The following is a 425,782-nucleotide window of genomic DNA, read 5'->3' as shown; positions in this document are numbered from 1 at the left end:
TTGGTGCAAGACGAGCGGGAAGGGGCCAGGCCAGCATACGGTCTACCGATCGGGCGACCTCGAATCCAACGGCCTCCTTCCCGCTCCCATCATAGCAACCATCCAACACACAGGAATCCATGGGCTGCCGACGCGGCGCTGGAGGCGAAGAGCCGGGCGGCGGTTGGGCGAACTTCGCCGCCGAATGGATGCCGGATCAAGTCCGGCATGACGGTTTTGGGTAGGGCGCCGGCGGATGCTTCGACGGGCGCGTCATGAGGAAAGGGTGCGGGTGGACATGACGGATGATGTCGCGGGGGATGCGAAGCGGGGCGGGTTGGCCCAGCTTGTGGCCACCGGGCTGCTGGCGGGGTTCATCGGGTTCGCCAGTTCCTTCGCGATCGTGCTCCATGGGCTGGAAACGGTGGGCGCGAGCCCGGAGCAGGCGGCCTCCGGCCTGCTGGCGCTCAGCCTCGCCATGGGGCTGCTGGGCGTCTGGTTCAGCCATCGGACGAAGATGCCGGTCAGCATCGCCTGGTCGACGCCGGGCGCGGCGCTGCTGATCACCATCGCCGCGCCGGAAGGCGGTTTCCCGGAGGCGGTGGGGGCGTTCCTCGCCGCCGCGGCGATGATCGTCGTCGCGGGGCTGTGGCGGCCGTTCGGCCGCGCCATCGCCGCCATACCGGTGGCGCTCGCCAGCGCCATGCTGGCCGGCGTGCTGCTGGATCTGTGTCTCGCGCCCATGGTCGCGGTGGGGGAGATGCCGGCCTACGCGCTGCCGATCGTGATCTCCTGGGCCGTCGCGCTGCGCTATGCGCGGCTCTACGCCGTACCGGTCGCCGTCGCGGTGACCGCCCTCATGATCTTCCTGGCGACGCCCATGCCGGAAGGCGCGCTGGCGGGCGCATGGCCCCGTCCGGTACTGGTGATGCCGGAATTCTCACTGGACACCATCATCGGCATCGGCCTGCCGCTCTTCATCGTCACCATGGCCTCCCAGAACGTGCCGGGGCTGGCGGTGCTCAACGCCAACGGCTACCGGCCGAAGGTCGGGCCGATCTTCGTCGCCACCGGCGCGGCCAGCGGGGTGACTGCCGCTTTCGGAGGCCATCTGGTCAATCTGGCGGCAATCACGGCGGCGCTCTGCGCCGGGCCGGAAGCCCATCCCGATCCGCGCCGCCGCTATATCGCCGCCATCACGACCGGCTGGACCTATGTCGGTTTCGCCCTGTTCGCGGGGTTCGCCGCCGCCTTCATCGCCGCCGCCCCGCCGCTGCTGATCGAGACGGTGGCCGGGCTCGCCCTGTTCGGCAGCCTTGGCGGCGCGCTGCTTTCGGCGCTGGCGAAGGAAGAGGACCGGCTGCCGGCGGTGCTGACCTTCGTCACCACGGCGTCCGGCCTCTCCTTCTTCGGCGTCGGGGCTGCCTTCTGGGGGCTGGTGGCGGGCGGGCTGCTGATGCTGCTGGGCAGGCTGGGCCGCAAGGGTTGATGCGCGTCCTTGCGGCATGGAAGTTGCGTTTGAGAAGCGGAACATCAAGATGGAGTTTCCATGATTGTCGCCCCTCTCTCCGACGCCATTATCGTCCGTGACGCGACGGAGGCCGACATGGCCGCCATCCAGGCGATCTACGCCCATCATGTGCTGAACGGCGTCGCGACCTTCGAGGAGACCCCGCCTTCGGTGGAGGAGATGATCGTCCGGCGGGCGGCGGTGCTGGCGCTTGGACTGCCCTATCTGGCGGCGGAGATGGGCGGAAGGGTGGTCGGCTACAGCTACGCCACCGGCTACCGCCCGCGCCCGGCCTATCGCCATACGATCGAGAATTCGGTCTATGTCGCCGAAGGCATGGGCGGCAGGGGCGTCGGCGGCGCTCTCATGACGGCGCTGATCGAGGCCTGCGAAAAGGGCCCCTGGCGGCAGATGCTGGCGGTGATCGGCGATGTCGGCAATGCCGGCTCGATCGCCCTCCACCGCCGTCACGGCTTCCGTCATGTCGGGCAGCTGGCGTCCGTCGGCTTCAAGCACGGACGATGGGTCGACACGGTGCTGATGCAGCGGGCGCTGGGCGACGGTGACGGAAGTTTGCCCTGATATCCTGAGAAGGATCAGCCGCCGCTGAGGGCCTTCGCCAGGAAGGGCAGGCTTTCATCCATCCGGTAGTCGATGCCGGAATGGTTGTCCGGGAATTCCTCATAGCGGTGGGCGACGCCCAGCCGGTCCAGCGCCCGGTGCAGGCGGCGCGCGCCATAGAGAAGGTTGTACTGGTCGGTCGTGCCGCAATCGATATAGAGGCCCTTCAGCGTCTTCAGGTTCCCGGCATGGGCGTCGACGATGCGCGCGGGATCCCATTCCAGCCAGGCGGCCCAGCGATCCTCCTGAAGCTCACAGGTTTCCAGGTCGACCGGCAGGCGGACGCCGAACGGGGCCGACGGGTCGGGATCGTAGGTCGCGGCCATGGCGAGGGACATCAGCGCATGGGTGTCGTCGCCCGATGGTTTCGGGTTCGCCTCCAGCGCCTCCATGAACTTCGCCACCGATCCGTCGTGCCGGGCCAACGCCCGCAGCGTGCCCGGCATGTCGGGCAGGTAGCAGAGTTCGAACGCCATATCGCCGGAATGGCAGGCGGCGGCCGACCACGTGTCGGCGCGCCGCATGGCGTGGATGATCGAACCGTAGCCGCCGGAGCTCTTGCCGAAGACGCCGCGCCGTCCTTCGCCGCCGCAGCCGAACCGGCCTTCTACGAAGGGCAGCATCTCCCCGATCAGGAAATCCTCCCAGCGGCCCATGGCGGCGCTGTTGATATACTGGTTGCCGCCCAGCCGGGTGAAGCAGTCGGGGAAGGCGACCGCGACCGGCGGCATCGCGCCCGTGCCGATCAGCCGGTCCAGCCGCTCCGGCGCATTCTCCCCGAAGCTTTTCCAGTTGGTGTGGCTGGGCCCGCCGCCGGTGAAGCCGACCAGGTCGACCAGCAGCGGCAGCTCCGCGCCGTCATGGCCGTCCGGGATATAGACATGGACCGCTCTTTCCGTCGGATCGTCCAGCAGATTGCCGCGCAGCACGGCGCTGTCGAGGGTGAGGCGGTGGACGGTTCCCGCGGGAACGGTGCGGTCTTTGCGCATCGGGTTCTCCGGATTTCGTGTGGCGACGGCTTATAGCATCCAACGTCCGCGCAGCCAAAAAGCGCCGCCCGTCTTAGTGGTCCCATTTCGGACCTATTTTTGGAGCGCCAGGGGCGGAAATATCGTTTCTCTAAGTTGCGAGTAGTTCTCAACTTATTAAATAGTCATAGAAGCTGACCTATCGGCGGTTTTTTGCTCGCCAACCCTGCCCGAATGCCTTAAAACAAGCTTCCGCCATCCTCGATCGGCGGGAAAGTGACTCCGCGCTCTTCAGGATCGTTGCCGCCCATGCCCAACCAGATGCTCCGCTTCACGAAGATCGGTACGGAAATGCCGGACAAGCGCCCGGCCGACATCCGGCGGGAGGACTGGCAGGAGGTCTATGGCGAATTCGCGCGCGCCAAGGCGGAGGAGCAGGCGGGCCGCTGCTCCCAGTGCGGCGTGCCGTTCTGCCAGGTGCACTGCCCGGTTCAGAACAATATCCCCGACTGGCTGAAGCTGACCGCCGAGAACCGGATGGAGGAAGCCTACGAGGTCAGCCAGGCGACCAACAATTTCCCGGAGATCTGCGGCCGCATCTGTCCGCAGGACAGGCTGTGCGAAGGCAATTGCGTGATCGAGCAATCGGGCCATGGCACGGTCACCATCGGGTCGATCGAGAAATACATCAACGACACCGCCTGGGAGATGGGCTGGGTCAAGCCGGTGAAGCCGCTGCGCGAGCGGACGGAGAGCGTCGGGATCATCGGCGGCGGCCCGGCCGGGCTGGCGGCGGCGGAGGAGCTTCGCAAGAAGGGCTACCAGGTCCATGTCTACGACCGGTACGACCGCATGGGCGGGCTGATGATCTACGGCATCCCCAGCTTCAAGCTGGAGAAGGAGGTCGTGGAGCGCCGGACGCGGCTGTTGGCAGATGCCGGCGTCCAGTACCACGCGAATGTCGAGATTGGGCGCGACGCGACGCTGGAGGAACTGCGCGGGCGGCACGATTCGGTGCTGATCGCGACCGGCGTCTACAAGGCGCGCGACCTGAAGGCGCCGGGATCGGGGCTGGGCAACATCGTCCCGGCGATGGAGTTCCTGACCGCCAGCAACCGCAAGGGGCTGGGCGATTCCGTGCCGGATTTCGACAGCGGCAGGCTGAACGCGGCCGGGAAGGACGTCGTCGTCATCGGCGGCGGCGACACGGCGATGGATTGCGTCCGCACCTCCGTCCGCCAGGGCGCGACATCGGTGAAATGCCTCTACCGGCGGAACCGGGCGAACATGCCGGGATCCCAGCGCGAGGTCGCCAACGCCGAGGAGGAGGGCGTCGAGTTCGTCTGGCAGGCGGCGCCGGAGGCTTTCGACGGCGAAGGCGTCGTGACCGGCGTCCGCGCCCACAGGATGCATCTGGGCATTCCCGACGCGTCCGGCCGGCAGACGCCGCAGATGATCGAAGGCTCCGGCTTCACGCTTCAGGCGGACATAGTCATCAAGGCGCTGGGCTTCGATCCGGAGGATCTGCCGGCGCTGTTCGACGCGCCGGAACTGAAGGTCAGCCGCTGGGGCACCGTGTCCATCAGCTACCGGACGATGATGACCAACCTGGAGGGCGTGTTCGCCGCCGGCGACATCGTGCGCGGCGCATCGCTGGTCGTCTGGGCGATCCGCGACGGCCGCGACGCGGCGGCGGCGATCGACCGCTTCCTGTCGGAAAGGGCGACCGCGCAGCTTCAGGCGGCGGAGTAGCCCCTCACCCTCCCGGCGTTCGCCGGGTCCCTCCCTCTCCCCTGAGGGGCGAGGGTGATTTGGTAGCCCTCTCCCCGGCGGGGAGAGGGTTGGGTGAGAGGGTGGTTTGGCGAGATGGCGGAGTTTGAGATGAGCGAAGAGAACGGCCGGCGGTTCGTGGAGGAATGGGACGCCAACGTCCGGGCGCTGACCGAGGCGCATGCCTATGACCCGGCGGACGAGCACGATGCCTGCGGCGTCGGCTTCGTCGCCTCTCTGGACGGATCCAAGCGCCGGGACGTCGTCCAGGCCGGCATCGACGCGCTGAAGGCCGTCTGGCATCGCGGGGCGGTCGACGCCGACGGCAAGACCGGCGACGGGGCGGGCATCCATGTGGAGATCCCGCAGGCCTTCTTCCGCGAACACGTCACCCGCAGCGGCCATGCCCCGACGCAGGACGCGATCGCGGTCGGCCAGGTGTTCCTGCCGCGCACCGACTTCGCCGCCCAGGAAACCTGCCGCTGCATCGTCGAGGGCGAGATCCTGGCTTTCGGCTACTACATCTATGGCTGGCGGCAGGTGCCGCTGGATGTCGAGATCATCGGCGAGAAGGCGAACGCCAGCCGGCCGGAGATCGAACAGATCATGATCGCCAATGCCCGGGGCATCCCCGACGAGGCGTTCGAGCGCGATCTCTACGTCATCCGCCGGCGGATCGAGAAGGCGGTCCGGGCGGAGGGTATCAACGAATTCTACATCTGCTCCCTGTCCTGCCGGTCGATCATCTACAAGGGCATGTTCCTGGCCGAACAGCTCACCTCCTTCTATCCCGACCTGCTGGACGAACGGTTCGTCTCCTCCTTCGCGATCTACCACCAGCGCTATTCGACCAACACCTTCCCGACCTGGCGGCTGGCTCAGCCTTTCCGGATGCTGGCGCATAATGGCGAGATCAACACGCTGCGCGGCAACGTCAACTGGATGAAGGCGCATGAGACGCGGATGGGGGCCGAGGCGTTCGGCGACCATGTCGAGGACATCAAGCCGGTGATCCAGGGCGGATCGTCGGATTCCGCCGCGCTGGACGCCGTCTGGGAGGTGCTGTGCCGGGGCGGCCGGTCCGCGCCGATGGCCAAGGCGCTGCTGATGCCGGAAGCGACCGGCGCGAACACCACCATGCCGGACAGTCACCGGTCGCTCATCGCCTATTGCAACGCGGTGATGGAGCCGTGGGACGGGCCGGCCGCGATCGCCGCGACCGACGGGCGCTGGGTGCTGGGCGGCATGGACCGCAACGGGCTTCGGCCGATGCGCTATACCATCACCGGCGACGGGCTGCTGATCGCGGGGTCGGAGGCCGGGATGGTCCGCGTCGACGAGAGCCGGGTGATCGAGAAGGGCCGCCTGGGGCCGGGGCAGATGATCGCGGTCGACCTCCAGAAGGGCCGGCTCTACCACGACCGGGAGATCAAGGACCTGCTGGCCGACAGCCAGGAATTCGGCGACTGGGTGACCCGGATCAAGGAGCTGGACGAGCTGATCATCGGCCGCGACAAGGAACCGTCGCTGTTCGACAGGGCGGAACTCCGCCGCCGGCAGGTCGGCGCGGGCGTCACCATGGAGGATCTGGAGTTGATCCTCCATCCGATGGTGGAGGACGCCAAGGAGGCCATCGGATCGATGGGCGACGACACGCCGATCGCCATCCTGTCCGACGGCTATCGCGGCCTGCACCATTTCTTCCGCCAGAATTTCAGCCAGGTGACCAACCCGCCGATCGACAGCCTGCGGGAAAGGCGGGTGATGAGCCTGCGGACGCGGCTGGGCAATCTGGGCAACATCCTGGACGAGGATGAAACCCAGTGCCGGCTGCTGCAGCTTGAAAGCCCGGTGCTGTCGACCGCCGAGTATCTGGCGATGCGCGACTATATGGGCGATACGGCGGCGGAGATCGACGCCACCTTCGACCGTCCGGCGGACGGGACCAGCGGCGAGAACGCGCTGCGCGACGCGCTGCGCCGGCTGTGCCGGGAGGCCGAGGACGCGGTGCGCGGCGGCGCGACGCATGTGATCCTGAGCGACGAGAGGATCGGCCCCGACCGGGTGGCGATGCCGATGATCCTGGCGACGGGGGCGGTGCACACGCATCTGGTGAAGCAGAGCCTGCGCACCTTCACCTCCCTGAACGTCCGGTCGATGGAATGCCTGGACGTGCATTATTTCGCGGTGCTGATCGGCGTCGGCGCGACCACGGTCAACGCCTATGTCGCGCAGGAGGCCATTGTCGACCGGCACCGGCGCGGCCTGTTCGGCGATCTGTCGGTGGGGGAGTGCGTCCGCCGCTTCAAGAAGGCGGTCGATGAGGGGCTTCTGAAGATCATGTCCAAGATGGGCATATCGATCATCTCCTCCTATCGCGGCGGCTGCAATTTCGAGGCTGTGGGCCTGTCGCGCTCCATGGTCGCGGAATTCTTCCCCGGCATGGCCAGCCGGATCTCCGGCATCGGCCTGTCGGGCATCCAGAAGAAGGTGCTGGAGCTGCACGGCCGGGCCTTCAGCGAGGAGGTGACGACGCTGCCGGTCGGCGGCTTCTACCGCTATCGCCGGAACGGGGAGCGGCACGCCTATGAGGCGGGGCTGATCCATATGCTGCAGCACGCCTGCGACACCGACAGCTACTCCACCTTCAAGAAATATTCCGAGGCGGTGCGCAAGCAGGCGCCAATCAATCTGCGCGACCTGCTGGAGTTCCGTTCCACCCACGAGGCGCTGTCGGTCGACGAGGTCGAATCGATCACGGAGATTCGCAGGCGGTTCGTCACGCCCGGCATGTCGCTGGGCGCCCTGTCGGCGGAGGCGCACGGGACGCTGAACGTCGCCATGAACCGGATCGGCGCGAAATCCGATTCCGGGGAGGGTGGCGAGGACCCGGCCCGTTTCCGGCCGGACCGGAACGGCGACAACTGGAATTCCGCCATCAAGCAGGTGGCCAGCGGCCGGTTCGGCGTGACGGCGGAATATCTGAACCAGTGCCGGGAGATCGAGATCAAGGTCGCCCAGGGCGCCAAGCCGGGCGAGGGCGGGCAGCTTCCCGGATTCAAGGTGACGGTGGAGATCGCCAAGCTTAGGCATTCCACGCCGGGCGTAATGCTGATCAGCCCGCCGCCGCACCACGACATCTATTCGATCGAGGATCTGGCCCAGCTCATCTACGACCTGAAGCAGATCAACCCGATTGCCAAGGTGACGGTGAAGCTGGTGTCGCGGTCGGGCATCGGCACGATCGCGGCGGGCGTCGCCAAGGCCGGGGCGGACAACATCCTGATCTCCGGCAATGTCGGCGGCACCGGGGCCAGCCCCCAGACCTCCATCAAGTTCGCGGGCGTGCCGTGGGAGATGGGCCTGACAGAGGTCCATCAGGTGCTGACCCTGAACCGGCTGCGCCACCGGGTACGGCTGCGCACCGACGGCGGCATCAAGACCGGCCGCGACGTGGTGGTCGCGGCAATCCTGGGCGCGGAAGAATATGGCGTGGGCACCGCCTCGCTGGTCGCCATGGGCTGCATCATGGTGCGCCAGTGCCATTCCAACACCTGCCCTGTCGGCGTCTGCACCCAGGATTCCGAGCTTCGGAAGAAGTTCACCGGCACGGCGGAGAAGGTGGTCAACCTCTTCACCTTCATGGCGGAGGAGGTGCGCGAGATCCTGGCGCAGCTCGGCTACCGGAATCTGAACGAGATCATCGGCCGCACCGAACTGCTCCACCAGGTCAGCCGGGGCGCGGCCCATCTGGACGACCTCGACCTCAACCCGCTCCTGGCCAAGGCCGATCCGGGCGGGCTGGCCATGTACTGCACCATGGAGGGACGGAACGAGGTTCCCGACACGCTGGATGCGCGGATGATCGAGGATGCGCGGCCGCTGTTCCAGGAGGGTGAGAAGATGCAGCTCACCTACAACGTCCGGAACACCTACCGGGCGATCGGCACGCGCATGTCGTCCATGATCACGCGGAAGTTCGGCATGACCGGCCTGCAGCCGGGGCATGTGACGCTCCGCCTGCGCGGGTCGGCCGGCCAGTCGCTGGGGGCGTTCGCCGTCCAGGGGCTGAAGCTGGAGGTGTTCGGCGACGCCAACGACTATGTCGGCAAGGGGCTTTCCGGCGGCACGATAACGGTGCGGCCATGGACGGCGAGCCCGCTTGTCAGCAACGAGAACACGATCATCGGCAACACGGTCCTCTATGGCGCCACGGCCGGCAAGCTGTTCGCTGCGGGACAGGCGGGCGAACGGTTCTGCGTCCGCAATTCCGGCGCGGTGGTGGTCGTGGAAGGCTGCGGGTCGAACGGCTGCGAATACATGACCGCCGGCACGGCCGTGATCCTGGGCCCTGTGGGCGACAATTTCGCGGCCGGCATGACCGGCGGCATGGCCTTCGTCTACGATTCCAACGACAGCTTCGCCACCCGGGTCAACGACGACAGCGTGATCTGGCATCGGATCGAGACGCCCTATTACGACGATCTGGTGCGGAAGCTGATCGGCGAGCACGTGTCGGAGACCCAGAGCCGTTTCGCGGCCCAACTCCTGAACGACTGGACCCTGGTCAAGGACCGGTTCTGGCAGGTGACGCCGAAGGAAATGGTCGACCGTCTGGACCATCCCACCACCCTCGACCGCGCCGCCGCCCTGCGCCAGCCGGCGGAGTAGGGAGAAAGCTGATGTACGGGATCGACGAAGGCCTTGGAGGTCCATGACGACAAAGAAGGACTCCGCGATCGCGGGGCCCTTCTTCCGTTCAGGCGATGACCTTGCGTGCGGCGCAGCAATCGCTAGAGTGCGCGGCACGATGCGTTGCCTTTATCATCTGCCATTGTCGGCGGCGTCGCGGCTTGTGCGGCTGGCGCTGGCCGAGAAGAAGCTGGATTTCGACCTGAAGGTCGAAAGAGTCTGGGACCGCCGGGACGATTTCCTGGCGCTCAACCCCGCCGGCGAGGTGCCGGTGCTGATCGAGCCGGACGGCACGACGCTGATCGAGGCGCCGGTGATCGTCGAATATCTGGAAGAGGTCCATCCCGAGGTCAGGCTGATCCCGGGCGGGCCGGTCGACCGGGCGGAGGTGCGCCGGCTGCTGGTCTGGTTCGACGTCAAGTTCCGGCAGGAGGTCACCGACAATCTGGCCGGCGAGAAGATCATGAAACGTCTGATGGGGCGGGGCTATCCCAACTCCGAGGCGATCCGCGCGGGCCGGGCCAACATCCACTACCATCTCGACTACATCGCCTATCTGGCGGAGCGGCGGAACTGGCTGGCGGGGGAGGATTTCTCCATCGCCGACATCGCCGCCGGCGCCCATCTTTCGGTTGTCGACTATCTGGGCGACGTGCCGTGGGAGGACCATCCGGCCGCCAAGGAATGGTACGCGCGGATCAAGTCGCGCCCCTGCTTCCGCCCGCTGCTGGGCGATGTGGTGCCCGGCGTCTCCGCGCCCGCCCATTATCCCGACCTGGATTTCTGATGAGGCCCGCCGGTGATCCCAACGGCGATCCCGACGGTTGAATAAGCCCACGATCCTGCGCGCTTTCGCCGCAATTTCGCCGGTATGGAGAGGAAAAGTTCGACCGTCAGTTCCCCCGAACAGAAAGGTCTCTCCCATGTTTCCGCTTCGTCAGCGTCTCGCGGTCCTGGCCCTCGCCCCCATCGCCCTCGCGGCTGCCCCGGCTGCTGCGTTCGAGTCCCGCCCGGTCCCGATCATGGATCAGGTGGTCCTGTCGCTGTCGGCGGAGGATTGGGTGGAGGCGGAGAAGGCGCGCGTCATCGTCGCCGTCGACGCCGCCCTGCCCGGCAGCGACGCCGCGAGCGTGCGGACGGAGATGCTGGCGGCGCTCGACCAGCTGGCCGCCGACGCGGAATGGCGTTTCCTCTCCTTCGATCGCTTCCAGGACGAAAGCGGGCTTGAGCGCTGGCGCGCCCGCGCCGAGGCGCGGCTGCCGGAGACGGCGCTGGGCGGCATCGCCGACCGGGCGGAGGACGCGTCACGGCCGGGCCTCCAGGTCCGGGTGGAGAATACCGATTTCTCCCCGACGCTGGCGGAGATCGAGGCGGTCGAGGCCGATTTGCGCACCGAGCTTTATGAGCGCGCCAGCGAAGAGCTGGATCGGCTGAACCAGGTCTTTCCCGACCGCGACTATCGCGTGGCGTCCATCGATTTCCTCAATCAGGGGTACCATCCGATGATGGACCGCCGCCAGCCGATGATGGCGGCGTCGCGGGCCGAGATGGCGCCGGCTCCTGAGCCGTATGGCGGTGGGCTGTCCGTCTCCCAGAAGCTGACCCTGACCGCCCAGATCGTGCTCCAGGTCCTGGTTCCCCAGGACGATACGGACGATTCGCCCGACGGCAACTGATCCGGCGGTTTTGGAACGCCGCTCCTCATTCTCCGGCTGAGGAGGGGCGGCGGAACAGCCGGCCCGGAATATCCGTTACGAATGTGCAGCGATCGGATTCATTATCCGGAGACCCATAGGTGCCGGCCAGGACGGGGACCTCGGACGAGGGAGCCAACAGGCAATACGCCAGAGGATTGGCGCGCGCTTTCGGTGGGGCGCTGATCTTCGGGTTCCCGATGCTGATGACGATGGAGATGTGGTGGCTGGGCTTCTATGTCGACCGGATGCGCCTGGTGCTGTTTTTCTTCGTCAGCTTCGGCCTGCTGGTCGGGCTGTCGCATTTCTCGGGTTTCGAGAAGACCACCCGCCTGTCCGACAATCTCATGGATTCACTCGCCGCCTATGGTGTCGGGATCATCGCTTCGGCCGTGCTCCTGTCGCTTTTCGGCGTGCTGGAGGCCGACATGCCGATGGGCGAGGTCGCCGGCAAGATCGCCATCCAGAGCGTGCCGGCCGGCATCGGCGCCATCGTCGCGCGCAAGCAGATGGGCGAAAGCGGCGAGGATGAGGACAAGGCGGAGAAGGAAAGGCGCGCCGGCTATGCCGGGCAGCTTTTCCTGATGGCGGCGGGGGCGATGTTCCTGGCGCTGAACGTCGCGCCGACGGAAGAGATGGTGCTGATCTCGTACAAGATGACGCCCTTGCATGCGCTGGGGCTGGTCCTGCTCTCCATCCTCCTCCTGCACGCCTTCGTCTATGCAGTCGGCTTCGGCAGTGAGAAGGAACTGCCCGAGGGCACGAGCTTCCTGGCCGGCATCGTCCATTACAGCGTGGCGGGCTACGGCATCGCGCTCCTGGTCAGCCTCTACACCCTCTGGACCTTCGGCCGCACCGAGGATCTGTCGACGGCGGCGATCGTCATGATGACCGTCGTGCTGGGCTTCCCGGCCGCGCTGGGCGCGGCGAGCGCGAGGCTGATCGTCTGAGATGGCCGGAGCATCGAAGATGGAGAAGCGGGATTCCAGCCACGGCAAGGTGAAGCCTGCTCTCGAATGGTTTGCGGCCGGCGTCGGGCTGGCGCTCACGCTGGCGCTGGTCGGCTTCCTCTTTTGGGAGGCGTTCCAGAAGCCGGGTCAGGTTCCGCCCGATGTGACGGCGGAGCTGGAGATGGTGACGGAGGTCGAGGGCGGCTTCGTGGCGGAAATTGTCGCCCGGAACCGGGCGCCTACCACGGCGGCGGCCGTCATGGTGAGCGCGGAGCTGAAGGATGGCGAGGAGACGATCGCGACCGGCGAGATCACCTTCGACTATATCCCCGGCCGCTCCCTGAACCGTGGCGGGCTCTTCTTCGACCGCGATCCCCGCCAATATGAGCTGGAGTTGCGCGTGATGGGCTATACCGAGCCCTGAGCTTCTATCCCAGCAGCCAGAGGCCGAGAAGGCCCAGCGTTCCCACCACGATCCGCCACCAGGCGAAGGGTGAGAAGCCGTAGCGCGACACGATGTCCAGCAGCGACCGGACGACGACGATGCCGGCGATAAGCGCCGCCACGAAGCCGACGCCTATCAGGATCAGATCGTCGGAACCGAGTATGTCGCGGTTCTTGAACAGGTCGTAGGCGAACGCCCCGGCCATGGTCGGCATGGCGAGGAAGAATGAGAATTCCGCCGCCGACCGCTTGTCCGTCCCCATCAGCAGCGCGCCCGCGATGGTCGCGCCGGAGCGGGAGACTCCCGGCACCATCGCCAGGCACTGGAAGAAGCCGATCTTCAGGCAGAGCGAGAGCGGGTAGTCCGTGATGTCGCGATAGCGCGGCTCGACGGTCCGGCGGTCGATCGCCAGCAGCGCGACGCCGCCGAGGATCAGCATGGCGCAGATGAGGGCCGGCGTCTCGAACAGGACGGTCTTGATGAAATCATGCGCCAGCGCGCCGATGACCATCGCCGGCAGGAAGGCGACGAGGACGCCCAGCACGAAGTGCCGCGCCTTCGCATCGCGCGGCAGATCGACCGCCAACTGCCAGAGCTTGGCCGAATAGACCGACAGGATCGCGATGATGGCGCCGAGCTGGATCAGCACCTCGAACGTGTTGCCGGTGGTCTCGAACCCCAGGAAATGCCCGATCAGCAGCAGATGGCCGGTCGAGGAGACGGGAATGAACTCCGTCAGCCCTTCGACGAGGCCGAGAAAGAGCGCGATGAGAATGTCGGGCATGCCGTGGCTTCGCGAGATGAGGGGAGGCGATTGGATGGGGGAGGGGAACGGCTTCAGGCACCGGAGCGGTCTTTTACCCCAACGCGCCCTTCGCAGTCGCGTCAAAACTGGGGAATCTCCGGCTGCGCGGGAATGGCCGCCGGTACATCACTTGAAAGACCGATTAAAACGATATATCGTTTGAGTCAGTCAAAAATAGGAGACGCAATATGCATATGAATCATGGATGTCATCACCGAGGGATGTGGGCGCACGCGATGGCCGGCAAACGCCATGGCGGGCCGGATCATCGTCAAGGGAGTCATCGCCATGGTGGACGCTCCGGCGGATTCGGCCGATGGGGCGGCGGCGGCAGGGTCTTCGGTCCCGGCGATCTTCGGCTTGTTCTTCTGGCCCTGATCGCGGAACAGCCGCGCCATGGCTATGAGCTGATCAAGGAGATCGAGCAGCGGTTCGGCGGCGGCTATTCGCCCAGCCCTGGATCGGTCTACCCGACCCTGACCCTGCAGGAGGAACTGGGCTATGTCCGCGCGACCGCCTCGGAAGGGGCCAAGAGGCTGTTCGAGATCACCGACGAGGGCCGCGCCTTCCTGGCGGAGAACCAGGCGGCCGTCGACGGGGTGATGGAACGGATGAACCTGGCCGCCCAGGCCATGACCGGCCAGGCCGTGCCCGAAACCGTCCGCCAAGCCATGCACACGCTGAAGGCTGCGCTCCGCTTCCACAGCGCCGGCTGGAACGAGGCGGAAACCGAACGCGTGCGGAAGGCGCTGGAGCGCGCGACGCAGGAGGTCGTGGGCTCCTGAGAGCATCTGTGCTTAGGACGGGCCTGTCGACCGTCCGTCGACAGGCTTGTTCGTGATCGCTCACTTGATGATCGATGGACCTTTGCCGCTCACAGGCCGAAGAGCCTTGCGCTCTCCACTGGGCTAGGAGAATCCGTTCGCAGTTCGTCAAATTATGAAGAAAATCTAACAAAGTTATGAATATTTCATAAATGACCTCTGTTCCGACTGATGTTACTCAGCATAAACGGCTGAGTGCCGCGGGAGGAAATCATGGTCGCAACGCGTCGCCCCAGTGCGACATCTAATGTCTCCCTGGAACTGCGCGCCTGGAACATACGGCGCAAGGCGCTTCTGATGGGCGAGGTTCAAGGACAGGGATACATCGGCCAGGCGCTCGGCATTGCGGACGTCCTGGCGGCCTCGTACTTCCACGCTCTCGAATACCGCCACGAGGATCCCGAATGGGAGGCGCGCGACCGCTTTCTGCTCTCGATCGGCCACTACGCCATCGCGCTCTACGCGGTGTTGATGGAAGCGGGCGTCCTGCCTGAGGAGGAACTCGAAACCTACGGCATGGACGACAGCCGCATGCCGATGTCGGGAATGGCATCGTACACGCCTGGCATGGAAATCACCGGCGGCTCCCTCGGGCATGGGCTCGGCATTGCCGTTGGAATGGCGCTGGGACTGAAGCGCAAGAAGAATCCAGCCTTCGTCTACAATCTGATGTCGGACGGCGAACTCGGTGAAGGCTCCACCTGGGAGGCGGCGATGTCGGGCGCGCACCACAAGCTCGACAACCTGATCTGCCTCGTCGACTTCAACAATCAGCAGGCCGACGGCAAGTCGACCGAGATGCTTTGCTCAGAACCTCTGGAAGCAAAGTGGGAGGCCTTTGGTTGGCATTGTCAGCGCGTGAACGGTAATGATCTGGACGCCGTGGTCACGGCCTTTGACGCCGCCCGCGCGGCCAGCGAAGCCAAACCCCGCATCATCATTTTCGACACCAGGATGTGCAAGGGCGTGCCGTTCCTCGAGAGCCGGGAGATCACCCATTTCGTGCGCGTTGAAGCCGATGAATGGGGCAAGGCGCTGGCGGTTCTGGAAGAAGGAAAGCCGCAATGACCTTAGCGTCGATGGTCCGCAAGTATGAACCGCGGCCCGTACCCAGGAAGGACGGCAAGCGGCTGATGACCTCGGCCATGATCGCCTCGCTGGCTGCGGAGGGCTACGACACCGTCGCGGCGCCCTTCGGTCATGCGCTGGTCGATCTGGCAAGGAAGGATGATCGCATCGTCGGTCTTTCGGCGGACCTCACCAAATACACCGACCTGCACGTCTTCGCGAATGCGCTGCCGGATCGGTTCTATCAGATGGGCATGGCCGAACAGGTGCTCATCTCCGCCGCGGCCGGTCTCGCGCGGGAAGGGTGCATTCCCTTCGCGACGACCTACGCCGTCTTCGCCTCGCGCCGGGCCTACGACTTCATCGCCATGGCAATCGCGGAGGAAAATCTTCCTGTGAAGATCGTCTGCGCCCTGCCGGGCTTGACGACGGGCTACGGCCCGAGCCATCAGGCCACGGAGGATCTGGCGATCTTTCGTGGACTGCCGAACATGACGATCATCGATCCCTGCGACGCTGTCGACATCGCGCAGATGGTGCCGGTGATCGCGGCGCACCCCGGTCCGGTGTATTCGAGACTGCTGCGCGGCAAGGTGCCTTCAGTTCTGACGCGCTACCGGCCTGACTATCAGTTCAAGCTGGGCAAGGCCCAGATGATCCGGGGCGGAAAGGACGTCCTCGTCATCTCGTCTGGCTTTATGACGATGCGCGCGCTCGACGCTGCCGAATTGTTGGCGAAGGACGGAATCGATGTCGCGGTCCTGCATGCGCCAACGATCAAGCCCCTGGATACGGAAACCATTCTGGCCGAAGCCGGTGTCGGCGGTCGGCTCGTCGTGACGGCAGAAAATCATACGATCGTCGGCGGTCTTGGTGAAGCCGTTGCCGGAACGCTCCTGCGTGCCGGAGTAACGCCGACTTTCCGCATGATCGGGCTTCCAGACGAGTTTCTCGAGGCGGGCGCCCTGCCGACGCTGCACGACATGTACGGGATCTCGGTCGGAAAGGTCGCCGAACAGATTAAAGGTTGGCTCTAAGGCGGCCGACGGCTCCGCAATACAGCCGCGACTGAGCATGGTGGGAGGAAACAGGCTGATGGGCCTATTGGACGGCAGGTTCGCAATCGTGACCGGCGCGGCTTCGCCCCGGGGGCTGGGCAAGGGGACGGCGAGGCTTTTCGCCGAGCACGGGGCGACGGTTGCCATTCTCGATCTGGACGCGGAAGCCGCTAGAGCTGCAGCGGCTGATCTCGGACCTCAGAATCTCGGCCTTGCATGCGATGTGATTGACAAGGGCGCATGCGAAGCAGCGGTGGCCGCACTCTTGGACCGCTGGGATCGGATCGACGTGCTGGTCAACAACGCCGGTATCACCCAGCCGCTCAAGATCATGGATATCGCGCCCGAGAATTACGAGGCAGTCCTCGACGTCAACCTCCGCGGCACTCTCTATATGAGCCAGGCGGTCATTCCCGGCATGCGCGCCCGGGGCTTCGGCAGCATCGTCAACCTGAGCTCGGTGTCTGCGCAGCGGGGCGGTGGCATTTTCGGCGGTCCACACTACTCCGCAGCCAAGGCGGGTATTCTTGGCCTTACCAAGGCCATGGCCCGCGAACTCGCGCCCGACAACGTGCGCGTCAACGCGATCTGCCCGGGTTTCATCGCCACCGACATCACGGCAGGAAAACTCACGCCTCAGATGAACAAGGCGATCCTTGATGGCATCCCGATGGGCCGTGCTGGTGAAGCGTCAGACGTCGCTGGGTGCGCCCTGTTCCTTGCCTCCGATCTGTCGGCCTATTGCACCGGCACCGAGGTCGACGTGAATGGAGGCTCGCTTATTCACTGAGTTGGTGACGCCGGAGGAATAAACGGCGCGCCCGACAATCAACCATAAACTTAACCAAGGAGGAGGAGAACATGGGACACAAACTGTTGGCCCTACTGGCCACCACAGTGATCGCGAGCGGCGGTGCCCAGGCCCAAGAGATCATCTTCGCACACGGTGAGAACCCCGGTAATCCGCGCTATGTCGCCGCCGAAGAATGGGCGGAATTGTTCACCGCATGCACTGGTGGCGAGCAGACCGTTAACGTCGCACCTTCGGCGACGATGGGTGACGACGTTGAGATGCTGACCTCAGTGGCTGCGGGAGTCATCCAGGTCACCGCTAACAGTCAAGGCGCCATGTCGCAGATCGTGCCGGAGATCGGCCTGATCGGACTGCCCTTCCTCTTCGAGGAACAGACAACGGCTTGGGAGGTACTCGACGGAGAGATCGGCGACATGCTGGATGAACACGCCCAGCAGGCGGGGCTGAAGATCCTAGGATTCTGGGACAACGGCATCCGCCACGTCAGCCACGTATCGAAGGCGGTGCCGTCGCCGTCCGACATCTCCGGCATGAAGATCCGCACACCGCCCGACCAGATGACCATCGACATCTTTCAGGCGCTCGGCGCTTCTCCGGCTCCGCTCGCCTTCTCTGAACTGCCGACTGCCCTGCAATCTGGCGTGTTCGATGGTCAGGAGAATCCGCTGATCAACATCTACACGTCGAAGATCCACGAGATCACGCCCTTCATCACCCTTACCGGCCATAAGTACGAGAGTACGCCGGTCGTCGCCGGGCTGGCCTGGTGGTCGGGGCTGGATGAAGAGACGCAGAATTGCGCGCTCGAGGCCACCGCCGAGGCTGGCAAGCTTCAGAGGGAGATGTCGCTCGAAGCCAACGATAGCCTGCGCCCCACAATGGAAGCTGAGGGCGTGACTTTCACTGCGGCCGACCATCAGGCTTATGTCGAGGCGACGGCGTCGGTCTATGAGAAGTATTCGGCCGAGTATCCAGAACTGGTCGAAGCGCTGCAGTCAGCCGTAGGTCAGTAGTGGCGATCGGGAGCCCGGCATCCCGGACCGATGGCGGTAAGGGGCGTGAGCGCCCCTTACTCCGCTGGGTCGTCGGACTAGTAACGCTTCTCGACTGGAGCGGGCGCTGCGTCGCCGTGCTGTGCCTTGGCTTCATGTTCGTGGCGCTCCTGCTCAACGTGATTTTGCGCTACGCCTTCGGCGCGGGTATCACCTGGGCCTACGAGATTCACGCTCTTCTGCTTCCCTGGCTGGTCGGTGGCGGCATCGTCATCGCCGCGGCCAGAGGTCGAAACATCGCCATCAATTTGCTTCCGAACTTTCTCCGTGAGCGGGCCCGTCTGCGCCTTCTGCTCGTGATCGAACTCGCAATACTGGCGATCTGCATCAGCGTGCTGTGGTCCAGTCAGCCGATCCTCAAGGCGGCGCAGTTCCAAAACCTCTCTACGCTGGGCATCAAGCAGATCTGGGGCTATGCGAGCCTGATCTATGCCTTTGCCGGAATGGCGCTCATCGCCATCGCGGATATTTTGATCCTGCTCTCTGGCGGGAACATCGGCGACGACGATCCAAGTCATGCGAGCCTGAGTTGAAAAGGACCGTGTCATGACCTTGATCATGGTCTGGGTATTCTTCCTGCTTCTTGCCATCGCGGTTCCCGTCGCACATGCGATGCTCGGTGGTGTTGCGGTCGCGCTCTGGCTTGACGGCAAGCCGATGGCGGTGATTGCCCAGCGCCTCTACACACCGACCCAGAGCTTTCCGATGCTCGCGATCCCGTTCTTCATCCTTGCGGGCAGCCTGATGATGTCGGGCAAGTTCGGCGTTTACCTCATCAACATTGCTCGCCTTCTTGTCGGTCACTTCAAGGGCGGCCTCGGCCAAGTGTCGATCATCGGGTCGATCATGTTCGGCGGCGTGTCCGGTTCAGCGGTCGCAGACGCCTCGGCACTCGGCAATGCGCTCATCCCGGTGCAACAGAAGGAAGGATATCCAGGCGGGTTCGCTGCCGCCATCAATGCTTCCTCGTCCACCGTGTCGGTCCTGATCCCACCCTCGATCCCGCTGATTCTCTACGGGCTGGTATCGAACGTCTCGATCGTGGATCTGTTCGTGGCTGGCATTCTGCCCGGCCTTATGCTGGGCATCGGAATGTTCATCGCGGTCTGGTGGGTAGCGCGTCGTCGCGATCTTCCGCGCTCACCGCTCCACGGCGGCTTTCGCGCCTTCCGCAGTCAGATATTCGCTGCGATCCCGGCACTGCTGATGCCGGTCTTCGTGATCGGCACTCTGCGCTTCGGCATTGCGACGCCAACCGAAGTCAGCGTCATGGCTGTGGCCTATGCCCTCCTGGTGAGCGGCCTCATCTATCGGGACCTGACATGGCGCGGCATCTGGTCGGCGTCCGTCGAGACCGCAATGATGACCGGGGCGGTGATGTTCATCATCATGGCGTCGTCGACCATCCAGTGGCTATTAACTGCGGAGCGGGTTCCGCAGGAGCTCACGCTTTGGATGACATCAGCCTTCAGCGAGCCGTGGATGGTCATCCTGGTGCTGAACATCATCATGCTGGTGATCGGAGCGTTCCTCGATCTCCCGGCTGCAGTGCTGTTGCTCGGGCCTCTGTTCGTCATCATTGGACAGGCGATCGGCATCGATCCGGTCCAGTTGGGCCTGATGATGGTCGTTAATCTCTCGATCGGCCTCTACACCCCACCTGTGGGGACGACCCTCTTCATCTCAGTGGCGATTGCACGGGTTGGCATAGGCGAAACGGTAAAGGCCCTAGCACCCTTCTACCTCGTCGCGCTCCTGGTTCTCTTCCTGATCTCATACGTTCCGGCGTTGACGATCTATTAGCTAAGGGGACGAGTTCCGCCAATCCATCAGGCCTGAGCCGGTCTCGGCCCTGAACGTGCAGCCGAAGCCTTCGAGAAGCACGCGCGCTTCGCGCTCATGTTCCAGGGCAGTCGTGGTGAGCCAGTCGGAAAAGCGCCCGATAATCCGACGGTTGAAATGTTGCGGCGGGCAGACGAACCAGTAGGCCGGAAAATCGATTACGGCGAACCTGGTTGAGAACGGGACGAGTTCACCTTTCCTCAGTTCGGGAAGGCAGAGGTTCACGCTGTCGAGAGCGAGCCCGCCACCCTGCTTCGCCAGCTCGATTGACATTGACGAGCGGTCGAAACGGAAGGGGTACGTGAGATCCGGCAGTTCGACCCTGTTCGATGCGAGCCACAGATCCCACCGGAACAGAGCCTTGACGCTGTCGATCAGCCGCGCCGACCGCAACTGCTCGACCGGATCATCGGAAATCTGTTGCAGCTTCTCGAGGTAGTCCGGGCTGCAAAGCGGCAGAACAAGATCGTTCATGACGACATTGACGGTCAGCCCGGACCAACCGCCGTGTCCATACCGCAGGTCAAAATCTATGGCCTCCGCGTCGAAAGCAGTGAAATCCGGCGTGGCGTCCACTCTGATGTTCCATTCAGGGTTCTCAGCCGCGAAACTGGCTATTCTCGGGCCGAGCCATCGCACTCCGAAGCTCGGGCTGGTCCGTATGGTAAGTTTACGAACGTCTCTATGCCGCGTGATGGCGCTGCGCGCGTTCCGGATTGCGACGAATGCTTGGGTGGTCGCCTGGAACAGCCGATCGCCATCCAGCGTCAAGACGAGCCGCTTCTTCTCCCGTCGAAAGAGCTTCACTCCGAACTGCGTTTCCAGGAGGCGGACCTGCTGGCTGACGGCGGATGGAGATACGCGGAGTTCCTCGGCGGCTTTTGTCACCGTCCCAAGCCGCGCGACCGCTTCGAAGTACTCCGTCGCCTTGATGTTGATATCACGCATCATCAACGCCTATCCCAGCTACCAGAGATTAGGCCCCGTAGCGTGTATTCAAAGATTGTCAGGATGGCCAGCGTCGACGCCATTCGCGTCCCTATCCGGGCCTCGCGGCTGTTGCGGCGGGCGCCTTCTGCTCGAAATACTCACCGCTGTCTCGACGCCAACCGATCTATGCCAACGAAGCATGCACGTGCCTGTACGTTGTCAGATAACGTGGTCTAAAACATTCGCTAACCCATTGATACAGGGTTTCCGCGTGCCATAAAAACCGGTTGTCTTTGCCAGGATTGATGTACTTCTCAGCAAGTCGTGCCAGAATTGTTGACATCTGCTTTCGCAGGTCCAAACGAAGACCGGATTCGGCGGCTTTAGACGACCACCTCGCGGGTTGAGTTGCCTTCCGGGCTGACAAGTCCGCTCAACACCGCACCCACGACTTCCTCAAGAGGCGCTGCTCGCGGACTCATCTCTTTCAGTGCGGCCTGCACTTTGGTGAGGAGCGCGAATTCCTTTTTCTTTGCACCTCCTCGGGTGCTGGTCGCACGCCTCATCAAGATGCGCTGCAAGTCCATCGCCTCCTTCGAGAGCAGTTCCAGTCCGCGAGTGAGCCAGATCTCGACCTCAGGCTTTACTGAATCGTCGAGGTTGAAGGTTGAGCGGTTGCTGCCGAAGTAGCCGAAGCGCCAGAGTAGGTCGTAGGTCTCGTCAAAATCGAGGCCGACAAGAAGGTTGGGAATTGGTTGCTCAATGCCGTGGAGCATGGCCTGCAGATAGCGAGGTCCCTTGATGGTTCCGACGGGTACCGGGGGCATCCACGTTGAAAGGTCCTCATCGGTAAGCGGGAAGTTGCAGTTGCACAATTGCACTGATCTCGTCCGCCAATCGAGAAACCTCCCGCACTGCGGGCAACCCGCTAACAGGCGATTGCCGTGATCCATGCATGAACGCACGAACCGTAAATCCCAGATGGCTCGATGATGCGGGGATTCCTGTAAACATCGCGGACAAACTCGCCTGACATTCCGCGCAAATAAATCTACGGGCACATCGTGGCCGAGAGATGTGGATACGGAGACGTCTCTCTTCTGCCGTGGCTGATTCGGCGCCATCGCCCTAAGGGCGGAGAACTCGATGCCCGCGACTCTGGAAAATCGCTCGATGTCGTCGTCGGAGTACCAGACTTGGGGAAATCGGACTTTGGCCACCTCGGCAACCCAGGAGACCTTATCGAAGAGATTGGCCTCCGCCAGCCGTGCGATAAACCCGTTGAAGCTCTCTCCGGGTATCGGCTCGCAGCGGATTGGTAGCCGGGGGATATTCTTGCTGTCCAAAAGGCCCATAGATGCAATCTCGTGCCGATACCGGCGGCAACACATGCCGTGCGGCCGACGCGTCTACTACAACAGGCGGCGATATGTGCGGGAGGCTCGAATGGATTGCTTCACCGCCGCTCCCGAAACGACGTTTCCGCCGCAATTAATATTTCAGGTCACTCTGGCAGATTGCTCGCCCGCAGAGATCAATCTCACCTCCAGTCTAGCCGGAAGCTCTGGCGCATCATGGCTGCCGTTCGAGTAGTAAACCCCGATTCTTCACCGTCAAAACCGTTGATGATCACGGCTCCGATTTTGTTCGTTTCAACATTATCGCATATCCTCTTGTGTCATGCGTCAGCGTTTGAATGATGGATAGCATCTGAGCTAACGGCTACTGAAAGCAACGGCGATGCATACGCAGAATTCATCCGGATTATTATTTGACAGTAGCAAAGCTTACATTTTAGGCAGATCAAAACGAGACGTTTCCGATAACTCTCATGGTGAGCAATTCTTGATCATCGAGGGTTGGGTAATGCCGGGTGGCATCGAGGATGGTTCATACGACTATTTGTCGTTACCTTGCTCTCCTGAAGCCCTCGCCATCAAAATTGGTAAATGGTTCGATCATGAGCGCTATGAACGGAACCTCCTTGAATCTTGGGCTGAACAAGGCGCCATAGCTGAAACCGTCGATGAGATTCAGAATCGTTTGCTGGGAGTCTCGATCTGGTGTGTTCACGTGGCACCAAGCTACGATGACTTGCTCGCGGAGATCGAGGTAGCCGCGACAGCGCTGAAGAAGCGGCGGATCGTTCCCGATTTTCGCGTCGCTTTCGACGCACAGTTCGACGCTAATGAGGCCGCATCCCATCTGTGCATCGCCCTCAATCAGCGGCAAACGTTGGGTGGCGAGCAAACCACTGATCAACTTCTCGAATGATGAAGATGTGCGGTTCTTCTGCTGGTTCCTCTAGGAAGTCCAGTGGTATCGGAATGGGGCAATGATCGTTAATGTCTGAGAAGTGAGGTCGTGCCTTCCGCCTCTTCGGAGCAACGAACGAAGCTCGGAAGAGCATGACGGGTTCGGTTGCTTAGATCCAAAGTTGGCCAATCTCGGTGATTTTCGAGCCGAACCAAAAGCGGAACCAGTAAATCCGCGCGGGCTTCCCGTCTTTTTGCCTGCTGGTATACGGGGGGAAGTCCGCCAGCAAAACGAGAATATATGGGATCCAACGCTCCTCCAGGCCGACGTGACCCCAAATCTGTTTTTCGTCCGCCTCGTCCAGTAGAGATAGAAACTCCCTAACGCTCAAAAACGGGACCATCGCTTCCAAGCGACGATAATGCTTAACCCAATTTCTTTTGAAGGCGCGCTTGAGTGAGCGCGCCGCACCTGGGTCTGGGTTTGTCGGTGTCAAATCGAGATAAGGTTCACCCGCCGGTTTTTTGCTGGGGCAGAATCCACCGTCACTGGGATGAGCAAAGTGAGCGGATCGCTGCGTCGTGGCTGCACGGACGGCGAGGCGTTGAAGGCAGTACGGGCATCGCGCCTTGCGCCGATCATCGGATATACTACGATCGACAGATCGGTGGCCAATTTCGCGTTCGTAGGCCTCGGCATTGATCTTTCGATCAGCACTAGGATGGAGCGCCGCGCGCATGGAAATTCTACCCTTGCTGTTTGCTCGATCGGAGAATGGCTTTTGTACGCAAGAACTAGAATCGAGGAGCGAACAAAACATTAAGTTCACATTGCCTCTGAAGTAGTTTGTATGGCTTGAATGCTCCACCGTGAGGATTCTGACCAGTGCCTGAAGCGGTTGATGCGTTGCGCGACCGCGGCCGCCCCACGTGACCGCCGATTGCGTCGCTGCTCCGGCGCGTGCGAAGAGCCTCGCCGACGATCAGCCCGTGGCTACGCTCTCATGAGGCTTCTGCCTAGAGCGCCTAACCGCCTCGGCCTTCGATGAGGAGCGGGCAAATTCGCCCGCTCCAATCGGAGGCATCAATGAAAACATTCACTCTCATGCTGGCCACAGGGCCGGAGCAGATCTCCATCCATCCCATGGTTTGGGATGGTTTTGAGGAGATCGCGCGCCGAGAGAGCGCGACGCCATCAGAAGTTGTCCAGCAACTCGTGAATGATCGGCGGCCTGACGATTTGGCCGCCGCGATCGTCGCCGAGGTTGTGGCCTATTTCAGGGTGCTGGTGGCCCGGCTGGAGCTGGAGGCCGAGCAGCGTCGGCGTGTCCGCAGGAACTGACGGGTCAAAAGAAGCGGGATGGCCTGGGTCATCCCGCTTCCACAGATCGAGTGCTGATCAATGAACGTTCCGCGCCTTCACCTTGATGGTGTCGATGTGAAGGTCGGGTATGTAGATGTCGCGTGTGCGCAGGCCCTTCGGCGGCAGTTCATACGGATCAGGGCACGAGCCGCCGTTCCTGACCTGGTAGCCTCGGCCATACGGCACGGGAAAGGTCATGTCTCGGCTGCCCATGCTGGCGAGGTCGGCCGAGAGGTCCGTGATGCGCTGGGCGACCAGATGGACGACGTCTCCCTCGCGCTGGATGCGCACCGCCATCATGCTGGCCGACAAGACGGCGCGCCGGTTCGCCTCGAACACCTTCGCCCAGACCACGAGATTGGCGATACCAATCTCATCCTCCAGCGCGACGAACATGATCCCCTTGGCGCTGTCCGGGCGCTGGCGAACGAGAACGATGCCCGCCAACTCCGGCCAGCAACCGTCGCGCGCGGCCATGGCCTCCTCACAGGTGACGATGCGTCGGTGCCGAAGGCCTTCGCGCAGAAAACTGAGGGGATGAGCCCTGAGTGTCAGCCCGACATGGCCGTAGTCCTCGACGACTTCGCTGCCCGCCGTCATCGGCCGTAGTGTACGCAACTGACCACGGTCTCCACCACGGTTCGCAGCGAATCAAATCGTGGTTGACATCCAACCCAATGTTCGATATTTGTTCTCATGTCATGTTTCAGACTCGCACATACCCTCTCCCGCCTTCCCGGCTTGTCCCGGAAGTCGGCCGCGTGCGCTTCTTGATACGCTGATCTGATCCCCATCATTCGTTCAGGGTGAACTGCTCCGGCCATGTGCCGGGCGGAGGTCAGCGTCATGTCATCGGTAGTTCGTACCTCAAGAAATCCTTGTATCGCCGCCGTCGATCTCGAACGACAGGTTCTCAAACGAACCGTCGCCGAAGCGCGCAGGCGTCGTTTTGCGCCTTCGGGGACTATGCGGAATGCGGGCGCGCCGTTGTTCCGCCGCCAACTCTCCCGAGATCTCGGATGCCTACTGGATCTGGATCGGGACATCGTCTCCTGGCGCTGCCTGCCCCGTGCGGTCTGGTTCATCGGCAGCGCGGGAAACGCACATCTTCATGTCCCCGATTTCGAGGTAGTGCGAATCGATGGTTCCCGAACGCTACTGGACGCGATGGGCGACGGAGCCGTCGCTGGCTCGGGCGCATCCGACGCGGACGTGGATTATGAGCAGGTCGACGAGTCGTTCATCCGCGCTGAGCCACGGCTTTCGAACGTGAAGGAGCTTCTCGGCTACACGGGAACATCCCTTTCACTTGGCGACCGTGTGCGATTTTTGGCCGTGCTGGATGAGAATGGACCCACGCCGCTCGCTGATTGCCTTCACGCCTTCCGTCACGTTCCAGATCCGATGGCCGCGGTCGCTGGGCTTGCGCTCCGACGGTTCGTCCTCATCGATCTCGAGGATGCGCCGATCGGTCCTGAAACGCTCGTCCGGCGCTCTCACCCCTGATTCTCCTTTCTCGACTTGAACCTGCGCTCCTCCCAGGGGCGCCGATAGAGGAATGTTGTCATGACCATCGTGGCCACAGAGAACGGTTTTCACGGCGATATCGAGCACGACATCAATGCTCTCGAACGTCTGGTGGCGGATCTAAGACGTATCCGCAACGGCGAGGCGCCGACTGAGAAGGATTTGGCCGACGCGCCGATCATCAGCGATTACGCACTTACAGCACGCCCTGCGGCATGTCTGATCGGCGCCGTAACGGGTCATCCGAAATTAGTGGGTCGGTGTTCGGTTACCTCGGAACTGTGGGCGGTCGCACCGAAGTTGGGCTGGGCACGAACGCTGAGCAGGTTCTATCTGCTTGGAAGGCCACTTGAGCATCGGGGAGCGTCCGATGCCTAAGAGGGGAGAAACGGCCTGGGGGCGGCGCAAGCGACTTTTTTCGCGCCGCTCCACTGCTGCCATTGAAGGACGCCATCTGCCCAGCCTCCCAGAACTCCTCCTCGGCATGCCGTTCTTCGGCGACTGCATCGAAGCAGATGCCGCGGAATTTGCGGAACGGGTGCTCACGCGTGTCAGCGAGGAGACTGCCGAGAGAACGGGCTTAAAGGATATCCTCGGCCCTCTCACCATGGCGCCGAGAGAGAACGATTTTCGGAATGCCTCGCAGTTCTTCAGTCAGGTCCGTTCCTTAGACGACGCCCCTTCGAAAATCTTCGCACTACGATGCGACTATTACGCGGCAGCATCGGGTTGTCGCGAAAGTGCGGCCATTGTCGCGGCAGAAACGGTATCGTTGACGGTCGGACCATCGAAGCAAGCAAATGGCGAAGCGTTCGACTACTGCTCGCAGGCTCTTGGATGGCTGTTTGTAGCATCACATCATCTTCTGGTCTTAAACGATGAACATTTAAGAGGGCATTGGTTATACGCTGACGTGCGTGACTACGTCGGGAGGACCGGCCGCGATCTCATCTACGATATCATTGAAGGATGCGAGGAGAACGAGCGTCAGATCGCAAAGATTGAAGGCGATGGCATTGACCAGAAACTGATCGAGGCTCCGACCGACCCTCATCAAGACAAGCCATCCTCCAGCCGCTCACGGGAAGGTGTCAAAAGGCAGCGAGGCGTCATCGTCTTTCGTGAACTCGGCAACAAGGACAGTTCGGAAGGCAAGAGGGTCGCGAGGGAGTTTGGGGATGTCGTCAACAAGCATCTGCCGCTCGTTCCCGTGCCGGATATCAGGTCGACCGCAGTTCGGCTCTACGAGGAGTTTCCTTATGCCACGGACATCGTTCAGACGATCCTGACGGAGCTGTCATCCCGGTCTCATGTATTCCTGCGCCCCACGATCTTCGTAGGGCCGCCGGGATGCGGGAAAACACGGTTCGCTGCAGAGCTGTTTAAGGCGCTCGGCGTTCCCCAGGAAATCTACTCCTGCGGCGGCGTTTCCGATTCCTCGATCGCGGGCACGGCCAGGCGATGGTCGTCAGGAGAGCCATCAATTCCCGTGACGCTGATCCAGCGCTTCAAGTGCGCATCACCGGGCATCATTCTTGATGAGATCGAGAAAGTCGGGACGTCCAAGCATAATGGGAGCGCACTTGACGCACTGCTCGGCCTGCTCGAACGACAATCGGCGGAGGTATGGCGGGATCCCTATATCGAGAGCGCGGTTGACCTGTCGCATGTGATCTGGCTCGCCACCGCAAACAGCCTCGAGGGACTCTCTGCCCCGCTACGGGATCGATGTCGGCTGATCATGTTTCCCGAGCCAGGCGTCGAGCACCTCCCGGCGTTGGCTGCACGTCTCTTGATCGGTGTCGTTCGTGATCGCTCTCTGGACGATCGATGGGCGCTGCCGCTCACAGGCGAGGAGCTCTGCGCGCTACGTCGGAGCTGGCCTGGAGGCTCCATTCGGCGTCTGCAACGTCTTGTTGAGGGCGTCCTCGATTTCCGCGAGAGGATGCGGACGGCTCAGTAGCGAGCACAGCGAGCCATCAAGCAGGCATTCCCGCCATGTCGGAGATCATCTCAAGGGGCATATCGGCTATTGCGGCGAGTTGATCGCTGAAGCGCAGTAGTTGGAGCGTCATCACCGATAAAGTCTGCCTGTTCAGCCGTTCCGGTAGGTCGGTACCCAGAAATGCTGCGGTTTCAAACATGCCCCCATCGAAATATTCTGACGCGAGCGGTCGGGGTATCCATCGTCCCAGAGATTCACGTGCGGCGTTGATCGCGCCTTGCCTATCGATGCCATCCGCAGGAAAGGCATCTGCGATGTTCGAGTTCTCCAGAAATAGAAAGGCGCCCTGAGCCTCCATGCATAGTTCCTGCAGTCTTTCGGATTGCCGGAATACGTGTTCTTCGGCATCGGCCAGTTCAGCGCCCTGAAGCCGTTCGATCGTTATCCGGATGGCCGTGGTGTAGTCATGAATTTCGGCCATCCGGGTCGCGAATTCGCTCATTCCCGGATAATGCTCCTCAGCGCCCTCGATATGACGATCGTAATCCGGAACCTGTGCGCGGATGTCCTGGAGGAGATCGCCGACCTTCACAAGTTCCGAAAAACTATCGGACGGGGGATCCTTTTCCAGCGCGGTAAGGGCAACACCGCTTGCTGAGATAACGGCGCCGGTAACGGGCTCAAAGAAGCATGTAAATGGTCCCGCGACACCGCAGGCGCGTGCAGCCCATTTGCTACTGGCCTTAAGAGATGAAAGCCAACGTCTTGGGGCCTTGATCCTGAATGACCGCTCCCGTTCGCCCACATCAGCCGTAAGCAGACGGCAGGCATATTCACCGGCATCGACGCGAGCGGCCTGTTCGTTCCGTTGGTCCCAAAGCCAGACCACGAGATGCCCGCCAGGCTTCAGCTCGATTGGTCCGCTATCCGAGGTAGGGGTATAGATTCGCTCGCCACTACGGAGGATGCGATAGCTTGGATTGTTCGGGAGCCTGACGGGCGGGTCCCCAAATTCGACATAGACGGCAATTCTGACGGTTGAGCCGAGGAGATATTCTTCGCCGACGTCCAATATGATGGCCATCCCAACCTCCTCGCCGATGCGAAGCGCCCTTGAGCACCGCCAGCATCGCATGGTTGAGCCGGACCTAGCGGAGGGTCAACCGAGCGCCATCGGCTATTCGGAGTTAAGCCCGTTTTGCGTCTTCACGACGTCAGCAGGATCAGGACCGATGCCACTCGCATCCCCAGTGCCAGACCCCTAGGTCGTTCCGACGGGCGCTTTCCTGCTCAAACGCGTAATACTCGCCGCTGTATCGAGGCCAATCCCAAGCTAGGCCGACCTGGACCATCATCGACCCGAGATCAGATCCGTCGACGCTGCATTGCGCCACGGTTCTTCCGTAGGGGTCAGTGTCGATGGGAGTGCAATCCGGTCGAACGTCATCGATGAATTCTGCGAGGACGTCAGCGGCGATAATACCGATCCGTGCGGGCTCTCCATCTACGAAACAGATCTGATCGCGCTCCGGAGCGTCAATGCCCCATAAGCGGATCCGTTCGCCATCGATGTCAAGCGTGTCGCCGTCTACAACCCGCGTATCGGCAAGGGCTGGAGTGGCGAACGCAAGGACGATGGTGAGAATCCACAATTGCCTCATGGCATCAGATCCATCTTGGGAACTCCATGGCTGGTGACGTAGGAGGTGAACCTTACAAATTAATCCTTGTCCAGCACCCGCGGTCCGCCGCACGCGTGTCTCGATGCGCCGCCTTGCCCTGACTCCGCCTCCAATGTTGCCGACGGTCAGCCTGTCGCGGTGTCGATGAGCTGCGCGCCTGACAAGGGAAGGACATGGCTGGGAGTGACGGCCGCCGTATGCACAACGCATCCGACCGGCTGCGCGGGGCAGCGCACTCCCGACGCCGCAACATGTTGCGTCTCGGAAGAACGAAGGAGCCATTATATTGCGGTGTCAGAACAAAACGTGTATACTCCTATTCCAAATTCGAGGAGCCGTGATGCCCGCGACCGTGACGTTCTTTCCCGTAGACAATGGGGATATGACTTTGATCGAGCTCGAGAGCGGGCGCACCGTTCTCATCGATATAAATATGCGTCAGCCTGACGATGGCATACGTGACGTAGCCAAGGACCTGCGAAAGCGACTGAAGCAAGATGCCGAGGGTCGGCCTTACGTGGATGCCTTCTTGCTCAGCCACCCCGACCAGGACCATTGCCGCGGCCTGCGTGATCACTTCCACCTTGGCCCGCTTTCCGATTACCCGGAACCGGAGGATGACGAGGACCCGAAGATTATCATTCGGGAAATGTGGTCTTCGCCGATCGTGTTCCGGCGGGCAGAGCGGAAGCAGGGCGCGACGCTGTCCGACGATGCCAAGGCGTGGCGGACCGAGGCGCGCCGCCGTGTTCAAAAGTTCCGTGACAACGGGTGGGCGGCGAGCGGCGACCGCATCCAGGTTCTGGGCGAGGACGAGAACGGCAAGACAGACAACCTTGGGGCCATCCTGGTGAAGGCGCGCGAGCGCATCACCACGATCGACGGCAGTGTTGATGGTACGTTCGAGGTTATGCTCATCGCGCCAAGTCCCAAAGGCTCGGACGAGGAAGAGGAGGTGCGGTCGAAGAACAACTCTAGCGTCATCGTGAATATCGCGATCGCGAAGGGGTTCGTGATGGACGCCTGCAAGTTCCTGACCGGTGGCGATGCCGAGGTCGCCGTCTGGGAGCGGGTCTGGGCCGACCACAAGGACACGCCCGACGACCTCGCCTACGACCTGATGCAGACGCCGCACCACTGCTCCTGGCACTCGCTGTCATACGACAGCTGGAGCGAGATGGGTGAAGATGTGGAGATTTCCGAGGATGCCCGGGAGGCGCTAGGCCAAGCGCGCAACGGTTCCTACATCGTCGCCAGCAGCAAGGTGATTATGGACGACGACAGCGACCCACCGTGCATCCGGGCTGAGCGCGAGTACAAAGAGATCACCAAGGAGGCCAAGGGAGAGTTCGTCAACACCGCGACCCATCCATCGAAGAAGGATCCGGCACCGATGGAATTCGAGGTCAGCGCGGGAGGGGTGACGCTGAAGAAGGGGGCAACGCCCCAGAAGGCCGCGGCGGTAGTCGGCGCGCAGCCGCTCATCCACGGCTAATGCCTGGCGCTGCTTCGTGACCGAAGAGGCTGGGCTGCCCCTTCCGATCCGGGATGCTCTCCAGGTGGCGCGGGGACATCCGGCCATCACGCTAGCGCGGGTTCTATCACACTCTACCTCGTCTACTGTGCTGGAGACACATTTCGAGACGGCTTTGCCCTCACGGTGGCGGGCGGCCGGGGAGAGCCCGACCGGAGTGCGCACTGTCGAGCCGGTATACCTCACCTTCCGATCAGATTACCCGGCCCGGGCGCCGATCATCTGCCTCCGCACGGACTTCAATCGCTCTTTGCCACACATCAATCCGCACGATGAGGGGGACTATGTGCCACCCTGTGTCGTGTTCGGCGGAGTGACCGAGTTCTTCCACCGGGAGGGCCTCGGTAGGCTACTGGACCAAACCGCGTTGTGGCTCCGCAACGCTGCACACGACGAGCTCATAGATCCCACACAAGGGTGGGAACCCGTGAGACGCGACGAGGTCATAGACCGGCTTGTCTTCGACCCGGCAGAGATCGGCGCTCTGGTCACCGACCGCGCTGGGTTCGCCTACTTACCCGTTCGGTTCTTGACCATCAATACAGAGGGCGGTTCGCCAGGGATCATGGTGGGCGTTCAATCAGCGAGCCCGGTGCGGATTCGTCCCGCCACCATTGTGGCCAGATTTGATGGTTCCGTTAGCGACGGCGTGCTTTCGGGGGAGACGCTTGCCGTCGTGTGCTGGGCGGGCAAAACACCATCAGGTGCTCTCCACGTCAGCGATCAGTATCTCCCGGAGACGGTAACGACGTATGGCCGCCTCCTCGCGAGAGCGGACGCCTATGGCTGCGGGAAGCCTTTTCGAGATGCGGTGTCCTGGTTACGCAAGTCCTCCGCAGGGGCGACGCGCAGATTTACGTATCCTCTGGTGTTCATCCTGTGCGCGCGCCGACCGACAGACGTAATCGGCACTGCCAGCCCGTTCGAATTTCTGGCTTACCGGTGTGATGCCAGCTTTCCCGGACTCCTGGCGAGCGGGGACGTCACACCGGTGCAACCCGTCGCGCACTGCCACCCGGTGACCCAGCCGCTGCTGCGCCGCATGTCGGGCCTGCCCGTCGACCTCGTCACCCCGTCGGTCACGATGGTGGGTTGCGGCAGCCTTGGGTCGAAGATCGCCGTACACCTCGCCAGGACCGGATTGCCCCCGCGCGCATTACTCGACCGCGGCAGCTTCCGGCCGCACAACGCTGCGCGACATGCCCTGCACCCAGGTGGCATCACCGAGTCCGCGCTGTCTCCGTCGAAGGCGAGGGCGCTGGCCAAGGCGATTGCTGGTTTCGGGGGGACGGCACCTGCGACTCACGATGGTGACGTCTTATTACTTCGGCCTGGGACAGAGGATTTTTCGAACGCCTTCCCAGCCGACCAGTCCCTAATCATCAATACGACCGCGTCGCACGCGGTCCGCGACCACCTCGGCGCGCTGGGTAACGCTCTGGCGGGTCGGGTCGCCGAGGGCGCGCTCGCCGATGACGGTCGCGTTGGCCTGCTGACACTGGAGGGGCCGCAACGAAACCCGGACACGACGGACCTCGCCGCTGCGGCCTACGAGGAACTGCGCTCCGATGGGCGCTTGGCGGGTTTGGATGGCCTGTCGGGTCACCCGACGCGCGTACCCGTCGGGATCGGGTGCGACTCTGTCACGCTGGTCATGTCCGACACCCGAGTATCGATGCACGCCGCGGCTGTGCCGCAGCGCCTTGTCACCTGGATGGAGGGGGGATTCCCTAACGAGGGCGCACTGCACCTTGGCGTGCTTGGTGATGACGATCTATCCCTGAGTTGGCGGTATGTCGGGCTGGGGCCGTCGCACATGATCGCAGCGGAAAATGACAGCACCTGGACCATCCGCGTTCTCGACCGCGCGCACCAACGGATCTTGGACGACATCACCCGCTGGCCGCGGGTGGAGACTGGTGGCGTCATCGTCGGCCGTGTCTCGCCCGTGCGGCGGCTCATCCATGTCACCGACGTGATCGAGGCGCCGCCGGACAGCAGTCGGTCGGCAGGTGCGTTCGTCCTTGGGACGAGTGGGTTATCTGAGACGGTCAACGCCTACGAGGCTACAGGCGCGGGTGCCCTTTGGTGCCTCGGCACATGGCACAGTCACCTTGCGGAGCAGGGCGGCTCACCGCGGGACTATGCTACAGCAGCCGGGCTAGAGGGGCACGGTCGAAGGGCCGTGCTCCTGCTGATCCGCCGCCCGACGGGATACTCGGCCATCGTCAAGTCAGGGGCTTGATGCGTAAGGTATAAGCGAAGGACTGCCAAGCACAAATGGTCAAGACTCTCAGCTTCTACGAGTATGCGGGCATCATTGCGCCTGGTGTCGCGTTCCTATTCGGATTGTTCTTCGTGTCACCCGAGCTTGAAGCCGTCTTCCTGCAAGAGGGCTTCACCGTCGGTGATCTGGGCCTGTTCCTGCTCGTATCCTATGTCGTCGGGCACCTCGTGGCCGCGCTCGGCAACCTGCTGGAGGCGGCATACTGGAAACTGCATGGCGGCAAGCCCTCGACATGGGTCCTGCGACCCGGCGAGAGGCTGGTCTCGAACGTACAGGTTGAGAAGCTGGATCGGATGCTCGGCCCCCAGCTCGACATGGCGTTACCGCCCGTGCGCCAGATGGCCAGAAAGCAATGGGAGCACATTTTCATGCAGGTGACGGTCTGCGTGCGGCGTCGCAAGGCAGATGACCGAGCGGAAATCTTCAACGCCGTTTACAGCCTGTCCCGGGGCGTCGCTGCGGCCCTTTTGGCCGTCGCAGCGACGAATGCCTGGCTGCATTGGGAGCGGTGGCAGACCACTCTCGGCGCTTTGCTACTCTTTGCCATCGCATTGTACCGGATGCACCGGTTCGGAGTGCACTACGGCCGTACCATGCTTCGAGAGTTTCTCGACCTGCCGGAGCGCCCCGGCAGCGTGGCAAAGGAAGAGGCCGAAGCCGCCGAGCAGTAGCCTCCCGTTCGGTATCGCCCGGTATCTGGCGCTGTTTACGATGCCGTCAGCTTCTGTCCCGGCCGCTTCAGCCGCCCGAGGCAACTGATGGAGTCTTTCTCACCAACCGGAATGGAATTATGCCTGTTCGCGTACATTTCCTGAATGTCGGTCATGGAGACTGCACGGTCGTTGAGCACGCCTCGGGCAATATTACCCTCATCGACCTTAACAACGGCTCCGACCTCGATCCCGAGTCTGTCGCGGAGATTGCTGAGACCTTCGGAACCCAGTTGAGATGGGATCTTCTTGCCGCGCCAGTCCGTCAGCAACTTTTCGAAGGCGGATACGACGTTCCGCTGACGAATCCAATCGAGTTTCTTCACAATACCTATCCTGGACGACCAATCTTCCGATACGTGCAGACACACCCCGACCTTGACCACATGCGCGGTATCTCGGCGCTCAACTGCGGGTTCCGCATCATCAATTTCTGGGATACCGCGCATACGAAGATGCCAGATCTTCAAGATTGGGATCAGGAGGACTGGGGAGCATACCAAGGGCTGCGCGCCGGGGCGGGCGGCTGGGTCAGGGTCATGAGGCTAAATCGAGGTGCAAGAGCGCCATACTACAACAGCGACGACAACATGGGACTGGGCGATGGTTTGGACATCCTGTCGCCGTTTCCTGAACTGACGGCTTGGGCGAACGGCAGAGGAGACAGTAATGAGCTTAGCTATGTCCTGCGACTGTCCCACGCGGGAAGGAGCGTCATCCTGGGGGGCGATGCCGGTGAGATGGCGTGGACGCAGATGGTGGCTGCGTACGGCAATGCTCTTAAATGCGACGTGCTGAAGGCAAGCCATCACGGCCGCGGCTCCGGATACCATATGGAGGCCGTTCGACACATGAAGCCTTTGCTCACGGTGGTGTCGGTTGGCAGAAAGCCGGATACGGACGCCACGAGTAAATATCGTCGGTTTTCGGGGCAGGTGGCATCGACAAGGTGGTCTGGAGAGATCACTCTCACGATTGCCGACGACGGTCGCTTATCCCTTAGAAAGCAGTTTGAACGATAGGCGGGCGGCTCCACGCAGATCTCCACCAATGTGAGCGTACATGCATCGAGTGTTGATCAGGACCGCCAACGTCAAAACCCGAATGACGACCGCCGCCGATCTCTCCACAGGCATTTCCAACATGCCGCCGCGGCTTAGGCTGTAGGCGACGCAACCTCCGCCGATCTCAGTTGCCGTATCGACATGATCGAGCATCGTCCTGGCTCTTTGAATGAGGACAATCCCGCGGAACGTTAAGGGTCTCAATCTTGGAACCGAAGGTGATAGGCATTGACCTCGGCCTCCATTCCGCGGTCGACGGCCGTTGCCGACCAGGGCCGCCTGACCAGCCTCTGCCCTGGGCGATCGATCAACGTGATTCTCCAGAGGCGGGCCAACCTCCCGGATCGATGGCATTTCTTCCGAGAGTTTCGACTGTCCGCCCGGCGCCTTAACCCATCGTTAGCGGCGATTATCGATGATCGGACGCTCGCTATCGGAGGGAAGGTCGTCGATGTCGCGAGACTTGGAAGCCGAATTGCGATCGATGCGACACCAGATCAGGCGTACCGCGTGGAGACGCCGTCTCAGCCGCATTGCTGAGCGCGGCATACAGCGCATCCGGCAGACCGACGGCGTCGTCATCATGGTCATCGCAGTCTTGTTCGTGGGAACGATTGCTGCTGCTTCCTGGGTAGCCGCAGTCGGCCCTGCGCAGGCGTCGATCAGGATCAGGCACATCGCCGCCGCACCCAATTGCAACGCCGCCCGCGCCGTGGGCTTGGCGCCGTCTCATCGAGGGCAACCTGGTTATTACCCCAGCCACGATCGCGACAATGATGGAACGGCTTGCGAGCCATGGCCAGCGAACGCTCGTCGCATCTTGGGAAACTGAACCACGAACGCTGACTTCACCGTCTGGTGCCGTATCCACAACGCACAGCTCAACAGGCATCTGGTCAATCTACTTCGGGCGATTCGTCACTCCAACGCCCTGATCAGCCGCGCGCTAATCGATCCAGGGATGCGGTGCGCGCGGCTAACGGCTCAGAAACCGGTTGCATCACCCATAGGCCGCTCCTGTCACTCCCTCGGCATGCCTATCGGCGTTCCCACCGAGGGCATCGGCGATGCGTCGCACTGTCTCGCGCGCGGTTCGGCCGACGCCGATCAGGGTAGCCGAGGCGGGTCCGGTCCAGCCGCCGTAGCCGACGAACCAAAGCTGCGGTTCACGAACCGAGCGGGTGCCGTCGAGCTCGACGGTGCCGTCTGGACCAATCACACCGAGATTGGCGACATGGTCGAGGGCGGGGCGGAAGCCCGTGCACCAGATGACGGCGTCGACCTTGGTCTCCGTGCCGTCGCGCCAGACGACGCCGGTTCCTGTAAACCGCTCGAACGGCCGGACGGCACGCAGCACGCCGCGGTCCCTGGCCTTGCGTACGGGCGGCACCATGACGACGTCGCCGAGCCCGCCGGTTGGCATATCAGGTTCGCGGCCCTCCCACAGCGCCTTGATGCGGGCGGTTGCCCGATGAAACAGCACCCGGCCGTCGACGTCGTCCGGCAGGAACACCGGTGGCCGCTCCGTCACCCAAGTCGTCTCTGCGACTTTGGACACCTCGGCCAGAATCTGCGCCCCGGAGTTCCCACCGCCGACGATGAGCACGCGCTGGCCCGCAAACGGCTCCGGTGTCTCGTAGGTGCTGGAGTGGATTTGGACTCCTTTGAGTGCCTCCCGGCCGGGATAAGCCGGAATGTAGGGGTGCCGCCAGGTCCCAGTCGCGGTGACGACCATGCGTGCGGTCCAGTCGCCTCGGTCGGTCACGACCCGGAGGCGTCCGACGGCCGTCCGCTCGATCGAGCGCACCAACACCGGCCTACGGACGGGCAGGTCGTAGCGCCCCTCATACTGAGCAAGATAATTAAGGACATCGTCGCGGTCCGGATACTCGGTCTCGCTGCCACCGAGCGGCCACCCCGGCAGGGACGACCACGCAGCTGGGGAGAACAGGTGCAGCGAGCGCCATGTGTGCCGCCAGGCACCGCCCGGGCCGTCCTCGGCGTCAAGGATCACGAACGACAGCCCGGTCCGCCGGAGGTGATAGCCGACGGCGAGCCCCGCCTGGCCGCCGCCGATCACCACCACGTCCGCATGGTCCGCCATAGGGTCGCTACCTTTTCCTCTCGCCAACCATCGCGGCGGCCGTGAGGGCATGCCCTTCGGACGACGCCTTCAAGCCCGCCGCGCGACGCTCGCTATAGCGGTCGGTCAGGTAGTCGCTCCGGTCGCGAATGAGCAGGGTGAACTTCACCAGTTCCTCCATGACATCGACGACCCGGTCGTAATAGGGCGACGGCTTCATCCGGCCCTGCTCGTCGAACTCCTGGTAGGCCTTGGCCACTGATGATTGGTTCGGGATGGTCACCATCCGCATCCAGCGGCCAAGTAGCCTGAGCGCATTGACCGCGTTGAACGACTGCGACCCGCCGGACACCTGCATGACCGCCAGTGTCCGCCCCTGGGTCGGCCGAACGCCGCCGCTCTCCAGCGGCAGCCAGTCGATCTGGCTCTTGAAGACGCCGGTGATCGTGCCGTGCCGCTCCGGGCTGCACCAGACCTGCCCCTCGGACCATTGTGAGAGGGCGCGCAGTTCGGCGACTTTGGGGTGATCTGCGGAAACACTGTCCGGCAGTGGCAGGCCGTTCGGATCGAAGACCCGCGTCTCCGCGCCCAGGGATTGTAGGAGCCGGGCGGCTTCTTCGGTCAGGAATCGGCTGTAAGAGCGCTCTCGGAGCGAGCCGTACAGCAGCAGGATGCGCGGCGGGTGCGTCGACAGGCGCTCCGGTGTGAGTTTTCCGAGGTCAGGGATATCCAGGAAACGCTCATCCAAAGCGGGAAATGCGTTGGTATCGGGAAAGTTCGTATCCGGCATGCTCTTGCCCTTCAATTTCGTGCCCTGTACTGGTGCCTGTCACCTCAGTCATGCCGTTGCCTCGTCAGACAGCGCGGCGATGGATTGGCCGATCTCTTCGACCCGCCGCTGCAAGCTCATCCGGTCGAGCGCGTCGATGCGCAGATTCGCGAAAATCCGTATACGATGTTGAATCTGGCGGAACACGTCGGCCGTGAACGCCGCCTTGTCCGCATCGGTCCCTTGGGCAGCGGAAGGGTCCGGGAAGCCCCAATGCGCCGTGACGGGATGGCCAGGCCACACTGGACAGACTTCGCCCGCGGCGTTGTCGCAGACCGTGAACACGAAATCCATGCGGGGCGCGTCGCGCCTTGCGAACTCATCCCAGCTCTTGGATCGAAGGCCGTTGGTGGGGAAGCCGAGGCGCTCCAACTGGTCACGAGCATACGGATTTATGCTCCCGGAGGGCTGACTGCCTGCACTGAAGGCACGGAAGCGACCCTTACCCTCCCGAACCAGCAGGCACTCTGCCATGATGCTGCGCGCGCTGTTGTGCGTGCACAGGAACAGCGCGTTATAGATGCGGTTCTCGGTCATCGTCGTCTCCACTCTCTCGATCAGGGTCAGTTATCAGTATTGGCGTGTCGGCAGCCTTTGTGGCGGTGGCCGCCTTCGTCGTCGGAGCACACAGCGGTGCGGATGCAGCAGCGTTGGCGGGGCGGCCGCAGCAGTTCTCGGTGAGGAAGCCGAGAAGACTGTTCATGCGACCGTAGTCAGCGGCATAGATAATCGAGCGGCCCTCGCGGCGCTGGACGGTGAGCCCCGCTTGGCTCAGATGCGATAGATGGAAGGACAGGTTAGCGGGCGCGACGCTCAAGGACTCCGCGATTGATCCAGCCGCGAGCCCATCAGGGCCTGCCTGTATGAGCAGCCGGAAGATCTCCAGTCGGGTTTCTTGGGACAGCGCGCCAAGCGCGGCGAGGGCATTCTTGCGGTCCAAGGTAATCATCAGATCACCGTCCATCGAAGCGATGCGGCATCGTGATCGCTGACGCGCCGAGAGCGCCAGACGCTGAAGCCCGCACCCGGACGACAGCCCGCCGGGCGTCATCCACGAGGCAAAACGAGCCATCAGCCAAGGACAACTGAATCATCATCACAGGCCGTCAATTCAATAATTCAACAACCATCGAAATAACGATCAGCCCTGCGCTCGTCAAGTTTCATTTCAATGAATCTTGAAATACGAGTCCGCCAGAGGACCTCTTGCGGTCGAAGGTGGCATGAGCGGACGCTCGCCCTTGTTCAGCTGAAGATTTTTACTGCCTTCTTGAATCAACTAAGACGAGCATAATCGCTGGCGACGACGACCGATGGAAGCAATGACGGGGGATCTATGATCGACCTGCGAACTGACCGACTTCACATGCTGCCCGACGAGCCAATGGCGCCGACAGTCCGAACATTGAGCGCAGCAGGTAGCGGGCGGAGGAAAATGTCCTCGGAACTCTGTCCTGCTGCCGGTGAAGGGCGTATCATCGACGGCATGCATTGCTTCCACCGTCTTCTTCCCGTCGCGCTGATCCTGGCCCTCGCGCTTGGGCTGACGGCGCAAGCGGCGCGTGTTGACGCGATGGCGATGGGCATGATGTCCGCCTCAGATATGGATGGGGCGCGTCTGGACAACGGCCAGGTTTGCAGTGACATGGACAAGGGCACCATGGCTGCATCGGGCTGCCAGGGTGCCGCCTGCACCAACGCGATGCCGATGGCGCTCGCGGCCGCCCCCACGATCCTGCCAATGCCCGCTGCCGACTTCGCTGTTTGGATGCCCGGGATCAGCGCTGGGCTGAGCGCGTCGCCAGACCCTTACCCTCCAAGACACGCCCTTTTCGTCTGAGGCACTTCGCTGCGATTTGGCGGCGGAGTGCGTGAGTTGGTCGCTCAAGTAAGCGATCGCTATGACGACCGGTCTGCCCGCACATCCGCGCATGAATGCCGCGTGGCGGGCGGGCAGACTAAAGGCCTCGAGGAAGAACATGGAATTGAATGCTTCGGCTCGACCGTTTGGCCGACGGCGCCTATTGCAGTTCGCGTACAGCGCCGCCGTTGCGGGAGTTATCGCGCCGTCCGGCATCTTCCCGGCCCGCGCCGGTGACCATCCGAGACACGCTCTGACCGCGGGCGCCGGACGGGTTCGGCTCGTCGGCACCGACTACCCAGAAACGACGGTCTGGGCCTTCGACGGGCAGGTTCCCGGACCCGAGATCCGCGTGCAACAGGGCGATCGGCTGAGCGTCGCGGTGACCAACAATCTCGCCGAGGAGACGACCGTTCACTGGCACGGCGTGCGGGTGCCAAATGCCATGGACGGTGTACCCTACCTGACCCAGCGGCCCATCGGTGTCGGCGAAACCTTCACGTATGAGTTCGAGGTGCCCGACGCAGGCACCTACTGGTACCACCCGCACCAGCGCAGCTTCGAACAGGTCGGCCGCGGTCTCTATGGGCCGCTGATCATCGAGGAGCCCGAGCCGATCCGGGTCGACCGCGACGTCACCTGGGTGCTCGACGACTGGCGCCTCCTGGAGGATGCGTCGATCAGCGACGACTTCGGCAACATGATGGACCTGAGCCACAACGGCCGAGTTGGCAATACCATGACGGTGAACGGGCAGGTGCTCGATGCATTTCCGGTACGCGCGGGCGAGCGGATCCGGTTGCGGCTGATCAACGCCGCCAATGCCCGGATCTTCGGGCTGGATTTCCGGGATCATCACCCGATGGTCGTGGCCATCGACGGCCAGCCGGTCGAGCCGCACGAGCCCGATGGCGATCGGATCGTCCTCGCACCCGCCATGCGCATTGACCTCGTCATCGACATGGCGGGGACGCCCGGCAGCCGTGCTCCGGTCGTCGACGACTTCTACCAGGATCTCGCCTATCGCGTCGTCGATCTCGCCTATGCCAATGAGGCGCCGCTCCGTGACCATCCGCTCGACGCGCCCATACGGCTGGAGAGCAACCCGCTGCCGGAGCCGGTTCTTTCGGAGGCCGTGCGCCACGAAGTCGTTTTCACCGGCGGCATGATGGGGATGATGAGCGGTGCCATGATGGGCGGCCGAATGATGGACATGCGCTCGATGATGCGCCAGGGCATGGCCTGGGCGATCAATGGCGTCGTGGCCGGTGGCCATGTCATGGATCCCATCTTCACGCTCGAGCGCGGCCGGACCTGCATCATCGCCATGGCCAATGACACCGCCTGGCATCACCCCATGCACCTGCACGGGCACAGCTTCCGAGTCCTATCCCGCAATGGTGAGCCAACGAGGTATCGAGTGTGGCAGGACACTGTCCTGCTGGCGCCGCGTGAACGGGTCGAAATTGCCTTCGTCGCGGACAACCCCGGAGATTGGATGTTCCACTGCCACATCCTCGAGCATCAGGCAGCCGGGATGATGAGCGTCATCCGGGTTGCTTGACCCCAATGCCGACGGAACCGAACAGGAGTCCTGCCATGCGTACTATCAGTGCCATCACCCTCTCGCTCATTCTTCTGACCCCGGTCACCGCGGCGGCGGACGAGGCCGCGAGGATGACGCTCTACAAGAATCCGCAATGTGGTTGCTGCGAAGGCCATGCCGAGCATCTCCGCCAGAACGGCTTCGATGTCGAGGTCATCGCCACCCACGACCTGCCGCTTATCAAGCAGGAACATCAGGTTCCGATGGAACTCGCGGGCTGCCATACGATCGAGGTCAATGGCTACGTCATCGAGGGTCATGTTCCAGCCGACGTGATCAAGCGCCTGCTCGCGGAGCGCCCGGATATCGAGGGTATTTCGCTGCCCGGCATGCCGACCGGATCGCCGGGCATGGGCGGACCGAAGACTGAGCCGTTCACGATCTACACGTTCGGCGGCGAGGACGCGGTCGAGCCGCAGATCTACGCCGTCGAATGACGTCGCGCACGATGGTCTGGGCGGGGGGCGCGGCCGTGCTCGTTGCCCTTGCCGTCGCCGGTAGCGTCACCTGGACGGCAATAGAACATGGGGGCGCCAGTTCAGCTAACGCGAACGATGCTGAACAGGTGGCGCTTGGGGAGGCGGTCTACGGCGATTATTGCGCAGCGCGCCACGGCGCTAACCTTGAGGGCCAGCCGAATTGGCGGGAACGGAAGCCGGACTGCCGCCTTTCGGCACCTCCGCATGATGCCTTTGGACACACTTGGCATCACCGCGTGCTCTTCGGATCATCTGGAATAGCATCGCAGAGCACGTCCTTGCTGGTTACCAGAAGACTATGCCCGCATTCGGGGAGGTCTTGGGCGACAAACGGCGATCTGGTCTCGATCGTTGCGGCGAGGCTGACTACCAATATGCAGAGAGAGCTGAGTTTCTTGCAGAATCCTCTCCGGGGGGATAGGATAAAAAAGTGATCCACGAAACGCATCCCGAAATCCTGAAGCGCCTGCGCCGCGCGCACGGTCATCTCGCCTCGATCATCCGCATGCTCGAGGAACAGCGCCGCTGCCTGGAAATCGCCCAGCAGCTTCAGGCGGTCGTCAACGCCGTCGACAACGCCAAGACGACCTTGATTCACGACCACATCGACCACTGCCTGGAGCAGGCCATTGGCCCTGTCCCACAGGACCGTCGGGCGTCGCTACAGGAGTTCAAGGAGATCACGAAGTATCTCTGACGGATGCCTCATTCCGTTAGAAGGATATCTCAGGCATGTGTTGTGATTGGAAAGACTCAGAGCACTTTTGCCGCTGTCGGATCGCGGTGTTGCGGGCCTATACGGGACTCGTCGAGCGTGGTGAGCCCGAACTCGTGGCACGCGAGGCGGCGGCCATCGTGTTTCGCTGGCATCACCCCAGCATGCAAGCGGCCGAGCGGGAGCATATCGTCACCGCGTGGCTCGATCGCCGTCGGCTGCATTAGGGACGAGTGCCGTGATCCGGATTCTGACCGATCGCACCTATCGCCACCTGTTCGTTTCTCAGGTCGTCGCACTGCTCGGCACGGGGCTCGCCACGGTCGCTCTCGGCCTGCTCGCCTATGATATAGCGGGCGGCGATGCGGGCGCGGTGCTCGGCACAGCGCTCGCGATCAAGATGGTGGCCTATGTTGGCGTGGCGCCGGTGGCGAATGCCTTCGCTGATCGGCTGCCGCGCCGGGCGATGCTCGTCGGCCTCGATCTGGTTCGCGCAGCCATCGCGTTGTGCCTGCCGTTCGTGACCGAGGTCTGGCAGGTCTACGTCCTCATCTTCGTGCTGCAAGCGGCCTCGGCTGCGTTCACGCCGACCTTCCAGGCGACGATTCCGGACGTTCTGCCGGACGAGAAGGACTATACGAAGGCGCTTTCGCTCTCGCGCCTCGCCTACGACCTCGAGAGCCTGATCAGCCCGGCGCTGGCGGCCGCGCTTCTGACGGTCATCAGCTTCCACGGCCTGTTCGCGGGCACGGCGGTTGGCTTCTTGCTCTCGGCCGCGCTCGTCATGTCCGTCGTCCTGCCGCAGTCCAAGGCGGCTGACGAGCACCGAGGCCTCTACGACCGGATGACCAAGGGATTGCGCATTTACCTCGCGACGCCGCGCCTACGCGGGCTGCTGGCGCTTAACCTTGCCGTCGCCGCAGCCGGGGCCATGGTGATCGTCAACACGGTAGTCTACGTGCGCGGCCGTCTAGGGCTCGGCAACACCGAAGTCGCTCTCGCGCTGGCCGCGTTCGGCGGCGGCTCCATGCTCGCGGCGCTGCTCCTGCCCAGGTTGCTCGACGAGGTGCCGGACCGCGCGGCGATGCTGACGGGCGCGGCCTTGCTGGCAGTCGGTCTACTGCTCGGCCTGGGTATGCCCGGATTCGGCCTCCTGCTACCGCTCTGGTTCGCGCTGGGCTTGGGCTACTCGCTAGTCCAGACGCCAACCGGACGGCTGCTGCGGCGCTCCGCCCGCGCCGAAGACCGCCCGGCATTGTTCGCCGCGCAGTTCGCACTGTCGCATGCCTGTTGGCTGGTGACCTATCCGCTCGCGGGCTGGCTCGGCGCCGAAGCTGGACTGGTGGCACCCTTCGCCGCGCTCGGCGGACTGACGGCGGTTGCAGTGGCCTCCGCACTTTGGCTCTGGCCCACACACGATCCCGAAACCGTGGTGCACCTGCACGCCGATCTCGACCCCGACGATCCCCACGTTCGGGATGCCGAGCGGACGCCAGAGGGCTTCCGACATGCCCACACCTTCATCATCGACGCAAAGCATAGGCGGTGGTCCGCTCACTGAACGACCCAAGCTCCCGTTGCGCTGCTCGGCGCCAAGTACCTGGGCGCGACCTGGCTGGACCCGGTCATGGGCATCGTCGGGGCCGTGCTGGTAGCGAACTGGTCGCGGGGGTTGCTGCGGAGCACGAGCCGCGTGCTGCTCGATTGGCAGGGCCGCGCAACACACAGGGGGAGCTCCGCCGATCGCTGGAGCAAGGCGATGACCGCATTGCCGACTTGCATGTCTGGTCAATCGGCCTCGGCATCAACGCCGCCATCGTAAGCATCGTCACCCACGATCCGCTCTCGCCCGAGGCGTATCACGCGCGGGTTCCGGCCGGACTCGGGATCCGGCATCTCAGCGTCTAGGTACATCGCTGCCGTTGAGTTCCCGCCGCCTGCCCCGGCGAGCGGCTTGGTTCCCGTCCGTCAGGGCAGCGTGTGCTCGACGAGGATCTTGATGCCGATGGCAATCAGCCGGAAGCCGCCGATGAGCTCGGCCCGGTGCCGGAGCATTGGCCCGGTCGCCCGCCCGATCAATACGCCGCCGAACGCCATGCCGAAGGTCACCGCGCCAATCAGGAGCGCCGTCGTGACGATGTCGACCTCCGCCATGGCGAGACCGACGCCGACGGCAGCAGCGTCGACGCTGGTGGCCAGCGCCGTAGTCGCCAACGCCAGGAGGCCGGTCCGTCCATCCCGCTCGGAGCCCGGGCCCGGGCGGAGGAAGTTGCGGATCATGGCACCACCGACCAGCAGCAACAGTCCGAACGCGACCCAATGGTCGAGCGCGGCAACCAACCCGGCAAAGGCGACGCCTACGGCCCAGCCGACCACCGGCATCAGCAACTGGCAGGCGCCAAACGCGGCACCGACACGAAGCGCATCGGGGATGCCCGGGCGGCGCAGCACGGCGCCCTTGCCGAGCGCGGCGGCGAACGAGTCCATGGACAGGCTGAGCGCAAGCGATGCGGCGATCGGCATCGGTGAGGGCTCCGGCCAAGCGGGACGATGGCAGAAACGCCGAAATGCGAAGGCTGCCGCTGGACCGGTCTCACCAAGCCGCCGGACCATCGATCCGGCTACCGCGCGGGCCACGGACAACAACGCCGTCCGAGAATGTTGACCCGCATCCCGCCGCTTCCGGCAGGCGATTACTCCCCGACGACCCAAGCATAAGGGAAGTCGCCCAGGGCGTCAATTTCCTTATGCTTTTCAATTAGTTGTTCGTCACACTTAGTTTGTTTGCCAATGCTTTACTTTGGAGTCGGTCGCGACGGCCTCGCCGGTCGAGCGCGGCGAGATCCTCATCGAAGGTCGAGACAGTTGCCTGTCACCATCGGCTACCTCATCCGGCGCAGCACGACAGCTTCTTGATGTCCTTGGCGAAGCTCAGTGCGCCCAGCTTCACGCCCTCGACCGTGGTCAGGTAGGGGAACAGGGTGTCGGCGAGGTCCGACACTGTCAGGCCATGCTTCACAGCCAGCACTGCGGTCTGGATGCTGTCGCCCGCCTCCGGCGCCAGCATGTGCGCACCCAGCAAGCGGCCGCTGCCGCGCTCAGCGACCAGCTTGATAAGCCCGCGCGTGTCCCGCGCCGCCAGGGCGCGCGGCACCTGGTCGAGCGATAGCACCGCCATCTCGACGTCCAGCCCCGCCCGCTGGGCCGCGGCCTCGGTCAGACCGACGCTGACCGCCTGCGGGTCGGTGAAGGTGACCTCGGGCATTGCACTGGCGTCGTACTGGCGTTTTTCGCCGGTGAGCGCGTTTTCGGCCGCGAGCCTGCCGCCGTAGGCCGCCATGTAGACGTAGAAATCCCGGCCGGTCACGTCGCCTGCGGCGTAGGTACCGGGGCGGGTCGTCCGCAGCCGATCATCGACGCGGACGGCGTCCTGCGCATCCAGCGCCACGCCCGCTGTCTCCAGCCCCATCCCGGCCGTGTTCGGCGTCCGGCCGGTGGCGATGAGGACGCGTTCGGCCGCGAGCGTCACCGGCCTGCCGTCCGCATCCCGGATGGCGAGTTCGACGCCATCCCCGACCCGGCGGATGAAGTCATAGGCGACCCCGCAGCGGACCTCGACGTCCTCGGCGCGCAGGTAGTCCGCGAGCGCTGCGCTGACCTCCGGCTCGGCGTTGGGCAGTAGCCGGGAGCGACACACGATCGTGACCCGCGCGCCCATGCGGGCGAACATCTGGCCGAGTTCGACGCCGACCACGCCGCCGCCGATCACCAGCAGCGAGGCTGGTAACGCTTCCAGGTCCATCGCCGTCGTGCTGGTCAGCCAGGGCACGCCATTGAGGCCGGGGATAGCGGGAACGGCTGGGGATGCGCCGGTCGCGATGACGACCTTGTCCGTCCGGAGCAGCCGCCCGTCGATCTCGACTCCCTGGTCGGTCAGCCGCGCCCTACCGGACAGGTAGGAGATGCTCTCGTATTCGGCGAGCAGGTCGTCGTACTTCGCCTGGCGCAGGCTGGCCACGAGCTCGTCCTTCTGCACGATGAGCGCCTTCCAGTCCTCGAGCCGGGCCTTTGCCGAGATTCCTGCGAACCGTGGCGCGGTGCGCGTGTGGTGTAGGGCCTCGGCGGCCCGGATCAGGGTCTTCGACGGGACGCAGCCGATGTTGACGCAGGTGCCGCCAATGGCGCCGTAGCCGACCAATGCGACCCTGGCACCAAGCTCGACCGCGCGGATCGCCGCGGCGAAGCCCGCCGACCCGGCTCCGACGACCACCAGATCCGGCTTCGAGGGCCCGCCGCCCGAGGCGTCGGCCGGGCAGCAGTGGGGATACAACTTGTCAAGCATCGATGGTTCTGTCCGTCTCAGAGCATGTAGCCGACGTCCGATGCGCCCGTCGGATAGGCGAACATCGTCGTCTTGAGGGCGTCGGTTGTCATCAGGTCGTTCCGGATCGCCAGTGCGAAGGTGTTGATGACCTCATCGGCGTGCGGCCCGACGAGGTGGGCGCCGAGAATGCGCTCCGTGCCCTCCTCGACGAGAACCTTGAAGCCGTAGACCGTCTCCGCGACCCGTCGCGCGGTGTACCAGTCCGGCACTCGGTCGGACTTCATGCGGAAGCGAAGGCCTTGCTCGCGGGCTTCCGTCTCGCTCAGGCCGACCCGGGCGATGGGCGGAATCGTGAAGGCGACGCTCGGCACGCCGCGGTAGTCGGGCCGATGCGTGTTGGTGTCCAGGAGGTTGGCCGCGACCACCTTCGCGTCGTGGCTCGCTACGGGGGTCAGCGGCGGTCCCATCGCCGCCGAGTCGCCTGCGGCGTACACCCTCGGATTCGAGACGCTCTGGAGGTGTTCGTTGAGCCTGAGGCGCCTACCCTCACGCTCGACGCCCGCCGCATCTAACTGAAGGTCGTCGAGATCGGGAACGCGCCCGGCCGCGTGCACGACGAGGTCAGCCTCGAATGCCTGAACCCCGTCCGCGGAGCGGGCACGGACAGCGAAGCCGGAGCCGGTCTGCTCCACGGCCTCGACCGAGGTGCCGGTCCGGACGTCGACCCCGATCTCCGCGAACCGCTCCATCAGCCAGCCGACCAGGTCGGGATCGAACCCCATCAGCATGCGGTCCGCACGCTGCAAGACGATGACCTGGGTTCCCGCTCGCGCCGCGATGTGGGAGAACTCGGCGGCGATGTAACCGCCGCCCACCATCAGAATCCGCGGCGGCAACGTGTCCATCTCCAGGAAATCTTCGTTGGTTGCGAGGTGCTCTTCGCCCGGGAAGCCGAGCGGCGCGGGTCGTGCCCCGGCGGCGATCAGGACATGGCGCGCGCCGAGGGTCTTCCCGTCGACCTCAATGACATCGGGCGCTACGAACCGGGCATGTCCGTGGTAGGCTTCGATGCCTTGGTCCGCGTAGCGGCGCTCGCGCTTCTCCGGGACGGGGGCGGTGAAGGACCGCTTGAAGGCGATGAGGTCACGCCATTCGACGCGTGTGTCCCCGGCAACGCCGTGGCCGCGCATGCGCCGGACCAGGTCGACGGCCTCAATCCCGGCCACGAACATCTTCTTTGGGTCGCAGCCGCGGAGCGCGCAGGTGCCCCCAAACGGCCGATGGTCGACCACGGCGACGGACCATCCGGCGGCGCGGACCCGCGAACACGCCACCATCGCAGCCGTGCCGGTACCAATTACGATCAGGTCGTAGGACTTGGTCATGCAATTGCCTCAGGTCAGTAGACGTCATCGGCATCGCCCGGCATCAGGGTATTGAGCATATCCTTGATCCCGAGCAGCGCGACGTCCGGGTGAATGTGGCCAGACTCGATCTGGTAGAGAATTGTCATCGTCTTGCTGTAGTAGAGCTTGATGTCGCGTCCGGAGCGACCGCACCGGGTTGCAGCATCGGGACGAAGACGACCCAGCCGACCTGGAGGGCCTCGTCGACGGACAGCCGGAACCCGTGCACGCCGGGCTGATCGTTCCGCCGCCAGGCGTGCAGGTGCTGATCCGAATAGAAGAAGGCCTGCACGGTGCAAAGAGAGGTGGCCGCGCAGGCATCGGCGTAGTGCACGCCTGACCAGACTATGGCGCTGTCCGGCGACACCAACGCCAACGCCTGGCCCCGATCGCGCGTTGCGATCTCGATGTCGTAGTCGTAGTCGTAGTCGTAGTCGTAGTCGTAGTCGTAGTCGTAGTCGTAGTCGTAGTCGTAGTCGTAGGACCGACATCGGGCCCGGATCACCGTGTCAATGCCGAGCATGGTGCCGACGCCGAGCGCGTCGATGACGCACATGGCCATCACCGTGGTGGACCCGAAATCGACGCGGTGCTCGGTCGCATCGTTGGTGAACGGATACGCCCCGACGATGTGCCCCTTGGTGTCGAGGACGACGAGGCGGCGTCGGGAGCAACGCCGACAGCGGCTGCCAACTCCGGCAGCGTCAGCGCCTTTCCGGCCCGGGCGTAAAGGTCAAGCACCGTGCGCCAGACGCGGTCCTCCGTCTCCCCCATCGCCGACCACTTCCGCGCCATGTCGAAGGCTTCGAACGTCGCCCCAAGCGCATGTCGCGCGGCGTCCGTCCGGACCACGGTCCAGTCGGGCAGGTGGACGTCCGGGCGCAACATCACGGCCTGTCCGTCGGACGCACCCGTGGAGGTCTCAGGCGGCGGCGCTGAATGGGCTGTCGAGCCGTAGAGGTGATGCTGTCCCATCTCTCCCTCCTACGGCATCGGCCGGGAGGGGAACCCGGCGTTCGTGGTGGCGTCTACCAGGGCGGCAACTGTGGCCTTGGCGTCGTCGAATGTCACGACGGCGCTCTTCTCCTCGAACGACACCTCGACATTGCCGACGCCCGGCACCGCCTCCAAGGATTCCCGGACGACGATCGGGCAGGTCGCGCAGGTCATGTTCTCGACCGCGAACCGGATCGTGCGCTCCGCGGCCGCGGCGGTGCCCGAGACCAGCGACAGCGCGGCGAGAACGGTTCCGATCAGGTGTTTCATCATGGTCCCCTCCATTAGGACAGCAGGAGCGGGGCGATATAGGGGAAGGCGACCGCCACGATGACGAGACCGGTCGCGCTCCACAGGGCACCCCTGACGAGGCGGGCCGGTCCGTCGCAGGCGACCGGCCTGCGGTAGGCGCGCCAGAACCCGGTGCCGAGGAAGCCGAGCGCCGCCGCCACGAACAGCGGCTGATACGGCGCGAGCGCCGTCAGATTGCCGATCCAGGCACCGCTGATGCCGAGCGTGAACAACACGAACGGCAGGACGCAGCACGAGGAGGCACCGATGGCCGTAAGGATACCACCGACCGACAGCACGGCCTTGCCGGTGATCTCCTGGCCCCCTTTGTTGCGGGCGCGTGCGGTGACATTGGATACCTCGACCTTCCCGCTCGTAGCCATCGCGTCCCCTCCGTGGACCATGTACAGTCCCGAGGATGCAACCTGTAGCAACTACAGATTCAAGGGGTTTTTGTCGATGAGGACGCGTGCCCCGGAGACCACGCCGCTTCTGCCCATCGGCGCGTTGTCGAAACGCACCGGCTGCAACATCGAGACGATCCGCTACTACGAGAAGATCGGCCTGCTCCCGGCGTCAGCCCGCACCGAAGGGCGCCACCGGATCTACGGCCAGGACCATCTCAAGCGGCTGACCTTCATCCGCCGCGCCCGCGACCTGGGCTTCACGCTCGATGAGGTCCGGGCCTTCCTGCGGCTCGTGGACGGCGGCTACACCTGCGGCGAGGTTCAGGCCATAACCCTGGAGCACCTCGCCGAGGTGCGGCGCAAGATCGCGGACCTCAGACGGCTGGAGCGCACGCTCGCCGAGATCGCGAGCCGGTGCGAGGGCGGGGCGGTCCCGGACTGCCCGATCGTCGACGCGTTGTATCCGTCGTGATACGTTTCCGCCCGGCCAAGTCATCCGCACCAGCCTTGCTCAAACGGCGTGGCCCGCGCACTGAACGCGCCTACATTCTGACCATGAATGAATTCGATGAGTGTCTGACTGCGTCGGCGCTAGGGGGAGTCATCGCGGCCCGGAATGTGTGCTGACCGTTCCCAGGCTTCTGCTACGACATGAATGAGCGACAGGGCGGCTATCGTCCCGTTCGCCTCGCCCTTCTCGAAGTCGCCCTCGATCCGGCCCATCTGGTTGGTTACATGGGCGAAACATAGAACGGGTTTGCGACGCGCCGCAGCGAAGGCGTAAAGCGCCGCCGCCTCCATCTCGACTGCCAGGATTCCCTTCTCCCGAGCCGCCTCGATCGCCGCAGCCGTCTCCCGGAACGGGGCGTCAGTCGTCCACGTAGCCCCACGCTCGACCGGCTCGCCGACACTGGACAATCCCCCGGAGACGAGCTCGATCAAGCCGTGATCCGCCTCGCTGTACTCGGATGGCGGCAGGTAATGGTAGCTGGTGCCCTCATCGCGCAGCGCCTTGTCGATCAGGATGAAGTAGGGCGGCGGGCGCAGCGCGGTGATCTGGCCCGACGACGTGATGCTGACCAGCAGATGGCAGCCGGAGGCGAACATCTGTTCGGCGACCAGCACGGCGTAGGAGGCGCCGACGGCGCAGCCGACGATGCCGTATTCCCGGCCGCGATGCTCGAACCTGTACAAGTCGCTGTGATAGCAGGCCCAGGACGGGTCGCGGCGGGCCCGCCCCGTGTCCCGCAGATGCCGCACGATGTCGCCGTCCGGATCGAGGACGCAGACCGCCGGGGCCGCCGCTTCCTCCAGGTTTTTCTGGCGCCGGGCTTCGCGCAGCAAGCTCTCGGGGGTGAATGCGGAGGCATCGTCGTGGAACTTGTCGCGCAGGATGGGCGGCACCGCGCGGCCGCCGTCATGTTGGGTCATGGGAGACCTTGATCAGGAAACGGCTTCGACGGGCAGACCGGCGGCCTTCCACTCTGGGTAGCCGTCCTCGAGGCGGCGGACCCGGTAGCCCAGGCGCCGGAGCTCGGCGACCGCCTCGAAGGACAGCACGCAGTACGGCCCCCGGCAGTAGGCGACCACCTCCTGGTCCGGCAGCAGGTCGGCGAGGCGCTGCTGGAGGTCGGCCAGCGGGATGTTCAACGCGCCGGGCAGGTGGCCCAACGCGAACTCGTCCTGCGGACGGACGTCGAGCAAGGTGATGCTGCGCTCCTGGAGTCGCTGGGCCAACTCCTCCCGTGAGATTGCCTCAAAGCTGTCGAGGCGGTCGAAGTAGGCCGTGACGACCTCGCGCACCTCGGCGACGTTGTGCTCGGCCAACCGCCGGAACGCCGCCAGGACGTCGAGGATCGGCCCTTCGCCGAGCCGGTACAGCACCCGCTTGCCGTCGCGGCGCGTCTGCGCGAAGCCATGGCGCCGCAGATGCTGCAAGTGCTGGGAGGCGTTGGCAACCGTCAGGCCGGTCAGCTGCGCCAACGCCTCCACCGAACGTTCGCCCTGGGCGAGGTGCTCCACCAACTCCAGGCGGTGGGTATGCCCGAGCGTGCGTGCCAGTTCCGCCAGATGCTCGAAAATCTGCCTCTTCGGATTCGACATTGACACTCCGTGGAAGCTTATGAATCATTCAAGAGAATAATTGAATATTTAGACGTTCACGTCAAGGTAGCCTCCATGGATTTGCTGTCCGGCCCCAGATGTTTGTCCGCGCCGACCACGATTCCGATGTCCGTCCGGCAGGGGGGACGATGATCGACCGCCCCATGCATCGGCAGGTGCTCCTCCTGGCCAGCGCGCAAGCCCTATTCCAGACCGCGTCGGTCCTCGTGATGACCGTCGGCGGCTTGGCCGGAGCGGCGATCGCCCCGACGCCGCAGCTGGCCACGGCGCCCATCGCGACAATGTTCCTGGGGACGGCCGTGGCGACCGTTCCCGCGTCCATGTTGATGGCGCGCGTCGGGCGGCGGCCTGGCTTCGTCGTCGGGGCGGTCCTCGGGACGACTGGCGGCCTCATGGCTGCGCTCGGCATCTGGCTTGGCTCGCTCCTCCTTCTGAGTTTCGGCACCTTCCTCGTCGGCGCCTACCAGGGCTTCGCACAGTTCTACCGGTTCGCGGCTGGTGAGGTTGCGGACGACGCGTTCCGGCCCCGCGCGATCTCGCTCGTCCTCGCGGGCGGCATCGTCGCCGCGCTCCTCGGCCCCCTGCTTGGCCGCATCGGGGGGCCGCTGTTCCACCCGGAGTATGTCGGCTCGTTCCTGCTGCTCGCGGTCGTCTCAATCCTCGCGGCGGGCATCCTGCTGGGGCTGCGGACGCCGTCGGCAGGCCAGCCCGGCACGACCGAAGGGGGGCGGCCGCTGCTGGGAATCGTCCGGCAACCGGCTTACCTCGTCGCGCTGTTCGGCGCCGCGACCGGATACGGCATCATGATCTTCGCCATGACCGCGACGCCGCTCGCGATGGTCCATCACCACCACCCTCTGGCGGACACGACGCTCGTCATCCAGCTTCACGTCCTCGGCATGTTCCTGCCGTCCTTCTTCACCGGCTCCCTCATCGCCCGGTTTGGCGTCCTGCGGATCATGCTGGCGGGCATCGCGCTGTTCGCGGGGCATGTGGCCATGAGCCTGTCCGGCACGGGATTCACCTCCTTCGCCGGTGCCCTCGTCATGCTCGGGGTGGGCTGGAACTTCCTGTACGTCGGAGGCACGACGCTGCTGACCACGACCTACAGCGTCGCCGAGCGGGGACGGGCCCAGGCCACCAACGACATGACGATCTTCGCCGTGGGGCTGACATGCTCGCTCGGGGCCGGGGCCCTGCTGGAAGCCGTCGGCTGGCAGTTGCTCAACCTACTGCTGCTGCCCTGGCTCGCTGTTGCCGCGCTTGCGCTGATGTGGCTCGGGATCGGCCGCAGGCGGCGTTCCCCCCAGCCCGTGACCACTCACTGACCCCAGTAGGGAATGACTGAAATGGACGGTATGGCTCCTCATTCCGTGGAACTGGTGGCGCGAACGGATCACGCAGAGTTGTCCGCACGGAGAATCCATTGTAGCGCAGGACAAATGCTCGCACCCGATTGGCATTGATGACCGCGGCCCATATAGTATGGCTCATGCGCAGCTTTCGCCGGATCCTTGCCGCTCTGCTGGTCCTCGCCTTCGGGCTTGGAATGGCAGCGTATGGCGTTGAGGCCAGTGAAATGACGCAGATGACTGTTGCCGCCGACCAGCCGATGCCCGATGACTGCGATGGCTGTGGCAGTTCCGACATGGCGCGGGCCTCCGTCTGCATGCTCGCCTGCCCCAGCGGGCTTGGCATCGTTCCGCAAGCCCAGCCGCCAGCGTTGCTCGTGACCGGCCATGCCTATGAGGGCATGCCGGAACAGCGTATTCTGGGTTCATCAAGCGCGCCCGACCCGCATCCCCCGAAATCCCGGTTCTCGCGTAAGCAGGCTTGAAGCCGCAGCAAGCGGCTAAGTCCCTGCTTTCCGGTTCCGCCGCGCGTTGCGCGTCGCAGAACCGTCGATCGCATCGTTAGCGCCCCGGCCGTCCATGGTGACGGCTCGGCGCCGATCGAGACCATGAGGACGGGATGAACACCTCCCTTCTGTATCCGATCGACGGCATTGCCGTTCTCCCTACCGTCCCGCCATCCGGTATCGCGGGACCTGTCGGCTACCCACTCGGCTCCACGCCCCGAAGCGGGGGTTAACGATGGCCGACGAAACTCTCACGACATCCGATGTCCCGCCGGTCGGTCGACGGCGGCTTCTCATGATGCTGCCAGGCGGCATCTTCGTAGGCGTCGCCGCCGCTCTCGGCATCGGGCTGACTCGCGATCCGCGGAAGCTGCCGTCGACCCTGATCGGCGATCCCGTGCCGACCTTCGACCTGCCGCCGGTTAAGGGTCGGACGCTTGGCTTGTCGAGCGTCGACCTCAGGGGCGAGGTCTCGCTGGTCAACGTCTTCGCCTCATGGTGCACGGCGTGCCGGTACGAGCACCCGCTGTTTATGGAGCTCAAGCGCAACGGCGCCGTCCCGGTTCACGGCCTCAACTACAAGGACCAGCCGGACGATGCGGCCGAGTGGCTCGACACCCTCGGCGATCCCTATACGCGCACGGGCACCGATCTCGACGGCCGGGTCGCCATCGACTGGGGCGTCTACGGAGTGCCGGAGACCTTCGTCGTCGGCCCGGACGGTCGCATCGCGCACAAGCATGTCGGGCCCGTCACCAAGGAAGTCCTGGACGAGACCATCCTTCCCCTGATCGCGAGATTGCGCCAATGAGACGAACCCCATCCCTCGCTCGACGGCAAGCGCTTGCCGTCGGCCTGCTGTCCGCCGCCGGACTTGCGACTCGTATCCTCGCCCCACCAACGGCGCGAGCAAGCGAGCCGTTCGGGCTCGCCCCACTCCACGAGCCCAAGCTCTTGCCCGAACTACGGTTCCAGGGCGCCGACGGGAACGACCTCAGCCTGGCTGACTTCCGCGGCAGAGTGGTCCTGCTGAACGTCTGGGCGACGTGGTGCGTCCCCTGCCGCGAGGAGATGCCGACGCTCGACCGACTCCAAGCCGAGCTGGGCGGGTCCGACTTCGAGGTCGTGGCGCTGTCGATCGACCGGGGCGGGTTCGGGGACGTCCGCGCGTTCTTCTCCGAGATCGGTATCGAGAACCTCCGCATCTACCTCGACCAACCTGGCGCGTCGATGGGCACGCTCGGTGTCCTGGGCGTCCCCACGACGCTCCTGATCGACCGCCAAGGCCGTGAGGTTGGACGGCTGACCGGCCCTGCCGAATGGGACAGCCCCGAGGCCATCGACCTGATCCGGCGCTATCTCAACGAGCCGGTGGTGCGCGACGCGAACCGGCGCGAGCCCCCGTCGAGCCTGAACGATCGTGTTCAGGCGATTTCCGCCAACCACAAGGTGACACCATGAGCGCTTCCGTCCCCGACCCCTCATTAGGCCAGGATCTCGGCAATGCCCTGCGCTGTGGGCTCCGCGGCCGCCGCGGCTTGATCGCAGCGGCGGTCGGGCTGGCGGTCCCGGCTCTGTGGTTCGGCTGGCCCTGGCTGGTGGCGGTGGGTATCGCCCCGCTGCTGGTGGCCTTCGCGCCATGCGCGATCATGTGCGGCCTCGGGCTCTGCATGTCCAAGGCCTGCTCGAAGCCGGGCAAGGGCACGCCGACAGTGCAGGCAGACCCAACTTTCCTGCCGCTCCAGCAGACGATCGCTCCGTCCACGCGATCGACCCCTTCAGCCAGGGCTGCGCACGTTGCGACAACCCGGCTGGAACCAAGGCGCCGTCGTCAGCGGCGACGCCTCGCACGCTCAACCCAAGCATAGGAGATCACCATGCGCACCATGACCAAGACCCTCGCGGTCGCGCTCGTCGCAACCGGCCTCCTCGGCATCCCGGCCGTCCTCGCTCAGAACCAATCCGATCAGGCGCCCCGGAGCGAAGCCCCCATGATGAACGACATGGAGGGCATGATGCCGGGCGGCGGCATGATGCGGATGATGGGCATGATGTCCCAGATGAACGAGATGATGGCGACCTGCACCGAGATGATGCAGGCCATGGCGCAGCAGCAGCCTGCAGCGTCCCAGCAGAACCAGGAAGGCAACGGCTAAGACGACTGGAGCGAGCGCCGGGCCGTCCGCGCGAGCGGCAGCCCGGCGCCCGTAGTGCTCTGACGTCTCGGGACACGAGCCCGCCGATACTCCCGACTGGACACGACCATGAAGCTCGCGCGCCTCCTTATATTTGCCGTCCTTCTCGCGACCGTCGTCGCTCCCACGCCGATGGCTGCACATTCGCTGGACAGTCTGGAACAGGACCTCCACGAGAAAGAGAAGTTTTTCGAGATCAAGAACGTCCCGGCGCCCGACTTCACGCTCCAGGACGCGGACGACAATTCCGTCAGCTTGTCAGACCTCCGCGGCAAGATCGTCGTGCTGCACTTCGTTTACGCGAGTTGTCCCGATGTCTGTCCGCTGCACGCCGATGTCATCGCCCGCATCCAGGAGATGGTCAACCAGACGCCGATGCGCGACCAGGTCCAGGTCGTCACCGTCACGACGGATCCGGAACGCGACACGGCCGAAGTTCTGCGCGGCTACGGCGAGGCCCATGGCCTGGACCCGGCCAATTGGGTTTTCCTGACGAGCGGACCTGACCGGCCCGAAGCGACGCGCGAGCTCGTGGAGGCGTTCGGTCACGGGTTCACGGTGACCGAGGACGGCCTACAGATGCACGGCGTCGTCACCCACGTCATCGATCAGCAAGGAACGCTGCGGGGTAATTTCCATGGCCTGGAGTTCGATCCGACGAACCTCGTCGTCTACCTCAACGGCCTGGTGAACGCTGGGGCGCCGCACGGGGACGAGGCGGCCCAAGGCACTATCCCATCCATCTGGCAGCGGATCCTGTCGCTGTTCTGATGCAACGCGCCTCAACCCTTCCGACTACAACCCGAATTTCAGGACCCAAAATGAACCTTCGCTCCAAACCCCTGATCACCGTCGCCGCAGTCGCCGCGATCGTTATCGCCGCCGCCGCCCTGTGGCAGGCAGACGCCTCGGAGAGCATCCCGATCGGCGAGGTCTCGCACATCCATGGGATCGCGGTGGACCCAACGGATCCGGCGCGCCTCCTCCTGGCGACGCATCACGGGGTTTACCGCACCGCGCCCGACGGGACCGCCGAGCAGGTCTCGGACGACCGGAGCGACTACATGGGCTTCACGCCCCATCCCAGCGACCCGGACGTCTTCTACGCCAGCGGGCATCCGGCGGGCGGTGGCAATCTCGGCTTCATTACCTCCAAGGATGGCGGCCAAAGCTGGGAGCAGATAGCGCAAGGGGCGAACGGTCCGGTCGACTTCCATGCGATGGACGTCAGCGCCGCCGACCCGAACGTGATCTACGGCCTCTACGGCGACATCCAGATCAGCCGCGACGGCGGGAAGACCTGGGAGGTTGCCGGAGCACCCCAGGCCGACGTGTTCGACCTCGGCGCGTCCGCTACCAACCCGGACATCGTCTACGCCGCCACCCGCGACGGGCTGATGGTCAGCGGTGACGGGGCGGAGACCTGGATGCCAGCGTTCGACGTTCAGCAGCCAGCAACCATGGTCCAAGCAGCCCCCGACGGCACGGTCTACGCCTTCGTGGTCGGCACCGGCCTGATCAGAACGAAGGAGGAGCCGGGGCTCATCTGGGAAACGGTCAGCAGCGACTTCGGTAACCGCGTGCTGTTGCACCTCGCGATTGATCCGAGCGAACCCAAGCGGCTGTTCGCGGTCACCCAGGACGGCGCCATCCTGGCCAGCACTGACGGCGGTCGGAATTGGAGCGGTCTTGGCGCCTGATGCCGAGGCTAGAGATCTGATCGGAGGGACGGTGATGTCGGGTGCTGAGTTTGCGTCGGAGCGAGGCTTGGCGGTGGGTGGCGGCTGGCTATCGGTGATGCGCCGGTATCTCCTGTTCGTCGCGGTCGCCAACCTAGTGTGGGAAATCCTTCACCTGCCGCTCTACACGATCTGGCGGGATGGATCGGTGGGCGAGTTGGCCTTCGCGGTCGTGCACTGCACCGGCGGCGACATCCTGATCGCCCTCTCGTCTCTCATGCTGGTGCTCGTTCTGGTCGGAAGCGGCAGTTGGCCGGGGCGACGCTATGTGGGGATCGCCGTGCTCACGATCGCGCTCGGCCTCGCCTACACGATCTTCAGCGAGTGGCTGAACATCGTCGTGCGAGAATCCTGGGCCTACTCGGAACTGATGCCGGTCATTCCGCTGACCGGTACTGGGCTCTCGCCGGTCGCTCAGTGGATCGTCGTCCCGACGGTCGGTTTCTGGTGGGCGTACCGGTCCGAGACGATGATCATTCATGCCCCTGGTTCTCACGTTCCCTTGCGGAGCAAACACCATGTCTAAGTTCAAGCTGGCCATCGCCGGATCGTTGGCTCTTTCGGCGCTCGCCGCAGCCCTCTCCGCAGCATCATTGCTCTTCGCGATCGGGGTCTTCGACGCCAGCGAGACTAGGGTCGTGCCGCGCGCGTTCGAGAACCAGGCGCGCGCCTACATCCTCCGAAACCCGGAGGTGATCGTCGAGGCGTTCCGACGCATGGAAGAGCGCCAGCAGGTCGCCGAAGCGAATGAATTGAGGTCCATCGTTGCGGCGCGTCGGGACGAGATCTTCAACGATCCGACGGCGCCGGTTGCCGGTAATCCAGAGGGGGACGTCACGATCGTCGAATTCTTCGACTACAACTGCCCCTACTGCCGCGAGGCGGCACCGCTTTTGGCCGAGGTCGAGGAGTCCGACGACGGTCTTCGATTTGTCTACAAGGAGTTCCCGATCCTGGGGCCCGGCTCCGAATTCGCGGCACGGGCGGCGCTTGCCTCCCAGCGTCAAGGGAAATACGAAGCCTTCCACCAGGCCATGATGGCGCATAGCGGTGCGATCACGGAGCGCTCGACCATCGAAATTGCCGAGGCTGTGGGCCTCGACATCGAACGCCTCAGGAGAGACATGGAAGATTCGGCTATCGCCGAGACGATCAAGCGCAACATCACGCTCGCCCAGGCACTCCGGATCAGTGGAACGCCAACCTTCATTGTTGGTGACGAGATAGTCCGGGGGCTGGTCGACCTGGAAACGATGGAGCGCCTGATCACGCAGGCGCGAGAGCAGGTCGCGGATTGATCGGCGATGTTCGAAATCTCCAACATCGGCATCCTGACGGCTTTCACGGCCGGGATCATCTCGTTCCTCTCTCCCTGCGTCCTGCCGCTCGTCCCCGGCTACGTATCCTACGTGGCCGGGAGCACGCTCGGAGAGCAGCAGGAGGGGCGTTCACTCGGCGACCGGCTGTCAACGCTGCTCCTCAGCACGTATTTCGTCCTTGGCTTCTCGACCGTGTTCGTCGCCCTCGGCGCGAGCGCGTCGGCCATCAGCCGCCTGCTCCTGTCTTACCGCTACGAGGCAAACATCTTCGGCGGCGCCATCGTCATCCTGTTCGGCGTGTTCATGACCGGTCTCGTGCGGCTGCCGTGGTTCCAAAGGGAGTTCCGGTTCCACGCCGACCTCAAGGGCGGGAGACCGTTCGGCGCCTATGTTCTCGGCCTGGCGTTCGGGTTCGGCTGGACGCCCTGCATCGGGCCGGTCCTCGGCGCGATCCTGACGGTCAGCGCGCTCTCAGCGACGGCCTCGAACGGCATCGTCTTGCTCAGCATCTACTCGATCGGTCTCGGGCTGCCGTTCCTGGTTTCGGCCATCTTCACGGACGGCCTGTTGAAGCGGCTGAAGCGGATGCGCCGCGCCGGTCGGTTTCTCGAGGCCGGTGCCGGTGGCCTCATGGTCGTCATGGGAGTCGCCATGATCACCGGCCACATGTCCGCCTTCTCGTTCTGGCTGCTCGAGCACTTCCCCGTTCTGGGAACGATCGGCTGAGAGGCGGTGCGCCAGCCTGAGCACGTCTTTGCGAACCAACAGAAAGGCGAACCGCCATGATGGATATGGAAGGGATGGGTTGGATGATGGGCGGCATGGCGTTGGTATGGATCCTCGTCCTGATCGTGCTCGTGCTCGCCATTGCGGCCTTGGTGAAATACCTGATGGCGCGCCGAAAATGACGCAGTCACCACGACCCTGAAGGCCGGGATGAAAGGCCGGTGAGCGTAGGTGTCTGTCCTGTCCAACGAACCCGGTTCGGCAAGTAGCCGATCCACCCAGATCACCCGGAATCGAATATGTCGTCCGTACGCTCAAGGCCTCACCATCGGGAGAAATATATGCATCACGATCAGGGGCAGGCGCACCAAGTTCGCGCGCAGGAGTATGGACGAGGCTGTGCACCCTTTTGCAGATTACGCCACAGGCTTCACCAGTACCGATCACGTGTCAGCTAGGCGTTCCTACCATCATCGGGCACGGGCTTCGGCATCCTCCGCCAGATCGGGAGCCGATCGGTTGGCCAGGGCTTCGATTATGCGGCATTCCGAGACGGTGCCGTGGCGGCATTGCGAGATCATTCGCTCCAACTCCTTTTTGAAGGTCGTCAGCCGAGCGATCTTGCCCTCGACCTCGGCGAGATGGGTCGACGCGATCCGGTCAACGTCGCCGCACGGCCGATCCCGATCGTCGGCCAATCCGAGCAGGTCGCGGATGGTCTCGATCGGGAAGCCGAGCTCGCGAGCATTTCGGATGAAGGTAAGCCGCCCGATATGTGCCGGGCCGTACAGCCTATAGCCCCCCGCCGTTCGGCTCGGCTCCGGCACCAAGCCGATCCGCTCGTAATATCGGATCGTCTCGATGTTCACTCCGGTCAGCTTACCGAGCGGACCGATGGTGTGACCGACCGCCGCAGATTTTTCCGCCATGACCCCTTGAGCCTGTAGTTGGTACAGGGTCCATCTTAGCCAACGGAAGGCGCGAACGCAGCACCGAATGCCGCACGCCGCGCCCGTCGTCGGTTGGAGTTCGATATGCTGGATGGGGCAATCATCGAGGAAGCCACGGAGCGGAGTGACCAGCCCCTGCGATACCTGGTGTCCGGGATGGACTGCCCGAGCTGTGTGGCCAAGATCGAGATGGCCCTGCACCGCCTCCCCGGCATCGCAGACATCAGCCTCAACTACCACTCTCAGACCCTCAGGTTGAAGCTGGACGAGGCGGCGACCCCCAGGGAGAAGCTCGAGGGCACCATCCGGACCCTTGGCTACGGGATCGAGGTCGCGGATAACATCCAGATCATCCCCGACGGCCAGGCCGCTGATGACATCAGCGCGCCCGCAGAGCGACCGTGGTGGGCCACGTCCAAGGCCCGGCTAACCGGCCTGATAACGCTTCTCGTCGCCCTGGGATACCTGGCGTCGTGGCTGACCCCGGCCGTCGGCGACTACGCCCTCGTTCCCGCGGCGTTGGTCGGCCTGGCCGTGTTCGGCCGCCGCGCCGTCGCTCTCGCCCGCGCGGGTTCGCCGTTCAGCATAGAGATGCTGATGTCCGTGGCCACCCTGGGCGCCCTTGTCATCGGGGAGACCGCCGAGGCCTCGATCGTGGTGCTGTTGTTTGCCGTCGGCGAGCTCCTGGAGGGGGTCGCGGCGGGTCGGGCCCGATCCGGCATTAAGGCGCTGGCTGCACTTGTTCCCCGGACCGCGCTGCTGCTCGACGGTGAGGACGCCCGCGAGATTCCGGCTGCGCGACTGGAAATCGGCCAAGTGGTTTTGGTTCGCCCCGGCGACCGGGTGCCAGCCGACGGCGAGGTCGTTGAGGGCCAATCCGATGTCGACGAATCCCCGGTGACCGGAGAATCCGTCCCGGTTCCCAAAGAGGTCGGCTCGGCGGTCTTCGCGGGCGGCATCAACGCCACGGGGGCGCTGCGGATGCGTGTGATGCGCGCGGCGGCCGACAACACCATCGCCCGCATCATCCACCTCGTCGAGGAAGCTCAGGCCAGCAAGGCGCCCACCGCCCGGTTCATCGAGCGGTTCAGCGCGCGCTACACACCGATGGTCGTCATGGTGTCCCTCCTGACGATTCTCGTCCCCCCGCTCGCCTTCGGGGCCGATTGGCAGACCTGGATCTACCGCGGGCTGGCTCTCCTGTTGATCGGCTGTCCGTGCGCCCTCGTTCTCTCCACGCCCGCCGCCATAACGTCCGGCATCGCGGCCGGTGCGCGGCGCGGCCTCCTGATCAAGGGAGGCGCCGCCCTGGAAGCGATCGGCCGTGTCCGTGTCATTGCCTTCGACAAGACCGGCACGCTGACCCAGGGACGGCCGCAGGTGACGGATTTGGTCCCGCTGAGCGGAAGCGACCGCACGCTGCTCGGGTTTGCGGCGGCCGTAGAGAACGGGTCCAGTCACCCGATCGCCAGGGCCGTGCTCGACAGGGTGTCAGCCGACGGTGTGCCGCTGCGCCCGGCCCGCGACCAGAAAGCTGTCCCCGGCAAGGCGGCGCAGGCCATTGTCGCCGGGAAGCTCGTCGAGGTCGGCTCGCCGCGCCACGCGGCCGAGCGCTGCGGTCCGTATGCCATTCCCGCCGACCGCATCGCCGCCCTCGAGGACGATGGCAAGACCGTGGTCGTGGTCGTCGCGGATGCGCGGCCGGTTGGCCTCATCGCGCTGCGTGACGAGCCGCGACCCGACGCCGCGCAGGGCATCACGGCCCTCCGCGGGCTCGGCATCCGCAGCGTGATGCTGACCGGCGACAACCGCCGCACCGGGCAGGCCATCGCCCGAGGGCTGGGCGTCGACGTGAAGGCCGAGCTCATGCCCGAGGACAAGCTGCGGGAGATCGCGGCGATGAAGTCCGGGGCGCCGATCGCGATGGTCGGCGACGGCATCAACGACGGTCCGGCTCTGGCCGCGGCCGACGTCGGCATTGCCATGGGCGGCGGCACCGACGTGGCCCTGGAGACCGCTGACGCAGCGCTGCTGGGCAACCGGGTAGAGGGTGTCGCCGATCTCGTCGCGCTGTCGCGGGCGACGATGGCGAACATCCACCAGAACGTGGCGATGGCGCTTGGCCTCAAGGCCGTGTTCCTGGTCACGACCCTACTCGGCTTGACCGACCTGTGGCTCGCGATCCTGGCCGACACCGGCGCCACCGTCATCGTCACCCTCAACGCGCTGCGATTGCTTCGGCAGGTCAGATGAAGGACGCCCCCATGCCAAATCTCGGAAAGGCTTCCGACGAGCGGTCGGGCATGCGCCCGGCCCTGTTGGCGGCGGCGTTGATCTTGGTCGCCGACCAGGCATCCAAATGGGCGATCCTGGCCGTCGTCATGGATCCGCCGCGCGTCATCGAGGTGACGCCGTTCTTCAACCTGACCCTCGGCTTCAACCGCGGTGTAACCTTCGGCCTTCTGGGCGACAGCAACGCTGGTCCATGGTTGCTCGCTGCGGTCGCGCTGGCCGTCGTCGCTACGCTGGCGGTGTGGGTGCGACACACAGGCAGCCGGGTCGAAGGCGCGGCAATCGGCGCCATCATGGGCGGCGGCCTCGGCAATGTCATCGACCGCGTGCGCCAGGGCACCGTGACCGACTTCCTGGACCTGCACGCCTTCGGTTGGCACTGGCCGACCTTCAACGTGGCTGATGTCGCGATCGTCTGCGGAGTCGGAGCATTGCTGCTCCATTCAGGGCTCGGCCATCGGAGGGTCGGCGCGCCGTCGCTAAACGCCCAGACGTCTGGCGGTGCGACGGACGGAAGGGGTCGGCATGACCACACGTGAGACGCAGGATGACGGGGTGGCCCGATACCGCCTCACCGGCATGGACTGCGCGTCCTGTGCGGCAAAGATTGAGAGCGGCACGCGCAAACTGCCCGGCGTCGAGGACGTGCGGGTATCCATCACGTCGCAGACAATGTCGCTGCGGGTCGATGATCCGAGCACCTGCCTGCCAGAGGTTGAGCGGACCGTCGCAGGGCTCGGCTACCGGCTCGCCCGCGTCCGTCCAGCCGCCGAGCCCGGTGCCGACGAGGATGACGACGACCGGGTGCAGGATTACAGCCACGCGACGCCAGCCTACCGCCGCGCGCTCTGGATCGTCGTCCTGCTGAACGCGGGCTACGGCGCGGCCGAGATCGTCGCCGGGTTCGTGGCGGGCTCGCAGGCCCTCAAGGCCGATGCGCTCGACTTTCTGGGCGACGGCACGATCACGCTTCTCGGCCTGCTCGCAATCGGCTGGAGTGAAGTGTGGCGAGCCCGGGCGGCGCTGCTGCAAGGCCTCTTCCTGGGTGCGCTCGGTGTCGGCGTGCTGGTCACCACCGCATATCGCGTCCTCGTCCCGAACCAGCCGGAGGCCGAGATGATGGGCCTGTTCGGTGCGATGGCGCTCGTGGTGAACGTCGCCGCCGCGGCCGTGCTGATGCCGCACCGCGCTGGTGACGCCAATGTACGCGCCGTCTGGCTGTTCAGCCGCAACGACGCGCTCGGCAACCTCGTGGTCGTCGTCGCGGCGGGCTTGGTCGCCTGGACAGGAACGGCGTGGCCGGACCTCGTGGTCGCCTTGGTGATCGCCGGGCTGTTCCTCCAGTCCTCATGGTCGATCGTCAAGGACGCGCGCACCGAGCTTCGAAGCGCCAGCGTCGGAGGCTGAGGGGGGAATGCCGAACCTGTCGCCCGAGATCACCTATGGCGGCTCTCCCCGAACTGGAAGAACCCCTCTCGCTCACTGTTGTCGGAACCGAATTCATGAAGCCTTTCTTCTCAGCATCCCTCGCCATTCTGGCCCTAACCGTCACGGCACACGCCACCGAGCCGGTAAGCGTGGGGGACCTCATCGTCGAGCACGCCTGGGCGCGCGCGACGCCGCCAAGCGCCCCGACTGGGGCCGTCTACCTGACCATCGCCAACAACGGCTCCGAGGCCGACCAGATCGTCGCCATTGAGACGCCCGTGGCGGGATACGCGATGGCGCACACCACCGAAATCCAAGACGGCGTGTCACGGATGCGGGAGGCGAGGCCGCTGGAGATCGCCCCAGGCGCCACCTTGGAGATGAAGCCCGGCGGCACGCACGTCATGCTCATGGACCTCACCACCGATCTCGAGGCTGGGGACGAGATCACGGTCACGATCACCTTCGATAAGGCCGGAACTGTCGAGGTGCCGGTCGAGGTCGGCGCGATTGGCGCGATGGGGCCGGAATGAGGACCTCCGGAGACATGAAGATCACCCGACGCATCGTCTGGACTATCACCGGCATCGCGATACTTGGATTCGTGAGCCTTCTCGGGGCGACGGTAATCGAGCATCTCGGCTTTCCCGGACGGGAGGCGGCCGTCGCGCCTGCGGTCGACATCCGGGCCGAGTTCTCGCTGACCGACCACACGGGACAGGCGGTAACCGAGACCGATTACGCGGGCAGACCACTCATCGTATTCTTCGGCTTCACCGCGTGCCCGGACGTTTGCCCGACAGCGCTGTCGGCGGTAAGTCGAATCCTTGATGAGCTCGGGCCGGAGGGCGAGGATCTCCAGCCGCTGTTCATCACCGTCGATCCGGAGCGCGACACAGTGAACCAGATGGCGTCCTACGTGACGCTGTTCCATCCACGCATCGTCGGTCTAACGGGCACCCCCGAGCAGGTGGCGGGTGCGGCAAGGAACTTCGGAGCCTACTTCAGGCGCGTACCCCTCGAAGGTGGCGGTTACACAATGGACCACACCGCATCGGGTTACCTGATGGACGGCGAAGGTCGCTTTCGCGGCACGGTGGACATCCACGAAAACCCGGACATCGCGCTGGAAAAGGTCAAGCTCTTCCTCAAAGGAGAATTGCGGGGCCCCGCCAATTTCAGAGGAATCGGATCATGAGTGACTACCGTGTTGCGTCGGAGCCGTTCGCCCCAAGCAGGGCGATCATCGGCATCGCGGCCGGGTTCGTCGTCGCGGCAGTCGTCGGCGGGGCCGTGGCGCACGAAGGAGCCACCGGCGTTGTCGCCGAGCGTATGGTGGTCATGGAAGGCATTGCCGATCACATGAAGGCGCTCGGCGCCATGGTGAGCGACATAGTGCCGTTCGACGCGGAGGCGGCCCAGACCGACGCCGAGCACATCCATGAGGGGGCAAAGCAGGCTGCAGATCTCTTCCCGCCCGGCAGTCACGGTCATCACACTGAAGCTCTGCCAGCGGTGTGGGCTGATCGGGCGACGTTCAACGACATGATGGATCGCTTCGCCGCCGAGAGCGCCGCCTTAATAGATGCCGCAAACTCCGGCGACCGCGCGTGGCTCGCCGCGCAGTTCAAGGAGGTGGGAGCCGTGTGCTCGGGATGTCACGAGGCCTTCCGTGAGTGACGGCTTGGGCCAAGTTGCTATGACGAGAGGATTATGATGTCGCACGGCGGCCATTCCCATGACCACGACCATTCCGCCCACAAGCACGAGGGTCATGGTCACGACCACAGCCATGCCCACGCCGTGACAGCCGACAGCGAGCGCCGGGTGTTCTGGGTGATGCTGCTGACCGGCGGTTTCATGATTGCCGAGGCCGTCGGCGGCATCCTGTCCGGCTCGCTGGCGCTCCTGGCGGATGCCGGGCACATGCTGACGGATTCGGCATCGCTGGCGCTCGCCTGGTTTGCCTTCCGACTGGGCCGCAAGCCATCGGACGCCCGACGCTCGTACGGTTACCACCGCTTTCAGGTACTCGCCGCCTTCGTCAACGGCCTGACGCTGTTCGCCATTGCGGGATGGATCTTGATCGAGGCGGTCAAACGCTTCGTCGACCCGGTGCCGATTCTCGGCGTGCCGATGCTCGTCGTCGCGGCGCTCGGCCTACTGGTGAATGTCATCGCGTTCTGGATCCTGCAAACGGGTGAGCGCGACAACCTGAACATCCGGGGCGCCGTGCTGCACGTGCTTGGCGACTTGCTCGGCTCGGTCGGCGCCATCGCCGCCGCCGGTGTCATCCTCGCGATAGGCTGGACGCCGATCGACCCAATCCTGTCGGTGCTGGTCGCGCTGCTGATCCTGCGGAGCGCGTGGAAGCTCGTTCGCGATTCCGGGCACATCCTGCTCGAGGGCACGCCGGACGACCTCGATCCGGCGCGTATCGGCGCGGCGCTTCGGGGCGCGGTGCCGGGCGTGACCGACGTCCACCACGTGCATGCCTGGTCGTTAACCGGGGAGCGGCCGCTGATCACGCTCCACGCGGTCGTCAACGAGATAGCAGACCAGAACGAGACCGTGCTGGCCATCAACAATGTCCTGGCGGAGCGGTTTGGCATCGACCATGCGACGGTCCAATTGGAGCGCGGGTGCTGCCTCGATGGGGGCCACCCCGAGCAGGACCGGGATCCCGATCCCATGGACCGTGGCGCCGCGCATGCCTGAGCAACCAAGCCCGGAAACCGAGCGTCGCAGACGCCTGCGGTCGAAGAACATGGCAATGCTCATCGCGCTGATCGCATTCGTCGTTCTGATATTTGCGGTAACTCTTGTCCGGATGCGCGAGGCCGAGGAGGAGCGGCACGAGAGGCTGGGCGGATCTCACCAAACGACCGTGACGCAATAGGACAGGCCAAGCAGCCGACCCCGGACATCGAGCTTTTGCGGGCCGAATCCGTGCGGTGCGGCCAAATGCCCGAAGCTGTTCGAGAGTGACGCCGAGTGCCTGCTTACCTGAGGTGCTCTTCTGATCGACATCGTTCCCGAACGAGGAGCCGGTACTGAAGAATTGCTTGCGATCGGCGCATCTGCATTGCAGAAACGGCGGTCTGCGGTGCCGTGCGCGTTCGCTCGCTTGGCATGTTGTCCTGATCTCGGGGGAAGAATGCTCATTGCGCGCGCGCTCGCCAGCGTCACTGTTCTTTTGCTGACCGCCGCCTGCACTGTTCCACCGGATCGTATGGTCATCGACCCGACCACTTTTCTGCCAGTCCAGACCGCAGCGCTACCCACAGAGACAATCGATCCACCGGTACCGAGGCGGAAACCGCAAACCTTCATTCTGCCCGTGGTCGATGCCGTCCTGACCTCGCGGTTCGGTCGTCGTGGCAAGCGGCAACACTGGGGGCTCGATTTCGCCGCGAAGACTGGAACACCCGTTCTTGCCGCTGCCGATGGAGTCATCGCAACGGTAAGGAGACACGGTGCCTATGGTCGCTACGTCACGATACGGCATGCCGACGGCACCAGGACGCTCTACGCGCATCTCAGCGGTTTTGCCGAGGGCTTGGCCGTCGGGTCTCACTTAGACCAAGGAGAAACGGTCGGATATATCGGTAGCTCGGGTCGTACGACCGGACCCAACCTGCACTTCGAAATGTTCGTGCTTGGTGAGAAGGTTGATCCGGCGCCCACGCTGCCGCTTTGAATGAAAGCAGTAAGCTGACGAGCCTTTCGCAGCCCGCTCACCTCTCTCCGACCCGCCTTGTTGTCAGGGTCGTGGGCGGTATGGGTATCGGGGATCAATGCCACCGATCGCTCTCAATGCTTGCTCGGGTTCGCCAGTTCGATTGCCAAGACCGATGCCAATTGTCACCGGCTGGACCATCAATCTGCTCAGCGACGGGTCGGTAATCAGCACCAAATCTCGTCGGCGCCCTATTTCGAAGCCGCTTGAACATCAACGGACAACAGCAGGCCCTGCCGCCGGATCAAATCTGGACGAGAAAGGCCGTCGCGTACATCAAGGCGATACCGACACTAATGCCAGACAGAGTCGTCACCGACGCCCAGGAGCCGCCGTTCGACTGCATGCGCCGGGCGAGCAGGGCGCCGACTTCGACGATGACCTGAAGGATCGCTCCGGCGCCGACCGCCAGAGCGAGCGCGGCCCAATGAGGCGAGAAGGCGTAGCTCCCGAGCCAGACACCGGCGACGGCGGGAAGCCCCGCCAGCGCGGCCAAGCCAATGAACACTGAAAAGCGGGGCTTTCGGTCTACGAGCGGCGCGACGATGCCGATCCCTTCGGTGATGTTGTGGAGCGTAAAGCCGATCACCAGGAACGAACCGAGCGAGGCGGCGCCCGTGGCGAACGCCGAGCCGATAGCGAGGCCTTCGCCTAAATTGTGCAGTCCGATGCCGAGGGCGATGGAGACCGCCAGGCCCACGCTGCCCAACGTGGCGCCCTTCCGCCGTCCTGCCGTCATCAGGGCGATAAATGAGAGCGCGGCCGCCAGCCAGACCATTGCTGGGCCATGGAAACCCGGTGCCGCCTCGCCCGCAAGTTTCAGCGCCTCTTCGAGCGTGTCGACTAGCAGAAACCCGAGCAGGCCAATCGTGAGGGCCAGCGCGAACGCGAACGCTCGCATGCCGCCAACCCGGAGGGCTGGGTAGAACAGCATGCCGAGGGCGACCGGCACGACTCCCACGAAGAACCCGACCAAACCATAGGACCACAGTGTATTCGCCGAGATCGAGGGCGTCGTGACGGCAACGTCGATGGTGTGGTCGAAGGTGACGCCGGTCGACGTGACCATCGTGATGTGGTGCGTCTCACCTGTGACCCATGGATACGGGATGTTCAGCCATGCCGTCGCCATTCGGTCCAGCGTTCCCGGAGGATCTTGGGTGAAGCTCCAGTAGGCGCCGTCGACTTGGATCTGCGCGATCCGCATCGGTTCGGATCCACCGGCGCGAACCAGCATCGAAATGCCGCCGCTGTCGAGGATAGTCCGCTCGACCGTGAGTTCCTCGACAGGTGGTACCGATCCCGTGAACCGCTGTAACGGGTCGTTTGCCAGGAAGATGGCCACGATCGCGAGGATCAGGAGGACCGGCGCGGCGATCCGGAGGGCCGTGCGGGCGATCATGTGATCGTCTCCCGCACGTCAAACATGCTCATCCAGCCGAGTTCGGCGAACTCCGACTGGTGAGCGTGAAACATGTAGATGCCTGGCTCGTGATCCTTGAAGGAGAACTCCAGGATGCCGCGCTGACCCTGGCACTGCATGACCGTGTCCACCGTCCGGAGCGTCGGCGTGAGCGTCGTGCCGTGATCGTAGTAGTCGAAGAAGTTAGCGTGGAGGTGCAACGAGTTGACCGGATCGAACTCGGTGACGTTGACGAGATACACCCGCACCGGCCGCGCTCGGTCGATGAGGATGGGCCTCTTCATATAGGCGTGGGCGATCGAGTTGACGGCATAGACCTCGTTCTCGTCGTCGAAATTCGTGTCGAAGCCGTTCATCACCATCACGAATTCCTGCCATATCGCGTTTTCGGGCGAATCTAGCAGCCGAGACCACGCGGCATCCGCAGCATCGGGATGCCTGGTGGGATCCGGATCAACGATGAAGGCGCCGTAGAGCCCCTTATGGACGTGTCGTTTCAGCGGCACGGAATGGCAATGGTAGAGATGGCACCCATAAGGGCGGGCATCGAACTCGTAGATGAACTCCTCGCCGGGCATGATCTCGCCTGCACCCGGCACGCCATCCATGCGTGCGGAGTGGATCCCGTGAAAGTGCAGCGTGTGCGGGTGTGAACCGTAGTTGCGGAAGCGGATGCGCACGCGGTCCCCCTCCGTAACGCGGAGCGTGGGGCCCGGCACTCGGCCGTTGTAAGTCCAGGCCGGAAAGATCAGGCCTGGTGCGATTTCAATATCCTTGTCCTCCGCAACAATCTCGTAGTCGCGGACAATCTGGCCATTCGCCGCTTCGCTGATGCTGCCGCGGTCCCAGTCAACCAGCATTGCATATGGGTCGAATCCATTGCGACCGTGGTCGACCTCGCCGACGGTGACCATACCGCCATGCCTTGCGTGGGACTCCGACCGGGATAGCTGGACATCATGCCGATTATGCGACGATGCCGTTGCCTGTCCGCCGCTACCCTGCGCGATCGAAAGGCCACCAAGGCCACCAAGAATGGTGCTCGTTCCAAGAAGTAGTCGTCGAGTGACCAGGTGTTCGAGCCACGAGCGCATGGTTATAAGTCTCCAAACAAAAACATCGTCCGGTTGGAAAGTAACTATGGATCGACGGCGAGCTTATCATAGTAAATTATCTTGGCACCATCACGTATATATCAGCGTTTCTGTAGAATTGACGAGTTTTAACTTTGAACAGGTGTGCAGGTATGGCGGGCGGCTCATTCCAAAATTCTGAACCGCCTGCGCGGCGCCAACGCTGGTTCCCATGCTGCAACATTGAGGATATCAAGGATGTGGAGTTGAGATATCCAAACTGATCGAGCGCTCACATTCAGACCGACATCACCACAGCGACGTACCGCGCGGCCTTTCCTACACTCACCAGCACCAGGAACAGCATAAGGTTCACGCGCAACATCCCGGCCACCAGCGTCAACGGGTCGCCGATGAACGGCGCCCAGGCAAGCAGCAGTGACCAGAAGCCGAACCGGCGGTACCAGCGCGTCGCCCGCTCGACCAACGCGGGCTTGACCGGGAACCAGCGACGATCCCGGAAGCGGATGAGGTAGCGCCCGAGACTCCAGTTCACCGCTGAGCCAAGCACGTTCCCGATGGTCGCGACGAGCACGAGTGTCCACGTGCCGTAATCGCCTGAGAGATGCAATCCCGCGAGCAGGAACTCCGACTGGGCAGGCAGGACGGTCGCTGCAAGAAACGCCGTCAGGAATAGGCCGCCGTGGGCGGTCAGGTCACCCATCCAATCTCATTCCGTGACCTGCTGCGTGGCCACCGAGTAGCGGGCCTGAATCTCCGGCGGCATAAGCTGTTGATGAAGCAAAATGAACAGGGCGAGGCAAGAGCGGCGCCCGCCCGCGCGACAGTGGGCGGGCGCCGGGTTAGGTCAGCGGATGTCGTGGTAAACGACCTCGGTCATCATGCCGGTCGCCATGTGCATGAGGTTATGGCAATGCAGCGGCCAACGACCGGGATTGTCGGCATCGAAGGCCACCGAGACCGATCCGTTGACCGGAACGAGCACGGTATCGCGGACGGCGCCGTTCACCGACTGCCCATTCAGCCCGACGACCTGGAAGTGGTGGCCGTGCAGGTGCATTGGGTGCGCCATCTGACTCTCGTTCACCATCTCAACGACGACCCGTTGTCCCCGGGTGACCTCGAGCGGCCGGTGCTCGCCATAGACGCGACCGTCGATCGACCAAACGTAGGGCATCATCGACCCGGTCAGGGTGATGCGGAACCTTGCGTCCGCCGGACGCGCCGCCAGGGGCTCGACCGCGACGAGGCGCTGCTCAAGCGACAGGTCTGCCGGGACGGCGATCGTTTCGCCGCGGTTGGCCATTTTGGTGACGTTGGCTCGCGGCGTCGCCAGAATGATGCCGGTGCGTTCGCGATCGCCCTCGCGCTGCGCCAGGATAGGGAAGGCGCCGCCACCTCCGGCGGGCAATTGAACCAGAATATCGACCCGCTGACCCATGGTCATCGGGAACCGGCGGCCGGTCACCGGCCTCACCGGATTGCCGTCAACGGCGACGACAGTGCCCTGGAGCGTGCCGAGGTCAATCCAGAATGCTGTCGACGTGGCGCCATTGATGAGCCGCAGCCGCACGCGGCCGCCGCGCTCGACCGCAACGACCTCTGGATCGTCGAGGGTGCGATCATTCGCCAGATAACCGTCGTACTCGACATCATTCAGGTCCATCGGCACGCCACCCGACATCGCCGTTCCAGTACCACTCGGCGTTCGGGTCATTCCCGGCATGGCATGACCTTCGTCGCCACCGGACGAACTGGACATCTCCATGCCGTCGTGCCCGCCGTTCTCCATGTCCATCTGAGGCGTCGTTGTGCCGTGACCGCCGTGGGCCATGCCTGAGCCACTGGTCAAATCGGCGAGAACTTCCGCCGGATCCTTGAAGGTGAAGTCATGAAGGAGAACCGTGACCTCCTGTACGTCGCTATGAAGGTCATCGGCCGTCCTGACCACGAGCGGCGCGGCCATTAGGAGTTGCTCCTGGAGCCCGTGGTGGGAATGCATCCAGTGCGTTCCGGGCCGCGGCTCGAAGTCGTAGGCCTGTGTGGCGCCCGCGGGAATGAGCGGCCGGTGGGCATCGGCTACCCCGTCCTGCTCGTAGGGCGGTGTCATGCCGTGCCAGTGGATGATTGTGTCCTCGCCCGCACGGTTCTCCAGGTCGACGAGGAACCGCTGCCCGGGATCAAGGAACAGGCCGCTCGCGCCATTCGGCTGACGGATGCCGAATACAGCGGCAGGCTTGCCGAGAACCTCGAGGGTTCGCCGTTCGACGAGAAGACGTGTCGGCACGGCTGCGAGAGCACGGCGGGCGGGGTCAGGCAGGATGCTGGCGAGTCCGCCGAATGCAGCGGCGGTCGCGGTGGTCGCCAAAAACCGGCGACGGCTGAAGTTGATGGTCATGATCCAATATGTCCGTCTGAAGCTGAGCCAGCCCGGGTGGCCGTTGGATGGCCACCCGGGCACGAGCGACTTCGGCACGACTGACCGGTCCTGCACGTGGCGGACTGGTCGGTGGCCGGTCAGACGGATAGGCGCGGGGGACGGAAGCTCGGATCTGGGGCGACCCCTTCCAATGATAAAGTGAAGAAATCCGGTGGGGCGCTCACTGGCAGGGTCGGTATCTGGGGCGCGTCGGCCGCGGGAAGGCCGCCGTGCATCAGGACGCATGCGGCGCCGGAGCCGCATGTGGTTGCGTCATTGGTCTCATGCTGGCCCGGATCGTCGCAGCCGCCCACCGCGGTGGCCGCGATTTGTTGATGGTGACCCTGGTGGTGAGCGGCGGGGTTCGAACCAAGCAGCTCCACTAACCCGCTACAGTGAGAGGCGGATTCCGAGCCGCGTGTCACTGCCATTGCGGGCGCGAACGGCGCAAGGAACGCGGCCAACAGGAGCAGGCCTGCAGTCACCGTCCTCAACAACACGCTTTCCACGCCTCGCGGCATCCAGAACACCTCGCAACTTTGTCCCGAACATGGTCCGTGAAAGCCTCCCGCACAAGCTAACATGTAACGCCTGCTCACCGTCGACCAGAGAGTGAGGGCGCCCGGAGCAGAGCGTCCCGCCACCCGAAGCATTCCCGCCCTAACCCTTAGCCCTCCATTACGACGGTTCTCCAGCACGACATCCGCCGGTCTCGCGGTTCCGAGATGCCTCGATACGGTAGGGAGTACAACGTCGCGGCCATGCGGGCGGGCACGCTCGTGCAAGAATCTGAAGCATTACAAATTGTTTCAACGGCAGCGGTGCCGGGAACGTCCTGTGAGTGCCAATGTTATCCGGTTGAACCCCAACATCGGAAAGGAGATCACCATGGACATGCGGCAATGCATCCAGAACTGCCTCGAATGCCACAGCGTGTGCCTGGAAACCGCCGCGTCTTGCCTCCAGCAGGGCGGCAAGCACGCTGAAGCGAGCCACATAGGGCTACTGCTTGACTGCGCCGAGATCTGCCAGACTTCCGCGAACTTCATGCTTCGGAATTCGAACCTGCATAAGTCGACCTGCCGGGTCTGCGCCGAAATCTGCGAGGCCTGCGCGAAGGACTGCGAAAGCATGGGCGACGATCAGCAGATGAAGCGCTGTGCCGATATGTGCCGCCGCTGCGCCGAAAGCTGTCGCCAGATGGCGGCATAGCCGAGCAACAGGCGGCCGGGCAAGTCTGTCCGCGCGCCTGTCATATCCCAAAATGGGGGGAGGGCATCACACCGCGAACAGCCTCGCTTTGCTCATGACCATAACGCTTGGCCTTCCAGCGGCAGGATCCTGGAAGGTCAAGTTTTATAGAGCGCGAGGAGATCGAGGATGCTGAAATACAGGATTTCCGGGATGACGTCTGGGCATTGCGCCCAAACCGTGACGCGGGCGGTCGAGGCCCTGCCGTCTGTGGAGAGAGCCATCGTCGATCTCACCAAAGGCGAGGTCACCGTTGAGGGTGATTCCGATCGGGACCAAGCGATCCGGGACGCAATTAGAGGCGCTGGTTATGGGGTCGAGCAACGTCTTCCGACTCCGTGACCCGACGCGTCGGGTGGGTCGGCCAAGGTGCCGTGCGACATTGTGAGCGCGCCCTTGTGGTGCATGAGCATGCCGGAGACGTAGTCGCGGCGGCCTTGATGACGGCTGGATCGACCGGTTTAGCCATGCGAGACAAAGGAAGGTGCTTGACCTTACAGCGGCTGGATGTCCGAGCGTCTAACCATCGCGTCTACCAAAAGAGGATTACAGCTATGTTGTTCAAGGTTCCCGACATGACGTGCGGTGGCTGCGCGTCGAGGTCATCAACGCTGTGAATGCGGTCGCCGGAGTTGAGACCGTTGACGTCGATGTTCCGGCACGCGAAGTCCGTGTTGTCGGCCACGCCGACGAGCAGGTGATCTGCGAAGCCATCGTCGCGTTGGGATTTGGGGCCGAGACGCCTCAACACGCAGTTACCGGCTGCATGTGCAGGTGATCCAACGAGCCTTGAGCTGACACCCGGTCCGCCGGATAAGCAACCGCGATGATCGAACGGGCGGCAAGGTGCTTCGGCATCCTGCCGCCCGTTCAGTTCCGGGGGCGCACTGTCGAAACCGCTTGACCTTCCAATCATTGGAACTCCTATCTGTCTTGGCAGCACAGGACAACAGGAGCCAATGATGGCCACCGCCGCTGCATATGAACGTACTACGCCGCAGGAAGAGGCTGCATCCGAGATCGACATCGGCATTATCGGGATGACCTGCGCTTCATGCGTGCGCCGGGTCGAGAAGGCTATCGTCGCCGTTCCCGGCGTGACGGGCGTATCCGTGAATCTCGCAACCGAGAAGGCGCGCGTCGCCTTTGTTGAGTCCGCTCTGAACGTGCAAGAAGTCATCGACGCCATTGAGCGTGCGGGCTACGAGTCCGCGAAGGCGGAGTTCGACCTGCGGGTCGAGGGCATGACCTGCGCGTCCTGTGTCGGCCGGATCGAAGAGGCGCTGAATACGGTGCCTGGCGTGACGGAAGCGACCGTTAATCTCGCCACCGAACGCGCCCACATCATCGGCCATGCGATCGAGCCTGACGATATCATGGCCGCCATCGAGCGGGCCGGTTATCGGGGTACCCCTATCAACGAGGACCAGGCGACCAGCGCCGTCCCGGACCAGGCGAACGACCGCAGCCGCCGCGAGCTTTCCCATGTGTTGATCGCCGCCACGCTGTCGCTGCCGCTGGTCCTCGGTATGGTCGGCGACCTGCTCGGCATCGGCATGATGGTGCCGGGTTGGGTCCAATTCGCGCTCGCCACGCCCGTGCAGTTCTGGCTTGGCTGGCGCTTCTACAAGGCAGCCTGGAAGGCGGTGCGTGCTGGAACCGGCAACATGGATCTGCTGGTGGCGCTCGGCACCTCGGCGGCGTGGGGCCTCAGCGTCTACCTACTGCTGACCGCACATTTCGGGACCATGCCGCACCTCTATTTCGAAGCTTCGGCGGTGCTGATCACCTTCGTTCTGCTCGGCAAGTGGCTCGAGGGACGCGCCAAGGGCCAGACAACTGCGGCCATACGGGCGCTGATGGGCCTGAGGCCGGACAAGGCAAGCGTCCGGAGGGACGGAGCAGAGATCGAGGTGCCGGTCGCGCAGGTGCGGGTCGGCGATGTCGTCGTGGTCCGTCCCGGCGAGCGTATTCCGGTCGACGGCCGTGTCGTCGAAGGCGCAAGCAGCGTCGACGAGAGCATGCTGACGGGCGAACCCCTGCCGGTTGAGAAGGCTCTTGGACATAAGGTGACTGGCGGCTCTATCAACGTCGACGGCCTCCTGGCAGTCGAAACGACGGCTGTCGGCACCGAGACGATGCTCTCGAAGATCGTGCGCTTGGTCGAGGGTGCGCAGGCGTCGAAGGCGCCGATTCAGCGCACGGTCGACCAGGTGAGCGCGATCTTCGTGCCGATCGTTCTGGTCGTCGCGTTGGCGACCTTCGGTGTATGGTGGGGGGTCACCGGCGACATCGAAGCGGCGATCATCACCGCGGTCTCGGTCCTGGTCATTGCCTGCCCCTGCGCTCTCGGCTTGGCGACACCGACGGCGATCATGGTCGGCACCGGCGCGGCGGCACGGCACGGCATCTTGATCAAGGACGCTGAGGCGCTGGAGCGGGCACATGCCGTGACCGCGGTCGCCTTCGACAAGACTGGCACCCTGACGGAAGGCAAGCCAAGGGTCACGGACATTGTCCCGGCTCTAGGAGTCGGCGAGGATGACCTGCTTCGCATCGCTGCGACCCTCCAGTCAGGCAGCGAGCACCCGCTTGCCCGCGCCGTTCGTGCCCGCGCCTCGAATGACGGTATCGCTATTGGGGTCCTGCATGCGTTCAAGGCGCTCGCGGGGCGTGGGGTGTCAGGCATCGTCGACGGCCGGTCAATTCAGCTGGGCGCCAAGCGTCTGTTGGTCGAGCAGGGTTTTGTTGGCGACGACCTTGAGACCAAGGCAGCGGAACTGGAGGAATCCGGTCGGACAGTCTCCTGGCTGGCCGAGGTAGCGCCGGAAGCGCGGGTACTGGGCCTAATTGCATTCGGTGATACCGTAAAGCAGAGCGCCCACGAGGCCGTCCGGAAGCTACACCATCACGGCATCGAGACCGTGATGGTGACCGGCGACAGCCACGGTGCCGCTCAGGCAGTTGCAAATGAACTCGGGATCGACCGAGTCTTTGCCGAGGTGTTGCCGGGTGACAAGGCCGCTGTGGTCGCTACCCTCAAGGGTGAGGGCAAGGTCGTGGCCATGGTCGGCGACGGCATCAATGACGCCCCGGCACTCGCGGCGGCGGACGTCGGCATTGCCATGGCGACCGGCACGGACGTTGCGATGCACACAGCGGGCGTCACTTTGATGCGTGGCGATCCCGTGCTCGTTGGCGGTTCAGTCGACGTGTCGCGGCGCACCTATGCGAAGATCAAGCAGGGGCTGTTCTGGGCTTTCATCTACAACCTTGTGGGCATCCCGCTCGCCGCGCTGGGCTATCTAAGCCCGGTGCTGGCCGGGGCCGCCATGGCGCTGAGCTCCGTCAGCGTGATCGTCAACGCGCTGACGCTCCGGGGTTGGAAGCCCGCAATCAGGTAAGGAGGAAGGCATGAACATCGGACAGGCGGCGAAGGCATCCGGCATCAACGCCAAGCTCATCCGCTACTACGAAAGCATCGGGCTCATTCCGGAAGCGGACCGCACCGCTTCCGGATACCGGGTCTACACGACCGAAGACGTGAATATTCTGCGGTTCGTCAAGCGGGCGCGGACGCTCGGCTTCAGCATCGAGCGCATTGAGCAACTCGTCGGCCTGTGGCGGGACAGGAACCGGTCGAGCGCGGAAGTGAAGGCAATTGCTCTGAAACACGTGACCGAATTGGAGACCAAGATCGCCGAGATGCGGGCGATAAGCGACACGCTCCAGGAACTCGCCGACGCCTGCCACGGCGATCACCGGCCGAACTGCCCGATTCTGCGCGATCTGGAGAACCCAGGAGCGGCGTGCGTGAAGGGACCTAGTCATAGCACGGAGGTGGCCGCGTGAACGTATGCGGGACTCGGCTGTCTCGGACAAGTAAGACCTTGTCATCCAAGATAGTGACGGAGCCCTGAACAGCGCCTCGTGCTTGTGAACGGACGGCCATTTGGCGAGCTGCATAATATCTCCTGGGAAACCCCTGACGGCGGTCTGGTTCCGCCGCCAATCTGCCTGCGCCTCGCTGATGAAAGCGCGGAACTTCAATCCTGGTGTCGAACCGATTGCGTTTGCATGATGTCGATCGCCTCGGCGCCTTCCTCACCCTCAAGACACTTCTCCTCGACCTGAATGGTTGAGAAGTAGATGTTGAACTGTCCCTTCAGGAGATCGTGGATTGCCCGTTGGACGCGCTCGCCGTCACGCGAGAAGTCGCACACGCAGACGTGGCTCGAGAAGACATTCCGGCCGGAGGTGAGGCTCCAGGCATGCACATGATGAACATTGGTCACACCGTCGATGTCGCGGATCGCGCGGATCGCAGCGTTCAGATCGAGATCCTCGGGCGTGCCTTGCAGAAGGATGTGCAAGGCATCGCGCAGAATGCGCCAGGAGGCCCAGAACAGCACCAGCCCGAAGGCCATGCCGAGTAGCGGATCGATGGGCAGGAAGCCGGTAAAGCGGATAACCAGCGCTGAGACGATGATGATGAAGCTACCGACGAAGGTCTGCACGATGTGCCAGAAGGCGCCCTGCATGTTCAGGTTGCCTTTCTGACGTCGGTAGAGAAGCCATAGAGCCACCAGTTCGGTCGCGATGCCACCGGCGGCAGCCAACAGCATGGGGCCGGTTGCCAGTTCGATCGGATCCATGAGCCGCATGGCACCCATCCACAGGACATAACCGGCCATGCCGACGAGGAAGAGGCCGTTGAACAAGGCGCCGAGGATCTCGGCCCGGGGCCAGCCAAAGGTCTGAGTAGGTGTCGCGCGGCGCTCACTGAGCCTCTGGGCGACGAGTGCGATCAGGATGCCGCCGACCGCGGAGAAGGTGTGGAAGGCATCCGATGTGACCGCGACCGAGCCGGTCCACAAGCCGATAGCAAATTCGACAATGAAGTAGGTACCGGTCAGCCAGCCGGAGATTACCAGGGCCCGCCGATCGCCGGAAATGGGCATATGCCCACCGTGCCCGCCGCCTCCATGATCCATCATCGCAGCGCTCCCGATCATTATGGTGGTGGTCAGTCTGGAGGCTGTTTCACACTGGGCGGCGCTCATCACGCGCTGATGCCCGCCCTCTCGTCGCCAGTGGTGCAGATGGACGCTGACAGGCCGGGTCCGGTCGCCGGTGACCCAGCTGGTCCAGCCGTTGTCTTAGATTTTTCTCCGGACGTCCTCGGATCCTGGGCGACGTCCTCGGATCCTGGGCGACGTCCTCCAGATTGCTTACGCCGGTTTTAACAGTCGCTCCAGAAGGCCTGTTCCGTGAGAATTTCGCATCCGCGATGCGCTTGTGGGCCAACACGAACCTGCTGCGGACGAGATTCAATAAACCGGCAGCACATCGCCCATGGCAAGAGCCGCCGTCGTCCACGCCCACCATGGCCATCACTGAGCGTTGCTTGAGATCCTGATCAATCTCTCATGTCTCAGCGCCGGATATCGTGTCTCGCAAGGAGAGCGTCCGCTCCCCAACGACGCTAAGTAGGTCGCCTGTCGCCTCAGACAGGAAGCTTTCCAGCAGCTTCGATTTGGGGGCGTGCGGCGGTGTGATCAGCAGCGTCTTGAACTGAATCCTGGGCTTGAACGGTTTGACGTCTATGCCCTCGAGGTCGAGGCCCTGAAGCGAGAACGGGTTCACGATGCCGACCCCGACCCGGCTACGGACCAAGTTGCAGATCGTCAGCGAGTATTGCGTTTCGACGATGATCCGCCGTCGTACGCCTGCCTCCTCGAAAACCCGGTCGATCCGGGCACGGGCCGCATCCTCCAACGCCAGAGAAACGAACCGCTCGTCATGCAGATCGGCCGGGCCAATAACCGGCAAGTTCTCGAGACGGTGACCCTTGGGCAGGATGCATACGGCATCGGGCGTCGTGAAGACCTCGGAGACCACGCCTGCTCGGTCGATTTCGTCTGCGGCGAAGCCGACGTCGAACTGGCCCGACGCAACCAGCGCCTTCACCGCCTCGGAACTGCGGATATGGAGGAGAACAGTGACCGCCGGATGCCGTGCATTGAACCGACCGATGACCGACGGCATAAAGGCATGGCCGAGCACGGGAAGGCTCGCCACGCGCAGCGTGCCCGCGCTGAAGCTGCGGATATTCTCGGCGGCAAAGCGAAGGCGTTCGAGCCCGGTGAAAGCCTTCTGAACCTCCTCGTAGAACGAGCGTCCCTCAGGGGTCGCTCGGATCCGGCCACGATTTCTCTCAAACAGCTTGAGCTTCGTCGACCGCTCCAACTGGTCGAGCAAACGACTCACTGCGGGCTGAGAGACCCGTAGCACCTCGGCGGCACGGGTGACGGTGTTGCAGGCCATCACCGCCTGGAAAGCCTCGATCTGGCGAAAGTTCAAAAATCCATTCTCCCGAAAGCTCAAGGTCAGTTTTATAACATTTTTGCATAACTTACGAGTTAGAACATATTGGAATATCAGAACGCGATGCGTTCCAATGCCGCCTCGAACCAAACGAAGGGGAACAGAGGCGGTGCGCGAAGAAACCAGACTGATCCACGGGGACGCGCGACCTCATGCGGACTTTCCGACCCTGACTGCTCCGGTGCATCGCGCATCGACGATTGTTTTCCCGACAGTGCAGTCCTTCTTGGATCGCCATCAGCAATTCTATGACGGGTACTCGTATGCGCTCTATGGCCACCCGGCCTCTCGGGAGCTCGAGGCCCGCATCGCCGACCTCGAGGAGGGAGTGCGTGCCGTTGCCGTGCCGTCCGGCCTTTCGGCGATTACGCTGGTCAACCTGGCGTTTCTGGAATCGGGCGACCATGTCCTCGTGCCCGACACGGTCTACTCCCCAGCTCGCAATGTTTGTGGGGGGCTGCTGTCAGGTCTGGGCATAGAGACCACCTATTACGATCCGAACGAGACCGGGTGTGTCGCCGACTTAATTCGTCCGGAAACCCGGCTCATCTGGGTCGAGTCACCTGGGTCAATGACGATGGAGATCCAGGATCTTCCTGCAATCGCGGCCGCCGCACGTGCCCGTGGCGTCACTGTGGCGGTCGACAACACCTGGGCATCACCGCTTTTTCACAAGCCGTTGACGCTCGGCGCCGACCTCTCTGTGCAGGCTGTCTCAAAGCACATCGGCGGGCATGCCGACCTGATCCTGGGAGTCGTCACGGCAGCGGACGAAACCATCTTTCGCAAGCTGAAGGATACGAGCCGGAATCTTGGCCTCGGGGTATCGCCTGACGATTGCTGGCTGGCGTTGCGCGGCCTTGGCACCTTGTCTGCACGCCTCGCCCGGCAGTCGGAGAGCGCGTTGCAAATCGCGACCTGGCTGTCGGAGCATCCGGCCGTCGAGCGGGTGCTCTATCCCGCGCTTGCAAGCGATCCTGGCTATGCCCTGTGGCGCCGTGATTTCACGGGCGCGAGCGGCGTGTTTTCTGTGCTGCTCCGCCCGGCGTCGGCCGACGCCGTCGCCGCCGCCATCGAAGGATTGCGGTTCTTCCGGATCGGCGCGAGTTGGGGCGGCCTTCACAGCTTGGTCGCGCCGTCCGACCCGCGGGGCATCCGGACCGTCCAGCCTTGGACAGCGGACGGCCAACTCGTGCGTCTGAGCATCGGGCTGGAGCATCCCGATGACCTCATCGCGGACCTGGAGCGTGGTCTCGCGACCATCACCGAGGCGAACATCGCCGAGGTTTCTTGATAATAAGTTCACTTAGGGAGGGTAATCATGGCAACAGGAATTCGAAGGGTTGGGCTGGGGCTCGCGGTTGCATTCGGCGCCTTGACCGCGGCGGCGGCTTTCGCGCAGGAGCAGCAGGCGGGCGGAACGCTCGCGGGAATCCGCGACAAGGACTACATCCAGTGTGGCGCCAGCACGGGCGTTGCGGGATTCTCGCTGCCCGACGATCAGGGGAAGTGGACGGGGTTCGACGTCGACTTCTGCAAAGCCCTGGCGGCAGCCGTGCTTGGTGACGCGGATAAGGTCCGGTTCACCCCGCTCACGTCCCAACAGCGCCTGCTCGCGCTCCAATCCGGCGAGATCGACGTGCTCTCGCGCACCACCACCTGGACGTTGCAGCGCGATGCCGGAGCCGGGCTCGATTTCGCCACGCCGACATACTACGACGGCCAGGGCTTTATCGTCCGGAAGGAACTCGGCGTGACGAGTGTCGAGGAACTGGACGGTGGCACCATCTGCGTATCGGCGGGTACCACGCTCGAGCGGAATCTCGCTGACTGGTTCCGCGCCAACGGCCTGACATACAACCCGCTCGTCTTCAGCAGCACCAATGAGGCCCGCGAGGCCTATCTCAATGGTCGCTGCGACTCGTACACCTCCGACCGAGCGGCCGTCGCTGCTACCCGGGCCACCCTCGCGGCGAACCCGGAAGATCATGTGATCCTGTCGGACGTTATCTCGCGGGAACCGTTGACGCCTGCCGTCCGCCAGAACGACAGCGCGTGGTTCGATATCGTCCGCTGGACGGTCTTCGCGTTGGTTGAAGCCGAGAACCTGGGCATTACCCAGGCCAACGTGGACGAGATGCTGTCGAGCGACAATCCTGCGGTGCAGCGGCTCCTTGGCGTGACGCCCGGCAATGGGCAGGCTCTCGGTCTCGACGAGAAGTGGGCCTACAACATCATCAAGCAGGTCGGCAATTATGCCGAGATCTTCGAGCGCAATCTCGGCCAAGGCTCGCCGCTGCAACTCGACCGGGGCCTGAACGCTCTCTGGCGCGATGGCGGCCTGATGTACCCGATGCCGTTCAAGTGAGTGAGCCGATGCGGGGGCACGTCACTGTGCCCCCGCACCACGTACGGAAATCATCTCCATGCTGAACAACCGTCGCATTCGAGCCACGCTGTGGCAGGCTCTGATGCTCGCAACCATCATCGGCATCGCCTGGATGCTCGTCTCGAACGCCATGTCGAACCTGTCGGCAAGGCGGATCACGACAGGCTTCGGCTTCCTCTTCAGGGAGGCGGGCTTCGGCATCTCGGAGACCATCATCGCGTATGCGCCGACGGACACTTATCTACGCGCGCTCGCCGTCGGAATTCTCAACACGCTCTGGGCCTCGTTCCTCTCGATCATTCTGGCGACGGCGCTCGGCACGATGATCGGCATCGCGCGTATTGCGCGGAACTGGACGGTTTCCGGCCCGGCAGCGTGGTACGTCGAAGTGATGCGCAACGTGCCGTTGGTGGTGCAACTGCTCTTCTGGTACGGCGTCTTCACCATTCTTCTGCCGTCGATCCGGCAGGCGCTGGCACCACTGCCCGGGGTATTCCTGAGCAACCGCGGTCTGTACCTGCCGGGTCTCGACATAACCAGCGGCGCCTCCACCATCATCGCCGTAGGCTGCGCTGCGGCCATCGCCGCAATAGTGGCCGGAATTATGGTTCCGAGGGCTCGCCGTGGCCTTTTAATCGTGGCAGCACTGTCATTTCTGGGCGCGATCGTTGCCGCGGCCGGTGGTATGGACGTGACCGTGCCAGAACTGCGCGGGCTCAATTTCCGCGGCGGTATCGTGCTGTCGCCCGAATTTGCGGCGCTCATCGTCGGCCTGACGCTCTATACGGCGGCGTTCATTGCTGAAATCGTACGCAGTGGTATTCAAGCCGTGCCCAAGGGGCAGTGGGAGGCGGGCGCTGCCCTGGGATTGTCGCGTAGCCATATCCTCCGGCTGATCGTGCTGCCCCAGGCCCTGCGCGTCGTCGTTCCGCCGATGGCGAGCCAGCTCATCAACACGATCAAGAACAGCTCGCTCGCAGTCATCGTCGGCTATCCCGACCTCGTCTCAATCGCAAACACGACCATGAACCAAACCAACCAGGCGATCGAGGGCGTCGCCCTCGTCATGGCCGTGTTCCTGACGATCAATCTGACCATCTCGGCGCTCATGAATCTGTACAACCACACCGTGGCGATCAAGGAGCGCTAGAGCCGAATGAGCCTCGCATCCGGGATACAGTCCTCCACACCCCCAGGTCTCAGGAGACGCGTGGATCGCATTCGGCGCGAGCTCTTCGGCAGCGCCCTCGATGCCGCGATCACCGTTCTCGCCGCCTTCACGCTGATCTCGCTCTCGGCCGCCTTTTTTGACTGGGGCGTGGCCGACGCCACCTGGTCCACCGGGCCGGAGGCCTGCCGAGCAGCATCGGGCGCGTGCTGGTCGTTCATCCAGGCGAAGTTCCGCTTCATCCTGTTCGGCACGTATCCGTCTGCCGAGCAATGGCGGCCGCTGGCGGCAATGGCAATCGTCCTCGGCGCGCTTGTAGCCAGCGCCAATCCTCGCTGGTGGCGTCCGCGGCTCCTGCTGGTATGGGTGGCCAGTCTCGGGATCTCGGCGCTTCTCATGTGGGGCGGCGCCCTCGGGCTGAGCTATGTGCCGCACAGGTTATGGGGTGGCTTGCCCCTGACTTTCCTGCTTGCCGTCGTGTCGCTTGCGGTCGCGTTTCCCGTCTCCGTCCTTCTCGCCCTCGGGAGGCGGTCCAACCTCCCGGTGATACGCGCCGCATGCACCGTGCTGATCGAGATCGTCCGCGGCGTTCCGCTGGTCAGCTTGCTGTTCATGGCATTGATCATCGTGCCCATCGTGTTTCCCGCAGGGTTCACCGTCGATAAGCTGCTTCGCGCGTTGCTCGCGCTGACGCTGTTCGCGGCCGCCTACCTTGCTGAAGTCGTGCGGGGTGGACTCCAGGCAATACCGAAGGGCCAGTACGAGGCTGCGGCCGCCCTCGGACTCGGCTACTGGCGGACCGTGAGGTTCATCGTCCTGCCGCAGGCGCTGAGGGTCGCCATTCCGCCGCTCACCAGCACCTTTATCGTGATGATCAAAAACACCGCGCTCGTGCTGGTGATTGGACTGTTCGACCTGTTCAACGCGGCAAAGGTGGCGACGACGGATCCCGCCTGGGCAGGCTACTTTGCCGAGTCCTATGTGTTCGTGGCGTCAATTTATTTCGTCATCTGCTACTCGGTCTCGCGGTACAGCCGCTATCTCGAGCAGCGCTTTTCCCTGAATTCGACCTCTGCGAAGTGACAGCTATGATCAATGCGATCGAACTTTCGTCCGTCTCGAAGTGGTTTGGGGATTTCCAGGTCCTGAGGGATGTCGATTTCAACGTTGCCGAGGGCGAGCGGATTGTGATCTGCGGACCGTCCGGCTCAGGCAAGTCGACGCTGATCAGGTGCATCAACCGCCTGGAAGAGCATCAGACCGGACGTATCCTTGTGAATGGCCTCGAACTTGGCGACGACATGCGCGGCGTTGACCAGGTGCGCAGCGAAGTCGGGATGGTCTTTCAGCAGTTCAATCTGTTTCCGCATTTGACCGTGATCGAGAACTGCATGCTGGCGCCGATGCAGATACGGGGCCTGTCGCGCGCGGATGCGAAAGCCCGGGCCCTGGGCCTGCTCGAGCGGGTCCGCATCACCGACCAGGCCCACAAGCATCCAGGCCAGCTTTCGGGCGGCCAGCAGCAGCGGGTCGCGATCGCGCGGGCGCTGTGCATGAGCCCTCGGATCATGCTGTTCGATGAGCCGACGTCGGCGCTCGACCCGGAGATGATCAAGGAGGTGCTCGACGTCATGGTCGAGTTGGCTGGAGACGGCATGACGATGGTCGTCGTAACCCATGAGATGGGCTTCGCGCGCACCGTCGCCGATCGCGTGGTTTTCATGGATTGCGGCGAGATCGTCGAGTCCGATGTGCCCGAGCAGTTTTTCACCTCACCGCGATCCGAGCGGACCCGGACGTTTCTCTCCCAGGTGATCGGCCATTGATCGTCCGCACCAGGATTCTGGATCTCGACGCTGGTCGGTAGCGTTCGATGGTCAGGTTGAACCCCTAGAAGCCATATCCCAATGGAAGATATGGAAACAGATGCTCACGATTTAGAGGCCGGTTGTTCCGTCGATCAGAGACATTTGATCACCTTTCCGTATGCGGCTTCAGGGCTGCTGCCCCTTAGGAACTGCTGCATCTTGGCCCGGATCATCGCTCGCGTCAAATCGATGAGAAGTCAGACGCAATGCCGAATCCTACTATGGCGAAATGTTTCCGGAGGCTTCGGCCCGGTGGAATTTGACGCGGCCACACCGGGCAGTTGCGTATCCCCCGAGGGTATGTCACCGAGGCTATATCGAGCGCCCGAAGCCCGACGTCCTTGGAAACTTCGCTCGCGGTACAGTTCTGCAAATCAGCAGGGTCTCACCCGAAGACATCAAACGAGATATCCCTGGCCGGGATAATCGCGAAATCCTGTCAACACTAACACCGATTGCGCGCCACACCGCGATATCACATAATGCATGTAGTCAAGCATATTGACATGCATCGTATAACAGTCTGAAACTGGAGGCGAACGTTGTCTCAGCCGAGGAGGCTTGGGATGTTGCTCGCGGACGGTTCAATGTGGCGGATGAAGGATCTGCTCGCAGAGGGGATCGCCGCGCAGACGGTCAGGCGCGCCGTCGCCGCCGGGACGGTCGAGGCCTTGTCCCGGGGTGTCTATCGAAGGGCGGGCGCTTACGACGAGCATGGGGCTATTCTGGCGGAAGTGAGCGCGAGGGTTCCCGATGGCGTGATCTGCCTGTTCTCAGCGGCTGATTTCCACGAGATCACTGATGTCACGCCGCGCCAGATCTGGGTGGGCATCCCGAACAACCGTCGTCCCCCAAAACTCGATTGGCCGCCCATTCGAGCCGTTCGTTGGCGTGGCGCACCCTCTTTTGACGTCGGTGTCGAAGAGCGGGTTATTCACGGAGTCCCCGTGCGTATGACCACGCCCGCGAGAACGGTGGTCGACATGCTGCGCATGATGAAAACGGTGGGAGAAGATCGGGCGCTGGAGTGCCTTCGCGATTATGCAGCGAATGGCGGTTCGGCGGGGGAGGTCCGCGTGATCGCGGACAGAATAGGCGTCGGACAGAGACTCCGTCCCTACGTCAGCACAATCCCCTATCTGGAGGCCGGTCATGCGAAACAGCATCGGAGCGATTGGAGGAAGTCTTAAGAAGCAGGCCAGGGAACGTGGCGTCAGTTCGGAAATCTACCTGTGCCGCTGGGTTATGGACGGCTTTCTACGGCGCCTGTCACGATCGAAGTACGCCAGAAGGTTCGCGCTTAAGGGTTCCCTTGTCTTCATCCCCTGGCATGGGGACTGGCTACGGTCGACGAACGACATCGATCTCGAGGGCCTGGATGACGCTGACGCCGGGAGCATGTTGGGGATTATCGCCGACATTGTGGCTCTCCCAGTAGAGAAACAGGACGGCGTCGTCTTCGATCTTGAAACTCTCAGGACGACACCGCTCGTTGGAAGCCGGGTCGCTGGTGACCGGGTTCTGTTGCGATCTCATATCGGACCGGCGCGGGTGCGGCTGAAGGTGGATGTCGGATTTGGACATCCAATCACACCTGCACCGGAAGAGCGGGTCTATCCAAGCCTGCTCCAGGACTTCCCGTCACCGACGATCCTCTGTTGCACCAGAGAAACCGTTGTCGCCGAGAAACTCGCGACCATCGTCGAATTCGGTGCGGACAATACGAGGATCCGCGACTACTACGATCTCTGGACGCTTTCGAACCGATGCTTCTTTGACGCCGCGAAAGTCGTCAAGGCGATCCGGAGAACCTTCGCCCGCAGGGATGCCGGAGAATTCCTCCTGCGAACAGATGGCTATTGGGAAGCGGCCCTGGATCAGGAGTTCGCTTCGAGCAGAGTTGGCCAAATCTGGGCGACCTGGATCGGGGAGCACAGCTTCGAACACATGCTCCCACAGTTCGACGATGTCCTCGAACGCGTGGCGGAGTTCGCGAGACCGTTACTCGACGGCGTTCGATCGAATTGCATCCCCGACGCCGTCTGGCGGCCGCGATTTGGGTGGGTGCCGAGGTTTTAAGCGCGGGCTGGTAGCAGTAGTAGATCACCGACAACGATCAATTCATTGGCCCGTGATATGGGTGACGGCACCCATGAATCAGAGGCGTCGCCCATGTTCTCCCTTCTCCGAAGCGCCACGGCTGCCCTTGCTCTGTCCCTTGCGACCATTGCTGGCGTTTCGGCTGCCTGTCCGGACGAATACGCGATGGGCGCGCCGCCGGAGCTCCTGAACGAGCGGATGTCCGAACGGACGAATGCTCTCTGTTTCGAGGAGATGGCCGTCCTGCATTCCGGGCTGACCCGGACGCCGCTCTACGCCGCGGAGTATTTGGATCGCCAGCAGATCCTGGAGGCCTGGGAGATCGAACGCGACGATAGCTTCCATGCCGAGGACGCCTTGCCGGAGGAGTATCGGAGCGAACTCGAGGACTATCGGGGATCGGGCTGGGATCGTGGCCATCTCGCGCCCGCGGCCGACTTCCCGACGGCTTCAAGTCAGTCCGAGAGCTTTTCCATGGCCAACATCATCCCGCAGCATCCGGGGAACAATCGGGAGATCTGGGCGGACATCGAGCGCACCGTTCGGGCGTGGGCGCTGGAGAGCGGGGAAGTCTATGTAGTCACCGGCGCGTCGTTCATCGGAGCGGATCTACAGGCGCTCAACGAACGGGTGGTCATCCCCACGCATGTCTGGAAGGCGGTCTATGATCCCGTCGCGGGGATGGCCGGGGCGTACTGGACGCCGAACGTTGATGACGCGGGCTGGACCGAGATTTCGATCGCTCATCTCAGAGAGACCGCTGAAATCGATCCGTTTCCGGGATTGCCCGAGGAAATGAAGGCGAGCACCCACGATCTCCCAGACCCCATGGACTACATCGATCGCCAGGGTTTCTATGCCGTCAGTGGTCCCGCGGACGGGAGTGCAGGGGTGTCGCCCGAGGCGATATCTACCGAGAATACCGGGAACGTGGCCGACGATGCCCTGAGCGCGATCCGGGATGTCCTTCGGCTCCTGAAGTGACATCCCCGACGGCTGCGCAGCGTTAGGAGCCGCGCCTGGTGTCCCGTTGAACTTTTCTGGAGGACGAGACTGAACATGGCGAGAGTCCCTGCATCCCCTACCTCCGAAGGCATTGTGCCATTCCGCGACGAACATGCAGTCGTGACCATCGGTGAAATGACGATCGAAAACCGTACCGATCGGGTAACCCTGCATGGCGGAGTTGACCTGACACGAGATCGCGTGGGCTTGGAGCGTGCGCGGCGTCTGAGGCATATCCTTGATGCCATCGTCTCATCGCTTGAGAGCGAGGAAGATCTGCCGGAGGCTGTAGCGATCAAGGGGACAACGACCGTGCGGAATCCCTTCGGGTAGCTGCCTCTGCGTAAGCGCTATTTCCAGCGTAACGGTGGCCGGGTCGACGGATGATCCTTGCAAATCAGGAGGCTCGTTCCCGTTTTGCAAGGATCATCCTTCAAGAGCGATGGGCGAATGCCCTTGCTACACCACCGTCCCCCGACGCGGTACGAGCCCTGCCCATTTCCCCAGGTTCCCGGTGGGTCCCGTAATTCAGCAGCCTATCGGGGACTCCTGGGGGGCAGTTTGCGACAACCTCCGCGGGGGTGTCGGCGGCCAAGTCGGATGACTCGAGTGCGGCAACATCGCATCTCCTGAATAGATATTGCCGCCCGCCATCGACAGTCGGTCCCGAAACTGGGGTAATATCTCGCTCCATCAGGTGATCGGCTGACCGGCCACAATAGCACCCTCGTCGCAGGCCAAGTTGGCTGGCGGTGACGTAGGTCTCGCGGAAGCGCCAGATCTCATCGGCGGTTATGCGACGCCCTCTGCGGTGCGGCTCCCGGATGGTCCGAATAATTCCCGCGTTGCAGAGGCCATAGACGACTTGCTCCTTCAGCCTCAACTCTCTGGCTGTCTCGGGGATCGAGAGGGATGACCATCCTAAGACCTTTTGACAGATCGTGGCGTCGACGAGAATCCGCGCCAGGCCAACAGCACCGGCCTCGATAGCCATTGGCCCGAACTGACCATCGATGACGGCCTGAAGCTCCTTTTTAATCTTCCTGCCGCGGGATTCTAGGATGCGGAGTGCGCGAGGCAGCGGAATCGGGTGGGCTGCTGGCGTAGCGGCATCTGCACACCGTTCCAGCCTGTCGAGCAGCGCCACGAGGTCTGAGCGCCGCCAGGATGTCCGCCCGAAGAGCTCAGCAGCCGGGCCCTCGACAGGCCGGAGGAAACCCTCATCGAGCACGACGGCTGCAATATCCTTTGGGCACCCCAGAAGCCGCCGCGCCCCATCTCTGCCCACGAGATCGTCCAGATCTCGGCGAAGCGCCGATACTGCCGCCATTTCGACGACGATCGGCGCTCCACGCCCGCGGCCGTCGCGGACGATGATTATCCCGTGGCGCTCGAGGACTTTGTGAACTCGAACGATAGATCGCCGAAGCCGGTGCGCTGCCTCCCTCAGTGTGAGCGTGTCGCCTCGGTGATCGACCTTCCCGGATCGAGAGTGGATGAAAGTACGCCGCGCCAAATACATGCGCACCGCATCGTGCAGCAGTGTGCGCAATGAATCCCTCCCATCGGGATCCCACGCCCAATCGATGAATGGTCCGAACTGTTTCGCGAGCCCATACCGCCCGGGACGGCCCGCCGCACCCTCTGAAAGGGCATCGAGGTATTTATCGAAGTTGCTCGGCCACGCCAGACAGGTTCGGTAACCAGTGTCCAGCAATCGATGAAGATCTGCTCTGGTCGACGATAGCTTGATCGGCCGTGGCCGAAGGCGAGCTCCGGTGGCGAACCAGCCGAAATGCAGCAGGAGTGAAAGCGTTTCGTCGGCTCCAAGACTCGCGAGCGGTTCGCCGACATTTCCATCGCTTTCTGCACGAACCGGTCGGCCAAGCATCCGGTGGGCATGGCTAACTCCAGCCAGTTCCGCCGGTGGAACCTTCTCGGCAGCCGCCCTGCGAAGGTCCATGCCGCAACGACAGATCAGGATGGATCCGTGAGACCATCCCAGCCTTCTACGGCAAGCGGGGCAACGGTCGATGAGGCGGACGGCGTGATCCGGGCAAACCGTCATTACGCTGATGTCCCAGACAGCGCGGTGGTAAGGTGCCTGCAATAAGCACGAGGGACAGGCGCGGCGATGTTGAAGCGTGACCATCTCGCGTCCGAGGCGGTGGTCGAGAAACCGCACATGACCTTCCTGCGTCGACCGCCAATATGTGATGCGCTCGAGACTCGGTGGATCGACGCCGCTGGCTGCCGATAGCAGCCCGAGGTCAAATTGCGTGGTGGCCGCTGTGTCTACCGTCGCAAACGGAATTCCAACGAGCCGCGCAAGCCAAAGCGGATTATCGATGTGATTCTGTTCAGCGAGGCGGATGAGGAAGCCGACGAGTGACTCGTCGGCTTCCGGCATCACGCGGAGGGGCAGCCGTACTGGGACATCAGTCCGAGTCATGGCGCTGCATTCTTCAGGCAGGAAGAACGTCGGCTTGTCGGACGGCGCGTTTGCCCTTCCTCAGGCGGGTAACGCGGGATCGCCGCTCATCCACCTCAGGCGCCTTCAACGGCTTGAGCTCTTCGCTGTCGAAGGGATTAAACCAGTCCGGGTTGGTGTCGTCGCGGAAATCCTCAACCGTCTCTCGCAGAAGGTCATCGCTGAGGCACTCGGCTCCCTCTTCCAAACCACGAATCGCAGCAGCGACGAGTAAGTCGACAGCCCGCCCGAACAGCCCATTCGAGAAGTAGTGGATGCGCAGCGCGATGGACTTGCGTGCCAGACGCGAGGGCTTACCGAACGGTAGATGCGGCTCGTACTCGTCGATTGCAGCACGAAAGAAGTCTTGCTCGGCCTGGACGTTCCAGTCGAACGGTTTCAACGAATAGCGGCCGACTGACCGCCGCTTCAGTTGTACGTTCTCCTCATAGACGGCCGCGGCCTCAGGGGTCCCGGCGAGGACGAATGGGCAGATTGCCGCGTTCAGCAATCCCTTAACGAAATCGGCCGCCCGGTAGATGACGCGTTGACTCTTGGAGTCGATGAGATGCTGGAACTCATCGAGGATGACAACCCGCACTTCCTGCTCACGGAGGTGGTGCTTAACGCGCTCGGTCAGTGACACTTCGGTACCCTTCGCAACGAGAGCCTCCGGAACGCCCAAAGCGCGCAGCATGTGCTCAGCGAGAGCCTTTGGGGTGCAACTGGGCGGAACTTCGACGTAGAGGACCCCGAGCCGGTCCTTCAGCCCGGCCGTGTCCACCCCAAATTGCCTTGCCCACCGGAGCAGCAAGGCCGTCTTGCCGCTACCCGACAATCCCGTGAGCAGAACGCACCTCGACGGACTGCCAACCTCCAAGCCGAGGTTACCGTAGCGCATGAGTCGGTCGAGCGAGTTCAGCACGTGCCGAGCCACGGGATGTGGAACATAGACCCTCTTCAGACCTCGAATTTTCTGTTCGTATTCCTCAAACCGCGCATCCTCAGCGCCCAAAATGGGAAGAGCGGAAGTTGCATGTTCGGGGATGATGGGGGTGGCCTGGGAAGGCTGAGCGTTGTGGGTATCCATGGTCATTCTCCTCGGCGGGTCAGGGCAGGATTTCGGCGACGATGCCTGAGGCGGCCGTCCGGGTCCGGAACGACAGATCATCGTCATCGTCATCGTCATCGTCATCGGCATTCGGTCGGGCATCGGTCGTCGGAGCCGCCTGGCGCTGGGAAGCCGCCGAGGCCTTCCGTCGACGCCTGGTCGATGGGGCTTTGACCGGTGCTTTCCCGGCAGCAGTAGGGGACGACGTTTCCACCCCGGTGACCTCCGCCGTGGGCGCAGACTCGGATTCGGGCAGTAGGTCGTCCCTATCCTCGCCGATGGCGGCGATCAACCGCTTGCTCGTCAGCTTCTTCGCGCGCTTCAGCATCTGGATGTCCGCGCGGAAATCATGCCGCGTTTCCACGAGACGAGCGACCGTGACACGCTCGTAAGCCTTGAGCCGCTCCTTGACCTTCTGGCGTAAGATCGCATGCTCCGCGAGCGACAGATCGGTGGTGTACTCCGGGTCAACCGAGGGTACTTCGATGAAACGACCCGTCACCCAATCCTCGACCTGAATCGAGTTCAGGTCTTCAGCGTTGACCCGAACCTTGACCGTGTCGGGCTTGTCGGCGCGATTAATAAGCCGCTTAAACTCCTTGGTCTTTGCGCTGTAGAGCAGACCGTGGAGGCTAATGCCCGTCCGCGTCAGCTTGCGGTCCTCGACGTGGGACAACAGGATGTCGAGATCGCCCTGCCGGGACGGCATTGAGACAGGGCTCTTTCTGACCCCTTCTTCCCATTTGACGACCGGTGCGCAGTCGATGCCCCGATGGATCGACACCGAGTAGTCGTCGACGATCCACTTCAGGATGCTGCACTTGAGGTCGGCAAGCGTCATTACCGCCTCCTTCTCGGACTTGTAATCACCCCTCTGCTTGGTGTTGGAGAACGTCGTGCCAGGAATCTTGTGCAGGTGCTGCCTGGTGAGACGGCCGAACCACCGCTCGATTTTCCCTTTGTACCGGGGCTTTCGAACCGGGCAGTAGATGATGTCGATGTTGAGGGCGAGGCATGCCTCCTTGAAGCTGCGGCTGTGAAACTCCGGCCCGTTATCGACGACAATCGCCTTCGGCTTGCCAAAGCAGGGCCAGTTGTTCCGGATGCTCGGATAGCGCTCGAGAAACTCCTCCTTCGGCCGGATGGCGTTCCGCAGGCACAGCATCACCGTGTGCGCCCCTGGTGGCATGAAGCCGATATAGACGCCGATGATCATCCGCGTGTATCGGTCCAGCGCGACGGTAATCCAGGGCCGTCCCAGCGGGACATTGCGCTCTGCATCCAGGACGATGACGTCGAGAAGCGTATGGTCCATCTCGACCTGTTCCAAAGGCCTGGAGGCCTGAGGTCCACGAACCACCGGCTCACAGGTGCGGTCGGCCTCGATGGCGCCGCGCTGCCCTTTGACCACGACATCGGTGTCGATGGAGTTGAGAAGCCTGTACAAGGTACGAAGGCTCGGGCGCCGGAGCTTGCCGTCCCTATCCAGGAAGCGTGCTTCCCTCCCTTCCGGGTCGAGATAGTCGATACGCTTGTTGGCAACCGCCAGGATTTCCGCGCCTGAATCCTTGTTCGGTTTCAGCCACATTTCCTCGATGGTCTCCAAGACGATATCTTCGACATCGGGGTCGAAGCGGTCCTTGCCGTTGCCGCGGAGGTGGAAGCGTGGTGCGATGCACCGGATGTCTCGCAAGTCCGGTGAGCCGATTTGGAACCAGCTGTCGAGCCACCGCGACAACTGCCGCACGCTCGGCCGCTCAGCATGGTTCTCGGCTGCGGCGACCTCCGCAATCAGACGGGCGAGCGCCTTTTTCGAACGCTTGCGAAGGCGCTGATTGACGTAGGCCTGCATGTACGGCAGGCGCCATTCGGCGGCTTTCTTGATCGCTTCGGGCAGTTGCGTGTATGGCCGCTCGAGCATGTTCCGATGGCGGTCATTCAACTCGCCATTCGGGTCGATCACTCGGATCAGCTCGTTAGCGCTCCACAGCGTGGCAAGCTCCGCGTCGGTGAACGACACAAATCGGTTATCCCGGATGTGCCTCAGATTGAGTTCACCCGACGCCGCGCGGCTTTCGATGCAAAAGAGTTCGCCGGAAATCTCGACGACCTCGTTCACGGACCAATTGATAGCAGTCATTCTTAACCTTCCTGGCTGAGAGCGTTGAACGGGCTCGTGATGCGGCTGTCGGCTGACAACGGCGCGCTTTCGATGTCGATCTCGAAGTGCCCTCGAATGGCCATGCCATAGAGGTCTCCACGACGCTCGGGCTCAAAGCCGAGCGTTGCTTCGAGATCGCCGAGTGTGCTTGGTCGCCGGACCGCAAAAGCTTCGGCGACGCGCAGTTTCAACCGCTCATTCGGAGCGCGGTCGCGGTCCTCCAGCATGATCGTGACGTTGGTCAGGAGCGGTTGACGCCGAACGTCGTTCTCAGTCATCACCCGGTAGTTGATGCCGCGCTCCGCGTAGGCGGCTGCGAAGACCGCGAAGAGTTCCGCATTGTCCGGATCATCGGCATCGGCCTGGTATTTGACCTCGACCATCTCCGCTCTGCCGTCGCCATACTCGACGTAGAGGTCGGGGTAGTACCGACGCATGATGCCCTCGTGTCGGTACGGCAGCATCTCGGGCTGAGCGAAGAAGGCGTCGACGGAGTTGTCGACCTCCATCAGGCGGAGGCAGTCATATTCAAGCTGCGATTCCCAGGGCACCAGGCCGCGCATCTTGACGCTGCTCAGATAGCCGACGACCCGCTTGGTTCTCTTCGTGACAACCCTGCGGACCGGGCGCGATGCCACGGTGGGACATGGGGTGCGGAGTGCGGACACACGTCGAGCCGTGGCGCTCCGCAGCGCATGAGTATTCTTCATGAAAGGGATTCCTGGATTCGATCCATAGGCCCGGAGCAGGCTCCGGGAAGCTTCACCGTTGGATGGCTAGGCTATTTGGAGATCCAGGATGTCCAGGCAGGTCGCCCGGTTCAGGACATTGGTAAACATCATCCCTCCGCCCCTATCGAGTCGAACGGACGTGCGCACGACGGCGACGCCTACGCGACTTGTGGCTCAAGGGGGCCATCGGGATGCATCGGCACATCGTCTCAATCGAAGGGGGCTCCGGGCTCATCACGGAACCGATGATGCACCGCGATTCCCAGTCGATCGCCGTGGCGACGAATGGACGTACGGTACCGCCATTATCGTCGATCATCAGAACATCCACGCGGGCGATGTCGATGACGATCCGACGAGAGGATGTCAGGGTTGTCGATGTGGACTGCCGAACAAGCTTGCTCAGCATCCGCTCGGCGTTGGCGAGCGTCGGATGAGACATGGGAAATCTCCCAGACAAAGACCGTCCAGGCCGCGTTTGATGCGCGACCCTCTAAGCGTAGAGAGTGCCTAGGCTATCGGTGACTGGGAGAACGGAATCGCCTCCGGCAACAGCCGGAGCTTCTCAGCAACAACGATGGCGAGATCACGATTCATGCCGTTAGAGTACTCGGCTATGATGCATTTGTCAAGAAATATTATGTCGTGGGATGTGGATGGCCGCTTGCTTTGCCATTTCCGATCGTACGGATCGTCTTCCGGATTAAGGTGGACGACTGAGGCGATGCTACGCATGCGGAGTGCGATCAGTCGTGGATTGCGTTGGGCCCATTCATGGGATCTGCACGATATGCCGCTCGCTACTAGCGACATATCGATTGGATGCCATTGCCGATCCATATACGAGACGTCTGCCTGGTCAGGATGTCCACTTAGGTCTACCCGGACATCTGCGAACCGCCTTATACGCAGCATCCTGATTGCGCCTCAGGCACGGGCTTTGCCCGCGTGAAAACACCAATAACGAGGCTGGACAACCCTGTCTTACCGCGATGTTTAGCTGGAGAACACGAAGCTATCAGATGCGTCGCGGCAGAGGCCGGATTGCATCCGCTCTAAGCCTGGCCTTGGAGCAGATTATGTGGCACCGGAGCACATGCCCAGACACGGTGAAATGCCGAAGTCCTTTCTGCCGCATTTCGTGTATTAACGCACAGCATCCCGATAACTTCTAACGTTCTTTCGTAGTTCTCCGGCACCGGCTTGCATATCAGGTCTTTATGGTGGGCCACGTTATTTCTGAAACTACGGACGAACTCCACTCCTTCGTGAAGATCTGTAATATTTTTATCTCGTGGAAAACCTGCCACTATCGTATGGAGTTCAGGTTTCCATAGGTGAGGATGGAATTTCCTTGTGAATATGTTTACCCAGAAGCCAAATGTCAGTTCGCTAGTGATGTAGTCAGAAAGGTTGCCTCGGCGTTGCCTAGCGACTTCATTCTCATATGCGTCATTCAAATTCTGGGCAAGGCCTGACTGTCCCAGACGATGGTTAAGGAGGTCAGTATTTCGATACCAATGCTTTCCGTACTTGCCAACAAGCCTTCTCATCGCAACGTTCCGGATCGTGACCTCTGCGATATGTAATGTTGGCAGAAGCGAACCAGCGACTGCCGCATTCCATGTATGCAGGCGTACCGCCAACCGTAGGTCGCCACCGGCTAAGTCAAGGTAGCGTTTCATGCGGGGAGCCGATACGGCCTTCTTGACTTTTTCCAAGGCAGTGCTTGGCACGGAATTCAGGTCTTGCAGAAAGCGATCGGCTGCCTTATACGTTGCGCATGCGCTAACGGGTTCCATTTCTGCATATGCAGTCAAATCCCCGGTAGACAATGATATGGGGGCTGGACCTACGGGTGCCAGCCCCCCTTTGTTTTCGGCTTCCCCTAAACTGTTCAAGCGTCATTCTCCAACTGATTCGTCGATCAACATACCAAGCACAGATCTTAGGCGCAGCCTCCCCATCAGCTTGTCCCTGAACCTGTAGAAAGGTGAAAGGCTTTTGGGCGGAGCGGGTGGATCACCTTGGTAAATGGATACTGTTCACCCTCGACGATCCAGTTCGCCCAGATTCTGGCGCCCGTGGCCTCCGGATCAGGCTCGAGACTCAGAAAATTCCGCCCACCGATGAATTTGTCCGTCGTCCCCGGAAACTCGATCATCCGGGCGACGATACCGCGGTCGATCTCATCATCGCTGTCAAAGATGTGCCGGAGGGCGAACAGTACGGCTGCGTTTGGTCCTGGATGGACGATGCCGGATGAGATCAATTGGTTGATGACCGTGGCATTGCTTCCCTGCTCCGATCGGCTTGATTCTATCAGTCCGAGCGCGGCGACATGAACGTCACCTGAGACGATCGTCGGCCGGATCTGCCGTTTCTCCGCGAAGGCCAGGAGTCGATGGATCAGCCGAATGCGTTCCCCCTTATGCGGTCGGCTGTTCCAGTGGTCCCGGAGGTCATCCTCTATATCCTGCTGACCCGGCACTGCACCAAGGAAGCGCTCCAGCGTGTCGAAGCCGGGATAGACCACGGGGATGCTCGACATCACGATGAGGTGATCGAGCTCGGTAAGCCCATCGATCCACGCATAGACTGCGTCCCAGTGTTCGCGACTAAGCACACGGTCGATGGTTCTCTCCGACCGCATATCGAGAGCCAGAATCGCGGTGTTGCCGATGATGTGGCCGAAGGTGAAGCCTTGATCGGGCGCGATGGCGCCCTGACGAATTTCATGTGGGGCAAGCTGCTGTTGGAAGACAGCGAAAACCTTCTGAGCGATCGGCCACAGTCCCGCGAAGACCGGACAATTCTGTCGCTCCGGCAGATAGGATCCCCATCCATCGATGAGGTCATGGTCGTCCCACATAAGTAGCGAGGGAACGCGAGCCAGCATGTGGGCAATCTCGGGCTGCGCCCATCGCCTGGTGTAGAGATCGAAGTAGAAGCCCTCCAACTCGGTGCCCATCTCAGCGGTGAACTCGGCTGCATTGCCTTCGGCAAAACTTAGTTCATTCCAGTCTCGTATCGACGGAACGGTTTCCCACATCGAGTCGGCGTAGACTTGGTCGCCGCCGAGAAGCAGGAGTTGATAGGGTTCGGTGTTGTGCTTCTCGGCCATGAGGGACCAGAGACGGTTCTTGAGGTCGATCCCCTTCATCGCTTTCGGCGACGAAAACCCGTTGCACGACCCGTAGGCCATGCGAGGTGCCTGCCCCACTGCTGGCAGTGCTACCTCATAGCTTTGCCCAAGGATTTCGTAGGTGAGGCTCGAAGGCGTATCGCCAAGCGTGGACTGGAACCGGTAGCGATAGACATGCTTTCCCTGAACGCTCCATAAGAGGTCAGGCCCTACGGTGCTGCGCCCGGATGCATCTTCCAATGAAAGCTGTCCCGGATCTCCGTCGGTAACGACCAACGCACTGAGATGCCATTCATTTCCGAATTCCCCGCACCCGCGGAACGAGAGAACGGGCCCCATCAGACAGGTCATACTCACTCCAAGCTGTACCCCCAACTGAACGGACACTCGCATAGATAGAAACCGGCCAACAACCGGTTTTTTCGACCTAGAGGCCGAAGCCCCGTCGGTCGAAGCCGTCATCGAAAAGTCCTCCGGCCACTGTCAACGCTGGATTGTCGACGCAACTCTCGTGGATACGCATGGTGCCTTGCATAAGCTGCAGGCACCTTCATTGACCTAGTCGCCAATGGAGAAACCGATGCTCGAGATCGATATGCTTGGACCCAGGCCCGTTGATGAGGACGATAATCGGCTCCTCATCCAGGCTTTGGACGCGATGGAAGACGCAGGCGATGACCTCGCCCAGGCCGTCGTTCACGCGCGCTGGGCGCTGGAGATCGATCCTGCCTGCGCTTCGGCAATGCTCGTCCTGGCAGAGAACGCTCGCAACCGAGCGGAGCGCATTGCTCTGCTCAAGGAGGTCGTGAGCATTGGGAAACGGGAAGTCGCACCGGAGTCCGACTTTCACATCAACAACACGCGCGTGATCATGACCGCTCTTGCTGAACTCGGCGACGAACTGTCAGCCGTCGGCGATGTCGACGGGGCAGCCAATTGTCTCCGTCTGCTCCTCGACATGGAACCTCAAGACCGCCTTGAGGCACGTATCGCGCTCGAGCGAATCGAAGGCGGCGGGTTGGCCCTGCGGCCGTGAGATGTCGCTGACGTAGCGGGTTGGACATCGCCGCCTAACGGGCTCCGGAGCACGTCAAAGCAGGATGCCAACAGAAATGTCAGTGCTAGAACCGAAGGAAACGACATATGGACACTCATGACCCCCTGACGTCGAGCCACACCGATCGCCTGGGAATCGATGGGGTGAGTGCCCGACGCTGGTCAACTCGCGCTCCGGTCCCGGAGATTGGAGTCTTCCGTCTCGCCGCTCGCCTTACGGATCTATTCGTGGCCTTCAGGGAAGCGCAGATCTCACATGCCCGGAAAGCCGGGCTGAGCGATCCCGCTGGCGCCGTCATTGTGATCGATGGCGTCGGCGAAGCGGTCGGACACGGTATGCTGATGGCTTCTGTGCGACGGGAGGACTGCCGCCCCTACAACGGTAATCCTTATCTTCTCATCTCGGCATATCACGAGGGTAGGGGCAGATGCCGATGTGTTCCGGGACAGGAGGACCCCGCTGCCGACGATAACGCGCCACCTGACCTGGCAGTCTTGGCTAACCGAATCGACAAAGCGTTGACCGACGCGCGGCAGATCATCCCCCGCATCGCAATCCGGAACTCATTGGCGCCGCTCTGGATGGTCGATAAGACACCTCTTCGTTGCACCGTAGGCGCGCACCCTGAGGTTGGCGCAGGCAATCCCTATCTTATCATCCGCAACAGCGTCGTCGCGGGGGTAGCGACACCGAGATATCCCGCGCCAGACTTTGCAGCATAATGGCCAAACGTGGATGCCCTGAATTACCGCCCGGGAGATGGTCCGGACTTGATCCTCTCGATCGCATACGGAGGAAGATGGTCCAGCGTGAATCTTGAGGGTCTACTACACGGTTCCCTGAGATGATCGGCAATGGCGAGAACCCACGCTTCCTTTGCATCCGCTACCTCGGCGTTATCCATGTCCTCGTTGAGACTAAGATGCCGCAGGACGCGGCAGAGATCATCGCGCAATCTTTCGAGGGTCAGTTCATGGACTGTCGCAAACTCCGTAGGCGTCATCGGCTCCAGATCCATTGCCACTTCCTTCCTGTTGGTGGTCCGCCGTTTTGACCACAACGCGATCGGGAATGTCCAGTAGACATGCCCTTACCGGTGTACGTGGAACGCGCTCTATTCACTGGATGGCGCCCGCCGTCCGCTGAAGAACTTTGATTCCCCGCTGCAGAACACCGGCACCTCACTCCAGCGTAGAAATGTAGCCATCACCGTAGACAGCCCGCCGACGAAGAAGGTTGCGGCGATTAAGCCATTGATCACAGGCATTCTCTAAGGGCCTGATGTCAACAATCGTGGCAAAGACGAACCACTAACTTGGCAAAACGCCAAGTTATGTGGCAACCGACAGTGCCCCCCTCCTACACGTCCAGGTTCGCCACCTTCAGGGCGTTTTCCTGGATGAAGTCGCGGCGGGGTTCGACCAGGTCGCCCATGAGGGTGGAGAACACGTCCTCCGCGTCGTCGGCGTGGCTGACCTTGACCTGGAGTAGGGAGCGGACGTTCTGGTCCAGCGTCGTCTCCCAGAGCTGCTCCGGGTTCATTTCGCCCAAGCCCTTGTAGCGCTGGATGGCGACGCCCTTGCGGCCCAGCTCCATGATCCGCTCGCACAGCGAGACGGGGCCGGTGATCTTCCATTCCTGCGCCTTCAGCGTCAGCGTGCCGGGACGGTCGAAGACGGATTTGAGGTCCTTCGACAGCGCCTCCAGCCGCCGCGCCTCGCCGGTGCGGGCGAGGTCGCGGCCGACCACGCGGCGGTCCTTCACGCCGCGCAGCGTCCGTTCGAAGACGAAGCCCTCATCTTCCATGAACGCGCCTGTCCAGCCCCGCTCCAGGGCGGGGGACAGCTCGTCCAGCCGGCGGGCGACATCGGCCGCTACCTCTCCGGCGCGGGCGGGGTCGTCGAAGACGGCCGGGGCGAAGCCGCCGACGATGGCCAACTGCTCAACGATCTGAAGGCTGCCGACCTTCGCCGACAGGGTGCGGAGCAGGGACTGCACCTCCCGCGCCCGTTCCACCAGCCCGCGCAGGTCGTCGCCGGCGAGCTGGGTTCCATCGGCCTGGACGAACAGCGCGTCGTCGATCCCCTGGTCGATCAGGTACCGCTCCATCGCCGGATCGTCCTTGAGGTAGATCTCCGACTTGCCGCGCGCCGCGCGGTAGAGCGGCGGCTGTGCGATGTAGAGGTAGCCCTTCTCGATGATCTCCGGCATCTGCCGGTAGAAGAAGGTCAGCAGCAGCGTGCGGATGTGCGACCCGTCGACATCGGCGTCGGTCATGATGATGATCTTGTGATACCGCGTCTTCTCGATATCGAAATCATCCCGGATGCCGGTGCCCAGCGCGGTGATCAGCGTGCCGATCTCCGCGGAGGAAAGCATCTTGTCGATGCGCGCCCGCTCCACGTTCAGGATCTTGCCGCGCAGGGGCAGGATGGCCTGCATCCGCCGGTCGCGCGCCTGCTTGGCCGAGCCGCCAGCGGAATCGCCCTCGACGATGAAGAGTTCGGATTCCGCCGGATCGCGGTTCTGGCAATCGGCCAGCTTGCCGGGCAGGGAGGCGATGTCGAGCACGCTCTTGCGCCGGGTCAGGTCGCGGGCCTTGCGGGCCGCCTCCCGAGCGGCGGCGGATTCCACCACCTTCTGGATGATTTTCTTGGCGTCGCCCGGATTCTCCCCGAACCACAGGGCCAGCGCCTCGTTGACCACGCTCTCGACCACGGGGCGGACTTCCGAGGAGACCAGCTTGTCCTTGGTCTGGCTGGAGAATTTCGGGTCCGGCACCTTGACCGACAAGACGCAGGTCAGCCCTTCGCGCGCATCCTCGCCGGTGATCGCCACCTTCTCCTTCTTGGCGATGCCGCTGTCCTGGGCGTAGGCGTTGACCTGGCGGGTCAGCGCGCCGCGGAAGCCGGCCAGATGCGTGCCGCCGTCGCGCTGCGGGATGTTGTTGGTGAAGCAGAGCATGGTTTCGTGGAAGGCGTCGGTCCACTGCATCGCCACTTCGACGGTGATGCCGTCCCGTTCGGACGAGATCGCGATCGCCGGTTTGTGCAGCGGGCTCTTCGACCGGTCGAGCCAGTTGACGAAGGCTTCCAGACCGCCTTCGTAATGCAGCTCCGCCGTCTTCGGCTCCGCGCCGCGCGCGTCGGTCAGCCGAATCGAAACGCCGGAATTGAGGAAGGCCAGCTCCCGGAACCGGTGCTCCAGCGTGGCGAAATCGTACTCCGTCCGGGTGAAGGTCTCCTTGGACGGCAGGAAGGTGATCTGCGTGCCGGTGCGCCCGTTGCTGTCGCCGGTCGCCGCCAGCGGCGCTTCGGCCTCGCCGCCGCGGAAGCGCATCGTCCATTCCTTGCCGCCGCGCCAGATGGTCAGGTCCAGCACTTCCGACAGGGCGTTGACGACGGAGACGCCGACCCCGTGCAGGCCGCCCGACACCTTGTAGGAGTTCTGGTCGAACTTACCGCCGGCATGGAGCTGGGTCATGATGACCTCGGCGGCCGAGATGCCTTCCTCCCCGTGGATGCCGACCGGGATGCCGCGGCCATTGTCGCGGACGGTGACCGACCCTTCCTCGTTCAGGATAATGTCCACCGTGTCGCAATAGCCGGCCAGCGCCTCGTCGATGGCGTTGTCCACCACCTCATAGACCATGTGGTGCAGGCCCGACCCGTCGTCGGTGTCGCCGATATACATGCCGGGGCGCTTGCGGACGGCTTCCAGCCCCCGCAGCACCTTGATGCTGTCGGCGCCATAATCGTTCGCGGCGGTCTCGGTCGTCATTGGCTCGGTCATCGGGTCTCTCTCAATCACCCTAAATCGGTTATCCGGGCGTCCTCGACGCCCAGGAAGCGGGCGCGGCCGCCGAAATCGGCGAACAGCTCCCGGTCGGTGCCGGTCAGCCAGGCCTGCGCGCCCAGGGCCAGGATCTCGTCGAACAAAGCGGCCCGCCGGCCGCGGTCGAGATGGGCCGCCACCTCGTCCAGCAGCAGGATCGGCGGCGCGCCGCGTTCCGCCGCCAGGATGCGCGCATTGGCCAGCACGATGCCGATCAGGAGCGCCTTCTGCTCACCCGTCGAACATTGGCCGGCGGGCATGTCCTTGCCGCGATGGCGCACCGCGAGGTCGCTGCGGTGCGGTCCTTCCGTCGCGCCGCCGATCGCGGCGTCCAGACGGCGCGTCTCCGCCAGCCTGTCCTTCAGCGCGTCTTCGGCGGCCAAGGCGGGCATCGTTTCCAGCCAGCCCTCGACCGTGCCGGAAAGCGCCATGTCCGCCTGCGGGAACGGACCGTCCGCCAGCGTCGCCGACGCGCCGGCGGCCGACAGCCTGCCCACCACCTCCCGCCGCGCCGCGGCGATGGCGACGGCATGGCCGGCCATTGCCTCTTCCAGCGCGGCCAGCCAGGAGGCGTCCCAGCGGTCGTCCTTCAGCAGGCGCGACCGTTCGCGCATCGCCTGCTCATAGGCGCCCAGGCTGGCGGCATGCCCGGCATGGAAGCCGTAGACCAGCCGGTCCAGGAACCGGCGGCGATTGCCGGCCCCTTCGAGGAACAGCCGGTCCATCTGCGGGGTCAACCAGACCAGCGTCAGATGACCGCCGAGATCGGCCTGGCTGGCGGCCGGGCGACCGTCGATCCTGACGATGCGGCGGGACGATGCGGCCCCGGCTTCCGGGTCCATGCCGGTCCCGATGACGATCTCTCCCGCCGGGCCGTCGATCCGGGCGGAGACGGCCCAGGCCGCGCCCGCCGGCGATTGGCGGCGAAGCGCCTCCACCAGGGTCGCCCGCCTCAACCCCCGGCCCGGCGCCAGGAAGGATATCGCCTCCAGCAGGTTCGTCTTGCCCGCGCCGTTGGCCCCGGTCAGGACGATCGGCCGGTCGTCGGCGTCGATCCGCGCTTCGCCGTAGCAGCGGAAATCGGCGACGGAAAGCCGCACTATCCTCAAATGGTGGGTCGCCCGCGATTCCTCAATCGCGTGCGCCCTTGCTTCAACCGCCACAATGTTCGCCTGTCGTCACACCCGCATCGGCATCAGCACGTAGAGCGCGCTGCTATCCGCCGAATCCTGGACGATCGTCGGCGAGGCGGCGTCGGCCATGGTGAACTGCGCGCCCTCGCCCTCGATCTGCTGGGTGATGTCCAGGAGATAGCGGGAGTTGAAGCCGATCTCGATCGGCGATGAATCATACACGACCTCGATCTCCTCCGTCGCGCTGCCCTGCTCCGCGCTGGTCGCCGACAGGGTCAGCGTGCCGCCCTCCAGGCTCAGCTTGACCGCGCGGCTTTTCTCCGTCGCGATGGTGGAGACACGGTCGACGGCAGCGGCGAAGCTGCGGGCGTCGACCGCCAGCACCTTGTCGTTGCCGGCCGGGATCACCCGCTCATAATCGGGGAAGGTGCCATCGATCAGCTTCGAGGTCAGGGTCACGCTGTCGAAGGCGAAGCGGACCTTGCTGTCGCTCAGCGACACCTCGATCTCCTCCGCGGATTCGTCGATCAGCTTGCGCAGCTCGTTCACCGTCTTGCGCGGGACGATCACGCCCGGCATCTCCTCCGCGCCCGAAGGCAGCGGAGCCTCGACCCGCGCCAGCCGGTGACCGTCCGTCGCCACGGCGCGCAGAACCGGCATCGGTTCCTCATTGTCCCGCGACCGGCCGGCATGGAGGTAGATGCCGTTCAGGTAGTAGCGCGTCTCCTCGGTCGAGATCGCGAACCGCGTTCGATCGATCATCGACCGCAGGTCCTTGGCCGACAGGGTGAAGCGGTTGGGCAGGTCGCCGCCGGCCATGGAGGGGAAATCCTCCACCGGCAGGCAGCCCAGCCTGAAGCTGGACCGTCCGGCGCGCAGCGATAGGGGCGCGGATGCGTCGCCCGACCATTCGATCTCCACCTGCGCGCCTTCCGGCAGCTTGCGGACGATGTCGTAGAGCGTATGGGCGGGAGCGGAGGTCGCGCCTTCGCCCGTCACCTCCGCCGGGACCGATTCGACGATCTCAAGGTCCATGTCGGTGGCGGTCAGGCTCAGCTTGCCGCCGCCGGCGCGCATCAGGACGTTCGCCAGGATCGGAATGGTGTTCCGCCGTTCCACGACGCTTTGCACGTGATTGAGCGACTTCAGCAAGGCGGCGCGTTCGATGGTGAGCTTCATCTGGAACCCGAGTCTGCAAGGCCGGCGTGACGCCGGCCTTCTGTCTTTGTCGTGTCACGGGCGCATCCACCCGCAAATGGCCGCGTACTATAGCCCAAAGCACGGAAGCGCCGAAACTTTTTCCCCAGCCCCGCCGGCTCAGCCCGCCGCCAGTTCCACGGTCACGTCCCGTACGCCGTACGCGCCCGCCAGATGGCGGATTTTCCGGGTCGCGCGGCGAAGCGGTATCTGTCCGAAACGGCCCGTCGGCGTGATGGTGACGCGCCACCCGTCGCCCCGCTTCTCATGGTTCCAGACCGCCGCCAGCCGGCCTTCCCGGAGGATGACCGCGGTGATCCAGCCGGCGGTGCGGTAGACCAGCGCCCGATGGCGGCCGGGCACGACCGGGTCGGTGTCGTGATGCGCCAGGAGGTAGGGGTCGAAGAGCGGCAGCGCCGTGATGTGGCCCGGCGGCATGGACGCCTCGCGCAGCGCCTCCTCGTCCTCCGCCAGCGCCCAGAGCGGCTTGCCCCCGGCCTCCGTCTCGACCTCCACCGGAACAAGGTCGGGATGCAGCGCCTCCCACAGCGCGCGGACCGCCGGGGCCGGCAGGTTGGTGAACTTCGCGAAGTCGCGCGGCCGGGCGGGGCCGTAGACCGCGAGGTAGCGGCGCAGCAGGGTGAGGAGAGGTTCCTCCCCGGCCGGCTCCTCCGGCGGCGGCGCCCAGCCGTTCAGGCTGATGAAGGTGGCCTCCCGCTCCCGCTCGGGCCCGTGGCAGACATGGCCCAGCGCCGTCGCCAGCTTGATCGCCCCGCCCCAGCTATGCTCCAGCCAGGGGCGCGCCCATTCGCCCAGGCGCGGCGACAGGGCGGCGGCGAGATCGCCGCGGCTCATCGGCTGCTTCGCCACGGCTTCGGCGATGGCGGCGACCAGCAGGTCGATCTGGGCGTCGGTCAGCCCCTCCCGCCGGTACCAGCGCCGGTAGCTTTCCTCGAAGGTGCTCCTGAGCGCCAGGATCATCGGCAGGTCGCCGGCAGGCGTCAGATGCAGGGTTCCCCGCTGACCCCACATCTTCACCAGCGACCGGTCCCGGCGCAGCGCGCGATCGATCGCGCGGGCGGTCGTCTTCCGGGTGCGGGCGCGAAGCTGCAGGATCGCCGCCGAATGGACCTGCGCCTGCGCGCCGATCAGCGTCCGCGCCGCGGTCAGCGGATCGTCCGCCGGCTCCAGCAAATGATGGCGCGCCAGCCGGAAAGCCAGCGCCTGGGAGAGCGTGAGGGGGAGGGCGGCGGTGGTCATGAGGCGGGAGGCTATAGGGCGAAAGGCCGGGCGTCTCGCCTAATGTTCCAGCATCCGGCGCAGCAGCTCCACATCCTCCGCGAAGGAGCGGTCTTCGGCGCTCAGCTCCTCGATCTTCTTCACCGCATGCATGACCGTGGTGTGGTCCCGGCCGCCGAACTTCCGGCCGATCTCCGGGAGGGATCGGGCGGTGAGCTGCTTGGCCAGGTACATCGCCACCTGCCGGGGCCGGGCGACCGAACGGGCGCGGCGGGCCGAATGCATGTCCGCCGTCTTGATGTTGTAATGCTCGGCAACCTTCTTCTGGATCTCGTCGATGGTCACCCGCCGGTCGCTGGCGCGCAGCAGATCGTGCAGCAGCTCCTGGGTGCTTTCCAGTGACACCGGGCGGCCGACCAGTTCGGCATGGGCGACGATGCGGTTCAGCGCGCCCTCCAGCTCCCGGACGTTGGCGCTGATCTTGTGCGCCAGGAACTCCAGCACCTTCAGCGGTATCTCGACCTTCTGGCCTTCCGCCTTGGACTGGAGGATGCCCAGCCGCAACTCGTAGGAGGTCGGGTGGATGTCGGCGACCAGCCCCCAGCCGAGCCGGGACCGCAGCCTTTCCTCCATCCCGTCCAGATCGCTGGGCGACTTGTCGGCGGAGATGATGACCTGCCGGTTCTGGTCCACCAGCGCGTTGAAGGTGTGGAAGAATTCCTCCTGGGTGGAATCCTTGCCGGAGATGAACTGGACGTCGTCGATCATCAGCACGTCGACGGACCGGAACATCTCCTTGAAGCTCATCGTGTCCTTGTACCGGAGCGCCCGGATGAACTGGTACATGAACTTCTCGGCGGACAGGTAGAGCACCCTGCGCTCGGGATGCTTGCGCCTGATGTGCCAGGCGATGGCGTGCATCAGATGGGTCTTGCCCAGCCCGACCCCGCCATAGAGGAAGAGCGGGTTGAAGGTCACGGCGGCGGCGTCCGCCACCCGGCGGGCGGCGGCATGGGCCAGCTCGTTGGGCTTGCCGACGACGAAATTCTCGAAGGTGAAGCGCGCGTCCAGCGAAGCGCCGTAATCCGTTCCGTTCTCACTGCCGGACCGCGTTTCGGGGGCTGCGATCTCCGAAGCTATTCCCGAGAGGGGCGGGACGAGCGGCTGGGCAGGGACTCCGTCGGTGGTGGAACGAGGCGGCGCGGCGGCCGCGACGACGATGTCGACGGAATGGACGCCGTCATTCTCCACCGACCACAGCGCCCTGATCCGCTCGGCATAGTGGGTCAGCACCCAATCCCGCATGAAGCGGGTCGGCACGGCGATGCGGACTTCCCCATCGTCGATTTCCGTGAGGGTCAGCGGCTTGAGCCAGCTCTTGAAAGCGGCCTCGCCGACCTCATCGCGCAGGCGGCCCTGCACCCGCGCCCATTGCTGATCGATCCCCGGTCCGTTCGACATCGCGTTCTTGTTCCTTGAGCATCATCCCCTGCGCTATCCCGCCTTCCGTCCCCGCCTCGGAAGCGGACGGGCGCCTTCGGCCCCGCCCTGAACGCCCAGGCCCCTTGAGGCCAGGCGTCGGAACGCGTCATGAGGACAAGCGTACTTTCTTCACCTTCGGCAACAAAGCCTCACCCTCGACAGCCATTCGGCGGCCGTTCACAAATATATCCAAGTTTTGACCTAATAATGTTTAAGTCCTCAACCAGTTTGATTTCGCTTTTGCAAAACCTTGCCGGCGGCCCTTCAATCACAGGGCGTTATCTGGAAAGCCCTTCCCGGCGGCGACTTTGTGCGTCGCAGTATTTGTCCGCGCGGCAACAGCATCCGGAGACGATAGCCGCGCCGAGAGAGACTCGCAACGGAACAAAAAGTGACTCTTCAAAAAAGCACTATTCGTTCGCCCTATCGGTGCGGAAAGCCGCCGTTTCTCCCATCGTAACGTGTTCGGAACGGCGGACGCAGAAAAGCCGCGCCGAGAGGTCGACGCGGCTTGAGGCGACCCGGAGGGTCGCGCCGGATCAGAGAGCGTTGATGCGCTGGGCCAGCCGGGAGATCTTGCGGCTCACGGTCGCCTTGGGCAGCACGCCCTTGGTGACGCCGCGATGCATTTCCGGCTGCGCTTCCTTCAGCGCGTCGGCGGCGGCGTTCTTGTCGCCGGCCGCGATCGCCGTCTCCACCTTCTTCACGAAGGTGCGGATGCGCCCGATGCGGTTGCCGTTGACGGCCGTGCGGCGTTCGGTCTGGCGGATGCGCTTCAGGGCGGATTTGTGATTGGCCATAGTCTTACCTGTCCTGGACGGATGCCGTCCGGTGAGCGAGCCGGCCTTATAAGGGCGGTCCGGGCGGGCGTCAAGCGTTGTTAGCGGGACGTATGACGCACGTCCGGCCCGACGGCCCAGACTGTGCTATAAAGGGTTGTGCTTCGGCTGGGAATGACACTGTTCCGGGGAGAGACGGCATGATCACCCTTGAAGAACCGCATATGGGCCTGAACGATTCACGAACGCCCAACGAAGTTCAGATGTGGAACACGTGGAACGTCACACAGACCGAAACCGTGCAGCACATGCTGGATTGGGTCGCGGAAGTCGCTCGTGGCGCGCCCGGCGGGAAGTTGAAGAATTTGGTGTTCCGTTGCCATGGGGCGCCTGCCTATCTGCATTGCGGCGCGGGCATACGGCGGACGGATACGCCGCGATTCAGCGCCTGGCGTGGCCTTATTGAGAAGATATGGTTCTCCGCCTGCCAGGTTGGGTACATCACGCCTCACAACGGCCGCGGATGCGCGCCGGGCCCCGCCCAAGGCGACGGCAACATGTTTTGTTCGGAAATCGCGCAAGCCGCTCAATGCCATGTCGTGGCTTCGACGGAACTGCAGGTCATCGGCCTCGATCGAACCCTGCCCTATGGCAAGCTGGATACGTTCGAGGGGCTGGTGCTTTCTTATAACCCGGCGGGCCAGGTAAGCTGGCGCCACCGGTATCCGTCCACCTACGAGGTGGAGACAGGTCGCTGGGTCAGGAACCCGGATTGAGGCATCCGACGCCGGCGAAGCGGCTCAGCGGTTCTTGAAGTCCGGCTGGCGCTTCTCCACGAAGGCGGCCATGCCTTCCTTCTGGTCTTCCGTGGCGAAGGTCGAATGGAACAGCCGCCGTTCGAACAGCACGCCCTCCGCCAGCGTCGTCTCATAGGCCCGGTTGACCGCTTCCTTGGTCATCATCACCGCCGGGCGGGACATCGACGCGATGCGTTCGGCCACCTTCACCGCTTCGTCCAGCAGTTCGGCCGTCGGGACGACACGGCTGACGAGGCCTGCCCGCTCCGCCTCCGCGGCGTCCATCATCCGCCCGGTCAGGCACATCTCCATCGCCTTGGACTTGCCGACGAAGCGGGTCAGGCGCTGGGTGCCGCCCGAGCCGGGGATGGTGCCGATCGTGATCTCCGGCTGGCCGAAGCGCGCATTGTCGGCGGCCAGGATGAAGTCGCACATCATCGCCATCTCGCAGCCGCCGCCCAGCGCGTAGCCGGCCACCGCCGCGATCACCGGCTTGCGCGCCTTGGCGATGCGCTGCCAGGATCCGATGAAATTGCCCTCGAACGCCTCGATGAAGGTCTTGGACGCCATCTCCTTGATGTCGGCGCCGGCGGCGAACGCCTTCTCCGACCCCGTCAGGACGATGGCGCCGACCGCATCGTCGGCCTCGAAGGCATCGACCGCCCGGGCCAGCTCCCCGATCAGCGCTTCGTTCAGCGCGTTCAGCGCCTTCGGCCGGTTGAGCGTGATAAGCCCGACGCGGCCGCGATTCTCGACGATGATATTCTCGTAGGACATCCTGGCGCGGTCTCCTGCTCGGCGTCGCTCGCTCCCGGAGCGTTTCCGGCGGAGCGACAGGATCGGGTGCGGCTGCCCCTATACCATCACCTTTGCCGGCGGGGGCAGAAGAAAGTCGACCGGTTGGCCTGGACGATCCGGTTGATCCCGCCTGTGACGGCGGGGTCGCAGTCGCAGCCGGGGCAGGGCTGGCCCTCCCGGTCGTAGACTGCCCAGTGGTGCTGGAAGTAGCCAAGCTCGCCGGAGGCCTGGACATAATCCCTCAGCGACGAGCCTCCGGCCTGGATCGCCTCCCCCAACACCTTCCTGATCGCCGGGACCAGCCGTTCCGCGCGCTTTCCGGGCACGGTCGCGGCCAGCCGGCGGGGGGAGATGCGGGCGTGGAACAGGGCTTCCGACACGTAGATGTTGCCCAGCCCCGCCACCACCCGCTGGTCCAGCAGCGCGGCCTTGATGGAGGTGCGCCGGCCGGTCAGCGCCTCCGACAGGTAGCCGGCGTCGAAATCCTCCCCCAGCGGCTCCGGCCCCAGCGTCGCCAGCGGTGGATAGAGCTGGAGCGCGTTGTGGGAGACGAGGTCCATCATCCCGAACCGCCTTGCGTCGTTGAAGGTGACGATCGTCCCGTCCTCCGTCTCCAGCACGACATGGTCGTGAGCGCCGGGATCGGGCATGGGCGCGCGGCCGATCAGCATCCGGCCGGACATGCCCAGATGGATGATGAGGACCATTCCGTCATCGAGATGGAGCAGCAGGTACTTCGCCCGGCGAGCGAGCGTCATGACCCGCCGGCCGGTCAGCCGGCCGGCGAAGCCCTCGGGCAGCTTGTAGCGCAGATCGGCGCGGCGCTGGACGACCCGGACGAGCCTTCGGCCCTCCAGCGCCGCCGCAAGCCCCCGCCTGACCGTTTCGACCTCTGGAAGTTCCGGCATCCGGCCGCTCTAGCACGGCCGGAAGTCCCGCGCTATGGTCCGCCCGCGACCGACCCATTTGAGGACGATTATGGCCCAGACTTCCCGGCATGCCGCCAAGCATCCCGCCAAACATGCCGGGGGCGACCGCGATCCGGAAAGCCGCTGGTTCGGCTATCGCTCGGTCGATCCGTCGGAGAAGACCTCGCTGGTGCATGGCGTGTTCGCCAGCGTCGCAACCCGCTACGACATCATGAACGATCTGATGAGCGGCGGTATCCATCGCGTCTGGAAGGCCCGCTTCATCGACCAGATCCGTCCGCGGCCGGGGGAGTTCCTGCTGGACGTGGCCGGGGGAACCGGCGACATCGCCTTCCGTTTCCTCGACCGCGCCGGCGGCGAGGCGCGGGCGGCCGTCTGCGACCTGACGGAGGATATGGTGCGGGTCGGCCGCGACCGGGCGATCGATGGCGGCCGGATGCGCGGGCTGGACTTCCTGGTCGGCAACGCCGAAGCCCTGCCGATCGCCGACCGGTCTGCGGACGTCTACACCATCGCCTTCGGGTTGCGGAACGTCACCCATATCGACGCCGCGCTGGCCGAGGCGCGCCGGGTGCTGAAGCCGGGCGGCCGGTTCTTCTGCCTGGAGTTCAGCCGGGTCGTCCTGCCGGTCCTTTCCCGGCTCTATGACCTCTATTCCTTCAATGTCATCCCCCGGCTGGGCCAGATGGTCGCCCATGATCGCGACAGCTATCAGTATCTGGTGGAAAGCATCCGCCAGTTTCCCCCGCAGGAGGAGCTGGCGGCGCGCATGGAGGCGGCGGGCCTGGCGCGCGCCGGCTTGCGGAACCTGACGGGTGGGATCGCGGCGATCCATTGCGGCTGGCGGGTCTGATTGAGGGCTTTCCGGAAGGACGGGCTGGCCGGAAAGGACGCGCGGCGATATCCTCGTTCCGGAAAGCCACTGAACCCAGGAGTGCATCCGTGACCACAGTTCTTCGCGCCTTCGTCCTGATGCTCGGCCTCGCCGGCATCCTTTCGGCCTGCGACAACACGATCCGCGGCATCGGCCAGGACCTGAACGAAAGCGGCGACGCGATCGAGGATCAGACCTGACCCTCCGCTAAAGGCGGGCGAGGGGAACCCACTCCCGCTCGCCCGTGTTCCTTAGACGATCGTCGGCCGCGCATTTCCGCCCTTACCGGCTGGATCGGCCGGCGAATCGCCCAGGAACACCAAGCGGAGAATCGCAATGACCACGCTCTTTCGTAAATTCACCCTCGTCGGCCTGCTGCTGGCCGTCGCGGCCGGCGCCGCCGCCTGCGAGAACACGATTCGCGGCATGGGCGAGGACACCAGAGAAACCTCGGACGCCATCTCCGACACGGCGAGCTGATCGGTCCACCGATCGCCCGACCGATCGGCGAAGCGAAGGCCCCTTTTCATGGGGCCTTCTTTCTTTCCGGCCTTGCCGCGCGGAGACAGCCTGTCTAGGATCGGTTCCACATTCGGAAGATGTATTATCAAAGCTTCCCGGATAAGTTTTTGTGGATTAACCGGAACCGGACGGCCGCCGCCCTTGCTCACCGACAAGCGCATCCTTCTGATCATCGCCGGCGGCATCGCGGCCTACAAGGCGCTGGACCTCATCCGGCGGCTGCGGGAGCGCGGGGCGTTCGTCCGCGCCGTCATGACCCGTAACGCTACGGAATTCGTGACGCCGCTGGCCGTCGGGGCGCTGGCGAGCGAGCGAGCCTATACCGACCTCTTCTCCCTCGACGACGAATCGGACATCGGCCATATCAGGCTGGCGCGGGACGCCGACCTGGTGGTGGTCGCCCCGGCGACGGCGAACCTCGTCGCGAAGATGGCTCACGGCATCGCCGACGATCTGGCGTCCACGGTGCTGCTGGCGACGGACCTGCCGATTCTGATCGCGCCGGCGATGAACGTCCGGATGTGGCTCCACCCGGCGACGCAGGCCAACATGGCGCTGCTGCGTGACCGGGGCGTCGCGGTCGTCGACCCCGAAACCGGCGCGATGGCGGAGAACGAGACAGGGCCGGGCCGGCTGGCCGAGCCGCCGAACATCGTGGCGTCGGTGGAGGCTCTTCTTTCCGGCGCGAACCGGCCGCTCGCCGGACGGCGGGCGCTGGTGACCAGCGGCCCGACCCATGAGCCGATCGACCCGGTGCGCTACATCGCCAACCGATCCTCCGGCAAGCAGGGCCACGCCATCGCCGCCGCCCTGGCGCGGCTGGGCGCGGAGACGGTGCTGGTCAGCGGCCCGACGCAGGAACCGCCGCCGAACGGCGTTAGGCTCATCCCCGTGGAGACGGCGCGGGAGATGCTGGCCGCCTGCGAAGCGGCCCTGCCGGCCGATATCGCGGTCTGCGCCGCCGCCGTCGCCGATTGGCGGGCGGGCGAGGAGGCGGGCCAGAAGCTGAAGAAGACGGGCGGCGCGCCGCCTTCGCTCGCGCTCACCGAGAATCCGGATATCCTCGCCACCCTTTCCGCGCCCGGCTCCGCCCGGCCGGCGCTGGTCGTCGGGTTCGCGGCGGAGACGGAATCCGTCATCGATCACGCCGTCGCCAAGCGCGCCCGCAAGGGCTGCGACTGGATCGTCGCCAACGATGTCTCGGCGGCCGCCGGCACGTTCGGCGGGGACAGCAACAGCGTCCATCTCATCACCGAGGCCGGCGCGGAAAGCTGGCCGGCTCTCTCCAAGAAGGATGTCGGGGAACGGCTCGCCGCCCGCATCGCGGATCACTTTCAGGCAACGACATGAGCGACGTGACCATTCCGATCAAGCGGCTGCCCCACGGGGGCGACCTGCCGCTTCCCGCCTATGCGACGGACCACGCCGCCGGCATGGATCTGCTGGCCGCCATCGACCGGGACCTCGTCCTGGCGCCGGGGGACCGGGCGCTGGTGCCGACCGGCATCGCGATCGCCCTGCCGCCGGGCTATGAGGCGCAGGTGCGGCCGCGTTCCGGCCTCGCGCTCAAGCAGGGGCTGACGGTGCTGAACAGTCCCGGCACCATCGACGCCGACTATCGCGGGGAGGTCGGGGTCATCCTGGTCAATCTGGGACGGGAGCCGGCGACGATCGCGCGGGGCATGCGCATCGCGCAGTTGGTCGTGGCAAGCCACGCGGCCGCCCGCTGGCGCGAGGCGGTGGATCTGGAGGAGACGGCGCGGGGCGCCGGGGGATTCGGCTCTACAGGGACGGCCGGCTGATGCTGAGACTATCGAAGAAGCTGCTTTTCGCGATCGAAGCGGTGCTGGACATCGCGTACAATGCCGGGGACGAGCCCGTGCAGTCGAGCGAGATCACCCGCCGCCAGGGCATTCCGCGCCGCTATCTGGAACAGGTGCTCCAGCAGCTTGTCCGGGAAGGCGTGCTGGCCGGCGTGCGGGGGCCGCGGGGCGGTTACCGGCTGGCCAAGGAACGCCGCCGCATCACGATCGGGGAGATCGTGCGTGTCGTTCGATCGATGGAAACGGCCGGCGATCCGTCGGAGGACACGGCCGGGTCCGATCTGGGCCACAGGATCGTGCGGCCGATGTGGCAGGAAACCCAGCAGGGCTTCATGGCGGCGCTGGACGAGATGACGATCGACGATCTGTGCAAACGCGCCCAGGCAGAGGGCATCGCGCGGGAGTCCGAGACAGCTTTCGATTTTTCGATTTAAATTCTCCGGTTCGTCCCCTAAATTCACTGGTGGATATGTGAAATCCTATTTTTTACATTAAGGGAGTGTTGAAATGGTCGCGGCGGTCAACACCGACAGCGCCCGGAAGCCGGAATTCCGCGGGCGCATCTATGATTCGATCCTGGACACCGTCGGCGCGACGCCGCTGGTCAGGGTCAAGCGCCTCCAGGCGGAGTACGGCGTCAAGGCCGACGTCCTGGCGAAGCTGGAGTTCTTTAACCCGCTTTCCAGCGTGAAGGACCGCATCGGCCGGGCGATGATCGAGGCCATGGAGGCCGATGGCCGGATCAACAAGGACACGGTCCTGATCGAGCCGACCTCCGGCAACACCGGCATTGCGCTCGCCTTCGTCGCCGCGGCCAAGGGCTACCGGCTGATCCTGACCATGCCGGAAAGCATGTCGATCGAACGGCGACGGATGCTCCGCCTGCTGGGCGCGGAACTGCACCTGACGCCGGCGGCGCAGGGCATCAAGGGCTCCATCACGCGGGCGGAAGAGTTGCTGAAGGAGATCCCGAATTCGGTGATGCCGCAGCAGTTCAAGAACCTCGCGAACCCGGAAATCCATCGCCGGACGACGGCGGAGGAGATCTGGCAGGACACCGACGGCGGCGCGGACATCCTGATCTCCGGCATCGGCACGGGCGGCACGCTGACCGGCGTCGCGGAGGTCATCAAGGCGCGCAAGCCCAGCTTCAAGGCCATCGCCGTGGAGCCGGAGGACAGCCCCGTCCTCTCCGGCGGCCAGCCCGGCCCGCACAAGATCCAGGGCCTCGGCGCCGGATTCGTGCCGGACATCCTGAAGACCGACCTGATCGACGAGGTCGTCCAGATCAGCAACGAGCGGTCGTTCGAGATGGCGCGCAAGGCGGCCAGGATCGAAGGTCTCCCGGCCGGCATCTCCTCCGGCGCGGCGCTGGCCGCGGCGTTCGAGGTTGGCGCGCGGCCGGAGAACGAGGGCAAGCAGATCATCGTGATCATCCCCTCGATCGCCGAACGCTACCTCTCGACCGCATTGTTCGACGGGCTGGAATAGGCTCGCGCGAAACGACAGGGAAACGCCCCGCCGGCTCCGCCCGAGCGGGGCGTTTTCGTTATTGTCCTGGTCATGCCGGACTTGATCCCATAGACGCTAACTTTGGTCGTAGTTTTCCCCTCTCCTGCTTGCGGGAGAGGGAGGGACCCGCCGCGAAGCGGTGGGAGGGTGAGGGTTTTGAAGCCGGCGGCGGCGCTGGTACCCCGAACACCCCCACCCTCCCCACGCCTACGGCGCGGGTCCCCTCCCTCCCCCGCTTCGCAGGAGAGGGCAAAGTTGGGTCCGCCCGTCCTTCTCCGCCGGTGACGTGGTGGCGGCCCATGGATTCCGGATCAAGTCCGGAATGACCAACAAAACAGCATCCATAGAGCGCTCGCCGCCCTTTGACGGGGCGAGCGGGCGTTCTAGACTGGCGCGCATGGAGCTTTCCGAAACGCAGATCAGGCGGTATGCGCGGCACATCCTGTTGCCGGAGGTGGGCGGGACGGGGCAGGAGAAGCTGCTGGCGGCGAGGGTGCTGGTCGTCGGCGCGGGCGGGCTGGGCGCGCCGCTGCTGCTCTATCTGGCGGCGGCCGGCGTGGGCTCGCTGGGGATCATCGACGACGACCGGGTCGACCTATCCAACCTCCAGCGGCAAATCATCCACGATACCAACGGCGTCGGCCGGCCCAAGGTCGACAGCGCCGCAGACCGGATCGCGGCCATCAATCCCGACGTGCGGGTGACGCGGCTGCCCGAGCGGCTGACCGCCGCCAATGCGCTTGCCGTGCTGGACGGGTTCGACATCGTCGCGGATGGCAGCGACAATTTCGCCACCCGATACCTGCTGAACGATGCCTGCCGGCTGGCGGGCAAGATTCTGGTCTCCGCCGCGATGCTGCGTTTCGAGGGGCAGATCGGGACGTTCAAGTCCCATCTGGGCGGCGATCATCCCTGCTATCGCTGCATCTTCCCCGAACCGCCGCCGCCAGGCCTGATCCCGAGTTGCAGCGAGGCCGGCGTTCTGGGCGCGCTGGCCGGTCTGATGGGCACGCTCCAGGCGACCGAGGTGCTGAAGGAGATATTGGGGGTGGGGGAGAGCCTGTCCGGCCGGCTGCTGCTGGTCGACGCGCTGAACGCGCGGTTCCAGCCGATGGTTGTCAAGCCGGACCCGGCCTGCCTGCTCTGCGGCCGGGACCCGACGATCACCGATCTGTCGGCCCATGCCTGAGGGTCTGGGGCGCCTTTCGATCATCGTCTTCGATGGCGGCTTCGCCCGAATCCATTACGCGCTGGCGATGGCCAGCGCGGCGGCGGCGACCAATCGTCCGGCGACCCTGTTCTTCACCGGACGGGCGCTGAACGCGCTGATCCCGGACGGCTGGCGGAGGCTGGAGGGCGATGCGGCGGAAGCCGACGCCCGGCTGGCGGAGCGCGGCGTGGCGACCTTCCCGGAGCTTCTGGAGGCGTGCCGGGATCTCGGCGTCCGCTTCATCGCCTGCGAGATGGGGCTGCGGGCGGAGGGCATCGACCGGGCGGAGCTCGATCCCGCCCTGCGGATCGAAATGGCGGGAATCGTCACCTTCCTGAACGAAGCCAGGCCGGATGGCGGGCTGCTGTTCGTCTGACCCTTCAGAATTCCGTTTCCAGCACCCGGTCGGGCGGGGTGTGGCCGTCGGCGAAGGTGCGGATGTTGACGATCACCTTCTGACCCATGTCCAGCCGCCCCTCCAGCGTCGCCGAGCCCATATGGGGCAGCAGCACGACGTTGGGCAGCTTCAGCAGCTTCGGGTTGACGGCGGGCTCATGCTCGAACACGTCCAGGCCGGCCGCGCCCAGTTCCCCGCGCTGAAGCATTTTGGTCAGCGCCGTCTCGTCGATCACCTCACCGCGCGAGGTGTTGACCAGGATGGCCTCCCGGCGCAGCAGCGCCAGCCGGCGGGCGGAAAGCAGATGGTAGGTGGCCGGCGTGTGCGGGCAGTTGGTGGAGATGATGTCCATCCGCGCCAGCATCTGGTCCAGGCTTTCCCAGTAGGTCGCCTCCAGCTCCGATTCGACTTCCGGATGCACGCGCCGGCGGTTGTGATAGTGGATCGACAGGCCGAAGCCGCGCGCCCGCCGCGCCACCGCCTGTCCGATCCGGCCCATGCCGATGATGCCCAGCCGCTTGCCCGACAGCCGGTGGCCCAGCATGGAGGTCGGGCCCCAGCCGGTCCAGTCGCCGGACCGGACCAGCCGTTCGCCCTCCACCAGCCGGCGGGCGGCGGCCAGGATCAGCGCCATCGTCATGTCGGCGGTATCTTCCGTCAGCACGCCCGGCGTGTTGGTGACGGTGATGTTCCGCGCCTTGGCGCTGCGCAAATCGATATGGTCGATGCCGGTGCCGAAGCTGGCGATCAGCTTCAGGCGAGGCCCGGCCGCCTCGATCACGCCGGCATCCAGCGTATCGGTGACGGTCGGCACCAGCACGTCGGCCTCCGCCGCCGCGGCGATCAACTGGTCGCGGGACATCGGCTCGTCATCCAGATTGAGCCTGGTGTCGAACAGCTCCATCATCCGGGTCTCGATCGCATCCGGCAGCTTCCGGGTGACGATGACGAGCGGCTTCTTCCTCTCCGGCATGGGCGCGGCCTTTCCGCCGTGGCAACGGGCCCATCGCCATACCAAGCGGCCGGTGCGTCGTCCAGCGCGATCGGGAGGCCGGATGGTCCGGCCTTGACCCCGCGGGAGGCCGGACCCCTATAGTCGAAACCTCCCGATTCCGCCTCATGGTCCCATGTCATTCCGATTTCTTCTCCTGCCGACCCTCCTGCTGTCGATGCTCGCGGCCGCCGCCCCGGCGCAGGAGCCGGAGACCGAAAGCGGCCTGCCGATCCCGCGCTTCGTTTCCCTCCGCGCCGACGAGGTGAACGTCCGCACCGGCCCCGGATCGCGCTATCCCGTCGACTGGGTCTTCGTGCGCAAGGCGCTGCCGGTGGAGATCGTGGCGGAGTTCGACACCTGGCGGCGCATCCGGGATGTCGAAGGCACGGAGGGGTGGGTCCACCAGTCGATGCTGTCGGGCGGCCGGTCCCTGCTGGTGAGAGGCGAGATTCCGGCGACGCTGCGGGTGGAGCCGCGCGAGGACGCGCCGGCGGTCGCCCGCGCCGAACCCGGCGTGCTGGGCCGTCTCGTCTCCTGCCCCGGCCCGTCCGATCCCGCCGCCGGATGGTGCTATTGCGAGGTCAGCGGCTATGGCGGATGGCTGAGGCGCGAGGACATATGGGGCCTCTATCCGGCTGAAACGATCGAGTGACAGTGGGCGCGCGAAGGCAGTCCAGCCTTGTGCGCCGTAGGGAATCCGCTACAGTCCGGCTCTCAAACCCGCCCTTGAAACCAGGTTAAAGACGGTCGTGACCGGCAAAAACAGCTACAGCTACGAAGATCTCCTCAAATGCGGCCATGGCGAGCTTTTCGGGCCCGGCAATGCCCGCCTGCCCCTGCCGCCGATGCTGATGTTCGATCGCATCACCAGGATCGCGGACCAGGGCGGCGCCCACGGCAAGGGCGAGATCGAGGCCGAACTGGACGTCAAGCCCGACCTCTGGTTCTTCGAATGCCATTTCGAGAGCGATCCCGTGATGCCGGGCTGCCTGGGGCTGGACGCGCTGTGGCAACTCGTCGGCTTCTATCTGGGCTGGACGGGTGCGCCCGGCCGGGGCCGCGCGCTGGGGGTGGGCGAGGTCAAGTTCACGGGCCAGGTGCTGCCGGAAGCCTCCAAGGTGACCTATCGCCTGGACCTCAAGCGGGTCATCAACCGGAGGCTGGTGCTGGGCATCGCCGACGGAACCGTGCTGGTCGACGGCAAGACGATCTATGAGGCGAAGGACCTCCGGGTTGGATTGTTCACCTCGACCGACCAACTGTAGCCACGAACAGCGTTACGGAGAGTTTGCATGCGACGCGTGGTGGTGACCGGAATCGGCATCGTTTCATCGATCGGCAACAACCAGGAAGAAGTCCTCGCCAGCCTGCGCGAGGGCAAGTCGGGCATCGTCGCCGCGCCGGAATATGCGGAGCTGGGCTTCCGCAGCCAGGTCCATGGCGCGGTCAAGATGAACACCGACGACCATGTCGACCGGAAGCTGAAGCGCTTCATGGGCGAAGGGGCGGCCTACAACTACATCGCCATGGAACAGGCGATCGCCGATGCCGGGCTGGATGAGAACGACGTCTCCAACGAGCGGTCGGGCCTGATCATGGGATCGGGCGGACCCTCGACCTCCAACCTCGTCGCGTCGGCCGACATAGCGCGCGAGAAGGGGCCCAAGCGGGTCGGGCCTTACATGGTGCCGCGCTGCATGTCGTCGACCAATTCCGCGACGCTGGCCACGCCGTTCAAGATCAAGGGCGTCAACTATTCGATCAGCTCCGCCTGCTCGACCAGCGCCCACTGCATCGGCAACGGGGCCGAGCTGATCCAGTGGGGCAAGCAGGACATCGTCTTCGCCGGCGGCGGCGAGGAGCTGCACTGGACGCTGTCTGTGCTGTTCGACGCCATGGGCGCGCTCTCCTCCAAATATAACGACACGCCCGCCGTGGCCTCCCGCGCCTACGATGCCGGGCGCGACGGTTTCGTGATCGCCGGAGGCGGCGGCGTCGTGGTGCTGGAGGAGCTGGAGCACGCCAAAGCGCGCGGCGCCAGGATCTATGGCGAGCTGGTCGGCTATGGCGCGACCTCGGACGGCTACGACATGGTGCAACCTTCCGGTGAAGGCGCCGTTCGCTGCATGCGGCAGGCGATGGCGACGCTGGACTGCCCGGTCGACTATATCAACGCCCACGGCACCTCCACGCCGATCGGCGACCTTCGCGAGCTGGAGGCGATCCGGGAGGTATTCGGCGATGGCGACCGGCTGCCGGCGATCAACTCCACCAAATCGCTGACCGGCCATTCGCTGGGCGCGGCCGGGGTGCAGGAGGCGATCTACAGCCTGCTGATGCTGAACCATGATTTCGTCGCGGCGTCGGCGCATATCGAAGAGCTGGACCCGGCGGCGGAAGGCATGCCGGTCGCGCTGGAGCGGCGCGACGATGCCGGCCTCAACTGCGTGATGTCGAACAGCTTCGGCTTCGGCGGCACCAACGCGACCCTCGCCTTCCGGCGACACGATGCCTGATTCCACCAATAACCCGGGACCGGAGCCGATGACCGAGACAGGCCTGATGGCCGGCAAGCGCGGCCTGATCATGGGCGTCGCCAACGACCATTCGATTGCCTGGGGCATCGCCCAGCTTTTGCGGCAGCACGGGGCGGAACTCGCCTTCACCTATCAGGGCGAATCCTTCCGGCGGCGGGTCGAGCCGCTGGCCAATTCCGTCGGCAGCCAGTTGGTGATGCCCTGCGACGTGGGCGACGAGGACAGCATCGACGCCCTCTTCGACCGGCTGCGGGAGGAATGGGGCGGGCTGGATTTCCTGGTCCACGCCATCGCCTATTCCGACAAGAACGAGCTGAAGGGCCGCTATGTCGATACGACGGCGGACAATTTCGCACGGACGCTCAAGATCTCCTGCTATTCCCTGACCGCGCTCGCGCGCCGCGCGGCCCCGATGATGACCAATGGCGGCAGCATCGTCACGCTCACCTATCTGGGCGCGGAGCGGGTGATGCCGAACTACAACGTCATGGGCGTCGCCAAGGCGGCGCTGGAGGCGTCGGTCCGGTATCTGGCGGCCGATCTGGGACCAGAGGGTATCCGCGTCAATTCCATCTCCGCCGGGCCGATGCGCACGCTGGCCGGCAGCGCCATCGCCGACGCGCGCTACGTCTTCAAGTTCAGCCAGGACACCGCGCCACTTCGCCGCAACGTATTGATGGAAGAAGTCGGCGGCGCGGCCCTATATCTGTTGAGTAACCTTTCGGGCGGCGTTACCGGGGAAACCCATCATGTCGATGGCGGTTTCCATGCCGTGGGCATGCCCCATCCGACCAAGCCGCCCTCGGAATAGGACGCTTTCAACAGGTGTCGTCATGAAACTCTCAGTCGCCAGCATTCTCCTGATCGTGGTGATGGCCGGGCTGCTGGGCGGGGCGATCTGGATCGCGGTGGATGTCTGGCAGTCCATGGGCGAGGCCGCCGGCGGCGCAGCGGCGATGAGCGGGCACGGAATCGCCGCCATCATCATCGGCGGGGCCGGGACCCTGGCGCTCGGGATCGTGCTGATGGGGCTGCTCTTCTATTCCAACCGGAAGAACATGGACCGCTGATCCTTCCGACCGGCGTCGGGATGGCTGGCGGTAAAGCGCGGGCGCGGGTAGGCTTCCAGCCGCGCAAGCCTAGCCGTGCAAGCCCCCAGCCGCGCCATCCTTCGTGGAGAGCATGACCTATCCCGGCAATCGATATCCGGCGTCGCCGCCACCGGACGACAGAGGCGGCCAGCAGGGCCGGACGCCGATCTTCAACGTCCCGCCGGTCACGCTCACCTTCGCCAGCCTGCTGGCCATCGTGTTCGGCCTCCTGCACCTGCTGCCGCCGGACGGCCAGGATTTCGCCGCGCTTTATTTCAGCGTCGTGCCGACGCGCATCGCCGCCGCGCTGGAGACGCCCTTCTCGTTGGAAGGGCTGTGGACGGCGGCGACGCTTCTCACCCACGCCTTCATCCATTTCGACGGCATCCACCTGATCGCCAATGTCGGCTTCCTGCTGGCCTTCGGCAGCGGTTGCGAACGGGCGCTGGGCGTCCGGCGCTACCTGCTGCTCCTGGTCGGCAGCGCCGTGGCCGGGGCGCTGGTCCAGACGGTTTTCGACTGGAACGATTGGGTGCAGATGTACGGCGCGTCGGGCGCGGTGTCGGGCTGCGTCGGCGGCGTGGTCCGGCTGATGGCGACCGATCCCCTGGACCCGCGGCGTCGGCGGCTCGCCCGCAATATCGTGATCGCGCTGGTCGGGGCCAACGTCATCTTCGCGTTGGTCGGCGGCGCGCTTTTCGGGCTGAGCGGCGAAATCGCGTGGCCGGCCCATCTGGGCGGATTCGCCGCCGGCTTGCTGATCGCGCGGCGGCCGCCGCCGCAGCGAATCGACATCCTGGTCTGAATATCCACCGGCCCCTCTTGTGCAATTCCGATGCAGGGGCGATATCCCGAGCGGTTGCAGGGGCTTTAGCCCGCGCCTATATCTCCGGTGAACCTCCCGTCGCCCGAACCGGTGTGACGAGAATCATTGAGCCTAGGGGATCGCGGCAGCGCCTTCGACTAAACCGGGCTTCCGCGACTCTGCCGAAATAGGAACGAGGAACTAGATGGGTAAGGTAATCGGTATCGATCTGGGCACCACCAACTCTTGCGTCGCCGTGATGGACGGGTCGCAGGCGAAGGTGGTCGAGAATGCCGAGGGCGGGCGCACCACCCCGTCGATCGTCGCCTTCGCCGAGGGCGATGAGCGGCTGGTCGGCCAGTCCGCCAAGCGGCAGGCGGTGACCAATCCGGAAAACACGATCTTCGCGGTCAAGCGGCTGATCGGCCGCCGGTACGACGACCCGATGACCCAGAAGGACAAGGGTCTGGTGCCGTACAAGATCATCGAAGGCGACAATGGCGACGCCTGGGTGGAGGAGCGCGGAAAGAAGTACGCGCCGAGCCAGATCAGCGCTTTCATCCTGCAGAAGATGAAGGAGACGGCGGAGAACTATCTGGGCGAGCCCGTGACCCAGGCGGTCATCACCGTCCCCGCCTACTTCAACGACAGCCAGCGTCAGGCGACCAAGGACGCCGGCAAGATCGCCGGGCTGGAAGTGCTGCGCATCATCAACGAGCCGACGGCCGCCGCTCTTGCCTACGGGCTTGAGAAGAAGGGCACGGGCACGATCGCCGTCTACGATCTGGGCGGCGGCACTTTCGACGTCTCCGTGCTGGAAATCGGCGATGGCGTCTTCGAGGTGAAGTCGACCAACGGCGACACCTTCCTGGGCGGCGAGGATTTCGATTCCAAGATCATCGGCTATCTGGCCGACGAGTTCAAAAAGGAGAGCGGGATCGACCTGCGCTCCGACAAGCTGGCGCTGCAGCGACTGAAGGAAGCGGCGGAGAAGGCGAAGATCGAGCTGTCCTCGGCCTCCCAGACCGACGTCAACCTGCCCTTCATCACCGCGGACCAGAGCGGGCCGAAGCATCTCAACATCAAGCTGTCCCGCGCCAAGCTGGAGCAGCTTGTCGATGAGCTGATCCAGCGCACGATCGGCCCCTGCAAGGCGGCGCTCAAGGATGCCGGGCTGAAGGCCAGCGAGATCGACGAGGTCATCCTGGTCGGCGGCATGACCCGCATGCCCAAGGTGATCGAGGCGGTGAAGAGCTTCTTCGGGCGTGAGCCGCATCGCGGCGTCAACCCGGACGAGGTCGTGGCGATCGGCGCGGCGATCCAGGCCGGCGTGCTGCAGGGCGAGGTCAAGGACGTCCTGCTGCTGGACGTGACTCCGCTGTCGCTGGGCATCGAGACGCTGGGCGGGGTCTTCACCCGTCTGATCGACCGCAACACGACGATCCCGACCAAGAAGTCCCAGACCTTCTCCACCGCCGAGGACAACCAGACGGCGGTCACGATCCGGGTCTTCCAGGGCGAGCGCGAGATGGCGGCGGACAACAAGCTGCTGGGCCAGTTCGACCTGGTCGGCATCCCGTCGGCGCCGCGTGGCGTGCCGCAGGTCGAGGTCACGTTCGACATCGACGCCAACGGCATCGTCAACGTCTCCGCCAAGGACAAGGCGACCGGCAAGGAGCAGGCGATCCGCATCCAGGCCTCCGGTGGCCTTTCCGACGCCGACATCGAGACGATGGTCAAGGACGCCGAGGCCAACGCCGAAGAGGACAAGAAGCGGCGTGAACTGGTCGACGCGAAGAACCAGGCCGACAGCCTGGTCCACGCGACCGAGAAGCAGCTTTCGGAGTTCGGCGACAAGGTCGACGCCGCGACCAAAGCGGAGATCGAGGCCGCGTTGAACGAGCTGCGCGAGGTCGCGGGCGGCGACGATGTCGCCGAGATCAAGGCCAAGACCGATGCGCTGGCGCAGGTATCGATGAAGGCCGGCGAGGCGATGTACAAGTCCCAGGCGGCCGAAGGCGAGGCCGGCGAGGACGCATCGGGCGAGGCCGGCGGCCAGAAGCCCGACGATGGCGTGGTCGACGCCGATTTCGAGGAAGTCGACGACGACGACAAGAAGAAGTCCGCCTGACGACCGGCCCGTTCAAGGGGCCGGTCCGGTAACGCCGCCCCGGCGGTTGGGCAGTCAAAAGCCCGACCGGCGGGGCGGCTTCAGGTTGAGGGCCCGGCCATAAGGGGGTCGCCGAAGGAGGCCGAGGGATCGGATGGCGAAGCAGGATTATTACCAGGAATTGGGAGTCGGCCGGGATGCCGCCGCCGGCGAGATCAAGAAGGCCTATCGCACGCTGGCGATGAAATACCATCCGGACCGCAATCCGGGTGACGAGGCCGCGGAACGCAAGTTCAAGGAAATCAGCGAAGCCTACGACGTCCTGAAGGACGAGCAGAAGCGCGCCGCCTACGACCGCTTCGGCCATGCCGCCTTCGAGAATGGCGGCGGTCCGCGCGGACCTGCCGGCGGCTTCGATTTCTCCTCCGGCTTCGCGGACATCTTCGACGAGATGTTCGGCGACTTCATGGGTCAGCGCCGCGGCGCGCGCGGCGGCGTGTCCGGCCGTGGCGCGGACATGCGCTACAATATGGAGATCTCGCTTGAGGAAGCCTTCAAGGGCAAGCAGGCGACGATCCGGGTGCCGACCTCCACCGTCTGCGAGGTCTGCGCCGGCACGGGCGCGGAAGGCGGCTCCCAGCCCTCGATCTGCCCGACCTGCACCGGGATCGGCAAGGTCCGCGCCCAGCAGGGTTTCTTCACGATCGAGCGGAGCTGCCCGACCTGCGGCGGGGCCGGCCGGGTCATCAAGGATCCCTGCCGGGCCTGCGCCGGCAGCGGCCGGACGCGCAAGGAGCGGTCGCTTCAGGTCAACATCCCCGCCGGGGTGGAGGACGGCACGCGCATCCGCCTCGCCGGCGAGGGAGAGGCGGGGCTGCGGGGCGCGCCGCCGGGCGACCTCTACATCTTCCTGTCGCTGAAGCCGCACCGGCTGTTCCAGCGCGATGGCGCGGACATCCATTGCAAGGTGCCGATGCCGATGACCACGGCGTCGCTGGGCGGACCGATCGAGGTGCCGACCATCGATGGCGGCCGGGCGAACGTCACCATTCCTCCCGGAACCCAGACAGGCGCCCAGTTCCGCCTGCGCGGCAAGGGGATGTCGATCCTGCGGTCGCCCAATCGCGGCGACATGTATGTGCTGGTCCAGGTGGAGACGCCGACCAATCTGTCGAAGCGCCAGCGGGAGCTTCTCGAGGAATTCGAGAAGGAGCGGGGGCCGGAATACACCCACCCGGAGAGCGCCGGCTTCTTCGCCCGGGTGAAGGAGTTCTTCGAAGACCTGAAGGACTGACCGGACTGATCTGCTGAAATTGCAATTGTCAAAACCTCGCGGCCATTCCGCGAGGCCGCGACTCCCCCGCGACTCCCCCGCGACTCATTGTCAGGGAACATCCGGCAACCCCTGATCATTAATGATCGTTAAGCATGAAACGCCACGGGAATCCTGGGGAAATCCTGGAGGAAGCCCGCGGCGGGCGCTCCTGCTTTTGCGTGCGGGGGCGTTGAAGTGCGGGAAACCGCAGGGACCGTAGGATCCAGGCGCGGAGGCTGACGCCGGAGATTCCGGCTTCTGTGAAGCCTATTGATCGCGCCCAAGAACGATGGGATGGCTATCTTTGCTGCAGGGCACAAAAAGACCATGTTTTCAGCGCAGAACGTCACGGTCTCCCGGTAGCGTAGAACGCGTCGAGCCACCCACCTATTCCCGTACATGGTCCGTTTAATGAACCGTCGATCGCTCCTCGTCGGAACCGCCCGTCTGGCGCTCCTTTCCATGGCTGCGTCCTCGCTCGGGACCGGCCCGCTGTGGGCCGCGCCGAGCATTGCCGAGGAAGGCGCCGCCTTTTCGTTCGAGACGCTGGTGGAGCGTGCCCGCGCGATGGCGGCGGAAGGATACCAGCCCCCGTCGGGCGACCTACCGGACGCGCTGGAGGCGGTGGATTACGACGAGTATCGCGACATCCGCTACAATCCCGACGAGGCGCTGTGGCGCGACCTGGAACTGCCCTTCCACGCGCAGTTCTTCCATCTGGGTGCCCACTTCAACCGCCCGGTCCACATCTTCGAGGTGGTGGAGGGCATGGCGCGCGAGGTGCTGTACGATCCGAAGCTGTTCGATTTCGGGTCCAACGGCTTCCATGACGGGCTGCCCGAAACGCTGGGCTTCGCCGGCTTTCGCCTGCACCACCAGTTGAACCGGCCGGACTATTTCGACGAGTTGGCGGTGTTCCTGGGCGCCAGCTATTTCCGTGCGCTGGGCAAGGACCAGCAATACGGGCTTTCGGCGCGCGGGCTGGCGATCGACACGGCGCTCCAGAAGGGGGAGGAATTCCCCTACTTCACCGCCTTCTGGCTGGAGCGGCCGGCCGACGGCGCGACGGAAATGAGGCTCTACGCCCTGCTGGACAGCCCCAGCGTCGCCGGGGCCTACAGCTTCCTGATCCGGCCGGGCGTGAACACCAGTATCGAGACGCAGGCCGTCCTGTTCCCGCGCGCGGCGATCGAGAAGCTGGGCATCGCGCCGATGACCAGCATGTTCTTCTTCGGAGAGGCCGACCCCTCCGACCATGACGATTTCCGGCCGCAGGTCCATGACAGCGAGGGGCTGTCGTTGTGGACCGGCGCCGGGGAATGGATCTGGCGGCCGCTGGTCAATCCCCGCAGGCTGCGCGTCAGCTCCTTCCTGGACGAGAATCCGCGCGGTTTCGGCCTGCTGCAACGAGATCGGGACTTCAGCCATTACCTTGACCTGGAGGCCCGTTACGACCGCCGGCCGAGCCTGTGGGTCGAACCCACGGAGGATTGGGGCCGGGGGGCCGTGGAACTGGTGGAAATCCCGACCCTGGAAGAAATCCACGACAATATCGTGGCTTTTTGGGTCCCCGAACAGCCGGTGGAGGCAGGGTCGGAATGGCGGCTCTCCTATCGGTTGCACTGGTGCCTGGAATCCCCCCAGCGCCCGGACGAGGCTGAAGTGTGGGGAACGCGCACCGGAGACGCCGGCGTACCCGGCGTCGAGGACGAGGCGGAAGGCGAGGGCGGGCGCAAGTTCGTCATCGATTTCGGCGGCGGACGGCTTGAGGAACTTCCTGCCGACTCGCCGGTTATCGCGGAGGTCACGATCAGCAGGGGTGAGATCACGACCCCCGTCGCCCAGTACAACCCCGTCATGAAGGGTTGGCGGGTGTTTTTCGATTTGCATGCCGACGGCGACGAGGTCGTGGAGTTGCGCTGCATTCTCAAACTCGACTCGGAAATCATATCCGAGACATGGAGCTATCAATGGACACCCTGATCGACACCGCTTTCGGCGCGGTCTCCGACCGGACGAAGATCCGGCGGGCGCTTGTCGACTATTTCTTCGGTTTCGGCATCACCGACGCGGCGATCCTGTCCGCCCTGGCCGATCGTTTCATGGCGGAGGCCGAAGCCGCCGACGACCCGTGCGGCGCCCCGCAGCGGGCCGAGCGCGCGGTCAATAACTGGTTCGCCGACCTGCTGGGCCCCCGGCTGACCCGGCCGCACATGGCCGCCCAGATCGGGCGCGCGGCCTTCCTGATCGCCGGCCCCGACCGCTGGTCGTCCCTGTTCCTTGCCGAGGAGGAACTGCCGGAAGGATTCGTCGCCACCCTGCGGCGGGCGGCCCCCGTGCCGGCCCCGGAGCCCATCCCCGTGCCGATGGTCGCGCAGGAACTTCGCGCGCCGTCCCTGATCCCCTTCCGCCGGCCGGAGCCGCAGCGGATCAGCGGCCAGCCGGCCTAGTGCGATGGTTTCAACGCTTGGTTCCCAAGCATTGAAAGCTGAATCGCACTGGATTCAAAAAGTTGGTGTTCCGATTCAGCCGACGGATGGGAACCATCCGTCGGCATCGGAACACTAGAACCTCTCAGGATCGAAGGACGACGCCGGATATGGCAGGTCCATCCGCCAACGGCGTCAGCGGAGCATTCCGCCGTCTGTTCGTCTTCGGATTCGCCATCGCCACCGCCACGGTGGCGGTGGCGCAGATGTATGCGGTCCTGGCCGGCGACGGCGTCGGCTGGATCGATATCCTGCTGCTGGCCCTGTTCGCCGCCAGCTTCTCCTGGGTGTCGCTGTCCTTCTGGACCGGGATCGCCGGCTTCTTCGCCCTCCTGATCGGCCGGCGCGGGGCCGGGCTGGTCTGGCCGGAAGAAGGGGACGATTCCCCGCTTCACCAGCGCACCGCCATCCTGATGGCGACCTATAATGAGGACGCTGCCCGGGTCTTCGCCAATGTCCAGGCGATCTACGAATCGGTGGCGGCGACCGGCCATCTCGACGCCTTCGATTTCTATGTGCTGAGCGATTCCACCGATCCCGACAGCTGGATCGCGGAGGAACTGGCCTGGAACGCGATCTGCCAGCGGCTGGATGCCGGCGGGCGCATCTTCTATCGCAAGCGCCGCCACAACATCGAACGCAAGAGCGGCAACATCGCCGATTTCTGCCGCCGCTGGGGCCGCCATTACGAGAACATGGTGGTGCTGGACGCCGACAGCCTGATGACGGGCGAGACGCTGGTGACGTTCGTCCGGCTGATGCAGGCGAACCCGAAGACGGCGCTTATCCAGGCGCCGCCGCTGATCGTCAACCGCAACGCGCTGATCTCCCGCATGCTGCAGTTCGCGGGGCGGATCTACGGACCCGTCTTCTCCGCGGGGCTGGCCTTCTGGCAGTTGAGCGAGGGCAATTATTGGGGCCACAACGCGATCATCCGCGTGCGTCCCTTCACCGACCATTGCGGCCTTCCCCACCTGCCGGGCCGCGCGCCCTTCGGCGGCCATATCCTCAGCCATGATTTCGTGGAGGCGGCGCTGCTGCGGCGCGCGGGCTGGCATGTCTGGATGGCGCCGGAGCTGGAGGGATCCTACGAGGAATGCCCGCCGACGCTCCTGGACTACGCCAAGCGCGACCGTCGCTGGTGCCAGGGCAACCTCCAGCACGGCAAGATCATCCTGGCGCGCGGGCTGCACCCGATCAGCCGCCTTCACCTGCTGACCGGCATCCTCTCCTACGTCTCCTCCCCGTTGTGGCTCGCCTTCCTGTTCGCGGGGCTGATGCTGGCGATCGAGGGCAGCGTGACGGAGCCGATCTATTTCCGGTCGACCGACCCCCTGTTCCCGACCTGGCCGATCTTCAACGAGGCGCTGGCGATCAGCCTGTTCGCGGTGGCGCTGGGCATGCTGCTGCTGCCCCGCCTGCTCGGCCTGCTGCTGTTCCTGCGCGACGGCCGGATGGCTGAACGGTGCGGCGGCGCGGGGCGGCTGACCTTCAGCGTCATCCTGGAGACGGCGTTCTCCACTCTGCTGGCGCCGATCATGATGCTGTTCCAGTCCAGCTTCGTGATCCAGATCCTGCTGGGGCAGGGCGTCGGCTGGACGACCCAGCGCCGCGACGATACCGGCATGACCTGGCGGGAGGCCTTCGCCCGCCATATCGGCCATACGCTGTTCGGCGTAGCGGTCGGCGTCACCGCCTGGTTCCTGTCGCCGCCGCTGGTCTGGTGGCTGTCGCCGCTGATCGCCGGCCTGCTGCTGTCGATCCCGATCTCCTATCTCAGCGCCAAGCGGTCCTGGGGCTTGTGGGCGAAGGAGAGGGGCCTCTTCATCATCCCGGAGGAGGTGGCGCCGCCGCTGGTCATCCCCCGATCCAATCAGATCGCGGAGGAGTTGGAGGCCGAACTGCCGCAGGGCGACGGGCTGGCCCGCATCCTCCACGATCGGGCGGCGAACGCGCTGCATCAGGTGCTCCTCGCCGCCAATCCGGAGACGGTCTCCGAAGATGCCGATCTGCTGGCCGAGGCTCGCCGCAAGCTGAGCGCCGGGGAAGATCTGGACGGGTCGGAGAAGACGGCGCTGCTCTACGATCCGCAGACGATCAACCGAAGCGTTCCCCTGACGGCCTGACCTCCGGCCCGACCCTCTGACGATCATCGGGGCCGATCATGGGGGGTTGATCCGGACGCCGCCGGTTGCTTTTGTGCGCCTATCGTTCGGAATCCAGGGATGTGAGGCGATGAAGTTCGGCGTGGTCGGCTGCGCGGGCCGGATGGGGCGGATGCTGCTGAGGGAGGTCCTGACCTCCCGCGATCGCGGCTGCGAGCTGGTCGGCGCGGTGGCCCGGGAGGGATCGAGTGCGCTGGGCCATGACGCCGGCATCCTGGCCGGCCTCGATCCGTGCAACGTGCGGGTCGAGGACGATCCCGTGCCGCTGTTCGCGGATGCGGACGCGGTGCTGGACTTCACGACCCCGACCGCCACCCGCCGCTTCTCCGCCCTCGCCGCGCAGGGCAAGACGATCCATGTCATCGGCACCACCGGCCTCAGCGACGGGGACGAGAACGCGCTCAGCAAGGCGGCGCGGCACACGCCGATCATCCAGGCCGCCAATATGAGCCTGGGCGTCACGCTGCTGGAGGCGCTGGTCGAGCGCGTGGCCCGGACGCTGGGTGACGAATACGATATCGAGATCCTGGAGATGCACCATCGCCGGAAGGTCGACGCACCGTCGGGCACCGCGCTGGCGCTGGGCCGGGCGGCGGCGGCCGGCCGCGAGGTCGCGCTGGACGAGAAGGCGGTGCGCAGCCGCGACGGCCATACCGGCGCGCGGGAGGCGGGCGCGATCGGCTTCGCCACGCTGCGCGGCGGCGACGTGGTCGGCGACCACACGGTAATCTTCGCCGGCGACGGCGAGCGGCTGGAGCTGACCCACAAGGCGTCGGGCCGCGACATCTACGCCCGCGGCGCGGTGCGGGCCGCCCTCTGGGCGCACGGCCGGAAGCCCGGCCTCTACACCATGCGCGACGTGCTGGACCTCTAGTTGGGCGGCTGCTCCACCGTCACCTCGGTCCTGACCGAATTGGCGATGAAGCATTCCTCATGGGCCTGATGGTGGAGCGCCTCCAGGGCGACGGCGTCCGGCGCATCGCCGGAAAAGACGATCTTCGGCCGCAGGACCGTCCGCGTCACCCACAGCTTGCCGTCCGGCCCCTTCTCCAGCACGCCAACGGCCGCGTCTTCATAGCGGTCGACCACGATCCCCTTCCGCGCGCAGATGGCAAGGAAGGTCAGCATGTGGCAACTCGACAGGGCGGCGACCAGCGCGCCTTCCGGATCGACCCGGTCGGCGTCGCCCAGGAACCGGGGCGCGGAGGAGGCCGGCACGCCGACCCCGCCCTCGAACAGCCAGTCATGGGCGCGGTTGTAATCCTTATAGGCGAAGCTCTCCGTCGTCCGCGTCCAGACGATCCTCGCTTCATGCTCCGACACTGCCGGTCCCGACATCATGGCTCCGTCATTAATGGTTGGAAGATCTCATGCCCGCGCCATCGCCGGCATCCTCAGGCTCTCCAGCGCGGCGCGGAGGGCGCGGGCGAAATCCAGCCTCTCTTCCGGCGTCAGGAACGCCCCGACGATCAGCGACTGGCCGTGGCTGGACAGGCGCACCTGGCTCTCATGCTGCGGCGGGTCGTCCATCGACACGCGCAGCCAGTAGGGCTGGAAGCTCCAGGATTGGAGCGGCCCCAGATGGTTGCCCTTCTCTACGATCAGTTCGCCGTCGGTCAGGCGCACCTTCTCGTAGATCCGCCCGCTGCGATAGTTGGCGCGCATCGCGAAATAGATCAGCGCCACGTCCAGCCCGTAGAATCCGAAGATCGGCCAGGCGCCGTGGAAGTAGAAGAAGCCGCCAATGGTCAGGCTGACGCCGGTGACGACGGCCATCAGCAGGATGAATCCCTGCCGGCTCAGGCTTCTGTGCGGGTGCAGTATGGCATCGAACAGCACCCGCGGCTGGGGGTTGGCGTCCGCCGTCATGGGGCCAAGTCTAGCGCGCCCCCGGCGACGGTAAAGGGGTTTCGGCGGAGAAGCCTTCGCTTGTCACGGCGGCGGCCGGCGCTAAAGTGCCGGCCCATGAAAGCCGCCGACATCGACGAATTCTTCAGCCGCCTGTCCGCCGCCGATCCGGAGCCGCGGACGGAGCTGAATTACGTGAACCCCTACACGCTGCTGGTCGCGGTGGTGCTGTCGGCCCAGGCGACGGATGTGGGGGTGAACAAGGCGACGAAGCGCCTGTTCGAGACGGTGCGAACGCCCCAGGCGATGCTGGCGCTGGGGGAGGAAGGGCTGAAGGCGCATATCCGCACCATCGGCCTGTTCAACGCCAAGGCCAGGAACGTCATCGCCCTGTCGGAGCTGCTGGTCCGCGACCATGACGGCGAGGTCCCGGCCGACCGGGCGGCGCTGGAGGCGCTGCCGGGCGTCGGGCGGAAGACGGCCAACGTGGTGCTGAACGTCGCCTTCGGCCAGCCGACCATCGCGGTCGACACCCACATCTTCCGCGTCGGCAACCGAACGGGTCTGGCGCGCGGCAAGACTCCGGAGGAGGTGGAGCGGAAGCTGATGCGCTACGTCCCCGCCCGCTGGCGGCTGCACGCCCATCACTGGCTGATCCTGCACGGCCGCTATGTCTGCAAGGCGCGCAAGCCCGACTGCCCGGCCTGCATCGTCTGCGATCTCTGCGCCTTCAAGGGCAAGACGGTGGCGGCGTGACGCCCCGCCTCTTCTGCTTCGGCCTCGGCTACAGCGCGCGGTGGCTGGTTGACATCGTCCGGGAGGAAGGGTGGTCGGTCGCCGGCACGTGCCGGAGCGAGGAGAAACGCGCGGCGTTGGCAGCCGAGGGGATCGAGGCGGTCCTTTTCGAGACCGCCGCCACGGCGCTGGAAGGCGCGACCCATATCCTCGTCTCCGCGCCGCCGGGAGAGGATGGCGACCCGGTCCTGGCCGCTTGCCGGGACGCCATCGCCGGGCTGCATGGGTTGGAATGGCTAGGCTATCTGTCGACCACGAGCGTCTATGGCGACCATGGCGGTGCCTGGGTGACGGAGGAATCTGCGCTCACCCCCGCCACCGATCGCGGCCGGCGGCGGCTGGCGGCGGAGGAAGGCTGGCTGATCCTGTGGCGCGACCATGGCGTGCCGGTCCATCTTTTCCGCCTGTCGGGAATCTACGGGCCCGGGCGCAGCGCGATCGACGCGGTCAGGGCCGGCAGGGCGAAGCGGATCGACAAGCCGGGGCAGGTCTTCAACCGCATCCATGTCGCCGACATCGCCCGGACGCTGCGCGCCTCCATCGCCCGGCCGAACCCCGGGGCGGCCTATAATCTGGCGGACGACGATCCTGCGCCCTCCCGTGAGGTGACGCAATATGCGTGCGCGCTGCTGGGCGCGCCGCTGCCGCTGCTCGTGCCGTTCGAGGAGGCGGGGCTGTCGGCCATGGCGCGCAGCTTCTATGCCGACGACAAGCTGGTCTCCAACGGCCGGATCAAACGGGAGCTAGGCGTCCGGCTGCTCTATCCCGGCTATCGCGACGGGCTGAGCGCGCAAATGTCCGCTGGACAGGAGGACGGTTCGTCCCCAGCTTAATTGCGACCGATTCTCATTCAGGACTTCCATGAACACGATCGAATTTCTGCTCTCCCGCCGCTCGGTTTCGGTGAAGCTGATCACGGAGCCGGGGCCGGACGACGAGGCGCTGGACCGCATCCTCCGCATCGCGACGCGGGTGCCGGACCATGGCAAGCTCACGCCCTGGCGCATCCAGGTGCTGCGCAAGGACGGGCAGGCGCGGCTGGGTGACTTCCTGGCGGGGCGCTTCACCGCGCGCCATCCCGACGCCAACGAGAAGCAGGTGGCTTTCGAGAGGGACCGCCCCCAGCGCGCGCCCCTGCTGCTGGTCGTCACGGCGAAGGTGCGCAAGCAGCACAAAATCCCGGAACTGGAGCAAATCCTGTCCGGTGGCGCTGTCTGCCACAACATCCTTCTCGCCGCCCTGGCGGAAGGGTGGGCCGCCAACTGGATCACGGAATGGCCGGCCTATGACGATGAGGTGGTGCGGCTGCTGGGCCACGACCCCGAAACCGACCGCATCCTCGGATTCCTCTATCTGGGCACGGCGGCAGAAGCGCCCGACGAGCGCCCGCGTCCGGAACTGTCCGACGTGGTTTCGCGGTGGCCCCAAACGGCCTGAACCGTGAGCCGCCCCTAGTCGGTTGCGCCACCTGCGGGGGTGTGTTAGATGACGCCCGGCTTTCAGGGTCGGGGGCACGCCTCGGCCCGGATTTTCGTTGTTTTGGCCCCGTTCGACGGCGCTCCCGAGGGGGTCTCCGGAAGGCGGGGCCAAGTCGGATCAGTCGAGGCAATCTGTGGCATCCACGAGCATAGGCCCGTCCGGGATCGCAGCACGCTACGCGACCGCTCTCTTCGATCTCGCCGATGAGAAGAAGGCGCTCGACGAGGTCGCCGGCGATCTCGGCGGCATCAAGGAGATGCTGGCGGGCAGCGAGGACCTTCGCCGCGTGGTGCGCAGCCCGGTGCTGAGCCGGGACGAGCAGGGCCGCGCGATGGCCGAGGTGCTGGAGAAGGCCGGCGTTTCGGAGCTGACGCGCAAGTTCGTCGGGCTGGTCGCCGCCAACCGGCGGCTGTTCGCCCTGCCGGACATGATCGACGCCTATCTGGCCGAACTGGCCCGCAGGCGCGGCGAAGTGACCGCCGACGTGGTCGCCGCCACCAAGCTTACCGCCCCCCAGACGAAGGCGCTGACCGACCAGCTTCGCAAGGTCGTCGGCCAGAAGGTCTCGGTGAATGTCGCCGTCGACCCGTCGCTTCTGGGCGGCATGATCGTCAAAGTCGGATCGCGCATGGTCGACAGTTCCCTGCGCACCAAGCTGAACAAGCTGCAACTCGCCATGAAAGGGATTGGCTGATGGAAATCCGCGCAGCCGAAATTTCCGCGATCATCAAGGACCAGATCGCCAATTTCGGGACCGAGGCCGATGTGGCCGAAGTCGGCCAGGTGCTGTCGATCGGCGACGGCGTCGCGCGCGTCTATGGTCTGGACAATGTCCGGGCCGGCGAGATGGTGGAGTTCCCCGGCGGCATTAAGGGGATGGCGCTGAACCTTGAGACCGACAATGTCGGCGTCGTGATCTTCGGCGAGGATCGCGGCATCAAGGAAGGCGACACCGTCAAGCGGACCGGCGCGATCGTCGAGGTTCCGGTCGGTCGAGGCCTGCTGGGTCGCGTGGTCGACGGGCTGGGCAACCCGATCGACGGCAAGGGTCCGCTGAAGGACGTCGAATACAAGCGCGTCGAGGTCAAGGCGCCGGGCATCATCCCGCGCAAGTCGGTGCATGAGCCGATGCAGTCGGGCCTGAAGGCGATCGACGCGCTGGTGCCGGTCGGCCGCGGCCAGCGTGAGCTGATCATCGGCGATCGCCAGACCGGCAAGACGGCCGTCGCGATCGACACGATCCTCAACCAGAAGACGGTCAACGAGGGCGACGACGAATCCAAGAAGCTCTACTGCGTCTATGTCGCGGTCGGCCAGAAGCGGTCGACGGTGGCGCAGATCGTGAAGACGCTGGAGGAGAATGGCGCGCTCGACTACTCGATCGTTGTCGCCGCCACGGCGTCGGAGCCGGCTCCGCTGCAGTTCCTGGCGCCCTACACCGGCTGCACGATGGGCGAGTTCTTCCGCGACAACGGCATGCACGGGCTGATGGTCTATGACGATCTGTCCAAGCAGGCCGTCGCCTATCGCCAGATGTCGCTGCTGCTGCGCCGCCCGCCGGGGCGCGAGGCCTATCCGGGCGACGTGTTCTACCTGCACTCCCGCCTGCTGGAACGCGCGGCGAAGATGAATGACGAGCACGGCGCCGGGTCGCTGACCGCGCTGCCGATCATCGAGACGCAGGCGGGCGACGTGTCGGCCTACATCCCGACCAACGTCATCTCGATCACCGACGGCCAGATCTTCCTGGAGACGGGGCTGTTCTACAAGGGCATCCGCCCGGCCATCAATGTCGGCCTGTCGGTCAGCCGCGTCGGCTCCGCCGCCCAGATCAAGGCGATGAAGCAGGTCGCCGGCAAGATCAAGGGCGAACTGGCGCAGTACCGCGAGATGGAGAGCTTCGCGCAGTTCGCGTCCGATCTGGACGCGGCGACGCAGAAGCTGCTGGCCCGCGGCGCGCGCCTGACCCAGCTTCTCAAGCAGGGCCAGTTCTCGCCGATGCCGGTCGAAGAGCAGGTGGTGTCGATCTTCGCCGGCGTCCGCGGCTATCTCGACACTGTCGAGGTCAACGAGGTCAACCGGTTCGAGAAGGCGCTCCTGGACGAGGCGCGCTCGAAGGGCGGCGACATCCTCAAGACCATCCGGGAGGAGAAGCAGCTTTCCTCGGAGACGGAAGAGAAACTGGCTGCCCTCATCCAGAACTTCGTGAAGGTCTTCGTCTGAGGGGCCGCGAGGCTCTGACACGAACCCTTACCGAAGCCCCGGAGTGATCGAAGGCGGGCATGGCAAGTCTCAAGGAACTCAGAAACCGGATCTCCAGCGTCAAGTCGACGCAGAAGATCACCTCGGCCATGAAGATGGTCGCGGCGTCGAAGCTGCGCCGCGCCCAGGAGCAGGCCGAGGCGGGGCGTCCGTTCTCCGAACGGATGGAGCGGATGCTGGCCAGCCTCGCCACCCGGATCACGGTGGCCGGGCAGGGGCCGCGTCTGATGACCGGCACGGGCAAGGATGACATCCACCTGCTGGTCGTGGTCACCTCCGACCGCGGCCTGGCCGGCGGCTTCAACAGCCAGATCACCCGTGAGGCGCGCAAGACCATCCGCGCGCTGAAGAACGAGGGCAAGACGGTCAAGCTGCTGACGATCGGCCGTAAGGGGCGGGACAATCTCCGCCGCGATTTCAGCCGGGACATCGTCCACAGCGTGATCGAGGCCGACAAGCCGAAGCTGAGCTTCTCCGCCGCCGACGCGGTCGCGGACAAGGTGCTGGAACTGTTCGACGCGGGCGAGTTCGACGTTTGCACCGTCGTCTACAACCGCTTCCAGTCGACCATCGCGCAGGTGCCGACGGTCCAGCAGGTCATCCCGGTGGCCCTGCCGGAGGCGGAAGAAGCGCCGGAGACGACCGGCAACGCGATCTACGAGTTCGAGCCGGACGAGGAGACGATCCTGCGGGAGCTCCTGCCGCGGAACCTGGCGATCCAGATCTACAAGACGCTGCTGGAAAGCGCGGCGGGCGAGCAGGCCGCGCGGATGACCGCGATGGACAACGCCACGCGCAACGCCGGCGACATGATCAACAAGCTGACGCTGACCTACAACCGGACGCGTCAGGCGACCATCACCAAGGAACTGATCGAGATCATCTCCGGCGCCGAGGCCATCTAGCCAGAGGCCGCCGGAACGATCGGTTCCGACGACGAACTTTTACGGCAGACCCCGTACATCTTTGCGAGGATTCACCCCATGGCCACCAAGACCGCGACCAAGCCCAAGGCCGACAGCAATTCCGTCGGCAGGATCACCCAGGTTCTGGGCGCCGTCGTCGATGTCCAGTTCGACGGCGAACTGCCGGCGATCCTGAACGCGATCGATACCGATCTCGACGGCAAGAGGTTGGTGCTGGAAGTCGCCCAGCATCTGGGCGAGAACACCGTGCGCGCCATCGCCATGGACTCCACCGACGGTCTGGTGCGTGGCCAGGAGGTGGCGGACACCGGCGCCCCGATCACCGTGCCGGTCGGCCCCGAGACGCTGGGGCGCATCATCAACGTCATCGGCGACCCGATCGACGAACGGGGCGACGTCAAGGCCAAGGGCAGCGCGCCGATCCACCGGTCGGCCCCGGAATTCATCGACCAGGCGACCGAGCAGGAGATGCTGGTCACGGGCATCAAGGTCGTCGACCTGATCGCCCCCTACGCCAAGGGCGGCAAGATCGGCCTGTTCGGCGGCGCGGGCGTCGGCAAGACCGTGACCATCCAGGAGCTGATCAACAACATCGCCAAGGCCCATGGTGGCGTGTCGGTCTTCGCCGGCGTCGGCGAGCGGACCCGCGAGGGCAACGACCTCTATCATGAGATGATCGAGGCCGGCGTCATCAACTTCGAGGGCGAATCCAAGGTCGCGCTGGTCTATGGCCAGATGAACGAGCCGCCGGGCGCCCGCGCCCGCGTCGGCCTGACCGGCCTGACGCTCGCGGAATATTTCCGCGACGAGGAAGGCCAGGACGTGCTGTTCTTCGTCGACAACATCTTCCGCTTCACCCAGGCGGGTTCGGAAGTGTCGGCGCTCCTGGGCCGCATCCCGTCGGCCGTGGGCTACCAGCCGACGCTGGCGACCGACATGGGCGCGCTGCAGGAGCGCATCACCTCCACCAAGAAGGGCTCGATCACCTCGGTCCAGGCCATCTACGTGCCGGCCGACGATCTGACCGACCCCGCGCCGGCGACCTCCTTCGCCCACCTTGACGCGACCACGGTGCTCAGCCGCTCGATCGCTGAGCTGGGCATCTACCCGGCGGTCGATCCGCTGGACAGCACCAGCCGCATCCTGGAGCCGCGCGTCGTCGGCGACGAGCACTACCAGGTCGCGCGCGACGTGCAGCGCATCCTGCAGACCTACAAGGCGCTCCAGGACATCATCGCCATCCTGGGCATGGACGAGCTGTCGGAAGACGACAAGCTGACCGTCGCCCGGGCGCGGAAGATCCAGCGCTTCTTCAGCCAGCCCTTCCACGTGGCCGAAGTGTTCACCGGCTCGCCGGGTGTCTTCGTCCCGGTCGAGGAGACGGTGCGCGGCTTCAAGGGCATCGTGGCCGGCGAATACGACCATCTGCCGGAGATGGCGTTCTATATGGTCGGCACCATCGACGACGCCGTCGAGAAGGCCCGCAAGCTCGCCGCCGAGGCGGCCTGAGGAAAGGCCGCGCGGCCGAAGGGAGACATCTTAAGCGATGGCAGAGAAGACAGCCTTCGAACTCGTCTCGCCGGAACGGCTTCTCGCCTCGCTGGAGGTCGAGATGGTCGTGGTTCCGGGAGCCGAGGGCAATTTCGGCGCGCTGAAGGGCCATGCGCCCCTGATCTCCACCCTGCGGCCGGGCGTCATCGACGTCTATGAGACGCGGCCCACGATCTCACGCCGCATCTTCGTCGCCGGCGGTTTCGCCGAAGTGACGCCGGAACGCTGCACCATCCTGGCGCAGGACGCGGTGGACCTGGCGGAGCTTGACGCGGGAACGGTGGAGCAGGAAATCCGGGACCTGGCGGAGGACGTGTCGGACGCCAAGTCCGACCATGACCGGACGGCCGCCCAGCACGCCTTAGAGGTGGCGCGGGCCAAGCAGGAAGCGCTCAGGGCCGCCTGAACGTCCCTTCGTTACAGACGGTTGAAAACACTTGCGAAGCCGCTCACAGTTGGGCGGCTTCGCTTGCGTTTGCGACCATCAACAGGACGGAGAGCGACGAAACATGGCGTACAAGCACTGGACGCTCGACGACATCCCCTGGGACCGGCTGGACCGGTCGAAGGTCGACCCTGACCAGCTCAAGATCATCAAGGCGGCTGCGATGGTGGAGTTCAACGCCACCGACTATGTCGCCTATCTGGAGAATGTCTTCGCCGGCGACGAGGTTTTCCTCGAAGCGGCGCGCGCCTGGGGCGTGGAAGAAACCCAGCATGGCGAGGCGCTGGGACAGTGGGCTTCAAGGGTCGATCCGGATTTCGACTTTCCCAAGCGGTTCGCCGATTTCCGCGCCGGCTTCCGCCCCGATATCGACGCTGACCATTCGGTGCGCGGATCGCGGGCGGGGGAGATGGTCGCCCGCTGCATGGTGGAGGTCGGCACCTCCTCCTACTATTCGGCGCTGGGCGACGCGACGGACGAGCCGGCGCTTGAGTTCATCTGCCGGAAGATCGCGGCCGATGAGCTTCGGCACTACAAGCTCTTCTACGACCATCTGAAACGCTATCTGAACAGCGAGGGGCTGAACCGCTTCCAGCGGCTCAAGGTCGCGCTGGGCCGGATCACGGAAACGGAGGATGACGAGCTGTCCTACGCCTATTACGCGGCCAACAATGAAGGCGAACCCTACGATCGTGAGACCGCCAACCGCGAATATATGCGCCGGGCGCTGCCCTACTATAAGGATCTCCATATCGACCGGGCGCTGGCGATGGTCTTCAAGGCCGTTGGGCTGAAGCCGCATACACCGCTCTATCGCACCACCTCCTTCGGCGCGAAATGGCTGAAGGGCCGGCAACAGCGCAAGCTGGCGCGGCAGGCGGCCTGACTCGAGTTATGCCGGTATTCCGCACCCTGATCTGGAGCGCGGCCCGCAGGCTGGCCGCCGATCCGCGCGTCCAGAAGAAGGCGCTGGAGATGGCCGAACAGGCCCGTCCCCGTGTGGAGCAGGCGGCCCGCGACGTCCGCCGCATCGCCGGCGAAACCAGCCCGGTCAACGATCCGGGCGGCTTCGCGCGGAAGGTCAGGGACCAGGTGCTGCGGAAGGGGCCGAAGTAAAAGCCGACCTACTCGACCGGCTTCTCCCTCGCCGCGTCTGGCTTTCGAGACACCCATTCCGTGGCGCGCTGTACGACCGCGAACAGGGTCGGGATGACCACGAGGCCGATTGTCGTGGCGGCCAGCATGCCGCCGACGATGGCGACGCCGACCGCCTGCCGTGCGCCCGCGCCCGCGCCGGTCGAGTGCGCCAGCGGCAGGACCCCGAAGATGAAGGCGAGCGCGGTCATCAGGACCGCGCGGAAGCGCTGTTCGGCGCCCATCCGCGCGGCTTTCTGGATAGAGTGCCCTTCGTCCCGCCGTTCCTTGGCGAATTCGACGATCAGAATGGCGTTCTTCGAAGCGAGGCCGATCAGGAGCACGATCGCGATCTGGGCATAAACGCTGTTCTGGAGCCCGAGCAGCGTCAGCGCGGCGGTCGCGCCGAACAACGCCACCCCGAGCGAGAAGACGATCGCAAGAGGCAGCGTCCAGCTTTCATACTGCGCGACCAGGAACAGGAAGGCGAAGAGAAGGGCCAGCCCGAAAACCATGGACTCCTGCCCGCTGCTTTGTTGCTCCTGGAAGGAGAGGCCCGACCATTCGAAGCCGTAACCTTCCGGCAGGACCTCCGCCGCGACCCGCTCCACCGCGTCCATCGCGGCCCCGGAACTTCCGCCGGGCGCCGCCACCCCGTTGATCGGCGCGGCGACGGAGAGATTGTACCGGGCGATGACATAGGGGGCGAGGACGGTCGTCGTCGAGACGACGGTGCGGAGCTGCACCATCTCGCCCGTATCGCTTCGTACGTAGAGATTCAGAATATCCGAAGCCTCGTCCCTGAAGTCGGCGTCGGCCTGAAGGTTCACCTGGAAGGTCCGGCCCTCCAGCGTGAAGTCGTTGACATAGCGCGAACCGAAATGAGCGCCCAGCGCCGAATAGATGTCGTTGACGCTCAGGCCCAGCGTCGCGGCGCGAGTGCGATCGACATCGACGAAGATCTGCGGCACGTCGGCATCGAAGGTCGTCGAGACGCCGCCGATCTCCGGCGCCTGGTTGATCGCGCTGACGAAGGAGCGCGCGACTTGCGCGATCTCCGCCGGCGGCTGCCCCTGGAGCGCCTTCAATCGCAGATCGAGGCCGCCGACGGCGCCGATGCCCGGAATGGCCGGGGGGGCGAACACGGCGACGGTGGCGCCCGGGATCGTCGCGAATTGCGCCCGCAGCTTGCCGATTATGGCGTCGAGCTGGAGGTCCGGCTCCGTACGCTCCTCCCAGGGAGCCAGTGCCGCCAGGGCGAATCCGCCGTTGGGCGTCATGGTGCCTTGCAGGATGCTGTAGCCGGAGACTGAAATGACGTCCTGGACGCCTTCCGTCTCCGCCAGCATATCCTCGATCTCGCCAATGATCTCCTGCGTACGGTCGAGGGAGGCGGCGGCCGGCAGCTGGATGTCCATGAACAACGCGCCCTGATCCTCATCGGGGAGGAAGGTCGAGGGCAAGTTCGTGAAAAGCAGAACAGCGCCGGCGAAGCACGCGATGAGGAGGCCGAGCCCGAGAACCGAAAAACGCACGAAGAAACCGACAATCCGGCCGTAGCCGTTGCGGATCGCGTCGAGAAGCCGCGAAAACCAGCCGAGCGGCCCGCGCCGATAGCCCGGCTTCACCCGCTTGAGCAGGACGGCGCAGAGGGCGGGGCTGAGCGTCAGCGCCACGATCGCCGAAACCACGAGCCCGGCCGACAACGTCACCGCGAACTGCCTGTAGAGCTGACCGTTGATGCCGGGCAGGAAGGCGGTCGGGACGACCACGGCCAGCAGAACGAAGGTGGTGGCGATGATCGGGCCGGAGATCTGCCCCATCGCCTTGCGCGTTGCGGCGGCCGTGTCGATGTCGGGATCGCCCTCCATGACATGCTGGACGTTCTCGACCACCAGGATCGCATCATCCACCACCAGCCCGATCGCCAGGACCAGCGCCAGCAGCGTGATCGTGTTCGCCGAATAACCCATCACCAGGAGAACGGCCATGGCGCCCAGCAATGAAACGGGAATGGCGAGTGCGGCGATCAGGGTGGCGCGCCAGTCCTGCAGGAAGAGGAACGTGATGATAAGAACGATGATGAAGGCTTCGAACAGCACGTGCACGATCTGTTCGACGCTCGCGCGCACGAAATCCGTCGCGTCGTAGACGACCTTGTATTCCAGCCCCGGCGGAAAAGTAGCTGAGAGCCGTTCCAGTTCGGCCATCACCCCGTCGGCGGTGGCGAGGGCGTTCGCCCCGGGCGACTGGGCGATCTGCATCATCGCCGTTTCCTGCCCGTTGAGCATAGCGCTGGAGGCGTAGCTCTGGGCGCCGAGTTCGAGACGCGCGATATCGCGCAGGCGAACGATCGCCCCTTCCTCGTCCGTGCGTACGATAATGTCGGCGAACTGTTCCGGAGAGATCAGCCGGCCCTCCGCCACCAGCGTGTACTGCACCTCCGTGCCTTCCGGGGCCGGCGGCGCGCCGACCTGGCCAAGAGATGCCTGGATGTTCTGCGACCGTATAGCAGCCGCCACCTCGTCCGCGGTGATGCCGAGCGCATTCATGCGCGTCGAATTCATCCAGACGCGCATCGAATATTCCGACGCGCCGATGACCACGGCCTCGCCGACGCCCTCCACGCGTGAAATCGCATCGACGATGGTGGTGGAAGTGAAGTTGGTGACCTCCAGCGCGCTGAGGCTGCCGTCGGGCGAATAGAAGCCGAGCGCCAGGACGAAGTCAGGGGAACTGGCCTGGACGGACACGCCTTGCTCGGCCACCTCCGCCGGCAACTGGGAGATCGCCAGTTGCGCGCGATTCTGCACGTTCACCTGGGCGATGTCGGGGTCGGTGCCGACCTCGAACGTGACCGAAAGCGAGTATTGTCCGGCGTTGGAGCTTGTCGACGACATGTACATCATGTCGTCGACGCCGTTGATCGCCGTCTCCAGCGGTCCGCCGACCACGTCCGCGATCACTTCGGCGCTGGCCCCCGGATAGGTCGCGGAAACGTTGACCGTGGGGGGCGTGATCTCAGGGTATTGCTGCACCGGCAGCGCGAAAAGCGCCAGAGCGCCCGCGATCGAGATGACGATGGAAACAACCATCGCCATCCGTGTTCGGGTGATGAACAGCCCGGATATCATGAGTCGCCATTCACCGGCTGGCCCTGGCTGGGCTGGCCCTCGCTCGGCTGGACTGCCATCCCCTCGCTGAGGCGCTGGATGCCTTGAACGATGACGGGTTCGCCGCCGCTCAGCCCCTCGGTGACCGCCCAGCCGTTCTCAACCCGCGCGCCCGTTGTAATGCGATGCTGGGAGACGGTGTTGTCCTCGCCCAGCACGTAGACGAAGCGGCCATCCCGATCCTGCAGCACCGCGGTCTGCGGCACGACCGGCAGGGCCGGAACGTCCGACTCGCGCACGGTCAGCGTGACGTACTGATTGGGGATGAGGAGATGGTCGGGATTGGGGAAGGTTATGCGCACCGCGACCGTGCCGGTTCGCGGGTTCACCTCGGTCTCGATATATTCGATCTGCCCGCTCTGCTCGTAATCCGTGCCGTTGGGCAGCCGCAGCGTGAGGTTCAGCGCATTCGGATCGATTGCGCCTGGTCCTTCGACCTCCTGTTGGCGCAAGGTCGTCACCAGACCCTCCGTGACCGAGAACACCACCCGTATCGGATCGAGTTGAACGACCCGTGCCAGAGCACCCGATTCTGGTCCGACCAGATTGCCCTGGGTGTATGTGGCGCGGCCTATCCGCCCGGTGATCGGCGTCGTGATCCGCGTATAGGACAGGTTGAGTTCGGCTGCGCGCAACGCCGCCTGCGCGACCTCGACATCGGCGCCCGCAATGTCGAACGCGGCCTGCGCGTCGTCGAGCGTGGCCTGAGCCACTGTCTGACGCTGGACAAGCTCTCGCGTGCGGTCAAGGGTTTGCTCCGCCGCCAGGCGCGCCGCCTCGGCCCTGGAGAGCTGCGCCTCGGCCGAAGCAACGTCGATCTGATACTGATCGGGCTCGATCTCGAAGAGAAGGTTGCCTTCTTCGACCATCGATCCGGCCTCGAAATCCACGGTGCGCAGGAAACCCTGCACGCGGGCGCGAATATCGACAGCCTCGATCGCCTCGACGCGGGCGTTGAACTCGGCGGGGTTGCTGACCTCCTGGATTTCTATGCGCTCCACGACGACTGCGGGCGGCGGGGCCTGTCCGGCGCCGGGGGCCTGGGCGAGTCCGGGCGAGCTGAGGCCCGACAGGGTCAACGCGGCGACGATCCCGCGGAATCGCGGGGCAAGTCTGGTCGCTTCGATCATGGAGGCATCTCCGCAAGCCACGAGTAGGTTGGCCGCTACCGCTATCCGAAAGGATTAGAACATCTCGTCATGTCTGCACCTGCCCGTCAAGAAGCAGATGCCGTCCTCCAATGATGGAAAGCCGCCGTTCCTACGTCCCGCAGAGCCGCCAGGGGCCGATGTCCAGATGGATGTGGTCGTGGTGGTCGCGATCGTGGTTCGGGGTCAGGACGACGCTGAACAGGCGGCAGGCGCCGGCCGAGACTTCGCGCAAGAAGGCTTCCTTCCGGCCGCCGACCGACCAATCGTCCTCCACGTCGATGACAGTTCCGTCGGCCAGTTCGAACCCGCCGATGTCGATCGCCTTGCCCAGCGCATGTTCCGACAGCCTGCCGCCGCCGCTCGACCTCTCGCGGCAGGCATAGCCGCCCATATGGCGCAGCCGCACGACCGGCTGGCCGAAATGCCTCTGGGCGGCCGGCTGGACGATTCGGCGCTCATAGCTGTTAAGGACGAAGGCCAGGGTGCAGCCGACGGTGACGGGGGCGCTCATCGTCGCGGTTGACTGGCGGAGGGAGATCGCGGTGCGGACGCCGCAGCTTCCGGGCGTGCCGAAATCCTCCACCTTCTCGAAGACGACGCCATGGTCGGCCAGCGCGCCGAGGCAGGCTCCGCCGGAGAGCAGCACGGAAGGGTCCGGCGGTCCCGGCGGCAGGGAAGGCGGGGACGGGCCGGCGCAGGATCCCAGCATCAGCAGGAAGACCAGCGCCGGAAGGCGCTTCATGAGTCGGTTCGGCCGGAATGTTCGGCAAGCTCGACATTGTTGCCGGCGGGGTCGCGGGTGAAGAACCGCCTTATGCCGGCGATCGGCCGCTGGTCGGCGGCAATGGGCGCGCCGGCTTCCCGCAGGGCCTTCTCCATCGCGTCAAGATCGGCGACGCGGAAGCAGACATGGCGGGAGGCCGCCATCTGCGCGCCCCGGTCGGGCTCATCGAGCGACAGGTGGATCTGCTGGGCGCCGATCCGGAACCATGCGCCGGACGAACGCTGGCTCTCCGGCTTGGGCAGGCGTTCCAGGCCCAGCTCGGTCTCATAGAAGGCGATGGTCGCCGCTTCCTCGTCGGGCGTGCAGGTGATGTTGACGTGGTCGAGCGCCAGGACCGTCATTCCGCAGCTCCTTTCATCTTCGCCAGAAGGGGGGCGAAGGCCTCCAGAACGGCGGCGTAGACCTCCCGCTTGAAGGGGACGATGCTTTCCAGCACCTCGTCGGGGTCGGACCATCGCCAGGCGTCGAACTCGTCATCCTTGGCGGCGTCCAGGTCGATGTCGCTATCGCCGCCGGTGAAGCGGAAGGCGATCCATTTCTGCTCCTGCCCCCGATAGCGGCCGCGCCAGAGTTTGCCGACAAGGGCGTCGGGCAGGTCGTAGCGCAGCCAGCCTTCGGTTTCCGCCAGGAATTCCGCGCGGTCGGTGCCGGTTTCCTCCAGCAGTTCGCGCAAGGCGGCTTCACGGGGCGTCTCGCCCTTGTCGATGCCGCCCTGCGGCATCTGCCAGGCGTCGGGCGTGTCCTTGCGGCGGCCGACGAAGATCCGGCCGTCGCGATTGACCAGGACGACGCCGACGCAGGAACGGTAGGGCAGGGGCTGGGACAAGGGGTTCACCCGGCGGTTTCGGTTTCCTCTTCGGCCACGGCGCTGACCGGGGCGAGGACGACCCCGCTGTCCAGACCTTCCGCCCAGACGGACAGCCGCTCGACCACCACCGGGTAGGGCGGCAGCAGGATGACCGCCTTGCCGGCCCGGCGGGCCAGCGCCTCGGCCTCGGCCAGCAGCGCGTCGACCGCGTCCGGCGCGACTGCCTCGTCAAGCCGGAGATCGACGGAGGCGAAGGGAAGATGGGCGGAGGTTCCGGCGGGGGCCGCTCCGGTGGCGTCCAGGAACAGCAGCCCGCGCCCGTCCAGATTCTCCAGGACCGGAGCCAGCGCCTCTTCCTCCGCGACGAAGGCCGTCCCGGTCCTGTTGAGGATTCCGACATAGCCGTCGGCCTGACCCAGCACCCATTCCAGCCGGCCGCGGTTCCGCTCCCGATCATTGTCGATCAGCAAAGTGTGCGGTCCCGGATCGTCGGTGGGGTAGGAGGCGGGCTCCATCGGCACGGCGATCAGCACTTCATGCCCCGCCAGCCGGGCGTCGGCCACCGCCTGGTCCAGATCGCGGCCGTAGGGGCTGAAGGCGAGCGTCACCGCGCCGGGCAGTTCCTCGATCGCCGCGCGGGTCACGGCGGCGGCCTGTCCCAGCCCGGCCATGACGATGGCGATGCTCGGTCTCGGATCGTCCCGGTTGAAGGGGCGGGCGTAGTAGCGCCAGGGTTCGCGGCCATCCTCCGCGACGGCCGGCAGCGTGCCGCCGTTCGGCCCCGGCGCGGAAAGCGCCGGGTCGACTGCCGCCAGGACGATCTCGGCCGGCTGAAGCGTGGCGACGTCTTCAGGCGCGGCAGGGATTTCGGGGGCGGGAGGTTCGGCGGCAGTGGCTTCGGCGGCGGGCTCCGCCAGCGGTTCGGGAGGCGACGGTTCCGCTGTGGGAAGCTCCTCCACCGCCGGAGGTTCGGGCGGAGAAGGCGGCGCGGCCGCTTCCTCCGGCTGGGCCGGCTCGGGCGCAATCGGTTCGGGCTGGAGAGGTTCGGATTCCGCTGGGGCGGATTCGGGCGTTGCCGCCTCGGGAGTTTCCTCAGCCGCAGTGGTGGGCGGCGGCGGAGGCAGATCCAGCGAGGCGACCAGCGTGGCGCGGTCTACTTCCGACCGCGCGGCCGCCAGCGTGTCCTCCGCCTCTCCGGCCAGCCAACCGATCAGCCCGCCCAGCGCGACCACGATGAGCAGGGAGACCAGCGCGAAGGCTCCCCACCCTCCGAGCTTCCGGCCCTGCTTCGTCGTCGGCCGACCCCTCCGACCCTTCTCCATATCGACCACGTTCTCTCCGCCGTTCTGGTCCCTGCCGTCGCCTCAGCCTAGCCGGAGAAAGGTTAAGAACAAGCCTCTCCGAAATCTGCCTCCCCCGGGCGCGCTCAGTTGGCCGCGCGCTGCTCGCTGAACAGCGAGATGCCGCGCAGCAGGTCGATCGCCCGGTCGAGCTGGTAGTCGAACGGCTCCTCCTCGCCCTCGGGCGGGACCTCGGACATGTCCTCGCCGACCGGCACGGCCTCGTCCTCGCCGGCGGGGGCCTCATCCTCGCCCTCGGCCGGCGCATTGTCGTTGGCGGCGGGGTCGCCTTCCTCGACTGCGTTGTCGTCCGGCTCGTCCTCCAGCGGCACCTGGTTGTTGTCCAGCGCGCCGCGCAGATCGGCCTCCCGCCGGGCGATGCCGGCCTGGATCTCCTCCAGGCGCGCCTGCTCGACGATGATGTCGGGCTCGATCCCCATGGCCTGGATCGACCGTCCGCTGGGGGTGAAGTAGCGCGCCGTTGTCAGCCGCATCGCGCCATTGCCGGGCAGCGGCATGATCGTCTGGACCGATCCCTTGCCGAAGCTCTGGGTGCCCATGATGACAGCCCGGTGGTGGTCCTGCAGGGCGCCGGCGACGATCTCCGACGCGGAGGCGGAGCCGCCATTGATCAGCACGATGACGGGAAGCCCGTCCGCCAGGTCGCCCTCGGTGGCGTTCCAGCGCTGGCCCCGATCGGGATGCTGTTCGCTGCGGGTGGAGACGATCTCCCCCTGCTCCAGGAAGGCGTCGGAAACCGCGACCGCCTGGTCCAAGAGCCCGCCCGGATTGTTGCGCAGGTCGACGACGTAGCCCAGCAGGGCATCGCCGGTCTCCTCATCGATCGTCGCCATCGCCTCTTCCAGTCCGGACATCGTCTGTTCGGTGAAGCTGGTGATGCGGATATAGCCGACATCCTCGATCACTTCCGACCGGATCGATTCCACGCGGATGACGTCACGGGTCAGCGTGACGTCGAACGGCTCCTGCTCCCCGCGCTGGATGGTGACGGTGAGGTCGCTGCCGACCGCGCCGCGCATCTTGTCGACCGCGTCGTTCAGCGTCAGGCCCATCACCGGCTCGCCGTCCAGATGGGTGATCAGGTCGCCGGCTTGGAGTCCGGCGCGGAAGGCCGGCGTGTCGTCGATCGGCGACACCACCTTGACCACCCCGTTCTCCATCGTGACTTCGATGCCCAACCCGCCGAACGCGCCGCGGGTCTGGACCTGCATGTCCTGGAAGCTCTCCTCGTTGAGGTAGCTGGAATGCGGATCGAGAGAGGTCAGCATGCCGTTGATCGCGGCTTCGATGAGCTGCTTGTCGGTCACCTCCTCCACATAGTCGGCGCGGACCCGCTCGAAGACCTCGCCGAAGAGGTCGAGCTGGCGATAGGTGTCCAGCCGGTCGTCGGTCGGGTTCTCCGACGGTTCCGACTGCGCGATCACCAGCGCCGGGACGCCCGCCAGGGCGGCGGCGAGCGCGATGGCGGCGACCTGAAGCTTCTTCATCCTCAACCTCTTTCCTGGGCCTGGCTAAGCCCTTCTACCGGATTGACCGGCTGTCCGTCGCGGCGAAACTCGAAATAAATCTCGGCAGTCTGGCTTTCGGCGGCTTTCGCCGCGGTTCCGACCGGTTCCCCGGCCGCGATCTGTTGTCCCACGACGGCGTCGATGATGTCCAACCCGCCAATCAGCGAATGATATCCACCGGGATGTTGCAGGATCAAGATGCGCCCGTAGCCCCGGAACGGCCCAGCGAAGCGGACGGTTCCGCCGATCGGCGCCACCACCGGCGCGCCGGCGACGGTGCTGATCCGCAGGCCGCGCGCCGGCTCTCCGAACCGGTCGGCTTCGCCATAGCGGAGGACGACGCTGCCGGCGACGGGCATAGGCATGCCGCCGAAGGTTGCCGAGGCGGGGGGCGCCGCCTCCGCCGCCAACCGCCGCGCCTCTTCGGCCGCTTCCGCCGCTGCCTCCGCCTCTGCGCGGCGTCGTTCCTCGGCCTCCGCCTCTGCTTCCGCCTCTGCGCGGCGGCGGGCTTCCTCGGCCTCCAGCCGGGCGATCAGCTCGCGTATATCGGCCGCCTCACCGGCCAGGGCGGCAGATTGCGCGGCGGCCTCGGCGCGTTCGGCTTCCGTCAGGGCCAGCGCTTCGGTCCGTTGGGCGACGGCGTCGTTCAGCCGGGCGATCTCCCCATTCAACGCCCTGCGGGCTTCATCCGCCGCCAGGCGCCGCTCGTCCAGTTGGATGCGCGTTTCCTCAAGGTCGGCCAGCGTGCGGCGGACCGTCGCCGCCTCCGCCTCCAGCGCCGGGATGGCGGCCGACAGGACCGTCGCGCCGCGCACAACATCCAGCGGCGCGCCGGGACGCACCAGCAGCGCTTCGGGCGGCGTCCGACCCAGCCGGGCCAGCCCCGACAGCAGCCGGGCCAGCCGGTCGCGCCCGGCGGACAGCCGAAGCCTCAGATCGGCCTCCTGCCTCTCCAGTGTCGCCAGATCCTCGCCGATCTCCATCAGTGCGCCCTGTCGGGCCATCACTCGCCGGGCGGCCTCGATGCTGTCGGCCCTGAGGGCGGCGATGGCCTCGGCCGCCGCGGCGCTGTCGCGCGCCAGCTCGGCCTCGCGCGCCCGGCCCGCCTCCAGCCCCTGCTCGACCTCACGCAGCCTTTCCGCCGCGGCGTCGGCATCGGCGTCCTGCGCTCCGGCGGACGGGGCGCAAAGGAGAAGGGACAGGGCGAGGAGGAGGGCTGGGCGCAAGATTATTCGGCGGCTCGCCGGGCGCGGGAAGGGTCGATCAGGCTTTGGCCCGTCATCTCCGCCGGCTGGGGCAGGCCCATCAGTTCCAGCAGGGTCGGCGCCACATCCGCCAGCCGCCCGTCACGGAGCTTCGCCCCCTCCGGCCCGCCGATCAGCATCGCCGGCACCAGGTTAAGCGTGTGGGCGGTGTGCGGCTGTCCCGTCTCCGGATCGCGCATGGTCTCGCAATTGCCGTGGTCGGCGGTCACGAAGGCCGCGCCGCCTTGGCCGACGATCGCCTGTTCGATGCGGCCCAGGCAGGAATCCACCGTCTCCACCGCCTTGATCGCGGCGGGCAGGCTGCCGGTATGGCCGACCATGTCCGGGTTGGCGTAGTTGAGGATGATCAGATCGTATTTCCCGCTGTCGATCGCCTCGACCAGCCTGTCGGTCAGCTCCGGCGCCGACATTTCGGGCTGGAGGTCGTAGGTCGCGACCTTGGGGCTGGGCACGAGGATGCGATCCTCGCCCTCAAACTTCTGTTCCTCGCCGCCGTTGAAGAAGAAGGTGACGTGGGGATATTTCTCCGTCTCCGCCGCGCGAAGCTGCTTGCGGCCGTGCGCGGAGATGACCTCCCCCAGCACGCGGGTCAGGGATTTGGGCGGGAAGATCGCGCTCATCAGCGGGTTGAGGGCGTCGGAATATTCCACCATGCCGCAGGCGTCGGCGATGGCGATCCGCCGACGGTCGAAGCCCTTGAAATCGGCGTCCAGCAGCGCGGTCAGGATCTCCCGCGCGCGGTCGGCGCGGAAATTGGCGAACAGCACGCCGTCGCCATCCTCCATGCCCTTGTAGTCGCCGATGATTGTGGGGAGGATGAATTCGTCGGTGACGTCCTTGCCATAGGCGGCGTCGATCGCGGCCAGCGCGTCGGCGGCCTTCTCTCCCCTGCCTTCGGCGACCGCGCGATAGGCCAGCTCAACCCGTTCCCACCTCTTGTCGCGGTCCATCGCGTAATAACGGCCGTCGACCGTGGCGATGGCGACGCCTTTCGCGCCCGCGACGGCGTCCAGGAAGCGGGCCACGCTCTCCCGGCCGCTGCGGGGCGGGGTATCCCTTCCGTCGGTGAAGGCGTGGACGGCGACGGGAACATCGGCTTCGGCCACCGCCCTGGCGAGCGCCGCCATGTGATCCTGATGGGCATGGACGCCGCCCGGCGACAGCAGGCCCATCAGATGGCAGGTCCCGCCCGTCTCCTTCAGCTTCGCGATATGGGCGGCCAGCGCCGGACTGCGGGGCAGATCGCCGTCCGCCACCGCCTTGTCGATCTTCAGCAAATCCTGGAGCACCACCCGGCCGGCGCCCAGATTCATGTGGCCGACCTCCGAATTGCCGATCTGCCCCCTGGGCAGGCCGACATCCTCCTCCGACGCCTTGAGGAAGGCGCGGGGGGTGGATGCCCAGAGGCGGTCGAAAACGGGCGTCCGCGCCTGACGGACGGCGTTGTCCGAATCGTCTTCCCGCCAGCCCCAGCCATCCAGGACGCACAGCATGACGGGGCGAGGGGCGGAGGGGGTATCGGTCGGCATGGCGGTTCCTTGGGAGAAAAGGTTCAGGACCGGTGGTAAGGGTGACCTTCCAGGATGGTCTGGGCGCGGTAAATCTGTTCGGCCAGCATCGCGCGGGCCAGCATGTGAGGCCAAGTCATCCGGCCGAAGGCGACAGTGAGGGCCGCGCGTTCGCGGATCGTCTCGTCGTGGCCGTCCGCGCCGCCGATCAGGAAGGCCAGGTCGCCCACCCCCTCGTCGCGCCACCGGCCCATCTTCTCCGCGAAGGCCTCGCTGGAAAGGTCGCGTCCCCGCTCGTCCAGCGCCACCAGCCTCGCGCCCGGCGGCACGGCCTCCAGAAGCAGCGCCGCCTCGGCGCGCTTCAACTCAGCGCCCGTCAGCCGCTTCCTGACCTCGACCTCGCGGATCGTCAGCGGCCACGGCGACCGGCGAGCATAGTCCTCCACCACATCCTTCACCGGCCCCGCGCGCAACCGCCCCACGGCGGCGATCCACAGTCTCATGCGCGGGTTCCCCGCGGCCTGGTCAGGCGCCGATGGCGGTGGTCGCCGCGCCGTCGGCGTCCCACATCTTCTCCAGACCGTAGAAGGCCCGGACTTCCGGCCGGAACAGGTGAACGATCACGTCGCCGGCGTCGACCAGCACCCAGTCGGCGTTGGCCTGGCCCTCGATCGCGATGTCGGTCACCCCGTCGGCCTTCAGCTTCTCCAGCAGATGGTCGGCCATGGCCGAAACCTGCCGTGTCGACCGGCCAGTCGCGATGACCATCCGATCCGCGATGGATGTCTTGCCGAGAAGGTCGATGACGACGGCGTCTTCCGCCTTGTCGTCGTCCAGGGACTTCAGAACGATGTCCACGATCCGTCGGGCGGCATCGTCGGCCGGGTGCGGATCGGACGATTCCCGCTTTTCGGGAACCGGGGAACGTTTGGGTGTTATGGCCGTGACCTCGCATTGGTTGACGAATGCGCCTTGTCGGCATCGTCATCGGAGCGGCCGCGCAGGGCCGTCGCAGAGGCCGGATGCAGCCGGGTGTGGAGGAAGGCCCATGCCGGAGGGGCCATGTCGGCCAGCCGGCCGATCCGATCCGCCGTCACCCGGCGCCGCGCGAACCGCTGGGAGGCTTTGCCGCCAAGCGCCCTCAAAGAATAGGAAGGGCGGTCGAAGATCGCAACGGGTACGGTGTGAAATATCACGGTCCAGCGGTCCCATTCGGGAAGCTGGAGAAGATTGTCCGCCCCCATCAGCCAGACGAAGCGCGTCTGCGGGAACCGGCCGGAGAGGGCTGTCAGCGTATCGGCGGTGTAGCGGGTGCCCAGCCGCCGCTCGATATCCGTCACCACGATGCGGGGGTGCCGGGCGATGCGGCGCGCGCCCTCCACCCGCTCCGCCAGCCCGGCCATGCCGTTGGTTGGCTTGAGCGGGTTCTGCGGGCTGACCAGCCACCAGACGGCGTCGAGCCGCAGCAGCTTCAGCGCCTCCAGGCTGATATGGCGGTGGCCGTCATGGGCGGGGTTGAACGAGCCGCCCAGGATGCCGACGCGCAGGCCGGCCCACAGGCCGCCGCCGTAAAGGGTCGGGGGAAGCGGCAATCCGGGCGCGCCGTTCCGCTACGGACGAACCTGTCCGGCGCCGCGGACCAGGTATTTGTAGCTGGTGAGCTGCTCGGCCCCGACCGGGCCGCGCGCATGGAGCTTGCCGGTGGAGATGCCGATCTCCGCCCCCATGCCGAACTCCCCCCCATCGGCGAACTGGGTGGAGGCGTTGTGCAGCAGGATGCCGCTGTCGACAGCGGCGAAGAAGCGGGCCGCCGCGCCCTCATCCTCCGTCACGATGCTTTCGGTGTGGTGGGAACCGTAGGCGTTGATGTGCGTGATCGCCTGCTCCACCCCGTCCACCTGCCGGACGGCGATGATGGCGTCGAGATATTCCGTCCGCCAATCCTCCTCGGTGGCGGGCAGCACGCGGGAATCGAGAGCGCGGGTCGCCTCGTCGCCCCTTACCTCGCACCCCGCCGCGATCAGATCGTCCAGCACCGGCGGCAGCAGCCGCGCGGCGGCCGCCCGGTCGACCAGCAGCGTCTCCGCCGCGCCGCAGACGCCGGTGCGGCGCATCTTGGAATTCAGCGTCACCGCGCAGGCCTTCTCCGGGTCCGCCGCGGCGTGGAGATAGACGTGGCAGATTCCGTCCAGATGCTTGAAGACAGGAATTCGGCTTTCCGCCGCCACCCGTTCGATCAGCGACCGGCCGCCGCGCGGCACGATCACGTCGATATGCTCGGTCATCCCCAGCATCAGCCCGACCGCCGCCCGGTTGCGGGTCGGCACGAGCTGGATTGCGGCTTCGGGCAGGCCCGCCGCGCGCAGCCCCTCGGCCATCGCCTGGGCGATGGCGGTCGAGGAATGGAAGCTTTCCGATCCGCCGCGCAGGATGGCGGCGTTGCCGGCCTTGAGGCACAGGCCGCCGGCGTCGGCGGTGACGTTCGGCCGGCTTTCATAGATGATCCCGATGACGCCCAGCGGCACCCGGACCCGCGCGATGCGCAGCCCGTTCGGGCGGTCCCATTCCGCCAGCATCGCGCCCACCGGATCGGGCAGTTCGGCTATGTCCTCAAGCCCCTTCGCGATCGTCTCGACCCGCGCCTCGTCCAGCTTCAGCCGGTCCAGCATGGCGGCGGAAAGGCCTTTGGCGGAGGCCGCCTCCATGTCGTGAGCGTTGGCCTCCAGCAAGCCGTCACGGTTCGCTCTCAGCGCCTGCGCGGCTGCCCGCAGCGCAGCATCCTTGGCGTCGGACGGCGCGGTCGCCAGCGCGAAAGCTGCGGCCTTCGCGGCCTCGCCCAACTGGCGCATCCGGCTTTCCAGATCGTCGCGGAGTATGGGTTGAACGGCGGTCATGAACGGCTCATTCGGCGCGGGGACGGTCAATGGACGCACGCAGGATAGACAAAAGGGCAGGGGAGTTCACGTCTCTTCGGCGATTGCCGCCAACGCCGCACCCAGCGTCGCCGCAAGCCCTTTCAGCGTTTCAGGCGGCCAGCCGCTGAAGCCGATCACGACTCCCTGCCGCGCGGGTTCGCCCAGATAGAGCGGCGACAGCGCGCGCAGGCCAAGCCCCATCCTGTCGAGGCGGGCGACAAGGTCGGTATCCCGCACGCCATCGGGCAGGCCGCAGATCAGATGCAGTCCCTGGTCGGGCGGGCGCACCGCCGGATCGATCGGGCTGAGCGCGCCGGCCAGCACGTCCCGGGCGATGCGTGCCGCCCGCCGGGCCCGGCGGATATGGGCGGAGAAATGTCCCTCGCGCAGGAATTCCGCCAGCGTCGTCTCCAGGACCGAAACCGGGAAGCGGTCGGTCCGGGCGCGCAGATCGCGCATCGGTTCCAGAAGCCCGTCGGGAACCACCGCGTAGCCGAGCCGCAGGCCGGGAAAAAGCACCTTTGAGAAGGTGCCGAGATAGATCACCCGTCCGGAATCGTCCATGCCCTGCAGGGCCGTCAGCGGCGGGCCGGCATAGCGGAACTCGCTGTCGTAATCATCCTCGATGATCCACGCTCCGCTCCGCCGGGCCCAGTCGACCAGGGCGAGCCTGCGCCGCATCGTCATCGCCACCCCCAGCGGGAACTGGTGGGACGGCGTGACGTAGGCGGCGCGCGCGTCGGGGCGAAGGCGGATGCCGGCGGAGACATCCAGCCCCTCTGAATCGACCGGTACGCCCGTCAGCCGCAGCCCGGCGCCCTCCATCGCCAGCCGCGCCATCGGATAGCAGGGATTTTCGATCCAGACCGGGCTGCCGGGCGGGATCGCCGCCCGGATCGCCAGGTCCAGCCCCTGCTGCGTCCCGGAGGTGATCATGACGTTGCGCGCCGTGCAGCGGACGCCCCGCGCCGTGCGCAGATAGTCGGCGACCGTCTCGCGCAGGCCCCTGTCACCCTGCGGGTCGCCATACTGGAAGAGGCGCGGTTCGACCCTGCTCATGCTGCGATTGACCAGCCGGCGCAGGATATCGTGGGTGCGGCGATCCGGCGTCGCGACGCCGAGCGCGCCGGCCCGGGCGATGGGCGGCGCGGCTTCGTCGGCCTCGTCGTCCGCCGGGCGGGGCAGGGTCGGCACCGCTTCGGCGACGAAGGTGCCCGCCCCGACGCGCGCCTCGGCGAAGCCGTCGGCAACCAGCATCTCATAGCCGGCGACGACCGCTCCTCGGGCGACATGGAGGCTGCGCGCAAGCTCCCTTGTCGGCGGCAGACGGCTCCCCGAACGAAGCTCTCCGCTCTCGATCACGCCCCTGAGACCCCGATAGACCGCCAGCCTGTGCGGTCCAGGCGGCAGTCGCAGGCCGGCGAGGTCGGGATAGTCAGGATTGGTTCGAGAGTTTCGATTCATATTGGACCTTTACCAGACCAATTCTTCATTGAAGATATGCGCCGCCATTCGGGAGAAGACAAGAAATGACCGACAGCTACCCTGTCACCGCGCGGAACCGCGTGCGCCGCGCCCATGAACGCGGCAGCTACGACCACGCCTCTGTTCATGCGGTCCTCGACGCCGGGATGCTCGCCCATGTCGCCTATGTGATCGACGGCCAGCCCTTCTGCACGCCCACGCTGCATTGGCGCGAAGGCGACGTGCTCTACTGGCACGGCTCCTCGGCGAGCCGGATGCTGAGAAGCCTCAAGGACGGCGCGCGCGCCTGCGTCACCGTCTCCCATCTGGACGGGCTGGTGCTGGCGCGCTCGGGCTTCAACCATTCGGTCAACTACCGCTCGGCGATGTGCTTCGGCACGGCCCGCCTCGTCGACGATCCCGACGAGAAGGCGCGCGCGCTGACCGGTGTCATAGAGCGCTTCTACAAGGGGCGCGACGAGGCGTTGCGTCCGATCACCGCCAAGGAGACGAAGGCGACCGCCGTCATCGCCATGCGGATCGAGGAGGCGTCGGCGAAGGTCCGGGCAAAGGGCGTCGCGGACGACGAGGAGGATTATGGCCACCCGGTCTGGGCAGGGGTCATTCCGGTCCGAACCGTCCTCGGAACTGCGGAACCCTGTCCCCGGCTGGCCGACGGCGTCACCACAGGCGCGCTCGTCGATCTCTATACGGAAGGCAAAAGGCTGGACAGCGCCCTTACGGCGGCGATGTCTTTCTATGAAGGGGCGGAATGACGTTGTTTTTGCTGGTCATTCCGGCCCCCGAGCCGGAATCCATAGGCCAGCGACGCGGCACCAGCGGCGAAGAACCGGGCGCGACAGGGCGAGCATCGACGCCGCATGGATGCTGGATCAAGTCCAGCATGACATTGTTTTTGTTGGTCATTCCGGACTTGATCCGGAATCCATGGGCCGTCGCCGTTTCACCGGCGTTCGCCATGAAGGGCGCTCAATCCCGCCGGATGCCTTCGCGCCAGGAGGTCAGGAACTTCTCGCGTTTCAGCCGGTCGAGATAGACCAGCAGGCCGGGGCCGAGCTGGATGGAGCGAAGGGGCCCGACTCGGTTCTCGCTGATGCCGATGCGGCTGTAGGGGCCCGTCACCTCCGGCCGGACGGCCGACAGACGGCCGCTGTCGGTCAGTACGCGCTGGCCCTCGATCGACAGCAGATAGTCGAGGAAACGGTGGGCTTCGTCCGGATTGCGCGCTTCGGCGGAGATGATGGCGGTGCGGGAGATCGCCAGCGTGTAGTCGCTGGGCAGCACGATGCCGATGGCGCTGTTCCGTTCCGCCCAGACCTGGGCGTAGGAGCCGAGAACGTTGTAGCCGAGCAGGTAGCGGCCGTCCGCGATGCCCTCCAGCATCTCCGAGGTATTGCCCTTCAGCACCACGTCGTTCCGGCCGAACGTCTCCAGCAGGCTGCCGAAGACGCCGCCGACCACCGCGTCCTGCGTCGCCAGCAGATAGCCGACGCCGCTTTCCTCGATATCGTAGGTGACGACCCGGCCGCGATAGGTCTCGGCATGCTCCCGCATCAGGCGCAGCAGGTCGAAGCGAGTGTCGGGGACATGGTCCGGCGGCACCAGCTCCCTGTTGTAGACGATGACCGCCGGCTCGAAGGTGAAGCCGAACGCCTGGTCCCGCCAGGTGGCCCAGTCGGGGATGCTTTCCGCGGCGGAGGAATGGTGGAAGGCGGCGTAGCCGTCATTCGCCAGCTTCACCTGGAGGTCCATGGCGGAGGACAGCAGGATGTCGGCCGAAGGCTTCCCAGAATCGACCTCCGCGACGAAGCGGTCGTAGAGTTCCGCCGTATCGAGGTCGACATAGGTGATCTCGATCTCCCGGTTCAGCGCCTGGAACCGGTCGATCGCGGGGCTCAGCGTCGCGAGGTCGGTGGAGCTGTAGACCAGCAGTTCGCCATCGCCGGGGGAGAGCCGGGGGAAGATAGTCGTCTCCGCCGCCGCCATGGTCGGCGCGGCCAGGACAGCGAGGATCAGGAGCGCGCGGATCATGAGGCCACCCCCGTCGTGGGCGCGGGCGGGAAGCGCAGAGTCACGACCAGCCCGCCGCCCGGTCGATCGGAAAGGGCGACGCCGCCGCCATGGGCGTCGACCACGCGCCGGACGATCGCGAGGCCCAGACCCGATCCCGGCATGTCGGCCGCCGAGCCGCGCTGGAACCTCTCGAACGCCCGGGCGCGCTCCGGCTCCGGGATGCCGGGGCCACCGTCGGAGACGGAGACGCAGCGGGCATCGTCCGCGCCGTCCACGAAAAGGCTGACGGCGATCCCGTCCTTGCCGGCGCAACCGTGGCGCACGGCATTGTCCAGCACGTTCTTCACTGCCTCCCGCAGCATCACGCTGTCGCCGCTCACCTCCACGCCGCCGGCTGAATCGCTGTAGTCGATGTCGATGCCGGGATCGGCGAGGGGGATCGCCTCCCGGATCGCCTGGCGCACCACCTCGTCCAACCGGACGGGCGCGAACATCTCCGCCTCCCCGCGATGGACCACCATGGCGTGGCTGAGAAGCTGGTGCGTGAGGCGACTGGCCAGCGCGGCGTTGCGCTCGATCCGCTCCAGCGACCGCCGCACCACCGCCGGGTCGTCCTCGTCCAGCGCGGTCTGGGCCTGCACACGGAGGCTGGCCAGCGGCGTGCGGATCTGGTGCGCGGCCTCCGCGATGAAGGACTGCATCGTATCCATGTTGGCGCGCAGCCGTTGCATGAACCGGTTGAGGCTGTCCACCAGAAGCTGGATCTCATGGGGCGCCGGCGTCGCCACCGGATGAAGGTCGGTCGGGCGGCGCAGGCGAAGATCGTTGCCGACCCGGACCAGCGGCCGGAGCGCCAGCGTCACGCCGATCCACGCCAGCGCCAGCGCCAGGGCGCTCAGAGCAAGGATCGGCATGGTGGCGTCCAGCGCGATGCTGCGCGCCAGATCCTCCCGCGCCTGCTGGGTCTGCCCGACCTGGATGGTCGCCCAGCCCTGGACTCCCGGCTCCGCCACCAGCCGCCCGAGAATGCCGAAGCGCACCATCTCTCCCCGGTAGAACGCGTCGAAGAATTGCGGTTGCCCGGCGACCTCCATGGTCTCGGGGACCGGCAGGTCGGGATAGCCGGTCACGGTCTCCCCGCCTGGTGCTGCGATCCGGTAGAAGACGCGGTCGTCGGGCGCCAGCGACAGCATGTCCAGCGCGGCGTAGGGCAGATCGGCATCCAGCTCGCCATTGATGACGTTGACCGTCTCCGCGATGGCGAGAGCGGAGCCGGCCAGAAGCTGGTCGTAGGCGTGGTCGGCGGCGCGCCTGCCATATTCCAGGGCGGCGGCAGCCAGGATGAGCGTGCCGCCCAGCGACAGGCAGCCCAGAAACAAGAGCAGCTTGCTGCGCAGCGACAGCCGCTGGCCCAGCGCCCGGATCATGGTTACCGGCCCATGGGCGACCGGCCTATTGCTTGAGTTCGGCGACATAGCCAAGCCCGCGCAGGGTGCGGATCGTTATCGGCGTGCCGTCCAGCCGCTTCCGTAGCCGGGCGACGTAAAGCTCTATCGCGTTCGGCCCCGCCTCGTCGTCGAAGCCGAAAAGCTGCTCGGCGAGGTCCGCCTTGCTGAGGACGCGCCCGAGGCTGCCGAGGAAGATCTCCAGCATCCGGTATTCGCGGTTCGGCAGGTCGACGGGAACGTCGTCGATGGTGACCAGCCGGGCGGAGCGGTCGAAGGCGAGGTTGCCGTAGCGGGTGACGTTGACGGCGATGCCCTGCCGGCGGCGCAGCAGGGCGCGGCACCGCGCCTCGAACTCCCGGAAATCGAACGGCTTGACGAGATAGTCGTCGGCGCCGAGGTCGAGCGCGCTCACCCGGTCGTCGACCTCCGACCGGGCGGTCAGCACCAGGACGGGCGTGGAATCGTTCCGCCGCCGCAGCCCTTCCAGGATCGCGTGCCCGTCGAGGCGGGGCAGGGTGATGTCCAGGATGACGAGGTCGTATCGCTGGACGCGCAGCGTCTCCTCCGCCAGCGCGCCGTCGGTTTCCCAGTCGATGGCATGGCCGCTGCGACGAACGCGGCGGACTATCGCCTCGGCGAGGTCTTCTGTATCTTCAACCAGCAGGATGCGCATCGATCGAAGGCCGCAGCGCCCAGGGGCGCTCGCATGACAGGTCCATGACAGGTTCGCCCGTTAGCTTCTAGTAGCGGCTTGGTGTTCGCAGAAACCCGGGCCGCAAGCAAGAAAACACACCGGGAGGAGTACCTCGATGTTCACCAGATCCAATTACCGGCTGCCGACGCTGGCGGTCGCCGCGACCGTCGGAACCCTTATGGCCGCCGGCGGCGCATGGGCGCAGATGGACAGCCTGTCGATCATGGCCCCGGCCTCTCCGGGCGGCGGCTGGGACGGCACCGCACGGGCGATGCAGCAGGCCCTGCAGCAGGAAGGCATCGTCGAAAACGTCGAAGTGACCAACGTTCCGGGCGCCGGCGGCACGATCGGCCTCGCCCAGTTCGTCGGTTCGGCCGGACAGGCGGACGAGTTGATGGTCAGCGGCCTCGTCATGGTCGGCTCGATCCTCACCAACAACGCGCCGGTTTCGCTGGAGCAGGTGACGCCGATCGCGCGCCTGACCGGCGAATATGAAGTCATCGTCGTGCCGGCTGCTTCGGATATCCAGACGCTCGACGACCTGGTCGCGAAGTTCAAGGAAGACCCGCTTTCGGTCTCCTGGGCCGGCGGTTCGGCCGGCGGCACCGACCATATCCTGGTCGGCCTGATCGCCGAGGAAGTCGGCGTCGAGCCTTCGGGCATCAACTACATCGCCTTCTCCGGCGGTGGCGAGGCGCTGGCCGCGCTTCTGGCGAACGACGTGACGGCAGGCGTCAGCGGCCTCAGCGAGTTCGCGGGCCAGATCGAGGCGGGCGAGCTTCGGGCCATCGGCATCTCCTCCCCGGAGCGGCTGGAAGGCGTCGACATCCCGACCCTGATCGAAGGCGGCGTGGATGTGGACCTGGTCAACTGGCGCGCCGTCGTGGCCCCGCCGGACCTGGATGACGAAGGCCGCCAGCAGCTTCTCTCGACCGTCGAGGCGATGGCCACAAGCGAGACCTGGCAGAGCCTGCTGGAAGAGCGCAACTGGATGGATTCCTACCTCGCCGGCGACGAGTTCGCGGCGTTCCTGGAAGAAGACCGGCAGCGCGTCGAGGGCGTGCTGAAGAGCATCGGTCTCGTCGAGTAAGACGATCCCCATGGTCCGGAACCTGAAATCCGCCCATCTGGGCGAAGCCGGTTTCGGCCTGGGCGTGATCCTGTTCGGGGTGTTCGTCGCCATCCTGACGACGAACATCCCGATCGGGCCGGCCTATTCCGCGGTCGGCCCCAAGGTCTTCCCGTGGCTGATCTCCGGCGCGCTGATCCTGATCGGGATCCTGCTGCTCATCGAGGGGCTTACGACCGCCGACCCGCCCGAGCGGATCGAGGTCGACTGGCGGGCCATCCTCATCATCGGGCTTGGCCTGGCGGCGCAGCTCCTGCTGATGAAACCGGCCGGCTTCATCATCGCCTCGACCGTCCTGTTCGTGGCCGTGGCCCGCGCCTTCGGCGGCAAGCGGTGGTGGCTGGAGATCATCGTCGGCGTCGCGCTTAGCACCGTCACGCAGATCGGCTTCACCTGGGGCTTGGGCCTGCAACTGCCGTCCGGCATCCTGGGCGGACTTCTGTAGCCGCCCCGCCGCGCCCGGTCCCTTTCTGACGGAAATCGTCCATGGATACTCTGGCCGCCCTTTTCCAAGGCTTCAGCGTCGCCATCACACCGATGAATCTGGTGTGGGCGTTCGTGGGCGTGTCGTTGGGCACCTTCGTCGGCGTGCTGCCGGGCATCGGCCCGGCGCTGACCGTCGCGCTGCTGCTGCCCGCGACCTACACGCTGGACCCAACGGCGGCCTTCATCATGTTCGCCGGTATCTATTACGGCGGCATGTATGGCGGATCGACCACCGCCATCCTGCTGAACACGCCGGGCGAAAGCGCCAGCATCATCGCCGCGATCGAGGGCAATGCGATGGCCCGCCAGGGGCGCGGCGCATCGGCGCTGGCGACGGCGGCCATCGGCTCCTTCATCGCCGGCACGATTGCCACGGTCGCGCTCACCTTCCTGGCGCCCGTGATGATCGAGGTCGCGCTCCAGTTCGGTGCGGCGGAATATTTCGCCCTCATGGTGCTGGCCTTCACGACGGTCAGCGCGCTTCTGGGCAGCTCCATCTTCCGGGGGCTGGCCAGTCTGATGCTGGGCGTCACGCTCGGCCTCGTCGGCATCGACCTCCAGACGGGCCAAGCGCGGTTCACGCTGGGCGTGCCGCAGCTCCTGGGCGGGATCGACGTGGTGATCGTCGCCGTCGGCCTGTTCGCGGTCGGCGAAACGTTCTTCGTCGCCGCCCGCCATAAATGGGAGCGGGAAGAGATCCTGCCGGTCAAGGGATCGGTCTGGATGACCAAGGATGAATGGAAGCGGTCCTGGAAGCCGTGGCTGCGCGGATCGGGCCTCGGCTTCCCGTTCGGAGCCCTGCCGGCCGGCGGCGCGGAGATCCCGACCTTCCTCTCCTACATGCTGGAGAAACGCCTCTCCAAGCGGAAGGAGGAGTTCGGCAAGGGCGCGATCGAAGGCGTGGCCGGGCCGGAAGCGGCGAACAACTCCGCCGCCGCCGGCGTGCTGGTGCCGCTGCTGACGCTGGGCCTGCCGACATCGGCCACGGCCGCCATCCTGATCGCCGCCTTCCAGCAATACGGGCTGCAGCCGGGGCCGCTCCTGTTCGAGAATGAGCCGGAACTGGTCTGGGGCCTGATCGCCAGCCTCTATATCGGCAATTTCATGCTGCTGGTGCTCAACCTGCCGATGGCCGGAATCTGGGTGAAGGTGCTGGCGATCCCCCGGCCGCTGCTCTATGGCGGTATCCTGGTCTTCGCGACGCTGGGCACCTACACGCTCAACAATTCGCTGGTCGATCTGGTGCTGCTCTACGTGATCGGCGGGCTGGGCTTCCTGATGCGGCTCTATTCGATCCCGGTCGCGCCGGCGGTGATCGGGCTGATCCTGGGGCCGCTGGCGGAGCAGCAGTTCCGCCGGGCGCTCGCCATCAGCCAGGGCGACGCCACGGTCTTCTTCACCTCGCCCCTGTCGGCCTCCCTGCTCGCCATCGCCGCGCTGGTCGTCCTGGGGCCGGTCATCTGGCGGGTCGTCCAGCGGCGGAGGGACACGCATGGTTCGACAGGCTCACCATGAGGAGAGAGGCGGGAACCTTTCCCTAATTCGTCATTCCGGACTTGATCCGGAATCCATGGGCCATGGCCGCTTCGCCGGCCACGAAGGACTGGATTCGACCCGGCCGGCATAGACGCCGCATGGATGCTGAATCAAGTCCAGCATGACGTTCTTTCTTGAGGACGCCAGGGTTACCCCAGCACCAGATCGTCGCGGTGGATCATCTCGTCGCGGCCGCGATAGCCCAGGATCTCCTCGATCTCCGCGCTGCGGTGGCCGGCGATGAGGCGAGCGTCGGCGGAGGAGTAGGCCGAGAGGCCCTGGCCGATCCGGCCGCCGTCGCGGGACCGGACGGCGACGGGATCGCCCCGTTCGAACGCGCCCTCGATCTCCACGATCCCGGCGGGCAGCAGGCTCTTGCCCCGGGTAAGCGCCGCGACCGCGCCATCGTCGATGACCAGCGTTCCGATCGGGTTCAGCGTGCCGGCGATCCATCGCTTGCGGGCCGTCCGGGGTTCGGCCGACGGCAGGAACCAGGTGCAGGCGGCTCCGGTCTCGATCGCACGGATCGGGTTCATCACACGGCCCTGGGCGATCGCCATGCGGCAGCCGGCCCCCATGGCGATGCGGGCGGCGGCCAGTTTGGTGACCATGCCGCCGGAGGAATAGCCGGGGAGCGCCTCCCCCGCCATGCCCTCGATCTCCGGCGTCAGGTCGTCGACCTCGCCGATCAGGGTGGCCGAAGGGTCGCGCTTCGGATCGGCCGTATAGAGTCCGTCGATGTCCGACAGCAGGACCAGCGTGTCGGCGCTCATCATCTGGGCGACGCGAGCGGCCAGCCGGTCATTGTCGCCGAAGCGGATTTCCGACGTGGCGACGGTGTCGTTCTCGTTGATGACCGGCACCGCCCCCAGCCTCAGCAGCGTCGCGATGGTGCTGCGGCCGTTGAGGTGGCGTCTGCGATCCTCCGTATCGGCCAGCGTCAGCAGGATCTGCGCCACCGTGATGTCGTGGCGCGCCAGCGTCTCCTGATAGGCGTGGGCGAGACGGATCTGCCCGGTGGCGGCGGCGGCCTGCTTCTCCTCCAGCTTCAGCGCCCGACCGTGCAGGCCCAGATGCTCCCGCCCCACCGCGATGGCGCCGGAGGAGACGACGATCACCTCCTGGTCCCGCGCCCGGCAGGCCGCCAGATCATCGGCCAGGGCGTCCAGCCAGTCGCGGCGGATTTCCCCGGTCGCGCCGTCGACCAGAAGGGCGGAGCCGATCTTGACGACGAGCCGGCGGGCGTGGCGGATATCGGCGATCATTCGGCTTCGGGGTCGGCGACTGACACCGAATAGGGGTCGGGCGAGGGCTCTTCGGCTGCGACGCGCGCCTCCTTCACCCGGTCCCAGAGGGCGAAGAGGGCTTCCCGGACGCCCAGCCCGGTCGCGCCGGAAAGGGCCAGCACGGGCGCGCCGGAGGCCTCCTCCAGCGCGGCCTTCCGCTCCGCCACCTCTTCATCGGTCAGCGCGTCGATCTTGTTGAGCCCGACGATCTCCGGCTTCGCGGCCAGGGCCTCGTCATAGGCCGCCAGTTCCGTCCGGATGGTCCGGTAGGCGTCGGCCACCGCGTCGACCGTGCCGTCGACCAGGTGCAGCAGCACGGCGCAGCGCTCGACATGGCCCAGGAACCGGTCGCCCAGCCCCTGCCCCTCATGTGCGCCTTCGATCAGGCCGGGGATGTCGGCGATCACGAATTCCCGGTCGTCGGCGCGCACGACACCCAGATTCGGATGCAGCGTGGTGAAGGGATAATCGGCGATCTTCGGCTTGGCGCGCGTCGTGGCGGCCAGGAAGGTCGATTTGCCGGCATTGGGCAGGCCGACCAGCCCGGCGTCCGCGATCAGCTTCAGCCGCAGCCAGACCCAGCGTTCCTCGCCCGGCCAGCCGGGCATGGCGCGGCGGGGGGCCTGATTGGTGGAGGTCTTGTAATGGGCGTTGCCGAACCCGCCATCGCCGCCGGCGAGCAGTTTCAGCCGCTGGCCTTCCCGCGTCAGGTCGGCCAGCACCGTCTCCTTGTCCTCGTCCAGGATCTGGGTCCCTACGGGCACGCGCAGCGTGACGTCGTCGCCCTTTGCGCCGGAACGGTCCTGGCCCTTGCCGTGATCCCCGCGCCTGGCCTTGAAATGCTGCTGGTAGCGATAGTCGATCAGCGTGTTGAGGCCGTCCATCGCCTCCACCCACACATCGCCGCCGCGACCGCCATCGCCGCCGTTCGGCCCCCCGAACTCGATGAACTTCTCCCGCCGGAAGGCGACACAGCCGGCGCCGCCATCGCCGCTCTTGATGAAGATCTTGGCTTCGTCGAGGAACTTCATGATCGTTGGCTTTCCGGAACCGTGGCTAACTGACGGAACTTCCCCCTCACCCAACCCTCTCCCACGGAGGGGAGAGGGCTAACAACTTCACCCTCTCCCCTCCGTGGGAGAGGGAGGGACCCGACCCGAAGGGGCGGGAGGGTGAGGGGGGCTTACAAACGCAAAAACGGGGGAACGGTCGCCCGTTCCCCCGTCCTGTCAGTGACGGCTCGATCGTGTCGGGCGCGCTTTACTCGGCGGCCTGGGCCACCGGCGCTTCGGCGACGGAGACGAAGGTCTTGCCGTGGGCCTTCCGGAACTGCACCTGGCCTTCGGTCAGCGCGAACAGCGTGTGGTCGCGGCCCATGCCCATGTTGGCGCCCGGATGATACTTGGTGCCGCGCTGGCGGATGATGATGTTGCCCGGCACGACATGCTCGCCGCCGAACTTCTTCACGCCGAGGCGCCGGCCTTCAGAGTCGCGCCCGTTGCGGGATGAACCGCCAGCCTTCTTGTGAGCCATGACTTACTCCTGGAATCTCTTTGCTTCGCGTCGCCGGCCGAGCTTCGGGCTCAGGCCGAGATGCCGGTGATCTTGAGCACCGTCAGGTCCTGGCGGTGACCCTTCTTGCGACGGTAGTTCTGGCGCCGCTTCTTCTTGAAGACGATGATCTTCGGGCCGCGATCGTGGTCGACCACTTCCGCCGTGACCGACGCGCCGGACAGGACGGGCGTGCCGACGGAGACCTTGTCGCCGTCGACCACCATCAGGACCTGGTCCAGCTTGACCGAGGATCCGGCGTCGTCCGACAGGCGCTCGACGCGGATGACATCATCTTTGGCGACCTTGTACTGCTTGCCGCCGGTCTTGATCACTGCGAACATCGTGACGCTGCCATATCTCGAAAATAAAGGGCGGGCCGTAAGGGGACGGCCCGCTGCAAGGCCGGGACTATACTCGCGGCGGGTTGGCTGTCAACGATTTCATGAGGGTCCGGCGTCAATCCTTGCGGCGGTCGAGGAGATGGAGGAGTTCTCCCACGATCCCGCGCCGGAAGACCAGCACGCAGAGAACGAAGATGGCCCCCGTGACGACCGTGACCGGCAGCCCGCTGCCGGCCAGGTAGTTCTGCAGGCTGACCACCAGGAAGGCGCCGACGACCGGGCCGAAGATGGTGCCCATGCCGCCCAAGAGCGTCATCAGCACGACCTCGCCCGACATCTGCCACTGCACGTCCGTCAGCGAAGCGAGCTGGAAGACCAGCGACTTGGTGCCGCCGGCCAGGCCCGCCAGCGTCGCCGACATGACGAAGGCCGCCAGCTTGAACCGTTCGACCTTGTAGCCCAGCGAGACGGCGCGAGGCTCGTTCTCCCGGATCGCCTTCAGCACCTGCCCGAAGGGCGAATGGATGATGCGGTAGATCGCGCCGAAGCCCAGCAGGAAGATCGCCAGCACGAAATAATACATGTTGAGCGGCTGTTCGAGGTCGATCAGCCCCAGCAGCATGCCGCGCGGCACCGCCTGGATGCCGTCCTCCCCGCCGGTGAAGGGCGCCTGGAGCGAGATGAAATAGACCATCTGGGCCAGGGCCAGCGTGACCATCGCGAAATAGATGCCCTGCCGCCGGATGGCGAGGAAGCCGAAGACGAGGCCGAGGAAGGCCGCCGCCGCCGTGCCGAGCAGGATGCCGATCACAGGATCGGTGTTCCAGGCGGTCATCGCATGGGCGCTGACATAGGCGGCCCCGCCGAAGAAGGCGGCATGGCCGAAGGACAAGAGCCCGACATAGCCGATCAGCAAATTGAAGGCGCAGGCGAAGAGCGCGAAGCACAGCAGCTTCATCAGGAAGACGGGGTAGAGCACGAAGGGCGCGACCAGCCCCAGCGCGACGAAGATCGCCATGACGATCCATGCCGTCCGCGCGGACGCGCCGCCCGCCGGGGCAGTGAGGGAGGAGGTTCCGGTGGTCATCTCAATGCTCCCGACCGAAGAGGCCGGCGGGCTTGATCAGCAGCACGATCGCCATCACCACGAAGATCACGACGTTGGACGCCTCCGGATAGAAGACCTTGGTCAGCCCCTCCAGGATGCCCAGTCCGAAACCGGTCACGATCGCGCCCAGGATGGAGCCCATGCCGCCGATGACCACCACGGCGAACACGACGATGATGAGGTTGGAGCCCATCTGCGGGTTGACCTGATAGATCGGCGCCGCCAGTACGCCGGCCAGCCCGGCCAGCGCCACGCCGAAACCGTAGGTCAGCGTGATCATGCGCGGCACGTTGATGCCGAACGCCTGGACCAGGGCCGGGTTCTCCGTCGCCGCGCGGAGATAGGAGCCGAGCTTCGTCCGCTCGATCGCGTACCAGGTGGAGAAGCACACCACGAGCGACACCACGACCACCCAGCCGCGATAGTTCGGCAGGAACATGAAGCCCAGGTTCCGGCCGCCCGACAGCAGATCCGGGATCGCGTAGGGCTGTCCGGACACGCCGTAGAAATGGCGGAACAGCCCCTCGATGATGAGCGCCAGCCCGAAGGTCAGGAGCAGCCCGTAGAGATGATCCAGCTTGTAGAGCCGGGACAGCATCGTCTTTTCCAGCACGATGCCGAACAGCCCGACCAGGATCGGCGCCAGGATCAGCGCGAACCAGTAGTTTATGCCCAGGAACTGAAGCAGCATCCACGCCACGAACGCGCCCAGCATGTACTGCGCGCCGTGGGCGAAGTTGATGACGTTCAGCATGCCGAAGATGACGGCGAGGCCGAGGCTCAGCACGGCGTAGAACGAGCCGTTGATGAGCCCCAGAAGCAACTGCCCGAACAGCACCTGCGGGGGTATGCCCAGCAGTTCAAACATCGGCGTCGTTCCCGGTCTTGAGCAGGAATTTCCCTGCGCCCCTCCTTCCGGGGAAGAGCGCGGGGATCATGATCAGAAGCTGCAGCCGCTTTCCTCGGCCGACGCGTAGGCGACGTCGCCGGGGACGGTGCCGATCAGGTTGTAGTAGTCCCACTCACCCTCGGACTCGTCGGGCGACTTGACCTGGAAGACATGCATGTCGACCGGCACGCGGTTGTTCGCCTGGATTTCCACGCCAGGGGCGAAGAAATCGTCGATCGGCATGGCCCGCATCTGTTCGGCCACGGTGGCGGTGTCGTCCGTTCCGGCGGCTTCGACCGCGCGGAGATAGTGGCGGACGGAGGAATAGACGCCGGCATGGACCATGGTCGGCATGGCGCCATGGATCTCCTGGAATTCCTCCGACCAGGCCCGGGTGTCGTCGTTCATGTCCCAGTAGAAGGATTCCGTCAGGGTCAGCCCCTGGGCTAGTTCCAGTCCCATGGCGTGGACGTCGGTGACGAAGACCAGCAGCGAGGCCAGCGTCTGCCCGGCCTGGACGATGCCGAACTCGTTCGCCTGCTTCACCGCGTTGACCGTGTCGCCACCGGCGTTGGCGAGGCCGATGACCTCAGCGCCCGATCCCTGCGCCTGGAGCAGGAAGGAGGAGAAGTCCGACGTGCCAAGCGGATGCCGGACGCCGCCGATCACCTCGCCGCCGAGGGATTCGATGACTTCCGTCGCGTCGGCTTCAAGCGCGTGGCCGAAGGCGTAGTCGGCGGTCAGGAAGAACCAGGTGTCGCCGCCATTCTCCACCACCTGGGTGGCGGTGCCGACGCCCAGCGCGCGGGTGTCGTAGGTCCAGTGGAAGCCGTAGGGCGAGCAGGCCTCCCCGCTGAGCGCCGACGACGCCGCGCCGGAGATGAGGAAGATGCGCTCCTTCTCCCGCGTGATCTCCTGCACCGCGAGCGCGACGGAGGAGGTCGGCACGTCGGCGATGACGTCCACATTCTCCGTATCGATCCACTGGCGGGCGATGTTGGAGCCGACATCCGGCTTGTTCTGGTGGTCGGCGGAGATGATCTCGATCGGCGTGCCGTTGATCTCGTTGCCGAACTCCTCCGCCGCCATGCGGGCGGCGACGACGGAGCCTTCGCCCGACAGGTCGGCATAGACGCCGGACCGGTCGTTCAGGACGCCGATCTTGATGACATCCGCGGACATCTGCGCGTGGGCCATGCCCGCGGCGGTGACGGTCAGCGCCATCACGGCGGCGCCGGTCAGAAGACGTGACATCATTTCTCTAGTTCCTCCCAGTGACATGCTTGTCGTTTTGCGCCGTCAGACCCCGAGATAGTCGTGCAGCTTCGACATGTTGGCGTCGAGGTCCGCGTTCGGGATCATATCGACCATGTGACCGTCCTCCATCACGTAGTGCCTGTCGGCGATGGTGGACGCGAAACGGAAATTCTGCTCCACGAGCAGGATGGTGAAGCCCTCTTCCTTGAGGTCCCGCACCACACGCCCGATCTGCTCGATGATCACCGGGGCCAGGCCCTCGGTCGGCTCGTCGAGCAGCAGGAACCGGGCGCCGGTGCGCAGGATGCGGGCGATCGCCAGCATCTGCTGTTCTCCGCCGGAAAGGCGCGTGCCCTGGCTGCGCGCGCGCTCTTTCAGGTTCGGGAACAAGGCGTGGATGCGCTCGATCGACAGGCCGCCGGAAGCGATCTCGGGCGGCAGCAGCAGGTTTTCGGTGACGTTCAGGCTGGCGAAGATGCCGCGCTCCTCCGGCACGTAGCCGATGCCCAGCCGCGCGATCCGGTTCGACGGCAGGTCGATCAGTTCCCGCCCCTCCAGCAGGACCGACCCCTTGCGCTGGCCGAGGATGCCCATGATGGCGCGCAGCGTCGTCGTCTTGCCCGCGCCGTTGCGGCCCAGAAGCGTGACGACCTCGCCCTCCCGCACGTCCAGGTCGACGCCGTGCAGCACGTGGGATTCGCCGTAGAAGGCGTGAAGGCCGCGAACCTCCAGCAGCGTGCCGGAATCGCCATTCATGCGGGAGACGGGTTCGGTCGCCCCATTCTCACTCATGGGCCCCTCAGTCATGGCCGCTGCCCATATAGGCTTCCCGCACCCTCGGATCGCGGGAGACCTCCTCGTAAGGTCCTTCGGCCAGGATCTCGCCGCGCTGGAGCACGGTGATCGTGTCGCACAGATCGGCGACGACGGAGAGGTTGTGCTCCACCATCAGGACGGTGCGCCCCGCCGCGACCCTGGAGATCAGCGCCGCCGTCCGGCCGACATCCTCATGGCCCATCCCGGCCATGGGCTCGTCCAGCAGCATCATCTCCGGCTCCAGCGCCATGGTGGTCGCGATCTCCAGCGCCCGCTTGCGGCCATAGGCCAGCTCGACCACGGGCGTCGTCTCGTATTCGCTGAGGTTGACCGCCTCGATCAGCTCCCGCGCGCGATCGTCCAGCACGTTCAGGCTGCGCTCGGACTTCCAGAAATGGAAGGCGGTGCCCAGCTTGCGCTGCAGCGCCACCCGCACATTCTCCAGCACGGTGAGATGCGGGAAGACGGCGGAGATCTGGAAGGACCGCACCACGCCGCGCCGCGCGATATCGGCCGGCTTCATGCCCGTGATGTCCTCGCCGTCATGGACGATCCGGCCGCGCGAGGGCGCGTGGAACTTGGTCAGCAGGTTGAAGACGGTGGTCTTGCCCGCGCCGTTGGGGCCGATCAGCGCATGGATCGATCCGCGCCGGACGCGCAGATCGACATTGTTGACCGCGACGAAGCCCTTGAACTCCTTCGTCAGGCCCTGGGTCTCCAGGATGATGTCTTGCGACATTGCCGCTCCGCCGGTGAACGCCGCGTCAGGCGGGGTAGGGGCGCTGTTCGGGGAAAGCTTCCCCTTTCCCGGCGCTGGACGCCGGGAGCATGTCGATCGGCATTCTGAAAACGAGCTCCCTGTATGCTCTTTTTGTTCTCTGTCGCGCTCTGATGACGCTTTGGCGGCGATGTTGCCGCAACGGGCCCGTCTTCGCAACTGCCAAAACGCGAAAACGCCTGTCGATGAAGGGGTTGGCGCGTTTCCGGACGACCCCAAGAGGTTCGGCGAAGGCCGAGCGGAGGCAACGCTTGCGGGGAAGGGGGGCTTGGGCTAATGTCCCGCCGCTTTTCGACCGGGCGCTCCAGACAGCGCCCTGTTATAGCGCCGCGGAGAGGTGGCTGAGTGGTTGAAAGCACCGCACTCGAAATGCGGCATGCTCGCAAGGGCATCGGGGGTTCGAATCCCCCCCTCTCCGCCAATTTTGCGCCGTCGATTGCCATCCATAGTCCGATATTGCCGCCGATTACCGGATCGCCACCAACTGGCATAGTGAACCGCCGATCACCGCCGTTTTCACGCTAAAGTCCGACGTTGCCTGCCGAGCCAGCCTTCTACTGTACCCGCCGCTAACTGTGCTGAGGTCGGGAGCAGACTGTCCGCTGTTGTATACGCAACTCGAAGACAGACATTGTATCGCCTGGTGCGAAGGTCTGAGGATGGCCCGAAACCGGTCTCTCGACGTCCGACGACTCAACGATAGCTTCGTGTCCGCTTTCTAGGCCGCACCCCGTTCTTCCCAGCAACATCAATGTCAGAAATTTCTATTGAAATTTGAATTTTGTCAGATATATGATCCATGCACCTGACATGGAGATCCCTCTATGACCGATGGTCCGTTTAGGAATCTAAGGCTCGGGAGCTGTTGGAAACGGCTTGCCGAGGCAGTGCAGAATGACGCGGCATCGTCCGCGGAATGCGGCGCATTGGCTTCGGCTTCACTCGCCCGCCATCTCGTCACCAAGGAACACGCGAAGGCGCTTCAAGAGCTCGACGCACATCTTGACTCAGATCAGCTGGACCTAGATCCGCTTGGGTCCGTCGAGGCCATTTTCGTCCGTTGCGAGAAGACCCCCTTTCTCGACGCGCTTCAGAAAGAGCTTCTGTATCGGACTGCCAACGACCCGCCCCTCGGCAACGCGATCGCGCCAGCACTTGACGCCGCCATCGACACTCAGATCGGTGAAGCTAGAAACCGCTTTCAGGAAGAGTGTATCCGCGCGCAGGAAGCGGGCGAGATAACCCGCAGCGCGGCGGATCGGGCGCGGGAAAAGATCGATTCCGCCTTCGACGCAGTGGAGAGCGCGAAAGTCCGTGATGCTCTGTTGGCGGGCAAGAAGGACGCCTTCGAGAAGGACTTGGGCAGAAGCGACGGCGTCGATGAAGGGATGGTCCGCTTGTGAATGCTCATGTGACCAGTCCCGAGCGTTATGGTCTGACGCTGCGCGTTGTCGAGACAGGCCAGAGGCACCAGCGGGTTCATTCCGGTTCGGCGGCCGTCGCCGAAATCGGCAAGGAAATCGTCTTCGATCCTGATGTCCTTGACACTTACGACTACGAAGGATGGAAGCCGATCCACCACGACCTTCTAGTGGTCAGCGCTGCTATTGAATATGCCGACCGCCGAACCGCAAGACGGATCAGTCGGTGGGCGCGCGATTTTAACATCACCGTGCCCGTCGTCGAGGTTGCGACGTGGCAACGACCCGAGGTGCAAGGCAGCCTTCGTGCGGCGCTGCGACATCTCACGGGTGACGATTGGCAACTCACCTTCGTTCCATGGCAGGGCCAAGGCGTTTTGGGGGCACGGCAGCGGTCGCTTCCATTCGGCACGGAGCGGAGCTTCGTGATCGCCTATAGTGATGGGTTGGACTCCCGCTGTGTGTCTAAGGTGTCCGGGAACGGAACCGACGCTGTATGTGTGCGCGTGACCAAACACCGCCATACCTTGAAAGCAGGCGATGAGCCTTTCGACCAGATCCCGTTTCGGGTTGACGTTCCGTCATCGCGAGAAAGCAGCGTACGTTCGCGCGGCTTCAAATTCGCCGCCGTGACGGCCATCGCCGCGCATCTGACGGGGTTGACCAGGGTCGTCGTCCCCGAAAGCGGTCAAGGTGCGCTCGGCCCGGTCCTGCTGCCTCTGCACAACGTCTATGCCGACTACCGCAATCATCCGACGTACTTCCGCAAGATGGAGCGGTTCATCAAGGCGGTGCTCGGGCATGAAGTTCGCTACGACCAACCGCGCCTGTGGAATACAAAGGGCGAGACGATTTCGGCCTTTCGGCGCACCACGAACAAGGCGGTCGATGAACTGTTTGAGACCCGCTCGTGCTGGCAGCAGCGCTGGAACGCGAAAATGGACGGCAAGTTGCGGCAGTGTGGGCTCTGCGCCGCATGTCTCCTTCGCCGGATGAGCATGCATGCCGCCGGAATAGAAGAGCCGGAACACACCTACGTCATCGCCGATCTCACCGTTCCGGCCTTTCGGGATGCCCTTCCCGGCAGGAAGAAAGTCCGTCTGAGCCGCACGATGGCGGAATACGGCAGCGTCGGGGTTCGGCACCTCCAGCAGCTCGCTGACATGGCCGACCTCCCCGATGCGGATTTAAAGGTTCATGTCTTCGAAATCGCGCGCGCGACGGGGGAGCCGCAGGACGATGTCTTGAAGAACCTCAGGAATATGTTGCTGACCCACGCAAAGGAATGGCGCGCCTTCATGGCGGCCCAAGGCGAACAAAGCTTCCTGAGAAGCTGGACGAAGGGAGAGCGCCATGGCCGATCTGAATGAGCTGAGCGCACAGGAAATCGGTCGGCGCCTGCGGCTGGCAAGGGAAAACGCGGACATCCGTCAAGATGAGGCGGCCGAGGTTATTGGCATGTCGCGTCCGACCCTTGTGTCCATCGAAAAGGGCACGCGGCGCGTCCGTATTCAGGAGTTGCAGCTTCTTGCCCGGCACTATGGTGTTTCCGTCAACGGCCTTCTGCGTCGGGAAGCGGTTCATACTGATCTGGTGCCCCGATTCCGCAAGATGCGTGAGACGGAGGATGACCACACGCTCGAAGCCGTCGATCTGCTGAATGATCTGGTGAAGGCGGAGGTGGAACTCGAAAACGTTCTCGGCATCGAGCGGCGGCGGCACTACCCGCCGGAGAAAGGGATTAACCAGGGCGACATTGTCGAACTTGCCGAGAAGCAGGCACAAGAGCTGCGCGACTGGCTTGGGCTTGGTGCCGGTCCGGTCGGCGACATTTTCTCCATCATCGAGCTCGATCTCGGCATCCGCCTGTATCAGCGACGACTGTCCTCGAAGTCGAAGGTCGCCGGCTTATTCACCTATGACGACGCCGTCGGCGCCTGCATCCTCCTGAACGCCAATCATCTCCTGGAGCGGCGCGTTCACTCCGCCGCGCACGAACTCGGACACTTCGTGGGGACGCGCCGCGTCTCCGAGGTTTTGGAGGACGACGAGCAATTCCTGTCTCGCGACGAGCGCTACGCGAATGCGTTTGGCCGCGCCTTCTTGACGCCACGAAAGAGCTTCTCCGAGAGTTTCAAACAACTGACGGCCGGCGCCGACATGCTCACCCGTCGGCACGTTATCTTGCTGGCGCACCAGTACAACATATCCCGCGAGGCGTGTGTGCGCCGCCTCGAAGAGCTAGAGCTCCTGAAAAAGGGGACGTGGGAATGGCTCAAGACGAAGGGCGGGATCAAAGACCATCACGCGCGGGAAGTGCTTGGTGACGCCGCTGAGCGTCTAGATGTGGCTAAGACCGACGCTAATCGGCCGGTTTCCCACAGGATGAGTCTCATGGCGCACGCGGCCTGGAAGCGTGGCATCATGTCGGAAGGGCAGTTGGCCGAGCTACTGAAGATGCGCCGCGTGGAGGTGCGCGAACTGATTGACCAGATCGAGCTTGAGGAAAACGTGACGGATGACCTTCTCAAGCTCCCTAGCTGATGATCGCAGACCGCTGGTCCTCGATACGAGCGTCCTGATCAACCTGCACGCCTGCACCTACGGCGAGCGGGTGTTGACGGCTATCACGAATGACATCGTCGTGCCCGACATCGTGGCGGGGGAGTTGGAGCACGAGACGAGCCGGAAGAACGGAGACCACAGTTTTCTTTACGGCCTCATCGCAGGCGGCAAGGTGACCGTCGCCGGCATGACCGACGTGGAGTACGAGTTGTTCGCCACTCTGTCCGGTGGCTCTCCTTCTCTGGATGACGGGGAGGCCGCGACGATCGCGATCGCGGCGCGTCGGCGCTTTCGAGCTGTCGTCGATGAACGGAAAGGCCGCACTCGGGCAGCGGGGCTCATGGATGGTGTGGAGCCCGGTTGGACCCTCGACCTCCTCCGGCATCCTAGCGTTGTGCAAAGCCTTGGCGAGCATTCGGCCGCTGACGCCGTCTATCTGGCGCTGCGGCACGGGCGAATGCGTATCCCCGCGGAATGCGGCAAAGAAATCGTGGAACTGATCGGGCAAGAGCGCGCGCTTGTGTGCTCGTGCCTGCCGAACTTCAAGAATCTGTCGCGGGAAGCGGCGCTTTCGGTGCCGGCGCAAGCACAATCGCTTATCTGGCAAGAGCGGAGCGACACGGAATAAATCCACTCTACGGCGGGCCGTGTCGACGAAGCTGCGCCGGGAGACGAACGCGCTTCCACATTGCGCCGTAGTGTGGCGGAGGGCCTCCCGAAACAGTCCCCGGCGCTCTTGCCGCCGGGTCCGCTTTCATCAATTATTTTGGAGGGCTATAGCGTAGACGTAGTTCTCCGTTTCGTTTTCGGTCCGCCATAAACCGCCGATGGGCGACTTTGATCAGCCGGTCGAAGCGGCGGTGAAAACCGCCAGTTGGGCGTCGAAGGCGCGCTTGTAGGCGGGCCGCGCCTCGCCGCGGGCGACGTAGGCGGCGAGGTTCGGGTATTCCTCCAACATGCCCGATCCGTTCAACCTGCGCAGCACCGTCACCATCAGCAGGTCACCGGCGCTGAACGCGCCATCCAGCCAGTCGGCATCGCCGAGGCGATCGGAAAGCCCACCCAGCCGTTTCCGGATGCTGTCTTCGAGGACACGCAGGCGCTGCTCATACCAGGGCTCGTTGTGCTCCAATATCCTGGCGAGGCTGCGATCGAAGATCGGCGGCTCCACCGTGTTGAGTGCGGCGAACATCCACGCGATCGCGCACGCCCGGCCGTTCGCATCGTCCGGCAGCAGGCCCGCATGGTTCTCCGCGATATGGAACACGATTGCCCCCGACTCGAACAGGGCGAGGTCGCCCTCTTCATAGGTCGGAATCTGCCCGAAAGGATGAAGCGAAAGATGCGCGGGTTCCTTCATCGCTTTGAACGACACAAGACGAACCTCGTAGGGCTGGCCCACTTCTTCGAGCGCCCAGCGAACGCGCATGTCGCGCGCCAGACCCTGGCCGCGATCGGGAGACCGTTCAAAGGCTGTGATGATAGGGATCATCGGAGACTCCTGGTTGTCCGGATTCTTGGCGCTTTGCACCGAGGACGAACGACCGGCGCGGCTCCCGACAACTCTACCCGCGTTTTTCGTTGTGCCGTTGCGGCGCCGGAGGGCGTTACACCAATTCAATCCGCGCGTGATGGCCGGCGGCCGAGGCCAGGCGTCGGTCGCGCGTCAGCAGTGGTGTATCGAGTGCTTCGGCCAGCGCGACATAGGCGGCGTCATAGGCCGTCAGATTGTTCCGCAAATCCCAAATGCGCGGCAAAAGGAGATCGTGCGGATATCGCCGCAGGGGAAGGTCCGCCAGGTCGGCGAGAGCCATGCGGCCGCGTTCGCCGTCGATTTCGCCGTTCGCGGCGTAGCGCCGGATCACCTGTGCGACTTCCACATCGAGCAGATGCGGTGCGTGAAGCGTTTGACGCGGCGCGAACAGCCGATCTTCCACGGCTTTCGCCGCCGGCGTGCGGAGAAGGGCTTCAAGCAGGGCCGACGCGTCGACGACGATCACACGCGGTCACGCTCAGCGCGAACCAGTTCGGCCGGCGGCACGGAAGGAGCCGTTTCCGTGCGGCTGCGCAGGCGCGCCCGTAATTCATCGATCGTCGGCCGTTCCGCCACCTGGCGAATTTCGCTGAGCAGATAGTCGGAGAGCGACATGCCGGCCAAGGCGGCGCGCGACTTGAGTTCGCGATGCAACGTCTCGGGGACATTGCGGATCTGGATCATCGTTCCCATGTTTCAAGCATGTAAGCATGTGTTTCGCATGTCAACTGATCGTCAGGCCCGGCGGTGGAGCGGCCGGCGCTCGGCTGCGGGGCCGCTCCAGAACCCTTTCGCTTCGGCCCCCCGTCACTCCGCCGGTTGCGGCAGAGGGTTCCTGGCCGCTCGCTCGCCGGACAGGCTCCGCTGGCCCAGCCCCACGGTCAGTACCGCTGCGGCGCCGGCCGCAACCGAGACCCAGAACCCGTTCTGCGCCCCGAAATTGTCGACGACCCAACCTGTAACGAATGCGCCGAGCGCCATGCCGGCGCCGATGCCGGTCATCACCCAGGTGATCCCTTCAGTCAGCATCGACTCCGGCACGCGGCGCTCGATCAGGCCGAAGGCCGTGATGAAGGTGGGCGAAACGGCGATTCCGCTGACGAAGACGGCGACGGCGAGGTGGAGAACCGTCGTGCCGGCGACGAGCAGGGGCAGGGCGGTGATGGCGAGCACGCTCACCGCGATGAGGAGCTGGCGTTGCAGCGGCATGCGAGGATTCACGGCGCCAAGGATCAGGCCGATCACGAACGAACCGACCGCGTAGACGCCGATGACAAGGCTGGCTGCGTTCGGCTGGCCAAGGTCCTTGGTGATCGCCACGGCGCTCACTTCGGCCGTTGCGAAGATGGATCCCACGAAGACGAGAGCGAGCGTGACGATCTGCACCGGGCGCAGCCGGATGGCCGATCCCTGGGGCGCGCCGCTGTCAAGGGCACGGACCTTCGGCTCCGTCGAGCGCTGCAGGAGGAAGGAAGCGGTTCCGAACGCCAGAAAGGCGGTGCTGATCATCATGCCGGCTTCCGGGAAGAGCGCGACGGCCAAGCCGACGGAAAGCGATGCGCCCGCAATGTAGACCAACTCGTCCAGCGCGGATTCAAAGGCGAAGGCGGTGTTCAGTTCGGGGCGATTGCGGAAGATTTCGGTCCAGCGGGCGCGAACCAGGGCCGGAATGCTGGGCATCGCCCCCGCCAGAAAGGCCGACGCAAAGAGCGTCCAGTTGGGCCAGCCCTGTCGGGTCGCCACGATGAGCGCGACAAAGGCCACGACCGACAAGGCTGTCGCCGGGGCCGCGACGGCCGTCTGGCCGAGACGGTCCACCAGGCGCGAGATCTGGGGGGCGACGAAGGCGTTTGTCAGGGCGAAAGTCGCCGAGACCGCGCCGGCCAGCCAGTACTCGCCATGAGTCTGGGACAGCATAGCGACGATGCCGATAGGGGCCATCGCGACAGGCAGGCGTGCGACGAAGGCGGCGGCCGAGAACCCCTTGGCTCCCGGAGTCCGGAAAACTTCCCTATAGGGATTGGGCATGGGGACGCTCCTTGATTTCCATGGATGCGCCAGTTACATACGTGGCGTATGCAAATCAGATAATCACATACGTCGTGTATGTCAATTAACATACGCGACGTATAAGAATTGAGGAGAACGAATGCCCAGGCCGCGCAAGGAGATGATCGCCGAAACGCGCACCAAGCTCATTGCGGCCGCGCGGCACGCGTTCGGCACGGTGGGCTATGCGGACTCGTCGATGGATGACTTCACCGCCGCGGCGGGGCTGACCCGCGGCGCGCTTTATCACCATTTCGGCGACAAGAAAGGGCTGCTGCAGGCGGTCGTCACGGAAATCGACGCCGAGATGACCGCGCGGCTGTCGGCCATTGCGGCGAAGGCGCCGACGCGCTGGCAGGGTTTCGTCGACGAGAATGTCGGTTATGTCGAGATGGCGCTTGAGCCGGAGATCCAGCGCATCATGTTCCGTGACGGCCCGGCCGTCCTGGGCGACCCGGCGCGTTGGCCGAGCGCCAATGGCTGCATTGCCGCCGTGGCCAGGAGCTTAAGTGCCCTGCGGGAGGACGGCATTATCGTGGACATCGATCCCGAGGCGGGCGCCCGGCTCATCAACGGGGCCAGCAGCTATGCGGCCCAATGGATCGCCGGTTCCGACGATCCGGAGGAAACCTCGAAGAAGGTCGTTGAAAGCTTCCGGGTCTTGCTCGACGGACTGCGGATCAGCGGCGTCCCGGCGTAGCGAAGATGCGCCGCCGTGAATATCCCAAATGGGAGGCAGTCATGACCAGTTCGACCGTGTTTACCAGCAACCGCAGTCAGGTGGTCCGGCTGCCCAAGGCGGTCGCCTTTCCCGAGGATGTGCATCAGGTCGATATTCTCAAGATCGGCCACAGCCGCGTGGTCGTGCCGCAAGGCAAGCGGTGGGACGATCTCTTCCTGTGCGGCCCGCGAGTGAGCGACGATTTTCCAAGCGAGCGTGAGCAGCCGGCAGCGGAAGAACGCGAGCCCTTCTGATGCTGACTACATCTATGTGGAAGACCTACCCGTCTGCCTCCGTGAGAAATTCAACGCGCTGGCGGAGCAGCTTTCAGGCGACGCCGAAGCGGTCCGGGCGGGCGATCGACCAGGTGTTGGCGTAGAACGCGTGATCGGTCGCGCCGGTCAGCAATTCGCCCGGCTCCAGATAGGGGAGCGACTGGGACAGCAGCTTGATCTCCGTGGTCCTGATGCGCTGTGCCAGGTGATGGGGCCGCAATTGCGAGGGATGCTCCAGGCCGGCGGCGGCCAGAAGCTCCGCCAGCGCGTGCAGGGTGCCCCGGTGGAAATTAGCCACCCGCTGCGCCTTGTCCGGCACCGCCAGCGCCCGCTGCCGCAGCGGGTCCTGTGTCGCCACGCCGGTCGGGCATTTGTTGGTGTGGCAGCTCTGCGACTGGATGCAGCCGATGGCGAACATGAACGCCCTCGCCGCGTTGACCCAGTCCGCCCCCATCGCCAGCGCCGAGGCGAGATCGAAGGCGGAGATCATCTTGCCGCTGACGCCGATCCGGATCTTGGGGCGTAGGCCCGCGCCGACGATCGTGTTGTGGACCAGCAGCAGGGCCTCCCGCATCGGCGTGCCGACATGGTTGCTGAGTTCCAGCGGCGCCGCGCCGGTGCCGCCTTCGGAACCGTCGACGACCACGAAATCCGCCACGATCCCGGTTTCCAGCATCGCCTTCACGATCGCCATGAACTCCCAGGGCTGGCCGATGGCGAGCTTGAAGCCGACGGGCTTGCCGCCCGACAGCTCGCGCAGCTTCGCCAGGAACTGCATCATCTCGATGGGGGTCGAGAAGCTGCCGTGGGAGGCGGGCGACACACATTCCAGGCCCACCGGGATGCCGCGGGTCTCGGCGATCTCCGGACTGACCTTGTGCCCCGGCAGAATGCCGCCATGGCCGGGCTTGGCGCCCTGGCTCAGCTTCACCTCTATCATCTTGATCCGGTCGTCGGCGGCCTGCGCCGCGAAACGGTCGGGGCAGAAGCTCCCATCCTCGTTCCGGCAGCCGAAATAGCCGCTGGCGATCTGCCAGACCAGGTCGCCGCCATGGCGTCTGTGATAGGGGCTGACGCTACCCTCGCCGGTGTCCTGCGCGAACCCGCCCAGCTTCGCGCCCTTGTTCAGGGCCATGATGGCGTTGCCGCTCAGCGAGCCGAAGCTCATGGCCGAGATATTGAGGACCGATCCCGAATAGGGCTGCCGGCACTGGTCGTTGCCGATCGTTGTGCGGAACGTCGTCGGGTCGGCAAGCGGCGCCGGGCGCACCGAATGGCCGATGAATTCGTAGCCCTCGGCTCTCGTGTCCAGGACCGTGCCGAACGGCCGCTGGTCCGGCTCCTGCTTGGCGCGGGCATAGACCAGCGATCGCTGCATCCTGGAAAAGGGCAGCTTTTCGAAGTCGGTCTCGAACAGATACTGGCGAAGCTCCGGCCGGACGGATTCGACCAGATAGCGGATATGCCCGATGACTGGATAATTCCGGGTGATCGAATGCCGGGTCTGGATCAGGTCGTAAATGCCGATCGCCGACAGGATCACGAACAGGGCGGCCAGGACCGGCCCCGACCAATGATCGATCGGGGCCAGGAGAAAGACAGCGGCCAGAAGAACGCAGGCCGCGAAGGCCGAATACCGGCTGAGCAGCGACAGCCTGAAGATGCTCTGCATGCGCGTTCCCTCTACAACCGTCCCGGAAGAATCATTCGACGTCGGACATTACCAGCCATGCCTCCATCGCGGGTAAACCGGATGGCGGCGCGGCCATCCGCTCCACCGTCCCGGCGGAGGCTCACGCCGCTTTTGCGGTGAGATTCGGGGACTGGTCAGGGGCCAGGCTGGCGGGGTCGATGTCGGTCGAGCGGCCGGAGACGAGATCGGCCAGCATCCGGCCCGAGCCGCAGGCCATCGTCCAGCCCAGCGTTCCATGGCCGGTGTTCAGATAGAGGTTCGGATACCGCGCGCCGCCGATCAGCGGCGGGCCGTCGGGGGTCATCGGGCGCAGGCCGCACCAGAAGCTGGCGTCGGCCGTCGATCCGCCGCCTGGAAACAAATCGCCGACCGAATGTTCCAGCGTCGCGCGCCGGGAATCGTGAAGCCGCAGATCGTAGCCGCAGATCTCCGCCGTGCCGCCGACGCGGATCCGGTCACCAAGCCGCGTTATGGCGATCTTGTAGGATTCGTCCATGACCGTCGAAACGGGTGCTGCGTCCGGGTTCCCGATGGGGATCGTCATCGAATAGCCCTTCACCGGATAGACGGAAACCGGAACGCCGATGGGCCGGAGAAGCAGCGGGGAATAGCTGCCGAGGGCGACCACATAGGCATCGGCGGTCACGGTTCCGGAATTGGTCTCCACCCCGGAAATCCTCCCGCCGCTCACATCCAGCCAGCGGATGCTGGTCCCGTAGCGGAACGTCACCCCTCGCTCCGCGCACAAGGCGGCGAGTTGCCGGGTGAACATCTGGCAATCGCCCGTCTCGTCGCCCGGAAGCCTGAGGCCGCCGACGAATTTCTCCCGCACCGCCGCCAGGGCGGGTTCGGCCCCGACGCAGCCTTGCGGGTCGAGCAGTTCATGAGCGACCCCGTATTCCTTCAGGATGGCGATATCCTCGCCGACGCTGTCGAGTTGCTTTTGCGTTCTGAAAAGCTGGAGGGTGCCGAGGCTGCGCTCGTCATAGGCGATGCCGGTTTCCGCGCGGAGCGCCCGCAGGCAGTCGCGGCTGTATTCCGCGATCGGCACCATGCGCGCCTTGTTCGCGGCATACCGCGCGGCGGTGCAGTTCCGAAGCATCTGGAGCAGCCAGCGCCACATGGCGGGGTCGAGCTTTGGCCTGAGGACCAGCGGGCCGTGGCGCATGAGCAGCCATTTCACGGCCTTGACCGGCATGCCGGGGCCCGCCCAGGGCGTGGAGTAGCCGGGCGACACTTCGCCCGCATTGGCGAAGCTGGTCTCCAGCGCGGGGCCGTCCCGCCTGTCGATCACCACCACCTCGTGCCCGGCTTCCGCGAGATACCAGGCGGTCGTGATCCCGATCACGCCCGCGCCCAGGACGATGATTTTCATTCTCGAACTTCCCCCTCAAAGCTCGCCGGCGCGCCGCCGGCATTCCCGGCGTCGGGTCAGGCGGCGCCGATCGCCGTGTGCTGGCTCCAGTTCCGCTCGACCTTCGCCGGTTCCGGCTGGCCGACGGCGAGGACGGTCAGATCGTGCCGGCGGCCATCGCGCGCCGTCCAGCTTATGGTCTGGCCGGCGGCCAGCCCGATCAGGGCGGTTCCGATGGGGGTGAGGACGGAAACCCTGCCCGCCGCGATATCGGCCTGGCCGGGAAGAACCAGCGTGACCGTCCTGGCCTCGCCGGTGTCGGGCTTGTATTCGACTGTCGACCCGATCCGCGCGATCCGGGCGGGCAGCGACCCGTCGGCCACGATGCGCGCGCGGTCAAGCTCGCCGAGCAGTTCCTCCGCTGCCTCCGGCGCGCTGGCTTCCGCCGCCGTCGCCAGATCCGATAGTTTCGCGTGGTCTGACCGGCAGACCGTGATGGCCGGCTTCCGCCGGCTGTTCTTGCTGTTTTGCATTTCGTACATCCATGTCGCCGTCGCGCGACGGCCCCCGTCACCGCTTGGGTCAAGCGGTTCCGGAGGCGATCGCCGATCCGGCTGAAATTCTCGTTGTCGTGATTTAGCGCCGATGTCGCGGGACGGTTCTACGTCCTCCGCGATACTTCACATGCGATGCCGCATGTCCGCCCCCTCGGCCCGGGGGCGCATGGCGTCCGGACCGGGGGCTACGCTCCCGCGATAAAGCGCACTCCAGGAAGGGGTGCGGGTATATGGATCGCCATGGTCATAAGCCAAAGCTGGCCATTTGCCGGCGGAAGTCAAGCCCCCGCCGGCTATCGTGACCACCGACGCGCCGGGATAATCAAGCGCAACGGGCCCTAATCCCGCCCCTCATGGCGGAAGCCGAGCTTCAGGGTCACCTGATAATGGCCGACCTTGCCGCCTTCGATATGGCCGCGAATCTCCCCGACCTCGAACCATTGCAGGTTCTTCAGCGTCTGGGAGGCGCGTTCGACGGCGGTCTGGATGGCGTCCTCGATGCTTGATTCCGAGGATCCAACGATCTCCGTCACGGCATAGACATGTCCCATGGGGGCGGTCCTTTCTGTTCGGGGGCTTGGTCGGGGAGCGTGATTATTCGGCGGCGTGCCGGCTGTGGCGGCCCTCGGCGAACTCCTCGATCATCTTCGGGTTGAAGGCGTCGATGTCGTCGGGCGAGCGGCTGGTCACCACCCCCTGGTCGGTTACCACCGGCTGGTCCTCCACGGTCGCGCCGGCATTGGCGAGATCGATCTGGATCGCCTTGTAGCCTGTCATCCTGCGGCCCTTCGCCAGCCCGGCGCTGATCAGCACCTGCGGACCGTGGCAGATCGCGGCGACAGGCCGGCCGTCCCTGAAGAAGGCCTTCACGAAGCTGAGCGCCCGGTCGTCGGTGCGCAGAAGGTCGGGGCTGAACAGGCCGCCGGGGATCAGCAGGCCGTCATAGTCGCTGTCCATGGCCGACCCCAGCTCCACATCGACGGGGAAGGCGTCGCCATGCTCACGATGATGGTTGCCGTGAACGTCGCCGCTTTCCGGGCTGACGAGGCGGACGGTCGCGCCGGCCTCCTTCAGGGCCTCGACGGGGCGGGTCATCTCCACCTGCTCGAATCCGTCGGAAACCAGAACCGCTATCGTCTTTCCATCCAGGCGTCTGGCCATGATGGTCTCTCCTTGTCCGTATGGGCGGACGGCCGCCGCGAAGGCGAAGCCGTCTTCTCCCCATGCGAACAGGAAAACCGGAGAGACGTTCCCGGAGAATCCATCCGCGCGGATCGCGCGAGATCGGACCACCGGGAATCAGGCCGCCAGCTTCTCCTCCGCGTCCAGCGTCACGGCGACGGCGTGGATGACGGATGCGATGCGGATGACGTTCTGCACCATCTCCTTCGTCGCGCCCTTCTTCGCCACCACCTGCTCATGGCTGTCGATGCACATGCCGCAGCCATTGATGGCGGAGACGGCGAGCGACCACAGTTCGAAATCCAGATGGTCGACGCAGGGGTTGGCGATGGCGTTCATGCGCAGCTTCGCCGGCATGGTCGAATATTCCTTCTCCGACGCCAGATGGACGAAGCGGTAATAGATGTTGTTCATGCCCATCAGCGCGGCGGCGGTCTTCGCGGCGCGGACGGCGTCATCGGAAAGATGTTCGCCCGCCGCCGCATTGATCGCCTTGATGACGGTGGCGTTGCGCGAGGCCAGCGCCGAAACCAGCGCCGCGCCCCAGAGCTGCTGCGGGGTCAGGCCCGGCGTCGCCACGACGTTCGACAGGTTCAGCTTCAAATCCTTGGCGTAGTCGGGCAGGGCGGTTTTCAGGGCGTCGATCGACATTGGGGGAGGCTCCAGCGGTTCGGGGAGGAAACGAAGACACCCCCACCCCGGCCCTCCCCCGCGGAGCAGGGGAGGGAGTCCAATAGCCCCCTCTCCTGCTCTGCGGGAGAGGGGGTTGGGGTGAGGGTGGTTCCGGCGACGTAAGGGGACGCGAACGGCCGGTCAGGCGGCCTGCAGCGTCTCCTCGCCCTTCTGCCAGTTGCAGGGGCACAGCTCGTCGGTCTGCAGGGCGTCCAGCACGCGCAGCACTTCCTGCGGGTTGCGGCCGACGCTGAGGTCGTTGACCGAAGCGAAGCGGATCACATTGTCCGAATCGACGATGAAGGTCGCGCGCAGGGCCACGCCCTCTTCCTTGTCCAGAATGCCGAGCGCCTGGGACAGCTCCCGCTTGATGTCCGACAGCATGGCGAAGGGCAGCTCCTTCAGGTCGGCATGGTTCTGACGCCAGGCCAGATGCACGAATTCGCTGTCGGTCGACGCGCCGTAGAGAACGGCGTCGCGGTCCTCGAACTCCTCGTTCAGCTTGCCGAACGCGGCGATCTCGGTCGGGCAGACGAAGGTGAAGTCCTTCGGCCAGAAGAACACGATCTTCCACTTGCCCTTCTCGCTGTCGCGGGTGACGTCGGTAAAAGCGGTCTTGACGTCGGTCGAGACGACGGCCTTGAGGGCGAATTCGGGGAAGATGTCGCCAACGGTGAGCATCGGGGGGACTCCAGATTTTTCAGGTGAATCAGGATTTTAGAACCTCTCTAAGAAATGTTGCAGAGCAGCATTTTTCCAATCGATTTATCCGAACGCTCTGATAGGTTCGGCCTATGAGCACGGCGATGACCCTGAAGCAGCTCCGCTATCTGGTGGCGGTGGCGGACGCCCGGCATTTCGGCCGCGCGGCGGCGGCCTGCCATATCAGCCAGCCCTCGCTCAGCGCCCAGATCCAGCAGTTGGAAAGCATCGTCGGCGGCGCGCTCTTCGAACGGACAAAACGTCGCGTCCTGCCGACCCTGCTGGGCGAGGCGATGGCGGAACGGGCGCGCCGCGTGCTGGCGGAGATCGACCGGATGGCGGCGTTGTCGGGTAGCGGGACCCCGCTGTCGGGGCCGTTCCGGCTCGGCGTCATCCCGACGCTCGGCCCCTATCTCCTGCCGCGCATCCTGCCGGGGTTGAGGCGGGCTTATCCCGACCTCAAGCTCTATCTCAGGGAGGATCTGACCGGCCGGCTGGTCGATTTGCTGCGGCGCGGCGCGCTAGAGGCGGCGCTGATGGCCCTGCCGGCGGGCGATCCGGGCCTTTCCGAACGGCCGTTGTTCGACGAGCCCTTCCTTCTGGCCGCGCCCGAAGGGCACCGGCTGGCGGAGAAGAACCGGATCGGCCAGGACGACCTGGCGGGGGAGATTCTGCTGCTGCTGGAGGACGGCCACTGCTTCCGCGATCAGGCGCTGGCCGCCTGCGGGCAGCACGGCAACCCGGCGGCGGACGCCTTCGCCGCCACCAGCCTGGCGACCTTGCGCGAAATGGTCGCCGGCGGCGTCGGCCTCACCCTCCTGCCGGCGCTGGCCGCCAACGACCGGCAAGACGGGGTGCGCCTCCGCCATTTCGACGACCCCGCCCCGTCCCGCCGGATCGGGCTCGTCTGCCGCAAGGATTGCGCGCGGGCGGAAGAGATCGCGCTGCTGGGGGACCATGTGGCGGAAAGCCTGCCGGAAGGGGTAGTGGCGGCGGCCGGCGTGAGTTAGCTACTCCCCCGCCCGCGCCTCCACCGCTTCGGTCAGGTCGAGCCCGAGGAACCCGCCGGACTGGCGGCGCCACAGGGCGGCGTAGAGGCCGTTGCGGTGGAGGAGTTCCTGATGGCTGCCGGTTTCCGCGATGCGGCCTTCCTCCATCACCACCAGCCGGTCCAGAACGGCGATGGTTGACAGGCGGTGGGCGATGGCGATGACGGTCTTGCCTTCCATCAGCGCGTAGAGCTGTTCCTGGATCGCGGCCTCGACCTCCGAATCGAGCGCGGAGGTCGCCTCGTCCAGCACCAGGATCGGCGCGTTCTTCAGAAGCACGCGGGCGATGGCGATGCGCTGGCGCTGGCCGCCCGACAGCTTCACGCCCCGCTCGCCGACATGGGCGTCGTAGCCGATGCGGCCCTGCAAATCCGTGAGGTCCGCGATGAAGTCGCCGGCATGGGCGCGGCGCGCCGCCTCCACGATATCCGCCTCCGTCGCGTCGGGGCGGCCATAGCGGATATTGTCGCGGATGGAGCGGTGGAGGAGCGAGGTGTCCTGCGTCACCATGCCGATCCGACGGCGCAGCGAGGCCTGGGTGACGCCGGCGATGTCCTGCCCGTCGATCAGGATGCGGCCGCCCTCCAGATCATAGAATCGCAGCAGCAAATTGACCAAAGTCGACTTGCCGGCGCCCGACCGGCCGACGATGCCGACCTTCTCCCCCGGCCGGATGGAGAGCGAGAACTCCTCGATCACGCCGGAGTCGCGGCCATAGTTGAAGCGGACATTCTCGAACCTGATGCCACCCTTGGGGGCCAGGAGCTCTTGAGCATCGGCCCTGTCGGCGATGGCGCGCGGCGCGGCGATCGTGTTGATGCCGTCCTGGACTGTGCCGATATTCTCGAACAGCCCCGCGATCTCCCACAGCACCCAGCCGGACATGGCGCGGATGCGCATGACCAGCGCGATGGCGACGGCGATGGCGCCCAGCGAGATCGCCGATTGCTGCCAGGCCAGAATGGCGACGCCGCCGACGGTCGCCAGCAGCAGCGCGTTGGTGGTCTGGAGGCAGACGGTCAGCTTCGTCACCAGCCGCATCTGGCGGTGGACGGTGCCCATGAACTCGCCCATCGCCTCGCGGGCGTAGTCCTGCTCCCGCCTGGTATGGGCGAACAGCTTGATCGTCTGGATGTTGGTGTAGCTGTCGACGATCCGGCCGGTCATCTGGGCGCGGGCGTCGGCCTGGGCCATGGAGACGGCGCGCAGGCGCGGCACGAACACCATCATGATCCCGACATAGAGCGTGAGCCAGAGGATCAGCGGGGCCATCAGCCACGGTTCAGCGTTGCCCATCAGGATCATGGCGCCGACGAAATAGACGGCGACATAGACCAGCACGTCCATCAGCTTCATCACCGTCTCGCGGATCGCCAGGGCGGTCTGCATGACCTTCTGTGAGACGCGGCCCGCGAACTCGTCCTGGAAGAAGCTCATGCTCTGATCCAGGATGTAGCGATGGGCCAGCCAGCGGGCGATCATCGGGTAATTGCCGAAGACCGTCTGGTGCATGATGAGGGAATGGAAGAGTGTCAGGAGCGGAAATCCGACCAGGATCAGCGCCGCCATCCAGCCGATGCTCCAGCCATGCGTCGTGAAGAAGGTCTCCCGGTCCGCCCCGGCCAGCCAGTCGACCAGCGACCCCATATAGTTGAGGAAGATCACCTCGACGACGGAGATCGCGGCCGTCAGCAAGGACATCAGGACGAGCCACGGCGCGACCGGCCGGGAATAGTAATAGAGGAAGGCCAGCAGCCCGCGCGGCGGCGGCGCGGGCTCCCGCTTGGGGAAGGGGTCGATCAGCGTTTCGAAGAAGCGGAACATGGTGATTCGATCCGATAACAGAGGCCGGGCCTGGATGCTGTGACGGCCGTCAGGCCGCCTTCCGGCCGTAGGGACGCAGCGCCCGTGCGTCCCGCAACGCCAGCGCCCACCAGGAAAGCTGGTCCAGCATGGCGTCAGCCGCCGCCGCGCCGCCGGGCTCGTCCTTCAGGCGCCCGGCATCGTCGAACTGAGCCCAGGCCCTGTGGAAGCTGACACCGTCACGCAGCGTTGTCGCGTGCATTTCGACGAAGACCTGACGGAGTTGCTCTACCGCCCGGATTCCGCCGGACATCGCGCCGTAGGAGACGAAGGCGACGGGTTTCGCGCGCCAGCCGCCGCCGGTCGAATCGATCACATGCTTCAGGATCGCCGGATAGCCGTGATTGTATTCCGGCGTCACCAGGATAAAGGCGTCCGCCCGTTCGATCCGCCGGCGCAGCTCGGCCAGGTCCGCGTTCTCCTCCCCATGGCGCATCGGCAGATCGAAGGCGGCGGGGTCGACGATGTCCAGCGCCATGTCCTGGCGCGCCTCGATCCGTCCGGCGGCCCAGCGGCCCACGACATCGCAGAACCGGCCCTGCCGGGTGCTGCCATAGATTAGGGCGACGTTGATCGGGGCTACATTGATCGGCTCGCTCATCGCACTTTTCCATCCTGTTGCGACTGAAGGAGCACTCGGTCTAAAACCTCAACTATAGTTGAGGTCAAGCGGGAAATATCGCGCCATGCACAGGATCGACCGGAGCCATATCGGCCGTGAGCTTTCGGTGGGGGAGATGGCGGCGCGCAGCGGTGTTCCCATCTCCACCATCCATTTCTATGAGGCCAAAGGGCTGATCGAAAGCCGGCGCAACAAGGGCAACCAGCGCCGCTATCCGCGGAACGCGCTGCGCCGGGTGGCCATCATCAAGGTGGCGCAGCGCACCGGCATCCCGTTGGCCGCGATCCGCGACGCGCTGGCGGAACTGCCGGAGGAAAGGACGCCGACGGCGGCCGACTGGCACAAGCTGTCGATGAAATGGCGGGCGGAGCTGGACGACCGGATCGCCCGGCTGACGCGGCTCCGCGACCAGTTGGACGGCTGCATCGGCTGCGGCTGCCTCTCGCTGAAAAGCTGCCCCCTCCGCAACCCCCACGACCGGCTGGCCGAACAGGGTCCGGGACCGAGGCTGCTGGATCCGGGGTGAACGAATATTCCCTCTCCCCTTGTGGGAGAGGGCGGGGCCCGCGAAGCGGGAGGGTGAGGGGGTTTCCGTATCAGCAACAATCCGATATCGCTGGGGCGGGCATGCCCCCTCACCCTCCCAATCGCTTCGCGATCGGGTCCCTCCCTCTCCCACGGAGGGGAGAGGGGTATTTCCCCTTTTGCGGAACGGCGATGGGCGCGATCATCGAACCGGCAGACAGGGAGGATGGGATGAGCTGGCAACCAGCGCGGGACCCGGTGGTCGAACCGACGGCGTGTCCGCCCGTCGAGACAGTGGTCATTCCCCGGACGGCCGATATCGGCGGATTCGAGGTCAGGCGCGCGGTGCCCTCCATCCAGCGGCGGAGCGTCGGGCCGTTCGTCTTCGTGGACGAGATGGGACCGGCCCTGTTCGATGCGGGGCAGGGGCTGGACGTGCTGCCCCATCCGCATATCGGGCTGGCGACCGTCACCTACCTGTTCGACGGCGACATGATCCATCGCGACAGTCTGGGCACGGTCCAGCCGATCCGGCCGGGCGATGTCAACTGGATGACCGCCGGGCGGGGCATCGCCCATTCGGAGCGCACGTCGCCTGAGGCGCGGAAAGGTGGCTCGCGGCTCGCCGGGCTTCAGACCTGGGTCGCGCTGCCGGAGGCGTTCGAGGAAACCGCGCCGGATTTCGCCCATCACGATGGGGCGGACCTGCCGATGATCGCGGGGGAGGGGAAGTCGGTCCGGCTGATCGTGGGCTCGCTTTACGGCGAACGGTCGCCGGTTCGGACCTTCTCCGAGACGCTTTATGCCGAGGCGCTGCTGTCGCCGGGCGCGGTGCTGCCGGTCCCGGCGGAGCAGGAGGAGCGGGCGCTCTATGTCGTCTCGGGATCGATCTCGATCGCCGGCGACAGCTTCCCCGAAAGGCGTCTGCTGGTGCTGCGGCCGGGGGATGCGATCGATGTCCGCGCGGAGGCGGAGACGCGGCTGCTGATCTTCGGCGGGGAGCCGCTGGACGGTCCCCGGCGGCTGTGGTGGAATTTCGTCGCCCGCGACAAGGACCGGATCGAGCAGGCCAAGGAGGATTGGCGGGAAGGCCGCTTCGGCGCGGTGCCGGAGGAGACCGAGGCGCTGCCGCTGCCGGGACGGTGAAAGCCACCCTCACCCCCAACCCCCTCTCCCGCGGGGCAGGAGAGGGGGCTATTCGGCTCCCTCCCCTGCGAAGCGGGGGAGGGTCGGGGTGGGGGTCAATAGTCCCACTGGAACTCCACGCCGATCGAGCTTGAATCGGCGCCGACGCCGCTGTTGACGGAGATGTTGGGCGTCACCTCGATCTCCACCGTCACGCGGCTGCCGCTGCCGTCCAGCCCCTGTTCGATGCCGACCAGCACATCGTCGGCGATGTATTCGCCGACGCTGAGGCTGGGGCCGGCGTCGCCGCTGCCGGCTTCCACCGACAGCCGGTCGACGCCCAGCGAATCCCGCAGGTCGCCCAGCACGTCGCCGCCGGCCCCGACGCCGGTCAGGGTGGCGACGCTCTGGGCGAGGCGGACGGCCTCCAGCGCGTTCAACTCCCCCGTCGCCTTGCCGAACAGGATGCGGGACAGGACCTCGTCGTCCGGCAGTTCCGGGATCGAGGAAACGTCGATCTGCGGGTCGGACGCGCGACCGGTGATGGCGATCTGCGCGGTGATGTCCTCCAGGGGCGCGACGGCGAGGAAGTCCAGCATCGGGTCGATCCGGTTGGCCCCGGTCAGGGTCACGCTGCCCCGTTCGAAATCGAACCGGTTGCCCAGCAGGTCGAAGACGCCCCGGCGCAACGTGAACGCGCCGGTCACGCGGGGCGCGGCGCTGGTGCCTTCGATGGTCAGGTCGCCGCCCATCTCCGCATCCAGTCCCCGGCCGCGCACATAGATCTGGTTCGGCGCGCTGACGACGAGGTCGAGGGTAATGGAGACCGCGCTGCCCTCCGATGCCCGCGCTTGCCGTTCGGCCTGCCGATCCAGCCGTTCCTGGATCTCCGGCGGGGCGTTCACCTCCGTCACCTCGATCACGGCAACGGAGGGCGGCATGGTGTCCGGGATGCGGATCTCCGCCCGATCGATCGTGATCGTGCCTTCCAGCAGCGCCTCGGTCAGAAGCTCACCGCTCAAATGGAGGTCGGCGTCGGTGACGGCGTTGACCAGATCGCTGTCGACCAGCTCCGCGTCGGTCAGCGTCAGGCTGATATCCAGCGGCAGGCCGGCCTTCGGGTCCAGCAGGATGCTGCCGCTCCCCTCGATGCTACCGCCGTTCGGCGTCCGGCCGGTGAGGCGGGTCAGCGTCATTTCCCGCCCCTGGGCCTCCAGCGTGGCGGCGATGTCGGTGATCTCCGTCCCGTTCAGGACGTTGCGGTAGAGCCCTTCGCTCAGCGTCACGCGGCCGGCGCTGTCCAGCCCCGCCATCGTGCCGTCGACCGTCAGCGCGACTTCCAGCCGTCCCGCCACCTGGTCCGCGCCGGCGGCCAGCAGCGGGTTCAGGAGCGCCAGGTCGAACATGCCGTCCGCCGCGCCGGAGATGCGCCCCTCCGGCGGGATGGACGGCACGGCCGTGGCGGGATCGAACGTCACCGGCAGGCTCGCCGTCAGGTCGAACCGGCTGTCCTCTGCCAGCGCCACGCCTGACCGAACGTCCAGCCGACCCCCTCCCAACGAGCCGGTGGTGCGGATGTCGAAGCCGGTGAAACCCGCGTCCGCCGCCTGGGGCACGCGCAAATCGGCTACGTCGATCGTGAAGTTGCCGGTGGGCGACGGGAGCGAGCCCTGAAGTCGCGCTTCGGCGTTGAGGGTACCGTCGACCTCCGCCGCCGGAGCGGCCAGCCGCGCGAGGCTGAGGGGCAGGGCCTCGATCGTCAGCGCCAGATCCATGTCGGACCCGTAGCGCCCGTCCAGGCTGACGGTCCCGCCGCCGACCGACAGCGCCAGCCCGTCCACGGTCACGTCCCGACCGGCCAGGGCGATCGTCGCCGGCTGGACGAGCGTCAGTTCCTCCCCCTTATAAGCGGCGGTCAGGCTGGCGAGATCGATGCGCGTCGCGCCTTCGGTAAGGGCGACACCGCCTTCCGTCGAGAGCGCGGCGTCGGCCGCCGAGACATCGAGCGCGACCGCCATATCGGTGAAGCTGCCTTCGGCGCTGGCGGTGACGCTGTCGATCGTCTGGCCGCCGGCTTCTATCCCGGAGGCGGTGAGGTCGGCGTCGATCGAGGGCGCGCCGAACAGATCGGCCAGCGTCGCCTCGACATCCGCCGCCGCAATCCGTGCCGCCTCCCCCAGCCGCGCGCCCTGGAGTCCCAGCGCGGCGTCCAGCGTCTGGACGCCCTCCGGCGCGGCGAAAGAGAGGCCGATGGTGGCCGAACCGGCGAGCGCCTGACCGGCCAGGGCGGAGAAATCGGCCAGCCGCTCCACCCCGCCTTCGATCGTCCCGGTGATGGCGAAGGGCGATTGGGTGACGGTCAGATCGCCCCCGAGGCCGAGGCTCGCGATGTCGATTGCGATGTCGCGCACTTCCGCGACCCCTTCCTCCTCCAGCGCGAAACGGGCGCTGGCGCGGATCGGCAGCCCCTCCGCCGTCCCGAGCAGCACGATCCGGCCCCACGGGTCGCCGGTCAAATCGCCCGCCTCGACGATCAGGGTCGCTTCCGGAATCGACCGGCCGGCGGTGACGATATTGGTGGCGTCCACACGGGTCAGCGCCCTCAGCGCCCGCATCGGGCCGGCGATCGTGCCCTCGGACCGGACGCTGCCGGAGAGATCGGGTCCGAGCCGCGACAGGTCCGGCAAATCAATCACCCAGCCGACGCGGACCTCGCGGGGCGCGATGCGGCCGCCGACCTTCGCGTCGATGCCTTCGGCGTCCAAGGCAATGTCGGTCAGGTCGATGATTCCTTCGGCGCTGCGCGTCACCTGGCCGGTGAGGGTGGTCCGCGCGCCCAGCAGCCCGTCGATTTGCGGGATGCCGGTGACGACATTCTCCAGCACGCCGTCGATCGTCGCCTCGCCGGCCAGTCCCTTGGACCGGATGGCGGCGGCGAGGTCGACCGATCCGTCCACCGGCCGGCCGACCACGCTCCGGAACGCCGCCAGGTCGGGCGCCTGGAGTCGGGCGTCGAGGTCCGATGCGACAAGGCCCCAGCCTTCGAGCGAACCAGACGCCTGGAGCGACCCTGACGGCAGGTCGATCGCCAGCGCATCCAGCGTCACGTCGCCCGCGCGGGTCAACGCCATGTCGACCGTCCAGCCGATGCGGGAGCGCACGAACTCGTCGACCGTGGCGGCCCCCAGCGACAGGCCGGTCACGCCGCCTTCCACGCTGACTGCGATCTCCGTCGCGGGATCGGCGATCGGTCCCTGAGGATCGATGGTGAGTGCGGTTTCCAGAGCATCGAACGACGCCTGCGGCAGGGCCACATCCTCCGCCGCCAGTGTCGCGGTGATAACGGGCTGGCCGGTCGGGCCTTCGATCGTGCCGTCGATTCCGACGCTGCCCCAGGAAGCGTCGGGCAGGATTCCGGCGAAGATCTCCACCGCGCCGGCGTCCAGTTCGTAGGTGAGGTCCAGCACGCCTTCCGCCGGATCGAACGTCCCGTCGACCGTGAGATCGGCGGCGGCGGCCGTCAGCAGCGCCCGGCTGATCCGGACCACGCGGTCGGGGCTGACCAGCAGGTCGGCGTCCAGCGTCACCTGCTCGCCGATCAGCGGCCGCGCCGTCTCCGGCGCCAAAGCCGCGACGTCGCCGACCAGGTCCAGCGTCAGAAGCCGATCCTCGCCCTCGGCGCGGATGCGGGCGTCGGCCGCGATGTCGAACGCGCCCGGCGCCTCGGCGGTCAGCGTCGCCCGCCAATCGTCCAGCGTGCCGTCGCCCTCCAGCGCCACCGTGACCGGCGGCAGGTCGGGCAGGGAGGCGAGGCGGGCGATCAACCCTCCCTCCGGCTCCGACGCGCTGAGGGAAAGGGTGAGGGCTTCCGTCTCCGGCACGAACAGGAGGTCGAGCGATATCTGCCCGTCCACGCCGTCGGTGCGGGCCACTTCCAGCATCGCGGAGATGCCTTCCTCCGGCGCGCCGATCCGGGCGGAGGCGTCGATCGTGACCCGCGCCTCCTCGCCCAGAACCCGTTGGCGGAGGATGAGTTCTCCGACCGTCAGCCGGTCGAGGCTGACCGTCCCCGGCAGGGTCGGCAGGCCTCCTGACGGCTCCTCCGGCTGGGGTTCGCCCGGCAACGGACGCCGCTCCACCAGGATCGTCCCAGCCTCCACGACATCGATCCGCAGATCGCGGGACAGAAGCGCCAGCGGCGACCAGTCGAGATGAAGCCGGTCGATGGAAAGCCAGACGCCTTGCGCGTCCGCGACCTCAAGGCCGGTGACCGTGAAGTCGGTCGGTATCGCGCCTTCGAGGGTCCCGATGGTGACGCGGCTGTTCGTGCCGGCGGTCAGGCTTTCCACCAGCCCGACGATGCGGCGCTGGCCGCTGTCGGTCTGGGCGTAGACCAGTACTAGCGTGATGATCCCCAGCAGCACCGCCAGCAGGGCCAGCGGCAGGATCAGGATGGCCTTGAAGAAGCGCATTTAGAAGGCCTGCCCAAGGCTCACATAGAAGGCGAAGAAGTCGTCTTCCTCCCGCGGGTTGAGCGGGAAGGCGACATCGACGCGGATAGGGCCGAAGCCGGTGTAGTAGCGGCCGCCGATCCCGGCGGCGATTTGCAGGTCCTCGCTGAAATCGGGCACGGAATCCTCGAACGCCATGCCGGCGTCGATGAAGGGGACGATGCCGATGGTCTCGGTGATCCTGTAGCGCAGTTCCAGACTGCCCTCCACGACGCTCCGCCCGCCCTGGGGGTCGCCATCCTCATCCAGCGGCCCGACGCTCTGATAATCGTAGCCGCGGATCGATCCGCCGCCGCCGGCGTAGAAACGGCGGGACGCCGGCACGTCGTCGCGCTCTTCCCCGAACAGCGTGCCGACGCTGAACCGGCCGGCCAGGATCGCCTTGCCTTCGGTGCCGAAATCCTCATAGGCGCTGGTGATGACGCGGCTGCTGAAGAAATTCCTGTTCGATCCAAGCCAGCTCGGGAACGGCGTGAAGCTGAGGTCGATGCGGAAGCCTTCGGTCGGATCCAGCAGGTTATCGGTCGCGTCGTATGAGAGGGTGAGCGGTATGCCGATCAGCCGGATCGTCTCCGTCTCATCATCCTGCGTCACGCGCGACAGCTCGCCGGTGATGCCGGCGCCAAGGGTCAGCCGCTCCGTCACCTCCCGCTCGATGCCGATCGTTCCCTCCACGCCCCGCCGCTCATAGGCGTCGGGGTTTTCCTGGAGGATCGCGAAATCGGCGACCAAATTCTGGTCGCGGCGCAGGAAGTCCGGCTTCTTGAAGGACAGGCCAAGACGGTAGTCCAGGGACGCCACCTCGTCCGTGCCGACCCGCCCGACCTCCGCGTCGATCCTTATCCGCTCCGCGCCGCCGAACAGGTTGCGGTGGCCCCAGAAGGCGTTCGCGCCGAAACCTTCGGAGGTCGCATATTCCGCGCCGAAGCCGATGAACCGGCGCGGCTTCTCCACCACCGTCACGTCGACCGGCAGGCGACCTTCGGGCGTCAACTCGTTCGCGACCTCCAGCCGGATGGAGGAGAAGACATCCGGCTCGGCCAGATCGTCGCGAAGCTCGGTCAGCCTGTCGGGGGAGTATTGATCCCCGACCTCGAACGGGATGCGGCCGCGGGCGAAGCTCTCCTTCACCTGATCCAGCCCCTCGAACGTCACCTCGCCCATCGTGGCGCTTGGCCCCGTCTCGACGCCGAAGGTGACATCCATCTCCTCCGTCGCGTGATCCACCACGGCTTCCCGCAGCGGCACGCCGGCGAAGGGATAGCCTTGGTCGCGGATCTGGCCCTCGATCGCGCTCTGGGTCGAAAGGATGGCGCCGGAGCGGGCGGGGTCGCCGGGCTGGAGCGGCAGCGCCTCCCGGTCTATCGGGACAGGAAGATCCGGCGACCGGTCACCGGCGGTCACGATCGCCAGATCGTCGATGAGATAGGCCGGGCCCGGATCGACCTCCAGCTCCACCGGCACCGGCACGTCGGCCGGAGCGGCCTCTATCTTCGCCCGCATCGCCGGATCGCCCAGCGGCAGGCCGGCGATCGTGGCCTCCACCGTGCCGACATAGTGACCGTAGGAGCGAAGCGCGCCGCGCAGCCGTTCGATATCGGCCTCCGTCCGGCGGATCAGGCCGACCGCGCCGCCCGGCACCCCTTCCTCCTCCAGCGCCACCAGGTTGGAGCTGCCTTCCAGCGCCTTGGCCAGATCGTCATTCTCCACCTCGGAGATCGTGACCTCGTACGCCAGCTCCTGCTGGGCGGCGACCGAGATCGCGAGGGCGGAGGTCAGCATCGCGGCGAGGGGCGCGGAGCGGCGGAGGGTAGAGAAGATCATTGGCCGGTTGAGGCTGTCCTTTGGGGCGGAAAGATGGCGGCGCCGCCCCCATTTAACGCATGAGCGGCGGGAACAGACCAGCCATGCCGCCCGATTTCTTGCTTATCGGCCGCCGATCGGTATAGTGCGCCGCAACATGAGCGGAGACCGCGACGGCGGCCGTCCGCCGATCGTCGTTGCCGGGCGGGCAGGGGGCGATTCGACGGGACAATCATCATCCCGCCCCCAACCATCTTATTTGACGGGACGATTTTTTTGACGACGGACCTCCGCAACATCGCCATCATCGCGCACGTCGATCATGGCAAGACCAGCCTTATCGACGTCCTCCTCCGCCAGTCCGGCGCGTTCCGCGAGAACCAGCAGGTGGCCGAGCGGGTGATGGATTCCAACGATCTGGAGCGCGAGCGCGGGATCACCATCCTGGCGAAATGCACCTCGCTGCTGTGGAACGGCCAGCGGATCAACATCGTCGACACGCCGGGCCACGCCGATTTCGGCGGCGAGGTGGAGCGCATCCTGAACATGGTCGACGGCGTCGTGGTGCTGGTCGACGCTTCGGAAGGGCCGATGCCCCAGACCAAGTTCGTGCTGGGCAAGGCGCTGAAGCTGGGCCTGCGGCCGATCGTGCTGATCAACAAGGTCGACAAGCCTGACCAGCGCGCCAACGAGGTGCTGGACGAGGTGTTCGACCTGTTCGCGGCCTTGGACGCCAATGAGGACCAGCTCGATTTCCCCGTCCTCTACGCATCGGCCAAGCAGGGCTGGGCGGCGGACGATCCGGACGCCGAGCGCAAGGACATGCGGCCGCTGTTCGACCTGATCCTGAGCCATGTGCCGGCGCCGGTGGTGGAGGCCGACAAGCCCTTCACCCTCCTGGCGACGACGCTGGAGGCCAACCCCTATCTGGGCCGGGTGCTGACCGGGCGCATCCATAGCGGGACCGTCCGGCCGAACATGGCGGTCAAGGCTCTGTCGCGCGACGGCAAGGTGGTGGAGGTGGGCCGCGTCTCGAAGGTGCTGGCCTTCCGCGGACTGGAGCGCCAGCCGATCGAGGCCGGGGAGGCGGGCGACATCGTCGCCATCGCCGGGCTGTCGAAGGCCACCGTCGCCGACACGCTGTGCGATCCGGCCGTGGAGACGCCCCTGTTCGCCCAGCCCATCGATCCGCCGACGCTGGCGATGAGCTTCGCCGTCAACGACAGCCCGCTGGCCGGGACCGAGGGCGACAAGGTCACCTCCCGCGTCATCCGCGACCGGCTGCTGCGCGAGGCGGAGGGCAATGTCGCGCTCCGCATCTCCGAAGCCGAGGGCAAGGACAGCTTCGAGGTCGCGGGACGCGGGGAACTGCAGCTCGCCATCCTGATCGAGACGATGCGCCGGGAGGGGTTCGAACTGTCGATCAGCCGGCCGCGCGTGGTCATGAAGACCGACGCCCAGACCGGCCAGCAGCTTGAGCCGGTGGAGGAGATCCAGGTCGACGTTGACGAGGAATTCTCCGGCGTTGTGGTCCAGAAGCTGTCGGAGCGGAAGGGCGACCTGGTGGAGATGCGGCCCTCCGGCGGCGGCAAGCAGCGTCTGGTCATGCATGTGCCGACGCGCGGCCTGATCGGCTACCATGGTGAGTTCATGACCGACACGCGCGGCACCGGCATCCTCAACCGGATGTTCCATTCCTACGCGCCCTACAAGGGCCAGATCGCCAGCCGCCACACCGGCGTCCTGATCTCCAACGCCCAGGGCGAGGCGGTGGCCTACGCGCTGTGGAACCTCGAGGATCGCGGCCCGATGCTGATCGAGCCGCAGACCCGCGTCTATCAGGGCATGATCATCGGCGAGCACACCCGCGGCAACGACCTGGAAGTCAACGTGCTGAAGGGCAAGCAGCTCACCAACATGCGCGCGTCGGGCAAGGATGAGGCCGTGCGCCTCACCCCGCCGATCCAGATGACGCTGGAGAAGGCGCTGGCCTACATCAACGATGACGAGCTGGTGGAGGTCACCCCGACCTCGATCCGCCTGCGCAAGCGCCTCCTCGACCCCCACGAGCGCAAGCGCGAAAGCCGCCGGGCAGAGGCGGGGTAGGAATCACTCCGCCGTCAAGCTCGCTTCGTCGGAGGTTGATTATCCCCCTTCATGACCGTCTGGGTCGGAGGGGGAGACGGTTTCTGCTGAACCGCAGATTCCTTCGGTCGATCGACCGGTTTGGGCTTTTGATCCGTCATCTGAAGAACCTCGCCGCCTAATTCTTCTTCGTGAGATTCAGCTCGTTACCGGGTCGCCGGCCGTTCCGACCCGCATTCCTTTACCGTCCAGCCGCCCTTCGTCATCTCGCGGATCGCGGGGGCTTTCGGCTTATGAAGGAGCTCACCCGTTCTTGAATCCCTCAAGAGCGTCTGGCGCGCTTCATTGATTTCCAGCTTGTTGACCTGAGTCATTGCCGGATCCCTCCGTCACAATATCATTGATGAATATAGCGCCGATCAGGGAAAACGCGCGTCCATGTCCCTGCACCGATAGAACCTGCCTCCCATCTATTTACGCGAGACCGCGAAGAATCGTCACCACTATTCTGACTTAAGCGTGGCCGGCGTCGCCCGAGAGCATGGAGGGGCTGACGCCCAGCTTGGCTATGGCGCGCTCCCATTTGGTCGACAGGTCGGGGTCGAACAGGATCGCCTCGTCCGGCGGGGCGTTCAGCCAGCCGTTGGACTGGATCTCCTCGTCGAGCTGCCCGGGCGCCCAGCTTGCGTAGCCCAGCGCCAGCAGGTGGCGGCGCGGGCCGTCTCCGGCGGCGATGGCGCGCAATATGTCGATCGTGGCGGTCAGCGCCACGTCCTCGCCGACCATCATGGTGCCTTCCCGCTTGAAATCGCCGGAATGGAGGACGAATCCCCGTCCGCTTTCGACTGGTCCGCCGAAATGGACCCGCGCGGTCTGGGTGACCTCGTCGCCCTCGATGCCCAACTGCTCCAGAAGTTCGGTGAAGCTGATCGAGGGCAGGGGCTTGTTGACCACCAGCCCCATCGCCCCTTCCTCGCTGTGGGCGCAGAGATAGATCACGCTGCGCGCGAAGCGCGGGTCGCTCATGGTCGGCATGGCGATCAGCAACTGACCGGCCAGATAATGTTCTATATTCTTCTCTTCCGTCATGGACATGTCCGTGGGCGCCGGGGGCTCTCTTCGTTGAGAGGGCTTTCAATACATGTAGGGCCGAATGACGCGGCCGGCACGGGAATGTGAGAAATTCCGTCCCAAAAACTCTATATGATCAGCACCATGATAGCCCGTTTCCCAGCATATCTCGCGGCCGCCGCCGGTTTCCTGGCCGCCGGTCTCGCGGCCGGCGCAGTGCAGGCCGCCGAGGGCGATTGGGCGCGGGTCGAGTTGATGCCGGGTGTGGTCGTGGAGGGGCGCCTGATTGCCGCCGTCGACGGCGCGGGCGAGCTTGAATCTGTGCCCGCCGGCCTTCATGTCGTGCTGCCGGACGGGTGGAAGACCTACTGGCGATCCCCCGGCGACGCCGGCCTTCCGCCGGAGGTCGACTGGACGGGTTCGACGAACCTGGCCGACGCCAACATGGCGTTCCCCGCTCCCCATCGCTTCACCCTCTTCGGGCTTCAGACGTTCGGGTATGAGCATGAGGTGGTCTTTCCGCTCACCCTGACGCCGGAGATTGCGGGCGCGCCGCTTGCCCTTTCCGCCCGGGCGGATCTGCTGGTCTGCGCCGACCTCTGCATCCCGGCCACCTTCGATCTCGCGCTCGACATTCCGGCCGGCCCGGCTTCGGTGGACGGGGAGGCGGCAAACCTGATCGAGCGCCATGCCTCCCGCGTGCCGGGTGACGGCGCGGCGAGCGGATTGTCGCTTGGGGCCATCACGCTGGAAGGTGAGGACGCGCTGGTCGTCACCGCGACCGCGCGGGAGCCGTTCGAGGCGCCCGACATCTTCGTCGAGACCACCGATCTCTTCTGGGCCTTCGGCGCGCCGGAGATGAGGGTATCCGGCGACCGGCTGACCGCCACCCTGCCGATCCTCCAGACGCCGAACGATGCCGCCAGCCTCGCCGGCGCGCCGGTGACGATCACGCTGGTCGACGGCGCGCGGTCGATGGAGCAGGCGGCGACGGTGGAGGCCACGGCGATGGCGTCCGGTCCTGGATTTCCAACTATGCTGGGTATCGCCCTGCTGGGCGGGCTGATCCTGAACCTGATGCCCTGCGTGCTGCCGGTGCTGTCGATCAAGCTCTTGTCGGTGGCCGGCTATGGCGGACAATCGCCGGGGCGGGTCCGGCTCGGCTTCCTCGCATCCTCCGCCGGCATACTCGTCTCCTTCATGGGGCTGGCCGCTGCTGCAATCGCGGCCAGGGCGGCGGGCGGCGCGGTCGGCTGGGGCATCCAGTTCCAGCAGCCGCTGTTCATCGTCGCCATGGTCGTCATCCTCACGCTGTTCGCCTGCAACCTGCTGGGCCTGTTCGAGATCCGGTTGCCCTCGGTGATCGCCGACCGGGCGGGCCGGCTGACCGGGAACGGGCTTGCGGGATCCTTCGCCACGGGGGCCTTCGCCACCCTGCTGGCCACGCCCTGTTCGGCCCCCTTCCTGGGCACGGCCGTCGGTTTCGCGCTGTCGCGCGGGCCGGTGGAGATTCTGGCGATCTTCACGGCGCTGGGCCTCGGCCTCGCGCTGCCCTATCTGGCGGTCGCGGCGTTTCCGAAACTGGCGGCGGCGCTGCCTCGGCCGGGGCGCTGGATGATCGTCCTGCGCCGCATCCTCAGCCTGTTCCTGGCGGCGACGGCGCTCTGGCTGTTGAGCGTGCTGGCGGCCCAGCTTTCGGCCCCGGCGGCGATCGCGGTCGGGCTGATGATGGTCGTCCTGACCCTCATCCTGTGGGCGAGAGGCCGGTTCGCCGGCGGCGCGCGGTGGGCGGGGGCGCTGGTGGCGGCGGCGCTGGCGCTCGGCGCTTTCGTCGTTCCGGGCGCGTTCGATCATTCCGCGACCGCGCGGGAGACGGAGTCCGCCGCCTCGGGCGACTGGACTGCCTTCGACCGCGACGCCATCGGTCGGCTGGTGGCGGACGGGCGGGTCGTCTTCGTCGACGTGACGGCCGACTGGTGCATCACCTGCCAGGCGAACAAGACGCTCGTGCTGCAGAGAGGCGCGGTCGCGGACGCGCTGGACGGCGAGGGCGTGACGCCGATGCGGGCGGATTGGACATCGCCGGACGACGGGATCGCCGCCTATCTGGCCGATCATGGCCGCTACGGCATACCGTTCAACATCGTCTATGGTCCGGCCGCGCCGGAGGGCATCCCCTTGCCCGAGATCCTCACCGAGGAAGCGGTGATGGATGCGCTGGCCCAGGCGGGGCTGGAAAGCTGATCCCGGCCGCACCAGTTGTCAAAAGGCCCGTTCGGGCTTCTAATCTCCAGCCACCTATTTCAGGAACGCCAGATGACCATCCAGCCCGGCGACAAGATTCCCTCCGTCACGCTCAAGCACCTGACCCAGGACGGCATGGCGGAGATCACGACCGACGAGATATTCGCCGGCAGGAAAATCGTGATGTTCGCCGTTCCGGGCGCCTTCACGCCTACCTGCTCCGCCCGCCACCTGCCCGGCTATCTGGACCGGCTGGACGATTTCAAGGCCAAGGGCGTGGATGAGGTCGTCTGCATGGCGGTCAACGATCCCTTCGTCATGAAGGCCTGGGGCGAGAAGACGGAAGTCAACGGCGCGATCCGCCTGCTGCCCGACGGTAATGGCGACCTCACCCGCAAGCTGGGGCTGGAAATGGACGGCGCGGCCCACGGGCTGGGCAAGCGGGTCAAGCGCTTCGCCCTGGTGGCGGAGGACGGCAAGGTGACGAAGGTCGCGGTCGAGGACGGGCCGGGCGTCACCGTCTCCGGCGCCGACGCCATCCTCGAAAGCCTCTGAAGGCGGACCGCCGATGCCCGACCCTGCGCAGGCGAACGATCCCAATCCCTGGGTCATCGCCATCTACGCGGCCGGCTTCGGCGTGGCCTTCCTGCTCAACCTCTGGAACTGGCTTCGCCTCTCCCGCGCCGATGCGTGGCGGCGCAGGGGCGACGAGGCGGGCGTGGATTATCCCGCCGGGCCGGGTCTGATGGCGAGACGGCGGCCGACGGAGAATGTTATGGATGAGAAGCTGAAGAGACAGGAATCCTTGCGCCGCATCAGGCGTTATCGCGGGCGATTGCCTGCGGGATTCCGGTTCGATCGCGGGGAAGCGAACGAACGCGGCTGAATTCCGAGGACACGGTCATCCCGTCCCCGATCCTGTTCCCGTTCAACATCCAGCTCTCCCAGGGAGGATTTCCGGAGAAGGGAGACGAGGGAGGCTCCTGTATCGGGGGCGACGGGGGCGTCTGTTCCGGATCAGCCATGCTTCTCTCCTGCTGTCTGACTATTCGTGCGGCGGGCAGGAAAAGGCAAGCCATGAATGGCGATCATTGACTCCTTCTCCATGAGTCGGAATCAATAGAGAACAAATCATGAACATTGTTCCTGTCGCCATGGCCGAAGCCAGCTATAAAGATCGCTACATCGTTTCCCTGTCGGAGCTTCGGGAGACCGGCAAGATCGTGCCGTTTCCGGGGAGCCGGCGCATCGCGCCTCCCTCTCCGATCGATCCGGAGAAGCAGGCGCGGATTGACCGGCTGAGAGAGGCCATCGGACAAGGCCAGGCGGCGCGGTCCTATGGGGTCGTGCCGTTCGGGGCGCAAGGGATCGATTCCGCCCTGCCCTGGGGCGGGTTGCCGCGCGGACGGCTGCATGCCCTGGCCGGGCCGTTCGGCGACGGGACGGTCTTCGGCGTCGGTTCGGCGCTGGCCGGCCGTCTGGCCGGGGCGGAGGGGATCGTCCTGTGGTGCCGGCCGCGCCATGGGGCGGGGCTGGCGGATGCGCCCTACGGGCCGGGGCTGGCCCGGTTCGGCCTGCCGCCGGATCGTCTTTTCCTGGTCGAGACGCGGCGCCCCGTCGATGCGCTGTGGGCCATGGAGGAAGGCTTGAGGTGCCCGGACATGGCGGCGGTGATCGGCGAGGGACTGTCTCCGGACCTGACGGCGACGCGCCGCCTGCAACTGGCGGCCGAAAGTCGGGGGGTGACGGCGCTGCTGCTGTCCGCCGGCGGCGCGGCGCCCGTCCGGTCCGCCGCCGTGACCGCATGGTGGGCGGAAGGGACGGTGGAGCCGGGGGCGCGATGGCGGCTCGCCCTGCAGCGGTGCCAGGGCGGCGCGCCCGGCGAATGGAAGGTTTCATGGGATGACGAGACGCTGTCTTTCCGTCTGGCTGCCCCACTGGCCGACCGACCGGTTCCGGCGACGCGGGCCGGCTGAGGCCGCTTCCGCCATCGGAAATGCCATCCGGGACTGGGACCGGCCGCTGGTCCTGACCGCGACCGGGAAGCGCGGCCTCTCCATCGTCGCGGTCGATCCCGTCGCGGCGGCGGAGGGGCTGCGTCCCGGCCTGCCGCTGGCCGACGCCCGCGCGCTCGTCCCCCATCTGACAGCCGCGCCCGCCGATCCGGACGAGGATGCCCGCGCGCTCGACCGGCTGGCGGAATGGGCCTGCCGCTACAGCCCCTGGGCGGCGACCGATGGGCCGGACGGGCTGATCCTGGACGTCACCGGCTGCGATCACCTGTTCGGCGGAGAGGCGGCGCTGGCGGAGGATATGACGGCCCGGCTGCGCCGGTTCGGAATCCATGCGCGGATCGGCCTTGCCGGAGCGCCGGCCGCCGCCTGGGCCTGGACGCGTTATGGCGAGGGCGGCGTGCTGCTGGCGGAGAGGGAGACGGCGGCGCTGCATGCCCTGCCGGTGGCGGCGCTGCGCCTTCCCCCGGCCCTGGTCGGCGATCTGGGGCGGCTGGGGCTGCGGACGATCGCCGATCTCGCGGCCCAGCCTCCGGCCCCGCTGACCGCGCGATGCGGAGAGACGCCCGTCCGCCGGCTGGGCCAGATGCTGGGCCGGCGGGCGGAGCCGATCTCCCCCCGCCGGCCGCCGGCCGAATGGCGGGTCCACCAGATCTTCGCCGACCCGATCGGCGCGCCGGAAAGCATCGCCCGCTCCCTCCAGCATCTGCTGGAGGCGCTGTGTCGCGACCTCGCGCTGAAGGAGCGCGGCGCGCGGAGGCTGGTCCTGGCGGCCTATCGCGCCGATGGCGACGTCAGCCGGCTGGAGGTCGGTGTCGGCCGGCCCGCCCGTTCGGTCCGGCACCTGCGCCGCCTGTTCGACCAGAAGCTGGACCGGATCGATCCCGGCTTCGGCATCGACGCCATGGTGCTGGAGGCGACGGCGACGGACCCGCTGCCGGCCGGGCAGATGGGTTTCGAGGATGGGGAAGGCGTCGGCGCGGCGCTGGCCGAGCTGGTGGACCGGCTCCAGAACCGTCTCGGCCGCGACCGGGTGGTGCAGCTCGTGCCGGTGGAAAGCCATGTGCCGGAGCGGGCGGTGACCCTGGTTCCCGCTCCGGCCCCGCCCGGCGCCCCCGACTGGACCGCTGCGGACTGGACCTCCCTGCCGCCGCGCCCGGTCCGGCTGCTGCCCTGCCCGGAGCCGATCGAGGTGACGGCGGCGGTGCCGGACGATCCGCCGCTGTTCTTCCGCTGGCGGAAGATCGGCCATCAGGTTTCCCGCGCCGAGGGGCCGGAACGCATCGCCCCGGAATGGTGGCGGCGAGGGGAAACGGCGGATATCCGGGATTACTATTGGGTGGAGGATACCGACGGCCGCCGCTTCTGGGTCTACCGGGACGGCGCGTTCGCGGCCGGCCGGCCGCCGCGCTGGTATCTGCACGGACTGTTCGCATGAGCTACGCCGAGCTTCAGGTGACGACGAATTTCACCTTCCTGCGCGGGGCGTCCCATCCGGCGGAGCTGGTGGAGAGGGCGGCCGAGCTGGGTCACGCCGCCATCGCCATCACCGACCGCAACACGCTGGCCGGCGTGGTCCGCGCCCATGCGGCGGCGAAGGAGCTGAAATTCCCACTGATCGTCGGGGCGCGGCTGGATTTTGCCGACGCGCCCGGCGTTCTCGTCTTCCCGAAGGACCGGGCCGCCTATGGCCGGCTGTCCCGCCTGCTGACCCTGGGCAAGCGGCGGACGGTGAAGGGGGAATGCCTGATCCGCCTCCAGGATCTGATCGATTATGGCGACGGGCAGGAGGCAGTGGCTCTGCCGCCCCCCGACGGCCGACCCGATGCAGCTTTCGCGGAGCATCTGCGCGCGCTGAAACGGCGGTTCGGAAGATCCCTCTCCCTGGCCGCCCACCATCTCTATCGCGGCGACGATGCGGCGCGGCTGCGCCGGTTGGGCGATCTGGGGGACGCGCTGGGCGTCCCGCTGGCGGCGACCAACGATGTTCATGCCCACGCGGCCGACAGGCGGCCGCTGCAGGACGCGCTGACCTGCATCCGCGAGGGCTGCACGATCGACCAGGCGGGCTATCGGCTCCACGCCAATGCGGAACGCTGCCTGAAGCGGCCGGACGAGATGGCGCGCCTGTTCCGCGACCGGCCGGACGCCCTCTCCCGGACGCTGGAGATCGCGGAACGCTGCGCCTTCTCGCTCGACAGCCTGAAATACGAATATCCGGTGGAGCCGGTGCCCGAAGGGCGGACGCCGCAGGAGGAGCTGGTCCGGCTGGTCCGGGAGGAGGTCGCGCGCAAATATCCGAAAGGCGTGCCGGAGAAGGTCGAGAAGGCGCTGGCGGAGGAATTGCCGCTGGTCGAGCAGCTCAACTACGCGCCCTATTTCCTCACCGTCCACGACATCGTCCGTTATGCGCGGTCGAGGGATATCCTCTGCCAGGGTCGCGGATCGGCGGCCAATTCGGTGATCTGCTACTGCCTGGGCATCACCAAGGTCGATCCCGACAAGGTGGATCTGCTGTTCGCCCGCTTCATCTCCGCCCAGCGCAACGAACCGCCCGACATCGACGTGGATTTCGAGCATGAGCGGCGGGAGGAGGTGATCCAGTACATCTACGACAAGTACGGTCGCGACCGTGCGGGGCTGGCGGCGACCGTCATTTCTTACCGGCCGAAGAGCGCCATCCGCGACATCGGCAAGGCCATGGGGCTGTCGATGGACGCGGTCGGAATCCTGTCCCGGACGATCTGGGGGTGGGGCCGGGAGGGCATCGACGAAACCCATATCCGGGAGGCCGGGCTGGACCCGTCCGACGGCCGGCTGCGCCTGACCATCGAACTGACCCGCACGCTGATCGGCTTTCCCCGCCATCTCTCCCAGCATGTCGGCGGTTTCGTCATCACCAGGGGGCCGCTGTCGGAAATCGTGCCGATCGAGAATGCGGCGATGGAGGACCGCACGGTCATCGAATGGGACAAGGACGATCTCGACACGCTGGGGATGCTGAAGATCGACGTGCTGGCGCTGGGGATGCTGACCTGCCTGCGGCGCGGGCTCGACCTCCTGCGCGATCATTACGGGCGGGATGAGGATCTGGACACGCTGCCGGCGGAGGACGAGGCCGTCTACAAGATGCTGGGGAAGGCCGATTCGGTGGGCGTCTTCCAGGTCGAAAGCCGGGCCCAGATGACCATGCTGCCGCGCCTCCGGCCGAAGAATTTCTACGATCTGGTGGTCGAGGTGGCGATCGTCCGGCCGGGGCCGATCCAGGGCGACATGGTCCACCCCTATCTCCGCCGGCGGAAGGGCTTAGAGAAGGTCGACTACCCGAAGGACGAGCTGCGGGAGGTGCTGGAGAAGACCTTCGGCGTGCCGCTTTTCCAGGAACAGGCGATGCGCATCGCCATGGTCGCCGCCGAATTCACGCCTTCGGAGGCCGACGGGCTGCGGCGGGCGATGGCGACCTTCCGCAGGACGGGCACGATCCATAATTTCGAGGAAAAGATGGTCGGGCGGATGGTGGAGCGGGGCTATGACCGCGATTTCGCCCAGCGCTGCTTCAACCAGATCAAGGGGTTCGGCGAATACGGCTTTCCCGAAAGCCATGCCGCCAGCTTCGCGCTCCTGGTCTACGCTTCGGCCTGGCTGAAATGCCATTATCCGGAGGTGTTTGCGGCGGCGATCCTGAACAGCCAGCCGATGGGATTCTATTCGCCGGCCCAGCTTATCCGGGATGCGCGCGACCATGGGGTCGCGGTGTGGCCGGTCGACGTCAATCACAGCCATTGGGACAGCACGCTGGAGCCGGATTCCGGTGGAAGATGCGCCCTGCGCCTCGGCTTCCGCCTCGCCGGCGGCTGCCGGGAGGCTGACATGGCCAGGCTGATCGCGGCGCGGGGCGGCGGCTATCGGGATGTGAGGGACATCTGGCGGCGCACCGGGCTGCGGCCGGCCGTGCTGGAGATTCTGGTCAGGGCCGACGCCTTCGGCTCGATCGGCCTCGTCCGCCGCGAGGCGCTATGGCAGGTCCGGGCGCTGGGGGATGCGCCCCTGCCGCTGTTCGCCCATGCCGAGGGTCTGCGCGGCGATTTGATCCGCGAGCCGGCGGCGCTCCTGCCTGCCATGCCGCTGGGGGAGCAGGTGGTGGCCGACTATGCCAGCCTCGGCCTCTCCATCCGCGCCCACCCGCTGGCGCTGCTGCGGGAGGTCATGGCGGAGCGCCGGGTCCGGCCCAATCGCGATCTCAGGACGATCAAGGACGGTGCGCCGATCCGCATCGCGGGGCTGGTGCTGGTCCGCCAGCAGCCGGGGACGGCCAGCGGCGTCATCTTCGCGACGCTGGAGGACGAGACGGGGGTGGCCAATATCGTCGTCTGGCCGCGCGTGTTCGAACGGCACCGGAAGACCCTGCTGGGCTCCCGCCTGCTCTGCGTCGACGGCAGGGTGCAGTCGGCCGAAGGCGTGATCCATGTGATCGCCGACAGGCTCCAGGATTTCTCAGCGGACCTCCGTCGGCTTTCGGAAATGAATGATTCCCTGGACGCCAACCCCTACGACGTCATGCCCGCAGGCCGGAATTTCCGGTGAAGCGGCGGCGGGACGAAGATTCTGGGAAAAACGTCATGCTGGACTTGATCCAGCATCCATGCGGCATCGAGGCCGGCAGGGGACCGCGCCTGCTCCTTCGCCGCCGGTGAAGCGGCCACGGCCCATGGATTCCGGATCAAGTCCGGAATGACGAAGGGTGGGTTCCCTCAGGCGGCGTAGCGTTCCAGGAAGCATACGATGAGGCGCTGGAGGTCCTTGCCGGCTTCGGCGGCGGCGCGGAGGGTCTGGGCGTGGTCGACGGTTTCGTCGGAAAGGCCGACGCCCAGATTGGTGATGACGGCCGTCGCCGTCACCTTCAGCCCGCAATGGCGGGCGAGGATGCATTCCGGGACGGTCGACATGCCGACGGCGTCCGCGCCCAGGCCCTGGATCATCCGCACCTCGGCCGGCGTCTCGAAGGTGGGGCCCAGCCAGGCGGCGTAGACGCCTTCGGCCAGGTCGACGCCGATCGCCGCCGCGCAGTCGCGCTGAAGGGCGCGCAGCGCGGGGTCGTAAGCGTCCGCCATCGGCGGGAAGCGCGGGCCGACCTCCTCGTCATTCGGGCCGGCCAGAGGGTTTCCGCCCATCAGGTTCAGATGGTCGCTGATGGTCATGAGGCTGCCGGCGCCGACTTCCGGCCGCAGGCTGCCGGCGGCGCAGGTCAGGTAGATCGCCTCGCAGCCGATCCATTTCATCGCCCGCACCGGCACCTTCATGGCGTCGATGCGGCCTTCATAGGCATGGGCGCGCCCCTGCAGGCAGGCGACCGGGACGCCGCCGAGATTGCCGAGCAGCAGCCGGCCAGCATGGCCATGGACGCCCGGTTCGGGAAAGCCGGGAAGGTCGCCATAGGAGATGACCACCGGGTCCTCCACCAGATCGGCCAGCGGACCAAGGCCCGACCCAAGCACGATGGCGACTTTCGGCTGGAACCCCTCCGCCATCTTCAGGATGCGCGTGGCCGCTTCGGCGGAATGATCGGACATGGGAGGGGCTCCGGCGGAGGAAGGGGAGGGGTCAGCGCAGCGCGTCGCTGGAGAAGGCCATCGGCAACAGGCTTTCGAACGGCACGGTCTGCCGCAGGCCCGACGGGGTGCAGAGATGGACCGGCGTGTTCGGCCGGGCGAATTCCAGGATGCGCTGCCGGCAGCCGCCGCAGGGGGTGATGACCTGCGCGTCGCCGTCGCCGCCGCCGATCAGCAGCAGTTCGGCGATGCCGGTCGCGCCGCCGGTGACCATGGCGCCGATAGCCGACGCCTCCGCGCACTGGCTTTGCGGATAGGCCGCGTTCTCCACATTGCAGCCGGCGAAGACCCTGCCGTCCGTCGTCCGGATGGCGACGCCCACCTTGAAGCGGGAATAGGGCACATGGGCGTTTTCGCGGGCCGCGCTGGCGGCGGCGAACAGGGCGTCAAGCCGGTCGTCGGTCATCGTTCTTTCACATAGGGAACGCCGATGGCCCTGGGCGCGACGGCCCGGCCGATGAAGCCCGCCAGCAGCACCACGGTCAGGATGTAGGGTAGGGCCTGGATGAACTGCACCGGGATTTCGCCGATCCCCGGCAGGCTGACGCCCTGGAGCCGGGCCTCGATCGCTTCCAGGAAGCCGAACAGCAGGCAGGTGAACAGCACGGGAACCGGCCGCCATTTGGCGAAGATCAGAGCGGCCAGCGCCAGATAGCCCTTGCCGGCCGTCATGTCGCGGACGAAGGACGCGTTCTGGGCGACCGACAGGTAGGTGCCCGCGACGCCGCAAAGCACGCCGGTGATGACCAGCGCCCGATAGCGCAGGCCGATGACGGAGATGCCCGCCGTGTCGACCGCCGCCGGATTTTCGCCCACCGCCCGCAGCCGCAGGCCGAAGCGGGTGCGGTAGACGATCCAGGAGGTCGCGGCGACGACGGCGAAGGCGACATAGACCAGGATGTTGTGGCCGCTGATCAGGTCGGCGTAGATCGGGCCGATCACCGGAACGTCGCGGACGGCGTCGGCGAAGGGCAGGGTCAGCGCGTTGAAGCGCGCGTCGCCGCTCAAAGTCGGCGTCTGTCCGCCCCGGGCGAACCAGGCGATGCCCAGCGTCGGCGCCAGTCCGGCGACCAGGATGTTGATCGCGAGGCCTGAGATCACCTGATCGCCCTTATGGGTGATGGAGGCGTAGCCATGGACCATGGAGAGCGCCACGGAGACGAGGATGCCGGCGCAAAGGCCGATCCAGGGCGATCCCAGAACCGCCGCCGCGGCCGCGCTGGCGAACGCCGCCCCCAGCATCTTGCCCTCCAACCCGATATCGACGACGCCCGACCGTTCTGAGTAGAGCCCCGCGAGCGCGGCGAGGATGAGCGGCGTGGCGGTCCGGACTGTGGCGTCCAGGAGATTGATGGCGAGAAGGAAGGTGTCCATGGGCTGGGGCCTAGTCCGCCGGCTGCGCGGCGAGGCGGCGCGCCTGGGCCCGCTGGATGAACCAGTTCTCGATCCGTGGACGGAACATGTTCTCCAGCGCACCGGCGAACAGGATCACCAGCCCCTGGATGACGACGATCATCTCCCGCGTGATGCGCGGCATCTCGAACGCCAGCTCCGCCCCACCCTGGTAGAGCGCGCCGAACAGCAGGGCCGACAGCAGGATGCCGACCGGATGGTTGCGTCCCATCAGCGACACCGCGATGCCGACGAAGCCGTAGCCGGCGACGAAGTTCAGCATCAGCCTGTGCTGCACGCCCATGATCTCGTTGACGCCGACGAAGCCCGCCAGCGCGCCGGAGATCAGCATCGCCATGATGATGCTGCGCGAGGGGGAGATGCCGCCATAGACGGCGGCCTTGGCGTTCTGACCGACGGTCCGGACCTCATACCCCCAGCGGGTGTGCCAGATGAATATCCAGACGAGGAAGGCGCAGATCAGCGCCCAGAAGAAGGCGAGGTTGAGCGGCGAGCGGCCGAAATCCACGCCGATGAAAGCCAGCATCTCATGCATCGCCGGCAGCCGCGCATTCTCCATGAAGGGGCGGCTTTCCGGCGACATCTGGCCCGGCTCGATCAGCACGTTGACCATCAGGTAGACCATCAGCGACGCGGCGATGAAATTGAACATGATCGTCGTGATGACGATGTGGCTGCCGCGCTTCGCCTGAAGGTATCCGGGAATGAACGCCCAGGCCGCGCCGAACACCGCGCCGCCGAGGATCGCCAGTGGCAGGATCAGGGGGAAGGGCAGGAAATCGAAATAGAGGCAGACAAGGCCGACGCCCAGCCCGCCGATATAGGCCTGCCCCTCGCCGCCGATATTGAACAGGCCGCAATGAAAGGCGACGGCGACGGCAAGGCCCGTGAAGATGAAGTTGGTCGTGTAGTAGAGCGTGTAGCCGATGGCGGATTCATAACCGAACGCGCCATAGATCAGCCAGCGCACCGCCTCCAGCGGGTTCTCCCCGATGCCGACGACGACAAGGCCGGAGACCAGGAAAGCCAGCACCAGGTTGATCAGCGGGATCAGGCCGATCGACACCCAGCGCGGCGCGGCGACGGGTTGTCCGAAGCTGCTCATCCGATGCGCGCCCCGTCATCTTCCGCCGGTACGCTCTTGCGCGCCTCGGCAGCCGGCACGCCCGCCATCATCAGCCCCAGAAGGCGCTCGTCGGCCTCCTCATGGGTCACCTCGCCGACGATCTGGCCGTCGAACATCACGAGGATGCGGTCGGCCAGCGACAGGATCTCGTCCAGCTCCACCGACACCAGCAGGATCGCCTTGCCGCGGTCCCGCATCTCGATCAGCCGGCGATGGATGAACTCGATCGCGCCGATATCGACGCCGCGCGTCGGCTGGCCGACCAGAAGCAGGTCGGGATCGCGCTCCATCTCCCGCGCGACGATCAGCTTCTGCTGATTGCCGCCGGAGAAGTTCGCGGCCTTCAGCAGCGGGTTGGGCGGTCGGACATCGTAATCCTTCATCTGTCGGCCGCAGGATTCGACGATCCGCTTGCGGTTCATGAGGATGCGGCCATTGCATTCCGGATCGTCGTGATATCCGAGGATCGTGTTCTCATTGGCGGAGAAGCTGGTCACCAGCCCTTCGCGATGCCGATCCTCCGGCACGTGAGCGACGCCCAGGCGGCGCATGTCGCCGGCGTCGCAGATCCCGCTTTCGGCGATGTCGCGACCGTTGATCCGGATCGCGCCCGAAGTCGGCGGGCGGGTGCCGGAGAGCGCGGCCAGAAGCTCCGACTGGCCGTTGCCGGAGACACCGGCGACGCCGACGATCTCTCCCGCACGGACGGCGAAGGAGACATCCTTGACCCGCCGAACCTTCTGGTCGTCCACGACCTCCAGACCGTTAACCTCCAGCACCGGGCCGGCGGGTTCGGCCGGCTTCTTGTCGACCTTGAGCAGCACCTTCCGGCCGACCATCAGCTCGGCCAGCTTCTCCCGGTCCGTCTCCTTCGTCGGCACGTTGGCGACCACCGCGCCCTGGCGCATCACCGTGACGGAATCGGTGATCGCCATGATCTCGCGCAGCTTGTGGGTGATCAGGATGACGGTCTTCCCCTGCTCGCGCAGGGCGGCGAGGATGCGGAACAGATGGTCCGCCTCCTGCGGCGTCAGGACGCCGGTGGGTTCGTCGAGGATCAGTATGTCGGCGCCCCGGTAGAGCGCCTTCAGGATCTCGACGCGCTGCTGCAGGCCGACCGGCAGGTCGCCGACGATGGCGTCGACATCGACCTCCAGGGTGTATTCTCTTTCCAGCGCCTTCAGGTCGGCGCGGGCCTTGGCGCGGCCGCTGGCCAGCTTGAAGCCGCCTTCCGCGCCCAGCATGATATTCTCCAGCACGGTGAACGGCTCGACCAGCATGAAGTGCTGATGGACCATGCCGATGCCGGAATCGATCGCGTCCTGGGAGGAGTGGATGGCGCGGGGCTGGCCGTTCACCCTGATCTCCCCGCTGTCGGCCTCGTAGAAGCCGTAGAGGATGCTCATCAGGGTCGACTTGCCGGCGCCATTCTCGCCGATGATGCCGTGGATCGTGCCCGGTGCGACCGACAGGGAGACATCCCTGTTGGCGCGGACCGGGCCGAAGCTCTTGTTGATGTCGATCAGCTCGATGGCCGGCGGGGTCGTCCCGCCGGCCATCGGCGTCGTCGTGGAAACGCTCATCACGTTCCTTGATGACAGGGTAACGAAAACGACTGGAGCTAGGATCAGTACTCGCAGGCGTTGTTGCTGTAGTAGCTGTCGACCTCGATCTCGCCGGAGATGATCTTCTGCTTCGCCTCCTCGACGGCGGCCTTCATCTCGTCGGTGATCAGTTCTTCATTGTGTTCGTCGAGCGCCCAGCCCACGCCTTCCTCGGCGAGGCCGAGATTGAGCATGCCCGGCTCCCACGTGCCCTCATATGCGCTCATGAAGGCGTTGTAGGCGGCGACGTCGACGCGCTTCAGCATCGAGGTCAGCATGGTGCCCGGATGCAGGTAGTTCTGGTTGGAATCGACGCCGATCGCCAGATTGCCCGTGTCCTCGGCCGCCTGATAGACGCCGATGCCGGTGCCGCCGGCCGCGGCGAACACCACGTCCGCGCCACGGTCGAACTGGCTGCGGGCAAGCTCGCCGCCGCGGGTCGGGTCGTTCCAGGCTGCCGGCGTCGTGCCGGTCATGTTCTCGATGACCTCGATCTCCGGATCGACATAATGCACGCCCTGCTCGTAACCGCAGGCGAAGTTGCTGATCAGCGGGATGTCCATGCCGCCGACGAATCCGACCGTGTCGGTTTCCGTCGCCATCGCGGCCAGGACGCCGACGAGGAACGAGCCCTCATGGTCCTTGAAAGTGATCGACTGGACGTTCGGCAGGTCGACAACGCCGTCGATGATGGTGAATTTGGTGTCGGGGAATTCCTGCGCCACGGTCTCTATCGCCGGCGCCTGGGCGAAGCCGACGCCGATGACGATGTCGGCGCCGTTGCGCGCCATCCGGCGCAGCGCCTGCTCGCGCTGGGTCTCGTTCGTGACCTCGAATTCCGCGTAGTCGATTCCGGTTTCCTCGCGGAACCGCTCGACCCCGTTATAGACGCCCTCGTTGAACGACCGATCGAACTTGCCCCCCATGTCGAAGACGACGGCGGGCTCGAATTCATCATCCTGCGCCTGCGCGACACCGCCGATAAGGGCGGTGGACAGGAGTAGGGCGGACAGCATTTTGTTCATTGTTTCCCAAGCGCTCCCTGTGGAAAGGCAGTGCCGCCAACCATAACGCCGCCGTCCCGGCCACAACAGAAAATTTTATGCTTCCGCGTTATCCTTCCCCGCGGCGCGGAAGAGGTTCGGCATGACCGGAGCGCCGCGCGCTTTCCAGTATCCAGGAGCGGAAGGCCGCGATCTTGGGCAGGTCGGCGGTCGCTTCGGGGGAGACGATGTAATAGCCGTAATCGGCCGGCCGGGTGGCCTGCATCGGGCGGACCAGCCTGCCGGCGCGCAGATCGTTCTCCAGAAGCGCGCTCCGCCCTAGCGCCACGCCCTCCCCGGCGATCGCGGCCTTGAGGATGAGGGCGGTGTTGCTGAAATGAAGGCCCCGGCCGACATCGATGTCGGTCAGCCCGGCTTCCCGGAACCAGACATCCCAGTTGAGCCACGGCTCCGTCGCGTGGGCCCCGAAATCATGCAGCAGGGTATGGTGGCGCAGGTCGCTCAGCTTGCGGATGGGTTTCGGCCCATTCATCAGGGAGGGCGCGCAGACGGGAAAAACCTGCTCATCCATCAGCCATGCGGAGCGCAGGCCGCGCCATTCTCCCCGGCCGTAACGGATGCCGACATCGATCTCCTCCCGGATGAAGTCGACGCGGCGCTCCTCGGCGCGCAGCACCAGGTCCACCTCCGGATAGCGGCGGTGGAAATCGCCGATGCGGTGGATCAGCCACCGGTCCGCCAGCGACGGCATGGTGGTGATGATCAGCCTTCCGCTCACCTCCTGACCGCGCAGGCCCTCGGTCGCCGCGGTCAGCCGGTCGAACGTCTCCGTCAGCGCTGGCAGGTAGGCGCGCCCCGGCTCCGTCAGGGACAGGCCGCGGGTCAGCCGGTGGAACAGTTCCAGGCCCAAGATTTCCTCAAGCCCCTTCACCTGATGGCTGATCGCCGCCGGGGTGACGTTGAGCTCGCCCGCCGCTTTCGTGAAGCTCAGATGGCGGGCGGCGGATTCGAAGGCTCGAAGGGCGTTGAGGGGCGGCAGGCGGCGGGCCATGGGCTGCAATCTCATGACTTAGTTATTCTAAAGTATCAAATGAGAAAGCGTCGTTTGTCCAGCGCCGCGGGAAGGAGCAAATTCCAACTCATCAGATGCCCCCCGATCGAAGGAGAACGTCATGACCACCACCGGATGCCACACGGCCGACACCATCGTCGTCAGCGGCCGGACCTCGGCGCAGACCTCGATCCTCCATCGCCTGGACGTTGCGGCCGTACGCCTCTTCGACACGCTGGCTTCCTGGCAGGACCGCCGGTCCCAGCGCCGCCACCTGTCGCAGATGGACGATCATCTGCTGCACGATGTCGGCCTGTCGCGGGCGGATGTCGAACATGAAATCAGCAAGCCGTTCTGGCAGGTCTGAGCGAAGGGATGCCCGATCGCATCCCGGACGGAAACGGCGAAGAAGCGCCCCCCAGTGGCCTGCGGGGCGTTTTTTCTTGAGCGATTGTCGGCATTCGGCGCTGCCGGGCGTCCTTTGTGCGTGCAAGGATGATAATTGCGGCACCGAAGGAGAGTGGAGATGAGAAAGGTCATCGTCGGCGCGTTCACAAGCCTGGACGGAATCATGCAGGCTCCGGGTGGCCCGGACGAGGATCCCGTCGGCGGCTTCGACCATGGCGGCTGGGCTACCTCCTATTTCGACGAATCGATGGGAGAGGCCGTGGAGGAGATGTTCGCCAGGCCGTTCGACCTCCTGCTCGGCCGGAAGACCTACGACATCTTCGCGGCGCACTGGCCCTATGCCGGCGCGGACGATCCGATCGGCCCGCTGTTCGACCGCATCACCAAATATGTCGCGACCCGGAATCCGGACCTGGAACTCGGCTGGAAGAACAGCCGGACGCTGGGCGCCGACGCGGTCGCCGGAGTGAAGAAGCTGAAAGGGGAGGACGGGCCGAATCTGCTCACCCAGGGTTCGACCGATTTTCTGCAAACCCTGTTCAGGAACGATCTCGTCGACGAGATCTACATCTCGTTCTTCCCGGTCGTGCTGGGGAAGGGCAAGAGGCTGTTCGGCGACGGCGCCTCACCGGCGGCGTTCAAGCTCGTCGGCTCCAGGACCTCGCCTTCCGGGGTCACCGTCAACAACTATGTCCGCGCCGGCGAGATCGTCACCGGCTCGTTCGAGTTCGATCAGCCGACCGAGGCGGAGCTGGAACGGCGCAGGAAGCTGACCTAGTCGTCCGCATTTCCGGCAGGGCCGCGGCGATCGCCGCGGCCCTGCCGCTTCGGTATTGACGCATACCGACCGTATGGTATGTTTGCGTTATGTCCAGACCCACCAAGCAGTCCCCCGAACGCGGCAACGCCCGGATTCGCCTCCTGGAGGCGGCGCGGGACGTTATCCGCGCTAAAGGCTTCGCGGCGACCTCGGTCGACGACATCTGCAAGGCGGCCGATGTCACCAAGGGGGCGTTCTTCCATCATTTCGGGAGCAAGGACGCTCTGGGCGTCGCGGCGGCCGAATTCTGGGCCGAGACGACGACCGGCTTCTTCGCCTCCGCGCCCTATCACGATCCGGCCGATCCGCTGGAGCGGATCCTGGCCTACGTCGCGTTCCGCAAGGCGATCATTGTCGGCGATCTGGCGGAGTTCACCTGCCTTGTCGGGACGATGGCGCAGGAGGTCTACGCAAGCTCTCCGGAAATCCGCAATGCCTGCGGCCGCAGCATCTTCGGCCATACCGCCACGCTGGAAGCCGACATCGAAACCGCGCGACGGGATCGCGGCATCAGGGGCGACTGGACGGCTGAAAGTCTCGCGCGGCACACCCAGGCCGTGATCCAGGGCGGGTTCGTCCTGGCGAAAGCGGGGAACGATCCGGAACTCGCGCGGGAGGCGCTGGACCATCTGGACCGGTACATCCGGAGTCTGTTTCACCTCACGGAGGAAGCGGCATGAGCGAAACCACGCAAGTCGGATGCGCCTGCGGACAAACACGCCTGGAAGTGAAGGGAGAGCCGATCCTCGTGTCGGAATGCCTGTGCGATAGCTGCCGGGCCGCCGCGGATCGGCTCGCGGTGCTGCCCGGCGGGCGGAACATCCTCACATCCTATGGCGCGACGCCTTGCGCCGAATATCGCAAGGACCGCGTGCGGATCCTGTCCGGAAAGGAGCATCTGAAGGAATTCCGGCTGTCCCCCGATGCCGGCACGCGTCGCGTCGTCGCGGCCTGCTGCAATACGCCAATCTTCCTGGAGTTCAAGGGCGCGCACTGGCTGAGCGTCTATCTGCATCTCTGGCCGGACGATTCGCGGCCGAAATCCGAGATCCGGACCATGACCGGCGATCTGGCCGATCCCTCCGGCCTGCCCGGCGACATCCCCAATTTGAAGAGCCACAACGCGTCCTTCTTCGCGAAGCTTTTCTGGGCATGGGCCGGAATGGGGTTCCGGAATCCGAAGATCGAACTGGCGGGGAAGATCGATGCCTGACGACAAGATCGAGATCGAGAACGTCAACATCCCCGGACGGACCGAAAGGGTCGATCGCGCGAAATACATGGCGATGCGGGATGCGCTCCTGGCCGTCCTGCCGGATGAGCCGCCGGGGCTGAAGGTGGAAGACGCGAAAGAGGCGTTGCTGCCCCATCTGCCGGACGACCTCTTCCCGCAGGGCAGGACGGCGGGATGGTGGTTGAAAGCCGTCCAACTCGACCTCGAAGCGAAGGGCGTCATCAGGCGCGCGCCCCTCAAGCCGGTTCAGCTTTACAAAAGCTAGGTGAAGTCGCCCGAGCGCCTGAGGCTTTCGTGGCGGTTGATATTGCGTTGGCAGAAGCGACGGTCGACGAAGCGGAGAAGCTTCCATAAATCCGGAAGGCCCTCCGCCCGGCGATGACTTGCGACGACGCCTTCGCGCCGCCAAATGGTCATCATGAGACGGTAAGCAGGAGCCATGGCCGACAGCCGAAAGACATACGCTTCCGAATCGCTGGCGGAGCAGATCGCCAACATGGCGACTCATGGAATCGGGGCCCTTCTGGCGGTGGCGGGGCTGGTCGTGCTTACCGTCTCTGCCAGCCTCCATGGCACGGCGCTCCATATCGTCGCCGTCACCATCTACGGCGTCACGCTGGTCCTGCTCTATCTGGCGTCCACGGTCTACCATTCGGTGCGCGGGCCCCGCGCCCGGTCGATATGCCGGATGCTGGACCATGCGGCGATCTTCCTGCTGATCGCCGGCACCTACACGCCCTTCGCGCTGATCAGCATGGGCGGCGTCTGGGGCTGGGGGATGTTCGTGACCATCTGGACGCTGGCGGTCGCCGGCGTGCTGTTCAAGATATTCTTCCGCGTCCATGGCGGGCCGGTGTCGCTGATCTTCTACCTCTCCATGGGCTGGATCGGCATCGTGGCGATCGGCGAGATGATCGCGTCCGTCGATGCCGGCGGGCTGGTCTGGCTGATGATCGGCGCCCTGGCCTACACCGGCGGCATCGTCTTCTACGTGTGGGAGCGGCTGCCCTTCAACCACGCCGTATGGCATCTGTTCGTGCTGGCCGGCAGCGCCAGCCACTTCATCGCCATCGCCGGCTATGTCGGGCCCGCCGCCTGGGCCTGACCGGGCGGCGCTCTCCCCGATCTAGGAAGCCGGCTGGACCAGCTTCTTCCCCTCCGCCCGCGTCGACAGGACGATGGAGGAGGTGGTGGCGCCAAAGGGGGCGAGGCGCAGGATGATCTCGTCCAGATGGGCGATCGACCGCGCCACGACCTTCAGGATGAATCCTTCCTCCCCCGTCACCTGATGGCATTCCAGGATCTCCGGCATGTCGCGGACCAGCGCGTCGATCTCGCGGTCGGCGCTTCTCTGGGGCTTCAGGCGGATGAAGGCGGTCAACCCGTAGCCCGCGCGGCCGCGATCCAGCCTCGCCTGGTATCCGGCGATGATCCCGGCCTCCTCCAGCCGCTTCACGCGGTCGGCGACGGCGGGGGCGCTCAGCCCCACGCGGCGGCCAAGCTCGGCGAAGTTGATCCGCGCATTCTCCTGAAGCGCGTCCAGGATGCGCCAGCCGGTTTCGTCGATACGTGCCTTGGAATCCAATCTCTGCCCAATCTCCGGGTTGTCCTGTCGATGGCGGATGCCGGGGATAGGCGCATGGAATGCCGGGCCAAGTCCAGCATCGCGACGCTTTCCCTATCGCCGCAGCGCCGCCGCCGTCTCCGGATCGGCGGGGAAGAAGCATTCCAGCGCCAGCTCCGACAGGGTGACGTCGACCGGGGTGCCGAAGATCGTCGTGGTGCTGAGGAAGGAAAGGATGGTTCCGCCCTCCGCGATCAGCCGCAACGGCACGACGACGCCCGCCATCTCCCGGTCCGCCGCCGCGACCGGCTGGTCGGTGGACGGGGCGGGGTAGGCGGCCAGTTCCTCCAGCAGCGCCGTCAGCGCCGGGTCCGCCGTCAGATCGACCTGCCGGCGAAGGCGGTCCAGCAGATGCGCCCGCCATTCCGGCAGATTGGCGATCCGCGGCGCCAGCCCTTCGGGATGCAGGCTGAGCCGCAGGACGTTGACCGGCGGCTCCAGCAGGGAAGCGTTCGCCACCCCCGCCAGCAGCGGCGGGATCGCGGCGTTGGCGGCGACCAGGGTCCAGTGCCGGTCGATCGCCAGGGCCGGGAAGGGCTCATGGCCCTTCAGCACCAGATCGACCGCCGCCCGCGCCGCCCGCAGCGCCGGATCGTCCAGCGATCGTTCGTGGAAGGACGGGGCGAACCCCGCCGCCAGAAGCAGGGCGTTGCGGTCCCGTAGCGGCACCTCCAGCCGTTCGGCGAGGCGGAGCAGCATCCCGCGCGAGGGCAGGGACCGCCCGCTTTCCAGGAAGCTCAGATGCTTCTGCGATATCTCCGCCTCGCAGGCGAGGTCCAGCTGGCTGAGGCGGCGGCGCTGCCGCCAGTCGCGGAGCAGGTCGCCGACGGGTCTGTTGCTTGTCATCATGGCCGGAACGGTAGCCGAAAGCCGCGTCGCGCTCTATTACCTCGCGCTTAATCGACGCCATGCCCCGGAGCGGGAAGGATGCGGGCCATACGCATCAACCAGCCGAAGGGAATCCAGGCCATGTCGTTCCTCCAGTCCAGCACCCTCCTCCGCCAGGCTCTCATCGCCGACGCGACGGTCAGCGGCGTCACCGGGCTTTTCTTTTTCTTCGGCGCGGGCCTCCTGGCCGGGCTCCTGGACCTGCCGGAAGCCCTGTCGCGCTATGCCGGCCTCGCGCTGCTGCCCTTCGCGGCAGCGGTCTTCGCCCTGGCGAGGCAGGCGAACCCGTCCCGGGCGGCGGTCCGGCTGCTGATCGCGGTCAACGTCCTCTGGGCCGTGGCCAGCATCGCGCTCCTGGTGGGCGGCTGGATCGCGCCCAACCTGCTGGGCACCCTGTTCGTCGCCGGGCAGGCGCTGGTCGTCGCCCTGTTCGCGGAGATCCAGTTCATCGCCCTGCGGCGCGCGGCGGCTGCGGCGGCGATCGTCGCCTGACCGCTTCCGCCGCCCAGGACGCCCCGGCCGGGAAGCCGCGCCGGGGCGGTTTTGTTGACATCGCGCCATCCTTGGGACAAGTGTCTTCGGCTTCGTGATGGCCGACACAATTTCACCATGACGGGCGGCTATCGGATTGGCCGCTATGGGGTTGGCCACTGAAGGCCCCCGTTCCCTGATGCAGGACGTGCTTCGAATGAGTCTTCTGAGGATTGTCCGCGCCGGTTTCATGTCCGCGACCATGCTCGCCGCGACGACGGCCGCCATTCCCGTGATCGCGCCGGCCGCCGCGCAGGAAGCGCCGCCGGAATTCACCATCGACGTCCAGGGCTGGACCGGCGGCGCCGTCGGCGCGCCCAACGATCCGGGCCAGTTCGCCTATTGCAGCGTCTCCAAGGCCTATGACAACGGCCTGTCGCTCATCTTCTCGATGAACGCGGACAAGAACCTCAATATCGGCATCCTCAATCCCGAATGGACGCTGGAGGAGGGCGCGGAGGCGACCCAGGCGCAGATCTCGATCGACGGGGCGACCGCGCAGGCCGGCGGCATTCCCGCCGGTCCCAACATCATGGTGTTCCCGGCCGGGGCGAACCAGGAGGTGCTGAACCTCCTGCGCCAGGGCAACAATTTCGATGTCACCGTGAACGGCCAGACCTATTCCTTCGGCCTCGTCGGCAGTTCCGCCAGCCTGGCCGCGCTCGGCGACTGCGTCGACAAGGCGGTGGAACTGACGGCGGCCGCGCCGGCGGACGATGACGGCATGACCCGCGCCGCAATGGCCGGCCTGCTGGAGCAGGCGGGATTCGAGGATATCGCCTTCGCGCGGGAGGAGAACCTGCCGCCGGGCGTCGTGCAGGGCTGGCAGGTCAATGAAGTGCTGGGCGGGCTGGTCCAGCAGCCACGCGAGACCGATGAACTCCTGATCGACGAGTTCGCGGAGGAGTTCGTCCGCGCGGTGGGCGAGGGCTGCCCCGACCCGCTGGAGCGGCAGGACCAGTCGACGGAGATCATCGACGACCGCTACGGCGTCAAGATCATCGCGCTTCGCTGCCGGACGGGGGATGAGCCGACCTTCATGTCGGTCCTGTTCGCGGTCGACGATTACCGCTATTCCGCCTTCTTCCATCAGGGAACGCTGGAACAGGAGCAGGCGGTCACGGACGCCACCGCGGCGCTGGCCGAAGTAATCCGCGGCATGGCGGAGAATGCCGACGCGCCGGCGGAAGAGGAGACTGCCCCCGCCGAGGAACCCGCGCCTGAGAGCGCCCCTCCGGCCGAAAGCGCTCCTCCGGCCGAGGAAGCACCCGCTGAAGAAGCGCCCACTGAGGAAGCGCCGGCCGAACCCGCGCCGGAGGCCCCGAGGTGATGAGGGACGCGCGCCGTCTGCTTCATCGAGAGAAGGCGACAGAGCAGGAAAAGCTGGAAATGCTCCGCCGCGCCGTCACGATCGGGATTGAGGATTGGAGACAGGGCCGTTTGGATGATTGCCCTGTCGACGAGATTCTTGACGAGATCGACCGGCAGGAAGTGTGACAGCTTCCCACACGCTGTATTACGCCGTGGAACAGTCATCTGGCGGCCGGCGGCGCGTTGTGATTCTGCGTCTTCTCCACGAAAGCATGGAGCCCGGATATCATATCGCCCGAACCAGCATATCCTGACCATCATCCAGGTCGCCCGCCGATGACCCGTTCAAGATCGGGCGACGTCTCAATTGCGCCGAAGCATGCTTCCCGAAGGGGCGGTGAGGCCCAAGCCGGAGCTGGTCGAGAGCCCCCGGTTGGAACCGGGTGGCGCTTCGTTTATTCCTAGTCTTGAGAGAAAGCAGGACGGGCACGCCGTCAGGGTCGTCCGCCGCCCATTCGACAGACGGGAGACGCTCAGTGTCCTCCAGGAACCGAACCAGAACCGCTTCCTCCTTCAAGGCTCCGGCGCTCTCTCCCGGTTCGGCCGCGCGCCTGAAGGCGCTGGAGGCGCGTCGCTTCATCATCACCAATGTGACGCCGGAGATCGATGGCGGCCGCTACCCCGTGAAGCGGGAGGACGGCGACCGGCTGGAGGTTCAGGCCGACATCGTCTGCGACGGCCATATGGTGATTGCCGGCCGGCTGCTCTGCCGCCCCGCGGACGAGAAGGAATGGCGGGAAACGCCGCTGGCCTTCCACGACAATGACCGCTGGATCGGCCGCGCGGTCCTCGATCGCAACACCCGGTTCCTCTACACGCTCGAAGCCTGGATCGACGAGTTCGGGACCTGGCGGCGCGATCTTCTGAAGAAGGCGAATGCCGGCCAGCGTCTGGAAACCGACCTTACCGAAGGGGCGGCGCTGGTCGCCGGGGCGGCCAAACGGGCCAAGGGCGGGGACAGGAAGGTCCTGACGGCGCTGGCGAAGGGGCTGCCGTCGCCCGCCGACGACCCCTCCGGCGCGATGGAGGCGCTGCTGGCCGACCCGGTCGTCGAACTGATGGGCCGATGGGGCGCGCGGACCGGGCTTACCCGCTATCATCGGGAACTGGAGGTCGTGGTCGACCGGGTGCAGGCGCGCTACGCCGCCTGGTACGAGATGTTCTGGCGCTCCCAGGGAACCGACCCAACGCGCGGCTCCACCGTGGATGAGTGCATCGCGCGCTTCCCCTATATCCGCGACATGGGCTTCGACGTCGTCTATCTGGTGCCCCACCATCCGATCGGGCGGACCAACCGCAAGGGGCGCAACAATTCTCTGGTCGCCGGCCCCGACGATCCCGGCAGCCCCTACGCCATCGGGTCGGAAGAGGGCGGGCACGATGCGGTCAATCCCGACTGGGGCACGCTTGAGGATTTCCGCCGCTTTACGAGCGAGGCGCGCGACTTCGGCTTCGAGGTGGCGATCGATTTCGCCATCCAGTGCTCCCCCGACCATCCCTGGATCAAGGAGCATCACGACTGGTTCCGCTGGCGGCCCGACGGGTCGATCAAGTTCGCGGAGAACCCGCCGAAGAAGTACGAGGACATCGTCAATGTCGAGTTCTACGGCCTGGACGGCGAGCCGATAGAGGATCTGTGGCTGGCCTGGCGGGAAATCGTACTGTTCTGGATCGCCCAGGGCGTGACCATCTTCCGGGTCGACAACCCGCACACCAAGAGCTTCCCGTTCTGGGAGTGGCTGATCCGGGACGTGCAGGAGCGGCATCCCGAAGCGATCTTCCTGGCGGAAGCCTTCACCCGGCCGAAGGTGATGAAGGGGCTGGCCAAGCTGGGCTTCACCCAGAGCTACAGCTATTTCACCTGGCGCAACGGGAAGCAGGAGATCACGGACTATCTGACGGAGCTGACCCGCCAGGAGCCGGTGGAGTACATGCGGGCGAACTTCTTCCCAAACACGCCCGACATCCTGCCGACGATCCTGCAGGAGGGCGGGCGGCCCGCCTTCCTGCAGCGGATCGTGCTGGCGGCGACGCTGTCCAGCGTCTACGGCATGTATAACGGCTATGAGCTTTGCGAGAACGAGCCGGTGCCGGGCAAGGAGGAATACCTCAATTCGGAGAAGTACCAGTACAAGGTCTGGGACTGGGACCGGCCGGGCAACATCCGCGACTGGATCACGCACCTGAACCGCATCCGGCGCGAGAATCCGGCGCTGCACGAATATGACAATCTGAAATTCTACAACGCCTGGAACGACCAGATCTTGTGGTACGGCAAGATGTCGAGGGAGCCGGGACCGGACGGGCAGCCCAACTTCGTGCTGGTGGCGGTCAATCTGGACCCGTTCCATCCGCAGGAGGCGACGATCGAACTGCCCTTGTGGGAATTCGGCCTGCCGGATTGGGGAACGCTGGAGATGGAGGAACTGTTCTCCGGCCACCGCTTCACCTGGACCGGCAAGAACCAGCATCTCTGGATCGACAACGACCGCCCCGCCTTCATCTGGCGCGTGACGCCGGCTTGAGGGGAGAGGCGGATCGCCTGGTCATGCGACCGCGACGGCTTCGATCTCCACAAGCCATGCTTCGTCGAATATCCCGGCGATGATGACAGTCAGGGCGGGATTCCTGCCAGCCAGCACCTCGTTCCGGACTGCGCGATTCTCCATCGTATAATGCCGATCCGCCAGATAGGTCCTATGCATCACCAGATTGTCGAGGCTCATGCCGGCGGCGGCGAGCTGGGCTTCGACATTCCGCCAGGCGAGCCGGCACTGCGCCTCGAAGCCCTCGGGAACGTCTCCGTCGATATCGGTCGGCGTCTGGCCGCTGATGAACAGCGTTCGGCTGTGTGCGCTCACCTCCATGGCTTGGGAATAGCCGGTCGTCGGCCTGGGAGCATGTTCGGCATTGATACTGCGCATTTCCATGACGGTTTCCTTGCAAGTGAGCGGCGAAAGTCCCGCATCCGCGAAACCCGTTCAAACGATTGTTTCTGGTTGTCTGGAATAGTTTATCTATCCTGAACGGATAGAAACCGGAGGCCGAACCTCATGAGCTACAGATTGCCGCCGCTTAACGGGCTGAGAGCGTTCGAGGCTGCCGGTCGGCATTTGAGCTTCAAGAGGGCGGCGGAGGAGCTTTCGGTCACGCCGGGGGCGGTCAGCCAGCAGGTCCGGCATCTGGAACAGGCGCTGGGCGTGCCGCTGTTCAGGCGCCTGCATCGCAGCCTGGTTCTCACCGGACATGGCGAGACGCTTCTGCCGGTCGTCGGTGACGCCTTCGAGCGCCTTTCCGCGATCAGCGACACCGTCGCCGCCTCCCTTCGGACTAGGCCGCTAAGGCTCGGCGTTTCGGACTTTCTGGCGACGGAACCGGAAGCGACGCTGGCGAAGGTCGCTAATGGAGGTCGGATTCCGGACTATGTGCGCGTCAGCCGAACCGACGATCCGGCCGATCTGCTGAGCGGCGCGATCGACGCCCTGTTGCGCCCGGCTTCCGCGACTTATCCGGGGATGCATGCGGAGACGATCACGCTTCATGATGCTTTCGCCCCGCATCGGGAGGCGACGCTGATCGTCTGGCCGGGACTGGCCCGATGTCGGGAATTCCTGAAGGTAAAGTCGCTGCTGGAGCAGCCTTCATAAAAACGGCCCCGGCGGGAGTGCCGCCGGGGCCGGAGGGGACACGGCCGCCGTTGTTGGCCGCGTCGGAGGCTTGTTACCAGTTACTGCGGAGCGGCCGGGGCCGTGGTTCCGCCCGTCGGGGCGGCGGCGGCCGGCGGGGGAGGCTCGTCGAGCGACTCCGTCTCCGCCTCGGCATCGAATTCCGGCATCTGCGTGATGTCTTCCTGAGTGATGGAGGACAGGAAGATGCCTTCCTCCGGCCGAATCTCGGCTTCTGCGATGTCGATCGCGACATTCTTGGCGCCGATGCCCAGGAAGCCGCCGGACGCGATCACCAGCTGCACGATCTGGTTGGTTTCCGGATCGAGGACGACATCGGAAACCTCACCCAGAGGCTCGCCGTCGGCGCCCATCACTTCCTTGCCGACCATCTCATCGACGCTGACCTGGGTGCCGGAGGGCTCGGGCATCGCGGCCTCGCCCTCGGCCGTGGCCGTGCCTTCCTCGGTCGCCGCCGCCGGGTCCTCAGCCGTCATCGGCTCTTCCTCGGTGGCCGCCGCCGGGTCTTCAGCCGCGGGATCCTGGGCCGTCATCGGCTCCTCCGTAGCGCCCGATTCCTCGGTGGCGCCGGTATCGTCCTGGGCCTGCGTGCCGGTGTCCGAACCGGTCGCGTCCTCGCCCGTGGGCGGCGGCGCGGCGGGATCCGCCGCCGGCGCTTCGCCGGTGGTGGCGTCAGGCATCGTGGCGGCCGGATCGGAAGTATCCTGGGTGTCCTGCGCGAACGCCGCGCCCGACATCAAAGCGATGGCCGAAACGAAAGCGGTTAATTCCTTGCGCATTGGGGTTCTCCTCTCCTGAAAAAGGGTTTCAAACCTCCCCCTCGTGCTAAAACAACACCATCGGTTGCGATCTCGTTCCCTTGAGATTTCCGCCGTCCGCCCCGGAGCCGCCGCTCATGACCCCGCCGCCCAAGCCTCCGCGCCCGGCTTTTCCGCGCCTTCGGCCGGAGCCGCGAAAAGATCGGGCGCGGTCGAAGAAACAGGCCGCCATGCTGCTGATCGTGGGCGGCCTCCTCCATCTCTCCGTGCTGATCGTCGACCGTCTCTGCGCTGCTCCGCTGGCCGATGCGGGCCTGCGCGATCCGTTCTATTTCGGCGGGGTGGCGATCAGCATGCTGCTGATGACGGTCGCGGGTTTTCTGATCTGGCGGAGCATCCGGGCGGGGTCGTGAGTTGAGTCCCTCGTGCCGGCCTTCTGCGTTAGGGTTAACGACCGGCCATGATCTCGTGTGATTCAGCTTCCAACGCTTGGTTCCCAAGCGTTGCGATCAGACCACTGGAACGACGGGCGACGTATGAACGATTCGACAGCCACCCTCACCCGCGCCACTGCCGCCCTCCCGCCGTCCGAGGCCGACCCCTTATGGTTCAAGGACGCCATCGTCTATCAGATCCACCTGAAATCCTTCTTCGACGCCAACAATGACGGCATCGGGGATTTCGAGGGGCTGATCCAGAAGCTGGATTATTGCAAGGAGATCGGCGTCACCGCGCTGTGGCTGCTGCCCTTCTACCCGTCGCCCCTGCGCGACGACGGCTACGACATCGCCGACTATCGCGGCGTCAACCCGTCCTACGGGACGATGAAGGATTTCCGGCGCTTCGTCAGGGAAGCCCACGCCCGGGACCTCAAGGTCATCACCGAGCTGGTGATCAACCATACCTCCGACCAGCATCCCTGGTTCCAGCGGGCGCGGCGGGCGAAGCCGGGATCGAATTTCCGGAACTTCTACGTCTGGTCGGACGACGACAAGAAATGGCCGGAGACCCGCATCATCTTCACCGACACCGAGGTCTCGAACTGGACGTGGGACCCGGTCGCCGGCGCCTATTTCTGGCACCGTTTCTTCAGCCACCAGCCGGATCTCAATTTCGACAACCCGAACGTCGTGAAGGCCGTCATCGACACGATGCGGTTCTGGCTGGACACCGGCGTCGACGGGCTGCGGCTGGACGCGATCCCCTACCTGGTGGAGCGCGACGGCACCAACAACGAGAACCTGCCTGAGACCCACGCGATCCTGAAGAAGCTGCGCGCGGCGATGGACGAAAGCCACCCGCACGCCTTCTTCCTGGCCGAGGCCAACCAGTGGCCGGAGGATACGCTGCCCTATTTCGGGGAGGGCGACGAATGCCAGATGGCGTTCCACTTCCCGCTGATGCCGCGCATGTACATGGCGATCGCGCAGGAGGACCGGCATCCGGTCACCGACATCATGCGCCAGACGCCGGAGATCCCGGACAATTGCCAATGGGCGATCTTCCTGCGCAACCATGACGAGTTGACGCTGGAGATGGTCACCGACCGCGAACGCGACTGGATGTGGGATTTCTACGCCGCCGATCGCCGGGCCCGGATCAATCTGGGCATCCGCCGGCGGCTGGCGCCGCTGATGGGCAACGACCGGCGGAAGATCGAGCTGATGAACAGCCTGCTGTTCTCCATGCCCGGCACGCCGATCGTCTATTACGGCGATGAGATCGGGATGGGCGACAATATCTTCGTCGGCGATCGCGACGGGGTGCGGACGCCGATGCAATGGTCGCCCGACCGCAATGGCGGCTTCTCCCGCGCCGATCCGGCCAGCCTCTTCCTGCCGGCGATCATGGACCCGGTCTATGGCTACGCCACGGTCAATGTCGAGGCCCAGCAGCGCAACGCCTCCTCCCAGTACAACTGGATGCGCCGGATGATCCAGGTGAGGCGGGGGTTCAAGGCGTTCGGCCGGGGGTGGCTCTCCTTCCTCTATCCCGGAAACCGCAAGGTTCTGGCCTACCTCCGCGAGTTCGGGGACGAGACGGTGCTGTGCGTCGCCAATCTGTCACGCCAGGCCCAGGCGGTGGAGCTGGACCTCGCGCGCTTCAAGGGGCGGGTGCCGGTGGAACTTTTGGGCCGCAGCGCCTTTCCGCCTATTGGAGATCTGACCTACCTGCTGACGCTGCCCGCCTATGGCTTCTACTGGTTCGTTCTGACCGAAGAGGCGCAATTGCCGTCCTGGCACGAATCCATCCCGGAACCGATGCCGGACTTCCACACGCTGGTGCTGAAGGAAGGCTGGGCCGGCCTGATCGCGGGCCGGGCGGCGGAGGAGTTCGGCCGGGAAATCCTGCCCGAATTCCTCGCCCATCAGCGCTGGTTCGGCGCGAAGGGGGAGAAGATCGTGTCGGCCCGCGTGGTCGACGCCGTGCCGTTGCCGTCGCGGAGCGGCGATCTGGTCGCCACGCTGGTGGAGGTCGATCTGGCCGGGCGGCCGGAGCCGGAACGCTACCTGATGCCGCTCGCGCTGCATTGGGACGAGGCGGCGCTGATGCCGACCTCTCCGCTGATGCCCTATACGCTGGCGAAGATCCGTCGGGGTCCGAAGCTGGGCGCGCTGGCCGACGGGCTGGCCGACGGGGATTTCGCCCAGGCCATCCTGGACGGGCTCCGGCGGGGCGCGGAGATCAAGGGCCATGAGGGGCGGCTGGAATTCACCCCGGGCTCCGGCCTCGCCGACATCGCCCTGGAGCCGGAGGACGAGGTGCGCCGGATGGGGGTGGAGCAATCCAACACCTCCATCCTGCTGGGTGACAAGATGGTGCTGAAGGCGCTGCGGAAGCTGTCGCCGGGCGTTCATCCGGAAGTCGAGATCGGCCGCTTCCTGACGGAGGTCGCGGCCTATCCCAATATCCCGGATCTGTACGGATCGGTGGAGCATGTCGCGGCCGACGGCACACGGACGGCGATAGCGGTATTGCAGGAATTCATCCGCAACCAGGGCGACGGCTGGACCTTCACGCTGGCCTACCTGCGGCGGGAGCTTGAGGATCTGCGCCTCGGCCTCGCCGCCGGGCATGATGGCGGGGAGGACGATGATATCGGCGCCCGGTTCGGGCTCTATTTCCACCAGGCCGCGACGCTGGGCCGGCGCACGGCGGAACTGCATCGCGCCTTCGCCGCCGCTTCCGGAAATCCGGATTTCGATCCGGAACCCTGGACGAAGAAGGACAGCGCCGATCTTCGGGCGGCCATCCGCAAGAGAGCGGAAGATTCGTTCGCGCTGCTGGACCGCGTGGAGCCGCCCGAGACGGTGGAAGCGGACGTCCAGGCGCTTGTCCGGCGACGGTCGGAGTGCCTGAAGCTGATCGACCGGCTGTCCCGAACCCCCATGGACGCCGCGAAGACCCGCCATCATGGCGACTTCCATCTGGGGCAGGTGCTGGTCGACCAGGCCGATTTCGTGCTGGTCGATTTCGAAGGCGAACCCGCCCGGTCGCTGGCCGAGCGGCGGGCCAAGAAAACGCCGCTGCGCGATGTCGCCGGCATGATCCGGTCCTTCGATTACGCGGCCTGGGCCTCCTACGCCGACCTGGCGGCGGAGAGCGTCGATCAGACGGCCGAGCTGCTGGCGGCGGCGACGGTCTGGCGCGACCGATCCGCCGAAGCGTTCCTCAACGCCTATATCCAGACCGCCGAGGGTTGCGTGAGCTTCCCGGGGAACCGGAAGGTCGCTCATCAGCTTCTGGACCTGCTGGTGCTGGAGAAGGCGCTTTACGAGATCGGGTATGAAGCGGCCAACAGGCCGACCTGGCTCGGCATCCCGGTGCGCGGCGTCGCCGCCATCCTGGATGCCCACGCCGAAACCTGAGGACGTCAGAGAGAAAGAGGTTCCGATGCCCCGAAAGGCCAAGGAAACCAAAGATTCCCAGCCGCAACGCCAGACGAGGCGGCCTGAGGTCGAGGCGATCGTCCGGGCCGACCATGGCGATCCCTTCGCCGTCCTCGGACCCCATCGCGGCGACGGGGGGCGTGGCCGGACGACGATCCGCGTCTTCGATCCCGGTGCGTCCTCCATCCAGGCCGTCGACCCCTCCAACGAGGCGGTGCTGGCCAGTCTGGACCGCATCCATCCCGAAGGCTTCTTCGAAGGCGCGGTCAAGGGCGACGCCTGGCCCGTCGACTATCGCCTGCGGATCGAAGGGCCGGACGGGACCAGGATCGTGGACGATCCCTACCGGTTCGGCCCGTGGCTGGGGGATCTGGACATCCACCTGCTGGGCGAAGGCAACCATCTGCGGAATTTCGACCGGATGGGCGCGCATCCGATCCGGCATGAGGGGGTCGAGGGCGTCGCCTTCGCCGTCTGGGCGCCCAACGCCCGCAAGGTGTCGGTGGTCGGCGACTTCAACGGCTGGGACGGGCGGGTCCACCCGATGCGGCTGCGGCACGGGGCGGGGGTATGGGAAATCTTCCTGCCGGGCGTCGGCGTGGGCGCACACTACAAGTACGAGATCCGGTCGCCGGAGGGCGAACTGGCGCCGCTGAAATCCGACCCCTACGCCTTCCGGTCGGAGATGCGGCCGGACACCGCCTCGATCGTGTCGGCGCCCCTGGATTTTTCGTGGCGCGACGAGGGCTGGATGTCGGCCCGCGAGGGACGCAACGCCGTGGACGCCCCAATCTCCATCTACGAGGTCCATCTGGGGTCGTGGCGGCGGGTGCCGGAGGAGGGCAACCGCTTCCTGACCTATGGCGAGATCGCGGACCAGCTCATCCCCTACGTGAAGGAGATGGGCTTCACCCATATCGAGATGATGCCGATCAACGAGCATCCTTTCGACGGGTCGTGGGGATACCAGCCGACCGGCCTGTTCGCGCCGACCAGCCGGTTCGGCACGCCCGACGAATTCCATTCCTTCGTCGAGCGGTGCCATCAGGAAGGAATCGGCCTGCTGCTGGACTGGGTTCCGGGTCATTTCCCCTCGGATATCCACGGCCTCGGCGAATTCGACGGCACGGCTCTCTACGAGCATGCCGATCCGCGCCAGGGCTTCCACATGGACTGGAACACGCTGATCTACAATTTCGGCCGGACGGAGGTCAGGAACTTCCTGCTGGGCAACGCGCTCTTCTGGATGGACAGGTACCATCTGGACGGGCTGCGCGTGGATGCCGTGGCGTCGATGCTTTATCTCGACTACAGCCGCAAGGAAGGCGAATGGGTGCCCAACCGCTTCGGCGGCCGGGAGAATCTGGACGCGATCGACTTCCTGAAGCGAATGAACGAGGAGGTCTTCGGGGGCTTCCCCGGCGCGACCACCGTGGCGGAGGAATCGACCGCCTGGCCGGGAGTCAGCCGGCCGACCTATGCCGGCGGCCTCGGCTTTGCGTTCAAATGGAACATGGGCTGGATGCACGACACGCTCCAGTACATGTCCAAGGACCCGATCCATCGCCGGTACCATCACCACGATCTGACCTTCGGGCTGCTTTACGCTTTCTCCGAGAACTTCATCCTGCCGCTCAGCCATGACGAGGTGGTGCATGGCAAGGGGTCGCTGATCGGCAAGATGCCGGGCGACGAATGGCGGAAATTCGCCAATCTGCGGGCCTACTACGCCTTCATGTGGACCCATCCGGGCAAGAAGCTGCTGTTCATGGGCGGGGAGTTCGCGCAAGTCCGCGAATGGAACCATGATTCCAGCCTGGACTGGCATCTGCTGGACGAGCCGCTCCACAAGGGCATCCAGACGCTGGTGCGCGACCTCAACCACCTCTATCGCGATATTCCGGCGCTTCACCAGAACGATTGCGATCCCTCCGGCTTCGTCTGGATCGAGGCGCAGGACATCGAGAATTCGGTGCTGGCCTTCATGCGCAAGGGCAGGGAAGGAACGCGGCCGGTGCTGGTCATCTGCAACTTCACGCCGATGCCGCGCCAGAACTACCGCATCGGCGTGCCGACGGGCGGCTATTGGCAGGAGATCTTCAATTCCGACGCCGCGCTCTATGGCGGCGGCGACATCGGCAATGCCGGTGGCGCATCGGCGGAAGAGATCGGCAGCCAGGGCCGGCCCTATTCCCTCTCCCTCACCCTGCCGCCGCTCGGCGTCGTCTTGTTGCAACCGAGCGAAGGCTGATCGTCCCCCCAACTCCAATCATGGCGGTCCCCCCAATGCCAGCCTCGGACACCCCCCACATCCTGCCCGGCCGTCCCTATCCTCTCGGCGCGAGCTGGGACGGAAGGGGCGTCAACTTCGCCCTCTTCTCCGACAATGCGGAAAGGGTGGAGCTGTGCCTGTTCGACGCGTCCGGCAATCGGGAAGCCGGGCGGGTCACGCTGCCGGACCAGACCGACGGCGTCTGGCACGGCTACCTGCCCGACGGCCGGCCCAACATGCTCTATGGCTATCGGGTCCACGGACCCTACGAGCCGACGAAGGGGCACCGGTTCAACCCCAACAAGCTGCTGCTCGACCCTTACGCCCGGGCGCTCCACGGACAGTTCCGCTGGACCGACGCGCATATGGGCTACCGGATCGGGTCCAGCCGCGCCGACCTCTCCTTCGACCGGCGCGACAATGCCCGCTTCATTCCAAAGGCGAGGGTGGTGGAACCGGCCTTCACCTGGGGCGACGACCGGCGGCCGGTGGTCCCATGGTCCGACACGGTGATCTACGAAACCCATGTGAGGGGCTTCACCATCCGCAATCCGGAAGTCGCCAAGGCGCTTCGCGGCACCTTCGCCGGGCTGGGGGAGCCGGAGACGGTGGCCTATCTGAAGGCGCTGGGCGTCACCACGGTCGAACTCCTGCCGGTCCACGCCTTCCTGGACGACCGGTTCCTGCTGAACAAGGGGCTGAAGAACTATTGGGGCTACAACACACTGGGCTTCTTCGCGCCTGAGCCCCGCTATATGAGCCAGGCGCACCTGACCGAGTTCAAGACGATGGTGAAGCGGTTCCACGATTCCGGGATCGAGGTGCTGCTGGACGTCGTCTACAACCACACCTGCGAGGGCAGCGAGCTGGGGCCGACGCTCAGCTTCCGGGGGATCGACAACGCCTCCTACTACGTGCTGAAGGCCGACGAGCCGCGCTTCTACATCAACCATACCGGCACGGGCAACGCGCTGAACCTCAGCCATCCGCGCGTGTTGCAGATGGTCACCGACAGCCTGCGCTATTGGGTGACGGAGATGCATGTCGACGGCTTCCGGTTCGACCTCGCCAGCACGCTGGGGCGGGAGCCGACGGGGTTCGACCCCGGAAGCGGCTTCTTCGACAGCGTCCGGCAGGACCCGGTGCTAAGCCGCGTCAAGCTGATCGCGGAACCCTGGGACATCGGCCCCGGCGGCTACCAGGTCGGCAACTACCCGGCCGGCTGGGCGGAATGGAACGACCGCTACCGCGACACCATAAGGCGCTTCTGGAAGGGCGACCACGGCATGCTGCCGGACCTCGCGGCCCGGCTGACCGGATCGTCGGACCTGTTCGAGCATAACGGCCGGAAGCCCTACGCCAGCATCAACTTCGTCGCCTGCCATGACGGCTTCACCCTGGCCGACCTGGTCCGGTACGAACAGAAGCACAATGAGGCGAACGGCGAGGACGGGCAGGACGGTCACGACGACAACAACAGCGCCAATTACGGCGCGGAAGGGCCGACCGACGATCCGGAGATCAGGGAGATCCGCGCCCGGCAGCAGCGCAACATGCTGGCGACGGTGCTTCTTTCCCAGGGCACGCCGATGATCTGCGCCGGCGACGAGCGGGGGCGGACCCAGCAGGGCAACAACAACGCCTACTGTCAGGACAATCCGTTGAGTTGGCTGGATTGGGAGAGCGACGATCCGGAGGACCGGGCGCTGCACGACTTCACCCGGCGGGTGATCGCCCTGCGCCGGGCCCATCCCGTCTTCCGCCGCCCGCGCTTCCTGCACGGCCAGGTGGAATCGCCGTCGGGCATGAAGGATATCCTCTGGATCACGCCGGACGGCCAACCGAAGACGGAGGAGCAATGGAAGGATCATTTCGCCCGCTGCATCGGGCTGGTCCTGGCCGGCGACGCGGGCGATTTCATCGGGGAGGATGGCAGGCCGCTGAAGGATGACGTGCTGCTGCTGATCCTGAACGCCCATGACGAGGAGATGGATTTCTCCCTGCCGGCGCCGGAGGGCGGGAAGGGCTGGTCCTGCCTGCTCGACACCGCCCGGCCGGAACTGAAGGAGGGCGAGGAGACGGCCGATCCGGGCGCGGCCCATCCCGTGCCGCCGCAATCCCTGATCCTGTTCGCCCTGATGCGGGAGCCGGCGGCGTGACCATCCTCGACCTTCTGGCCGAGCGGGCAGGCATCGTCATCGATTATCACGACATATGGGGCAAGCCCGTCGCGGTCCCCGACGAGACGAAGAAGGCCCTGCTGGTCGCGATGGGGCTGCCGGCGGAGACTGCGGACGAGCAGCGGTCCAGCCTGGATCGTCTGGCGGAAGGGCCATGGCGTCTGCCGCTGCCCCCCGTGGTGATCGTGCCGTCGGAGAAGCAGCCCTTCGACATTCCGGTGACTCTGCCCGGCGGCAGCGGAACGCCGATCCGCTGGACGATCCGGATGGAGGATGGCCGGGTGCAGGCAGGGGAGAGTGCGCCGCCGGTGGTGGAGTGCAGAGAGCTTCATGACGGTGCGCACGGCCAGAGGCTGTTGCGGCTGCCGGAGCTTCCGGAGGGGTATCACGATCTGGAGATTGCCTCCGGCGAGGTGTCGGCCCGATCCCGCGTGATCGTCGCGCCCTCCCGCTGCTGGACGCCGGAGGATTCCGCGCCGGGCGCGCGGATGTGGGGCGTCTCCGCGCAGATCTATGCGCTGCGGGCGGAGAAGGATTGGGGCATCGGCAATCTGAGCGTGCTCGCCGATCTTGCCGCCCGCGCGGGGCAGGCGGGCGCGGACCTCGTCGGGATCAACCCGCTCCACGCCCTCTTTCCGGTCGATCCGGAGCAGGCGAGCCCCTATTCCCCGTCCAGCCGGGATTTCCTCAACATCCTCGCCATCGATCCGACGGCGGTTCCGGAGTTCGAGGAAACGCAACCGTCGGCGGAAGGCGGTGACCTGATCGACTATTCGGCCGTCGCCCGGCGCGTGATTCCGGCTTTGCGGCGGCTCCACGAGCGGTTTCGGTCCGACGCCTCTCCCGACCGGCGGCGGGCATTCGAGGATTTTGTCGCCGCCGGGGGGCAACCGCTCCGCCGCTTCGCGATCTTCATGGCGTTGCAGGAACATTTCGCCGGCGACGATCTCGCACGGTTCGCCTGGTGGACCTGGCCCGAACCCTGCCACGATCCCGGATCGGAGGCCGTGGAGGCGTTTGCGCGCGACCATGGGGAAGAGGTGGAATTCCATCTGTTCGCCGAATGGTTGGCCGATGCGCAACTGGCCGCCGCCGCCGCCGCCGGACGGGAAGGCGGCCTTCGGCTGGGGCTCTATCGCGATCTGGCGATCGGGGCCGGCGCGGCCAGCGCCAGCGCCTGGGCGAACCCGGCGGGAATCTGCCGTGGCGTCGCCATCGGCGCGCCGCCCGACCCGTTCAGCCGTGCGGGTCAGGATTGGGGCCTGGCTCCGCTCAACCCCATGGCGCTGTCGGCCCAGGCCTTCGCCCCCTTCATCGCCGCCCTGCGCGCGAACATGCGTCATGCCGGCGCGCTGCGCATCGACCATGCGATGGGGCTCCAGCGCCTGTTCTGGATACCCGAGGGCAGGCCCGCCGCCGAGGGCGCCTATGTGATCTATCCGCTCGACGCGATGCTGCGGGTGCTGGCGCTGGAGAGCCGTCGGCATCGCTGCGTCGTGATCGGGGAGGATCTGGGCACCGTGCCGGAAGGATTCCGGGACCAGATGGCCGATGCGGGCGTGCAATCCTACAAGGTCCTGCCGTTCGAGCGGGTGGGGGACGGGCTGTTCCGGCGGGCCGCGGACTATCCGCCGGACGCGCTGGTCACGGCGGGCACCCACGATCTGCCGACGCTGGCCGGCTTCTGGACCGGCGGGGACATTGCCTGGCGAGGCAGGCTGGGCCTTTATCCGGACGAGGCGGCCGCCCAGGCCGACCGGGAACTCCGCGCGCTCGACCGCCGCCGGCTGATCGACGCGCTGATCGATGCCGGACTCTGGCCGGCCGATCCGCCGACCGACAGCGAAGGCCAGCCATTCGACCTCGATCTCTCCATCGCCATCCACCGCTTCCTCGCCCGGTCGCCCTGCCGGCTGATGATGGTGACGCTGGAGGATGCGCTGGGCGAAGCCGAACAGCCGAACCTTCCGGGCACTGTGACGGGCCATCCCAACTGGCGTCGCCGGCTGCCGGCGACGGTCGCCGAGGCCTTCAGCCGCCCCGACGCCGCCGCCCTCTATGACATGATGCGCAGTGAACGGCCAAGGGACGGGAATTGAGAATGAAAATCAGAGCCATTCGTTTGAAATAATTATATTTTTCGTCTTTTCATTTGTCGCCGCGAGCGTAGAGTCGGGAGCTTTCGAGAACAGGGAGAGGGCCATGAAGGGCGACAAGCAGGTCATCAAGCATCTTAACACGATCCTGACCAACGAGCTGACGGCGATAAACCAGTATTTCGTCCATGCGCGGATGCTGCAGAACTGGGGCATCCTGCGGCTGGGCAAGCATGTCTATGACGAGTCGATCGGCGAGATGAAGCATGCCGACATGCTGATCGAGCGGATCGTGATGATCGAAGGGCTGCCCAACCTTCAGGACCTCCACAAGATCAATATCGGCGAAGAGGTCCAGGAGATGCTGACCTCCGATCTGGGGGTGGAGACGAAGAACCAGAAGGACCTCAAGGAGGCCATTCCGGCCTGCGAGAAGGCTCACGACTTCACCTCCCGCGACATACTGGCGAAGATCCTGGAGGAGACCGAGGAACATATCGACTGGCTGGAAGCCCAGCTTGGCCTGATCGGGATGGTCGGCGTGCAGAACTACATCCAGGAACAGATGTTCGCCGACGATTGAGCGGCGGGGACGAAGGCGGCCGCTATCGCGATTTAGGTATGGTTTGCGGAGGCGGTGGAGCCGGAAGTCCCGGTTCAGAAGGCTCCAGTACCGGCACTGGCGGACGTTCGTCCGCCTCCAGCGTCATGATTTGAGAAGCTCGGCCTTCGCTTCCTCGGTCGTCAGGAAGGTTACTGTGTCCTTCCAGATGCCGTCCGTCACCACCTGCATCGGCGGCGGGGGGGGCATCGTTACTTCCGCCGCTGGCTCCTTCTTGGGAGCGTTGGTCTGAGACATTGGCTTCCTCCATATCTCCAGACGCGGCTGGTGCCGCATCCGTCAAGGACATGATAAATATATGCGCTATCAGCAGGAACGAGAAGAGCAGCGCCAGTATCAGGAATCTCAAGGCCCGTCCTCGGGCGTGGATGCGCGCGACGTTGATTTCCCGGGAAGCGACCGTCGCAGTTGCATATTGGTCAATAAGCGCGTTTCTGACATGCGCTATCGCTCTGGAGTCAACATTCCATGATGCGATGCGTTGACTGGCGAGCGCCGATCGGGTTTCCCGCGCGAATGAAACAAGCGCGTCTTCCTTCATTATATGCGTAAAGGGACGAGGCTTCACCGCCTGCCAGAGATGGTAGAATATTATGCAAACCGAAATGAATATTAACCCGACCAGGAGATACAACGTCCATGGGTAGAAATTCCAGGACGGCTTGGGAAAATTTCGTGCGACTACTCCCAGGATAGCGGCGATGACTGCGAGAGAGGCCGCGAAGAACGGCAGAGATCTTTGAACGTTCTCTTCTTGATCCCCTTCACGCTTGTACGCGTCCGAAAGAATTTTCTCGATATATTCTTCCAGGTTCATGGTGGCGATCCAACTTCAACCCAAAAGAGATAAATGCCATGAATAATGGCCTCTGCATAGATTCCGCGCCGTTGTCTCGTCGCGCCCGATATCGGAAATCTCTAAAGTTTAAGACTCTTTAAGAATCGCGTCGGTAATGTTCGACCTCGGTCGTGGGATGGGTAAGGCCGCGTCCGTGTCGCAAGTAGCGAATTGGCCGGGATCGATATGACCACAGAGAGCGATGACGGTGCGATGATCGCGGCCGCCATGATGGCGGCAGGCGATATCGGATATGACTGGGACCTGAAGACCGACGAGATCCGGTGGACGGGGCCGTCGAGGGAAGTTTTCGAGACCGAGAGCTTCGCTCCCTTTGCGCGTGGGGAGGCCTTTAACGGCCGCATCAATCCCGAAGACCTGCCCTATCGCCTGAAGAACCTGTCCGACCATTACCTGACCCGCGATGCCTATGATTGCGAATATCGTGTGCGGCAGGCGTTCGGCGGCTTCTGCTGGGTCCATGATCGCGGACAGGCCGAATTCTCCGAAAGCGGAGAGCCGGTCCGGCTGCGCGGCGTGCTGCGCCCGATCAACCGGCGCAAGCAGCATGAGGCGCGGCTGGAGCATCTGGCTCATTTCGACGAGTTGACCGGCCATTTCAACCGGGCGCGCTTACGCGAATCGCTCAACCAGGCGCTGGTCCACAGCCAGCGCTACGGCATTCCCGGCGCCTATTTCTGCGTCGGCATCGACAAGCTGGCGCTGATCAACGACGCCTATGGCTATCTGACCGCCGACGCGGTGATCGTCGCGACCGGCCAGCGGCTGGAACGGATCATCCGCGGCAGCGACGTGATGGGGCGGGTCGGCGGCGACATGTTCGGCCTGGTGCTGAGCCACTGCCCCGAAGCGGAGATGACGACGGTCGCCGACAAGATCCTGAAGGTCTTCCGCGACCACCCGATCCACACGCCCTCCGGCCCGATCCATATCAGCGTATCGATCGGCGGCGTGGATTTCCCGACGCTGGTCCAGAACGATTATGAGGCGATGACGCGGGCGGAAACCGCCCTCCAGACGGCCAAGCGCCAAGGCCGCGATTGCTTCATGGCCTATCAGTTGACCGAGGACCAGCGGAACGACCATCGCCGCAGCATGGCGATCGGGGAGCAGGTCAAGGAGGCGCTGAAGGATCACCGCCTGATGTTTGCCTTCCAGCCGGTGGTCGAACCTCAGGGCTTCGGCACCGAATTCTACGAATGCCTGCTGCGCATGCGGTCGACGAACGGCGACATCGTGCCGGCCGGAATCTTCGTGCCGGTGGTCGAGCGGCTGGGGCTGGCGCGCATCATGGACCGGCGCGTGCTGGAACTGGCGGTCGACGAGCTTATGGCCAACGACCAGGTGCGCCTGGCGCTGAACATTTCGGGCATTACGGCGTCCGACCATGGCTGGCTCCGCCGGCTGGTGACGCTGCTCAGCGACCGGCCGGATGTCGCCTCGCGCCTGATGGTGGAGATCACGGAGACGGCGGCCATCCAGGACATCGAGGAATCCGCCCGCTTCGTGCAGACGGTGCGCGAGCTGGGCTGTCAGGTCGCGCTGGATGATTTCGGGGCCGGCTACACCTCCTTCCGCCATCTGAAGGCGCTGACCGTCGATGTGGTGAAGATCGACGGCTCCTTCATCCGCGACATCTCGACCAACATGGACAACCGTCTGTTCGTGCGGACGCTGGTCGGCCTCGCCAAGGGATTCGGCCTCCGCACCGTCGCCGAATGCGTGGAGACGGAGGAAGACGCGAAGGTCCTGGTGGAGGAAGGGGTCGACTTCCTGCAGGGCTACCATTTCGCCAAGCCCAGCCTCGACCGCCCCTGGCAGGTCATGACCCCGAAATCCCGGATCCTGGCCGGCGGCGAACGCCACGCCCTGGCGGCGGGCCTGGTTTCCCGGGCGATCAATTAGGAAACCCTGGCAACTCTTCCGCTTTACCCTTGTGCCGGATCCATGTTTCGCGGACCCTCCGATAGATGATTCGGGGGACGATGGGCACCGGCGGATTCTTCAGCTTTACATCGCCGTTCGGCCTATGGTCTTATAGTACAAAACATGAACGAACGGGAATAAGCGGATGAGCGAAGCTTCGGCGGAATTTCGCGCCTTTACCGGCGACGCCAAATTCTCGACCATCCTCGCTGACCCGCCATGGCAGTTCCAGAACCGAACTGGAAAGATGGCGCCGGAACATCGTCGGTTGAATCGCTACAGCACCATGACCTTGCCGGAGATTATGGATCTGCCAGTCGATACCGCGGCGGAGGATACGGCCCATCTCTACCTATGGGTGCCGAATGCCCTTCTTCCGGAGGGGCTACAGGTGATGAGCGCTTGGGGCTTCTCTTACAAATCCAATATCGTCTGGCATAAGATCCGCAAAGACGGCGGAAGCGATGGCAGGGGCGTGGGCTTTTATTTCCGGAATGTGACCGAACTGATCCTGTTCGGGGTTCGCGGCAAGAACGCCCGGACACGGGAAGCCGGTCGGCGGCAGGTCAATCTTTTCGGCACGCGCAAGCGGGAGCACAGTAGAAAGCCCGACGAGCAATACGACATCATCGAATCCTGCTCCCCCGGCCCTTATCTGGAACTTTTCGCGCGCGGCACACGGCCGGGTTGGGCGATGTGGGGAAATCAGGCCGACGAGAACTATCAGCCAACTTGGAAGACCTACTCCCACCATTCCCAAGCTCATCGATTGCTGGCGGCGGAATAGCGGCCGCGATTTTCAATCGGATGCGGGCTCCATCGCCACCACATTTGCCGGAATTCCAATCAGCAGCAGCGGGCAAGGATTCCCGACGCCGCGCCTGATCCGATCCTCCAGCTTCCGCCAGTGTGTTGTGGCGGCCCCGTATTTGTCGGCAACGAAATGGCTGACCCATGCTTCCCTGAAAGTCATCGGGTTCTTCGTTTGCGTGAAACGCCGGGTGATTTCGCTCTGCTGGCGCGCCGTTGGTGACAAGCCGATGGATGCAAGATCCTCAAAGCCCAGAATATTGCGATCGTCGGCGAATTTTCTCACCAAGGCCTTCAAGCCGTCCTGAAGCGATGATCCGCGTGTGATGATGATGCCGACGGATATAGCGCCTTCAGCGTGGAGTCGCTTGAAGTTCTCCAGATCCCTGTCGAAAAAGGGGTCCTTGTTGTTCCATTCGATTTCCAGCGCGATGAGCTGATTGTCTGGAAACTGCCTGACGTGATCGACCTCATGGCTGATCGATTCACGAGGGATGCCGTTGATCGTCTTGGTGAGTTCAAAGCTTCTTTTGGGCCACCCCTTGGCGGCCAAGCTGCGGCGCAACCGCTGGGTGCCTTTGGTTTCGCCGCCGCCCGATCCGATTATCTCCTCGATCGGGATCGAAATGTCGGCGAGTATCTCGGCGAGTTCGATCAGCGCCTCGGGAAAGTCCACCGTCAGGATGGCTTGTGCATGAGACTGGAATTCTATCTGAAAACCCAGGTCTCGAAGCGAGTCGATCGCATGGTGAGGGGTCAGCTTCATCATCTTCCCGAATAGCGGGAAGAAGTCCCCGCGTCAAAGAAAGCTGTAGTCACCGCGCCGCGCAGAGGCCGGCCAGGTCGTTGAGCCGGGCGGATTGGTCCGCGGTCAGTTCACCGGAGGTCAGTGGGGTCCAGAGGTCGGTGTCGCGGCTTTCCTCCGCGATGCAGCCGCAATAGGCGGTGCAGATTTCCGCCGTCGATCCGGTCGCCGCGCAGCTTGCCTCGCATTGGCGCAGGAACGCCGTCTCCTCCGCCCGGCCGCCGATTCCGGGGATGAGCGTGACCAGGAAGAGCGCCCCCAGCAGCGCCGGCTGGTGGACCAGATAGAAGATAAGGCTGTGCCGCCCCATCCAGCGGAGGATGCCGGCAGCCCGGCTATCGACCTTCCAGCGGGCGAGGCGTTCCGAAATCCCGGAGTTCAGCGCCGCCTTGGCCGCCGCCATGCCGATCAGCACCATGCCGAACCAGGGCAGCAGCGGCACGTAATCGTTGGTGCGCGGGAAATAGGTCATGAGGCCGATCCAGCGCAGCGCCGGCGCGTCGAAGACCGGCGCGGCGAGGAAGGATGGCGCGGCCAGCGCCAACGCCGCCAGCACGGCCAGCGTCCAGGCGGGCAGCCGGTGGAACGCCAACCCCAGCACGCTGGAGACGGCGATGCAGTGCAGGATGCCGAACCAGATGAAGTCCCGAGGGAAGGCGAACCAGGTGACGATCGTGATCGCCAGCGCCGCGCCGCCGACCATGGCCAGCCGGCGCAGGAACGGTTTCGCCCGGAAGCCGCCGCGCAGGGCCAGCACCAGGCTTACCCCGACCAGCGCCAGGAACGATCCGGCGATGGCGCGGGCGAAGGCGGCCCAGCCGGGATGGCCGCCTATGTCCGTCGCGATCAGCCCATAGAAGGAGAGGTCCCAGGCGAAATGGTAGATCGCCATGGCGACCAGCGCGACGCCGCGCGCCACGTCGACGGCTTCGAACCGCGCGGTCGTGGCGGGCCGGCTGCCGGTCACGGGACCGGTCTGGGCGGTGGCGACCGGCGCACCCGTTCGCGATAGAAGATGTAGAGGCCGCTGGCGACGATGATCGCCGCGCCCAGCAGGGTCCACCGGTCCGGCAGGTCGCCGAACAGGACGTAGCCGTAGAACGTCGCCCAGATCAGCGTGGTGTAGTTGAACGGGGCGATGACGACCGGGGCCGCCGCCTCGAACGCCTTGATGAGCGCGTACTGGCTGGCCGCCCCGAAGATGCCGAGCAGCCCGATCAGCGCCCATTCCTCAACCGACGGCCAGGCCCAGAAGAACGGAACCCAGAGGGAGGAGAGCAGCGACCCCAGCGCGGCGGTGTAGATCAGCGTCGTCAGCGCATCCTCCGTCCGGCCGAGGATGCGGGTCGTGATGTGGAAGAGCGCGTTGAAGAAGGTCGCCGCGAAGATCAGCATGGAGGCGGAATGCAGCACGTCCGCGCCCGGCCGGATGACGATCATCGCGCCCATGAAGCCGACCAGCACGCCCGCCCATCGGCGCGGGCCCACCTGCTCCTTCAGCAGCGGCACCGAAAGCGCCGTCACGATGATCGGCGTCAGGAACATGATCGAAGACGCGCTGGCGAGCGGCACCTGCGACAGGCCGAGGAAGAACAGCAGCGTCGTCGACAGCAGCATGAAGGAGCGGACGAGCTGGAGGCCCAGCCGCTGGGTCTTCAGCAGCCGCGGCAGGCGCGGGGCGAAGAGGACGACCAGGATCAGCGCGTGCGCGGTGTAGCGGGCCCAGACCACCTGCGGCACCGGCAGGGTCTGGGAGAGGTATTTCGCCGTCGTGTCCAGGCTGACGAACAGCATCATCGCCGCCAGCACCCAAAGGATGCCGCGCCGGACATCCGATGCGCCGGAATCGGCGGCGGCGATCACGAACCGCCTTCCGCGCCCTTGCGGACGAACACCCCGTCCATCTGCATCAACCGCGCCGTGCGCCGGTTGAAATAGCCGGGTAGGAACAGGATCGGCGCGAAGCCCAGCGCGTCCAGATGGGCGATCATGTCGAGATAGGAAGGCTCTCCGGCATAGACCTCGATGATCGATAGCTCCAGCTGGATGGCGTGGATACGGTCCAGCACCCCCGACGCGCCGTCCAGCACCGGCCGCTCATAGCCCTGCGTGTCGATCTTCAGCAGAACGCGGTCCTCCAGCCCCGCATGATCGCCGAAGACCCGGTCGAGCCGCACCTGGGGGACCGTCTCCTCCGCCACGAAGGCGGAGCTGTCCAGCAGGTCCGCCATCTCCGCCGTGAAGTCGAGCGCGGAGGACATGTCGGTTTCGGCCGACACATGGAGGCTTATCGGCGACTCCGCCGCCCCGACGGCAGCCCTCGGCGCTATCGTCCAGGCAGGATCGTCCTCCGTCAGGCGCAGGAGATCGGCGTGCGCGCCGGCCAGCGGCTCGAAGCTGACGATCCGGCCTTGATAGCCGCCCTGGCGCAGCCGAGAGGCGTACTGGCCGACATTCGCGCCGACATCGAGGACGAGCGAGATGCGGTGATATTCCAGGACCCGCAGCAGATTGCGGGAATCCTTCGTTAGCGGCGGGGGAGGGGTGGTCATCTGGGCTCGTCCGGCAAACGGGAAGGGTCACGCCGAATGGGCATAGTCCCAATAGAGCTTCCGGGCGCGGGTATAGAGCGGGCCGGGCTGGAGGTCGCGGTCCTCCACCCGGACATAGGGCAGGACCTTGCCATGATTGCCGGTCGAGAACACCTCGTCGGCCGTCAGCACGTCCTCCACCGTGACCCGGCGCTCCTCCACCGTCACGCCGTCGGCGCGCAGGAGGCCGATCACCCGCTGCCTCGTGATGCCGTTGAGGAAGGTGCCGTTGGGGGCGGGAGTGGCGACCACGCCCTCCTTGGCGATCATGATGTTGGAGGTCGCGAACTCCGCCACATTGCCCAGCATGTCCAGCATGATGGCGTTGTCGAAGCCGCGCTCCCTGGCGTCCTTCAGCGCCAGCCCCGACTGCGGGTAGAGGCAGGAGGCCTTGGCCGATGTCGGCGCGACCTCCGGCCCCGGCCGCCGCCGGCCGGAGATGCAGGCGGCCCCGCCCTTCGGATCGGGCAGCGGGCTTTCATAGACCGAAAGCGCGAATTGGGTCGTCTCCGGATCGGGAGCGACGAAGCCCTCCTCCGCCCAGAACATCGGGCGGATATAAAGCTCCGAATCCTTCGGGAACTGCGCCACGCCATGTTCCGCCATGGTCAGGATCTCTCCCGCCGTGACGCAGGGGCCGAGGCCGAGCTCTTTGGCGGAGCGGATGACGCGTTCGCAGTGCAGATCGAGGTCCGGGGTCACGCCCTCGAACGCGCGGGCGCCGTCGAACACGACGGAGGACAGCCACATCGCATGGCTGCGCGGGCCCAGCAGGCCGGGATTGCCTTCCAACCATTGACCCTGGAAATAGGTCAGCGACCTGCCGGTCATTCTTCCGTTCTCCATCACGAAGGATTGGCGGGCGCGGCCGAACCGGCGCGCCCAGGGGGATGCATCCAATATGCTGAGACGGAACCATAGCCCGCCCCCTCCGCCGGGGGCAACCAGCGCCGCCGCCGGGCAGGATTGCGTCCGGCCGGCGATTGGAGATGGGGATTCACAAAAAGATGCGGCGGTGCTATAAACACCGCCGCAGTTGCACGCTGAATTAGTGGCCCACCATGAGCCGCCTTACCCTTGCCGGGGTTGGGCGGCTCTTCGTTTAGGCCCTACCGCATCGGTGAACGGAATGCGGCGGGACCAACCCTCCTGATCATTGTGCCCTCCATTTCTATAAAGCAACAATGCCGGCGATTCGCTATAGCGTCAATAATTAATCGCTATATACGTTGATCGTAACGCACATCTCGTCGAATTGGCTGGCTCTATGGGGCGAATAAGCATATCTTGCTGTGGGAATAATATGGAGGTTGGCTATGAAACAAGCTCGAAGTCCCCGTTATCCAGCCATCAGTCTGCCCGAAGCTCTCCAAAAGGCCGGTCAGATTTACGCGGCAGACTATCAGAATAAGATCCCAAAGAGTCTTATTGCCGAGCATATGGGTTACGCTAGTTTGAATGGGAAATCGCTTGGAGTGATTTCGGCTCTAAGCAAATACGGTTTGCTGGAGGGGCGTTCTGACGAGGTATGGATTACTGATCGGGCTCTTGCTGCCATTGTGCATGGGGCGGGGAGCACAGAGCGGATTGAGGCTATTAAGGCCGCCGCGCAGGAACCAGAACTTTTTAAGGATCTTGATAGCAATTTTCCAGGAAAGGTTAGTGACGCCGCCCTTCGCTCTTATCTTCTCGGTAAGCGCAAATTTTTACCTGATGCCGCTGATCGAGCTATTCGCTCTTATCGTGAAACGTCCGAGTTTGTCGAGACGGAGACGGCGGGGCTCCGTCCAGGTCACGAGGAGTCAGAGTGGGCATCTGAACAGACGGAGAATCCCCAAATTCAGCCGCGTGGGCACCATACGGAATACGCAGCGCCCCGCCCGCCGCAAGCGCCGGAAGCCACACCAGTCGGAACACGCCGCGAAGTGTTCGGTCTGGAAGAGGGCGATGTGGTTCTGACTTATCCGGAAAGTATCTCAAAAGAAAGTTTTGAGGACCTTCTAAGCTATTTTCGGATATTTATCCGTAAAGCTAAACGCCGTGCAGATAAGAGTGTTGGTGGGGCATTCAATGAGTTTGATCGCTATCTGACGGAGCAGGAAGAGAATGAATCTCCTCCTTGGTAGGCTCGTCCATCAACGCTTCTTAACGTTCCGTCTCTGAGCAAACTTGCACCAGGTGGGCCGGCAATCCTAGGGATGGCGGAGGATTGGAGTCCTCACTGGCTGGCCCAGATGATGCGGGCGACCCAGGCCACCTCGTCGCGCTTGAAGGTGCGGTCGGGATGGGCCTGGTTGAGGGACAGAAGCTCGATCCGGTTGGCGCTCATGCGGGCAAGCTGCTTGGCCATGACCTCCCCGGCCAGCGTGCGCAGGACGACGCGGTCGCCCTTCCTGAGCGGCGAGGAGGGGGAGACGATCAGCGTGTCGCCGTCGCGATAGACCGGTTCCATCGAATCGCCGCTGATCTCCACCGCATAGGCGTGCGGATCGCCAACGTCGGGGAACAGCACCTCGTCCCAGCCCGTCCCGGCGGGATAGCCGGCATCGTCGAAATAGCCTTCCGCCCCCGCCTGGGCATAGCCGATGATCGGGATGCGCTGATGGGCGCGGGGGCTTTCGCGATCGTCCAGCAGGCCCACGAACTCCGCCATGCTGGCGCTCGTCGCCTCCAGAATCTTGGAGATGCTCTCCGTCGACGGCCAGCGCAGCTTGCCTTCCGCCGTCGCGCGCTTGGACGGGTTGAAGGTCGTGGGGTCGAGCCCCGCGCGGCGCGCCAAGCCTGAGGCCGACAGGCCGTGATTACGGGCCAGGCGGTCGATCGCGCGCCAGATGTCGCCATGTTTGAGCATGGGAACAATTTCTCATAAATCGCCGAAGGAGTCCGTAGGAACGTATTCATATTTTCCTTGACATAGGAATTAAAGCATACGACCATGGCTCCATAACGCGGCGGATTGCGTCCGCGCCCCAAACCTTCTTCAGCACTGGTGAGGCCCCCAATGCCCCGAGAGCGACTCGGGCCGCGCGCGACCGCGGCCGCCCCGACCCAGCCCTTCTCCAGCGCCGAGGAGGCGTGGTTCTGGTTCATGCAGGCCCATCAGGCGCTGCTGGACGGCGCGAAGCCGCGGGCGGGAGAGGCGCTGACGCCGCGTCCGTGCGAGCCGGTGGACATCTTCCGCGCGCTGGACAGGCTCTACCGCCACCGCCGGCTGATCCGCGACCATGTCGCGGTGCTGGCTCATTACGGCCGCCGCCTGATGGCGCCCGACCCGGCGCGCCGGCGGGAAGCGCGGTCGGCCGGCCTGTGGCGGGAGGCGCTGGACAGGCTGGAGGGGCCGCTGCGGCGCAAGGGGATCGTCGCTTGAGCGCGGGAGATCCCGGCGCGCCCACGCCCGACCGCCCCCACGCCTGGGTCGTCTTCGGCGACGCGGCGCGGCCGCGCTGGCTGGCGCTGCTGAAGCCGGGCTTCCGGCATTGCTTCGTCGCCCTGTTCGACGGCGCGGGCTGGATCACCATCGACCCGCTGTCCACGCATATGGAGGTGACGGCGCAGCCCGCGCCCACCGGCTTCGACCTGCCGGAATGGTACCGGTCGCGCGGGCTGACGGTGATCCCGGCGGCGATCGACTGGAACCGTCGCGATCCCGCCCCCTGGGGCCTCTTCACCTGCGTGGAGGCGGTCAAGCGGATGCTGGGCCTGCGGGCGCGCCTGACGCTGACGCCCCACCAGCTCTACCGGCGGCTCGCCCGCCCCACCCCATCGGAAGATTGAGAAGAGAGAGGAGCCATCCATGGGATCGCTGTTCAGCACACCCAAGCCCCGGCCGGTCCGCCTGCTGCCGGCCCCGGAGCCCGAGCCGGAACCCGTCGCGGCGGACGATCCGGCCGAGGACCCGGCCGCCCAGCGGCTGGCCCTGGTCCGGCGCCGGCGGCGCGGCCTGGCGGGCACCGTCCTGACCGGCTGGCGGGGCGTGCTGGCCCCGCGCGCCGACCGGCCCGGCCGCAAGAATTTGCTGGGGGAGTGAGGCCATGGACGGGCACGACACGCCGGAAGGGCTGCTGGCCCGCTTCGTGAAGCTGCGGGAGGCGCGAGATCGGTGGGCGCCGCTATGGCGCGACTGCTATGACCACGCGCTGCCGCTGCGGGCGGATTTCTCCCCTTCTCCTCCCGGCGCGCGGCGGGGGGAGATGCTCTATGACGGCACCGCGCCGGACGCGGTCGACCGGCTGGCCGCGAGCCTGCTGGCGGAACTGACGCCGCCCTGGTCGGGCTGGGTCGGCTTCGTCGCCGGACCCGACCTGGGGCCGGAGGACCGCGCCGCCGCCGCGCCGGCGCTGGAGCGGATGACGGAGATCCTGGCCGGCCATCTCGACCGCTCCAACTTCGCGGTGGAGATCCATCAGGCCTATCTGGATCTGGTCGTCGGTGGAACCGGCAGCCTGCTGGTGGAGGAAACCGCCTCCGGCGAACGCTCGGCCCTCCGCTTCTCCGCCATTCCGCTGTCGGAGATCGTGCTGGAGGAAGGGCCGGAGGGAAGGCTGGATTCGAGCTGGCGGCGGACGCCCATGACCGCCGCCGCCTTCGCCCGGCGCTTCCCCGCCGCGACCCTGCCGCCCGGCCTGGCGGCGGAGGCGATGCGCGACCCGGACGCCCGCTTCCCGGTGCTGGAGACGGTGCGCCCCGCGCCCGGCGGCGGCTACCGCCGGACATTGGTGCTGGATGCCGGGACCGAGGGGCCGGCGATGCTGGAGGATGGCTGGGCGGCGACCTCCCCCTACCTCCATTTCCGCTGGCTGAAGGCCCCGGGCGAGATCTACGGACGGTCGCCGGTGATGAAGGCGCTGCCGGACATCCGCACCGCCAACAAGGTGGTGGAGCTTGTCCTGAAGAACGCCACCATCGCCGTCACCGGCATCTGGCAGGCCGACGATGATGGGGTGCTGAACCCGGCGACGGTGGCGCTGAAGCCCGGCACGATCATCCCCAAGGCCGTGGGGTCGGCGGGGCTGACGCCGCTGAAGCCGCCGGGGCAGTTCGACGTGTCGCAGCTTGTGCTGGAGGATCTGCGCGCCCGCATCCGCCATGCGCTGCTGGCCGACCAGTTGGCGCAGGTGGATGCGCCGCGCATGACCGCGACGGAGGTGCTGGAGCGGGCGGAGGCGATGACCCGCCTGCTGGGCGCGACCTACGGCCGGTTGCAGGCGGAGCTGCTGACGCCGCTGGTCCATCGCTGCCTTTCCATCCTGCGGCGGCGGGGAGAAATCCCGGACCTGGCCGCCGACGGCCGGACGGTGGAAATCCAGTTCAGGTCGCCGCTGGCGCAAGCCCAGGCGCAGCGTGACGCGCGGTCGACCCTCCTGTGGGTCGAGGCGCTGGCGGCGCTGGGACCCGAGGCGACCGCCGTCGCCGACATGGCGGAGGCGGCGCGCTGGCTGGGCCGCCGGTTCGGCGTACCGCCGAAGCTGGTGCGCGAAACCCCGCCGGCCGCCGACAGCATCCTTCCTTCCATCCAACCCTAGAGGAGAACGGACGATGAGCGAGATCGAGAATGTCGCGGCGGAGGAGATCGTGGAGCCGCCCGCCTGCCCGGAGGGCGTGCCGGAGAAGTTCTGGGATTCCGAGGGCGGCGCGGTCAGGGTCGACGCGCTCGCGAAATCCTATCGGGAGCTGGAGCGCAAGCTGTCCGGCATGATCCCCGCGCCTTCCGTCGAGATGGAGGATGCCGACCGCCAGCGGCTGTGGCGGGCGATGGGCGTGCCCGAGGCGGCCGACGGCTATGAGGTCGCGGTGAAGGACGGGCTGTTCGAACCCGACGCGGAGGTGAACGCGGCGCTGCACCAGGCCGGCTTCACGCCGGCGCAGGCGCAGCTTGTCTACGATCTGGCGGCCGATCGGCTGGCCCCGCTGGTCCGGGAGATCGCCGCCGACGCGCAGGCCGACCGGGAGATCGAACGGCTGGAGGCCCAGTTCGGCGGACCGGAGAAATGGCGGGAGACCTCACGCCAGCTTCTGGCCTGGGGGCGGGAGAACCTGCCGGCCGAGGCGCTGGAGGGGCTGGCGGCCTCCGTGGAGGGCGTCCAGGCGCTCCACGGCATGATGTCGTCGGCGGAACCGCCGGCGGTGAGGGCGGATGCGGGATCGGGCGAAACCGACCTCCAGACCCTGATGCGCGACCCCCGCTACTGGCGCGACAAGGACCCGTCGGTCGTCGCGCGGGTGACGGAGGGATTCCGGAAGCTCTATCCGGCGTAAGACCCCTCACCCTCCCGCCCCTTCGGGCCGGGTCCCTCCCTCTCCCACAAGGGGCGAGGGTGCAGTTGTTAGCCCTCGCCCCTCCGGGGAGAGGGTTGGGTGAGGGGGTGTTTTGGTTCACTTCCTTCCTTGACATCCAGGATAAAATTCCTATTATCTTCTCCAGCAACGCCATAACCGCGCCCGGCGCGCGGCGGCCGTCGCCTTCCTTTCCCAAGAAAATCCAACACCAACCGAAAGGTCCGCCCGATGGCCACCACCATCGACAAGGCGTTCGTGAAGCAGTTCGAACGCGAAGTCCACGAAGCCTATCAGCGCATGGGGTCGAAGCTGCGGCCGACCGTGCGCTCCAAATCCAGCGTCACCGGCGCCAGCACGACCTTCCAGAAGGTCGGCAAGGGCACCGCCGCCACCAAGGCGCGCCACGGCCATGTGCCGGTGATGAACCTGGAGCATGAGCCGGTCGAATGCCTGCTGGCCGACTATTACGCCGGCGACTGGGTCGACAAGCTGGATGAGTTGAAGGTGAACATCGACGAACGGTCGGTGATCGCCAATGCCGGCGCCTACGCTTTGGGCCGCAAGACCGACGAGCTGATCCTGGACGCGCTTTCCGACGCCGTGCAGGAGGCCGGCGACGGCACGGACGGCCTGACCAAACCCAAGGTGCTGGAAGCGTTCGAGATGCTGGGCGGCGCCGACGTGCCCGATGACGGGCAGCGCACCGCCGTCATCGGATGGAAGCAATGGTCCGACCTTCTGGCGATCGAGGAGTTCGCGTCTTCCGACTATGTCGGGTCCGACGAGCTGCCCTGGCGCGGGACGCAGGCGAAGCGGTGGCTGGGCACGCTGTGGCTGCCCCATTCCGGCCTGCCGCTTGCGGGCGGGGTCCGCACCGGCTTCTGGTACCACAAGACGGCGGTCGGCCACGCCTCGGGCTCCGATGTGCGGAGCGACGTGACCTGGCATGGCGACCGCGCGGCGCACTTCGTCAACAACATGATGAGCCAGGGAGCGGCGCTGATCGACGGCGCCGGAATCGTCAGGCTGCCCTGCCTGGAAAATTAAGCGCGCTTTCAAAAAAACGAGAAGGAATCGAAAGATGGCGTTCAAGATGAACGATCTGAGCGTGCTGGCCTACGCCAACGGCTTCACGCTGTGGCACTACCGCACGGCCGATCCCGGCGCGACGGTCGCCGGGGCGGGCTATTTCACGGCGGCGGCCGATCTGGTGCGGACGGGCGACATGATGCTGACGGCGGCCGACGGCGGGTCTACCGGCACGATCTACCATGTCGGCGCGAACACCGGGACCGAGGTGACAGTAGCGGCGATCTGATCGCGCACGGGAACGGCCCGGAAGGGCCGTTCCCGCATTTCGAGAAAACCAGGACAATCAGGGAGGAACCCGCCATGGCGCTTTCGGCCATCGCGTTGGCGAACCGCGCGCTGTTGAAGCTGGGCGCGTCGGCGATCCACGGCTTCGACGATCCCACGGCGGAGGCGGAGGTGGCGGGCGCGCTCTACGGGCCGGCGCGCGATGCGCTCTTGTCCGACCATCCATGGGCCTTCGCCACCCGCACCGCCCGGCTGGCGGCGCTGGAGGAGGGCGGGTTCCAGCTTCCCTCCGACATGCTGCGCGCGCTGTCGGCCGGCCTTCCGCCGAGGGCGCGGGGGCTGGACTACCGGATAGAGGGCAGGCGGCTTCTGGCCGACGCGCCGGGCGCGGTGCTGATCCACATCTTCCGGCCGCCCGAAACCGACACGCCGCCCTTCTTCGAGACAGCGCTGATCGCCCGGCTGGCGGCGGAGATGTGCATCCCGCTGACGGAGAACACCAGCCGGGCGGAGACGCTGGCGAAATGGGCGGAGGCGGAGTTGCGCCGCGCCCGGCTGATCGACAGCCAGCAGGATTCCCCGCCCCGGTTCGAGGATTTCACGCTGATCGATGTCCGCTTCGGGAGGATGCGATCATGACCAGGGTCCGGACGGCGCAGACCGGTTTCACCGCCGGGGAGATCTCGCCCGAACTCTACGGCAGAAGCGATCTGCGCGCTTATGAAAACGGCGCGGCCAAGCTGAGAAACCTGATCGTCCTGCCCACCGGCGGGGTGACGCGGCGGCCCGGCCTGCATTTCGTGGATTTGCTGCCCGGCCGGGCGCGGCTGGTCGCGTTCGAATTCAATGCCGAACAGACCTACCTTCTGGCCTTCACCGACCGCCGGCTGACAATCTATCGCGAAGGCGCGCCGATCGCCGCGCTGGACAGCCCGTGGCCGGAGGCGGCGCTGGCGTCGATCGCCTGGACCCAGAGCGCCGATACGCTGCTGGTCTGCCATCCGGATACGGCGCCGCGCCGGGTGACGCGGCGGGGCGAACTGGACTGGCGGATCGATCCCTGGCCGCTGGTCCGCGATGGCGTGAGCCTCGCCCCCTTCCATCGCTTCGCCGACAAAGGGGTGACGCTGACGGCGAGCGGGATCGACGGGTTCGTCACCGTGACCGCCAGCGCCGACATTTTCACCCAGGCTCATACCGGCGCAAGGCTGCGGCTGGGCGGCGGGCAGTTGCGCATAGAGCAGGTGCTGGACGGCAGGGCGGTCAGCGCGCGGATCACGGCGACGCTGGAGGATGCCGGGCCGACGGCGGATTGGGAGGAAAGCGCCTGGTCCGACGCGCGCGGCTGGCCGGCGACGGCGATCTTCCACCAGTCGCGGCTGGCGGTCGGCGGGTCGCGGGACCTGCCCAACAGGCTGTGGCTGTCGCGGACCGGCGATCTCTACAATTTCGACCTCGGCACGGGGCTGGACGACGAAGGGATAGAGTTCCCGGTGATGTCCGACCAGGTGAACGCGATCCGCGCGCTCCATTCCGGCCGGCATCTCCAGCTTTTCACCGCCGGCGGCGAATGGATGGTCGCGGGCGATCCGCTGACCCCGGCGACGGTGGCGCTGCGCCGCCAGACCCGCATCGGCTCGCCGGTCGACCGCCGCGTGCCGCCCCGCGACGTGGAGGGCGCGACCCTGTTCGTCGCCCGAAGCGGCCGGGAGGTGAGGGAGTTCCTCTATACCGACCTGGAGCAGGCCTACCGCTCCGTCGATCTGGCGCTGCTGGCCCGCCATCTGGTGACCGGGCCGGTCGACCAGGATTACGACCCCGCCCGCCGGTTGCTGATGGTGGCGATGGAGGACGGGTCGCTGGCGATCCTCACAGCTTACAGGGCGGAGCAGGTGACCGCCTGGGCCGGGTGGGAGACAGACGGCGCGATGGCGTCGGTCGCGATCGTCGGTGACGCGCCCCACCTGGCCGTCCGGCGCGGCGGAAGCTGGTTCCTGGAGGTCCTGTCGGCGGACGCCGCGCTGGATTCCGCGCTGACCGGGACCAGCGACGCGCCGACGACCGTCTGGTCCGGCCTCGATCATCTGGAGGGAAGGCGGGTCCGCATCGTCGCCGACGGGGTGGAGCGGGGCGAGGCCACTGTCGGCGCGGGCCGGCTGGTTCTGGACGAACCGGCGCGGACCCTGACCGTCGGCCTGCCCTTCACCCACCGGATAGAACCGCTGCCGCCCGCGCTGGGCGGCGTCGGCGCGGAAGGGGTGGCGCTGCGCCCCGTCCGGACGGTCTTCCGGCTGGTCGATACAGGTGGGCTGACGGTCGATGCCGGCCGGGGGCCCGCCGCAATGCCGCTGCGGCGGCTGGCGGAAGGCGCGGTGCTGGGAGAGACGCCGCCGCCCTTCACCGGCGACCGCGCGATCCGCCATCTGGGCTGGCGGCGTGGCGGGACGGAGCCGCTCTGGCGGATCGTCGACGATGCGCCGCTGCCCTTCACCCTGCTTTCCGCGACCACGCAACTGAAGGTGAACGACTGATGGGCGCCCTCGTTTCTCTGGCCGGCATCGCCTCGGCCGGGCTGGGTCTCGCCAGCCAACTGAGCCAGAACCGCCACCGCCGCGAGGCGCTGGAGGCCCAATCCCGCCACGACGAGGCCGCCGCCGCCCGCGATATCTCGGACACGCGCCGGCAGGCGGCGGAGGCGGAGAAAAGCCGCCGGGAGGCGCTGCGCCGTGCGGTCGCCCGCCGGCGCGCGCAACTGGGCGGCCAGGGCGTCGGTAGCGAGGACGGGTCCGGCGAGGCGCTGCTGCTGGGGCTGATCGGCGATGCGGCCTCCGGCGAACGGTCGCGCGCCGAGGAGACCGCGAGCCGGATCGCCGCCATCCGGGACGACCGGGCCTATCGCCGCCGGGTCAATCTGCTGGACCGCTCCCGCCTCGCCGACCGGGCCCGCTTCTCCACGCTGACCCGCATCACCGACCGTTTCTAGGAGCCTTTCGATGACCGAGAGCAGCCTGTCGCGCATCCGCTATGTCGCGGACGGTGTGGCGACCGATTTCGCCTTCCCCTTCGCGATCCTGCGGGCGGCGGAACTGGCGGTGTCGCTGAACGGGACCGACCATGCCAGCGGCTTCACGGTCGAGGGCGCGGGCGATCCCGCCGGCGGGGCGGTCCGGTTCGACATCCCGCCCACCGCCGGGACAATCGTCACCCTGCGGAGGGAGGTCCCGGTCGCGGCGGCGACGGAATTCCATCCGGGCGGCGATTTGCGCGCGCGCAGCCTCAACGACGCGTTCGGCCGGCAGATCGCCATCGACCGGCAATTCGCCGACGCGCTGGCGCGGACGATCCGCGTTCCGGCGCATGAGGAACCGGCCGGCCTCGCCCTGCCGGACCGGGCGACGCGGGCGAACCGGGCGCTGGTCTTCGATGCGGAAGGAAACCTGGCGCTGGGCGCGGTGGGGCAGGTGGTCAGCCCGTTCGGCCCGTTCCAGCCGGCCATGGAAGGGATCGTGCCGCGCGAGGTCCATGCGAAGCTGGCCGACGCGCTGTCGGTTCGCGATTTCGGCGCGGCCGGCGACGGGGTGGCGGACGATACCGGCGCCTTCCGCGCCGCGCTGGCGGCGGCCCGCGCCGTCTTCGCGCCGCCCGGGACCTACCGGATCACCGGGACCCTGACGCTGACGGAGGGCCGGACGCTGACCGGCGCGGGCGACGGCACGGAGCTTCGAATGGAAGCCGACGCAGCCCTGGTGGAGATCGTCGCCGGCTATGCGGCGCTGGAGCGGATGAAGCTTGTCGGCGGCTCCATCGGCGTGCTGCTCCATGGTGCTGAGGGGCCATGCGTCCAGAATGTGTTGCGCGACCTCTCCATCTGGGACGCGGCGCGCGGGATCGTGCTGGACGGCGGGGACGATCCGGCATGGCCCTGCTACTGGAACGCGGTGCAGCGGGTGCTGGTCGCCCGGCCGTCGCTCCACGGCGTTCACCTGACGCGCACCGGGGCGGGGGACACGCCCAACGCCAACAAGTTCCACGACGTCCGGGTCTACAGCCTGTCCGCCCCCATCGCCGGGTCCGGCTTCTTCGTGGAGGCGGGCGGGCACATGAACGTCTTCAACGAGTGCGAGGCCAACGTTTCGACAGACGCCGAAGCCTGCTTCCGGCTGGGGCCGGGCGCGTCGAAGACGGAGATCCTGAACCTCTACACCGAAAGCCTCGGCCTCGTGCCCAACGTGCTGATCGAGGAGGGGGCGGGGGAGACGACCATCGTCAACCTTCATTCCGCCAGCGCCGGCGCGGCGATCGACGACCGGTCGGATGGCGGCACGCTGACGCTGAACGCCGGCTTCCCGGTCAAGAACCGGCTGGGCCGCGCACTGGTCGATGAACTGGAGGCCCCGCTGGCGACGCTGGGGGAACTGGTGCGCCAGACCCGCTTCGCCGAAGGCGTCTCCGACTACCAGATCGATCCGGCGGCGCGGCTGCACCTCGTCAGCGCCTATGGCGGGCCGGTCACGGCGACTCTGCCCGCCCCCTCCGCCGCGCCCGGCCGGCAGGTGACGGTGAAGAAGACCGATCCTTCGGCCAACGCGGTCGCGATCGTCGACGCCGATGGCGGCAATCCGGACGGCCAACCCTTCAGCCTCCAGGGCCAGGGGCACAGCGTGGGTCTGATGTCCAATGGCGGGTCCTGGTGGATCACGGACCGTCATCCGTGACCGGGGAGATAATCGGACTGGAGGATTTCGTCGACGCCTGGAACGCGCAGCAGGGCCAGACGACCCCGCTTCACCACCGGACCATCCTCCGCTGGCTGGAGGCGGCGTGGGCGGAAGGGCGCAACCGGCTGCTGCTGATGGCCTTTCGCGGGGCCGGCAAGTCGACTCTGGTCGGCCTGTTCTCCGCCTGGCTGCTGCGCCGTGACCCGGGCCTGCGCCTGCTGGTTCTGGCGGCGGAACTGTCGCTCGCGCTGCGCATGGTGCGCACCACCAGGCGGATCATCGAACGTCATCCTATGACCGGCGACATGAAGCCGTCGCGGCCGGAGCAATGGGCGGGGGAGTATTTCACGGTCGAGCGGCCGGTGGAGATGCGCGATCCCTCCATGGTCGCGCGCGGCGTCACCGCCAACGTCACCGGCACCCGCGCCGACGTGGTGATCTGCGACGATGTGGAGGTGCCGAACACCGTCTCAACGGCGGCGAAGCGGGAAAGCCTGCGGGAACGGCTGATCGAGATCGAATTCATCCTGACGCCGGGCGGCACGCAGCTCTATGTCGGCACGCCGCATCATCGCCGGACGATCTATGCGACGGAGGAGGGGCAGGGCGAGGAAGGGCGGGACAATGAGAAGGAGCCGGGTTTCCTCGCCGGCTTCGATCGGCTGGCCCTGCCGCTGCTGGACGCCGAAGGGCGCTCCGCCTGGCCGGAACGATATCCGCTGGAGGAGATAGAACGGCGAAGGAAGCGGTCCGGGCCGCTCCATTTCGAAAGCCAGATGCAGTTGCGGCCGGCGTCGCTGGCGAACGCCCGGCTGGATCCGACCCGGCTCCGCCGCTACGAGGGCGAACTGTCCTACAGCGAGGCGAACCGGCGGGCCAGGCTGCACCTGAACGGCCGCCGGCTGGTCAGCGGGACCGCCTGGTGGGATCCGGCGTTGGCGAAGGCCAGCGGCGACGGCAGCGTGGTGGCGGCGGTCTATACCGACGGCGAGGGGATTGCCTACCTGCACCGCATCGCCTGGCTGAACGCCGGGCCGGATGAAGGCCCCCGGGAAGCCGGCCTGCAATGCGTGCAGGTGGCCAATTTTCTGACCGGGCTGCATCTGCCGTCGATCCATGTCGAGAAGAACGGGATCGGCGCCCTCCTGCCGGAACTGCTCAGGACGACTCTTGCAGGCCGGAGGATGCCGGTCTCGGTCCTCGAAGAGACGGCGCGCAAGGCCAAGCATCTGCGCATCCTTGAGGCGTTCGACGCCCGGATGGCGGCCGGCCGGCTGCACGTCCATTCCAGCGTCTGGGACACCCCCTTCATCGAGGAGATGGCCGAATGGCGGCCGGAGGTTCCGGGCCTCAGCGACGACGGGCTGGACGCCGTCGCCGGCTGCCTCGGCGCGCAGTCCGTGCCTCGGGCGCGGATCGACCGGCCGCCGCCGCCGCCCGACTGGCGGCAGGGCGCCGCGCCCGAAGCGGCCGCCCATGATTTCGATGTCTGAACCCGAACGGAGAAGGAGGAACGGCGATGGAACCGGACTTCATGATCGATCCCATCTGGTGGATCAGCGTCGTGGAGCTGCCGGCGCTGGGCGGCCTGTTCTGGCTGCTGTGGCGCACGCGGCACGATGGCGAACAGGCGCTGGAAGCGCAGCGCCGGCAGATGGAGGCGGAGATCATCGGCCTTCGGCAGTGCCTCTCGGACTACAAGCTGGAGGTCGCGAAATCCTATGCCTCCGTCGGCTATCTGGCCGATGTGGAAAGGCGGCTTCTCGCCCATCTGCTGCGGATCGAGAACAAGCTGGACCGGCAGGGAACGGGAGACGGAAGATGAACCACCTTCCCCGCCTCGTTCCGGGAGGCGACACCTCCCGTGTGAACCGGCTCGCGGACGCGCTGGCCGCCGCCCAAGGCCGTTCGGTTCGGGAGCTTGAAACGCTGGCCGCCGGTTGGGCGAAGGGAGAAATCCCCGATGCACCGCCCGCCGGAGGATCGCTCGCCACCCTCTGCCGCCGTCTGGCCATGGCCGCGCTGGAGGCGGCGCGATGATCCCCACCCTGCTGGCCGAGATCGGCATACCGCTTCTGGCCCGCCTGCTGCGCGAGGGGCTGGAGCGGATCGACCATCCGGTCGCCGAAGCGGCGGCCGAAGGGCTGGCGGCCGTGGAAGGCGCGATCGGTAGCGGCGACATCGAGGCCGCGAAACTGGCCGACGCCAACCGCCACCTGGAGACGATGGCGGCCATACGCTCCGACGACTACCGCGCGGCGCTGGCGCAGGTGAACGAAAGCCTGCGGGCGGAAATCGCCTCGGACGACCCGTATGTCCGCCGGATGCGGCCGACCTTCGACTACATTCTGGCCGCCACCTGGGCGGCGCAGATGGGCGCGGTCGCCTGGGCCATCATCGCCGACCCGCCGGCCGCCGCCCGGGTCATCGCCGACATGGCGAATCTCTCGATCATCTGGTCGGTGGGGCTGGGCGTGCTGGGCGTCTATGTCTACCAGCGGTCGCGGGAGAAGATCGGCGGCGCGTCGAGGCTGTCCCCCGCCGCCTTCGGCGACATGGTGCTGAACCTCGCGCGCGAAAGGGGATGATGCGGCGGCGCGGGTGGGGTAGGTAGGGGCAAGGAAAACAACCGCCCCTCACCCAACCCTCTCCCCGGCGGGGAGAGGGCTACCTTTTCACCCTCGCCCCTCCGGGGAGAGGGAGGGACCCGCGAAGCGGGAGGGTGAGGGGCCTTCGAGAGCCCCGCCATGCCCGACCCCACCATCTACAAGATCTGCACCGCCGCCGAATGGGAAGCCGCGGAACGGCAGGGGGCGTTCCTCGGCTCCGAGGCCGACATCCGCGACGGCTTCATCCATTTCTCCACCGCCCTTCAGGCCGAGGAGACGGCGGCGAAGCATTTCGCGGGTCAGGCCGGCCTGAAGCTGGTGGCGGTGGATGCCGCCAGCCTCGGCGACATGCTGAAATGGGAGCCGTCGCGCGGCGGCGCCCTCTTCCCCCATCTCTACGGCCCGCTTCCGGTCGGGGCTGCGATCTGGGTCGCTGACCTGCCCCTTGGGCCGGACGGGCGGCACCTCTTCCCGGCGATGCCGGAATGACCGGCCTGTTCCCGCTGGTCCGCCCGCTGCTCCACGCCCTGCCGCCGGAACGCGCCCACGGGCTGACGCTGGCCGCGCTGAAGGCCGGGCTGGGGCCGAAGGCGTCGCGGGAGGGCGATCCGATCCTCCGGACCAGCGTCTGGGGCATCGACTTCCCGAACCCGATCGGCCTCGCCGCCGGATTCGACAAGGATGCGGAGGTCGCCGACGCCATGCTCGGCACGGGGCTGGGCTTCGTGGAGGTGGGAAGCCTGACGCCGCGCCCGCAGCCGGGCAACCCGAAGCCCAGGATGTTCCGGCTGGCCGAGGCGGAGGGGCTGATCAACCGGCTGGGCTTCAACAATGGCGGTGTGGAGGCCGCCGCCGCACGGCTGGCCGCCCGCGACCGGAGCCGGGGGATCGTCGGCGTCAATCTGGGCCGCAACAAGGACAGCGCGGACGCGGAGGCCGATTACCGCGCCGGCGTCGCGGCCGTGGCGGCCCATGCCGACTATCTGGTCGTCAACGTCTCCTCCCCCAACACGCCCGGCCTGCGCGCCCTCCAGGGGCGGGAGCCGCTGGAGCGGCTGCTGGCCGCCGTGCTGGAGGCAAGGGAACGAACAGGACCCCGGCCGCCGCTCCTCCTGAAGATCGCGCCCGACCTGACCGACGCCGACAAGGCGGACATCGCGACGGTCGCCTTGGAAAGCGGCATCGACGGGCTGGTCGTCTCCAACACCACCATCGCCCGGCCGGACGATCTGCCCAAGTCGCTGCCGCCGTCGCTGGCGGGGCAGGCGGGCGGGCTGTCGGGCCGGCCGCTGATGGCGGCCTCCACGGCGGTGCTGCGCGACATGGCGCGGCTGACCGAACGAAGGCTGCCGATTGTCGGCGTCGGCGGCGTCGCCTCGGGCGCGGACGCCTACGCCAAGATCAGGGCCGGGGCCAGCCTGGTGCAGCTCTATACGGCGCTCGCCTATCAGGGACCGGCGCTGGTCGGCGCGATCCGCCGAGACCTGGCGGCGCTGCTCCGCCGGGACGGATTCTCCAGGCTGGACGATGCGGTCGGCGTGGACCTTTGAGGGCGCGTTAACCAGACCGCAACCCGGGACGGGCATCCTGCCGCGGACTTTCCCCGCGCCCGTGATTTTCGCGCGCGCCGCCCAGGCCAGCCCATGCCGCTTATCCGCCACGTCCTGATCGCCTTCATCTACGGCGCGCTCGCCATCGCGGCGGCGCTGGGCCTGCCGCATCTGGGCATCGAGCGCTGGATGTCGGTCGCCATCGGCGCGCTCACGTTGATCTTCGGCGCCGTGCTGCATGAGGTCCATGCCCGGCAGGAGCGGGAGACGGCGCTGAAGCGGGAGCTGAAGGAGCTTGCCGACGCCCGCGATTCGGTGCTGGAGGAACTGGCCCGCGCGCGGGCGGAGGTCCGCGCCATCCATGGCGAGCTTCTGGAGCAGCCCCGCAGAGACGATAAGCGCGATGATACGCTGGACGTCATGAAGGAAGAAGTCCGGATGCTCCAGCAGATGGTCGGCCGGATGAGCGGCCGGCGCGTCACGCCGATCGACACCGCCGCGCCGCCGCCCCGGATCATCGACGTGGCGGAGATGGGGGAGGAAGCGGCGATCGAGCTGATCGAGGAGGCCGTCCGCGCCGACAGGGTGGAGATGGGGCTGGCGCCCATCGTCAGCCTGCCGCAGCGCAAGCCCCGCCATTTCCGCGCCTTCAGCCAGATTCGCACCCCCGATGGCGGGATGCTGACGCCCCATCTGGCGCCCGGCCTTGCAGACCGGCCGGCGCTGATGGCCTCGATCGACAACATCCTCCTGTTCCGCTGCGTGCAGATGGTGCGCGACCGGCTGCGCCGGCAGCGGTCGGTCGGGTTCTTCGCCGCCGTCGCGCACCGGACCCTGCGGGATGCCGACTTCATGGCGCAGTTCGTGGAATTCGCGCATCTGAACCCCGAACTGCCGTCCCGCGTGGTGCTGGAACTGAACGCCAGCGAGGTCCGGGACGATGGCGCGGCGGCGCGCGACCCGATCGCGACGTTGGGGGCGCTGGGCTTCCGCTTCTGCCTGACCGGTCTCGACCGGCTGGACCGCATCTCCGCCGATGTGCTGGAGGCGAGCCATGTCCGCTTCCTCAAGATCGACGCCCGGACCCTGCTGCGCGGGACGGCGGGCAATGCGGGGCGGGAGGCGCTGCGCGACCTGAAGGATTCGCTGGACCGCTCCGCCATAGACCTGATCGTCGAAGGCATCGATTCCGAAGCCGTGCTGGTGGAGGTGCTGGACCTGCCGATCGATTATGGCCAGGGCCCGCTCTTCGGCGACGCCCGCCTGGGTTGAATGACCGGTTCCGGGTTCATTTCGGCCCGGCGGTGTGCGACGATTTCCGATGCTTTCGGTGCTGCGCGACCGGACCTATCGCCATCTTTTCCTGGCGCAAATGATTGCCCTCGGCGGCACGGGGCTCGCCACCGTGGCGCTCGGCCTGCTGGCGTTCGACCTCGCCGGCGATAGGGCGGGGGCGGTGCTGGGAACCGCCCTGACCATCAAGATGGTCGCCTATGTCGGCGTGGCGCCGGTTGCCGGCGCGCTCGCCGACCGGTTCCCCCGGCGGGGCTTCCTGGTCGCGCTCGACATCCTCCGCGCCGCAATCGCGCTGTCGCTACCCTTCGTCGACCAGATCTGGCAGATCTACCTGCTGATCTTCCTCCTCCAGTCCGCCTCCGCCGCCTTCACGCCGGCCTTCCAGGCGACGATCCCGGACATACTGGAGGATGAGAAGGACTACACCAACGCGCTCTCCCTCTCGCGGCTGGCCTACGATCTGGAAAGCCTGCTCAGCCCGCTGCTGGCGGCGGCGCTGCTCACCATCGTCAGCTTCCACTGGCTGTTCGGCGGCACCGCCGTGGGTTTCGTGGCCTCCGCCGCGCTCGTCCTCTCCGTGACGCTGCCCCGGCGGGGCGATGCCGGCCGCAAGGCCGGATTCGTGGAGAAGGCGACGCGGGAGTTGCGCATCTATCTGAAGACGCCCCGCCTTCGCGGCCTGCTGGCGCTCAACCTGTGCGTCGCTTCGGCCGGGGCGATGGTCATCGTCAACAGCGTCGTCTATGTGCGCGGGCTGCTCGGCCGGTCGGACGCCGACCTGGCGATCGCGCTGGCCGTCTTCGGGCTGGGATCGATGATCGCCGCGCTCAGCCTGCCACGCCTCCTGGACCGCGCGCCGGACCGCCTCGTCATGCTATCGGCGGCCGGCATCCTCGCCGCCGGCCTCGCCGCGCTGGCGGTGGCCATGGTCGCCTTTCCCGACTGGCGCTGGCCGGCGCTGCTGATCGTATGGGGCGTGCTGGGGCTGGGCTATTCGATGGTGCTGACACCGGTCGGCCGCCTGCTGCGCCGCTCCTCCCATGCCGAAGACCGGCCGTCCCTGTTCGCGGCGCAGTTCGCGCTGTCCCACGCCTGCTGGCTTGTGACCTATCCCCTGGCCGGATGGCTCGGCCTCGCGGCGGGCCTGCCGGCGACGCTCGTCGTGCTGGCTGTCATAACCGGCCTTGCGGCATTGGCGGCGGCTGCGCTGTGGCCACGGTCGGACCCGACGGTGCTGGCCCATCGGCACCGGGATCTGCCGCCCGGCCACCCCCATCTGCGGGATGCCGGCGCGGACGGCCGCCATGCCCACGACTTCGTCATCGACGATCTGCATGCCCGCTGGCCGGGCTGAGTTGCCGCAGCCTCAACCGGTGCTGAAGACATTGTCGAACCGCTCACGCAACACGTTCTTCTGCACCTTGCCCATGGTGTTCCGCGGCAACTCGTCGACGAAGAACACGCGCTTGGGAAGCTTGTAGCGCGCCAGCCGGCCCTGCAGTTCGGCAAGGATGGCGTCTTCCTCCAGCTTTGCCCCGGCTTCCCTGACGACCGCAGCCGCCACGCCTTCCCCGAAATCCGGGTGCGGCAGACCGATGACGGCGGATTCGACGACGCCCGCCAGCGCGTCGATCTCGCTCTCCACTTCCTTCGGATAGACGTTGTAGCCGCCGGAAATGATCAAATCCTTGGCGCGGCCGACGATGTGGAGATAGCCGTCATCGTCGATTTTGACGATGTCGCCGGTAATGAAGAATCCATCGGCGCGGAATTCCGCCGCCGTCTTCTCCGGCATGCGCCAATATCCCTTGAAGACGTTCGGCCCCCGGACCTCAAGGATGCCGGTCTCACCCTGCGGCAGCGCGCGGCCGGTCTCGGCCTCGGCGACGCGAAACTCGACGCCCGGCAGCGGAAAGCCGACCGTGCCGGCGCGGCGCTCGCCCTCATAGGGGTTGGACGCATTCATGTTCGTTTCGGTCATGCCGTACCGCTCAAGGATGCGGTGGCCGGTGCGGTCCTCGAACGCGCGATGGGTGTCGGCCAGCAGGGGGGCCGATCCGGAGGTGAACAGCCGCATATGGGACGTCGCCTCCCGCGTCAGGCCCGGATGCTCCAGCAGGCGAGTGTAGAACGTCGGCACGCCCATCATCGACGTCGCCCGCGGCATCGCGGCGATGATCGTGTCGGCGTCGAATCTGGGCATGAAGATCATCGAACCGCCGGCCATCAGCAGCACGTTCGTGGCGACGAACAGCCCGTGGGTATGGAAGATCGGCAGGGCGTGGATCAGCACGTCGTCGGCCGTGAAGCGCCAATAGCGGACAAGCACCTCCGCGTTCGAAGCGAGGTTCTCCTGCGTCAGCATGGCGCCCTTGGAGCGGCCGGTCGTGCCGGAGGTGTAGAGGATCGCGGCAAGGTCGTCGCGTTCCCGGGAAACGTCGTCGAACGTTGAAGGCCGATCGGCGGCCGCGTCCATGATCGTTCCCCGGCCGTCGGCGTCCAGTGTCTCGACACCGGGCGCGGACGGCAGGGCCGCGATCGCATCGCGCATCTTGGGGTCGCAGACGAAGACAGCGGGCTCCGCATCCCCGATGAAATAGGACAGCTCGGCAAGCGTGTAGCCTGTATTGAGCGGCAGATAGGCCGCGCCGGCACGCACGCAGGCAAGATAGAGGAGAATGGCCTCCGGGGATTTCTGCACCTGCACGGCGATGCGGTCGCCCGGCTTCACGCCTCGCGCCACGAGGGCATGCGCGAGACGGGCCGAGCCCGCCTCCAGGTCGCCATAGGTCAGCCGCCGGCCGGTATCCGTCTCGATGAAGATCTTGTCCGGGTCGGGGAAATGCGCGCGAAGGCGCGCGTAGAGGGAATTATTCATCGGTGGGGATCGGTGTTTGTGGTTGCGCATTGGAACGGAGCTGGCGGCGGATATGGGAAGATGCGGCGATCTCTCCGGAATTGGCGAAGGCTTCGTGATTGCGCTCCACGTCCTTCAACACGTAGCGGTAATTGACCATGAGGCCACGGGCCTGGGTGAGGCCCTTCGCCGAAACGTCGCCAAGCCAGTTGATGCGTTCCAGCCGGGCGCCGTTCCCCAGATGGAACCGCGCCACCGGATCGATCGGCCGGCCGCGATCGTCCTTTGCCCTGAAGAAGTAATGCGCGGCAAGCGGCATGATGACCCGTTTGATCGCCTGAACCTTCTCCGCGTCTCTGTGCCAGTCGTCCGCGTCCAGCGCGGCAAGTGTCGCGCGGTCGGCGTCCGTCGCCGCCGACGGTCCCTCGGCGCGCCGCTCCCGGTCCAGCCAGTCACGGAATCCGGGGGCGGGAGACAAGGTGACGAAGGTCTCCAGTTGGGGCGCCTCGCGGACAAGGTCCTCGACGACCTGCTTGATCAGGAAATTGCCGAATGAGATGCCCCTCAGGCCCTTCTGGCAATTGGAGATCGAATAGAACGCCGCCGTCTTCGCCTCCATCGGATCCATGATCTCGCGTTCCGTCGCGAGCACCTCCGCGATCGAGGCCGGTATGTCCGGCGTCAACGCCACCTCGACGAAGATGAGCGGTTCATCGACGAGTGCTGGATGAAAGAACGCAAAACAGCGGCGGTCGGCGGGTTCCAGCCGGCGTCGGAGGTCCTCCCAATCGGCGATCTGGTGGACGGCTTCATATTTGATGATCTTGGCGAGGATCGATGCGGGCGTCGCCCAGTCGATCCGCCTCAGCACCAGGAAACCACGGTTGAACCACGACGCGAAAAGATGGCGGAAATCCTCGTCCAGCAGGGCGAGTTCCGGATATTCGCGAAGGTTGTCGAGGATCTGGACACGCATGGAGACAAGCGACGCGGTGCCGGCCGGCGCCAGATTCAGGCGTCGGATCAGTTCCTGGCGGCGCGGTTCGGCCGCAAAGTGAACCTGCCCCGCCGTCCTGCCGTTCGGGTCTTCCATATAGTCGTGGATGGCGCGGACAAGCCGGTCGTCGTCGGCGCCGAACTGTTCGGCCAGGGACCGCAGGAAGTCGACCTGCCGGTCGGGCGGAAGCGCGTCGTAGCGGCGCAGGACTTCCGACGCGATCGCGACGCCGGATGCCTCGCCGGGCGTCGAAACCAGGCTCTCGCACAGCTTGACGAGATCCGCGCCCCCGCGATCCACCTGCAATCCCCGACGTTCCAGCAATGCCCGCCCGCGTTCGGAAATGGTCTGGAACATATCGTTGAGGAAGGTGGTCACGTCATCGGTCCCATTATCACGTCGGGCAGCCAGGTCGCGATGCCGGGGACGAAGCACAGGATGATGATGCCGACGATCATGCACAGCACATAGGGCATGGAGCCGCGCAGGATCTGCCCCAGAGTGATGTCGGGGGCGATGCCGTTGATGACGTAGAGGTTGAGGCCCACCGGCGGCGTGATCAGGCCGATCTCCATGTTGATCGTCAGGATGACGGCGAACCAATAGGGGTCGAAGCCGGCCTGTAGGATGATAGGCAGCAGGATCGGGGCGGTCATCAGGATGACCGCCACGGGGGGCAGGAAGCATCCGGCGACCACAAGGAAGACGTTGATGATCGCCATCAGCACCCAGCGGCCGATGTCCATGGCGGCGATCCATCCGGCGATCGACTGGGTGATGAACAGAGACGACAGGGTGAAGGCGAAAAGCTCGGACGCGGCGATGATCATCATGATCATCACGCTTTCCTTCAGCGAATCGTTGAAAACCTTGGCGAGCGGCTTCGGGTTCCACATCCGGTAGATCAGCACGACGGAGATGATGCAGAACACCGCCCCCACGCCGGCGGCCTCCGACGGCGTGGCGATGCCGCCATAGAGCACATAGAGGACGGCCGCGATGATGAGCAGGAACGGCAGCACGCGGGGCAGCGAGGCGAACCGTTCGCGCATGGTGAAACGCGAGGTCAATTCGTCGAAGCGGTAGCCGCGCAGCCGGCATTCGACGATAGTCCAGGCCATGAACAACCCGGTGAGCATCAGGCCGGGCAGAAGACCGGCAAGAAACAGCCGTCCGATCGACGTTTCCGTGGCGATGCCGTAGATGATCATGGTCACCGACGGCGGGATCAGGATGCCCAGCGTGCCGCCCGCGGCGATGGAGCCGGCGGCGATATCGTTGGGGTAGCCCCGCTTGACCATCTCCGGGATGCCCATCTTGCCGATCGCGGCGCAGGTCGCGGCGCTCGATCCGGACAGGGCCGCGAAGATCGAACAGGCGCCGAGATTGGACAGGACGAGCCCGCCGGGCACGCGGTTGAGCCAGCGGTCGAGCGCTTCGTACAGGTCGCGGCCGGCCGGGCTGGACGCCACGGCCGCGCCCATCAGGATGAACATCGGGATGGAGACCAACCCGAAATGGGCGAGCCCGCTGAAGAAGGTTTCGCCGAGGATCGACAGCATGCCGAAGCCCTGCGTCAACAGCAGCGCCATGATCGAGACGAAGCCGAGCGCAAAGGCGATCGGCATGCCCATGCCCATGAGCACGAGAAGCGCGCCCAGGACCAGAACGCCGTTCAGGGCCGGGCTCATCGGCGCGCCTCCAGCAGCTTCCAGAGTTCCGCGACGTATTGCAGGCAGAGCAGCCCGATTCCGAAGGGCAGCGGCAGGAGCGGAATCCAGAGCGGGAGCCGCCACACGGTCGCGGTCTTCCAGCCGCTGGACCAGGCTTCGTGGAAATGCGTCCAACCCGAATAGGCGAGCAGGATGCAGAAGACGAGGCTCAGCGCTCCCGTCGTCGCCTCAAGCGCGAACCGCATGCGCGGGCCGGCGGCCAATGGCGCCAGGTCGACGTTGACGTGACCCTTGAGCGTGAGGACGTAAGCGGAGCCGATGAAGGTCGAGGCGACGACCGAATAGATGGCGTACTCGGTCTGCCAGATCGTCGACCATCCAAGCACGGAGCGGACGAAGACCATCTGGCAGATCACCACCACGGATGAGGCGAGCAGAAGGACCGCCAGCAGCCCGGCGAGCCGTGACGCCGCGCTCACGATGCGGACATAATGAGACATGAAATCGAGCCTGCGATGGATCGAGGAGACGACGACGGCGACGCCGGAGCGTCAGCGGACGACAGGCGCGGGACGCCCGGATTCTGGTTCCCGGGCGTCCGCGATCCCTGTCGTTCATTCCACCGCAAGCGCCTTGTCGATCAGTTCCGCGCCGCCTTCGACCTCTTCGGCGAAGGTCGCGTAGGACGTTTCCTGCGCGATATCCAGCCAGGCCTGATAATCGTCCGCCGACATCGTCACGACCTCGACGCCGGCATTCTCGAAGGTCTCGACCAGTTCCTGGTCCAGATCCCGCGCCTGCGTGGCGAAGAACTCCTCGGCCGCCTGACCCGCCGCCAGCAACGCCTCCTGCTGTTCGGGCGTCAGCTCCTCGAAGCTCTGTTTCGACATCAGGATCGGCTCGTACATGAACCAGAGCGCGTTGTCGCCCGGCGCCGTCAGGCACGTCGCCTGCTCGTAGATGCGATAGGAAACAAAAGAGCCGGAACTTGTGTTGGCCGCGTCCAGCACGCCGGTCTGCATCGCCGTATAGATCTCCGAGGACGGCATCGACGCGATCGACGCGCCCGCGCCGGCCAGCATCTGCTCGAACATCGGGCCGGCGGCGCGCGTCACCTGTCCGTCGATCGTCTCCGGGCTGGTGATGCAATTCACCTTGGAGGCGAAGGCGCCGGCGAGCCAGGAATCGGCGAGCACCATGACGCCGGCCTCGTCGATGACCTGCTTGATCTCATCCATGAAGGCGGAATCATTGAGCCGCTCGGCGCGGTCGTGATTGCGCACGAGCCCCGGCATCAGCGTCGCCGAGAAGATCGGCTGGCGGCCGGACGCGTAGTCGAGGGGGAAGGCGGAGATGTCGAGCTGCCCCTCGACGAGCGCGCCCCACTGCTCTCTTGGTTCGAACAGCGAGGCGGCCGGATAGATCTGGACCTCCAGGCCGACATCCGCCGCCGCGACCTCATCGGCAATGGTCTGGACCATCTCGTGACGTACGTCGCCTGGCGGCCACTGGTGCGACGCCCGTAAGGTGGTTTGTGCTTGAGCGGCGGCCATTGAGCCGGTCAGAAACGCGGCGACACCGACGCCGTGCAAAAGTTTCGTCAGCATGAGTTCCTCCCTTTAATATTTTTTGGGGGACTTCATCCCTGTATCAGAGGGGGACACCGTCCCTGTATCTGAACGCACCACAAACTGTATCCGTGGTCAAGATTCTTGTATACAGAAACTCCAGGATTATAATGTCATCCATGATCGAACGAACGGCGACCAGACTTCTCGACGCACTCGAGCAGGACATCGTTATCGGCCGGATAGCGCCCGGCCAGAAACTCGACGAAGTCACGCTGGCCGAGCGCTTTGGCGTATCCCGGACGCCGATAAGAGAGGCGCTTTTTGAGCTTTCGGCATCCGGCCTCGTCGAGTTGCGGCCGCGACGCAGCGCCGTCGTGGCGAGTCTCGGGGCCAACCGCCTGTTCGAGATGTTCGAGGTGATGGCGGAACTGGAGGGGATGTGCGGTCGCCTCGCGGCCCGGCGCCTCACCGACACCCAGCGCGACGCCCTGGTCGAGGCCTGCGAGGCCTGCGCCCGGGCGGCGGGGAAGGGCGACGTTGACGACTATTATTACGAGAACGAGCGATTCCATCACCGCATTTACGATAGCTGCGGCAACAGCTTCCTTGCCGAAGAAGCCGTCAAGCTGCACCGCCGCCTGAAACCCTATCGTCGGCTGCAGCTCAGGGTGCGCAATCGGATGCAGGCCTCGCTTGCCGAACACTGGACGATCATCGAAGCGCTCGGGGCGGGGGATCCGGAAGCCGCCGAAGCGCGGCTGAAGGCCCATATCACCGTGCAGGGCGAGCGATTCAGCGATCTGATCGCCAGCCTGCCCCGGTTGCAGGCGAGGCAGGGTTGAACTGCCCCTACCAAAGAAAAACGCCCCACGGAGATCCGCGGGGCGCTTCTTCGACATTACCGCCAGGTCACCATTGCGGCGGCAGTTCCGACACGTTGACGGTAGCCGCCGACGTGGCGCCGGGTTCGAAGGTGCCGACCCAGATGTTGTAGAGACCGCTCTGCGGCGACTTGAACCCCACCGACGGGTTGAGGCCTGAGGCGTCGTCGTTGCAGTACCATTGGCCGTCAGGGCCGTTGATCACCAGGGTCGTATCGGCCTGGGACTGGACGAAGATGCTCAGCGGCACGCCCGTGGCGGCGGAATAGTTAAGGTTCACGTCTGGCTGGACGTTGTTTATGTAGCCCGTGCAGGCCATTCCCAGCGCGTAGGCGTCGTCGCTGCCGCCGGCATCGACCGCCATGCTGGCCGGATCGGGCGTGAAGCCGTTCACCAGATCCAGCGTGCCGTAGAGCGGGGCCGCGCCCAGATCGGGGGAGGCGACGCCGCTGCCGCCGCCCGCGAACTGTGGCGGCAGTTCGGAGACGTTCAGCGTCGCGTCGACGATGCCGGAACCATCCCAGTTGCCGACCCAGATGTTGTAGAGCCCCGATTGCGGGTTGGCGAGCGACACCATCGGGTTGACGCCGTCATAATCGTCGTTGCAGACCCAGCTGCCGTCCGGCTGGTTGATGACCAGCGTGGTGTCGGAGTCCGACGACACGTAGATGTTGAGCGGCATCCCGCCGCCGGCGGTGTAGTTCAGATCCACATCCGGCGCGGCGTTGTTGATATAGCCCCAGCATTCAGGCCCCAGAAGCGAAGCGTCGTCGGGGCCGCCGGCCTGGAGGGCGACGGTCGTCGGATCGGGCGTGAAGCCGTTCACGAGATCGAGCGTGCCGTAGGTCGGCAGGGCGGCGATGTCCGGCGTTCCGCCGACGGCGGTCCATTGCGGCTCCAGCTCCGACACGTAGAGGGTGGCGGGCGAGATCGATCCGGGCGCGCTCCAGGTGCCGATCCAGACATGGTAGGTGCCCGATTGCGGCTTGGTCAGCGAAACCCACGGGTTGAGGCCGGAACTGTCGTCGTTGCACGCCCAGCTTCCGTTCGGCTGGCGGACCACCAGCGTCGTGTCGGCGCTGGAATTGACGTAGATGTTCAGCGGGAAGCCGCCGCCGGCGCTGTAATCGACGGAAACGTCGGGCGCGGCGTTGTTGATGTAGCCGCCGCAGCCGGCCCCCAGCGTCGACGCGTCGTCCGATCCGCCGGCCTGGACCTCCACCGTGGTGGGGTCGGGGGTGAACCCGCTGTTCAGCGCCAGGTTGCCATAGAGCGGCGTTGCGGAGATGTCCTGCGCCGATGCGGCGGCGCTGAAGCCCAAGGTGGCGGCCAGTGCGACCACTATTGCACCCGTTTTCATAGATCGTCCCCTGCACTTATGGTTTTTGTCGTTCCGGGGGGACGTGATGGCGGCCCATCCCTTCCAACCGGATCGTCAAGAATTCTAGCATGATTCCGGCAAAAGAATGATCGGCTACATGCACCGGGGCGACGCGATTTTGCCACCCTTTCTCCCGCGCCCGGATGCCTGTCATGCGGCCGTCGGGAATTGCGCTTCCCCGGCCTCCATGGCACAAGGCGCGCGCCATGACGATCCAGATGAACGCCTCCCCGCCGCCCGCCCCGCCCGTCCATGTCGAAGGGCTCAGCGCCGTCGCCGGCCGCTATGACGGGCTGATCGTCGATCTGTGGGGGGTGCTTCATGACGGGCACGCGCCCTATCCGGGGGCGGTGGACTGCCTTGCGGCGCTGCGCCGGGAGGGGAAGTCGGTGTGCCTCCTGTCCAACGCGCCGCGCCGCATCGACAGCGTCGCGCGGCGGCTGGCGGAGATCGGCATCCCCGCCGACGCATACGATCATCTGATGACCTCCGGCGAGGCGACGCACGAGGCGTTCCTCTCCCCGCCGGACGATTTCCACGCCGCGCTCGGCGACCGCTGCCTCCATATCGGGCCGCCCCGCGACGACGACGTGCATGAGGGCGTGGGCCTCACCATGGTCGACCGGGCGCAGGACGCGACCTTCGTTCTGTGCACCGGCATCGACGACAACAGCGAGACGGTGGAGGATTACGCGGCGGCCCTGGCGGAAGCCGCCGCGCATGATCTGCCCATGGTCTGCGCCAATCCCGACCTGGTCGTCATGATCGGCACGCGGAAGGTCATCTGCGCAGCGACCCTGGCCGCCCATTACGAAAGCCTGGGCGGACGCGTCGCCTATCACGGCAAGCCGCACGCGCCGGTCTACCGGCGCTGCTTCGATCTCCTCGGCATCTCCGACCGGTCGCGCATCCTGGGCGTCGGCGACAGCCTGCGGACCGACGTGGCCGGCGCGAACGCCGCCGGCATCGACAGCCTGCTGCTGCTGGGCGGCATCCATGCTGAGGAGTTCGCGGCCGCGCCCGGCGATGGGCCGGCGCTGGACCGGATCGCCGAAGCCGGCCGGGCGGAGAACGCGCATCCGACCTGGGTCGGACCGGCCTTCATCTGGTAGGGAATTTCTTGTGCGATGGTTTCAACGCTCGGGGAACCAGGCCTTGAAAGCTGCGCCTGACGCGCCGAAGCCCCTTACCTTTCAACGATTTCACTGAACTGTACGATGGGCGCGATGTCCGTATAGTTGGCGACGTCCGCGCGGATCTCCGCAGCGTGGGGACCGAGCGCCTCCTGGAATGTCCCCAGTGTCGGCGAGTAGACGTGGCACGCCGCGACGAACTCCGGCGCGCTTCCAGGTTCGCGACCCGCAAGGCCCTTATCGATCTCGTATCGCAGGCAGGCATCGCCGAGCCGTTCCTGGATCAGTGGCATGTGGCGGGTGCGGTAGTAGTCGTGATCGAACTTCGAGCCGCCATCGGCCGGATAGTAGACGCTCATCTTGATCATGGTCGGGCTCCTGCCTGAACGCCTCTCCGAGCGTCCGAGGGGCCTTTCTGGGTCGCCAACTCATAAAGCGCAACCAGATTTTGGCTGAAGCGGGTTTGACGAGAGAAAGGTAGTTTTCGCTGTGCTTTTCAAAGCGGGTGGCGACGGCACGGAAGTGCTTGAGTCGGAACACTAGGCCGGCCGAAAGACCCTGAAAGCGGCCTTGAGGTTTGCGCCGGCGGAGTCCCTGTCGGCGGCGGCCCCGGCGCTCCAGGTGCGGTAGTAGCCGACGATGAAGAGGCGCAGGGCGGCCGTCAGCCCGTTCCCGCCCCGCATCCCGTCCAGCTTCGTGCACAGCTCATGGAGCGTCAGGTCCTCCCGCGCACAGATCTCGTCCACGCTCGTCCACATCAGCGGCTCCATCCGGATGCTGGTGCGGCGGCCGGCGACGACGACGTTGCGGCATATGGGGGGAAGGTCCTGCGACTTCATTCCCATCGGGCGTGGGTTCGCGCCGGTCACCTTGCTCATGGATGAATGATTCATATCGAGATGGTCCGGCAGCCTCTGGTTAGGACGACTCGGGGATATCTTCCACCCTAATTAGCATGAATCAATTTTAGACGCATGCCATCGAGCGCCCCGGCAATGCTCACGGGCAGTCGCCGACGATCGGCTGGCAGGCCGACAGATCCGCCAGATCGTTGTTGGACCGGCCAGTGTAGCGCAGCGTCGCCACCTCATTGTTCCGGATCGTGAATTGCGCCCGGCAGAAGCCGGCAGGGCCGTCGGCGGTGTAGCTCCAGGTCTCGTCGGTATCCTCGGTGACGCTGCGGGCGACCTCCTCCGGCTCTCCGGCGCATTGCCGAAGCTCCTGCGCCGACGCGCCCTGAAGGCCGAAGCCACCCATGGGCTGGTCCTGCATGCTCGTCACGCCATCGCCGCCCGCGCTTCCGCACCCCGCCAGCGCCAGCGCCGCGAGACCCCCCGCTATCCAAGATCGCCGCATGGTCGTCCTCCCTCTCCGCCAGGTTGTTCTCCTGTCAAAACGGGATAGCGGGCATTAGGTTTCGCCGGAAGGCCCGAAAACCGTCCCGCATTGGACTGGCCTTCGTCCGGCCCTGTATAGTGGTCCCGGCATCCGGAACCGCCGGAATTGAAGGCCCGGAATTGAAGGACCAAGGCCAGGACATGACGGATCGCGCAAAACCGACGGTGAAGGATTGGCGGGAGGCGGCGGCTCGCGAATTGCGGGATCGCCCCGCGGAAAGCCTGGAGCGGACGACGCCGGAAGGGCTGACGATCAAGCCGCTCTATACCGCGGACGACACAGCCGGCCTGCCCGACGCCGACAGCCTGCCCGGCTTCTTCCCCTATACGCGCGGGCCCAGGGCGACGATGTACGCCAACCGGCCCTGGACGATCCGGCAATATGCCGGCTTCTCCACGGCGGAGGACTCCAACGCCTTCTACCGGGCGAACCTCGCCGGCGGTCAGAAGGGGCTGTCGGTCGCCTTCGACTTGGCGACCCACCGGGGCTACGACAGCGACCATCCGCGCGTCGTCGGCGATGTCGGCAAGGCCGGCGTGGCGATCGACAGCGTGGAGGACATGAAGATCCTGTTCGACGGCATCCCGCTGGACGAGATGTCCGTCTCCATGACCATGAACGGCGCGGTGCTGCCGGTGCTGGCCGGCTACATCGTCGCGGCGGAGGAGCAGGGGGTGGGGCCGGAGAAGCTGGCCGGCACCATCCAGAACGACATCCTCAAGGAGTTCATGGTCCGGAACACCTATATCTACCCGCCGGAACCCTCCATGCGGATCGTGGCCGACATCATCGCCTATACGGCGGAAAGGATGCCGCGCTTCAACTCCGTCTCCATCTCCGGCTACCACATGCAGGAAGCCGGCGCGACGGCGGTGCAGGAACTGGCCTTCACGCTGGCCGACGGGCTGGAATATGTCCGCGCCGCGCAGGCGCGGGGGCTGGATGTCGACGCCTTCGCGCCCCGGCTCTCTTTCTTCTTCGCGATCGGCATGGATTTCTTCATGGAGATCGCGAAGCTGCGCGCCGCCCGCCTTCTGTGGGCGGAGCTGATGGCGGAGAAGTTCGCGCCGAAGAAACCGCAATCGCTGATGCTGCGGACCCATTGCCAGACCTCCGGCGTCAGCCTGACGGAGCAGGACCCCCACAACAACATCGTGCGCACGACGGTCGAGGCGATGGCCGCCGTGCTGGGCGGCACCCAGTCGCTCCACACCAACGCCTTCGACGAGGCGCTGGGCCTGCCCACCCCCTTCTCCGCCCGCATCGCGCGGAACACCCAGCTCATCCTGGCGGAGGAGACGGGCGTGCCGCGCGTCGTCGATCCCCTTGGCGGCTCCTATTACGTGGAGGCGCTGACCCACGATCTGGCCGACGCCGCCAGGGCGCTGATCGGGGAGGTGGAGGAGATGGGCGGCATGACGAAGGCCGTCGAATCCGGCATGCCGAAACTGCGGATCGAGGAATCCGCCACCCTCCGCCAGGCCCGCATCGACAGGGGGGAGGAGACGATCGTCGGCGTCAACAAATACACCGTCGCCGACCCGGAGAAGGTGGAGGTGCTGGACATCGACAACAGCCGCGTGCGGGAATCCCAGGTGGCGCGGCTGAAGAAGATCCGCGAAAGCCGCGATGCCGACGCGTGCAGCCGGGCGCTCGACGCGCTGACCGACGCGGCGCGGGCGGGCGAGGGCAATCTGCTGGACCTCGCGGTCGCCGCGACGCGGGCGCGGGCGACGGTGGGGGAGATCTCCGACGCGCTGGAGAAAATCTTCACCCGCCATCGCGCGGTCATCCGCTCCGTCTCCGGAATCTATGGGTCGGCCTATGAGGGCGACGAGGGCTTCCGCCGCATCCGGGACGACATTGACGCCTTCGTGGCGGAGGAAGGCCGCCGGCCGCGCCTGCTGGTCGTGAAGCTGGGCCAGGACGGGCACGATCGGGGCGCGAAGGTCATCGCCACCTCCTTCGCCGATATCGGCTTCGACGTCGATATCGGGCCCCTGTTCCAGACGCCGGAGGAGGCGGCGCGCCAGGCGATCGAGAACGATGTCCATGTCGTCGGCGTCTCCAGCCAGGCCGCCGGGCACAGGACGCTGGTGCCGGCGCTGCTGGATGCGCTGAGGAAGGAAGGGGCCGAAGACATACTGGTGGTCTGCGGCGGCGTCATCCCGCCCCAGGATTATGACGGCCTGCTGAAGGCCGGCGCCAGCGCGATCTACGGTCCCGGCACCAACATCCCGACCGCCGCCCATGAGATATTGGGAATCATCCGCCGGACGCGCCAGGCGGCGGAGTAACGCTCCCCGCCCTCAAGGACGAGGGGGACGGCGGCCGCCATCAGGAGAGGAGACGGGACAGGATGCCCACGCCACCGCCGCCATCGGTCATCGACCATATCGTCAAGGAGCCGCTGACCGACCACACCGCCTTCGTCTCCGCTAAGGTCGCCCAACTGGCGGCGTGGTGGCGGGAGAGGGCGGCTTCCGGAATCCCTCTGCGGTCGTCCTTCGACATTCTCGACCATGGCGCGCTGGCGGCCGATCTCTATTTGATCGAGGCCCAGGGCGACGATTTCGTGGTGAAGATCCACGGCGAGTCGGTGAAGCGGATCTTCGGCGCCGGCAAGACCGGCCGCGGCGTGCTGACCCACCAGCGTTCCCGCGCGACCCACCAGCATTACGGCATGATCGTGAAGACCGGCCGGGCCTATCGCTGCCGGGGCACGCTCAACCACCACAACAAGGATTACATCGCCTTCGAAAGCGTGGACTGCCCGCTCTCCAGCGACGGCAGAACCATCGATTTCATAATTGGCGTGATCGAGACGGTGCCCCGCGAGGCGATCGGGTTCTAGGGCGTGAACCCATGAGCGCGAACGGCTGAGACTGGTGGTTTAGCGACAGTCCGCTGTCAGCCACGAAAAAATCGTGGACGCCGTTGAACCCGGCGCCCCAATCGCTATCTGATACCTGCGGACCGGGCCCCTCTGGCGGTTGCTGAACAAGCCCCGTCATGTCGGACCGCATCGGAACGATCCGATGCTGTGACGGCCCGACGCTGAACCGCCAGTCCCACGTCTCCTCGTTCCGATCGACGTCATCCATCGAGAGGAGCGATACCGTGGAGTTTCTTTTCGCCGACTGGCTCGGCACCCCTGCCTGGTTCTGGCTGGCCTTTCTGGGGCTGGTTGTCGCCCTCACCGCCTTCGACCTCGGCATCCTCCACAAGGAGGACCGAGAGATGGGCATCCGCGAAAGCCTGAAGCTCTCCGCCTTCTACATCGGCATCGCGCTCTTGTTCGGCGCGTGGGTCTGGTATGCTCGGGGGTCGGAGCCCGGCATGCAGTACTTCACCGGCTTCTTCATCGAAAAGGCGCTGTCGATCGACAACGTCTTCGTGATCAGCCTCATCTTCTCCTATTTCGCTATCCCAGCGAAGTATCAGTACCGGGCCCTGCTCTGGGGCATCGTCGCCGTCATCGTGCTGCGCGGTTTGATGATCGCCGGCGGCGCCGCGCTGGTGAACGAAGCCTACTGGGTGCTCTACATCTTTGCCGCCTTCCTGATCTTCACCGGCGTGAAGATGTTCTTCGCCGGCGACCAGCCGATGGAGGTGGCGAACAACCCGGCGGTGCGGTTCATCTCCAAGCACATGCCGGTGACACGCGATCTGCACGGGCAGCGCTTCTTCGTGCGCACGGCCGATCCCGCGTCGGGAAAGCTGGTCTTGGCGGCCACGCCCCTGTTCCTGGCGCTCGTGGTGATCAACCTGGCCGACCTCGTCTTCGCGGTGGACAGCGTTCCGGCCATCTTCGCGATCACGACGGACACCTTCATCGTCTACACGTCGAACATCATGGCCATCCTCGGCCTGCGCGCGCTGTACTTCGCGCTCGCGGCGATGGTGCATCGCTTCCACTACCTGAAATACGCGCTGGCCGCGGTCTTAGTGTTCATCGGCGCGAAGATCTTCATCGCCGACTTCCTGCTGGGCGGCGACAAGTTCCCGCCCGCACTGAGCCTCGGCGTCACCTTTGCGCTGATCGCCGCCGGCATCGGCTACTCGCTGTGGAAGACGCGCGGCGCACCGGAGCCCGAATGGCCGGTAGGCATGGATGCCGACGATCCGGCGCACAGCGAGCAGACGACATCGGATAGCGTCCGCTCTTCGCAGGGGCCTTGAAGCAGTATGTTGCCGCGCCGGCTATGCCGGCGCGGCTTCGACCTCTTGCCGGGTGTGTCGACAAACGTCGGCCCCGGCGGAACACGGCCGGCGGGCGACTGTTAAGAGTCGCTTCCGCAAGACGCCACCGCAACGGGAACGCGACCTTGACCTACCGATATGGACCGGAGGTGGACGAAGACGGCGTCCGGTTCCGCCTCTGGGCGCCCGGCGCCGACGCCGTGGACCTCCTGATCGGCGACCGGGCGCTGCCCATGACGGACAGAGGCGGCGGGCATTTCGAACTGGCCGTCGTCGGGGCCGGGCCGGGCCTCGCCTATCGCTTCTCCATTGACGGCGGGACCGTGCCCGACCCGGCCACCCGCCGGCAGAAGGGCGATGTCGAGGGCGCGTCGGTGGTGACGGTCCCGCCGGCAGCCAGGGTCTCGAAGCCCGCGCGGCCCTGGCATGAGGCCGTGATCGTGGAGGTCCATGTCGGCGCGGCGACGCCGGAAGGGACGTTCGCCGCGCTGGCCGGCAGGCTGGACCATTACGCGGCGCTCGGCGTCACGGCGCTGGAACTGCTGCCGGTCGCGGATTTCCCCGGCGCGCGGAACTGGGGCTATGACGGGGTGCTGCCCTTCGCGCCGGACGAAAGCTACGGAACGCCCGACGACCTTCGCCGGCTGATCGATGCCGCGCACGAACGCGGGCTGCAGCTCTATCTTGATGTCGTCTACAACCATTTCGGCCCGGTGGGGAACTACCTCCCCTCCTATGCCGGGGCCTTCTTCACGGATGAATTCTCCACCCCCTGGGGCAGCGCGATCGATTTCGAGCGGGAGGAGGTGCGCGCCTTCTTCGTGGAGAACGCCGCCTACTGGATCGAGGAATATGGCTTCGACGGGCTGCGCTTCGACGCCGTCCACGCCTTCGAAGGCCCGGGAAGGCGGCTTTTCCTGGACGACCTCGCCCGCCGGCTGCGCGCCATCGACCCGCAACCGCACCTCATCCTGGAGAACGACCATAACGAGGCGAGCCTGCTCGGCGGCGGATCGGCCTTCGATGCCCAGTGGAACGATGATTTCCACCATGTCTTCCATGTTGCGCTGACCGGCGAGCATGAAGGCTATTACCGCGCCTATGCCGACGATACGGCGAAGCGGACCGCCCGGGTGCTGGCCGAAGGCTTCGCTTATCAGGGAGAACCGACGCCGAACCGCGACGGCGCGCCGCGCGGGGAGCCTTCCGGCCATCTCCATCCCCGATCCTTCGTCAGCTTCCTGCAGAATCACGACCAGGTGGGCAACCGCGCGTTCGGGGAGAGGCTGGCCGAACTGGCCGCGCCGGAGCGGCTGGACCTCGCCTGCTTCGCCCTGCTGCTGTCGCCGCAGATCCCGATGCTGTTCATGGGGGAGGAGTTCGCGACCCGCCGGCGCTTTCCCTATTTCTGCGATTTCGAGGAGGAGTTCGGCCAACTGGTCCGCGAAGGCCGGCGGAAGGAATTCTCCGGCTTCTCCACCTTCTCTGGCGACGACATTCCGGACCCTCTCAGCCCATCGACCTTCGAGTCCGCGAAGCTGGACTGGTCGGAGACCTGGACGTCCGAAGGCCAGACGGCGCTGGCCCGCGTCAAGGCGCTGATCGGCCTCAGAAAGACGCACATCGTCCCGCTGCTGGCCGGCGCCTTCCGGGGCGCCGACGCCAGTGCGGAAGGCGGCGTCGTGGAATGCGAGTGGCGCTTCGATGGCGGTAAGCTCGTCATGGCGCTCAACCTGTCGGAAACGGAAGGTCCGACCGGGGTCGGGCGCAGCGATCCCGTGGCTGCCATCGGGCGGGTCGAACCGGGGCGGCTCGGCCCCTGGTCCGGCGCGTTGTGGAGGTCATGATGCCGAAACGGCCACTCCGCGCGACCTACCGCGTCCAGTTCAACAACGACTTCACCTTCGCCGACGCCGAACGCCTCGTCCCCTATTTCAGGAAGCTGGGGGTGAGCCATCTCTACGCCTCGCCGATCTTCGCGGCGCAGCCCATGTCGGCCCATGGCTACGACATCGTCGACCATGAGGCGATCAATCCGGCGCTGGGCGGCGAGGCCGGTTTCCGCAGGCTGGCCGACGCGCTGCACGAGGCCGGGATGGGAATCATCCTCGACATCGTGCCCAACCATGCCGGCGTCGGCGGATCATCCAACGCGCGCTGGCTGAACGTGCTGGAGTTCGGCCGCCGGTCGCGGGACGCCAAATTCTTCGACATAGACTGGTCGCGCGGCCCACTCGTCCTGCCCTTCCTGGGGGAGGATCTGGAGAAGGCGCTGGCCGACGATAGGCTGAAGCTCCGCTTCGACCGGTCCGCCGGGCGGGTCGTCGTCGCCTATGGGGACGAACATGCGCCGCTGCGGCCCCGCAGTGTCGCCCTGCTGCTGCGCAAGGGTGGGGCGGCCGACGCCGCCAAGGCCTGGATGGCGCTGGAGAAAGGCCCGCTCCGGGTGCGCGACATCAGGGCCGCGCGCTCTCTCCTGCGGGAGAATGCCGAGGCGGTGGAGGCGGCGCTGGCCCGGATGGAAGGGCCGGACCGGCTCGCCGAGCTTCTGTCGGACCAGCATTTCCGGTTCGTCTATTGGCGGACCGGCGTGGCGGAGCTGAACTACCGCCGGTTCTTCGATGTGACGCAGCTTGCCGGCCTGCGGGTGGAGGAACCGGCCGTGTTCGACGCCGTCCACCGGCTGCCGGTGGGGCTGGTTCGGGAAGGGCTGGTGGATGGGCTCAGGGTCGATCATATCGACGGGCTGGCCGATCCCGAGGGCTATTGCGACAGGCTGCGGTCGCGGGTCGGGCCGGACGCCACGATCCATGTCGAGAAGATATTGGGCGAGGACGAGGCGCTGCGTCCCTGGCCGGTCGACGGCACGACGGGGTACGAGACGCTGAACCTCATCAACCGGCTGTTCGTCGATCCCGCCGGCTATGATGCCTTGAAGGAGCGCCGACGGGCGGACGGGCTGGAGGGCGACGCGGCGGAACGGACGGCATCCGCCAAACGGCAGGTGCTCAAGACCATGTTCCCGACCGAAATCAGGGTGCTGACCGGCGTGGCGCGCCGGATCGCGGGGAAGGAAGCCGAAGGGGGCAACGCGCCCTCCGCCGTCAGCCTGCGCGCCGCCATCCTGGAGTTGGCCGTCGCCTTCCCGGTCTATCGCAGCTATGTGAACGAGGAGGCTGGGCCTGAGGACCAGGCGCTGATCGACCGGGCGGTGGCGACCGCGCTTTCGACGCTGAAAGGACGCGCGGCGGCCGCGCTGGCGATGATCCGCGACTGGTGGCTGTCGCCAGGGGACGATTCCGACCGGCAGGAGTTCGTGCGGCGGATGCAGCAGCTCACCGGCCCCGCAATGGCCAAGGGCTATGAGGATACCGAGCTTTACCGCTCCATCATCCTCGCCTCGGTGAATGAGGTCGGCAGCCACCTCCACGTTCCCGCCATCACCATCGACGATTTCCATCGCGCCGTTCAGGCTTATGCCCATGCCGGCAGCCTGATCCCGCTGTCGACCCACGACACCAAGCGCGGCGCCGATACCCGCGCCCGGCTGAATTTGTTGAGCGAGGTCCCGGAGGACTGGATCGCGGCCGTCAACCGGTGGCGCAAGGCCAACCGGAAGCTGAAGGACGATGACAGCCTGATGCCCGACGCGCTGGATGAGGAGCTGGTCTACCAGACCCTGTTCGGCGTCTGGCCGGTCGCACCCGACCGGATCGCGGAATATCTGACCAAGGCGGTGAGGGAGGCCAAGCGCCGCTCCTCATGGTCGAAGCCCGACGCGCGGTACGAGGCGGCGCTTCTCGATTTCGCGCGGGCGCTGCTGGAGGTTCCGGAGGCGGACGGCTTTCGCGGGGAGATGGCGAAGCTTGTCCGCCGGCTCGACGCCGACGGCCGCGCCAACGGCATCGCCCAGACGGTGCTCCAGCTCACCCTGCCGGGCGTGCCGGACATCTATCGCGGCTCGGAATATCGGGAGCATGTTCTGGTCGATCCGGACAACCGCCGGCCTGTCGATTGGGCGGCGCGGGAGGCGAGCCTGGACGGTCCGGGCGATTCCGGCCCGGACGCCGAAAAGCAGCGGACGATCCGCGCGCTGCTCGACCTCCGCGCCCGCCTCCCGGAAATCTTCGCGGAAGGGCTCTATGAACCGCTGGAGGCCGGCGACGGCATCCTCGCCTTCGCCCGCATGACGGGCCCGACCGGCATCCTGGTCGCCGTCCCCGTGCGCCGCGAGGCGCGAAAAGGAAAGGCGCGGATCACGATGTCGGCCGCAACGGTCGACCCCATCCTCGGCCCCGCCACGGTAGAGACGACCGCCACCGGCCTGACCTTCCCGGCCCGAACCCTGCCCCTGGTCGCGGTGATCGGCCGCTGACGCCTCTCCAAAATTCGTCATGCTGGGCCCCGACCCGGCATCCAGGCGCCTTGGCCGCAGGGCCTTCGCGGTGTCCGGCGAAGGCGGAGGGGGCAAGGCCGCTGGATTCCCGATCAGGGTCGGGAATGACCAACAAAGGAACCTCATGGTGAGCCTGTCGAACCATGTGTGCCCGATCTTTCGGCGGTCCGAGAGCCACCCAAAATCGCCGTCATGCCGGGCCCCGACCCGGCATCCAGGTGCCTTGGCTGCGGGGCCTTCGCGGTGTCCGGCGAAGGCGGAGGGGGCAAGGCCGCTGGATTCCCGATCGGGGTCGGGAATGACCAATAAAAACAATGTCATGCTGGACTTGATCCAGCATCCATGCGGCGTTGATGCCGGCGGAACTGTATCCACTTCTTCACCGGCGGTGAGAGAAGGTCCTCACCCCGCCAGACCCACCCCCCAGCCCGGCTTGTCGGGAAGGGTATAGAAGCCCTTGCCGTCGGCGGTCAGTTCCTCCGCCAGCAGGAAGTCGCGGCCGTTGGCGGCGGACCATTCCGGCGGGTCGTGGGGCCATTCCAGCCAGGGGCAGCCGCCGCCGGCCTCGGGATCGCCGCCCACCGTGCCGGCGACCAGATGGGCGTTGGCCAGAAGGCCCAGCCCGTTGCCCCAGGTGTGGGGCGTGAAGGTGACGCCGCGCGCCTGCGCCGTGCGGGCGATCCGCGACAGGCCGGTGATGCCGCCGATCACGGCCGCGTCCGGCTGCAGGATATCCACCGCCCGGCCGGTGCCGACGCCGTCGATCAGCCGGTCGATATCGTGCATCTCCCGCGCCATCTCGCCGCCGGCGATGCGCAGCCGGGTCATCTTCCGTAAACTCGCCATGCCGTCGATGTCGGCGCGGTGCAGCGGCTCCTCCATCCAGTAGACGTCCAGATCCTCCAGATGCCGGGCGACGGCCAGCGCGTCCTTCAGCGTCCAGGCCGGCTTCACGTCCCACGGCATGCGCCAGGCCTGGTTGCAGTCGACCATGATCGCGATCCTGTCGCCGACGGCCTTCCGCACCGTCTCCAGCGCCTTCACGTCGTCCCGCCAGTCGGCGCGGTGGAAGCGTATCTTCATGGCCGGGAAGCCTTCGGCGACGAACCGCTCCGCCTGCTCGGCCAGCGCCTCGGGCGCGCGCAGCACGCCGGAGGAGGCGTAGAGCCGGACTCGCGGCGAACATCCGCCCAGCAGCCGCCAGACCGGCAGGCCTGCCGCCTGCGCGGCAATGTCCCAGAGGGCGAAATCCAGCGGCCAGCAGCGGCCGTAATGGAAGGACAGATTCTCGATCACCCGGAAATGCCGGTCCAGGTCGCGCGGATCCTGGCCGACGAACAGATCCTCATGCCCCTCCAGCCCCAGCATCAGGTCGCCGGACCCGACGCCGACCAGCCCCTCATCGGTCTCCACCCGCGTGATCGTGGCGGCGAAGCGGGTGCGCGGCCGGCTGTCCCAGGAAGGCGGGAAGGGCGGGTCTAGCGGGATCTCGCGGTGCTCGACCGCGATCCTTGTGATCTTCATTGGGGGAACCTTCCGGTTTCGTTCAGGCGGTGGCGATCATCTCCTTGATCGCGCGGCGGGCCAGCTCGTCGGCCCGTTCGTTCTCGGGGTGTCCGGCATGGCCCTTCACCCAGTGCCAGTCGACCTTGTGGGGCGTCATCGCCGCCTCCAGCCTCTGCCACAGTTCCTTGTTCTTGACCGGCTTCCGGTCGGCGGTCATCCAGCCCCGCGCCTTCCAGTTCCGCATCCATTCCGTGATGCCCTTGCGGACATACTGGCTGTCGGTGGTCAGGTCGGCCTCGACCGGGCGCTTCAGGGCTTCCAGCGCGCTGATCGCGGCCATCAGCTCCATGCGGTTGTTGGTCGTCTCACGCTCCCCGCCATAGAGCTCCCGCTCCGTGTCGCCCCAGCGCAGCACGGCCCCCCAGCCGCCCGGCCCCGGATTGCCGGAGCACGCGCCGTCGGTGAAGATCTGGACCTTGGTTTTCAGCATCATCTAATCGAGCCCATAGGCGCCGGGGCCGTCCACCTGCTGGTGGAAGCGAAGTCTTCTCAGATATTCCAGCGGGTCCTTCGGTTTCACGAAGGCCCCCGGCGGATGGTGCAGCCAGTCATAAAGCCGGGTCAGCAGGAAGCGCATGGCGCACCCGCGCGCCAGCAACGGCAGGGCCTCCAGCTCCGCGTCGGAGAAGGGCCGGACCTTGCGGTAGTTCGACAGCAGCAGCCTGGCCTTGGTCACGTTGAACTGCCCGTCCGGCTCGAAGCACCAGGCGTTCATGCAGATCGCCAGATCGTAGGCCAGCGCGTCGGTGCAGGCGAAATAGAAATCGATCAGCCCGCTTAAGTGCTCGCCCTTGAAGAACACGTTGTCGGGGAAGAGATCGGCATGGATCAGCCCGATCGGAAGGTCCTTCGGCCAGCGCGCCTCCAGATGGTCCAGCTCCTCGTCCAGAAGCTGCGCCAGCCCCGGCTGCACCTCATGCGCCCGGCCGGCCGATTTCAGGAACAGCGGCCGCCAGTCGGGGACGGAGAGGTTGTTCCGGCGGGTCATCGGGAAATCCGCCCCGGCCAGGTGGAACCGCGCCAGCGCCCCGCCCAGCTCCGCGCAATGGCGGTTCTGGATGCGCCGGGGCCACAGCCCTTCCAGGAAGCTGATGATCGCGGCCGGACGCCCCGACAGCCGGCGGAGAGCCTTGCCATCACGCCCTGCGATCGGCGTCGGGCAGGCGACGCCGCGTTCGGCCAGATGCTCCATCAGCCCCAGGAAGAACGGCAGATCCCCCTCGGCCACGCGCTTCTCGTAGAGCGTCAGGATGAAGCTGCCGCGATCGGTCTGGAGCAGGTAGTTGGAATTCTCCACCCCCTCCGCGATGCCCTTCAACGACACGACCGCGCCCAGATCGTACTGGGCGAGAAACGCATCGACCTCCTCGTCGCTGACTTCGGTATAGACCGCCATGGCCCGGCTATGTGCGGGGATTCCCGCGCCGCGTCAACGGTTCGGCCTTTTTCTCTTTCGGTCATTCCGAACTTTTGAAAAGATTCCTCACCTTGTGCCTGTCGAAAGGTGCGGGCCCACATGGTTCGACAGGCTCACCATGAGGGAGAAGGGCGGCTCTTCCCCTTTGTTGGTCATTCCCGACTTGATCGGGAATCCATAGGCCCTCGCCCCATCACCGACGGCGCGAAACCGGGCACAGCCTCGGCCGATTCCGACGCCCACTCCAAACCGGCTCACGAACCCCAGTCGGATTGACTGTCAGGAATGTTCCCGGTTGCACACCTCATCCTTCGACAGGCTCACCATGAGGAGGAGGGGGGCGGTGCTTGGAAGGCTCTCCCGCCGGATTCCCGCGCTGCGTCAACGGTTCGGCCTTTTTTGATGGTCATGTACATAATATATGTACATCATTGCTGAATGCGCTTTGAATGGGACGAAGCCAAGAGGTTCGGCAATCTCGACAAGCACGGGATCGATTTCATCGATGCAGCCGGCCTTTTCGACGGTCGGCCGGTCTACAGATACGAGTCTCATCGATCGGACGAAGATCGCTGGGTCGTGGTGGGGCGCGTGGAAGGACGGTTGATCGCCGTTGTCTGCACATTCAGAGGCGAATCGATACGCCTTATCAGAGCACGGAGGGCGAGAGATGGCGAAAGACGCAAGCATCAGGCGCTATTCGGCGGATGAACTGGCCGCCAGGCGCCGCAGGGGCGAGGGCCTTACCGATTGGAACCGCGTGGACGCGCAACGGGACGATTCCCTTGAAGCCTCGGTCGCGCGCGACCCCGATGCCGGGGATGTCGATATCGACTGGAGCACCGTGGAGATCGGCCTGCCGAAACCCAAGCGAGACATTCACATGAAGGTCGACGCCGATGTCCTGGAGTGGTTCAAGGCGCAGGGAAAAGGCTACCAGACGCGGATGAACGCCATCCTGAGGGCGTTTTACGAACAACGCCGATAGGCCGACCTCTACGCCGGCCGGTACCGCCGCTTCACCCCGTTCACATCCTCCACCACCCAGCCTTCGGCGTCGGAGCCCTCCAGCCAGGCCGGACCGATGGGGACCTTGCCGTGGCCGCCGGGGATGTCCAGCACATAGGTCGGCTGGGCCAGGCCGGAGAGGCGGCCGCGCAGCCGGCGCATCAGCGCCTGCCCCTCCTCGATCCCGGTGCGGAATTGAGAGGTGCCGGGGGCGAGGTCGCCCTGGTGCAAATAGTAGGGCTTGATCCGCGCCCGGACCATGGCGCGGAACAGCGCCTCCAGCGTCGCCGCATCGTCATTGACGCCGCGCAGCAGCACCGTCTGGCCGACCAGCGAAACGCCCGCGCCATGCAGCGTCTTCAGCGCCGCCCGAGCCTCCTCCGTCAGTTCACGCTCATGGTTGGCGTGGACGGCCAGCCATACCGTCTTCTCCGCCCCCGACAGCACGTCCAGGAGAGCCGTGTCGATCCGCGCCGGGTCGACCACAGGCACCCGGCTGTGCAACCTCACCACCCCCAGATGCGGAATGGCGTCCAGCCGGGAGAAGATGTGCTTCAGCCTGCGGGGCGACAGCATCAGCGGGTCGCCGCCGGTCAGGATGACCTCCCAGATTTCCGGACGCTCCGCCACATAGGCGATGGCGGCGTCCAGTTCCGCTTCGCCCAGGGCCTCGCCGCCTGGCCCGACCTTCTCCCGCCGGAAGCAGAAGCGGCAATAGACCGGGCATACATGCATCGGCTTCAGCAGGACGCGGTCGGGATAGCGGTGGACGATGCCCTTGACCGGGCTCCTCGCCTCGTCGCCGATCGGGTCCGCCAGCTCCTCCGGCCGGGCGTCCAGCTCCGCCAGCGAAGGAACGAACTGCCGCGCGATCGGGTCTTCCGGATCGTCCGCGTCGATCAGGTCCAGCATCGCCGGCGTCACGGCGACGGCGTAGCGTTCGGCCACGGCCTCGATCTCGGCCCGCCGCGCCTCCGGCGCCGCGCCGGCCTCGATCAGCGCCGCCGCGTCGCGGGCCGTGCGGGATTTTAGCGTGACGCTCATGACGGTCAGGCGGTTTCCAGAACCTTGGGCATCTTGAAGACGACGTTCTCCTGGGCCGTCGCCACCTCCTCGACCGTGACCTCGAACCGCTCCCGGCAGGCCGCGATCACCTCGTCGACAAGCACCTCCGGCGCGCTGGCCCCGGCGCTGATGCCCAGCCGGCGGACGCCGTCCAGCCAGCCCCAGTCGATGTCGGTCGCCCGCTGGACCAGCCGCGCGCGCGGGCAGCCCGACCGCTCCGCCACCTCGACCAGCCGGAGGGAGTTGGATGAGTTCGGCGCGCCGATCACCAGCACCGCGTCGCTGCCGGCCGCCACCGCCTTCACCGCCTGCTGGCGGTTGGTGGTGGCGTAGCAGATATCCTCCTTCTTCGGCGCGTCGATCTCCGGAAACCGGCGCTGCAGGACTTCGACGATGTCCTTGGTGTCATCCACCGACAGCGTCGTCTGGGTGGCGAAGGAAACGTTGGCGGGATCGGCGACCTCGAGCGCCTCGGCGTCCCGCACCGTTTCGACCAGCACCACCGCCCCCTCCGGCAACTGGCCCATCGTGCCGATAACCTCCGGATGGCCGGCATGGCCGATCAGGATGACCAGCCGCCCGTTCTTGTGGTGGCGCTCGGCCTCACGGTGGACCTTGCTGACCAGCGGGCATGTGGCGTCGACATAGAGAAGGTTGCGCCGCTCCGCCTCCGCCGGGACGGATTTCGGCACGCCGTGGGCCGAGAAGACCACCGGCACGTCGACCGGCACCTCGTCCAGCTCCTCCACGAAGACCGCGCCCTTCGCCTGAAGGCTCTCCACGACGAAGCGGTTGTGGACGATCTCATGCCGGACATAGACGGGCGCGCCGTATTTCTCCAGCGCCCGCTCCACGATCTGGATCGCCCGGTCGACGCCGGCGCAGAAGCCGCGCGGGGCCGCCAGCACGACCGTCAGGGGCTGCCGCTCCGCCGCCGGCCCCACTGCCGGAACCTCGCCGGCCGGCCTTGTATGCTCTGAAACCATTGCCTAAAGTCCCGCACCATGGAATTCCGAGGTCGCGCCGTCGGCCCCCGCCGATCCGCGAAACGGCCCGGACACTAATATAGGCCCGCGCATGAGAAAAGTCGGCGGCACCGCCCGCATCGCCCTACCCGCCATGACCGCGCTGCTCCTGGCCGCCTGCGCCGACGACGATCCGATGGCGGCGGCGAACACGGCCACCGGCTGCCCGCAGGTCCAGATCGTCGGCGACGCGTCGGAAGTGACGCAGTTCAGCGGCGAGGACCGGGACCTGACCGACGTCGCCATGCGCGGCGTGATCCTGGGCTTCGACGGCGGCTGCGAATACAATGATGAGGGCGTCACGGTCGACCTTCTTGTGGATATCGCGGCGGCGCGCGGCCCGGCCGGGACCGGCGACGTGGCGCGCCTCGATTATTTCGTCGCCATCACCGACCCGGCCGGCGATTTCCTGGCGAAGGAGATCTTCACGACGGAGATCGCCTTGCAGGGTCCAGCGGCGCGGGGTGGCGTGCGGGAGGAGCTGGAGCAGCAGATCCCCCTCGACACGCCGGCGGCCGGTGACGAATACAACGTGCTGGTCGGCTTTCAACTGACGCCGGACCAGCTCGACTATAACCGGCGGTAGGTCCAAACCAACGCCCCCCTCACCCAACCCTCTCCCCAAAGGGGCGAGGGCTAACAACTTCACCCTCGCCCCTCAGGGGAGAGGGAGGGACCCGCGCAGCGGGAGGGTGAGGGGCGGTTGGTTGGTTCGACGCCGCACGCGTCGGCCGCTCACCCTGCCGCCGTGCCGCCGACGGTCAGGCCGTCTATGCGCAGGGTCGGCTGGCCGACGCCGACGGGAACGCCCTGGCCTTCCTTGCCGCAGGTGCCGATGCCGGGGTCCAGCGCCATGTCGTTGCCGACCATGCCGACCTTGGTCAGGCTGTCCGGCCCGTTGCCGATCAGCGTCGCGCCCTTGACCGGCGCGCCGACCTTGCCGTCCTCGATCAGATAGGCCTCCGACGCTGAGAAGACGAACTTGCCGTTGGTGATGTCGACCTGTCCGCCGCCGAAATTGACGGCGTAGAGGCCTTTCTTCACCGACGCCAGGATCTCCGCCGGGTCATGCGCGCCGTTGGCCATCACCGTGTTGGTCATGCGCGGCATCGGATGGTGGGCGTAGCTTTCCCGCCTGCCGTTGCCGGTCGCCTTCATGCCCATCAGCCGGGCGTTCATCCGGTCCTGCATGAAGCCGACCAGGATGCCGTCCTCGATCAGCGTCGTCGTCTGGGTCGGCGTCCCCTCATCGTCGATGGTCAGGCTTCCGCGCCGGTCGCCGATGGTTCCGTCATCGACCACCGTGACGCCGGGCGCGGCGATCCGCTGGCCCAGAAGGCCGGAGAAGGCGGAAGTCTTCTTGCGGTTGAAATCGCCCTCCAGCCCATGGCCGATCGCCTCATGCAGCAGGATGCCCGGCCAGCCAGGCCCCAGCACCACCGTCATCTCCCCTGCCGGCGCGTCGACCGCGTCCAGCTTCACCAGCGCCTGGCGATAGGCTTCGTCCACCGCCTTCCGCCAGAAGGCGGGGTCGAGATAGAGGTCGTAGCCGGTGCGCCCGCCGGCGCCGTGGCTGCCGGATTCCATGCGGTCGCCCTCGCCGACCACCACGGAGACGTTGACCCGGACCAGCGGGCGGATGTCCGCCGCATGCCGCCCGTCCGCGCCGACGATGCGGATCGCCTGCCATTCGCCGCTGATCGACGCGCTGACCTGCCGCACACGGGCATCCTTGGCGCGGGCATAGGCGTCGATATCGGCCAGCAGCCGGACCTTCGTCTCGAACGGCACGTCGGACAGCGGATTGGCGTCGGTGTAGAGGCGGGCGTTGGTGCCGGGCGGGGGTGCGGCGACCGTCCCGCCATGGCCGGCATGAACGGCGCGCACCGTCTCTCCGGCGCGGCGGATCGCCTCCTCGCTCACCTCGCTGGCATGGGCGTAGCCGGACGATTCGCCGGCCACGGCCCGCAGCCCGAACCCTTGCGAGGTATCGAAGCTGGCGCTTTTCAGCTTGCCGTCATCCCAGGAAAGCCCCTCCGACTGGCGGTATTCCAGGTAAAGCTCGCCATCGTCCGCGCCGTCCAGGCTCTCAGCCACCAGCCTGTCGATTCGCTGCCGGTCCAGGCCGGCGCGAGCGAAGAACAAATCATCTGTCTGGGCGAGAGCGGTCATGGGGCGGCGATTCCGATCGATTCCGTTTCATGGAAGAGAGTGGGGCGCGAGGCGGCCCGACGCAACCACCTGAGCCCCGCCCGGGCCCCATCCGGACCGTTCGGCATGCGACCTTTTGGCCGGCGGCGCGGATGGCCGATCGCTGGGAAATCCTGCCGCCTTGCGCTAGGGTCGGGGTGACGGGCAGCCTCCTCGGGGCGGCCCTCGGCGGATTTTGCGCGTGAAAGGGCTTCTCGGGCAGGGGGCGGACGGTTATAACCCGCCCGCGGCCGGACACGCCCTGTCCCGGCCCGTCCGTGCTTGGTTAGGGTTCGGCCGCCTCCGGCGCCGCCCCGGAAGAAAGAGTGAATAGGGATGCGATCTTTCCGACTCGCCGTGTTCGCGCTCCTGGCCCTTCTCGGCACCGCCGGCGTCGCCGCCGCGCAGGACGCCGTGGGCCAGCCGACGCCCTGGCAGCTTGGGTTCCAGACGGCGGCGACTCCGGTCGCCGAGCAGATGCACCAGTTCCATCACCTGCTGCTGGTGATCATCTCCGTCATCTCGCTGTTCGTGCTGGGCCTGCTCATCTATGTCGGCTACCGCTTCCGCGCGAGCCGCAATCCCACCCCGTCGAAGACCACCCACAACACGCTGGTCGAGGTCGTCTGGACGGTGGTGCCGGTCCTGATCCTGCTGGTCATCGCGATCCCGTCCTTCCGCCTGCTCTATTACGGTGACCGGGCGCAGGATCCGGAGATGACGCTGATCGCGAAGGGCTACCAGTGGTACTGGGGCTATGAATATCCCGACCAGCAGATCGCCGAATTCCAGTCCTTCCTGGTGCCAGAGGAAAATCTGGCCGAAGGTCAGGTGCGGCTCCTGTCCACCGACGCGCCGGTGGTGCTGCCGGTCGACACCGACATCCAGATCCTGGTCACCGCCGGCGACGTGCTGCATAGCTGGGCCATGCCGTCGATGGGCGTGAAGACCGACGCCATCACCGGCCGGACCAACGAGACCTGGGTCCGGATCGAGGAAGAAGGCATCTATTACGGCCAGTGCTCCGAAGTCTGCGGCACCGGCCACGCCTTCATGCCGATCGAGGTCCACGCCGTCAGCCGCGAGGAATTCGACGCCTGGGTGGTCGAACAGACCGCCGGCCTTGATCTTGAGGAACCGCCGGTTCTTTTGACGATGACCTGGGAAGAGGCGATGGCCAAGCGCCAGCTCGCCCTGAATGTCCAGCAGTAAGCGCGAAGCGGGAAGGAACGCCATCATGGCAGCTCACGGCGCGGCGCACGCCGACCATCACGACCATAAGCCCGGCTTCATCCGCCGCTGGTTGTTTTCGACGAACCACAAGGATATCGGGACGCTCTACCTGATCTTCGCTGTGATCACCGGGTTGGTCGGCGGCGTCGTCTCCCTGCTGATGCGCCTGGAGCTGCATCACCCGGGGCTGCAGATAGTCGCCGACGGGCAGATGTGGAACGTCTGGATCACCGCCCACGGCCTCATCATGATCTTCTTCATGGTCATGCCGGCGATGATCGGCGGGTTCGGCAACTGGTTCGTGCCGCTGATGATCGGCGCGCCGGACATGGCGTTCCCGCGCCTCAACAACATCTCCTTCTGGCTGCTGGTGCCGGCTTTCGCGCTGCTGGTCGGCTCGATGTTCGTCGGCAACGGCGCGGGCACGGGCTGGACGCTCTACCCGCCGCTCTCCTCGTCGCTGGGCCATCCCGGCCCGTCGGTCGACATGGCGATCTTCGCGCTGCACCTTGCCGGCGCGTCGTCGATCCTGGGCGCGGCGAACTTCATCACCACGATCTTCAACATGCGCGCGCCGGGCATGACCCTGCACAAGATGCCGCTGTTCGTCTGGTCGATGCTGGTGACGGCGTTCCTTCTGCTCCTGGCCGTGCCGGTCCTGGGCGGCGGCATCACCATGCTGCTGACCGACCGCAATTTCGGCACCGCCTTCTTCGATCCGTCCGGCGGCGGCGACCCGATCCTGTTCCAGCACCTGTTCTGGTTCTTCGGGCACCCGGAAGTCTACATCATGATCCTGCCGGGCTTCGGCATGATCAGCCACATCGTGTCGACCTTCTCCCGCAAGCCGGTGTTCGGCTATCTGGGCATGGTCTACGCCATGGTCGCGATCGGCGCGGTCGGCTTCGTCGTCTGGGCCCACCACATGTTCACGGTCGGGCTGGACGTCGACACCAAGGCCTACTTCACCGCCGCCACGATGATCATCGCGGTGCCGACGGGCGTGAAGATCTTCTCCTGGATCGCGACGATGTGGGGCGGGTCGATCCGCTTCACCGTGCCGATGCTGTGGGCGATGGGCTTCATCTTCCTGTTCACCGTCGGCGGCGTGACCGGCGTGGTGCTGGCCAACGCCGGCCTGGATACCGCGCTTCACGACACCTACTACGTGGTGGCGCACTTCCACTACGTGCTCAGCCTGGGCGCCGTCTTCTCGATCTTCGGCGGGTTCTACTACTGGTTCGGCAAGATGAGCGGCCGCCAGATCCCGGAGGTTCTGGGCCAGATCCATTTCTGGGCGACCTTCATCGGCGTCAACCTGCTGTTCTTCCCGCAGCACTTCCTGGGGCTGGCCGGCATGCCGCGCCGCTACCCGGATTATCCCGACGCCTTCGCCGGCTGGAACATGGTGTCGTCGATCGGCGCTTACATCTCTGTCGGCGCGGCCTTCTTCTTCGTGTTCGTCGTGCTCTACAGCTTCGTCTGGGGCAAGCGCGTCGGGGCGAACTACTGGGGCGAAGGCGCCACCACGCTGGAATGGACGGTTTCCTCGCCGCCGCCCTTCCACCAGTTCGAGACGCTGCCGCGCGTCAAGTGACGGCGTCGCCGGTTCGTTGAAGGACGGCTGGGCTCACCCGGGCAATCGCCCGGGCGGCCCCAGCCGATGAGGTTCGGATATGACTGATCTCGCGGCCCTTGACGGGGCCTCGCCCCATGGGGAAGCCGGAGCCGTCGTCGGTTCCGAGGCGACATGGCGCGACTATGTCGCGCTGCTGAAGCCCCGCGTGATGACCCTGGTCGTCTTCTCGGGCCTGGCCGGGCTGATGGTCGCGCCGGGCGATCTCCATCCCGTGCTGGCGCTGACCGCCATCCTGTGCATCGCCGTCGGCGCGGGCGCGGCCGGCGCGGTCAATATGTGGTTCGACCGCGACATCGACGCCGTGATGACCCGCACGCGCGGCCGGCCGCTGCCCCAGGGCCGCATCCCGCCGGAAGAGGCCTTGTCCTTCGGCGTCTTCCTGTCGGTCCTGCCGGTCGTCCTGATGGGCATCGCGGTCAACTGGATCGCCGCGGCGATCCTGGCGCTGGCGTCCGCCTTCTATATCTTCGTCTATACGATGTGGCTGAAGCGCCGGACGCCGCAGAACATCGTGATCGGCGGCGCGGCCGGCGCCTTCCCGCCGATGATCGGCTGGGCGGCGGTGACGGGCGACGTGACCTTGGCGTCGTTCATGCTGTTCCTGCTGATCTTCCTCTGGACGCCGCCGCATTTCTGGGCCCTGGCGCTGTTCCGCAATGAGGATTACGCCCGCGCCGGCGTGCCGATGATGCCCGTGGTCGCCGGGGAGGCGCGGACCAAGCGCCAGATGATGGCCTACACGCTGAGCCTGCTGCCGGTCGGCGTTGCGCCCTGGTTCCTCGGCGTCGCCGGACCGATTTACGCGGCGGGCGCGGTGACGCTGGGTGCGCTCTTCGTCCTCAGCGCGTGGCGCGTCCGGCAGGAGGATGGCGCGGCGACCGGCCACAAGGCCGCCAAGGCCATGTTCGGCTATTCCATCCTCTATCTCTTCGCGATGTTCGCGCTGCTGATCCTCGACCGCACGCCCGGAGGGATCTCCTCCGGCGGGATATTCTGACGATGGCGAAGGACGGCGAACGGCAGGATGCGCGGCGCAGGCTGCGCGGCAAGAATCTCGCGGTGCTGGCGGCGCTGATGGGGTTCGTCGTCCTGGTCTATGTGATCGCGCTGGTGCGCATGGGAGGCCAGTGATGGCCCGGAACGACCGTCCCGAGAATGACCCGAAGCGGAAACCTGGAAACCGCAACGCGACGATGCTGTTCGGGTTGCTCTCGATCGTCGTCTTCATGGTCGGCGTCAGCTATGCCGCCGTGCCGCTCTATGATGTCTTCTGCCGGGTCACCGGCTTCGGCGGGACGACCCAGGTCGCCGACGGCCCGGCGGGCGAGGTTCTGGACCGCACCATGCGCATCCGCTTCACGGCCGACACCGGCGGCGCCCTGCCCTGGAAGTTCGAGACGGAGCAGTTGGAGGTCGAACTGCGGGTCGGCGAGCCGGGGCTGATCTACTATTCGGCGGAGAACATTTCGTCGGTGCCGGTATCCGGCTCGGCGCTCTACAACGTCAACCCGGCCAAGGCGGGCCTCTACTTCACCAAGGTCCAGTGCTTCTGCTTCGAGGAGCAGACGCTGCAGCCGGGGCAGAAGGTGGATTTCGCGGTCTATTTCTACGTCGACCCGTCGATCGCCGACGATCCGGGGCTGGACGACGTCCACACCATCACCCTTTCCTACACCTTCTTCCGGTCGGACTCCGAGGAACTGGACGACGCCACGGAAGACTATTACAGAAGCGTCGAGCAGGCGAACCTGCCCGCCTATGACGATACTGGGGCCGATACGGCCCTGCTGACCCGCTGATTAAGAGTCAGCTGCTTTGGAAGTCGAAAGGTCGAGAACGGCATGAGCGACGTCACCGCCCACGAACACAGCGCTCCCTCCTCCGAGGACGGGATTCCGCATCCCTACCATCTGGTCAATCCCAGCCCGTGGCCGCTGCTGGGCGCGCTGGCGGGCGGTCTGTTCATGGGCGGCATGGTCGTCTACATGCACGATGGCGGCTGGTGGCTGGCGGCTCTGGGCGTTCTCTCCATCCTGGGCGTGATGTTCGGCTGGTGGCGCGACATCATCAACGAGTCGGTGAAGGAGAAGGCGCACACCTCGATCGTCAAGATCGGCCTGCGCTACGGCATGATGCTGTTCATCACGTCGGAAGTGATGTTCTTCGCCGCGTTCTTCTGGGCCTATTTCGACGCCCATTTGTTCATCGACGAGGCGCGGCAGTACGCCCGGGTGGAGGCGACGGGCGGCGTCTGGCCGCCGGAAGGGATCGTGAGCGTCCCGCCCTTCGGCCTGCCCTTCCTGATGACCATGATCCTGCTGCTGTCGGGCTGCACCGTCACCTGGGCGCACCACGCGCTGCGCGAGGGGCACATCAAGGAAGCGGCCCAGGCGCTCGCCATCACCGTCGGGCTCGGCGTCTTCTTCACGGGCTTCCAGGCCTATGAATACGTCCACGCCCATTTCGGCTTCACCGAAGGCATCTACGCTTCGACCTTCTACATGGCGACCGGCTTCCACGGCTTCCACGTGCTGATCGGCACCATCTTCCTGGCCGTCTGCTGGTGGCGGACGACCCAGGGCCATTTCACCAAGGAGAGCCATTTCGGCTTCGAGGCGGCGGCCTGGTACTGGCACTTCGTCGACGTGGTCTGGCTGTTCCTGTTCGCGGCCGTCTACTGGTGGGGCGCCGGCGCGGCGACCCACTAATCCCGGGTGGCGGAGTCCTATCCCGATATATCGCCGCTGAAGGCGGGGCTGGCCTGCGCCTGTCCCCGCTGCGGCCGGGGCAGGGTCTTCGACGGGTTCCTCAGCGTCGTCGACCATTGCCCGCATTGCGGACTGGCGTTGCGGGAGAATGACAGCGGCGACGGGCCGGCAATCTTCCTGATCTTCATCCTGGGCTTCTCAGGCGTGCCGCTGGCCTTCTGGATCGACAGCGCCTTCGATGTTCCCGCATGGATGCCGGGGCTGGTCGCTGGCATCTTCGTCATCGCGCTCGCCCTCCTGCTGCTGCGCCCGGCCAAGGCCTGTGTGCTGGCGCTCCAGTACCGGCACCGGCGCGACGATTTCGAAACGGGCGGCTGATCCCGCCGGAGAACGGCATGGCCCGCTTCCGACCCACCTTCTGGCCCACAGTCTGCGTCATTCCGATGCTCGCGATCCTGATCGGGCTGGGCACCTGGCAGGTCCAGCGCCTGCACTGGAAGCAGGACATCATCGCCACCATCGACGCCCGCATGGAAGCGGAGCCGACGGCGATGCCGGCCTCCTTCGACGATCCGAAGGAATGGGCCTACCGGCGGGTCTTCGTCGAAGGCGTTTTCGATCACGATCACGAACTCCACCTCGCCAGCCGCGTTCATGACGGCCAGGTCGGCGTGCATGTGGTGACGCCCCTTGCCCGCACCGATCCGGCGGGTGAGGGCGAGACCATCCTGGTCGACAGGGGCTGGGTTCCGGCCGACCGGCGCGCGCCGGAGACGCGGCCCGACAGCCAGCCGGCGGGGGAGGTCCGTGTGGAGGGCGTCCTGCGCGTCTCACGCGGGCAGGGCTGGATGCAGCCGGAGAACGACGCGCGCGCCAACCTCTGGTTCTGGCTGGACCTGCCGGCCATGGCAGACGCCGCCGGCATGGAGGCCGCGCCTCAGGTCATCCTGGAGGCCGCGCCCACAGCTCCGGGCGCGCTGCCCATCGGCGGCCAGACCAGGGTCGACATCCCGAACAACCATCTGGAATATGCCTTCACCTGGTACGCGCTGGCGGCGACGCTGCTCGGCGTCTACCTGGCCTTCCACTGGCGCCGGCCGCCCCACCGGCCCTCCGATCCCCGGTACTCCGATCCCGAAAGACGGCACGAGACATGACCGCCTATCAGACCGCCTACCAGACACTTGAAGCCCGCTTCGCGCGGATCGCCAAGCTCGACAACGCGCTGGGCACGCTGCAATGGGATACGGAGGTGATGATGCCGGACGGCGCGGCCGAAGCCCGCGCCGAGACGACGGCCACGCTCAGCGTCCTGCGCCACGAGATGCTGGTCGCGCCGGAGTTGGGCGACCTGCTGCCGGAAGCCGAGGCCGACAATGCGCTGGACGGCTGGCAGCGCGCGAATTTGGGCGAGATGGCGCGGCTGTGGACCCACGCCACCGCCGTCCCGGCCGATCTGGTGGAGGCCAATTCCAGGGCTGTCTCCCGGTGCGAGATCGCCTGGCGCACCGCGCGGAAGGAAAGCGACTTCGCTTCCCTGTTGCCGTCGCTGACGGAAGTGCTTGCCCGGCAGCGGGAGATCGCGGCCGTGAAGGCGGCGAAGCTGGGCGTGCCGCTCTACGACGCCCTTCTCGACAGCTACGAACCCGGCGGCCGGTCGGACCGGATCGACGCGGTGTTCGAGGATCTGGCCGCCTTTCTGCCGGGTTTCGTCGACGAGGCGCTGGCCCATCAGGCGCGCCAGCCGGCGGTCGAACGTCCGCTTGGGCCTTTCCCGGTGGAAAGCCAGAGGGCGCTGGGCGTCCGGCTGATGGAGGCGGTCGGCTTCGATTTCGACCGCGGCCGGCTGGATATCAGCCTGCACCCCTTCTGCGGCGGCAGCGACGACGATGTGCGGATCACCACCCGCTATGACGAGGCGGACTTCACCAGTTCCCTGATGGGCGTGCTGCACGAGACCGGCCACGCGCTCTATGAGCAGGGGCGGCCGGCGGACTGGCGCTATCAGCCGGTCGGGCTGGCGCGGGGCATGAGCATGCATGAAAGCCAGTCGCTCATCATCGAGATGCAGGCCAGCCGCTCCCGGCAGTTCCTCTCCTACGCCGCGCCGCTGATGCGCGACGCGTTCGGCGGCTCCGGCCCGGCCTGGGAGGCAGACAACCTCTATCGCCTCTATACGCGGGTCGAGCGTGGCTTCATTCGCGTCGACGCCGACGAGGCGACCTATCCCGCCCATGTCATCCTGCGCTACCGGCTGGAGAAGGCGCTGATCGAAGGCGACATGGAACTGGCCGATCTGCCGGAGGCCTGGAACCGCCAGATGACCGACATGCTGGGCGTGACCCCGCCGAACGACGCGCTGGGCTGCCTTCAGGACATCCACTGGCCCGGAGGGGCCTGGGGCTATTTCCCGACCTATACGCTGGGCGCGATGACGGCGGCCCAGCTTTTCGACGCCGCCTGCCGCGCGGATTCCGACATCCTGCCCGGCATCGGCCGGGGCGATTTCGCGCCGCTGGTCGGCTGGCTGCGGGAAAATGTCCACGGCCAGGGCTCCCGCTACGCCACGGACGAACTCCTGACCCGCGCCACCGGCCGGCCGCTGGACGCCGAAGTCTTCAAGCGGCACCTGCGGACGCGCTATCTGGAGGCCTGAAGGCCACTGATTGATCCCTCCCGGCGGGAAGCCTAGCATCGACGGCGCGCGTGGGAACGGGGAGGATCGTCCTTGTCGGGAACGTTGGTGCTGGTCGGACTTGCCGGTCATGTGGCCCTGCTGCTCTGGGGCCTGCACATGGTCAAGAGCGGCATCCTGCGCGCCTATGGGGTCGATCTGCGCCGCGTTCTGGGCGCGGGGCTGAAGCACCGGTTCACCGCTTTCCTCTCCGGCCTGGGCGTCACCGCGATCCTGCAAAGCAGCACGGCGACCGCGCTGATGACCGCCTCCTTCACCGCCGGCGGCGTGGTCAATCTGGCGCCGGCGCTGGCGATCATGCTGGGGGCGGACGTGGGGACGACCCTGATCGTCCAGGCCCTGTCCTTCAACGTCTCCTTCATCTCGCCGCTGCTGATCCTGGCGGGCGTCGTGGCGTTCAAGCGCGGCGGCCGGACGCGGACCCGCGATCTCGGCCGCGTCGCGACCGGGCTCGGCCTCATGTTGCTGGCGCTTCGGCTGCTGCTGGGAACGCTGGAGCCGGTGGAGGCGTCCGACACCGTCGCCACCATCTTCGCCGCCATCACGGACGAACCGCTCCTGGCCGTGCTGATCGCCGCGGCGATGACCTGGGCCATCCATTCCAGCGTCGCGGTGGTTTTGCTGATCGCCTCCTTCGCGACGGCCGGCATCCTGACGCCGATTGCGGCCCTGGCGCTGGTGCTGGGGGCCAATCTGGGCGCGACGCTGCCGGCGCTGATCTCCAATCTGGGGCCAAACCCCGCCGATCGGCGGCTGCCGGTCGGGAACCTGGCCTTCCGGGCCTTGGGCTGTCTCGCCGCGCTGCCCTTCCTGCCGGGGATCGCCGATGCGCTCGCCCTGCTGGGGCCGGGAGCGGGACGGGCGGCGGTGAACTTCCACACCGCCTTCAACATCGCGCTCGCGATCGTTTTCCTGCCGCTCCTGGGGCCTGTCTCGCGGCTCCTCGTCCGGTTCTTCCCGGAACAGGACAGGCAGGCCGACCCCGCGACGCCCCATTATCTCGACGAGGGCGCGCTGAAGACGCCCTATATCGCGCTCGCCAACGCCGCGCGGGAGGCGATGCGGATGGCCGACGTGGTGGAGACGATGCTGCGCGGGTCGCTGGAGGTGTTTCATTCCGACGACCGCAAGAAGGTCGCGGAGATCAGTCGAATGGACAATATCCTCGACCGGCTGCATGAGGCGATAAAGCTCTATTTGACGGAGATGACGCTCGACCAGCTCTCCGACCAGGACCGGCGGCGCTGCTCGGACATCCTCGTCTTCACGACCAATCTCGAACATGCCGGCGACGTGATCGACAAGAACCTGATGGAGCTGGCGGCCAAGAAGATCAAGCACCAGCTCAGCTTCTCCCAGGAAGGGATGGCGGAGATCGACAATCTCCATGGCCGGCTGCTGGACAACATGCAGCTTGCCATCGCCGTCTTCATGAACGGCGATTCCCGCTCCGCCCGCCGGCTGCTCACGGAGAAGGAGACGTTCCGCGACCTTGAGCGCGCGGCGACCGACAGCCATTTCGGCCGCCTCCGCGACGGCCGGACCGCCAGCATGGAAACCAGCGCCCTCCATCTCGACATATTGCGCGACCTGAAACGCGTGAACTCCCACCTCGCCGCCACCGCCTACCCGATCCTCGACCAGACCGGCGAACTCCGCCACAGCCGCCTCAAGGACCGGAAGGAGGCGCAGGGGTAGGGGAATCAGCCGGCGTTCTCCTCGACATGCTTCGAGAGCGAACTGATCCAGCGGCCCAGCACATCGGCGTGCCCCGGCAGTCGGCCGAAGATGAAGATGGCCACCGGTTCGGCATAGGTGTGGACGGTGCGGTTCCGGTCTTCAACCATCTCCAGCGCGTGCTGGGCGTCGGCATCGGACAACCAGCCCATGCTCCGGGCGTAGCGGATGGAGGCGCGTGGGGAGGCCGCGCGCAGCCCTTCATGCTCGGCGGCCTTCAGCGTGGCCTTCCAGACGATCTCGCAGGTGAATTCGAACCGCTGGATCGCCGCATCGCGCTCGATGGCTGTGGGGGCTTCGATATGCGCGAGTTCCTGAAAACGGCCGAAGGCCTGCCGGGCTCTCCCGATCAGCGATCTCAGCTCCTCCACAGGATGCCCTCCGTGCGGATGCGGTCGGCGAAGGCGGGGGAAATGCCGGCCATGTCCACCACATCCACGAAATAGGGCACCGTGCTTTCCTCCAGAGCCTGGTTGATCCGGGCGAAGATTCCGGCTGGAAGCGCTTCGACCGGATCGACGGCGAGGTCGATATCGCTGCCATGCCGCCAGTCGCCGCGCGCGCAGGAGCCGAAAAGGTAGACCCGCGCGCCGCGATCCTCCAGCACCTCGTCGACGATCCGCCTCACACGATCCAGAGATCGCCGCCGGATCGTCGCTTCGTCATTGGTTCGCAACTCGATCATGGGAGCCAGTATACTGATGATGAGAGGCCGGTGTTGCGGGATATCATGCAAAGCCGAGGAACAGGGCGAGCGAGCGCGAGACCGCCAGCATGGTTTCGTCGTCGAGGCGGCCGAACGGCTTGCCGACCCGCTCCCGTTTCACCGACATGATCTTGTCCACCATGATCTGCGACGGTATGCGCAGGCCGTTTGTCGGCGAAGGCTCAACCGTCAGCCGGATCAACGGCGCATCCACCATTGTCCCTGATACCAGCAGCACCGTGAGAGTGCCGACCTGGTCGAACTGGTCGGACTGGATGACAAGGGCGGGGCGCGGTTTTCCGAAATCGCCGGGCAGGGCGACCGTGATGAGGTCGCCGCGCCTCACTCCTCATCCCCCAAGATCGACCATGGCGGCGTCCATGAACGCGTTCAAATCGTGATCGGCCGCATCGGCGGCTGCCACGACCAGCGCCTGCCGTCGGCATTCCTCGGCGAAGCCGGCCCGTCTCGTGTCGGGCACCCAGATTTGCACCGGCCTCAGACCGGCGGCCCGCAGGGCGTCGCGCCGCTTCTGAACCCTTTCATTGACCGATGAGGGCATGACAGCCTCCACGATTGTTACATGTAACAAATGGAGGAGAAGGGGACGGCCGTCAACCGGAATCCTGAAAGCGAAGGCCCAACCCGACGCCGCCGCTTGCGCCGGGTTCGGCAACCTCGCTAGGGTACGGCCGCCTTTTCCTGGGAGTTTACCGGTCTTGCGTTACATCAGCACCCGGGGCGAAGCCCCGGCCCTTTCGTTCGAAGACGTGCTGCTGGCGGGCCTCGCCCGCGATGGCGGGCTCTACGTGCCCGAAAGCTGGCCCGCGATCGGCGCGGACGATCTGCGCGCGATGCGCGGCCTCACCTATCCCGAGATCGCGGTGCGGGCCTTGATCCGATCCTCCAGAGACGACAGGTCGAGCCGCTCGACATAGGCCCAGAACAGCCGCGCCGGGTGGTCCGGACCGATCAGGCTGTCGAGGTCCAGCGCCCGCAATTCGATCTGGCCACGCTCCGGCTCGCGAAGCCGGGGCCGGCCACCGCCTGCACCCGCCGCCGGAGCCCGATGTTCGGACAATCCCTCGAACAGTTCCTCCGCCATCGCCCCCTCGCCGAACCATGACAACGCTCGGATCAGGGAATCAAATCGAGGCCGCTTCGACAATCACATTCCAGCCCGCACCAACCAAAAGATTCACAGGCTCTGAGCCCGTCGAAGGGTGCGCGCCCAAAAGGTTCGACAGACTCACCATGAGGGTGCTGGGCGAGTTGTTCCTTTGCTGGTCATTCCGATGAATCCCGCTCGCCATCGGCGCCCCATGGATGCTGGATCAAGACCAGCATGACATTGTTTTTATTGGTCATTCCCGACTTGATCGGGAATCCATAGGCCGGCGACGCCTCGCCAGTAGCGAAGGACCGGGCGCTATCCTGCCCGCCCCTTGTTGGTCATTCCCGACTTGATCGGGATCCATGGGCCGGCGACGCCGCGCCGGTGGCGAAGGACCGGACGCGGTCCCGCCTGCCATCGACGCCGGATGGATGCTGGATCAAGTCCAGCATGACATTGTTTTTGTTGGTCATCCCCGACTTGATCGGGAATCCATGGGCCAGCGACGCCGTGCCGGCGGCGAAAGACCGGGCACTATCCTGCCGGTCCCTTGTTGGTCATTCTGGACTTGATCGGGAATCCATGGGCCGCCGCCGCCTCACCGGCGGTGAAGAACCGGACGCAATTCCGCCCGCCATCGACGCCCCATGGATGCCGGATCGGGGTCCGGCATGACGATGATGGAAGGAAGCGACGGCCCCCGAGCAGACGCCGCCGCTTGCGCCGGGTTCGGCAACCTCGCTAGGGTACGGCCGCCTTTTCCTGGGAGTTTACCGGTCTTGCGTTACATCAGCACCCGGGGCGAAGCCCCGGCCCTTTCGTTCGAAGACGTGCTGCTGGCGGGCCTCGCCCGCGATGGCGGGCTCTACGTGCCCGAAAGCTGGCCCGCGATCGGCGCGGACGATCTGCGCGCGATGCGCGGCCTCACCTATCCCGAGATCGCGGTTCGTGTGATGACGCCGTTCCTGGGCGGCGCGATCCCCGAAGCCGATTTCCGGCGGATCGTCGCGGACGCCTATTCGGGCTTCGAGCATCCGGCCATAGCGCCGCTGGTCCAGCTCGACGAGCGGTTCTGGCTGATGGAGCTGTTCCACGGGCCGACCATCGCGTTCAAGGATTACGCCCTGCAACTGGTCGGACGCCTGTTCGACCATTTCCTGGCGAAGCGCGGCAGCCGCGTGACCATCGTCGGCGCGACCTCCGGGGATACCGGTTCCGCCGCCATCGAAGCCTGCCGCGACCGGGAGGCGATGGACATCTTCATCCTGCATCCCAAGGGCCGCGTGTCCGACGTGCAGCGCCGGCAGATGACGACGGTGCCGGCCGCTAACGTCCACAACATCGCGATCGACGGATCGTTCGACGATTGCCAGGATCTCGTGAAGGCGATGTTCAACGATCCCGCCTTCCGGGACGAGATGGCGCTCTCGGCGGTCAACTCGATCAACTGGGCGCGGATCATGACCCAGATCGTCTATTACGTCGCCGGGGCCGTAGCGCTGGGCGCGCCCGACCGGCGGATCGCCTTCGCCGTCCCGACCGGCAATTTCGGCAACATCTACGCGGCCTATGGCGCGCGGGCGATGGGGCTGCCGGTGGAGAAGCTGATCGTCGGGTCCAACACCAACGACATACTGGACCGCTTCTTCAAGACCGGCGAGATGGCGATGACCCCGGTAGTGCCAACCATCAGCCCGTCGATGGACATCCAGATATCCAGCAATTTCGAGCGGCTGCTGTTCGACCTCCACGACCGGGACGGCAAGGCGCTGGCCGGCCAGATGCGGTCCTTCCGCGAGGCGCGGTCCTTCAAGGTCTCGGCCGCACAGATGGAACGCGCCCGCGCGCTGTTCGACAGCCACCGGCTGGACGATGACGGCATCCGCCGGACGATCGCGGAGACCCATCGCGAGACGGGGCAACTGATCGACCCGCATACGGCGGTCGGGCTCGCCGCCGCCCGCGCCTGCCCCGCCGATCCGGACGTGGCCGTGGTCTCGCTCGCCTGCGCCCACCCGGCGAAATTCCCCGATGCGGTGGAGGCGGCGTCCGGCATCCGTCCCGCTTTGCCGCCGAAGCTGGCCGATCTGTTCGAGCGGGAGGAGCGGCTGACCGCGCTCCCCAACGATCTCGGGACCATTCAGAAACATGTGCGCGACGCCGTCGCGCGGAGGGAAGCGGCATGACCGCCCGGATCACCACCAGGATCACCACGCTCGACAATGGCTTGCGGGTCGTCACCGATCCGATGGCCTCGGTCGAAAGCGCGACGCTCGGCGTCTGGGTCGGCGTCGGCACGCGGGACGAGGCGCCGGAGGTCAACGGCGTCGCCCATCTTCTGGAGCATATGGCCTTCAAGGGCACACGCCGCCGCTCGGCGCTCGCGATCGCGCAGGAGATCGAGGCGGTGGGCGGCTACCTCAACGCCTACACCAGCCGGGAGAACACGGCCTACTACGCCCGCGTGCTGAAGGAGGATACGGGCCTGGCGCTGGATATCCTGGCGGACATTCTCCAGCACTCCGTCTTCGACGCCGAGGAGTTGTCGCGTGAGCGGGCGGTGGTGCTGCAGGAGATCGGGCAGGCGAACGACACGCCCGACGACATCATCTTCGATCATTTCCAGGAAACGGCGTTCCCCGACCAGCCGCTGGGTCGGCCGGTGCTGGGATCGGCGGAGATCGTGCGCAACCTGTCCCGCGACGCGGTGGCGGGATATCTCGGCGCGCATTATGGCGGGCCGCGCATGGTGCTGACGGCGGCGGGCGCGGTCGATCATGACCGGCTGGTCGCGCAGGCGGCCGAGGCGTTCCGCGACCTTCCGGCCGTAGCCCCGGTCGGCCCGCAGGCCGCGCGCTATGCCGGCGGCGATTTCCGCCGGAACCGCGACCTGGAGCAGTTGCACCTGATCGTCGGCTTCGACGGCGTCGGCTATCATGACCCGGATTTCTACGCCGAATCGGTGCTGTCGACGCTGCTGGGGGGCGGCATGTCCTCCCGCCTGTTCCAGGAGATCCGGGAGAAGCGGGGGCTGGTCTATTCGATCTACAGCTTCTCCAGCTTCTATGTCGATGGCGGCATCTTCGGCATCTATGCCGGAACCGGGGAGGAGGACGTGACGGAGCTTCTGCCCGTCCTCTGCGACGAGATCGTGAAGGTCGCCGAGGACGCGACGGAGGAGGAGGTCTCCCGCGCCCGCGCCCAGATGAAGGCGAGCCTGCTGATGGGGCTGGAATCGACCATGGCGAGGGCGGAGCAGGTGGCCCAGCAGATGCTGATCTATGGGCAACCCCAGGGGCTGGACGAGATCGTGGCCAAAATCGACGCGGTGGATGTCGAGGCCGTCCGCCGGGTCGCGCGGCGTCTCCGCAACGGCCCGCCGACCATCGCCGCGCTGGGACCGACGGGGCGGCTTGAAAGCCATGACAGCATCCGGTCGCGACTGGCGTGACGCCGGGAGTGGGAAGGCGGGGGCCTTGATCGGCTTCCTGAAGGCCGGCGGCAGGTCGCTGCCCGCCATCCGCATCGAAACCGGCCGATCCTATCTCCGCCCGCCCCAGGCCAGGGATTGGGCCGCCTGGGCGACCCTGCGGGAGGAAAGCCGCGCCTTCCTGACGCCGTGGGAGCCGACATGGCCCGCCGACGCCCTTGGCAAGGCCGCCTTCATGCGGCGGCTGAAGCGGCAGACGGGGGAATGGCGGCGCGATGAAGGCTACAGCCTCCTTCTCTTCGACCGTCAGACCGACAGGCTCCAGGGCGGGATCGGCTTCTCCAACGTCCGGCGCGGCGTCGCCCAGATGGCGTCTGTCGGCTACTGGGTCGGCGAACGGTTCGCCGGCGCCGGCCTGATGACGGAAGCCCTGCGCGCCGCCGCGGGCTTTGCGTTCACGCAGTTGGGTTTCCATCGGATCGAGGCGGTCTGCCTGCCGACGAACGAGCGCAGCAAGCGGCTCCTGGCGCGGACGGGGTTCATGCAGGAAGGTTATGCCCGCGCCTATCTCCGCATCGACGGGGCATGGCAGGACCATCTGATGTTCGGCCTGCTGAGGCGCGACTTCGAACGCGCGGGACAGGCCGTGGCCGAAGCCGGGACCGTGACTGGGCCGCCGGAAGAGCTTCACGCCAAGGTGACTGGCGGGTGATCCGCGGCGTTGTTAGGTAGGGGGCAGGCTTCAGGACGAACACGGGCTTCCATGGCTCCCTCCCCATCCGACCATGACGATCGGGCGTCCCCCGCCCCGTTCCGGCTGCGCCGGTGGCTGCCGCTCGGCGTGCTGGCGCTGGGGCTGGCGGGTTTCTTCGCCTTCGGCCTCGATGATTATCTGAATTTCGAAACGTTGCGCGACCGTCACGCCGCATTGACCGCGCTGGTCGCGGAGAATCGCTGGGCGGCGGCCTTCCTCTATCTCGCCGTCTATGTGCTGGCGGTGGCCTTCTCCATCCCCGGCGCCACCGTTCTGACTCTGATCGGCGGTTTCCTCTTCGGCATCCTCCTGGGGTCGGTGCTGGTGGTGATCGGCGCGACGGCGGGGGCCGTTTGCGTCTTCCTGGCGGCCCGCACGGCGCTGGGCGATGTCCTGCGACGCAGGGCGGGGCCTTGGCTCAGGCGGCTTGAGGCGGGGTTCAGAGAGAACGCGTTCAGCTATATGCTGACCCTGCGGCTGCTGCCCGTCGCGCCCTTCTGGCTGGTCAATCTGGCGCCGGCCTTCCTGGGCGTCGGCCTGCCGACCTACGTGCTGACCACCTTCATCGGCATCATTCCCGGCACGATCGTCTATGTCGGCATCGGCAGCGGGCTGGGCGCGACCCTGGAATCGGGAAGCGACCCAGATCTCGGCATCATCTTCGAGCCGCACATCCTGCTGCCGCTGATCGGGCTGGCGCTGCTCAGCCTGCTGCCGGTCGTCATCAAGGCGGTGCGCCGGCGTCGGGGATTGCCGCCGGGACTGGCCTCATGACGGGACGGATCGAAGCCGATCTCTGCGTCATCGGGGCGGGGTCCGGCGGGCTGTCGGTCGCCGCCGGCGCGGCGCAGATGGGGGCCGACACGGTGCTCATCGAAAAGGGGGAGATGGGCGGCGACTGCCTGAACTATGGCTGCGTGCCATCGAAGGCTCTGATCGCCGCCGCCAACGCCGCCCACGCCGTTCGACACGCCGGCCGCTTCGGGATCGCGGCGCGGGAGCCGGAGGTCGATTTCGGCGGGGTCAGCCGCCATGTCCGGGGCGTCATCGACGCCATCGCGCCGATCGACAGCCAGGAGAGGTTCGAGGGCCTGGGCGTCCGCGTCATCCGCGCCCATGCCCGCTTCACCGGCCCCGACACGGTGCGCGCCGGCGATGTCGAGGTGAAGGCCAGGCGCTTCGTCATCGCCACCGGATCGACGGCTGCCGCACCGCCCATCCCCGGCCTGGACGCCGTGCCCTACCTGACAAACGAGACGGTCTTCGGTCTGACGGCTGCCCCGTCCCACCTGATCGTCATCGGCGGCGGGCCGATCGGCATCGAACTGGCGCAGGCCCATCGCCGGCTGGGCTGCCGGGTGACGGTGCTGGAAAAGGCCGCGATCCTGCCGAAGGACGATCCGGAGTTGGTGGCCGTCGTCCGGGCGTCGCTGACGGACGACGGCGTCGATGTCCGGGAGAAGGCGGAAATCGTCGGCATAGAGCCGGAGGGCGAGGGCGCGGCGGTCATCCTCCGCAGCCAGACGGGGGAGGAACGGCTGACGGCCTCCCACCTGCTGGTCGCGACCGGCCGCAAGCCGGTGCTGGACGGGCTGGATCTGGAGAAGGCCGGCGTCAAGCGCACCGACCGAGGACTTACCGTCGACGCCCGCCTGCGCACGACGAACCGGCGGGTCTACGGCGTCGGCGACGCGGTGGGCGGTTACCAGTTCACCCATATGGCCGGCTACCATGCCGGCATCGTCATTCGGAACATCCTGTTCCGGTTGCCGGCGAAGGTCGATGCCACGGCGATGCCCTGGGTCACCTACACCGATCCCGAACTGGCGCAGGTCGGCCTGACGGAAGCCGGGGCGCGCGAGCGGCATCCCGATATCCGCGTGCTCCGCTGGCCGTTCGCGGAGAACGACCGCGCCCGGACGGAACGGAACACGGCTGGCCTGGTAAAGCTGGTGACCACCCCGCGCGGCCGCATCCTGGGCGCCGGAATAGCCGGCCCCCATGCCGGCGAACAAATCCATCTCTGGACCCTCGCGGTGGGCCGGAAGATGAAGATCGGCGCGATCGCCGGCATGATCGCGCCCTATCCGACGCTGGGGGAGGCGGGCAAGCGCGCCGCCGGCGACTTCTACACCCCCTCCCTCTTCAGCGACCGCACCCGAAAGCTGGTCCGCCTCCTGCTGAAGCTGCCCTGATCCCGACCATCCCAACCGTGGTTTTCCCCTCTCCTGCTTGCGGGAGAGGGAGGGGCCCGCCGCGAAGCGGTGGGAGGGTGAGGGTTTTGGTCCAACCCGGATAGATAGGTGACAGATTAGACTGGAGACACGGATGACAGGTCTCAAGATCGTCGTAGCGAGCGGAACGTTCGTAGCCGCCGGGCGGCGGCTACAGCCGGATCGCCGTTTCCTCCTTTACCGACCGGATCACCATCATCGTGAAGAAGCGCGCCACATTGTCATCGTCGCGAAACAGCCTGTCGCACAGCGCGTCGAACTCCTCCATGTCCGTGAGGCGCAGCAACAGCACGACATCGATGTCGCCGGTAACGTCATAGATCTGCGCGACCGCTTCCTCCTTCATCGCGCGGTCGGTGAAGCGGCGCATCTGCTGCTCGCCGTGCAGCTTCAGTTCCACCGTCACCAGCGCCTTCAGCGTACGCCCTGCCTTGGACGGGTTCAGGATCGCCACGATGCGGTCGATGATTCCGGCCTTTCGCAGGCGGCGGATGCGGCGCAGGCAGCTTGAGGGAGACAGCCCGACCTCGTCGGCCATGTCGGCGTTGGTTCGCGAAGCATCCCGTTGCAGCAGGTTCAGGAGCTTCCTGTCGAGCTGGTCCATCCCCCACGCCCTCATCTCATCCGGGTGATGCAATAAAATTGCACAAGTCCGCAATCTTTGACCACAACTGCGAACAGGTTCGCGGTAGGAAACTCGGGCAACAACGGGATTGCCCACCATGGCGCTCATCGGAAAAATCGCGCGCAAGACGCTGGACACGCTGGATGTCTACTGGACGCTCATCCGGATCGTCGTTCCGGTGACCATCGCGGCCGAACTGCTGATGCGCCTGGGCGTGATCGAGGCCGTGTCCCCGCTGCTCGCGCCAATCATGGGGTTCTACGGGCTGCCGGCGGAACTGGGGCTCGCCCTGCTCACCGGGATGCTCGTCGGCGTCTGGGGTGCGGTCCCGATGATCTTCACCCTGGCGCCGGCATCGTCCTTGACCGTCGCCGACATCTCGGTCCTCTCGGCGCTTCTGCTGTTCGCGCACGGCCTGCCCATCGAACAGAAGATCGTCCAGAAGGCCGGGCCGGGATTCCTCGTCACGACGCTTATCCGGATCGCCGGCGGCATGATCTACGCCGCGCTGCTGCATCAGATCCTGGCCGCCACCGGCTGGCTCGCCCAACCTCTCGATCCCGCCTGGATCCCGATGAGCGAAACCACCGACTGGATGGGCTTCCTCCAGGGCCTGTTCGAGACCGCGGTGACGATGCTGGTCATCCTCGTGGTGCTGGCCTGGGGGCTTGAACTTCTGAAACTGTCCGGGCTTCTGGATTTGCTGATGGCGTCCCTGAACCCGCTGCTGCGGCTTGCCGGCATAGAGGGCGACGCACGCCATCTCACGGCCATCGGAATGTTCCTTGGCATCTCCTATGGCGGGGGGCTGCTGATCCGCGAATCCCGCACCGGCGGGATCGCGCCGCGCCAGATTTTCCTGTCCTGCGTCTTCATGGGGTTCGCCCATGGCATCATTGAGGACACGCTCCTCGTCATGGCGCTCGGCGCCGATTTCACCGCCATCCTCGTCGGCCGGATGATCTTCGCAGTGGCCGCGACGGCGCTGATCGCACGGCTCATCTTGCGGATTCCGGACAGGAAGTTTTTCCTGTGGATGTTCGGGGAGAAATCTCCCGCCGGGCAATAGAAGCGCCGGGCGGGTTGCGCTATCCCTTTCACCCGGCACGGAAAGCCCGGTAGAACTGGATTGTCCTTCCACGATTCGGGGCCTCTCCTCTTGCCGCCGATCTATCCGACGCTCTCGATCCTTGTCCGAAAGTCCCTGAAGGCCCTGATGGCGATGGGCGGGCTGCCGCTGGTCGCGCTGTTCGGGATCGGGGCCTTCGCCTTCTTCGTCCAGCTTTCCGAGGAGGTGCTGGAGGGCGAGACCCATGGCTGGGACGAGGCTGTGCTGCTGGCCATGCGGGTTCCCGGCGACATGTCGAACCCTCTGGGCCCGCACTGGCTGGAGGAGGCGGCCCGCGACATCACCTCACTGGGCGGCTACGCCGTGCTGTGGCTCGTCTCGCTGGCCGCCATCGGCTACCTGCTGATGGTCCGGGAGCGGGCCGAGGCGATGCTGGTCGCGGTCTCCGTGGCCGGCGGAACGGCGCTCAACTCCCTCCTGAAGATCGGCTTCGGCCGTCCGCGTCCGGAACTGGTCTCCCCCCTGGCCGACGTCTTCACCGCCAGCTTCCCCAGCGGCCACGCCATGATGTCCGCCGTCACCTACCTGACGCTGGGCGTGATGCTCGCCCAGACGCAGGAGAAGCGCCGGGCGGCGGCGTTCATCCTGGCGATGGCGGCGATCGTGACGGTGCTGGTGGGGGTGAGCCGGATCTATCTCGGCGTCCACTGGCCGTCGGACGTGCTGGCCGGCTGGTGCGCCGGGGCGGCCTGGGCGATGTTCTGCTGGGTCGCGGCCGCCTGGTTCGACATGCGCCGCCGGGCGAAGCGGCCGGAATGACGGCGCTTTCCGCCACCGCCCGCAGCCTTTCCGCGCGGCTGCTGGTTTTCACGATCTTCTTCGTGATGCTGGCGGAGGTGCTGATCTACACGCCCTCCATCGCGCGTTTCCGCCTGACCTGGCTGGAGGAGAAGCTGGCGGCCGGGCACCTGGCGGCGCTGTCCGTCGCCGCCGCGCCGGAAGGCATGGTGACGCCGGAGATCGAGCAGGAGCTGCTGAACCATGTCGGCGCCTATGTCATCGATCTGCGCAAGCCGGGCGAGGACACCTACATGCTGGGCATGGCCCCGGCCCCGGCGACGCCGACCGATGCGGTCGACCTCCGCGAGCGGTCGCCCGCCCGGCTGATCGTCGATGCCTTCGACACGCTGTTCAACGGCGGCGACCGGGTGATCCGGCTGATCGGCATGTCGCCGCGCGACCCGGAGGCCTATGTCGAGCTGGTGCTGGACGAAGCGCCTCTCAGGGCCGGGATGGTGGATTACTCCAACCGCATCCTCGGCCTCTCCATCGTCATCTCGCTGTTCACCGCCGGGCTCGTCTTCCTGTCGCTGCACCGGATGCTGGTCGTGCCGATGACGCGGCTGACCGAGAAGATGGTGGCGTTCCGGGAGAATCCGGAGGATGGCGACACCATCATCCGACCCTCCGGCCGGTCGGATGAGATCGGGGTCGCCCAGCGGCAGCTCCACGACATGCAGATCGCGCTGCGCGGCGCGCTGAAGCAGAAGGAAAGGCTGGCGGCGCTGGGCACCGGCATCACCAAGATCAACCACGATTTGCGGAACATTCTTTCCACTGCCGCCCTGCTCTCAGAGCGGCTGGGCTTGTCAGACGATCCGGAGGTGAAGCGGACGACGCCCCGGCTGCTGGAATCGATCAACCGCGCGGTGGAGCTGTGCCAGCACACGCTGGCCTACACGCGGGAGAACGCGCCGCCGCTCCGCCGGACGGACTTCCCGGCCCGCGCGCTGGTCGATTCGGCCGAGGCGGATGCGACGACGGTCCGGCAGGGTCTCGCCCGCTGGGTCAACGATGTGCCCGACGCGCTGACGCTGACCGCGGACCGGGAACAGTTGCTGCGCGCGCTGGTCAATCTGGGCCGCAACGCCTTCCAGGCTGGGGCCGGGACGGTGACCGTCGGCGCGGAAACAACGCCGGACGCCGTCATGCTCACCGTCGCCGATGACGGGCCGGGCCTGCCGCCACGGGCGCGGGACCATCTCTTCCAGCCTTTCGCGGGCACGGCGCGCGCAGGCGGCACGGGCCTCGGCCTCGCCATCGCGCGGGAAATACTGGTCGCACACAAGGGCGATCTGCGCCTCCGGGAAAGCACCGCGCGCGGCACGGTCTTCGAACTGGTGCTGCCGGCGTCGAACGGCGGCTGAACGCTTCAGCTATACCAGTGGAGAACATAAGAAATAATGCCTAATTATATACTTGAGAAAAGCGATGGAGTCGGATAACCATACGCATCGACAGGCTGGCGCTGACGACATCAGCCTTGACGAGATTCCCCGCTACCGTGAGGTGGCAATCTTGATTAGAGACTGGCGGATGGAAGACGGGGAGTATGAGTCGCTTGTTCTTGATCTTTGCCGGCTTTGGAACGTCCGTCTGGAGAAAAAGCGTAGTTGACCATCTCAGGCAACGTCTCGTGGTATAGAAAAATTAGCCTCTCGTTGAGGTTATTTAGCTTTTCTACGGTAGCAATGTAACTGTCAAAGGCCAAGATATCTGTCTTCTTCTTGGGCTTGACTCTCTGGATCGTGATTGATTCTGGGTCGTCGTCCCCATAGGGCCAGAAGCCATGGACGATCATGTTTCGCTCTTCTGAAGCGTCAGACAGGCGCTGTCGAATGTCTTCCGTGCGCTGTAACTTCACGGGGTTGTCCGCAAAAATGGCGCGGCGACATTTGGCCCATTGACGGATTAGAGGCTTTGCGGACACCGGGAAGGGGTCTTTCTCGATAATGTGCCGGGTGGCCGGATGGCGTCTCGTGAACATCAGGTCGCGAAACAGGATGCCCTCTATCCTGCCCCACCATGTCACGATGGCTCCGGTGAGGCTGACCAACAGCGGGTCGATATTCTCAGGGATTCTGCAAGCCATGTCGGACACCGATAAAGACGAGAACCTGGAACAAGCCAAGCGCATCATGGAGCGGCTGGTGAAGACGCCGCCCAAACCCAGAACCGCAGAGGAGGCGAAACGACCCAATCTGCCTGACAATGGGTCGGCCCCCGATTGCCCCAAACCTAAGAGTGGACTCTAGGGCAGTTACGCGGAATGATGCCAGCATACGTTGCTGGGGGGCAGATTTGTTTCTAGAGAAGCATTCGCGGTTTTTCCGCCGCTACAACATCACGTTTGCACCGCGCCACAAGGGGGCTCCTTACCTACCGCTTAGCGCGGATCCTAGCGAGTACAGTATTCGCGACGCGCTTCAAGAGTGCATTGACGCCGAACAGGCCATGGATGTTCAGCCAAACGGTGACATCATCGAGCTAATGGCCGTCGAACACAGGCCGCGGCAAAAAGCGCTTGTGATGCTGTTTCACCGGGCAAGCCCGAATGCGGCAGAGCCGGCGTATCGAAAGAAGGCCAGGGCGCAGGCGGGAAGAAAGGTCACGGTGAGAGAGTCCGTGAAGCAGAAAGACGAAGAACAGTCGGTTTCGGCCCACCTAGTCATTCACGATACCCAAATCGAGCGTGGCGTATTTCGAGCTGCGCTTGAGGAAATTCCCGGCATCAGCATGAGCGCTGCTAGGCTGATCGCCGCTAAGGCCCTGAGTGAATATCGATACGATTTCGAGCGGAACAGGCTGACAAAGCAGACATATTCCGTGGTGAAGGCAGAAGGCTTAAAGTCAGAAACGCTGACGAATGCGCTAAAGGATGGGCAGATCAACTTCATAACGCTTGTGCGCCCAGCCAAACCCGATTTCATCGACTCGGAAGGTTTGTTTGAGCCGATCAATGAAGTCATGAAGATCAGGGTTACAGGAAGTCTCACAAGTAGGAACTGGCGAGAGAGAATATTGAATCTCGCTGAGCGTGCGAAGGAAGACGGATGGCAGGATTTCAACATCGATATAGGTTTGGAAGATAACCGCAAGCGAACAGTGAAGCTCGATAGGGATCAACAGGCAAAAGAAATACTGTTTGTGCGATCAGAACTTGTGCAATTCGGCGTAGCCTTACCGGTGTGCAGCGTCGATTTTTCTGATGAAGTTATACGAAAGGCCACCGCGATAGCCAAGGAATAACCGCTCGGCGGAGTTCAGTTGGATGAATGTTCTTTACTATCCGTTGCGCTATCTCGTCTTGAAGGACGAGTGCGGTCGACCTGTATACAGGCGGAACTTGATTTCTGCTCTCGCGATAGCGATCGCCTTAACCTTCCCGTTTTTTTTCAGCATCGAAGCTTATTTCGGAGACAACGGGTTCTTGGATCGCTTCGGGAGCTTTTCGGCCGTCCTGACCGGCTTCTATATCGCAGCGTTAGTTGGCGTCGCGAGTTTCGCATCGGCGATGGGCGATTTGGACGACGTAATAGAAGTCGGCAAGGTATCTAGGATCGCCCCGAGTGGCGACCGGGAGTACCTGACACGCCGACAATATGTGTGCTCAATGTTCGGTTATCTCGCCTTTCTGTCCCTGTTCATATCGATCGCGGCGATAATGCTGGTGACGATATCGGGCGTTAACATTTGGCTCGTTCTGGACACTGGGCTTATAACGCAGGTAGCATCTTGGATTCTGGACAATGTCGCGCCAGCACTAGGAATGGCTACGATTTTCCTTGTAAATATTCTCCTTTCTCACATGATTGTGACTACATGCCACGGTCTGTATTATCTTATCGACCGTCTTTACGAAACGAAACCGCGCCTTCTGAAGAAAGCGGGTGTAGCCGCGCGAAATTAGGTTCCAGTCCTTGTTATCGGAGGAAGTTCTTTCGCCAGCGCACGAAGTTCTTGGCTTTCTGCTTAGGCGTGAGCGGCTTCGTCAGTCCGCCGATAGGTGAGGCGCTTGCCTTCGATGCCGGCCACCATCAGGGCAACGCGCTCCTTGTCGGAGAAGCCCAAGCCGCTGCGGTGGTTATGGCGGAAACCGAACTCCGCGAGGTAGCGGTGAAGATGGGCTTCGCCGCAATGCTGATAGACGCCCTTCATGCCGCGCTTGAAAACGGAGAGGACGTTCTCGACCGTGTTGGAGTGGACGACGCCGCGAACGTACTCGCCAGCCGAGTGCTTCGCGGTCTGGTGGTCGGCGAACTCCTTTCCGGTCACGGTGTAGAGGCGACCTTCGTCGGTATAGAGGATCGACTCGCGCGACACATTGCGAACCAGCACGTCGCGGACATTGGCGGCTGTGGCGTGCTGGACGTGGAACATACGGACTTCGCCGCCGCGCTCGACCAGGGCAACCACGGCGCGCTTGTTGGCCGGCCCGCCCTTGCCGCGCTTCGTGAAGGGACGGCCCTTGCGCTGCGCTGATACGTGCGGGGTCTCGCGCTACCGAAATAGGTTTCGTCGGCCTCGACGATCAACTAAAGACGAAGCCACCAAAGGTGGCGCGTTAGCCGACGCGCTCGGCAAAGCGGGCGGTTCCGTTAAAATCCAGAAGGTAGACGGCGACTATCAAGAAGAACGGACCTTCCCGCGCTCGAAAGACCCAGAAGAATCGAAAGGATAGATGGGATCGATTTTCTGTGCTGCGGCACGGACATCCTAAATCACGGCGCGGCGGAGCTGACCGGCTTCGTCAGTCCAGCGCCAGCGTCACGGCCTTCAGATAGGCGCTTTCCGGCAGCATCGGATGGATCGGGTGGTCGGGGCCGGGGCCGCTCTGGCGGAGGATGCGGCCGGTGCGGCCGGCATCCGTGAGGCCACGGGCGACCTGCTCGGCGAACATCGCCGGATCGACATGGTGGCTGCACGACGCCGCCAGCAGGAAGCCGCCCGGTTCCACGATCCGGGCTGCGAGGCGCGCCAGCTTGCGATAGCCCTGCGCCCCCGCCTTCAGATCCTTTTTCGACTTCACGAAGGCCGGCGGGTCGATGATGACGAGGCCGAAGCTCCGCCCCTGGTCGCGCAGCCGCTCCAGTTCCCCGAACGCCTCGCCCTTCCGGGTCTCGAACCGCTCGGCGACGCCGTTGAGGGTCGCGGCGCGGGCGGCGAGATCGAGCGCCGGGGCCGACCGGTCGACGGCCAGCACGCTTTCCGCCCCGCCCAGCGCGGCCTGGATGGCGAAGCCGCCGGTGTGGGTGTAGACGTCGACCACCGACCGGCCCCGGGCCAGCCTTGCGGCGAAGGCGCGGTTGTCGCGCTGGTCGAAGAACCAGCCCGTCTTCTGCCCCGCCGCCGGGTCGGCCAGGAACCGCGCGCCGTTCTCCTCCAGCTCGATCGGGCCGTCGGGAAGCTCGCCGACGGTGCGGATTTCCGCCTCCAGCCCTTCCAGCGCGCGGGCGGAACTGTCGTTGCGCAGCACGATGGTCCGGGGCGACAGGATTTGCCCGATGGCCTCAAGCAAGGGCGCTTCCAGCGCCTCCATCATCGCACTGTTGGCCTGGACCACCGCCACATCGCCATAGCGGTCCACGACCAGCCCCGGCAGACCGTCCGCCTCGGCATGGACCAGCCGGTAGAAGGGCCGGTCGAACAGCGCCTCCCGCAGCGCCAGCGCCGCCGACAGGCGCTCGGCCAGGAAGCCGGCATCGATGACGGCGTCCGGATCGCGGCTCAGCAGCCGGGCGGCGATCAGCGCGTGGCGGTTGAACCCGGCGACGCCCAGCGGCTTGGCATGGGCGGATTCCAGCCGGACGAGCCCGCCCAGCGGGATCGCCTTCGCGTCGGCATCCATCGCGATCTCGTTGGAGAAGACCCAGGGATGGCCGGCCAGGACGCGCTTCTCGCGCCCGGGCTGGAGCCGGACGACCGGCAGAAATGGGGGGTTCGACATGGCGCGCAGCATAGCGGCGGGCAAACGGTGGTCAATCGCCCCGAGGTCAATCGCGCCGGCGGCTTCTTTACCCGGCCCGGCGGTCGCCCTAAGGTTGCCGCCCATGACCCGTCCCGGCCCGCGCAATCTCATCACCGACGTTCCCGGCATCGCGGTCGGCAATGCGGAAGACGCGGCGGCCAGGACCGGCGTCACGGTGGTCATTCCCGAAGAGCGGGCGGTGGCCGCCGTGGATGTGCGGGGCGGCGCGCCCGGCTCCCGCGACACTCACACGCTGGACCCCGCCAGCCTGGTCGATCGGATCGACGCGGTGGCGCTTTCCGGCGGCTCCGAATACGGGCTGGAGGCGGCGGCCGGCGCGGTCGCCTGGCTGGCGGCGAAGGGGCGCGGCTTCGCGGTGGGGGAGGTGAAGGTGCCCGTCGTGCCGGCGGCCATCCTGTTCGACCTCGCCAATGGCGGCGACAAGGGCTGGGGGGAAGAACCGCCCTACCGGCGGCTGGGCCGCCTGGCCTGTGACAATGCCGGCGACCGCTTCGCCCTTGGCAATGCCGGGGCCGGGCTGGGCGCGAAGGCCGGAACGCTGAAGGGCGGGCTGGGCAGTGCGTCCGCCGTCGATACGACCAGCGGCGTCACCGTCGGTGCGGTGATCGCGGTCAATCCCGTCGGTTCCGTCGTCATGCCGGGTCAGAACTGCCTCTGGGCCTGGGCGCTTGAGCAGGGGGAGGAGATGGGCGGCCAGCCCCTTCCGACCGGGCCGATCGCGGCTGATGCGGAGGAGGGGGCATCCTTCCATCCCGGCGCCAACACGACGATCGGCGTGGTGGCGCTCGACGCCGACCTGACCGCCGCGGAGGCCCGGCGCGTCGCGATCATGGCCCAGGACGGCCTGGCCCGCGCGATCCGGCCGGTCCACACCCCCTTCGACGGCGACATCCTGTTCGTCCTGGCGACCGGCCGCCGATCCCTGCCGGACAACCGGCCGGCGGCGCTGTCCCGGCTTGGGGCGCTTGCTGCCGACGCCGTGGCCCGCGCGATCGGGCGCGGCGTGTTCGAGGCCGAGGATCTGGGGGAGCGGCTGTCCTACCGCACCGTCCACGGCCACGCGCTGCGTTGCGGAAAGAGGTGATCCCGGTTTATGTTGCGCTGCATCATCGGCGGGGAACGCGCCGAAATGCCGGATATGAGGGAGGATCGACACCCATGGCCGATATCCGTAAGACGCTGGCGAGGGCCCTGGCCGCGCTGCTGCTGCTTCCCGCCGCCGCCCTGGCCCAGCCCCAGTCCGGGATTAGGACGGATGCTGTCGTCGCCCTGACGCTGGAGCCTCCCCACCTTGACCCGACCGCCGGCGCCGCCGCCGCGATCGACGAGATCACCTACCACAACGTCTTCGAGGGGCTGACCCGCATCGACGAGACGGGCGCGGTCGTGCCGGGGCTGGCGGAAAGCTGGACCGTCTCCGATGACGGGCTGGTCTACAGCTTCACCCTCCGCGACGGCGTGCAGTTCCATGACGGCACGATGTTCGACAGCGCCGATGTGGAGTTCTCCTTCGAGCGCGCCATGGCGGAGGATTCGGTCAACGCGCAGAAGCAATATTTCGACGCCATCGCTGAGATCGAGACGCCGTCCCCGACGGAGGTCGTCATCACGCTCGCGGAACCGGACGGCCTCTTCCTCTTCAATATGGGGCAGGGGGACGCGGTGATCGTTGCGCCTGAGACGGCGGAGACCAACAAGACCGACCCGGTCGGCACCGGCCCCTTCCGGTTCGACCGCTGGCTGCAGGGCGACCGCATCGTGCTGGCGAAGGCCGACACCTACCGCGATCCGGACGCCATCGCGCTCGACCAGGTGACCTTCCGCATCATCGCCGACCCACCGGCGCAGATCGCGGCGCTTCTGGCCGGCGATGTCGATGCTGTGCCGAACATCGGCGCGCCGGAGGCGCTGGGCGCGTTCGAGAACGATCCGCGCTTCGCCATCGACGTGGGAACGACGGAGGGCGAGACGGTGATGGCGGTCAACTGGCGGCGGGAGCCGTTCGACGATCCGCTGGTCCGGCAGGCGATCATGCACGCCATCGACCGGCAGGCGATCGTCGAAGGCGCGCAGTTCGGCTTCGGCACGCCCATCGGCAGCCATTTCGCCCCGCACAACCCGGCCTATGTCGACCTGACCGGCCTCTATCCGCACGATCCTGATCGGGCGCGGGAACTGCTCGCGGAGGCGGGATATCCCGACGGCTTTTCCGCGACGCTGAAGCTGCCGCCGCCTTCCTATGCCCGGCGGGGCGGGGAGATCATCCAGGCGCAGCTCGGCCGCGTCGGGATCGAGGTGACGCTGGAGCCGATCGAATGGGCGCAATGGCTGGACCAGGTGTTCGGCAACAATGATTACGACATGACGATCGTCAGCCATGTCGAACCCATGGACATCGGCATCTACGCGCGCGGGCTGGATTATTATTTCGGCTACGACAATCCGGCCTTCACGGACCTGATCGACCGTCTGGACGCCACCACCAACGAGGCGGAACGGACGGCCCTCTATCAGGAAGCGCAGACGATCCTGGGCGAGGATCTGGCCGCGATCTTCCTCTTCCAGCTCGCCAAGGTCGGCGTCCACGATGCCGACCTGCTCGGCATGTGGAAAAACACCCCCGTCCCCGCGGTCGACATGACGGACGTCCGCTGGGCCGAATGACCCCCGGCTCCCGTAATTTCCCCTCTCCTGCCCTGCGGGAGAGGGAGGGGCCCGCCGCGAAGCGGTGGGAGGGTGAGGGTTTGGCGGGAAGGCGCGCGGCCCCGCCCCGCATCGACGCCGCATGGATGCTGGATCAAATCCAGCATGACCGGCTTTCGGGCGCCCCCCCATGACCGCCTACCTCGTCCGGCGGCTGCTGGCGTTCCTTCTCACCCTCCTGCTGGCGGCGCTGGTGATCTTCGTGGTGCTGGAGGTGCTGCCCGGCGATCCGGCGCAAATGATGCTGGGGACGGAGGCGCGGCCGGACACGCTGGCGGCGCTCAGGGCCCAGATGGGGCTGGACCGGCCCGCGCCGGAGCGGTTCCTGCGCTGGCTGGGCGGCCTCGCCACCGGCGATATGGGCACCAGCCTGACCTATGACGTGCCGGTGCAGGAGCTGATCGGCGACCGGCTGGCGATCACCCTGCCGCTGGCGGTGATGGCGCTGCTGACGGCCGTCGCCGTCGCCCTGCCGCTCGGCATGCTGGCGGCCGCGCGGCAGGGCCGGCCGGCGGACTATGCGGTGATGGGGTTCTCCCAGCTCGGCCTCGCGATCCCCAATTTCTGGTTCGGCATCGTGCTGACGCTGGTCTTCTCCGTCACGCTCGGCTGGTTCGCCAGCGGCGGCTTCCCCGGCTGGTCGGCGGGCGTCGGCGCGGCGCTGAAGGCGCTCCTGCTGCCCTCCCTGGCGCTGGCGCTGGCGGAGGCCGCGATCCTCGCGCGCGTCGTCCGCTCCTCGATCCTTGAGAACTGGCGGGAGGATTATGTCCGCACGGCGCGGGCCAAGGGCCTGTCGTCGGCGGCGGTGCTGCGCCGGCACGTGCTGCGCAACGCCGCGATCCCGATCGTCACCATCCTCGGCCTACAGTTCGCCTTCCTGGTCGCCGGCGCGATCGTGGTGGAGAACGTCTTCTACCTGCCGGGGCTGGGGCGGCTGCTGTTCCAGGCGGTCAGCCAGCGCGACCTGATCGTCGTCAAGGACGTGGTTCTGCTGCTGACGGCCCTGGTCATCGCGGTGAATTTCCTGGTCGACGTGCTCTACGCCCTCATCGACCCGCGGCCGAAGGCGGGCGCGGCATGAGGCCGACGCTGGCGATCGGCATCGCGCTGACCGGGCTGGTCGCGGCGCTGGGGCTGGTCAGCCTCGCCTGGACGCCCTGGCCGGTCGACGCCGTCTCCGTGGCGGACCGGCTGCAGCCGCCGGGCGCGGACCATTGGCTGGGGACCGACCATCTGGGCCGCGACACGCTCTCGCTCATCATGGGCGGGGCGTGGAACGCGATGATCGTCGCCACGGCGGCGGTCGGCATCGGGCTCCTCGCCGGCGTGCCGCTCGGCCTGCTGGCTGCGGCGCGCCGGGGCTGGGTGGATGAGGCGGTGGGCCGGCTGGTCGACCTGACCTTCGCCTTCCCTGCCGTCCTTTCGGCCATCCTCATCACCGCGCTCACCCATCCCGGCGCGATCAACGCCATCGTCGCGATCGGCATCTTCAATATCGCCGTCTTCGCCCGCGTGACGCGCGGCGCGGCGCTGCCGGTCTATGGCAGGGAGTTCGTCCGCGCGGCCTTCGCGCTCGGCCGGTCGCGGTTCCAGGTCGCCCTGCGCCACGTCCTGCCGAACGCGGCCAGCCCGCTGATCGTCCAGGCGACGGTGCAGTTCGCGGTCGCCATCCTCGCCGAAGCCGCCCTCTCCTATCTCGGCCTCGGCACAAGGCCGCCGCAGCCAAGCTGGGGGCGGATGCTGCTGGACGCGCAGACCTTCCTCTTCACCGACCCGATCCAGGCGGTGTGGCCCGGCCTCGCCATCGCCATCGCCGTTCTGGGGCTCAACCTGCTGGGCGACGGGGTGCGGGACCTGCTGGACCCCCGGCTCCGCGCTCTGCCGGTAGGCTGAACGAATCGATACAATATATCCGTTGCGGAGCCGGTTCGGCGCTGCGAGAGTTCGATCCCTTCTAACCGACGACGGCCTTTTTGGCCGGGAGAACAGCGATGGTCCAGCGGCCGGTTTGGATCGTGCTCGCCTGCGGGGCGGCGACCGTCGCCATCGCCATGGGCGTCCGCCAGAGCTTCGGTATCTTCCTGCGGCCGATCTCCATGGATCTGGAGGTCGGGCGGCAGGTCTTCGGCTTCGCCATCGCGCTCCAGAACCTGCTGTTCGGGCTGGCGCAGCCCTTCGTCGGCGCGATCGCCGACCGGATGGGGGCGGGACGGGTGATGCTGTTCGGCACGCTGCTCTACATGGCCGGCCTCGCGCTCACCACGCTCAGCAACGACCCGCTGGCGCTCAACGTCACGCTGGGCGTGCTGGTCGGGCTCGCTTTGTCGGGCACCACCTATGTCGTGGTGCTGGGCGCGGTCGGCCGGGTCGTGTCGCCGGAACGGCGGAGCGTCGCCTTCGGCATCGTCACCGCCGCCGGCTCCTTCGGCATGTTCGCCGTGGTGCCGGGCGCGCAGGCCCTGCTGACCGGCATGGGCTGGCAGGGCGCGTTCCTGGTCATGGCGGTCGCCGTCGGCGCCATCGCGCTGCTCGGTCTCGGCCTCGCCGGCGCGCCGTCGGACTCCGCGTCCGACGGGCCGGCGCAGAGCCTGACCGACGCGCTGAAGGAGGCCGGCGGCCATTCCGGCTATTGGCTGCTCAATGCCGGCTTCTTCGTCTGCGGCTTCCACATCGCCTTCGTGGCGACGCATCTTCCCGCGTTCCTGGGCGACAACGACCTGTCCCCGGCCGTCGGCGCCAACGCGCTGGCGCTGATCGGCTTCTTCAACATCATCGGGTCCTACCTCTTCGGCATGCTGGGGAACCGCTACCGCAAGAAGTACCTGTTGAGCGGCGTCTATTTCGCCCGCTCGGCGGTGATCGGCCTCTTCCTCATCCTGCCGCTGACGCCCGCCACCGCCCTGATGTTCGGCGCGGGCATCGGTTTCCTGTGGCTGGCGACCATCCCGCTGACCAGCGGCCTCGTCGCCCAGATGTTCGGCACGCGCTACCTTTCCACCCTCTACGGGATCGTGTTCCTCAGCCACCAGATCGGCAGCTTCCTGGGCGCCTGGCTGGGCGGCGTCGATTACGACCTGACCGGGACCTATGATACGATCTGGATGGTTTCCATCCTGCTGGGGATCGCGGCCGGCCTCGTCAACCTGCCGATCGCGGACCAGCCGGCGGCGCGGCTGCAAAGGCGGACGGCATGAGCGACTGGGAGATCAGGGCCCTCACCGGAATCGGCGTCGCCGCGCTGCTGGCCGGCGGCTGGGCGCTCTGGTTCGTCTGGGGGCCGCTGATCGCGCTGGACGGGATGATGGCCTTCTGCCTTTAGCGACGAGGCCGTCCCGCCCTCACTTCACCACGAAATCCAGCGGCGCGTTGGTGGTCGGCCGGCAGCCGTCTTCCGTGACCTCCACCGTCTGGCCGGATGTCATGGCCAGCCCGCTGTCGCTGTCGAACACGATGATGTGGATGAAGAACACCATGCCGGGGGCTGCTTCCTCCGGATTGCCATGGAAGAACATCGGCCAGTCCATCCAGTTCGGCGCGTAGGTCGCGCCCAGCGAATAGCCGCAGGCGTTCATCCGGTGCGCCCGCAGGCCGGCCTTGTCCAGAACGGCGGCATGGGCGTCGAACACCTCCCCGATCGGCCGGCCGGGCCTCAGCGCCTCCTTGGCGGCGACCAGACTGTCGACCGCCGCCTCATGCATGGCGACCTGCCGGGGCGGCGGCGCGCCGATCCGGATCGTCCGCATCAGGCAGGCATGGTAATGGCGGTAGACGCCCGCGAACTCCAGCGTCAGCTGGTCTTCCGCCGACAGATGCCGGCGGCCGGTGAAATAGCGGCACATCAGCGCGCCGGGGCCGGACCCGATGATCGTCTCGTTCGCCGGATCGTCTCCGCCGCCCTCGAACACGGCGGCCTGCATCGCGGCCAGTATGTCGCCCTCGAAGACCCCCGGCCCGGCCAGCCGCATCGCCTCGTCATAGGCGGCGTCGGCCAGCTCGCCGGCGCGGCGGGCATATTCCAGCTCCTTCGGGCTCTTCACCAGCCGCAGGCGGGAGACGAGGTCCGACGAATCCTCAGCCGCGCAGAACCCGTCCAGCGCCTCGCGCAGGCGGAAGCCCAACTGCGCCGTCAGCCCGTAGGCGTGCCATTCCACGCCCAGCTTCCGGCCCCGGCAGCCCTTCTCCTCCAGGATCTTCAGAAGCTGCGCCTCCGGCGTCGCCCCGGCCTCGTCCACCCAGACGCGGACATCCTCGATCACGCTGGTGAACAGCGCCTGCCGCTGGTCCGGCGCGCGCGTCAGCAGAATCATCGTCCCGTCGGCGCCCAGATAGAGGCACTGGAAATAGACGTAGCCGAACGTGTCGTAGCCGGTGAGGTAGTACAGGCTCTCCTGCCGGAAGATCAGCATTCCGTCCAGCCCGCGCGCCGCCATCCGGTCACAGGCCTTGCGGCGGCGCTCCGCCAGCTCGGCGGCGTCGAAATGAAGGGGCATCTCTTGATCTTCGTCGTTGGGAAACCGAATCGCGTATCGCCCCGAACCCTATCCGATCCGCGCCCGCGACGCACCGGCGAAGGCCGCCCCCTCACCCAACCCTCTCACAAGGGGAGAGGGCTACCAACTTACCCTCGCCCCTTGTGGGAGAGGGAGGGACCCGCGAAGCGGGAGGGTGAGGGGTCAGTTGGTTGTGCAAGCGGGAACATTCCTGACATTTTGATCCGGATACATGCCTGACAGTCAATCCGGTTGGGTTTCACGGATCGGTTTGGGGCGGAAAAACAACGTCATGCTGGACCCGATCCAGCATCCATACGCTATCGACGCAAGCGTTGCCGCCGCCCGTTCCCTCGCCGCCGGTGAAACGGCAAGGGCCAATAGATTCTGGATCAAGTCCAGAATGACCAACCCCGAACCCCCTCTCGAAAGCGTGGAGCCGAACCCCTTTGCGATGTATCTAGAACCCCCCTTGTTGCCAATCACGGGGGGACGCGTCGGAGGGGTGGGAAATAGATGAACGCCGTTGAGATCGAAGAGGCCATATCCACGCTCGCCGAGCAGCCATTCGATGCACACGAATTCCCCTTCGCCTTCCTGCAAGCCTTCGGCAACAAGGCCACGACCATCAAGCGGCTGCGCTCCGGCGCGTCGAACAGGTCCGATATGGGCGGCGTCCTGCAGACCAGCAACATCCATATCGCCACCGCCGACACCGGCGGCGTGACGGAAAAGCTCGCCGCGCTTCGGGCCAGTCCCGCCACCACACGCGGCAAGGCCAGATTCATCCTCGCCACCGATGGCGCCGCGTTCGAGGCCGAAGACCTCCAATCCGGCGAAACCGTCGCCTGCGCCTATGCCGATTTCCCGAACCATTTCGGGTTCTTCCTCCCGCTCGCCGGCATCACCACCGTCCGCCAGGTGCGGGAAAGCTCGTTCGACATCCGCGCCACAGGCCGCCTCAACAAGCTCTATGTCGAACTGCTGAAAGACAATCCCGATTGGGGAACCGCTGACCGCCGCCCGGACATGAATCATTTCATGGCCCGGCTGATCTTCTGCTTCTTCGCGGAAGATACCGACATCTTCAACGGCACGGGCCTGTTCACCGCCACCATCGACCAGATGAGCGCGCGGGACTCGTCCAACACCCATGAGGTGATCGGCGAGATTTTCCGCGCCATGAACACGGCCATCAAGGATCGGGCGAGCGCCGCGCTGCCCCGTTGGGCCGACATATTTCCCTATGTCAACGGCGGGCTGTTTTCCGCCAAAGGACTCAACGGTCTGGACGTGCCGCGTTTCAGCAGGATCGCCCGGACCTATCTGCTCCATATCGGCAATCTCGAATGGCGGAAGATCAACCCGGACATTTTCGGGTCGATGATCCAGGCCGTCGCGGATGATGAGGAGCGCGGGGCCCTGGGGATGCACTACACATCCGTCCCCAACATCCTGAAAGTGCTGAACCCGCTGTTTCTGGACGACCTGCGGCAGCATCTGGAGGAGGCCGGCGACAACAGCCGCAAGCTCCTCAATCTCCGCAACCGCATGGCCCGCATCCGGGTTTTCGATCCCGCCTGCGGCAGCGGCAACTTCCTTGTCATCGCCTACAAGGAAATGCGGGACATCGAGGCGATCATCAACGAACGTCGCGGCGAGGAAAGGCGAAAATCGGTTATTCCGCTGACCAACTTCCGGGGGATTGAGCTTCGGGATTTCCCCGCTGAGATCGCCCGGCTGGCCCTTATCATCGCCGAGTTCCAGTGCGATGTTCTCTATCGCGGACAGAAACTCGCCCTGAACGAGTTCCTGCCGCTGAATGCCGAAAACTGGATCACCTGCGGCAACGCGCTGCGGCTGGACTGGCTAAGTATCTGCCCCCCAACGGGGATGGGTGTAAAGCTGGTAGGCGATGACCTGTTTCGGACGCCGTTGGAACAGCCTCAAATTAACTTCGAGAACGAAGGCGGGGAGACGTATATTTGCGGGAATCCACCGTATCTTGGGTTCACATGGCAAGATACAGAGCAAAAATCCGAACTACAGGCTATTTTCGAGCATCGTATCAAGGGTTGGAAGTCGCTCGATTACGTCGCAGGCTGGTTTATGAAGGCTGCAGATTATGGCATGCACACCAATTCAGTTGCGGCCTTCGTGTCCACCAACTCAATCTGCCAAGGTGAGCAGGTTCCGCTTCTCTGGCCGCTAATCTTCAAGACCGGACACGAGATCGCCTTTGCCCACACCTCGTTCAGATGGGCCAATTTGGCGAGCTACAATGCGGGCGTAACGGTAGCTATCGTTGGTATTTCAAACCATGCAGGGAAGGTTCGACGTCTCTTTTCCTCATCACCCGTAGATGGGAGCGTGATCGTTAGGGAAGCAGAGTACATCAACGCCTATTTGGTCGCTGGGCCAGATGTGATCGTGCAATCCATCTCTCGGGCGCCAGATGGCAAAACCCCGATGGTTTGGGGCAACAAGCCAACTGACGACGGCAACCTAAGCCTATCGTCTCGGGAGCGTGACCATCTACTTGCTGTAAATCCTGAAGCTTCCGAGTTCGTTCGGCCATACTACGGTGCTGCCGAGTTCATTCGCGGATTGGAGCGTTTTTGTATTTGGGTTGAGGGTGGCAAGGCCGATGCGGCCAATCAAATACCGATCCTCCATGAACGGTTTGAGCGCGTTAGGGACTTTCGGGCATCAAGTAAGGCGGCAGAAACAAGACCAGCCGCCGCCTATCCATACAAATTTCGGCAGATTCAGGCCGTCGCATCACGGCATACCCTCATCATGCCCCAAGTCAGTTCAGAGCGCCGTGAGTATCTACCCGCTGGCTTGCTCCCGCCACGCTCCATCGTCTCTAATCTTGCTTTCGCCCTTTATGACGCCCCTCTTTGGAACCTCGCACTGCTTGCCTCACGCCAGCATCTCGTCTGGATTGCCACCATCTGCGGTAAGCTGAAAACCGATTTCCGCTATTCCAACACGCTCGGCTGGAACACCTTTCCGGTCCCCACCCTCACCGAGAAGAACAGGGCTGACCTGACCCGTTGCGCCGAGGACATCCTGCTGGCGCGGGAGGCGCATTTCCCGGCGACCATCGCGGACCTCTATGACCCGAAGAAGATGCCCGCCGATCTGCGCGAGGCGCATGAGCGCAATGACGAGGTACTGGAGCGCATCTATATCGGACGGCGCTTCCGCAACGATACCGAACGGCTGGAAAAGCTGTTCGACCTTTACACCAGGATGACCGCATCGGCGGGGACGGCGAAACCGGGCAAAGCAAAAAAGATGGGGGGCTGAACCAGCGATGGCCGGCGAGATCATCCTTTACAATAGCGAGGACGGCGCCGCCGTCATTCAGCTTCGTGCACGCGACGGCAATGTCTGGCTGACGCAGGCGCAAATGGCGGAACTGTTTCAGGCCAGCAAACAGAATATCAGTCTCCACATCCGCAACATCCTGGTCGAGGGGGAGCAGGACGCCGCCGCAGTCGTCAAGGAATACTTGACGACTGCGGCGGACGGAAAAGCGTATAGAACTCAGCATTATAGCCTGCCCATGATCCTCGCCGTCGGCTTTCGCGTCCGCGGCCCGCGCGGCGCGCAGTTCCGGCGCTGGGCATCCGCCAGCCTGTCCGAATATCTGGTCAAGGGCTTCGTCATGGACGACGAGCGCCTGAAAGATGCGCAAGCGGATTATTTCGAGGAACTGCTGGCGCGCATCCGCGACATCCGATCCTCGGAAAAGCTGTTCTACAAGAAAGTGCTCGACGTTTACGCCACCAGCGTGGACTACGATCCGAGGGCGGAGGCTTCGAACCTGTTCTTCCAGACCGTGCAGAACAAGATGCACTGGGCCGCGCACGGACATACCGCCGCCGAAACGGTGGTCGCGCGAGCGAATGCCGGCAAGGATCATATGGGTCTGACCTCCTGGGCCAATCAGTCCAGGGGCGGCCCCCCGCGCAAGGCCGACGCCGTCGTCGCCAAGAATTATCTGACCGGCGAAGAGCTTGAGGCGCTCAACCGTATCGTCACGGCCTATCTGGAATTCGCCGAAATTCAGGCGATGAACCGCAGGCCCATGACGATGCGTGACTGGATCGGCAAGCTGGACGATTTCCTTCGCCTGAGCGACCGCGATGTGCTGACCCATGCGGGGCACGTCACCGCCGAGACGGCGAAGCTGAAAGGCGGGCATGAGTTCGACCGCTGGCGCGCCCGCGCGATCGAGGAGCCGAGCGCGGTGGAACGGCATTTCATCGAGGCGCTGGGCAAGACGAAGACGCTGGAGAAAGGTGTGAAGAAGAAATGACACGGGCTGTCCCCTCCGTCTCCGTCACCTATGCCCGCAACGGCAGCGCCGACAAGGCCAACGCCCTTGGCATGAGGCCGATGCAGGAACGCGCCTATGAGAAGCGTGGCGAGCAATATCTTCTCATCAAGTCGCCCCCGGCGTCCGGCAAGAGCCGCGCCCTCATGTTCATCGCGCTCGACAAGCTGGCGAACCAGGGCTTGCGCCAGGCGATCATCGTCGTGCCGGAAAAGAGCATCGGCTCCAGCTTCGCCGATGAGCCGCTGAGCCAGTTCGGCTTCTGGGCCGACTGGACCGTGGCCCCGAAATGGAACCTCTGCAACGCCCCCGGCGAGGACGGCGGCAAGGTCGCCAGCGTTGGGGCCTTCCTTGAGAGTGTTGACCAGGAGGCGGGGAGCGGCGAAGCCGCGACAGGAAACGCCAACAGCGTGCTGGTCTGCACCCACGCCACCTTCCGCTTCGCGGTGGACAGGTTCGGCGTGGAGGCGTTCGACAACCGGCTGGTCGCGGTGGATGAGTTCCACCATGTCTCCGCCAATCCGGATAACAGGCTGGGCCTGCATCTGGGCCGGTTCATCGCCCGCGACAAGGCGCATATCGTCGCCATGACGGGCTCCTATTTCCGGGGGGATGCGGAGGCCGTCCTTGCCCCGCGGGACGAGGCCAGTTTCGATACCATCACCTACACCTATTACGAGCAGCTAAACGGCTACGAATATCTGAAGCAGCTCGACATCGGCTATTTCTTCTACTCCGGCGCTTATGCCGACGACATTCTCGCCGTGCTGGACCCGGCCGAGAAAACCATCATCCACATTCCCAGCGTCAATTCGCGCGAAAGCAGCGGGCAGAAGAACAAGGAAGTCGAACACATCATCGAGGAGCTTGGCGAATGGCAGGGCGTCGATCCGGCCACCGGCTTCCAGTTGGTCAGGACGCCGGCCGATGGTCCGCTTGGCGGCCGCGTTCTGCGCATCGCGGACCTTGTGGACGACGGCCCGGCCAGGCGGGATCGCGTTTCCGCCGCGCTCAAGGATCCCGCGCGGAAGAACAACCGCGACCATGTGGACATCATCATCGCGCTTGGCATGGCGAAGGAAGGCTTCGACTGGATTTGGTGCGAACATGCCCTGACGGTCGGCTATCGTTCCAGCCTGACCGAGATCGTGCAGATCATCGGCCGCGCCACCCGCGACGCACCGGGGAAGACCCGCGCCCGCTTCACCAACCTGATCGCCGAGCCGGACGCTTCCGAGGAAGCCGTGACCGAGGCCGTCAACGACACGCTCAAGGCCATCGCCGCCAGCCTGCTTATGGAGCAGGTGCTGGCGCCCCGCTTCGAGTTCAAACCGAAGAACCCGCAAAGCGGGCCGGTCGAAGGCTTCGACTATGGTGAAGGCGGCTACGACCCCAACAAGTCCAATGTCGGCTTCAACGAGGAAAGCGGCCGGTTCCAGATTGAGATCAAGGGCCTTGTCGAGCCGAAGAGCGAGCAGGCGCAACGCATCTGTCAGCAGGATTTGAACGAGGTCATCGCTGCCTTCGTGCAGGACAAGCCTTCCATCGAGCGTGGCCTGTTCGATGAGGAGCTTGTTCCCGAGGAACTGACACAGCTCCGCCTGGGCAAGATCATCAAGGACAAATATCCTGAGCTTGATAAGGACGATCGGGAAGCCGTGCGTCAGCACGCCGTCGCCGCGCTCAACCTCACCCAGCAGGCGAAGAAGATCGCCCTTGGCGGTGACGGCGAGGAGCCGGGCGCCAACACGGCGCTGATCGATGGCGTTCGCAAATTCGCGATGGACGTGCGCGAACTGGACATCGACCTGATCGACCGGATCAATCCGTTTCAGGAAGCCTATGCCATCCTTTCTAAGGCCATGACCGAGGAAAGCCTGAAACAGGTCGCCGCCGCCATTTCCGCCCGCCGCACCAGCCTTGCCCCGGAAGAAGCCAGGCAGCTTGCCGTCCGGGCCGTCCAGTTCAAGAAAGAGCGGGGACGGCTCCCGTCCATCAGTGCGACCGACCCTTGGGAAAAGCGCATGGCCGAAGGCGCCGCCGCCTTCGTGCGCTTCAAGGACGAAGGCCGCTATGAGTGACCTTGGCCTTGACGAACTGCGCGACGAACTGGCGGACTTCGCCCAGCCGGCAAAGAAAACCGGGCGCACGCCGCGCGAAGAGCGCGTCATCGCCGGGTTCGAGGAAATCCAGCGTTTCGTTGACGAACATGGCCGCGAACCTCGGCATGGAGAGGACGGCGATATTTTTGAGCGGCTCTACGCCGTGCGGCTGGACCGGCTTCGCGCGTTGCAGGAGTGCCGCTCGCTTCTTGCGCCGCTCGACCGGCAGGGCCTTTTGACCGGCGCGGAAACCGCCGCGCCCGCGTCCGCCGGGGAAATGGACGCCGACGCGCTCATGGCCGAACTCGCGGGGGCCGCAGGCGATTCCGAAATCACCGACCTTCGCCATGTCCGCTCCGCCGCCGAGAAACGCGCCGCCGAGGAGATCGCCGATCGTGAGCCATGTCCGGATTTCGAGAGGTTCAGGCCTTTGTTCGACCGGGTGCGGCTCGACCTCGATTCAGGCGTCCGTACCACCCGGCAGTTTGTGAAGGACGCCGGTCTTCTGAAAGCGGACATCGTCGAGGGGCAGTTTTTCATCCTTGGCGGTCAGGTCGCCTATGTCGCCGAAGTCGGCGAAACCTTCCGCGCCCCGAACGGCGAAAACGACGCCCGTTTGCGGGTGGTCTATTCCAACGGGACCGAGAGCAACCTGCTTCGCCGGTCGCTCCAGCGGGCGCTATACAAGGACGAGGCTGGGCGGCGCATCACCGAGCTGACCGCTGGCCCGCTGTTCGCCGGCGAAAGCGACGATGAGGATATTGCGAGCGGGACCATCTACGTCCTGCGCAGCAAGTCCGATCATCCGCTTGTCGCCGCCAACCGCGACGTGCTGCACAAGATCGGCGTGACCGGCGGCGACGTGGCGCGGCGCGTCGCCAACGCCAGGCTGGACCCGACATTCCTCATGGCGGACGTGGAGATCGCCGCCACCTACACGCTCTACAACATCAACCGCGTCAGGCTGGAAAACCTGATTCACCGCATCTTCGACCCGGCCCGGCTCGACATCGCGATCAAGGACCGTTTCGGCAATCCGGTCATTCCGCGCGAATGGTTCCTCGTTCCGCTGTTCATCATCGATGAAGCTGTCGAGAAGATCAGGGACGGAAGCATCACGGATTATGTCTATGACCCGAAGACGGCCGCATTGGCGCCCGTCGTCGAAACCTGATCCTCGGTCGCGGTCGGTGAAGCGGGACCGGCCAACAAAAACAATGTCATGCTGGACTACGATCCAGCATCCATACGATATCGACGCAAGCGTCGCCGCCGCCCGGTCCTTCGCCGCCGGCGAAGCGGGACCGGCGCATGGATTCTGGATCAAGTCCAGGATGACCAACTACAAGAAGACCCTCATGGTGAGCTTGTCGAACCATGTGTGCCCGCATCCTTCGACAAGCTCAGGATGAAGGGGAGGCGCGGACTGTTCCCCCCGCCGCTCAGCGCTGGACCAGCCGCGCCTCCGCGATCGGCACGCTGTATTGCGGCTCGATGTCCCAGGGGAAGAAAATCCAGGTGTCCTGGCTGACTTCGGTGATGAAGGTGTCCACCAGCGGCCGGCCGGCCGGCTTGGCGTAGACGGTCGCCAGATGGGCGTTGGGCAGCATCTCCCGCACCACGCGGGCGGTCTTGCCGGTGTCGACCAGATCGTCGACGATCAGCCAGCCCTTGCCGCCATCTTCCTCGGCCGCCGGCGCCACATTCTTCAGCACGCGGGCCTCGCGCTGGGACTGGTGGTCGTAGCTGGAGACGCAGACCGTGTCGACGACGCGCAGATCCAGCTCCCGCGCCAGGATCGCCGCCGGCACCAGCCCGCCGCGCGTGATCGCGATGATGCCCTTCCACGGCCCCATCTCCGCCAGCCGCCAGGACAGCGCGCGGGTGTGGCGGTGAAGCTCCTCCCAGGAAACCGGGAAATTCTTGTTGAAGGCGGAATCGCTCACGGGCCCCGTCGTCCTCTAGCCGGAAGGGAAGGCTGGGCTTATAGCCGAACCGTCGCTTTCCGTCCATCGCAAGGGGGCGGGATTGACGGCCCCCGTCCCGCCGCCGATAGATGGGCTGGAGGAAGACAAGACGGGAGAGAACGCATGGCCACGGCATTGCTGGTGATCGATCTTCAGCGCGGCATGTTCGGTTTCGACGAACGGCCCCATGCGGGCGAGGAGGTGCTGTCCCGCGTCGCCAGCCTGCTGGGCCGGGCGCGGGAGAGCGGGATTCCGGTGCTCCACGTCCGGCATGATGGCGGAGCGGGCGACGAGCTTGAGCGCGGGACGCCCGGTTGGGACATCCATCCCGCCGTCGCGCCGCTGGAGGGGGAGCCGGTGGTCGACAAGGACCGGTGCAGCGCCTTCCATGGCACGGGGCTGGACGGGAAGCTCCGGGCGCAGGGGATCGACCGTCTGGTCGTCGCGGGGATGCAGACCGATTTCTGCATCGACACGACCTGCCGCGCCGCGCGCGACCTGGGCTACTCCGTCACGCTCGTCAGCGACGGACATACGACCTTCGACACGCCCGACCTGTCGGCCGCCCGCATCGTCGCGCACCACAACAGCATCCTTCAGCGGGGCGGATTCGTCGATCTGGCGGAGGCCGGCAAGGTCGATTTCCAGACCGCCTGATTCTAGATGGCCCGATTCTAGACCGATTGCCCGCCGCCCAGGGTGATCTCCACGCCGTTGATCTTCCAGGAACCGTCGGGCTGCTTCTGCATGTAATAGCGGGCAAGCGCCGTGGCGCCGTCCGGCCCGACGAACAGGACGCGCTGGGTCGGCACGCCGCTCTCGCTGGAGAAATCCAGGAAATCGACCGATCGGGGCCGGTAGACGGGCGGGTATCCCGTCCGCACCATGTTCATGAAATTCTCCGGCGTCCGGAAGATGCGCCGGATCATGGGCGAGGCGTAGCTGAAGGCCAGCGGGCCGTCATCCGCCCGGAACGCCGCGATCTGGCTTTCGATGACGGTGCGGACGGCGGCCTGGTCCGACGACATGTCCTGCGCGCGGGCGGGCGCGGCGATCAGCAGGATGAAGGCGAGGACGTAGAGGGCGGAACGCATGGGCGGTGCCTCCTGAACGGGATCGGCGAAGGGCGCGATCATTCTACGCCGATAACGTCGCGCCGGATGCGCCTACCGCGTCAGCGTTCCGTGCGTCACCGTTCCACGGTACGCGGGGCGCGCTCGTTCAGCCGTTCGACCAGGATGCCGGCGACGCGCTCCAGATGGCCGGCGGCCGCGTCGCCGTCGCCGTCGCGGATCGCGTCGAACAGGGACCGGTGGAGCCGGACGCTCTCCCGGGATATCTCCCGGCCCTCGGTGCCCAGGCGGAAGCTGGTCCGCAGGGCGGCGCGGATCAGATCGCCGATCCGCAGCAGCACGACGTTCCGTGCCGCCTCCAGCATCGCCATGTGGAAGTCCAGATCGGCGGCGTTGTAGTCCTGGATATCCGCCCTTGCGGCGGCTTCCTCCATCCGGACGAGCGCCGCCTCGATCGCCTCCAGATCGGCGGGATCGGCGCGCCGCGCGGCCAGTCTGGCGATCTGGGGCTCCAGGATCGCGCGGGACTCCATCACCTCGTTGAAGAACCGGCATCGCTCGCCCAGCATCTCGGTCCAGGCGATGATGTCGGCGTCCAGGAAGTTCCACCGCTTGGGCGCCAGCACGATGACGCCGGTGCGCGGGCGCGACGCCGTCAGCCCCTTGGCGGCCAGGGCCTGCAGCGCCTCCCGGATGACCGTCCGGCTCATCGCGTAGCGCTCGCACAGCGCCTGCTCCGTGGCCAGCTGCTCCCCCGGCGGGATGTCGCCCGACAGGATCTTCAGCCCCAGATCGCGAACGATCCCCTCCGCCGCATTACGCCGAGGTCTCTCCATCCCTCTCGTCTCCCCTCCCAATTACACCCTTCACCAAACCACTTGCGCCTGAACCGTCAATTGTATGATCATTGAAGGCAATGACGGTTGGGCATAAGAGCCGGTCCTGGGTGCCTGCGGGAAGAGCGGATTTGGAGTGAAGAGAAGGTTTGAGGCGGAGATGACGTTTCGGCGACCGGGTTTCCCGATAGAAGCGTGCTTGGGGCCGAACTGGTGACGAGGATCGTCGCGCTGGAGACTCTCCGGTTGGAAGAGTTCGCCAACCTGCTCTGGGTCCGGGTGCATACCGATGACGGGCTGTCGGGGCTGGGCGAGACTTTCTTCGGGCCTCAGGCCGTCGAAGCCTTCATCCATGAGACGGCGGCGCCGATCCTGATCGGCCAGGATGCCGGCCGGATCGAATATCTGAACCGCAAGCTCCAGCAATATGTCGGCTTCCGCGGCTCCGGGGCGGAGATGCGGGGGCTGTCGGCGCTGGACATCGCGCTCTGGGACCTCTGGGGCAAGCGCACGGACCAGCCCCTGTGGCAGCTCATGGGCGGCCGCACGCGCGACAGCATCCGCACCTACAATACCTGCGCGGGCTACCGCTATATCCGGACCGCCAAGGGGCAGCTCTCCGAAAATTGGGGTGTGGGCGAACCGCAAGGCCCCTATGAGGACCTCGACGCCTTCATGAACCGGGCGGACGATCTGGCCCATTCCCTCCTGGAAGACGGCATCACGGCCATGAAGATCTGGCCGTTCGATCCGGCGGCCGAGGCGTCGGACGGCATGTGGCTGACCGCCGACCAGATGAAGGCGGGGCTGGCGCCGTTCGAGAAGATCCGCAACGCCGTCGGCGACCGGATCGAGGTGATGCTGGAGTGCCATTCCCTCTGGGACCTGCCGACGGCGCTGATGCTGGCCGACCGGGTGCGGGAATACCGCCCCTACTGGATCGAGGACCCGATCCGCATGGACAGCCTGGACGCCATCGGGGAGTTCCGCGCACGCTGCGGGACCCGCGTCACCGCGTCGGAGACGATCGCCGGGGTCTGGGGCTTCCGCGACCTGATCGCCGCGAAGGCGGCGGATGTGGTGATGCTCGATCTCGGCTGGGTCGGCGGCGTCACCCAGGCGCGGAAGGCGGCCCATCTGGCCGAAGCGCACCATCTGCCGATCGCGCCCCATGACTGCACCGGGCCCGTCGTCTGGACGGCCTCCACCCATCTGTCCTTGAGCGCGCCCAACGCCATGCTGCAGGAGAGCGTCCGGGCCTTCTATACCGGCTGGTACAAGGAGGTCGCGACGGCGCTGCCATCGGTGGAGAAGGGATTCGTGACCGTCCCGGATGGTCCCGGCCTCGGCATGGAGCTGCTTCCGGATTTGGCGGAACGCCCGGACGCGCGGAACCGGCGGACCGGCGAGGCCGATTTATGAACAACCGCTTCCCACGCCGCCGATTGCCGGACGTGGAACCCTCGCCCGCATGAGCCGGGCGATCACCGAAGCCGCGGGAGCCAAAGGACAAGAAATCCCGCCGCTTGAACCATCAACCAGGGAGCAACGCATGAAACAGTTACTGAAGACACTGACCGGCGCGACCATCCTCGCCTCGGCTTTCGTCACCGGCGCCTCGGCGCAGGAATACACCTTCACCTTCCAGTCCAGCGACCCGTCGGGCAACCCGAACTTCATCCTTCAGCAGGGCTGGGCCGAAAGCGTCAGCGAGGCCACGGACGGCCAGGTGGAGATCGAGCTTCTGCCCGTCGGGTCGATCGTGGAGCACCAGGAGACGCAGGACGCCATCGCGGCCGGCATCCTGGATGGCCACATCACCGACACCTCCTATTTCGCCGGCAAGGACCCGGCCTTTGGCCTGATCGCCAACCCGGTCGGCGCCTGGGCGAACCCGCAGCAGATGTTCGATTTCATGGAGAATGGCGGCGGCAAGGAGCTGATGAACGAGCTGGTGGAGCCCTACGGGCTGCACTTCATCGGCGCGACCACGCCGGGACAGGAGGCCTTCGTCTCCGCCGTGCCGCTCGATGGGGTCGACGATCTCCAGGGGGTGAAGCTGCGTGCGCCGGAAGGGCTGGTGCAGCAGGTCTTCGCGGCGGCCGGGGCGGCCCCGGTCAATTTGCCCGGCTCGGAAGTCTACACCTCGCTCGACAAGGGCGTCATCGAGGCGGCGGACTACAGCGTCTTCTCCACCAACCAGGCGCAGGGGCTGCATGACATCGCCCCCCACCCGGTCTATCCGGGCTTCCACTCGCTGCCGCTGGTGGAAATCTCCATGAACAAGGAGCTGTGGGATTCCCTGCCGGAAGACCTCCAGGCGACGCTGGAGCAGACGGTGAAGGATTTCGCGCAGCATCAGGTCTCCGTCCTGGCCGAGGCGGACGCCGAAGCCGTGGCGGAAGCCGAGGCCGGCGGCGAAATCACCATCCACAACTGGTCGGACGAGGAGCGGGCCAGGTTCCGCCAGATCGCGATGGGCGAATGGGAAAAGGTCGCGGCCGAGTCGGAGAACGCGCAGAAGGTCTATGACGTTCTGACGACGTATCTTGAGGAAGAAGGCCTCATCTGACCGGAACGGCGGGATGAGCCGGGGCGGAAGGCGGCATGCCCGTCTTCCGCCCCGCTTCGGAAGGAAGGAAGAACCCATGAGCCCCATGAACGAAGATCCGGTCTCCGCCGCCGGCGACGATCCCGATCTCAAGGCCACCAGCGAGGGCGTCGGCACGACGACGCGCGAATCGGGAATCCTGGGAGATTGGGTCGAGCGCGGCGGCTATCTCTTCGCCGCCGGCATCGTCGTCGCGGCCCTGATCCTGCTTCTGGAGGTCTTCCTCCGCTACGTGTTCAACAATCCGACCCTCTGGGTCCATGAGAGCAGCATATTCCTCTGCGGCATCGCCTTCATCTATGGCGGCCTCTATTGCGCCTCGCGCGACAGCCATATCCGGGTCGTCCTGATCTATGATTCGCTCAGCCCCCGCTGGCGACGGATATTCGACATCGCGATCTATCTCGTCAGCGCCGTCGCCGCCATTTTCTTCGCCTGGGCGTCCTGGCTGATGGTGGAGCGCGCCTTCTGGGCGCCCGACGGCCGATTCCGGATGGAAGGCACCGGCAGCGCCTGGAACCCGCCGACCCCGGCCCTGCTGAAGGGCTTCCTCTTCATCATCATGATCGTGCTGGCGGTCCAGTTCATCATCCTCGCCGTCAACCATATCCGGCGCGCCCGGAACGTCTCCTCGAGGAAGGTCTGACTACATGATGGAATTCCTCGATTTCGGCGGTCTTCAGGCGCTGGGGATCGGCTACGGCACGATCCTGATGTTCGGGCTGCTGATCCTGCTGCTGCTGACCGGCATGCCGCTGGCGATCGTGACGCTGATGGTCGCGCTGATCTTCGCGCTGGGCTGGTTCGGGCCGATGGCGGTGCCGCTGATCACCAGCCGGGTGTTCAGCTTCGTCTCCTCCTTCGTCTTTGTCTCCGTCCCGATGTTCGTGCTGATGGCGGCGATCCTCGACCGGTCGGGCATCGCGCGGGATCTGTTTGACGCGATGAAGCTGATCTCCAGCCGCCTGCGCGGGGGCGTCGCGGTGCAGACCATCTTCGTCGCCGTCATCCTGGCGGCAATGAGCGGCATCATCGGCGGGGAGATCGTGCTTCTGGGCCTGATCGCCCTGCCGCAGATGCTGAGGCTGGGCTACGACCGAAATCTCGCCATCGGCGTCGTCTGCGCCGGCGGCGCGCTGGGCACCATGGTGCCGCCCTCGATCGTCCTGATCATCTACGGGCTGGCGGCCAACGTCTCGATCGGCGACCTGTTCACGGCGGCCTTCCTTCCGGGGCTGATGCTGGCGGGCTTCTATGTCATCTACGTGCTGGCGCGGGCCTATCTGGACCCGAAGGCCGCGCCCAAGCCGGACGAGGACCCGCTCCCGCTCAAGGAGAAGATCGTGCTGCTGCGCGGCCTGATCCTGCCGGTGATGGTCGTGACCTTCGTGCTCGGCTCCATCTATGGCGGCATCGCCTCGGTGACGGAGGCCTCGGCCATCGGCGTCGGCGGCGTCATCCTGTCGACGGTCATCCGGCGGGAATTCACCTTCGAGCTGCTGAAGGGCGCGGCGATGCAGACGCTGGCGACGGTCGGCATGATCGTCTGGATCGGCATCGGCGCCAGCGCGCTGATCGGCGTCTTCAACCTGATGGGCGGGATCGATTTCGTGAACTCGCTGATCACCGGGGTTTCCGATAACCGCGTTGTCATCCTGCTGCTGATGATGGCGATCCTGTTCGTTCTAGGCTGTTTCCTCGACTGGGTCGGGATCGCGCTGCTGACGCTGCCGATCTTCGTGCCGATCATCATCGACCTGGGCTATGATCCGGTCTGGTTCGGCGTCCTCTTCTGCATGAACATGCAGGTGTCGTTCCTCAGCCCGCCCTTCGGTCCCGCCGCCTTCTACCTTAAGAGCGTCGCCCCGCCGGACATCACGCTCGGCATCATCTTCAGGTCGTTCGTACCTTTCATCATGCTTCAGGTGCTGGCCGTGGCCATGCTGATCATGTTCCCCGGCATCACCGGACGCTGACATATGAATGACGACAGGAAGGGCGGCTCCCCCCCGCCCAGGCTCAGGTCCCGTGCCTGGTTCGATAATCCGGGCAACCCGGACATGACCGCGCTCTATCTGGAGCGGTACCTGAATTACGGCCTGAGCCAGGAGGAGTTGCAGTCTGGCCGGCCGATCATCGGCATCGCCCAGACCGGGTCGGACCTCAGCCCCTGCAACCGCCACCATCTGGAACTGGCCAAGCGGGTGCGGGAAGGCATCAGGGAAGCCGGCGGCATCGCCATCGAATTCCCGGTCCATCCCATCCAGGAGACGGGCAAGCGGCCGACCGCCCTGATAGACCGCAACCTGGCCTATCTTGGGCTGGTGGAACTGCTCTACGGCTATCCGATCGACGGCGTCGTGCTGACCATCGGCTGCGACAAGACCACGCCGGCCTGCCTGATGGCGGCGGCGACGGTGAACATCCCGGCGATCGCGCTTTCCGTCGGCCCGATGCTGAACGGCTGGTTCAAGGGCCAGCGCACTGGGTCGGGCACCATCGTCTGGAAGGCGCGGGAGATGATGGCCGCGGGCGAGATCGACTATGCGGGCTTCATCAAGCTGGTCGCGTCTTCCGCACCCTCCACCGGCTTCTGCAACACGATGGGGACGGCTTCGACGATGAACTCGCTGGCGGAGGCGCTGGGCATGCAGCTTCCCGGCAGCGCCGCCATCCCGGCCCCCTATCGCGACCGGCAGGAGATGTCGTACCTGACCGGCCGGCGCATCGTGGAGATGGTCCATGAGGATCTGAAGCCGTCCGACATATTGACCCGCGACGCCTTCCTGAATGCGATCCGGGTAAACTCCGCCATCGGCGGGTCGACCAACGCGCCGATCCATCTGAACGCGATGGCCCGTCATATCGGCGTCGACCTCTCCATCGACGACTGGCAGACCCATGGCGAGGACATCCCGCTTCTGGTCAACCTCCAGCCGGCCGGCGAGTATTTGGGGGAGGATTACTATCACGCCGGGGGCGTTCCGGCCGTGGTCAACCAGCTCATGGAACAGGGGCTGATCGCGGAGGATGCGCGGACCGTCAACGGCCGGACGATCGGGGAGAACTGCCGCGACGCCCGGATCGTGGACGAGGACGTGATCCGCCCATACGACCGGCCGCTCAAGGAGCGGGCCGGCTTCCGCGTCCTCAAGGGCAACCTCTTCTCCTCCGCGATCATGAAGCTCAGCGTCATCTCGCCGGAATTTCGCGAGCGGTACCTGTCGAACCCGGCCGATCCGGACGCGTTCGAGGCGCGCGCCATCGTCTTCGACGGGCCGGAGGATTATCACGCGCGGATCGACGACCCGGCCCTGGCGGTGGACGAGCATTCGGTGCTGGTGATGCGCGGCGCGGGGCCGATCGGCTATCCCGGCGGCGCGGAAGTGGTCAACATGCGCGCGCCCGACTACCTGATCAAGCGCGGCATCCATGATCTGGCCTGCATCGGCGACGGGCGGCAGTCCGGCACGTCCGGATCGCCCTCGATCCTCAACGCCTCGCCCGAGGCGGCGGCGGGCGGCGGGCTGGCGCTTCTCCAGACCGGCGACAGGGTGCGGATCGACCTTGGCCGCGGCACGGCCGACATGCTGGTGGCCGACGACGAGCTGGCGCGGCGGCGGAAGGCGCTTGAGCAGGCGGGAGGATTCCCCTATCCCGACCACCAGACGCCCTGGCAGGAAATCCAGCGCGCGCTGGTGTCGCAGTTCGAGACGGGCGCGGTGCTGGAGCCCGCCGTGGGATACCAGCGGGTCGCCCAGACCAAGGGCATACCGCGCGACAACCATTGATCGAGAGCTGTGCATTGATCGGGAAGACGGAATGACCGCGTCGGGGAAGGCCGCGCCGGGCCACCGGGTCGTCCTCGACTGGGGCACCAGCAGCTTCCGCGCGATCCTGGTCGGCGAGGACGGCGAGGTGCTGGCCCGGCAGGAGAACGGCAACGGCATCGCATCCGTCTCCGAAGGCGGCTTCGCGGGCGTGCTGGAGGAGGCGCTGGCTTCCTGGCGGGCCTCCCATGGCGTGCTGCCCATCGTCGCCGCCGGCATGATCGGCAGCCGCAACGGCTGGGTCGAGACGCCCTACGTCCCGACGCCCGCGACGGCGGACGACATCGCCGCCGGATGCCGGCGGATCGATCTCGGCAGCGGGGAGGCGGTCACCTTCATCCCCGGCCTCACCGACCCGACCGCGATCCCTTTCCCCGACGTGATGCGGGGGGAGGAAACCCAGCTCGTCGGCTTCGGCCTTGAGGCGGACGCCACCATCATCCTGCCGGGGACCCATTCGAAATGGAGCCGCGTCGGGGGCGGCCGCATCCAGCGTTTCCAGACCTTCGTGACGGGGGAGATGTTCGGCCTCCTCTCCCGCCATTCCTTCATCGCCGGGACCGCCGCCGAGCGCGAGCCGGGTGGAGGCAACGACCGGCCGTCCTTCGACCCCGCCTCCTTCGACCGGGGCCTCGCCGCCGCGCGGGATGAGGAGGCGAGGGCCGGTGGGCTGCTGGCCCGGCTTTTCGGCCTCCGCACCGGTTGGCTCTCCGGCGCGCTGGCCCCGGCGGCGATGAGTGGCTACCTGTCGGGCCTCGTGGTCGGGTGGGAGTTCGCGGAGGCGCGGCAGGCCGGCTGGTTCACGCAAGGCGACGCGGTCGCGATCGTCGGCGACGAGGATATGGTGGAGATCTACCGGCGGGCCGGCGAAGCTTTCGGCCTCACCGTGCGCTCCGGCCCGGCCGACGCCGCGCTCGCCGGAGCCCTTGCCTTGATGGCGCTTTCCGCCGGAGACTGACCCCATGCTGCCAGACCAGACCGGCCCTCACCCCGCCCTGATCGCGATCCTGCGCGGCGTCACGCCGGAAGCGGCGCTGGATGTCGCCGCCGTGCTCTACGAGGCGGGCTTCCGGATTATCGAGGTGCCGCTCAATTCCCCCCGGCCATTCCAGAGTATCGAGCGGATCGCCCGCGCCTATGGCGACCGCGTGATGGTCGGCGCGGGCACCGTGGTCGCGCCGGAGGATGTCCGTCCGGTCGCCGAACGGGGCGGGCGGCTGATCCTCGCGCCCAATTTCGATCCCTCCGTGGTGGCCGCGACCAAGGTGGAGGGCCTTCTCTCCGTGCCCGGCGTCGCCACGCCGACGGAGGCCTTCTCCGCGCTCGCCGCCGGCGCGGACATCCTGAAGCTGTTCCCGGCGGAGGTCATCACGCCGGCCGCCGTCAAGGCGCTGCGCGCCGTCCTGCCGCCCGGCACCGCGATGGCGCCCGTCGGCGGCATCACGCCGGACTCGATGGGCCCCTATGTCGCTGCGGGGGCCAGCCTTTTCGGCATCGGCTCGGCGCTCTACGCGCCCGGTTGCGACCTGGAGGATCTGGCGCGCAAGGCGGCGGCCTTCATCGACCACGCCAGTGCGCTCACCCTGCCGGAGCCGGCGATGTGACCCCACAAGCCCGATCCGCGTCGATGGCGGCCCGGACCGTGGCCTCTCCTGCGCCGGCTGCGGAGCGATAAGGGCCTATGGATTCCAGCCTTCGCTGGAATGACTAACAAAAACAACGTCATGCTGGACTTGATCCAGCATCCATACGGTGTCCGGGCCTGCCCCGGCCGCGCCCGGTTCTTCGCCATTGGCGAAGCGGCGGAGGCCTATGGATTCCCGATCAGGTCGGGAATGACCAATAAAAACAACGTCATGCCGGACCCCGATCCGGCATCCATGCGGTGTCGGTGCTTGCCCGGACCGCGCTCTGTTCTTCGCTGTCGACGCAGCGGCAAGGGCCTATGGATTCCCGATCAGGTCGGGAATGACCAACCAAGGGGACGGGGCCGTGAACCGAAGGGCTACTCGGCGGCGGCGGCCGTGTAGGTGAGGTGGTTCAGTTCCTGTTTGAGGAAGGCGGCGATGGCGGTCATGCCGGACTTGCCGGCCCGCTTCTCGGCCTCGGGATTGTAGTTGGTGTTGGTGTTGACGTCGTAGGTCAGGACCCGGCCGTCGGGGGCGAGGATGAATTCGATCCCGGCGAATTCGATGCGGTTCTCCGCCAGGAACCGCTCATAGGCCGCCTTCTGTCCGGAATCGATGTCGGGCACGATCTCGAATTTCGGGGGCGTCGGCTGTTCGCCGACCGGGCACATCGCGTCGCCGACGGCGCACACATCGGCGGGGCACAGCTCGAACCCATCGCTCGTATCGACGCGCACCGCATAGAGGAATTTTCCGCCCACGAATTCCGTCCGGGTGATGAACGGCTCGGGCGCGGAGACATATTCCTGCAGCAAATGGATGCCGTCGACGGGCGCCTCATAGTCGGGCCCGTTCAGGTAATCGGCCAGCGCGCCGGTGGAGGCGAACAGCCGCACGCCGAGGCCCTTGCCGCCCCGGTTCGGCTTCAGGATCACCGGACCCTCGCCGAAATCCCGGCGGGCGGCCTCGACGAGGCGGTGCTTGCCGAGGACGGCCGTCGTGCGCGGAACGGCGATGCCGGCCTTCTCCAGCGCCGCATACTGCCGCACCTTGCTGAGCTCAAGGTCGACCACGTCCGCGCCGTTGATGACGCGCCGCCCGGCGCGCTCCAGCCAAGCGAGCGCCGCGATGGCGTATTCCGGCGAATGCGCGTGGCCGCGTGTATGGGCCGAAGCGCTCATCCGGTTGAAGAAGATTCCTTCGGGCGGCCGGCTCGTCAGGTCGAAATCGCCTTCGCTGAAATTCCAGCCGGCCCAGGGAACGTCGTGCTCGTTCAGGACTCGGGCCAGAGGCTCCAGCCAGGCTTCGTTCTCATAGATAACGTGGATCTTCGACACGGGAGCTGATCTCCAGAGAGATTGCACAAAGCTGAAAGGCGGAGGCCGCCGGTTCAGCGCCATTCAAATGTGAAATTTATGAAATCCACCCTATGGCTCGCTCTATAGCTGGTCAATGGAAATCACGGTTCAATGTGATTGATGTCGATATAATAACAAAAATTACTCGTTGTTTTATCGATGAGCGGACGGGAATCCACAATCTGGCCGATCGAGAAAATTGGAAAACAGCTGCCATTTGGCAACTATCGATGCCCGGCAAGCGGGCACACCATCGGGAATCCATCGACCGGGGCTAAACGCGCCGCCGGTCGAAACGATCGGGATGGTCAGGAGGACCGATGGCCGAGAGGCAGCGTCGGACGCCGCATAAGGGATTTCGGGCCCGCGCCGCAGCGATTGCGTTGGCGGTCAGCGTCGGCGTCCTGATGGCTAGTGTCGATGCGGCAGAGGCCTACTGCAACAACGGCGGTAGATTCGGCTCGCTGTTGGGGTGCGATGGTCCCGACCCGCAGACGCGGACGGTGACGGTGACGCCGCCGCCTCCGCCGCCGCCTTCGGGCCCGGAGATGGACCATGAGGACTGGAGACGGATTGTCGATGCCTGGCGAGACATTGAAGACGCTTTCGGGGCGGCGGAACGCCTCGATTCACTATCGAGGGTGCTAGCTGAAGAACTGCAGGGAGATCGGTCGGCGAACCGGATCGACTTTGGCGTCGGCTATGTTCCGCCGGAGAATGGCGAGGGTCCCCTGGACAGCCTGACCGAGTTCGAGACGCTGGTGCAGGAGTCGAGGGCCTGGGGAGACAACTATGGCGCGTGGGAGTTATATAATGGTGTCCGGGGCGAACTGACCGGCAGGCTCAGCCTTCGTATGTCGCTGGGCGTGCTGCCGCGGAGCGGCCCCGAATGGGGCGAATGGCAAGCCGATCTCGCAGAGGGAATCGCCGAGATCGCGGCGCAACGGATCGTGAGTTTCCAGGGCCGTATAATTGATGCCCTCGACTACCGTACTGACAGCCTCGACCCGCAGGGCAGCCTGGGTGAAACCATTCGTGATCTGGCTGCGGACGCGGCTGATGAGGATGAATCGCTCAGTGCATTCACCAGTAGAGCTCAGGACGAGATCGGAGACAAGATACGGACCATCCGCGCCGGTGTGTTCGGTGGACAGCAGGGGCCGGTCCCGCCCGTGGCGGTAAAGGACGTCTTCGCGGTCGATCCGTTTGTCCCCACCGTCCTCCTCACAGCGGCGCAGCTTCTCGACAACGACAGCGATCCGAACGGCGACAGTTTCAGGATCATCTCGGTGTCCCGCGCCGTTAACGGCAGCGTGGAACTGGTCGAGGCATCGCAGGCATCCGCCTCTTCCGCGCGGGTGGTGTTCACCCCGGACTTGAGCTTCTATGAATGGGGCGGCGCGTTCAGCTACACCATCCGCGATTCTCGCGGTCAGGAGGCCCCCGCCGTGGTGCAAATGATGCGGTCACGAGTGCCTCCGATCGCGCATGACGACACCGTCTTTATTCGGCCCCGCAGCTTCACCATCATACCGGTTGCCGATCTTCTGGCGAATGACGAGGCGCAGGACGGCCGGACCCTGACGATCAACAGGGTCAGCGATTCCAGGGGCGGGGCGGCCGCATTCAACGGTTCCAGCATCATGTGGCACGCGGACGATGGCGCGGCCGGGGGCAGCTTCACCTACCATGTCTGGGACGCGCTGGGCGCGGGGATATCCGGGACGGTCACGCTTGTCCCCCATCAGGGCCTAGCCCTCGAACTCAACGCCGCGCCGGAGGCCGGAGACGATCTGGTTATCTATCCGACGGGCGAGCCAGCGATAGTCATTACGCTGGACGAGCTGTTTGCGAACGACAGTGATCCGGAGCGCCGCCCGCTGGAGCTGGAACGCAGTTATGAGGCGGTGAACGGCATAGTCGTATACCTTTCGAACCAGGGCGCCTTCGTCTTCAGGCTGGACGAGGACAGCACCAGCGGCAGCTTCCGCTACATGGTGGCCGATCCGTTCGGCGCGAGCGACATTGCGACCGTCACCGTCCAGCGGTACGACCGCCCGCCGGTGACGCGCCCGGACCTGGTGACGGTCGACCCGGAGACGGTGGCGACCGACGCCATGACGATCGGCCCGGCCCCCTATGCCGACGTTACGATCCCGGCCGCCGTCCTGCTGGGGAACGACCGCGATCCGGAGGAGTTGCCGCTGCGGCTGGCCGCGGTGGAGGACCCGCGCAACGGGACCGTCCGGATCGACGGCGATTCCATCGTCTTCACGCCAAAAGCGCGAGATGCCGGCGAGACCGTTGTCATCGTCGACGGGCAGGCCGTCGAGCTGCCTCCCGAGGAAACATACGGCATCCATGGCGGGTCGTTCGCCTATCTGGCGGAGGACCCCTACGGCAACCGGACGCGGGAATGGGTGAACCTGTCCGTCACGTCCGGGCAGCCGGTCGCCAATGACGACGAACTGGCCGGCTTCGTCAACGCGCCGACGCTGATCCCGGTGGACCGCCTGCTGCGCAATGACGACCACCCGAACGACCGGCCGATCACGCTGGAACTGGTCCGGGATCCGGTGAACGGCGGGGCCGCCTACGTTCCGGGTGGCAACATCGAGTTCGAGCCGGGCCCGGATTTCGCGGCCGAGGGCGGCGGCTTCACCTATCAGGTCGCCGATTCCTCGGGCGGGCGCGACACGGCTGTCGTGCATCTGACGCCCGGCAACGCGCTGCCGGAACCCGTTGACGACAATATGGCGGTTTCGAGATCGGAGCCGACGGCGATCGATGTCGGGACGCTGCTTGCCAATGACGTGGAGCCGGATGGCGAGGCGCTGCGCGTGGTGGCGATCGAGAACACCAGAGGCGGCGAGTTCACGCTGGAATATCCGGGCAGCGGCGCCCTGACGCTGCGGGGGGAGAACGATTTCCAGGCGCTGGTCGAGGTCAGGGAATCGCTCGGCGGGGCCTATCGTCCCCAGGGTCTCAGGGCCACCGGCGGCAACCTTGTCCGGTTCCAGCCGGGGCCGGATTTCGCGGAAACCGGCGCGCGGTTCGACTATGTCGTCATGGACGACCGCTATGGCCGAACGACCGCGACCGTCCTCCTGTTCCCCGGCAACGAGGCGCCGGTCGGCCAGTCGGACCTGATCGTGCGGCCACGGGCGGACCGGTATGAGATCGCGGCCGTCGAGTTGACGGCTAACGACACCGACGCCGACGGCGACCCGATCTCGATCCGGTCGGTCTCCTCGGGGAGCGGCGGCGTCGCCTCGCTTTCGGCCGATGGGGAGACGGTCGTCTTCGAACCGGCGGCGGCGTCGGCGAGCGGTCTTTTCACCTATGTCGTGGCCGACTCCATGGGCGGCGAAAGCTTCTCCACCGTCACCGTCCAGCAGGCGGTGGGCGTGCCCGAAGCGGTCAACGACCTCGTGGACGTCACCGGCGAGGGGCCGTGGCGCATTCCGATCGCCGACCTGATGGCGAACGACCGCGATCCGGCGGGCGACGGCCTGACCTTCGGCGGGATCGTCGAGACAGGACCGGCCGGCCAGGCGAGCTTCGACGGCGTCAGCGCGTTCGTGCTCTACGAGCCCGCGCCCGGCGAGGACGCCGATCGTGCCTCCATCACATGCTCTAGCGAAGGCGGCGCTGCCGGCCCTACCTCGCCTGACGCATGGATGTTCGCCGGCATCGAGGCCGCTGCTTATGCCGACATATCAGAGCTTGATACTGCCTCCGGTTCTGGCGGAGGGGGCGCTGCCGGCTCCGCCCCGCTTCCCGCATGGATGCTCGCCGACACCGAGGCCGCTGCTTATGCCGACATATCAGAGCTTGATACTGCCTCCGGTTCTGGTGGAGGGGGCGCTGATCCTGCATCGTGCCAGTCCACAGAAGGCGCGGCTCATACCTTCCGCTATCGCATCAACACCGTGCGCGGCAGCGCCGTGGGGGCGGTGACTCTTCGTCCGGCGCAGGATCGGCCCGCGCCCGAGGCCGGGGACGACCGGGTCGAGATCGTCTTTTCCGACGCGAACGAAGCGTTCATTCCGGTGTCGAGGCTGCTGGCGAATGACCGCCTTCCGGGCGGTGACGCGGCCATACTGAGCGTTATCGACGTGTTCGACACCGATGGCGTCTACGGCTACCTCAGCGACGATGGCGAGACGGTTGTGCTGGGCGCCGGCCCGACATTCGCCACGAATGTGGCGGCGAGCGCGGACCAGGTCGGCGGCGGCTTCCGCTATCGCATCGGCGACGGGCAAGGCGGCTTCGCGACCGCCCAGGTCACGCTGACGGCGGGACTGGAACGTGAGGACACGCCGGAGCCGGACCGTGAGGACATCGACCTCGTCGCCGCCGGGATATATGTGCCAGACCCAGGCAGCAGCGACCAGTCCACGTTCCGCGTGGACAATGCGCAATTCGACGTGGAACTGATCCAGGCCGTCCTGGTCTCCGGAGACGCCAGCCCGTTCCTGCCGCAGAACCCGCTGGGCGGAACGCCGCTGGGCACGGACGCCGGGTCCGCCGACTATTCCGGAACCTACTTCATCGACTGCGTGGTGGTCAGCGACGCCGCCTCGATAGACGCGGATTTCGGGGTCGAGGGCAGCCATCCCCTAGGCGTCGCCCAGACGGCGGGGACGCTGTCCCTGACAAGCGATACGCCGCTGCTGGGCATCGCCGGTCCGTTCCCGAACCCGCCCGAATTCGCCTTGTCAGGGGCCGTTTCGGACGGTTTCGGCGGCACGCTGAGTTCCACGGTGACCGGACGCTTCGTCGAGCCGGATCTGGTCTCGATGCTCTACCAGCTCAGCTATCCGGGCTCGTCGACGATCACCAGCGACTTCCAGTGCGACGGGCGGAGGCAATGATGTCGAAGCCGATCTTCGCCCGTGTCCTGGCCGCCATCGGCTTCCTCGCTGTCGTGGACTCCGCGCCGGACGCCGTCGCGCAGAACAACATGCGCACGGTGGATGTGATCGCGACGCCCGGCCTGAACGTGCAGCGAGACGCCACGGCGGACGAGATCGCCGCCGCGCAATATCCCGAGGTCGACCGGACGGTCGTCAATGCTGCGGTCGAACGCCTGCTGGGGTCCTGGGGCGACGGGAAGCTGCTGGAATATCTGGCGCCCGATTTCCGGGGCGACATCGAACTGGTCCGGAACATCCTGGCGGCGGCGCCGGCGGACGCGAAGCTGAGGCTGTTGAGCCTGCAATCCTTCTACACGGTCTCCCAGACGCTCGGCACGCACGCCCAACTTGGGCCCGTGGTCGTCAGCGAGGTCGCCGTGACGGCCAACATCCAGGTCGAACTGACGAACCCGTTCAACGGCGATTTCATCCGGGCGGACGGCAGGAACGAGCTCTTGCTCAGGATCAGCCGGAAGATCGTTCCGATCGTACCGGTCGGCGGGTAGGCAGCGCGATAGGGCCGTCGGGGGGCGTCCCAAAGGGGGGAAGTAGGGGTGGTTTTCGGTCAGTTGCGGCCGCGCGGAGTCCGCGCGCCCATGTTCATGATTGCGCTCGGCCTGCTGGCGGCGCCGGGAAGCGTGGCGCAGGCCCAGACTCAGGCCGGCACGCAGGCCGGAGCGCAATCCGCCGACCCGTTCGCCGACTGGACGATCCAGGGCGACGTCTTCATGCGGGCGGAGCACTATGGCGACAATGGCGACCGGAACCTCAGCCCTTACCCCTATGTCGGCCCGCAGAACTATCTGGAACTGAACGCGACCGCGGAGCGTGCGTTCTCGCCCTGGAACCGCCTCACCTTCAGCATCTTCGGCCTGGCGAACGATTCCGACTATCGCAGCCTGTACGACAATCTCTCCGTCGAATCGTTCAACCTGACCTGGGAGAACGGTGAGGCGTCGGTGCCGTTCCGTCTCGGGCTGGGCGACTATTTCGGCAATCTGACCGGACGCACGCTCCGGCGGTCGCTCAAGGGCGGGTATATCGAACTGCAGCCGTTCGTCGGCGACCAGACTCATTCGATCCTGCTGTTCTCCGGCACGCCTGCCCAGGCGTATCGGGAGTTCAATCCGGCCGAGGACCTCTATAGCGGCGGCTCCTACCTCATCGATGATCCGGTCTGGGGCGCATGGGCGTTCAGCGCCGTCCACAACCGGCGCGAACTGGACGACGGCGCGACCGCCGACCAGACCGTGCTGAGCCTTGCCGGAGAGCAGAGCCTGAACGCCGGCGGCCAGTCGCTGACGCTGGAAACCGAATTGGACTTCCTGCGCGGCGAGCAGGACGGCGGATCGGGGAACGGTTCGGGCGCCGGCCTGAGCGGCGATTCCGGCGACCGGTCGGGGTTGGGCTTCTATGCGGAACTCTTCGGCCGAGACGATATCCGCCCCCTGACCTACGGGCTTCGCTATGAGCTGAACGACGAGGGCTATCGTCCGGCCGGCGCCGGCGTTGTCGAGGATCGGGAGGCGATGGAGGCGCGCGCCGGCTGGCGCTTCGATTCCGGGCTGTCGGTCAACGGTCGCGTCCTGCGCCTGGTGGACGACCGGACATCTGACAACCCGATGGAAACAAGGACAGCGGGGGTGACTGTCGTCGGGTTCGTGCCGGTCGGCGGGTTCGGCTCGGTGTCCGTGTTCGCGAATTCGCTGGCGTCGCAGCGCCGGAACGAGGACCGGACGACCGACGAATTCACACTGTCGCAGCAGATCGACCTGACGTTTCCGCTCGGCGACGTATGGACCGCCAGCGTCGGCGGCGGCTACAGGTCCATGGACGACCGCAACGCCGACCAGAGGATCACCCGCGAACTGTCGGCCGATCTCATCCGGTCGGTCGAGTTCGGGGGCTGGGCCGGAAGCTGGTCGGTCGGCCTGGTCGGGCGCGACATCTCGGGCGGAAGCGCCGCTTCCGATCAGTATGGCGGCCGGCTGGGGCTCAATATCGGCCGCGACGCGCACCGGCTGGATGCGAGCTATGAACTGCTGCTCCAGGACGCCCATGCGGCCGGCGGGCAGGGTTCGTTCGTCCAGACCGCCGGACTTGCCTACAGCTATACGATGGGCCAGCACAGCTTCGGCGTCGACGCCGTCTACAACGATCGCGACCAGGATCCGGGCGGAGAGGCCGGGGCGCACCGCATCGGCCTGTTCTACCGTTACAGCTTCTTCAAGCCGCCGGCGCCCCGGTCGCCCGCGATGAACGCGGCGATGGGGGCGGCGGCTGCGGGGCCGATCGCCGGCCCGTCGGGCGCGCCGCCGGACATCCTGGCCCTCGCGCCGGGACTGGACCTGTCGGAAACGATCGACCTTCTGTCCGCGGGCGGTCTGGGCGAGCCCGTGCGGTTCGGCACGGCGCGGGTCTGGGACGTCCGCATGCTGGAGGATGCGCCCCAGCGGCAACGGCTGGTCCTGATCGAGGATTCCGGACAAATCGCCACCTCCGCGGTGATCGTGGACTTCGACGGGCTGGGCTCGGGCCGGCCGGCGGAGCGGGCGTTCGAGAGGATCCTGGATGATCTTATCGACCGCTACGGCGCGCCGAGCCGGACCTTCGAGGATGGAGTCTTCGCCGACGATTTCGTGGCGGCCGTGAACGCCCAGCGGCTGGTGCGGGTGTACGAGTGGGAGACGGCGCAGGGGACGCTGCGGTTCGGCATTCCCCGCCGGCTCGACGGGCAGGTGCGCATGGAACTCCACTATGCCGCCGGCTTCCCGCCGCCGGGGGCGACGAGATGGAGCATCGAGGCCGTAAGGTGACGAGGGGGCGCCTCCTCCCGTCCAATCCCGACCTCCCAACCCGTTCCGCAGGCGGACTGAAAAGGTTGCAATTTATTTACCAAAAGCCCCGATACTGCCCTCCGCGAATCAGGGGGCGGGGGCTTGGCGAGACGCACATCATTCTCGGCTGCCGACGACACGATCGCCGGGTTGCTGGGTGATCTTTACGACGCGGCGACCGGCCAGTTGGGCTGGCCGGTGGTGCTGGAACGGCTGGTGGAGATGACCGGCAGCCGGTCTATCAGCCTGACCGCCGGCAGTCCCGGCCATATAGGGCGGCTCGAGTTCGGCAATTCGGACGAGTACTGGGACGAGTACAGTCGCCATTTCTTCGCCGAAGATTTCCGCATGACGACGCTGCGGACATCCCGGCCGATGACCGTGATGACCGACGCCGATCCCCGTTTCGTCCCGCCCGAAACCGATACGCGCGGGCTCTACGACTTCCTGCGCCGCCACGACCGGCGCTACGGCATGGGAGCGCTGCTCAGCCGGGACGGCGATGCCTGGACGATGGCGGCGTTCATCCGCGGCGCCCGCGAGGAACCGCCCGATGCGGAGACGCTGCGCCTGTTCGGGTATCTGGCGCCGCATCTCCGCCGCGCCGTCGACCTGCAACTCCGCCTGGGCGGCCTCCGCGCCGAAACCGCCGTCACGGCCGGGCTTCTTGAGCACAGCCCCTACGGGATCGCCGTCGTCGACGGCCATTGCCGGGTGAAATGGCTGAACGACCGGGCGCGCCGCTCGGTCGCGGACGGCTCGGCGGTCGCGATCCGCGGCGGCCTGCTCGTCGGCCGGTCGGCGGACGACACGCGATGGCTTCGCAGGATGATCGGCGGCACAGCCAGGACCATCCTCGGCCTGCCGGGCGAGGCCGGCGGGACCTTGTCGATCGAGCGGCCCGGGCTGCCGCCGACCGCCGTGACCGTCGCGCCGCTGCCGGTCGGCAGGGTGGCCGCCAATGACGGCGGGTTCGACGGGCTTAACGATCTGGCGCCCTCTGTCGGCATCTTCATCAGCGATCCGCTGGTCCCGCGCGCGCCGCCCGCCGACACATTGCGCCGCGCCTACCGGCTGCAACCGGCGCAGGCCCGGCTTGCCGTCGCGCTGGCGGACGGCCAGTCGATCGCCGGCTATGCGGATGAGGCCGGCGTGACGGTGAGGACCGCCCGCGAGCGGGTGAAGCAGGTGCTGACCCTGACCGGCACCCACCGCCAGGCGGAGCTGGTCCGCCTAGTCCTGGGGCTGCCGGCCGAGCCCGTGGGGTGACCATCAACCGAGCAGGCCACATGTTGCTGACATCCCGCTAGATTCGCTCCTTGCAGTGGCCCCCCCGGTTTGCTATCTACCCGCCCATCGCAAGGGGAAACTGTACCAACCGCGGCTCGGGAGAGCTTGGGGCAGTTTTCAAAACCTATAGGGTTTCCTGCGGAGCGCCCGTAGCTCAATTGGATAGAGCATCTGACTACGGATCAGAAGGTTGGGAGTTCGAATCTTCCCGGGCGCGCCACACTCTCGAAGACACGGAAATCCACCACTTCTTCGATGGGCCATTTCCGGTTGGAGTTGGGGCCGGGAGCGTACTGACACCTTTGGTGCGACCTCAGCGGAAAAACAGCCCTTCCGTAAACGACACCGGACATATCAAGTTGGAGGGCTGTTGTCCGTTAGCGGACGTTACGGCCCTCCAGATAATCCCGTGCCCCTTATGCTCAGGCGGATGCCAGGCGGGCCACCTGGTACAGCCGCAAGCCGTCGGCCAGCGACGTTTCCCCAACGTAACCCAACTCGCGCCTCGCGGCGTTGCGCGCGGGTGAGGTAGAGGTCACAAGCCGGGCGTCGCGCCCGCATTGAGCGTTGTTCGTTGGGGCAGAGCATCACGACTGGCAGCGGGCGCGGACGCCCGAGCCTCGGGCACAGGCAAGTACATCAAACTACAAATCTGTCGCATCGAAAACCGCCGCCACCCAATCGAGGAAAACCCGCACACGTGGCGATAGCTGACGGTTCTGCGGATAATAGGCAGCGAGCGGCAATGGCGGCGGCGGCTGGGCCGGCAGGACCTCGACAAGGGCGCCTCGCGCCAGATCCTCCCGGAAGCGATAGCGGGGCGCCTGAATCAGCCCGTAGCCCATCCGTGCGAGATGATGCGCCGTCTCCGCCTCGTTGGCGGTCACGCGGCAGGGAAGTGTCACCTCCCTGATTCCCTCGGCGGTCTGGAACTCCATCGGCATCACACGGCCCGTGCGTGACGACACGAAGCCGATCATCTGGTGTCGGTCGAGATCATCGACCGAAGCGGGCATCCCGTGATGCTCGATATATTGCGGGCCGGCGCAGGTCTGCTCCGGAATATCGGGGAGCCTGCGCATGATCAGGCCGCTGTCACCCGGTTCGCCCGCCCGGATGACGCAATCCACCCCCTCGCGCACCAGATCGACCAGCCTGTCGCCCTGGCCGATCTGTAGGCTGATCTGTGGATACGCTTCCAGGAAGTCCGGCAGGCGCGGCAGCAGGAAGGCCCGCGTCAGCGTGCCGTGGGCGTCGATGCGCAGCACCCCCGACGGTTCACCGCCCCGCAAGGCGCCCTCCGCTTCGTCGATATCGGCGAGGATCGACAGGCACCGCCGATAGTAGGCTTCGCCATCCGGCGTGGGCGCCACATGACGCGTGGTGCGTTCCAGGAGCCGGCTGCCGAGATCGCGCTCGAGCCGCCTGATCGCTTCGGTTGCCGTCGAACGCGGAATGCCAAGATCGGCCGCCGCCGCCGTGAAGCTGCGACGGTCGATGACCCGCACAAAAAGACGCATTGCATCGAGACGATCCATGATTGTTCGGAATATCCGAATTTTGTTGCCCGAAAAAGGGCAATTATCCCGCCTCTAACACTCCTTACCTTCTTGCCGAGCAACGGAGGTCAAGAAATGAGACTGAAAGACAAAACCGCAATCGTGACCGGCGCCGGCAAGGGCATCGGCGCGGCAATCGCACGACGGCTTGACCAAGAGGGTTGTGCTGTCGCGGTGAACTATGCGCGCGATGAAGCTGCTGCCCGTCAGGTCGTGCAGGACATCGAGCAGGCGGGCGGGAAGGCGGTTGCGGTGCAGGCTGACGTCGGCGATCCGGCCGGCATGCCCGCGCTGTTCGATGCGGCTGAAGCCGCGTTCGGCCCGGTCGATCTATTGGTCAACAATGCAGGCATGATGCGGTTGTCACCCGTAGCCGACGCTACGGACGCGGATTTCGACGACCACTGTGCCATCAATCTTGGCGGCACGTTCCGCGGTATGCGCGAAGGCGCCAAGCGGCTGCGCGATGGCGGGCGGATCATCAGCGTGTCCTCAAGCGTGGTGGGCTTCTACCAGCCCGGTTATGGACTGTATGCCGCGACGAAGGCCGGGATCGAGGCGCTGACGCATGTGCTTGCCAAGGAGTTAGGCCCACGCGGCATCACCGTCAATGCGATCGCGCCCGGCCCTGTCGAAACTGATTTCTTCATGCGCGGCAAGTCCGAGGAACTGGTCGCCAGCATCACGCGGATGATCCCGCTCGGCCGCCTCGGTCGTCCCGACGACATCGCCGACGCCGTCGCTTTCCTGGCCGGGCCGGAAAGCCGCTGGATCAACGGTCAAACCATCCGCGCCAATGGCGGCGCGGTCTAATCGCAACCCTCAAACCCAAGGAACACACTATGCCTTTCGCGAACTATAAACTGCCCCAAGCCTCGCTTTCGACGACGCAGAAGGAAGACCTGATTCACAAAACGACCGAACTCATGGTCGGCTATTTCGGGGAGGTCGTGCGTCCGACCGCGATGGTCCTGATCGAGGAAGTGCCCGATGGCGGATACGGACGTGCGGACGAAGTCTTCGTCATGCCGGAAGAGTACCGGGCAAAGGACTGACGTCGTTTTGACAGATAGCTGCTGAACACAGGGAGACATGTGATGGAGACTGACAAGGCAGCATACACAGATAGACGGGATTTGCTGAAGCTGACGGTCTTGACTGGACTGGCGGGAATGGTTCCGATCCGCGCAAGCGCTCAAGGGCAGGACATCTTGCAGCCGCCCGCGCGGCCCCTGCCAACCGTGGATACGCGTTTTCCGGCGGAGATGGCGCCAGGTGTCATTCTTGTGCCCGACAAGCGCATCCCGCTCGTTCCGAATATCGGGATCATCGTCGGCACGGAAAGCGTGTTGGTGATTGATTGCGGTCTTGGTATCGAGAGCGCCGAGAACGTCCTGCGCCTGGCGCGAGAACTCGCACCGGGACGCCGGATCATCCTGACGGTAACCCACGCCCATCCGGAACACGGCTTCGGTGCCCAAGTGTTCGGGAGCGACGCACGCATCTACTACAACAGCGCGCAACGGGACTATTTGCAGCGCTCGGGTCAGACCTTGCTGGACGGCTTCAGAGCCGGCGTTCTGCCGGAAGGGCAGAAGCATCTGCTGGACGGGATCAAACTGACACCACCGCATGAGACATACGACACTGCGGAGACCGTGATCGATCTCGGTGGTCGTGAAGTCCGGTTTCGGACTTGGGGCACCGCCCATTCTCCGGGGGATCAGATCCTCTTCCTGCCCCAGGAGCGCATCCTGTTCGCGGGAGACCTTCTCGAAGAGCGGATGTTTCCGATCGTCCCGTTCTTCCCGCCTATGATCGGTGCCGGCGACATTGACGTTACAAAGTGGGAATCCGCTCTCAACGATATGATGCGGTTGCAGCCGCGCCTCATTGTGCCGGGGCACGGAAATCTCGGCGGCGCCGAGCTTCCTGAGGCCGTGCTTGGCTATTTCCAAATGGTGCGTGGAATGCTCGCCGAAGCCGGTCCCCAGACCGCCAATCTTCCGTCTCTCCTTCGCGCGCGTTATGCAACGTGGGAGAATCCGGAGTTCATTTCGCCAGCACTCCGATACTTTCAGCAGAGAGTCTAATCAGCAACTGCTGTAACAGGGAATGGCGTCTCGCCGATCGGGCAGCCCGAGCGTGGGGCGTTTATGCGCAATCCAAAACCAATTGCGATATAAAACCAGTCGATCTAACTTGCTGCCGATTGGATAGCGCAATCAGGACCGCCCGGATGTGCCGCGTAAGGAAAGGAAGTGGTATGGCTAAGCTCGTGTTCGGAATGAACCAGTCCCTGGACGGCTATGTCGACCATATGGCGTTCGCGCCAGGTCCCACGCTCTTCCGACACTTCATCGAGGAGGCAGAGGGGCAGGCGGGCAGTGTATACGGTCGCCAAATGTATAGGGTCATGCGTTACTGGGACGACGATCATCCTGAATGGGATGCAGAGCAACGCGCCTTCGCGGCGGCATGGCGGAACCAGCCGAAATGGGTCGTCTCGCGCTCGTTGAAGTCGGTCGGCCCCAACGCCAGGCTTGTCGAGGATGATCTTGAGGGCACGATCCGCGCGTTGAAGGCCGAGCGCGACGGGGAGATTGAAGTTGCTGGCCCGGACCTGGCGCAAAGCCTCACCGAACTTGGCCTGATCGATGAGTATCGGATCTACCTGCACCCCGTCGTGCTTGGTCACGGCAAGCCATATTTCGCCGGACCTCGGCCGCCGCTCCGCCTCATGGCTAATGATCGGATCGGCAAGGATGTGATCAGATTGACCTACGTTCCTGCTTGATCTCGCGACTCGGCCGATGGAAATCGCCGCTTGGTTAAGGGTCGTTACGGCCTCCCTGTCCAGCCTCCGACAATCTTTTCGTTCAGTTGTTGATCCACGATTTCGACCGTACGGTCGATCTCCGCGTTGGGCATGCCGAGCTCATGGGAAATCAATTTCACCAGCAGATCGACCCGCTCGATGAACGGCGCCCCGCCGGCCACTGCGCGAGCCGCTGAAGAGGGCTTGAGAAGGCTTTCCGCCGCTTTGGCGTATTTCTCGAAAGGCACCTGATCCTTCGGGGCGGCTCCAAGACGCCGGACCAGGGCATCGACGTGATCGTAAATGCTCCGTGAGAGCTTCAAATCGTCATGCACCGCGTCGCGGATCGACCGCGGCTCATGCGGCGTGATGCAGCGGTAATTTCCCGTCAGCAGCATCGACCATTTGGCCAGAGGGACGAACGGTGAATCGAACACTCTGAGCTTCACGGGAACGTCCCGGCCATCAAGCGTCACCGCGTCGATGTCCGCTTCCAGTTCCCGAAGCAGCAGGTTGTGCGTCTCATCCTTAAATGCCGCCGCCTTGAAGTTTGTCGGCAGGCCGACATGGAGGACATTCGCCGCCTCTTCCGGCGGGCGGAAGGCCTGCGGATCAGGCGAGCAGAGCGACACCAATCCCGGCTTGAACCGTTCCCAAACCTGGGCGTTGGTATACGCGTCCTCCAGCGCCATCCCCGCAAGCGTCGGGATGCGTTTGAGATAGGGAAGCGGCGGCATGTTCATGATCGAAAGACAGGGCAGCTTCGCCTCGGCGATCCTGATTATCAGAAGCCGGATCGTGTGGTTGGCGTATTGCGGCTCCTGCATGGCAAGACCAACCAGATCATATCGGGATGGGTCGACATCCTCGGGCGCGGCTGCGTCCAGGATTCCGGGCAGGTCGCGGGAAAAGATCGCCCGGTGCATCGCCTCGTCGCGCAGCTTGATACGCGTTTCGGTACCGTCGCGATTGATGAGTTCCGCCGTCTTCTTCCGGCAAACCAGGGTCACGTTGTGACCGGCCATCAGTAGCTTTGTCGCCAGCAATGAGCCATACGAGGCTCCGAGGATCAGAACGTTGCGCGCCATGCTCTCCCGTCCCCGGATCACTTTGTGACGCCGCATCCAAGCGCGGCTGGACTCGCCTTCATCCTGCCCGGGCGCGCCATTTCAGTACAGAACTATGAACGCCGAACGCCGCGGCGTCTGCGCGGGCTACTCCTCAGAACGCCCCGTGCCGTCACGATCGCGGTCGTATCGTTTCTTGAGCGGAAACGGCGGCAACCAGGACTCGCGACGGACGGTCCAGAGTTCGTAGGTCGGCGTCAGCTGGTCAGGGGCGTCCAGGGACCCCAGATGCACTTCGATTTCATCCGCAAAGCGCGCGAAAACGGAGGAGCCGCAGCGGGGACAGAAAAATCGCCCGGCGTAGTCGCGTGTCTCGCCCTCGATCGTCACCGCATCCTGAGGGAACACCGCGGAAGCGTAGAAAAGGGCCCCATGGTGCTTGCGGCAGTCGAGACAGTGACAAAGGCCGACCCGGTATGGGAGACCCGACGCCACGATCCGGACGTTGCCGCATAGGCAACCGCCGGTGAATTGATCCATGCTGCGTCTCCTCCAGAATCAAGCGGTCGGAATGGTTACAACAACAGTACTGTCATTGTAATTGCCCGCTGCGGGCGGGGCCGGCGAGATATTGCTCGTCGGTCACATGCTCCATCCAGTCGACCGTCTTGCCGTCGAGCGCCTCCTGGATGGCGATGTGCGCCATCGCCGTGGTCGGCGTCGCGCCGTGCCAGTGACGTTGGCCGGGCGGAAACCAGATGACGTCGCCGGCGTAAATCTCGACGATCGGCTCGCCCTCGCACTGGATCCAGCCCGCACCGGAGGTGACGATCAGCGTCTGGCCGAGCGGATGCGTATGCCATGCCGTGCGCGCGCCCGGCTCGAAGGTGACGCTGGCCGAGGCCGCGCGCGCCGGCGGCGCGTTCAGGGGATCGATGCGGACCGAGCCGGTGAACCATTCCGCCGGGCCCTTCTGCGAGGGCTGAGTGCCGTTGCGATAGAGTTTCATGTCTTGCTCCTGCTGGAGGTGATCCTGCCGTTGACCGTTCATGATGCATCCTCGGTCTGGGCCAGCGCCGCCGCGGGCAGGCGGGCGCCTACGATCTGGACGGCTTCGGCGCCCGCATCGATCTCCCGCAGGTCGTCGGTTGTCAGATCAAGGTCCACCGCGCCCAGATTCTCCTCCAGCCGGTGCGGCTTTGTCGTGCCGGGGATCGGCACGATCCAGGGCTTTTGCGCCAGCAGCCAGGCGAGCGCGATCTGCGCCGGCGTGGCGGCCTTCCGGCCGGCGACGGTTTTGACGATCCCGACCAGCGCCATGTTGGCCTTGCGCGCTTCGGGTGAGAAGCGCGGGACGGCGTTGCGGAAGTCGGTCGGATCGAATTTGGTGTTCTCGTCGATCTTGCCGGTGAGGAAACCGGCGCCGAGCGGGCTGAACGGCACGAAACCGATGCCGTGCTTTTCCAGCGTCGGCAGCAGTTCCGCTTCCGGGCCGCGCCAGAACAACGAATATTCGCTCTGCACCGCGGTTACCGGCTGGACGGCATGGGCGCGGCGGATCGTCTCGATCCCCGCCTCCGAAAGGCCGAAATGCCCGACCTTGCCCTCGGCGACAAGCTGCCTGATGGCGCCTGCCACATCTTCGATCGGCACGTCGGGATCGACGCGGTGCTGGTAGAAGAGGTCGATGCGATCGGTCCGCAGGCGTTTGAGAGCGGCTTCGGCGACCTGCCTGATATGCTCCGGACGACTGTTGAGGCCGCCTCCGCGTTCGCCGGTCGGGGAAATGTCGAAGCCGAACTTGGTGGCGATCGCCACCCGATCGCGGATCGGCGCCAGCGCCTCGCCGACCAGCTCCTCATTGGCGAAGGGACCGTAGGCTTCGGCGGTATCGAATAGCGTGACGCCGCGCTCATGCGCATCGCGGATCAGCCTGATCATCCCCGCCTTGTCGGCGGGCGGCCCATAGGCGGAACTCATGCCCATGCAGCCCAGACCGAGCGCGGAGACTTCAAGGCCGGAACTTCCCAGTTTACGCATCTTCATTTCCATCTCCTTTTATTGGGGCTGTATCGCCGTTCCTGGTCGGCCTCCATCGAGAAGGGAGGCTCGATCCGCGCGCCCGGCGCATGGTCGGCAAGGACGGCGAGGCTGTCGCCCAGGCCGTAGCCGCCATGCGTGATGAAGGGGCGCAGCGTCTTGCCCGTCAAATCATGCGCCCTCAGGAAGGAACGGATGACCGGCGGCGTGGTCTGCCCCCAGATCGGGAAGCCCAGGAACAAGGTCTCACAGGCCGCGATGTCAGGGACTTTCGCCTCCAGCGGCGGCTCGTAACCCCGATCCCGCTCCTGCCGCGCCTGCTCGACCGTCTGCTCGTAATCCTCGGGATAGGGCCGCGCCGGGCGGATCTCGAACAGCTCCGCGGCAAGCGCGTGCTGGAGGGTTCCGGCGATGACGCGCGTGTTCCCCGAGCGGGTGAAATAGGCGACGAGAATCGCCGAGCCTGCGCGTCGCGATATATCGGCCGGCTCTGCCCACGCCGTGGTGGTGGCCGCCAGAGACAGCAGCGCCGGCGCGGTCAGTATCGTGCGTCGGGAGAGATCGTTCATCTGGTCCTCCTTGGATCGGGGAGCCGTCGCTATGAAGACCATATGGCGCTCGCCTTGCTTCGCGATTAGACGCTATAATCGGCATTCCTCAATAAGGTGGGCTAATGAATGTCGAGCGAGAACTTCAACAATCTCGCTGCCTTCGCTGTGGTCGCAAGGGAACGAAGCTTCACCAGGGCGGCGGCGAAGCTGGGCGTCTCGCAGTCGGCGCTCAGCCAGACCATCAAGGGGCTGGAGGCGCGGCTGGGGCTGCGGCTGCTCACGCGCAACACGCGCAGCGTCGCGCCGACCGAGGCGGGCGAGCGCCTGTTACGGTCGGTCGCGCCGCGGTTCGAGGAGATCGAACAGGAAATCGCCGCGCTGAGCGCCCTGCGCGAGAAGCCGGCGGGGACGATCCGCATCACCGCGGGCGAGCATTGCGCGATCAGCCTGCTCCAGCCGGCGCTGGCGACGTTCCTGCCCGACTATCCCGACATCCAGGTCGAGGTCATCGTCGATTATGGCCTGACCGACATCGTCGCCGAAGGCTATGACGCGGGGATTCGTCTGGGCGAACAGGTCGCCAGGGACATGATCTCGGTGCGGATCGGGCCGGAGATGCGGATGGCGGTCGTCGGGTCGCCCGCTTATTTCGCGAACCGTCCCCGACCCGAGACGCCGCAGGATCTGACGCCGCACAATTGCATCAATATCCGGCTGCCGACCTATGGCGGCCTGTTCCCGTGGGAGTTCGACAAGGATGGGCGCGAATTGAAGGTGCGCGTCGAGGGCCAGCTCGTCTTCAACAATATCGCCTTGCGGCTGAACTCGGCGCTCGCGGGGCTGGGGCTCGCCTATATGCCGGAAGACCACGCGCTGGAGCACATTGCCGGGGGACGCCTGATCCGGGTGCTGGAGGATTGGTGCGGACCCTTTCCCGGCTATCACCTCTACTATCCCAGCCGCCGCCATTCCTCGCCGGCATTCTCGCTACTGGTTGACGCCTTGCGCTATCGCGGTCCCTGACGCCGAGGATCGCGAACGCCGGCTGTTCGTCAGTGCACTTCTCCCATCCGCGCACCTGATTTTCTCCCCTGAACAAGGGACGAACCGGACATTTGATCAGCGTACCCACATGAGATGCCGGCCCGCCAAGGCGCTGTCGGTCCTTGTGTTCAGGATATGCGGTTTGCCATGGGCATGGGTCTATTCTCTGGCATGAAGACGTATTCGCTAATCACGGTCGTGGCATTGATCGCAAGCACCGGATGCGCGGTAGCACAGACGGAATCATTTCCGGTCATCCAGACAGAAACCGCCTTTCTCGAAGCTTGCGAACAGGAGTGGGTGCAGCGTGCGCCCGCTGCGGCGCCCTGGGCGCGAGGTGAGTGCCAGGTCAAATGGGGATGGGCCATGGCGGCGGGGCCGATGGCGGAAACCATACTCGCGATGAGCGTTGCCGATGACGATACGGCTCGAGCGCAAGCGCAAGTGCCCGCACCGGGGGCGGTCATGCCTGCCGGCGTCGCCGTCTCGCACACGGCAACCGGTATCCGCTTCGATTGGCAGGAGCAGGGCTCGGAGGGCCGGTACAACGTCACGGACGCCCTGCGCAGCCGTGGCGTCGCGCTGCGGTCGCTCGGCTGTCCACAGTACCCCGGTGCGTCGATGGGTCGAGAAAAGGTCATGCTGGCCACCCTGCCTGGCCGTCAGCCCTTTGTGGTCGCTGTCTATAGCCGCGCCGCGCCGACCGGTCGCGAGTACGCCGCTTATGAGGTCGATGCGGATTTCAGCGGCGTTGTGCCCGACATGCCGGCGTTGCGGGCGGGCCGGTATCCCGGCGGCGGGGGGCGCGCCTTCGCGGTCGATCCGACCGGATGGGTGGCTGAATGCCCCGACCCTGAACGATCCTGATCCGATGCCGCATATCGAGGGGAAGAATTGCCGATGACCTATTATTGGACGGTTTTTATTGTATTGATCGCACTGTTCGCTGGTGGGGGCATCCTTGCCATCGTGCTCGGCTACCGGATGATGAAAGGCGTTGACCGTGCGCGGTTCGGTCGACGCAACCAGTACGGTGCGGAGACATTTGAGGACTACGATACCGCCCATAGCACCCAGTTGGCGGAAAACACGCGGATGGTGGTCGGGCGTCTGATGCTTCTGGCCGGAATCGGCTCGACGTTTTTGAGTCCGTTCATTTCTCTCATGATCATTTCAACGATGTGAAGTGAGGCCCGCGAGTTTCGAACGATCGTGCTGCGCTGGCGTCGGCGCTATTTCTCAAAGCGGCCCGTGCCGTCACGATCGCGGTCGTATCGTCTCTTCCTGAAAATTTCGACGGCCCGCCGATTGTAGCATCGGCATAATCAGATTATATGATGCGTGATGATTGATGCGTTTTGAGGGCTGTCATGCGAACGACATTGGCAATCGATGATGATGTTCTGGTCGCGGCAAAGGCGATCGCGCAACAACAGCGCAAGAGTTTGGGAGAAGTTGTATCCGATCTGGCGCGCCGTGCATTGCGACGCCCGTCGGCGCCGGCTACACGAAACGGCATCCCCCTTATTTCGGTATCGGATGAAGCGACCGTGGTCACGCTTGAGACTGTCAACACGCTTCGTGACGAATTGCCGTGACTTTTCTGCTCGACGTCAATGTGCTCATCGCCCTGATCGATCCCGCTCACGTAAGCCATGACGCCGCGCATAACTGGTTCGAAGCGGCCGGAAGGATTTCGTGGGCCACCTGTCCGATCACGGAGAATGGCGTGATCCGCATTGTTGGTCATGCCAGATACCCCAATATGCCAGGTTCGACCGCGGATATCGCGACCATTGTTCGCAAGATGCGGGAATTGCCTGGACACGTCTTCTGGTCCGATAGTCTAAGCCTGATCGACTCTGCCTATGTTGATGTTTCGCAAGTGCTGACCTCAGCCCAAGTTACGGATAGCTATCTATTGGCGCTTGCTGGGAAAAACGGTGGAAAGCTTGCAACCTTCGATCGACGCCTTTCGACAAGGGCCGTGAAGGGTGGAAAGGGGATGCTTCACATCATCGGCAATTCATAAGTATGCCTCCCCCATCGCGGCCAGTCGCTCGGTCAGGTCCGGCGGGATCGGCGTCGATCGGCGGGTCGTCTGGTCCGCGTTGACCCAGACGATTTCTCCGGTCGCGCGCAGATCCTCGCGGCCCTTGCCGTGGATTTCCAGCAGTAAAGTCAGGCTCGACCGGCCGATACGGCCGGCGCGGACGAGGATGTCTATCTCCTCGTCGAAGCGGATGGGAGAGGCGTATTCGATCAGGGAGCGGACGACGTGGAAGTCGGTCCCGGTGCGCGCGGGCTGGCCGATATAGTCGTACTCCAGCCAGCGGAAATATTCCGTGATCGCCGTATCGAAGTAGGTGAGGTAATGGGCGTTGAAGACGATGCCCTGCTGGTCCACCTCCGCATAGCGAACGCGGAACGGGAAGGAGAAGCGGAAATCCTGCCTGGGCATGGCTTAGGTCTCTTCTGACGGTCAGGCGAATTCGGGGGGGTAGACGCGCTCCGACGGCGGGGTCGCCTCGATGCGGGCCATGAGCGTGTCGAGAAAGTGCTGCTCCGCCCGGTTCAGATGGACCAGCGGGTTGGTGACCAGGAAGATGTCGACCGCCGGCGGGTTCTCGAACGGCGGCAGCCGCCACAGAAGACCGTCGCGAACATCGCGTTCGACGACGTGGATCGGCAGCGGACCGATGCCCACACCGGCGACGATCATCCGTCGCACCTCCTCCAGATGGCTGGATGTGCCGACGATCCGGTCCTCGAAATTCTCCGCCGCGCGCAGCAGCGCGACCGGACGCAGCGCATCGGTTGTCCGGTCGGTCTTAAACGAGACCAGGGGCTCGCTGCGCAGGTCGCGCATCGTCACGCCCGCGCGGCCGAAGAAGCGGTGGCGAGGGCCGCAGAAGAAGCCGAAATGTTCCCGGTACATATGCTGGTAGCGCAGGCGGGGATTATGCCGATGGACCAGGCAGACACCCGCGGTGCTGGTCTTCTGCAGGACCGCCTGGACGACGTCGACGCTGGTCGCGATGTCGATCGTGTAGGTCACTTTCGGATGTTCCTCGCGGAACGCCGCCAGCACTTCGTCGAAGATCGGCGATGTCACGTGGCTGGCCATGGCGATGGTGACATGCCCGGAGATCTCCTCCTTCACCTCGCGCAGCACGACCGCGAGGCGGGAGATGTTGCCGTAGATCTCGACGCATTCGCGGTGGAGCAGTTCGCCATGCTGGGTCAGTTGGAACTGCCCCGGGCCGCGCAGGATCAGCCGACGGCCCAACTGTCCCTCCAGGCGCTTCAGCGCGTTGCTCACCGTCGGCTGGCGCAGCAGCAGGCGGTTCGCCGCCCTGGTGATCCCGCCTTCCTGGACGATCACCATGAAGGTGCGGAGCAGGTTCCAGTCAAGCTCCTGGGTGATCCGCTCCAATGTGCCGATGGCGGGCATCGCCGGTCCCATAGTTTTAAACTATACCCGTCATTCTTCATATCTATTTGCGCAATGTCCAGGCCTGCGCCCTAATCCTGAACAGTATCCGGTGCATCAGCGCCGGCAGCGGAAGGTGGGATGTCGGGGGGAATGGCGGAAACGGCGGTGGACGACAACACGACCGGGACCGCGCGGCCCTGGCTCATGATGACGCCGGCGCTGGCTTCGGTGGCGCTGCTGCTGGTCGTGCCGACGGGATTCATCCTGGTCTATTCATTCTGGCTGCGAGGCGCGACGGGCGCGGATCAGGCAGGATTTTACCTCGACAACTGGCGGGAGGTGCTGACCGACCCGTTCTATCGGGCGATCCTGCTGCAAACCTTCCGCATCGCGCTGACGACGACGCTGATCTGCGCGGTGGTAGGGTATTTCCCGGCCTATTTCCTCGCCCGGACCAGGATGCGCGACAAGACGCTCCTGATCCTGCTGCTGATGCTGCCGTTCTGGATCAGCTACATCATCCGCACCCTGTCCTGGATCAACATCCTGGGCGCGTCGGGGGCGGTCAATGCGGGCCTGCTGGGGTTGGGCCTGATCGATGAGCCGGTGCAGTTCCTCTATAACGAACCGTCGGTGATCCTGGGCCTGACGCACTATCTGCTGCCCTTCATGATCCTCAACGTCTATGTCAGCCTGGACGGCATCGACCGGAATCTGGAGGCGGCGGCGCGGACGCTCGGCTGCACGCCGTGGCAGTCCTTTCGGGAGGTAACCCTCCCGCTGTCCCTGCCGGGGCTGGCGGCCGGATCGCTGCTCTGCTTCGTGCTGGCGGCCGGCACCTACATCACGCCGCTGATCCTGGGCGGCCCGCGTCAGGCGATGTTCGCCAATCTGATCTACGAGGCGGTGATCATCCAGTTGAACTGGCCGCTGGGGTCGGCGCTGTCCATCCTGCTGCTGATCCTGCTGGGCGCGCTGGTCACGGTCTACAACCGCTATATCGGGCTGAAGCAGATCGCCCGGAGTTTCCGATGACGGGGGACTTCCGATGACGGGGCGCATCCTGTCCGGCTGGACGCTGACGCGCGGGATCACCTTCCTGGTCTACGTGTTCATGTTCGTGCCGATCGCGGCGGTCGTGCTGCTGTCCTTCGCGGAAAGCCGGTTCGGTTCGTTCCCGATCGAGAATTTCAGCCTGCGCTGGTTCATCGAGCTGGCCGGGAACGCCGCGATCGTCAGGGCCTTTCAGACATCGATGGTGCTGGGCGCCCTGACCTCGATCATCGCGACGGCGATCGGCATTCCCGCGGCTATGGCGATCGTGCGGTACGATTTCCCCGGCAAGAACCTGGTGACCACGGCGTTGATCGCGCCGATCCTGGTGCCGGAGGTCGTGCTGGGGGTGGCGCTGCTCCTGTTCCTGCGCTGGCTGGCCGTGCCGAAAAGCTTCGCTCTCCTGCTGATGGGGCACGTCATCATCACGCTGCCCTTCGTGCTGCTGGTCGTCCAGGCGAGGCTGGTGGGCATCAAACGGGAGTTCGAGGAGGCGGCGCTGTCGCTGGGCGCCAACAGGCTCCAGACCTTCTTCGAGGTGACGCTGCCCCTGCTCATGCCGGCCGTGCTGGCGGGGATGCTGTTCGCCTTCACCATCAGCTTCGACGATGTCACCGCAACCCTGTTCTGGAAATCGGCCGGAACGGAGACCGTGCCGACGCAGATCTTCGCCATGCTGCGGAATTCGATCAGTCCGGAGATCAACGCGCTCGGAACGGTGATGATCGTGATCACCGTCGCCCTGCCGCTCGCAGCCGGCATCCTCGCGCGCCGCTTTGCCCGGGGGCGGACATGAACCCCGATCGACCAAAACCAACAAGAACGCAACCAAGGAGGCTTTTACCCATGGATACGACCAAACGGCTTGAACGGCTGCTCGACCGCTACCGCAACGGCGATATCGAGCGCCGAACGTTTCTGGGTCTTCTCGGCGCGGCCGGCGCCACCGCCGGGCTGGTCGGCGGGCCGATGATGATGCTGACCCGCCAGGCGCGGGCCGCGGAGGTCGAATCGGTGCGGTTCGATGGCTGGGGCGGGGTGGTGTCCGAGGCGTTCCGCAAATTCGCTTTCGATCCCTACACCGCGGCGACGGGCATCGAGGTGATCGACGGCACCTTCGCGTCGAGCGACGAATACCTGACCAGGGTCAAGGCCGGCAGGGAAGGGGAATTCAACGTCTTCCTCGCCTCCGGCGTCTTCGACTACGCCCGCTACGTCGACCTCGGCTACGATGTGGTGCTGAACGAGGAGAACATCCCCAACCTTGCCCTCGTCATGCCGGCGATGATGACGCCTTACCGGGCGGTCACCGACGGCAAACTGTCCGCGGCGCCCTACGATTACGGGACCACCGGGCTCGCCTACAATACCGAGCAGATCAGCCGCGAGGAAATGGAAGAGAAGGGTGCGCGCATCCTGCTCGACCCCGCATACAAGGACAAGATCGGCGGCTTTTCGGATTGGCGCACCCGCATGTGGTACGCCGCCCTCCAGACGGGCCAGGATCCGAACAATATCGAGGATCTCGAGGCGGCCTGGGACGCCGTCCGGCAGCATCGGGACCTTGTGCTGAAATACTGGAATTCGGGTGCCGAACTCATGAGCCTGCTCGCCGAAGGCGAGATATGGGTGACCGAGGGCTGGTCCGGCCGTATCGCCTCGCTTCAGCAGGAAGGGCATCCGATCGGCTACCACGATCCGCCGGGCAGTTTCGCCTGGCAGGAGTGCCTGATGGTCCTGAAGGGCAGTCCGCTGCCCGAGGTGGAGGAACTGCTCAACTACATGCTTGAGCCGGAGGTCGCGATCGCCGTTTCGGAGGGGCAGAACTACCCGCCGTCGCTCGACCCGCAGAAGGTTGATCTGGGGGACAAGATCCCGAACATGCCGGCCTTCGATCCGACCGGCAAGCTGGAGAACCTGACATTCGCCGAGCCTGCCTACTGGAACGGCAATCAGCAGGAGTGGTCGGCCGAATTCAGCCGCGTCCAGCGCGGGTTCTGATGGCCGACAGCAGCCAGAATCGCCCTCTCCCCACCGGGGAGGGGGCGATCGCTTCCGGAGACCGCGCCCATGCCGTCGAACTGCGCGGCGTCGTCAAGCGCTTCGCATCGTTCGTGGCGGTGGAAAGCATCGAGCTGAAGGTCGAGCAGGGTGCGTTCGTCACGCTTCTGGGGCCGTCGGGCTGCGGCAAGACGACGACCCTGCGGATGATCGCCGGGCTGGAGCAGCCGAGCGACGGCGACATCCTGATCGCCGGCAGGCGGGTCAACGCCCTGCCGATCCACAAGCGGAATCTGGGCATCGTGTTCCAGAACTACGCCCTGTTTCCGCACAAGACGGTCTTCGACAACGTCGCGTTCGGGCTCAAATACCGCGGCGCGGACAAGGCGACCGCCCGCCGCAAGGTTCAGGAGGCGCTCGATCTCGTCCGGCTGCCGCAGGTCAGCGACCGGTATCCCAGCCAGCTGTCCGGCGGTCAGCAGCAGCGCATCGCGCTCGCCCGCGCCATCGTGTTCGAGCCGGATGTCCTGTTGCTCGACGAACCGCTGTCCGCGCTCGACGCCAATCTGCGGGAGGAGATGCGGGTCGAGCTGAAGCGCATCCAGCGCGAACTGGGCGTGACCACGATCTTCGTCACGCACGACCAGTCCGAAGCGCTGGCCATGTCGGACCGGGTGGTGGTCATGCGCAGCGGCGTGGTCGAGCAGGAGGGAACGCCGGAGACCGTCTACAACCTGCCCGCCAGCGCCTTCGTCGCGGATTTCCTGGGACATTCCAACCTTCTCCAGGGGACGGTGGCCGGGATCGCCGACGGCGTCGCCATGGTCACCCTGCCCGGAGGGGCCGAGGTCGTCGCCGAAACCGGCGCCCGCACCGCCCGGAAGGGTGAAGCGGTAAGCATGGTGCTGCGCGCCGAACGGCTGCTGCTCGGCGAACGGTTCGATTCCGACGGCGGCGTCACGGTGCTCGATGGCGTGGTGGAGACGGTGGATTATCTGGGCCTTTCCGCCCGGTACTTCGTTCGCGTCGGCGACATGCGCCTGCAGGCGATCAACCCGATCGACCGGCATCCTTTCCGGGAGGGAGACAGGGTCGCCCTGCGCATCCGCCCGCGCGACTGCGTGCTCCTGCCGCCGGATCGTTAAGCAGACGAGGATATCCCCCCATGTTCGCCGAACCCGCCGCTCCGGCCGGTCACAACCAGCCGTCGCACCTGTTCTACCAGTCGCGATTGCGCCGCCCGCCGATCGACCGGGCCGAGGGCATCTACATGTGGGATGTCTCCGGACGACGCTATATCGACGGGTCGTCGGGCGCGATGGTGGCCAATCTGGGCCATTCCAACCGGCGCGTGCTCGACGCCATGAAGGCGCAGATGGACAAGGTGACCTTCGCCTACCGCCTGCATTTCGAGAACGACCCGGCCGAGGACCTGGCCCGGGAGCTTGCGGCCGTCATGCCGGACCGCCTCGACAAGGTGTTCTTCGTCTCCGGCGGATCGGAGGCGGTCGAAAGCTGCCTCAAGATGGCCCGGCAATACGCTCTCGCGGCCGGTGAGGGCAGCCGGTACAAGATCATCTCCCGTTTCCCCTCCTATCATGGCGGCACGCTGGGGGCGCTCGCGGTCACCGGCTACGCGCCGATGACCGCGCCGTTCGCGCCGATGATGCGCGAGATGCCGAAGATTCCCGCGCCGACGGCCTATCGAGACCGCGATGCGCTGACCATGGAGGAGCGGGGCCTGCGCTACGCCGACCTGCTGGAGGAAGAGATCCTCCGCCAGGGTCCGGAAACCGTGCTCGCCTTCATCATGGAGCCGGTGGGCGGCGCTTCGACCGGCGCGCTGGTCGGGCCCGACAGCTACTACCCCCGCATCCGGGAGATATGCGACCGGTACGGCATCCTCTTGATCTATGACGAGGTGATGTCCGGGGCCGGCCGCACGGGCAAGTTCCTGGCCGCGGAACATTGGGACGTCACGCCCGACCTGGTCGCCCTCTCAAAGGGTTTCGCCGCCGGCTACAGCCCGCTCGGCGCCATGGTCGCGCCCGACTGGATGGTCGAGCAGGTGCTGGACAAGGGCGGATTCATCCATGGCCACACCTATGCCGGCAACCCGCTCGCCTGCGCCGCCGGCCGCGCGGTCCTGCGCGAATTGCTGGAACGTGACCTGACCGGCAATGCGGCGCGCATGGGCGACTATCTGATGGCGCGCCTCGGGGAGTTGATGGAGGCGTTCCCGTTCATCGGCGACGTTCGCGGTAAGGGCCTTTTGACCGCCTTCGAGATGGTCGCCGACCGCGACAGCTTCGCGACCCTCGATCCGGGACTGAATGCCCATCAGCGGCTTGTCGACCTCGCTTACGATCGCGGACTGATCGTCTATTCACGGCGGACCCGGGGCGGGTTGTCGGGGGACCACATACTGGTCTGTCCGCCCCTGATCGTCACGGCGGAGGAGATCGACGCGATCGTCTCGATTCTCCGGGACAGCCTCTCCGCGCTCGCCGACGAACTCGATTTGCCGCGCCGTTAGACATTCCCGAAGATCCGGAGATCAACCATATGGCCGCCCGCAAGGTCGTCATCACCTGCGCCGTCACGGGGTCGATCCACACCCCGACCATGTCCGACCATCTGCCGATAACGCCGACGGAGATCGCCGAAGCGGCGATCGGCGCGGCGGAGGCCGGGGCGGCGATCCTGCACCTCCACGCCCGCGATCCGGAAACCGGCAGGCCGTCGCCCGACCCGGACCTGTTCATGGAGTTCCTGCCGCGCATCAAGCAGTCCTGCGACGCCGTCCTGAACATAACCACCGGCGGCGGCCACAACATGTCGGTCGACCAGCGCCTGGAGGCGGCGCTCCGGGCCGCGCCGGAGATGTGCTCGCTCAACATGGGATCGATGAATTTCGGCATCTTCGGCGCGGCCGCGAAGTTCGACGCCTGGAAGCACGACTGGGAGCGGCCCTACCTGGAATCCACCCGCGACTTCATCTTCAGGAACACCTTCGCGGACATCGAACGCATCCTGAAGGATCTGGGACAGGGGCACGGCACGCGCTTCGAATTCGAATGCTACGATGTCGGCCACATCTACACGCTGGCCCACTTCCTGGAGCGCGGGCTGGTCGAGCCGCCGCTGTTCGCGCAGTTCATCTTCGGCATTCTGGGCGGCATCGGCCCGGACCCGGATAACCTCCTGCACATGAAGCGGACGGCGGACCGGCTGCTGGGCGACGCCTATGCCTTTTCGGTGCTTGGCGCGGGGCGGCACCAGATGCCGCTCGCCACCATGGGGGCGATCCTGGGCGGTAATGTCCGGGTGGGGCTGGAGGATTCGCTCACCATCGGCTCCGGCCAATTGGCGCGAAGCAACGCCGAGCAGGTCACGAAGATCCGCGGCATCGTCGAAGCCCTGGGCCTGGAGGTGGCGACCCCGGCCGAGGCGCGCGCGGCATTGGCGCTCAAGGGCGGCGATCGCGTCGCCTTCTAGGGCCTTTACTCCGAGGAATCGTCCCATGAAGGTTGTCTTCGACGAAGCGCAGATGCTGCACGACCCCAGGAATTTCCTGGTCTCCGGCGCGCCGCAGCCGAATCCGGAAGTCCCGGAGCGGGCGCGAACCTTTCTGGCCGCCGTCGGTGAGGCGGGGCATGAGCTTGTCGCGCCTCCGGATCACGGGGCCGGTCCCCGCGCCGCCGTACATACGCCCGAATACCTCCAGTTCCTGGAGACGATCTACACCCGCTGGCGGCGGATCGACGGCGCGTCGGCGGAGGTCGTACCGAACATCCATCCCAATGGGCGCGCGGACGGCTATCCGGCTTCCGCCGTCGGCCAGGCGGGCTATCACATGGCGGATACGGCCTGCCCGATCTCCGACGGCACGTGGGAAGCGGCCTGCGCCAGCGCGAATACGGCGGCGCATGCGGCGGAAATGGTCCTCGGCGGCGGTGAGGCCGTGGCCTATGCTCTCTGCCGGCCGCCGGGGCACCATGCCTTCGCCGGTATGGCGGGCGGGTTCTGCTTCCTCAACAACGCGGCGATCGCCGCCCAGTATCTGAGAAAGCGGGCGGCGCGGGTGGCGATCCTGGACGTGGACCTGCACCACGGCAACGGCACGCAAGGGATATTCTACGACCGCGCCGACGTGCTGACGGTCAGCCTCCACGCGGACCCGGTGCGGTTCTATCCCTTCTTCTGGGGGCATTCAGACGAACGGGGCGTCGGCCCCGGTCTTGGCTACAATCTCAACCTGCCGCTGCCGCGCGGTACGGCGGACGATGGTTATCTGGAAGTGCTGGAGAAGGCGCTGAGCCGCATCCGCGCTTTCGCGCCGGATGCGCTGGTGGTCGCGCTCGGCCTCGATCCCTTCGAAGGCGACCCGCTGGCCGGGCTCAAGGTGACGACCGGGGGCTTCGGCCGGATCGCCCGCGTCATCGCCGGGCTTGATCTGCCAACCGTCATCGTGCAGGAGGGCGGTTATATGTGCCGGGAACTGGGCGGCAATCTCAGCAGCTTTCTGAAGGGGTTCGAGGATGGGCGGAATGACCGCTGAAACGGCCGACGCGATCGTTCTGGGCGGGGGCATGGCCGGCGCATCGGCTGCGGCGTTCCTGGCCGGCCGCGCCAGGACGCTGGTGCTGGAGGCGGAGGCGCAGCCGGGCTATCACTCGACCGGCCGCTCCGCCGCGATCTTCATCCAGAATTACGGCAATCGCGCCATCCGGTCGCTCACGGCGGCGAGCCGTTCGTTCTTCGAAAACCCGCCGGCCGGATTCGCCGAACACAGCCTGCTCGGCCCGCGCGGCAGCCTGCATCTGGCCTTCGAAGGACAGGAGGAAGCGCTCGACGATCTGGTCGCCGGGGGCAACGGGATGGATCGCATCACGGCCGACGAGGCGCTTCGGCTGGCGCCGCGCGTTAAGCGCGACCGCCTTATCGGAGCGGCCTATGAGCCGGACAGCACGGATATCGATGTCAACGCCCTGCATCTCGGTTTCCTGAAGGCGATGAGGGAGGCCGGCGGCCGGGTGGTGACCGACGCGCGGGTGGGGCGGATGACCCGGAATGGCGGCGTCTGGCGCGTGGAGACGCCGGCGGGAATCTTCGAAGCCCCGATCGTCATCAATGCCGCCGGGGCCTGGGCCGATACGGTTGCCGCGCTGGCCGGCGCGCGGCCGGTCGGCCTTGTCCCCTGCCGGCGCACCGCCATCGTGGTCGATGCGCGCGATGGGGACGATGTCTCCCGTTGGCCGCTCACCGGCGACGTGGCCGAAAGCTTCTACTTCAAGCCCGAATCCGGCCGGATCATGATCTCTCCGGCCGACGAAACGCCGGTCGAGCCGCACGATGTCCAGGCGGAGGAGATGGACATCGCCGTCGCCGTCGATCGCTTCACGAATGCTGTCGACATCCCCGTGCGCCGGATCGCGCATCGCTGGGCCGGCCTCCGCACCTTCGCGCCCGACCGTACGCCGGTGGTCGGGTACGACCCGGAAGCGGAAGGATTCTTCTGGCTGGCCGGGCAGGGCGGCTATGGTATCCAGACATCCCCCGCAATGGGGATGCTTGCCGGCGCGCTCGTGCTCGGCGAAAGCGTTCCGCACGATCTCACCCGCGCCGGCGTCGATCCCGCTGCCCTGTCGCCCGGCCGCTTTTCCACGCTTGAGGAGTAAACGATATGAGCATCGAACGGCTGGATTCCGGCCCACGCATGAGCCAGGCCGTGATCCATAACGGCACGGTCTTTCTCGCCGGCCAGGTCGGCGACGATCCCAAGGCCGACCTTGCGGAGCAGACACGCCAGATCCTGGCCAACATCGACGCGCTGCTGGCCCGCGCCGGGACCGACAAGTCGAAGCTCCTGACCTGCAACATCTGGCTTGCCGACATTGCGGGGTTCAATGAGATGAACGCCGTTTACGACCGCTGGATCGATCCGGCGAATCCGCCCGTCCGCGCCTGCGTCGAAAGCGCCCTCGCAACGCCGGACTACAAGGTCGAGATCCAGGTGACGGCGGCGCTGTAGACGCTCCGGATGATCTCCCGCCGGACCTTTTCCGCCGCCCTTTTGGCCGGTCTCGCCGCGCCGTTCGTCGGACGGGCGGCGGCGCAGGAGGTTGGGGAGGTGCGCGCCGCCCTTCAGGGGATGGTGCAACTGCATTCGCTTCAGGTTCAGCTCGGCGATGAACTGATCGTCGCGGAAGTGTTGCGCGGGCCGGGGCTGGATCGTCCGGCGAACATAAAATCATGTTCGAAGAGCATCGTCGCCCTGCTGCTGGGCACGGCGATCGACCGCGGCGAGATCGCCGGCGTCGACGCCCGCCTGGGGGACGTGGCCCCCGATATCATTCCGTCTGACGCGACCGAAGGGGTCGCGGACATCACGATGGAGGATCTGGTGACCTTGCGCGCCGGCCTCCAAAGCACGTCGGGAGCCAACTATGGCGGCTGGGTGGCCTCCGACGACTGGATCGCCGATGCGCTCAGCCGTCCCATGGTCGCGCGGCCCGGCGGCCGGATGATCTATTCCACCGGTACGACGCATGTGTTGGGGGCGGCGCTGACGGCAGCCACCGGTGACAGCCTGCTTGAACTGGCGCGCGACAGGCTGGGCTCCGGACTGGACATCGATTTCGCGCCCTGGGTGCGGGGACCGCAAGGGTACTTCCTCGGCGGCAACGAGATGAGCCTGACGCCGCAATGCATGCTCAGGATCGCCATGCTGATGCGCGACGGGGGGCGCTATGGGGGTGCGCAGATCATCCCGGCCGACTGGATCGCCGCCTCGTCGATCCCTCGCACGCAATCCCCCTATTCCGGCCTGGACTATGGATATGGCTGGTTCCTGAGCACGTCCGGCTATGTGATGGCGCGGGGCTATGGCGGGCAGATCATCGCGGCGCATCCCGAACGCGGACTTGCCGTCGCGATAACCTCCGACCCCACTCGGCCGGCGCGTTCGGAAGGATATTTCGGGGACCTGATGCGGCTCCTCGATGGACCGGTCCTCTCGCTGAGCTAAGCGTCCTAGACGATCCCTCCACCGCCGCCCGCGGAGGCCGGACGCCGGGCCGAGACGGCTTCCCGGTAGCGGCTGGCGCGATAGGCGGCGACGGGATCGATCGCCGCGCCGGCATCCAGCCGGGCCTTCGCCAGGATCGGATCGACATCGGTGCGGAATGCCCGCTTCAGCGTTTCGGCCGCCATCAGCGCGTCGTTTTCGGCCTGATGGCCTTCCAGCGCCGCGCGGTCGACGATCAGGGCCTGAGCGTAGGCCCGGCGCACCTCGCCCGCGCTCGACATCAGGCTCTCGATCGGGTCGGTCACATTGTGCGACTGGTCCAGCATGTGGGCGGGCCGGAAGCCGTCGGCGCCTCGCCGTTCGGCGTCGACCAGCTCGTTGAACACCAGGAACAGCCGGTAGGGGTCGATCGCGCCTGCATCCAGATCGTCGTCGCCATATTTGCTGTCGTTGAAATGGAAGCCGCCCAGCTTGCCGAACTGGATCAGCCGGGCGACGATCATCTCAATATTCACGTTGGGCGCGTGGTGGCCCAGATCGACGAGGCAATAGGCCTTCGGACCCAGCGTCCGGGCGATCAGGTAGTTCGTCCCCCAATCCTGGATCACCGTCGAATAGAAGGCCGGCTCATACATCTTGTGTTCGGTATAGAGCCGCCAGTCCTCAGGCAGTGCCGTGTAGATTTCGCCCATGGAGGACAGATAGCGTTCGAACGCGCGGGTGAAATTGCTCTGCCCCGGGAAGTTCGACCCGTCGCCGATCCAGACCGTCAGCGCGGTGGAGCCGAGCGCCCGGCCGATCTCAATGCATTCCAGATTGTGCTCCACCGCCTGCCGGCGAACGGCCGCGTCGGTATGGCTGAGCGAACCGTACTTGTAGGACAGCTTCTGGCCGGGCGCGTCGGAGAAGGTGTTGGAGTTCATGGCGTCGAAGCGGAGCCCCAGCGCGTCGCCATGGGCCTTCAGCCGGCCGGGGTCTTCCACCTTGTCCCAGGGGATGTGCAGGGAGACGGTGGGCGTCGCCGCCGTCAACTGGTGGATGACCGCGCAATCCTCCAGCTTGTCGAAGATATCGCGCGGTTCGCCGGGGCCGGGGAAGCGGGCGAAGCGCGTGCCGCCCGTACCGACACCCCAGGACGGCACGGCGACGGAGAATCCGGCCACCCTGGCGGTGACGGCGTCGATATCGACGCCGCGCCGCGACAGGCGTTCGCCCAGCGAGCGGTAGTCCCGCTCCAGGTCGCCGATACGTTTCTCGTTCTCCGCCGTCAGGATATCGGCCGAAATGGGTCCCTGGGTCATCCGGATCCTCCCGCTTGTCGACGGCCGGGCGTCAGCGCGTGAAGGACTGCGCGTTGCCCGCATCGACATTGATGATGTTGCCGGTCGATTTGGCCGAGGCGTCGCCGGCCAGGAAACAGATCGCCTCCGCGATATCCTCCGGCAGCACGTTCAGCTTCAGCATCGACCGCTTGCGGTAATGCTCCTCCAGCTCGTCCGGCGCCATGTTATAGGCGGCGGCGCGCTGTTCCCGCCATTCGCCGGTCCAGATCTTCGATCCTCTCAGCACCGCGTCGGGATTGACGGTGTTGACCCGGATGCCGGCGTCGGCTCCCTCCAGCGCCAGGCAACGGGCGAGGTGGATCTCCGCCGCTTTTGCGGCGCAGTAGGCCGATGCGTTGGGCGAGGCGGCGAGCCCGTTCTTCGACGCCACGAAGACGATATTGCCACCCAGCTTCTGCCGCCGGAACAGGCGGAACGCCTCCCGCGAGACGAGGAAATAGCCCTTCGCCAATATGTCCATGTTGCGGTTCCACATGGAAAGCTCGGTATCCTCCACCGGCGCGGAGGAGGAGATGCCGGCGTTCGACACCAGGATGTCGACTCCGCCGAAGGCGATGGACGCCGCCCGGAAAGCGGCCGACACGGCGGCTTCGTCGGTGACGTCCAGCGCCACGCCGGACACCTGATCGGCGCTGAAATGGGCGGCCAGTTCCTCCCGCGCGCCCTCCAGCGCCGGTGCGTCGATATCGGCCAGGACGACGCAGGCACCTTCCCGCATCAGCCGGGCGGCCGTCGCCTTGCCGATGCCCCCCGCCCCGCCGGTGACGAAGGCGACCCGCCCGGCCAGGCTCTTCGGCCGCGGCATGCGTTGAAGCTTCGCTTCCTCCAGGAGCCAGTATTCGATATCGAACGCCTCCTGCTCCGGCAGGCCCTGATAGGTCGACACGGTGGATGCGCCGCGCATGACGTTGATGGCGTTGACGTAGAACTCCCCCGCGATTCGCGCCGTCGCCTTGTCGCGAGCGAAGGTCATCATGCCGATCCCGGGCATCAGGAAGACGACCGGGTTGGGGTCGCGCATCGCCGGGCTGTCCTCATGCCGGCATGCTTCGTAATAGCGGGTGTAGTCCGCGCGATAGTCGGCCAGCGCCGAATCCAGCCCGGCGAGGACGGCGTCGACATCCGGGCGGGCGGGATCGAATTCCAGGACCAGCGGCCGGATCTTGGTGCGCAGGAAATGGTCCGGGCAACTGGTTCCCAGCCGGGCCAGCGGCTCCAGGTCCCGTGAATTGACGAACTCCAGTACGGCGTCCTGGTCGTCGAAATGGCCCAGCTTGCGTTCCTTGCCGCCGATCCGGCCACGGATTTCCGGCATCAGCCGGGCCGCTATCCGGCGGCGTTCCGCTTCGCCCAGGCTCTTGACCGCGACGCCGCCGAAGACCGCCTTGCCTTCCGTTCGCTCGGCCAGCCATCGAATGGCCCGGTTGATGATCTCCAGAGTCAGCTCGTAGCAATCCTTGGCGTCGTCGGCCCAGGTGAACAGCCCGTGGCTTTCCAGCACCACGCCTTTGGCTTTCGGGTTCGCCTTGATGAAGGCTTCCAGATCGAGGCCGAGCTGGAAGCCGGGCCGCCGCCAGGGCAGCCAGCCGATCTCGTCGCCGAAGATCTCGGCCGTCAGTTCCCTGGAATTCTCCGACGCCGCGATCGCGATGATCGCGTCGGGATGCATGTGATCGACATGGACGTGGGGCACGAAGGCGTGCAGCGGCGTGTCGATGGACGCCACCCGCGGGTTCAGGTCAAACGTGCAGTGGGGCAGGTAGCCGACCATCCGGTCTTCGTCCTCCACACCCCGATAGAGCCCCTTCAGCGCCTCCAGCCTGTCCATGTAGAGCGTCGCGAAGCCGTCCATCCTGATGGTGCCAACATCCCCGCCGGAGCCCTTGACCCACAGCACCGGGACCGGTTCGCCGGTCAACGGATCCGTCTCCGTCACCTTGGCCGATGTATTGCCGCCGCCATAGTTGGTGATCCGCTTGTCCGCGCCCAGCAGGTTCGACCGGTAGAGCAGCAATTGCCGCTGATCCAGCCCCGCCGCGTGGGCGTCGTCCCATCGGTTCTCCAGCAAGCGGACAGCGGCCATCATCATCTCCCGGGGCTTTGTCATCCGGGTCCAGATATCGCGCGGACGCCCTCCTTCGTCAATCGAAACCGATCATATATTATCATTGTGCGATGCAATATGACTGAAAATGATCGTTTATGATTGACAGAATATCGGAAGAGGGATGAGGATCGGTGAGTTGACGGAGGGTCGAAGCGAATGCACGAACGCGAACGTCACCGCATTGTCCTGAGCGCCATTCAGGAAAAGCCCGTGGTGACGATCCAGGACATTGTCGAGCTGACCGGCGCCTCGGAGGCGACGATCCGCCGCGACATCGCGGCCCTCCATGTCCAAGGCCGGCTGCGCCGGGTGCGCGGGGGAGCGGAAGCGATCAACCCGCCGCAATTCACCGGCCTCGCCGGGCGTCCCTACAAGGTCAATGAAAGCGTCAACGGCGACAAGAAGCGCGCCATCGCGCGGGCGGCCGTGGCGCTGTGCGACGATGGCGACCCGATCATCGTCAATGGCGGGACGACAACTTTCCAGATGGTGCATTTCCTGGCGTCGCGCCGAATGCAGGTGTTCACCAATTCCTTCCCGATCGCCGAACACCTGCTGAAGCATTCCAAGAACACGGTGATGCTGCCGGGCGGCGCCATCTATCGTGAGCAGAACATCATCCTGAGCCCGTTCGAGAACGACGTGACGCGCAATTTCTATGCGCGCCGGATGTTCATGGGCGCCCAGGGCGTCGGGGCGCTGGGGGTCATGGAATCCGACGCGCTGCTGATCCAGGCCGAACAGAAGCTGATCAATCAGGCCGATGAGCTGATCGTCCTGGTCGACAGCACCAAGTTCACCCGCCGCTCCAGCCTCATCCTCTGCGCGCTGGACAGGGTTTCGACGATCGTCACCGACGACGGCATTCCCGACCCGGCGCGACGGATGATCGAGGCGGCGGGGGTTTCGCTGATCGTGGCGGCTACTTCCGCCACCGAAGGGAAGGAGGAAATCTCGGTCGCCTGAGGAAAAGCGCACAGGTCCGAAAGCGGTTCAACGCAACGCATATAAAGGGAGGACGATATGAACATCTTCAAGACATTGGCAGCCGGCACGGCGCTCGCCGTCGCCTTCATCGCCGCCCCGGCGGCGGCGCAGGACGGGACGCGCATCGCGCTGGTCGTGAAATCGCTGGGCAACGGCTTCTTCGAGGCGGCCCATCGCGGCGCGCAGGAGGCGGCCGAGGAACTGGGCGATGTCGAGATCATCTATACCGGCCCCACCGCGCCGACCGCCGAGGGCCAGATCGAGATCATCACCTCGCTGATCGCGCAGAATGTCGACGCCATCGCCGTGTCGGCGAACGATCCCGACGCGCTGGTGCCGATCCTCCAGCGCGCGATGGATCGCGGCATCACCGTCATCTCCTGGGATTCCGGCGTCGCGCCCGAAGGCAGGCAGGTCCATCTCAACCCGTCCTCGAATGAGCTGATCGGCCGGATGTGCCTGCAGCTCGCGGCCGACCATATGGAGAACGGGGAAGGCAACTTCGCCATCCTCTCGGCCACCTCAACGGCGACCAACCAGAATATCTGGATCGAGGAGATGCAGAGCCAGCTTGCCGACTTCCCGGGGCTCAACCTCGTCGACATCGTCTATGGCGACGATCTGGCGGACAAGAGCTACCGCGAGGCCCAGGGGCTGATGACGAACTATCCAGACCTGGACGTCATCGTCGCGCCCACGACCGTCGGCATCCTCGCCGCCTCCCAGGCGGTGGCCGACGCCGACCGGATCGGCGAGGTCTATGTGACCGGTCTCGGCCTGCCGTCGGAGATGGCGGGCGCGATCGATTCCGGCGCGACCAAGTCGTTCGCCATCTGGAACCCGATCGACCTCGGCTACTCCGCCACGATGATCGCCTACAATCTGGCCGCCGGGAATGCGACGGGCGAACCGGGGTCGGAGATCGACATGGGACGGATGGGCATGCTCACCGTCGGCGAGAACGGGGAGGCCGCGATGGCCGAACCCTTCGTCTACGACGCGTCGAACGTCCACGAATTCGCGTCGATCTTCTGATCCGATGGAACGGGGAGGGCCGGACCTGTCAGGCCCTCCCCCGCCCGCTGACATGCAGACCATGCCGAATCCTTCCCAGACGCCGGACCGGCGGCCCTTGCTCGCCATGCGCGGCATCTCCAAGACGTTCCCCGGCGTCAAGGCGCTGGACGAGGTCGATATCGACCTCGCGCCGGGCGAGGTGACCGCGCTGATCGGCGAGAACGGGGCCGGGAAGTCCACGCTGGTCAAGATCCTGACCGGAATCTACCGGCCGGACGGAGGCGAGGTGCTGATCGACGGCAGGCCGGTCGATCTGCGCACGGCGGAGGCCGCGGTCGCCCACGGCATCACCGCCATCCATCAGGAAACGGTGCTGTTCGACGAATTGTCGGTGGCGGAGAACATCTTCATCGGCCACGCGCCCCGCACCCGGTTTGGGTTCGTCGACGTCAAGGCGATGCACGAGCGCGCCGCCTGTCTCCTCGCTTCCATCGGCGCCGATCTCGATCCAAGGGCGCGGCTGAAGGATCTGGCGATCGCCCAGCGCCATCTTGTCGCCATCGCCCGCGCGCTGTCGGTGGACGCGCGCATCGTCATCATGGACGAACCGACGGCCGCCCTGTCCCACCGGGAAGTCGAGGATCTGTTCGGGATCATCGAAACGCTGAAGGGGGAGGGGCGCGCCATCCTCTTCATCAGCCACAAGTTCGACGAGGTCTTCCGCATCGCCGATCGCTACGCCGTCTTCCGCGACGGCAAGGCCGTGGGCGCCGGGCGCATGGATGACATCGGCCATGACGAGATCGTGCGCCTGATGGTCGGCCGCGTGGTCGAGCAGGTGTTTCCCAAGACCGAGGTCGCCATAGGCGCGCCGGTCCTTTCGGTCGAAGGCTATTCCCATCCGACCGAGTTCCGCGACATCGGCTTCACCTTGCGGCGGGGGGAGATCCTGGGCCTCTACGGGCTGGTCGGCGCCGGACGGTCGGAATTCTGTCAGTCGCTCTTCGGCATCACCCGGCCGGGCGGCGGCCGGATCCTGCTGGAGGGGAAAGAGATATCCATCCGCTCCCCCGCCGATGCGATCCGCGCCGGTATCGTCTACGTGCCGGAGGAACGGGGCCGCCACGGCGCGATCCTGCAATTGCCGATCTTCCAGAACATCTCGCTGCCGTCGCTCGGCCGCACCACGCGGTTGGGCTTCCTCAGGCTGGCCGAGGAATTCTCCCTCTCTCGGAAATACGCCGAACGGCTGGACCTCCGGGCCGCGGCCCTGTCGCAGTCGATGGGCACGCTGTCCGGCGGCAACCAGCAGAAGGTGGTCATCGGCAAATGGCTGGCGACGCGGCCGAAGGTCATCATCCTGGATGAGCCGACCAAGGGGATCGACATCGGATCGAAGGCCGCCGTCCACGCCTTCATGGGCGAACTGGCCAGGGAAGGGCTCAGCGTCATCATGGTTTCGTCGGAACTGCCGGAAATCCTCGGCATGGCCGACCGGGTGCTGGTCATGCGCGAAGGGCTGGTCGTCGGCGGTTACGACCGGGCGGATCTGGATGCGGAGACGCTGGTCCGCGCCGCCACCGGCAACGAACGGGAAGCGGCATGACGCGTTTCCTGCGCACAAGGGAGGTGCTGCTGGCGCTGGCGGTCATCCTCCTGATCGGCCTCGTCTCCCTACGCTCGCCTTCCTTCGCCACGCCGGGCAGCCTGGTCAACGTCTTCAACAACACCTCGATCCTCATCATTCTGGCCCTCGGCCAGATGGCGGTGATCCTGACCCGCTGCATCGACCTTTCCGTCGCCGCCAACCTCGCCTTCACGGGCATGGCGGTGGCGATGCTGAATGCGGGATATCCCGGCCTTCCGCTCGCCCTGCTGGTCCTGCTTTCCATCGGGATCGGCGCGGTCCTGGGCGCGTTCAACGGCGTGCTGGTGTGGAAGCTGGATATCCCGCCCATCGTCGTCACGCTGGGCACGCTCACCATCTATCGCGGGCTCGCCTTCGTGCTGTCCGGCGGGCGCTGGGTCAACGCGCACGAGCTGACGGGCCCCTTCCTCCAGTTTCCGCGCCACGAGGTGCTGGGCGTCCCCGTCATGTCGTGTATCGCGCTCCTCATCATCGCCCTGCTGACCGTGCTGCTGACCCGCACCGTGCTGGGCCGCGCCTTCCATGCGGCCGGCGGCAACCCGACCGCCGCGATCTATGCCGGCATCGATGTCGGGCGGACCCGCTTCCTCGCCTTCGTCCTCTCCGGCGCGCTGGCCGGCTTCTGCGGCTATCTCTGGGTCGCCCGCTTCGCCGTCGCCTATGTCGATATTGCCGGCGGGTTCGAACTGGATGTCGTGGCCGCCTGCGTCATCGGCGGCATCTCGATCGCCGGAGGGATCGGGACGGCCGGAGGCGCGGTGCTGGGGGCTCTCTTCCTCGGCGTCATCGCCAACGCGCTGCCGGTCATCGACGTTTCGCCCTTCTGGCAGATGGCGATCTCCGGCGGTGTCATCATCACCGCCGTGGCGCTGAACGCCCGGCAGGAACGGCGCGGCGGAAGGCTCATCCTGCGCCAGGAACGGGCCGCGTCATGACCGATCTCGCCCGACGCCATATCCCCGACCGGCTCGGCACGCCGCTCGCCCGCACGCTGGCAAGCTGGGAAGTCCTGCTGCTGGGCGTGGCCGTGGCGGTCTTCGTCGCCAACTCCTTTGCCACGCCCTACTTCCTGAATGTCTGGAACCTCTCGGACGCCACCTTCAACTTCACGGAGAAGGCGATCGTCGCATTCGCGATGGCGCTGCTGGTGATCTCCGGCGAGATCGACCTTTCCGTGGCGGCCATCATGGCGCTGGCCTCGACCGCGATGGGCGCGGCCGCCCAGTTCGGCGTCGGCGCGCCGGGGCTGATCCTCATCGGCCTCTCCGTCGGCCTCCTCTGCGGGGCGTTCAACGGCTTCCTGGTGACCAGGCTGGGCCTGCCCTCCATCGTCGTCACCATCGGGACGATGAGCCTCTTTCGCGGAATCTCCTATGTCGTGCTGGGCGATCAGGCCTATGGCGACTACCCGCCGGCCTTCGCCTGGCTGGGGCAGGGCTATGTCTGGTGGGTGATCTCGTTCGAGTTCTTCCTGTTCGCCCTGCTGGCCATCGCCTTCGCGATCCTGCTCCACGCTACCTCCTTCGGCCGGAAGATCTATGTCGTCGGCAACAACCCGCTGGCCGCCCGCTTCTCCGGCGTGCCCGTGGAACGCGTGAAGTTCATCCTCTTCCTCCTGACCGGGGCGATGAGCGGCCTCGCCTCCATTCTGCTGACCGCGCGGCTCGGCTCCACGCGGCCATCGATCGCCTTCGGCTGGGAGCTGGAGATCGTGACCATGGTCGTTCTCGGCGGGGTCAGCATCCTCGGCGGATCGGGCAGCATCGGCGGCGTCGTGCTCGCCGCGTTCGTCATGGGGCTGGTGACGTTCGGGCTCGGCCTCCTCAACGTGCCCGGCATCGTCATGTCGATCTTCATCGGCGCCCTGCTGATCGGCGTCATCGCCCTGCCGACCCTCGTCCGCCGCCTGAAAAGGAAGCCGGCATGAGCGGGATGGAGAAATACGCTTTCAGGATGAAGCTGCGTCCGGGCCAGGAGGATGAATACCGCCGCCGGCACGACGCGATCTGGCCGGAACTCTCGTCGCTGCTGAGGGACGCCGGGATATCGGATTACTCGATCCATTGGGACCCGGAAACCAATCTCCTGTTCGGCGTCCTGTGGCGATCGCGCGACCATGGCATGGACGCGCTGCCCAGCCATCCGGTGATGAGGCGCTGGTGGGCGCATATGGCCGATATCATGGAGACGAACCCCGACAATTCGCCGGTCCAGTCGCCGCTGGTCACGCTCTTTCACATGGAATGAGCGCCATCCGATGAGCGGACAGGCGCATATCGCGGTGATCGATGTCGGCAAGACCAACGCCAAGCTGACGGCGGTCGACCGCGCGACGGGCGCCGAGACGGCGATGCGGACGATGCCCAACGATGTCCGCCGGGCAGGTCCCTATCCGCATTTCGATGTCGAAGCCTTGTTCGCCTTTTTCATGGACGGGCTGGCGGATTTCGCCGCCGATCGGGGGTTCGATGCGATATCCATCACCGCCCACGGGGCCAGCGCCGCGCTGCTTGGCGATGACGGCCTCGCCCTGCCGGTGCTGGACTACGAACATGACGGGCCGGACGCGCTGGCCGACGAATATGACCGGCTCCGCCCACCGTTCGTTGAGACGCGCTCGCCCCGCCTTCCTCTCGGGCTCAATGTCGGGGCACAGCTGTTCTATCAGCAGCGGCGCTTCCCGGACGCATTCTCGCGGGTCCGCCGCATCGTCACCTACCCGCAATATTGGGGCTGGCGGCTGACCGGCATCGCGGCGACGGAGGTGACGTCGCTGGGATGCCACACCGATCTCTGGAATCCCGCCGCGGGAACCTTCTCGACGCTGGTCGACCGGTTGGGCGTCCGGCCGCTGATGGCGCCGGTGCGGTCGGCCTTCGACGTGCTCGGCCCCGTGAAATCGGGTCTGGCCCGGCCTGTCCCCGTCCATACCGGCCTGCATGATTCCAACGCGTCGCTGCTGCCGCACCTGATGGCGCGGCCCTCGCCCTTCGCCGTGGTGTCGACCGGAACCTGGATCATCCTCTTCGGTGTCGGCGGCGATCCTTCCCGGCTCGATCCGGCGCGCGATACGCTCGCCAATGTCGATGCCCATGGCCGTCCGGTTCCATCCGCCCGCTTCATGGGCGGGCGGGAGTTCGACCTGCTGACGGAGGGGCGGCCGGAAACGCCGGATGCCGGAACGGTGGCCCGGATCGTGGAGAACGACATCATGGCGCTGCCGTCCTTCGTCGGACCGTGCGGTCCCTTCCCCGGTGGGCGTGGCCACTGGACGGTCGACCCGGCGACCCTCTCGGCCGCCGAGCGGACGGCGGTCGCCTCGCTCTATACGGCGTTGATGACTTCCGAATGCCTTGAACTGGCCGCGCCGTCCGGCCCTGTCGTCATCGAAGGGCCGTTCGCCCGCAACGCGCTCTTCGCCGCCGCGCTGAAGGCCGTGACGGGGCGACCCGTGGAAAGCGCCAGCGGCTCGACGGGCACCAGCGCCGGCGCCGCGCTCCTGGCCGGCGGTCTGCCGGCGGCGCAGCCCGCCGTCGCGGCGACGGAAGACATCCTGCCGGCCGGGTTCGCGGAGTATGCGAGGCGCTGGAGAATCCTTGCCGGCTGACGTTGCGGTTCTCTCACCGCTTCGGCTGGCGGTGAAGGTCGGCGGCGGCAAGGTGGGCGGGCAGGGAATCGTCGCCCGCGGCTTCCGCGAGCGCCACGGCCTCCGCGCCATAGTTGAACCAGAACACCTCCTCCTCGGTCTCCCGGCGGCGCAGCCCGTCGGGCAGCGTTAGCGCGGGAAGGCCGGCTTCTTCGGCGAAGCCGCGCAGCAGGCGGGCCATCGCCATGCCGTCGGGCCAGCCGCAGAGATAGATAAGGTTGCGCTGCCGTCTGACCGAGGCGGCGGCGTCGGCGGTTCGTTCGACGATCGGTGCCGCGCCCTCCGTGATCTCGCGCCATATATGGAAGGCGCCGCCTCCTTCGAGCGGCATGGCTGCGTCCGGACGCAGTGTCTCGACATAGGCGACCCTGACGTCGAGGCCGTCGATGGCCGGTCCCAGGGTGGGCAGGATGGCGAAGTTTTCGGTCCTTGATCCGGTGCGCGGCCCCAGCACGACGAGCCCGTCATGGGCGGCGATGGCCTTCCGCAAGGGCGGGCTGAAGGTCAGCAGGCCGGGGGCCAGCGTCAGCGCGTAGCCGGCGAGATCATCCGTGCCGGGCGGCAGGATATCGACATTGAGGCCGGCCCGCCGCAGGCCGCGATAGGTTTCGAAGACGAGCCGGAAATAGTCGAAACCGCGTCCCTGCGGCTGCGCGGCCCACGCCCAGGCGGACTGATAGTCGAAGACGAGGCCGACCTTCGCCCTGGCGGCCTCGGCGACCTCCGCGCCGTTGCCGAATTCCCTCGCGACGCGCGCGACCTCCTCCAGCGCCGGGGCGTCCGCACTGTCCGGCCGCAAGAGGCCCGCATGCATCTGCTCCTGCGCCATCGGAGCCTGACGCCAGCGGAAATAGCAGACGGCCTCCGCGCCATGGGCGAAAGCCTCCCAACTCCACAGCCGCACCATGCCGGGCAGCGGGGCGGGGTTGTAGGGCGCCCAGTTGACCGGGCCCGGCTGCTGTTCCATCACCCACCAGCGGCCGCGGCCGACCGCGCGGTAGAGGTCGTGATGGAAGGCCTGGAAGTCGGGGTCTCCCTGGCGGAGGAAGGCGCGCTTCCATTCGTCGCCCTCGTCGACACGGTCCTCCAGGAAGCCGAGCGGATAGGAATCCCAGCTCGCGATGTCGAGGTCCGCGCCGACGCGGTAATGATCGAACTCCACGACCTTGCCCATGTAGTTGTGGGCGATCGGCGCGTCGGAATAGGCGCGGATGATGTCGACCTGGCGCCTGTTGAACGCGACCACCTGATCGGAGCTGTAGCGGGAGAAGTCCAGCCGGTGGCTAGGATTGGCTTCGGTCACCGTCAGGTTCGGCAGGTCGATCTCCTCGAAGCTCCCATATTCCATCGACCAGAAGACGTTGCCCCAGGCCGCGTTGAGGGCTTCGACCGATCCGTATCTCTCCCCAAGCCAGCGGCGGAAGCCGGTGCGGGCGGCGGGGCTGTAGGAAAGGGTTGTGTCGTGGCAGCCATATTCATTGTCGGTCTGCCAGGCGGCGAGGTGGGGGTGGCGGCCATAGCGTTCGGCGATAAGCCGGGTGATGCGCGCCGCCTCGTCGCGATAGCCCGTATGGGAGAAGCAGTAGTGGCGGCGCGATCCGAACCCGCGCGGACGCCCCTCACGGTCCACCGGAAGCATGTCGGGATGTTTGGTCAGCATCCAGCGCGGCGGGGTCGCCGTCGGCGTACCGAGCACGATCCTGAGACCGGCCACGCCGAGCGTCTCGATTGCCCGGTCCAGCCAGTCGAAGCGGAGGTCGCCCGGCTTCGGCTCCAGCCGGGACCAGGCGAATTCGCCGATGCGGACATAGGTCAGCCCGGTCTCGCGTATGCGCCGGGCATCGTCGGCCCATTGCTCCTCCGGCCAGTGTTCCGGGTAGTAGCATACGCCCAGGCTGCGGCGGATCATGCTGCTTCGCCTTCAATCACGAACATGGTGGCTGGGAAGCCGACGGGCAGAGACACGCCGTGGTTCATCAGGAAGGCGCCGGAGGCCCGGACGGTCCTTCCCTCGCGGAGCGCGTTGGGGCCGCGGCCCATCGCCGGGATATCCTCCGGATTGACGAGGCGCAGCGCGTAGCTCCTGTCCGGTTCAAGGCCGGTCAGGCGCAGGGGGCGGGGCAGGGATTGGGTGGTCGTTGTCGACTGGCCGGCGAAGAGGACGAAGCGGCCGCCATCGTCGGCGATCGTCATCTCCGCAGTCATCGCGGGATCGGCGCTGTCGAGGCGATGGAGCCTGCCGGACATGGTCCAGCGCCTATTGTCCTTCCACCAGCCGGTCACCTTCTTCAGCGTCGCCCGCTCGGCATCGGTCAGTTCGCGCGGGTCCATCTCGAAGCCGAGGTGCCGCTGCGCGGCCACCCAGGCCCGGAAGCCCATGGGCAGGACCCTGCCGGAGGTATGGCATTGGCGCGGGCCGACATGGGATCCGGTGATCTCCGGCGGCAGGAAGAGCGCCGCCTCGTGCTGGATCCTCAGCCGCTCCAGCGCGTCGTTGGAATCCGACAGCCAGACGCGATGTGTGCGGGACAATATCCCGAAATCGATCCGCCCGCCGCCCGATGCGCAGCTTTCGAATTCGACGTCGGGATGGGCGTCGCGCAGCCGGTCGAGAAGCGCGTAGATCCCTTCCGCCTGCCGCGTGTCCGGCAGCGGCAGGATCCGGTTGTGGTCCCATTTCACATAGTCGATCGCGTTTTCGGCCAGCAGGGCGGAGATGCGGGTGAAAAGATGGTCGCGGACATCAGGGCGGGCGATGTCCAGGACGTATTGGCAGCGGCCTGGGATCTGGTCGTCGGGTCCCAGAACCCAATCCGGATGGGTGCGATAAAGGTCGCTGTCCCGGCTCACCATCTCCGGCTCCATCCAGAGGCCGAAACTCATGTCGAGCGACGCCACATGGTCGATCAGGGGCGTCAGCCCGCCCGGCCATTTCGCCCTGTCGACCTCCCAGTCGCCGAGGCTCGTCCTGTCGTTATCGCGGCCCTTGAACCAGCCATCGTCGAGGACGAAGCGCTCCGCCCCGATATCGGCGGCGAGGCCGGCGATCTCCTTCAACTCATCGAGCGAGTGGCGGAAATAGACGGCCTCCCAGCAATTGTAATGGACCGGGCGCGGGCGCTTCGGGTCGGGGAAGCTGACGATGATCCGCCGCGCATGGCGGTGGAAGGCGTCGGCGACGCCGTTGAAGCCTTCCGTGGAGAAGGTGGCGTAGAGCGGCGCGGTCCTGGCGCTGCGGCGATGGCCGAACTGGATTTGGCGCCTTCCGTCGGGCAACTCCTCAGCGATCATCCGGTGACCGCCGGAGAAGCCGTAATGCCATGCCTGGACATGGCCGCTGGTGTTGCTGGTCCCCGCTTCATGCGTCAGCAGGGCGGGGAAATGCGCATGGTCGCTGCGGCCGGTCGGATTGTCGCGCAGCCGCGCGCCCTGCTTCCAGGGAAGCCTCTGGGACTGGAACTCCCCGCACCAGCGCCCGCCGAAATCGATTGTCTCGACGGCGGCCTGCGATGCGGGAAGGATCGGGGCGGAGAGCCAGAGGATTCGATGGTCGTCCGGAACCGCGAACTCGGCCGTCATTTCCAGCATGTCGGCTTCGGGATGGATGGTCAGTTCGGCCCGCCAGACGAAGCCGCCGGTGGGGTCCGAACAGTCGAAGCGGAGCCGGTCGTTCGTCGCCTCGACATCGCGCAGCTCCAGCTTCGGATAGGCGGGGCCCTCCGGCCCCTCGATCTCGAAGCCGGGGATGCCGGGGAAGCTGTTGCGCGCTTCCGGGCAGAGCGAGAGCGGCGGCAGTCGGTCCAGCATGCCACGGGCGATGTCCATCCGGGACGCCGCGACGAGGTCGTCCGCATCCTCCCCGGCGGGCAGCGGCGGTCCCCAATAGATCGCTTCGGGGACGCCGCCTTCCGGCGAGGCGAGCAGCAGGGTGAACGCCGGGCAGTCCAGACGCCAAGTCTGCATTATTTCACTGCTCCGAGCGTCAGGCCGGCGATGAAGTGGCGCTGCATCAGGAAGAACATCAGAACCGGCGGCAGCGCCGCGACGATGGAGCCGGCCGTGACCAGATGCCAGGCGGCCACCCATTGGCCGTTCAGCGAGTAGATGCCCGCCGTCACCGGCTGGGTCGTGTCGCTCTGGGCCAGCACGGTCGCCCAGAAATAGTCGTTCCAGATGAAGGTGAATATGAGGACCGACAGCGCCGCGATCGCCGGGCGCATCAGCGGCAGCACGATATGCCAGAAAATTTTGATCTCGGTCACCCCCTCGACCCGCGCCGCTTCGATCAGCTCGTAGGGCAGCGCCTTGATGAAGTTGCGCATGAACAGCGTGCAGAATCCCGTCTGGAAGGCGATGTGGAACAGGATCAGCCCAAGCGCGGTGTCATAGAGGCCGAGCTGCAGCGTCAGGTCCCGCACCGGCACCATCAGGATCTGGAACGGCACGAAATTGCCGGCCACGAATATGAAGAAGACGGTGAGATTGAGGCGGAAACCATAGACGGCCAGCGCGAAGCCGGTCATGCAGGACAGCGCCAGGGTGCCGATGACGGTGGGGATCGTGACCTTGAAGGAGTTCAGTATGTACTGCCCGATGGGCGACTCCTGAAAGATCGTCACATAGTTCTCGAAGGCGAAGTAGGACGGCACGCCGAAATAGTTGCCCGAGGCGAGATCGCTGGCCGGTCGCACCGAGGTGATGGCGACGCCGATCAGCGGCAGCAGCCACAGGATCAAGGCTGCGGGCAGGGCGATCTGATAGCCGATGCGGATCGCGGGGGAGGCTTTCTCGACCGGTTTGGGGAACATCGCTCAGGCCCCCCGCTCGTTGCGCAGCATCCGCCAGATGAAGCCGGTGATGAAGACCATCATGATGGCGAACAGGACGACGGCGATCGCCGCGCCATAGCCCATCCGGAAACCGTATTCGGAGAGCGCCTGCTCATACATGTAATAGGAAAGCACGCGGCTGGACCCGAACGGCCCGCCATCGGTCATGATGGAGACGAGGTCGAAGGAGCGGAGCGCGCCGATGACGGTGACGACGATTGCGATGAAGGTGGCCGGCCGCAATTGCGGCAGGATCACGTACCAGAGCATCCGCCATCCCTTGGCCCCGTCGATCCGCGCCGCCTCGACCTGGTCGGCCGCGACGTTGTTCAGGCCGGTGAGATAAAGGATCATGCAGTAGGCGATCTGGGGCCAGAGGCCGGCGGCGATGATGCCGAAGGTCACGTAGTCGGGCTCGGCCAGCACCGCCACGCCCTCGCCGGTCAGCCATTCGAAGAACAGGAAAAGCGGCCCGAATCCCGGCGCGTAGAACCAGGAGAAGATCAGCCCGACGACGACCTGGCTGATGACGAAGGGAAAGAAGAACAACGACTTATAGAGCCTTATCCCCGTCACCGTCTGGTTGAGGAACAGCGCGATGAACAGGCCGGCGGGCACCGCCAGCATGTAGAGGACCAGCCAGAGCACGTTGTTGTAGAGCGAGGTATAAAACGCCGGGTCGCTGCTCAGTTCCACATAATTGCCGATGCCGATCCAGCGCGCCTCGCCCAGCCCGTCCCAGTCCAGGAAGCTGATCCAGATGGATTCGAAGATCGGGGCGACGACGTAGACGGCGAACATGAAGGCGCCGGGCGCCAGGAACAGCCATGGTGCAAGCCGGCGCTGGTTGCGCGCCCAGAACGTCGCTGATGGTCTCGCCGGCGGCCTTCCGGTCGTCGCCGTCACGCCATGCCCTTCATGGAAATCTCCTTTTCGCCCGTGACGGCAACAGGAAGACGGCATGGTAGGGAGCGGGCGGTGTGGCCGTCCGCTCCCTCGCCGCCTACTCCTCGGCGGCGTAGATGCGCTGGCGCTGCTGCTCGAGCCGCTCCAGGATCTGGTCCAGCATCTCGGGCTGCACCAGGAACTGCTGGAAGCCCTCCATGCCCGCCTTGGCCATCTCGGCGCGGGTGTCGCGATCGTAGAACTGGGCCAGATCTTCGGTGTTGGACAGCATCTCGAAGCCGGCGGCCAGGAACTTGTCTTCCGGCACATCGGACTGGTTGTTGATCGGAAGCTGGCCGAGCGTGGCGTTCATCTGCGACTGCACGTCCGGACGGGCAAGGAAGGCGAGAAAGGTCTTGGCGTCCTCCTTGTTGTCGGCATTGGCCGGGATGTGCATCGTGTCGGTCGGCGCGTCCTCGGCCATGCCGACCTCCTCATTGATGACCGGGAACTGCACGAATTCGATCTGTTCCGGCGTCAGCCCGCCCTCAAGCATGGGCGCGACGGCGAAATTGCCCATCAGCATGATCGGCGCCTCGCCATTCACGAAGTTCGGGATGGTCTGCTGCCAATCGACGGCGGCATGGTTCTCCATGAAGCATTCCGCGTCGAGCATCCGCTGCCAGTTTTCGAAGGTGGCGCGCACGCGCTCGTCGGTGAACGGAATCTCCCCGGAGGTGAGCTGCATGTGGAAATCGTAGCCGTTGGTTCGCAGGTTCAGATAGTCGAACCACCCGGCAACCGGCCACAGCGCCTTCGATCCCAGCGCGATCGGCGTCAGGCCGGCCGCGCGCAGCGTTTCGCAGGCGCCGATGAGGTCGTCGAAGGTCGCGATCTCTTCGATTCCGTGTTCGGCCAGCACGTCGGAGCGGGTATATAGGCCCCATTGGTAGTAGGTATAGGGCACGCCCCATTTGTGGCCGTTCATGGTCATGGCCGACGCTGCGGAGGCAAGCTGCTCCTCCAGATTGTTTTCCTCCCAGACATCGTCGACCGGCTCGAACAGCCCGGCCTCGACATACGGCCTCATGCGGTTGCCGGCGTACCAGTTCGCCAGGTCCGGCGCCTCCGCCGTCAGGAAGTTGCGGATCTGCGTCTTGTAGCCTTCATGGTCGAACGTGTTCACGACGACGTCGATTTCCGGATATTCGGCCTCGAACGCCGCGACGAGTTCCTCGAACGCCTGCTTGGGCGCCGGGTCCGACGCGTCGGTGTTGATCGTCAGCGTGCGCTGCTCCTGCGCCGCCGCCGGACCGGCGAGAATCACCGCCGAGGTCGCTGCCAGGATCAGGGTCCTTACGGATAGTGCCATGTTGATTCCTCCCCAGACTAGTTGATTGATTGGGCGGATGACATCTGCCGGAAGCATAACCGGCGGAGTGGCGCCCCGCCACATGGCGGCCGCAAGCGCCGAGAGTGGAGTGCCGCTCCAAAGGTTGCGCAAACTTTGCCGAATCTACGATTTCTTTCGATCGACTGTCAAAGAAAGAAGCCGGCTCCCGACAGCTTCGTTGCCAGCAACCATTCCAACAATGCGTACGTTCCAGTCCGCAGCGACCGGAACCGTAGATGCCGATCCGACCCTATGCAGTCCTCGAAGCACCTTCCACGTTGGGTCTGGCGACTGACGGCGTGGAGGGCTTGCCCGATCGACTTCTTGAGCTGCGCCTGGCGGATCGCATCCTTGCACGCCGCGCCGGGCGGTTGGCGACGCCGCCGAAAGATCGGACGCCAGACTCCGAAACCCGGATCCTGAACGCAAAGGCCATCGCGGCGTGGTCGCCCAAGCTCGCTGACGCCGTAGAGGAAGTGTTGAACGCAGGCGAATTCCCGGTGGTGCTGGGCGGCGACTGCACGATCGTGCTGGGCTCCATGCTCGCGTTGCGGCGGCGCGGCCGCTATGGCCTGTTTTTCATCGACGGCAACGCCGACTTCTTCCAGCCCGACGCGGAGCCCAACGGCGAGGGGGCGTCGATGGACCTGGCCTTCGTCACCGGGCACGGGCCGGCCCTGCTGACCGACCTCGAGGGCCGCTATCCGCTGGTCCGGGCCGGAGATGCAGTCGCGTTCGCCTTTCGCGATCACGAGGATCAGGCCGAATTCGGCAGCCAGCCATTGCCCCCGGAACTTCGCGCCTACGACCTCGACAATGTGCGCAGCATGGGCGTGGAAAGCGCCGCCCGTGCGGCGGTCGACCATTTGACGCGACCGGAACTGGATGGCTTCTTCATCCATCTCGACGTCGATTGCCTCGACGATTCAATCATGCCGGCGGTCGATTTCCGTATGCCGGGCGGTCTGTCGTGGGATGAATTGCGGAATGCGCTCCGGATCGCCTTGGCGAGCGGAAGGGCGGTCGGCCTGGAGGTCACCATCTACAATCCGCAGCTTGACGAGGACGGCAGCGCCGGTCGCGGCCTGGCCGACATGCTGGCCGAATCCCTGGGAACGGCTGCGCCATGGTGTCGCGAGCCCATAGGATTCGGCCACTAGCGCCCCGCCATTCCATCGCGGCAGGCGGGGCGCCCGTCAGTGCGCCGCCCGCGTCGGGCGGATGACGATCTCGTTCACGTCGACATCCTCGGGCTGTTCGATCGCGTAGCGGACGGCCCGCCCGATGGCGTCGGGCTGCAGCGCGACGGCCCGGTATGTCTTCATCGCCTCGGCCGCGGACTCGTCCGTGATGGTGTCGGCAAGCTCGCTCTCCACCACGCCCGGATGAATGCACGTCACCCGCAGGTGATCGTTCTCCTGCCGGAGACCGTCGGAGATCGCCCGCACGGCGTATTTCGTCGCACAGTAGACGGCGGCCGTGGGAGAGACGGTCAGCGCGTCCACCGAAGCGATGTTGATGACGTGCCCGGAGCCCTGCGCGAGCATTCCGGGAAGCACGGCCGCGATCCCGTGCAGTACGCCCTTGACGTTTACATCCACCATCCGGTCCCATTCGTCGACCTTCAGGGACGCCATGGGCGAAAGCGGCATGATTCCGGCGTTGTTCACGATGACGTCGACCCGACCCCATTCCGCCTGGGCCGCCTCGGCGAACGCCGAGACATCGGTCCGGTTTGTGACGTCCAGGCGGCGGGTCAGCACAGCACCGCCCTCAGCCGCGATCTCCCCGGCCAGCGCCTCGAGCCGGTCCGTACGGCGCGCGCCCAGCATGAGCTTGGCGCCGCCGGCGGCAAGTTCCCGAGCAATGCCGGCGCCGATGCCGCTGGAGGCGCCGGTAACAAGAACAACCTTGTCGATGGTCATTTCTATCGTCCCTTTGATGATGTGAGGCGTTCAGAGGCTTCCGAACGCTAAACACCTAAGATCGGCGTTTGATCACAACGATTTGCCGATTGATGCATGCGGTGGTAAGCAGCACTAACCAATGGCTGTCGATCTGAATACCATCGAGCTGTTCGTCGCCGTCGCCGAGGCGAAAAGCTTCCGGGCGGCGGCCGACCGGCTGGGCGTGACCCGCTCGGCGGTCAGCCAGGGAATGCGTCGCCTCGAGAACCGGCTGGGGATCGCGCTCGTCAACCGCACGACGCGCAGCGTCAGCCTGACCGAAGCCGGACAACAATTCTATGCCGGCGTCCGACCGGCCATGATCGAACTGAATGCGGCGGTGGCGGCGACCGGCGATTTCGCAGGCCCGCCGAGCGGGCTCCTGCGCCTCGCCGTCTCCTCCATCGCCGAGCGCTTCATTTCGGGAGAGTTGCTGGCCTCGTTCATCGACGCCCATCCGGCCGTCGAACTCGACATCACCATCACCGATGAGGAGTTCGACATTGTCGCGGAGCGGTACGATGCCGGGGTGCGTCTGGGCGAGGTGATCGAGCAGGACATGATCGCGATTCCGGTATCCGGAGATCAGCGGCAGCTAGCCGTCGCCGCGCCAAGCTATATCGAGCGCCATGGTGCGCCCGCGCATCCGCGGGATCTGATCGGCCATCGATGTATCGGCTGGCGGCCGGCTCCGGGCGTCGTCCCCTATCGCTGGGAATTCGAGGAGGACGGCCGGGCATTCGACGTCGCGGTGAACCCGCAGGTGGCGACGAACGACATGTGGCTGATGATCCGCATCGCCTGCTCAGGCGGAGGCGTCACCTTCGGAATGGAAGAGACGTTCCGGCCCTATATTGAGCGCGGCGAGCTGGCGCCGTTGCTGGAGGATTACCTGCCGCCGTTCCCCGGCTTCTTCCTGTATTTCCCGGACCGCCGGAACCTTGCGCCGAAGCTGCGCGCGCTCATCGACCATGTGAGGAAGCATCGCTGACGGGCATCAAGCTTCCCAGGCTGAGCGGGGAAGACGGGTCCCGGCGGCGGTGAGGCGGAGGGCGCAGGGCCAGAGGCGGGAGGCCCGGACGAGGACGGCGCGGCCCCGGCCGGTGCGGCCGGCGGCATAGAGCAGGGAGGCCAGGCGGATCCGGCCGCCGATGTCGCGGCGGACCCGGCGATGGAATTCCAGGGCAGGGCGGCCCGCGAGATGGGTTTCGGCGGCGAGGCGCGCGCTGTGGAGCGCGATGGCCATGCCGTCGCCGGCGAAGGGCTGGATGACGCCGACCTGGTCGCCGAGCCGGAACAGGCCCGGCGGGTCCGCCGCGCCGGGGCGGTGGACGAAGCCGTAAGGCGACCGCGCGATCGACAGCGGCTTCTCCAGCAGGGCGACCGCGCCCTCCAGCCGCCGGTCGAGATGCGGACATTCCCGGCGCAGGCCGGCGAGGAAATCCTCCCACCGCCCGCCGGCGCGCGCGAACCGATCCCGCCGGACCAGCAGGCAGAGATTGGCGGCCCCCGCCTCCACCATCTGCAACCCCGCATAGCCGTCTTCGTAGAGGACGATCTCGACATGGCCCTCCAGCGCCGTTCGCTGAGCAGGACAGAGGGCGAAATGCATCTTGAAGCCGATCAACCCATCGGGTTCGTGGCCCGGCGCGCGCCGGACGCCGCGCAGTTCATGTTTTCCGGTGGCGAGGAAGAGGGTGTCGGCGTCGATCCGTCCGAGCCCCGCCGTCTCAATGGCAAGGCCGCCGCCGGTTGGGGTGACGCCCCGTACAGCCGTGCCCCGCATCACGGTCGCGCCCAGTTGCGCGGCCTTGCGCAGCAGGGCTTCGTCCATCGCCCGGCGGGAAAGGCCGAAACCACGGAAGGGCAGGCGGGAGCGGGCGGCATCGCGGCCATGGATCAGCCGGACGGCGTCGACCGGCGACGCGCCCAGCCGCGCGATGTCGATGCCGAGGGCGGCGAGCCCCGCCCGGGCTTCGACACTGACGAACTCGCCGCAGATCTTGTGTTGGGGGCCGGCGTCGCGTTCGATCAGAAGGACGGGCCTCCCGGCCCTCGCCAGCAGACAGGCAGCGGCCGCGCCGGCCGGGCCGCCGCCGACGATGATTGTTCGCCCTGTCACTTGAGCCGCCCCACGCAGAGGCGGAAGGGCATGTGCCAGCCGATCTCCACCGCCGACCGGTCGAGGTCCGCCGCCTCCAGGAACCGCAGCCAGTCCGCACGCCGGAAGCCGCGGGCGATCGACACCGGGCCGTCATGCCGGACGAAGCGGTGCCAGCCGGCGATCCGCGCCATCAGCCGGAAGCCGTGGAACGGGATGGCATGGCGGTGGAGGTCGTTGACGAACCAGCCGCGGACCGCGGCGCGCTCCATCCAGCGCAGGAACCGCACCACCGCCTCGTCCGACAGATGATGGGTGAAGAGGGAACTGACGACGAAATCGAAGCGCCGGCCCGGGTCGAACGCGAAGATGTCGGCGGTGTGATAGGCGATGTCCAACCCGGACGGCGTCGCCTCCCGCGCCGCGACGGCGCTCAACGGGTTGAGGTCAACGCCCACCGCCTCGATCGTGACGCCCCGCCGCCGGCCCCAGCTTTGCGTCCGCCGAAGGAAGTCGCCGCGCCCTGACCCGACATCCAGCAGGCTGACCGTTTCCGCGCCGCTGTCGCCGATCGCGCGGTCGAGCCAGGCCAGCGTCGGCCGGCGGGCGAGCGTCAGCGTGTTGACGGTTTCGAGGTCTCTGAGACAGGCGCGAAGGTCCTTCGGACGGACATCCTCGCCCTCCATCAGTTCAGCCTCCACGCTCCGCCGCTCGAAACTCCTCCGCATCGGATAATCCCGTTCACGCTCGCCAATCATGGGAACGGCGTCGGAGAAGGCGGGTTCCGGAGGCTGGCCCGTCGGCGGGCGGTTCGTGTATTCAGGTCGCCGGCGAAAGAATCGATGGAAGCGACCCTTGCCCGAACAGCATATCGAGACTCTTGACTGCGTGGTCGCGGGGGCGGGCGTCGTCGGGCTGGCGATCGCGCGCAGACTGGCGCTCGCCGGACGCGAGGTGGTGATCCTGGAAGCTGCCGGCGCGTTCGGGGAGGGCACCTCCTCCCGCAATTCCGAGGTCATTCATGCCGGCATCTACTATGCCGCCGGAAGCCTGATGGCCCGGCTGTGCGTCCCCGGGCGCGACGCCCTCTACGCCTATTGCGCGGAGCGGGGGGTGGAGGCCAGGGCCTGCGGCAAGCTGATCGTGGCGACCAGCGAGGAGGAGGCAGCAAAGCTGCCCGCCATCATGGAACGCGCCGCCGCCAACGGCGTGACCGACCTGCGGGCGCTCACCGCCGAAGAGGCGCGGGCGATGGAGCCGGCGCTTGCCACCCATGGGGCTCTTTTATCCCCATCTACGGGAATCATCGACAGCCATGCCTATATGCTGTCGCTCTTGGGCGATGCGGAGAATGCGGGCGCGGTCCTGGCGCTGAACAGCCCGGTGCTGGGCGGCCGCGCGTCGGAGGAGGGGATCGTGCTGGATGTCGGCGGCGACGATCCCATGACCGTCCGCTGCCGACTCTTCGTCAATTCGGCCGGGCTCCACGCGCCGGCGCTCGCCCGCAGGATCGAGGGTCTACCCGGCGATACGATCCCGACCGCCCGCTACGCCAAGGGCAGCTATTTCTCGCTGGCCGGAAAGGCCCCCTTCTCCCGGCTGATCTATCCCGTGCCGGTGCCGGGCGGGCTCGGCGTTCATCTGACGCTGGACATGGCCGGGCAGGCGCGCTTCGGCCCTGACGTGGAGTGGGTCGACGAGCCCGGCTACGATGTCGATCCGGCGCGGGCGGAGAAATTCTACGGCGCGGTCCGGCGCTACTGGCCGGATTTGAAGGACGGCGCGCTGGCCCCGGCCTATGCCGGCATACGGCCGAAGATCGTGCCGCCGGAGATTGCGACCCAGGATTTCATGATCCAGGGGCCGCAGGTCCATGGCGTGCCCGGCCTCGTCAACCTCTTCGGCATCGAATCGCCCGGCCTGACCGCCTCACTGGCGATCGCCGATCACGTTATGGAAGTCGCGGCGTAGAGTCCCGCTTCTGGGCGGCGATGCGGAAGGGGGCGTTGGGCGCGCCATAGCCGCCATAGAAGCTGCCGCGCTGTACGATCTCGAAGAAGAAGCCGTCGCCATAGGTGCGGCTGTAGAGCTGGAAATAGTCGCCCCGCTCGTCGCGGTCGTAGAGGATGTTCTCCACCCGCAGCCGGTCCGTCAGGCCGGGGTCGAGCCCGAAACGGGCCTCCAGATCGTCGTAATAGTTGGGGGAGATGGGCAGCGGAGAGAAGCCGTTACCGCGCAGCGCGGCGGCGGCGGCGAAGATGTCGTCGCAGGCGAGCGCGATGTGCTGAACGCTGGAGCCGAAGCTTTCCGCTATGAAGCGGCCGGCCAGTGTCCGGCGGTTCTCCGCGCCGTTCAGCGTGAGGCGCAGCGCGGTACCGTTATCACCGTCGCTCTCGATCACCTGGCTGCGCACCAGCCCGCCGGGATCGACCACGTCGACCATCGGCAGCTTCCGCGTGCGGAAGATCGAGGTGTAGAAGAGCAGCCAGGTCAGCATCTCTTCATAATTCATGGTCTGGGCGATATGGTCGACGCTCAGCAGCCCGGCGTCTCGCGGCCCGGAGTCACTTCCGCCGGTGACGGGCTCGAACTCGACCTCCCAGACGCGGGCAAGGTCGCTTCGATCGTCGAGGAAATAGATCACGCCGCCGCCGACGCCCCGGATCGCCGGGATGGCCAACTCGCCCGGCCCCCGGCGCTGCTCGAACGGTTCGGCACCCAGCGCGCGGGCGCGGGCCACGGTCGCCGCCGCGCCCTCGACCTTCAGCCCGATGGCGTAGGCGTTGGCGCCGTGGACCAGGTAGGAGGAATGGGCCAGCCCCTCCTTCTCCGTATTGACGACGATGTTGACGCCGCCCTGACGGTACAGCGCGACCTCCTTGTTCCGGTGCCGCCCGGCCAGCCGGAAGCCCATGGTCCGCAGCAGGCCGGTCAGCTCCTCCGCTTCCTCCTCGTCGGCGGTGAACTCCACGAACTCGACGCCCGTGACGGCGATCCGGTCGGGCATTGCCGGCAGGTCGATCGCCAATTGGGGCTCCGCGCGGGCGACCTGGTCCATCAGGTAGACCAGCGACCGCTTGCCGTCGACGGAGATCGATTTGGGCGAGCCGCCGCGGAACTGGTCGTTGAATATCTCCAGCGACAGCGGGCCGGCATAGCCGGTGGCGGCGACGGCGCGCATGAAATCGACAACGGGCAGATCGCCCTCGCCCGGCATGTTGCGGAAATGGCGGCTCCAATAGAGCAGGTCCATATCGATCAGCGGCGCGTCGGCAAGCTGGACGATGAAGATGCGATCGCCGGGGATGGAACGGATCGATTCGACGTCGATCTTGCGCGCCAGCGTATGGAAGGAATCGAGGATCAGGCCGACATTGGGATGGTCCGCCCGGCGCACGATCTCCCACGCGTCGCGATGGTCGCTGACATGGCGGCCCCAGGCCAGCGCCTCATAGCCGACCCTCAGCCCGCGCTCCGCCGCCAGCGCGCCCAGCTCCCTCAGATCGTCGGCCGCGCGGTCGATGCCGCCGAGCGCCACCGGCGAGACGTTGGAGCAGATGAGCATCAAATCGGTGCCCAACTCCCCCATCAGGTCGAACTTGCGCCGTGCCCTGTCGAAGGCGCGGCTGCGCTGTGGTTCGGGCATGCCTTCGAAATCGCGGAAGGGCTGGAACATGGTGATCTCCAGCCCGCAATCGCGCACCATGGCCCCGACCTCGGCCGGCGTGCCGTCGAAGGCCAGGAAGTCGGTCTCGAAGATCTCCACCCCGTCGAATCCGGCAGCCGCGATGGCGGAAAGCTTCTCCCGAAGGTCGCCGCTGATCGAAACGGTGGCGATGGAGGTCTTCATGGCGGGCCTTCCGCCTCGGCTATCTCCGCCATCGCCCGGACGGCGGCGACATAGCCGCGCGGACCCAGCCCGGCGATCACCGCTGTCGCGACCGGCGACACCAGAGAGTGGTGATAGATCTCCTCCCGGCGATGGATGTTGGAGATGTGCAGCTCGATGATCGGGCCGGGGAACATCTTCAGCGCGTCGAGGATGGCGATCGAGGTGAAGGTGAAGGCGGCGGGATTGATGATGATCCCCGACCCTTCGTCGATGGCTTCGTGAATCCAGCCGATGATCTCATGTTCGGCGTTGGACTGGCGGAATTCGACCGGCCGGTTGCCCGCCGCTTCCCGGCACATCGCCTCTACCTCCGCCAGGGTGGTGCGGCCGTAGATCTCCGGTTCGCGCGTGCCCAGACGGTTCAAATTGGGGCCGTTCAGGATATAGAGCGGTTTCGCCATCTTGCCGGTCCTTACCCCTGATAGCCGAAGAGCCGGGGCAGGAAGAGCACCAGCCCGGGGACGAAGGTGATGAGCGCGAGCGACGCGATCATGGCGAACAGGAAGGGCAGGATGTCCCGCACGATGTCGCGCAACGGCACCTTGGCGATGTTCGTCATGATGAACAGCAGAAGCCCGTAGGGGGGCGTGACCAGCCCCAGCATGATGTTGACCACCACCACGACGCCGAAATGAACAAGGTCGACGCCCAGCGCCTGGGCCGTCGGCACCAGTACGGGGATGATGATCAGCAGGATCGTCGTTCCTTCCAGCAGGCAGCCGAGAAGCAGGAGGACGACGTTTACGAGGATCAGGAAGGCGAGCGGCGAAAGCTCATGCGCCTGAAGGTAGGCGGCAAGCGCGTCGGGAATGTTCTCGATCGTGACGACGTAGTTGAACACCAGCGCCCCGGCGATCAGCATCCCGATGGAGGCGGTGGTGCGCGCGCTGGACAGGAGCGACCGGTAGGTGCTCTTGAGCGTCACCGTGCGGTAGAGCAGGGCGGAGATCAGGTAGGCGTAGGCCGCGGCGACCGCCGCCGCTTCGGTCGGAGTCATAACGCCGCTATAGATGCCGCCCAGGAGGACGACCGGCATCATCAGCGCCGGAAAGGCGCGGATGGTGATACCGGGCAGTTCGCGCACCGGCACCGGCGCCTCGACCGGGAAGTTCCGCTTTTTGGCGATAACGGCGATGATCGCCATTTGCGACAGGCCCATCAGCAGGCCGGGGACGACCCCGCCCAGGAACAGATATCCGATCGACGCGTCGGAGACGAGCGCGTAGACGACCATCGGGATCGAGGGCGGGATGATCGGCCCGATGACCGACGAGGCGGCGGTCAGCGCGGCGGCGAAGCTGGGCGTGTACTTGCCGTCCTGGGTCATCATCTTCTGCATCATCTTGCCGGTGCCCGCCGCGTCGGCGATGGCCGATCCGGACATGCCGGCGAAGATGATGCTCTGGATGACGTTCACCTGGGCCAGCCCGCCCCGGAACCGTCCCACCATCGCGTCGCAGAAGCGAAGCAGGCGCTCCGTCATGCTGCCGGTGTTCATGATCTCCGCCGACAGGATGAACAGCGGCACGGCGAGCAGGATGTAGCTCGTATACATGCCGTTCAGAAGCTGTTCGGCCGCCGTGCCCATGTCGAGCCCGGCGAGGAAGAGATAGAGGATCGATCCGCCGATCATCGCGTGCCCGATGGGCAGGCCGAAAAGGCTGAGGGTGACGATGGCGAGGATGGCGAGCGAGAACGGGCTGGTGAGATTCATACGCCGGAGCTTGTCTTCGTCGGGTCGAATTCTTCTTCCATGGCGGACCCGCCGAGGGCGCGCCGGAGGATCCAGCCATAGCGGACGATCACAGCGACCGCGAACAGCACGTAGATCGAGTAGAGCAGGTCGAACCGGATGTTCAGATAGGAGGATTCCTGGACCTTCATGAAGGTCACATAATCGACCACGGCGGGCAGGGAGAGGAGGTAGAGCGCCAGGAGCGCCACGGCGGAGATGATGGTCATCACCCGCCGCGTGCCCTTCCCGACCATCCAGTAGAGCAGGTCGAACCGGATTTCCTCGGATTCCTTCAGCACGAAGCCCGCGCCCCAGAGCACCAGCCACAACCACATGATGAGGGTCAGTTCCGACGTCCAGCCGATCGGGAAGTTCAGCAGGTAGCGGAAGGCGATCTGTATGATGAAGGCTAGGAACATGACGGCGAGCATCAGCGCGATGACGTTCTCCGCGCGCCGTCTCAGCCATCCTCCAGCCCTTCGAAGGCCCTCGACCGTCATCCGCGCTACCTCCCCACTATCGCGACACCGACCGCCGGCGGGCAGCGCCGCCGGCGGCCGACTTCCATCTTCCTTGTGTTCCGATGCTGACGGATGGTTCCCATCCGTCGGCTGAATCGGAACACCAACTTACTGAATCTAGTGCGATTCAGCTTTCAACGCTTGGTTCCCAAGCGTTGAAATCATCGCACTAGAGCGCGTTGATCCGGTCGAGCATTCCTTCCGGCCAGTTCTCCGCCAGGTCGGAGTTCAGATACATCTCCTGGGCGTATTCGCGGAAGGCGTCGACGTCGGGCTTGTAGATCTCAAGCCCCTGCTCCTCGAAGAAGGCGGCCAGTTCCTCCTCCCGCTTCAGATGCTCCGCCGTGCTCCAGTCCATCGCCTTGTCGGCGGCGGCCTGGAAGGATTCCTGCACCTCCGGCGACATCTCGTTCCAGACGTCCGACGAGACGACCAGCAAATCGTAGCCGACCAGATGGGAGGTCAGCACGATCTGCGACATCACCTCGTAGAACTTCATGTTCTCGACATTCGGCAGGGGGTTGTCCTGCCCGTCGATCGCGCCGGTCTGGAGCCCGGTATAGACTTCGGCATAGGCCATCGGCGTCGGGTTGGCGCCCAGCGCGCGGCCCAGGAACTGCCAGGCGTCGCCGCCGGGCATGCGCAGCTTGATGCCTTCCATGTCGGCCGGCGTCTCGATCCTGATTTCCGGCTTCAGGCCGACCTGGCGGGTGCCGAAATAGGTCGGCCCCAGGATGTGGACGCCAAGCTGGTCCTCGACCATCTGCTTCATCTCGGCGCCCACGTCGCTGTTGAAGAAGGTCTTCAGATGCTCGGCGTCGCGGAACAGGTAGGCGGAAGTCAGGATCGACCATTCGGGGATCTGGGTGGCGATGTCCTGCGGGGCGACGTTGCCCATCTCCAGATTGCCGCGCTGGAGCGCGACCAGTTCGGTGCCCTGCCGGAAGAGGGTACCGCCGTAGTAGCCTTCGAAGGTGAAATTGTCGGCGATCTCCTCGGCGAACATCTCCATCATGTCCGCCCTGATGTCCTGTTCGGAGAACACGGCGGAGAACCGCAGCGTCGGCTTCTCCTCCTGGGCCATGGCGGGCGCGAAGGACGCCGCCAGCAGCAGCGCGCCGCCGGCAAGAACGGTGCGGCGTGTAGTCGATATCGTCATGGAAATCCTCCCCTTGAATGTGGATTGCGGGCGCTTCTCGGGCGCGTCATTGTCAGGGATTCATCGCACCGGCGGACTCATATTTCAATACGCAAAACTCGTTTTGTAGGATATTTTGAAATTTGTCAGTTTATCATTCCGAGAATTACGGTGGATCGGCGCGTCGCGCTCCGGCCCTTGCAAGTTGCGGCGGGCTGCGGCACCTATCTCCGACATTCCTGAAATGAACGGAAGAAGCCGCACGTGCTCGCAATGGACGGAGTTCCCGAGACCATCGGAGAGAACGCCTATCGCCGGATACGGAACGATATCGTCTTCGGCCGCGCCAAGCCCGGCCAGAAGCTCAGGCTCGACCGTCTGAAGGACGAGTACCAGGCGAGCATCAGCACGCTGCGGGAGATACTGAACCGCCTCACCTCCGAAGGTCTTGTCTCCGCCGAGGGGCAGCGCGGCTTTGAGGTGGCTCCGGTTTCGGTGGCCAATCTGCGCGAACTGGCGGCCCTGCGCCTGCTTCTGGAAAGCCATGCGCTGAACCAGTCCTTCGCCGACGGCGACATGGAATGGGAAGGCCGGGTCGTCGCCGCGCACCACAAGCTGGCAAGCATGGAGCGGCGGATGAAGGCCGGCGACCACAGCGACACCGAACTGTGGAAGCGCTATGACTGGGAATTCCATCAGGCGCTGATCTCCGCCTGCGGGTCGCGGGTCCTGATGGAAACTCATGCGGGCGTGTTCGACAAATATCTCCGCTACCAGATGATCGCGCTGTCCTTCCGCGGCGACATCGCGGCGGAGGAGCACCGGATATTGCTGGAGTCGGCCCTGTCGCGGGACGCCGACACCGCGGCCTCCGTTCTGGAGCGGCACGTCAATGGCGGCGTCGAACATGCGCTGGCGACCGGCACCATTCGGTGAAACGTCGGATCGACATGTGGAATATATGATATAAACCGTTTCACCAGTTGAAGTGAATCCGGCTTTGGGCTATCCGTTTCAAGGGCCGCGCGGACGCGGCCGACCCTGCACGGAATGCTTCCAATGGCCGTTCGACTGGGACTCATCGGCGACAATATCGGGCGGTCGCGGTCGCCGAGGCTGCATCGGCTGGCGGGAGAACTCTGCGGCCTGTCGGTCAGCTACGAACCGCTCGTGCCTCCCGACCTCGATCTCGATTTCGACGCGGTCTTCACCCGCTGCCAGGCGGAAGGCTTCCGCGGCCTGAACATCACCTATCCTTATAAGGAGAAGGTGGTCGCCCGGCTGCGGATCGAGGATACGCGTGTTCGCGCCATCGCGGCCTGCAACACGGTCACCTTCGAGGAAGGCGGTCCGCTCGGCTTCAACACCGATTGCTCGGGCTTCGTCTCGGCCTTCCGTGAGAATTTCCCGGACGCCGCTCCCGGAATCGTCGCCATGGCCGGGGCGGGCGGCGTCGGCAAGGCGGTCGGCTTCGCCCTGGCGTCGCTGGGCGCGGCGGAACTGCGCCTGTTCGACGGCGATTTCGCCAAGGCGGACGCCCTGTCCGTCGTGCTACGGCAAGCCGCCCCGGCGATGCGGGTGACGGTCGCCGGTTCTGTCGGGGAAGCGGTCTCGGACGCGGACGGCGTCGTCAACTGCACGCCGCTGGGCATGGTGGGATATCCCGGCTCCGCGATTCCGAAGCCGCTCCTGGCCGGCCGAAGCTGGGCCTTCGATGCGGTCTATACGCCGGTCGAAACCGAATTCCTCCAGGATGCCCGCAGCAAGGGGCTGGAGGTCATGAGCGGCTACGAGCTGTTCTTCCACCAGGGCGTCGACGCCTTCCGCATCTTTACCGGGTGCGAGGTGGATCAGGCGGCGCTCAAGGCGGCGCTCGACCGCGACCGGGCGCCGGACCGCGCGGCTTCCTGACGGCTCCCCCGGTGACGAAGCGGGGGCGGCATCGATCCCGCCAGACTCGCGAGGGATGCGGGAACGTTTCCGGGCGGGAGCGGTTCGGGAAACAAGCTATACCGGCGCGTCGTGGCGCTGCGACGACCGGAGGACGGGCGACGCATGAGCATCTGGCATTTCCGGGCGATGACAGCGGTCCTTGGGTTGGGGGGCATCCTCGTGACGGCCGACGGCCTCGCCGTCGAGATCGAAGGCGTCACGCTGGCTCCGGAGAGCGTCTATTCCGAACAGCGGCTGGAACTGGCCGGCTGCGGCACGCGGGAGATGATGTTCTTCGTCGATGTCTATGTGATCTCGCTCTACCTGCCGGCTCCGCCGGCCGACGCCGTGATGGACCCGGCCACGACGAAGCTCGTCCAGCTCAACATCATTTATGACGGCTCCGTGCCCGACGATCTGCCCGACGAATGGCGGTCGCGCCTGGAGGACCAGATATCGGAGGAGATGCTGCGCACGCTGCAGGGCTTCTACAAGGACATCCGCGGCGGGGACATCGTGACCATCGGTTATGCGCCGGACAGCGGCACCGCGATCCGGGTCAATGGAGACGCCGTCGTCACCCAGCCGGGCAACAGCCTGATCGATGCGATGCTGGAACTCTGGATCGGGGAGGACCCCATCTCCGGCAACCTGAAGCGGCTGCTGCTCCAGACGCCTTGTTCCTGAGCGGGAACCCGTCGTCCCGGCGGGAATCGCCTTCGCGCCGCCGCGCACGCCCATGAGCAGGATCGGGAGAACGGTCGCCCTGTCGAAGGCGCTGGCCGGCCGGTTGAGGACGGCGATCAGGGGAACCGCGCTCGGCGCCCGGATGCTCGGGATCCTCGCGCGGGCAGGCTACGCGACCCACGGCCTCCTCTATTTGTTCGTGGGCCTGCTGGCGATGTCGGCCGCTCTCGGGAAGACCTCGCCGCCCAGCCTGGGGGAGGCGTTCTCGATCATTGACGAGCTTCCCGGCGGATGGCTCCTCCTGCTGACGGTCGCTCTCGGCCTCTGCGCCCATGCCGGCTGGCGGAGCCTGGAGGCTCTCCTGGATTTCGGCAGCCATGGCTGGGGCGCCAGAGGGCTGTTCCGGCGCGCCGGCAAGCTGGCGGAAGCCTTCTTCTATGCCGGGCTGGGGCTCCTGGCGGCCGTCATCGCGCTCGACCGGAGCGCCCATGTCAGGGAGGAACTGCGGGAGGAGGCCGCATTCCTGGTGGTCTGGACGGGCCGCGTCCTCGATTGGCCGCTGGGCCACTGGCTTGTCGCGGCCGTGGGGATCGGCGCGATCGTAGTGGGCGTCCTTCAGATCCTGCGATCCCGGCGGGATATCTTCCGGGACATGAGCGCCGGCGATCGCGCCATGGTCGCTATCCGTCTCGTCGGCAGGGCGGGTTTCGGGGCGAGGGCCGTGATATTCGGCATGGTCGGCGTCCTCTTCCTCTCCGCGGCCTGGCGTGTGGAGGCTTCGGCCGCCGGGGGCGTGCGCGCCGCCCTTACGGCGCTGGCGAGCGTGCCACTTGGGGATTTCGTGCTTCTCGCCCTGTCCGCCGGGCTGATGCTCCATGGCGTGTTCGGCCTCATCAAGGCCTGCTGCCACAACCCCGTGAAACCGTAATAGCGGGAGGGGAACCGTCCGCCGCCGGTCCTGTTGTCGAAAGAAGAACGAAAATTGTGGCGATGGCCACCGATGAAACAGGAGGCAGCCTTGCGCGCGATAGTGACAGCCATTCTGCTGACCGTGCCCCTGCTGGCGCACGCCCAGGAGAGGATCCCCGACGCGGCGTTGAAGGAAACGTTCGACCAGTGCGTGCCCGCCTGCCAGGAGCGGAACTCCTACGCCTTCTGCGCGTCGGTCTGCGGGTGCGTGGCGAACGAGATGGGACGGCACTGGACCATGGCCGACCTCCGCGCCCGCGGCGAGATGCTGGAGGAGGACATGAGCGACGCCTCCGTCCGCGCGGAAGTGGAGCGGATCACCGAATATTGCGCATCGCGCCAGCAATGAGCCGGGAGGGACAGTCCATGAAAAGATTCGCCATTCTTCCGATCGTCACCCTGCTGGCGGTGCTCGTCCTCTCCGGTTGCGGCAACACGACCAGGGAGCGCGGCCTGAGCGGGGCCGGGCTCGGCGCGGCGGCCGGCGCGGCGACGGCCTTCCTCACCGACGCCGACCTGCTCACCGCATCGGCGCTTGGCGCTCTCGCCGGCGCCGCGACCGGCGCGCTGACCGATCAGGACACGCTCGATCTGGGCGAGCCGGCCTGGCAGTAACCTTCCGGAGGCGCCGGCGCGTCGTCGACAACTCCCGGGCCGACAACTCCCGGGCCGACAACTCCCGGCTCGCCTTCCGGGCTTCCTCGCGCTAGTACGGAAGGGATCGCCCGTCCGTTCCCTCCCGAGTCTCAAGGAAGCCCATGAGTCCCAGAATGAAGCCGTCCGCCAGGTTCGTTTCCATCGGCGAATGCATGGTCGAGATCAGGCTGCTGGAGGGCGACCGCGCCACGATCGGCTTCGGCGGCGACACGCTGAACGTGGCGGCTTATCTGGCGCGGCTGGGCGCATCGGTGGACTATGCGACGGCGCTGGGCGACGATCCCTACAGCGACGCCATGATGGCCGGATGGGCGGAGGAGGGCATCGGCACCGGGCTGGTGCGCCGCTTGGCCGGCCGGGTGCCGGGCCTCTACACGATCCGCACCGACAAGAAGGGCGAACGCAGCTTCCATTACTGGCGCGACAGCAGCCCGGCGCGGGAATTGTTCGACCTGCCCGACGCGGAGAATCTGGCGGTGGCGCTCGCGGGCTACGGACTCATCTACCTTTCCGGCATCAGCCTCTCGCTCTATGGCCGGGCCGGGCGGGAAAGGCTGTTCGGCGCGCTCGACCGGGCGCGGGAAGGGGGCTCGCTGGTTGCCTTCGACAGCAACTACCGGCCGCGCGGTTGGGATAGCGCGGACGAGGCGCGGGCGGTCTTCGCGGAGATGGCGCGGCGGACCGACATCGCCCTGCCGACCCTGGATGATGAAGCCGCCCTTCATGGGGACGCGGACGCCGCCTCCTGCGCCCGCCGGCTGCGCGAGGCCGGCATCGCGGAAGTTGTGGTGAAGCATGGTCCCGGCGGCTGCTGGATCGACGGGCCGGACGGCGCGTTCGAAGCGCCGGTGCCCGTGAAGGTCGATCCGGTGGACACCACGGCCGCCGGCGACAGCTTCAACGCCGGCTATCTCTCCGGCCGGGCGCTGGGCGCGGACCAGCGTGCGTCGGCGCTGCGCGGCCACTGGATCGCGGCGGCCGTCATCGCCCATCGCGGCGCGATCATCCCGCGCTCCGCCATGCCGGACCCCAGCCATTTCGCCCTTGTGAGGGACCAGGAAGCATGACCATCGAAGACATCATGCGCCGCGCGCCGGTGATCCCGGTGCTGACCATCGCGCGGGTCGACCACGCGGTCCCGCTGGCCCGTGCGCTGGTCGCCGGCGGGCTGCCGGTGCTGGAGGTGACGCTCCGCACCGACGCCGCGCTGGACGCCGTCGCGGCGATCCGGCGGGAGGTTCCAGACGCGATCGTAGGGCTGGGCACCATGACGACGGCAGCGGATTTCGAGGCCGCGCGCAAGGTCGGCGCGGCGTTCGGCGTCAGCCCCGGCCTGACGCCCGCCCTGGCGGAGGCGGCCAACGCCTCCGGTCTGCCCTTCCTGCCGGGCATCGCCACGGCGTCGGAGGCGATGCGGGCGCTGGAATTCGGCTTCTCCCGACTGAAATTCTTCCCCGCCGAGGCCGCCGGCGGCCGGGCGATGCTCTCCAGCCTCGCCGGTCCCTTCGCCGATTTGCGCTTCTGCCCGACCGGCGGCATCAGGGAGGAAACGGCTGCCGACTGGCTGAAGCTGCCGAACGTGCTGTGCGTCGGCGGGTCGTGGCTGGCGGGCGCGGCCGACCTTGAGGCTGGCGCGTGGGAAGAGATCGAAGCCAGGGCCTGCCGGGCGGCTGTGCTTTAAAAGCCAAACCAACCCCCCTCACCCAACCCTCTCCCACGAGGGGAGAGGGCTACCTTTTTTCCCTCGCCCCTTGTGGGAGAGGGAGGGACCCGCGAAGCGGGAGGGTGAGGGGTGTTGGTTCTCCAGACAAAATCCACCGACCCACAAGCGGACCCGATCCGCTTGACAATTCCGCGCGCCCGGAGTCATTATTCCTTTGTTATATTGGTTATTACGTTACAGAAGAATAACCGAACAGGAGGAAGCCCAGATGCCCCGTTTCAAGACCCTCGCCAGCCTGACGGCCCTGCTGGCCGCCACGGTCCTTCCGCAATCCGCCATGGCGCAGGACGAGGAATCCGGCGGCGTGATCAGCGTCGCCATCATCGGCGAACCGCCGACCCTCGATCCGGTGTTGTCGACCACCGACGTGGTCAGCATCGTCACCCAGCATTTCTTCGAGACGCTCTACACCTTCGATTCCGAATGGAACGTCCGGCCGCTGCTGGCGACCGACATGCCGGAGATCTCCGACGACGGGAAGACCTACGTCATCGGCATCCGCGAAGGCATCACCTTCCATGACGGGTCGACCATGGACGCGCACGACGTCGTCGATTCGCTCGTCCGCTGGACCGAACTCGCGACGCGCGGCAAGGGCGTGGCGGAGAAGATCGATTCCATCGAGGCGGTGGACGACTTCACCGTCCAGATCAGCCTCAACACGCCCTATTCGCCGCTGCTGTCGCTGCTGGCCTTCTCCAACTCCGCCGCAATCGTGGTGCCGCAGGAGGTGATCGGGGACGAGCTGAGCGCCATCGTCGGCACCGGCCCCTATGAGCTGATCGAGCATGCGCCCGACCAGTACATCCAGGTCGGCCGGTTCGACGAATATGTCTCGCGCACCGAGCCGGCGGACGCCGCCTTCGGCCAGCGTCACCAGTATCTGGACGAGATCCGCTTCATTCCGGTGCCGGATTCCAACACCCGCATCGAAGGTGCGGTCGCCGGCCAGTTCGACTATGCCGACGGCCTGCCCAACGAATCCTATTCGCGGCTGGAGGAGAGCGAGAATGTCGAACCGGTCCTGCTAGAACCGTTCGGCTGGCCGGTCTTCGCCTTCAACCTGAAGCAGGGGCTGATGACCGATCCGCTGGTCCGGCAGGCGGTGCAGGCGGCGCTCAACCCCGACGACATGCTGCTGGCCGCGTTCGGCGAGGACCGCTTCTTCAAGGTCGCAGGCGCGATGTTCCCGGAAGGCCATGTCTGGCACAACACGGCCGGCGTCGAACTCTACAACCAGGCCGATCCGGCCCGGGCGGCCGAACTGCTGGAGCAGGCGGGCTATGACGACACGCCGCTGCGCATCCTGACCTCCCACCAGTACGACTTCCACTTCAAGATGGCGGAGGTCGCGAAGGTCTATCTTGAGCAGGCGGGCTTCACCGTCGACATGCAGGTGACCGACTGGGCGACCCTGTCGGAACGGCGCAACAATCCGGAACTGTGGGACATCTACATCACCCACTCGCCGTTCCTGCCGGAGCCGGCGCTGACCAGCATGTACGATTCCACCAGCCGCGTGGGCTGGGACGATCCGGAGAAGGAAGAGGTCTGGACGCAGTTGAACTCCGTCACCGACCTGGAGCAGCGCCAGGCGCTGTTCGCCGAACTCCAGGGGCTGCTCTATGAGCAGGCGGCTTTCTACAAGGTCGGCAACTTCAACGCCGTCAGCGCCAGGAACCCAGCCCTCACCGGGGTGCCGGAGACGCCCTGGCCGTTCTTCTGGAACGCCCAGATTGAAGAGCCGGCGCAATAGTGACCGGCGGGCCGGCCCGGTCCTGAAGGCCGGGCCGGCCCCCTTTCTACGTTCCCCGAGGAAGGTTCTCCCGTGACGCGGTACATCCTTAAGCGCCTCGTCGGCATGCTGATCGTGATGTTCATCGTCCTGACGACGGTGTTCGTCATCGTCCGCATCGCGCCGGGCGACCCGGCGGCCATGATGCTGGGGCCTGAGGCCACGCCGGCGGACGTGGCCGCGCTCCAGGAAAGGCTGGGACTCGACCAACCCATCCCGGTCCAGTATGTCACCTTCCTGATCGGCGTCGCCCAAGGCAATTTCGGGGAATCGATCTTCTTCGACCGGCCGGTGCTCCAGGTGATCGCGGCGCGGTCGGAACCCACGATCTTCCTCACCCTCATGTCCATCATCGTCGCCGTGGCGATCGCCCTGCCGATCGGCGTGGCGTCGGCCTATACGCGCGGGACGCTGTTCGACCAGGGATCGCTGTCGACCGCGATGCTGGTGGCGTCCATTCCCAGCTTCTGGCTGGGGCTCCTCTTCCAGCAGCATTTCGCCACTGGGGCCGGCTGGTTCCCGGTTTCCGGCTATGGCGGGCCCGACGCCGGATTCTTCGAACGGATGCGCCACCTCGTCCTGCCGGCGATCGTATTGGGGCTGGTCAATTCCGCGATCATCATCCGCTTCTCCCGCGCCTCCATGCTCGACGTGCTGTCGGACGATTATGTCCGCACCGCGCGGGCCAAGGGGATGAGCGAATGGCGCGTGGTGCTGCGCCACGCCTTCAAGAACGCGCTGATCCCCATCGTCACGGTGGTCGGGCTGACCTTCGCGCTGCTGATCTCCGGCGCGGTGGTGACGGAGCGGGTGTTCAACCTGCCGGGCGTCGGTTCGCTGGTGGTGGGCGCGGTGCTGCGCCGTGACTATCCGCTGATCCAGGGCACGCTGATCGTCGTGACCGGGCTCTACGTGCTGATCAACTTCGCGATCGACATGATCTATCTCGCGATCGATCCGCGCGTGAAATATTGAGGGGCCGCGCATGACCGTCTCCGCCATGTCCATGGAAACGAGCTTCCTCAAGGTGATGACCCAGAGGCGGTCGGTCATGATCGGCCTCGCCATCCTGGGAATCATGGCTGCGGCGGCGATCCTGGCTCCCTGGATATCGCCGGTGGAGCCCGACGCCATGTCGCTCCGCAACCGCCTCCAGCCGCCTTCGGCCGAATTCTGGCTGGGAACGGACGAGTTCGGACGGGACATCTTCACCCGCGCGATCTATGCCGGCCGCGTCTCGCTGATGGTCGGGTTGGGGGTCGCCGTGCTGTCCTCCTTCTTCGGGGTGATCCTCGGCCTGCTGGGCGGTTTCTTCCGGAAGCTGGATGCGCCGGTCTCCCGCCTGATCGATGCGATGATGGCCTTCCCGGACATCCTGCTGGCGATAGCCCTGGTCGCGGCGCTGGGCGGGTCGATCGTCAACGTCATCGTGGCGCTGTCGATCGTCTACGCCCCGCGGATCGCCCGCATCGTCCGCGCCTCGACGCTGGTCATCCGCGAGCTTGCCTATGTGGAGGCGGCCCGCGCGCTCGGCGTATCCACCTGGCGCATCCTCTTCAACCATGTGCTGCGCAACATCGTCTCCCCGATCATCGTGCAGGGCACCTTCATCTTCGCCTATTCGATGCTGTCGGAGGCGGGGCTGTCCTTCCTGGGCGTCGGCGTCGACCCGTCGACCCCGACCTGGGGCACGATGATCAATGCCGGCCGCCAGTATGTCGGCACGGCCGACTGGATGATCCTGGTGCCGGGCATCGCCATCACCCTTTGCGTACTGTCCCTCCAGATCGCGGGCGACGGCCTGCGCGACGCGCTCGATCCGCGCATTTCCAAGGAGCTTTGAGAATGGCCGGGCTGACCCTTTCCAACGTCAGGCCGATCGGTTTCGCCGGCGGCGCGGCGGTAGGAACCGCCACAATCCATATCGACGCCGACGGGCTGGTCGCCACGACGCCGTCGCCGGACGCGGAACTGATCGACGGCGCCGGCGCGTGGATATCGCCGGGCTGGGCGGATCTGCACGTCCACGTCTGGCATGGCGGCACCGACATATCGGTCAGGGCCGACGCCGTGGGCATGAAGCGCGGCGTCACCGCGCTGGCCGACGCCGGCTCGGCCGGGGAGGCCAGTTTCCACGGCCTGCGCGAATATGTCATCGACCGGCAGATGGAGACCGTGAAGGCCTTCATCAATATCGGCTCCATCGGCCTTGTCGCCTGCAACCGGGTGCCGGAGCTGATCGACATGCGGTCGATCGATGTCGACCGGACGCTTGACGTGATCGAGGCCAACCGCGACGTCATCTGCGGCGTGAAGGTCAGGGCCAGCGGCGTGATCGTCGGCGCCTGGGGCATCACCCCGGCGAAGATCGCCAAGCGGGTGGCGGAGATCGCGGGCCTGCCGCTCATGGTCCATATCGGGGAGCCGCCGCCGCTGCTGGACGAGGTGCTGGACCTGCTGACCCCCGGCGACGTGGTCACCCACTGCTTCAACGGCAAGCGGTCGGGCTCCATCGCCGACACGCCGGCGCTGATGGCGCTCGCCAAGCGGCTGGCGGCGGAGGGCGTGCTGATGGATATCGGCCATGGCGCGGCTTCCTACAGCTTTCGGGTCGCGGAGCGGGCGATCGGGGAGGGGCTGAAGCCCTATTCGATCTCCACCGACCTGCACGGCCACAATATCGACGGGCCGGTGTTCGACATGGCGACCACCGTGTCGAAGGTCCATGCCGCCGGGCTGGAGTTCGAGGATTGCGTCGCCGCGATCACCAAGCGCCCGCGTGACTTCCTGGGCCTGGCCGGCGATGACGGGCTGAAACCCGGCAGCCCCGCCGATTTCACGCTCTTCGATGTGGTGGATTGCGACGAGACGCTGATCGACAGCCATGGCGACAAGGCCCGCGTCCGCCGGATGTTCGAACCGCGCTGGGCCGTGCGCGGGAACGCGCTGCGGCCGGCGGCCCGCGCCAAGGCGGGGGAGGGTGGGACATGACGGCGCTCGCCACGGCCTCCCGCCCCTCCGGAGCCGTTGACGGCCTTCCCGATGATGTCGCGCTGAAGGTCGATCGTCTCAGCACCTGGTTCGTCTACAAGAACCGCACCGCCAAGGCGGTCCGCGACGTTTCCTTCTCGTTGCCCAAGGGCAAGACGCTGGCGATCGTGGGGGAGTCCGGGTCCGGAAAGTCCGTCACCTCCCTCTCCATCCTCCGGCTGCTGGGCTATCCGGGCCAGATCGTCGAAGGGCGCATCCTCTACCGCACCAGTTCAGGAGAGGTGCTGGACCTCGCCCAGGCGGGCGCGAAGACCATGCGCGGCGTCCGGGGGCGGGAGATCTCGATGATCTTCCAGGAGCCGATGACCTCGCTCAACCCGCTCTTCACCGTCGGCGACCAGATCGCGGAGATGGTGCGGCTGCATCGGCCGGTGAGCCGGACAGAGGCGCGGGCGCGGGCGCTGGAGATCCTGCGCCATGTGGAGATCCCCAGCGCGGAGAAGCGGCTGGACGACTATCCCCACCATATGTCCGGCGGGATGCGGCAGCGGGTGATGATCGCCATGGCGCTGGCCTGCGATCCCCGGCTGCTGATCGCCGACGAGCCGACGACCGCGCTGGACGTGACCATCCAGGCGCAGATCCTGGATCTGATGAAGCGGCTTCAGGCCGAACTTGGCATGTCGATCCTGTTCATCACCCACAATATGGGCGTGGTGGCGGAGGTCGCGGACGAGGTCGCGGTGATGTATTGCGGCGAGGTGGTGGAGCAGGCGGAGGTCCGCGACCTGTTCGCCGCCCCGCGCCATCCCTATACGCAGGGGCTGCTGGCCTCCATCCCCGACGCGCGGCGCGATGTCGACGATGCCGGGATGCGCCGGCGGCTGACGCCCATCCCCGGCGCGGTCCCGTCGCTCTACGACATGCCGCCCGGCTGCCGCTTCGCGCCCCGCTGCGCCCTGGCGGAGGAAAAGTGCCATGAGCCGGTCGAACTGGCTCCCGTCGCCAAGGGGCATCTTTCGAGCTGCTGGAAATTGAGGAGGAGCGCGCCATGAACCCGCAGGCCGCAACTCCCGACATCCTGCTGAGCATCCGGGGGCTGTCCAAGGCGTTCCCGACGGCGCGGGGAGAGGTCCATGCGCTGCGGGACGTGTCGTTCGACGTGCCGCGCGGGGCGGTGGTCGGGCTGGTCGGGGAATCCGGCTCGGGCAAGACCACGCTCGGCCGGTCGATCCTGCGGCTGACCGAGCCGACGGCGGGCGAGGTGATGTTCGACGGCGTCGACGTCACCAAGCTGGACGACGCTGCGATGAAGGCCATGCGCAAACGCATGCAGATCATCTTCCAGGACCCGTTCTCCAGCCTCAACCCGCGGATGCGGGTCCGGGAGATCATCGCGGAGGCGCTGATCGCCCACAAGATCGGTTCCGGCAAGGCGGAACGGCGGGACATCGTCGCCGGCCTGCTGGAGGAAGTTGGGCTGTCGGCCGACCATATGGCGCGCTTCCCGCACGAATTCTCCGGCGGCCAGCGGCAGCGCATCGGCATCGCCCGCGCGCTGGCGGTGGAGCCTGAATTCATCGTCGCGGACGAATCCGTCTCCGCGCTCGACGTCTCCGTCCAGGCGCAGATCCTGAACCTGATGCAGGACCTGCGGGACAGGCGGGGGCTGACGATCCTGTTCATCGCCCACGATCTCAGCGTCGTGGAATATCTCTGCGACGAGGTGGTGGTGATGTATCTGGGCCGGATCGCCGAAAGCGGCCCCGGACGCGCGGTCTACGGCGCGCCGGCCCACCCCTATACCCAGGCGCTGCTCTCGGCGGCGCCGACGCCCGATCCGACTGTCACCATCGACCGCGAAATCCTGCAAGGGGACATGCCCAGCCCCTTCTTCCCCCCTTCGGGATGCGTCTTCCGCACCCGTTGCCGCCATGCCCGCGAACGCTGCGGAGAGGTGATACCGCCCCCCCTGCCGCTGGGCGACAGCCATCATGCAGCCTGTATCCGTATCGGAGAATTCTGAACATGCCCTATGAAGCAGAGCGCGAGGCCGTGAGGCTGTCGCCGGAGGACAGGCTTGCCCGGATGGCGCTTCTCCTTCCCGACCTGCCGCCGGAGCCGATCGGCAATTTCGCCAACTGCGTGCGGGTGGGAACCCTGCTCTACGTTTCCGGCCAGGGACCGGTGACGGAGGACGGTCGGCTTCTGACCGGCAAGGTCGGGGCGGAGGTGACGGTCGAGGAAGCCTATGCCCACGCCCGCATGGTGGGGCTGAACCTGCTGACCGTCGCCCGCCAGCATCTTGGCGACCTGTCCAGGGTTCGCCGGGTCGTGAAGCTGTTCGGCATGGTCAACGCCACCCCGGAGTTCACGGAGCATCCGGCCGTCATCAATGGCTGTTCGGACCTCTTGAACGAGGTGCTGGGCGAAGCGGGAATCCATGCCCGGTCCTCCGTCGGCATGGGGTCGCTGCCGAACAACATCACGGTGGAGATCGAGGCGATCTTCGAGGTCGAGGAATAACCGGAGGAGGATCGCCTCAATGGGCGCCCATGCGCAGGCCGACGCCGTCATTACCGGCCGGGATTCTCTCCCGCCCCAGCGCCCGCTCAACGGACGAAGCGGCGTCGCGCACCGCCTGCCCGTAGCGTTCCAGATGGGACTGGGCCTTCTGTTCGGCCAGCACGATGGAGATCGTCATCGCGCACTCGCCGGCCCCGTTGCGGATCGGCGCGGCGATGCAGGCGACGGCGAATTCCGACGCGCCCATCTGCACCGCCAGCCCGTCCTGGAAGTCGATTCCCGCCTGGTCGGCCAGAACGTCGGCGTCGATCTCCGCAAGGCCGGTGGGGGATGGTTTGGCGATGCTGCGGAAGACCTGCCGGCGCTCCGCATCCGGCAGATGGCCGACCAGCAGCCGGCCCGACGCCGTCCAGTTCAGCGGCACCCGCGTGCCCACGTCCGACGCGACGCGGAAATGTCCCTCGCCGTCGGCCATCGCCGCGACGACCATCAGATCGTCGTCGCGGTAGCAGACCTGCACCGTCTCGCCCAGCGTCCGGGCCAGCCGCGCCATCTCGTGCTTGGCTTCCGTCAGCATGTCCATCCGGCGTTCATAGGCCAGCCCGTAGCGCAGCACGCGCGGCCCCAGCCAGACCAGCTTGCCCTGCGGGCGGGACAGCATCCCGCGCTCCGTCAGCTCGTCGACAAGGGCGTAGACGGTGGAGATCGGCGCGCCGATGGTCTTGGCGATGTCATAGGCGCTCGACGCCTCCCCCCGGTCGCTCAGCATGTCGAAGATCTGCAGCGCCCGGTCAATGCCGCTGGTCCGGGTGCGGGGCTTGGGGGATCGGTTTTCTTCGCTCATCGGGAATCCGTTCGTGAAGGACGGACTTCCCTTACAATGGAATTGCCTCCGATAGCAAGGTAGATCGAGGCTGGCTCTGGAGAAGATGAAGTGACAAGCAACTGGGATGCGTTCTACGGACCCGCAGGGCTGCGGCCGGTCATCAACGTTTCTGGAACCATGACCTCGCTCGGCGCGTCGATCGCCGTGCCGGAGGTGACCGAAGCCATGGCGGCGATCCTGCCGCGCTTCGTCAACATGCATGAGCTGCACGGCCGCGCCGCGAAGGCGATCGCGGAGAGTACGGGCGCCGAGAGCGGCTTCGTCACCGCCTCGGCCAGCGCCGGCATCACGATCGCCATCGCCGCGGCGATGACCGGCCCCGACATGGCGCGCATCGAGCAGTTGCCCGACGCCACGGGCATGAAGGATGCGGTCATCGTCCAGACCGGCCATCTCTGCCATTATGGCGCGCCGGTGGAGCAGGCGGTGCGGCTGGCCGGCGCGCGGGTCGTCCCGATCGGCACGGCGACGCTGGCGGTGGAGCATAATCTGACCGGCGCGCTGGAGGACGACGTGGCGGCGGCGCTCTACGTCGTCTCGCATCACGTCGTCGATTACGGCCAGCTTCCGCTGAAGCGGTTCGCGGAGCTGTGCCATGAGCGCGGCGTGCCGGTGATCGTCGACGCGGCGTCGGAATATGATTTGGCGGGCTTCCTGCGCGACGGCGCGGACATCGTGATCTATTCCGCGCACAAGTTCCTCAGCGGACCGACCGGCGGCATCGTCGCCGGAAGGCGCGATCTGGTGCGCGCGGCCTACATGCAGAATGGCGGCGTCGGCCGCGGCATGAAGGTCGGCAAGGAGACGATCGCGGGCGTGATGGCCGCGCTCTCCGCCTGGTCCCGCCGCGACCATGAGGCCGTGCGGGCGCGGGAGGACGAGGCGGCGCGGGCATGGCTCCAGGCGGCGGAAGGGTTCGAAGGTGTGGATGCGCGACTGGAGCCCGATCCGACCGACAATCCGCTCGACCGGCTGGTCGTCAGGGTCGATCCCCGGCGGGCCGGGGCGTCGGCTCTCGCCATCGCGGCCGACCTGGCGGCAGGCGAGCCCGCCATCATCATCCGCGACCATGAGTCCGACCGGGGGATCATCCAGTTCGACCCCTGCAACCTCCATGAGGGACAGGCGGAGATCGTCGCCCGCCGCCTGCGCGAAACGCTCAAGCGCGCCGCCGCCGGCAAGCTCGCCGAACCCGACCCCGACGCCTGGCGCCGCCGCTCCGCCGCCGGATACCTGGCCTGGGAGGGGTAGAACCAACGCCCCTCACCCAACCCTCTCCCCGGCGGGGAGAGGGCTACCAAGTGAGCAACCGGGAACATAGTTGACGTTATAGACCGTTAGGATCGTTGACAGATTTCTGGTTTTGTTCTGCTTCACGGCGGCCCGGCCGGGCCGCCGTGAAGCGGCGCAATTTGTGGGTGCGT

At 65.8% G+C, this 425,782-nt stretch carries 410 protein-coding genes, 2 tRNA genes and 3 pseudogenes; 255 read left to right on the top strand and 160 right to left on the bottom strand.

All coding sequences use genetic code 11. The annotated features are described in order from the left end of the window. Positions 1 to 277 precede the first annotated feature (277 nt). Positions 278 to 1,468, top strand: coding sequence for a benzoate/H(+) symporter BenE family transporter (locus AAFN89_RS04475; protein WP_347536344.1), 1,191 nt, complete (start codon positions 278 to 280; stop codon positions 1,466 to 1,468). 60 nt (positions 1,469 to 1,528) lie between these two features. Then, a complete protein-coding gene (locus AAFN89_RS04470; protein WP_347536342.1) occupies positions 1,529 to 2,071 on the top strand; it encodes an N-acetyltransferase family protein in 543 nt (180 codons plus the stop codon). A gap of 14 nt (positions 2,072 to 2,085) precedes the next feature. Here AAFN89_RS04470 and AAFN89_RS04465 read toward each other — a convergent pair whose 3' ends face one another. Further along, the gene (locus tag AAFN89_RS04465) at positions 2,086 to 3,099 is read right to left on the bottom strand and encodes an alpha/beta hydrolase-fold protein (protein WP_347536340.1); all 1,014 of its coding nucleotides are present in this window, start codon (positions 3,097 to 3,099) and stop codon (positions 2,086 to 2,088) included. Between the two features lie 288 nt (positions 3,100 to 3,387). Between AAFN89_RS04465 and AAFN89_RS04460 the strand changes: the two genes are divergently transcribed. The 6 genes from AAFN89_RS04460 to AAFN89_RS04435 all read left to right on the top strand — a co-directional run bounded on the left by AAFN89_RS04460 (position 3,388) and on the right by AAFN89_RS04435 (position 12,608). Further along, positions 3,388 to 4,830 (top strand): NAD(P)-dependent oxidoreductase, encoded by a 1,443-nt coding sequence (locus AAFN89_RS04460; protein WP_347536338.1) that lies wholly within the window; start codon positions 3,388 to 3,390, stop codon positions 4,828 to 4,830. Positions 4,831 to 4,959: 129 nt separating this feature from the next. Next, positions 4,960 to 9,519, top strand: coding sequence for a glutamate synthase large subunit (gene gltB / locus AAFN89_RS04455; RefSeq protein WP_347536336.1), 4,560 nt, complete (start codon positions 4,960 to 4,962; stop codon positions 9,517 to 9,519). A gap of 139 nt (positions 9,520 to 9,658) precedes the next feature. Further along, a complete protein-coding gene (locus AAFN89_RS04450) occupies positions 9,659 to 10,327 on the top strand; it encodes a glutathione S-transferase family protein (RefSeq protein WP_347536334.1) in 669 nt (222 codons plus the stop codon). A 136-nt stretch (positions 10,328 to 10,463) separates the two neighbouring features. Then, positions 10,464 to 11,216 (top strand): hypothetical protein, encoded by a 753-nt coding sequence (locus tag AAFN89_RS04445; protein ID WP_347536332.1) that lies wholly within the window; start codon positions 10,464 to 10,466, stop codon positions 11,214 to 11,216. A gap of 119 nt (positions 11,217 to 11,335) precedes the next feature. Then, positions 11,336 to 12,184 carry a TIGR02587 family membrane protein gene (locus tag AAFN89_RS04440; protein WP_347536330.1) on the top strand — a complete coding sequence of 283 codons (849 nt, stop codon included), beginning with the start codon at positions 11,336 to 11,338 and terminating at the stop codon, positions 12,182 to 12,184. Between the two features lies 1 nt (position 12,185). Continuing rightward, positions 12,186 to 12,608 (top strand): hypothetical protein, encoded by a 423-nt coding sequence (locus tag AAFN89_RS04435; protein WP_347536328.1) that lies wholly within the window; start codon positions 12,186 to 12,188, stop codon positions 12,606 to 12,608. A gap of 4 nt (positions 12,609 to 12,612) precedes the next feature. Here AAFN89_RS04435 and AAFN89_RS04430 read toward each other — a convergent pair whose 3' ends face one another. Continuing rightward, entirely contained in the window at positions 12,613 to 13,413 is an 801-nt protein-coding gene (locus AAFN89_RS04430) for an undecaprenyl-diphosphate phosphatase (RefSeq protein WP_347536326.1), read from the bottom strand. Between the two features lie 257 nt (positions 13,414 to 13,670). Here AAFN89_RS04430 and AAFN89_RS04425 point away from each other — a divergent pair, with 257 nt between their 5' ends. The 7 genes from AAFN89_RS04425 (at position 13,671) to AAFN89_RS04395 (ending at position 20,053) form a co-directional block, all read left to right on the top strand. After that, a complete protein-coding gene (locus AAFN89_RS04425) occupies positions 13,671 to 14,219 on the top strand; it encodes a PadR family transcriptional regulator (RefSeq protein WP_347536324.1) in 549 nt (182 codons plus the stop codon). 252 nt (positions 14,220 to 14,471) lie between these two features. After that, positions 14,472 to 15,326 (top strand): transketolase, encoded by an 855-nt coding sequence (locus AAFN89_RS04420; RefSeq protein WP_347536322.1) that lies wholly within the window; start codon positions 14,472 to 14,474, stop codon positions 15,324 to 15,326. After that, positions 15,323 to 16,363: a transketolase family protein gene (locus AAFN89_RS04415; protein WP_347536320.1), complete on the top strand. Its 1,041-nt coding sequence runs from the start codon at positions 15,323 to 15,325 to the stop codon at positions 16,361 to 16,363. Before AAFN89_RS04420 ends, AAFN89_RS04415 begins: the two co-directional genes overlap by 4 nt. Before the next feature lie 58 nt (positions 16,364 to 16,421). Continuing rightward, a complete protein-coding gene (locus tag AAFN89_RS04410; protein ID WP_347536318.1) occupies positions 16,422 to 17,174 on the top strand; it encodes an SDR family NAD(P)-dependent oxidoreductase in 753 nt (250 codons plus the stop codon). Between the two features lie 71 nt (positions 17,175 to 17,245). Further along, the gene (locus AAFN89_RS04405) at positions 17,246 to 18,211 is read left to right on the top strand and encodes a TRAP transporter substrate-binding protein (RefSeq protein WP_347536316.1); all 966 of its coding nucleotides are present in this window, start codon (positions 17,246 to 17,248) and stop codon (positions 18,209 to 18,211) included. 134 nt (positions 18,212 to 18,345) lie between these two features. Continuing rightward, positions 18,346 to 18,783, top strand: coding sequence for a TRAP transporter small permease subunit (locus AAFN89_RS04400; RefSeq protein WP_347536314.1), 438 nt, complete (start codon positions 18,346 to 18,348; stop codon positions 18,781 to 18,783). Positions 18,784 to 18,796: 13 nt separating this feature from the next. Then, the gene (locus AAFN89_RS04395; RefSeq protein WP_347536312.1) at positions 18,797 to 20,053 is read left to right on the top strand and encodes a TRAP transporter large permease; all 1,257 of its coding nucleotides are present in this window, start codon (positions 18,797 to 18,799) and stop codon (positions 20,051 to 20,053) included. On the opposite strand, the gene AAFN89_RS04390 is transcribed toward AAFN89_RS04395, so the two are convergent. Together AAFN89_RS04390 and AAFN89_RS04385 are read right to left on the bottom strand one after the other, a co-directional pair. Next, positions 20,054 to 21,043, bottom strand: a complete 990-nt coding sequence (locus AAFN89_RS04390; protein ID WP_347536309.1) for a LysR family transcriptional regulator — start codon at positions 21,041 to 21,043, stop codon at positions 20,054 to 20,056. It lies immediately after the preceding gene. A 362-nt stretch (positions 21,044 to 21,405) separates the two neighbouring features. Beyond that, positions 21,406 to 22,377, bottom strand: coding sequence for a TniQ family protein (locus AAFN89_RS04385; RefSeq protein WP_347536307.1), 972 nt, complete (start codon positions 22,375 to 22,377; stop codon positions 21,406 to 21,408). 385 nt (positions 22,378 to 22,762) lie between these two features. On the opposite strand from AAFN89_RS04385, the gene AAFN89_RS04380 reads away from it, so the two are divergent. Continuing rightward, positions 22,763 to 23,296, top strand: a complete 534-nt coding sequence (locus AAFN89_RS04380; protein WP_347536305.1) for a hypothetical protein — start codon at positions 22,763 to 22,765, stop codon at positions 23,294 to 23,296. Positions 23,297 to 23,447: 151 nt separating this feature from the next. Here the strand turns inward: AAFN89_RS04380 and AAFN89_RS04375 are convergent, their stop codons facing one another. Then, a complete protein-coding gene (locus AAFN89_RS04375; RefSeq protein ID WP_347536303.1) occupies positions 23,448 to 24,017 on the bottom strand; it encodes a hypothetical protein in 570 nt (189 codons plus the stop codon). Between the two features lie 347 nt (positions 24,018 to 24,364). On the opposite strand from AAFN89_RS04375, the gene AAFN89_RS04370 reads away from it, so the two are divergent. After that, entirely contained in the window at positions 24,365 to 24,619 is a 255-nt protein-coding gene (locus tag AAFN89_RS04370) for a hypothetical protein (protein WP_347536301.1), read from the top strand. 57 nt (positions 24,620 to 24,676) lie between these two features. On the opposite strand, the gene AAFN89_RS04365 is transcribed toward AAFN89_RS04370, so the two are convergent. Next, a complete protein-coding gene (locus tag AAFN89_RS04365; RefSeq protein WP_347536299.1) occupies positions 24,677 to 25,240 on the bottom strand; it encodes a hypothetical protein in 564 nt (187 codons plus the stop codon). Positions 25,241 to 25,486: 246 nt separating this feature from the next. On the opposite strand from AAFN89_RS04365, the gene AAFN89_RS04360 reads away from it, so the two are divergent. The 3 genes from AAFN89_RS04360 to AAFN89_RS04350 are packed head-to-tail and all read left to right on the top strand — an operon-like array spanning position 25,487 to position 28,130. Then, positions 25,487 to 26,146 carry a hypothetical protein gene (locus AAFN89_RS04360; RefSeq protein ID WP_347536297.1) on the top strand — a complete coding sequence of 220 codons (660 nt, stop codon included), beginning with the start codon at positions 25,487 to 25,489 and terminating at the stop codon, positions 26,144 to 26,146. 60 nt (positions 26,147 to 26,206) lie between these two features. After that, the gene (locus AAFN89_RS04355) at positions 26,207 to 26,545 is read left to right on the top strand and encodes a DUF6634 family protein (protein WP_347536295.1); all 339 of its coding nucleotides are present in this window, start codon (positions 26,207 to 26,209) and stop codon (positions 26,543 to 26,545) included. Then, positions 26,538 to 28,130, top strand: a complete 1,593-nt coding sequence (locus AAFN89_RS04350; RefSeq protein WP_347536293.1) for an AAA family ATPase — start codon at positions 26,538 to 26,540, stop codon at positions 28,128 to 28,130. The genes AAFN89_RS04355 and AAFN89_RS04350 overlap by 8 nt, the downstream gene beginning before the upstream one ends. Before the next feature lie 16 nt (positions 28,131 to 28,146). On the opposite strand, the gene AAFN89_RS04345 is transcribed toward AAFN89_RS04350, so the two are convergent. Further along, positions 28,147 to 29,196 (bottom strand): hypothetical protein, encoded by a 1,050-nt coding sequence (locus AAFN89_RS04345; RefSeq protein ID WP_347536291.1) that lies wholly within the window; start codon positions 29,194 to 29,196, stop codon positions 28,147 to 28,149. Between the two features lie 938 nt (positions 29,197 to 30,134). Between AAFN89_RS04345 and AAFN89_RS04340 the strand changes: the two genes are divergently transcribed. From AAFN89_RS04340 to AAFN89_RS04325, 4 genes are all read left to right on the top strand, one after another. Continuing rightward, a complete protein-coding gene (locus AAFN89_RS04340) occupies positions 30,135 to 31,289 on the top strand; it encodes a metallohydrolase (protein WP_347536289.1) in 1,155 nt (384 codons plus the stop codon). A gap of 16 nt (positions 31,290 to 31,305) precedes the next feature. Continuing rightward, the gene (locus tag AAFN89_RS04335) at positions 31,306 to 33,573 is read left to right on the top strand and encodes a hypothetical protein (protein WP_347536287.1); all 2,268 of its coding nucleotides are present in this window, start codon (positions 31,306 to 31,308) and stop codon (positions 33,571 to 33,573) included. 35 nt (positions 33,574 to 33,608) lie between these two features. Next, positions 33,609 to 34,286 (top strand): hypothetical protein, encoded by a 678-nt coding sequence (locus tag AAFN89_RS04330; protein WP_347536285.1) that lies wholly within the window; start codon positions 33,609 to 33,611, stop codon positions 34,284 to 34,286. Between the two features lie 119 nt (positions 34,287 to 34,405). Then, on the top strand, positions 34,406 to 35,347 hold the full coding sequence (locus AAFN89_RS04325; protein WP_347536283.1) for a hypothetical protein: 942 nt from the start codon (positions 34,406 to 34,408) through the stop codon (positions 35,345 to 35,347). A 441-nt stretch (positions 35,348 to 35,788) separates the two neighbouring features. Here the strand turns inward: AAFN89_RS04325 and AAFN89_RS04320 are convergent, their stop codons facing one another. After that, positions 35,789 to 36,067, bottom strand: a complete 279-nt coding sequence (locus AAFN89_RS04320) for a hypothetical protein (protein WP_347536362.1) — start codon at positions 36,065 to 36,067, stop codon at positions 35,789 to 35,791. On the opposite strand from AAFN89_RS04320, the gene AAFN89_RS04315 reads away from it, so the two are divergent. After that, complete coding sequence (locus tag AAFN89_RS04315) at positions 35,973 to 36,221, top strand: excalibur calcium-binding domain-containing protein (RefSeq protein ID WP_347536358.1); 249 nt, start codon at positions 35,973 to 35,975, stop codon at positions 36,219 to 36,221. The genes AAFN89_RS04320 and AAFN89_RS04315 overlap by 95 nt on opposite strands. A 168-nt stretch (positions 36,222 to 36,389) precedes the next feature. Here AAFN89_RS04315 and AAFN89_RS04310 read toward each other — a convergent pair whose 3' ends face one another. The 4 genes from AAFN89_RS04310 to AAFN89_RS04295 are packed head-to-tail and all read right to left on the bottom strand — an operon-like array spanning position 36,390 to position 39,373. Beyond that, positions 36,390 to 37,493: an ArsO family NAD(P)H-dependent flavin-containing monooxygenase gene (locus AAFN89_RS04310; protein ID WP_347536281.1), complete on the bottom strand. Its 1,104-nt coding sequence runs from the start codon at positions 37,491 to 37,493 to the stop codon at positions 36,390 to 36,392. Positions 37,494 to 37,500: 7 nt separating this feature from the next. Beyond that, on the bottom strand, positions 37,501 to 38,262 hold the full coding sequence (arsH, locus tag AAFN89_RS04305) for an arsenical resistance protein ArsH (RefSeq protein WP_347536279.1): 762 nt from the start codon (positions 38,260 to 38,262) through the stop codon (positions 37,501 to 37,503). Between the two features lie 48 nt (positions 38,263 to 38,310). Further along, on the bottom strand, positions 38,311 to 38,838 hold the full coding sequence (locus AAFN89_RS04300; protein ID WP_347536277.1) for an arsenate reductase ArsC: 528 nt from the start codon (positions 38,836 to 38,838) through the stop codon (positions 38,311 to 38,313). Next, positions 38,816 to 39,373 carry a metalloregulator ArsR/SmtB family transcription factor gene (locus AAFN89_RS04295; RefSeq protein WP_347536274.1) on the bottom strand — a complete coding sequence of 186 codons (558 nt, stop codon included), beginning with the start codon at positions 39,371 to 39,373 and terminating at the stop codon, positions 38,816 to 38,818. Before AAFN89_RS04295 ends, AAFN89_RS04300 begins: the two co-directional genes overlap by 23 nt. 363 nt (positions 39,374 to 39,736) lie before the next feature. Between AAFN89_RS04295 and AAFN89_RS04290 the strand changes: the two genes are divergently transcribed. The 6 genes from AAFN89_RS04290 (at position 39,737) to AAFN89_RS04265 (ending at position 44,523) form a co-directional block, all read left to right on the top strand. Further along, positions 39,737 to 40,141, top strand: coding sequence for a hypothetical protein (locus tag AAFN89_RS04290; protein WP_347536272.1), 405 nt, complete (start codon positions 39,737 to 39,739; stop codon positions 40,139 to 40,141). A gap of 61 nt (positions 40,142 to 40,202) precedes the next feature. Then, positions 40,203 to 41,726, top strand: a complete 1,524-nt coding sequence (locus tag AAFN89_RS04285) for a multicopper oxidase family protein (RefSeq protein WP_347536270.1) — start codon at positions 40,203 to 40,205, stop codon at positions 41,724 to 41,726. A 113-nt stretch (positions 41,727 to 41,839) separates the two neighbouring features. Then, positions 41,840 to 42,205 carry a DUF411 domain-containing protein gene (locus AAFN89_RS04280; protein ID WP_347536268.1) on the top strand — a complete coding sequence of 122 codons (366 nt, stop codon included), beginning with the start codon at positions 41,840 to 41,842 and terminating at the stop codon, positions 42,203 to 42,205. 472 nt (positions 42,206 to 42,677) lie between these two features. Then, entirely contained in the window at positions 42,678 to 42,944 is a 267-nt protein-coding gene (locus AAFN89_RS04275; protein WP_347536266.1) for a metal-sensing transcriptional repressor, read from the top strand. 89 nt (positions 42,945 to 43,033) lie between these two features. Then, on the top strand, positions 43,034 to 43,189 hold the full coding sequence (locus AAFN89_RS04270; RefSeq protein ID WP_347536264.1) for a hypothetical protein: 156 nt from the start codon (positions 43,034 to 43,036) through the stop codon (positions 43,187 to 43,189). Between the two features lie 11 nt (positions 43,190 to 43,200). Next, positions 43,201 to 44,523 carry an MFS transporter gene (locus AAFN89_RS04265; protein WP_347536262.1) on the top strand — a complete coding sequence of 441 codons (1,323 nt, stop codon included), beginning with the start codon at positions 43,201 to 43,203 and terminating at the stop codon, positions 44,521 to 44,523. Positions 44,524 to 44,930: 407 nt separating this feature from the next. On the opposite strand, the gene AAFN89_RS04260 is transcribed toward AAFN89_RS04265, so the two are convergent. The 7 genes from AAFN89_RS04260 to AAFN89_RS04230 form a co-directional block, all read right to left on the bottom strand. Next, positions 44,931 to 45,485 (bottom strand): manganese efflux pump MntP family protein, encoded by a 555-nt coding sequence (locus AAFN89_RS04260; RefSeq protein WP_347536260.1) that lies wholly within the window; start codon positions 45,483 to 45,485, stop codon positions 44,931 to 44,933. Positions 45,486 to 45,849: 364 nt separating this feature from the next. After that, positions 45,850 to 47,304, bottom strand: coding sequence for a mercury(II) reductase (gene merA / locus AAFN89_RS04255; RefSeq protein WP_347536258.1), 1,455 nt, complete (start codon positions 47,302 to 47,304; stop codon positions 45,850 to 45,852). 17 nt (positions 47,305 to 47,321) lie between these two features. Continuing rightward, positions 47,322 to 48,671: an NAD(P)/FAD-dependent oxidoreductase gene (locus tag AAFN89_RS04250; protein ID WP_347536256.1), complete on the bottom strand. Its 1,350-nt coding sequence runs from the start codon at positions 48,669 to 48,671 to the stop codon at positions 47,322 to 47,324. Positions 48,672 to 48,795: 124 nt separating this feature from the next. Next, positions 48,796 to 49,248 (bottom strand): organomercurial lyase, encoded by a 453-nt coding sequence (merB, locus tag AAFN89_RS04245; protein WP_347536254.1) that lies wholly within the window; start codon positions 49,246 to 49,248, stop codon positions 48,796 to 48,798. A 5-nt stretch (positions 49,249 to 49,253) separates the two neighbouring features. After that, the gene (locus tag AAFN89_RS04240; protein ID WP_347536252.1) at positions 49,254 to 49,667 is read right to left on the bottom strand and encodes a hypothetical protein; all 414 of its coding nucleotides are present in this window, start codon (positions 49,665 to 49,667) and stop codon (positions 49,254 to 49,256) included. 9 nt (positions 49,668 to 49,676) lie between these two features. Then, on the bottom strand, positions 49,677 to 49,958 hold the full coding sequence (gene merP / locus AAFN89_RS04235) for a mercury resistance system periplasmic binding protein MerP (protein ID WP_347536356.1): 282 nt from the start codon (positions 49,956 to 49,958) through the stop codon (positions 49,677 to 49,679). Positions 49,959 to 49,972: 14 nt separating this feature from the next. Then, a complete protein-coding gene (locus AAFN89_RS04230; protein ID WP_347536250.1) occupies positions 49,973 to 50,362 on the bottom strand; it encodes a mercuric transporter MerT family protein in 390 nt (129 codons plus the stop codon). Between the two features lie 76 nt (positions 50,363 to 50,438). Between AAFN89_RS04230 and AAFN89_RS04225 the strand changes: the two genes are divergently transcribed. Further along, complete coding sequence (locus tag AAFN89_RS04225) at positions 50,439 to 50,858, top strand: helix-turn-helix domain-containing protein (RefSeq protein ID WP_347536247.1); 420 nt, start codon at positions 50,439 to 50,441, stop codon at positions 50,856 to 50,858. 119 nt (positions 50,859 to 50,977) lie between these two features. On the opposite strand, the gene AAFN89_RS04220 is transcribed toward AAFN89_RS04225, so the two are convergent. After that, on the bottom strand, positions 50,978 to 51,817 hold the full coding sequence (locus tag AAFN89_RS04220) for a nucleoside phosphorylase (RefSeq protein WP_347536245.1): 840 nt from the start codon (positions 51,815 to 51,817) through the stop codon (positions 50,978 to 50,980). A 12-nt stretch (positions 51,818 to 51,829) separates the two neighbouring features. Next, positions 51,830 to 52,489, bottom strand: a complete 660-nt coding sequence (locus tag AAFN89_RS04215; protein WP_347536243.1) for a metalloregulator ArsR/SmtB family transcription factor — start codon at positions 52,487 to 52,489, stop codon at positions 51,830 to 51,832. Positions 52,490 to 52,638: 149 nt separating this feature from the next. Here AAFN89_RS04215 and AAFN89_RS04210 point away from each other — a divergent pair, with 149 nt between their 5' ends. The 11 genes from AAFN89_RS04210 (at position 52,639) to AAFN89_RS04160 (ending at position 60,529) form a co-directional block, all read left to right on the top strand. Continuing rightward, complete coding sequence (locus AAFN89_RS04210) at positions 52,639 to 53,838, top strand: MFS transporter (RefSeq protein ID WP_347536241.1); 1,200 nt, start codon at positions 52,639 to 52,641, stop codon at positions 53,836 to 53,838. A 137-nt stretch (positions 53,839 to 53,975) separates the two neighbouring features. Continuing rightward, complete coding sequence (locus tag AAFN89_RS04205; protein WP_347536239.1) at positions 53,976 to 54,347, top strand: hypothetical protein; 372 nt, start codon at positions 53,976 to 53,978, stop codon at positions 54,345 to 54,347. 256 nt (positions 54,348 to 54,603) lie between these two features. Next, complete coding sequence (locus tag AAFN89_RS04200; protein WP_347536237.1) at positions 54,604 to 55,179, top strand: DsbE family thiol:disulfide interchange protein; 576 nt, start codon at positions 54,604 to 54,606, stop codon at positions 55,177 to 55,179. Between the two features lie 143 nt (positions 55,180 to 55,322). Then, positions 55,323 to 55,829 (top strand): TlpA disulfide reductase family protein, encoded by a 507-nt coding sequence (locus AAFN89_RS04195; RefSeq protein ID WP_347536235.1) that lies wholly within the window; start codon positions 55,323 to 55,325, stop codon positions 55,827 to 55,829. A gap of 416 nt (positions 55,830 to 56,245) precedes the next feature. Continuing rightward, a complete protein-coding gene (locus AAFN89_RS04190; protein WP_347536233.1) occupies positions 56,246 to 56,524 on the top strand; it encodes a hypothetical protein in 279 nt (92 codons plus the stop codon). Between the two features lie 108 nt (positions 56,525 to 56,632). Then, positions 56,633 to 57,334, top strand: a complete 702-nt coding sequence (locus AAFN89_RS04185; RefSeq protein ID WP_347536231.1) for an SCO family protein — start codon at positions 56,633 to 56,635, stop codon at positions 57,332 to 57,334. A 50-nt stretch (positions 57,335 to 57,384) separates the two neighbouring features. After that, a complete protein-coding gene (locus tag AAFN89_RS04180) occupies positions 57,385 to 58,263 on the top strand; it encodes a F510_1955 family glycosylhydrolase (RefSeq protein WP_347536229.1) in 879 nt (292 codons plus the stop codon). Between the two features lie 34 nt (positions 58,264 to 58,297). Further along, entirely contained in the window at positions 58,298 to 58,828 is a 531-nt protein-coding gene (locus AAFN89_RS04175) for a hypothetical protein (RefSeq protein ID WP_347536227.1), read from the top strand. Then, a complete protein-coding gene (locus tag AAFN89_RS04170) occupies positions 58,821 to 59,600 on the top strand; it encodes a DsbA family protein (protein ID WP_347536225.1) in 780 nt (259 codons plus the stop codon). Before AAFN89_RS04175 ends, AAFN89_RS04170 begins: the two co-directional genes overlap by 8 nt. Before the next feature lie 6 nt (positions 59,601 to 59,606). Then, on the top strand, positions 59,607 to 60,347 hold the full coding sequence (locus AAFN89_RS04165; RefSeq protein WP_347536223.1) for a cytochrome c biogenesis protein CcdA: 741 nt from the start codon (positions 59,607 to 59,609) through the stop codon (positions 60,345 to 60,347). A 56-nt stretch (positions 60,348 to 60,403) separates the two neighbouring features. Further along, a complete protein-coding gene (locus AAFN89_RS04160; protein WP_347536221.1) occupies positions 60,404 to 60,529 on the top strand; it encodes a hypothetical protein in 126 nt (41 codons plus the stop codon). Positions 60,530 to 60,817: 288 nt separating this feature from the next. Here the strand turns inward: AAFN89_RS04160 and AAFN89_RS04155 are convergent, their stop codons facing one another. Beyond that, positions 60,818 to 61,276: a helix-turn-helix domain-containing protein gene (locus tag AAFN89_RS04155; RefSeq protein WP_347536219.1), complete on the bottom strand. Its 459-nt coding sequence runs from the start codon at positions 61,274 to 61,276 to the stop codon at positions 60,818 to 60,820. A 105-nt stretch (positions 61,277 to 61,381) separates the two neighbouring features. On the opposite strand from AAFN89_RS04155, the gene AAFN89_RS04150 reads away from it, so the two are divergent. The 8 genes from AAFN89_RS04150 to AAFN89_RS04115 all read left to right on the top strand — a co-directional run bounded on the left by AAFN89_RS04150 (position 61,382) and on the right by AAFN89_RS04115 (position 68,717). Beyond that, on the top strand, positions 61,382 to 63,550 hold the full coding sequence (locus tag AAFN89_RS04150) for a heavy metal translocating P-type ATPase (RefSeq protein WP_347536216.1): 2,169 nt from the start codon (positions 61,382 to 61,384) through the stop codon (positions 63,548 to 63,550). An 11-nt stretch (positions 63,551 to 63,561) separates the two neighbouring features. Further along, positions 63,562 to 64,128, top strand: coding sequence for a signal peptidase II (gene lspA / locus AAFN89_RS04145; protein WP_347536214.1), 567 nt, complete (start codon positions 63,562 to 63,564; stop codon positions 64,126 to 64,128). Continuing rightward, positions 64,115 to 64,996: a cation diffusion facilitator family transporter gene (locus tag AAFN89_RS04140; RefSeq protein WP_347536212.1), complete on the top strand. Its 882-nt coding sequence runs from the start codon at positions 64,115 to 64,117 to the stop codon at positions 64,994 to 64,996. The genes lspA and AAFN89_RS04140 overlap by 14 nt, the downstream gene beginning before the upstream one ends. 35 nt (positions 64,997 to 65,031) lie before the next feature. After that, the gene (locus tag AAFN89_RS04135) at positions 65,032 to 65,550 is read left to right on the top strand and encodes a copper chaperone PCu(A)C (protein ID WP_347536210.1); all 519 of its coding nucleotides are present in this window, start codon (positions 65,032 to 65,034) and stop codon (positions 65,548 to 65,550) included. A 14-nt stretch (positions 65,551 to 65,564) separates the two neighbouring features. Next, complete coding sequence (locus tag AAFN89_RS04130; protein ID WP_347536208.1) at positions 65,565 to 66,215, top strand: SCO family protein; 651 nt, start codon at positions 65,565 to 65,567, stop codon at positions 66,213 to 66,215. Then, on the top strand, positions 66,212 to 66,697 hold the full coding sequence (locus AAFN89_RS04125) for a cytochrome c (RefSeq protein ID WP_347536206.1): 486 nt from the start codon (positions 66,212 to 66,214) through the stop codon (positions 66,695 to 66,697). Before AAFN89_RS04130 ends, AAFN89_RS04125 begins: the two co-directional genes overlap by 4 nt. A gap of 33 nt (positions 66,698 to 66,730) precedes the next feature. Beyond that, a complete protein-coding gene (locus tag AAFN89_RS04120) occupies positions 66,731 to 67,735 on the top strand; it encodes a cation diffusion facilitator family transporter (protein ID WP_347536204.1) in 1,005 nt (334 codons plus the stop codon). Positions 67,736 to 68,174: 439 nt separating this feature from the next. Beyond that, complete coding sequence (locus tag AAFN89_RS04115; protein ID WP_347536201.1) at positions 68,175 to 68,717, top strand: M23 family metallopeptidase; 543 nt, start codon at positions 68,175 to 68,177, stop codon at positions 68,715 to 68,717. Positions 68,718 to 69,000: 283 nt separating this feature from the next. Here the strand turns inward: AAFN89_RS04115 and AAFN89_RS04110 are convergent, their stop codons facing one another. From AAFN89_RS04110 to AAFN89_RS04095, 4 genes are all read right to left on the bottom strand, one after another. After that, entirely contained in the window at positions 69,001 to 70,158 is a 1,158-nt protein-coding gene (locus AAFN89_RS04110) for a metal transporter (protein WP_347536199.1), read from the bottom strand. Next, positions 70,155 to 71,273: a multicopper oxidase domain-containing protein gene (locus AAFN89_RS04105; protein WP_347536197.1), complete on the bottom strand. Its 1,119-nt coding sequence runs from the start codon at positions 71,271 to 71,273 to the stop codon at positions 70,155 to 70,157. Before AAFN89_RS04105 ends, AAFN89_RS04110 begins: the two co-directional genes overlap by 4 nt. Positions 71,274 to 71,550: 277 nt before the next feature. Further along, positions 71,551 to 71,976: a YqaA family protein gene (locus AAFN89_RS04100; RefSeq protein WP_347536188.1), complete on the bottom strand. Its 426-nt coding sequence runs from the start codon at positions 71,974 to 71,976 to the stop codon at positions 71,551 to 71,553. Between the two features lie 144 nt (positions 71,977 to 72,120). Beyond that, positions 72,121 to 73,671 (bottom strand): multicopper oxidase domain-containing protein, encoded by a 1,551-nt coding sequence (locus tag AAFN89_RS04095; RefSeq protein WP_347536186.1) that lies wholly within the window; start codon positions 73,669 to 73,671, stop codon positions 72,121 to 72,123. 909 nt (positions 73,672 to 74,580) lie between these two features. On the opposite strand from AAFN89_RS04095, the gene AAFN89_RS04090 reads away from it, so the two are divergent. Beyond that, positions 74,581 to 74,904 carry a four-helix bundle copper-binding protein gene (locus AAFN89_RS04090; RefSeq protein ID WP_347536184.1) on the top strand — a complete coding sequence of 108 codons (324 nt, stop codon included), beginning with the start codon at positions 74,581 to 74,583 and terminating at the stop codon, positions 74,902 to 74,904. 137 nt (positions 74,905 to 75,041) lie between these two features. Here AAFN89_RS04090 and AAFN89_RS04085 read toward each other — a convergent pair whose 3' ends face one another. Continuing rightward, a complete protein-coding gene (locus AAFN89_RS04085; protein ID WP_347536360.1) occupies positions 75,042 to 75,167 on the bottom strand; it encodes a hypothetical protein in 126 nt (41 codons plus the stop codon). Between AAFN89_RS04085 and AAFN89_RS04080 the strand changes: the two genes are divergently transcribed. The 3 genes from AAFN89_RS04080 to cueR all read left to right on the top strand — a co-directional run bounded on the left by AAFN89_RS04080 (position 75,124) and on the right by cueR (position 78,795). Further along, complete coding sequence (locus AAFN89_RS04080) at positions 75,124 to 75,285, top strand: heavy metal-associated domain-containing protein (protein ID WP_347536353.1); 162 nt, start codon at positions 75,124 to 75,126, stop codon at positions 75,283 to 75,285. The two genes, AAFN89_RS04085 and AAFN89_RS04080, sit on opposite strands and share 44 nt — an antisense overlap. A 617-nt stretch (positions 75,286 to 75,902) precedes the next feature. After that, positions 75,903 to 78,347, top strand: a complete 2,445-nt coding sequence (locus AAFN89_RS04075) for a heavy metal translocating P-type ATPase (RefSeq protein ID WP_347536182.1) — start codon at positions 75,903 to 75,905, stop codon at positions 78,345 to 78,347. A gap of 10 nt (positions 78,348 to 78,357) precedes the next feature. Next, on the top strand, positions 78,358 to 78,795 hold the full coding sequence (cueR, locus tag AAFN89_RS04070; protein WP_347536180.1) for a Cu(I)-responsive transcriptional regulator: 438 nt from the start codon (positions 78,358 to 78,360) through the stop codon (positions 78,793 to 78,795). A 194-nt stretch (positions 78,796 to 78,989) separates the two neighbouring features. On the opposite strand, the gene AAFN89_RS04065 is transcribed toward cueR, so the two are convergent. Next, complete coding sequence (locus AAFN89_RS04065; RefSeq protein WP_347536178.1) at positions 78,990 to 79,940, bottom strand: cation diffusion facilitator family transporter; 951 nt, start codon at positions 79,938 to 79,940, stop codon at positions 78,990 to 78,992. A 430-nt stretch (positions 79,941 to 80,370) separates the two neighbouring features. Next, positions 80,371 to 81,306 (bottom strand): LysR substrate-binding domain-containing protein, encoded by a 936-nt coding sequence (locus AAFN89_RS04060; protein WP_347536176.1) that lies wholly within the window; start codon positions 81,304 to 81,306, stop codon positions 80,371 to 80,373. Between the two features lie 133 nt (positions 81,307 to 81,439). Here AAFN89_RS04060 and metC point away from each other — a divergent pair, with 133 nt between their 5' ends. The 9 genes from metC to AAFN89_RS04015 all read left to right on the top strand — a co-directional run bounded on the left by metC (position 81,440) and on the right by AAFN89_RS04015 (position 90,193). Further along, on the top strand, positions 81,440 to 82,624 hold the full coding sequence (gene metC / locus AAFN89_RS04055; RefSeq protein ID WP_347536173.1) for a cystathionine beta-lyase: 1,185 nt from the start codon (positions 81,440 to 81,442) through the stop codon (positions 82,622 to 82,624). Between the two features lie 27 nt (positions 82,625 to 82,651). Beyond that, positions 82,652 to 83,698 (top strand): amino acid ABC transporter substrate-binding protein, encoded by a 1,047-nt coding sequence (locus AAFN89_RS04050; protein ID WP_347536170.1) that lies wholly within the window; start codon positions 82,652 to 82,654, stop codon positions 83,696 to 83,698. Between the two features lie 58 nt (positions 83,699 to 83,756). After that, on the top strand, positions 83,757 to 84,869 hold the full coding sequence (locus tag AAFN89_RS04045) for an ABC transporter permease subunit (RefSeq protein WP_347536168.1): 1,113 nt from the start codon (positions 83,757 to 83,759) through the stop codon (positions 84,867 to 84,869). 60 nt (positions 84,870 to 84,929) lie between these two features. Beyond that, a complete protein-coding gene (locus AAFN89_RS04040; RefSeq protein WP_347536166.1) occupies positions 84,930 to 85,970 on the top strand; it encodes an amino acid ABC transporter permease in 1,041 nt (346 codons plus the stop codon). Between the two features lie 5 nt (positions 85,971 to 85,975). After that, positions 85,976 to 86,713: an amino acid ABC transporter ATP-binding protein gene (locus AAFN89_RS04035; protein WP_347536164.1), complete on the top strand. Its 738-nt coding sequence runs from the start codon at positions 85,976 to 85,978 to the stop codon at positions 86,711 to 86,713. A 608-nt stretch (positions 86,714 to 87,321) separates the two neighbouring features. Then, positions 87,322 to 87,945, top strand: coding sequence for a hypothetical protein (locus AAFN89_RS04030; RefSeq protein WP_347536162.1), 624 nt, complete (start codon positions 87,322 to 87,324; stop codon positions 87,943 to 87,945). Next, complete coding sequence (locus tag AAFN89_RS04025) at positions 87,908 to 88,834, top strand: nucleotidyl transferase AbiEii/AbiGii toxin family protein (protein ID WP_347536160.1); 927 nt, start codon at positions 87,908 to 87,910, stop codon at positions 88,832 to 88,834. Before AAFN89_RS04030 ends, AAFN89_RS04025 begins: the two co-directional genes overlap by 38 nt. 93 nt (positions 88,835 to 88,927) lie before the next feature. Further along, positions 88,928 to 89,839 (top strand): DNA/RNA non-specific endonuclease, encoded by a 912-nt coding sequence (locus AAFN89_RS04020; RefSeq protein ID WP_347536158.1) that lies wholly within the window; start codon positions 88,928 to 88,930, stop codon positions 89,837 to 89,839. 141 nt (positions 89,840 to 89,980) lie between these two features. Next, positions 89,981 to 90,193, top strand: a complete 213-nt coding sequence (locus AAFN89_RS04015; RefSeq protein WP_347536156.1) for a hypothetical protein — start codon at positions 89,981 to 89,983, stop codon at positions 90,191 to 90,193. A gap of 100 nt (positions 90,194 to 90,293) precedes the next feature. Here AAFN89_RS04015 and AAFN89_RS04010 read toward each other — a convergent pair whose 3' ends face one another. The 7 genes from AAFN89_RS04010 to AAFN89_RS03980 all read right to left on the bottom strand — a co-directional run bounded on the left by AAFN89_RS04010 (position 90,294) and on the right by AAFN89_RS03980 (position 99,829). Continuing rightward, entirely contained in the window at positions 90,294 to 92,270 is a 1,977-nt protein-coding gene (locus tag AAFN89_RS04010; RefSeq protein ID WP_347536154.1) for a TniQ family protein, read from the bottom strand. 55 nt (positions 92,271 to 92,325) lie between these two features. Then, entirely contained in the window at positions 92,326 to 93,420 is a 1,095-nt protein-coding gene (locus tag AAFN89_RS04005) for a TniB family NTP-binding protein (protein ID WP_347536152.1), read from the bottom strand. Positions 93,421 to 93,439: 19 nt separating this feature from the next. Then, positions 93,440 to 95,581, bottom strand: coding sequence for a DDE-type integrase/transposase/recombinase (locus AAFN89_RS04000; protein ID WP_347536150.1), 2,142 nt, complete (start codon positions 95,579 to 95,581; stop codon positions 93,440 to 93,442). 2 nt (positions 95,582 to 95,583) lie between these two features. Next, positions 95,584 to 96,312 carry a TnsA endonuclease N-terminal domain-containing protein gene (locus AAFN89_RS03995; RefSeq protein WP_347536149.1) on the bottom strand — a complete coding sequence of 243 codons (729 nt, stop codon included), beginning with the start codon at positions 96,310 to 96,312 and terminating at the stop codon, positions 95,584 to 95,586. Between the two features lie 142 nt (positions 96,313 to 96,454). Next, positions 96,455 to 96,775, bottom strand: coding sequence for a hypothetical protein (locus AAFN89_RS03990; RefSeq protein WP_347536147.1), 321 nt, complete (start codon positions 96,773 to 96,775; stop codon positions 96,455 to 96,457). Between the two features lie 613 nt (positions 96,776 to 97,388). After that, positions 97,389 to 98,018, bottom strand: coding sequence for an Abi family protein (locus AAFN89_RS03985; RefSeq protein ID WP_347536144.1), 630 nt, complete (start codon positions 98,016 to 98,018; stop codon positions 97,389 to 97,391). 281 nt (positions 98,019 to 98,299) lie between these two features. Beyond that, entirely contained in the window at positions 98,300 to 99,829 is a 1,530-nt protein-coding gene (locus AAFN89_RS03980) for an alkaline phosphatase D family protein (RefSeq protein ID WP_347536142.1), read from the bottom strand. A gap of 229 nt (positions 99,830 to 100,058) precedes the next feature. Here AAFN89_RS03980 and AAFN89_RS03975 point away from each other — a divergent pair, with 229 nt between their 5' ends. Continuing rightward, positions 100,059 to 100,514, top strand: a complete 456-nt coding sequence (locus AAFN89_RS03975; protein ID WP_347536141.1) for a hypothetical protein — start codon at positions 100,059 to 100,061, stop codon at positions 100,512 to 100,514. 1,380 nt (positions 100,515 to 101,894) lie between these two features. Here AAFN89_RS03975 and gyrB read toward each other — a convergent pair. The 6 genes from gyrB to rpsT all read right to left on the bottom strand — a co-directional run bounded on the left by gyrB (position 101,895) and on the right by rpsT (position 110,220). Next, positions 101,895 to 104,327, bottom strand: a complete 2,433-nt coding sequence (gyrB, locus tag AAFN89_RS03970; protein ID WP_347536139.1) for a DNA topoisomerase (ATP-hydrolyzing) subunit B — start codon at positions 104,325 to 104,327, stop codon at positions 101,895 to 101,897. 14 nt (positions 104,328 to 104,341) lie between these two features. Next, positions 104,342 to 105,532 (bottom strand): DNA replication/repair protein RecF, encoded by a 1,191-nt coding sequence (gene recF / locus AAFN89_RS03965; protein WP_347536137.1) that lies wholly within the window; start codon positions 105,530 to 105,532, stop codon positions 104,342 to 104,344. 15 nt (positions 105,533 to 105,547) lie between these two features. Beyond that, positions 105,548 to 106,681, bottom strand: a complete 1,134-nt coding sequence (dnaN, locus tag AAFN89_RS03960) for a DNA polymerase III subunit beta (protein ID WP_347536135.1) — start codon at positions 106,679 to 106,681, stop codon at positions 105,548 to 105,550. 138 nt (positions 106,682 to 106,819) lie between these two features. Next, entirely contained in the window at positions 106,820 to 107,959 is a 1,140-nt protein-coding gene (locus tag AAFN89_RS03955) for a winged helix DNA-binding domain-containing protein (RefSeq protein ID WP_347536133.1), read from the bottom strand. A 39-nt stretch (positions 107,960 to 107,998) separates the two neighbouring features. Next, positions 107,999 to 109,399 (bottom strand): chromosomal replication initiator protein DnaA, encoded by a 1,401-nt coding sequence (dnaA, locus tag AAFN89_RS03950; protein ID WP_347536131.1) that lies wholly within the window; start codon positions 109,397 to 109,399, stop codon positions 107,999 to 108,001. A gap of 560 nt (positions 109,400 to 109,959) precedes the next feature. Beyond that, on the bottom strand, positions 109,960 to 110,220 hold the full coding sequence (gene rpsT / locus AAFN89_RS03945; protein WP_347536128.1) for a 30S ribosomal protein S20: 261 nt from the start codon (positions 110,218 to 110,220) through the stop codon (positions 109,960 to 109,962). Positions 110,221 to 110,399: 179 nt separating this feature from the next. On the opposite strand from rpsT, the gene AAFN89_RS03940 reads away from it, so the two are divergent. Continuing rightward, positions 110,400 to 110,975 (top strand): hypothetical protein, encoded by a 576-nt coding sequence (locus AAFN89_RS03940; protein WP_347536126.1) that lies wholly within the window; start codon positions 110,400 to 110,402, stop codon positions 110,973 to 110,975. Between the two features lie 24 nt (positions 110,976 to 110,999). Here AAFN89_RS03940 and AAFN89_RS03935 read toward each other — a convergent pair whose 3' ends face one another. Then, entirely contained in the window at positions 111,000 to 111,773 is a 774-nt protein-coding gene (locus AAFN89_RS03935; protein WP_347536124.1) for an enoyl-CoA hydratase, read from the bottom strand. Positions 111,774 to 111,859: 86 nt separating this feature from the next. Continuing rightward, positions 111,860 to 112,702, bottom strand: a complete 843-nt coding sequence (mutM, locus tag AAFN89_RS03930; protein ID WP_347536122.1) for a bifunctional DNA-formamidopyrimidine glycosylase/DNA-(apurinic or apyrimidinic site) lyase — start codon at positions 112,700 to 112,702, stop codon at positions 111,860 to 111,862. Positions 112,703 to 112,772: 70 nt separating this feature from the next. Between mutM and ubiE the strand changes: the two genes are divergently transcribed. The 9 genes from ubiE (at position 112,773) to AAFN89_RS03885 (ending at position 119,040) form a co-directional block, all read left to right on the top strand. Next, positions 112,773 to 113,576, top strand: coding sequence for a bifunctional demethylmenaquinone methyltransferase/2-methoxy-6-polyprenyl-1,4-benzoquinol methylase UbiE (gene ubiE, locus AAFN89_RS03925; protein ID WP_347536120.1), 804 nt, complete (start codon positions 112,773 to 112,775; stop codon positions 113,574 to 113,576). A gap of 89 nt (positions 113,577 to 113,665) precedes the next feature. After that, a complete protein-coding gene (locus AAFN89_RS03920) occupies positions 113,666 to 113,797 on the top strand; it encodes a hypothetical protein (RefSeq protein WP_347536118.1) in 132 nt (43 codons plus the stop codon). Positions 113,798 to 113,933: 136 nt separating this feature from the next. After that, on the top strand, positions 113,934 to 114,077 hold the full coding sequence (locus AAFN89_RS03915; RefSeq protein WP_347536116.1) for an entericidin: 144 nt from the start codon (positions 113,934 to 113,936) through the stop codon (positions 114,075 to 114,077). A gap of 183 nt (positions 114,078 to 114,260) precedes the next feature. Further along, positions 114,261 to 115,469 carry a bifunctional phosphopantothenoylcysteine decarboxylase/phosphopantothenate--cysteine ligase CoaBC gene (gene coaBC, locus AAFN89_RS03910; protein WP_347536114.1) on the top strand — a complete coding sequence of 403 codons (1,209 nt, stop codon included), beginning with the start codon at positions 114,261 to 114,263 and terminating at the stop codon, positions 115,467 to 115,469. Beyond that, positions 115,466 to 115,921 (top strand): dUTP diphosphatase, encoded by a 456-nt coding sequence (dut, locus tag AAFN89_RS03905; RefSeq protein WP_347536111.1) that lies wholly within the window; start codon positions 115,466 to 115,468, stop codon positions 115,919 to 115,921. Before coaBC ends, dut begins: the two co-directional genes overlap by 4 nt. After that, entirely contained in the window at positions 115,921 to 116,376 is a 456-nt protein-coding gene (locus AAFN89_RS03900; RefSeq protein WP_347536109.1) for an Rrf2 family transcriptional regulator, read from the top strand. Before dut ends, AAFN89_RS03900 begins: the two co-directional genes overlap by 1 nt. A gap of 73 nt (positions 116,377 to 116,449) precedes the next feature. After that, positions 116,450 to 117,433: a cysteine synthase A gene (gene cysK, locus AAFN89_RS03895; RefSeq protein WP_347536107.1), complete on the top strand. Its 984-nt coding sequence runs from the start codon at positions 116,450 to 116,452 to the stop codon at positions 117,431 to 117,433. Positions 117,434 to 117,851: 418 nt separating this feature from the next. Continuing rightward, positions 117,852 to 118,643: a molybdopterin-synthase adenylyltransferase MoeB gene (gene moeB, locus AAFN89_RS03890; protein ID WP_347536105.1), complete on the top strand. Its 792-nt coding sequence runs from the start codon at positions 117,852 to 117,854 to the stop codon at positions 118,641 to 118,643. After that, positions 118,636 to 119,040, top strand: a complete 405-nt coding sequence (locus AAFN89_RS03885; RefSeq protein ID WP_347536103.1) for a DsrE/DsrF/DrsH-like family protein — start codon at positions 118,636 to 118,638, stop codon at positions 119,038 to 119,040. Before moeB ends, AAFN89_RS03885 begins: the two co-directional genes overlap by 8 nt. A 4-nt stretch (positions 119,041 to 119,044) precedes the next feature. Here the strand turns inward: AAFN89_RS03885 and AAFN89_RS03880 are convergent, their stop codons facing one another. Then, on the bottom strand, positions 119,045 to 120,034 hold the full coding sequence (locus AAFN89_RS03880; RefSeq protein WP_347536100.1) for a D-glycerate dehydrogenase: 990 nt from the start codon (positions 120,032 to 120,034) through the stop codon (positions 119,045 to 119,047). Between the two features lie 154 nt (positions 120,035 to 120,188). Between AAFN89_RS03880 and AAFN89_RS03875 the strand changes: the two genes are divergently transcribed. The 12 genes from AAFN89_RS03875 (at position 120,189) to dapB (ending at position 133,441) form a co-directional block, all read left to right on the top strand. Continuing rightward, positions 120,189 to 120,707 (top strand): SH3 domain-containing protein, encoded by a 519-nt coding sequence (locus AAFN89_RS03875; protein ID WP_347536098.1) that lies wholly within the window; start codon positions 120,189 to 120,191, stop codon positions 120,705 to 120,707. Positions 120,708 to 120,804: 97 nt separating this feature from the next. Next, the gene (fabA, locus tag AAFN89_RS03870; protein ID WP_347536096.1) at positions 120,805 to 121,320 is read left to right on the top strand and encodes a 3-hydroxyacyl-[acyl-carrier-protein] dehydratase FabA; all 516 of its coding nucleotides are present in this window, start codon (positions 120,805 to 120,807) and stop codon (positions 121,318 to 121,320) included. A 27-nt stretch (positions 121,321 to 121,347) separates the two neighbouring features. Next, positions 121,348 to 122,571, top strand: coding sequence for a beta-ketoacyl-ACP synthase I (gene fabB / locus AAFN89_RS03865; protein ID WP_347536094.1), 1,224 nt, complete (start codon positions 121,348 to 121,350; stop codon positions 122,569 to 122,571). 28 nt (positions 122,572 to 122,599) lie between these two features. Beyond that, the gene (locus tag AAFN89_RS03860; protein WP_347536092.1) at positions 122,600 to 123,403 is read left to right on the top strand and encodes an SDR family oxidoreductase; all 804 of its coding nucleotides are present in this window, start codon (positions 122,600 to 122,602) and stop codon (positions 123,401 to 123,403) included. A 22-nt stretch (positions 123,404 to 123,425) separates the two neighbouring features. After that, positions 123,426 to 123,662, top strand: coding sequence for a hypothetical protein (locus AAFN89_RS03855; RefSeq protein WP_347536090.1), 237 nt, complete (start codon positions 123,426 to 123,428; stop codon positions 123,660 to 123,662). A 112-nt stretch (positions 123,663 to 123,774) separates the two neighbouring features. After that, positions 123,775 to 124,488 (top strand): rhomboid family intramembrane serine protease, encoded by a 714-nt coding sequence (locus tag AAFN89_RS03850; RefSeq protein ID WP_347536088.1) that lies wholly within the window; start codon positions 123,775 to 123,777, stop codon positions 124,486 to 124,488. Between the two features lie 205 nt (positions 124,489 to 124,693). After that, on the top strand, positions 124,694 to 126,619 hold the full coding sequence (dnaK, locus tag AAFN89_RS03845) for a molecular chaperone DnaK (protein ID WP_347536086.1): 1,926 nt from the start codon (positions 124,694 to 124,696) through the stop codon (positions 126,617 to 126,619). A gap of 133 nt (positions 126,620 to 126,752) precedes the next feature. After that, positions 126,753 to 127,892: a molecular chaperone DnaJ gene (gene dnaJ, locus AAFN89_RS03840; protein ID WP_347536084.1), complete on the top strand. Its 1,140-nt coding sequence runs from the start codon at positions 126,753 to 126,755 to the stop codon at positions 127,890 to 127,892. A 483-nt stretch (positions 127,893 to 128,375) separates the two neighbouring features. Continuing rightward, positions 128,376 to 129,896, top strand: coding sequence for a glucan biosynthesis protein G (locus AAFN89_RS03835; RefSeq protein ID WP_347536082.1), 1,521 nt, complete (start codon positions 128,376 to 128,378; stop codon positions 129,894 to 129,896). After that, positions 129,884 to 130,363, top strand: a complete 480-nt coding sequence (locus tag AAFN89_RS03830; protein WP_347536080.1) for a hypothetical protein — start codon at positions 129,884 to 129,886, stop codon at positions 130,361 to 130,363. The genes AAFN89_RS03835 and AAFN89_RS03830 overlap by 13 nt, the downstream gene beginning before the upstream one ends. Before the next feature lie 149 nt (positions 130,364 to 130,512). Then, positions 130,513 to 132,528, top strand: a complete 2,016-nt coding sequence (gene mdoH / locus AAFN89_RS03825) for a glucans biosynthesis glucosyltransferase MdoH (protein WP_347536078.1) — start codon at positions 130,513 to 130,515, stop codon at positions 132,526 to 132,528. Positions 132,529 to 132,637: 109 nt separating this feature from the next. Further along, entirely contained in the window at positions 132,638 to 133,441 is an 804-nt protein-coding gene (gene dapB / locus AAFN89_RS03820) for a 4-hydroxy-tetrahydrodipicolinate reductase (RefSeq protein WP_347536076.1), read from the top strand. On the opposite strand, the gene AAFN89_RS03815 is transcribed toward dapB, so the two are convergent. Then, positions 133,438 to 133,908 (bottom strand): OsmC family protein, encoded by a 471-nt coding sequence (locus AAFN89_RS03815; protein WP_347536073.1) that lies wholly within the window; start codon positions 133,906 to 133,908, stop codon positions 133,438 to 133,440. The two genes, dapB and AAFN89_RS03815, sit on opposite strands and share 4 nt — an antisense overlap. Before the next feature lie 27 nt (positions 133,909 to 133,935). Continuing rightward, a complete protein-coding gene (locus AAFN89_RS03810; protein ID WP_347536071.1) occupies positions 133,936 to 134,436 on the bottom strand; it encodes a DUF2244 domain-containing protein in 501 nt (166 codons plus the stop codon). Positions 134,437 to 134,532: 96 nt separating this feature from the next. On the opposite strand from AAFN89_RS03810, the gene nth reads away from it, so the two are divergent. From nth to AAFN89_RS03760, 10 genes are all read left to right on the top strand, one after another. Then, complete coding sequence (nth, locus tag AAFN89_RS03805; RefSeq protein ID WP_347536069.1) at positions 134,533 to 135,171, top strand: endonuclease III; 639 nt, start codon at positions 134,533 to 134,535, stop codon at positions 135,169 to 135,171. Continuing rightward, positions 135,168 to 136,043, top strand: a complete 876-nt coding sequence (locus AAFN89_RS03800) for an SDR family oxidoreductase (RefSeq protein ID WP_347536067.1) — start codon at positions 135,168 to 135,170, stop codon at positions 136,041 to 136,043. Before nth ends, AAFN89_RS03800 begins: the two co-directional genes overlap by 4 nt. A 28-nt stretch (positions 136,044 to 136,071) precedes the next feature. Continuing rightward, entirely contained in the window at positions 136,072 to 136,647 is a 576-nt protein-coding gene (locus AAFN89_RS03795) for a nitroreductase (RefSeq protein ID WP_347536065.1), read from the top strand. Positions 136,648 to 136,822: 175 nt separating this feature from the next. Next, positions 136,823 to 137,383: a F0F1 ATP synthase subunit delta gene (locus AAFN89_RS03790; RefSeq protein WP_347536063.1), complete on the top strand. Its 561-nt coding sequence runs from the start codon at positions 136,823 to 136,825 to the stop codon at positions 137,381 to 137,383. After that, positions 137,383 to 138,912, top strand: a complete 1,530-nt coding sequence (gene atpA, locus AAFN89_RS03785) for a F0F1 ATP synthase subunit alpha (RefSeq protein ID WP_347536061.1) — start codon at positions 137,383 to 137,385, stop codon at positions 138,910 to 138,912. Before AAFN89_RS03790 ends, atpA begins: the two co-directional genes overlap by 1 nt. 59 nt (positions 138,913 to 138,971) lie before the next feature. Next, positions 138,972 to 139,856, top strand: a complete 885-nt coding sequence (locus tag AAFN89_RS03780; protein ID WP_347536059.1) for a F0F1 ATP synthase subunit gamma — start codon at positions 138,972 to 138,974, stop codon at positions 139,854 to 139,856. Positions 139,857 to 139,934: 78 nt separating this feature from the next. Continuing rightward, the gene (atpD, locus tag AAFN89_RS03775) at positions 139,935 to 141,386 is read left to right on the top strand and encodes a F0F1 ATP synthase subunit beta (RefSeq protein WP_347536057.1); all 1,452 of its coding nucleotides are present in this window, start codon (positions 139,935 to 139,937) and stop codon (positions 141,384 to 141,386) included. A 37-nt stretch (positions 141,387 to 141,423) separates the two neighbouring features. Next, positions 141,424 to 141,834, top strand: a complete 411-nt coding sequence (locus AAFN89_RS03770; protein WP_347536055.1) for a F0F1 ATP synthase subunit epsilon — start codon at positions 141,424 to 141,426, stop codon at positions 141,832 to 141,834. A 103-nt stretch (positions 141,835 to 141,937) separates the two neighbouring features. After that, positions 141,938 to 142,759, top strand: a complete 822-nt coding sequence (locus AAFN89_RS03765; protein WP_347536053.1) for a ferritin-like domain-containing protein — start codon at positions 141,938 to 141,940, stop codon at positions 142,757 to 142,759. Between the two features lie 8 nt (positions 142,760 to 142,767). Continuing rightward, entirely contained in the window at positions 142,768 to 142,989 is a 222-nt protein-coding gene (locus tag AAFN89_RS03760; protein ID WP_347536050.1) for a hypothetical protein, read from the top strand. Between the two features lie 8 nt (positions 142,990 to 142,997). On the opposite strand, the gene AAFN89_RS03755 is transcribed toward AAFN89_RS03760, so the two are convergent. From AAFN89_RS03755 to AAFN89_RS03690, 14 genes are all read right to left on the bottom strand, one after another. Then, positions 142,998 to 146,141 carry a multidrug efflux RND transporter permease subunit gene (locus AAFN89_RS03755; RefSeq protein WP_347536048.1) on the bottom strand — a complete coding sequence of 1,048 codons (3,144 nt, stop codon included), beginning with the start codon at positions 146,139 to 146,141 and terminating at the stop codon, positions 142,998 to 143,000. Further along, a complete protein-coding gene (locus tag AAFN89_RS03750; protein ID WP_347536046.1) occupies positions 146,138 to 147,310 on the bottom strand; it encodes an efflux RND transporter periplasmic adaptor subunit in 1,173 nt (390 codons plus the stop codon). The genes AAFN89_RS03755 and AAFN89_RS03750 overlap by 4 nt, the downstream gene beginning before the upstream one ends. Positions 147,311 to 147,440: 130 nt before the next feature. Beyond that, entirely contained in the window at positions 147,441 to 148,073 is a 633-nt protein-coding gene (locus AAFN89_RS03745; protein WP_347536044.1) for an extensin family protein, read from the bottom strand. Further along, on the bottom strand, positions 148,070 to 148,456 hold the full coding sequence (locus AAFN89_RS03740) for a VOC family protein (RefSeq protein ID WP_347536042.1): 387 nt from the start codon (positions 148,454 to 148,456) through the stop codon (positions 148,070 to 148,072). The genes AAFN89_RS03745 and AAFN89_RS03740 overlap by 4 nt, the downstream gene beginning before the upstream one ends. After that, a complete protein-coding gene (locus tag AAFN89_RS03735) occupies positions 148,453 to 148,950 on the bottom strand; it encodes an RNA pyrophosphohydrolase (RefSeq protein ID WP_347536040.1) in 498 nt (165 codons plus the stop codon). The genes AAFN89_RS03740 and AAFN89_RS03735 overlap by 4 nt, the downstream gene beginning before the upstream one ends. Further along, positions 148,947 to 150,245, bottom strand: a complete 1,299-nt coding sequence (locus tag AAFN89_RS03730; protein ID WP_347536352.1) for a divergent polysaccharide deacetylase family protein — start codon at positions 150,243 to 150,245, stop codon at positions 148,947 to 148,949. Before AAFN89_RS03730 ends, AAFN89_RS03735 begins: the two co-directional genes overlap by 4 nt. Before the next feature lie 104 nt (positions 150,246 to 150,349). Then, a complete protein-coding gene (locus AAFN89_RS03725) occupies positions 150,350 to 151,771 on the bottom strand; it encodes a S41 family peptidase (protein ID WP_347536038.1) in 1,422 nt (473 codons plus the stop codon). A gap of 2 nt (positions 151,772 to 151,773) precedes the next feature. Further along, complete coding sequence (locus tag AAFN89_RS03720) at positions 151,774 to 153,018, bottom strand: peptidoglycan DD-metalloendopeptidase family protein (protein ID WP_347536036.1); 1,245 nt, start codon at positions 153,016 to 153,018, stop codon at positions 151,774 to 151,776. A 2-nt stretch (positions 153,019 to 153,020) separates the two neighbouring features. Then, positions 153,021 to 154,586 carry a 2,3-bisphosphoglycerate-independent phosphoglycerate mutase gene (gene gpmI, locus AAFN89_RS03715; RefSeq protein ID WP_347536034.1) on the bottom strand — a complete coding sequence of 522 codons (1,566 nt, stop codon included), beginning with the start codon at positions 154,584 to 154,586 and terminating at the stop codon, positions 153,021 to 153,023. A 23-nt stretch (positions 154,587 to 154,609) separates the two neighbouring features. After that, on the bottom strand, positions 154,610 to 155,068 hold the full coding sequence (gene rlmH / locus AAFN89_RS03710) for a 23S rRNA (pseudouridine(1915)-N(3))-methyltransferase RlmH (RefSeq protein ID WP_347536032.1): 459 nt from the start codon (positions 155,066 to 155,068) through the stop codon (positions 154,610 to 154,612). A gap of 22 nt (positions 155,069 to 155,090) precedes the next feature. Next, positions 155,091 to 155,423 carry a ribosome silencing factor gene (gene rsfS, locus AAFN89_RS03705; protein WP_347536030.1) on the bottom strand — a complete coding sequence of 111 codons (333 nt, stop codon included), beginning with the start codon at positions 155,421 to 155,423 and terminating at the stop codon, positions 155,091 to 155,093. A 77-nt stretch (positions 155,424 to 155,500) separates the two neighbouring features. Further along, positions 155,501 to 156,157, bottom strand: a complete 657-nt coding sequence (locus tag AAFN89_RS03700) for a nicotinate-nucleotide adenylyltransferase (protein ID WP_347536028.1) — start codon at positions 156,155 to 156,157, stop codon at positions 155,501 to 155,503. A gap of 18 nt (positions 156,158 to 156,175) precedes the next feature. Continuing rightward, the gene (locus AAFN89_RS03695; RefSeq protein WP_347536026.1) at positions 156,176 to 157,459 is read right to left on the bottom strand and encodes a glutamate-5-semialdehyde dehydrogenase; all 1,284 of its coding nucleotides are present in this window, start codon (positions 157,457 to 157,459) and stop codon (positions 156,176 to 156,178) included. Between the two features lie 66 nt (positions 157,460 to 157,525). Next, positions 157,526 to 158,944, bottom strand: coding sequence for a PLP-dependent aminotransferase family protein (locus AAFN89_RS03690; RefSeq protein WP_347536024.1), 1,419 nt, complete (start codon positions 158,942 to 158,944; stop codon positions 157,526 to 157,528). Between the two features lie 65 nt (positions 158,945 to 159,009). Here AAFN89_RS03690 and AAFN89_RS03685 point away from each other — a divergent pair, with 65 nt between their 5' ends. Further along, on the top strand, positions 159,010 to 159,720 hold the full coding sequence (locus AAFN89_RS03685; protein WP_347536022.1) for a pyridoxamine 5'-phosphate oxidase family protein: 711 nt from the start codon (positions 159,010 to 159,012) through the stop codon (positions 159,718 to 159,720). A gap of 214 nt (positions 159,721 to 159,934) precedes the next feature. On the opposite strand, the gene AAFN89_RS03680 is transcribed toward AAFN89_RS03685, so the two are convergent. The 3 genes from AAFN89_RS03680 to AAFN89_RS03670 are packed head-to-tail and all read right to left on the bottom strand — an operon-like array spanning position 159,935 to position 163,099. Beyond that, positions 159,935 to 160,996 (bottom strand): ABC transporter substrate-binding protein, encoded by a 1,062-nt coding sequence (locus AAFN89_RS03680; RefSeq protein WP_347536020.1) that lies wholly within the window; start codon positions 160,994 to 160,996, stop codon positions 159,935 to 159,937. Continuing rightward, complete coding sequence (locus AAFN89_RS03675; protein ID WP_347536017.1) at positions 160,993 to 162,405, bottom strand: sensor histidine kinase N-terminal domain-containing protein; 1,413 nt, start codon at positions 162,403 to 162,405, stop codon at positions 160,993 to 160,995. The genes AAFN89_RS03680 and AAFN89_RS03675 overlap by 4 nt, the downstream gene beginning before the upstream one ends. Before the next feature lie 25 nt (positions 162,406 to 162,430). Continuing rightward, positions 162,431 to 163,099: a response regulator gene (locus AAFN89_RS03670; protein WP_347536015.1), complete on the bottom strand. Its 669-nt coding sequence runs from the start codon at positions 163,097 to 163,099 to the stop codon at positions 162,431 to 162,433. A 136-nt stretch (positions 163,100 to 163,235) separates the two neighbouring features. On the opposite strand from AAFN89_RS03670, the gene AAFN89_RS03665 reads away from it, so the two are divergent. Genes AAFN89_RS03665 through AAFN89_RS03655 form a run of 3 tightly spaced genes read left to right on the top strand, consistent with a single transcriptional unit; the run spans position 163,236 to position 166,250 of the window. Further along, a complete protein-coding gene (locus tag AAFN89_RS03665) occupies positions 163,236 to 164,210 on the top strand; it encodes a tripartite tricarboxylate transporter substrate binding protein (protein WP_347536013.1) in 975 nt (324 codons plus the stop codon). Positions 164,211 to 164,220: 10 nt separating this feature from the next. Then, positions 164,221 to 164,694 carry a tripartite tricarboxylate transporter TctB family protein gene (locus AAFN89_RS03660; RefSeq protein ID WP_347536011.1) on the top strand — a complete coding sequence of 158 codons (474 nt, stop codon included), beginning with the start codon at positions 164,221 to 164,223 and terminating at the stop codon, positions 164,692 to 164,694. Positions 164,695 to 164,735: 41 nt separating this feature from the next. Then, positions 164,736 to 166,250 carry a tripartite tricarboxylate transporter permease gene (locus AAFN89_RS03655; protein ID WP_347536009.1) on the top strand — a complete coding sequence of 505 codons (1,515 nt, stop codon included), beginning with the start codon at positions 164,736 to 164,738 and terminating at the stop codon, positions 166,248 to 166,250. A 170-nt stretch (positions 166,251 to 166,420) separates the two neighbouring features. Here the strand turns inward: AAFN89_RS03655 and proB are convergent, their stop codons facing one another. The 9 genes from proB to AAFN89_RS03610 all read right to left on the bottom strand — a co-directional run bounded on the left by proB (position 166,421) and on the right by AAFN89_RS03610 (position 174,261). Further along, the gene (gene proB / locus AAFN89_RS03650) at positions 166,421 to 167,536 is read right to left on the bottom strand and encodes a glutamate 5-kinase (protein WP_347536007.1); all 1,116 of its coding nucleotides are present in this window, start codon (positions 167,534 to 167,536) and stop codon (positions 166,421 to 166,423) included. After that, positions 167,533 to 168,588: a GTPase ObgE gene (gene obgE, locus AAFN89_RS03645; protein ID WP_347536004.1), complete on the bottom strand. Its 1,056-nt coding sequence runs from the start codon at positions 168,586 to 168,588 to the stop codon at positions 167,533 to 167,535. The genes proB and obgE overlap by 4 nt, the downstream gene beginning before the upstream one ends. 229 nt (positions 168,589 to 168,817) lie before the next feature. After that, positions 168,818 to 169,090: a 50S ribosomal protein L27 gene (gene rpmA, locus AAFN89_RS03640; protein WP_347536002.1), complete on the bottom strand. Its 273-nt coding sequence runs from the start codon at positions 169,088 to 169,090 to the stop codon at positions 168,818 to 168,820. A 50-nt stretch (positions 169,091 to 169,140) separates the two neighbouring features. After that, complete coding sequence (rplU, locus tag AAFN89_RS03635; RefSeq protein WP_347536000.1) at positions 169,141 to 169,452, bottom strand: 50S ribosomal protein L21; 312 nt, start codon at positions 169,450 to 169,452, stop codon at positions 169,141 to 169,143. A 115-nt stretch (positions 169,453 to 169,567) separates the two neighbouring features. After that, positions 169,568 to 170,470, bottom strand: coding sequence for a branched-chain amino acid ABC transporter permease (locus AAFN89_RS03630; RefSeq protein WP_347536350.1), 903 nt, complete (start codon positions 170,468 to 170,470; stop codon positions 169,568 to 169,570). A gap of 70 nt (positions 170,471 to 170,540) precedes the next feature. Then, on the bottom strand, positions 170,541 to 171,428 hold the full coding sequence (locus tag AAFN89_RS03625; protein ID WP_347535998.1) for a branched-chain amino acid ABC transporter permease: 888 nt from the start codon (positions 171,426 to 171,428) through the stop codon (positions 170,541 to 170,543). A 72-nt stretch (positions 171,429 to 171,500) separates the two neighbouring features. After that, positions 171,501 to 172,706 carry an ABC transporter substrate-binding protein gene (locus tag AAFN89_RS03620; RefSeq protein WP_347535996.1) on the bottom strand — a complete coding sequence of 402 codons (1,206 nt, stop codon included), beginning with the start codon at positions 172,704 to 172,706 and terminating at the stop codon, positions 171,501 to 171,503. A gap of 42 nt (positions 172,707 to 172,748) precedes the next feature. After that, positions 172,749 to 173,498: an ABC transporter ATP-binding protein gene (locus AAFN89_RS03615; protein ID WP_347535994.1), complete on the bottom strand. Its 750-nt coding sequence runs from the start codon at positions 173,496 to 173,498 to the stop codon at positions 172,749 to 172,751. A 7-nt stretch (positions 173,499 to 173,505) separates the two neighbouring features. Beyond that, positions 173,506 to 174,261, bottom strand: a complete 756-nt coding sequence (locus tag AAFN89_RS03610) for an ABC transporter ATP-binding protein (protein WP_347535991.1) — start codon at positions 174,259 to 174,261, stop codon at positions 173,506 to 173,508. A 370-nt stretch (positions 174,262 to 174,631) separates the two neighbouring features. On the opposite strand from AAFN89_RS03610, the gene AAFN89_RS03605 reads away from it, so the two are divergent. From AAFN89_RS03605 to AAFN89_RS03585, 5 genes are all read left to right on the top strand, one after another. Further along, a tRNA-Ser gene (locus tag AAFN89_RS03605) sits at positions 174,632 to 174,721 on the top strand. Positions 174,722 to 175,124: 403 nt separating this feature from the next. Then, positions 175,125 to 175,703 (top strand): hypothetical protein, encoded by a 579-nt coding sequence (locus AAFN89_RS03600; RefSeq protein WP_347535989.1) that lies wholly within the window; start codon positions 175,125 to 175,127, stop codon positions 175,701 to 175,703. A gap of 8 nt (positions 175,704 to 175,711) precedes the next feature. Beyond that, a complete protein-coding gene (locus tag AAFN89_RS03595; protein ID WP_347535987.1) occupies positions 175,712 to 177,091 on the top strand; it encodes a hypothetical protein in 1,380 nt (459 codons plus the stop codon). Further along, positions 177,075 to 178,265, top strand: a complete 1,191-nt coding sequence (locus AAFN89_RS03590; RefSeq protein WP_347535985.1) for an XRE family transcriptional regulator — start codon at positions 177,075 to 177,077, stop codon at positions 178,263 to 178,265. The genes AAFN89_RS03595 and AAFN89_RS03590 overlap by 17 nt, the downstream gene beginning before the upstream one ends. Further along, a complete protein-coding gene (locus AAFN89_RS03585; RefSeq protein WP_347535983.1) occupies positions 178,240 to 178,914 on the top strand; it encodes a DNA-binding protein in 675 nt (224 codons plus the stop codon). The genes AAFN89_RS03590 and AAFN89_RS03585 overlap by 26 nt, the downstream gene beginning before the upstream one ends. Positions 178,915 to 179,127: 213 nt before the next feature. On the opposite strand, the gene AAFN89_RS03580 is transcribed toward AAFN89_RS03585, so the two are convergent. The 4 genes from AAFN89_RS03580 to AAFN89_RS03565 all read right to left on the bottom strand — a co-directional run bounded on the left by AAFN89_RS03580 (position 179,128) and on the right by AAFN89_RS03565 (position 181,848). Further along, complete coding sequence (locus tag AAFN89_RS03580; protein ID WP_347535981.1) at positions 179,128 to 179,817, bottom strand: glutathione S-transferase family protein; 690 nt, start codon at positions 179,815 to 179,817, stop codon at positions 179,128 to 179,130. Between the two features lie 76 nt (positions 179,818 to 179,893). After that, a complete protein-coding gene (locus AAFN89_RS03575; RefSeq protein WP_347535979.1) occupies positions 179,894 to 180,286 on the bottom strand; it encodes a type II toxin-antitoxin system VapC family toxin in 393 nt (130 codons plus the stop codon). Then, positions 180,283 to 180,504: a hypothetical protein gene (locus AAFN89_RS03570; RefSeq protein ID WP_347535977.1), complete on the bottom strand. Its 222-nt coding sequence runs from the start codon at positions 180,502 to 180,504 to the stop codon at positions 180,283 to 180,285. Before AAFN89_RS03570 ends, AAFN89_RS03575 begins: the two co-directional genes overlap by 4 nt. A gap of 123 nt (positions 180,505 to 180,627) precedes the next feature. Next, on the bottom strand, positions 180,628 to 181,848 hold the full coding sequence (locus AAFN89_RS03565; protein ID WP_347535975.1) for an MFS transporter: 1,221 nt from the start codon (positions 181,846 to 181,848) through the stop codon (positions 180,628 to 180,630). Between the two features lie 121 nt (positions 181,849 to 181,969). Between AAFN89_RS03565 and AAFN89_RS03560 the strand changes: the two genes are divergently transcribed. Together AAFN89_RS03560 and vapB are read left to right on the top strand one after the other, a co-directional pair. After that, positions 181,970 to 182,569: a TetR/AcrR family transcriptional regulator gene (locus AAFN89_RS03560; RefSeq protein WP_347535973.1), complete on the top strand. Its 600-nt coding sequence runs from the start codon at positions 181,970 to 181,972 to the stop codon at positions 182,567 to 182,569. Between the two features lie 41 nt (positions 182,570 to 182,610). Beyond that, positions 182,611 to 182,844: a type II toxin-antitoxin system VapB family antitoxin gene (gene vapB / locus AAFN89_RS03555; protein WP_347535971.1), complete on the top strand. Its 234-nt coding sequence runs from the start codon at positions 182,611 to 182,613 to the stop codon at positions 182,842 to 182,844. Positions 182,845 to 182,917: 73 nt separating this feature from the next. On the opposite strand, the gene AAFN89_RS03550 is transcribed toward vapB, so the two are convergent. The 7 genes from AAFN89_RS03550 to AAFN89_RS03520 all read right to left on the bottom strand — a co-directional run bounded on the left by AAFN89_RS03550 (position 182,918) and on the right by AAFN89_RS03520 (position 189,004). Further along, the gene (locus tag AAFN89_RS03550; protein WP_347535969.1) at positions 182,918 to 184,537 is read right to left on the bottom strand and encodes an FMN-binding glutamate synthase family protein; all 1,620 of its coding nucleotides are present in this window, start codon (positions 184,535 to 184,537) and stop codon (positions 182,918 to 182,920) included. 121 nt (positions 184,538 to 184,658) lie between these two features. Continuing rightward, positions 184,659 to 185,933 carry a D-amino acid dehydrogenase gene (locus AAFN89_RS03545; protein ID WP_347535967.1) on the bottom strand — a complete coding sequence of 425 codons (1,275 nt, stop codon included), beginning with the start codon at positions 185,931 to 185,933 and terminating at the stop codon, positions 184,659 to 184,661. A 56-nt stretch (positions 185,934 to 185,989) separates the two neighbouring features. Beyond that, complete coding sequence (gene rnk / locus AAFN89_RS03540; protein WP_347535965.1) at positions 185,990 to 186,445, bottom strand: nucleoside diphosphate kinase regulator; 456 nt, start codon at positions 186,443 to 186,445, stop codon at positions 185,990 to 185,992. Between the two features lie 362 nt (positions 186,446 to 186,807). After that, positions 186,808 to 187,020, bottom strand: a complete 213-nt coding sequence (locus AAFN89_RS03535; RefSeq protein ID WP_347535963.1) for a dodecin — start codon at positions 187,018 to 187,020, stop codon at positions 186,808 to 186,810. A gap of 43 nt (positions 187,021 to 187,063) precedes the next feature. Then, on the bottom strand, positions 187,064 to 187,630 hold the full coding sequence (locus tag AAFN89_RS03530) for a type 1 glutamine amidotransferase domain-containing protein (protein ID WP_347535961.1): 567 nt from the start codon (positions 187,628 to 187,630) through the stop codon (positions 187,064 to 187,066). A 138-nt stretch (positions 187,631 to 187,768) separates the two neighbouring features. Further along, positions 187,769 to 188,302 (bottom strand): carboxymuconolactone decarboxylase family protein, encoded by a 534-nt coding sequence (locus AAFN89_RS03525; RefSeq protein ID WP_347535958.1) that lies wholly within the window; start codon positions 188,300 to 188,302, stop codon positions 187,769 to 187,771. Positions 188,303 to 188,464: 162 nt separating this feature from the next. Beyond that, a complete protein-coding gene (locus AAFN89_RS03520; RefSeq protein WP_347535956.1) occupies positions 188,465 to 189,004 on the bottom strand; it encodes a peroxiredoxin in 540 nt (179 codons plus the stop codon). Between the two features lie 125 nt (positions 189,005 to 189,129). On the opposite strand from AAFN89_RS03520, the gene AAFN89_RS03515 reads away from it, so the two are divergent. Beyond that, positions 189,130 to 190,035 (top strand): LysR substrate-binding domain-containing protein, encoded by a 906-nt coding sequence (locus tag AAFN89_RS03515; protein ID WP_347535954.1) that lies wholly within the window; start codon positions 189,130 to 189,132, stop codon positions 190,033 to 190,035. Here the strand turns inward: AAFN89_RS03515 and AAFN89_RS03510 are convergent, their stop codons facing one another. Both AAFN89_RS03510 and AAFN89_RS03505 read right to left on the bottom strand, forming a co-directional pair. Beyond that, positions 190,036 to 191,898 (bottom strand): ABC transporter ATP-binding protein, encoded by a 1,863-nt coding sequence (locus AAFN89_RS03510; protein WP_347535952.1) that lies wholly within the window; start codon positions 191,896 to 191,898, stop codon positions 190,036 to 190,038. A gap of 49 nt (positions 191,899 to 191,947) precedes the next feature. Further along, a complete protein-coding gene (locus AAFN89_RS03505) occupies positions 191,948 to 192,538 on the bottom strand; it encodes an NAD(P)H-dependent oxidoreductase (RefSeq protein ID WP_347535950.1) in 591 nt (196 codons plus the stop codon). Between the two features lie 85 nt (positions 192,539 to 192,623). On the opposite strand from AAFN89_RS03505, the gene soxR reads away from it, so the two are divergent. Continuing rightward, the gene (gene soxR / locus AAFN89_RS03500) at positions 192,624 to 193,085 is read left to right on the top strand and encodes a redox-sensitive transcriptional activator SoxR (RefSeq protein WP_347535948.1); all 462 of its coding nucleotides are present in this window, start codon (positions 192,624 to 192,626) and stop codon (positions 193,083 to 193,085) included. Positions 193,086 to 193,315: 230 nt separating this feature from the next. Further along, the gene (locus AAFN89_RS03495; RefSeq protein ID WP_347535946.1) at positions 193,316 to 194,230 is read left to right on the top strand and encodes a pirin family protein; all 915 of its coding nucleotides are present in this window, start codon (positions 193,316 to 193,318) and stop codon (positions 194,228 to 194,230) included. Between the two features lie 95 nt (positions 194,231 to 194,325). Here the strand turns inward: AAFN89_RS03495 and AAFN89_RS03490 are convergent, their stop codons facing one another. Both AAFN89_RS03490 and AAFN89_RS03485 read right to left on the bottom strand, forming a co-directional pair. After that, complete coding sequence (locus tag AAFN89_RS03490; RefSeq protein WP_347535944.1) at positions 194,326 to 198,681, bottom strand: translocation/assembly module TamB domain-containing protein; 4,356 nt, start codon at positions 198,679 to 198,681, stop codon at positions 194,326 to 194,328. Beyond that, positions 198,682 to 200,544 (bottom strand): autotransporter assembly complex family protein, encoded by a 1,863-nt coding sequence (locus AAFN89_RS03485; protein ID WP_347535942.1) that lies wholly within the window; start codon positions 200,542 to 200,544, stop codon positions 198,682 to 198,684. A 255-nt stretch (positions 200,545 to 200,799) separates the two neighbouring features. Here AAFN89_RS03485 and typA point away from each other — a divergent pair, with 255 nt between their 5' ends. Continuing rightward, positions 200,800 to 202,629, top strand: a complete 1,830-nt coding sequence (typA, locus tag AAFN89_RS03480) for a translational GTPase TypA (protein ID WP_347535940.1) — start codon at positions 200,800 to 200,802, stop codon at positions 202,627 to 202,629. 492 nt (positions 202,630 to 203,121) lie between these two features. Here typA and AAFN89_RS03475 read toward each other — a convergent pair whose 3' ends face one another. Next, complete coding sequence (locus AAFN89_RS03475; protein ID WP_347535938.1) at positions 203,122 to 203,697, bottom strand: YqgE/AlgH family protein; 576 nt, start codon at positions 203,695 to 203,697, stop codon at positions 203,122 to 203,124. A gap of 126 nt (positions 203,698 to 203,823) precedes the next feature. Between AAFN89_RS03475 and AAFN89_RS03470 the strand changes: the two genes are divergently transcribed. The 6 genes from AAFN89_RS03470 (at position 203,824) to AAFN89_RS03445 (ending at position 212,519) form a co-directional block, all read left to right on the top strand. Then, positions 203,824 to 205,923 (top strand): protein-disulfide reductase DsbD domain-containing protein, encoded by a 2,100-nt coding sequence (locus tag AAFN89_RS03470; RefSeq protein ID WP_347535936.1) that lies wholly within the window; start codon positions 203,824 to 203,826, stop codon positions 205,921 to 205,923. A 72-nt stretch (positions 205,924 to 205,995) separates the two neighbouring features. Further along, on the top strand, positions 205,996 to 206,478 hold the full coding sequence (locus AAFN89_RS03465) for a peroxiredoxin (RefSeq protein WP_347535934.1): 483 nt from the start codon (positions 205,996 to 205,998) through the stop codon (positions 206,476 to 206,478). A 13-nt stretch (positions 206,479 to 206,491) separates the two neighbouring features. Beyond that, a complete protein-coding gene (locus tag AAFN89_RS03460) occupies positions 206,492 to 206,809 on the top strand; it encodes a hypothetical protein (protein ID WP_347535932.1) in 318 nt (105 codons plus the stop codon). A gap of 247 nt (positions 206,810 to 207,056) precedes the next feature. Further along, entirely contained in the window at positions 207,057 to 207,899 is an 843-nt protein-coding gene (locus AAFN89_RS03455; protein ID WP_347535930.1) for a hypothetical protein, read from the top strand. Further along, the gene (locus AAFN89_RS03450; protein WP_347535928.1) at positions 207,826 to 209,373 is read left to right on the top strand and encodes a DNA polymerase Y family protein; all 1,548 of its coding nucleotides are present in this window, start codon (positions 207,826 to 207,828) and stop codon (positions 209,371 to 209,373) included. Before AAFN89_RS03455 ends, AAFN89_RS03450 begins: the two co-directional genes overlap by 74 nt. Beyond that, complete coding sequence (locus AAFN89_RS03445; RefSeq protein WP_347535926.1) at positions 209,370 to 212,519, top strand: error-prone DNA polymerase; 3,150 nt, start codon at positions 209,370 to 209,372, stop codon at positions 212,517 to 212,519. Before AAFN89_RS03450 ends, AAFN89_RS03445 begins: the two co-directional genes overlap by 4 nt. Before the next feature lie 167 nt (positions 212,520 to 212,686). On the opposite strand, the gene AAFN89_RS03440 is transcribed toward AAFN89_RS03445, so the two are convergent. From AAFN89_RS03440 to AAFN89_RS03410, 7 genes are all read right to left on the bottom strand, one after another. Beyond that, positions 212,687 to 213,505 (bottom strand): purine-nucleoside phosphorylase, encoded by an 819-nt coding sequence (locus AAFN89_RS03440; protein ID WP_347535924.1) that lies wholly within the window; start codon positions 213,503 to 213,505, stop codon positions 212,687 to 212,689. Between the two features lie 31 nt (positions 213,506 to 213,536). Then, on the bottom strand, positions 213,537 to 213,950 hold the full coding sequence (gene cdd, locus AAFN89_RS03435) for a cytidine deaminase (RefSeq protein WP_347535922.1): 414 nt from the start codon (positions 213,948 to 213,950) through the stop codon (positions 213,537 to 213,539). Next, positions 213,947 to 214,918: an ABC transporter permease gene (locus tag AAFN89_RS03430; RefSeq protein WP_347535920.1), complete on the bottom strand. Its 972-nt coding sequence runs from the start codon at positions 214,916 to 214,918 to the stop codon at positions 213,947 to 213,949. The genes cdd and AAFN89_RS03430 overlap by 4 nt, the downstream gene beginning before the upstream one ends. Before the next feature lie 10 nt (positions 214,919 to 214,928). Next, positions 214,929 to 216,062: an ABC transporter permease gene (locus AAFN89_RS03425; protein ID WP_347535918.1), complete on the bottom strand. Its 1,134-nt coding sequence runs from the start codon at positions 216,060 to 216,062 to the stop codon at positions 214,929 to 214,931. After that, positions 216,059 to 217,666, bottom strand: coding sequence for an ABC transporter ATP-binding protein (locus tag AAFN89_RS03420; RefSeq protein WP_347535916.1), 1,608 nt, complete (start codon positions 217,664 to 217,666; stop codon positions 216,059 to 216,061). The genes AAFN89_RS03425 and AAFN89_RS03420 overlap by 4 nt, the downstream gene beginning before the upstream one ends. A gap of 44 nt (positions 217,667 to 217,710) precedes the next feature. Further along, positions 217,711 to 218,703 carry a BMP family ABC transporter substrate-binding protein gene (locus AAFN89_RS03415; RefSeq protein ID WP_347535913.1) on the bottom strand — a complete coding sequence of 331 codons (993 nt, stop codon included), beginning with the start codon at positions 218,701 to 218,703 and terminating at the stop codon, positions 217,711 to 217,713. Between the two features lie 97 nt (positions 218,704 to 218,800). Then, positions 218,801 to 219,757 carry a transcriptional regulator GcvA gene (locus AAFN89_RS03410; RefSeq protein WP_347535911.1) on the bottom strand — a complete coding sequence of 319 codons (957 nt, stop codon included), beginning with the start codon at positions 219,755 to 219,757 and terminating at the stop codon, positions 218,801 to 218,803. A 106-nt stretch (positions 219,758 to 219,863) separates the two neighbouring features. On the opposite strand from AAFN89_RS03410, the gene AAFN89_RS03405 reads away from it, so the two are divergent. The 6 genes from AAFN89_RS03405 (at position 219,864) to AAFN89_RS03380 (ending at position 223,309) form a co-directional block, all read left to right on the top strand. Then, on the top strand, positions 219,864 to 220,109 hold the full coding sequence (locus AAFN89_RS03405; RefSeq protein WP_347535909.1) for a DUF1127 domain-containing protein: 246 nt from the start codon (positions 219,864 to 219,866) through the stop codon (positions 220,107 to 220,109). A 159-nt stretch (positions 220,110 to 220,268) separates the two neighbouring features. Continuing rightward, positions 220,269 to 220,928, top strand: coding sequence for a dihydrofolate reductase family protein (locus AAFN89_RS03400; protein ID WP_347535907.1), 660 nt, complete (start codon positions 220,269 to 220,271; stop codon positions 220,926 to 220,928). 89 nt (positions 220,929 to 221,017) lie between these two features. Next, positions 221,018 to 221,650: a TetR/AcrR family transcriptional regulator gene (locus AAFN89_RS03395; protein ID WP_347535905.1), complete on the top strand. Its 633-nt coding sequence runs from the start codon at positions 221,018 to 221,020 to the stop codon at positions 221,648 to 221,650. Next, positions 221,647 to 222,183, top strand: coding sequence for a DUF6151 family protein (locus tag AAFN89_RS03390; protein WP_347535903.1), 537 nt, complete (start codon positions 221,647 to 221,649; stop codon positions 222,181 to 222,183). The genes AAFN89_RS03395 and AAFN89_RS03390 overlap by 4 nt, the downstream gene beginning before the upstream one ends. Continuing rightward, positions 222,176 to 222,469, top strand: coding sequence for a hypothetical protein (locus tag AAFN89_RS03385; RefSeq protein ID WP_347535901.1), 294 nt, complete (start codon positions 222,176 to 222,178; stop codon positions 222,467 to 222,469). The genes AAFN89_RS03390 and AAFN89_RS03385 overlap by 8 nt, the downstream gene beginning before the upstream one ends. A gap of 174 nt (positions 222,470 to 222,643) precedes the next feature. Beyond that, entirely contained in the window at positions 222,644 to 223,309 is a 666-nt protein-coding gene (locus AAFN89_RS03380; RefSeq protein ID WP_347535899.1) for a hemolysin III family protein, read from the top strand. Positions 223,310 to 223,330: 21 nt separating this feature from the next. Here AAFN89_RS03380 and AAFN89_RS03375 read toward each other — a convergent pair whose 3' ends face one another. Both AAFN89_RS03375 and AAFN89_RS03370 read right to left on the bottom strand, forming a co-directional pair. Continuing rightward, positions 223,331 to 223,789: an Lrp/AsnC family transcriptional regulator gene (locus AAFN89_RS03375; protein ID WP_347535897.1), complete on the bottom strand. Its 459-nt coding sequence runs from the start codon at positions 223,787 to 223,789 to the stop codon at positions 223,331 to 223,333. A gap of 93 nt (positions 223,790 to 223,882) precedes the next feature. Continuing rightward, positions 223,883 to 224,677 (bottom strand): helix-turn-helix transcriptional regulator, encoded by a 795-nt coding sequence (locus AAFN89_RS03370; RefSeq protein ID WP_347535896.1) that lies wholly within the window; start codon positions 224,675 to 224,677, stop codon positions 223,883 to 223,885. Positions 224,678 to 224,755: 78 nt separating this feature from the next. On the opposite strand from AAFN89_RS03370, the gene AAFN89_RS03365 reads away from it, so the two are divergent. The 4 genes from AAFN89_RS03365 to AAFN89_RS03350 all read left to right on the top strand — a co-directional run bounded on the left by AAFN89_RS03365 (position 224,756) and on the right by AAFN89_RS03350 (position 229,143). Next, a complete protein-coding gene (locus AAFN89_RS03365; RefSeq protein WP_347535894.1) occupies positions 224,756 to 225,208 on the top strand; it encodes a hypothetical protein in 453 nt (150 codons plus the stop codon). A 196-nt stretch (positions 225,209 to 225,404) separates the two neighbouring features. After that, entirely contained in the window at positions 225,405 to 226,577 is a 1,173-nt protein-coding gene (locus AAFN89_RS03360; RefSeq protein WP_347535891.1) for a hypothetical protein, read from the top strand. Beyond that, positions 226,577 to 226,744, top strand: a complete 168-nt coding sequence (locus tag AAFN89_RS03355; RefSeq protein ID WP_347535889.1) for a hypothetical protein — start codon at positions 226,577 to 226,579, stop codon at positions 226,742 to 226,744. Before AAFN89_RS03360 ends, AAFN89_RS03355 begins: the two co-directional genes overlap by 1 nt. A gap of 350 nt (positions 226,745 to 227,094) precedes the next feature. After that, entirely contained in the window at positions 227,095 to 229,143 is a 2,049-nt protein-coding gene (locus AAFN89_RS03350) for a maltotransferase domain-containing protein (RefSeq protein ID WP_347535887.1), read from the top strand. 21 nt (positions 229,144 to 229,164) lie between these two features. Here AAFN89_RS03350 and AAFN89_RS03345 read toward each other — a convergent pair whose 3' ends face one another. Beyond that, entirely contained in the window at positions 229,165 to 229,548 is a 384-nt protein-coding gene (locus AAFN89_RS03345) for a RidA family protein (RefSeq protein WP_347535885.1), read from the bottom strand. A 123-nt stretch (positions 229,549 to 229,671) separates the two neighbouring features. On the opposite strand from AAFN89_RS03345, the gene AAFN89_RS03340 reads away from it, so the two are divergent. Then, positions 229,672 to 230,265, top strand: coding sequence for a LysR family transcriptional regulator (locus AAFN89_RS03340; RefSeq protein WP_347535883.1), 594 nt, complete (start codon positions 229,672 to 229,674; stop codon positions 230,263 to 230,265). An 80-nt stretch (positions 230,266 to 230,345) separates the two neighbouring features. Here AAFN89_RS03340 and AAFN89_RS03335 read toward each other — a convergent pair whose 3' ends face one another. Then, a complete protein-coding gene (locus tag AAFN89_RS03335) occupies positions 230,346 to 231,083 on the bottom strand; it encodes a PRC-barrel domain-containing protein (protein ID WP_347535881.1) in 738 nt (245 codons plus the stop codon). Positions 231,084 to 231,292: 209 nt separating this feature from the next. On the opposite strand from AAFN89_RS03335, the gene AAFN89_RS03330 reads away from it, so the two are divergent. The 6 genes from AAFN89_RS03330 (at position 231,293) to bfr (ending at position 242,083) form a co-directional block, all read left to right on the top strand. Then, positions 231,293 to 231,475: a hypothetical protein gene (locus AAFN89_RS03330; protein WP_347535880.1), complete on the top strand. Its 183-nt coding sequence runs from the start codon at positions 231,293 to 231,295 to the stop codon at positions 231,473 to 231,475. A 123-nt stretch (positions 231,476 to 231,598) separates the two neighbouring features. Continuing rightward, complete coding sequence (gene treS, locus AAFN89_RS03325) at positions 231,599 to 234,931, top strand: maltose alpha-D-glucosyltransferase (protein ID WP_347535878.1); 3,333 nt, start codon at positions 231,599 to 231,601, stop codon at positions 234,929 to 234,931. Between the two features lie 25 nt (positions 234,932 to 234,956). Next, positions 234,957 to 237,203: a 1,4-alpha-glucan branching protein GlgB gene (glgB, locus tag AAFN89_RS03320; RefSeq protein ID WP_347535876.1), complete on the top strand. Its 2,247-nt coding sequence runs from the start codon at positions 234,957 to 234,959 to the stop codon at positions 237,201 to 237,203. A gap of 35 nt (positions 237,204 to 237,238) precedes the next feature. Then, positions 237,239 to 239,383: a glycogen debranching protein GlgX gene (gene glgX / locus AAFN89_RS03315; RefSeq protein ID WP_347535874.1), complete on the top strand. Its 2,145-nt coding sequence runs from the start codon at positions 237,239 to 237,241 to the stop codon at positions 239,381 to 239,383. Next, a complete protein-coding gene (gene malQ, locus AAFN89_RS03310; protein ID WP_347535872.1) occupies positions 239,380 to 241,503 on the top strand; it encodes a 4-alpha-glucanotransferase in 2,124 nt (707 codons plus the stop codon). The genes glgX and malQ overlap by 4 nt, the downstream gene beginning before the upstream one ends. A gap of 103 nt (positions 241,504 to 241,606) precedes the next feature. Further along, on the top strand, positions 241,607 to 242,083 hold the full coding sequence (gene bfr / locus AAFN89_RS03305) for a bacterioferritin (protein ID WP_347535870.1): 477 nt from the start codon (positions 241,607 to 241,609) through the stop codon (positions 242,081 to 242,083). Positions 242,084 to 242,105: 22 nt separating this feature from the next. On the opposite strand, the gene AAFN89_RS03300 is transcribed toward bfr, so the two are convergent. Beyond that, the gene (locus AAFN89_RS03300; RefSeq protein ID WP_347535868.1) at positions 242,106 to 242,939 is read right to left on the bottom strand and encodes a hypothetical protein; all 834 of its coding nucleotides are present in this window, start codon (positions 242,937 to 242,939) and stop codon (positions 242,106 to 242,108) included. A 207-nt stretch (positions 242,940 to 243,146) separates the two neighbouring features. On the opposite strand from AAFN89_RS03300, the gene AAFN89_RS03295 reads away from it, so the two are divergent. Together AAFN89_RS03295 and AAFN89_RS03290 are read left to right on the top strand one after the other, a co-directional pair. Beyond that, complete coding sequence (locus AAFN89_RS03295) at positions 243,147 to 244,886, top strand: EAL domain-containing protein (RefSeq protein ID WP_347535865.1); 1,740 nt, start codon at positions 243,147 to 243,149, stop codon at positions 244,884 to 244,886. 166 nt (positions 244,887 to 245,052) lie between these two features. Next, entirely contained in the window at positions 245,053 to 245,694 is a 642-nt protein-coding gene (locus AAFN89_RS03290; protein WP_347535863.1) for an MT-A70 family methyltransferase, read from the top strand. 12 nt (positions 245,695 to 245,706) lie between these two features. On the opposite strand, the gene AAFN89_RS03285 is transcribed toward AAFN89_RS03290, so the two are convergent. Genes AAFN89_RS03285 through AAFN89_RS03265 form a run of 5 tightly spaced genes read right to left on the bottom strand, consistent with a single transcriptional unit; the run spans position 245,707 to position 249,944 of the window. Continuing rightward, on the bottom strand, positions 245,707 to 246,486 hold the full coding sequence (locus AAFN89_RS03285) for a BglII/BstYI family type II restriction endonuclease (RefSeq protein ID WP_347535861.1): 780 nt from the start codon (positions 246,484 to 246,486) through the stop codon (positions 245,707 to 245,709). Between the two features lie 46 nt (positions 246,487 to 246,532). Next, positions 246,533 to 247,489, bottom strand: coding sequence for a heparan-alpha-glucosaminide N-acetyltransferase (locus AAFN89_RS03280; protein ID WP_347535860.1), 957 nt, complete (start codon positions 247,487 to 247,489; stop codon positions 246,533 to 246,535). After that, positions 247,486 to 248,385 carry a DMT family transporter gene (locus tag AAFN89_RS03275; protein ID WP_347535858.1) on the bottom strand — a complete coding sequence of 300 codons (900 nt, stop codon included), beginning with the start codon at positions 248,383 to 248,385 and terminating at the stop codon, positions 247,486 to 247,488. The genes AAFN89_RS03280 and AAFN89_RS03275 overlap by 4 nt, the downstream gene beginning before the upstream one ends. Then, entirely contained in the window at positions 248,382 to 249,074 is a 693-nt protein-coding gene (locus AAFN89_RS03270) for an FkbM family methyltransferase (RefSeq protein WP_347535856.1), read from the bottom strand. The genes AAFN89_RS03275 and AAFN89_RS03270 overlap by 4 nt, the downstream gene beginning before the upstream one ends. A gap of 27 nt (positions 249,075 to 249,101) precedes the next feature. Beyond that, positions 249,102 to 249,944, bottom strand: a complete 843-nt coding sequence (locus AAFN89_RS03265) for a branched-chain amino acid aminotransferase (RefSeq protein ID WP_347535854.1) — start codon at positions 249,942 to 249,944, stop codon at positions 249,102 to 249,104. A 485-nt stretch (positions 249,945 to 250,429) separates the two neighbouring features. On the opposite strand from AAFN89_RS03265, the gene AAFN89_RS03260 reads away from it, so the two are divergent. After that, positions 250,430 to 251,239, top strand: coding sequence for a hypothetical protein (locus AAFN89_RS03260; protein WP_347535852.1), 810 nt, complete (start codon positions 250,430 to 250,432; stop codon positions 251,237 to 251,239). A gap of 92 nt (positions 251,240 to 251,331) precedes the next feature. On the opposite strand, the gene AAFN89_RS03255 is transcribed toward AAFN89_RS03260, so the two are convergent. Then, positions 251,332 to 251,964, bottom strand: coding sequence for a helix-turn-helix transcriptional regulator (locus tag AAFN89_RS03255; RefSeq protein WP_347535850.1), 633 nt, complete (start codon positions 251,962 to 251,964; stop codon positions 251,332 to 251,334). Positions 251,965 to 252,114: 150 nt separating this feature from the next. On the opposite strand from AAFN89_RS03255, the gene AAFN89_RS03250 reads away from it, so the two are divergent. The 19 genes from AAFN89_RS03250 (at position 252,115) to AAFN89_RS03160 (ending at position 268,233) form a co-directional block, all read left to right on the top strand. Next, complete coding sequence (locus AAFN89_RS03250) at positions 252,115 to 252,480, top strand: hypothetical protein (RefSeq protein ID WP_347535848.1); 366 nt, start codon at positions 252,115 to 252,117, stop codon at positions 252,478 to 252,480. Continuing rightward, positions 252,477 to 252,887 carry a hypothetical protein gene (locus AAFN89_RS03245; RefSeq protein WP_347535846.1) on the top strand — a complete coding sequence of 137 codons (411 nt, stop codon included), beginning with the start codon at positions 252,477 to 252,479 and terminating at the stop codon, positions 252,885 to 252,887. Before AAFN89_RS03250 ends, AAFN89_RS03245 begins: the two co-directional genes overlap by 4 nt. A gap of 19 nt (positions 252,888 to 252,906) precedes the next feature. Further along, positions 252,907 to 253,140, top strand: a complete 234-nt coding sequence (locus AAFN89_RS03240; protein ID WP_347535844.1) for a hypothetical protein — start codon at positions 252,907 to 252,909, stop codon at positions 253,138 to 253,140. 4 nt (positions 253,141 to 253,144) lie between these two features. Further along, the gene (locus tag AAFN89_RS03235) at positions 253,145 to 254,635 is read left to right on the top strand and encodes a portal protein (RefSeq protein ID WP_347535842.1); all 1,491 of its coding nucleotides are present in this window, start codon (positions 253,145 to 253,147) and stop codon (positions 254,633 to 254,635) included. A 13-nt stretch (positions 254,636 to 254,648) separates the two neighbouring features. Further along, on the top strand, positions 254,649 to 255,368 hold the full coding sequence (locus tag AAFN89_RS03230; RefSeq protein ID WP_347535840.1) for a hypothetical protein: 720 nt from the start codon (positions 254,649 to 254,651) through the stop codon (positions 255,366 to 255,368). A 249-nt stretch (positions 255,369 to 255,617) separates the two neighbouring features. After that, positions 255,618 to 256,436: a phage capsid protein gene (locus tag AAFN89_RS03225; RefSeq protein WP_347535838.1), complete on the top strand. Its 819-nt coding sequence runs from the start codon at positions 255,618 to 255,620 to the stop codon at positions 256,434 to 256,436. Between the two features lie 34 nt (positions 256,437 to 256,470). Then, a complete protein-coding gene (locus tag AAFN89_RS03220; RefSeq protein ID WP_347535836.1) occupies positions 256,471 to 256,707 on the top strand; it encodes a hypothetical protein in 237 nt (78 codons plus the stop codon). 74 nt (positions 256,708 to 256,781) lie between these two features. After that, positions 256,782 to 257,345, top strand: a complete 564-nt coding sequence (locus tag AAFN89_RS03215) for a hypothetical protein (protein WP_347535834.1) — start codon at positions 256,782 to 256,784, stop codon at positions 257,343 to 257,345. Then, the gene (locus tag AAFN89_RS03210; protein WP_347535832.1) at positions 257,342 to 259,237 is read left to right on the top strand and encodes a hypothetical protein; all 1,896 of its coding nucleotides are present in this window, start codon (positions 257,342 to 257,344) and stop codon (positions 259,235 to 259,237) included. Before AAFN89_RS03215 ends, AAFN89_RS03210 begins: the two co-directional genes overlap by 4 nt. Continuing rightward, positions 259,237 to 259,689 carry a hypothetical protein gene (locus AAFN89_RS03205; RefSeq protein ID WP_347535830.1) on the top strand — a complete coding sequence of 151 codons (453 nt, stop codon included), beginning with the start codon at positions 259,237 to 259,239 and terminating at the stop codon, positions 259,687 to 259,689. The genes AAFN89_RS03210 and AAFN89_RS03205 overlap by 1 nt, the downstream gene beginning before the upstream one ends. Before the next feature lie 10 nt (positions 259,690 to 259,699). Beyond that, positions 259,700 to 261,421 (top strand): glycosyl hydrolase family 28-related protein, encoded by a 1,722-nt coding sequence (locus AAFN89_RS03200; protein WP_347535828.1) that lies wholly within the window; start codon positions 259,700 to 259,702, stop codon positions 261,419 to 261,421. Next, the gene (gene terL / locus AAFN89_RS03195; RefSeq protein WP_347535826.1) at positions 261,418 to 262,917 is read left to right on the top strand and encodes a phage terminase large subunit; all 1,500 of its coding nucleotides are present in this window, start codon (positions 261,418 to 261,420) and stop codon (positions 262,915 to 262,917) included. The genes AAFN89_RS03200 and terL overlap by 4 nt, the downstream gene beginning before the upstream one ends. A gap of 26 nt (positions 262,918 to 262,943) precedes the next feature. Then, positions 262,944 to 263,249 carry a hypothetical protein gene (locus AAFN89_RS03190; protein WP_347535824.1) on the top strand — a complete coding sequence of 102 codons (306 nt, stop codon included), beginning with the start codon at positions 262,944 to 262,946 and terminating at the stop codon, positions 263,247 to 263,249. Next, positions 263,246 to 263,464: a hypothetical protein gene (locus AAFN89_RS03185; protein ID WP_347535822.1), complete on the top strand. Its 219-nt coding sequence runs from the start codon at positions 263,246 to 263,248 to the stop codon at positions 263,462 to 263,464. Before AAFN89_RS03190 ends, AAFN89_RS03185 begins: the two co-directional genes overlap by 4 nt. Continuing rightward, on the top strand, positions 263,461 to 264,012 hold the full coding sequence (locus tag AAFN89_RS03180; RefSeq protein ID WP_347535820.1) for a 3TM-type holin: 552 nt from the start codon (positions 263,461 to 263,463) through the stop codon (positions 264,010 to 264,012). The genes AAFN89_RS03185 and AAFN89_RS03180 overlap by 4 nt, the downstream gene beginning before the upstream one ends. 159 nt (positions 264,013 to 264,171) lie before the next feature. Further along, positions 264,172 to 264,522, top strand: coding sequence for a DUF952 domain-containing protein (locus AAFN89_RS03175; RefSeq protein WP_347535818.1), 351 nt, complete (start codon positions 264,172 to 264,174; stop codon positions 264,520 to 264,522). Beyond that, the gene (locus AAFN89_RS03170) at positions 264,519 to 265,583 is read left to right on the top strand and encodes a quinone-dependent dihydroorotate dehydrogenase (RefSeq protein ID WP_347535816.1); all 1,065 of its coding nucleotides are present in this window, start codon (positions 264,519 to 264,521) and stop codon (positions 265,581 to 265,583) included. The genes AAFN89_RS03175 and AAFN89_RS03170 overlap by 4 nt, the downstream gene beginning before the upstream one ends. Before the next feature lie 93 nt (positions 265,584 to 265,676). Then, positions 265,677 to 266,855, top strand: coding sequence for an EAL domain-containing protein (locus AAFN89_RS03165; RefSeq protein ID WP_347535814.1), 1,179 nt, complete (start codon positions 265,677 to 265,679; stop codon positions 266,853 to 266,855). A gap of 49 nt (positions 266,856 to 266,904) precedes the next feature. Further along, on the top strand, positions 266,905 to 268,233 hold the full coding sequence (locus AAFN89_RS03160; RefSeq protein WP_347535812.1) for an MFS transporter: 1,329 nt from the start codon (positions 266,905 to 266,907) through the stop codon (positions 268,231 to 268,233). A gap of 12 nt (positions 268,234 to 268,245) precedes the next feature. Here AAFN89_RS03160 and AAFN89_RS03155 read toward each other — a convergent pair whose 3' ends face one another. The 5 genes from AAFN89_RS03155 to dctP (AAFN89_RS03135) all read right to left on the bottom strand — a co-directional run bounded on the left by AAFN89_RS03155 (position 268,246) and on the right by dctP (AAFN89_RS03135) (position 274,013). Beyond that, a complete protein-coding gene (locus AAFN89_RS03155) occupies positions 268,246 to 269,757 on the bottom strand; it encodes a malonyl-CoA synthase (protein ID WP_347535810.1) in 1,512 nt (503 codons plus the stop codon). Continuing rightward, the gene (locus AAFN89_RS03150) at positions 269,750 to 271,111 is read right to left on the bottom strand and encodes a malonyl-CoA decarboxylase (RefSeq protein WP_347535808.1); all 1,362 of its coding nucleotides are present in this window, start codon (positions 271,109 to 271,111) and stop codon (positions 269,750 to 269,752) included. The genes AAFN89_RS03155 and AAFN89_RS03150 overlap by 8 nt, the downstream gene beginning before the upstream one ends. After that, on the bottom strand, positions 271,108 to 272,424 hold the full coding sequence (locus AAFN89_RS03145; RefSeq protein WP_347535806.1) for a TRAP transporter large permease: 1,317 nt from the start codon (positions 272,422 to 272,424) through the stop codon (positions 271,108 to 271,110). The genes AAFN89_RS03150 and AAFN89_RS03145 overlap by 4 nt, the downstream gene beginning before the upstream one ends. Beyond that, the gene (locus AAFN89_RS03140) at positions 272,421 to 272,906 is read right to left on the bottom strand and encodes a TRAP transporter small permease (RefSeq protein WP_347535804.1); all 486 of its coding nucleotides are present in this window, start codon (positions 272,904 to 272,906) and stop codon (positions 272,421 to 272,423) included. Before AAFN89_RS03140 ends, AAFN89_RS03145 begins: the two co-directional genes overlap by 4 nt. A 114-nt stretch (positions 272,907 to 273,020) precedes the next feature. Continuing rightward, positions 273,021 to 274,013: a TRAP transporter substrate-binding protein DctP gene (gene dctP, locus AAFN89_RS03135; protein ID WP_347535802.1), complete on the bottom strand. Its 993-nt coding sequence runs from the start codon at positions 274,011 to 274,013 to the stop codon at positions 273,021 to 273,023. A 140-nt stretch (positions 274,014 to 274,153) separates the two neighbouring features. Here dctP (AAFN89_RS03135) and AAFN89_RS03130 point away from each other — a divergent pair, with 140 nt between their 5' ends. After that, entirely contained in the window at positions 274,154 to 274,819 is a 666-nt protein-coding gene (locus tag AAFN89_RS03130; protein ID WP_347535799.1) for a GntR family transcriptional regulator, read from the top strand. Between the two features lie 67 nt (positions 274,820 to 274,886). Here the strand turns inward: AAFN89_RS03130 and AAFN89_RS03125 are convergent, their stop codons facing one another. Then, positions 274,887 to 276,218 carry a hypothetical protein gene (locus AAFN89_RS03125; RefSeq protein ID WP_347535797.1) on the bottom strand — a complete coding sequence of 444 codons (1,332 nt, stop codon included), beginning with the start codon at positions 276,216 to 276,218 and terminating at the stop codon, positions 274,887 to 274,889. A gap of 227 nt (positions 276,219 to 276,445) precedes the next feature. On the opposite strand from AAFN89_RS03125, the gene AAFN89_RS03120 reads away from it, so the two are divergent. Continuing rightward, entirely contained in the window at positions 276,446 to 277,351 is a 906-nt protein-coding gene (locus AAFN89_RS03120) for a TIGR01459 family HAD-type hydrolase (protein WP_347535795.1), read from the top strand. A gap of 74 nt (positions 277,352 to 277,425) precedes the next feature. Here the strand turns inward: AAFN89_RS03120 and AAFN89_RS03115 are convergent, their stop codons facing one another. The 3 genes from AAFN89_RS03115 to AAFN89_RS03105 form a co-directional block, all read right to left on the bottom strand. Then, positions 277,426 to 277,740 carry an EthD family reductase gene (locus AAFN89_RS03115; RefSeq protein WP_347535793.1) on the bottom strand — a complete coding sequence of 105 codons (315 nt, stop codon included), beginning with the start codon at positions 277,738 to 277,740 and terminating at the stop codon, positions 277,426 to 277,428. Positions 277,741 to 277,911: 171 nt separating this feature from the next. Beyond that, positions 277,912 to 278,250 carry a ribbon-helix-helix domain-containing protein gene (locus AAFN89_RS03110; protein WP_347535791.1) on the bottom strand — a complete coding sequence of 113 codons (339 nt, stop codon included), beginning with the start codon at positions 278,248 to 278,250 and terminating at the stop codon, positions 277,912 to 277,914. Positions 278,251 to 278,371: 121 nt separating this feature from the next. Continuing rightward, a complete protein-coding gene (locus AAFN89_RS03105) occupies positions 278,372 to 278,728 on the bottom strand; it encodes a hypothetical protein (protein WP_347535789.1) in 357 nt (118 codons plus the stop codon). A gap of 182 nt (positions 278,729 to 278,910) precedes the next feature. Between AAFN89_RS03105 and scpA the strand changes: the two genes are divergently transcribed. From scpA to treY, 5 genes are all read left to right on the top strand, one after another. Then, positions 278,911 to 281,067 (top strand): methylmalonyl-CoA mutase, encoded by a 2,157-nt coding sequence (scpA, locus tag AAFN89_RS03100; RefSeq protein WP_347535787.1) that lies wholly within the window; start codon positions 278,911 to 278,913, stop codon positions 281,065 to 281,067. 62 nt (positions 281,068 to 281,129) lie between these two features. After that, on the top strand, positions 281,130 to 281,624 hold the full coding sequence (locus tag AAFN89_RS03095) for a hypothetical protein (protein WP_347535784.1): 495 nt from the start codon (positions 281,130 to 281,132) through the stop codon (positions 281,622 to 281,624). Positions 281,625 to 281,890: 266 nt separating this feature from the next. Continuing rightward, on the top strand, positions 281,891 to 282,952 hold the full coding sequence (locus tag AAFN89_RS03090; protein WP_347535782.1) for a TerC family protein: 1,062 nt from the start codon (positions 281,891 to 281,893) through the stop codon (positions 282,950 to 282,952). 146 nt (positions 282,953 to 283,098) lie between these two features. After that, positions 283,099 to 284,820, top strand: coding sequence for a malto-oligosyltrehalose trehalohydrolase (treZ, locus tag AAFN89_RS03085; protein WP_347535780.1), 1,722 nt, complete (start codon positions 283,099 to 283,101; stop codon positions 284,818 to 284,820). After that, positions 284,820 to 287,348, top strand: coding sequence for a malto-oligosyltrehalose synthase (treY, locus tag AAFN89_RS03080; protein WP_347535779.1), 2,529 nt, complete (start codon positions 284,820 to 284,822; stop codon positions 287,346 to 287,348). The genes treZ and treY overlap by 1 nt, the downstream gene beginning before the upstream one ends. A gap of 423 nt (positions 287,349 to 287,771) precedes the next feature. Here treY and AAFN89_RS03075 read toward each other — a convergent pair whose 3' ends face one another. From AAFN89_RS03075 to AAFN89_RS03065, 3 genes are read right to left on the bottom strand one after another with little or no spacing between them, the layout of a single operon-like run. Next, positions 287,772 to 288,893: a mandelate racemase/muconate lactonizing enzyme family protein gene (locus AAFN89_RS03075; protein WP_347535778.1), complete on the bottom strand. Its 1,122-nt coding sequence runs from the start codon at positions 288,891 to 288,893 to the stop codon at positions 287,772 to 287,774. A 22-nt stretch (positions 288,894 to 288,915) separates the two neighbouring features. Then, a complete protein-coding gene (rnhA, locus tag AAFN89_RS03070) occupies positions 288,916 to 289,368 on the bottom strand; it encodes a ribonuclease HI (protein ID WP_347535777.1) in 453 nt (150 codons plus the stop codon). Beyond that, positions 289,369 to 290,331: a homoserine kinase gene (locus AAFN89_RS03065; RefSeq protein WP_347535776.1), complete on the bottom strand. Its 963-nt coding sequence runs from the start codon at positions 290,329 to 290,331 to the stop codon at positions 289,369 to 289,371. A 691-nt stretch (positions 290,332 to 291,022) separates the two neighbouring features. On the opposite strand from AAFN89_RS03065, the gene AAFN89_RS03060 reads away from it, so the two are divergent. Next, on the top strand, positions 291,023 to 291,340 hold the full coding sequence (locus AAFN89_RS03060; RefSeq protein ID WP_347535774.1) for a BrnA antitoxin family protein: 318 nt from the start codon (positions 291,023 to 291,025) through the stop codon (positions 291,338 to 291,340). A gap of 8 nt (positions 291,341 to 291,348) precedes the next feature. On the opposite strand, the gene AAFN89_RS03055 is transcribed toward AAFN89_RS03060, so the two are convergent. Together AAFN89_RS03055 and ispH are read right to left on the bottom strand one after the other, a co-directional pair. After that, positions 291,349 to 292,404, bottom strand: coding sequence for a lysine-2,3-aminomutase-like protein (locus AAFN89_RS03055; RefSeq protein ID WP_347535772.1), 1,056 nt, complete (start codon positions 292,402 to 292,404; stop codon positions 291,349 to 291,351). A gap of 5 nt (positions 292,405 to 292,409) precedes the next feature. Further along, on the bottom strand, positions 292,410 to 293,411 hold the full coding sequence (ispH, locus tag AAFN89_RS03050) for a 4-hydroxy-3-methylbut-2-enyl diphosphate reductase (protein ID WP_347535770.1): 1,002 nt from the start codon (positions 293,409 to 293,411) through the stop codon (positions 292,410 to 292,412). Positions 293,412 to 293,502: 91 nt separating this feature from the next. Here ispH and AAFN89_RS03045 point away from each other — a divergent pair, with 91 nt between their 5' ends. After that, a complete protein-coding gene (locus AAFN89_RS03045) occupies positions 293,503 to 294,036 on the top strand; it encodes a hypothetical protein (protein ID WP_347535768.1) in 534 nt (177 codons plus the stop codon). 149 nt (positions 294,037 to 294,185) lie between these two features. On the opposite strand, the gene tldD is transcribed toward AAFN89_RS03045, so the two are convergent. Beyond that, positions 294,186 to 295,622, bottom strand: coding sequence for a metalloprotease TldD (gene tldD, locus AAFN89_RS03040; RefSeq protein ID WP_347535765.1), 1,437 nt, complete (start codon positions 295,620 to 295,622; stop codon positions 294,186 to 294,188). Between the two features lie 354 nt (positions 295,623 to 295,976). On the opposite strand from tldD, the gene coxB reads away from it, so the two are divergent. The 10 genes from coxB (at position 295,977) to AAFN89_RS02990 (ending at position 305,613) form a co-directional block, all read left to right on the top strand. After that, positions 295,977 to 296,852, top strand: a complete 876-nt coding sequence (gene coxB / locus AAFN89_RS03035) for a cytochrome c oxidase subunit II (protein ID WP_347535763.1) — start codon at positions 295,977 to 295,979, stop codon at positions 296,850 to 296,852. A gap of 25 nt (positions 296,853 to 296,877) precedes the next feature. Further along, positions 296,878 to 298,470, top strand: a complete 1,593-nt coding sequence (gene ctaD, locus AAFN89_RS03030; protein ID WP_347535761.1) for a cytochrome c oxidase subunit I — start codon at positions 296,878 to 296,880, stop codon at positions 298,468 to 298,470. A 79-nt stretch (positions 298,471 to 298,549) separates the two neighbouring features. Beyond that, complete coding sequence (locus AAFN89_RS03025; RefSeq protein ID WP_347535759.1) at positions 298,550 to 299,509, top strand: heme o synthase; 960 nt, start codon at positions 298,550 to 298,552, stop codon at positions 299,507 to 299,509. A gap of 2 nt (positions 299,510 to 299,511) precedes the next feature. Beyond that, positions 299,512 to 299,643, top strand: coding sequence for a hypothetical protein (locus tag AAFN89_RS03020; RefSeq protein ID WP_347535757.1), 132 nt, complete (start codon positions 299,512 to 299,514; stop codon positions 299,641 to 299,643). Next, entirely contained in the window at positions 299,643 to 300,311 is a 669-nt protein-coding gene (locus tag AAFN89_RS03015) for a cytochrome c oxidase assembly protein (RefSeq protein WP_347535755.1), read from the top strand. The genes AAFN89_RS03020 and AAFN89_RS03015 overlap by 1 nt, the downstream gene beginning before the upstream one ends. Before the next feature lie 42 nt (positions 300,312 to 300,353). Then, positions 300,354 to 301,220, top strand: coding sequence for a cytochrome c oxidase subunit 3 (locus tag AAFN89_RS03010; RefSeq protein ID WP_347535753.1), 867 nt, complete (start codon positions 300,354 to 300,356; stop codon positions 301,218 to 301,220). 6 nt (positions 301,221 to 301,226) lie between these two features. Continuing rightward, a complete protein-coding gene (locus tag AAFN89_RS03005; RefSeq protein ID WP_347535751.1) occupies positions 301,227 to 301,598 on the top strand; it encodes a DUF983 domain-containing protein in 372 nt (123 codons plus the stop codon). A gap of 17 nt (positions 301,599 to 301,615) precedes the next feature. Continuing rightward, positions 301,616 to 302,377 (top strand): SURF1 family protein, encoded by a 762-nt coding sequence (locus AAFN89_RS03000; RefSeq protein WP_347535749.1) that lies wholly within the window; start codon positions 301,616 to 301,618, stop codon positions 302,375 to 302,377. Continuing rightward, positions 302,374 to 303,876 (top strand): carboxypeptidase M32, encoded by a 1,503-nt coding sequence (locus AAFN89_RS02995; protein ID WP_347535747.1) that lies wholly within the window; start codon positions 302,374 to 302,376, stop codon positions 303,874 to 303,876. The genes AAFN89_RS03000 and AAFN89_RS02995 overlap by 4 nt, the downstream gene beginning before the upstream one ends. A 72-nt stretch (positions 303,877 to 303,948) precedes the next feature. Next, entirely contained in the window at positions 303,949 to 305,613 is a 1,665-nt protein-coding gene (locus AAFN89_RS02990) for a Na/Pi cotransporter family protein (protein WP_347535744.1), read from the top strand. A 5-nt stretch (positions 305,614 to 305,618) separates the two neighbouring features. On the opposite strand, the gene AAFN89_RS02985 is transcribed toward AAFN89_RS02990, so the two are convergent. From AAFN89_RS02985 to AAFN89_RS02970, 4 genes are read right to left on the bottom strand one after another with little or no spacing between them, the layout of a single operon-like run. After that, a complete protein-coding gene (locus AAFN89_RS02985; RefSeq protein WP_347535742.1) occupies positions 305,619 to 306,023 on the bottom strand; it encodes a nucleotidyltransferase substrate binding protein in 405 nt (134 codons plus the stop codon). After that, positions 306,011 to 306,337 (bottom strand): nucleotidyltransferase domain-containing protein, encoded by a 327-nt coding sequence (locus AAFN89_RS02980; protein WP_347535740.1) that lies wholly within the window; start codon positions 306,335 to 306,337, stop codon positions 306,011 to 306,013. The genes AAFN89_RS02985 and AAFN89_RS02980 overlap by 13 nt, the downstream gene beginning before the upstream one ends. A gap of 43 nt (positions 306,338 to 306,380) precedes the next feature. Then, entirely contained in the window at positions 306,381 to 306,704 is a 324-nt protein-coding gene (locus AAFN89_RS02975) for a type II toxin-antitoxin system PemK/MazF family toxin (RefSeq protein WP_347535738.1), read from the bottom strand. A gap of 3 nt (positions 306,705 to 306,707) precedes the next feature. Next, positions 306,708 to 306,920 carry an antitoxin MazE family protein gene (locus tag AAFN89_RS02970; RefSeq protein WP_347535736.1) on the bottom strand — a complete coding sequence of 71 codons (213 nt, stop codon included), beginning with the start codon at positions 306,918 to 306,920 and terminating at the stop codon, positions 306,708 to 306,710. A 157-nt stretch (positions 306,921 to 307,077) separates the two neighbouring features. On the opposite strand from AAFN89_RS02970, the pseudogene AAFN89_RS02965 reads away from it, so the two are divergent. After that, positions 307,078 to 307,248, top strand: a pseudogene (locus tag AAFN89_RS02965) (threonine synthase); the annotation flags it as partial. Here the strand turns inward: AAFN89_RS02965 and AAFN89_RS02960 are convergent. After that, a pseudogene (locus tag AAFN89_RS02960) lies at positions 307,245 to 307,463 on the bottom strand (IS5/IS1182 family transposase); the annotation flags it as partial. The pseudogenes AAFN89_RS02965 and AAFN89_RS02960 overlap by 4 nt on opposite strands. Positions 307,464 to 308,251: 788 nt before the next feature. Here AAFN89_RS02960 and thrC point away from each other — a divergent pair. The 5 genes from thrC to AAFN89_RS02935 are packed head-to-tail and all read left to right on the top strand — an operon-like array spanning position 308,252 to position 313,851. Then, positions 308,252 to 309,658 carry a threonine synthase gene (thrC, locus tag AAFN89_RS02955; RefSeq protein ID WP_347535734.1) on the top strand — a complete coding sequence of 469 codons (1,407 nt, stop codon included), beginning with the start codon at positions 308,252 to 308,254 and terminating at the stop codon, positions 309,656 to 309,658. Further along, complete coding sequence (locus AAFN89_RS02950; protein ID WP_347535732.1) at positions 309,655 to 310,923, top strand: pitrilysin family protein; 1,269 nt, start codon at positions 309,655 to 309,657, stop codon at positions 310,921 to 310,923. Before thrC ends, AAFN89_RS02950 begins: the two co-directional genes overlap by 4 nt. Beyond that, positions 310,895 to 311,614, top strand: coding sequence for a GNAT family N-acetyltransferase (locus tag AAFN89_RS02945; RefSeq protein WP_347535730.1), 720 nt, complete (start codon positions 310,895 to 310,897; stop codon positions 311,612 to 311,614). The genes AAFN89_RS02950 and AAFN89_RS02945 overlap by 29 nt, the downstream gene beginning before the upstream one ends. A 51-nt stretch (positions 311,615 to 311,665) precedes the next feature. Continuing rightward, complete coding sequence (locus AAFN89_RS02940; RefSeq protein ID WP_347535728.1) at positions 311,666 to 312,430, top strand: TVP38/TMEM64 family protein; 765 nt, start codon at positions 311,666 to 311,668, stop codon at positions 312,428 to 312,430. After that, positions 312,427 to 313,851, top strand: coding sequence for an FAD-dependent oxidoreductase (locus AAFN89_RS02935; RefSeq protein WP_347535726.1), 1,425 nt, complete (start codon positions 312,427 to 312,429; stop codon positions 313,849 to 313,851). The genes AAFN89_RS02940 and AAFN89_RS02935 overlap by 4 nt, the downstream gene beginning before the upstream one ends. Positions 313,852 to 314,041: 190 nt before the next feature. Here the strand turns inward: AAFN89_RS02935 and AAFN89_RS02930 are convergent, their stop codons facing one another. Further along, on the bottom strand, positions 314,042 to 314,494 hold the full coding sequence (locus AAFN89_RS02930) for an Lrp/AsnC family transcriptional regulator (protein ID WP_347535723.1): 453 nt from the start codon (positions 314,492 to 314,494) through the stop codon (positions 314,042 to 314,044). Between the two features lie 118 nt (positions 314,495 to 314,612). Here AAFN89_RS02930 and AAFN89_RS02925 point away from each other — a divergent pair, with 118 nt between their 5' ends. The 3 genes from AAFN89_RS02925 (at position 314,613) to AAFN89_RS02915 (ending at position 317,791) form a co-directional block, all read left to right on the top strand. Next, positions 314,613 to 315,584, top strand: coding sequence for a hypothetical protein (locus AAFN89_RS02925; RefSeq protein ID WP_347535721.1), 972 nt, complete (start codon positions 314,613 to 314,615; stop codon positions 315,582 to 315,584). A gap of 90 nt (positions 315,585 to 315,674) precedes the next feature. Further along, positions 315,675 to 316,403, top strand: coding sequence for a phosphatase PAP2 family protein (locus tag AAFN89_RS02920; protein ID WP_347535719.1), 729 nt, complete (start codon positions 315,675 to 315,677; stop codon positions 316,401 to 316,403). Continuing rightward, on the top strand, positions 316,400 to 317,791 hold the full coding sequence (locus AAFN89_RS02915; protein WP_347535715.1) for a HAMP domain-containing sensor histidine kinase: 1,392 nt from the start codon (positions 316,400 to 316,402) through the stop codon (positions 317,789 to 317,791). Before AAFN89_RS02920 ends, AAFN89_RS02915 begins: the two co-directional genes overlap by 4 nt. 155 nt (positions 317,792 to 317,946) lie before the next feature. Here the strand turns inward: AAFN89_RS02915 and AAFN89_RS02910 are convergent, their stop codons facing one another. Further along, positions 317,947 to 318,624 carry a hypothetical protein gene (locus tag AAFN89_RS02910; RefSeq protein ID WP_347535713.1) on the bottom strand — a complete coding sequence of 226 codons (678 nt, stop codon included), beginning with the start codon at positions 318,622 to 318,624 and terminating at the stop codon, positions 317,947 to 317,949. A gap of 101 nt (positions 318,625 to 318,725) precedes the next feature. On the opposite strand from AAFN89_RS02910, the gene AAFN89_RS02905 reads away from it, so the two are divergent. Together AAFN89_RS02905 and AAFN89_RS02900 are read left to right on the top strand one after the other, a co-directional pair. Further along, a complete protein-coding gene (locus tag AAFN89_RS02905; RefSeq protein WP_347535711.1) occupies positions 318,726 to 319,673 on the top strand; it encodes a hypothetical protein in 948 nt (315 codons plus the stop codon). A gap of 22 nt (positions 319,674 to 319,695) precedes the next feature. Beyond that, positions 319,696 to 320,334, top strand: a complete 639-nt coding sequence (locus AAFN89_RS02900; protein WP_347535709.1) for a hypothetical protein — start codon at positions 319,696 to 319,698, stop codon at positions 320,332 to 320,334. Positions 320,335 to 320,396: 62 nt separating this feature from the next. On the opposite strand, the pseudogene AAFN89_RS02895 reads toward AAFN89_RS02900, so the two are convergent. Continuing rightward, positions 320,397 to 320,953, bottom strand: a pseudogene (locus AAFN89_RS02895) (IS1595 family transposase); the annotation flags it as partial. Between the two features lie 221 nt (positions 320,954 to 321,174). Next, entirely contained in the window at positions 321,175 to 322,371 is a 1,197-nt protein-coding gene (locus tag AAFN89_RS02890; protein WP_347535707.1) for a class I SAM-dependent rRNA methyltransferase, read from the bottom strand. A gap of 103 nt (positions 322,372 to 322,474) precedes the next feature. Here AAFN89_RS02890 and AAFN89_RS02885 point away from each other — a divergent pair, with 103 nt between their 5' ends. From AAFN89_RS02885 to AAFN89_RS02860, 6 genes are all read left to right on the top strand, one after another. Then, positions 322,475 to 323,497: a P1 family peptidase gene (locus AAFN89_RS02885; protein WP_347535705.1), complete on the top strand. Its 1,023-nt coding sequence runs from the start codon at positions 322,475 to 322,477 to the stop codon at positions 323,495 to 323,497. Positions 323,498 to 323,571: 74 nt separating this feature from the next. After that, the gene (locus AAFN89_RS02880) at positions 323,572 to 325,077 is read left to right on the top strand and encodes an ABC transporter substrate-binding protein (RefSeq protein ID WP_347535703.1); all 1,506 of its coding nucleotides are present in this window, start codon (positions 323,572 to 323,574) and stop codon (positions 325,075 to 325,077) included. A 169-nt stretch (positions 325,078 to 325,246) separates the two neighbouring features. Then, positions 325,247 to 326,197: an ABC transporter permease gene (locus tag AAFN89_RS02875; protein WP_347535701.1), complete on the top strand. Its 951-nt coding sequence runs from the start codon at positions 325,247 to 325,249 to the stop codon at positions 326,195 to 326,197. Further along, on the top strand, positions 326,194 to 327,009 hold the full coding sequence (locus AAFN89_RS02870) for an ABC transporter permease (RefSeq protein ID WP_347535699.1): 816 nt from the start codon (positions 326,194 to 326,196) through the stop codon (positions 327,007 to 327,009). Before AAFN89_RS02875 ends, AAFN89_RS02870 begins: the two co-directional genes overlap by 4 nt. Positions 327,010 to 327,107: 98 nt before the next feature. Next, positions 327,108 to 328,310, top strand: coding sequence for an MFS transporter (locus tag AAFN89_RS02865; RefSeq protein WP_347535698.1), 1,203 nt, complete (start codon positions 327,108 to 327,110; stop codon positions 328,308 to 328,310). Then, positions 328,307 to 328,435, top strand: coding sequence for a hypothetical protein (locus tag AAFN89_RS02860; RefSeq protein WP_347535697.1), 129 nt, complete (start codon positions 328,307 to 328,309; stop codon positions 328,433 to 328,435). The genes AAFN89_RS02865 and AAFN89_RS02860 overlap by 4 nt, the downstream gene beginning before the upstream one ends. Positions 328,436 to 328,454: 19 nt before the next feature. On the opposite strand, the gene AAFN89_RS02855 is transcribed toward AAFN89_RS02860, so the two are convergent. After that, positions 328,455 to 329,606: a Xaa-Pro peptidase family protein gene (locus AAFN89_RS02855; RefSeq protein ID WP_347535696.1), complete on the bottom strand. Its 1,152-nt coding sequence runs from the start codon at positions 329,604 to 329,606 to the stop codon at positions 328,455 to 328,457. Between the two features lie 516 nt (positions 329,607 to 330,122). Between AAFN89_RS02855 and AAFN89_RS02850 the strand changes: the two genes are divergently transcribed. From AAFN89_RS02850 to AAFN89_RS02835, 4 genes are read left to right on the top strand one after another with little or no spacing between them, the layout of a single operon-like run. Beyond that, the gene (locus AAFN89_RS02850; protein WP_347535695.1) at positions 330,123 to 332,921 is read left to right on the top strand and encodes a DNA methyltransferase; all 2,799 of its coding nucleotides are present in this window, start codon (positions 330,123 to 330,125) and stop codon (positions 332,919 to 332,921) included. A 7-nt stretch (positions 332,922 to 332,928) separates the two neighbouring features. Next, positions 332,929 to 333,936, top strand: coding sequence for a virulence RhuM family protein (locus tag AAFN89_RS02845; RefSeq protein WP_347535694.1), 1,008 nt, complete (start codon positions 332,929 to 332,931; stop codon positions 333,934 to 333,936). After that, positions 333,933 to 336,035, top strand: coding sequence for a DEAD/DEAH box helicase (locus AAFN89_RS02840; RefSeq protein ID WP_347535693.1), 2,103 nt, complete (start codon positions 333,933 to 333,935; stop codon positions 336,033 to 336,035). The genes AAFN89_RS02845 and AAFN89_RS02840 overlap by 4 nt, the downstream gene beginning before the upstream one ends. Beyond that, positions 336,028 to 337,230: a GIY-YIG nuclease family protein gene (locus AAFN89_RS02835; protein ID WP_347535692.1), complete on the top strand. Its 1,203-nt coding sequence runs from the start codon at positions 336,028 to 336,030 to the stop codon at positions 337,228 to 337,230. Before AAFN89_RS02840 ends, AAFN89_RS02835 begins: the two co-directional genes overlap by 8 nt. A 268-nt stretch (positions 337,231 to 337,498) precedes the next feature. Here AAFN89_RS02835 and gpt read toward each other — a convergent pair whose 3' ends face one another. Next, positions 337,499 to 338,002, bottom strand: a complete 504-nt coding sequence (gene gpt, locus AAFN89_RS02830) for a xanthine phosphoribosyltransferase (RefSeq protein ID WP_347535691.1) — start codon at positions 338,000 to 338,002, stop codon at positions 337,499 to 337,501. 144 nt (positions 338,003 to 338,146) lie between these two features. Here gpt and AAFN89_RS02825 point away from each other — a divergent pair, with 144 nt between their 5' ends. Continuing rightward, on the top strand, positions 338,147 to 338,680 hold the full coding sequence (locus tag AAFN89_RS02825) for a cysteine hydrolase family protein (RefSeq protein WP_347535690.1): 534 nt from the start codon (positions 338,147 to 338,149) through the stop codon (positions 338,678 to 338,680). Between the two features lie 17 nt (positions 338,681 to 338,697). Here AAFN89_RS02825 and AAFN89_RS02820 read toward each other — a convergent pair whose 3' ends face one another. After that, positions 338,698 to 339,117, bottom strand: a complete 420-nt coding sequence (locus AAFN89_RS02820; RefSeq protein WP_347535688.1) for a DUF4864 domain-containing protein — start codon at positions 339,115 to 339,117, stop codon at positions 338,698 to 338,700. Positions 339,118 to 339,212: 95 nt separating this feature from the next. Beyond that, positions 339,213 to 339,932, bottom strand: coding sequence for a FadR/GntR family transcriptional regulator (locus AAFN89_RS02815; RefSeq protein WP_347535686.1), 720 nt, complete (start codon positions 339,930 to 339,932; stop codon positions 339,213 to 339,215). A 213-nt stretch (positions 339,933 to 340,145) separates the two neighbouring features. Here AAFN89_RS02815 and AAFN89_RS02810 point away from each other — a divergent pair, with 213 nt between their 5' ends. From AAFN89_RS02810 to AAFN89_RS02780, 7 genes are all read left to right on the top strand, one after another. Beyond that, entirely contained in the window at positions 340,146 to 341,354 is a 1,209-nt protein-coding gene (locus AAFN89_RS02810; RefSeq protein WP_347535684.1) for a mandelate racemase/muconate lactonizing enzyme family protein, read from the top strand. 130 nt (positions 341,355 to 341,484) lie between these two features. Further along, positions 341,485 to 342,504 (top strand): TRAP transporter substrate-binding protein, encoded by a 1,020-nt coding sequence (locus AAFN89_RS02805; protein ID WP_347535682.1) that lies wholly within the window; start codon positions 341,485 to 341,487, stop codon positions 342,502 to 342,504. 76 nt (positions 342,505 to 342,580) lie between these two features. Further along, on the top strand, positions 342,581 to 343,189 hold the full coding sequence (locus AAFN89_RS02800; protein ID WP_347535680.1) for a TRAP transporter small permease: 609 nt from the start codon (positions 342,581 to 342,583) through the stop codon (positions 343,187 to 343,189). A 4-nt stretch (positions 343,190 to 343,193) separates the two neighbouring features. Next, positions 343,194 to 344,519 carry a TRAP transporter large permease subunit gene (locus AAFN89_RS02795; protein ID WP_347535678.1) on the top strand — a complete coding sequence of 442 codons (1,326 nt, stop codon included), beginning with the start codon at positions 343,194 to 343,196 and terminating at the stop codon, positions 344,517 to 344,519. Positions 344,520 to 344,522: 3 nt separating this feature from the next. Further along, positions 344,523 to 346,334, top strand: coding sequence for an IlvD/Edd family dehydratase (locus tag AAFN89_RS02790; protein WP_347535676.1), 1,812 nt, complete (start codon positions 344,523 to 344,525; stop codon positions 346,332 to 346,334). 31 nt (positions 346,335 to 346,365) lie between these two features. Next, positions 346,366 to 347,331 carry a 2-dehydro-3-deoxygalactonokinase gene (locus AAFN89_RS02785; protein WP_347535674.1) on the top strand — a complete coding sequence of 322 codons (966 nt, stop codon included), beginning with the start codon at positions 346,366 to 346,368 and terminating at the stop codon, positions 347,329 to 347,331. 4 nt (positions 347,332 to 347,335) lie between these two features. Then, entirely contained in the window at positions 347,336 to 347,977 is a 642-nt protein-coding gene (locus tag AAFN89_RS02780; protein WP_347535672.1) for a 2-dehydro-3-deoxy-6-phosphogalactonate aldolase, read from the top strand. Positions 347,978 to 348,378: 401 nt separating this feature from the next. On the opposite strand, the gene AAFN89_RS02775 is transcribed toward AAFN89_RS02780, so the two are convergent. Beyond that, positions 348,379 to 349,338, bottom strand: a complete 960-nt coding sequence (locus tag AAFN89_RS02775) for an alpha-L-glutamate ligase (protein WP_347535670.1) — start codon at positions 349,336 to 349,338, stop codon at positions 348,379 to 348,381. 341 nt (positions 349,339 to 349,679) lie between these two features. Here AAFN89_RS02775 and AAFN89_RS02770 point away from each other — a divergent pair, with 341 nt between their 5' ends. From AAFN89_RS02770 to AAFN89_RS02750, 5 genes are all read left to right on the top strand, one after another. Next, positions 349,680 to 354,236 (top strand): Ig-like domain-containing protein, encoded by a 4,557-nt coding sequence (locus AAFN89_RS02770; protein ID WP_347535668.1) that lies wholly within the window; start codon positions 349,680 to 349,682, stop codon positions 354,234 to 354,236. After that, on the top strand, positions 354,236 to 354,784 hold the full coding sequence (locus AAFN89_RS02765; RefSeq protein WP_347535666.1) for a hypothetical protein: 549 nt from the start codon (positions 354,236 to 354,238) through the stop codon (positions 354,782 to 354,784). The genes AAFN89_RS02770 and AAFN89_RS02765 overlap by 1 nt, the downstream gene beginning before the upstream one ends. A 90-nt stretch (positions 354,785 to 354,874) precedes the next feature. Next, complete coding sequence (locus AAFN89_RS02760; RefSeq protein ID WP_347535664.1) at positions 354,875 to 357,094, top strand: hypothetical protein; 2,220 nt, start codon at positions 354,875 to 354,877, stop codon at positions 357,092 to 357,094. A gap of 123 nt (positions 357,095 to 357,217) precedes the next feature. Continuing rightward, positions 357,218 to 358,384: a hypothetical protein gene (locus AAFN89_RS02755; protein ID WP_347535662.1), complete on the top strand. Its 1,167-nt coding sequence runs from the start codon at positions 357,218 to 357,220 to the stop codon at positions 358,382 to 358,384. 164 nt (positions 358,385 to 358,548) lie between these two features. Continuing rightward, positions 358,549 to 358,625: transfer RNA gene (locus AAFN89_RS02750), tRNA-Arg, on the top strand. Between the two features lie 424 nt (positions 358,626 to 359,049). Here the strand turns inward: AAFN89_RS02750 and AAFN89_RS02745 are convergent. Then, entirely contained in the window at positions 359,050 to 359,943 is an 894-nt protein-coding gene (locus tag AAFN89_RS02745) for a LysR family transcriptional regulator (protein WP_347535659.1), read from the bottom strand. A 96-nt stretch (positions 359,944 to 360,039) separates the two neighbouring features. On the opposite strand from AAFN89_RS02745, the gene AAFN89_RS02740 reads away from it, so the two are divergent. The 4 genes from AAFN89_RS02740 (at position 360,040) to AAFN89_RS02725 (ending at position 362,761) form a co-directional block, all read left to right on the top strand. Continuing rightward, on the top strand, positions 360,040 to 360,777 hold the full coding sequence (locus tag AAFN89_RS02740; RefSeq protein ID WP_347535657.1) for an SDR family oxidoreductase: 738 nt from the start codon (positions 360,040 to 360,042) through the stop codon (positions 360,775 to 360,777). A gap of 29 nt (positions 360,778 to 360,806) precedes the next feature. Further along, positions 360,807 to 361,019, top strand: a complete 213-nt coding sequence (locus AAFN89_RS02735) for a 4-oxalocrotonate tautomerase family protein (RefSeq protein WP_347535655.1) — start codon at positions 360,807 to 360,809, stop codon at positions 361,017 to 361,019. Positions 361,020 to 361,061: 42 nt separating this feature from the next. Beyond that, positions 361,062 to 362,057, top strand: coding sequence for an MBL fold metallo-hydrolase (locus tag AAFN89_RS02730; RefSeq protein WP_347535653.1), 996 nt, complete (start codon positions 361,062 to 361,064; stop codon positions 362,055 to 362,057). Between the two features lie 173 nt (positions 362,058 to 362,230). After that, complete coding sequence (locus tag AAFN89_RS02725; RefSeq protein ID WP_347535651.1) at positions 362,231 to 362,761, top strand: dihydrofolate reductase family protein; 531 nt, start codon at positions 362,231 to 362,233, stop codon at positions 362,759 to 362,761. 44 nt (positions 362,762 to 362,805) lie between these two features. On the opposite strand, the gene AAFN89_RS02720 is transcribed toward AAFN89_RS02725, so the two are convergent. From AAFN89_RS02720 to AAFN89_RS02700, 5 genes are all read right to left on the bottom strand, one after another. Then, positions 362,806 to 363,870, bottom strand: coding sequence for a hypothetical protein (locus AAFN89_RS02720; RefSeq protein ID WP_347535649.1), 1,065 nt, complete (start codon positions 363,868 to 363,870; stop codon positions 362,806 to 362,808). A gap of 126 nt (positions 363,871 to 363,996) precedes the next feature. Beyond that, positions 363,997 to 364,389 (bottom strand): GFA family protein, encoded by a 393-nt coding sequence (locus AAFN89_RS02715; protein ID WP_347535647.1) that lies wholly within the window; start codon positions 364,387 to 364,389, stop codon positions 363,997 to 363,999. A gap of 52 nt (positions 364,390 to 364,441) precedes the next feature. After that, complete coding sequence (locus AAFN89_RS02710; RefSeq protein ID WP_347535645.1) at positions 364,442 to 364,858, bottom strand: cupin domain-containing protein; 417 nt, start codon at positions 364,856 to 364,858, stop codon at positions 364,442 to 364,444. 38 nt (positions 364,859 to 364,896) lie between these two features. Then, on the bottom strand, positions 364,897 to 365,895 hold the full coding sequence (locus AAFN89_RS02705; RefSeq protein WP_347535643.1) for an aldo/keto reductase: 999 nt from the start codon (positions 365,893 to 365,895) through the stop codon (positions 364,897 to 364,899). Then, on the bottom strand, positions 365,892 to 366,458 hold the full coding sequence (locus AAFN89_RS02700) for a flavodoxin (protein WP_347535641.1): 567 nt from the start codon (positions 366,456 to 366,458) through the stop codon (positions 365,892 to 365,894). The genes AAFN89_RS02705 and AAFN89_RS02700 overlap by 4 nt, the downstream gene beginning before the upstream one ends. Positions 366,459 to 366,566: 108 nt before the next feature. Between AAFN89_RS02700 and AAFN89_RS02695 the strand changes: the two genes are divergently transcribed. From AAFN89_RS02695 to AAFN89_RS02675, 5 genes are all read left to right on the top strand, one after another. Next, complete coding sequence (locus AAFN89_RS02695) at positions 366,567 to 367,463, top strand: LysR family transcriptional regulator (RefSeq protein WP_347535639.1); 897 nt, start codon at positions 366,567 to 366,569, stop codon at positions 367,461 to 367,463. 168 nt (positions 367,464 to 367,631) lie between these two features. Then, positions 367,632 to 368,351: a hypothetical protein gene (locus tag AAFN89_RS02690; protein WP_347535637.1), complete on the top strand. Its 720-nt coding sequence runs from the start codon at positions 367,632 to 367,634 to the stop codon at positions 368,349 to 368,351. A 33-nt stretch (positions 368,352 to 368,384) separates the two neighbouring features. After that, entirely contained in the window at positions 368,385 to 368,669 is a 285-nt protein-coding gene (locus AAFN89_RS02685; protein WP_347535635.1) for a hypothetical protein, read from the top strand. Positions 368,670 to 368,854: 185 nt separating this feature from the next. Further along, positions 368,855 to 369,082: a hypothetical protein gene (locus AAFN89_RS02680; protein WP_347535633.1), complete on the top strand. Its 228-nt coding sequence runs from the start codon at positions 368,855 to 368,857 to the stop codon at positions 369,080 to 369,082. Further along, positions 369,079 to 369,516: a TA system VapC family ribonuclease toxin gene (locus AAFN89_RS02675; protein WP_347535631.1), complete on the top strand. Its 438-nt coding sequence runs from the start codon at positions 369,079 to 369,081 to the stop codon at positions 369,514 to 369,516. Before AAFN89_RS02680 ends, AAFN89_RS02675 begins: the two co-directional genes overlap by 4 nt. Here the strand turns inward: AAFN89_RS02675 and AAFN89_RS02670 are convergent. Both AAFN89_RS02670 and AAFN89_RS02665 read right to left on the bottom strand, forming a co-directional pair. Then, a complete protein-coding gene (locus AAFN89_RS02670; RefSeq protein WP_347535629.1) occupies positions 369,511 to 369,945 on the bottom strand; it encodes a thioesterase family protein in 435 nt (144 codons plus the stop codon). The two genes, AAFN89_RS02675 and AAFN89_RS02670, sit on opposite strands and share 6 nt — an antisense overlap. A 21-nt stretch (positions 369,946 to 369,966) precedes the next feature. Further along, on the bottom strand, positions 369,967 to 370,938 hold the full coding sequence (locus tag AAFN89_RS02665; RefSeq protein WP_347535627.1) for a LysR family transcriptional regulator: 972 nt from the start codon (positions 370,936 to 370,938) through the stop codon (positions 369,967 to 369,969). Between the two features lie 120 nt (positions 370,939 to 371,058). Here AAFN89_RS02665 and AAFN89_RS02660 point away from each other — a divergent pair, with 120 nt between their 5' ends. Genes AAFN89_RS02660 through AAFN89_RS02615 form a run of 10 tightly spaced genes read left to right on the top strand, consistent with a single transcriptional unit; the run spans position 371,059 to position 381,004 of the window. Next, a complete protein-coding gene (locus AAFN89_RS02660; protein ID WP_347535625.1) occupies positions 371,059 to 371,955 on the top strand; it encodes an ABC transporter permease in 897 nt (298 codons plus the stop codon). 13 nt (positions 371,956 to 371,968) lie between these two features. Further along, positions 371,969 to 372,769: an ABC transporter permease gene (locus tag AAFN89_RS02655; protein WP_347535623.1), complete on the top strand. Its 801-nt coding sequence runs from the start codon at positions 371,969 to 371,971 to the stop codon at positions 372,767 to 372,769. Positions 372,770 to 372,819: 50 nt separating this feature from the next. Then, the gene (locus tag AAFN89_RS02650) at positions 372,820 to 373,974 is read left to right on the top strand and encodes an extracellular solute-binding protein (RefSeq protein WP_347535621.1); all 1,155 of its coding nucleotides are present in this window, start codon (positions 372,820 to 372,822) and stop codon (positions 373,972 to 373,974) included. Further along, positions 373,974 to 375,119: an ABC transporter ATP-binding protein gene (locus tag AAFN89_RS02645; protein WP_347535619.1), complete on the top strand. Its 1,146-nt coding sequence runs from the start codon at positions 373,974 to 373,976 to the stop codon at positions 375,117 to 375,119. Before AAFN89_RS02650 ends, AAFN89_RS02645 begins: the two co-directional genes overlap by 1 nt. Before the next feature lie 20 nt (positions 375,120 to 375,139). Further along, positions 375,140 to 376,510 carry an aspartate aminotransferase family protein gene (locus tag AAFN89_RS02640; RefSeq protein ID WP_347535617.1) on the top strand — a complete coding sequence of 457 codons (1,371 nt, stop codon included), beginning with the start codon at positions 375,140 to 375,142 and terminating at the stop codon, positions 376,508 to 376,510. Between the two features lie 29 nt (positions 376,511 to 376,539). Next, positions 376,540 to 377,472 (top strand): 3-keto-5-aminohexanoate cleavage protein, encoded by a 933-nt coding sequence (locus AAFN89_RS02635; protein ID WP_347535615.1) that lies wholly within the window; start codon positions 376,540 to 376,542, stop codon positions 377,470 to 377,472. Between the two features lie 25 nt (positions 377,473 to 377,497). After that, positions 377,498 to 378,535: a histone deacetylase family protein gene (locus tag AAFN89_RS02630; RefSeq protein WP_347535613.1), complete on the top strand. Its 1,038-nt coding sequence runs from the start codon at positions 377,498 to 377,500 to the stop codon at positions 378,533 to 378,535. After that, positions 378,525 to 379,655: an FAD-binding oxidoreductase gene (locus AAFN89_RS02625; protein ID WP_347535611.1), complete on the top strand. Its 1,131-nt coding sequence runs from the start codon at positions 378,525 to 378,527 to the stop codon at positions 379,653 to 379,655. The genes AAFN89_RS02630 and AAFN89_RS02625 overlap by 11 nt, the downstream gene beginning before the upstream one ends. 5 nt (positions 379,656 to 379,660) lie before the next feature. Next, positions 379,661 to 380,008, top strand: coding sequence for a RidA family protein (locus AAFN89_RS02620; RefSeq protein WP_347535609.1), 348 nt, complete (start codon positions 379,661 to 379,663; stop codon positions 380,006 to 380,008). Between the two features lie 9 nt (positions 380,009 to 380,017). After that, a complete protein-coding gene (locus tag AAFN89_RS02615; protein ID WP_347535607.1) occupies positions 380,018 to 381,004 on the top strand; it encodes a serine hydrolase in 987 nt (328 codons plus the stop codon). Positions 381,005 to 381,009: 5 nt separating this feature from the next. On the opposite strand, the gene rhaI is transcribed toward AAFN89_RS02615, so the two are convergent. Then, a complete protein-coding gene (rhaI, locus tag AAFN89_RS02610; protein ID WP_347535605.1) occupies positions 381,010 to 382,305 on the bottom strand; it encodes an L-rhamnose catabolism isomerase in 1,296 nt (431 codons plus the stop codon). A gap of 31 nt (positions 382,306 to 382,336) precedes the next feature. After that, positions 382,337 to 384,430 (bottom strand): bifunctional rhamnulose-1-phosphate aldolase/short-chain dehydrogenase, encoded by a 2,094-nt coding sequence (locus tag AAFN89_RS02605; protein WP_347535603.1) that lies wholly within the window; start codon positions 384,428 to 384,430, stop codon positions 382,337 to 382,339. A gap of 180 nt (positions 384,431 to 384,610) precedes the next feature. Between AAFN89_RS02605 and AAFN89_RS02600 the strand changes: the two genes are divergently transcribed. The 7 genes from AAFN89_RS02600 (at position 384,611) to AAFN89_RS02570 (ending at position 391,713) form a co-directional block, all read left to right on the top strand. Beyond that, positions 384,611 to 385,420, top strand: coding sequence for a DeoR/GlpR family DNA-binding transcription regulator (locus AAFN89_RS02600; protein WP_347535601.1), 810 nt, complete (start codon positions 384,611 to 384,613; stop codon positions 385,418 to 385,420). A 57-nt stretch (positions 385,421 to 385,477) separates the two neighbouring features. Next, positions 385,478 to 386,476 (top strand): rhamnose ABC transporter substrate-binding protein, encoded by a 999-nt coding sequence (gene rhaS / locus AAFN89_RS02595; protein WP_347535599.1) that lies wholly within the window; start codon positions 385,478 to 385,480, stop codon positions 386,474 to 386,476. A gap of 61 nt (positions 386,477 to 386,537) precedes the next feature. Further along, the gene (locus tag AAFN89_RS02590; protein WP_347535596.1) at positions 386,538 to 388,064 is read left to right on the top strand and encodes a sugar ABC transporter ATP-binding protein; all 1,527 of its coding nucleotides are present in this window, start codon (positions 386,538 to 386,540) and stop codon (positions 388,062 to 388,064) included. Continuing rightward, entirely contained in the window at positions 388,061 to 389,041 is a 981-nt protein-coding gene (locus AAFN89_RS02585; protein WP_347535594.1) for an ABC transporter permease, read from the top strand. Before AAFN89_RS02590 ends, AAFN89_RS02585 begins: the two co-directional genes overlap by 4 nt. Then, complete coding sequence (locus tag AAFN89_RS02580; protein WP_347535592.1) at positions 389,038 to 390,033, top strand: ABC transporter permease; 996 nt, start codon at positions 389,038 to 389,040, stop codon at positions 390,031 to 390,033. Before AAFN89_RS02585 ends, AAFN89_RS02580 begins: the two co-directional genes overlap by 4 nt. A gap of 5 nt (positions 390,034 to 390,038) precedes the next feature. Then, positions 390,039 to 390,353 (top strand): L-rhamnose mutarotase, encoded by a 315-nt coding sequence (rhaM, locus tag AAFN89_RS02575; RefSeq protein ID WP_347536348.1) that lies wholly within the window; start codon positions 390,039 to 390,041, stop codon positions 390,351 to 390,353. Between the two features lie 10 nt (positions 390,354 to 390,363). Beyond that, the gene (locus tag AAFN89_RS02570; protein ID WP_347535590.1) at positions 390,364 to 391,713 is read left to right on the top strand and encodes an FGGY-family carbohydrate kinase; all 1,350 of its coding nucleotides are present in this window, start codon (positions 390,364 to 390,366) and stop codon (positions 391,711 to 391,713) included. A gap of 13 nt (positions 391,714 to 391,726) precedes the next feature. Here AAFN89_RS02570 and AAFN89_RS02565 read toward each other — a convergent pair whose 3' ends face one another. The 5 genes from AAFN89_RS02565 to AAFN89_RS02545 form a co-directional block, all read right to left on the bottom strand. Continuing rightward, positions 391,727 to 393,661: a beta-galactosidase gene (locus tag AAFN89_RS02565; RefSeq protein ID WP_347535588.1), complete on the bottom strand. Its 1,935-nt coding sequence runs from the start codon at positions 393,659 to 393,661 to the stop codon at positions 391,727 to 391,729. Beyond that, the gene (locus AAFN89_RS02560; RefSeq protein WP_347535586.1) at positions 393,658 to 395,715 is read right to left on the bottom strand and encodes an alpha-galactosidase; all 2,058 of its coding nucleotides are present in this window, start codon (positions 395,713 to 395,715) and stop codon (positions 393,658 to 393,660) included. The genes AAFN89_RS02565 and AAFN89_RS02560 overlap by 4 nt, the downstream gene beginning before the upstream one ends. Further along, the gene (locus AAFN89_RS02555) at positions 395,715 to 396,560 is read right to left on the bottom strand and encodes a carbohydrate ABC transporter permease (RefSeq protein WP_347535584.1); all 846 of its coding nucleotides are present in this window, start codon (positions 396,558 to 396,560) and stop codon (positions 395,715 to 395,717) included. Before AAFN89_RS02555 ends, AAFN89_RS02560 begins: the two co-directional genes overlap by 1 nt. Before the next feature lie 3 nt (positions 396,561 to 396,563). Beyond that, the gene (locus AAFN89_RS02550; protein ID WP_347535582.1) at positions 396,564 to 397,487 is read right to left on the bottom strand and encodes a sugar ABC transporter permease; all 924 of its coding nucleotides are present in this window, start codon (positions 397,485 to 397,487) and stop codon (positions 396,564 to 396,566) included. Between the two features lie 97 nt (positions 397,488 to 397,584). Further along, entirely contained in the window at positions 397,585 to 398,838 is a 1,254-nt protein-coding gene (locus AAFN89_RS02545; RefSeq protein ID WP_347535580.1) for an extracellular solute-binding protein, read from the bottom strand. Between the two features lie 257 nt (positions 398,839 to 399,095). On the opposite strand from AAFN89_RS02545, the gene AAFN89_RS02540 reads away from it, so the two are divergent. Continuing rightward, positions 399,096 to 400,019 carry an arginase family protein gene (locus AAFN89_RS02540; RefSeq protein ID WP_347535578.1) on the top strand — a complete coding sequence of 308 codons (924 nt, stop codon included), beginning with the start codon at positions 399,096 to 399,098 and terminating at the stop codon, positions 400,017 to 400,019. A 36-nt stretch (positions 400,020 to 400,055) separates the two neighbouring features. Here AAFN89_RS02540 and AAFN89_RS02535 read toward each other — a convergent pair whose 3' ends face one another. Further along, complete coding sequence (locus tag AAFN89_RS02535; RefSeq protein ID WP_347535576.1) at positions 400,056 to 400,784, bottom strand: SDR family oxidoreductase; 729 nt, start codon at positions 400,782 to 400,784, stop codon at positions 400,056 to 400,058. Between the two features lie 121 nt (positions 400,785 to 400,905). Between AAFN89_RS02535 and AAFN89_RS02530 the strand changes: the two genes are divergently transcribed. After that, positions 400,906 to 401,796 (top strand): LysR family transcriptional regulator, encoded by an 891-nt coding sequence (locus AAFN89_RS02530; protein ID WP_347535575.1) that lies wholly within the window; start codon positions 400,906 to 400,908, stop codon positions 401,794 to 401,796. A 6-nt stretch (positions 401,797 to 401,802) separates the two neighbouring features. On the opposite strand, the gene AAFN89_RS02525 is transcribed toward AAFN89_RS02530, so the two are convergent. Both AAFN89_RS02525 and AAFN89_RS02520 read right to left on the bottom strand, forming a co-directional pair. Then, entirely contained in the window at positions 401,803 to 402,927 is a 1,125-nt protein-coding gene (locus AAFN89_RS02525) for an NAD(P)-binding protein (protein ID WP_347535573.1), read from the bottom strand. Continuing rightward, positions 402,924 to 403,634 (bottom strand): methyltransferase domain-containing protein, encoded by a 711-nt coding sequence (locus AAFN89_RS02520; protein WP_347535571.1) that lies wholly within the window; start codon positions 403,632 to 403,634, stop codon positions 402,924 to 402,926. Before AAFN89_RS02520 ends, AAFN89_RS02525 begins: the two co-directional genes overlap by 4 nt. A gap of 142 nt (positions 403,635 to 403,776) precedes the next feature. Here AAFN89_RS02520 and AAFN89_RS02515 point away from each other — a divergent pair, with 142 nt between their 5' ends. Then, the gene (locus tag AAFN89_RS02515) at positions 403,777 to 404,877 is read left to right on the top strand and encodes an NAD(P)/FAD-dependent oxidoreductase (RefSeq protein ID WP_347536346.1); all 1,101 of its coding nucleotides are present in this window, start codon (positions 403,777 to 403,779) and stop codon (positions 404,875 to 404,877) included. Here AAFN89_RS02515 and AAFN89_RS02510 read toward each other — a convergent pair. The 5 genes from AAFN89_RS02510 to dctP (AAFN89_RS02490) all read right to left on the bottom strand — a co-directional run bounded on the left by AAFN89_RS02510 (position 404,858) and on the right by dctP (AAFN89_RS02490) (position 410,213). Then, positions 404,858 to 406,756, bottom strand: coding sequence for a TIM barrel protein (locus tag AAFN89_RS02510; protein WP_347535569.1), 1,899 nt, complete (start codon positions 406,754 to 406,756; stop codon positions 404,858 to 404,860). The genes AAFN89_RS02515 and AAFN89_RS02510 overlap by 20 nt on opposite strands. Then, entirely contained in the window at positions 406,753 to 407,199 is a 447-nt protein-coding gene (locus AAFN89_RS02505) for a type II 3-dehydroquinate dehydratase (protein ID WP_347535567.1), read from the bottom strand. The genes AAFN89_RS02510 and AAFN89_RS02505 overlap by 4 nt, the downstream gene beginning before the upstream one ends. 11 nt (positions 407,200 to 407,210) lie before the next feature. Further along, positions 407,211 to 408,512: a TRAP transporter large permease gene (locus AAFN89_RS02500; protein WP_347535565.1), complete on the bottom strand. Its 1,302-nt coding sequence runs from the start codon at positions 408,510 to 408,512 to the stop codon at positions 407,211 to 407,213. Then, the gene (locus AAFN89_RS02495) at positions 408,509 to 409,033 is read right to left on the bottom strand and encodes a TRAP transporter small permease subunit (RefSeq protein ID WP_347535563.1); all 525 of its coding nucleotides are present in this window, start codon (positions 409,031 to 409,033) and stop codon (positions 408,509 to 408,511) included. Before AAFN89_RS02495 ends, AAFN89_RS02500 begins: the two co-directional genes overlap by 4 nt. A gap of 190 nt (positions 409,034 to 409,223) precedes the next feature. Then, positions 409,224 to 410,213 (bottom strand): TRAP transporter substrate-binding protein DctP, encoded by a 990-nt coding sequence (dctP, locus tag AAFN89_RS02490; protein WP_347535561.1) that lies wholly within the window; start codon positions 410,211 to 410,213, stop codon positions 409,224 to 409,226. A gap of 252 nt (positions 410,214 to 410,465) precedes the next feature. Between dctP (AAFN89_RS02490) and AAFN89_RS02485 the strand changes: the two genes are divergently transcribed. From AAFN89_RS02485 to AAFN89_RS02415, 15 genes are all read left to right on the top strand, one after another. Then, complete coding sequence (locus tag AAFN89_RS02485) at positions 410,466 to 411,128, top strand: FCD domain-containing protein (RefSeq protein ID WP_347535559.1); 663 nt, start codon at positions 410,466 to 410,468, stop codon at positions 411,126 to 411,128. A gap of 123 nt (positions 411,129 to 411,251) precedes the next feature. Then, positions 411,252 to 412,103 (top strand): shikimate dehydrogenase, encoded by an 852-nt coding sequence (locus tag AAFN89_RS02480; RefSeq protein ID WP_347535557.1) that lies wholly within the window; start codon positions 411,252 to 411,254, stop codon positions 412,101 to 412,103. A gap of 144 nt (positions 412,104 to 412,247) precedes the next feature. Beyond that, positions 412,248 to 412,811: a chalcone isomerase family protein gene (locus AAFN89_RS02475; RefSeq protein WP_347535555.1), complete on the top strand. Its 564-nt coding sequence runs from the start codon at positions 412,248 to 412,250 to the stop codon at positions 412,809 to 412,811. A gap of 52 nt (positions 412,812 to 412,863) precedes the next feature. Then, a complete protein-coding gene (locus AAFN89_RS02470) occupies positions 412,864 to 413,739 on the top strand; it encodes a DUF1206 domain-containing protein (RefSeq protein ID WP_347535553.1) in 876 nt (291 codons plus the stop codon). A gap of 90 nt (positions 413,740 to 413,829) precedes the next feature. Then, positions 413,830 to 414,129 (top strand): hypothetical protein, encoded by a 300-nt coding sequence (locus AAFN89_RS02465; protein WP_347535551.1) that lies wholly within the window; start codon positions 413,830 to 413,832, stop codon positions 414,127 to 414,129. A gap of 17 nt (positions 414,130 to 414,146) precedes the next feature. After that, positions 414,147 to 414,395, top strand: a complete 249-nt coding sequence (locus AAFN89_RS02460) for a hypothetical protein (RefSeq protein ID WP_347535549.1) — start codon at positions 414,147 to 414,149, stop codon at positions 414,393 to 414,395. Positions 414,396 to 414,550: 155 nt separating this feature from the next. After that, positions 414,551 to 415,504 carry a sugar kinase gene (locus tag AAFN89_RS02455; protein ID WP_347535547.1) on the top strand — a complete coding sequence of 318 codons (954 nt, stop codon included), beginning with the start codon at positions 414,551 to 414,553 and terminating at the stop codon, positions 415,502 to 415,504. Beyond that, the gene (eda, locus tag AAFN89_RS02450) at positions 415,501 to 416,118 is read left to right on the top strand and encodes a bifunctional 4-hydroxy-2-oxoglutarate aldolase/2-dehydro-3-deoxy-phosphogluconate aldolase (RefSeq protein ID WP_347535545.1); all 618 of its coding nucleotides are present in this window, start codon (positions 415,501 to 415,503) and stop codon (positions 416,116 to 416,118) included. Before AAFN89_RS02455 ends, eda begins: the two co-directional genes overlap by 4 nt. A 250-nt stretch (positions 416,119 to 416,368) precedes the next feature. Then, entirely contained in the window at positions 416,369 to 417,916 is a 1,548-nt protein-coding gene (locus AAFN89_RS02445; RefSeq protein WP_347535543.1) for an ABC transporter substrate-binding protein, read from the top strand. A 72-nt stretch (positions 417,917 to 417,988) separates the two neighbouring features. Then, positions 417,989 to 418,930 carry an ABC transporter permease gene (locus AAFN89_RS02440; protein WP_347535541.1) on the top strand — a complete coding sequence of 314 codons (942 nt, stop codon included), beginning with the start codon at positions 417,989 to 417,991 and terminating at the stop codon, positions 418,928 to 418,930. Between the two features lie 10 nt (positions 418,931 to 418,940). Continuing rightward, positions 418,941 to 419,798 (top strand): ABC transporter permease, encoded by an 858-nt coding sequence (locus AAFN89_RS02435; protein ID WP_347535539.1) that lies wholly within the window; start codon positions 418,941 to 418,943, stop codon positions 419,796 to 419,798. Positions 419,799 to 419,800: 2 nt separating this feature from the next. Continuing rightward, complete coding sequence (locus AAFN89_RS02430) at positions 419,801 to 420,946, top strand: amidohydrolase/deacetylase family metallohydrolase (protein ID WP_347535537.1); 1,146 nt, start codon at positions 419,801 to 419,803, stop codon at positions 420,944 to 420,946. Then, on the top strand, positions 420,943 to 422,001 hold the full coding sequence (locus AAFN89_RS02425; protein WP_347535535.1) for an ABC transporter ATP-binding protein: 1,059 nt from the start codon (positions 420,943 to 420,945) through the stop codon (positions 421,999 to 422,001). Before AAFN89_RS02430 ends, AAFN89_RS02425 begins: the two co-directional genes overlap by 4 nt. Next, positions 421,998 to 422,972, top strand: a complete 975-nt coding sequence (locus tag AAFN89_RS02420) for an ABC transporter ATP-binding protein (RefSeq protein ID WP_347535533.1) — start codon at positions 421,998 to 422,000, stop codon at positions 422,970 to 422,972. The genes AAFN89_RS02425 and AAFN89_RS02420 overlap by 4 nt, the downstream gene beginning before the upstream one ends. Positions 422,973 to 422,974: 2 nt before the next feature. After that, positions 422,975 to 423,472, top strand: a complete 498-nt coding sequence (locus AAFN89_RS02415) for a RidA family protein (RefSeq protein WP_347535531.1) — start codon at positions 422,975 to 422,977, stop codon at positions 423,470 to 423,472. Between the two features lie 16 nt (positions 423,473 to 423,488). Here AAFN89_RS02415 and AAFN89_RS02410 read toward each other — a convergent pair whose 3' ends face one another. Further along, positions 423,489 to 424,316 carry an IclR family transcriptional regulator gene (locus AAFN89_RS02410; RefSeq protein WP_347535529.1) on the bottom strand — a complete coding sequence of 276 codons (828 nt, stop codon included), beginning with the start codon at positions 424,314 to 424,316 and terminating at the stop codon, positions 423,489 to 423,491. A gap of 90 nt (positions 424,317 to 424,406) precedes the next feature. Here AAFN89_RS02410 and AAFN89_RS02405 point away from each other — a divergent pair, with 90 nt between their 5' ends. After that, positions 424,407 to 425,609 (top strand): aminotransferase class V-fold PLP-dependent enzyme, encoded by a 1,203-nt coding sequence (locus tag AAFN89_RS02405; RefSeq protein WP_347535527.1) that lies wholly within the window; start codon positions 424,407 to 424,409, stop codon positions 425,607 to 425,609. Positions 425,610 to 425,782: the final 173 nt, after the last annotated feature.

Origin of the sequence: Inquilinus sp. CAU 1745, from assembly GCF_039839375.1 — a bacterium.
In the GTDB taxonomy this organism is placed as follows: domain Bacteria; phylum Pseudomonadota; class Alphaproteobacteria; order DSM-16000; family Inquilinaceae; genus JBDOQU01.
Note: the sequence above shows the minus strand (reverse complement) of the source record. Positions and strands in the feature narration are given on the sequence as shown.

Bases quoted from the DNA above. Each gene is read 5' to 3' on its own strand.
- AAFN89_RS04180 (WP_347536229.1), top strand. From the start codon at position 57,385: ATGAACCTTCGCTCCAAACCCCTGATCACCGTCGCCGCAGTCGCCGCG.
- AAFN89_RS03265 (WP_347535854.1), bottom strand. From the start codon at position 249,944: ATGACCGGCAGGTCGCTGACCTATTTCCAGGGTCAATGGTTGGAAGGC.
- AAFN89_RS04210 (WP_347536241.1), top strand. From the start codon at position 52,639: ATGATCGACCGCCCCATGCATCGGCAGGTGCTCCTCCTGGCCAGCGCG.
- AAFN89_RS02605 (WP_347535603.1), bottom strand. From the start codon at position 384,430: ATGGCCGCTGTCCGCTTGCTGGAGAACCGATGGGACGACGCCCACGCG.
- AAFN89_RS03510 (WP_347535952.1), bottom strand. From the start codon at position 191,898: ATGTTCCGCTTCTTCGAAACGCTGATCGACCCCTTCCCCAAGCGGGAG.
- AAFN89_RS04290 (WP_347536272.1), top strand. From the start codon at position 39,737: ATGTCCTCGGAACTCTGTCCTGCTGCCGGTGAAGGGCGTATCATCGAC.
- AAFN89_RS04325 (WP_347536283.1), top strand. From the start codon at position 34,406: ATGCCTGTTCGCGTACATTTCCTGAATGTCGGTCATGGAGACTGCACG.
- AAFN89_RS04185 (WP_347536231.1), top strand. From the start codon at position 56,633: ATGAAGCTCGCGCGCCTCCTTATATTTGCCGTCCTTCTCGCGACCGTC.
- AAFN89_RS03990 (WP_347536147.1), bottom strand. From the start codon at position 96,775: ATGTCTCATCCGACGCTCGCCAACGCCGAGCGGATGCTGAGCAAGCTT.
- AAFN89_RS04360 (WP_347536297.1), top strand. From the start codon at position 25,487: ATGTCATCGGTAGTTCGTACCTCAAGAAATCCTTGTATCGCCGCCGTC.
- AAFN89_RS03770 (WP_347536055.1), top strand. From the start codon at position 141,424: ATGGCAGAGAAGACAGCCTTCGAACTCGTCTCGCCGGAACGGCTTCTC.
- AAFN89_RS03670 (WP_347536015.1), bottom strand. From the start codon at position 163,099: ATGCGCATCCTGCTGGTTGAAGATACAGAAGACCTCGCCGAGGCGATA.
- AAFN89_RS03860 (WP_347536092.1), top strand. From the start codon at position 122,600: ATGACCGAGACAGGCCTGATGGCCGGCAAGCGCGGCCTGATCATGGGC.
- AAFN89_RS03270 (WP_347535856.1), bottom strand. From the start codon at position 249,074: ATGACCACCCCTCCCCCGCCGCTAACGAAGGATTCCCGCAATCTGCTG.
- AAFN89_RS03855 (WP_347536090.1), top strand. From the start codon at position 123,426: ATGAAACTCTCAGTCGCCAGCATTCTCCTGATCGTGGTGATGGCCGGG.
- AAFN89_RS03225 (WP_347535838.1), top strand. From the start codon at position 255,618: ATGGCCACCACCATCGACAAGGCGTTCGTGAAGCAGTTCGAACGCGAA.
- arsH (WP_347536279.1), bottom strand. From the start codon at position 38,262: ATGCCGGATACGAACTTTCCCGATACCAACGCATTTCCCGCTTTGGAT.
- rhaS (WP_347535599.1), top strand. From the start codon at position 385,478: ATGAACATCTTCAAGACATTGGCAGCCGGCACGGCGCTCGCCGTCGCC.
- AAFN89_RS02865 (WP_347535698.1), top strand. From the start codon at position 327,108: ATGGTCCAGCGGCCGGTTTGGATCGTGCTCGCCTGCGGGGCGGCGACC.
- AAFN89_RS04345 (WP_347536291.1), bottom strand. From the start codon at position 29,196: ATGGCCATCATATTGGACGTCGGCGAAGAATATCTCCTCGGCTCAACC.
- ispH (WP_347535770.1), bottom strand. From the start codon at position 293,411: ATGGTTTCAGAGCATACAAGGCCGGCCGGCGAGGTTCCGGCAGTGGGG.
- AAFN89_RS02570 (WP_347535590.1), top strand. From the start codon at position 390,364: ATGAGCGGACAGGCGCATATCGCGGTGATCGATGTCGGCAAGACCAAC.
- AAFN89_RS02860 (WP_347535697.1), top strand. From the start codon at position 328,307: ATGAGCGACTGGGAGATCAGGGCCCTCACCGGAATCGGCGTCGCCGCG.
- AAFN89_RS02590 (WP_347535596.1), top strand. From the start codon at position 386,538: ATGCCGAATCCTTCCCAGACGCCGGACCGGCGGCCCTTGCTCGCCATG.
- AAFN89_RS02415 (WP_347535531.1), top strand. From the start codon at position 422,975: ATGCCCTATGAAGCAGAGCGCGAGGCCGTGAGGCTGTCGCCGGAGGAC.
- AAFN89_RS03755 (WP_347536048.1), bottom strand. From the start codon at position 146,141: ATGATATCCGGGCTGTTCATCACCCGAACACGGATGGCGATGGTTGTT.
- dctP (WP_347535561.1), bottom strand. From the start codon at position 410,213: ATGACGATATCGACTACACGCCGCACCGTTCTTGCCGGCGGCGCGCTG.
- AAFN89_RS03455 (WP_347535930.1), top strand. From the start codon at position 207,057: ATGAACATTGTTCCTGTCGCCATGGCCGAAGCCAGCTATAAAGATCGC.
- AAFN89_RS04220 (WP_347536245.1), bottom strand. From the start codon at position 51,817: ATGACCCAACATGACGGCGGCCGCGCGGTGCCGCCCATCCTGCGCGAC.
- AAFN89_RS03125 (WP_347535797.1), bottom strand. From the start codon at position 276,218: ATGAAAACGGGTGCAATAGTGGTCGCACTGGCCGCCACCTTGGGCTTC.
- treY (WP_347535779.1), top strand. From the start codon at position 284,820: ATGCCGAAACGGCCACTCCGCGCGACCTACCGCGTCCAGTTCAACAAC.
- AAFN89_RS03680 (WP_347536020.1), bottom strand. From the start codon at position 160,996: ATGATCCGCGCGCTCCTGATCCTCGCTGTCCTGGCCGCGCCGACCATG.
- cdd (WP_347535922.1), bottom strand. From the start codon at position 213,950: ATGACCGACGACCGGCTTGACGCCCTGTTCGCCGCCGCCAGCGCGGCC.
- AAFN89_RS02425 (WP_347535535.1), top strand. From the start codon at position 420,943: ATGACGGCGCTCGCCACGGCCTCCCGCCCCTCCGGAGCCGTTGACGGC.
- AAFN89_RS03145 (WP_347535806.1), bottom strand. From the start codon at position 272,424: ATGAGCCCGGCCCTGAACGGCGTTCTGGTCCTGGGCGCGCTTCTCGTG.
- AAFN89_RS03560 (WP_347535973.1), top strand. From the start codon at position 181,970: ATGCCCAGGCCGCGCAAGGAGATGATCGCCGAAACGCGCACCAAGCTC.
- AAFN89_RS03495 (WP_347535946.1), top strand. From the start codon at position 193,316: ATGAGCTGGCAACCAGCGCGGGACCCGGTGGTCGAACCGACGGCGTGT.
- rnhA (WP_347535777.1), bottom strand. From the start codon at position 289,368: ATGATGCTGAAAACCAAGGTCCAGATCTTCACCGACGGCGCGTGCTCC.
- AAFN89_RS03620 (WP_347535996.1), bottom strand. From the start codon at position 172,706: ATGATGTCACGTCTTCTGACCGGCGCCGCCGTGATGGCGCTGACCGTC.
- AAFN89_RS02545 (WP_347535580.1), bottom strand. From the start codon at position 398,838: ATGGCACTATCCGTAAGGACCCTGATCCTGGCAGCGACCTCGGCGGTG.
- AAFN89_RS03450 (WP_347535928.1), top strand. From the start codon at position 207,826: ATGACGAGACGCTGTCTTTCCGTCTGGCTGCCCCACTGGCCGACCGAC.
- AAFN89_RS02770 (WP_347535668.1), top strand. From the start codon at position 349,680: ATGGCCGAGAGGCAGCGTCGGACGCCGCATAAGGGATTTCGGGCCCGC.
- AAFN89_RS02620 (WP_347535609.1), top strand. From the start codon at position 379,661: ATGAGCATCGAACGGCTGGATTCCGGCCCACGCATGAGCCAGGCCGTG.
- nth (WP_347536069.1), top strand. From the start codon at position 134,533: ATGAAAGCCGCCGACATCGACGAATTCTTCAGCCGCCTGTCCGCCGCC.
- dapB (WP_347536076.1), top strand. From the start codon at position 132,638: ATGAAGTTCGGCGTGGTCGGCTGCGCGGGCCGGATGGGGCGGATGCTG.
- AAFN89_RS04125 (WP_347536206.1), top strand. From the start codon at position 66,212: ATGAGTGACTACCGTGTTGCGTCGGAGCCGTTCGCCCCAAGCAGGGCG.
- AAFN89_RS02935 (WP_347535726.1), top strand. From the start codon at position 312,427: ATGACGGGACGGATCGAAGCCGATCTCTGCGTCATCGGGGCGGGGTCC.
- AAFN89_RS03765 (WP_347536053.1), top strand. From the start codon at position 141,938: ATGGCGTACAAGCACTGGACGCTCGACGACATCCCCTGGGACCGGCTG.
- AAFN89_RS02665 (WP_347535627.1), bottom strand. From the start codon at position 370,938: ATGCCCGCCATCGGCACATTGGAGCGGATCACCCAGGAGCTTGACTGG.
- obgE (WP_347536004.1), bottom strand. From the start codon at position 168,588: ATGAAGTTCCTCGACGAAGCCAAGATCTTCATCAAGAGCGGCGATGGC.
- AAFN89_RS02420 (WP_347535533.1), top strand. From the start codon at position 421,998: ATGAACCCGCAGGCCGCAACTCCCGACATCCTGCTGAGCATCCGGGGG.
- coxB (WP_347535763.1), top strand. From the start codon at position 295,977: ATGCGATCTTTCCGACTCGCCGTGTTCGCGCTCCTGGCCCTTCTCGGC.
- AAFN89_RS02930 (WP_347535723.1), bottom strand. From the start codon at position 314,494: ATGGACCAGCTCGACAGGAAGCTCCTGAACCTGCTGCAACGGGATGCT.
- AAFN89_RS02630 (WP_347535613.1), top strand. From the start codon at position 377,498: ATGAAGGTTGTCTTCGACGAAGCGCAGATGCTGCACGACCCCAGGAAT.
- AAFN89_RS03665 (WP_347536013.1), top strand. From the start codon at position 163,236: ATGTTCACCAGATCCAATTACCGGCTGCCGACGCTGGCGGTCGCCGCG.
- soxR (WP_347535948.1), top strand. From the start codon at position 192,624: ATGCACAGGATCGACCGGAGCCATATCGGCCGTGAGCTTTCGGTGGGG.
- rlmH (WP_347536032.1), bottom strand. From the start codon at position 155,068: ATGAGACTGTGGATCGCCGCCGTGGGGCGGTTGCGCGCGGGGCCGGTG.
- eda (WP_347535545.1), top strand. From the start codon at position 415,501: ATGACCATCGAAGACATCATGCGCCGCGCGCCGGTGATCCCGGTGCTG.
- AAFN89_RS02945 (WP_347535730.1), top strand. From the start codon at position 310,895: ATGACAGCATCCGGTCGCGACTGGCGTGACGCCGGGAGTGGGAAGGCG.
- AAFN89_RS04450 (WP_347536334.1), top strand. From the start codon at position 9,659: ATGCGTTGCCTTTATCATCTGCCATTGTCGGCGGCGTCGCGGCTTGTG.
- AAFN89_RS04430 (WP_347536326.1), bottom strand. From the start codon at position 13,413: ATGCCCGACATTCTCATCGCGCTCTTTCTCGGCCTCGTCGAAGGGCTG.
- AAFN89_RS04150 (WP_347536216.1), top strand. From the start codon at position 61,382: ATGCTGGATGGGGCAATCATCGAGGAAGCCACGGAGCGGAGTGACCAG.
- AAFN89_RS03205 (WP_347535830.1), top strand. From the start codon at position 259,237: ATGGGCGCCCTCGTTTCTCTGGCCGGCATCGCCTCGGCCGGGCTGGGT.
- AAFN89_RS02800 (WP_347535680.1), top strand. From the start codon at position 342,581: ATGAGCCCCATGAACGAAGATCCGGTCTCCGCCGCCGGCGACGATCCC.
- AAFN89_RS03430 (WP_347535920.1), bottom strand. From the start codon at position 214,918: ATGGACACCTTCCTTCTCGCCATCAATCTCCTGGACGCCACAGTCCGG.
- AAFN89_RS04420 (WP_347536322.1), top strand. From the start codon at position 14,472: ATGGTCGCAACGCGTCGCCCCAGTGCGACATCTAATGTCTCCCTGGAA.
- AAFN89_RS04390 (WP_347536309.1), bottom strand. From the start codon at position 21,043: ATGATGCGTGATATCAACATCAAGGCGACGGAGTACTTCGAAGCGGTC.
- AAFN89_RS02495 (WP_347535563.1), bottom strand. From the start codon at position 409,033: ATGACGGTCGAGGGCCTTCGAAGGGCTGGAGGATGGCTGAGACGGCGC.
- AAFN89_RS03615 (WP_347535994.1), bottom strand. From the start codon at position 173,498: ATGAGTGAGAATGGGGCGACCGAACCCGTCTCCCGCATGAATGGCGAT.
- AAFN89_RS03760 (WP_347536050.1), top strand. From the start codon at position 142,768: ATGCCGGTATTCCGCACCCTGATCTGGAGCGCGGCCCGCAGGCTGGCC.
- rhaM (WP_347536348.1), top strand. From the start codon at position 390,039: ATGGAGAAATACGCTTTCAGGATGAAGCTGCGTCCGGGCCAGGAGGAT.
- gpmI (WP_347536034.1), bottom strand. From the start codon at position 154,586: ATGCCGACCGATACCCCCTCCGCCCCTCGCCCCGTCATGCTGTGCGTC.
- AAFN89_RS03055 (WP_347535772.1), bottom strand. From the start codon at position 292,404: ATGAGCGTCACGCTAAAATCCCGCACGGCCCGCGACGCGGCGGCGCTG.
- AAFN89_RS02640 (WP_347535617.1), top strand. From the start codon at position 375,140: ATGTTCGCCGAACCCGCCGCTCCGGCCGGTCACAACCAGCCGTCGCAC.
- AAFN89_RS03155 (WP_347535810.1), bottom strand. From the start codon at position 269,757: ATGAATAATTCCCTCTACGCGCGCCTTCGCGCGCATTTCCCCGACCCG.
- AAFN89_RS03140 (WP_347535804.1), bottom strand. From the start codon at position 272,906: ATGTCTCATTATGTCCGCATCGTGAGCGCGGCGTCACGGCTCGCCGGG.
- AAFN89_RS03550 (WP_347535969.1), bottom strand. From the start codon at position 184,537: ATGCAGAGCATCTTCAGGCTGTCGCTGCTCAGCCGGTATTCGGCCTTC.
- AAFN89_RS04320 (WP_347536362.1), bottom strand. From the start codon at position 36,067: ATGTGCCTGATCCTGATCGACGCCTGCGCAGGGCCGACTGCGGCTACC.
- AAFN89_RS02875 (WP_347535701.1), top strand. From the start codon at position 325,247: ATGACCGCCTACCTCGTCCGGCGGCTGCTGGCGTTCCTTCTCACCCTC.
- tldD (WP_347535765.1), bottom strand. From the start codon at position 295,622: ATGACCGCTCTCGCCCAGACAGATGATTTGTTCTTCGCTCGCGCCGGC.
- AAFN89_RS03130 (WP_347535799.1), top strand. From the start codon at position 274,154: ATGATCGAACGAACGGCGACCAGACTTCTCGACGCACTCGAGCAGGAC.
- AAFN89_RS03985 (WP_347536144.1), bottom strand. From the start codon at position 98,018: ATGAAACGCTACCTTGACTTAGCCGGTGGCGACCTACGGTTGGCGGTA.
- AAFN89_RS03235 (WP_347535842.1), top strand. From the start codon at position 253,145: ATGGACGGGCACGACACGCCGGAAGGGCTGCTGGCCCGCTTCGTGAAG.
- AAFN89_RS03010 (WP_347535753.1), top strand. From the start codon at position 300,354: ATGAGCGACGTCACCGCCCACGAACACAGCGCTCCCTCCTCCGAGGAC.
- AAFN89_RS04310 (WP_347536281.1), bottom strand. From the start codon at position 37,493: ATGGCGGACCATGCGGACGTGGTGGTGATCGGCGGCGGCCAGGCGGGG.
- AAFN89_RS04385 (WP_347536307.1), bottom strand. From the start codon at position 22,377: ATGGGCCTTTTGGACAGCAAGAATATCCCCCGGCTACCAATCCGCTGC.
- AAFN89_RS04295 (WP_347536274.1), bottom strand. From the start codon at position 39,373: ATGGCTCGTTTTGCCTCGTGGATGACGCCCGGCGGGCTGTCGTCCGGG.
- AAFN89_RS03695 (WP_347536026.1), bottom strand. From the start codon at position 157,459: ATGACCGCCGTTCAACCCATACTCCGCGACGATCTGGAAAGCCGGATG.
- AAFN89_RS03400 (WP_347535907.1), top strand. From the start codon at position 220,269: ATGAGAAAGGTCATCGTCGGCGCGTTCACAAGCCTGGACGGAATCATG.
- AAFN89_RS03440 (WP_347535924.1), bottom strand. From the start codon at position 213,505: ATGTCCGATCATTCCGCCGAAGCGGCCACGCGCATCCTGAAGATGGCG.
- proB (WP_347536007.1), bottom strand. From the start codon at position 167,536: ATGATCGCCGATATCCGCCACGCCCGCCGGCTCGTCGTCAAGATCGGC.
- AAFN89_RS02820 (WP_347535688.1), bottom strand. From the start codon at position 339,117: ATGCGTTCCGCCCTCTACGTCCTCGCCTTCATCCTGCTGATCGCCGCG.
- AAFN89_RS02505 (WP_347535567.1), bottom strand. From the start codon at position 407,199: ATGGCGAAACCGCTCTATATCCTGAACGGCCCCAATTTGAACCGTCTG.
- AAFN89_RS02410 (WP_347535529.1), bottom strand. From the start codon at position 424,316: ATGAGCGAAGAAAACCGATCCCCCAAGCCCCGCACCCGGACCAGCGGC.
- AAFN89_RS02660 (WP_347535625.1), top strand. From the start codon at position 371,059: ATGTCGGGGGGAATGGCGGAAACGGCGGTGGACGACAACACGACCGGG.
- AAFN89_RS03515 (WP_347535954.1), top strand. From the start codon at position 189,130: ATGACCCTGAAGCAGCTCCGCTATCTGGTGGCGGTGGCGGACGCCCGG.
- AAFN89_RS03625 (WP_347535998.1), bottom strand. From the start codon at position 171,428: ATGTTTGAACTGCTGGGCATACCCCCGCAGGTGCTGTTCGGGCAGTTG.
- AAFN89_RS04410 (WP_347536318.1), top strand. From the start codon at position 16,422: ATGGGCCTATTGGACGGCAGGTTCGCAATCGTGACCGGCGCGGCTTCG.
- AAFN89_RS03880 (WP_347536100.1), bottom strand. From the start codon at position 120,034: ATGCCGGAGAGGAAGAAGCCGCTCGTCATCGTCACCCGGAAGCTGCCG.
- AAFN89_RS02885 (WP_347535705.1), top strand. From the start codon at position 322,475: ATGACCCGTCCCGGCCCGCGCAATCTCATCACCGACGTTCCCGGCATC.
- AAFN89_RS02940 (WP_347535728.1), top strand. From the start codon at position 311,666: ATGGCTCCCTCCCCATCCGACCATGACGATCGGGCGTCCCCCGCCCCG.
- AAFN89_RS03340 (WP_347535883.1), top strand. From the start codon at position 229,672: ATGAGCTACAGATTGCCGCCGCTTAACGGGCTGAGAGCGTTCGAGGCT.
- AAFN89_RS03015 (WP_347535755.1), top strand. From the start codon at position 299,643: ATGGCCCGGAACGACCGTCCCGAGAATGACCCGAAGCGGAAACCTGGA.
- rhaI (WP_347535605.1), bottom strand. From the start codon at position 382,305: ATGACCCAGGGACCCATTTCGGCCGATATCCTGACGGCGGAGAACGAG.
- AAFN89_RS03045 (WP_347535768.1), top strand. From the start codon at position 293,503: ATGAGAAAAGTCGGCGGCACCGCCCGCATCGCCCTACCCGCCATGACC.
- AAFN89_RS03360 (WP_347535891.1), top strand. From the start codon at position 225,405: ATGAGTCTTCTGAGGATTGTCCGCGCCGGTTTCATGTCCGCGACCATG.
- AAFN89_RS02600 (WP_347535601.1), top strand. From the start codon at position 384,611: ATGCACGAACGCGAACGTCACCGCATTGTCCTGAGCGCCATTCAGGAA.
- mdoH (WP_347536078.1), top strand. From the start codon at position 130,513: ATGGCAGGTCCATCCGCCAACGGCGTCAGCGGAGCATTCCGCCGTCTG.
- AAFN89_RS04100 (WP_347536188.1), bottom strand. From the start codon at position 71,976: ATGGGTGACCTGACCGCCCACGGCGGCCTATTCCTGACGGCGTTTCTT.
- AAFN89_RS02560 (WP_347535586.1), bottom strand. From the start codon at position 395,715: ATGCAGACTTGGCGTCTGGACTGCCCGGCGTTCACCCTGCTGCTCGCC.
- gyrB (WP_347536139.1), bottom strand. From the start codon at position 104,327: ATGACCGAGCCAATGACGACCGAGACCGCCGCGAACGATTATGGCGCC.
- AAFN89_RS02825 (WP_347535690.1), top strand. From the start codon at position 338,147: ATGGCCACGGCATTGCTGGTGATCGATCTTCAGCGCGGCATGTTCGGT.
- AAFN89_RS04230 (WP_347536250.1), bottom strand. From the start codon at position 50,362: ATGGCTACGAGCGGGAAGGTCGAGGTATCCAATGTCACCGCACGCGCC.
- atpA (WP_347536061.1), top strand. From the start codon at position 137,383: ATGGAAATCCGCGCAGCCGAAATTTCCGCGATCATCAAGGACCAGATC.
- AAFN89_RS04140 (WP_347536212.1), top strand. From the start codon at position 64,115: ATGACCACACGTGAGACGCAGGATGACGGGGTGGCCCGATACCGCCTC.
- AAFN89_RS03545 (WP_347535967.1), bottom strand. From the start codon at position 185,933: ATGAAAATCATCGTCCTGGGCGCGGGCGTGATCGGGATCACGACCGCC.
- AAFN89_RS02680 (WP_347535633.1), top strand. From the start codon at position 368,855: ATGCGAACGACATTGGCAATCGATGATGATGTTCTGGTCGCGGCAAAG.
- AAFN89_RS03170 (WP_347535816.1), top strand. From the start codon at position 264,519: ATGACCGGCCTGTTCCCGCTGGTCCGCCCGCTGCTCCACGCCCTGCCG.
- AAFN89_RS04350 (WP_347536293.1), top strand. From the start codon at position 26,538: ATGCCTAAGAGGGGAGAAACGGCCTGGGGGCGGCGCAAGCGACTTTTT.
- AAFN89_RS03250 (WP_347535848.1), top strand. From the start codon at position 252,115: ATGCCCCGAGAGCGACTCGGGCCGCGCGCGACCGCGGCCGCCCCGACC.
- AAFN89_RS02625 (WP_347535611.1), top strand. From the start codon at position 378,525: ATGACCGCTGAAACGGCCGACGCGATCGTTCTGGGCGGGGGCATGGCC.
- AAFN89_RS02900 (WP_347535709.1), top strand. From the start codon at position 319,696: ATGAATGTTCTTTACTATCCGTTGCGCTATCTCGTCTTGAAGGACGAG.
- AAFN89_RS03120 (WP_347535795.1), top strand. From the start codon at position 276,446: ATGACGATCCAGATGAACGCCTCCCCGCCGCCCGCCCCGCCCGTCCAT.
- AAFN89_RS02980 (WP_347535740.1), bottom strand. From the start codon at position 306,337: ATGATCGAGTTGCGAACCAATGACGAAGCGACGATCCGGCGGCGATCT.
- AAFN89_RS03815 (WP_347536073.1), bottom strand. From the start codon at position 133,908: ATGATGTCGGGACCGGCAGTGTCGGAGCATGAAGCGAGGATCGTCTGG.
- AAFN89_RS02870 (WP_347535699.1), top strand. From the start codon at position 326,194: ATGAGGCCGACGCTGGCGATCGGCATCGCGCTGACCGGGCTGGTCGCG.
- AAFN89_RS02735 (WP_347535655.1), top strand. From the start codon at position 360,807: ATGCCTTTCGCGAACTATAAACTGCCCCAAGCCTCGCTTTCGACGACG.
- AAFN89_RS04095 (WP_347536186.1), bottom strand. From the start codon at position 73,671: ATGACCATCAACTTCAGCCGTCGCCGGTTTTTGGCGACCACCGCGACC.
- AAFN89_RS03975 (WP_347536141.1), top strand. From the start codon at position 100,059: ATGCTCGAGATCGATATGCTTGGACCCAGGCCCGTTGATGAGGACGAT.
- AAFN89_RS04380 (WP_347536305.1), top strand. From the start codon at position 22,763: ATGCATACGCAGAATTCATCCGGATTATTATTTGACAGTAGCAAAGCT.
- AAFN89_RS03000 (WP_347535749.1), top strand. From the start codon at position 301,616: ATGGCCCGCTTCCGACCCACCTTCTGGCCCACAGTCTGCGTCATTCCG.
- AAFN89_RS02725 (WP_347535651.1), top strand. From the start codon at position 362,231: ATGGCTAAGCTCGTGTTCGGAATGAACCAGTCCCTGGACGGCTATGTC.
- cysK (WP_347536107.1), top strand. From the start codon at position 116,450: ATGGTCGCGGCGGTCAACACCGACAGCGCCCGGAAGCCGGAATTCCGC.
- dnaK (WP_347536086.1), top strand. From the start codon at position 124,694: ATGGGTAAGGTAATCGGTATCGATCTGGGCACCACCAACTCTTGCGTC.
- AAFN89_RS04065 (WP_347536178.1), bottom strand. From the start codon at position 79,940: ATGATGGATCATGGAGGCGGCGGGCACGGTGGGCATATGCCCATTTCC.
- AAFN89_RS02475 (WP_347535555.1), top strand. From the start codon at position 412,248: ATGAGCATCTGGCATTTCCGGGCGATGACAGCGGTCCTTGGGTTGGGG.
- AAFN89_RS02535 (WP_347535576.1), bottom strand. From the start codon at position 400,784: ATGACCATCGACAAGGTTGTTCTTGTTACCGGCGCCTCCAGCGGCATC.
- AAFN89_RS04045 (WP_347536168.1), top strand. From the start codon at position 83,757: ATGCTGAACAACCGTCGCATTCGAGCCACGCTGTGGCAGGCTCTGATG.
- AAFN89_RS03200 (WP_347535828.1), top strand. From the start codon at position 259,700: ATGACCGAGAGCAGCCTGTCGCGCATCCGCTATGTCGCGGACGGTGTG.
- AAFN89_RS03570 (WP_347535977.1), bottom strand. From the start codon at position 180,504: ATGATCCAGATCCGCAATGTCCCCGAGACGTTGCATCGCGAACTCAAG.
- AAFN89_RS04005 (WP_347536152.1), bottom strand. From the start codon at position 93,420: ATGGATACCCACAACGCTCAGCCTTCCCAGGCCACCCCCATCATCCCC.
- gltB (WP_347536336.1), top strand. From the start codon at position 4,960: ATGAGCGAAGAGAACGGCCGGCGGTTCGTGGAGGAATGGGACGCCAAC.
- lspA (WP_347536214.1), top strand. From the start codon at position 63,562: ATGCCAAATCTCGGAAAGGCTTCCGACGAGCGGTCGGGCATGCGCCCG.
- AAFN89_RS02455 (WP_347535547.1), top strand. From the start codon at position 414,551: ATGAAGCCGTCCGCCAGGTTCGTTTCCATCGGCGAATGCATGGTCGAG.
- AAFN89_RS03365 (WP_347535894.1), top strand. From the start codon at position 224,756: ATGCGGGCCATACGCATCAACCAGCCGAAGGGAATCCAGGCCATGTCG.
- AAFN89_RS03885 (WP_347536103.1), top strand. From the start codon at position 118,636: ATGCCTGAGGGTCTGGGGCGCCTTTCGATCATCGTCTTCGATGGCGGC.
- AAFN89_RS04010 (WP_347536154.1), bottom strand. From the start codon at position 92,270: ATGCCGGAAGCCGACGAGTCACTCGTCGGCTTCCTCATCCGCCTCGCT.
- AAFN89_RS03685 (WP_347536022.1), top strand. From the start codon at position 159,010: ATGACCGACAGCTACCCTGTCACCGCGCGGAACCGCGTGCGCCGCGCC.
- AAFN89_RS03420 (WP_347535916.1), bottom strand. From the start codon at position 217,666: ATGAGCGTTTCCACGACGACGCCGATGGCCGGCGGGACGACCCCGCCG.
- rpsT (WP_347536128.1), bottom strand. From the start codon at position 110,220: ATGGCCAATCACAAATCCGCCCTGAAGCGCATCCGCCAGACCGAACGC.
- AAFN89_RS03725 (WP_347536038.1), bottom strand. From the start codon at position 151,771: ATGAAGAAGCTTCAGGTCGCCGCCATCGCGCTCGCCGCCGCCCTGGCG.
- AAFN89_RS04135 (WP_347536210.1), top strand. From the start codon at position 65,032: ATGGCGGCTCTCCCCGAACTGGAAGAACCCCTCTCGCTCACTGTTGTC.
- AAFN89_RS02700 (WP_347535641.1), bottom strand. From the start codon at position 366,458: ATGAACGATCTCTCCCGACGCACGATACTGACCGCGCCGGCGCTGCTG.
- AAFN89_RS03530 (WP_347535961.1), bottom strand. From the start codon at position 187,630: ATGGCCAGACGCCTGGATGGAAAGACGATAGCGGTTCTGGTTTCCGAC.
- AAFN89_RS03660 (WP_347536011.1), top strand. From the start codon at position 164,221: ATGGTCCGGAACCTGAAATCCGCCCATCTGGGCGAAGCCGGTTTCGGC.
- AAFN89_RS02655 (WP_347535623.1), top strand. From the start codon at position 371,969: ATGACGGGGCGCATCCTGTCCGGCTGGACGCTGACGCGCGGGATCACC.
- atpD (WP_347536057.1), top strand. From the start codon at position 139,935: ATGGCCACCAAGACCGCGACCAAGCCCAAGGCCGACAGCAATTCCGTC.
- AAFN89_RS04175 (WP_347536227.1), top strand. From the start codon at position 58,298: ATGTCGGGTGCTGAGTTTGCGTCGGAGCGAGGCTTGGCGGTGGGTGGC.
- AAFN89_RS03335 (WP_347535881.1), bottom strand. From the start codon at position 231,083: ATGCGCAAGGAATTAACCGCTTTCGTTTCGGCCATCGCTTTGATGTCG.
- AAFN89_RS03295 (WP_347535865.1), top strand. From the start codon at position 243,147: ATGACCACAGAGAGCGATGACGGTGCGATGATCGCGGCCGCCATGATG.
- AAFN89_RS04340 (WP_347536289.1), top strand. From the start codon at position 30,135: ATGCCCGCGACCGTGACGTTCTTTCCCGTAGACAATGGGGATATGACT.
- vapB (WP_347535971.1), top strand. From the start codon at position 182,611: ATGACCAGTTCGACCGTGTTTACCAGCAACCGCAGTCAGGTGGTCCGG.
- AAFN89_RS04365 (WP_347536299.1), bottom strand. From the start codon at position 25,240: ATGACGGCGGGCAGCGAAGTCGTCGAGGACTACGGCCATGTCGGGCTG.
- AAFN89_RS04425 (WP_347536324.1), top strand. From the start codon at position 13,671: ATGGCCGGCAAACGCCATGGCGGGCCGGATCATCGTCAAGGGAGTCAT.
- AAFN89_RS04470 (WP_347536342.1), top strand. From the start codon at position 1,529: ATGATTGTCGCCCCTCTCTCCGACGCCATTATCGTCCGTGACGCGACG.
- AAFN89_RS03190 (WP_347535824.1), top strand. From the start codon at position 262,944: ATGGAACCGGACTTCATGATCGATCCCATCTGGTGGATCAGCGTCGTG.
- AAFN89_RS03470 (WP_347535936.1), top strand. From the start codon at position 203,824: ATGATAGCCCGTTTCCCAGCATATCTCGCGGCCGCCGCCGGTTTCCTG.
- AAFN89_RS04190 (WP_347536233.1), top strand. From the start codon at position 56,246: ATGCGCACCATGACCAAGACCCTCGCGGTCGCGCTCGTCGCAACCGGC.
- cueR (WP_347536180.1), top strand. From the start codon at position 78,358: ATGAACATCGGACAGGCGGCGAAGGCATCCGGCATCAACGCCAAGCTC.
- AAFN89_RS03750 (WP_347536046.1), bottom strand. From the start codon at position 147,310: ATGATCGAAGCGACCAGACTTGCCCCGCGATTCCGCGGGATCGTCGCC.
- AAFN89_RS03220 (WP_347535836.1), top strand. From the start codon at position 256,471: ATGGCGTTCAAGATGAACGATCTGAGCGTGCTGGCCTACGCCAACGGC.
- AAFN89_RS02565 (WP_347535588.1), bottom strand. From the start codon at position 393,661: ATGATCCGCCGCAGCCTGGGCGTATGCTACTACCCGGAACACTGGCCG.
- AAFN89_RS03105 (WP_347535789.1), bottom strand. From the start codon at position 278,728: ATGCGGCGATCTTGGATAGCGGGGGGTCTCGCGGCGCTGGCGCTGGCG.
- AAFN89_RS04475 (WP_347536344.1), top strand. From the start codon at position 278: ATGACGGATGATGTCGCGGGGGATGCGAAGCGGGGCGGGTTGGCCCAG.
- AAFN89_RS04370 (WP_347536301.1), top strand. From the start codon at position 24,365: ATGAAAACATTCACTCTCATGCTGGCCACAGGGCCGGAGCAGATCTCC.
- AAFN89_RS02760 (WP_347535664.1), top strand. From the start codon at position 354,875: ATGTTCATGATTGCGCTCGGCCTGCTGGCGGCGCCGGGAAGCGTGGCG.
- AAFN89_RS03590 (WP_347535985.1), top strand. From the start codon at position 177,075: ATGGCCGATCTGAATGAGCTGAGCGCACAGGAAATCGGTCGGCGCCTG.
- AAFN89_RS02740 (WP_347535657.1), top strand. From the start codon at position 360,040: ATGAGACTGAAAGACAAAACCGCAATCGTGACCGGCGCCGGCAAGGGC.
- AAFN89_RS04225 (WP_347536247.1), top strand. From the start codon at position 50,439: ATGAGGACGCGTGCCCCGGAGACCACGCCGCTTCTGCCCATCGGCGCG.
- AAFN89_RS02520 (WP_347535571.1), bottom strand. From the start codon at position 403,634: ATGCGGAGGAGTTTCGAGCGGCGGAGCGTGGAGGCTGAACTGATGGAG.
- dut (WP_347536111.1), top strand. From the start codon at position 115,466: ATGAGCGACGTGACCATTCCGATCAAGCGGCTGCCCCACGGGGGCGAC.
- AAFN89_RS03875 (WP_347536098.1), top strand. From the start codon at position 120,189: ATGTCATTCCGATTTCTTCTCCTGCCGACCCTCCTGCTGTCGATGCTC.
- AAFN89_RS02795 (WP_347535678.1), top strand. From the start codon at position 343,194: ATGATGGAATTCCTCGATTTCGGCGGTCTTCAGGCGCTGGGGATCGGC.
- dnaA (WP_347536131.1), bottom strand. From the start codon at position 109,399: ATGTCGAACGGACCGGGGATCGATCAGCAATGGGCGCGGGTGCAGGGC.
- dnaN (WP_347536135.1), bottom strand. From the start codon at position 106,681: ATGAAGCTCACCATCGAACGCGCCGCCTTGCTGAAGTCGCTCAATCAC.
- AAFN89_RS02685 (WP_347535635.1), top strand. From the start codon at position 368,385: ATGACCTATTATTGGACGGTTTTTATTGTATTGATCGCACTGTTCGCT.
- AAFN89_RS03565 (WP_347535975.1), bottom strand. From the start codon at position 181,848: ATGCCCAATCCCTATAGGGAAGTTTTCCGGACTCCGGGAGCCAAGGGG.
- AAFN89_RS03425 (WP_347535918.1), bottom strand. From the start codon at position 216,062: ATGAGCAGCTTCGGACAACCCGTCGCCGCGCCGCGCTGGGTGTCGATC.
- AAFN89_RS03835 (WP_347536082.1), top strand. From the start codon at position 128,376: ATGGCTGCGTCCTCGCTCGGGACCGGCCCGCTGTGGGCCGCGCCGAGC.
- AAFN89_RS04285 (WP_347536270.1), top strand. From the start codon at position 40,203: ATGACGACCGGTCTGCCCGCACATCCGCGCATGAATGCCGCGTGGCGG.
- AAFN89_RS03060 (WP_347535774.1), top strand. From the start codon at position 291,023: ATGGCGAAAGACGCAAGCATCAGGCGCTATTCGGCGGATGAACTGGCC.
- AAFN89_RS03215 (WP_347535834.1), top strand. From the start codon at position 256,782: ATGGCGCTTTCGGCCATCGCGTTGGCGAACCGCGCGCTGTTGAAGCTG.
- AAFN89_RS02835 (WP_347535692.1), top strand. From the start codon at position 336,028: ATGAGTGACCTTGGCCTTGACGAACTGCGCGACGAACTGGCGGACTTC.
- AAFN89_RS02645 (WP_347535619.1), top strand. From the start codon at position 373,974: ATGGCCGACAGCAGCCAGAATCGCCCTCTCCCCACCGGGGAGGGGGCG.
- AAFN89_RS02690 (WP_347535637.1), top strand. From the start codon at position 367,632: ATGGGCATGGGTCTATTCTCTGGCATGAAGACGTATTCGCTAATCACG.
- AAFN89_RS03345 (WP_347535885.1), bottom strand. From the start codon at position 229,548: ATGGAAATGCGCAGTATCAATGCCGAACATGCTCCCAGGCCGACGACC.
- merB (WP_347536254.1), bottom strand. From the start codon at position 49,248: ATGTGCGTCATCGACGCGCTCGGCGTCGGCACCATGCTCGGCATTGAC.
- AAFN89_RS03490 (WP_347535944.1), bottom strand. From the start codon at position 198,681: ATGCGCTTCTTCAAGGCCATCCTGATCCTGCCGCTGGCCCTGCTGGCG.
- AAFN89_RS03535 (WP_347535963.1), bottom strand. From the start codon at position 187,020: ATGGGACATGTCTATGCCGTGACGGAGATCGTTGGATCCTCGGAATCA.
- AAFN89_RS02850 (WP_347535695.1), top strand. From the start codon at position 330,123: ATGAACGCCGTTGAGATCGAAGAGGCCATATCCACGCTCGCCGAGCAG.
- AAFN89_RS03230 (WP_347535840.1), top strand. From the start codon at position 254,649: ATGAGCGAGATCGAGAATGTCGCGGCGGAGGAGATCGTGGAGCCGCCC.
- AAFN89_RS02780 (WP_347535672.1), top strand. From the start codon at position 347,336: ATGCTGCCAGACCAGACCGGCCCTCACCCCGCCCTGATCGCGATCCTG.
- AAFN89_RS02950 (WP_347535732.1), top strand. From the start codon at position 309,655: ATGACCGCCCGGATCACCACCAGGATCACCACGCTCGACAATGGCTTG.
- AAFN89_RS04395 (WP_347536312.1), top strand. From the start codon at position 18,797: ATGACCTTGATCATGGTCTGGGTATTCTTCCTGCTTCTTGCCATCGCG.
- AAFN89_RS04160 (WP_347536221.1), top strand. From the start codon at position 60,404: ATGATGGATATGGAAGGGATGGGTTGGATGATGGGCGGCATGGCGTTG.
- AAFN89_RS02915 (WP_347535715.1), top strand. From the start codon at position 316,400: ATGACGGCGCTTTCCGCCACCGCCCGCAGCCTTTCCGCGCGGCTGCTG.
- AAFN89_RS04260 (WP_347536260.1), bottom strand. From the start codon at position 45,485: ATGCCGATCGCCGCATCGCTTGCGCTCAGCCTGTCCATGGACTCGTTC.
- AAFN89_RS03850 (WP_347536088.1), top strand. From the start codon at position 123,775: ATGACCTATCCCGGCAATCGATATCCGGCGTCGCCGCCACCGGACGAC.
- AAFN89_RS03405 (WP_347535909.1), top strand. From the start codon at position 219,864: ATGACCACCACCGGATGCCACACGGCCGACACCATCGTCGTCAGCGGC.
- AAFN89_RS03020 (WP_347535757.1), top strand. From the start codon at position 299,512: ATGGCGAAGGACGGCGAACGGCAGGATGCGCGGCGCAGGCTGCGCGGC.
- AAFN89_RS02540 (WP_347535578.1), top strand. From the start codon at position 399,096: ATGCCGATCCGACCCTATGCAGTCCTCGAAGCACCTTCCACGTTGGGT.
- AAFN89_RS02580 (WP_347535592.1), top strand. From the start codon at position 389,038: ATGACCGATCTCGCCCGACGCCATATCCCCGACCGGCTCGGCACGCCG.
- AAFN89_RS04200 (WP_347536237.1), top strand. From the start codon at position 54,604: ATGGCCGACGAAACTCTCACGACATCCGATGTCCCGCCGGTCGGTCGA.
- AAFN89_RS04170 (WP_347536225.1), top strand. From the start codon at position 58,821: ATGTCTAAGTTCAAGCTGGCCATCGCCGGATCGTTGGCTCTTTCGGCG.
- AAFN89_RS04075 (WP_347536182.1), top strand. From the start codon at position 75,903: ATGATGGCCACCGCCGCTGCATATGAACGTACTACGCCGCAGGAAGAG.
- AAFN89_RS02615 (WP_347535607.1), top strand. From the start codon at position 380,018: ATGATCTCCCGCCGGACCTTTTCCGCCGCCCTTTTGGCCGGTCTCGCC.
- AAFN89_RS02670 (WP_347535629.1), bottom strand. From the start codon at position 369,945: ATGCCCAGGCAGGATTTCCGCTTCTCCTTCCCGTTCCGCGTTCGCTAT.
- AAFN89_RS02480 (WP_347535557.1), top strand. From the start codon at position 411,252: ATGGCCGTTCGACTGGGACTCATCGGCGACAATATCGGGCGGTCGCGG.
- glgX (WP_347535874.1), top strand. From the start codon at position 237,239: ATGCCAGCCTCGGACACCCCCCACATCCTGCCCGGCCGTCCCTATCCT.
- AAFN89_RS02840 (WP_347535693.1), top strand. From the start codon at position 333,933: ATGACACGGGCTGTCCCCTCCGTCTCCGTCACCTATGCCCGCAACGGC.
- AAFN89_RS02510 (WP_347535569.1), bottom strand. From the start codon at position 406,756: ATGAAGACCTCCATCGCCACCGTTTCGATCAGCGGCGACCTTCGGGAG.
- merP (WP_347536356.1), bottom strand. From the start codon at position 49,958: ATGAAACACCTGATCGGAACCGTTCTCGCCGCGCTGTCGCTGGTCTCG.
- AAFN89_RS02435 (WP_347535539.1), top strand. From the start codon at position 418,941: ATGACCGTCTCCGCCATGTCCATGGAAACGAGCTTCCTCAAGGTGATG.
- AAFN89_RS04165 (WP_347536223.1), top strand. From the start codon at position 59,607: ATGTTCGAAATCTCCAACATCGGCATCCTGACGGCTTTCACGGCCGGG.
- AAFN89_RS04000 (WP_347536150.1), bottom strand. From the start codon at position 95,581: ATGACTGCTATCAATTGGTCCGTGAACGAGGTCGTCGAGATTTCCGGC.
- AAFN89_RS03810 (WP_347536071.1), bottom strand. From the start codon at position 134,436: ATGACGGCGGACGCCAACCCCCAGCCGCGGGTGCTGTTCGATGCCATA.
- AAFN89_RS04250 (WP_347536256.1), bottom strand. From the start codon at position 48,671: ATGACCAAGTCCTACGACCTGATCGTAATTGGTACCGGCACGGCTGCG.
- AAFN89_RS02530 (WP_347535575.1), top strand. From the start codon at position 400,906: ATGGCTGTCGATCTGAATACCATCGAGCTGTTCGTCGCCGTCGCCGAG.
- AAFN89_RS04035 (WP_347536164.1), top strand. From the start codon at position 85,976: ATGATCAATGCGATCGAACTTTCGTCCGTCTCGAAGTGGTTTGGGGAT.
- AAFN89_RS03110 (WP_347535791.1), bottom strand. From the start codon at position 278,250: ATGAGCAAGGTGACCGGCGCGAACCCACGCCCGATGGGAATGAAGTCG.
- moeB (WP_347536105.1), top strand. From the start codon at position 117,852: ATGGAGCTTTCCGAAACGCAGATCAGGCGGTATGCGCGGCACATCCTG.
- AAFN89_RS03255 (WP_347535850.1), bottom strand. From the start codon at position 251,964: ATGCTCAAACATGGCGACATCTGGCGCGCGATCGACCGCCTGGCCCGT.
- AAFN89_RS04050 (WP_347536170.1), top strand. From the start codon at position 82,652: ATGGCAACAGGAATTCGAAGGGTTGGGCTGGGGCTCGCGGTTGCATTC.
- AAFN89_RS04375 (WP_347536303.1), bottom strand. From the start codon at position 24,017: ATGCGCGCGGCGCTCCATCCTAGTGCTGATCGAAAGATCAATGCCGAG.
- AAFN89_RS04130 (WP_347536208.1), top strand. From the start codon at position 65,565: ATGAAGATCACCCGACGCATCGTCTGGACTATCACCGGCATCGCGATA.
- AAFN89_RS04025 (WP_347536160.1), top strand. From the start codon at position 87,908: ATGCGAAACAGCATCGGAGCGATTGGAGGAAGTCTTAAGAAGCAGGCC.
- AAFN89_RS02555 (WP_347535584.1), bottom strand. From the start codon at position 396,560: ATGTTCCCCAAACCGGTCGAGAAAGCCTCCCCCGCGATCCGCATCGGC.
- rplU (WP_347536000.1), bottom strand. From the start codon at position 169,452: ATGTTCGCAGTGATCAAGACCGGCGGCAAGCAGTACAAGGTCGCCAAA.
- AAFN89_RS04465 (WP_347536340.1), bottom strand. From the start codon at position 3,099: ATGCGCAAAGACCGCACCGTTCCCGCGGGAACCGTCCACCGCCTCACC.
- AAFN89_RS02880 (WP_347535703.1), top strand. From the start codon at position 323,572: ATGGCCGATATCCGTAAGACGCTGGCGAGGGCCCTGGCCGCGCTGCTG.
- AAFN89_RS04155 (WP_347536219.1), bottom strand. From the start codon at position 61,276: ATGGCGGAAAAATCTGCGGCGGTCGGTCACACCATCGGTCCGCTCGGT.
- AAFN89_RS02445 (WP_347535543.1), top strand. From the start codon at position 416,369: ATGCCCCGTTTCAAGACCCTCGCCAGCCTGACGGCCCTGCTGGCCGCC.
- AAFN89_RS02790 (WP_347535676.1), top strand. From the start codon at position 344,523: ATGAATGACGACAGGAAGGGCGGCTCCCCCCCGCCCAGGCTCAGGTCC.
- AAFN89_RS03460 (WP_347535932.1), top strand. From the start codon at position 206,492: ATGCCCGACCCTGCGCAGGCGAACGATCCCAATCCCTGGGTCATCGCC.
- AAFN89_RS04445 (WP_347536332.1), top strand. From the start codon at position 10,464: ATGTTTCCGCTTCGTCAGCGTCTCGCGGTCCTGGCCCTCGCCCCCATC.
- AAFN89_RS04405 (WP_347536316.1), top strand. From the start codon at position 17,246: ATGGGACACAAACTGTTGGCCCTACTGGCCACCACAGTGATCGCGAGC.
- AAFN89_RS03465 (WP_347535934.1), top strand. From the start codon at position 205,996: ATGACCATCCAGCCCGGCGACAAGATTCCCTCCGTCACGCTCAAGCAC.
- AAFN89_RS03600 (WP_347535989.1), top strand. From the start codon at position 175,125: ATGACCGATGGTCCGTTTAGGAATCTAAGGCTCGGGAGCTGTTGGAAA.
- AAFN89_RS03690 (WP_347536024.1), bottom strand. From the start codon at position 158,944: ATGAATCGAAACTCTCGAACCAATCCTGACTATCCCGACCTCGCCGGC.
- AAFN89_RS02710 (WP_347535645.1), bottom strand. From the start codon at position 364,858: ATGAAACTCTATCGCAACGGCACTCAGCCCTCGCAGAAGGGCCCGGCG.
- AAFN89_RS03095 (WP_347535784.1), top strand. From the start codon at position 281,130: ATGCCCACGCCACCGCCGCCATCGGTCATCGACCATATCGTCAAGGAG.
- AAFN89_RS02890 (WP_347535707.1), bottom strand. From the start codon at position 322,371: ATGTCGAACCCCCCATTTCTGCCGGTCGTCCGGCTCCAGCCCGGGCGC.
- AAFN89_RS02635 (WP_347535615.1), top strand. From the start codon at position 376,540: ATGGCCGCCCGCAAGGTCGTCATCACCTGCGCCGTCACGGGGTCGATC.
- AAFN89_RS04355 (WP_347536295.1), top strand. From the start codon at position 26,207: ATGACCATCGTGGCCACAGAGAACGGTTTTCACGGCGATATCGAGCAC.
- AAFN89_RS03955 (WP_347536133.1), bottom strand. From the start codon at position 107,959: ATGACCACCGCCGCCCTCCCCCTCACGCTCTCCCAGGCGCTGGCTTTC.
- AAFN89_RS04115 (WP_347536201.1), top strand. From the start codon at position 68,175: ATGCTCATTGCGCGCGCGCTCGCCAGCGTCACTGTTCTTTTGCTGACC.
- treS (WP_347535878.1), top strand. From the start codon at position 231,599: ATGAACGATTCGACAGCCACCCTCACCCGCGCCACTGCCGCCCTCCCG.
- AAFN89_RS04205 (WP_347536239.1), top strand. From the start codon at position 53,976: ATGACCGCGGCCCATATAGTATGGCTCATGCGCAGCTTTCGCCGGATC.
- AAFN89_RS02430 (WP_347535537.1), top strand. From the start codon at position 419,801: ATGGCCGGGCTGACCCTTTCCAACGTCAGGCCGATCGGTTTCGCCGGC.
- AAFN89_RS03290 (WP_347535863.1), top strand. From the start codon at position 245,053: ATGAGCGAAGCTTCGGCGGAATTTCGCGCCTTTACCGGCGACGCCAAA.
- AAFN89_RS03260 (WP_347535852.1), top strand. From the start codon at position 250,430: ATGAAACAAGCTCGAAGTCCCCGTTATCCAGCCATCAGTCTGCCCGAA.
- AAFN89_RS03745 (WP_347536044.1), bottom strand. From the start codon at position 148,073: ATGAAGCGCCTTCCGGCGCTGGTCTTCCTGCTGATGCTGGGATCCTGC.
- AAFN89_RS04120 (WP_347536204.1), top strand. From the start codon at position 66,731: ATGATGTCGCACGGCGGCCATTCCCATGACCACGACCATTCCGCCCAC.
- AAFN89_RS04460 (WP_347536338.1), top strand. From the start codon at position 3,388: ATGCCCAACCAGATGCTCCGCTTCACGAAGATCGGTACGGAAATGCCG.
- AAFN89_RS03160 (WP_347535812.1), top strand. From the start codon at position 266,905: ATGCTTTCGGTGCTGCGCGACCGGACCTATCGCCATCTTTTCCTGGCG.
- AAFN89_RS04330 (WP_347536285.1), top strand. From the start codon at position 33,609: ATGGTCAAGACTCTCAGCTTCTACGAGTATGCGGGCATCATTGCGCCT.
- rnk (WP_347535965.1), bottom strand. From the start codon at position 186,445: ATGCAAAACAGCAAGAACAGCCGGCGGAAGCCGGCCATCACGGTCTGC.
- AAFN89_RS02805 (WP_347535682.1), top strand. From the start codon at position 341,485: ATGAAACAGTTACTGAAGACACTGACCGGCGCGACCATCCTCGCCTCG.
- AAFN89_RS04215 (WP_347536243.1), bottom strand. From the start codon at position 52,489: ATGTCGAATCCGAAGAGGCAGATTTTCGAGCATCTGGCGGAACTGGCA.
- AAFN89_RS03175 (WP_347535818.1), top strand. From the start codon at position 264,172: ATGCCCGACCCCACCATCTACAAGATCTGCACCGCCGCCGAATGGGAA.
- AAFN89_RS03475 (WP_347535938.1), bottom strand. From the start codon at position 203,697: ATGACGGAAGAGAAGAATATAGAACATTATCTGGCCGGTCAGTTGCTG.
- AAFN89_RS03740 (WP_347536042.1), bottom strand. From the start codon at position 148,456: ATGACGGTCCTGGCGCTCGACCACGTCAACATCACCTGCACGCCCGAC.
- AAFN89_RS02855 (WP_347535696.1), bottom strand. From the start codon at position 329,606: ATGCCCCTTCATTTCGACGCCGCCGAGCTGGCGGAGCGCCGCCGCAAG.
- AAFN89_RS04415 (WP_347536320.1), top strand. From the start codon at position 15,323: ATGACCTTAGCGTCGATGGTCCGCAAGTATGAACCGCGGCCCGTACCC.
- AAFN89_RS03915 (WP_347536116.1), top strand. From the start codon at position 113,934: ATGACCACGCTCTTTCGTAAATTCACCCTCGTCGGCCTGCTGCTGGCC.
- AAFN89_RS03795 (WP_347536065.1), top strand. From the start codon at position 136,072: ATGAACACGATCGAATTTCTGCTCTCCCGCCGCTCGGTTTCGGTGAAG.
- AAFN89_RS03980 (WP_347536142.1), bottom strand. From the start codon at position 99,829: ATGACCTGTCTGATGGGGCCCGTTCTCTCGTTCCGCGGGTGCGGGGAA.
- AAFN89_RS03285 (WP_347535861.1), bottom strand. From the start codon at position 246,486: ATGATGAAGCTGACCCCTCACCATGCGATCGACTCGCTTCGAGACCTG.
- AAFN89_RS03415 (WP_347535913.1), bottom strand. From the start codon at position 218,703: ATGCTGTCCGCCCTACTCCTGTCCACCGCCCTTATCGGCGGTGTCGCG.
- AAFN89_RS03025 (WP_347535759.1), top strand. From the start codon at position 298,550: ATGACTGATCTCGCGGCCCTTGACGGGGCCTCGCCCCATGGGGAAGCC.
- AAFN89_RS02785 (WP_347535674.1), top strand. From the start codon at position 346,366: ATGACCGCGTCGGGGAAGGCCGCGCCGGGCCACCGGGTCGTCCTCGAC.
- AAFN89_RS02715 (WP_347535647.1), bottom strand. From the start codon at position 364,389: ATGGATCAATTCACCGGCGGTTGCCTATGCGGCAACGTCCGGATCGTG.
- AAFN89_RS02695 (WP_347535639.1), top strand. From the start codon at position 366,567: ATGTCGAGCGAGAACTTCAACAATCTCGCTGCCTTCGCTGTGGTCGCA.
- AAFN89_RS02765 (WP_347535666.1), top strand. From the start codon at position 354,236: ATGTCGAAGCCGATCTTCGCCCGTGTCCTGGCCGCCATCGGCTTCCTC.
- AAFN89_RS04085 (WP_347536360.1), bottom strand. From the start codon at position 75,167: ATGGCTCTCTCCACAGACGGCAGGGCCTCGACCGCCCGCGTCACGGTT.
- AAFN89_RS02500 (WP_347535565.1), bottom strand. From the start codon at position 408,512: ATGAATCTCACCAGCCCGTTCTCGCTCGCCATCCTCGCCATCGTCACC.
- AAFN89_RS03585 (WP_347535983.1), top strand. From the start codon at position 178,240: ATGACCTTCTCAAGCTCCCTAGCTGATGATCGCAGACCGCTGGTCCTC.
- merA (WP_347536258.1), bottom strand. From the start codon at position 47,304: ATGCTTGACAAGTTGTATCCCCACTGCTGCCCGGCCGACGCCTCGGGC.
- AAFN89_RS03115 (WP_347535793.1), bottom strand. From the start codon at position 277,740: ATGATCAAGATGAGCGTCTACTATCCGGCCGATGGCGGCTCGAAGTTC.
- AAFN89_RS03935 (WP_347536124.1), bottom strand. From the start codon at position 111,773: ATGTCCTACGAGAATATCATCGTCGAGAATCGCGGCCGCGTCGGGCTT.
- AAFN89_RS03780 (WP_347536059.1), top strand. From the start codon at position 138,972: ATGGCAAGTCTCAAGGAACTCAGAAACCGGATCTCCAGCGTCAAGTCG.
- AAFN89_RS03900 (WP_347536109.1), top strand. From the start codon at position 115,921: ATGCTGAGACTATCGAAGAAGCTGCTTTTCGCGATCGAAGCGGTGCTG.
- AAFN89_RS03380 (WP_347535899.1), top strand. From the start codon at position 222,644: ATGGCCGACAGCCGAAAGACATACGCTTCCGAATCGCTGGCGGAGCAG.
- fabB (WP_347536094.1), top strand. From the start codon at position 121,348: ATGCGACGCGTGGTGGTGACCGGAATCGGCATCGTTTCATCGATCGGC.
- AAFN89_RS03185 (WP_347535822.1), top strand. From the start codon at position 263,246: ATGAACCACCTTCCCCGCCTCGTTCCGGGAGGCGACACCTCCCGTGTG.
- AAFN89_RS02460 (WP_347535549.1), top strand. From the start codon at position 414,147: ATGAAAAGATTCGCCATTCTTCCGATCGTCACCCTGCTGGCGGTGCTC.
- scpA (WP_347535787.1), top strand. From the start codon at position 278,911: ATGACGGATCGCGCAAAACCGACGGTGAAGGATTGGCGGGAGGCGGCG.
- dnaJ (WP_347536084.1), top strand. From the start codon at position 126,753: ATGGCGAAGCAGGATTATTACCAGGAATTGGGAGTCGGCCGGGATGCC.
- AAFN89_RS04435 (WP_347536328.1), top strand. From the start codon at position 12,186: ATGGCCGGAGCATCGAAGATGGAGAAGCGGGATTCCAGCCACGGCAAG.
- AAFN89_RS02845 (WP_347535694.1), top strand. From the start codon at position 332,929: ATGGCCGGCGAGATCATCCTTTACAATAGCGAGGACGGCGCCGCCGTC.
- AAFN89_RS03675 (WP_347536017.1), bottom strand. From the start codon at position 162,405: ATGATCCGGGCGCTGGGCCAGCGGCTGTCGCTGCGCAGCAAGCTGCTC.
- AAFN89_RS02745 (WP_347535659.1), bottom strand. From the start codon at position 359,943: ATGGATCGTCTCGATGCAATGCGTCTTTTTGTGCGGGTCATCGACCGT.
- AAFN89_RS02970 (WP_347535736.1), bottom strand. From the start codon at position 306,920: ATGCCCTCATCGGTCAATGAAAGGGTTCAGAAGCGGCGCGACGCCCTG.
- AAFN89_RS04240 (WP_347536252.1), bottom strand. From the start codon at position 49,667: ATGGGACAGCATCACCTCTACGGCTCGACAGCCCATTCAGCGCCGCCG.
- AAFN89_RS02485 (WP_347535559.1), top strand. From the start codon at position 410,466: ATGGACGGAGTTCCCGAGACCATCGGAGAGAACGCCTATCGCCGGATA.
- AAFN89_RS03830 (WP_347536080.1), top strand. From the start codon at position 129,884: ATGGACACCCTGATCGACACCGCTTTCGGCGCGGTCTCCGACCGGACG.
- AAFN89_RS03355 (WP_347535889.1), top strand. From the start codon at position 226,577: ATGAGGGACGCGCGCCGTCTGCTTCATCGAGAGAAGGCGACAGAGCAG.
- mutM (WP_347536122.1), bottom strand. From the start codon at position 112,702: ATGCCGGAACTTCCAGAGGTCGAAACGGTCAGGCGGGGGCTTGCGGCG.
- AAFN89_RS04020 (WP_347536158.1), top strand. From the start codon at position 88,928: ATGTTCTCCCTTCTCCGAAGCGCCACGGCTGCCCTTGCTCTGTCCCTT.
- AAFN89_RS04315 (WP_347536358.1), top strand. From the start codon at position 35,973: ATGGTCATCGCAGTCTTGTTCGTGGGAACGATTGCTGCTGCTTCCTGG.
- dctP (WP_347535802.1), bottom strand. From the start codon at position 274,013: ATGCTGACGAAACTTTTGCACGGCGTCGGTGTCGCCGCGTTTCTGACC.
- AAFN89_RS03385 (WP_347535901.1), top strand. From the start codon at position 222,176: ATGCCTGACGACAAGATCGAGATCGAGAACGTCAACATCCCCGGACGG.
- AAFN89_RS02730 (WP_347535653.1), top strand. From the start codon at position 361,062: ATGGAGACTGACAAGGCAGCATACACAGATAGACGGGATTTGCTGAAG.
- AAFN89_RS03330 (WP_347535880.1), top strand. From the start codon at position 231,293: ATGCTGCTGATCGTGGGCGGCCTCCTCCATCTCTCCGTGCTGATCGTC.
- AAFN89_RS04280 (WP_347536268.1), top strand. From the start codon at position 41,840: ATGACGCTCTACAAGAATCCGCAATGTGGTTGCTGCGAAGGCCATGCC.
- glgB (WP_347535876.1), top strand. From the start codon at position 234,957: ATGCCCCGAAAGGCCAAGGAAACCAAAGATTCCCAGCCGCAACGCCAG.
- AAFN89_RS03525 (WP_347535958.1), bottom strand. From the start codon at position 188,302: ATGTCGATCGACGCCCTGAAAACCGCCCTGCCCGACTACGCCAAGGAT.
- AAFN89_RS03065 (WP_347535776.1), bottom strand. From the start codon at position 290,331: ATGGCGGTCTATACCGAAGTCAGCGACGAGGAGGTCGATGCGTTTCTC.
- rpmA (WP_347536002.1), bottom strand. From the start codon at position 169,090: ATGGCTCACAAGAAGGCTGGCGGTTCATCCCGCAACGGGCGCGACTCT.
- AAFN89_RS04300 (WP_347536277.1), bottom strand. From the start codon at position 38,838: ATGACCGAGAACCGCATCTATAACGCGCTGTTCCTGTGCACGCACAAC.
- ctaD (WP_347535761.1), top strand. From the start codon at position 296,878: ATGGCAGCTCACGGCGCGGCGCACGCCGACCATCACGACCATAAGCCC.
- AAFN89_RS03180 (WP_347535820.1), top strand. From the start codon at position 263,461: ATGATCCCCACCCTGCTGGCCGAGATCGGCATACCGCTTCTGGCCCGC.
- AAFN89_RS03300 (WP_347535868.1), bottom strand. From the start codon at position 242,939: ATGAACCTGGAAGAATATATCGAGAAAATTCTTTCGGACGCGTACAAG.
- bfr (WP_347535870.1), top strand. From the start codon at position 241,607: ATGAAGGGCGACAAGCAGGTCATCAAGCATCTTAACACGATCCTGACC.
- AAFN89_RS03240 (WP_347535844.1), top strand. From the start codon at position 252,907: ATGGGATCGCTGTTCAGCACACCCAAGCCCCGGCCGGTCCGCCTGCTG.
- AAFN89_RS04090 (WP_347536184.1), top strand. From the start codon at position 74,581: ATGGACATGCGGCAATGCATCCAGAACTGCCTCGAATGCCACAGCGTG.
- AAFN89_RS04030 (WP_347536162.1), top strand. From the start codon at position 87,322: ATGTTGCTCGCGGACGGTTCAATGTGGCGGATGAAGGATCTGCTCGCA.
- AAFN89_RS04105 (WP_347536197.1), bottom strand. From the start codon at position 71,273: ATGCGCTCGTGGCTCGAACACCTGGTCACTCGACGACTACTTCTTGGA.
- AAFN89_RS03520 (WP_347535956.1), bottom strand. From the start codon at position 189,004: ATGCTCACCGTTGGCGACATCTTCCCCGAATTCGCCCTCAAGGCCGTC.
- AAFN89_RS02720 (WP_347535649.1), bottom strand. From the start codon at position 363,870: ATGGCGCGCAACGTTCTGATCCTCGGAGCCTCGTATGGCTCATTGCTG.
- AAFN89_RS02585 (WP_347535594.1), top strand. From the start codon at position 388,061: ATGACGCGTTTCCTGCGCACAAGGGAGGTGCTGCTGGCGCTGGCGGTC.
- AAFN89_RS02470 (WP_347535553.1), top strand. From the start codon at position 412,864: ATGAGCAGGATCGGGAGAACGGTCGCCCTGTCGAAGGCGCTGGCCGGC.
- AAFN89_RS03940 (WP_347536126.1), top strand. From the start codon at position 110,400: ATGATCACCCTTGAAGAACCGCATATGGGCCTGAACGATTCACGAACG.
- AAFN89_RS03655 (WP_347536009.1), top strand. From the start codon at position 164,736: ATGGATACTCTGGCCGCCCTTTTCCAAGGCTTCAGCGTCGCCATCACA.
- AAFN89_RS02705 (WP_347535643.1), bottom strand. From the start codon at position 365,895: ATGAAGATGCGTAAACTGGGAAGTTCCGGCCTTGAAGTCTCCGCGCTC.
- AAFN89_RS03505 (WP_347535950.1), bottom strand. From the start codon at position 192,538: ATGAGCGAGCCGATCAATGTAGCCCCGATCAACGTCGCCCTAATCTAT.
- AAFN89_RS03165 (WP_347535814.1), top strand. From the start codon at position 265,677: ATGCCGCTTATCCGCCACGTCCTGATCGCCTTCATCTACGGCGCGCTC.
- AAFN89_RS03630 (WP_347536350.1), bottom strand. From the start codon at position 170,470: ATGGCGATCTTCGTCGCGCTGGGGCTGGTCGCGCCCTTCGTGCTCTAC.
- AAFN89_RS03995 (WP_347536149.1), bottom strand. From the start codon at position 96,312: ATGAAGAATACTCATGCGCTGCGGAGCGCCACGGCTCGACGTGTGTCC.
- AAFN89_RS02815 (WP_347535686.1), bottom strand. From the start codon at position 339,932: ATGGAGAGACCTCGGCGTAATGCGGCGGAGGGGATCGTTCGCGATCTG.
- AAFN89_RS03485 (WP_347535942.1), bottom strand. From the start codon at position 200,544: ATGATCTTCTCTACCCTCCGCCGCTCCGCGCCCCTCGCCGCGATGCTG.
- AAFN89_RS02995 (WP_347535747.1), top strand. From the start codon at position 302,374: ATGACCGCCTATCAGACCGCCTACCAGACACTTGAAGCCCGCTTCGCG.
- AAFN89_RS03370 (WP_347535896.1), bottom strand. From the start codon at position 224,677: ATGATGACAAGCAACAGACCCGTCGGCGACCTGCTCCGCGACTGGCGG.
- AAFN89_RS03445 (WP_347535926.1), top strand. From the start codon at position 209,370: ATGAGCTACGCCGAGCTTCAGGTGACGACGAATTTCACCTTCCTGCGC.
- AAFN89_RS04110 (WP_347536199.1), bottom strand. From the start codon at position 70,158: ATGATCGCCCGCACGGCCCTCCGGATCGCCGCGCCGGTCCTCCTGATC.
- AAFN89_RS03610 (WP_347535991.1), bottom strand. From the start codon at position 174,261: ATGTCGCAAGACATCATCCTGGAGACCCAGGGCCTGACGAAGGAGTTC.
- AAFN89_RS03390 (WP_347535903.1), top strand. From the start codon at position 221,647: ATGAGCGAAACCACGCAAGTCGGATGCGCCTGCGGACAAACACGCCTG.
- AAFN89_RS02925 (WP_347535721.1), top strand. From the start codon at position 314,613: ATGGCGCTCATCGGAAAAATCGCGCGCAAGACGCTGGACACGCTGGAT.
- AAFN89_RS03075 (WP_347535778.1), bottom strand. From the start codon at position 288,893: ATGAAGATCACAAGGATCGCGGTCGAGCACCGCGAGATCCCGCTAGAC.
- AAFN89_RS04400 (WP_347536314.1), top strand. From the start codon at position 18,346: ATGTTCGTGGCGCTCCTGCTCAACGTGATTTTGCGCTACGCCTTCGGC.
- AAFN89_RS03730 (WP_347536352.1), bottom strand. From the start codon at position 150,245: ATGGAGAAGGGTCGGAGGGGTCGGCCGACGACGAAGCAGGGCCGGAAG.
- AAFN89_RS03410 (WP_347535911.1), bottom strand. From the start codon at position 219,757: ATGAGATTGCAGCCCATGGCCCGCCGCCTGCCGCCCCTCAACGCCCTT.
- AAFN89_RS02650 (WP_347535621.1), top strand. From the start codon at position 372,820: ATGGATACGACCAAACGGCTTGAACGGCTGCTCGACCGCTACCGCAAC.
- ubiE (WP_347536120.1), top strand. From the start codon at position 112,773: ATGGCCCAGACTTCCCGGCATGCCGCCAAGCATCCCGCCAAACATGCC.
- AAFN89_RS03210 (WP_347535832.1), top strand. From the start codon at position 257,342: ATGACCAGGGTCCGGACGGCGCAGACCGGTTTCACCGCCGGGGAGATC.
- AAFN89_RS03395 (WP_347535905.1), top strand. From the start codon at position 221,018: ATGTCCAGACCCACCAAGCAGTCCCCCGAACGCGGCAACGCCCGGATT.